This is a genomic window from Sphingopyxis sp. (assembly GCF_965279725.1).
Taxonomy (GTDB): Bacteria; Pseudomonadota; Alphaproteobacteria; order Sphingomonadales; family Sphingomonadaceae; genus Sphingopyxis.
Genome location: NZ_CBDIIL010000003.1, coordinates 110,275 through 561,476 on the forward strand (window position 1 = coordinate 110,275; position 451,202 = coordinate 561,476).

General features: G+C 63.5%; 435 protein-coding genes, 3 tRNA genes, 2 pseudogenes and 1 riboswitch (2 of these 441 only partly in view). Of the genes and pseudogenes, 220 read left to right on the forward strand and 220 right to left on the reverse strand.

The window, feature by feature from the left end; translation table 11 throughout:
* Positions 1-787, reverse strand: the 5' portion of a protein-coding gene (locus ACQY6T_RS09375; RefSeq protein ID WP_428630518.1) for an alpha/beta hydrolase. 146 nt of this gene lie to the left of the window's left edge; only the first 787 of its 933 coding nucleotides appear in the window; it begins with the start codon at positions 785-787; its stop codon lies off the left edge, out of view.
* 151 nt (positions 788-938) lie between these two features.
* On the opposite strand from ACQY6T_RS09375, the gene ACQY6T_RS09380 reads away from it, so the two are divergent.
* Positions 939-2,228: an adenylosuccinate synthase gene (locus ACQY6T_RS09380; protein WP_428630519.1), complete on the forward strand. Its 1,290-nt coding sequence runs from the start codon at positions 939-941 to the stop codon at positions 2,226-2,228.
* Here ACQY6T_RS09380 and ACQY6T_RS09385 read toward each other — a convergent pair.
* Positions 2,218-3,117 carry a haloalkane dehalogenase gene (locus ACQY6T_RS09385; RefSeq protein WP_428630520.1) on the reverse strand — a complete coding sequence of 300 codons (900 nt, stop codon included), beginning with the start codon at positions 3,115-3,117 and terminating at the stop codon, positions 2,218-2,220. The genes ACQY6T_RS09380 and ACQY6T_RS09385 overlap by 11 nt on opposite strands.
* Positions 3,118-3,247: 130 nt before the next feature.
* On the opposite strand from ACQY6T_RS09385, the gene ACQY6T_RS09390 reads away from it, so the two are divergent.
* The gene (locus ACQY6T_RS09390; RefSeq protein ID WP_428630521.1) at positions 3,248-3,838 is read left to right on the forward strand and encodes an NADPH-dependent FMN reductase; all 591 of its coding nucleotides are present in this window, start codon (positions 3,248-3,250) and stop codon (positions 3,836-3,838) included.
* On the opposite strand, the gene ACQY6T_RS09395 is transcribed toward ACQY6T_RS09390, so the two are convergent.
* Positions 3,835-5,151 (reverse strand): spinster family MFS transporter, encoded by a 1,317-nt coding sequence (locus tag ACQY6T_RS09395; protein ID WP_428630522.1) that lies wholly within the window; start codon positions 5,149-5,151, stop codon positions 3,835-3,837. The two genes, ACQY6T_RS09390 and ACQY6T_RS09395, sit on opposite strands and share 4 nt — an antisense overlap.
* Before the next feature lie 111 nt (positions 5,152-5,262).
* On the opposite strand from ACQY6T_RS09395, the gene ACQY6T_RS09400 reads away from it, so the two are divergent.
* Positions 5,263-6,837: an amidase gene (locus tag ACQY6T_RS09400; RefSeq protein WP_428630523.1), complete on the forward strand. Its 1,575-nt coding sequence runs from the start codon at positions 5,263-5,265 to the stop codon at positions 6,835-6,837.
* Between the two features lie 99 nt (positions 6,838-6,936).
* Here the strand turns inward: ACQY6T_RS09400 and ACQY6T_RS09405 are convergent, their stop codons facing one another.
* Positions 6,937-7,422: a DUF2721 domain-containing protein gene (locus ACQY6T_RS09405; RefSeq protein ID WP_428630524.1), complete on the reverse strand. Its 486-nt coding sequence runs from the start codon at positions 7,420-7,422 to the stop codon at positions 6,937-6,939.
* Complete coding sequence (locus ACQY6T_RS09410; protein ID WP_428630525.1) at positions 7,419-8,639, reverse strand: LL-diaminopimelate aminotransferase; 1,221 nt, start codon at positions 8,637-8,639, stop codon at positions 7,419-7,421. The genes ACQY6T_RS09405 and ACQY6T_RS09410 overlap by 4 nt, the downstream gene beginning before the upstream one ends.
* A gap of 104 nt (positions 8,640-8,743) precedes the next feature.
* On the opposite strand from ACQY6T_RS09410, the gene ACQY6T_RS09415 reads away from it, so the two are divergent.
* From ACQY6T_RS09415 to clpS, 3 genes are all read left to right on the forward strand, one after another.
* Complete coding sequence (locus ACQY6T_RS09415) at positions 8,744-10,522, forward strand: PHA/PHB synthase family protein (RefSeq protein ID WP_428630526.1); 1,779 nt, start codon at positions 8,744-8,746, stop codon at positions 10,520-10,522.
* Between the two features lie 121 nt (positions 10,523-10,643).
* Complete coding sequence (locus ACQY6T_RS09420; protein WP_428630527.1) at positions 10,644-11,393, forward strand: phasin family protein; 750 nt, start codon at positions 10,644-10,646, stop codon at positions 11,391-11,393.
* 198 nt (positions 11,394-11,591) lie between these two features.
* Positions 11,592-11,984, forward strand: coding sequence for an ATP-dependent Clp protease adapter ClpS (gene clpS / locus ACQY6T_RS09425; protein ID WP_428630528.1), 393 nt, complete (start codon positions 11,592-11,594; stop codon positions 11,982-11,984).
* A gap of 31 nt (positions 11,985-12,015) precedes the next feature.
* Here the strand turns inward: clpS and ACQY6T_RS09430 are convergent, their stop codons facing one another.
* Positions 12,016-12,504 carry a winged helix-turn-helix transcriptional regulator gene (locus ACQY6T_RS09430; protein ID WP_428630529.1) on the reverse strand — a complete coding sequence of 163 codons (489 nt, stop codon included), beginning with the start codon at positions 12,502-12,504 and terminating at the stop codon, positions 12,016-12,018.
* Positions 12,505-12,668: 164 nt separating this feature from the next.
* Here ACQY6T_RS09430 and ACQY6T_RS09435 point away from each other — a divergent pair, with 164 nt between their 5' ends.
* Together ACQY6T_RS09435 and ACQY6T_RS09440 are read left to right on the forward strand one after the other, a co-directional pair.
* Positions 12,669-13,400, forward strand: coding sequence for an SDR family oxidoreductase (locus tag ACQY6T_RS09435; protein ID WP_428630530.1), 732 nt, complete (start codon positions 12,669-12,671; stop codon positions 13,398-13,400).
* Positions 13,397-14,008 (forward strand): 2-hydroxychromene-2-carboxylate isomerase, encoded by a 612-nt coding sequence (locus ACQY6T_RS09440; protein ID WP_428630531.1) that lies wholly within the window; start codon positions 13,397-13,399, stop codon positions 14,006-14,008. The genes ACQY6T_RS09435 and ACQY6T_RS09440 overlap by 4 nt, the downstream gene beginning before the upstream one ends.
* 15 nt (positions 14,009-14,023) lie before the next feature.
* On the opposite strand, the gene ACQY6T_RS09445 is transcribed toward ACQY6T_RS09440, so the two are convergent.
* Both ACQY6T_RS09445 and ACQY6T_RS09450 read right to left on the reverse strand, forming a co-directional pair.
* Entirely contained in the window at positions 14,024-14,467 is a 444-nt protein-coding gene (locus ACQY6T_RS09445; protein WP_428630532.1) for a TonB family protein, read from the reverse strand.
* 23 nt (positions 14,468-14,490) lie between these two features.
* A complete protein-coding gene (locus ACQY6T_RS09450) occupies positions 14,491-15,525 on the reverse strand; it encodes a DUF3011 domain-containing protein (protein WP_428630533.1) in 1,035 nt (344 codons plus the stop codon).
* 209 nt (positions 15,526-15,734) lie between these two features.
* On the opposite strand from ACQY6T_RS09450, the gene ACQY6T_RS09455 reads away from it, so the two are divergent.
* Positions 15,735-16,205, forward strand: coding sequence for a hypothetical protein (locus tag ACQY6T_RS09455; RefSeq protein ID WP_428630534.1), 471 nt, complete (start codon positions 15,735-15,737; stop codon positions 16,203-16,205).
* 40 nt (positions 16,206-16,245) lie between these two features.
* On the forward strand, positions 16,246-17,529 hold the full coding sequence (gene murA, locus ACQY6T_RS09460; protein ID WP_428630535.1) for a UDP-N-acetylglucosamine 1-carboxyvinyltransferase: 1,284 nt from the start codon (positions 16,246-16,248) through the stop codon (positions 17,527-17,529).
* 51 nt (positions 17,530-17,580) lie between these two features.
* On the opposite strand, the gene ACQY6T_RS09465 is transcribed toward murA, so the two are convergent.
* The 4 genes from ACQY6T_RS09465 to ACQY6T_RS09480 all read right to left on the reverse strand — a co-directional run bounded on the left by ACQY6T_RS09465 (position 17,581) and on the right by ACQY6T_RS09480 (position 21,684).
* Positions 17,581-18,543 (reverse strand): DMT family transporter, encoded by a 963-nt coding sequence (locus ACQY6T_RS09465; RefSeq protein WP_428630536.1) that lies wholly within the window; start codon positions 18,541-18,543, stop codon positions 17,581-17,583.
* Positions 18,540-19,550 carry a threonine aldolase family protein gene (locus tag ACQY6T_RS09470; protein ID WP_428630537.1) on the reverse strand — a complete coding sequence of 337 codons (1,011 nt, stop codon included), beginning with the start codon at positions 19,548-19,550 and terminating at the stop codon, positions 18,540-18,542. Before ACQY6T_RS09470 ends, ACQY6T_RS09465 begins: the two co-directional genes overlap by 4 nt.
* Positions 19,551-19,600: 50 nt before the next feature.
* On the reverse strand, positions 19,601-20,350 hold the full coding sequence (locus ACQY6T_RS09475; protein WP_428630538.1) for a hypothetical protein: 750 nt from the start codon (positions 20,348-20,350) through the stop codon (positions 19,601-19,603).
* A 116-nt stretch (positions 20,351-20,466) separates the two neighbouring features.
* Entirely contained in the window at positions 20,467-21,684 is a 1,218-nt protein-coding gene (locus ACQY6T_RS09480) for an argininosuccinate synthase (RefSeq protein WP_428630539.1), read from the reverse strand.
* A 116-nt stretch (positions 21,685-21,800) separates the two neighbouring features.
* Here ACQY6T_RS09480 and ACQY6T_RS09485 point away from each other — a divergent pair, with 116 nt between their 5' ends.
* On the forward strand, positions 21,801-22,238 hold the full coding sequence (locus tag ACQY6T_RS09485) for a DUF1801 domain-containing protein (RefSeq protein WP_428630540.1): 438 nt from the start codon (positions 21,801-21,803) through the stop codon (positions 22,236-22,238).
* On the opposite strand, the gene ACQY6T_RS09490 is transcribed toward ACQY6T_RS09485, so the two are convergent.
* The 3 genes from ACQY6T_RS09490 to ACQY6T_RS09500 are packed head-to-tail and all read right to left on the reverse strand — an operon-like array spanning position 22,235 to position 25,614.
* Positions 22,235-23,011, reverse strand: coding sequence for a molybdopterin-binding protein (locus tag ACQY6T_RS09490; protein WP_428630541.1), 777 nt, complete (start codon positions 23,009-23,011; stop codon positions 22,235-22,237). The two genes, ACQY6T_RS09485 and ACQY6T_RS09490, sit on opposite strands and share 4 nt — an antisense overlap.
* Positions 23,008-23,871, reverse strand: coding sequence for a cytochrome b/b6 domain-containing protein (locus ACQY6T_RS09495; RefSeq protein ID WP_428630542.1), 864 nt, complete (start codon positions 23,869-23,871; stop codon positions 23,008-23,010). Before ACQY6T_RS09495 ends, ACQY6T_RS09490 begins: the two co-directional genes overlap by 4 nt.
* Before the next feature lie 30 nt (positions 23,872-23,901).
* The gene (locus tag ACQY6T_RS09500) at positions 23,902-25,614 is read right to left on the reverse strand and encodes a class I adenylate-forming enzyme family protein (protein ID WP_428630543.1); all 1,713 of its coding nucleotides are present in this window, start codon (positions 25,612-25,614) and stop codon (positions 23,902-23,904) included.
* A 77-nt stretch (positions 25,615-25,691) separates the two neighbouring features.
* On the opposite strand from ACQY6T_RS09500, the gene lgt reads away from it, so the two are divergent.
* From lgt to ACQY6T_RS09530, 6 genes are read left to right on the forward strand one after another with little or no spacing between them, the layout of a single operon-like run.
* Positions 25,692-26,567 carry a prolipoprotein diacylglyceryl transferase gene (gene lgt / locus ACQY6T_RS09505; protein WP_428630544.1) on the forward strand — a complete coding sequence of 292 codons (876 nt, stop codon included), beginning with the start codon at positions 25,692-25,694 and terminating at the stop codon, positions 26,565-26,567.
* Entirely contained in the window at positions 26,560-27,624 is a 1,065-nt protein-coding gene (locus tag ACQY6T_RS09510) for a class I SAM-dependent methyltransferase (protein ID WP_428630545.1), read from the forward strand. The genes lgt and ACQY6T_RS09510 overlap by 8 nt, the downstream gene beginning before the upstream one ends.
* Entirely contained in the window at positions 27,621-28,139 is a 519-nt protein-coding gene (locus ACQY6T_RS09515; protein ID WP_428630546.1) for an N-acetyltransferase family protein, read from the forward strand. Before ACQY6T_RS09510 ends, ACQY6T_RS09515 begins: the two co-directional genes overlap by 4 nt.
* Positions 28,136-28,915: a peptidoglycan editing factor PgeF gene (gene pgeF, locus ACQY6T_RS09520; protein ID WP_428630547.1), complete on the forward strand. Its 780-nt coding sequence runs from the start codon at positions 28,136-28,138 to the stop codon at positions 28,913-28,915. Before ACQY6T_RS09515 ends, pgeF begins: the two co-directional genes overlap by 4 nt.
* 16 nt (positions 28,916-28,931) lie before the next feature.
* Positions 28,932-30,338, forward strand: a complete 1,407-nt coding sequence (locus ACQY6T_RS09525) for an SLC13 family permease (RefSeq protein WP_428630548.1) — start codon at positions 28,932-28,934, stop codon at positions 30,336-30,338.
* 59 nt (positions 30,339-30,397) lie between these two features.
* Positions 30,398-31,723 carry a cystathionine gamma-synthase family protein gene (locus ACQY6T_RS09530; RefSeq protein ID WP_428630549.1) on the forward strand — a complete coding sequence of 442 codons (1,326 nt, stop codon included), beginning with the start codon at positions 30,398-30,400 and terminating at the stop codon, positions 31,721-31,723.
* Positions 31,724-31,820: 97 nt separating this feature from the next.
* On the opposite strand, the gene ACQY6T_RS09535 is transcribed toward ACQY6T_RS09530, so the two are convergent.
* The gene (locus tag ACQY6T_RS09535) at positions 31,821-32,540 is read right to left on the reverse strand and encodes an HAD family hydrolase (RefSeq protein ID WP_428630550.1); all 720 of its coding nucleotides are present in this window, start codon (positions 32,538-32,540) and stop codon (positions 31,821-31,823) included.
* 90 nt (positions 32,541-32,630) lie between these two features.
* Here ACQY6T_RS09535 and ACQY6T_RS09540 point away from each other — a divergent pair, with 90 nt between their 5' ends.
* The 5 genes from ACQY6T_RS09540 (at position 32,631) to ACQY6T_RS09560 (ending at position 37,169) form a co-directional block, all read left to right on the forward strand.
* Positions 32,631-33,737: an ABC transporter permease gene (locus tag ACQY6T_RS09540; RefSeq protein WP_428630551.1), complete on the forward strand. Its 1,107-nt coding sequence runs from the start codon at positions 32,631-32,633 to the stop codon at positions 33,735-33,737.
* Complete coding sequence (locus tag ACQY6T_RS09545; protein WP_428630552.1) at positions 33,737-34,591, forward strand: ABC transporter ATP-binding protein; 855 nt, start codon at positions 33,737-33,739, stop codon at positions 34,589-34,591. The genes ACQY6T_RS09540 and ACQY6T_RS09545 overlap by 1 nt, the downstream gene beginning before the upstream one ends.
* Before the next feature lie 9 nt (positions 34,592-34,600).
* Positions 34,601-35,542: an MlaD family protein gene (locus tag ACQY6T_RS09550; RefSeq protein WP_428630553.1), complete on the forward strand. Its 942-nt coding sequence runs from the start codon at positions 34,601-34,603 to the stop codon at positions 35,540-35,542.
* A gap of 11 nt (positions 35,543-35,553) precedes the next feature.
* Positions 35,554-36,153, forward strand: a complete 600-nt coding sequence (locus ACQY6T_RS09555; protein ID WP_428630554.1) for an ABC-type transport auxiliary lipoprotein family protein — start codon at positions 35,554-35,556, stop codon at positions 36,151-36,153.
* Positions 36,154-36,272: 119 nt separating this feature from the next.
* The gene (locus ACQY6T_RS09560; RefSeq protein WP_428630555.1) at positions 36,273-37,169 is read left to right on the forward strand and encodes an IS1595 family transposase; all 897 of its coding nucleotides are present in this window, start codon (positions 36,273-36,275) and stop codon (positions 37,167-37,169) included.
* Between the two features lie 53 nt (positions 37,170-37,222).
* Here ACQY6T_RS09560 and ACQY6T_RS09565 read toward each other — a convergent pair whose 3' ends face one another.
* From ACQY6T_RS09565 to pepN, 3 genes are all read right to left on the reverse strand, one after another.
* Positions 37,223-37,747, reverse strand: coding sequence for a hypothetical protein (locus ACQY6T_RS09565; RefSeq protein WP_428630556.1), 525 nt, complete (start codon positions 37,745-37,747; stop codon positions 37,223-37,225).
* Positions 37,734-38,030 carry a hypothetical protein gene (locus ACQY6T_RS09570; RefSeq protein ID WP_428630557.1) on the reverse strand — a complete coding sequence of 99 codons (297 nt, stop codon included), beginning with the start codon at positions 38,028-38,030 and terminating at the stop codon, positions 37,734-37,736. The genes ACQY6T_RS09565 and ACQY6T_RS09570 overlap by 14 nt, the downstream gene beginning before the upstream one ends.
* Positions 38,031-38,250: 220 nt before the next feature.
* The gene (gene pepN, locus ACQY6T_RS09575) at positions 38,251-40,842 is read right to left on the reverse strand and encodes an aminopeptidase N (protein ID WP_428630558.1); all 2,592 of its coding nucleotides are present in this window, start codon (positions 40,840-40,842) and stop codon (positions 38,251-38,253) included.
* Positions 40,843-40,888: 46 nt separating this feature from the next.
* On the opposite strand from pepN, the gene ACQY6T_RS09580 reads away from it, so the two are divergent.
* Complete coding sequence (locus ACQY6T_RS09580; protein WP_428630559.1) at positions 40,889-41,686, forward strand: SDR family NAD(P)-dependent oxidoreductase; 798 nt, start codon at positions 40,889-40,891, stop codon at positions 41,684-41,686.
* A gap of 88 nt (positions 41,687-41,774) precedes the next feature.
* On the opposite strand, the gene ACQY6T_RS09585 is transcribed toward ACQY6T_RS09580, so the two are convergent.
* From ACQY6T_RS09585 to ACQY6T_RS09660, 16 genes are all read right to left on the reverse strand, one after another.
* Positions 41,775-43,067: a DUF445 domain-containing protein gene (locus ACQY6T_RS09585; protein ID WP_428630560.1), complete on the reverse strand. Its 1,293-nt coding sequence runs from the start codon at positions 43,065-43,067 to the stop codon at positions 41,775-41,777.
* Between the two features lie 63 nt (positions 43,068-43,130).
* Positions 43,131-46,547, reverse strand: coding sequence for an efflux RND transporter permease subunit (locus tag ACQY6T_RS09590; RefSeq protein WP_428630561.1), 3,417 nt, complete (start codon positions 46,545-46,547; stop codon positions 43,131-43,133).
* A gap of 38 nt (positions 46,548-46,585) precedes the next feature.
* Complete coding sequence (locus ACQY6T_RS09595) at positions 46,586-47,791, reverse strand: efflux RND transporter periplasmic adaptor subunit (protein WP_428630562.1); 1,206 nt, start codon at positions 47,789-47,791, stop codon at positions 46,586-46,588.
* A gap of 291 nt (positions 47,792-48,082) precedes the next feature.
* Complete coding sequence (locus tag ACQY6T_RS09600) at positions 48,083-48,352, reverse strand: GlsB/YeaQ/YmgE family stress response membrane protein (protein WP_428630563.1); 270 nt, start codon at positions 48,350-48,352, stop codon at positions 48,083-48,085.
* A gap of 127 nt (positions 48,353-48,479) precedes the next feature.
* A complete protein-coding gene (locus ACQY6T_RS09605; RefSeq protein ID WP_428632616.1) occupies positions 48,480-48,743 on the reverse strand; it encodes a GlsB/YeaQ/YmgE family stress response membrane protein in 264 nt (87 codons plus the stop codon).
* A 1,021-nt stretch (positions 48,744-49,764) separates the two neighbouring features.
* Complete coding sequence (locus tag ACQY6T_RS09610; RefSeq protein WP_428630564.1) at positions 49,765-50,913, reverse strand: DUF2853 family protein; 1,149 nt, start codon at positions 50,911-50,913, stop codon at positions 49,765-49,767.
* Positions 50,914-51,050: 137 nt separating this feature from the next.
* On the reverse strand, positions 51,051-52,040 hold the full coding sequence (nadA, locus tag ACQY6T_RS09615) for a quinolinate synthase NadA (RefSeq protein WP_428630565.1): 990 nt from the start codon (positions 52,038-52,040) through the stop codon (positions 51,051-51,053).
* 98 nt (positions 52,041-52,138) lie between these two features.
* Positions 52,139-52,909 carry a hypothetical protein gene (locus ACQY6T_RS09620; protein ID WP_428630566.1) on the reverse strand — a complete coding sequence of 257 codons (771 nt, stop codon included), beginning with the start codon at positions 52,907-52,909 and terminating at the stop codon, positions 52,139-52,141.
* A gap of 64 nt (positions 52,910-52,973) precedes the next feature.
* Positions 52,974-53,621 carry a DUF4230 domain-containing protein gene (locus ACQY6T_RS09625; protein WP_428630567.1) on the reverse strand — a complete coding sequence of 216 codons (648 nt, stop codon included), beginning with the start codon at positions 53,619-53,621 and terminating at the stop codon, positions 52,974-52,976.
* Entirely contained in the window at positions 53,618-54,361 is a 744-nt protein-coding gene (locus ACQY6T_RS09630) for a hypothetical protein (protein ID WP_428630568.1), read from the reverse strand. Before ACQY6T_RS09630 ends, ACQY6T_RS09625 begins: the two co-directional genes overlap by 4 nt.
* Before the next feature lie 42 nt (positions 54,362-54,403).
* On the reverse strand, positions 54,404-55,321 hold the full coding sequence (locus tag ACQY6T_RS09635; RefSeq protein WP_428630569.1) for an MBL fold metallo-hydrolase: 918 nt from the start codon (positions 55,319-55,321) through the stop codon (positions 54,404-54,406).
* A 190-nt stretch (positions 55,322-55,511) separates the two neighbouring features.
* Entirely contained in the window at positions 55,512-57,212 is a 1,701-nt protein-coding gene (locus ACQY6T_RS09640) for a M56 family metallopeptidase (RefSeq protein WP_428630570.1), read from the reverse strand.
* A complete protein-coding gene (locus ACQY6T_RS09645) occupies positions 57,209-57,577 on the reverse strand; it encodes a BlaI/MecI/CopY family transcriptional regulator (protein WP_428630571.1) in 369 nt (122 codons plus the stop codon). The genes ACQY6T_RS09640 and ACQY6T_RS09645 overlap by 4 nt, the downstream gene beginning before the upstream one ends.
* Positions 57,578-58,156: 579 nt before the next feature.
* Positions 58,157-58,486: a Grx4 family monothiol glutaredoxin gene (grxD, locus tag ACQY6T_RS09650; RefSeq protein WP_428630572.1), complete on the reverse strand. Its 330-nt coding sequence runs from the start codon at positions 58,484-58,486 to the stop codon at positions 58,157-58,159.
* A gap of 47 nt (positions 58,487-58,533) precedes the next feature.
* Positions 58,534-58,767 (reverse strand): BolA family protein, encoded by a 234-nt coding sequence (locus ACQY6T_RS09655; protein ID WP_428630573.1) that lies wholly within the window; start codon positions 58,765-58,767, stop codon positions 58,534-58,536.
* 4 nt (positions 58,768-58,771) lie between these two features.
* Positions 58,772-59,098 (reverse strand): DUF1476 domain-containing protein, encoded by a 327-nt coding sequence (locus tag ACQY6T_RS09660; RefSeq protein ID WP_428630574.1) that lies wholly within the window; start codon positions 59,096-59,098, stop codon positions 58,772-58,774.
* A 221-nt stretch (positions 59,099-59,319) separates the two neighbouring features.
* Between ACQY6T_RS09660 and ACQY6T_RS09665 the strand changes: the two genes are divergently transcribed.
* The 9 genes from ACQY6T_RS09665 to ACQY6T_RS09705 all read left to right on the forward strand — a co-directional run bounded on the left by ACQY6T_RS09665 (position 59,320) and on the right by ACQY6T_RS09705 (position 77,608).
* Complete coding sequence (locus ACQY6T_RS09665; protein ID WP_428630575.1) at positions 59,320-62,421, forward strand: CHAT domain-containing protein; 3,102 nt, start codon at positions 59,320-59,322, stop codon at positions 62,419-62,421.
* 4 nt (positions 62,422-62,425) lie between these two features.
* Positions 62,426-64,513: a CHASE2 domain-containing protein gene (locus ACQY6T_RS09670; RefSeq protein WP_428630576.1), complete on the forward strand. Its 2,088-nt coding sequence runs from the start codon at positions 62,426-62,428 to the stop codon at positions 64,511-64,513.
* Positions 64,500-65,258: a hypothetical protein gene (locus tag ACQY6T_RS09675; RefSeq protein ID WP_428630577.1), complete on the forward strand. Its 759-nt coding sequence runs from the start codon at positions 64,500-64,502 to the stop codon at positions 65,256-65,258. The genes ACQY6T_RS09670 and ACQY6T_RS09675 overlap by 14 nt, the downstream gene beginning before the upstream one ends.
* Before the next feature lie 187 nt (positions 65,259-65,445).
* Positions 65,446-67,266: a ShlB/FhaC/HecB family hemolysin secretion/activation protein gene (locus ACQY6T_RS09680; RefSeq protein ID WP_428630578.1), complete on the forward strand. Its 1,821-nt coding sequence runs from the start codon at positions 65,446-65,448 to the stop codon at positions 67,264-67,266.
* 30 nt (positions 67,267-67,296) lie between these two features.
* Positions 67,297-74,268 carry a hypothetical protein gene (locus ACQY6T_RS09685; protein ID WP_428630579.1) on the forward strand — a complete coding sequence of 2,324 codons (6,972 nt, stop codon included), beginning with the start codon at positions 67,297-67,299 and terminating at the stop codon, positions 74,266-74,268.
* A 46-nt stretch (positions 74,269-74,314) separates the two neighbouring features.
* Entirely contained in the window at positions 74,315-75,757 is a 1,443-nt protein-coding gene (cysS, locus tag ACQY6T_RS09690) for a cysteine--tRNA ligase (RefSeq protein WP_428630580.1), read from the forward strand.
* Between the two features lie 38 nt (positions 75,758-75,795).
* On the forward strand, positions 75,796-76,152 hold the full coding sequence (locus ACQY6T_RS09695) for a hypothetical protein (protein ID WP_428630581.1): 357 nt from the start codon (positions 75,796-75,798) through the stop codon (positions 76,150-76,152).
* Between the two features lie 7 nt (positions 76,153-76,159).
* The gene (locus tag ACQY6T_RS09700; protein WP_428630582.1) at positions 76,160-77,104 is read left to right on the forward strand and encodes a D-2-hydroxyacid dehydrogenase; all 945 of its coding nucleotides are present in this window, start codon (positions 76,160-76,162) and stop codon (positions 77,102-77,104) included.
* A gap of 24 nt (positions 77,105-77,128) precedes the next feature.
* Positions 77,129-77,608 carry a hypothetical protein gene (locus ACQY6T_RS09705; protein WP_428630583.1) on the forward strand — a complete coding sequence of 160 codons (480 nt, stop codon included), beginning with the start codon at positions 77,129-77,131 and terminating at the stop codon, positions 77,606-77,608.
* Positions 77,609-77,631: 23 nt separating this feature from the next.
* Here ACQY6T_RS09705 and ACQY6T_RS09710 read toward each other — a convergent pair whose 3' ends face one another.
* The 13 genes from ACQY6T_RS09710 to pyk form a co-directional block, all read right to left on the reverse strand.
* Positions 77,632-78,480, reverse strand: a complete 849-nt coding sequence (locus ACQY6T_RS09710; protein WP_428630584.1) for a metallophosphoesterase — start codon at positions 78,478-78,480, stop codon at positions 77,632-77,634.
* A 39-nt stretch (positions 78,481-78,519) separates the two neighbouring features.
* Positions 78,520-80,454, reverse strand: a complete 1,935-nt coding sequence (locus ACQY6T_RS09715; RefSeq protein ID WP_428630585.1) for a cytochrome c3 family protein — start codon at positions 80,452-80,454, stop codon at positions 78,520-78,522.
* A 10-nt stretch (positions 80,455-80,464) separates the two neighbouring features.
* The gene (locus tag ACQY6T_RS09720; RefSeq protein WP_428630586.1) at positions 80,465-81,346 is read right to left on the reverse strand and encodes a hypothetical protein; all 882 of its coding nucleotides are present in this window, start codon (positions 81,344-81,346) and stop codon (positions 80,465-80,467) included.
* Complete coding sequence (locus tag ACQY6T_RS09725; RefSeq protein ID WP_428630587.1) at positions 81,346-83,781, reverse strand: cyclic nucleotide-binding domain-containing protein; 2,436 nt, start codon at positions 83,779-83,781, stop codon at positions 81,346-81,348. The genes ACQY6T_RS09720 and ACQY6T_RS09725 overlap by 1 nt, the downstream gene beginning before the upstream one ends.
* A 281-nt stretch (positions 83,782-84,062) precedes the next feature.
* Positions 84,063-85,838, reverse strand: coding sequence for a serine hydrolase domain-containing protein (locus ACQY6T_RS09730; RefSeq protein ID WP_428630588.1), 1,776 nt, complete (start codon positions 85,836-85,838; stop codon positions 84,063-84,065).
* A gap of 165 nt (positions 85,839-86,003) precedes the next feature.
* The gene (locus tag ACQY6T_RS09735; protein ID WP_428630589.1) at positions 86,004-86,378 is read right to left on the reverse strand and encodes a DUF3060 domain-containing protein; all 375 of its coding nucleotides are present in this window, start codon (positions 86,376-86,378) and stop codon (positions 86,004-86,006) included.
* 165 nt (positions 86,379-86,543) lie between these two features.
* The gene (locus ACQY6T_RS09740) at positions 86,544-87,572 is read right to left on the reverse strand and encodes a hypothetical protein (RefSeq protein WP_428630590.1); all 1,029 of its coding nucleotides are present in this window, start codon (positions 87,570-87,572) and stop codon (positions 86,544-86,546) included.
* Complete coding sequence (locus tag ACQY6T_RS09745) at positions 87,569-88,636, reverse strand: hypothetical protein (protein WP_428630591.1); 1,068 nt, start codon at positions 88,634-88,636, stop codon at positions 87,569-87,571. The genes ACQY6T_RS09740 and ACQY6T_RS09745 overlap by 4 nt, the downstream gene beginning before the upstream one ends.
* Before the next feature lie 37 nt (positions 88,637-88,673).
* A complete protein-coding gene (locus ACQY6T_RS09750) occupies positions 88,674-89,924 on the reverse strand; it encodes a hypothetical protein (protein WP_428630592.1) in 1,251 nt (416 codons plus the stop codon).
* Positions 89,863-90,627: a hypothetical protein gene (locus tag ACQY6T_RS09755; protein ID WP_428630593.1), complete on the reverse strand. Its 765-nt coding sequence runs from the start codon at positions 90,625-90,627 to the stop codon at positions 89,863-89,865. Before ACQY6T_RS09755 ends, ACQY6T_RS09750 begins: the two co-directional genes overlap by 62 nt.
* 28 nt (positions 90,628-90,655) lie before the next feature.
* Positions 90,656-91,801, reverse strand: coding sequence for a hypothetical protein (locus ACQY6T_RS09760; protein WP_428630594.1), 1,146 nt, complete (start codon positions 91,799-91,801; stop codon positions 90,656-90,658).
* Between the two features lie 165 nt (positions 91,802-91,966).
* The gene (locus tag ACQY6T_RS09765) at positions 91,967-92,740 is read right to left on the reverse strand and encodes an arginyltransferase (protein ID WP_428630595.1); all 774 of its coding nucleotides are present in this window, start codon (positions 92,738-92,740) and stop codon (positions 91,967-91,969) included.
* 198 nt (positions 92,741-92,938) lie between these two features.
* Positions 92,939-94,393, reverse strand: coding sequence for a pyruvate kinase (gene pyk, locus ACQY6T_RS09770; RefSeq protein ID WP_428630596.1), 1,455 nt, complete (start codon positions 94,391-94,393; stop codon positions 92,939-92,941).
* 107 nt (positions 94,394-94,500) lie between these two features.
* Here pyk and ACQY6T_RS09775 point away from each other — a divergent pair, with 107 nt between their 5' ends.
* The 15 genes from ACQY6T_RS09775 (at position 94,501) to pal (ending at position 104,366) form a co-directional block, all read left to right on the forward strand.
* Positions 94,501-94,830, forward strand: a complete 330-nt coding sequence (locus ACQY6T_RS09775) for a DUF1244 domain-containing protein (RefSeq protein WP_428630597.1) — start codon at positions 94,501-94,503, stop codon at positions 94,828-94,830.
* Positions 94,831-94,884: 54 nt separating this feature from the next.
* A complete protein-coding gene (locus ACQY6T_RS09780; protein ID WP_428630598.1) occupies positions 94,885-95,127 on the forward strand; it encodes a DUF2312 domain-containing protein in 243 nt (80 codons plus the stop codon).
* A 29-nt stretch (positions 95,128-95,156) separates the two neighbouring features.
* Positions 95,157-95,474: a YbjQ family protein gene (locus ACQY6T_RS09785; protein WP_428630599.1), complete on the forward strand. Its 318-nt coding sequence runs from the start codon at positions 95,157-95,159 to the stop codon at positions 95,472-95,474.
* A 56-nt stretch (positions 95,475-95,530) separates the two neighbouring features.
* Positions 95,531-96,277 carry a YebC/PmpR family DNA-binding transcriptional regulator gene (locus ACQY6T_RS09790; protein WP_428630600.1) on the forward strand — a complete coding sequence of 249 codons (747 nt, stop codon included), beginning with the start codon at positions 95,531-95,533 and terminating at the stop codon, positions 96,275-96,277.
* Between the two features lie 96 nt (positions 96,278-96,373).
* Positions 96,374-96,847 (forward strand): crossover junction endodeoxyribonuclease RuvC, encoded by a 474-nt coding sequence (gene ruvC, locus ACQY6T_RS09795; protein ID WP_428630601.1) that lies wholly within the window; start codon positions 96,374-96,376, stop codon positions 96,845-96,847.
* 136 nt (positions 96,848-96,983) lie between these two features.
* On the forward strand, positions 96,984-97,586 hold the full coding sequence (gene ruvA / locus ACQY6T_RS09800) for a Holliday junction branch migration protein RuvA (protein ID WP_428630602.1): 603 nt from the start codon (positions 96,984-96,986) through the stop codon (positions 97,584-97,586).
* A complete protein-coding gene (locus ACQY6T_RS09805; protein WP_428630603.1) occupies positions 97,583-97,993 on the forward strand; it encodes a GFA family protein in 411 nt (136 codons plus the stop codon). The genes ruvA and ACQY6T_RS09805 overlap by 4 nt, the downstream gene beginning before the upstream one ends.
* Positions 97,986-98,720 carry a haloacid dehalogenase type II gene (locus tag ACQY6T_RS09810; protein WP_428630604.1) on the forward strand — a complete coding sequence of 245 codons (735 nt, stop codon included), beginning with the start codon at positions 97,986-97,988 and terminating at the stop codon, positions 98,718-98,720. Before ACQY6T_RS09805 ends, ACQY6T_RS09810 begins: the two co-directional genes overlap by 8 nt.
* Position 98,721: 1 nt before the next feature.
* Entirely contained in the window at positions 98,722-99,744 is a 1,023-nt protein-coding gene (gene ruvB / locus ACQY6T_RS09815; protein ID WP_428630605.1) for a Holliday junction branch migration DNA helicase RuvB, read from the forward strand.
* A 100-nt stretch (positions 99,745-99,844) separates the two neighbouring features.
* A complete protein-coding gene (locus tag ACQY6T_RS09820) occupies positions 99,845-100,324 on the forward strand; it encodes a YbgC/FadM family acyl-CoA thioesterase (RefSeq protein WP_428630606.1) in 480 nt (159 codons plus the stop codon).
* Positions 100,318-101,016: a protein TolQ gene (gene tolQ / locus ACQY6T_RS09825; protein ID WP_428630607.1), complete on the forward strand. Its 699-nt coding sequence runs from the start codon at positions 100,318-100,320 to the stop codon at positions 101,014-101,016. Before ACQY6T_RS09820 ends, tolQ begins: the two co-directional genes overlap by 7 nt.
* Positions 101,016-101,534 carry a protein TolR gene (gene tolR / locus ACQY6T_RS09830; protein WP_428630608.1) on the forward strand — a complete coding sequence of 173 codons (519 nt, stop codon included), beginning with the start codon at positions 101,016-101,018 and terminating at the stop codon, positions 101,532-101,534. Before tolQ ends, tolR begins: the two co-directional genes overlap by 1 nt.
* Before the next feature lie 9 nt (positions 101,535-101,543).
* On the forward strand, positions 101,544-102,365 hold the full coding sequence (locus tag ACQY6T_RS09835) for a hypothetical protein (RefSeq protein ID WP_428630609.1): 822 nt from the start codon (positions 101,544-101,546) through the stop codon (positions 102,363-102,365).
* Positions 102,366-102,370: 5 nt separating this feature from the next.
* Positions 102,371-103,741, forward strand: a complete 1,371-nt coding sequence (gene tolB / locus ACQY6T_RS09840; RefSeq protein WP_428630610.1) for a Tol-Pal system beta propeller repeat protein TolB — start codon at positions 102,371-102,373, stop codon at positions 103,739-103,741.
* 106 nt (positions 103,742-103,847) lie between these two features.
* Positions 103,848-104,366, forward strand: coding sequence for a peptidoglycan-associated lipoprotein Pal (pal, locus tag ACQY6T_RS09845; protein ID WP_428630611.1), 519 nt, complete (start codon positions 103,848-103,850; stop codon positions 104,364-104,366).
* Here pal and ACQY6T_RS09850 read toward each other — a convergent pair.
* The 15 genes from ACQY6T_RS09850 to ACQY6T_RS09920 form a co-directional block, all read right to left on the reverse strand.
* Complete coding sequence (locus ACQY6T_RS09850; protein WP_428632619.1) at positions 104,353-105,093, reverse strand: prepilin peptidase; 741 nt, start codon at positions 105,091-105,093, stop codon at positions 104,353-104,355. The genes pal and ACQY6T_RS09850 overlap by 14 nt on opposite strands.
* 31 nt (positions 105,094-105,124) lie before the next feature.
* Positions 105,125-105,841, reverse strand: coding sequence for a type II secretion system protein N (gene gspN / locus ACQY6T_RS09855; RefSeq protein WP_428630612.1), 717 nt, complete (start codon positions 105,839-105,841; stop codon positions 105,125-105,127).
* Positions 105,838-106,320 carry a type II secretion system protein GspM gene (gspM, locus tag ACQY6T_RS09860; protein ID WP_428630613.1) on the reverse strand — a complete coding sequence of 161 codons (483 nt, stop codon included), beginning with the start codon at positions 106,318-106,320 and terminating at the stop codon, positions 105,838-105,840. The genes gspN and gspM overlap by 4 nt, the downstream gene beginning before the upstream one ends.
* Entirely contained in the window at positions 106,317-107,462 is a 1,146-nt protein-coding gene (gspL, locus tag ACQY6T_RS09865) for a type II secretion system protein GspL (protein WP_428630614.1), read from the reverse strand. The genes gspM and gspL overlap by 4 nt, the downstream gene beginning before the upstream one ends.
* Before the next feature lies 1 nt (position 107,463).
* Positions 107,464-108,465, reverse strand: coding sequence for a type II secretion system minor pseudopilin GspK (gene gspK / locus ACQY6T_RS09870; protein WP_428630615.1), 1,002 nt, complete (start codon positions 108,463-108,465; stop codon positions 107,464-107,466).
* Entirely contained in the window at positions 108,462-109,076 is a 615-nt protein-coding gene (gspJ, locus tag ACQY6T_RS09875) for a type II secretion system minor pseudopilin GspJ (RefSeq protein WP_428630616.1), read from the reverse strand. The genes gspK and gspJ overlap by 4 nt, the downstream gene beginning before the upstream one ends.
* Positions 109,073-109,459: a type II secretion system minor pseudopilin GspI gene (gene gspI, locus ACQY6T_RS09880; RefSeq protein WP_428630617.1), complete on the reverse strand. Its 387-nt coding sequence runs from the start codon at positions 109,457-109,459 to the stop codon at positions 109,073-109,075. Before gspI ends, gspJ begins: the two co-directional genes overlap by 4 nt.
* Positions 109,449-109,931, reverse strand: a complete 483-nt coding sequence (locus ACQY6T_RS09885) for a GspH/FimT family pseudopilin (protein ID WP_428630618.1) — start codon at positions 109,929-109,931, stop codon at positions 109,449-109,451. Before ACQY6T_RS09885 ends, gspI begins: the two co-directional genes overlap by 11 nt.
* Entirely contained in the window at positions 109,906-110,382 is a 477-nt protein-coding gene (gspG, locus tag ACQY6T_RS09890; protein ID WP_428632621.1) for a type II secretion system major pseudopilin GspG, read from the reverse strand. Before gspG ends, ACQY6T_RS09885 begins: the two co-directional genes overlap by 26 nt.
* 33 nt (positions 110,383-110,415) lie before the next feature.
* Positions 110,416-111,630, reverse strand: a complete 1,215-nt coding sequence (gene gspF / locus ACQY6T_RS09895; RefSeq protein ID WP_428630619.1) for a type II secretion system inner membrane protein GspF — start codon at positions 111,628-111,630, stop codon at positions 110,416-110,418.
* Complete coding sequence (locus ACQY6T_RS09900; RefSeq protein ID WP_428630620.1) at positions 111,623-113,116, reverse strand: GspE/PulE family protein; 1,494 nt, start codon at positions 113,114-113,116, stop codon at positions 111,623-111,625. Before ACQY6T_RS09900 ends, gspF begins: the two co-directional genes overlap by 8 nt.
* The gene (gspD, locus tag ACQY6T_RS09905; RefSeq protein ID WP_428630621.1) at positions 113,113-115,305 is read right to left on the reverse strand and encodes a type II secretion system secretin GspD; all 2,193 of its coding nucleotides are present in this window, start codon (positions 115,303-115,305) and stop codon (positions 113,113-113,115) included. Before gspD ends, ACQY6T_RS09900 begins: the two co-directional genes overlap by 4 nt.
* A gap of 5 nt (positions 115,306-115,310) precedes the next feature.
* Positions 115,311-116,195, reverse strand: a complete 885-nt coding sequence (locus tag ACQY6T_RS09910) for a type II secretion system protein N (RefSeq protein WP_428630622.1) — start codon at positions 116,193-116,195, stop codon at positions 115,311-115,313.
* Between the two features lie 270 nt (positions 116,196-116,465).
* A complete protein-coding gene (locus ACQY6T_RS09915; RefSeq protein WP_428630623.1) occupies positions 116,466-119,183 on the reverse strand; it encodes a TonB-dependent receptor domain-containing protein in 2,718 nt (905 codons plus the stop codon).
* Positions 119,184-119,264: 81 nt separating this feature from the next.
* Complete coding sequence (locus tag ACQY6T_RS09920) at positions 119,265-120,833, reverse strand: hypothetical protein (protein WP_428630624.1); 1,569 nt, start codon at positions 120,831-120,833, stop codon at positions 119,265-119,267.
* 321 nt (positions 120,834-121,154) lie between these two features.
* Between ACQY6T_RS09920 and ACQY6T_RS09925 the strand changes: the two genes are divergently transcribed.
* Positions 121,155-121,241 (forward strand) — tRNA-Leu (locus ACQY6T_RS09925).
* A 190-nt stretch (positions 121,242-121,431) separates the two neighbouring features.
* On the opposite strand, the gene ACQY6T_RS09930 is transcribed toward ACQY6T_RS09925, so the two are convergent.
* The 13 genes and pseudogenes from ACQY6T_RS09930 to ACQY6T_RS09990 all read right to left on the reverse strand — a co-directional run bounded on the left by ACQY6T_RS09930 (position 121,432) and on the right by ACQY6T_RS09990 (position 137,202).
* Complete coding sequence (locus ACQY6T_RS09930) at positions 121,432-122,103, reverse strand: hypothetical protein (RefSeq protein WP_428630625.1); 672 nt, start codon at positions 122,101-122,103, stop codon at positions 121,432-121,434.
* 249 nt (positions 122,104-122,352) lie between these two features.
* Positions 122,353-122,796, reverse strand: coding sequence for a recombinase family protein (locus ACQY6T_RS09935; RefSeq protein ID WP_428630626.1), 444 nt, complete (start codon positions 122,794-122,796; stop codon positions 122,353-122,355).
* Between the two features lie 119 nt (positions 122,797-122,915).
* Positions 122,916-123,833: a cation diffusion facilitator family transporter gene (locus tag ACQY6T_RS09940; protein WP_428630627.1), complete on the reverse strand. Its 918-nt coding sequence runs from the start codon at positions 123,831-123,833 to the stop codon at positions 122,916-122,918.
* A gap of 1 nt (position 123,834) precedes the next feature.
* Positions 123,835-124,068: a DUF305 domain-containing protein gene (locus ACQY6T_RS09945; protein ID WP_428630628.1), complete on the reverse strand. Its 234-nt coding sequence runs from the start codon at positions 124,066-124,068 to the stop codon at positions 123,835-123,837.
* A 104-nt stretch (positions 124,069-124,172) separates the two neighbouring features.
* A complete protein-coding gene (locus ACQY6T_RS09950; protein ID WP_428630629.1) occupies positions 124,173-127,451 on the reverse strand; it encodes an efflux RND transporter permease subunit in 3,279 nt (1,092 codons plus the stop codon).
* A gap of 1 nt (position 127,452) precedes the next feature.
* The gene (locus tag ACQY6T_RS09955; protein ID WP_428630630.1) at positions 127,453-128,625 is read right to left on the reverse strand and encodes an efflux RND transporter periplasmic adaptor subunit; all 1,173 of its coding nucleotides are present in this window, start codon (positions 128,623-128,625) and stop codon (positions 127,453-127,455) included.
* Positions 128,626-128,639: 14 nt separating this feature from the next.
* Positions 128,640-129,836 (reverse strand): TolC family protein, encoded by a 1,197-nt coding sequence (locus tag ACQY6T_RS09960; protein WP_428630631.1) that lies wholly within the window; start codon positions 129,834-129,836, stop codon positions 128,640-128,642.
* Between the two features lie 664 nt (positions 129,837-130,500).
* Positions 130,501-131,671, reverse strand: a pseudogene (locus tag ACQY6T_RS09965) (IS3 family transposase).
* Positions 131,672-131,731: 60 nt separating this feature from the next.
* Positions 131,732-131,857, reverse strand: coding sequence for a hypothetical protein (locus ACQY6T_RS09970; protein WP_428630632.1), 126 nt, complete (start codon positions 131,855-131,857; stop codon positions 131,732-131,734).
* Positions 131,858-132,984: 1,127 nt separating this feature from the next.
* Positions 132,985-133,848 (reverse strand): UTP--glucose-1-phosphate uridylyltransferase GalU, encoded by an 864-nt coding sequence (galU, locus tag ACQY6T_RS09975; RefSeq protein WP_428630633.1) that lies wholly within the window; start codon positions 133,846-133,848, stop codon positions 132,985-132,987.
* A 621-nt stretch (positions 133,849-134,469) separates the two neighbouring features.
* Complete coding sequence (locus ACQY6T_RS09980; RefSeq protein WP_428630634.1) at positions 134,470-134,823, reverse strand: helix-turn-helix transcriptional regulator; 354 nt, start codon at positions 134,821-134,823, stop codon at positions 134,470-134,472.
* Positions 134,824-134,831: 8 nt separating this feature from the next.
* On the reverse strand, positions 134,832-135,590 hold the full coding sequence (locus ACQY6T_RS09985; protein ID WP_428630635.1) for a LuxR C-terminal-related transcriptional regulator: 759 nt from the start codon (positions 135,588-135,590) through the stop codon (positions 134,832-134,834).
* Between the two features lie 367 nt (positions 135,591-135,957).
* Positions 135,958-137,202, reverse strand: a complete 1,245-nt coding sequence (locus tag ACQY6T_RS09990; RefSeq protein ID WP_428630636.1) for a hypothetical protein — start codon at positions 137,200-137,202, stop codon at positions 135,958-135,960.
* 77 nt (positions 137,203-137,279) lie between these two features.
* Here ACQY6T_RS09990 and ACQY6T_RS09995 point away from each other — a divergent pair, with 77 nt between their 5' ends.
* From ACQY6T_RS09995 to ACQY6T_RS10005, 3 genes are all read left to right on the forward strand, one after another.
* On the forward strand, positions 137,280-137,597 hold the full coding sequence (locus tag ACQY6T_RS09995; protein WP_428630637.1) for a hypothetical protein: 318 nt from the start codon (positions 137,280-137,282) through the stop codon (positions 137,595-137,597).
* A gap of 626 nt (positions 137,598-138,223) precedes the next feature.
* A complete protein-coding gene (locus ACQY6T_RS10000; protein WP_428630638.1) occupies positions 138,224-139,579 on the forward strand; it encodes a pectate lyase family protein in 1,356 nt (451 codons plus the stop codon).
* Between the two features lie 25 nt (positions 139,580-139,604).
* Positions 139,605-140,747 (forward strand): glycosyltransferase family 4 protein, encoded by a 1,143-nt coding sequence (locus ACQY6T_RS10005; RefSeq protein ID WP_428630639.1) that lies wholly within the window; start codon positions 139,605-139,607, stop codon positions 140,745-140,747.
* On the opposite strand, the gene ACQY6T_RS10010 is transcribed toward ACQY6T_RS10005, so the two are convergent.
* From ACQY6T_RS10010 to ACQY6T_RS10030, 5 genes are all read right to left on the reverse strand, one after another.
* Positions 140,741-141,904 carry an outer membrane beta-barrel protein gene (locus ACQY6T_RS10010; RefSeq protein ID WP_428630640.1) on the reverse strand — a complete coding sequence of 388 codons (1,164 nt, stop codon included), beginning with the start codon at positions 141,902-141,904 and terminating at the stop codon, positions 140,741-140,743. The two genes, ACQY6T_RS10005 and ACQY6T_RS10010, sit on opposite strands and share 7 nt — an antisense overlap.
* A 65-nt stretch (positions 141,905-141,969) precedes the next feature.
* Complete coding sequence (locus tag ACQY6T_RS10015) at positions 141,970-142,548, reverse strand: polysaccharide biosynthesis/export family protein (protein WP_428630641.1); 579 nt, start codon at positions 142,546-142,548, stop codon at positions 141,970-141,972.
* Between the two features lie 75 nt (positions 142,549-142,623).
* Positions 142,624-143,511: a sulfotransferase family protein gene (locus ACQY6T_RS10020; RefSeq protein WP_428630642.1), complete on the reverse strand. Its 888-nt coding sequence runs from the start codon at positions 143,509-143,511 to the stop codon at positions 142,624-142,626.
* On the reverse strand, positions 143,508-144,740 hold the full coding sequence (locus ACQY6T_RS10025) for a DegT/DnrJ/EryC1/StrS family aminotransferase (RefSeq protein ID WP_428630643.1): 1,233 nt from the start codon (positions 144,738-144,740) through the stop codon (positions 143,508-143,510). The genes ACQY6T_RS10020 and ACQY6T_RS10025 overlap by 4 nt, the downstream gene beginning before the upstream one ends.
* 2 nt (positions 144,741-144,742) lie before the next feature.
* Positions 144,743-146,809 carry a polysaccharide biosynthesis protein gene (locus ACQY6T_RS10030; protein WP_428630644.1) on the reverse strand — a complete coding sequence of 689 codons (2,067 nt, stop codon included), beginning with the start codon at positions 146,807-146,809 and terminating at the stop codon, positions 144,743-144,745.
* A gap of 400 nt (positions 146,810-147,209) precedes the next feature.
* Here ACQY6T_RS10030 and ACQY6T_RS10035 point away from each other — a divergent pair, with 400 nt between their 5' ends.
* From ACQY6T_RS10035 to ACQY6T_RS10070, 8 genes are read left to right on the forward strand one after another with little or no spacing between them, the layout of a single operon-like run.
* Positions 147,210-148,406 (forward strand): glycosyltransferase family 4 protein, encoded by a 1,197-nt coding sequence (locus ACQY6T_RS10035; RefSeq protein WP_428630645.1) that lies wholly within the window; start codon positions 147,210-147,212, stop codon positions 148,404-148,406.
* Positions 148,407-148,408: 2 nt separating this feature from the next.
* A complete protein-coding gene (locus tag ACQY6T_RS10040; RefSeq protein ID WP_428632624.1) occupies positions 148,409-149,320 on the forward strand; it encodes a methionyl-tRNA formyltransferase in 912 nt (303 codons plus the stop codon).
* On the forward strand, positions 149,313-149,996 hold the full coding sequence (locus tag ACQY6T_RS10045; RefSeq protein WP_428630646.1) for a PIG-L deacetylase family protein: 684 nt from the start codon (positions 149,313-149,315) through the stop codon (positions 149,994-149,996). Before ACQY6T_RS10040 ends, ACQY6T_RS10045 begins: the two co-directional genes overlap by 8 nt.
* Positions 149,997-150,039: 43 nt before the next feature.
* Positions 150,040-151,383: an O-antigen ligase family protein gene (locus ACQY6T_RS10050; protein WP_428630647.1), complete on the forward strand. Its 1,344-nt coding sequence runs from the start codon at positions 150,040-150,042 to the stop codon at positions 151,381-151,383.
* Entirely contained in the window at positions 151,380-152,759 is a 1,380-nt protein-coding gene (locus tag ACQY6T_RS10055) for a lipopolysaccharide biosynthesis protein (RefSeq protein WP_428630648.1), read from the forward strand. The genes ACQY6T_RS10050 and ACQY6T_RS10055 overlap by 4 nt, the downstream gene beginning before the upstream one ends.
* Positions 152,749-153,960 carry a glycosyltransferase family 4 protein gene (locus ACQY6T_RS10060; RefSeq protein ID WP_428630649.1) on the forward strand — a complete coding sequence of 404 codons (1,212 nt, stop codon included), beginning with the start codon at positions 152,749-152,751 and terminating at the stop codon, positions 153,958-153,960. The genes ACQY6T_RS10055 and ACQY6T_RS10060 overlap by 11 nt, the downstream gene beginning before the upstream one ends.
* A gap of 2 nt (positions 153,961-153,962) precedes the next feature.
* Positions 153,963-154,820 (forward strand): sulfotransferase domain-containing protein, encoded by an 858-nt coding sequence (locus tag ACQY6T_RS10065; protein ID WP_428630650.1) that lies wholly within the window; start codon positions 153,963-153,965, stop codon positions 154,818-154,820.
* A gap of 12 nt (positions 154,821-154,832) precedes the next feature.
* Positions 154,833-155,951 (forward strand): glycosyltransferase family 4 protein, encoded by a 1,119-nt coding sequence (locus ACQY6T_RS10070; protein WP_428630651.1) that lies wholly within the window; start codon positions 154,833-154,835, stop codon positions 155,949-155,951.
* A gap of 21 nt (positions 155,952-155,972) precedes the next feature.
* Here ACQY6T_RS10070 and ACQY6T_RS10075 read toward each other — a convergent pair whose 3' ends face one another.
* Complete coding sequence (locus ACQY6T_RS10075; protein WP_428630652.1) at positions 155,973-157,274, reverse strand: UDP-glucose dehydrogenase family protein; 1,302 nt, start codon at positions 157,272-157,274, stop codon at positions 155,973-155,975.
* Between the two features lie 245 nt (positions 157,275-157,519).
* Between ACQY6T_RS10075 and ACQY6T_RS10080 the strand changes: the two genes are divergently transcribed.
* The 6 genes from ACQY6T_RS10080 to ACQY6T_RS10105 all read left to right on the forward strand — a co-directional run bounded on the left by ACQY6T_RS10080 (position 157,520) and on the right by ACQY6T_RS10105 (position 164,297).
* A complete protein-coding gene (locus tag ACQY6T_RS10080) occupies positions 157,520-159,853 on the forward strand; it encodes a GumC family protein (RefSeq protein WP_428630653.1) in 2,334 nt (777 codons plus the stop codon).
* Positions 159,854-159,918: 65 nt separating this feature from the next.
* The gene (locus ACQY6T_RS10085) at positions 159,919-160,641 is read left to right on the forward strand and encodes a metallophosphoesterase family protein (RefSeq protein WP_428630654.1); all 723 of its coding nucleotides are present in this window, start codon (positions 159,919-159,921) and stop codon (positions 160,639-160,641) included.
* Entirely contained in the window at positions 160,638-161,630 is a 993-nt protein-coding gene (locus tag ACQY6T_RS10090; RefSeq protein WP_428630655.1) for an ATP-grasp domain-containing protein, read from the forward strand. The genes ACQY6T_RS10085 and ACQY6T_RS10090 overlap by 4 nt, the downstream gene beginning before the upstream one ends.
* A gap of 5 nt (positions 161,631-161,635) precedes the next feature.
* Positions 161,636-162,541, forward strand: a complete 906-nt coding sequence (locus ACQY6T_RS10095; RefSeq protein WP_428630656.1) for an NAD-dependent epimerase/dehydratase family protein — start codon at positions 161,636-161,638, stop codon at positions 162,539-162,541.
* Positions 162,542-163,114, forward strand: coding sequence for a sugar transferase (locus ACQY6T_RS10100; protein WP_428630657.1), 573 nt, complete (start codon positions 162,542-162,544; stop codon positions 163,112-163,114).
* A gap of 166 nt (positions 163,115-163,280) precedes the next feature.
* Positions 163,281-164,297, forward strand: coding sequence for an NAD-dependent epimerase/dehydratase family protein (locus tag ACQY6T_RS10105; RefSeq protein ID WP_428630658.1), 1,017 nt, complete (start codon positions 163,281-163,283; stop codon positions 164,295-164,297).
* A 187-nt stretch (positions 164,298-164,484) separates the two neighbouring features.
* On the opposite strand, the pseudogene ACQY6T_RS10110 reads toward ACQY6T_RS10105, so the two are convergent.
* Both ACQY6T_RS10110 and ACQY6T_RS10115 read right to left on the reverse strand, forming a co-directional pair.
* Positions 164,485-164,580, reverse strand: a pseudogene (locus ACQY6T_RS10110) (IS5/IS1182 family transposase); the annotation flags it as partial.
* 250 nt (positions 164,581-164,830) lie between these two features.
* Positions 164,831-166,477, reverse strand: coding sequence for a sulfatase-like hydrolase/transferase (locus tag ACQY6T_RS10115; protein WP_428630659.1), 1,647 nt, complete (start codon positions 166,475-166,477; stop codon positions 164,831-164,833).
* A 123-nt stretch (positions 166,478-166,600) separates the two neighbouring features.
* On the opposite strand from ACQY6T_RS10115, the gene ACQY6T_RS10120 reads away from it, so the two are divergent.
* The gene (locus ACQY6T_RS10120; RefSeq protein ID WP_428630660.1) at positions 166,601-167,227 is read left to right on the forward strand and encodes a TetR/AcrR family transcriptional regulator; all 627 of its coding nucleotides are present in this window, start codon (positions 166,601-166,603) and stop codon (positions 167,225-167,227) included.
* Positions 167,224-168,156, forward strand: a complete 933-nt coding sequence (locus ACQY6T_RS10125) for a formylglycine-generating enzyme family protein (RefSeq protein WP_428630661.1) — start codon at positions 167,224-167,226, stop codon at positions 168,154-168,156. Before ACQY6T_RS10120 ends, ACQY6T_RS10125 begins: the two co-directional genes overlap by 4 nt.
* Here ACQY6T_RS10125 and ACQY6T_RS10130 read toward each other — a convergent pair.
* From ACQY6T_RS10130 to ACQY6T_RS10145, 4 genes are all read right to left on the reverse strand, one after another.
* Positions 168,076-169,956: an arylsulfatase gene (locus tag ACQY6T_RS10130; RefSeq protein WP_428630662.1), complete on the reverse strand. Its 1,881-nt coding sequence runs from the start codon at positions 169,954-169,956 to the stop codon at positions 168,076-168,078. The genes ACQY6T_RS10125 and ACQY6T_RS10130 overlap by 81 nt on opposite strands.
* A 79-nt stretch (positions 169,957-170,035) precedes the next feature.
* The gene (locus ACQY6T_RS10135) at positions 170,036-170,794 is read right to left on the reverse strand and encodes an N-acyl homoserine lactonase family protein (protein ID WP_428630663.1); all 759 of its coding nucleotides are present in this window, start codon (positions 170,792-170,794) and stop codon (positions 170,036-170,038) included.
* Entirely contained in the window at positions 170,791-171,579 is a 789-nt protein-coding gene (locus ACQY6T_RS10140) for an enoyl-CoA hydratase/isomerase family protein (protein WP_428630664.1), read from the reverse strand. The genes ACQY6T_RS10135 and ACQY6T_RS10140 overlap by 4 nt, the downstream gene beginning before the upstream one ends.
* Complete coding sequence (locus tag ACQY6T_RS10145; protein ID WP_428630665.1) at positions 171,576-172,352, reverse strand: SDR family NAD(P)-dependent oxidoreductase; 777 nt, start codon at positions 172,350-172,352, stop codon at positions 171,576-171,578. Before ACQY6T_RS10145 ends, ACQY6T_RS10140 begins: the two co-directional genes overlap by 4 nt.
* Positions 172,353-172,728: 376 nt before the next feature.
* Between ACQY6T_RS10145 and ACQY6T_RS10150 the strand changes: the two genes are divergently transcribed.
* The gene (locus ACQY6T_RS10150) at positions 172,729-174,321 is read left to right on the forward strand and encodes a Na+/H+ antiporter (RefSeq protein WP_428630666.1); all 1,593 of its coding nucleotides are present in this window, start codon (positions 172,729-172,731) and stop codon (positions 174,319-174,321) included.
* Positions 174,322-174,330: 9 nt separating this feature from the next.
* Here ACQY6T_RS10150 and ACQY6T_RS10155 read toward each other — a convergent pair.
* A tRNA-Gln gene (locus tag ACQY6T_RS10155) sits at positions 174,331-174,405 on the reverse strand.
* Between the two features lie 56 nt (positions 174,406-174,461).
* On the reverse strand, positions 174,462-175,547 hold the full coding sequence (locus ACQY6T_RS10160; protein WP_428630667.1) for a branched-chain amino acid aminotransferase: 1,086 nt from the start codon (positions 175,545-175,547) through the stop codon (positions 174,462-174,464).
* A 78-nt stretch (positions 175,548-175,625) separates the two neighbouring features.
* On the opposite strand from ACQY6T_RS10160, the gene ACQY6T_RS10165 reads away from it, so the two are divergent.
* Complete coding sequence (locus ACQY6T_RS10165) at positions 175,626-176,138, forward strand: MarR family winged helix-turn-helix transcriptional regulator (protein WP_428630668.1); 513 nt, start codon at positions 175,626-175,628, stop codon at positions 176,136-176,138.
* Here ACQY6T_RS10165 and proC read toward each other — a convergent pair.
* Together proC and ACQY6T_RS10175 are read right to left on the reverse strand one after the other, a co-directional pair.
* Positions 176,135-176,965 carry a pyrroline-5-carboxylate reductase gene (gene proC, locus ACQY6T_RS10170; RefSeq protein WP_428630669.1) on the reverse strand — a complete coding sequence of 277 codons (831 nt, stop codon included), beginning with the start codon at positions 176,963-176,965 and terminating at the stop codon, positions 176,135-176,137. The genes ACQY6T_RS10165 and proC overlap by 4 nt on opposite strands.
* 20 nt (positions 176,966-176,985) lie before the next feature.
* Positions 176,986-178,647, reverse strand: coding sequence for an alkaline phosphatase family protein (locus ACQY6T_RS10175; RefSeq protein ID WP_428632625.1), 1,662 nt, complete (start codon positions 178,645-178,647; stop codon positions 176,986-176,988).
* Positions 178,648-178,760: 113 nt separating this feature from the next.
* Between ACQY6T_RS10175 and ACQY6T_RS10180 the strand changes: the two genes are divergently transcribed.
* From ACQY6T_RS10180 to ACQY6T_RS10200, 5 genes are all read left to right on the forward strand, one after another.
* A complete protein-coding gene (locus tag ACQY6T_RS10180; protein WP_428630670.1) occupies positions 178,761-180,842 on the forward strand; it encodes a protein-disulfide reductase DsbD family protein in 2,082 nt (693 codons plus the stop codon).
* 115 nt (positions 180,843-180,957) lie between these two features.
* Positions 180,958-181,698 carry a TlyA family RNA methyltransferase gene (locus ACQY6T_RS10185; protein ID WP_428630671.1) on the forward strand — a complete coding sequence of 247 codons (741 nt, stop codon included), beginning with the start codon at positions 180,958-180,960 and terminating at the stop codon, positions 181,696-181,698.
* Positions 181,699-181,759: 61 nt separating this feature from the next.
* Positions 181,760-182,311, forward strand: a complete 552-nt coding sequence (locus tag ACQY6T_RS10190) for a TspO/MBR family protein (protein WP_428630672.1) — start codon at positions 181,760-181,762, stop codon at positions 182,309-182,311.
* Between the two features lie 37 nt (positions 182,312-182,348).
* Positions 182,349-182,693, forward strand: a complete 345-nt coding sequence (locus ACQY6T_RS10195) for an accessory factor UbiK family protein (RefSeq protein WP_428630673.1) — start codon at positions 182,349-182,351, stop codon at positions 182,691-182,693.
* A 151-nt stretch (positions 182,694-182,844) separates the two neighbouring features.
* The gene (locus ACQY6T_RS10200; protein WP_293838583.1) at positions 182,845-183,351 is read left to right on the forward strand and encodes a YbjN domain-containing protein; all 507 of its coding nucleotides are present in this window, start codon (positions 182,845-182,847) and stop codon (positions 183,349-183,351) included.
* A 48-nt stretch (positions 183,352-183,399) separates the two neighbouring features.
* Here ACQY6T_RS10200 and ACQY6T_RS10205 read toward each other — a convergent pair whose 3' ends face one another.
* The 5 genes from ACQY6T_RS10205 to ACQY6T_RS10225 form a co-directional block, all read right to left on the reverse strand.
* Entirely contained in the window at positions 183,400-184,353 is a 954-nt protein-coding gene (locus tag ACQY6T_RS10205; protein ID WP_428630674.1) for a right-handed parallel beta-helix repeat-containing protein, read from the reverse strand.
* A 119-nt stretch (positions 184,354-184,472) separates the two neighbouring features.
* On the reverse strand, positions 184,473-187,097 hold the full coding sequence (gene metH / locus ACQY6T_RS10210; protein WP_428630675.1) for a methionine synthase: 2,625 nt from the start codon (positions 187,095-187,097) through the stop codon (positions 184,473-184,475).
* Between the two features lie 149 nt (positions 187,098-187,246).
* On the reverse strand, positions 187,247-188,296 hold the full coding sequence (locus tag ACQY6T_RS10215; RefSeq protein ID WP_428630676.1) for a homocysteine S-methyltransferase family protein: 1,050 nt from the start codon (positions 188,294-188,296) through the stop codon (positions 187,247-187,249).
* Positions 188,293-189,231, reverse strand: a complete 939-nt coding sequence (gene metF / locus ACQY6T_RS10220; RefSeq protein ID WP_428630677.1) for a methylenetetrahydrofolate reductase — start codon at positions 189,229-189,231, stop codon at positions 188,293-188,295. The genes ACQY6T_RS10215 and metF overlap by 4 nt, the downstream gene beginning before the upstream one ends.
* A complete protein-coding gene (locus ACQY6T_RS10225) occupies positions 189,228-190,220 on the reverse strand; it encodes an ArsR/SmtB family transcription factor (RefSeq protein ID WP_428630678.1) in 993 nt (330 codons plus the stop codon). Before ACQY6T_RS10225 ends, metF begins: the two co-directional genes overlap by 4 nt.
* 228 nt (positions 190,221-190,448) lie before the next feature.
* Between ACQY6T_RS10225 and ACQY6T_RS10230 the strand changes: the two genes are divergently transcribed.
* From ACQY6T_RS10230 to ACQY6T_RS10245, 4 genes are all read left to right on the forward strand, one after another.
* Positions 190,449-190,769: a hypothetical protein gene (locus tag ACQY6T_RS10230; RefSeq protein WP_428630679.1), complete on the forward strand. Its 321-nt coding sequence runs from the start codon at positions 190,449-190,451 to the stop codon at positions 190,767-190,769.
* A gap of 175 nt (positions 190,770-190,944) precedes the next feature.
* Positions 190,945-191,274 (forward strand): entericidin EcnAB, encoded by a 330-nt coding sequence (locus tag ACQY6T_RS10235; RefSeq protein ID WP_428630680.1) that lies wholly within the window; start codon positions 190,945-190,947, stop codon positions 191,272-191,274.
* Between the two features lie 87 nt (positions 191,275-191,361).
* Entirely contained in the window at positions 191,362-191,580 is a 219-nt protein-coding gene (locus ACQY6T_RS10240; protein WP_428630681.1) for a hypothetical protein, read from the forward strand.
* 47 nt (positions 191,581-191,627) lie between these two features.
* A riboswitch (ZMP/ZTP riboswitch) is annotated at positions 191,628-191,720 on the forward strand.
* Between the two features lie 21 nt (positions 191,721-191,741).
* Positions 191,742-192,434 carry a DJ-1/PfpI family protein gene (locus ACQY6T_RS10245; protein ID WP_428630682.1) on the forward strand — a complete coding sequence of 231 codons (693 nt, stop codon included), beginning with the start codon at positions 191,742-191,744 and terminating at the stop codon, positions 192,432-192,434.
* Here ACQY6T_RS10245 and ACQY6T_RS10250 read toward each other — a convergent pair.
* The 6 genes from ACQY6T_RS10250 to ACQY6T_RS10275 all read right to left on the reverse strand — a co-directional run bounded on the left by ACQY6T_RS10250 (position 192,431) and on the right by ACQY6T_RS10275 (position 198,854).
* Positions 192,431-193,186, reverse strand: coding sequence for a glutaminyl-peptide cyclotransferase (locus ACQY6T_RS10250; protein WP_428630683.1), 756 nt, complete (start codon positions 193,184-193,186; stop codon positions 192,431-192,433). The two genes, ACQY6T_RS10245 and ACQY6T_RS10250, sit on opposite strands and share 4 nt — an antisense overlap.
* 224 nt (positions 193,187-193,410) lie before the next feature.
* Positions 193,411-195,060: a chaperonin GroEL gene (groL, locus tag ACQY6T_RS10255; protein ID WP_428630684.1), complete on the reverse strand. Its 1,650-nt coding sequence runs from the start codon at positions 195,058-195,060 to the stop codon at positions 193,411-193,413.
* Positions 195,061-195,138: 78 nt separating this feature from the next.
* Positions 195,139-195,426 carry a co-chaperone GroES gene (gene groES / locus ACQY6T_RS10260; RefSeq protein WP_332816741.1) on the reverse strand — a complete coding sequence of 96 codons (288 nt, stop codon included), beginning with the start codon at positions 195,424-195,426 and terminating at the stop codon, positions 195,139-195,141.
* A 132-nt stretch (positions 195,427-195,558) separates the two neighbouring features.
* A complete protein-coding gene (locus ACQY6T_RS10265; RefSeq protein ID WP_428630685.1) occupies positions 195,559-196,956 on the reverse strand; it encodes an MATE family efflux transporter in 1,398 nt (465 codons plus the stop codon).
* Positions 196,957-197,056: 100 nt separating this feature from the next.
* Complete coding sequence (locus ACQY6T_RS10270) at positions 197,057-198,229, reverse strand: TIR domain-containing protein (protein WP_428630686.1); 1,173 nt, start codon at positions 198,227-198,229, stop codon at positions 197,057-197,059.
* Positions 198,230-198,251: 22 nt separating this feature from the next.
* A complete protein-coding gene (locus ACQY6T_RS10275; protein WP_428630687.1) occupies positions 198,252-198,854 on the reverse strand; it encodes a Pycsar system effector family protein in 603 nt (200 codons plus the stop codon).
* Positions 198,855-198,976: 122 nt separating this feature from the next.
* Between ACQY6T_RS10275 and ACQY6T_RS10280 the strand changes: the two genes are divergently transcribed.
* From ACQY6T_RS10280 to ACQY6T_RS10290, 3 genes are all read left to right on the forward strand, one after another.
* Positions 198,977-199,213, forward strand: a complete 237-nt coding sequence (locus ACQY6T_RS10280) for an acyl carrier protein (protein ID WP_428630688.1) — start codon at positions 198,977-198,979, stop codon at positions 199,211-199,213.
* Positions 199,214-199,322: 109 nt separating this feature from the next.
* Positions 199,323-200,525 carry a serine palmitoyltransferase gene (spt, locus tag ACQY6T_RS10285; RefSeq protein ID WP_428630689.1) on the forward strand — a complete coding sequence of 401 codons (1,203 nt, stop codon included), beginning with the start codon at positions 199,323-199,325 and terminating at the stop codon, positions 200,523-200,525.
* A 102-nt stretch (positions 200,526-200,627) separates the two neighbouring features.
* Positions 200,628-202,601 carry an ATP-binding protein gene (locus ACQY6T_RS10290; RefSeq protein WP_428630690.1) on the forward strand — a complete coding sequence of 658 codons (1,974 nt, stop codon included), beginning with the start codon at positions 200,628-200,630 and terminating at the stop codon, positions 202,599-202,601.
* A gap of 44 nt (positions 202,602-202,645) precedes the next feature.
* Here ACQY6T_RS10290 and ACQY6T_RS10295 read toward each other — a convergent pair whose 3' ends face one another.
* From ACQY6T_RS10295 to ACQY6T_RS10305, 3 genes are read right to left on the reverse strand one after another with little or no spacing between them, the layout of a single operon-like run.
* Positions 202,646-203,566: a hypothetical protein gene (locus ACQY6T_RS10295; protein WP_428630691.1), complete on the reverse strand. Its 921-nt coding sequence runs from the start codon at positions 203,564-203,566 to the stop codon at positions 202,646-202,648.
* 10 nt (positions 203,567-203,576) lie between these two features.
* Positions 203,577-204,551, reverse strand: coding sequence for a diacylglycerol/lipid kinase family protein (locus ACQY6T_RS10300; RefSeq protein ID WP_428630692.1), 975 nt, complete (start codon positions 204,549-204,551; stop codon positions 203,577-203,579).
* 7 nt (positions 204,552-204,558) lie between these two features.
* A complete protein-coding gene (locus ACQY6T_RS10305) occupies positions 204,559-205,074 on the reverse strand; it encodes a DUF2141 domain-containing protein (protein WP_428630693.1) in 516 nt (171 codons plus the stop codon).
* Between the two features lie 134 nt (positions 205,075-205,208).
* On the opposite strand from ACQY6T_RS10305, the gene lptF reads away from it, so the two are divergent.
* From lptF to ACQY6T_RS10320, 3 genes are read left to right on the forward strand one after another with little or no spacing between them, the layout of a single operon-like run.
* Positions 205,209-206,429: an LPS export ABC transporter permease LptF gene (lptF, locus tag ACQY6T_RS10310; protein WP_428630694.1), complete on the forward strand. Its 1,221-nt coding sequence runs from the start codon at positions 205,209-205,211 to the stop codon at positions 206,427-206,429.
* On the forward strand, positions 206,430-207,527 hold the full coding sequence (gene lptG / locus ACQY6T_RS10315) for an LPS export ABC transporter permease LptG (RefSeq protein WP_428630695.1): 1,098 nt from the start codon (positions 206,430-206,432) through the stop codon (positions 207,525-207,527).
* 4 nt (positions 207,528-207,531) lie between these two features.
* Entirely contained in the window at positions 207,532-207,885 is a 354-nt protein-coding gene (locus ACQY6T_RS10320; RefSeq protein ID WP_428630696.1) for a hypothetical protein, read from the forward strand.
* 39 nt (positions 207,886-207,924) lie between these two features.
* Here the strand turns inward: ACQY6T_RS10320 and ACQY6T_RS10325 are convergent, their stop codons facing one another.
* The gene (locus ACQY6T_RS10325; protein ID WP_428630697.1) at positions 207,925-209,031 is read right to left on the reverse strand and encodes a fatty acid desaturase family protein; all 1,107 of its coding nucleotides are present in this window, start codon (positions 209,029-209,031) and stop codon (positions 207,925-207,927) included.
* Positions 209,032-209,148: 117 nt separating this feature from the next.
* Between ACQY6T_RS10325 and ACQY6T_RS10330 the strand changes: the two genes are divergently transcribed.
* The 3 genes from ACQY6T_RS10330 to ACQY6T_RS10340 all read left to right on the forward strand — a co-directional run bounded on the left by ACQY6T_RS10330 (position 209,149) and on the right by ACQY6T_RS10340 (position 212,938).
* Positions 209,149-210,315, forward strand: a complete 1,167-nt coding sequence (locus ACQY6T_RS10330; protein WP_428630698.1) for an N-acetyltransferase — start codon at positions 209,149-209,151, stop codon at positions 210,313-210,315.
* Between the two features lie 64 nt (positions 210,316-210,379).
* The gene (locus ACQY6T_RS10335; RefSeq protein WP_428630699.1) at positions 210,380-211,813 is read left to right on the forward strand and encodes a DUF1800 domain-containing protein; all 1,434 of its coding nucleotides are present in this window, start codon (positions 210,380-210,382) and stop codon (positions 211,811-211,813) included.
* A 3-nt stretch (positions 211,814-211,816) separates the two neighbouring features.
* The gene (locus tag ACQY6T_RS10340; protein WP_428630700.1) at positions 211,817-212,938 is read left to right on the forward strand and encodes a DUF1501 domain-containing protein; all 1,122 of its coding nucleotides are present in this window, start codon (positions 211,817-211,819) and stop codon (positions 212,936-212,938) included.
* Between the two features lie 3 nt (positions 212,939-212,941).
* Here ACQY6T_RS10340 and xth read toward each other — a convergent pair whose 3' ends face one another.
* The 7 genes from xth to ACQY6T_RS10375 all read right to left on the reverse strand — a co-directional run bounded on the left by xth (position 212,942) and on the right by ACQY6T_RS10375 (position 220,005).
* The gene (gene xth, locus ACQY6T_RS10345) at positions 212,942-213,712 is read right to left on the reverse strand and encodes an exodeoxyribonuclease III (protein WP_428630701.1); all 771 of its coding nucleotides are present in this window, start codon (positions 213,710-213,712) and stop codon (positions 212,942-212,944) included.
* 163 nt (positions 213,713-213,875) lie between these two features.
* The gene (erpA, locus tag ACQY6T_RS10350; protein WP_428630702.1) at positions 213,876-214,217 is read right to left on the reverse strand and encodes an iron-sulfur cluster insertion protein ErpA; all 342 of its coding nucleotides are present in this window, start codon (positions 214,215-214,217) and stop codon (positions 213,876-213,878) included.
* Positions 214,218-214,309: 92 nt separating this feature from the next.
* Positions 214,310-214,984 (reverse strand): M23 family metallopeptidase, encoded by a 675-nt coding sequence (locus ACQY6T_RS10355; protein ID WP_428630703.1) that lies wholly within the window; start codon positions 214,982-214,984, stop codon positions 214,310-214,312.
* 141 nt (positions 214,985-215,125) lie between these two features.
* On the reverse strand, positions 215,126-215,917 hold the full coding sequence (locus ACQY6T_RS10360) for a ferritin-like domain-containing protein (protein WP_428630704.1): 792 nt from the start codon (positions 215,915-215,917) through the stop codon (positions 215,126-215,128).
* 1 nt (position 215,918) lies between these two features.
* A complete protein-coding gene (locus tag ACQY6T_RS10365; protein WP_428630705.1) occupies positions 215,919-216,386 on the reverse strand; it encodes a peroxiredoxin in 468 nt (155 codons plus the stop codon).
* The gene (locus ACQY6T_RS10370; RefSeq protein WP_428630706.1) at positions 216,383-219,076 is read right to left on the reverse strand and encodes a bifunctional [glutamine synthetase] adenylyltransferase/[glutamine synthetase]-adenylyl-L-tyrosine phosphorylase; all 2,694 of its coding nucleotides are present in this window, start codon (positions 219,074-219,076) and stop codon (positions 216,383-216,385) included. The genes ACQY6T_RS10365 and ACQY6T_RS10370 overlap by 4 nt, the downstream gene beginning before the upstream one ends.
* A 134-nt stretch (positions 219,077-219,210) precedes the next feature.
* Positions 219,211-220,005 carry a response regulator gene (locus ACQY6T_RS10375; RefSeq protein ID WP_428630707.1) on the reverse strand — a complete coding sequence of 265 codons (795 nt, stop codon included), beginning with the start codon at positions 220,003-220,005 and terminating at the stop codon, positions 219,211-219,213.
* Between the two features lie 197 nt (positions 220,006-220,202).
* Between ACQY6T_RS10375 and ACQY6T_RS10380 the strand changes: the two genes are divergently transcribed.
* Positions 220,203-220,373: a NepR family anti-sigma factor gene (locus tag ACQY6T_RS10380; RefSeq protein ID WP_428630708.1), complete on the forward strand. Its 171-nt coding sequence runs from the start codon at positions 220,203-220,205 to the stop codon at positions 220,371-220,373.
* A 2-nt stretch (positions 220,374-220,375) separates the two neighbouring features.
* On the opposite strand, the gene tgt is transcribed toward ACQY6T_RS10380, so the two are convergent.
* Genes tgt through ACQY6T_RS10395 form a run of 3 tightly spaced genes read right to left on the reverse strand, consistent with a single transcriptional unit; the run spans position 220,376 to position 224,239 of the window.
* Complete coding sequence (gene tgt / locus ACQY6T_RS10385; RefSeq protein ID WP_428630709.1) at positions 220,376-221,500, reverse strand: tRNA guanosine(34) transglycosylase Tgt; 1,125 nt, start codon at positions 221,498-221,500, stop codon at positions 220,376-220,378.
* Between the two features lie 47 nt (positions 221,501-221,547).
* Positions 221,548-222,036, reverse strand: a complete 489-nt coding sequence (locus tag ACQY6T_RS10390) for a hemerythrin domain-containing protein (protein WP_428630710.1) — start codon at positions 222,034-222,036, stop codon at positions 221,548-221,550.
* 55 nt (positions 222,037-222,091) lie between these two features.
* Positions 222,092-224,239: an EAL domain-containing protein gene (locus ACQY6T_RS10395; protein WP_428630711.1), complete on the reverse strand. Its 2,148-nt coding sequence runs from the start codon at positions 224,237-224,239 to the stop codon at positions 222,092-222,094.
* Positions 224,240-224,488: 249 nt separating this feature from the next.
* Here ACQY6T_RS10395 and ACQY6T_RS10400 point away from each other — a divergent pair, with 249 nt between their 5' ends.
* Positions 224,489-224,905 (forward strand): hypothetical protein, encoded by a 417-nt coding sequence (locus ACQY6T_RS10400; RefSeq protein WP_428630712.1) that lies wholly within the window; start codon positions 224,489-224,491, stop codon positions 224,903-224,905.
* A 1-nt stretch (position 224,906) separates the two neighbouring features.
* On the opposite strand, the gene ACQY6T_RS10405 is transcribed toward ACQY6T_RS10400, so the two are convergent.
* From ACQY6T_RS10405 to ACQY6T_RS10425, 5 genes are all read right to left on the reverse strand, one after another.
* The gene (locus ACQY6T_RS10405) at positions 224,907-225,821 is read right to left on the reverse strand and encodes a hypothetical protein (RefSeq protein ID WP_428630713.1); all 915 of its coding nucleotides are present in this window, start codon (positions 225,819-225,821) and stop codon (positions 224,907-224,909) included.
* A 1-nt stretch (position 225,822) separates the two neighbouring features.
* The gene (locus ACQY6T_RS10410; RefSeq protein ID WP_428630714.1) at positions 225,823-228,324 is read right to left on the reverse strand and encodes a fimbria/pilus outer membrane usher protein; all 2,502 of its coding nucleotides are present in this window, start codon (positions 228,322-228,324) and stop codon (positions 225,823-225,825) included.
* A 47-nt stretch (positions 228,325-228,371) separates the two neighbouring features.
* Positions 228,372-229,226, reverse strand: a complete 855-nt coding sequence (locus ACQY6T_RS10415; protein WP_428630715.1) for a fimbrial biogenesis chaperone — start codon at positions 229,224-229,226, stop codon at positions 228,372-228,374.
* Positions 229,227-229,340: 114 nt separating this feature from the next.
* Positions 229,341-230,000, reverse strand: a complete 660-nt coding sequence (locus tag ACQY6T_RS10420; protein ID WP_428630716.1) for a hypothetical protein — start codon at positions 229,998-230,000, stop codon at positions 229,341-229,343.
* Positions 230,001-230,078: 78 nt separating this feature from the next.
* Complete coding sequence (locus ACQY6T_RS10425) at positions 230,079-230,717, reverse strand: hypothetical protein (protein ID WP_428630717.1); 639 nt, start codon at positions 230,715-230,717, stop codon at positions 230,079-230,081.
* A gap of 446 nt (positions 230,718-231,163) precedes the next feature.
* On the opposite strand from ACQY6T_RS10425, the gene ACQY6T_RS10430 reads away from it, so the two are divergent.
* Complete coding sequence (locus ACQY6T_RS10430) at positions 231,164-231,829, forward strand: helix-turn-helix domain-containing protein (protein WP_428630718.1); 666 nt, start codon at positions 231,164-231,166, stop codon at positions 231,827-231,829.
* A gap of 30 nt (positions 231,830-231,859) precedes the next feature.
* Here ACQY6T_RS10430 and queA read toward each other — a convergent pair whose 3' ends face one another.
* From queA to ACQY6T_RS10455, 5 genes are all read right to left on the reverse strand, one after another.
* A complete protein-coding gene (gene queA, locus ACQY6T_RS10435) occupies positions 231,860-232,897 on the reverse strand; it encodes a tRNA preQ1(34) S-adenosylmethionine ribosyltransferase-isomerase QueA (RefSeq protein WP_428630719.1) in 1,038 nt (345 codons plus the stop codon).
* A 23-nt stretch (positions 232,898-232,920) separates the two neighbouring features.
* The gene (locus ACQY6T_RS10440) at positions 232,921-233,724 is read right to left on the reverse strand and encodes a peptidylprolyl isomerase (protein ID WP_428630720.1); all 804 of its coding nucleotides are present in this window, start codon (positions 233,722-233,724) and stop codon (positions 232,921-232,923) included.
* A gap of 108 nt (positions 233,725-233,832) precedes the next feature.
* Entirely contained in the window at positions 233,833-234,339 is a 507-nt protein-coding gene (gene coaD, locus ACQY6T_RS10445) for a pantetheine-phosphate adenylyltransferase (RefSeq protein WP_428630721.1), read from the reverse strand.
* On the reverse strand, positions 234,339-235,193 hold the full coding sequence (locus ACQY6T_RS10450) for a polyprenyl synthetase family protein (RefSeq protein ID WP_428632626.1): 855 nt from the start codon (positions 235,191-235,193) through the stop codon (positions 234,339-234,341). Before ACQY6T_RS10450 ends, coaD begins: the two co-directional genes overlap by 1 nt.
* Positions 235,194-235,266: 73 nt before the next feature.
* Complete coding sequence (locus tag ACQY6T_RS10455) at positions 235,267-235,542, reverse strand: exodeoxyribonuclease VII small subunit (protein WP_428630722.1); 276 nt, start codon at positions 235,540-235,542, stop codon at positions 235,267-235,269.
* 86 nt (positions 235,543-235,628) lie between these two features.
* Here ACQY6T_RS10455 and ACQY6T_RS10460 point away from each other — a divergent pair, with 86 nt between their 5' ends.
* The 5 genes from ACQY6T_RS10460 to ACQY6T_RS10480 all read left to right on the forward strand — a co-directional run bounded on the left by ACQY6T_RS10460 (position 235,629) and on the right by ACQY6T_RS10480 (position 240,344).
* Positions 235,629-236,294 (forward strand): hypothetical protein, encoded by a 666-nt coding sequence (locus ACQY6T_RS10460; protein WP_428630723.1) that lies wholly within the window; start codon positions 235,629-235,631, stop codon positions 236,292-236,294.
* On the forward strand, positions 236,291-236,707 hold the full coding sequence (locus ACQY6T_RS10465; protein WP_428630724.1) for a DUF2177 family protein: 417 nt from the start codon (positions 236,291-236,293) through the stop codon (positions 236,705-236,707). The genes ACQY6T_RS10460 and ACQY6T_RS10465 overlap by 4 nt, the downstream gene beginning before the upstream one ends.
* Before the next feature lie 132 nt (positions 236,708-236,839).
* Positions 236,840-237,136: a hypothetical protein gene (locus tag ACQY6T_RS10470; RefSeq protein WP_428630725.1), complete on the forward strand. Its 297-nt coding sequence runs from the start codon at positions 236,840-236,842 to the stop codon at positions 237,134-237,136.
* Positions 237,137-237,219: 83 nt separating this feature from the next.
* Positions 237,220-239,475: a phosphoribosylformylglycinamidine synthase subunit PurL gene (purL, locus tag ACQY6T_RS10475; RefSeq protein WP_428630726.1), complete on the forward strand. Its 2,256-nt coding sequence runs from the start codon at positions 237,220-237,222 to the stop codon at positions 239,473-239,475.
* Positions 239,476-239,603: 128 nt separating this feature from the next.
* Positions 239,604-240,344: a DUF72 domain-containing protein gene (locus ACQY6T_RS10480; protein WP_428630727.1), complete on the forward strand. Its 741-nt coding sequence runs from the start codon at positions 239,604-239,606 to the stop codon at positions 240,342-240,344.
* Between the two features lie 149 nt (positions 240,345-240,493).
* On the opposite strand, the gene ACQY6T_RS10485 is transcribed toward ACQY6T_RS10480, so the two are convergent.
* A complete protein-coding gene (locus tag ACQY6T_RS10485) occupies positions 240,494-241,276 on the reverse strand; it encodes a Coq4 family protein (RefSeq protein WP_428630728.1) in 783 nt (260 codons plus the stop codon).
* 142 nt (positions 241,277-241,418) lie between these two features.
* On the opposite strand from ACQY6T_RS10485, the gene ACQY6T_RS10490 reads away from it, so the two are divergent.
* Complete coding sequence (locus tag ACQY6T_RS10490) at positions 241,419-242,672, forward strand: DUF418 domain-containing protein (RefSeq protein WP_428630729.1); 1,254 nt, start codon at positions 241,419-241,421, stop codon at positions 242,670-242,672.
* On the opposite strand, the gene ACQY6T_RS10495 is transcribed toward ACQY6T_RS10490, so the two are convergent.
* From ACQY6T_RS10495 to panB, 6 genes are all read right to left on the reverse strand, one after another.
* Positions 242,666-243,070: an Hpt domain-containing protein gene (locus ACQY6T_RS10495; RefSeq protein WP_428630730.1), complete on the reverse strand. Its 405-nt coding sequence runs from the start codon at positions 243,068-243,070 to the stop codon at positions 242,666-242,668. The genes ACQY6T_RS10490 and ACQY6T_RS10495 overlap by 7 nt on opposite strands.
* A gap of 115 nt (positions 243,071-243,185) precedes the next feature.
* Entirely contained in the window at positions 243,186-243,410 is a 225-nt protein-coding gene (locus tag ACQY6T_RS10500; protein WP_428630731.1) for a sulfurtransferase TusA family protein, read from the reverse strand.
* 6 nt (positions 243,411-243,416) lie between these two features.
* A complete protein-coding gene (gene der / locus ACQY6T_RS10505) occupies positions 243,417-244,793 on the reverse strand; it encodes a ribosome biogenesis GTPase Der (protein ID WP_428630732.1) in 1,377 nt (458 codons plus the stop codon).
* 49 nt (positions 244,794-244,842) lie between these two features.
* Positions 244,843-246,177 carry a PQQ-binding-like beta-propeller repeat protein gene (locus tag ACQY6T_RS10510; RefSeq protein ID WP_428630733.1) on the reverse strand — a complete coding sequence of 445 codons (1,335 nt, stop codon included), beginning with the start codon at positions 246,175-246,177 and terminating at the stop codon, positions 244,843-244,845.
* A 1-nt stretch (position 246,178) separates the two neighbouring features.
* On the reverse strand, positions 246,179-246,952 hold the full coding sequence (locus ACQY6T_RS10515) for a tetratricopeptide repeat protein (RefSeq protein WP_428630734.1): 774 nt from the start codon (positions 246,950-246,952) through the stop codon (positions 246,179-246,181).
* A 116-nt stretch (positions 246,953-247,068) separates the two neighbouring features.
* Positions 247,069-247,932, reverse strand: a complete 864-nt coding sequence (gene panB / locus ACQY6T_RS10520; RefSeq protein WP_428630735.1) for a 3-methyl-2-oxobutanoate hydroxymethyltransferase — start codon at positions 247,930-247,932, stop codon at positions 247,069-247,071.
* A gap of 129 nt (positions 247,933-248,061) precedes the next feature.
* On the opposite strand from panB, the gene ACQY6T_RS10525 reads away from it, so the two are divergent.
* Entirely contained in the window at positions 248,062-248,484 is a 423-nt protein-coding gene (locus tag ACQY6T_RS10525; protein WP_428630736.1) for a hypothetical protein, read from the forward strand.
* A gap of 3 nt (positions 248,485-248,487) precedes the next feature.
* Positions 248,488-248,706: a helix-turn-helix transcriptional regulator gene (locus ACQY6T_RS10530; protein ID WP_428630737.1), complete on the forward strand. Its 219-nt coding sequence runs from the start codon at positions 248,488-248,490 to the stop codon at positions 248,704-248,706.
* A 301-nt stretch (positions 248,707-249,007) separates the two neighbouring features.
* Here ACQY6T_RS10530 and ACQY6T_RS10535 read toward each other — a convergent pair whose 3' ends face one another.
* Genes ACQY6T_RS10535 through ACQY6T_RS10545 form a run of 3 tightly spaced genes read right to left on the reverse strand, consistent with a single transcriptional unit; the run spans position 249,008 to position 251,137 of the window.
* A complete protein-coding gene (locus ACQY6T_RS10535) occupies positions 249,008-250,093 on the reverse strand; it encodes a glycerophosphodiester phosphodiesterase (protein WP_428630738.1) in 1,086 nt (361 codons plus the stop codon).
* Entirely contained in the window at positions 250,090-250,440 is a 351-nt protein-coding gene (locus tag ACQY6T_RS10540; RefSeq protein ID WP_428630739.1) for an ArsC family reductase, read from the reverse strand. The genes ACQY6T_RS10535 and ACQY6T_RS10540 overlap by 4 nt, the downstream gene beginning before the upstream one ends.
* Before the next feature lie 58 nt (positions 250,441-250,498).
* Positions 250,499-251,137, reverse strand: a complete 639-nt coding sequence (locus ACQY6T_RS10545; protein WP_428630740.1) for a Crp/Fnr family transcriptional regulator — start codon at positions 251,135-251,137, stop codon at positions 250,499-250,501.
* Positions 251,138-251,430: 293 nt separating this feature from the next.
* Between ACQY6T_RS10545 and ACQY6T_RS10550 the strand changes: the two genes are divergently transcribed.
* Complete coding sequence (locus tag ACQY6T_RS10550; protein ID WP_428630741.1) at positions 251,431-252,804, forward strand: class II 3-deoxy-7-phosphoheptulonate synthase; 1,374 nt, start codon at positions 251,431-251,433, stop codon at positions 252,802-252,804.
* Between the two features lie 99 nt (positions 252,805-252,903).
* Here the strand turns inward: ACQY6T_RS10550 and ACQY6T_RS10555 are convergent, their stop codons facing one another.
* Positions 252,904-254,400, reverse strand: coding sequence for a M28 family peptidase (locus ACQY6T_RS10555; protein WP_428630742.1), 1,497 nt, complete (start codon positions 254,398-254,400; stop codon positions 252,904-252,906).
* A gap of 71 nt (positions 254,401-254,471) precedes the next feature.
* On the reverse strand, positions 254,472-255,281 hold the full coding sequence (locus ACQY6T_RS10560; RefSeq protein WP_428630743.1) for an HpcH/HpaI aldolase/citrate lyase family protein: 810 nt from the start codon (positions 255,279-255,281) through the stop codon (positions 254,472-254,474).
* An 82-nt stretch (positions 255,282-255,363) separates the two neighbouring features.
* On the opposite strand from ACQY6T_RS10560, the gene ACQY6T_RS10565 reads away from it, so the two are divergent.
* Positions 255,364-256,287 carry an SPFH domain-containing protein gene (locus tag ACQY6T_RS10565; RefSeq protein WP_428630744.1) on the forward strand — a complete coding sequence of 308 codons (924 nt, stop codon included), beginning with the start codon at positions 255,364-255,366 and terminating at the stop codon, positions 256,285-256,287.
* 1 nt (position 256,288) lies between these two features.
* Entirely contained in the window at positions 256,289-256,735 is a 447-nt protein-coding gene (locus tag ACQY6T_RS10570) for an NfeD family protein (RefSeq protein ID WP_428630745.1), read from the forward strand.
* Between the two features lie 427 nt (positions 256,736-257,162).
* Here ACQY6T_RS10570 and ACQY6T_RS10575 read toward each other — a convergent pair whose 3' ends face one another.
* The 3 genes from ACQY6T_RS10575 to ACQY6T_RS10585 all read right to left on the reverse strand — a co-directional run bounded on the left by ACQY6T_RS10575 (position 257,163) and on the right by ACQY6T_RS10585 (position 259,271).
* Positions 257,163-257,717: a GNAT family N-acetyltransferase gene (locus ACQY6T_RS10575; protein ID WP_428630746.1), complete on the reverse strand. Its 555-nt coding sequence runs from the start codon at positions 257,715-257,717 to the stop codon at positions 257,163-257,165.
* Positions 257,718-257,749: 32 nt separating this feature from the next.
* A complete protein-coding gene (locus tag ACQY6T_RS10580; RefSeq protein ID WP_428630747.1) occupies positions 257,750-258,298 on the reverse strand; it encodes a hypothetical protein in 549 nt (182 codons plus the stop codon).
* An 82-nt stretch (positions 258,299-258,380) separates the two neighbouring features.
* Entirely contained in the window at positions 258,381-259,271 is an 891-nt protein-coding gene (locus ACQY6T_RS10585) for a metal-dependent hydrolase (protein ID WP_428630748.1), read from the reverse strand.
* Positions 259,272-259,329: 58 nt separating this feature from the next.
* Here ACQY6T_RS10585 and ACQY6T_RS10590 point away from each other — a divergent pair, with 58 nt between their 5' ends.
* The 6 genes from ACQY6T_RS10590 (at position 259,330) to sppA (ending at position 266,139) form a co-directional block, all read left to right on the forward strand.
* On the forward strand, positions 259,330-259,938 hold the full coding sequence (locus ACQY6T_RS10590; protein WP_428630749.1) for a TetR/AcrR family transcriptional regulator: 609 nt from the start codon (positions 259,330-259,332) through the stop codon (positions 259,936-259,938).
* Positions 259,939-260,110: 172 nt separating this feature from the next.
* A complete protein-coding gene (gene obgE, locus ACQY6T_RS10595) occupies positions 260,111-261,160 on the forward strand; it encodes a GTPase ObgE (protein ID WP_428630750.1) in 1,050 nt (349 codons plus the stop codon).
* A 50-nt stretch (positions 261,161-261,210) separates the two neighbouring features.
* Positions 261,211-262,017, forward strand: coding sequence for a MipA/OmpV family protein (locus tag ACQY6T_RS10600; protein WP_428630751.1), 807 nt, complete (start codon positions 261,211-261,213; stop codon positions 262,015-262,017).
* Between the two features lie 46 nt (positions 262,018-262,063).
* On the forward strand, positions 262,064-263,167 hold the full coding sequence (gene proB / locus ACQY6T_RS10605; RefSeq protein WP_428630752.1) for a glutamate 5-kinase: 1,104 nt from the start codon (positions 262,064-262,066) through the stop codon (positions 263,165-263,167).
* Entirely contained in the window at positions 263,164-264,084 is a 921-nt protein-coding gene (locus ACQY6T_RS10610; RefSeq protein ID WP_428630753.1) for an SDR family oxidoreductase, read from the forward strand. Before proB ends, ACQY6T_RS10610 begins: the two co-directional genes overlap by 4 nt.
* Before the next feature lie 78 nt (positions 264,085-264,162).
* On the forward strand, positions 264,163-266,139 hold the full coding sequence (gene sppA, locus ACQY6T_RS10615; protein ID WP_428630754.1) for a signal peptide peptidase SppA: 1,977 nt from the start codon (positions 264,163-264,165) through the stop codon (positions 266,137-266,139).
* A gap of 126 nt (positions 266,140-266,265) precedes the next feature.
* On the opposite strand, the gene ACQY6T_RS10620 is transcribed toward sppA, so the two are convergent.
* The 9 genes from ACQY6T_RS10620 to mdh form a co-directional block, all read right to left on the reverse strand.
* A complete protein-coding gene (locus tag ACQY6T_RS10620) occupies positions 266,266-267,168 on the reverse strand; it encodes an alpha/beta fold hydrolase (protein WP_428630755.1) in 903 nt (300 codons plus the stop codon).
* Between the two features lie 67 nt (positions 267,169-267,235).
* Positions 267,236-267,859: a trimeric intracellular cation channel family protein gene (locus ACQY6T_RS10625; RefSeq protein ID WP_428630756.1), complete on the reverse strand. Its 624-nt coding sequence runs from the start codon at positions 267,857-267,859 to the stop codon at positions 267,236-267,238.
* A 33-nt stretch (positions 267,860-267,892) separates the two neighbouring features.
* Complete coding sequence (locus ACQY6T_RS10630; RefSeq protein WP_428630757.1) at positions 267,893-268,738, reverse strand: hypothetical protein; 846 nt, start codon at positions 268,736-268,738, stop codon at positions 267,893-267,895.
* 5 nt (positions 268,739-268,743) lie between these two features.
* Positions 268,744-270,141 carry a dihydrolipoyl dehydrogenase gene (gene lpdA / locus ACQY6T_RS10635; protein WP_428630758.1) on the reverse strand — a complete coding sequence of 466 codons (1,398 nt, stop codon included), beginning with the start codon at positions 270,139-270,141 and terminating at the stop codon, positions 268,744-268,746.
* A 99-nt stretch (positions 270,142-270,240) separates the two neighbouring features.
* The gene (gene odhB, locus ACQY6T_RS10640) at positions 270,241-271,482 is read right to left on the reverse strand and encodes a 2-oxoglutarate dehydrogenase complex dihydrolipoyllysine-residue succinyltransferase (RefSeq protein ID WP_428630759.1); all 1,242 of its coding nucleotides are present in this window, start codon (positions 271,480-271,482) and stop codon (positions 270,241-270,243) included.
* Between the two features lie 100 nt (positions 271,483-271,582).
* Complete coding sequence (locus ACQY6T_RS10645; RefSeq protein WP_428630760.1) at positions 271,583-274,402, reverse strand: 2-oxoglutarate dehydrogenase E1 component; 2,820 nt, start codon at positions 274,400-274,402, stop codon at positions 271,583-271,585.
* Between the two features lie 92 nt (positions 274,403-274,494).
* Positions 274,495-275,385, reverse strand: coding sequence for a succinate--CoA ligase subunit alpha (gene sucD, locus ACQY6T_RS10650; RefSeq protein WP_428630761.1), 891 nt, complete (start codon positions 275,383-275,385; stop codon positions 274,495-274,497).
* A complete protein-coding gene (locus ACQY6T_RS10655) occupies positions 275,382-275,972 on the reverse strand; it encodes a hypothetical protein (protein ID WP_428630762.1) in 591 nt (196 codons plus the stop codon). Before ACQY6T_RS10655 ends, sucD begins: the two co-directional genes overlap by 4 nt.
* A 53-nt stretch (positions 275,973-276,025) precedes the next feature.
* Complete coding sequence (gene mdh, locus ACQY6T_RS10660) at positions 276,026-276,988, reverse strand: malate dehydrogenase (RefSeq protein ID WP_428630763.1); 963 nt, start codon at positions 276,986-276,988, stop codon at positions 276,026-276,028.
* A gap of 281 nt (positions 276,989-277,269) precedes the next feature.
* On the opposite strand from mdh, the gene ACQY6T_RS10665 reads away from it, so the two are divergent.
* Positions 277,270-278,313, forward strand: coding sequence for a polysaccharide deacetylase family protein (locus tag ACQY6T_RS10665; protein ID WP_428630764.1), 1,044 nt, complete (start codon positions 277,270-277,272; stop codon positions 278,311-278,313).
* Here the strand turns inward: ACQY6T_RS10665 and zapE are convergent.
* From zapE to ACQY6T_RS10685, 4 genes are all read right to left on the reverse strand, one after another.
* On the reverse strand, positions 278,266-279,408 hold the full coding sequence (gene zapE / locus ACQY6T_RS10670; RefSeq protein ID WP_428630765.1) for a cell division protein ZapE: 1,143 nt from the start codon (positions 279,406-279,408) through the stop codon (positions 278,266-278,268). The genes ACQY6T_RS10665 and zapE overlap by 48 nt on opposite strands.
* Positions 279,405-279,893: a PaaI family thioesterase gene (locus ACQY6T_RS10675; RefSeq protein ID WP_428630766.1), complete on the reverse strand. Its 489-nt coding sequence runs from the start codon at positions 279,891-279,893 to the stop codon at positions 279,405-279,407. Before ACQY6T_RS10675 ends, zapE begins: the two co-directional genes overlap by 4 nt.
* 100 nt (positions 279,894-279,993) lie before the next feature.
* Positions 279,994-280,551, reverse strand: a complete 558-nt coding sequence (locus tag ACQY6T_RS10680) for a GNAT family N-acetyltransferase (protein WP_428630767.1) — start codon at positions 280,549-280,551, stop codon at positions 279,994-279,996.
* 30 nt (positions 280,552-280,581) lie between these two features.
* On the reverse strand, positions 280,582-281,364 hold the full coding sequence (locus ACQY6T_RS10685; protein WP_428630768.1) for a succinate dehydrogenase iron-sulfur subunit: 783 nt from the start codon (positions 281,362-281,364) through the stop codon (positions 280,582-280,584).
* 130 nt (positions 281,365-281,494) lie between these two features.
* Between ACQY6T_RS10685 and ACQY6T_RS10690 the strand changes: the two genes are divergently transcribed.
* Genes ACQY6T_RS10690 through ACQY6T_RS10710 form a run of 5 tightly spaced genes read left to right on the forward strand, consistent with a single transcriptional unit; the run spans position 281,495 to position 286,416 of the window.
* Positions 281,495-283,042, forward strand: a complete 1,548-nt coding sequence (locus ACQY6T_RS10690; RefSeq protein ID WP_428630769.1) for a lipopolysaccharide biosynthesis protein — start codon at positions 281,495-281,497, stop codon at positions 283,040-283,042.
* Positions 283,039-283,752 (forward strand): HAD-IB family phosphatase, encoded by a 714-nt coding sequence (locus ACQY6T_RS10695; RefSeq protein WP_428630770.1) that lies wholly within the window; start codon positions 283,039-283,041, stop codon positions 283,750-283,752. Before ACQY6T_RS10690 ends, ACQY6T_RS10695 begins: the two co-directional genes overlap by 4 nt.
* Positions 283,752-284,891 (forward strand): hypothetical protein, encoded by a 1,140-nt coding sequence (locus ACQY6T_RS10700; protein ID WP_428630771.1) that lies wholly within the window; start codon positions 283,752-283,754, stop codon positions 284,889-284,891. The genes ACQY6T_RS10695 and ACQY6T_RS10700 overlap by 1 nt, the downstream gene beginning before the upstream one ends.
* A complete protein-coding gene (locus tag ACQY6T_RS10705) occupies positions 284,888-285,991 on the forward strand; it encodes a CDP-alcohol phosphatidyltransferase family protein (protein ID WP_428630772.1) in 1,104 nt (367 codons plus the stop codon). Before ACQY6T_RS10700 ends, ACQY6T_RS10705 begins: the two co-directional genes overlap by 4 nt.
* The gene (locus ACQY6T_RS10710; protein WP_428630773.1) at positions 285,988-286,416 is read left to right on the forward strand and encodes an HIT family protein; all 429 of its coding nucleotides are present in this window, start codon (positions 285,988-285,990) and stop codon (positions 286,414-286,416) included. The genes ACQY6T_RS10705 and ACQY6T_RS10710 overlap by 4 nt, the downstream gene beginning before the upstream one ends.
* Here the strand turns inward: ACQY6T_RS10710 and ACQY6T_RS10715 are convergent.
* Genes ACQY6T_RS10715 through ACQY6T_RS10725 form a run of 3 tightly spaced genes read right to left on the reverse strand, consistent with a single transcriptional unit; the run spans position 286,404 to position 288,870 of the window.
* Positions 286,404-287,168 (reverse strand): sugar phosphate nucleotidyltransferase, encoded by a 765-nt coding sequence (locus ACQY6T_RS10715; protein ID WP_428630774.1) that lies wholly within the window; start codon positions 287,166-287,168, stop codon positions 286,404-286,406. The two genes, ACQY6T_RS10710 and ACQY6T_RS10715, sit on opposite strands and share 13 nt — an antisense overlap.
* On the reverse strand, positions 287,165-287,959 hold the full coding sequence (locus ACQY6T_RS10720; protein ID WP_428630775.1) for a nucleotidyltransferase family protein: 795 nt from the start codon (positions 287,957-287,959) through the stop codon (positions 287,165-287,167). The genes ACQY6T_RS10715 and ACQY6T_RS10720 overlap by 4 nt, the downstream gene beginning before the upstream one ends.
* Positions 287,956-288,870 carry an alpha/beta hydrolase gene (locus ACQY6T_RS10725; protein ID WP_428630776.1) on the reverse strand — a complete coding sequence of 305 codons (915 nt, stop codon included), beginning with the start codon at positions 288,868-288,870 and terminating at the stop codon, positions 287,956-287,958. Before ACQY6T_RS10725 ends, ACQY6T_RS10720 begins: the two co-directional genes overlap by 4 nt.
* A gap of 146 nt (positions 288,871-289,016) precedes the next feature.
* On the opposite strand from ACQY6T_RS10725, the gene ACQY6T_RS10730 reads away from it, so the two are divergent.
* Genes ACQY6T_RS10730 through ACQY6T_RS10745 form a run of 4 tightly spaced genes read left to right on the forward strand, consistent with a single transcriptional unit; the run spans position 289,017 to position 292,870 of the window.
* Positions 289,017-289,847 (forward strand): diacylglycerol/lipid kinase family protein, encoded by an 831-nt coding sequence (locus ACQY6T_RS10730; RefSeq protein WP_428630777.1) that lies wholly within the window; start codon positions 289,017-289,019, stop codon positions 289,845-289,847.
* Positions 289,844-290,692: a metallophosphoesterase family protein gene (locus ACQY6T_RS10735; protein ID WP_428630778.1), complete on the forward strand. Its 849-nt coding sequence runs from the start codon at positions 289,844-289,846 to the stop codon at positions 290,690-290,692. Before ACQY6T_RS10730 ends, ACQY6T_RS10735 begins: the two co-directional genes overlap by 4 nt.
* Before the next feature lie 52 nt (positions 290,693-290,744).
* Positions 290,745-291,833 carry a hypothetical protein gene (locus ACQY6T_RS10740; protein WP_428630779.1) on the forward strand — a complete coding sequence of 363 codons (1,089 nt, stop codon included), beginning with the start codon at positions 290,745-290,747 and terminating at the stop codon, positions 291,831-291,833.
* Positions 291,830-292,870, forward strand: a complete 1,041-nt coding sequence (locus ACQY6T_RS10745; protein WP_428630780.1) for a phosphotransferase family protein — start codon at positions 291,830-291,832, stop codon at positions 292,868-292,870. Before ACQY6T_RS10740 ends, ACQY6T_RS10745 begins: the two co-directional genes overlap by 4 nt.
* 53 nt (positions 292,871-292,923) lie before the next feature.
* Here ACQY6T_RS10745 and ACQY6T_RS10750 read toward each other — a convergent pair whose 3' ends face one another.
* From ACQY6T_RS10750 to ACQY6T_RS10770, 5 genes are all read right to left on the reverse strand, one after another.
* Positions 292,924-296,394: an autotransporter domain-containing protein gene (locus ACQY6T_RS10750; protein ID WP_428630781.1), complete on the reverse strand. Its 3,471-nt coding sequence runs from the start codon at positions 296,392-296,394 to the stop codon at positions 292,924-292,926.
* A 274-nt stretch (positions 296,395-296,668) separates the two neighbouring features.
* Positions 296,669-297,166 (reverse strand): 30S ribosomal protein S9, encoded by a 498-nt coding sequence (rpsI, locus tag ACQY6T_RS10755; protein WP_428630782.1) that lies wholly within the window; start codon positions 297,164-297,166, stop codon positions 296,669-296,671.
* A complete protein-coding gene (gene rplM / locus ACQY6T_RS10760; protein ID WP_428632629.1) occupies positions 297,166-297,645 on the reverse strand; it encodes a large ribosomal subunit protein uL13 in 480 nt (159 codons plus the stop codon). Before rplM ends, rpsI begins: the two co-directional genes overlap by 1 nt.
* 183 nt (positions 297,646-297,828) lie before the next feature.
* Positions 297,829-298,629 carry a hypothetical protein gene (locus ACQY6T_RS10765; RefSeq protein WP_428630783.1) on the reverse strand — a complete coding sequence of 267 codons (801 nt, stop codon included), beginning with the start codon at positions 298,627-298,629 and terminating at the stop codon, positions 297,829-297,831.
* Positions 298,626-299,675, reverse strand: a complete 1,050-nt coding sequence (locus ACQY6T_RS10770; RefSeq protein ID WP_428630784.1) for a COX15/CtaA family protein — start codon at positions 299,673-299,675, stop codon at positions 298,626-298,628. The genes ACQY6T_RS10765 and ACQY6T_RS10770 overlap by 4 nt, the downstream gene beginning before the upstream one ends.
* Positions 299,676-299,822: 147 nt before the next feature.
* Here ACQY6T_RS10770 and ACQY6T_RS10775 point away from each other — a divergent pair, with 147 nt between their 5' ends.
* The 6 genes from ACQY6T_RS10775 to galU (ACQY6T_RS10800) all read left to right on the forward strand — a co-directional run bounded on the left by ACQY6T_RS10775 (position 299,823) and on the right by galU (ACQY6T_RS10800) (position 304,710).
* Positions 299,823-300,773 (forward strand): M48 family metallopeptidase, encoded by a 951-nt coding sequence (locus ACQY6T_RS10775; protein WP_428630785.1) that lies wholly within the window; start codon positions 299,823-299,825, stop codon positions 300,771-300,773.
* A gap of 56 nt (positions 300,774-300,829) precedes the next feature.
* A complete protein-coding gene (msrA, locus tag ACQY6T_RS10780; protein ID WP_428630786.1) occupies positions 300,830-301,366 on the forward strand; it encodes a peptide-methionine (S)-S-oxide reductase MsrA in 537 nt (178 codons plus the stop codon).
* 140 nt (positions 301,367-301,506) lie between these two features.
* Entirely contained in the window at positions 301,507-302,052 is a 546-nt protein-coding gene (locus tag ACQY6T_RS10785; RefSeq protein ID WP_428630787.1) for a YfiR family protein, read from the forward strand.
* The gene (locus tag ACQY6T_RS10790; protein WP_428630788.1) at positions 302,049-303,266 is read left to right on the forward strand and encodes a diguanylate cyclase; all 1,218 of its coding nucleotides are present in this window, start codon (positions 302,049-302,051) and stop codon (positions 303,264-303,266) included. Before ACQY6T_RS10785 ends, ACQY6T_RS10790 begins: the two co-directional genes overlap by 4 nt.
* 16 nt (positions 303,267-303,282) lie before the next feature.
* Positions 303,283-303,783, forward strand: coding sequence for an OmpA family protein (locus ACQY6T_RS10795; RefSeq protein WP_428630789.1), 501 nt, complete (start codon positions 303,283-303,285; stop codon positions 303,781-303,783).
* A gap of 63 nt (positions 303,784-303,846) precedes the next feature.
* Positions 303,847-304,710: a UTP--glucose-1-phosphate uridylyltransferase GalU gene (galU, locus tag ACQY6T_RS10800; protein ID WP_428630790.1), complete on the forward strand. Its 864-nt coding sequence runs from the start codon at positions 303,847-303,849 to the stop codon at positions 304,708-304,710.
* Between the two features lie 36 nt (positions 304,711-304,746).
* Here the strand turns inward: galU (ACQY6T_RS10800) and aqpZ are convergent, their stop codons facing one another.
* The gene (aqpZ, locus tag ACQY6T_RS10805; RefSeq protein WP_428630791.1) at positions 304,747-305,472 is read right to left on the reverse strand and encodes an aquaporin Z; all 726 of its coding nucleotides are present in this window, start codon (positions 305,470-305,472) and stop codon (positions 304,747-304,749) included.
* A 154-nt stretch (positions 305,473-305,626) separates the two neighbouring features.
* Between aqpZ and ACQY6T_RS10810 the strand changes: the two genes are divergently transcribed.
* Positions 305,627-305,962: a hypothetical protein gene (locus tag ACQY6T_RS10810; protein ID WP_428630792.1), complete on the forward strand. Its 336-nt coding sequence runs from the start codon at positions 305,627-305,629 to the stop codon at positions 305,960-305,962.
* 4 nt (positions 305,963-305,966) lie between these two features.
* Here the strand turns inward: ACQY6T_RS10810 and ACQY6T_RS10815 are convergent, their stop codons facing one another.
* A complete protein-coding gene (locus tag ACQY6T_RS10815; protein WP_428630793.1) occupies positions 305,967-306,635 on the reverse strand; it encodes a S24 family peptidase in 669 nt (222 codons plus the stop codon).
* A 136-nt stretch (positions 306,636-306,771) separates the two neighbouring features.
* Between ACQY6T_RS10815 and ACQY6T_RS10820 the strand changes: the two genes are divergently transcribed.
* Positions 306,772-307,011 (forward strand): hypothetical protein, encoded by a 240-nt coding sequence (locus ACQY6T_RS10820; RefSeq protein WP_428630794.1) that lies wholly within the window; start codon positions 306,772-306,774, stop codon positions 307,009-307,011.
* Positions 307,011-307,334, forward strand: coding sequence for a hypothetical protein (locus tag ACQY6T_RS10825; RefSeq protein ID WP_428630795.1), 324 nt, complete (start codon positions 307,011-307,013; stop codon positions 307,332-307,334). Before ACQY6T_RS10820 ends, ACQY6T_RS10825 begins: the two co-directional genes overlap by 1 nt.
* Here the strand turns inward: ACQY6T_RS10825 and ACQY6T_RS10830 are convergent.
* Both ACQY6T_RS10830 and ACQY6T_RS10835 read right to left on the reverse strand, forming a co-directional pair.
* Positions 307,331-308,170: a hypothetical protein gene (locus tag ACQY6T_RS10830; protein ID WP_428630796.1), complete on the reverse strand. Its 840-nt coding sequence runs from the start codon at positions 308,168-308,170 to the stop codon at positions 307,331-307,333. The two genes, ACQY6T_RS10825 and ACQY6T_RS10830, sit on opposite strands and share 4 nt — an antisense overlap.
* A gap of 58 nt (positions 308,171-308,228) precedes the next feature.
* Positions 308,229-309,437 carry a TIGR04063 family PEP-CTERM/XrtA system glycosyltransferase gene (locus ACQY6T_RS10835; protein ID WP_428630797.1) on the reverse strand — a complete coding sequence of 403 codons (1,209 nt, stop codon included), beginning with the start codon at positions 309,435-309,437 and terminating at the stop codon, positions 308,229-308,231.
* 106 nt (positions 309,438-309,543) lie between these two features.
* Here ACQY6T_RS10835 and ACQY6T_RS10840 point away from each other — a divergent pair, with 106 nt between their 5' ends.
* The 8 genes from ACQY6T_RS10840 (at position 309,544) to ACQY6T_RS10875 (ending at position 316,023) form a co-directional block, all read left to right on the forward strand.
* Entirely contained in the window at positions 309,544-309,669 is a 126-nt protein-coding gene (locus ACQY6T_RS10840; protein WP_428630798.1) for a hypothetical protein, read from the forward strand.
* The gene (locus ACQY6T_RS10845) at positions 309,662-311,044 is read left to right on the forward strand and encodes a putative O-glycosylation ligase, exosortase A system-associated (RefSeq protein WP_428630799.1); all 1,383 of its coding nucleotides are present in this window, start codon (positions 309,662-309,664) and stop codon (positions 311,042-311,044) included. The genes ACQY6T_RS10840 and ACQY6T_RS10845 overlap by 8 nt, the downstream gene beginning before the upstream one ends.
* 34 nt (positions 311,045-311,078) lie before the next feature.
* Complete coding sequence (locus tag ACQY6T_RS10850) at positions 311,079-312,086, forward strand: DNA topoisomerase IB (RefSeq protein WP_428630800.1); 1,008 nt, start codon at positions 311,079-311,081, stop codon at positions 312,084-312,086.
* A gap of 30 nt (positions 312,087-312,116) precedes the next feature.
* Positions 312,117-313,340, forward strand: coding sequence for a mechanosensitive ion channel family protein (locus ACQY6T_RS10855; RefSeq protein ID WP_428630801.1), 1,224 nt, complete (start codon positions 312,117-312,119; stop codon positions 313,338-313,340).
* Between the two features lie 95 nt (positions 313,341-313,435).
* On the forward strand, positions 313,436-313,894 hold the full coding sequence (locus tag ACQY6T_RS10860; protein WP_428630802.1) for a MaoC family dehydratase: 459 nt from the start codon (positions 313,436-313,438) through the stop codon (positions 313,892-313,894).
* Between the two features lie 54 nt (positions 313,895-313,948).
* Positions 313,949-315,130, forward strand: a complete 1,182-nt coding sequence (locus ACQY6T_RS10865; RefSeq protein WP_428630803.1) for an acetyl-CoA C-acyltransferase — start codon at positions 313,949-313,951, stop codon at positions 315,128-315,130.
* A 1-nt stretch (position 315,131) separates the two neighbouring features.
* Positions 315,132-315,716, forward strand: coding sequence for a carboxymuconolactone decarboxylase family protein (locus tag ACQY6T_RS10870; RefSeq protein ID WP_428630804.1), 585 nt, complete (start codon positions 315,132-315,134; stop codon positions 315,714-315,716).
* A 16-nt stretch (positions 315,717-315,732) separates the two neighbouring features.
* Positions 315,733-316,023, forward strand: coding sequence for a putative quinol monooxygenase (locus ACQY6T_RS10875; RefSeq protein ID WP_428630805.1), 291 nt, complete (start codon positions 315,733-315,735; stop codon positions 316,021-316,023).
* A 34-nt stretch (positions 316,024-316,057) separates the two neighbouring features.
* Here ACQY6T_RS10875 and ACQY6T_RS10880 read toward each other — a convergent pair whose 3' ends face one another.
* Complete coding sequence (locus ACQY6T_RS10880; RefSeq protein ID WP_428630806.1) at positions 316,058-316,261, reverse strand: MerR family DNA-binding protein; 204 nt, start codon at positions 316,259-316,261, stop codon at positions 316,058-316,060.
* Positions 316,262-316,338: 77 nt separating this feature from the next.
* Between ACQY6T_RS10880 and ACQY6T_RS10885 the strand changes: the two genes are divergently transcribed.
* Positions 316,339-316,959 (forward strand): LLM class flavin-dependent oxidoreductase, encoded by a 621-nt coding sequence (locus ACQY6T_RS10885; protein WP_428630807.1) that lies wholly within the window; start codon positions 316,339-316,341, stop codon positions 316,957-316,959.
* A gap of 115 nt (positions 316,960-317,074) precedes the next feature.
* On the opposite strand, the gene ACQY6T_RS10890 is transcribed toward ACQY6T_RS10885, so the two are convergent.
* Both ACQY6T_RS10890 and ACQY6T_RS10895 read right to left on the reverse strand, forming a co-directional pair.
* Positions 317,075-317,779: an anti-sigma factor family protein gene (locus tag ACQY6T_RS10890; protein ID WP_428630808.1), complete on the reverse strand. Its 705-nt coding sequence runs from the start codon at positions 317,777-317,779 to the stop codon at positions 317,075-317,077.
* Positions 317,776-318,264, reverse strand: a complete 489-nt coding sequence (locus tag ACQY6T_RS10895; protein ID WP_428630809.1) for an RNA polymerase sigma factor — start codon at positions 318,262-318,264, stop codon at positions 317,776-317,778. Before ACQY6T_RS10895 ends, ACQY6T_RS10890 begins: the two co-directional genes overlap by 4 nt.
* Positions 318,265-318,389: 125 nt before the next feature.
* On the opposite strand from ACQY6T_RS10895, the gene ACQY6T_RS10900 reads away from it, so the two are divergent.
* The 5 genes from ACQY6T_RS10900 (at position 318,390) to paoC (ending at position 325,083) form a co-directional block, all read left to right on the forward strand.
* Positions 318,390-319,655: a S8 family serine peptidase gene (locus ACQY6T_RS10900; RefSeq protein WP_428630810.1), complete on the forward strand. Its 1,266-nt coding sequence runs from the start codon at positions 318,390-318,392 to the stop codon at positions 319,653-319,655.
* Between the two features lie 94 nt (positions 319,656-319,749).
* Complete coding sequence (locus tag ACQY6T_RS10905; RefSeq protein WP_428630811.1) at positions 319,750-320,598, forward strand: hypothetical protein; 849 nt, start codon at positions 319,750-319,752, stop codon at positions 320,596-320,598.
* A 685-nt stretch (positions 320,599-321,283) separates the two neighbouring features.
* A complete protein-coding gene (paoA, locus tag ACQY6T_RS10910) occupies positions 321,284-321,925 on the forward strand; it encodes an aldehyde dehydrogenase iron-sulfur subunit PaoA (protein WP_428630812.1) in 642 nt (213 codons plus the stop codon).
* Positions 321,922-322,872, forward strand: coding sequence for an FAD binding domain-containing protein (locus ACQY6T_RS10915; protein ID WP_428630813.1), 951 nt, complete (start codon positions 321,922-321,924; stop codon positions 322,870-322,872). The genes paoA and ACQY6T_RS10915 overlap by 4 nt, the downstream gene beginning before the upstream one ends.
* 3 nt (positions 322,873-322,875) lie before the next feature.
* Entirely contained in the window at positions 322,876-325,083 is a 2,208-nt protein-coding gene (paoC, locus tag ACQY6T_RS10920; RefSeq protein ID WP_428630814.1) for an aldehyde oxidoreductase molybdenum-binding subunit PaoC, read from the forward strand.
* 13 nt (positions 325,084-325,096) lie between these two features.
* Here paoC and ACQY6T_RS10925 read toward each other — a convergent pair whose 3' ends face one another.
* Positions 325,097-325,663 carry a nucleotidyltransferase family protein gene (locus ACQY6T_RS10925; RefSeq protein ID WP_428630815.1) on the reverse strand — a complete coding sequence of 189 codons (567 nt, stop codon included), beginning with the start codon at positions 325,661-325,663 and terminating at the stop codon, positions 325,097-325,099.
* Between ACQY6T_RS10925 and ACQY6T_RS10930 the strand changes: the two genes are divergently transcribed.
* On the forward strand, positions 325,646-326,695 hold the full coding sequence (locus tag ACQY6T_RS10930) for an XdhC family protein (RefSeq protein WP_428630816.1): 1,050 nt from the start codon (positions 325,646-325,648) through the stop codon (positions 326,693-326,695). The two genes, ACQY6T_RS10925 and ACQY6T_RS10930, sit on opposite strands and share 18 nt — an antisense overlap.
* Before the next feature lie 373 nt (positions 326,696-327,068).
* Here the strand turns inward: ACQY6T_RS10930 and ACQY6T_RS10935 are convergent.
* Positions 327,069-327,145, reverse strand: a tRNA-Arg gene (locus ACQY6T_RS10935).
* 71 nt (positions 327,146-327,216) lie between these two features.
* On the opposite strand from ACQY6T_RS10935, the gene ACQY6T_RS10940 reads away from it, so the two are divergent.
* Positions 327,217-328,005 (forward strand): queuosine precursor transporter, encoded by a 789-nt coding sequence (locus ACQY6T_RS10940; RefSeq protein ID WP_428630817.1) that lies wholly within the window; start codon positions 327,217-327,219, stop codon positions 328,003-328,005.
* A gap of 4 nt (positions 328,006-328,009) precedes the next feature.
* Positions 328,010-328,399, forward strand: coding sequence for a hypothetical protein (locus ACQY6T_RS10945; protein ID WP_428630818.1), 390 nt, complete (start codon positions 328,010-328,012; stop codon positions 328,397-328,399).
* Here the strand turns inward: ACQY6T_RS10945 and purQ are convergent.
* Together purQ and purS are read right to left on the reverse strand one after the other, a co-directional pair.
* Complete coding sequence (purQ, locus tag ACQY6T_RS10950) at positions 328,361-329,026, reverse strand: phosphoribosylformylglycinamidine synthase subunit PurQ (RefSeq protein WP_428630819.1); 666 nt, start codon at positions 329,024-329,026, stop codon at positions 328,361-328,363. The genes ACQY6T_RS10945 and purQ overlap by 39 nt on opposite strands.
* Positions 329,027-329,040: 14 nt before the next feature.
* Positions 329,041-329,271: a phosphoribosylformylglycinamidine synthase subunit PurS gene (purS, locus tag ACQY6T_RS10955; protein WP_428630820.1), complete on the reverse strand. Its 231-nt coding sequence runs from the start codon at positions 329,269-329,271 to the stop codon at positions 329,041-329,043.
* A gap of 193 nt (positions 329,272-329,464) precedes the next feature.
* Between purS and ACQY6T_RS10960 the strand changes: the two genes are divergently transcribed.
* The 3 genes from ACQY6T_RS10960 (at position 329,465) to ACQY6T_RS10970 (ending at position 331,009) form a co-directional block, all read left to right on the forward strand.
* Positions 329,465-329,638, forward strand: a complete 174-nt coding sequence (locus ACQY6T_RS10960) for a (2Fe-2S)-binding protein (RefSeq protein ID WP_088442455.1) — start codon at positions 329,465-329,467, stop codon at positions 329,636-329,638.
* 100 nt (positions 329,639-329,738) lie between these two features.
* The gene (gene bfr / locus ACQY6T_RS10965; protein ID WP_428630821.1) at positions 329,739-330,221 is read left to right on the forward strand and encodes a bacterioferritin; all 483 of its coding nucleotides are present in this window, start codon (positions 329,739-329,741) and stop codon (positions 330,219-330,221) included.
* Positions 330,222-330,589: 368 nt separating this feature from the next.
* Positions 330,590-331,009: an addiction module antidote protein gene (locus ACQY6T_RS10970; RefSeq protein ID WP_428630822.1), complete on the forward strand. Its 420-nt coding sequence runs from the start codon at positions 330,590-330,592 to the stop codon at positions 331,007-331,009.
* A gap of 84 nt (positions 331,010-331,093) precedes the next feature.
* On the opposite strand, the gene ACQY6T_RS10975 is transcribed toward ACQY6T_RS10970, so the two are convergent.
* From ACQY6T_RS10975 to ACQY6T_RS10985, 3 genes are all read right to left on the reverse strand, one after another.
* A complete protein-coding gene (locus ACQY6T_RS10975; RefSeq protein WP_428630823.1) occupies positions 331,094-331,549 on the reverse strand; it encodes a GFA family protein in 456 nt (151 codons plus the stop codon).
* Between the two features lie 81 nt (positions 331,550-331,630).
* Positions 331,631-334,519 (reverse strand): M16 family metallopeptidase, encoded by a 2,889-nt coding sequence (locus ACQY6T_RS10980; protein WP_428630824.1) that lies wholly within the window; start codon positions 334,517-334,519, stop codon positions 331,631-331,633.
* A gap of 43 nt (positions 334,520-334,562) precedes the next feature.
* Positions 334,563-335,708, reverse strand: a complete 1,146-nt coding sequence (locus ACQY6T_RS10985) for a diguanylate cyclase domain-containing protein (protein ID WP_428630825.1) — start codon at positions 335,706-335,708, stop codon at positions 334,563-334,565.
* Between the two features lie 158 nt (positions 335,709-335,866).
* Here ACQY6T_RS10985 and ACQY6T_RS10990 point away from each other — a divergent pair, with 158 nt between their 5' ends.
* Positions 335,867-337,855 carry a lipoxygenase family protein gene (locus ACQY6T_RS10990; protein WP_428630826.1) on the forward strand — a complete coding sequence of 663 codons (1,989 nt, stop codon included), beginning with the start codon at positions 335,867-335,869 and terminating at the stop codon, positions 337,853-337,855.
* Positions 337,856-337,980: 125 nt separating this feature from the next.
* On the opposite strand, the gene purC is transcribed toward ACQY6T_RS10990, so the two are convergent.
* Positions 337,981-338,760, reverse strand: a complete 780-nt coding sequence (purC, locus tag ACQY6T_RS10995; protein ID WP_428632631.1) for a phosphoribosylaminoimidazolesuccinocarboxamide synthase — start codon at positions 338,758-338,760, stop codon at positions 337,981-337,983.
* A 209-nt stretch (positions 338,761-338,969) separates the two neighbouring features.
* On the opposite strand from purC, the gene ACQY6T_RS11000 reads away from it, so the two are divergent.
* On the forward strand, positions 338,970-339,893 hold the full coding sequence (locus ACQY6T_RS11000; protein WP_428630827.1) for a crotonase/enoyl-CoA hydratase family protein: 924 nt from the start codon (positions 338,970-338,972) through the stop codon (positions 339,891-339,893).
* On the opposite strand, the gene ACQY6T_RS11005 is transcribed toward ACQY6T_RS11000, so the two are convergent.
* Both ACQY6T_RS11005 and ACQY6T_RS11010 read right to left on the reverse strand, forming a co-directional pair.
* Positions 339,890-341,521, reverse strand: a complete 1,632-nt coding sequence (locus ACQY6T_RS11005) for an alkaline phosphatase D family protein (protein ID WP_428630828.1) — start codon at positions 341,519-341,521, stop codon at positions 339,890-339,892. The genes ACQY6T_RS11000 and ACQY6T_RS11005 overlap by 4 nt on opposite strands.
* A 59-nt stretch (positions 341,522-341,580) precedes the next feature.
* Positions 341,581-342,705 (reverse strand): DUF3667 domain-containing protein, encoded by a 1,125-nt coding sequence (locus ACQY6T_RS11010; RefSeq protein ID WP_428630829.1) that lies wholly within the window; start codon positions 342,703-342,705, stop codon positions 341,581-341,583.
* Between the two features lie 78 nt (positions 342,706-342,783).
* Here ACQY6T_RS11010 and ACQY6T_RS11015 point away from each other — a divergent pair, with 78 nt between their 5' ends.
* From ACQY6T_RS11015 to ACQY6T_RS11060, 10 genes are all read left to right on the forward strand, one after another.
* Positions 342,784-344,070, forward strand: coding sequence for a glutamate-5-semialdehyde dehydrogenase (locus ACQY6T_RS11015; RefSeq protein ID WP_428630830.1), 1,287 nt, complete (start codon positions 342,784-342,786; stop codon positions 344,068-344,070).
* Between the two features lie 56 nt (positions 344,071-344,126).
* Positions 344,127-344,693, forward strand: a complete 567-nt coding sequence (locus ACQY6T_RS11020) for a hypothetical protein (RefSeq protein WP_428630831.1) — start codon at positions 344,127-344,129, stop codon at positions 344,691-344,693.
* Between the two features lie 37 nt (positions 344,694-344,730).
* A complete protein-coding gene (locus tag ACQY6T_RS11025; protein WP_428630832.1) occupies positions 344,731-345,384 on the forward strand; it encodes a nicotinate-nucleotide adenylyltransferase in 654 nt (217 codons plus the stop codon).
* Entirely contained in the window at positions 345,381-345,779 is a 399-nt protein-coding gene (gene rsfS, locus ACQY6T_RS11030; protein ID WP_428630833.1) for a ribosome silencing factor, read from the forward strand. The genes ACQY6T_RS11025 and rsfS overlap by 4 nt, the downstream gene beginning before the upstream one ends.
* A 35-nt stretch (positions 345,780-345,814) precedes the next feature.
* Positions 345,815-346,243 carry a 23S rRNA (pseudouridine(1915)-N(3))-methyltransferase RlmH gene (locus ACQY6T_RS11035; protein ID WP_428630834.1) on the forward strand — a complete coding sequence of 143 codons (429 nt, stop codon included), beginning with the start codon at positions 345,815-345,817 and terminating at the stop codon, positions 346,241-346,243.
* Between the two features lie 5 nt (positions 346,244-346,248).
* Complete coding sequence (locus ACQY6T_RS11040; protein ID WP_428632633.1) at positions 346,249-347,454, forward strand: murein hydrolase activator EnvC family protein; 1,206 nt, start codon at positions 346,249-346,251, stop codon at positions 347,452-347,454.
* A 131-nt stretch (positions 347,455-347,585) separates the two neighbouring features.
* Positions 347,586-348,974, forward strand: coding sequence for a S41 family peptidase (locus tag ACQY6T_RS11045; RefSeq protein WP_428632636.1), 1,389 nt, complete (start codon positions 347,586-347,588; stop codon positions 348,972-348,974).
* 12 nt (positions 348,975-348,986) lie between these two features.
* Positions 348,987-349,469, forward strand: a complete 483-nt coding sequence (locus tag ACQY6T_RS11050) for a disulfide bond formation protein B (protein WP_428630835.1) — start codon at positions 348,987-348,989, stop codon at positions 349,467-349,469.
* On the forward strand, positions 349,466-349,993 hold the full coding sequence (locus ACQY6T_RS11055) for a demethoxyubiquinone hydroxylase family protein (protein WP_428630836.1): 528 nt from the start codon (positions 349,466-349,468) through the stop codon (positions 349,991-349,993). Before ACQY6T_RS11050 ends, ACQY6T_RS11055 begins: the two co-directional genes overlap by 4 nt.
* Positions 349,994-350,076: 83 nt before the next feature.
* Positions 350,077-350,688, forward strand: coding sequence for a hypothetical protein (locus ACQY6T_RS11060; RefSeq protein WP_428630837.1), 612 nt, complete (start codon positions 350,077-350,079; stop codon positions 350,686-350,688).
* A gap of 113 nt (positions 350,689-350,801) precedes the next feature.
* Here ACQY6T_RS11060 and ACQY6T_RS11065 read toward each other — a convergent pair whose 3' ends face one another.
* The gene (locus ACQY6T_RS11065; protein ID WP_428630838.1) at positions 350,802-352,739 is read right to left on the reverse strand and encodes a prolyl oligopeptidase family serine peptidase; all 1,938 of its coding nucleotides are present in this window, start codon (positions 352,737-352,739) and stop codon (positions 350,802-350,804) included.
* A gap of 392 nt (positions 352,740-353,131) precedes the next feature.
* On the opposite strand from ACQY6T_RS11065, the gene ACQY6T_RS11070 reads away from it, so the two are divergent.
* The 4 genes from ACQY6T_RS11070 (at position 353,132) to ACQY6T_RS11085 (ending at position 356,170) form a co-directional block, all read left to right on the forward strand.
* On the forward strand, positions 353,132-353,452 hold the full coding sequence (locus ACQY6T_RS11070) for a hypothetical protein (protein WP_428630839.1): 321 nt from the start codon (positions 353,132-353,134) through the stop codon (positions 353,450-353,452).
* 51 nt (positions 353,453-353,503) lie between these two features.
* The gene (locus tag ACQY6T_RS11075; protein ID WP_428630840.1) at positions 353,504-354,847 is read left to right on the forward strand and encodes a TldD/PmbA family protein; all 1,344 of its coding nucleotides are present in this window, start codon (positions 353,504-353,506) and stop codon (positions 354,845-354,847) included.
* Positions 354,848-354,852: 5 nt separating this feature from the next.
* Entirely contained in the window at positions 354,853-355,653 is an 801-nt protein-coding gene (locus ACQY6T_RS11080; protein ID WP_428630841.1) for an inositol monophosphatase family protein, read from the forward strand.
* Positions 355,654-355,756: 103 nt separating this feature from the next.
* On the forward strand, positions 355,757-356,170 hold the full coding sequence (locus ACQY6T_RS11085) for a hypothetical protein (protein ID WP_428630842.1): 414 nt from the start codon (positions 355,757-355,759) through the stop codon (positions 356,168-356,170).
* On the opposite strand, the gene ACQY6T_RS11090 is transcribed toward ACQY6T_RS11085, so the two are convergent.
* Positions 356,145-356,690: a TetR/AcrR family transcriptional regulator gene (locus tag ACQY6T_RS11090; protein WP_428630843.1), complete on the reverse strand. Its 546-nt coding sequence runs from the start codon at positions 356,688-356,690 to the stop codon at positions 356,145-356,147. The two genes, ACQY6T_RS11085 and ACQY6T_RS11090, sit on opposite strands and share 26 nt — an antisense overlap.
* Positions 356,691-356,907: 217 nt before the next feature.
* Between ACQY6T_RS11090 and rpsM the strand changes: the two genes are divergently transcribed.
* The 16 genes from rpsM to ACQY6T_RS11170 all read left to right on the forward strand — a co-directional run bounded on the left by rpsM (position 356,908) and on the right by ACQY6T_RS11170 (position 371,045).
* Positions 356,908-357,276, forward strand: a complete 369-nt coding sequence (gene rpsM / locus ACQY6T_RS11095; RefSeq protein WP_428630844.1) for a 30S ribosomal protein S13 — start codon at positions 356,908-356,910, stop codon at positions 357,274-357,276.
* Positions 357,277-357,376: 100 nt separating this feature from the next.
* Positions 357,377-357,766: a 30S ribosomal protein S11 gene (gene rpsK, locus ACQY6T_RS11100; RefSeq protein WP_003040416.1), complete on the forward strand. Its 390-nt coding sequence runs from the start codon at positions 357,377-357,379 to the stop codon at positions 357,764-357,766.
* Between the two features lie 106 nt (positions 357,767-357,872).
* A complete protein-coding gene (locus tag ACQY6T_RS11105) occupies positions 357,873-358,931 on the forward strand; it encodes a DNA-directed RNA polymerase subunit alpha (protein ID WP_428630845.1) in 1,059 nt (352 codons plus the stop codon).
* Between the two features lie 272 nt (positions 358,932-359,203).
* Positions 359,204-359,626, forward strand: a complete 423-nt coding sequence (gene rplQ / locus ACQY6T_RS11110) for a 50S ribosomal protein L17 (RefSeq protein WP_428630846.1) — start codon at positions 359,204-359,206, stop codon at positions 359,624-359,626.
* 151 nt (positions 359,627-359,777) lie between these two features.
* Positions 359,778-360,155 carry a helix-turn-helix domain-containing protein gene (locus ACQY6T_RS11115; RefSeq protein ID WP_428630847.1) on the forward strand — a complete coding sequence of 126 codons (378 nt, stop codon included), beginning with the start codon at positions 359,778-359,780 and terminating at the stop codon, positions 360,153-360,155.
* A gap of 92 nt (positions 360,156-360,247) precedes the next feature.
* Entirely contained in the window at positions 360,248-360,832 is a 585-nt protein-coding gene (locus ACQY6T_RS11120; RefSeq protein WP_428630848.1) for a GbsR/MarR family transcriptional regulator, read from the forward strand.
* Positions 360,833-360,868: 36 nt separating this feature from the next.
* A complete protein-coding gene (locus ACQY6T_RS11125; protein ID WP_428630849.1) occupies positions 360,869-361,582 on the forward strand; it encodes a DUF4166 domain-containing protein in 714 nt (237 codons plus the stop codon).
* The gene (locus ACQY6T_RS11130; RefSeq protein ID WP_428630850.1) at positions 361,575-361,979 is read left to right on the forward strand and encodes a thiol-disulfide oxidoreductase DCC family protein; all 405 of its coding nucleotides are present in this window, start codon (positions 361,575-361,577) and stop codon (positions 361,977-361,979) included. Before ACQY6T_RS11125 ends, ACQY6T_RS11130 begins: the two co-directional genes overlap by 8 nt.
* Positions 361,980-362,001: 22 nt before the next feature.
* Positions 362,002-363,657 carry a DUF4166 domain-containing protein gene (locus ACQY6T_RS11135; protein ID WP_428630851.1) on the forward strand — a complete coding sequence of 552 codons (1,656 nt, stop codon included), beginning with the start codon at positions 362,002-362,004 and terminating at the stop codon, positions 363,655-363,657.
* A gap of 129 nt (positions 363,658-363,786) precedes the next feature.
* Complete coding sequence (locus ACQY6T_RS11140) at positions 363,787-365,946, forward strand: prolyl oligopeptidase family serine peptidase (protein ID WP_428630852.1); 2,160 nt, start codon at positions 363,787-363,789, stop codon at positions 365,944-365,946.
* Positions 365,946-366,434 (forward strand): GAF domain-containing protein, encoded by a 489-nt coding sequence (locus ACQY6T_RS11145; RefSeq protein WP_428630853.1) that lies wholly within the window; start codon positions 365,946-365,948, stop codon positions 366,432-366,434. Before ACQY6T_RS11140 ends, ACQY6T_RS11145 begins: the two co-directional genes overlap by 1 nt.
* Positions 366,435-366,737: 303 nt before the next feature.
* Positions 366,738-367,595: a glycine zipper domain-containing protein gene (locus ACQY6T_RS11150; protein ID WP_428630854.1), complete on the forward strand. Its 858-nt coding sequence runs from the start codon at positions 366,738-366,740 to the stop codon at positions 367,593-367,595.
* A gap of 194 nt (positions 367,596-367,789) precedes the next feature.
* Positions 367,790-368,323 carry a hypothetical protein gene (locus tag ACQY6T_RS11155; protein ID WP_428630855.1) on the forward strand — a complete coding sequence of 178 codons (534 nt, stop codon included), beginning with the start codon at positions 367,790-367,792 and terminating at the stop codon, positions 368,321-368,323.
* A 199-nt stretch (positions 368,324-368,522) separates the two neighbouring features.
* Positions 368,523-369,059 (forward strand): hypothetical protein, encoded by a 537-nt coding sequence (locus ACQY6T_RS11160; RefSeq protein ID WP_428630856.1) that lies wholly within the window; start codon positions 368,523-368,525, stop codon positions 369,057-369,059.
* A gap of 112 nt (positions 369,060-369,171) precedes the next feature.
* Entirely contained in the window at positions 369,172-370,491 is a 1,320-nt protein-coding gene (locus ACQY6T_RS11165) for a M20/M25/M40 family metallo-hydrolase (protein WP_428632638.1), read from the forward strand.
* Between the two features lie 104 nt (positions 370,492-370,595).
* A complete protein-coding gene (locus tag ACQY6T_RS11170) occupies positions 370,596-371,045 on the forward strand; it encodes a PilZ domain-containing protein (protein ID WP_428630857.1) in 450 nt (149 codons plus the stop codon).
* A gap of 175 nt (positions 371,046-371,220) precedes the next feature.
* Here ACQY6T_RS11170 and ctrA read toward each other — a convergent pair whose 3' ends face one another.
* The gene (gene ctrA / locus ACQY6T_RS11175; protein WP_428630858.1) at positions 371,221-371,928 is read right to left on the reverse strand and encodes a response regulator transcription factor CtrA; all 708 of its coding nucleotides are present in this window, start codon (positions 371,926-371,928) and stop codon (positions 371,221-371,223) included.
* Between the two features lie 139 nt (positions 371,929-372,067).
* The gene (locus tag ACQY6T_RS11180; protein ID WP_428630859.1) at positions 372,068-372,994 is read right to left on the reverse strand and encodes a LysR family transcriptional regulator; all 927 of its coding nucleotides are present in this window, start codon (positions 372,992-372,994) and stop codon (positions 372,068-372,070) included.
* 131 nt (positions 372,995-373,125) lie between these two features.
* On the opposite strand from ACQY6T_RS11180, the gene ACQY6T_RS11185 reads away from it, so the two are divergent.
* The 7 genes from ACQY6T_RS11185 to ACQY6T_RS11215 all read left to right on the forward strand — a co-directional run bounded on the left by ACQY6T_RS11185 (position 373,126) and on the right by ACQY6T_RS11215 (position 377,676).
* Positions 373,126-373,821 (forward strand): pirin family protein, encoded by a 696-nt coding sequence (locus ACQY6T_RS11185; protein WP_428630860.1) that lies wholly within the window; start codon positions 373,126-373,128, stop codon positions 373,819-373,821.
* A 115-nt stretch (positions 373,822-373,936) separates the two neighbouring features.
* Positions 373,937-374,533 (forward strand): FMN-dependent NADH-azoreductase, encoded by a 597-nt coding sequence (locus ACQY6T_RS11190; RefSeq protein WP_428630861.1) that lies wholly within the window; start codon positions 373,937-373,939, stop codon positions 374,531-374,533.
* Between the two features lie 4 nt (positions 374,534-374,537).
* The gene (locus ACQY6T_RS11195; protein WP_428630862.1) at positions 374,538-375,344 is read left to right on the forward strand and encodes a DODA-type extradiol aromatic ring-opening family dioxygenase; all 807 of its coding nucleotides are present in this window, start codon (positions 374,538-374,540) and stop codon (positions 375,342-375,344) included.
* A gap of 241 nt (positions 375,345-375,585) precedes the next feature.
* On the forward strand, positions 375,586-376,269 hold the full coding sequence (locus tag ACQY6T_RS11200) for an RluA family pseudouridine synthase (protein ID WP_428630863.1): 684 nt from the start codon (positions 375,586-375,588) through the stop codon (positions 376,267-376,269).
* Complete coding sequence (gene arfB, locus ACQY6T_RS11205; RefSeq protein ID WP_428630864.1) at positions 376,262-376,663, forward strand: alternative ribosome rescue aminoacyl-tRNA hydrolase ArfB; 402 nt, start codon at positions 376,262-376,264, stop codon at positions 376,661-376,663. Before ACQY6T_RS11200 ends, arfB begins: the two co-directional genes overlap by 8 nt.
* Positions 376,664-376,672: 9 nt before the next feature.
* Entirely contained in the window at positions 376,673-377,263 is a 591-nt protein-coding gene (locus tag ACQY6T_RS11210; RefSeq protein ID WP_428630865.1) for an SOS response-associated peptidase family protein, read from the forward strand.
* Positions 377,264-377,352: 89 nt separating this feature from the next.
* A complete protein-coding gene (locus ACQY6T_RS11215; protein WP_428630866.1) occupies positions 377,353-377,676 on the forward strand; it encodes a PilZ domain-containing protein in 324 nt (107 codons plus the stop codon).
* Between the two features lie 16 nt (positions 377,677-377,692).
* Here ACQY6T_RS11215 and ACQY6T_RS11220 read toward each other — a convergent pair whose 3' ends face one another.
* Positions 377,693-378,118, reverse strand: a complete 426-nt coding sequence (locus tag ACQY6T_RS11220; RefSeq protein ID WP_428630867.1) for an EVE domain-containing protein — start codon at positions 378,116-378,118, stop codon at positions 377,693-377,695.
* Between the two features lie 267 nt (positions 378,119-378,385).
* Between ACQY6T_RS11220 and ACQY6T_RS11225 the strand changes: the two genes are divergently transcribed.
* Positions 378,386-379,315, forward strand: a complete 930-nt coding sequence (locus tag ACQY6T_RS11225; protein WP_428630868.1) for an isopenicillin N synthase family dioxygenase — start codon at positions 378,386-378,388, stop codon at positions 379,313-379,315.
* 138 nt (positions 379,316-379,453) lie between these two features.
* Here the strand turns inward: ACQY6T_RS11225 and ACQY6T_RS11230 are convergent, their stop codons facing one another.
* The 3 genes from ACQY6T_RS11230 to ACQY6T_RS11240 are packed head-to-tail and all read right to left on the reverse strand — an operon-like array spanning position 379,454 to position 381,275.
* Entirely contained in the window at positions 379,454-379,858 is a 405-nt protein-coding gene (locus ACQY6T_RS11230) for a ribose-phosphate pyrophosphokinase (protein ID WP_428630869.1), read from the reverse strand.
* Positions 379,834-380,652 carry a DUF1295 domain-containing protein gene (locus ACQY6T_RS11235; protein WP_428630870.1) on the reverse strand — a complete coding sequence of 273 codons (819 nt, stop codon included), beginning with the start codon at positions 380,650-380,652 and terminating at the stop codon, positions 379,834-379,836. Before ACQY6T_RS11235 ends, ACQY6T_RS11230 begins: the two co-directional genes overlap by 25 nt.
* Positions 380,649-381,275 carry a lysophospholipid acyltransferase family protein gene (locus tag ACQY6T_RS11240; RefSeq protein ID WP_428630871.1) on the reverse strand — a complete coding sequence of 209 codons (627 nt, stop codon included), beginning with the start codon at positions 381,273-381,275 and terminating at the stop codon, positions 380,649-380,651. Before ACQY6T_RS11240 ends, ACQY6T_RS11235 begins: the two co-directional genes overlap by 4 nt.
* 137 nt (positions 381,276-381,412) lie before the next feature.
* On the opposite strand from ACQY6T_RS11240, the gene ACQY6T_RS11245 reads away from it, so the two are divergent.
* Entirely contained in the window at positions 381,413-382,819 is a 1,407-nt protein-coding gene (locus ACQY6T_RS11245; RefSeq protein ID WP_428630872.1) for a M20/M25/M40 family metallo-hydrolase, read from the forward strand.
* A gap of 138 nt (positions 382,820-382,957) precedes the next feature.
* Here ACQY6T_RS11245 and ACQY6T_RS11250 read toward each other — a convergent pair whose 3' ends face one another.
* Positions 382,958-384,298 carry an acyltransferase family protein gene (locus ACQY6T_RS11250; RefSeq protein ID WP_428630873.1) on the reverse strand — a complete coding sequence of 447 codons (1,341 nt, stop codon included), beginning with the start codon at positions 384,296-384,298 and terminating at the stop codon, positions 382,958-382,960.
* A gap of 99 nt (positions 384,299-384,397) precedes the next feature.
* Here ACQY6T_RS11250 and parC point away from each other — a divergent pair, with 99 nt between their 5' ends.
* Together parC and ACQY6T_RS11260 are read left to right on the forward strand one after the other, a co-directional pair.
* The gene (gene parC / locus ACQY6T_RS11255; protein ID WP_428630874.1) at positions 384,398-386,701 is read left to right on the forward strand and encodes a DNA topoisomerase IV subunit A; all 2,304 of its coding nucleotides are present in this window, start codon (positions 384,398-384,400) and stop codon (positions 386,699-386,701) included.
* 89 nt (positions 386,702-386,790) lie between these two features.
* Positions 386,791-388,473 (forward strand): putative bifunctional diguanylate cyclase/phosphodiesterase, encoded by a 1,683-nt coding sequence (locus ACQY6T_RS11260; protein ID WP_428630875.1) that lies wholly within the window; start codon positions 386,791-386,793, stop codon positions 388,471-388,473.
* Here the strand turns inward: ACQY6T_RS11260 and ACQY6T_RS11265 are convergent.
* Genes ACQY6T_RS11265 through ACQY6T_RS11280 form a run of 4 tightly spaced genes read right to left on the reverse strand, consistent with a single transcriptional unit; the run spans position 388,446 to position 391,358 of the window.
* Complete coding sequence (locus tag ACQY6T_RS11265; RefSeq protein WP_428630876.1) at positions 388,446-389,642, reverse strand: CCA tRNA nucleotidyltransferase; 1,197 nt, start codon at positions 389,640-389,642, stop codon at positions 388,446-388,448. The two genes, ACQY6T_RS11260 and ACQY6T_RS11265, sit on opposite strands and share 28 nt — an antisense overlap.
* The gene (locus ACQY6T_RS11270; protein WP_428630877.1) at positions 389,639-390,223 is read right to left on the reverse strand and encodes a CoA pyrophosphatase; all 585 of its coding nucleotides are present in this window, start codon (positions 390,221-390,223) and stop codon (positions 389,639-389,641) included. The genes ACQY6T_RS11265 and ACQY6T_RS11270 overlap by 4 nt, the downstream gene beginning before the upstream one ends.
* The gene (locus ACQY6T_RS11275) at positions 390,223-390,807 is read right to left on the reverse strand and encodes a DUF1285 domain-containing protein (RefSeq protein WP_428630878.1); all 585 of its coding nucleotides are present in this window, start codon (positions 390,805-390,807) and stop codon (positions 390,223-390,225) included. Before ACQY6T_RS11275 ends, ACQY6T_RS11270 begins: the two co-directional genes overlap by 1 nt.
* Positions 390,808-390,854: 47 nt before the next feature.
* Positions 390,855-391,358: a GNAT family N-acetyltransferase gene (locus ACQY6T_RS11280; protein WP_428630879.1), complete on the reverse strand. Its 504-nt coding sequence runs from the start codon at positions 391,356-391,358 to the stop codon at positions 390,855-390,857.
* Positions 391,359-391,447: 89 nt separating this feature from the next.
* On the opposite strand from ACQY6T_RS11280, the gene ACQY6T_RS11285 reads away from it, so the two are divergent.
* From ACQY6T_RS11285 to ACQY6T_RS11295, 3 genes are read left to right on the forward strand one after another with little or no spacing between them, the layout of a single operon-like run.
* Positions 391,448-391,819 carry a dihydroneopterin aldolase gene (locus ACQY6T_RS11285; protein WP_428630880.1) on the forward strand — a complete coding sequence of 124 codons (372 nt, stop codon included), beginning with the start codon at positions 391,448-391,450 and terminating at the stop codon, positions 391,817-391,819.
* A complete protein-coding gene (locus ACQY6T_RS11290; RefSeq protein WP_428630881.1) occupies positions 391,816-392,577 on the forward strand; it encodes an SDR family oxidoreductase in 762 nt (253 codons plus the stop codon). The genes ACQY6T_RS11285 and ACQY6T_RS11290 overlap by 4 nt, the downstream gene beginning before the upstream one ends.
* A 35-nt stretch (positions 392,578-392,612) precedes the next feature.
* The gene (locus ACQY6T_RS11295; protein ID WP_428630882.1) at positions 392,613-393,005 is read left to right on the forward strand and encodes a surface-adhesin E family protein; all 393 of its coding nucleotides are present in this window, start codon (positions 392,613-392,615) and stop codon (positions 393,003-393,005) included.
* 27 nt (positions 393,006-393,032) lie between these two features.
* Here the strand turns inward: ACQY6T_RS11295 and ACQY6T_RS11300 are convergent, their stop codons facing one another.
* A complete protein-coding gene (locus ACQY6T_RS11300) occupies positions 393,033-394,466 on the reverse strand; it encodes an NAD-dependent succinate-semialdehyde dehydrogenase (protein WP_428630883.1) in 1,434 nt (477 codons plus the stop codon).
* A gap of 148 nt (positions 394,467-394,614) precedes the next feature.
* Positions 394,615-395,214 carry a TIGR02466 family protein gene (locus ACQY6T_RS11305; protein WP_428630884.1) on the reverse strand — a complete coding sequence of 200 codons (600 nt, stop codon included), beginning with the start codon at positions 395,212-395,214 and terminating at the stop codon, positions 394,615-394,617.
* Between the two features lie 46 nt (positions 395,215-395,260).
* Here ACQY6T_RS11305 and ACQY6T_RS11310 point away from each other — a divergent pair, with 46 nt between their 5' ends.
* From ACQY6T_RS11310 to ACQY6T_RS11355, 10 genes are all read left to right on the forward strand, one after another.
* Positions 395,261-396,181 (forward strand): SMP-30/gluconolactonase/LRE family protein, encoded by a 921-nt coding sequence (locus ACQY6T_RS11310; protein ID WP_428630885.1) that lies wholly within the window; start codon positions 395,261-395,263, stop codon positions 396,179-396,181.
* 9 nt (positions 396,182-396,190) lie between these two features.
* The gene (locus tag ACQY6T_RS11315) at positions 396,191-396,880 is read left to right on the forward strand and encodes a VIT1/CCC1 transporter family protein (RefSeq protein ID WP_428630886.1); all 690 of its coding nucleotides are present in this window, start codon (positions 396,191-396,193) and stop codon (positions 396,878-396,880) included.
* A gap of 92 nt (positions 396,881-396,972) precedes the next feature.
* A complete protein-coding gene (locus ACQY6T_RS11320; protein ID WP_428630887.1) occupies positions 396,973-398,076 on the forward strand; it encodes a DUF2855 family protein in 1,104 nt (367 codons plus the stop codon).
* Positions 398,073-398,726 (forward strand): HAD-IA family hydrolase, encoded by a 654-nt coding sequence (locus ACQY6T_RS11325; protein ID WP_428630888.1) that lies wholly within the window; start codon positions 398,073-398,075, stop codon positions 398,724-398,726. The genes ACQY6T_RS11320 and ACQY6T_RS11325 overlap by 4 nt, the downstream gene beginning before the upstream one ends.
* Entirely contained in the window at positions 398,723-399,430 is a 708-nt protein-coding gene (locus tag ACQY6T_RS11330; RefSeq protein ID WP_428630889.1) for a CoA transferase subunit A, read from the forward strand. Before ACQY6T_RS11325 ends, ACQY6T_RS11330 begins: the two co-directional genes overlap by 4 nt.
* Positions 399,430-400,302, forward strand: coding sequence for an HAD family acid phosphatase (locus ACQY6T_RS11335; protein ID WP_428630890.1), 873 nt, complete (start codon positions 399,430-399,432; stop codon positions 400,300-400,302). Before ACQY6T_RS11330 ends, ACQY6T_RS11335 begins: the two co-directional genes overlap by 1 nt.
* Positions 400,302-400,943 (forward strand): CoA transferase subunit B, encoded by a 642-nt coding sequence (locus ACQY6T_RS11340; protein WP_428630891.1) that lies wholly within the window; start codon positions 400,302-400,304, stop codon positions 400,941-400,943. Before ACQY6T_RS11335 ends, ACQY6T_RS11340 begins: the two co-directional genes overlap by 1 nt.
* Before the next feature lie 10 nt (positions 400,944-400,953).
* The gene (locus ACQY6T_RS11345; RefSeq protein WP_428630892.1) at positions 400,954-402,252 is read left to right on the forward strand and encodes a serine hydrolase domain-containing protein; all 1,299 of its coding nucleotides are present in this window, start codon (positions 400,954-400,956) and stop codon (positions 402,250-402,252) included.
* A gap of 83 nt (positions 402,253-402,335) precedes the next feature.
* The gene (locus ACQY6T_RS11350) at positions 402,336-403,313 is read left to right on the forward strand and encodes an NAD-dependent epimerase/dehydratase family protein (protein WP_428630893.1); all 978 of its coding nucleotides are present in this window, start codon (positions 402,336-402,338) and stop codon (positions 403,311-403,313) included.
* Positions 403,301-403,981, forward strand: a complete 681-nt coding sequence (locus ACQY6T_RS11355) for a glutathione S-transferase family protein (RefSeq protein ID WP_428630894.1) — start codon at positions 403,301-403,303, stop codon at positions 403,979-403,981. The genes ACQY6T_RS11350 and ACQY6T_RS11355 overlap by 13 nt, the downstream gene beginning before the upstream one ends.
* 108 nt (positions 403,982-404,089) lie before the next feature.
* On the opposite strand, the gene ACQY6T_RS11360 is transcribed toward ACQY6T_RS11355, so the two are convergent.
* Positions 404,090-404,608, reverse strand: coding sequence for a sterol desaturase family protein (locus ACQY6T_RS11360; protein WP_428630895.1), 519 nt, complete (start codon positions 404,606-404,608; stop codon positions 404,090-404,092).
* Between the two features lie 205 nt (positions 404,609-404,813).
* On the opposite strand from ACQY6T_RS11360, the gene leuC reads away from it, so the two are divergent.
* The 4 genes from leuC to ACQY6T_RS11380 all read left to right on the forward strand — a co-directional run bounded on the left by leuC (position 404,814) and on the right by ACQY6T_RS11380 (position 408,234).
* Positions 404,814-406,244 carry a 3-isopropylmalate dehydratase large subunit gene (gene leuC, locus ACQY6T_RS11365; protein ID WP_428630896.1) on the forward strand — a complete coding sequence of 477 codons (1,431 nt, stop codon included), beginning with the start codon at positions 404,814-404,816 and terminating at the stop codon, positions 406,242-406,244.
* Positions 406,241-406,834, forward strand: coding sequence for a 3-isopropylmalate dehydratase small subunit (gene leuD / locus ACQY6T_RS11370; RefSeq protein ID WP_428630897.1), 594 nt, complete (start codon positions 406,241-406,243; stop codon positions 406,832-406,834). Before leuC ends, leuD begins: the two co-directional genes overlap by 4 nt.
* Positions 406,835-406,844: 10 nt before the next feature.
* A complete protein-coding gene (locus ACQY6T_RS11375; protein ID WP_428630898.1) occupies positions 406,845-407,840 on the forward strand; it encodes an NADPH:quinone oxidoreductase family protein in 996 nt (331 codons plus the stop codon).
* Positions 407,841-407,901: 61 nt separating this feature from the next.
* On the forward strand, positions 407,902-408,234 hold the full coding sequence (locus ACQY6T_RS11380; RefSeq protein WP_428630899.1) for a hypothetical protein: 333 nt from the start codon (positions 407,902-407,904) through the stop codon (positions 408,232-408,234).
* Positions 408,235-408,258: 24 nt separating this feature from the next.
* Here ACQY6T_RS11380 and sdhA read toward each other — a convergent pair whose 3' ends face one another.
* From sdhA to sdhC, 3 genes are read right to left on the reverse strand one after another with little or no spacing between them, the layout of a single operon-like run.
* Positions 408,259-410,061, reverse strand: coding sequence for a succinate dehydrogenase flavoprotein subunit (gene sdhA, locus ACQY6T_RS11385; RefSeq protein WP_428630900.1), 1,803 nt, complete (start codon positions 410,059-410,061; stop codon positions 408,259-408,261).
* Between the two features lies 1 nt (position 410,062).
* A complete protein-coding gene (gene sdhD, locus ACQY6T_RS11390) occupies positions 410,063-410,464 on the reverse strand; it encodes a succinate dehydrogenase, hydrophobic membrane anchor protein (RefSeq protein WP_428630901.1) in 402 nt (133 codons plus the stop codon).
* Positions 410,464-410,907: a succinate dehydrogenase, cytochrome b556 subunit gene (sdhC, locus tag ACQY6T_RS11395; RefSeq protein WP_428630902.1), complete on the reverse strand. Its 444-nt coding sequence runs from the start codon at positions 410,905-410,907 to the stop codon at positions 410,464-410,466. Before sdhC ends, sdhD begins: the two co-directional genes overlap by 1 nt.
* A 378-nt stretch (positions 410,908-411,285) precedes the next feature.
* Between sdhC and ACQY6T_RS11400 the strand changes: the two genes are divergently transcribed.
* The gene (locus ACQY6T_RS11400; protein ID WP_428630903.1) at positions 411,286-411,585 is read left to right on the forward strand and encodes a hypothetical protein; all 300 of its coding nucleotides are present in this window, start codon (positions 411,286-411,288) and stop codon (positions 411,583-411,585) included.
* Positions 411,586-411,766: 181 nt separating this feature from the next.
* Here ACQY6T_RS11400 and ACQY6T_RS11405 read toward each other — a convergent pair whose 3' ends face one another.
* Positions 411,767-412,015 carry a hypothetical protein gene (locus tag ACQY6T_RS11405; protein ID WP_428630904.1) on the reverse strand — a complete coding sequence of 83 codons (249 nt, stop codon included), beginning with the start codon at positions 412,013-412,015 and terminating at the stop codon, positions 411,767-411,769.
* Positions 412,016-412,037: 22 nt separating this feature from the next.
* Positions 412,038-413,153: an alanine dehydrogenase gene (ald, locus tag ACQY6T_RS11410; RefSeq protein ID WP_428630905.1), complete on the reverse strand. Its 1,116-nt coding sequence runs from the start codon at positions 413,151-413,153 to the stop codon at positions 412,038-412,040.
* 160 nt (positions 413,154-413,313) lie between these two features.
* Here ald and ACQY6T_RS11415 point away from each other — a divergent pair, with 160 nt between their 5' ends.
* The 4 genes from ACQY6T_RS11415 (at position 413,314) to ACQY6T_RS11430 (ending at position 416,998) form a co-directional block, all read left to right on the forward strand.
* Positions 413,314-413,799 carry an Lrp/AsnC family transcriptional regulator gene (locus tag ACQY6T_RS11415; RefSeq protein ID WP_428630906.1) on the forward strand — a complete coding sequence of 162 codons (486 nt, stop codon included), beginning with the start codon at positions 413,314-413,316 and terminating at the stop codon, positions 413,797-413,799.
* A gap of 125 nt (positions 413,800-413,924) precedes the next feature.
* Positions 413,925-415,277, forward strand: coding sequence for a methyl-accepting chemotaxis protein (locus ACQY6T_RS11420; protein WP_428630907.1), 1,353 nt, complete (start codon positions 413,925-413,927; stop codon positions 415,275-415,277).
* Between the two features lie 53 nt (positions 415,278-415,330).
* Positions 415,331-416,023: an SDR family NAD(P)-dependent oxidoreductase gene (locus tag ACQY6T_RS11425; RefSeq protein ID WP_428630908.1), complete on the forward strand. Its 693-nt coding sequence runs from the start codon at positions 415,331-415,333 to the stop codon at positions 416,021-416,023.
* Positions 416,024-416,026: 3 nt separating this feature from the next.
* Positions 416,027-416,998, forward strand: coding sequence for a 50S ribosomal protein L11 methyltransferase (locus ACQY6T_RS11430; protein WP_428630909.1), 972 nt, complete (start codon positions 416,027-416,029; stop codon positions 416,996-416,998).
* Between the two features lie 146 nt (positions 416,999-417,144).
* Here ACQY6T_RS11430 and phhA read toward each other — a convergent pair whose 3' ends face one another.
* The 10 genes from phhA to ACQY6T_RS11480 all read right to left on the reverse strand — a co-directional run bounded on the left by phhA (position 417,145) and on the right by ACQY6T_RS11480 (position 429,484).
* Positions 417,145-418,014: a phenylalanine 4-monooxygenase gene (gene phhA / locus ACQY6T_RS11435; protein WP_428630910.1), complete on the reverse strand. Its 870-nt coding sequence runs from the start codon at positions 418,012-418,014 to the stop codon at positions 417,145-417,147.
* Positions 418,015-418,054: 40 nt separating this feature from the next.
* Positions 418,055-419,407, reverse strand: coding sequence for a PepSY-associated TM helix domain-containing protein (locus ACQY6T_RS11440; RefSeq protein ID WP_428630911.1), 1,353 nt, complete (start codon positions 419,405-419,407; stop codon positions 418,055-418,057).
* A gap of 11 nt (positions 419,408-419,418) precedes the next feature.
* Complete coding sequence (locus tag ACQY6T_RS11445) at positions 419,419-421,449, reverse strand: TonB-dependent receptor family protein (RefSeq protein WP_428630912.1); 2,031 nt, start codon at positions 421,447-421,449, stop codon at positions 419,419-419,421.
* A 71-nt stretch (positions 421,450-421,520) separates the two neighbouring features.
* Positions 421,521-421,967 (reverse strand): hypothetical protein, encoded by a 447-nt coding sequence (locus ACQY6T_RS11450; RefSeq protein ID WP_428630913.1) that lies wholly within the window; start codon positions 421,965-421,967, stop codon positions 421,521-421,523.
* A 104-nt stretch (positions 421,968-422,071) separates the two neighbouring features.
* Positions 422,072-423,241 (reverse strand): sterol desaturase family protein, encoded by a 1,170-nt coding sequence (locus tag ACQY6T_RS11455; RefSeq protein WP_428630914.1) that lies wholly within the window; start codon positions 423,239-423,241, stop codon positions 422,072-422,074.
* A 164-nt stretch (positions 423,242-423,405) separates the two neighbouring features.
* Positions 423,406-425,496, reverse strand: coding sequence for an NAD-dependent DNA ligase LigA (ligA, locus tag ACQY6T_RS11460; RefSeq protein ID WP_428632640.1), 2,091 nt, complete (start codon positions 425,494-425,496; stop codon positions 423,406-423,408).
* Position 425,497: 1 nt separating this feature from the next.
* Entirely contained in the window at positions 425,498-426,190 is a 693-nt protein-coding gene (locus tag ACQY6T_RS11465) for a GNAT family N-acetyltransferase (RefSeq protein ID WP_428630915.1), read from the reverse strand.
* On the reverse strand, positions 426,187-427,857 hold the full coding sequence (gene recN / locus ACQY6T_RS11470; protein WP_428630916.1) for a DNA repair protein RecN: 1,671 nt from the start codon (positions 427,855-427,857) through the stop codon (positions 426,187-426,189). The genes ACQY6T_RS11465 and recN overlap by 4 nt, the downstream gene beginning before the upstream one ends.
* A 47-nt stretch (positions 427,858-427,904) precedes the next feature.
* Positions 427,905-428,699 carry an outer membrane protein assembly factor BamD gene (locus ACQY6T_RS11475; RefSeq protein ID WP_428630917.1) on the reverse strand — a complete coding sequence of 265 codons (795 nt, stop codon included), beginning with the start codon at positions 428,697-428,699 and terminating at the stop codon, positions 427,905-427,907.
* Positions 428,700-428,761: 62 nt separating this feature from the next.
* Positions 428,762-429,484 carry a peptidylprolyl isomerase gene (locus ACQY6T_RS11480; RefSeq protein ID WP_428630918.1) on the reverse strand — a complete coding sequence of 241 codons (723 nt, stop codon included), beginning with the start codon at positions 429,482-429,484 and terminating at the stop codon, positions 428,762-428,764.
* A 111-nt stretch (positions 429,485-429,595) separates the two neighbouring features.
* Here ACQY6T_RS11480 and ACQY6T_RS11485 point away from each other — a divergent pair, with 111 nt between their 5' ends.
* The 4 genes from ACQY6T_RS11485 to ACQY6T_RS11500 all read left to right on the forward strand — a co-directional run bounded on the left by ACQY6T_RS11485 (position 429,596) and on the right by ACQY6T_RS11500 (position 432,283).
* Positions 429,596-429,979: an ArsR/SmtB family transcription factor gene (locus tag ACQY6T_RS11485; protein ID WP_428630919.1), complete on the forward strand. Its 384-nt coding sequence runs from the start codon at positions 429,596-429,598 to the stop codon at positions 429,977-429,979.
* On the forward strand, positions 429,972-430,505 hold the full coding sequence (locus ACQY6T_RS11490; RefSeq protein ID WP_428630920.1) for an SRPBCC family protein: 534 nt from the start codon (positions 429,972-429,974) through the stop codon (positions 430,503-430,505). Before ACQY6T_RS11485 ends, ACQY6T_RS11490 begins: the two co-directional genes overlap by 8 nt.
* A 178-nt stretch (positions 430,506-430,683) precedes the next feature.
* Positions 430,684-431,259: a phosphoribosyltransferase gene (locus tag ACQY6T_RS11495; RefSeq protein ID WP_428630921.1), complete on the forward strand. Its 576-nt coding sequence runs from the start codon at positions 430,684-430,686 to the stop codon at positions 431,257-431,259.
* On the forward strand, positions 431,252-432,283 hold the full coding sequence (locus ACQY6T_RS11500; RefSeq protein ID WP_428630922.1) for an adenosine deaminase: 1,032 nt from the start codon (positions 431,252-431,254) through the stop codon (positions 432,281-432,283). Before ACQY6T_RS11495 ends, ACQY6T_RS11500 begins: the two co-directional genes overlap by 8 nt.
* A gap of 27 nt (positions 432,284-432,310) precedes the next feature.
* Here the strand turns inward: ACQY6T_RS11500 and ACQY6T_RS11505 are convergent, their stop codons facing one another.
* From ACQY6T_RS11505 to ACQY6T_RS11535, 7 genes are all read right to left on the reverse strand, one after another.
* Entirely contained in the window at positions 432,311-433,351 is a 1,041-nt protein-coding gene (locus ACQY6T_RS11505; RefSeq protein WP_428630923.1) for a rod shape-determining protein, read from the reverse strand.
* 225 nt (positions 433,352-433,576) lie between these two features.
* On the reverse strand, positions 433,577-434,056 hold the full coding sequence (locus ACQY6T_RS11510; RefSeq protein ID WP_428630924.1) for a hypothetical protein: 480 nt from the start codon (positions 434,054-434,056) through the stop codon (positions 433,577-433,579).
* A gap of 93 nt (positions 434,057-434,149) precedes the next feature.
* Entirely contained in the window at positions 434,150-434,524 is a 375-nt protein-coding gene (locus tag ACQY6T_RS11515) for a reverse transcriptase-like protein (RefSeq protein WP_428630925.1), read from the reverse strand.
* Positions 434,525-434,541: 17 nt separating this feature from the next.
* Entirely contained in the window at positions 434,542-436,638 is a 2,097-nt protein-coding gene (locus tag ACQY6T_RS11520) for a TonB-dependent receptor plug domain-containing protein (RefSeq protein ID WP_428630926.1), read from the reverse strand.
* A complete protein-coding gene (locus ACQY6T_RS11525) occupies positions 436,635-437,378 on the reverse strand; it encodes a hypothetical protein (RefSeq protein WP_428630927.1) in 744 nt (247 codons plus the stop codon). The genes ACQY6T_RS11520 and ACQY6T_RS11525 overlap by 4 nt, the downstream gene beginning before the upstream one ends.
* Before the next feature lie 112 nt (positions 437,379-437,490).
* Complete coding sequence (locus ACQY6T_RS11530) at positions 437,491-439,158, reverse strand: M56 family metallopeptidase (protein ID WP_428630928.1); 1,668 nt, start codon at positions 439,156-439,158, stop codon at positions 437,491-437,493.
* Complete coding sequence (locus ACQY6T_RS11535; RefSeq protein WP_428630929.1) at positions 439,155-439,532, reverse strand: BlaI/MecI/CopY family transcriptional regulator; 378 nt, start codon at positions 439,530-439,532, stop codon at positions 439,155-439,157. Before ACQY6T_RS11535 ends, ACQY6T_RS11530 begins: the two co-directional genes overlap by 4 nt.
* Positions 439,533-439,822: 290 nt before the next feature.
* Between ACQY6T_RS11535 and ACQY6T_RS11540 the strand changes: the two genes are divergently transcribed.
* Positions 439,823-443,350: a tetratricopeptide repeat protein gene (locus ACQY6T_RS11540; protein WP_428630930.1), complete on the forward strand. Its 3,528-nt coding sequence runs from the start codon at positions 439,823-439,825 to the stop codon at positions 443,348-443,350.
* Between the two features lie 227 nt (positions 443,351-443,577).
* Complete coding sequence (locus ACQY6T_RS11545) at positions 443,578-444,549, forward strand: magnesium and cobalt transport protein CorA (RefSeq protein ID WP_428630931.1); 972 nt, start codon at positions 443,578-443,580, stop codon at positions 444,547-444,549.
* On the opposite strand, the gene ACQY6T_RS11550 is transcribed toward ACQY6T_RS11545, so the two are convergent.
* A complete protein-coding gene (locus tag ACQY6T_RS11550; protein ID WP_428630932.1) occupies positions 444,505-444,729 on the reverse strand; it encodes a hypothetical protein in 225 nt (74 codons plus the stop codon). The two genes, ACQY6T_RS11545 and ACQY6T_RS11550, sit on opposite strands and share 45 nt — an antisense overlap.
* A 10-nt stretch (positions 444,730-444,739) precedes the next feature.
* Positions 444,740-445,390 (reverse strand): glutathione S-transferase family protein, encoded by a 651-nt coding sequence (locus tag ACQY6T_RS11555; RefSeq protein ID WP_428630933.1) that lies wholly within the window; start codon positions 445,388-445,390, stop codon positions 444,740-444,742.
* 168 nt (positions 445,391-445,558) lie between these two features.
* Between ACQY6T_RS11555 and ACQY6T_RS11560 the strand changes: the two genes are divergently transcribed.
* From ACQY6T_RS11560 to ACQY6T_RS11570, 3 genes are all read left to right on the forward strand, one after another.
* Positions 445,559-447,178, forward strand: coding sequence for a CHASE domain-containing protein (locus ACQY6T_RS11560; RefSeq protein ID WP_428630934.1), 1,620 nt, complete (start codon positions 445,559-445,561; stop codon positions 447,176-447,178).
* Complete coding sequence (locus ACQY6T_RS11565; protein WP_428630935.1) at positions 447,162-450,881, forward strand: hydantoinase B/oxoprolinase family protein; 3,720 nt, start codon at positions 447,162-447,164, stop codon at positions 450,879-450,881. Before ACQY6T_RS11560 ends, ACQY6T_RS11565 begins: the two co-directional genes overlap by 17 nt.
* Positions 450,882-450,993: 112 nt before the next feature.
* Positions 450,994-451,202, forward strand: the 5' portion of a protein-coding gene (locus ACQY6T_RS11570) for a DUF969 domain-containing protein (protein ID WP_428630936.1). It continues 466 nt past the right edge of the window; only the first 209 of its 675 coding nucleotides appear in the window; the start codon lies at positions 450,994-450,996; its stop codon lies beyond the right edge, outside the window.

Below are 451,202 nucleotides of genomic sequence, written 5' to 3' on the forward strand. Positions count from 1 at the left end.
CCAGCGCACTTCCCAAGGCCTCGGCTTGCCTTACACCATCGGCGCGCTGGACATAGAGCAGCAGGAAATCGGGCGCATTGGGCGCCGCCGCCTGCAGCGTCGGCGACACCGCTTTCTGGCGCGCCGGATCGGTGCCGAACGCCTGTGTATAAGTTTTCGTCATCATCGGCCCGGCATCGATCATCTGCGCCGCGACGTCATAGGCCGCGCCGTCGATGGGGATGACGCCTGCGATATCAGCGAACGACAGCCCCGCACCCTTCAGATAACGCTCGTTGGTGCCGACCAGCGCCACCAGATGCGCGCCGGCGCTATGTCCCATCAGCACGATGCGCCGCCGGTCGATGCCCAGAGCGCTGGCGCGATCGACCAGCGCCTTCACCGCACCCACGACGTCCGCCGCCTGCTGCTCCACCGTAGCCGCGGGAACGAGGCGATAGTTCATCGACGCAAAGGCATAGCCCTGCTCCGGATAATGCACCGGTTTGAACCGTCCGGTCGCATTATCCTTGCTGCCTCGTTTCCACCCGCCACCATGAACATAGACGATCAGCGGCGCTGCTCCCTTTGCCCCCTTCGCGCGCCAGATATCGAGCACCTGCAAGGGATCACTGCCATAGGCGATCGTCTCGCCGCCTGGCACCTGCGGCCCTTCGTCGGCGCCCATGCGTTCGGCCATCCCTTCGCGCAGACGGTCGCGCAGTTTCTCGCGCGCATCGCTAGCAGGCATGCCGCTCGCCACTACGGCTATCGCCGCGAACAGACCGATCCAGTATCGCTTGCTCATAGTCACACCTCCATCGCCCCCCGGCGCCTGCCCCTTGTCCAACGCAAATGTCGCAAATTCATCCCAGCGCGCTTGCCTCTCCAGCCAAATCCGCTAAGGCCGCGCCGGGCCAGCATTGGTCGTTTTAGGCCCGGTTCAGCAGGACAGCATCATGGCAAATGTTACCGTCATCGGGTCGCAATGGGGCGACGAGGGCAAGGGCAAAATTGTCGACTGGCTCGCCAGCCGCGCCGACGCCGTGGTGCGTTTTCAGGGCGGCCATAACGCCGGCCATACACTTGTCGTCGGCGAGCAGGTGTACAAACTGTCGCTGCTCCCCTCGGGCATCGTCACCGGCACGCTGTCGATCATCGGCAACGGCGTCGTCCTCGACCCTTGGGCTTTGCGCGACGAGATTACCAAGCTGCGCGGACAGGGCGTTGTCATTAACGCCGAAAATTTTGCGATCGCCGACAATTGCGCGCTGATCCTGCCGTTCCACCGCGACCTCGACGCGCTGCGCGAAACTGCCGCGGGCGCGGGCAAGATCGGCACCACCGGGCGCGGCATCGGCCCCGCCTATGAGGACAAGGTCGGCCGCCGCGCGTTGCGCGTCTGCGACCTCGCGCATCTCGACAAGCTCGAACCGCAGCTCGACCGCCTGACCGCGCATCATGACGCGCTGCGCGCCGGTTTCGGCGAGCCGCCGATCGACCGTGAGCGGCTGGTCGCTGACCTTACCGAAATCGCCGACTATGTGCTCGAATATGCGCAGCCCGTCTGGAAGCGCCTGAAAAAGGTCCGCAAGGCCGGCGCACGCATTTTGTTCGAGGGCGCGCAGGGCGTGCTGCTCGATGTCGATCACGGGACCTATCCCTTCGTGACCAGCAGCAACACCGTTAGCGGCACCGCCGCGAGCGGTTCGGGCCTCGGCCCCGGCGCGGTGGGCTTTGTGCTCGGCATCGCCAAAGCCTACACGACCCGCGTCGGCAGCGGCCCCTTCCCGACCGAGCTCGAGGACGAAATCGGCCAGAAGCTTGGCGAACGTGGGCATGAATTCGGCACCGTGACCGGGCGCAAGCGCCGCTGCGGCTGGTTCGACGCGGTGCTGGTGCGCCAGAGCTGTGCGGTATCGGGGGTCACCGGCATCGCGCTCACCAAGCTCGACGTGCTCGACGGCTTCGACACGATCCGTATCTGCACCGGCTATCGGCTGCGTGGAAAAATCCTCGACTATTTCCCCGCGCATTCGGCCGATCAGGCCGAGGTCGAACCGATCTATGAGGAAATGGACGGCTGGCAGGAAACGACCGCGGGCGCGCGCAGCTATGCCGACCTGCCTGCACAGGCGATCAAATATATTCAGCGCGTGCAGGAACTGATCGAAACCCCGATTGCGCTGGTGTCGACCAGCCCCGAGCGCGAGGACACCATCCTGATCCGCGATCCGTTCAGCGACTGACGAAGGTCCCGGCGGCCGACACGTCGCGGATTGCCGCAACGAATCCCGCCGGGTCGTCCTCCTGAATGAAGTGACCGCCTTTCAACGTGCGGTGCGCGACGCTTTGCGTTCCCGGCACCCGCGCCTTGAACAGGGCATCGCTGCCGCGCGTGATCGGGTCGCCGTCGGAAAAACAGCACAGGAACGGCTTTTCGAAAGCCTCCAGCGCCGCCCATGCGCGCTTTTGATCGGGGATCGCGACATTGTCGCCGAGCGGAACGAACGACGGATAAACACGCGCCGCGACCTTCGATGCGCGCGTCGGAAAGGGCGCGTCATAGGCCGAAATTTCAGCAGCCGTCAGTTCACGCTTGGTCCCCGCCTTGACGATCTTGCCGATTGGAAACACCGGGCTGTAGCGCGAGAAGGCGCGCCAGATGGCGAAGGCGCGGGGCGCGGGTTGGCCCTCAGGCAGCCCGCCATTCGACAGGGCGACTCCCGCGAAGCGTTCCGGCATTTCGGCGACCAGTCGCAGCCCGATCAGCGAGCCCCAATCTTGGCACGCCAGGATGATGTTTTTAAGGTCGAGCGCCTCGATCCACTGCCGCATCCACGCGACCTGCGCCGCATAGCTATAAGTCCCACGATCGAGCGGCTTGTCCGAGCGGCCGAAGCCGATCAGATCGGGCGCGACGACGCGAAAACCGGCTGCCACCGCCGGGCCGATCATATGGCGATACAGATAGGACCAGGTCGGCTCGCCATGGAGCATCAGCACCGGCTGGGCATTGGCAGCGCCCTCATCGACATAATGGACGCGCAGGCCGCCGTCGATTTCGAGATATTGCGGCGCATAAGGCCAGTCGGGCAGCGCATCGAAACGCGCATCGGGCGTGCGATATATGGTCATGGCAAGATTTCCCCTCGCAGCCACCTTAGGCACCGGCGCGAAGCTGGCAACCACTTGCCGCGCGCTGCCGAGCGCCTAGGATGGGCTGTTCGCGCCCGCGTTGCGTCACCGTCGGTCCTCAGGAGAACCCATGTCCCGCCACATCCTTGTATTCTATGGCAGCTACCGCCGCGACCGGCAGGGCATCAAGCTTGCCCGCTGGATCGTCGATGCGATGAAGGCGCGAGGCGATAGCGCCGAATTGATCGACGCCAAAGCGGTCGACCTGCCGATGCTCGACCGCATGTTCAAGGAATATCCCAAGGGCGAGGCACCGCCGGCTATGGCTGCGCTCGCGGGCCAGATCCGCGCCGCCGATGGCTTCCTGTTCGTCACCGGCGAATATAATTGGGGCATGCAGCCGGGGCTCAAAAACCTGACCGACCATTTTCTCGAGGAATGGTTCTGGCGCCCCGCGGCGATCGCCTGTTATTCGGCGGGCCCGTTCGCCGGGGTCCGCGCGATGTTGGGCTGGCGCGACACGCTGGGCGAAATGGGCATGGCGGTCACCTCGTCGATCCTGCCCGTCGGCGGCATTGCGTCAGCGTTTGACGAAGAGGGTCAGCCCGCCGGTGACAGCGGCAAGCGGCTCGAAAAAGCCTTCCCGCGTTTTGCCGACGATCTCAACTGGTGGGTCGACGCAGCGAAAGCGCAGCGCGCACGGCAAGAACCGCCCTATTAGCCCGACTTGAGTTCGGCCTGCAGCCGCAAACTAGCGCGCCAGAAGAAGAAGGCGGGGATCAGTCCTAGCCACGCCGCGCCGTAAAGCACCCAGCGGACACTTTCGGTTCCGGCGAACGGCTGCAACGCATCGGACAGCACGCCGAACAAGAACGGCCCGAAACCCAGCCCGATCAGATTTTGTCCGAACAGCATGATCGAGGCCGCAACCGCGCGCGCTTGCGGGCGCACCAGCCCCTGCACACAGCCATAGGCCGGTCCATAATAAGCCGAGTTAAGGATCGTGGGGATGATCAGCAGCGCGACGGCCACACGCCAATCTTCCATGAGATAACCGAAAAACAGAATCGGCGCCGCAATCGCCATCCCGTAAGCGGGAAAGGTCAGCAGGTGTTTCTTGTCGCGCGGACCGAATTTGTCGGCCATCTTGCCGCCGAGCCAAGTACCGAACACGCCCGCCACGCCCAGCACGACCGCCATCGACAGTCCGGCTTCGGTCGTCGACAGGCCATGGCTGCGGATGAAAAAGCTGATCGTCCACAGCGCCTTGCCATAACCCAGAAACGCGACGACGGACGAGGCGATCAAAATGTAGATAAAGGCGCGCGACGCGAAGATTTCGCGCATCGCCTCGCCGGTCGACAGCCGCACCACCGCCGCAGCGGTCGCGGCGGCTTCGGCAGTCCGGCTATGTCGCGGCTCGCGCATGACGAACAACACGACCAGTGCCAGTAGCAACCCGGGTGCCCCGACCATCATCAGCGCGATGCGCCAGCCATAGAGATCGTTGACGATCCCGCCGATGATCAGCCCGAGCAGCGACCCGATCGGCACGCCCAGACCATAAAAGGCAATTGCCGACGAGCGTTTTTCGGCCGGAACGCTGTCGGAAATCAATGAGTGCGCGGCCGGCGTGCAGCCCGCCTCGCCGACCCCGACGCCGATCCGTGCGAACAGCAGCTGGACGAAATTCTGCGCCAGCCCGCATACTGCGGTCATCGCCGACCAAATGGCGAGCGCGAGCGCGATCAGCCGCACCCGGTTCGTCCCATCCTTGTCGGCGTAGCGCGCGATGGGAATGCCGAGCAGGGCGTAGAAAACCGCAAAGGCGGGGCCGGCGAGCAAGCCCAGCTCGGTATCGGAAAGCCCGAGGTCCGCCTTGATCGGTTCGGCGAGGATGTTGACGATCTGCCGGTCGAGGAAATTGAAGATATAGACGATCAGCAGGATCCACAGCATCGTGCGCGTTTGTGTGGAAACACCGTCGGACGATGGCGAGGCGATACCCGTCGCGAGGGCAGGCTTGTCAGTCATTTATCTCTCCCACCGATAGGGGTGCAGACCCCGCCGCCCGGTGTCAACGCCGATGCGGCGCTCTGAAAATCGCCGCTTGCAATTGCCGCTACGGCTGGCAGCGTGTGGCCCATGCAAAAAATTTCCCTGCTCGCCGCCACCGCGCTTCTTGCCATCGCGCCCACCGCGGCGATGCCGCCACCGCTGCCGCCCGTCGAAGGCAAGGACGCGGCGACGCTGCAGGCCGAAATGACCAGCGGCTCGATGTATGAAGAATTGCTGGTCACCCTCTATCTCGACCGCATCTTGAAGGTCGACGATTACGGGCCGAAGCTGGATGCAGTCATCGCGACTTTTCCGGATGCCAAGAGCGAATCAAAACGGCTGTATGAAGAACGCAAGGTGGGCAAAATCCGCGGACCGCTCCACGGCATTCCGGTGCTGATCAAGGATAATATCGAGGCGCAGGGGCCGGTACCCACGACCGCTGGTTCGCTGGCGCTGAAAGATAATATCACGAGCCGCGACGCGCCGCTGGTCGCGCGGTTGCGCGATGCCGGTGCGATCATCCTCGGCAAGACCAACCTCAGCGAATGGGCTAATATCCGCTCGAACAATTCGACCAGCGGCTGGAGTGCGACTGGCGGGCTAACGAAAAATCCGCACGCGCTCGACCGCAACACTTGCGGTTCGTCGGCGGGCAGCGGCGCAGCGGTGGCCGCTTCGCTGACGCCGCTCGCAATCGGTACCGAAACCGACGGATCGATCACCTGCCCCGCCGGCGTGAACGGCATCGTCGGGTTTAAGCCGACCGTCGGGCTGGTCAGCCGCACCCATATCGTTCCGATCAGCCACAGCCAGGACACGGCAGGACCTATGACGCTGACCGTGCGCGACGCGGCGCTGGTGATGACAATTATTGCGGGCAGCGACCCCGCCGACCCGGCGACCACGGAGGCAGACGCGCGAAAAGTCGATTATGTCGCGGCGCTCTCCCCTGATGCGCTGAAGGGAAAGCGTATCGGCGTGCTGCGCGACCGCATCGGCGACCGTGCCGACGTCGCCGCGCTGTTCAATGCAGCGTTGAAGCAGATGACCGATCTGGGCGCGACGGTCGTCGAAATCGCCGACAGCCGCAAGGGGCTGGAAGAATTGGGCGATGCTGAGTTCGAGGTGCTGATGACCGAACTCAAGGCCGATATGGCGATCTATCTCGCGGGACTGCCCGCCAAGAACGGCCCCACGTCGCTCGCCGACCTCATCGCGTTCAACAAGGCGAACCCGGCCGAGCTGAAATGGTTCGACCAGTCACTGTTTGAACTGGCCGAAAGCAAGGGCAGCCTCGACAGCCCGGCCTATATCACGGCGCGCGACAAGGCGGCGCGGCTTGCTGGTGCCGAGGGCATTGACCGGCTGATGAAAGAGCATGACGTCGATCTGCTCGTGGGGGTCACAAATGGACCCGCCTGGACCAGCGACTTGGTCAACGGCGACCATTACAGCGGTCCCAGCGTCAGCCAGTTACCCGCGGTCGCGGGCTATCCGCATCTGACCGTGCCGATGGGCGCGGTCGCGGGCCTGCCAATCGGTTTGTCGTTCATCGGCAGCAAATGGGCCGATGCCGACGTGCTGGCGGCGGGTTACGCTTATGAGCAGGCCAGCCAAAAGCGCGTGACGCCGACCTACCGCGTGAGCGTGGCGCCCTAACACTTAATCGTCATTGCGAGCGAAGCGAAGCAATCCAGAGCCCGCGTAAACCGCTCTGGATTGCTTCGCTTCGCTCGCAACGACGGAACAGATAAGACGTTACCGTTTATCCCGCCGGCGCTTCCAGCCCATTTCCTCGAGTTCGAGCAACTCCATCGGCACATGGATGTTGCGGATCGCCATCCGGACCTCGATCAGGAACAGCACCAGCGACGCGAGCAACAGCATCATCGCAATCGCGAACGCCCAGGACGCAGCAAGCCCCAGGTTGAACCCGGCAATCGCCTGCGCGAACAGCAGCGCGACGAGCAGGCACACGACGATGCCGCACGCGACAGCGGCGGCGATCGCATTGTTGATCACGTCCATGCGCCGGTCGGCGGCGCGCAGTTCGGCGACGACCCGCTCATGTTCCGCCCCCTCGGTCTCGGACCAGCGCTCCATCAACGCCCGCGAGCGATCGACCACGCGCGACAGGCGTCCGGTCAAGACGTTGAGCAGACTGCCCGTCGCGACAAGCAGGAACACCGGGGTGACCGACAGTTGGATCGTCTCGGCGATCATCGCCGAGCCAGTCATGCTCATCCCTCGGCGCCGGCCGCGACCGAAGGCGTGTTGACACCGTGCATCGACAGGAATTTGCGGATGTTGCGCGCAGCCTGACGAATGCGCTGTTCGTTTTCGACCATGGCGATGCGGACAAAGCCCTCACCATCCTCACCATAACCGACGCCCGGCGCGACCGCGACTTTGGCATGGATCAGCAATTGCTTGGTGAATTCCAGGCTGCCCATCGACGCGAGCGCAGGAGGCAGCGGCGCCCAAGCGAACATCGACGCCTTCGGGCTCGGAATATCCCAGCCTGCGCGGCCAAAGCTTTCGACCATCACGTCGCGGCGTTTTTGATACAGCTCGCGATTGCGCGCGACGATGTCCTGCGGGCCATTCAGCGCCGCACAGGCCGCCGCCTGAATCGGTGTGAACGCCCCATAATCGAGATAGGATTTAACCCGCGTCATGGCCGCGATCAGGCGCTTGTTGCCGACCGCAAAGCCCATCCGCCAGCCCGCCATCGAATAGGTTTTCGACATCGAGGTGAATTCGACGGCAACATCCTTGGCGCCGGGTACTTGCAGGATCGAAGGCGTCGGATTGCCGTCATAATACAGCTCTGAATAGGCAAGGTCCGACAGCACCCAGACCTTGTTCTCCTTGGCCCAGGCAACGAGCCGTTCGTAAAAAGCGAGATCGACCGCCTCGGCGGTCGGGTTCGACGGGTAATTGACCACCAGGATCGACGGCCGCGGCACGGTGAACGCCATGGCGCGGTCGAGGGCGCGCCAGTAATTTTCGTCGGGGGTTGTCGGCACACTGCGGATCGTCGCCCCGGCGATGATGAAACCGAAGGTGTGAATGGGATAGCTGGGGTTCGGTGCCAGCACGACGTCGCCGGGTCCGGTGATCGCGGTCGCCAGGCTGGCCAGCCCTTCCTTCGATCCCATCGTCACCACGACCTCGCTTTCGGGGTCGAGTTCGACGTTGAAGCGGCGGGCGTAATAATTGGCCTGTGCCTTGCGCAGCCCCGGGATGCCCTTGGACTGCGAATAGCCGTGCGCGTCGGGCTTCATCGCGACTTCACACAATTTCTCGATCACATGCGCCGGCGGCGGCAGGTCGGGATTGCCCATCCCCAAGTCGATGATGTCTTCTCCCGCGGCGCGGGCGGCCGCACGCATCGCATTGACTTCGGCGATGACATAGGGCGGCAGGCGCTTGATGCGATAGAATTCATCTTCGGACATGGGAAACTAGAACAACTCCTTTTCGTTACGGGACGATCAGCGGTCGCAAGTCGCGACGCGCCTTGTTATAGGCAGTTTGACAGCACTGACCAGCGGGAACGAGCATGAACGAGGCAGACCAAGACGGTACGACCGGAGCGCCCAATCCCTTTCTGCCGTCGCCCGACGACATTCAGCATTGGACGAGCGTCATCGGCCGCGCGCAGCAGATGATGCTCGAATATGCGCTGGGCCAGGCGAATGATGGCAAGACAAGCGCGGCCGCGATGTTCGATCCCGCAAACTGGCTGAACAGCCCCGCGGCGCAGCTGTGGACCCAGCAATCATCAAAGATGTGGGATCAGGGCGTCGCCTTCTGGACCTCGCTCGCGACCTTGAACCCGATGACCCCGGCGGCGCCCGACGTCGCGGCAGCGAAGGACCGCCGCTTCGCCGACCCGGACTGGGCGTCGAACCCTGTGTTCGCGATGATCCACCAAACCTATGGTCTGCTCGCCGAACAGATGCTCGCGACGACGCGCCAACTGGACGGCCTTGACCCCGCAGCGCGCGCGAAGATGGAGTTTGCCGCAAAGGGTATCGCCGACGCGATGGCGCCGACGAACCTCGCGCTAACCAACCCGGAAGTGATCAAACGCGCCGTCGAAACGCGCGGCGAAAGCCTGCTCAAGGGCTTGCAGCATATGCTCACCGATCTATCGCGCGGGCAGCTTAGCCATGTCGATCCCGACGCATTCGAGGTCGGGGTCAATATCGCGACCACCCCGGGCAAGGTCATCCACCAGACCGATCTCTACCAGCTGATCCAATATACCCCGACCACCAAGGACGTGCTCGCCGTCCCGCTCCTGATCTTCCCGCCGTGGATCAACCGATTCTATATTCTCGACCTGAATCCTGCAAAAAGCTTCGTGCGCTGGGCGGTGGAGCAAGGGCTGTCGGTGTTCATGGTATCCTGGAAATCGGCCGACGCGTCGATGAAGGACATTGTGTGGGACGATTATATCGCCGCCCAACTCGATGCGATCGACACGGTGCGCGCGGTGCTCGACGTCCCCGCCGTCCACACGATCGGCTATTGCGTCGCCGGCACCACCCTCGCCGCAACCCTCGCGATGCTGGCAGCCAGAAAAGAGGCCGACAAGGTCAAGTCGGTGACCTTCTTCACCGCGCAGGTCGATTTTGAACAGGCCGGCGACCTCAAGATGTTCGTCGACGACAGCAACCTTGCATTGCTCGAACAGCTGTCGGCGCCGGGGTTCCTTGACGGCCGCTACATGGCGGCCACCTTCAACAGCCTGCGCGGGCGCGACCTGATCTGGAATTATGTCGTCAGCAATTATCTGCTCGGCAACGACTATCCGCCCTTTGACCTGCTCTATTGGAACGGCGACACCACCAACCTGCCTGCCAAGTGGCATCGGCAATATCTGATCGAACTCTACCGCGACAATCGCATGGTGATCCCGAACAGCCTGTCAGCGTGCGGTACGCCCATCGATCTGCGGAAAATCGAAACCCCCGCCTATATTCAGGCTGGCCGCGAGGATCATATCGCGCCGCTAGCCAGCGTATGGCGGCTGATGGACCATCTTTCGGGGCCAAAGACGTTCCTGCTGGCGGGATCGGGCCATATCGCCGGAGTCGTCAATCCCCCTGCCGCGGGCAAATATCAATATTGGACCGGCGACAGCAAAGCGGCAACGCTTGACGAATTTATCGCGGGTGCCAGCGAGACCAAGGGCAGCTGGTGGCCGAACTGGATCGACTGGATTTCGGCCCAGGATAGCGCAAAAATACCTGTGAAGGGTTCGCGCATACCGGGAAAAGGCGCCAAAAAGGCGATTGAGGACGCGCCCGGCCGCTATGTCAAACAGCGGTAATATCTAGCGATTATCTCGCCGTAAGGCGGCAAAACATTTTTTTGTGCACTGCACCATATTACCCTTGAAATTGCCGAGCCACTCCTATATTGTGCACTGCAACATAAAAGGAGTTGTTACGATGGCTACCAAGATGGATAGTGCCGAAAAGGCTTTCGAAGCCGCGACGCTGGAAACCGCACCGAAGCCGGTCGCGACTCCGGCCGCCCCGACAGTCGCCGTCGCCGCTGCCCCCGCAGTGGTGAAGGCGCCGGCCCCTGCCAAGATCAAGACGGTGAAGGCAAAAGCCAAGCCGGCCGCGAAAAAGGCTGCTGCTCCTAAAGCAGTTGCCAAAAAGGTCGCCCCCAAGAAGGCGGTCGTGAAGAAAATTGCCCCCAAGGCCGCACCGAAGCCGGTTGCCGCCGTCAGCAAAGGAATCAAGACCATGAACGACACCGTCAAGAAGTTCGCCGACGAAGCGAAGACCCGCACCGAAGCCCTGACCGCCGACTTCAACGCGAAGGCCAAGGACGCGATGAGCAAGACCAGCAAGCTTGCTGAAGAAGCCGTCGAATTCAACAAGGCGAACGTCGAAGCGCTCGTCGAAGCCGGCAAGATCGCTGCCAAGAACATGGAAGTGATCGGCCAGGAAGGCGTGACCTTCGCTCGCAAGAGCTTTGAAGACACGACCGCTGCGCTGAAGGGCTACACCGGCGTCAAGACGCCGGCCGATTTCTTCAAGCTCTATGCCGAAAACAGCAAGAAGGCTTTCGACGCCGCCGTTGCCCAGACTTCGAAGACCAGCGAACTGGTCGTCAAGATGGCAAACGACAGCTTTGCGCCGATCTCAAACCGCGTTTCGGTCATCACCTCGAAGATGAAGGCCGCTTAAAGCGCCTTTAGCTTCCGTTGGCGCGGGCACCCTCCCCCTCCCCCGCCTGCGCCGACACCAACACGAGCCGCTCGCTTCCCCAGAGGAAGCGGGCGGTTCTTGTTTTTGGACCACCGCCGCCCCCCGCTGGCGAACAAGAGGTTAAAAACCGCGCGCGCGCCTCTTGCGCTTCGCCCGCAGCTTGCGATATTCCTGCCCATGATGTTTCCAGTCTCAACCACCCATCCGACCCGCGCCATGGCGGGATCGAAGAATGTCCGCGCGATGGCGGACAAGGATGACGGCTCGCCCGGCAGGCCAGGCGTCGGCGTCGCCACGCGCACCCGCGCGAAGGCGAAAAAGCCGTCGATGTACAAAGTGCTGCTGCTCAACGACGATTATACGCCGATGGAATTCGTCGTGATGGTGCTCCAGCGCTTTTTCAACATGGACATCGAACAGGCGACTCAAGTGATGCTGCATGTCCATCAACAGGGCGTCGGCGTGTGCGGCGTGTTCAGCTATGAAGTCGCCGAAACCAAGGTCAATCAGGTGATGGACGCCGCGCGCCAAGGTCAGCATCCGCTGCAATGCACGCTTGAAAAGGCCTGAACAAAGCGCTCCCTGAAGACGCGAGGGAGAACTAAGCCCTCCCCGCCTGCTCGGCCATGAGCACTGCTGACGCTTCGCCCTTCAAATCGCCATAGCCCAGCGCTGCGCCGCAGCCCGGACACGTCGTCGCGGTCCCGACATCGGCGCCGCATGCGCGGTGGACATAGCGGATCGCCGGGCCGTCGCCAGTTTCGCCCGGTGCGTACGCCCAGCGTTCGGCCCAATTGCGCATCGCGTACAGCACATCGAACAGCGCCTTGCCCTTGTCGGTCAGCCAATAGTCGTGGCGCGACGGGCGTTCGCTATACGCCCGCCGCTCGACCACACCTTCCGCAGCCAAGAGTTTGAGTCGCGATGACACCAGTTGCGGCCCCAGTCCCGTATTCGCCGCAATGACCTCGAACCGCCGATTGCCAAAAAACAGGTCGCGCAGGATCAGCAGCACCGCGCGATCACCAAGCAGTTCGGCCGATCGCCCGACGGGGCAGAAAGTGTCCGACAGATCCGCACGCTTCGGCATAAACCTATGATCACCCCTTTTCGTCATCCCCGCGAAAGCGGGGACCCAGTTGAATCCTCGACTGCCCAAGCGGGGTTCCCGCTTTCGCGGGGATGACGAGGAGAAGAAAAATCTCTTGTCACTATGATTATCATAGTTACTATTGAGCGCAAGAGGAGAGTCGCATGCCCAATCCCGCAGCTGTCATTATCGGGGCCGGCGATGCCACCGGCGGTGCCATCGCCCGCGCTTTCGCCGTCGAAGGGCTGACCGCGTGCGTTAACCGCCGACCGCGCGGCGCCGAAGCGCTCGAAGCTCTTGCCCAATCGATCCGGGACGACGGCCATCAAGCGCGCGCCTTCCCAGCCGATGCGCGCAACGAAGACGACATGATCGCGCTGTTCGATCAGGTCGAGGCCGAGGTCGGACCGGTCGAGGTTGCTGTGTTCAACATCGGCGCCAACGTCAATTTCCCGATCACCGAAACCACCGTGCGCGTTTACACGAAGGTCTGGGAAATGGCCTGTCTCGGCGGTTTCCTGATGGGACGCGAAGCGGCAAGACATATGCAGCCGCGCGGTCGCGGCACGATCATCTTCACCGGCGCCACCGCAAGCTTGCGTGGCGGTTCGGGATTTTCGGCCTTCTCGGGCGCCAAGGGCGCGCTGCGCATGCTGGCCCAGTCGATGGCGCGCGAACTGGGACCGCAAGGCATCCACGTCGCGCACACGATCATCGATGGCGCGATCGACACCGATTTCATCAAGGGCCGCCACCCCGATTTCGATAGCGCCAAGGCGCAGGATCTGATCCTCAACCCCGATGCGATCGCCGCCAATTATGTAATGCTTCACCAGCAGCCCAAAAGCGCCTGGACCCACGAACTCGACCTTCGCCCTTGGGGAGAAAAATGGTGACAAAAACCGTCCAAAAGACTTTGGAACTCATTTTCGATTTCGGCAGCCCCAACGCCTATCTGACGTTGAAGGTTCTGCCCGAACTGCTTGACCGCACCGGCGCCGACCTCGTCATCACCCCCTGCCTGCTCGGCGGCATCTTCAAGGCGACAGGCAATAAGGCGCCGATGATCCAATATGCCGACGCGCCCGCCAAAATGGCCTATGAACATCTGGAGATGCAGCGTTTCATCGCGAAGCACGGCCTGACCAAATATCGCCTCAACCCGCATTTTCCGGTGAACACGCTGACCATCATGCGCGGTGCGATCGTCGCCCAAGCTGAAGGCAATCTTGACGACTATATCGACGTGGTAAACCGCGCGATGTGGGAGGACGGGCTGAAGATGGACGACCCGGAGGTGATCGCGGCGCTGCTGTCGGCCAACGGCTTCGACGGCCCCGCGCTTCTCGCGCAAACGCAGGAACTCGAAATCAAGGCAAAGCTTGTGGCCAATACGGAGGCCGCCGTCGCGCGCGGCGTGTTCGGCATCCCGACCTTCTTCGTCGGGGGGGAGATGTTTTTCGGCAAGGATCGACTGGCGCAGGTTGAAGAGGCGCTGGCCTGAGCCATTCGGATCGCGTCATTTCTTGCTCAGATCGATACAGATGGCAGACGCATTGTTGGTGCAATTCTGGATAAAACTCGCGCGTGTCGGATAATTCCCGACCGTCGGCCGGCCATAGGCATCGAGCGCCGGATTGAAGCGCGCGCGCCGCTGCAGCGCCGAACATGCGGCCTGATCGAACAGGTCAACCCCGCTACTTTGTGTGACGACGCACGATATTGGCCTTCCGCCCGTGTCGACCACCAATGTCACCGACACTCTACCGTCCCCGCTCGCACCAGCGGGATAATCGGCCCCCGATATCCAGCCGTTCGGACTGCCCCGGGGTGTCGGCTTGCGGCCGCAACTTGCACTCGCCGCGCATTCCGGTGCCGCGCCGGCGGTCGGACCCTGTGCGGTCACCGGCGCGGACAAACTAGCCAATAGCACCAAAGTAGCGCCTGCAATCTTCATACCCATCTGCCCCAGCTTCCCGACGCGACCTAGCTGAAATCGAGCTGGATGATGTCGCTCGGCGTCGCGCGGCAATACATCTCGACCTGCTTCGCTCCGTCGGGATAGGTCGCGGTCATCGCCGCGCGGATCCGCCAGCCGCCGTTGCCCTGTTCGAGCGAGACCAGCTTGTCATAGGACAGGCGCGTGCCGCCGGTCACCCCGATCTGCCGCGCCGCGTCGGTCATGCAATTCTGCACCGATGCGCGCGACGCGCTGGGCAAAGCCGACAGATTGGCGCTCAGCGTAGCGGGCGGACCGGCGGGATAAGTCGATGGCGCTTCGGCGGCGGTTTCGCCGACCGTTGCCGATTTCTTCTTTTTGCTGAGCAGCAACGCAAGCAATCCGCCCGCCACGACGACTCCGCCGATGATCAGCCCGGTGCTCGGCCCCTTGTCCTTGTCATTCTCCGGCGGCCGGACATTCCGGTACCCATAAGAGAACTCGGCGCGGCAGCCTTTGTCGACCCAGATATAATTGTCGGTATAGCCCCATTGCCGCCCCGCATTGCATTTGCCGGCGATCTTGCGCGTCAGTTCGACGCGATTGTTCGTCGGGACGTTGCACTGCTGATATTTATAGCTCCATGATTCACAGTTCAGCGTGCCCGCATAATCGTTGACCGGCTGGGGCAACGGCGTCGGGTAGCCGCCGCCATCATTGGCATAGCCATAAGCGAATTCGGCGCGGCAGCCGCCCGACACCCAGATCTGGGTGGCGGTGAAACCCCAGTCACGCCCCTTCGAACAGCGGCCGCCAATAACGCGCTGCAAATCGACACGATTGCCGGTGCGCACGTTACAGCGCTGCTGCTTGTTATTTCGCGACTCGCAGCGGAGCGTCCCCGCATAGCCGTAGCCCGGCGACGGCTGAACGATCTGCGGTCCGCCCGGACGCGGCGGCTGAATCTGAGGACCGCCCGGCGGCGGATAGGGCAGCGTCGTCGCTTGGGGCATCGCTGGAACGGCAAGCTGGCTCGCGATCAACGTAGCCGTGGTGACAATCGTGACGACCTTGTTCCGCATTATCTTCTCCCCTGTGAAAAGCCGTTTCCGTTACGCTATCCTTGTCGACCCCTATATCGACACGATTAGTTTCATATTTTCACCAAGAACGCCACGAAGAAAGCCATGCACAACGGGTGGCGACTTAACCAACGGCGCAGCTTCCCTTACGCGGTGAGATCGATTAGTTTGGGGCTCCCTGGGTCGCGCCACAGCAGGGGATCCGACATATGCCTAATTCGATCGTCGATGGTAGCATCGAAGGTGCCGACATCAAGCGCACCAAAGGCGGCGTTTCAATTTTCCGCAGTGTCACCTTCCAGCAGGACGACGGCAGTGCACGGACAATCCGCCATGCGGTGGTCAAGGACAACGTGGCCGCCGAGCTGGTGCCGGGTGCTCGCGGACGCTTCTATCTCTATAATGCGTTCGACCTGAAGGGTGTCCACGGCGTGCGCAGCACCGACGGGCGCGAGGTCTATGGCTTTGCCGGTAACAACCAGAAGGTTTTCCTGATCCTCGGCATCGTGAATATCGCGTGGATCGCCCTCGTCGTCGCGACGCGCGACAGCGTTCCACTACTGGGCGTTGCCTTGCTGATCCTTTCGGTCGTCAGTTATATTTTCATGAGCAAGGGACAGCGCGAAGCCAAGGCGCAGTTCGAAGGCGATGCGGGGTATCGTCCGCCGCCATCCGCTTAGCCCCGCTTGCGCGCCCGCGTCCGTGCGCTAAAGAAAGCCGATGGATCAAATCGTCATTCGCGGCGGCCAGCGACTCAAGGGCCGTATCCCCATCTCCGGCGCCAAGAACGCGGCGCTCACCTTGCTGCCGTGCGCGCTGCTCACCGACGAGCCGCTAACGCTGCGCAACCTGCCGCGGCTCGCCGATGTCGATGGCTTTGGTCACCTGCTCAACCAGCTCGGTTGTTCAACAACGATCGAGGGATCGCGGCCTGAGGATTTCGGCCGCGTCATGACCGCGCGCACGACAACGCTGACCTCGACCGTCGCGCCGTATGACATCGTGCGCAAGATGCGCGCCTCGATCCTCGTGCTCGGCCCGCTGCTCGCCCGCGCCGGCGAAGCGACGGTGTCGCTGCCCGGTGGCTGTGCGATCGGCAACCGCCCAATTGACCTGCATCTCAAGGCTCTGGAGGCACTCGGCGCCGAAATCGAACTCGCCTCGGGTTATGTCAAAGCCAGCGCGCCAGGCGGGCGGCTGGCCGGCGGTAAATTTACCTTCCCCGTCGTCTCGGTCGGCGCGACCGAAAATGCGGTGATGGCTGCGGTGCTTGCCAAGGGCAGCAGCGTCCTCGAAAACGCGGCGCGCGAGCCCGAGATCGTCGACCTGTGCAATTGCCTGGCCGCAATGGGCGCGCAGATTGACGGCATCGGCACCGAAACGCTGACTATCGAGGGCGTCGATCGCCTGCACGGTGCGACATACCGCGTCATGGCCGACCGCATCGAAGCAGGCAGCTACGCCTGTGCCGCCGTGATTACCGAAGGCGATGTCGAACTGGTCGGCGCGAAGGCAAGCGAGATGGAAGCGACGCTCGCGGCGCTGCGTCAGGCCGGCGCGACGGTCGAGGAAACCAAGACCGGCGTCCGCGTCGCGATGTCGGGCCGTGCCGAACCGGTTACCCTGTCGACCGCCCCCTACCCCGGCTTTGCGACCGATATGCAAGCGCAGTTCATGGCGATGGCGACGCTCGGCAAAGGCGCGTCGCTGTTCACCGAAACGATCTTCGAGAACCGCTACATGCACGTCCCCGAACTGGCGCGCATGGGTTGCGACATCGATGTGCGCGGCCGCAGCGCCGTGGTGCGCGGCGTCAACCATCTGGTCGGTGCGCCGGTCATGGCGACCGATCTGCGCGCCTCAATGAGCCTGATCATCGCCGGTCTTGCGGCGCAAGGCACGACCGAGGTGAACCGCGTCTATCACCTCGATCGCGGCTACGAGCGGCTGGAAGAAAAATTGCAGGCGGTCGGCGCCGACATCGAACGGATCAGCGCGGGCTAGGATGCGCTCTCGTTTCCGTTCGTGTTTCGACTTCGCTCCACACGAACGGATTTAGAGGTTTTCGTTTTTTTCCACCGGCACCGCGACCATATTGGCGCTGACGCTGGGCCGCTCGGGCCGTTTCGCCACCGCAATCACCAGCCCGATCAGCGCCACCGCGCCCCCCGCGATCGAAAGTGGCGCCCAGCTATAGCCTTCGAAGATCGTCGAAAATCCCATGGCGATGATCGGGATCAAAACGCTCGACCACGCGGCTTGCCCTGGCCCGACCGCGCGAATGATGTTGAAATAGAGCGGAAAGGTTACGGCGCTGGCGATTACGCCAAGATAAAGCACACCGCCCAAATAGGCAGGCGTTGCCTCGATCAACGGCGGACCGGTTGTCGCCCATGCGAAGGCAGCATCGCCCAATGCGCCGAACAACATCGCCCAGGCGATCATCACTGCCATCGACTGCTCGCGCGCGATGCTAGAACCTTGCATCACATTGGACGCCGACGCACAGATTACACCGCACAGCGTCAGCGCGGTCCCGATCAGCACTTCGGTCGCACCCACGTCGGCGGCGCGATATTCGTGGAGTATCATCATCCCCACCCCCATGATCGCGATCCCGGCCCCCAACAGAAAGCGCCCCTCGACCCTGGTTTTCAGGAACAGGCGGCCAAGCAGGGTGTTCGGGACGATCAGCAGCGCAAACAGCACCGCGACCAGTCCCGAGGTGATGTGGAGTTCGGCGCGATAGACGAAGTTAAAATTGAACGCGAATTGCGCGAGACCGAGCAACGCAGCGAATCCCCAACCGAACCCCGACAGCGTCAGCCTCTCGCCGCGCCACGTCGCATACGCAAACATCGCCGCGGCACCGACCAAGAAACGATAAGCAACCGACCAGCTTGGCGGGACGATGCCGAGTTGCCCGGTTATCACGATCCACGTCGATCCCCAGATCAAGGTGACGAAGAGGAAGGGGAAAAGGACGCGCGGCGTCAACAGGCTGGGCGGGGCGCTCATAGCGCCGCAATGGCTGCCGCCAGCGGCGCGACCGCGTCGGCATCCTGATCCCAGCTGACGACGAGGCGCGCCGCGCCTTCGCCCCAATCGTAGAAATCGAACCCGGCGCTGCGCAATTTTGCGGCTTCGTCCGAGGCCAGCCGCACGAACAATTCATTGGCCTCGACCGGATGCATCAATCGATCGCCGCAAGCCAAAGCGAGCGTCGCCGCCCCTGCGTTGGCGGCGCGCGCATTGTCCAGCCACAGATCATTCGCGAGCATCGCGCGAATCTGCGCTGCGACGAACCGTCCCTTGCTGAGCAGATGCCCGCCCCGTTTCTTGAGCTCGCGGACGCCCGCCCCGCCGCTGCCGCCGAAAAACACGATCGCTTCCGCCATCATCGCGCCATTCTTGGTAAAGCCGAACGACAGCGCATCGACTCCGGCGCGCCACGTGACGTCGGCCGGCGCGCAGCCCAGGAAGGCGACGGCATTGGCAAACCGCGCGCCGTCCATGTGCAGCTTCATGCCATTGGTTCTGGCGATCTCACTGATCGCGTTAATCTCGTCAGCGCGCCAGACGAGGCCATATTCGGTCGCGTTCGTAATGCTGATAGCCGCGGGCTGGACCTGATGCACATCCTGGCGGATAGACGCAATTCGCGCCTTCAGCGCCTCGGCGTCGATCTTTGCACCGCGCCCCGGCAGCGTCATCAACTTGGCGCCGCCCGAATAAAAGGTTGGTGCACCGCATTCGTCGACCTCGATATGCGCTTCTTCGTAGCAAAGGATGCCCTGCCACGGCCGCACGAAATGGGCGAGAATGATGCTGTTCGCAGCGGTACCGGTGGGAATCCACACAACCTCGCAATCGGTTTCGAACAGGTCGGAAAATGTCGCGTCGAGCGACTGGCTGAGCGCATCGCCGTCATAGGCGGTATCGACATGGTTGGCCGCCACCAAGGCTTCCATCACCGCCGGATGAACCGTCGCAGCATTGTCGGAGAAAAAGCGGGTCGCAGTCACGATTCGCGCCTTAGCGCAGGTCCGGGTGTCATGCTAACCCTTCATTCGCTTCATTTCGGTTGCGTTTCATTGACGGGGTCGCTGTCCGCCCCGTCGGCGGAGCCGCGCGCGATTGTCGCGCCGCCTGCGACCCCAAGGCCGCCAGCCATACCCACGCCGCCGCCGCCCATGCCGCCGCTTCGTCCGCCACCACCACCACCTTGGCCGCGCCCCGATCCGCCGCCTTTACCGCCGCCGCCCAGCGGGCGCGTCGGTCCTTGCAATGGAATGACCACGTCGGCCGGGACCGGATCGAGGTCGAGCGCCCGGCGAATGAAATCGCGCAGCGTTACCACCAGATCGTGGACATGCACCGGCCGGCCGTCGGCCAGTTCGCGCGCGGCGCGGCTGGCGAGCCGGACCTGGTCTTCGGTGCCGAGCAGAATGATGTCCGACAGCGCCGCTTCGACGGCGTCACGAATCCGGCGCGGCCGGTCCGATTCGCCTTCGCTCGATTCCACGTCGGCGCTTTCTTCTGGCAGGTTGACCGGCGGCGCGGTCTCACCCTCAACCGGGGCGGGCCTTCGCATATCGCGCAGGTGGCGCGGGTCGACCGCCAAGTCGCCTGTGAACGAGCCGCCCAGCGTCTTGTAAGCCGCCATCAACGTGCGCAGCCGCTCGTTGATCTGGCGGTTCATCCGTTCGCGGCGCTGCTGGATGGTCATCATCACCATTAACCGGATACCGACCCCGATCAGCGTGAAGAGCGCGAGACCCAGCAACGTCGTGCCGATGCTTTGCCATGACGAAAAATCGAACATCCGCATCCCGCGCCCTCTCGTCACCGGATCAAGTGGCGCCGGTTCTGGAGCGTTCCTGGACAGGAAGCCAATGATTTATCGATCCTTGCCGCGGATCGCCACGGGTTACCGATGGCTCAACGGTCGCGCTTCGCCAGCAGCTTCAGACGCAGGGCGTTCAGTTTGATGAACCCCGCCGCGTCCTTCTGGTCATAAGCGCCGGCATCGTCCTCGAACGTCACATGGCGCTCGCTGTAGAGGCTGTTCGGCGACTTGCGGCCGACGACGCTGGCATTGCCCTTGTAGAGCTTGATCCGGACGGTGCCGGACACCTTCTCCTGGCTGTGATCGATCGCCGCCTGCAGCATTTCGCGCTCGGGGGTGAACCAGAAGCCGTTGTAGATGAGCTCGGCATATTTCGGCATCAGCTCGTCCTTGAGGTGCGCCGCGCCGCGGTCGAGGGTGATGCTTTCGATGCCGCGATGCGCGCGGGCATAGATTTCACCGCCGGGCGTTTCGTACATGCCGCGCGATTTCATGCCGACGAAGCGGTTCTCGACGAGGTCGAGGCGGCCGATGCCATGCTTGCGACCCAAATCGTTGAGCGCCGCCAACAAAGTGGCGGGCGACATTGCTGCGTCGTTCAGCGCAACGCCATCGCCGCGCTCGAAATCGATCGTGATATACTCGGGAGTGTCGGGTGCATCCTCGGGATTGACCGTGCGCGAATAGACATAGTCGGGGGTTTCATCCCACGGGTTCTCCAGCACCTTGCCTTCGCTCGATGTGTGCAGGAGGTTCGCATCGGTCGAAAAGGGGCTCTCGCCGCGCTTGTCCTTGGGAACCGGAATCTGGTGCTTCTCGGCGAATTCGATCAGCGCGGTGCGGCTTGTCAGATCCCATTCGCGCCACGGGGCGATCACCTTGATGTCGGGGTTCAGCGCATAGGCCGAAAGCTCGAACCGGACCTGGTCATTGCCCTTGCCAGTCGCACCGTGCGCCACCGCGTCGGCGCCGGTTTCTTTCGCAATCTCGACCAACCGCTTCGAGATCAGCGGGCGCGCGATCGACGTGCCGAGCAGATAATCGCCCTCATAGCGTGCATTGGCACGCATCATCGGGAACACGAAGTCGCGGACGAATTCCTCGCGGACATCGTCGATAAAGATATGCTCGGGCTTCACCCCCATCAGCAAGGCCTTGGCGCGCGCAGGCTCGATCTCTTCGCCCTGCCCCAAGTCGGCGGTGAAGGTCACGACCTCGCAGCCATAGGTCACCTGCAGCCACTTCACGATGACGCTGGTATCGAGACCGCCCGAATAGGCGAGGACGACGCGCTTGAAGGACTCGGACATGGTGGCACCTTTGGCGATGAAAGACGCGGGCGCGGCTAGCAGCCCGCCAGCCACGGCGCAACCGACTTGGCGATGCGGTGCGAGCCGGCTACCATCGTCATAGGGGGAAACATGTCATGGCCAACGCCGCGATCAAGACCAAGACGACCGACGTGGCGGTCGCCGATTTCATCGCGGCGCTTCCCGATGCGCGGCGCCGCGAAGAAGCCCCGATCATCGACGCGATCCACCGCCGCGTGACCGGCCTAGAGCCGAAGATGTGGGGGCCGTCGATCATCGGCTATGGCCACTACGATTATGTCTATGACAGCGGCCATTCGGGAACGATGTGCCGAGCCGGATTTAGCCCGCGCAAGGCCGCGCTGACGCTCTATCTGATGGGCGATTATGGCAATCGGCAACCCGCGGCCGACGCGCTGCTGGCGACGCTTGGCAAGCACAAGACCAGCAAGGCATGCCTTTACGTCAACAAGCTGGCCGACATCGATCTGTTAGTACTCGAAAAATTGATCGCACTCAGCTGGGACAGCATGAACGCAAAATATCCGGACTAAATCCCGGCATACCATTCATAGTCGATGCGGTCTTCCCAATAGCCGCCCTTGCCCGCGCCAATTTCGTCGAGGCTCGCGACGGCTTCGATGCCCTGGACATATTTGGCGTGCTTATAGCCCAGCTGGCGTTCGATCCGCAGTCGCAGCGGCGCGCCGTTCGCGATCGGCAGGACCTTGTCGTTCAGCGCCCACGCCATGATCGTTTGCGGGTGCAGCGCATCGACCATGTCGCAGCTTTCATAATAGAGCGCATCGCCGATGCGGTCGGCGCAGCGAAAGACGATATAGCGCGCGCTGTCCTTCACCCCGGCGGCAGCAAGAATGCGAGCGAGCGGCACGCCGGTCCATTGACCGATCGCGCTCCAGCCCTCGACGCAATCGTGGCGCGTGATCTGGGTGCGCTGCGGCATCGCGCGGATGTCGGCCATCGACAGCGATCGCGGGCGGGCGACCAGCCCCGACACCCTGATGCGCCAGTCGGCAAAGCCGCTCGCCGCATGCGCCGCATAGGCGGCCCCTGCGGGCAGTCTGGTGCCGTTGGGGCGAAAGAAGGGCGACAAGTCGGCGCGGGTGAATTCGCGCGCCAGCGCATTGCGGTCGGTCAGCGCACGCTGGCTTCCCCGGTTCATCTCCTCGCCCATCGACAGGATCTTGCGTACTGCGGGCGCTTCGTTGATCGCGTCGCAAGCCGCCAGCAGCGGTAGCGTCGCCGCCAGTCCACCGGCGCGAGCGATCAGCTGACGGCGCGGCAAGACAAACTCACTCAGGGTCATGCGCCTTCTCCCCGCTCGGGCGGCAGGCGGAACCAGCCGCTCAACATCGAGCGAATCTCGTTTACCGGTCCGGCCAGCAACACCATCAGGATATGGACCAAGAAGAACGCAACGAGCGCCCACGCGGCGATGAAATGGATCGAGCGCGCCGACTGCCGCCCGCCGAACAGATCGAGCAGCCACGGCGCGGTCGCGTTGAACCCTGGCGACATCGTGAGGCCCGTCGCGATCATCAACGGCAACAGGACAAAGATCACGCCGATATAGCTCAGCTTTTGCAAGATATTATAGCGCGCCGCCGCCGCGCCTTTCGGGAAACGCAGGCGGGCATGATCCTTGATATCGTGCCAGATATGGCGCGGCGACCATTCGGCGCGGCGGACGTGCAGATCCTTTTTCAGATGCCCGCGGAACGCGGTCCACAGCATATAAAGCGACAGGCTGATCGCGAGCACCCAGGCAAAGAACAGATGCCAGCGCCGTCCGTCAGCCAGATTATAACTCGTCGGAATCGTCGCCCAGCCGGGAAAGGCCCAGGTCTTCTCGACACCCTTGGCATCGGTCCAGCGGCCCAACACCCCAGTCGTTTCGACTTTCAACGACCCGAGGCGAAAAAAACCCGTGTCTTTGGTGGAGCCAATTTCGAGCCAGGCGTGATCGACGTTCGCGCCATATTGCCCCCAGTAAAGGCGGGGATGCGCATTGAAGATCATCAGCCCGCTCATCAGCATGATGAGCAGAGTGACCGCATTCACCCAATGCCAGACGCGGGTCGGCAGTCGGTGGCGATACACGCGTACCGGTAAAATTGGCGCCGCTTCGGGTTCCGAAGGAGCGACGGGAATTTCAGCCACGGCCATGATCCCGGTTCGCTCCTTCAAGGCATTTGGTTACGCGACGACCTCCGCCGCATATTCCTCACGATATTGCTTGCGCAAGCTCACCTTGTCGATTTTTTCGCTACCGAGCTTGGGCAACGCATCGTTCGACATCCAGATTTTGCACGGCACCTTGTACGGCGCGAGGCGCTGGCTGAGGAACGAACACATCGCCCCGTCATCGACCGTGCTGCCGGGCTTGACCCAGATCACAGCGCCAACGACCTCGCCCAGCCGTTCGTCGGGTAGCCCGAACACCGCGCATTCGTTCACGTCGGGATGTTCGTAGATCGCCGCCTCGACTTCCTGACAGCTGATATTTTCGCCGCCGCGGATGATGATGTCCTTTTTGCGATCGACGATGAACAGATAACCGTCCTCATCCACATAGCCAAGGTCGCCCGATCGGAAATAGCCGGTCTCGAAGAAGGCGGCCTTGGTTGCGGCCGGGTTGTTCCAATAGCCTTCGAAATTGGCCACCGACCGCATGCAGACTTCGCCGACACCGCCCTGCGGCAGTTCGTTGCCATTGTCGTCGAGGATCGCGAGATCGACGAGAGGCTTCGACGCCGGCCCGGTCGACATCGGTTTCGCGACATAGTTTTCGTTGATGATGCCGCAGCCGACCGCATTGGTCTCGGTCAGGCCATAGCCGAGCAACGGCTTGGCCTCGCCCATCTCCGCCGCCAGCCGCCGCACATGCTCCGGTGGTCGCGGTGCACCGCCGCCAGCGTAGCTTTTGCACGTCGACAGGTCATAATTGTGCCGGTTCGGGCTGACGAGAATTTCGTAGCTCATCAGCGGCACGCCAACGAAATAATTGCATTGCTCGTCCTGGATCAGCCGCATTGCTTCGTCGGCGTTCCATTTCGGCATCAGCACCAGCTTGCGGCCCAGCGCAAAGCTTTGCAGGAACACCGGAACTTCTGCGGTCACATGAAACAACGGCGTACAGATCAGCGTCGCCGGCTGGATCTCGGACATTTGCCCGTCTTCCGTCAGCAGGTGGACCACGCTTGCGGTCTGGGTGACATAGTTGAAGATCGCCTGCACCACGGCTTCGTGACGCGAATAAGCGCCCTTCGACTGACCGGTCGAGCCCGAGGTAAAGAGGATCGTCGCCAGATCCTGCCCGGTCAGCACCGGCAACACTGTTTCCGCACCGCCACCCGCATCGGTGATCGGCGCGATCGCCCGATCGATCGGCTGCCGGATGTCGAGCGTGATCACTTTCGCGCGATGCTGCACGCCGGGTTCCTCCAGCCGCGCCGCGCGCTGTTCGTCGGCGATCACCAGATTCGCTTCGCTGTCGTTGATACCGGCTGCCAGTTCGCCGCCCTGCCACCAGCCATTGAGCAGCGTCGCACAGCCGCCCGCAAGAAGGATGCCGACATAGGTCACGCACCAGGCGTTGGCGTTGCGCATTGCGATGGCCACCCGGTCGCCGCGCTGAACACCATAGCCTTCAACGAGGCCCGCCGCGACCTTGCGCGCCGCAGCATAGACCTGCTTGAACGACAGCCGTTCGTCGCCCTCGACCAGAAAAGTCGCATCGCCATGCTGCGCAGCAAAAAACGCCACATAGTCGGCCAGGTTGCTCGGTGCGTTGGTGATGAAGGGAAGCTGCTGACCGAAGCGTTCGACGGACCCGACCTGGATCGGTCCGCCCGGACCGGTGATCAGATTATAGGCGGCTTCCAGGCGCAAATCGAGCGCTGATGGCATCTTGTATCTCTCCTCTTGGTCTCGCTGGCCTAACCCCTTATGGGGAGGCCTCTCCTGGGGAAGGACCGCGCGACTTTATGTTTCTTTTTGCAACTCTAGCCGAAGCAACGCAATATGTGAACTTCCATGATCTGATGGGAGAAAACAGCGAGATAGCGTTCAGCATTTTCGGCCTGCCCATCCGTTGGTACGCACTCGCCTATCTTGCCGGCATCTTTGTCGGCTACTGGTATCTGCTCAAATTGATTGCGCAGCCCGGCGCCCCGATGGCGCGGCGTCACGCCGATGACATGATCTTCTATGCGATGCTCGGGATCATCATCGGCGGGCGGCTTGGCTACGTCCTCTTCTACAACCTCGGCAATTATATCCAGAAGCCGCTCGAAATCTTCAAGCTGTGGGACGGCGGCATGTCGCTCCACGGCGGGGTGATCGGGGTGCTGATCGCGATCTGGTATGTGACGCGCAAGGAGAAGCTCAGCTTCCTGCGCTTTTGCGATTATGTCGCCTGCGTCATCCCCTTCGGCCTCTTCTTCGGCCGCATTGCCAATTTCGTGAACGGCGAACTGTGGGGCCGGACGACGAACGTGCCATGGGGGATCATCTTTCCCGACAGTGGATCGATGGCGGCGCGCCACCCCAGCCAGCTTTACGAAGCCGGGCTGGAAGGATTGCTGATGATGGCGATCCTCGCCTTCCTCTTCTGGCGCACCGACGCGCGGTACAAGCCCGGATTCCTGTTCGGCATGGCGGCGATCATCTATGGCCTCAGCCGCTTTGCCGTCGAATTCGTGCGCGAACCCGACGTCCAGCTCGGTACCCTGTCGTGGGGGCTGACGATGGGCCAAACGTTGACCGTGCCGATGCTCCTGCTCGGTTTCTGGCTCGTAGCGACGGCGAAGGGACGCCGCCAGCGGATCGAGCCGGTCGCCGGACCCGACAGCGTTGCGTGACGGACCGCCGACACCTGCCCAGCTGATCAGCGACATCGCGGCGGCGCGGGCGATAACGGTGGCCGACTATATGGCCGCCGCGAACGGCCATTATTATGCGACGCGCGACCCGCTGGGCGTCGCGGGCGATTTCACCACCGCGCCCGAAATCAGCCAGATGTTCGGTGAGATGATCGGCGTGTGGATCGCCGACCTGTGGGCGCGCGCGGGCGGCCCGGCCTTTCGCTATGTCGAGTTAGGCCCGGGGCGCGGGACGCTGGCAGCCGATGCGCTGCGCGCCATGGCGCGCTTTGGCTGCACCCCGCTAGGCGTCCATTTCGTCGAAACCAGTCCGGTGCTGCGCGCCGCGCAATCGGCGCGTCTGCCCGCGGCAATCCATCATGACGACATCGACGACCTGCCCGATGACGGCGCGGCGATCATTGTCGCCAACGAATTTTTCGACGCCCTGCCGGTCCATCAATATGTCCGCACCGCAACCGGCTGGCGCGAGCGGATGGTCGAGCGGCTGGGCACCCGCCTTGTTGCGGTTCCGGGAGAGGTGCCCGCCGACGAGCTGGTTCCCACCGCGCTGCGCAACGCCGCCGAGCGTTGCATCGTCGAAACCGCGCCCGCATCGGCGGCAATCATGCAGCGCTGCGCCTTTCGCCTCGCCCGGCACGGCGGCGCGATGCTGGTGATCGACTATGGCTATCGCGGTCCCGCCGCGGGCGACACGTTGCAAGCGGTCAAGGCGCATCGCTTCGCCGATCCCTTTGCCGACCCGGGCGAGGTCGACCTGACCACGCATGTCGATTTTGCCGCCCTCGGCGATGCAGCCGCTCCCACGGGTGCGACCGTCAGCGCCGTCGCGCCCCAGGGCGACTGGTTGCAGCGGCTGGGCATCGATGCGCGGCTGCAATCGCTCGCGGCCGCGGCGCCCGGCCGTGCCAAGGAATTGCAAGGCCAACGCGACCGGCTTGTCGCAGCCGACGCGATGGGCAAATTGTTCAAAGTCATGGCCATCACCGCAGCGGGCTGGCCAAGCCCCGCCGGGTTCACAGGAGACAGCGCTTGACCACCATTCACCTCGCAACCCCCGACGATGCACAGGCAATCTCTGACTTTGCGACCCGATCCTTCACCCACACTTTCGGTCATATCTATGACCCCGCCGACCTCGCCGCCTTTCTCGCGACCTGGAACCCGCCCGAACGTGTCCGCGCCCAGATCGCCGCGTCCGATCATGACATTGGGTTGGTCCGCGACGCGGCCGGTGCCATCCTTGGCTATATCAAGATGGGTCCGGTCGATTTCGACCTGCCCGCCGACCAGCCAACCGACGGTGCCGTCGAACTGCACCAATTGTACGTTGCCGAAGCCGCCAAAGGCACCGGTGTTGCCGCGGCGCTGATGGATTGGGGCATCGCCTGGGCGCGTCAGCGCGCGTCGATCCTGTATCTGTCGGTCTTTACCGAAAATGCGCGTGCGCAGGCCTTTTACCGCCGCTATGGTTTCTATGACGTCGGCCGCAATGAATTTCGCGTCGGCAATCATATCGACGAAGACCGCTTTTACCGGCTCGACTTGTGACCACGCCGTTCGTCACCGCCGCGCCGCTCGTCACCGCCGCGCCGCTCGCGGACGTCCCGCACGGATTTTTTGGCCGTCGCGGCGGCGTATCGACGGGTGGACTGGCGTCGCTCAACTGCGGCTTAGGATCGGGCGATGACCCGGCACTGATCGCCGAGAACCGGCGGCGCGTGGCCGATGCGGTGCTGCCCGGCGGGACGCTCACCGGCGTCTATCAGGTCCATGGCAATCGCTGCGTCATCGTGGATGATACCAGCGACCTCGCCGCGCGGCCCGAGGCGGACGCGCTCGCGACGCGCAGCCACGGCATCGTGCTGGGCATCCTGACCGCCGATTGCGTTCCGGTGCTGTTCGCCGACCGTGCAGCAGGTGTCGTCGGCGCGGCGCATGCGGGCTGGAAAGGAGCGATCGCCGGGATTACCGATGCGACGCTGACGGCGATGGAAAGTCTTGGCGCGCGGCGCGGCGAAATCGCCGCCGCGATCGGCCCGTGCATCGCGCGCGCATCCTATGAAGTCGACAACGGATTTGTGCAGCGCTTCACCGCCGACGATCCCGCCAACGAACGCTTCTTTGCCGCGGCCAAGCCCGGTCATGCGATGTTCGACATCGCCGCCTATGTCGCGGCGCGGCTTGCCGCGGCCGGCGTCACCCGAATTGCCATCGGCGGGCAGGACACCTATGCCGAAGCGGACGATTATTTCAGCTATCGCCGCGCGTGCCACCAAGGAGAAAATTCCTATGGCCGCCAACTATCGGTGATCGGCCTGAACTGACACGCTTGGGGGACGAATGACACGCACGCGCCTGTTTGGATTGATCGGCGGCCTGCTGACCTTCATCGTCATGCTCGCGCTGCCTGCTCCGGCGGGCATGGAAACCACCGCCTGGCATGTCGCGGCCATGACCGTGCTCATGGCGATCTGGTGGATGACCGAAGCCTTGCCGCTGACCGTCACCGCGCTGCTCCCCTTCCTGCTCGTCCCCGCTTTCGGGGTGATGGACGCCAATGCGATCGCCAAGGAATATTATTCGCCGATCCTGTTCCTGATCCTGGGCGGCGCGTTCCTCGCGCTCGCGATCGAGCGTGTGGGACTGCACCGGCGCCTCGCGCTGGCGTTGCTGAAACGTGCCGCGCCGACCGCGACCGGCCTGTTGTTCGCCTTCATGGCCGCGACCGCGCTGCTCAGCATGTTCATTTCCAATACCTCGACCGCGCTGATCATGATCCCGATCGCGCTGGCCGTCGTCCGCGCCGGCGGCGTGCGCGAGGGCGAGACCGAGGGGTTTGCCGGCGCCGTGATGATGGGCATCGCCTTTGCCGCCTCGATCGGCGGGCTCGGCACGCTGGTGGGCAGCCCGACCAACGCCATCGCCGCCGGGCTGATCGAAAAGACGCTCGGCCTGCGCATCTCGTTTCTCGACTGGGCGATCTATGGCGTCCCGATCGTGCTGATCGCCACCCCCGCCGCGATGCTCATCGTCGCGCGGGTTCAGCGACTGGCCGCGCATCCCTTCGACGGACAGGCGGCGGCGGCCGCACTCGGCAACCAGGCGATCTGGTCGACCGCCGAGCGCCGCGTCGTCCCCGTCTTCCTGCTCGTGCTGCTCGCGTGGATCGCGCAGCCGTGGCTCGAACCCTTTCTGCCCAAAGGCGCGCTCACCGATGGGACCATCGCGGTGGCGGGCAGTTTGCTGCTGTTCGTGCTGCCCGACGGCACCGGCCGCCCGTTGCTCGCGTGGAAAGAGGCCGATCGCGCGCCGTGGGGCGTGATCATGATGTTCGGCGGTGGTCTCGCGCTCGCTGCCGCGATCACGGCGAGCGGGCTGGCCGCGTGGCTGGGCGCCGTGCTCGCCCCGCTTGGCAGCATCCCGACGATCGCGCTGGCCGCGATCATCGTCGCGCTGACCATATTGATCACCGAATTCGCCAGCAATGTTGCGACCGCCAGCGGCATCATGCCGGTGCTCGCGGCGCTGATTGCGGCGACCGGCGTCGACCCGATCCTGCTCGCATTGCCGGTCGCGATGGCGGCAAGCTGGGGTTTCATGCTACCGTCGGGGACCGGTCCCAACGCGCTCGCCTGGGCGACCGACCATATCGCCCTGCCGCGCATGCTAAAGGCCGGCCTCGCGCTGGACATCATCGGGGTGCCGCTGCTGATCGGCGTGATCTGGGCCATCGCAATGCTGGGGTGACCGCGGGCGAAAAGCGCGCTAGTTGCCGTTGAAACTATATTGCGCAGGAGTCTTAACGCATGCCCCCCATCGACAACAGCGACCTGACCGGCACGACCTCGCGCCGCAAGCCCAAGGCCGACGTCACCGAAATCGGCGGGCGGGAATTGTCGCCCGCGACGTTGATGATGGGGTACGGCTTTGATCCGATGCTGTCCGAAGGCTCGCTCAAGCCGCCGATCTTCCTGACCTCGACCTTCGCGTTCGAAAGCGCCGCGGCGGGCAAGCATCATTTCGAGGGGATCACCGGCAAGCGTCCCGGCGGCGCCGACGGCCTCGTCTATTCGCGCTTCAACGGCCCGAACCAGGAAATCCTCGAGGCGCGCCTCGGCGTCTGGGAAAAGGCCGAAGACGCGCTGGTCTTTTCCAGCGGCATGTCGGCGATCGCCACCCTGCTGCTTGCGCATGTCAGCATGAACGACGTCATCGTCCATTCGGGTCCGCTCTACGCCGCGACCGAAACGCTGATCGCGCGCATCCTGTCGCGCTTCGGCGCCACCTATGTCGACTTCCCTGCCGAAGCGACGCGCGAAGAAATGGACGCGATCCTGGCCAAGGCGCAGGGCATGGCAGCCGAAAAGGGCGGCAAGGTCGCGATGGTTTTCCTCGAAAGCCCCGCCAACCCGACCAATGCGCTGGTCGATGTTCAGGCGATGCGCGCCGCGATCGATGCGGCTTTTGCCGAGGGCGCCCGCCCGCCGATCGCCATCGACAACACCTTCCTTGGCCCGCTGTGGTCGAAACCGCTCGCGCACGGCGCCGACATCGTGCTGTACAGCCTGACCAAATATGCCGGCGGCCACAGCGATCTGGTCGCGGGCGGCGTGGTCGGATCGAAGCATTGGCTGGGTCCGATCCGCATGATGCGCAACACCATCGGCACGATCTGCGACCCGCACACCGCGTGGATGCTGCTCCGTAGTTTGGAGACCGTCGAATTGCGCATGAGCCGCGCCGGCGAAAATGCCGCCAAGGTTTGCGCCTTTCTGCGCGACCATCCCAAGGTCGAGGGACTCGGCTATTTGGGCTTCCTGCCCGAGGGGCGGCAAAAGGATATTTTCGACCGCCATTGCACCGGCGCCGGCTCGACCTTTTCGCTGTTCATCAAGGGCGGCGAGGCAGAGAGTTTCCGTTTCCTCGACGCGCTGAAGATCGCGAAACTCGCGGTCAGCCTAGGCGGCACCGAGACGCTCGCCAGCCACCCGGCGGCGATGACGCATTTGTCGGTTCCCGACGCGCGCAAGGCGTTGATGGGAATCACCGACAATCTGGTCCGCATCTCGATCGGGATCGAGGACGCCGACGATCTGATCGCCGATTTCACCCAAGCGCTCGACGCAGTTTGACATCGTCATTGCGAGGAGCGAAGCGACGCGGCAATGCAGGGTGGCGTAAACCGCTCTGGATTGCTTCGCTTCGCTCGCAATGACGAAGTTTTATCGTCTATTTCCGGCTCCGCCAGTCGACCACCGACCACCCCATCTGCGGCGCCAGCTTCTTCAGCCGGCGCGACGGCGTTGTGGCCACCGCCTCATCGGCGAACCGCAGCATCGGGTGGTCGGACACATGATCTGAATAGGCCCGGATATGGGTCGCATTGCGGGTCATCGCGTTCGCCGCCATCCAGCCGTCGATCCGTGCAAATTTTGCGTCGCCATAACAATTGTCGCCCGATAACCGCGCGTGGATATGGTCAGCGCCATCGGGTTCGTCGAGCCGGGTCGCGAGCACATCGTCCATGCCAAGCCGCCGCGCGATCGCATCGACATACAGGTGGAACGAAGCCGTCGCGAGCAGTAGCCTGTACCCGGCGTCGCGATCGGCGGCGATCTGTGCGAGCGCGGCGGGATGCAGACCCCGCGCCACCACCTTGTCGGCATAGCTTTCCGCCAGCGGCGCGATTTCGGCCCGGGCAAAGCGCGGTCCGACCAGCAACCGCAGGTTGATCGCCTTCAGCCGCGACCGGTCGATCAGGCGCAGGGCATAGGCGACGCTTGCCAGCCCGACGACCGGCAACAGCAGCAATCGCCATTGCTGCCGCCGACCGGCAACATGCATCAAAAACCCGCTGTAAGTCCCTGATCGGGTTATCGTTCGGTCCATGTCGTACATCGCAACGCGGTGCGCATAGTCGGTCGGCGGCGGGATCGGCGGCGTTTCCATTCCCTGTTTATAGGGCCGCGCCGCACTGCGGCCAAGGGGGGCGGGATTCGCTTGCCGTGATCGGGCAAATAATACAATGTCCTCCGCACGATGGTGGCCAGAGCGGATTTCGAACAGAGCGACGGCGCCAATGGCGCCGATGTCCGCTTTACCGGTCGGCTGACGCTCGCGCGTCTTGGCGACCTCCCCGCCCGGCTCGATGCGCTCGGCCCAATCGCGACGCTCGACCTGTCGGCACTTGAACGGATCGACACCGTCGGCGCGTGGATCGTGACCCGGACAGTCAAGGAACATGGCGCCGCAGTCACCGGCGCCAGTCCCGAAGCGCAGCGCCTGCTCGATGCGCTGGCCAGCGACAAAAGCGAATATCGCGTCCACCGCGACCGCCGCCCAACTCTAAACCGCATGCTCGAACAGGTCGGTATCGCCAGCATGGCGGTGTGGCACGAGCTGCTTGGCATCATCGGCTTTTTCGGCGCGATGATCATGGCGCTCGGCACCCAATTGCGCGCGCGCCGTCGGCTGCGCTGGCATGCGATCGTCACCCGGTTCCAGACCGTCGGGGTCGATGCGCTGCCGATCATCGGCCTGATGACGTTCCTGATCGGCATCGTCGTCGCGCAGCAAGGCGCGGTGCAATTGCGTCAGTTCGGGCTCGAAGTGTTTACGATCAATCTTGTCGGCCGCGCGTCGATCCGGGAGCTGGGCCTGCTGATGACCGCGATCATGGTCGCGGGCCGATCGGGGTCGGCGTTCGCGGCGCAGATCGGCACGATGAAACTGACTGAAGAAATCGATGCGATGCGCACGATCGGCGTGTCGCCGATGGAGGCGATCGTGCTGCCGCGGGTCGCTGCCGCGACGATCTTGATGCCGCTGCTTGGTTTTTACGCCAGCATCTGCGCGATCATCGGCGGCGGGGTGTTTTGCTGGGTCGGACTCGACATAACCCCCGTGACGTATGTGCAATTGCTGCGCGACATCATCCCAATGACCGATTTCTGGGCGATGCTGATCAAGGCGCCGGTGTTCGGCATCCTGATCGGAGTCACCGGCTGTTACGAGGGCATGCAGGTGCGCCAGAACGCCGAAGAGGTCGGCAAGCGGACGACCTCTGCCGTCGTCGCCGCCATCTTCCTCGTCATCGTCCTCGACGCGATGTTCGCCGTCTTCTTTTCGTCGATCGGATGGAATTGATGAGCGAAGAGATCGACGAACAGGTTGCGCAAGAGCTGGCTGCCGCTGACGCGGTGCGGCCCGAAGAGTTCGATTGCGCCATTCGCATCCGCGGCCTCGTCAACCAGTTCGGCGACGCGGTGATTCATGACCACCTCGACCTCGACGTCCGGTCGGGCGAGATCATGGGCGTGGTCGGCGGATCGGGTACGGGCAAGTCGGTGCTGATGCGCTCGATCATCGGCCTCCAGACCCCAACCTCGGGCGAAATCGAAGTGTATGGCAAGACGCTCGATACCATTGCCGACGAAGAGGAATCGCGCGATCTGCGCCGCCGCTGGGGGGTGATGTTTCAGGGTGGGGCGCTGTTCTCGACACTCAGTGTCGCGGAGAATATCCAGGTGCCGCTGCGCGAATATTATCCGCGTACCGACCAGAAACTGCTGGACGAGATCGCCGCCTACAAGGTTGCGATGGTCGGCCTGCCTCCCGACGCCGGGCCGAAATATCCTGCCGAGCTGTCGGGCGGGATGGTCAAACGCGCCGGTCTGGCGCGCTCACTCGCGCTCGATCCCGCGCTGCTGTTTCTCGACGAACCGACCGCGGGCCTGGACCCGATCGGCGCCGCCAAGTTCGACGAGCTCATCCGCGAGCTGGCCGACACGATGGGGCTCACGGTTTTTCTCATCACCCACGACCTCGACTCGCTTTATGCCACCTGCGACCGCGTTGCGGTGCTCGCTGAAAAGAAGGTGATTGCGGTGGGTACGATCCCGGAACTGCTTGCCACCGAGCATCCGTGGATACAGGATTATTTCAACGGACCCCGCGGCCGGGCAGCCGCCGGCGGGAACCAAACCGCGAAGCGGCGATAGGAAAAGCTGATGGAAACTCGCTCAAACAATGTCCTGGTCGGCGCCTTTGTCCTGCTCTTTACGGCGGCGCTCGCCTTTTTCATCGTTTGGCTGGCCAACGACAGCGGCGGCGACAAACGGGAATATGACATTTTCTTCAAACAATCGGTCGATGGGCTGAACAAGGGCGCGGCGGTGCAATTCTCCGGCGTTCCGTCGGGTCAGGTGCGCGAAATTGCGCTGTGGCCCGAAGATCCCCAATTCGTTCGCGTGCGGATCGAGGTCAACGAGGGCGTGCCTGTTCTGCAGGGCACGACCGCCGCCATCGAGGGGGTCGGCTTCACCGGCGTGTCGCAGATTTCGCTCGACGGCGCGGTCAAGGGCGCGCCCGCAATTGCCGACAAGGGCCCGGCGGGCAAGCCCGTCATCCCCACCCGCATCGGCGGGCTGGGCGAATTGCTTAACACCGCACCGCAGCTGTTGCAGCGGCTATCAACGCTGACCGAGCGGCTGGCCGAACTGGCCGATGACGAAAATCAGGCGAGCATGCGCGGCATATTGAACAACGTCGAAGCATCGACCGCGATCCTGGCGCGCAACGGGCCGGCGATCGAAAAGGCCCTGGCCGATACGCGCATCGCGATCCAGCAAACCGGCGTCGCGGCCGAACAGATCGGCAATCTGGCGGCATCGGCGCAGGGTACGATCGACCGCAATGTCGATCCGGCGATGGCAAATCTTAGCGCGACGCTGAAGTCGGCCAATGCGTCGATGGCAACGCTGGAATCAGCGATTTCCGACGCACGGCCCGGCCTCAAGACCTTCAGCGAAACGACAATTCCGGAAGCCAATGCGCTGATCCGCGATTTGCGCCGCACCTCGGCGTCGCTGTCCAGTCTGACCGACAAGCTCGACCAGCAGGGCGCCGGCGCCGTTCTGGGCGGCAGCAAGCTGCCCGATTACAAGCAATGAGGACCAGAGCCATGATCCGCCACTTCCGCACCCCGCTGCTCATCGCCGTCGCCGCCGTCTCGTTGTCGGCGTGTATTGGCCTTGGCGGCAAGACCCCTCCCTTCCTGCTGACGCTTGACGCCGAAGCCGCCCCGCCCGCTGGCGCCGCGCGCACCGCCGCGGACGCATCGACGCTCACCATCCTGATCCCGACCGCACCGCAGAAACTGCGCACGACGCGCATCCCGGTGCAGCAGGACGGATCGAGCGTCACCTATGTCAAAGACGCGCAATGGGTCGAGGCGCCGAACCGCCTGTTCCAGCGCCTGGTGTCCGAAACCGTTGCCGCGCGCACCGGCCGGGTCGTCCTCGACGAAGGCCAATATCTGACCGCGCCGGGCGAGCAACTCGCGGGTCAGCTGATGGAATTCGGCGTCGATGCGCGAACGGGCGAGGCCGTCGTTGTCTATCAGGCGATGCTGGTGGCGGCGGGCGGCAAGTCCGTCACCCAGCGCCGTTTTGAAGCCCGCGAAGCGATCGGGGGCAAGGTCGAGGCGAAGCCAGTCGGCGAAGCGCTGGCCCGTGCGGCCAACAAGGTGGCAGGTGAGGTTACGGATTGGATCGGCGGGTAGCCACGGCTACCGCGAGGGTCGTTTAACGACCAGAAGCCGATACCACTTATCTCGTTACCCTGAACTTGTTTGGCGATTATCCCCTTGCCATACGTAACGAAACCGCGTAAAAGCGTGGAATGAGCAACAAACCCCAGACCATCGCGCAGTTTTTCAAGCGTTTCCCGAACGAAGAAACCTGCCTCAATCACCTGTTCGATGTCCGTTTTGGGCAGGGCTTTGAGTGTCCCCGTTGCGAGCGCGCTTCCAAGTGGTTCCGCATTAAGGCTGAGCGCGCTTATTCTTGCCAGTGGTGCGGCCATCACCTGCACCCGACTGTCGGCACACCGTTTGAAAAGACGCGCACCCCGCTGCAATCGTGGTTCTATGCGATCTTCCTGTTCACGACGACGCGTAACGGCGTGGCGGCTAAGGAATTGCAGCGCCAGCTAGGCGTAACTTACAAGACCGCGTGGCGCATGGCAGACCTTATCCGCAAGCATATGGGCGACGTTGACGGCGATAGCTTGCTTGGCGGCGCTGGCGAGGTTGTTGAGATTGACGAAACGCTGATCGGCGGTTCGGTGTCTGGCAAGGGCAGCGGCTACAAGGGCAACAAGGCCGTTGTGGTCGGCATGATGGAACGCGGCGGGGAAGTCGTTACCAAGGTCGTCACGAGCCGCCACCGCGAGCCGATGGAACGCCTCGTGCTCGACAACGTGCATCCCGGCGCCACGGTCGCGACCGACGAATTTGGTTCATATCGCCGCCTCGATACGCTCGGCTTCGATCACGTCACCGTGCAACACAAGAAGGGGCAGTACACGACCCCTAACGGTGGCGGCGTCAACTCGATTGAGGGTTTCTGGGCGCAGCTAAAGCGGTCGATTAACGGCACTCATATTCACGTGAGCCGCAAGCATCTGTGGAAATATGCGAAGGAAGCGGAATACCGCTTCAATCGTCGCCACGTTCCTTCGTCGATGATGGACGAGCTTCTTTCGACGTTTGGGCCATTGCCTGAACGGCGCGGTTGAACGCCTCTTCGTCGCCCTTCACTTCGGGGTGTTCGGCGATGAACTGGTCGAGCTTATTTTGCTGGAGTGCGTCTTTGAGGTTCATTTGCATTCTTCTGATCGGCGGCTGTCATACCCGCTTGAAAGGCGCTTGAACTTAGTCCTAGACCTCCTTGGAAGATTTGCACACCGCCCCATGCCAAGGCTCCCAATGCGAGCCCCGTGGTCACTACCGTGATGATAAGCTCGCGCTTTGCTGTCCGCGTGTGCCCATCGACGACCCCGACCTTCACGTCGAGCTCGGCTATTTTTCCCTTAACATCGCCAATGCCCGCCGCAAGAAGGTCAAGCTTACCGATCAACTGAGCAAACTTCGTTTCGGTCCGCGCCTCAACTGCCTCTAGCTTGGCGTCGAGCAGACGTTCATCATATGCCATCACGCTTTCCGTTCCACGCTCACTAGCGTAATCCTGCTTAGAAGGCTCGACGGGATCAATAGCAGCATTTTGTTGATAAGTCGTTGGGACCGCCGCAGCAGCAAGGGCGGAAGCGCCGAACAGGATTTTAAAGCTTGTCGGGCTTGTTTCAGTCGTCTGCATTTGGCGTCACGGCACCGAGAGTGGCCCCCAAGGCAGCGTGCACATCGCGCGCCACCTGGATCGGCATAATAATGCTCCCGACATTCCGGACGTGAAGCGTGGTCGTGCCATCGCCCATGTCTCGGGAGGTCTGCTCTCTGAAGACCGCTAGGACATGCTCGTTGTTTCCGAAAAACTGAGCGCCGGTGGTCCACATGCGCGGAACGTCGTAACCGAGCTGCTGTTCGAACGACATGCTCAATATCGCGTCGGCCTGATCCGTTTTTTTCTGGTCGTCGCTCACTGAACACCCTCCACTGATTCGGGTTCAGTACGTAGTGCTGTTCAGATGACATATCAACATCCGTATGCTGACGGGATATTTTCCAACTTGTTTCAGGGTCCATGGCCTGCCGTATCCTTTGGCGCAGCGCTCCATTAGCGGTCAGGCCATGGATGCTGAAACAAGTTCAGCATGACGAGGTTTGAATGGAAGCTCCCCACCCCAAAGCGGACCCAATACCTCACCCCAGCAAGCTCTTACTCGCCTGCTCGGTTACATCACGCGACAGCCCCGGCTGCGCCAGGATGCGCGCCAGTTCGGCCTTCATCATCGCTGCGCGTGCCTCGTCGAAGCGCTTCCAGCGCCCGAGCGGCGGAATCATCTTCGCCGAGGTCTGCGGATTTTTCGGATCGAGCGCGATGACCAGATCGGCGATCAGGCGATAGCCCGCGCCATCGGCCTGATGAAACGCCGCCTGATTGCCCGACAGCGCTCCATAGAGCGAGCGCACCCGGTTGGGATTGGCGAGCGTGAAGTCGGGATGCCGCGCCAGCTCCGCGACCGCCGCGACGGTATCGGCGCGCAGCGACCACGCCTGCACCTGAAACCATTTGTCGAGGACAAGCGGATTGTCACGATAGCGCTGGTAAAAGATGTCGAGCGCCGCCACCCGCTCGTCGCTATCCCCATGCGCCAGCGTCGCAAGCGCGGCCTGCCGTTCGGTCATGCCGTCGGCGTCGGAGAAAATCTGGAACGCCAGCGCGGGAACATCGTCCAGCCCCGTCGCCGCCAGATAGGCAAGCGCGACGCCGCGCAGGCGGCGGCTACCCTTGGCCGTGCGCGACAGGTCGGTCGCGGGCGGCGCCGAGCCAGCCAGGATGCCGCGCCATTCCTTTTCGAGCGCGGTACCGATGGCCGCCTGCAACGCCAACCGTTCGCGGCGGATCGCGTCCGGATCGACCGTCACCATCTGGTCGCCGATAAACGCTTCGCTGGGCAGCAGCACCGCCTCCGCAACAAAAGCGGGGTCGGCTGCGCGGGCTGCCAGCGTCTGTGCGACGGCATCGACCACCGCCTGCCGATTGCCCGTCTCGCCCGACACGGCGGCGACGAGCGTATCGAGCATTAACTGCTGCAAGGCTTCATAGCGCGCAAAGGGATCGTCGTCGTTCGCCGCGAGCCACGCGAGTTCGCCCGGCGCGCGTTCAAAGTCCACGATGATGGGCGCAGAAAAGCCGCGGTTGACCGACAGCGCGGGTCGGGCGGCAAACCGGCCGAGCGATATGCGCTGGGTCGCGCCGGTCAATGTGACGAGCGTATCGGGCAGCGCGTCGGCGCTGCCATCCATTGCAAAGGCGGCGAGCCGCAGCGGCATCATCATCGGCTGCTTTTCCGGCTGACCGGGCGTCGGCGGGACCAGCTGCACCACGTCGAGCGACCATTGGCCATCCGCATCGGCCAGCGACAGTTTCAGCCGCGGCGTCCCCGCCTGTTCATACCAGCGGCGGAATTGCGACAGGTCGATGCCGCCCCCTTCTTCCATCGCCCGCACAAAATCCTCGCACGTCGCCGCCTCGCCGTCATGGCGCTCGAAATACAGGTCGGTGCCTTTGCGAAAGCGCTCTGGGCCGACCATCGTCGCCATCATGCGGATGATCTCGGCGCCCTTGTTATAGATTGTCGCGGTGTAGAAATTCGAGATTTCCTGAAAACTGTCGGGGCGGATCGGGTGCGCCAGCGGCCCCGCATCCTCGGGAAACTGCGCGGCGCGGAGCAGACGGACATCCTCGATCCGCTTGACCGCGGGCGAACCCATGTCGGCCGAAAAACATTGGTCGCGATAAACGGTGAAGCCCTCTTTCAGCGACAGCTGGAACCAGTCGCGGCAGGTGACGCGGTTGCCCGACCAGTTGTGGAAATATTCATGCGCGACGACGCCCTCGACCCCGTCATAATCGACGTCGGTCGCGGTGTCGGCGTCGGCGAGGATATAGCGGGTGTTGAAAACGTTCAGCCCCTTATTCTCCATCGCCCCCATATTGAAATCGCTGACCGCGACGATGTTGAACAGGTCGAGGTCATATTCGCGGCCATAGACGCGCTCGTCCCACGCCATGCTGTCCTTCAGCGCCTGCATCGCGTGACCGGTGCGATCCACATCGCCGTCGCGCACCCAGATGCCGAGCTCGACCTTGCGCCCCGACATGGTGGTGAAGTTGTCGCGATTGACGACAAGGTCGCCCGCGACGAGCGCGAAGAGATAGCTCGGCTTCGGCCACGGATCTTCCCAGAGCGCCCAATGATCGCTGCCGTCCTCCCCTTGGGCGATGCAATTACCGTTCGACAGCAGGATCGGGAACGCCGCCTTGTCCCCCGTCATCCGCACCTTGTAGCGACTGAGCACGTCAGGCCGGTCGGGGTGGAAGGTGATGCGGCGGAACCCCTCGGCCTCGCATTGCGTGCACAGCATGCCGTTCGAGGCATAAAGCCCCATCAGCTGGGTATTGCGCGCCGGGTTGATCACTGTATCGACCTCAACGGTCGCTGCGGTGCGGTCGCCGAGATCGACGATCAAATCGCTACCGACCATTCGCCAGTCGTTCCACACCGCGCCGTCGACGTGCACCTCGGCCGGGGTCAGCCCGTCGCCGCGCAGCACGAGCGGGGTTGGCGCATCGGCGTGGCGGACGACCGACAGCGCCGCTGCGACGCGCGTTTCATCGACTCCCAAAGCAAAATCGAGCGCGATGTCGGGAACCTGCCATTCGGGCGGGCGATAATCGCCGCGGTGGATGGTGACGGGGATGGCGGGGGTGGAAGAAGCGTCGGTCATGTTTCGGGTCTAGGCGCGGGGCGCGGGGCGCGCAATAAGGCGGGCGATGGGACAGATGCTGATTTTCGGAATGGGCTATGCTGCGAGCCACCTCGCGGACCGGCTGCGCGCGCGCGGCTGGGAGGTGAGCGGCACCACGCAAGATGGCCGCAGCGACAGCATCGCCTTTGCCGACGATACCGCCGTTCTCACGGCCATGCGGTCCGCCACGCATATCCTGTCGTCGGTGCCGCCCGTCGCCGGCGCCGATCCCGTCCTCGCCCGCTATGGCGATGCCATCGCGGTCGCGCCCGCAACATGGACCGGCTATCTGTCATCCACTGGCGTCTATGGCGACGCGCGCGGCGCCTGGGTCGATGAGAGCGCCCCGATCAAGGGACGCCGCGCCGACCGCAACGCCGCAGACAAAGCGTGGCAGCATTTGCGCGGCGAGGTTTCGGTCTTTCGTCTGCCCGGCATCTATGGCCCGGGCCGCTCGATCCTCGACCGTATCGGCGAGGGGCGCGTGCACCGGATCGACCTGCCCGACCAGCTGTTCAGCCGCGTCCATGTCGACGACATCGCGAGCGGCGTGATCGCGTCGTTCAAGGGACCTGCGGGGGTCTATAATCTCGCCGACGATGAACCGTGCCACCAAAACCGGCTGGTCGAATGGGGCTGCGCAATGCTGGGGGCGCCGTTGCCGCCGTTGCAGACACTGGCGGAAGCGGGCCTGTCGCCGGCCGCGCGGGCTTTCTATGCCGAAAACCGGCGCGTGGCGAACGGCAAGGCCAAACGATTGCTGGGATGGGCACCACGCTATCCGAGTTTTCGCGAAGGGTTGGCGAGTTTGATTCCAGACTAAACTCGTCATTCCCGCGAAAACGGGAATCCAGTTGCGATGTCTGCTCGCTGGGTTCCCGCTTTCGCGGGAATGACAAATGGTTGGTGGATCAGATCAACACATCCACCGTGTGGATCAATACCCCGACCAGCCCGCCGACCAGCGTGCCGTTGATGCGGATATATTGCAGGTCGTCGCCAACGGCGCTTTCCAGCCGGTCGGTGATCGTCTTGGCATCCCAGCCGCGGATCGTGTCCGACACCAGTTTCAGCGCCGTCTCACCATAGCTATCGACCATACCGACAACCGCGCGGCGCGCGTAACGGTTGAGCGTCCGCTTGATCGCAACGTCCTCGCCGAGCATAGCCCCGAATTGCGTCACCAATTCGCCGATCCGCCCCGCCAGCATTGTGTCGGGATTGCGTGCCGCCTTCAGCAGCGCGCCGCGGCCCTGTTCCCATAAGCCGTCAAGCCAGCGCTTGACTGCCTTGTTTTCGAGCAGCTCGTCGCGAACCTTGGCGACCTTGGCCTGAACCTCGGGATCATGCTGCAGGTCGAGCGCCATCTTGGCGAGGCCTTCCTCGACCCGGAGACGCAGCGGGTGGGTTTCGTCGATCGCCATTTCACTGAGCAGCTTCCCCAGTCCCGCGACAATGCGGTTGGAGATGCTTTCGTCGATTCCGGTAAAGCGTACGATCGCGTTGCTGTTGTCGTGGACCATCTGGTGGATCAGATGATCGTTGAGTTCGAGCGTCTTCGATCCCCATTTTACCATCGCATCGAGCAACGGCTGATGCCGCCCCTCAGCCAGCGCGGCTTGCAACGCCTGCCCCAGCAGCGGCGCGACATCGAGTTCGCGCAACCGGTCGGCAATCGCCGATTTGACCATGCCGCCCAGCCGCTGTTGGTCGAGCGCCCCCAATGCATCGGCGATGATCCGTGACGCGCCCAGCTTGAGCCGTCCACCGCCTTCGGCGGGCTGCGCAAGGAAGGCTCCGACTGCGCCCGCGACGTCGAGCGTCTGCATCTTGCGCGCGATCAAGCGCGGCAACAGGAAATTGGTGAGCAGAAAATGCGCCAAGGTGTCGCCGATGCGGTTCTTGTTGCGCGGGACGATGGCGGTGTGCGGAATTGGGATGCCCATCGGGTGACGGAACAGCGCGGTCACCGCAAACCAGTCCGCCAGCCCACCGACCATCCCCGCCTCGGCAAAGGCGCGGATAAAACCGACCGCCGGATGAACATCCTGGAAATATTTGGCGCCGATAAAGACCATCGCCATGGCGACAAGCATTCCGGTCGCTACAACCCGGATGTTCAGCCCGCCCGTCGGAACGGCAACGCCCACCCTGATGGGGTGGGCGCGTCCGGTTTCGTCCGGGGTCGAAATCTTATCCATCATCACCATCAAATGGCGAAGCGCCGCAAAAGTTGCAACCAGCGCGGCGCATTTGGCCGCGCCGGATCATTCGGCGGGGTGCGGCGCCGGCTCCCCTTGCGGCTTGGTGTCGTCACCCGTGCGATAGGTGAGCAGGTTGCGCGAGAAGAAGCGGCCAAGGCGCTTTTCGATGCTGTCGGCTAGGCTGAAACCCGCGGGTACGATCAGCAGCGTCAGCATCGTCGACAGGATCAAGCCGCCGATCACGACGACGCCCATCGGCGCGCGCCACGCGCCATCGCCCGAAAGCGACAATGCGGTCGGCACCATGCCCGCGACCATTGCGACCGTCGTCATGACGATCGGCTGGGCGCGTTTGCGCCCCGCGTCGAGCAGTGCTTCCATCTTGCCAACGCCATGATCCATTTCCTCGATCGCGAAATCGACGAGCAGAATCGAGTTTTTGGCAACGATGCCCAGCAGCATCAGCAGGCCGATATAGACCGGCATCGAAATTTCCATGCCGGTGATCCACAGGCCCAGCAGCCCGCCAAGCGGTGCAAGCAGCAGCGAAGACATGTTGACGAGCGGCGACAGGAAGCGGCGATAGAGCAGCACCAGCGTCGAGAAGACCAGGAGCAAACCCGACACCACCGCGATCACGAAGTTCAACGCGAGCTCGGCCTGCCACTTCTGGTCGCCCTGGACGACCTTGCGAATGCCCTGCGGCATATTCTTGACGCCAGGCAGCGCGTCGATCTTCTTCTGGGCGTCGCCCGTCACCAACCCCGGCGCCAGGTCGGCACCGATGACGACGCGGCGTGTCTGATTATACCGGCGCAGTTCGGTCGGACCCGCCCCGAAACCGATCTGGGCCACCGACTTCAGTGGAACAGTGGTCCCACGCGCCGTCGGCACCGGCAGGTTCTCAAGCGTTGCGAGACTGCGGCGCGAATCTTCGGACAGCAGCACCCGGATCGGGATCTGACGATCGGTTAACGAGAATTTTGCGGCATTCTGGTCGATATCACCCAGCGTCGCAATGCGGATCGTCTGGCTGAGCGCGGCCGTCGTAACGCCAAGCTCGGCAGCGAGATCCATGCGCGGATTAACAATGATTTCGGGCCGCGGGATGTCGCCCTCGATGCGCGGCGCGCGCAATTCCTTCAGCTTGCCCATCTCGGCGACGATCAGGCGCGCATGTTTTTCGAGCGCGACGGGATCGTCGCCACCGATCACCATTGTGATATCGCGGCCCGAAAAGCCGCCAGACTGGCTTTGGAAATTGACCCGCGCGTCAGGGATCGCCGCCATCTTTGGCTGCAGGCTGCGCTCCCATTCAACGCTGGTGATCTCGCGATCCTTCTTCAGCGTGATGAACGCGTTGCCGCCGCCGACATTGACGTCGAAAAAGGCGTTTTCAACGGTCGAATTCGCCTGAAGAATTGCGCTGATCTGGTTCGAAATCTGCTCGCTCTGCGTCAACGTCGAACCTGGCGGCAATTCATAGCTGATCTGGCTGAAATTGCTGTTGGTGGTTGGTTGGAATTGCTGCGGCAGAGTCATGAACAGAATGATGCTCAGCGCGAAAGACACGACTCCAATGCCGACAATCCACACACGGTGATCGAACATCCGGGCCCAAAAGCGTTGAACCATAAATTTTGCCCAGCTGGTATAGGCGTATTGCCGCAGGCCGATCACCCACGCCAACGCGCCCAGCAGGATGAAAAGCAGACTAGCGAGCAAAAAGGCTGCCAGTGCCGACAAAGGCGTCAACAGAAGAAAATGCACGGCCGGATTGGGGGCGTCCTGTCCCACCGGCACGGGCTGATAATAGGAAAAGACGGTCGCCAGCGCGGCCAGTCCGGCGACCACTAGCGGCGCGGCAAGAAAAACCAGCCGCGTTTGAACGGCATCAAAGCGCGCGCGCATCGTCTGCTGCTTTGACTTATCCAGCGTCCAAGCGAGCAGTCGCTCGTAGCGATCGACCCAAGGGCCGGCTGCGTGCTCCTGTTCGCCCTGCGCCGACATGAAATAGGCTGCAATCATCGGGGTGATCATGCGGGCAACCGCCAAGCTGACCAGCACCGCGAACACGACCGTCATTCCGAACTGGATGAAGAACTGCCCCGAAATACCGGGCATCAGCGCGACGGGCAGGAACACCGCGACGATCGACATCGTCGTCGCCACCACGGCCAGGCCGATTTCGTCGGCGGCGTCGATCGACGCCTGATAGGCCGTCTTGCCCATGCGCATATGCCGGACGATATTCTCGATCTCCACGATCGCATCGTCCACCAGCACCCCGGCCACCAGGCTGAGCGCGAGCAGCGACAGGCCGTTCAGCGAAAAGCCCATCAGGTCCATGAACCAGAAGGTCGGGATCGCCGACAACGGGATCGCGAGCGCGCTGATCAAGGTTGCGCGCCAGTCGCGCAAGAACAGGAATACGACGACCACCGCCAATATGGCGCCTTCGATCATCGCCGCCATCGAACTACGATATTGATCCTTGGTATCGTCGGTGCGCGTGAAGAGGATCTTGAAGTCAACCTTCGGATTGGCCTTTTTGATCTCTGCCAGCTTCTTCATCGTCTCGTCATGCACGGTGACGTCGGACGATCCCTTGGCCTTTTCGATCGAAAAGGACAGCACTTGCCGCCCCTCGATCTTCGCCAGGTTGCGCTGCTCGGCATAACCATCGGTCACCTTGGCAACGTCCGAAAGCTGGATCGTCCGGCCATTGCCAAGCGAGATCCGGGTGCCGCCAAGATCGAACGCATTGGCCGCGTTGCCCAGCACGCGAACCGCCTGTTCGGATCCGGCGATTTCGGTACGTCCGCCCGCGGCGTTGACATTGACCTGACGCAGTTGCTGATTGACCTGGCTCGCCGTCAATCCATAGCTTTGCATCCGCGCGGGATCCAGAATGACTCGAATTTCGCGGCTCACGCCGCCCGAACGACGCACCTGACTCATGCCCGGGATCGACAATAATTCCTTGGCGACCGTATTGTCGACGAACCACGACAGCTGTTCCAGCGTCATGTCACTCGTCTCGACGGCGAAATAGGTAATCGGCCCGCCGGCGATATCGACCCGCACGACCTGTGGTTCGAGGATCCCGTCGGGCAGGTCGCTGCGAATCTGCTGAACCGCTTGGTTGACGTCGTTATAGGCACGGTCGATCGGCGTACCGATCGCGAACTGAACGAAGGTGCGGCTGTTGCCCTCACCGACATAAGACGACATTTCATCGACGCCGCTGACCCCGCGCACTGCGGCCTCGACCCGCTGCGTTACCTGGGTTTCCAATTCCGTCGGCGCCGCGCCGGGCTGCGCGACAATCACCTGCACGGCAGGAAATTCGACGTCCGGCTGGTTGTTGACGTCCATCCGGTTGAAGCTGACGATCCCCGCCAGCAGCAACAGCACGAACATGACGATCGGCGGCACCGGATTGCGGATGCACCAGGCGGAGATGTTGCGAAAACTCATGATTCAAGCGCCTTTTGTGCGTACGCGATCCGGGACGATTATTGCGACGATTTCTGAACCACCGGCTTCACCTTGTCGCCGACGTTCAGGAACGCACCCGCCAGCACGACGACCTTTTCGTTTCCGGCAAGGCCCGACGCGATCGACACGCCGCCATCGGTCACGGTACCCACCTTCACCGCGCGGCGCTGGATCGTGTCCTTGCCATCGACGATCAGCACAAAATTGCCTTCGGGGCCGCTCTGCACCGCACTCTCGGGCAACAACGGGGCTTCCTCGGTACCTGAAACCAATCGCGCGTCGGCAAAGCCGCCGGGACGAAGCGCCGCGCTATAGGGCACGGCGATGCGGACCATGCCCTGCCGCGTATCGGGATTGATGATCGGCGACACCTGCCACACTTGGCCAGCAATATTCAGATTGCTGCCAACCGGCGTGATCGTCGCGCGCGTACCGACGCGGACACGTTGCAGGTCTGCTTCCGCCATCTGCGCCATCAATTCCATCTCGCCGCCGCGGGCCATGCGAAACAGCACGCCGCTGCCCGCGCCAACGATCTGCCCGGGTTCGACCTGGCGTGTCAGCACCAGACCGGCCGCGGGCGCGACGATATTGAGGCGACCATTGCGGGCCTGCGCCTCGGCATATTGGGCCTGCGCGACGCGGACCCGCGCGTTGGCGGCGTCGCGGGTGGCGCGTTTGCGGTCCATATCCGCCTTGGAAATAAAGCCGCGCGATACCAGCGCGTCGGCGCGCGTCAGCTCCGCCTGCGCCAAGTCGGCATCAGCCTGCGCGACGCGGATCGATGCTGAAAGGCTTGCCGCCTGCTGCGTCTGGACCGAACGATCGATGACGGCGAGCGGCTGTCCGGCGCCGACCCACTGGCCAGGTTCCACAAGCACCCGCACGACCTGACCGCCCTCGCCCGCAATGCCGACGGGCATTTCGCGCCGCGCTGCGATTGTGCCGTTGGTCGAGATCGCGGCCTGCACCGACTGGCGGCCGGGGATCACCACGGTGATGCTGGGGACGGCGGCGCCCCCGGCGGCGGCAGTTGCCGCGGCGCCATCGGCCGCGCCCTTGCTGGAATTGAACGCATACCATGTTGCCGCCAGCGCCAGTGCAATCAGCACCACCGCGACGATCATCCATGTCCGCTTGCGGCGACCGTCCGCCTGTTCATAATAGCTCTGGGTCGAACCCGCGAGGCTGTCCATCGAATCCACTTTCCGCTCGTAGTTCACGCCGAATTCCTCCCTGCCTGGTGCGGCATCCGAGGCAGCAAGCGCGACAGCGCTCCGCCCCCTCAGGCCCGCACGACAGGACCGAAATCCCGCATGAGGTGTATTACCCAATTAAATCACCACTTGCAAGAGGCCAAGTTTTGCCCCCCGCTGACGCCCCGGAGAGCGGCTCATACGCGGATGCTGTTGCGATTTCCAGTGGTCGCGAGCATGAAAAAGGGCGGCTCGCCTGACGGCGAGCCACCCTTTGATCCCGTCGGTGCCGAAGCACCGATGGTGTGTGTTATCGATTCAGCGGACGCGACCGCGACGCACCAAATTGACGATGGCGAGCAGCACCACGGCACCGATAAATGCGGTGAGCAAGGTCATCGGGTCAAAGGCGTTGCCGCGCAGATGACCGCCGCCCAGGAACTGGCCGAACAGAAAACGGCCGAGGATCGACCCGATACAGCCGACGATGATATTGAGGAAGATACCCTGCTGCGCATCTGTGCGCATCACGATGCTGGCCAGCCAGCCGATAACACCGCCCATGACGATTGCGATAATGAATTCCATGATATTGACCCCCTACGATCATTGGTGTCGCCCGACATTGCGGGCATCATATTGGTAACGCAGATTTTTGAAAACGCCTAGCAGAATGGCAGCGATGCAACCCCGCACCGCTGCCACCCGATTTTCCTTAACGCACGCTGCCGCGGCGGATCAGATTGATGATGCCCAACAGGACGACCGCACCGATGAAGGCCCAGAGCAGCCCGATCGGGCTGAAGGTGTCAAGGCTGGCACCCATGCCGAAAAAGCTACCGAGGAAGTTGCCGAGGAACGCGCCGACGATGCCGACAACGACGTTCAAGATGATGCCCTGTTGTGCGTCGGTGCGCATGACGATGCTCGCCAGCCAACCGATGACACCGCCGACAATCAAAGTGATGATCAAGCCCATGATATTCCCTTCCTGTACCGCCGGACAAACGCAGATAGCCGGCCGCAGATATAAACGTCCGGTCGCGCCCAGACATCGTTTCAACGATGCCGACATAATGCGGAGAACAGGCGAAAGGTTCCCGGCCGGTCGCGAACGACGCGGCCGGGAAAGTGGGATCAGTTCCAGATCAAGAACTGCTCCGGGTCGCAAGGTTGCTGTTAAGCAGGCGCGTTTGACGGCGATGTGACGGACGTCACAGGACTTGAAATAAATGTTGAGAACGCTCGCGCATATTGGGCGGCACAGCGCGTTGCGCCCACGCGAGAGGCGGGTTGCGCCCACGCGAAATGGGGGCCGACATCGCTGCCAACCCCCACTATCCGGCTTTGCCCCACATACTCCGCCTCACGTCATCCCGGTCCGCTTCTCTTGCGATCAGCAGCCCGCAAAACGATGCGTTGCGGCGCATGCCGGAACAATCCGGCGGCGGTTTGGTCGGCCCCCTTTCGGGGGCCGGCCGCACCTGGAAAGCCCTTCATCATCTCTTCTTGCGTCCGCCGAAGCAGTCGCTGCCCAAGCGATGGACTGCATTTCCTGTACCTGATCGGGTCCGCATCAACTCGTGGGAATCGCTGCGTTCCGTGATCAAGCTATCGTTGGATTTCCTCGTAAGTCCGGTCCGTTCTCTTCTGGCTAGTCTTGCAACTACCCTTGATGTCCCGGCGGTCTTTCGTCTCCGTCTTCCGATGATTTGAAGCTGACATGAAGCGTTCGGGGCGCCAACCGAAAAACGCCCAATTGCCCTGCCTGAGCGCCAGCCGCTGTGGATAAGTCCGGCATTAGCAACAAGCAGATTCGGCGCAGCATTTTTGTAACAGCGCCGCAGCATTTTCGAATTCAATCCGCGCACCGACTCACCCGGACCACCGTCAAATAAGATCAACAATATTCTACCGAGTCGCGACTCGGCGCCCGTCGCGCGCAAAAAAAGAGCGGGGTCCGCGGACCCCGCTCCGTTGTCATAACACGCGAACGACCATCACTCTTTGACGGTCACCTCGACCCGGCGCGCCGCCGAATTGTCGGCGCCGGTTGTGGTCGTCTCCGCCGGCTTCTCCAGCACGACCTTGTCGGCCGCGATACCCAGCTTCTCGATCGCCGCCTTGACGCTCTGCGCCCGGTTTTTCGACAGCTCGGCGTTGGCGGCCGCGTTGCCCGTCGGGTCGTTATAGCCCGATACGGCCAAAGTGGCGTCGGGATTGCTTTCGAGATAGGTTTTCACCGACGATGCTGCGGTCGACAGATCGTTCGACACGACCGATTTTCCGGTATCGAAATAGACCGTCAGCATCGGTTTGCCTTCGCGATCGGCAGCGACCACGCCGGCACCCTCGGGAATTGCGGCCGGCGCGGCTGGTGCGGCTGGTGCGGCTACGCCGTCGGCTGGTACGACGGTCTCGCTGATCGCCACCTCACCGCCAGCTGGTGCAACGGCAGTCTCCTGTTTCGAACAATAGCGCAAGCCGAAGAAGAGTAGCGCCAGCACCAGCAGCGCCAGCAAAAGCCAGGGCAGCCAGCCCATGCCACCGCCAGCCTTGTCTTCGCCGCTCGAGTAAGCGGTCTGTGGCGCGACCGGCGGAGGAGTCGGGGCAACCGGCGCTGGCGCTGGCGTTGCTGCAGCGGGCGCCGCTGCCGCCGCGCCAGGCAATCCAGCCGCGGCCGCAAGCGGCGCAACCGAACCAGGCTTGTCCCCATCGGCGTCGCCTGCCTTCGCGCCGCCGTTGGTATCCACTGAGCCGCCGTCCTTCGACGATGTCATCCCTGCGAGGCCGAGAGCAGCGGCTGCTGAGCCCGATGCGCCTGCTGCGCCGCCAAAGAGCGTCAGCAGACCGAAGTGCTGCGCGAGGAGATAATAAACGGTAACGCGGTTCTTGGTCCGGTCGCCCTTCATCTGCTCGCCGACCTCGGCGATCGCCGCGTCGAGCGTCGCGTCGTCATGGGTCAGCCCTAATTTCTTTTTCAGGAAATTCTGGCGAACGCGGTCGGTTTCCGTTTTGTCACTAAAAGAAACGAGCGAGGAATCGCGGTTCCTGAGCGCAATGCCAAGATAAGAGACGATCTTCGAAACCACCGCTTCGTCGGCGTCTGCGACATATTTCCTGACATCTGCCAGCCAATCTTCTGCCATGCGACCATGCTCCTACCCAGGGCGGAGAAATTCGCCGTTCAGCGCTCACCGGGGGGCGAGACTCGCGCCTTAGATGTCGGAACTTATATTATTTTCCGGGAATGCAACACCGCAGGTAAACCGGCCGTGAGAGCGAGCTAGCGTTGGCCCAAATCGCCCTTGCCGATCGTCCCAGAAGCCATCTCGAGCATCCGGTCGAGGCTCTTGCGCGCGGAAATCCGCAAGCCTTCCTCCATTTCGATCTGCGGCTTCAGGTCGCGCAGCGCGATGTAGAGCTTTTCCATCGTGTTGAGCGCCATGTACGGACAGATGTTGCAGTTGCAGTTGCCGTCGGCCCCGGGAGCACCGATGAAGGTCTTTTCGGGGATCGCCAGCTCCATCTGGTGGATGATGTGCGGCTCGGTCGCGACGATCAGCGTGTCGCCCGGAAAGGTCTTGGCGAATTGCAGGATGCCGCTGGTCGACCCGACATAATCGGCATGATCGACGATATGCGGCGGACATTCGGGATGCGCCGCGACCGGGGCGCCGGGGTGCTGTGCCTTCAGCTTGATGAGCTCGGTCTCGCTGAACGCTTCGTGGACAATGCACACGCCGGGCCACAACAGCATCTCGCGCCCGAATTTGCGGTTGAGATAACCGCCGAGGTGCCGGTCGGGGCCAAAGATGATCGGCTGGCTTTCGGGGATCTGGCTGATGATCGTCTCGGCGCTGGACGAGGTGACGATGATGTCGCTCAGCGCCTTCACTGCCGCCGAGCAGTTGATGTAGGTCAGCGCGATATGGTCGGGGTGCTTTTCGCGGAAACGCTTGAATTGTTCGGGCGGACAACTGTCCTCGAGGCTGCATCCAGCGTCCATGTCGGGCAGGATGACGATCTTTTCGGGGCTCAGGATCTTCGCGGTTTCCGCCATGAACTTCACACCGCAAAAGGCGATTACGTCAGCATCGGTGTCGGCGGCCTTACGCGACAGCTCAAGCGAATCGCCGACAAAATCGGCAAGGTCCTGAATCTCGGGCTTCTGGTAATAATGCGCCAGGATGACGGCGTTGCGGTCCTTGCGCAGCCGGTCGATTTCAGCGCGCAGGTCGAGGCCCGAGAGATTCTCGCGAATGGGAGCAGTCATGGCTTGTCCTTATCTGGCTTTTGCCCCCCGCCATTGGGGACCACGATTCCCCTACACCGCACACGCGGACAGGGCAATTCGCGGTATCGCGCAAACCCTTACATGGGAGGCGGCGGGGCAAAAACCAGTCCGGGCCGCGCCGCGCCGGGATGACCGGCTGTTATCCAGGCGTAAATGGCATCGCCAAGCGGCGAAAAGGCGATCAGGCTCGACAATGCGGCTGCGCCGACGATCGCCGCCATGCCCCACCACCAGGCGGGATGGACCCGTCCATCGCGGCGCCAGTCGCGCATCGCGCCGGCCAGCGGAAACAACAAGCCGCAGCCAAATGCCGCATACCAGGCATAGGGAATGAGCAGCGGCATTGGCAGCAGCCGCCCGAACGCCGGCCCCATGATGGCGGACGTCGCGCATATCTGCAGGCGCATGTGCCAGTCGCTGTGCCGGCGCAGGCGCAACGCCGCCGCAACAAGCGTACCGAAACACAGCACGCTCATCGGATTGGCGACGAGGAAATGCTGCGGCTGAAAGAAGAAAGGCGTTTTGCCGCGCTGGATGCCATCGATGATGATCGCAAAGCCGACGACGATTACCATCGCGGCCCAGATCGCGGCAAGCTGGCCCAACCGGCGGTGCAGCCCGGCGGGGCCATAAGCGGCGAGTCCGCTTTGGGCGGTGAAGATAGCGATCCAGCCCATGAGGATGACGCCGTGAACATGGACCAACGGGCGCGCCGAAAAGCTGGAACGCCCCATCAGCCACTGCGTCGAAAAGCCCGCGACGACGAACGCCGCCATAACGAGAGCGGTGTGGAAATAGAAAGTGTCCCGTTCCGCCGATCGTGGCGGCACCTGTGCGATCGTAGCCATGCCGTCCCCCCAGCTGGTCGATCCGCCTCCAATACCCCAAATCGTCGGCCGCGAGAAGTCGAATTCAGCCCGCCGCGTCGGCAGCGAAGCGTGCCGTCACCTTGGCTTCGATGCCCGCGGCCCTCAGCGGCATGGCGAAACTCTGTTCAACCGCCGTACGCGCCGCGCCGCGCGCAAGCCGCATCGGTGTCGTGCCCTTTGCCTGTTTGATCAGTTCGGCCTGAGCCGCCTTGCGGTTCGCGGCATCGAGCGATGCTTCAGCGTCGGTCAGCGTCAGCAATATGGCGCCGTCGCGAAATTCGCTGATCGCATTGAGATCAATTTCGGGTCCGGCAAGGCGCAGTGGCGGCAGCGTGATGGTCAGCCCATTGGTCGCCGCATCCCAATCGAGGTCCGATTGCCTGAGCTTGCCGAGGTCGAGTTCGTAGCGAACCGTGCCGGGCATGATCAGCGTCTTCTTCGCGCTCAGCCCCATCCGGCTCTGCGTCGAGGTCACCACCGCCACATAGCGGGCGGTGAACGGGACCAGGACATTCTGCTCCTGCAATCCTTGCAGGCTGGCCGCGACGACGGTTTCCGGATCATAACCCTTTTCCCAGTCACGCCAGGCAGACACCGCCCACCAGACGGCGAGCAGCAGCATGGCCGCGGCTGCGAGCAGGATCAGGCGCGGCAGCAAGCGCGGCGCGGGCGGAGCAGCGGGCGTGGTCATGGTGTGGTGTAATCCGAACAATCGGGCGCCGGGCGATCCATTTCATACCGCGACGTCGCGGGGTTGTAGCGCAGCACCCGTTGGTAACTGCACTCGGTATCTTTCCAATCGGCCAGGTCACTCTTTTTCAGCTTCTGCCCGCTGTTGTCCTCGGAGCGCCGTGACGTCTGCGGAAAAGCCGTCGCGACGCTGCGATAGGTCAGCGAAGGAAATTCGCCGCCGTCGTTCGCTGCCGCCGTCAGACTGCCTTTGAAACGATATTCGTCATGACACGCGCCGAGGCGATCTTTTCCATCCTGTTCCGAAAAACAGGCGCGGATCATCAGCGAGCTGTCCCAGACGACATCGAGCACCTCGTCGCCTAACGAAAGACGGTCGGGCGATTGGTTGAGGCGGAGCAGATGCAGGCGTCCGCCCGAACCGCCGCCGCCCGAATACATCGAACGCTCCTCGCTGATGACGCCGACAAGATATTCGCTGCGGCCGTCGCTTTCCGCTTCGGCGCCCTTTGGTACGGCGATCAGGTACGGCCACAGTCTCAACCCTTCGCCATTGCCAGGGCCGTAGGGCAGCGAGGGCGTGGTCGTGACATCGCCCGTCGTCGGAGAGGTCAGGATCAGGCTGCCCGCGATATCGGTGCCTTCCTCGACCGGCGCCATTTCGAGGCACAGGCTTTTATCGGCAAGGCAGCGCCGCTCGCCCTCGCCCGCGATCAGTTCGACGACGACGCTGTCGGTCATGGCTGCGGGTTGCGCTGCAGCGATCAGGATCGGCAAAAACATCTAGGCGAGTTCCCATTCTTCGTCATGCGCGCGGACGATCCCGCGCGTCTGAAGATCGAGAAGATGCGCAAGCACCGAGCGACCGGCGGCGCCGGTCAGGCGCGGATCCAGTCCTTTGTACATATGCTGGACCATGACGGGAATCACAGCGGCCCCCTTTTCCAGCTCGCGCAAGATCTGCCGCTCGCGCTGTTTGCGGTGGCCCAGCATGCCGCGCACCAGCTGCCGCGGCTTGGTCACGGCCGGGCCGTGCGCAGGATAATAGACGCGGTCTTCGCGGTCATACAGCTTCGACAGGCTGGCCATATAGGCCGCCATGTCGCCATCGGGCGGGCTGACAACGCTGGTCGACCACGCCATGACATGATCGCCGGTGAACAGCGCGCCACTTTCGACCAGGCCAAAGCACAGATGGTTCGAAGTGTGGCCGGGGGTGGCCACCGCCTCAAGCGTCCAGCCGTCGCCCGACAGGCGCTCGCCGTCGGCCAGCACGCGGTCGGGCGCATAGTCAGGATCAAAGGCGGAGTCGGCGCGCGGACCGTCGTCGCGCAGCGCTAACGGGGAACAGCCGATGATCGGAGCGCCCGTCGCCTCCTTCAGCGGCGCCGCAGCCGGGCTGTGGTCGCGGTGGGTGTGGGTACACAGGATCGCGGCGACGCGCGCATCGCCAACCGCGCGCAGGATCGCGTCGACATGGCCCGTGCCGTTGGCGTCCGGCGGATCGCCGATGCTCATCCCCGATCCGGTCGGGCCGGGATCGATCACCGCGACGTCGCTCCCCGCGCCGACGATCCACGTCTGCGTGCCGGTGAAGGTATAGGGTGACGGGTTGGGCGCGAGCACGCGTCGAACCAGCGGTTCATGCTGTTCGCAATCGCCAGCGTGGATGCTGTCGGGCCAGGGCTTGTCCTCGTTCATGCACGCAATGTGGCATTGCGGGGAGCGGAACGAAAGAGGTAGCGGCTATCATTTGGCAACAACGACCAGATTTGACCGTTCCCCTCCCCGGCGAACCTCACACGAAAAAGGGAGCAGTCGCCCGCTCCCTTTCCCCGCCCCTGCCGCCAACCCCACCGGGGAGTAAGGGTCGACGTCAAGCTGCCCGGGCTCAGTTGCCCGATTTCTCGATCTCGGCGATCGCTTTCTCCAGGTCGGCGGCGACCTTCGCGCGCATATCCTCGGACATGCCGCGCGCGCGTTCACCATCGGCAAAGGCCTCGCGCGCTTTTTTGAGCGCCGACAGGCGAGCCGCGCTGCCCTCGGGCGTGTCGTTGCATGCGAAGATATGAACGCGGCTGCGGTTGTTGCCGTCGCTCTCATCGCGGTTGACGATCGTCGCAGCCCGCTTGCCGTCGACGCACTTGCCCAGGACCATCGCCTGGCCATTAACCGTCGCCCAAGCGCCATGCGGCGTCGAGGGCATGGGCCGCATCGGGGACATGGGCGGCATCGGCGGCATGGGCGCCAGCACGACACGGATGCGTTCCTTGCGCTTCGCTTCCAGCTTTTCGGCGGTCTTTTCGGCCCATTTACGTGCAGCGCTCTCTTCCTTGAGTCTCAGCTCCGCGTCGTCATTCCACAGGCGGCTCGATCCGCGGATCTGGACGTGCCGCACCCTGTCCCCGCCGTCCGCGGGAATGATCACTGCCGTCCGCGGCTTGCTCTCGGCTTCCGCATCGGCTTCGGCTTCTCCATGGCCGTCGCGGCGGAAGACGATGCGACGCACTTCGCGCGCTTTGCCAGTCTGATCAGCTTTAGCGGCGCCGCTACGTTCGGTGAAGATGATGAGCCCCGGGGAGTCGGGCGCCTCTGGCGGGCCCAAGGGTTTGGCCGGCGGCTCCGGCGGTGCAGCCTCATCGACCGGGTGCACCATGGCAGAAGCGATCCCCGCCGGAACCAGCGTCGCGGTCGTCGTCAGCACCGCCAACGTCGCGCCGCCAATCAGCAGTCGGCCCGCCAGCCCGCGCTGTTTCGAAATATCCCTCCGCATCAACATTGTCAGCCTCTCCTGCAAATTGTCATGAACCGCCATCGGCGCCGCGAGCGACAGCCGCGTTCCAACGGCGGCCTTGGCGATCGCGGTCGCATAGCGCGCAGCGCGTTCGCCGCGCGCGTTCTGATCGGCCATCATCAGCACGCGCGCGTCGCACGCCGCTTCCTGGTCGAAGCGAAAGGCACGGATTGCGCGCCACGCAAGCGGATTGAACCATTGCGACGCGAGCAGCACGAGCGCCGCGGCGTTCGCCCACAGATCGCCATGACGATGGTGTGCCAGCTCATGATCGACCGCCAGCGCGCGCTCGTCGGCGGCATAGCGGGCAAAGAAATCCTGCGGCACGGCGATGACACGGTGCAACAGCCCAAAAGCGACCGGGCCGTCGACCGCGTCGGTCATCACCAGCCGGATCCGGCCGATCGATTGAAGCTCGACCGCTCCGGCCAGGACGGCGGCGCGGAAGCGGCGGTGCGACAGCAACGCCACCCCGAGCACCGCGATCATGCCAATCGCCCACAGGACAAAGACATAAGGCATGGCATCGGCGAGCGACCATGCCGGGGGCGCAGGTGCCGTCATCGGCGCATCAACGGCGACCATCATCATCTCGACGGCATCGGGCGTCGCAACGGGATCGGCAAAAGGCATCGGCGGCAAAATCAGCCGTAGTGCCGGGATCAACCACAAGATGTACGCCAGCCGCGGGCCGAATTGACGCGCAAAGGGTTTGCGCACCAGCAGTACCGCCAGGACGAGCAGCGCGGTGGTGATCAGCGTGTCGCTCCACACCTGCATCCACGTCGCGGCGCTCATGACTTGAGTTTCCGCAGCAAGGCCTCGATTTCGGCGATGTCGGTGTCGGTCAGCGCCTCGCGATCGGCAAGGTGCGCGATCAGCGGGCTGACGCGGCCGCCGAACAGGCGATCGACGAACCGCTGCGATTCCTCGCCGACGGCGTCGGCGCGTTCGATCGCGGGACTATAGAGGAACCGGCGGCCGTCGGCCACCGCGGTCACCGCGCCCTTTTGAACCAGCCGGGCGAGCAAGGTCTTAACCGTCGCCTGCGTCCAGCCATTGGCCTTACCGATGCGGATGGTCAGATCTGCCGCTGTCTGCGGGGCGTCGTCCCACAAGGCCGACAGCACCTGCATTTCCGACTCGCTTGCTCGTTCTGCCATAAGAACCCCTCCCATCGGCATCGCTGATTTACGATACGACTACAGATGTAGTCAATAGACTGAACAGTCGATGAACGAAACTGAATGGCGAAGTGTCGGGATTTTTGACAAACGGCGAATCGGGTAAGGAATTGCTAACCACCGTGTCCCTTGCATATCCGTCCCCGCGGCGAATTGGCACGGCAATTGAATAGTATCAGATGTTCCCGAGTGTTCCGCTCACTGGAGCGGTGGGGGACATCAGTCTGGTCCCTGATGTCCCCTGCCCCCACCCGGGAAATCCCCACTTACCCCCGAGCAGACGGGGGGCGGAGCGGCCGAAAGGCCCCGCCCCCCGGAAGCTTTTTCCAGCGATTTGATGTTGGGTGGAGCGAGTCAGCTGCTGGCGGCGGGCTGCAGATATTCAATTCTTCGTCACCCTGAACTTGTTTCAGGGTCCATGGCCCGGCGGATCCTGCAAGGCCGCATGAGATCGAAGCTCCGGCCATGGATGCTGAAACAAGTTCAGCATGACGCGAATGGAGGACCGCTTCCCGCCCCAAGGCGGACGCGGGCGACACCTCTATCTGCCAGCGGGAATTACTCCGCCCGCGCCGGGATTCCGGTCATCAACGTGTGAAGCTCGCCGGCTTCCCACATTTCCATCATGATGTCGCTGCCGCCGACAAATTCGCCCTTCACATACAGCTGGGGGATCGTCGGCCAGTCCGAAAATTCCTTGATGCCCTGACGGACTTCCATGTCCTGCAACACGTCGACGGTCTCATATTCGATGCCGAGCCGGTCGAGCATCGCGATCGAGCGCGATGAAAAGCCGCATTGCGGAAAGAGCGGCGTGCCCTTCATGAACAGCAGCACGGGATGTTCGGCGACCAGCTTGGCGATGCGGTCATGGGCAGATTCGGTCATGTGAGTCTCCGGTCGGGCGCCAGCGCGCCGCAAAAAGGTTACGCCCCCTATGAAGGAACGGCAGTCGTCAATTGCAAGGCATGAAGTTCGCCGCCCATGCGCCCGCCCAAAGCGGCATAGACTGCCTTGTGCTGCGCGATACGGGTCATCCCGCGGAAAGATTCGCTGATCACATGCGCAGCATAATGATCGTTGTCGCCGGCAAGGTCGGTGATCGCGACTTCCGCATCGGGAAGGGCCGCGGCGATCATCGCCCGCAAATCATCCTCGCGCATACCCATGGGATCAGCCCTGCTTGTCCATGAACTGGCGACGCGCCTCGACAGCCTTGTCGTTCAGCGCGACGCGAATTTCGGCGTCGCTGATCTCGACCTGCGCCGCCGTGAGGTCGCCCGCGAGTTTGCGGATGACATCCTCGTCGCCGGCTTCCTCGAAATCGGCCTGGACCACCGCCTTGGCATAGGCGTCGGTTTCTTCGGGGGTCAGTCCCATGCGTTCGGCCGCCCATTCGCCGACCAACCGGTTGCGCCGCGCGGTAATGCGGAACTGCACCTCCTGATCGCGGGCAAATTGAGCCTCGAAGGCGCGTTCACGATCGTCGAATCCGCTCATAATGTCCTCACGGGTTTGAAACTGTCGTTTTGCAGATAGGTTGCGCGTCCCAAGGGTGCAAGCGACCTGTGCCGCGGACTGTGCCGCTGATCACTTCCCTTTTGCAGCCGAAGGGGTTAGGGTCCGGGTCAGGGAATGGGTCGTACCGCAGCAATGAAGACTGCGCCTTGCCGCAATCGCGTCGGCAGGGCGCCTCTAGCCTTGTGTTTGGGGGATTGGTGATGACCGTTCGACGTCCGTTTTGCCTGCCGATTCTGGCGGCGCTTGCTTTTGCAGCGCCCGGAGCGGCGCAGGCGCAGGGCAACGACCCCACGTTGCGGGACAGTTTTTCGATCGGCGACCAAGGCGGCTCGCTCTGCGCGGTGCAGGCGACGGTGCGCGATCGCGTGATCGACGGCATGTTCGACCGCGCCTGGGTCATCCTGTGCCGCGACGCCAGCCAGCCGGTCGGCACCGTCCGCATGCTGCGCGCCAGCCCTGGCGACGCCAAAGCCCGGATCGAGCGCGGCCGCGCCGACACCATTAGCTGCACCCCCGACGGGGCTTGCACGGTCAAGGACAGCAGCGTCGTGTGGCAGACGCGGATCGAAGCCGATGGAAATACCGTTTATGCCGTCGAGGGTTTCGCCGCTTATGACGACGCGCTGAATTTGGCGCTGGAATCGATCCAGCAGCGCAAGGTCGTCCCCGGCGTGATCAAGGTCGCTACCACGTCAGTGGGCGCAAACGACGGGTTCGCCCGTACGTTGGCGGGCGCAATCGACGTCGATAAGGCTCTGGCCGAGGGCTATCGGCGCAACCACAGCGGCGATTATGCCGAAGCCGCCGAATTTTTCGAAACATTGTCGCGCCGCACGCAGGGTGAGCAGGGGTCGGCTGACATCGATCCGACAGAATTCACCCTGAACCGGGCGCTGCAACGATCCAACCTCGGCGAGTTCGGTGAAGCCGAACGGCTGTTCGCCGAAGCCGAGGCGACCCCCACTAGCGACCCCGTCCAAACACGCCTGCGCCGTAACTTTCGTGCCATTCATGCCCTGAATCAGCGCGATTACGACGGAGCGGCCGAGCTGTTGCGGCGCCCCATCGCGCCGCTGACAAGTGCAGTGACCGTGGATGGCGCCAGCGTCACGCTAACCCCGACGATCGTGGCCGGGGTGAACAGCGGCAGCACCGCGCGCGCGGTGGAACAAGGTGCCGACCGTGAGCGGCTGACCCCGCTCGAACGCGCCCAGATCATCGACGCACAGGCGGTGCATCTGCTTGGCACTATCGAACGGCTGCGCGGCAACGGCGCCGCCGCCAAAACGGCGCAGCTCAAAGGCCTGTCCGATGCGCTCGCGGTTCGCGAGGGCCGTGTCACGTCGATCGTTCGCCTCCGTTCGCAGATGCTGGGCGAGCTTGCACTTGCCGAAGAATCGCTGGGCAACACCGCGGCCGCCGACGCTCGCTTTCTGGAATCGGTGAACGCGCTGGCGATCGAATATCCCGAAACCAACGCCTTGGCATCCGCGCGCGCGCGCTACGCCGCCTTTCTGACCCGCCAGGGTCATGACGACAAGGCGATCGCGATCTATCGCGAAGTCGTCACCGCGCTGGCCCAGTCGCAGCGCTCGACCACCGGTATGGCCAATATGATGGCGCCCTATTACCGCCTGCTCGCCGCTCGTTCGGCGACCGATCCGGCCGCGATCGGCGACTTTTTCGTCGCCAGCCAGTTGCAGGTCCGCCCCGGCGTCGCCGACACCCAGGCGGTGCTGGCGCGCGAATTGTCGAGCGGCAGCGACGATGGCGCGCGGCTGTTCCGCCAAGCGACAACGTTGAACCGCGACATCGAACGCGCGCGGATTGAGGATGCGCGGCTGGCGCAGGTGCCGGTCTCGCCCGAAATCAACGCCCTGCGTGCCGACCTCAAAACCCAGCTCGACAATCTGTCCTTTCAACAATCTGAAACGATCATCGCCCTTTCGGCCTTTCCGCAATTTCGTGTCGTTTCCTCGGGCAAGCTCGACCTGACCGAACTGCAACAGGTGCTGCGCGCCGACGAAGCCTATCTGAAAATGCTCGTCGTCGGCGATTCGGTCTATGCGATGCTGATCGAACCGGGCGCCGCCCAACTGTGGAAATCGGATATCAGTGCCGCCGCGCTCGACACCGCGGTCGATACGATCCGCTCGACGATCTCGGTCGTCGAAAACGGCCGCCGCGTTACCTATCCCTTTGACGCGGCGACCGCTTACAGGCTGTATGGCCAGCTATTCAGCCCGGTCGCGGCCAAACTGCCGACCGTCGCGCACCTGATCTTTGAACCCGACGGCGCCATGCTGCGGCTGCCGATCAATCTGCTCGTGACCGCCGATACCGGCCTTGCCGCCTATGAACAGCGGTTGCTCGACCCCAACGCCGATCCGTTCGACATGCGCCAGGTCGCATGGCTTGGGCGCACGACACGTCCCAGCACAGCGGTCTCGACACTCGCCTTTCGCAACGCGCGGCAAGCGGCGCCATCGACAGCGACAAACCAATATTTCGGGCTGGGCCAGAATCTGCCGGTGGGCGGAACGACCCTGCCATCGCTTGGCAATCGCGGCGCGGCAGTCGCCGGCATCGACGGCGATTGCCAATGGGATGTGTCCCAATGGGCGCGGCCGATTTCTGCCGACGAACTCGTCACCGCGCGCAATGCCATGGGACGCGACGCCGCGACGCTGCTGACCGGCGGCGCCTTCACCGACAATGCGGTGAAAAGCCGCACCGACCTGAATAATTATCGCATCATCCATTTCGCGACGCACGGCCTGGTCACCGCGCCGCGCTCCACCTGCCCCGCACGCCCGGCGCTGGTCACCTCGTTCGGCGACGGCGATTCGGACGGGCTTTTGACCTTCCAGGAAATCTTCGACCTCAAGATCAACGCCGACCTTGTCATCCTGTCGGCGTGCGATACCGCAGGGGCAGCCTCGGTTGCAGCGACGCGCGAAGCCGGGCTGTCGGGCGGCGGCAATGCGCTCGACGGACTGGTGCGCAGCTTCATCGGCGCTGGCGGCCGTTCGGTCATCGCCAGCCACTGGCCCGCGCCAGACGATTTCGACGCGACGAAGCGCCTGATCGGCGGGCTGTTCGGTGCCACGCAGGGTACCAGCGTCGCCGACGCGATGTGGGGCACGCAGATGCGCTTGATGGACGATAAGCAAACCTCGCATCCCTATTATTGGGCGGGCTTCGCAATCATCGGCGACGGCGGTCAGGCGTTGCTGCACAGCGGCGCGGCGACCGCCGATGCTGCGTCCGCACAGGAAGGTGCCGGCCGCGCCGCCCGCTGATTTGATGACCGTGTCCGACACCAAAATTCCCGCGGCCGATGCAGCCGCGCCGGACGACCAGCGGCCCGCGGTCCCGCTGGGCAAGCGGGTGCGCCGGCTGGTCATGCAGCTTGGTCCGTCGCGCTTGGCCGCGACGATCCTGTTCCTGATTGTCGCAATCCTGATCGCGCGGTTCAGCTGGCAGATGCCGCTGGTCGATGCCGCCGAACGCGCGCTTTACGATGCCCGCGCGACGCTGATGGCGCCGCATGTCGAACAGGATAAACGCATCGTTCTGGTCACCTATAATGACGAGACGTTGTTCAACACCGGCATCCGCTCGCCGCTCGACCGCACCATCCTTGCCAACGCGCTGGGGAATATCGATCAAATGGGCGCCAAGGCGATCGGCATCGATATTGTCTTTGATTCGCCGCGACCCGACGACGCGGTGTTGAAAGCCCAGCTCCGCGCGATGAAGACGCCGACCTGGCTCGCCTATGCCGAACAGGCGAGCAATCCCGACACCATCTTCTACGAGCAGCAGAAATATCTGGAGGCGTATCAAGCGGACGTTGTCACCGATAAAACAAAGCCGACCAGCGTGCTGTTTCGCACCGACGACGACAGTGTCATCCGCAAATGGCCCGATCGGCCCAAAAACCTGCCTCCGCTGATGGCCAACGCGCTGGCGCCGGTCGATCCAGCACATGCGAATTATCAAGGAAATATCCGTTTTCTTGCCCCCGCTCGTGCGGCGAAAGGGCAGGAGGAAAAAGTCTTTTCCAATATTCCCATCGATAGCTTTGCCATTCCGATGGACGAAGAAACGCGTGCGGCCTTTGCCGAGGGTGTAAAGGGCCGTTACGTCCTGATCGGCGGCGACGTCATCGACAACGATCAATTCAACACGCCTTTTAGCCGCTTTCAGGACGCAATTACCGGCCAGCACAAGACAATGATCGGACTGGAAGTTCACGCGCATATGCTGGCGCAGCAACTCGACAACGCCTGGTCGCGGCCGTTGTCCAGCCCGGTGCTGTGGATACTCGCGATCCTGATCATACTCGCCGGCGGGCTGACCAGCCTGATCGACATGCGGGCGCGCTGGGTTGCCGTCGCTTTCCTTGGGCAGATGGCCTTTTTCATCGCCTTCCCTTTCTGGTTACAGGGCAAGGGCGTCGACACCACCACCCTGCCGACCTTTGGCTGGGCCATCGGCTGGCTGTTCGGATATGCCACGGTCGGCACCGCAGCGCGGACCGTCGGCTCCAGTCAGCGCGCCTTTGCCCAGTCGGCGCTTGGCAAATATCTGCCCGCCGACGTCGCGGCGCAGATCATGCGCGACCCCGACCAGCTGTCGCTGCACGGCGAGCGGCGCAACATCTTTTGCGTGTTTACCGACTTGGAGGGCTTCACCAAGCTTAGCCACGCGACGACGCCGGAAACCGTGGCGCGCCTGCTCAACGCCTATCTCGACCGATTGTCCGACATCGTGCTGCAACATGGCGGCACGATCGACAAATTCGTCGGCGATGCCATCGTCGCGTTCTGGGGCGCGCCGCTCAGCCGGCCCGACGACGGGCCGCGGGCAGCCGCTGCGGCGATTGCCTTGTACGAAGCAGGCGAAAAGTTCCGCACCGACCTGGCTGAAGGCGTGCCGCCGCTAGGCATGACCCGCGTCGGACTGCATGTCGGCGACGCGATTGTCGGCAATTTCGGCGGCGAAGGGCGAATTCAATACACCGCGCTGGGCGACAGCATGAACACCGCCTCGCGGCTGGAGGCGGCGAACAAGGGGATCAAGACCGGCGTCCTGATCTCGGCCGAGGCGGCGTCGCGCGCGGAACGTGACGATCTGGTCCCGATGGGTCGGGTGACGCTGCGCGGCCGCGCCCAGCCCGTCGATGTGTTCACCCCGCGGCCCGACATTGACCCAGAACGACGCGCCCGCATCGCGGCACTTGTCGATGCGCACACAACGGGCGATAAAAATGCCTATGTGATGGGCGCCACAGCGTTGGCCACCGAATTTAGTCAGGATGCAGCCATCATGTTCCTGATAGAACGCCTGAACACTACCAAAAAAGGAGAAAGCTATGTCCTTTCCTGACTTCCGGAGGCGCCGCCTTGGCCTCACTGCTGCTGCCGCCGTCATGGCGGTGGCTGTCGTCGGCACCGCTGCGGCGCAATCGATGGTAGTCCGTTCGACCGGGCCGTCGGCACCCAAATATCCGACCGGCGCCAAGCTGAAATCGAGCGACAAGCTGACGCTGGTTTCGGGTGACAAGGTTGTGTTGATGCAGGCGGGCAAGACGCGCACCCTGTCCGGCCCTGGCACCTTTGGCGCCAGCGGCACGATCCAGACCAGCCAGTCGATGAGCGGCACCGTCACACGCATGCTCGCCAAGGGACCGACGACGCGGTCACGCGGCGGATTTTCGCGCGGGCCCGGCGATACCGCACCGGTCGATGCGCGCGCGCCCAATCTTTGGCTCCTGGACTACCGTGAAAGCGGCACCTTTTGCGTCGCCAATCCGGCCACGCTGATGCTGTGGCGACCCAATATGGAGGGCGATACCGCGCTGGAGATCGAGAGCGCCGGCAAAAAATCGACCGTTGCGATCGTCGACGGCGCCAATTTTCGTAAATGGCCGACCGATGTGCTGCCGGTACAATATGGCGTCGACTATCGCCTGTCGGGCGGCGGCCTCGCCGCGCCGGTAACGGTACGCTTTACCGCGCTGGAAAATGCCCCCGACACGGTCGAGGGATCGGTCGATATGCTGATGGCAAAGGGCTGCGCGCCGCAGCTCAACCGACTGGTCGATGCGATGTCGGAAGCCGAAGCGAGTTGAGGTGAACGGATTCGACCGGGCATTGAACCCGGTCGAGCCATCTGATACAAATCAGGCGAAAATCTGCCGACACAACATCGGCAGAACCTTTCCTTGGGTCGAAAAATTCGCGCTGCCGATCTCCGGCAGAGCTTTATGAATTTCCGCACCGCGATTTCGCGGCCGCGCTCGTACTTAAGGGGTGGTGATGATTACGGGGGATCTGGGATATATTGCGCGCGTGCGGCCGAAACGGGCTGCGCTGCGCCGGGCCTTGACTGGCTCGGCGGCGCTGGTCGCGGTCGCGATACCCGCCGCGGCGCTGGCGCAGGCCACCCCGCAAATCCCGACCCGCGAGGAAATCCAGCAACCGACACTGGCGCCGGTGACCCCGCCTACTGAACAGGTGGTGTCCGCCGAGGATGGCATCGAACGCGCGCCCTGCCCGCTCGCCAATCCCGAATTCGCCAATGTCCGCATCACGCTGAAGGGCGTCGAATTTTCGAGCGTCGAGGGCATTGATAATGCGATGCTGGCGTCCAGCTGGTCCGATCGCGTCGGGCAGGATCTGCCGATCTCCGTCGTCTGCGACATTCGCGATCGCGCTGCAACACTGCTGCGCTCCAAAGGCTATCTGGCGGCGGTCCGCGTGCCGCCACAGACGATCGACGACGGCGTCGTGCGGCTCGACATTCTGGCGGCGCGCATGTCGCGGATCGAGGTGCGCGGCGATGCCGGTGCCAACGAACCGCTGTTGCAACGTTATCTTTCGCGCCTCGACGACCAGCCGGTGTTCAACATCATTGATGCCGAGCGCTACCTGCTCCTCGCGCGCGATATTCCGGGGCTGGATGCGCGGCTGACGCTGCGCCCCGGCAGCGCGCCGGGCGAAGTGGTCGGCGAAGTTACCGTGGCGCGCACCCCGGTTCTGTTCGATTTCAACGCCCAGAATTTCGGCTCACGCGACGTCGGGCGCTGGGGCGGCGTGGCCCGCGTCCGCTTTGCCGGGCTGACGGGAATGGGCGACCTGACCACTGCCAGCTTCTATTCGACCCCCGATTTCGACGAGCAGCAAGTCGTCCAGCTGGCGCACGAATTCCGCGTCGGCGGCGAGGGGCTGCGCTTCGGCGCCAGCTACACCTATGCGTGGACGCGCCCGGACATCGCAGCGTTTCCGATCAAGTCGAAAACACAGATCGCCAGCCTGTTTGCGTCCTATCCGGTCACGCTGACGCAGGCGCGGCGTCTGACGATTGGCGGCGGGCTCGACCTGATCGATCAGGACATCGGGCTGGGCGGCGTGCCGATCAACCGCGACCGCTTGCGCGTGTTCAACCTCCGCGCCGATGCCAGCTGGATCGATCCCGCATCGGTCGCCGGCCGCAGCGGCTTCAGCCCCAGCGAACCACGCTGGGCGCTGTCAACCTCGCTCGAAGCGCGGCAAGGCGCCAGCTTCCTGGGCGCCAGCGATGACTGCGGCCCCGGCGGCGCGACCTGTTTCCTGCCGGGCGCGGTGCCGCTGACCCGCGTCGAGGGCAAGCCCGACGCGTTTCTGCTCCGCGCCAATGCGCTCGCCGAGTGGCGGCCTCACAAGCTGTTCACCCTGTCTGCTGCGCCGCGCGCGCAATGGGCGAGCGATCCGCTCCTCGCCTATGAAGAATTTTCGGGCGGCAACTTCACCGTCGGGCGCGGCTTCGATCCCGGCACGATCATCGGCGACAGCGGCGTCGGCGTCGCGCTGGAGGCGCGCTACGGCTCGTTTGTCCCCGCCAACACCAAGGCGTTCGCGATCCAGCCGTTCGCCTTTTTCGATGCGGCGTGGGTGTGGAACAAGGACAGCGCGTTCGACGGTCTCGACCCGCAAAAGCTGTATTCAGCCGGCGGCGGCTTCCGTGTCGCTTATGGCGACGTCGCGCGCGTCGACGTGACAATGGCGGTGCCGCTCAATCGCGGCGGCTTCCTGACGCAAAAGCCCGATCCAAGGCTGCTGGTGTCGCTGACGACCCAATTTGGCGTGAAGGCGCGCTGACCCATGACGACCACATCGAGGACAACTGACATGCGTGCCACCGCAACCCCTGCCACGACCCGAAGCGGTAAGCGACGCCTGCTCGAAAGCTGTGCGATCACGGCCGGCTTGATGGCGCTCGCTTATGGCGGGCCGGCGTTGGCGCAGGTTGCCGGCACCGGCACGATCGTCACTGGCGGCGTCGGCAGCACGATCAACAACAACGCGGGCACCAACACCACCACGGTGAATGTTACCGCCAATCAGACCATCATCAATTGGGTTCCGACCGACACCGCTACAACAGGCGGAGCGATCGATTTCCTGCCGACCGGCGAAAACTGGAACTTCACGGGATCGGGCAGCTACATCGTTCTCAACCGTTTCGTGAACGGCGGCGGCGGATCGCTCAGCCGTCAAATCGCCCTGAACGGCACCGTCAACAGCGTCGATTTTGCCACATCGGGCGGGCGCGGCGGCAACATCTGGTTCTATAACGCTGGCGGCATCCTGATCGGCGCCACGGGGGTCATCAATGTCGGCAGCCTGGTGCTGACCGCTAATGACATCGACACCACGGGCGGCCTGAGCCCCGGCGGCACGATCCGCTTCCGCGGCGCGTCGGGCAGCACGTCGAGCGTGACCGTCGCGGCGGGGGCCGCGATCAACGCCAACAACGCGTTCGACCCCGGCAGCAGCTATGTCGCACTGGTCGCGCCGCGTATCGTTCAGGCCGGCGCCGTCCGCGTCGATGGTTCCGTCGGCTATGTGGCCGCCGAACAGGCCGACATCCGCATCAACAGCGGCCTTTTCGACATCAACGTTCTGGTCGGCGCTGAGGGCGGCAACGCGATCACGCACACCGGCAGCACTACTGGTCCCGCGCATCAGCAGGGCGACACCGACCAGAGCCGCATCTATATGGTCGCCATTCCAAAAAATGTCGCGGTCACCATGCTTGTGTCGGGACAAGTCGGTTACGACGCCGTGACCGCGCAGACCGACCCCAATGGCGCCGTGCGCCTGTCGGCGGGCTATAATATCACCAATGGCGAGCTGAACGCGGCGCCGGCAAACACCACGGCGGCCAACATCACCGTCAACGACGCCCTTTTTCTCAGCAGTGTGTTTGCGCGCGCCAGTGGCAATTTCTTTGCGCAGGCGCTGCAGCAGGTACCACCACCCTCGCCGTCCGCCTTACCGCCGCCGCACCTCGGTCGGATATTGGTTCAGGGCGACGGTACGTTCATCGGCGATGCAACGGCGCGGATAGACGTCAACGCTGGTCAAATCGTCGGCGCTACCGGCAACCTCACTGTGCAATCGGGCGGAACGAATGGCTTGGCCGGCGCGTCGCAGCTCAATCTCAACGGCGGCCAGCTGGGCGTCGGCGGCGATCTGATCGTCAGCGCGAACGGCGCCGCAAACGCAGCAACAGGCAACGCGCAAGGCGGCACCGCGCTGTTCCGCCAAACCGGCGGCACTGCGGTGATCGGCAATTTGACGGTCAGCGCCGGCGCTTTGGGCGGCATTGCCGCCGGAACATCGGGCACTGGCATCGGCGGCACCGCCACGATCGATCTGCTTGGCGGTACGATCAACGTCGCCGACATCGTCGCGTCGGCCAGCGGCGTGGGCGGGGTCGGCCAGACGGGCAGCGACCTGAATCCTCCCGACCCTGTCGTGGGCGGCAATGGCGGCTTTGGCCAAGGCGGCACGGCGACCATCAACATCGCCGCTGGCGCGACCGTCAATGCCGCTACGATCAATGCATCAGCCCTCGGGCAAGGCGGCACCGGCGGCAGTTATGAACCTTTTTTCTTCGCAGCAGCCCCCGGCACGCCGGGTAACGGAGGAAATGGTCAGGGCGGTAACGCGGCGGTCAACATTACCGGCGGGACGGTCAACACGACCGATATCATTGCTGACGCATCGGGGATCGGCGGCGAGGGCGGGGCTTCATTCTCGTCCAGCAGCAGCGGCGCGGTGACCGGCATGGGCGTCGGTGGCACCGGCGGTAACGGTCGGGGCGGTCGGGCGTCCATTCCGCTAGCGGCAGCGGTGAATGTCACCGGAAGCATTATCGCCCGCGCGCAAGGTTTTGGCGGGAATGGCGGCAGGCACAATGTTGGCGGCAACGGTGGTGACGGATTTGGCGGTGTTGCCGAAGCGATCGTCAACAATTTCAATGTCGGCGCACTCGCGATCAGACTGGATGCCAGCGCGACCGGCGGCAGCGGCGCCGACGGGCGCGACGGCAATGGCGGTAACGGTGGCGCGGCGACCGGGGGAACAACCCGCTTCCAGCTCGAAGGCGCGAACGCCCGGGTTACCGTCAGGGCAACCAATTTCCGAACCGAGGGTGAAGGCGGCGCCGGCGGCAGCGCGCAGCTGGGCTTTGGCGGCGACGCGGCGTTGCCCCCAGTGGGCGGCAATGGCGGCAACGGGACCGGCGGCACGGTCGAAGTCGTCGCCAACGGTGGCATCGCCACAATCGTGCCCGCCGGAATTTTCGATGTGGGCGTTCCGTTCCCGGCTTCGTTGGGTAGCGGCGGCACGGGCGGCGACGGCGGCAACGGCGCTGGCACCAGTCAAAGGGGCGGTGCCGGCGGCAATGGCGGCAACGGATCGGGCGGCGGCGTCCGGCTGATCGCCAACGGCGGCACCATCACGACCAACGGCGGTGCGATCGACCTCGTCGCCATCGGTGCAGCGGGCGCGGGCGGATTGGGCGGCGACGGGCAAATCGGCATGGGTTTGACCGGCACGGCCGGTCAGACCGGCGGCGGCATCGTCCGCCTGGAATCGTCCGCGACGGGAGGAGTCGCAGGCCAGATCAACTTTGGCGTCACGCGGATTGCCGTGAACGGCGCCACCGCTGGCCGGATCGAATTGCAGACCGGAAGTGGTGGCAGCATCCTGATGACCAGCCTGACGGCGCAAGCGCTCGGCACGGCCTTGCCCACCGACAACGACACCGACGAAGCCCCCGCAGGCATCTTCTTTGCACCGACCGGCGGCTCGATCTCGACCACCGGCGACATGACCCTGACAACCGACAGCTCGTTCGGAACCTATGCCCGGTCGAACGGCATCGTGACGGTCGGCGGCAATTTGACGATCAACGCGGGCGACCAGATCGATATCCGGCACGATTTGCGCGAAGGTGCCGCGCCGACGATCGCGGCCGTCGGCAATCTGACCGCGAGCGCGGGCAGCATCAGCGGCGCTCCGGGCAGCTTACTGGATGCGGGCGCCACGCTGTCGCTCACCTCAACGGTCGGCGGGATCGCGATCGACCGGCTCGATGCCAATGATATCGTGATGACCGCGGCGGGTGCGGCATCGGTTGAACATGCCGAAGCCACGAATGATTTCACCGCTAGCGGCGCCAGTTTCCGCACCGGGCTGAATTCGATCATCACCGGCGGCGATATTCTGATCACCTCGCCCGGCGCGGTCGATCTGGGCAATACGACGGCGGGCGGCTTTGTTCAGGTCAATGGCCAGTCGATCCTGTTCAGCAACATCGATGCTGGCGCGTCGGTGTCCCTGACCGCAAGCGGCAATGCCGTCGGCGCAGACGGAATCAGTGGCGGATCGATCGATGCCGGTGGTAATATCAACCTCACCGCGACACGCATTGCGATCGGCGGCACGATCACCGGCGGCGGTTCGCTGTTTGCCATCGGCAGCGCCGGACCGGTCGCCATCAACCTTGCCACGATCGCGGACGATATTTCGGTCTTTGCGCGCGGCGACCTGACCGGCACCTATAATGCCGTGGGTAACATCCGGCTCAATTCGGGCGCCAATATCAACGCATCGGCCAATGCGACCGGGTTCGAAAGTTCGAGCAGTGGTCCGCCGATCGCGGCCAGCGTCTTTGCCGACGCGACCGGGAACATCGCGCTCGCCAACAGCAGCGCGACCGGCATGTTCGGCGTGAATGCCGGCGGATCGGCGTCGCTGAGCGGCGTGAACGCCGGCGAAGACATATTGGTTCTCGCTGGAACGACGGCGACGCTGACCAACCTTACCGCCGGCGACGACGTGACGGCCATCGCCGCTGGCGGGATCATCGCAAACGGACTCACGACGACTGGTTTGGGACCCGACAACCGGACGCTGATCTATCGGCCGATCAGCCCCGCTTCTCCCGCCGGTTTTCAGATCAACGCGTCAGCGCCCGACGGCTCGAACATCGCCTTGACCGCATCGGCAGGCAATATCGGCGGCGGCGACTTGAGCGCGTTCGACAATCTGTTGATCACAGCATCGGGCGCCGTGACCACCACCGGCACGCTCGAATCGGGTCTTGCGACCCGCATCGATGGCGACAGCATCAGCTTCGCGGCGATCGATGCCGGAACCACGGTCGACCTGTTGGCGACTAATGCGATTATCGGCGCCGACATCGCGGCGGGCGGCGACATCAACCTGAACGGCGACAGCATCGCCCTTTCCGGCGCGGTGACGGGCGATGCGTCCTTCTTTGCCATCGGCAGCGGCGGCGCGGTCGCGGTAAACCAGGCGACCGTCGACGGCACGATTTCGATCTTTGCCGCGGGCGATCTGACCGGCACCTATGTCGCGGGCGGCGACGTCTTCCTGAACTCGGGCGCCAATATCGATGCGTCCGCGACCGCGAATGGCGGCTTCGTCAACGCCAATGGTGTCGGGACGCAAGGCAATGTGTTTGTCGATGCGGCGGGCAATGTCGTGCTGACGAACAGTGCGGCCGCGCGCATGTTCGGCGTCAACGCCGGCGGGTCGGCGACGATCACCGATGCCGGCGCGGGCGAGGATATGCTGCTGATCGCCGGCACCACCGCGACACTGACCAACGTCACCGCGGGCGATGACGTCGATGTTCGCGCGACGGGCAACATCTCGGCGGCGAACGTCCGCGCGACCGGCGCGGGCAACGACACCCGCATCCTGAGCTATGTTGCGGGTAACGGCTTCACGATTTCGCAGGGCGAAGGCTTGTCGGCAACCAACGGGTCCGACATCTTCCTGACGGCAGGCGGGTCCATTGACGCCGCGGCGCTGTCGGCGTCGGACGATATCACCGCCATCGCGCCCGGCCGCATCGCGCTGAACGGGGCGACCACCCTCGGCTTGGGCATCACGGGCGGTGCCAGCGACATCCGCACCCAGGGCGGCGACACGACGCTCGCCGGCCTCAATGCCTTTACCGATGTCGTCATTGCATCGACCGGAACAGCGAATGCCACGGGACCGGTCGCCGCCGGGCGCGACGTCACGATCAACGCCAACAACGTTACGCTGGTCGATATCGTTTCGAGCGGCCAGGTTCTCGACACGATCACGGCGGGCCGGAACATCGGGGTCGGTTCCGCTACCGGCATCACCGGCGGCGCCCTGTCAGCCGGAGGAAGCGTTGCGCTGGTCGCGGGCGGCGCGATCGCCATTACCCAAGCTGAAAGCGGCGACGGCGCACAGATGACGCTGACCGGCGCGACCGGCATCGACGCGGAAACGCTGACCAGTCGCGGTGTGACGACGCTGTCCGCCGACAATGGCACGGTTCGCGTCGGCAGCCTGAGTTCGCTCGGCGACGTCAGCGTCATTGCGAACAGCCTCGACATCGGGACCAACGGGCCAGTCACCTTCGCCAGCATCATAACCGACGTCGGCGATGCAACAATCCGCTCGGGCAACCGGCTGATCGTCGACAACGCCAATATCGCCGGCACCGCGCGCTTCAGCAACAGCGGCGAACATATGATCATCCGCAACCTGACCGCCGCGGCTGCGGATTTCGATGCGAACGAAATGATTTCGATGACCAGTGTCAGCGTGACCGGCGATCTCAATGCCGATGCCGGTGGGACGATATTCATCGACGGCGTCGTCACCGGCCGCAATATTTCCCTCGCGTCGGCCGATATCGATCTGGTCGCGACCGGCCGCGTCGGCACGGCGGGTACGACGCAGGCGCTGTCTTTCATCAACAACAACAGCGACAACCAGACCTTTGTCGGCGGCACCGGGTCGCGCAATGGCTATCATATCGACGCCGCCGAACTGACTCGCGCCTTTGGCAGCGATATCGAAATTTTTGCCCCAGAGGTTGATGCGGTGGGCGGTGGTTCGGTCGGAACGACCGCGCCACCCGACGTCATCGTCGACACCTTCACGCTGGCGGGCGGCGCCGCGGGGTCGAATTTGGGGGCCAATGGCTCGCTGACGATCACCACCCCGGGCAAAATGCGCGTGCTCGGCAACGTCTTGCTCACCGGTCTGTCCGACACCAACGCGCTGAACCTGTTTGCCGATGAGGCGATCGAAGTGATCCTGGGCCAAGGCACGGTCCGGCTGGTCAACGGCAGCAACGCCGCCGGGCAGCTGAACATGGTCTCGGATGACATCATCGTCGCGACAACCGCCGCGATCGGCGCCGTCGGTACGGCAACGGCAACCGATGCGATCGAAGCGCGCCTCGCGCAGAACGACGGGGTGCTGCTCGACGAAGGATCGCTGTTCGCACGCGGTATCCGCGCCGATGTGATCGGCGGCTTCTATGTCCAGAACAGCGGCAGCGGCACCGAATTCGCCAATCGCCGCGGACTGACCTTTGGCGCGGGCGGGCTCAACGTCCTGACCGAAGGCAGCGGTTCGCGGATTGTCATCAACGGGGTTCAGCTGGGTGCGGCCGGTCAGGTAACCGGGCTCGACACCATCCCGCTGCTGACCATCGGCGGATCGGCGCCGTCGGCGGGCGGTTTCGACCCGCGTTCGACCTTCAACGGCTGTCTGATCGGCAATGTCGCCAGCTGCTCGGCCGTCAGCTTCGATTTCGAAAACAACTTCCCGGTCCAGGACGTCATCGAGGAAGAGGCCGATGCCGAGGATGAGGATGGCAACGGCCAGAGCCTGCCGGTGCCGCTGATCACGATGCGCGACCTCGATCCGCTGAGCGGCGAACCTTTGCTCGACGATCCGGTAACGGGTGCAGGCAACGACGATCTGTGGACGCCGACCGAGCAGCCATAAGGCTTTCGGTTGACGGAGCCGCTTGGGGCGGGGCATGGGCGCAGGTATGACCGACGCCCCTGCCCCGCAGCCGCTGATGCTGTTCAACAGTCTGACGCGCAGCCTTGAGGAATTTACGCCCGTCCATCCCGGCGAGGCGCGCGTCTATAGCTGCGGCCCGACGGTCTATAACTATCCGCATATCGGCAACATGCGCGCCTATGTCTTTGCTGACACGCTGGGGCGCACGCTGTCGTTCAAGGGCTACAAGCTCACCCACGTCATCAACATCACCGACGTCGGCCATTTGACCGACGACGCCGATGCGGGCGAGGACAAGATGGAAAAGATGGCGGCCGAAAAGGCGCAGTCGATCTGGGACATCGCGCGCCATTATACCGAAGCCTATTGGGCCGACATCAAGGCGCTGAATATCCGCCAGCCGGCGCACTGGTCGATCGCCACCGATTACGTGCCGCAAATGATCGAGTTTGCGAAGGCGATCGCCGACAAGCATTGCTACGAACTCGACGGCGGCCTCTATTTCGACACAACGACCGTCGCCCACTACGGCGCCCTCGCACGCGCGAAAACCGAGGATGGCGAAGGTCGCATCGACGAAGTCGAGGGCAAGCGCCACGCCGCCGACTTCGCGATCTGGCGCAAGACCCCCGCGGGCGAGACGCGCCAGATGGAATGGGATTCACCATGGGGCAAAGGTGCGCCGGGCTGGCACCTCGAATGTTCAGTGATGTCCGAAGCCTTGCTCGGCTTTCCGTTCGACATCCACACCGGCGGCATCGACCACCGCGAAATCCACCACCCGAACGAGATCGCGCAGAACCAAGCGCACAGTTGCTCGGACGCGAGCGGCGCGCGCATCTGGATGCACAATAATTTCCTGATCGAACGCAGCGGCAAGATGAGCAAGAGCGCGGGCGAGTTCCTGCGCCTGCAACTGCTGATCGACAAGGGCTATCACCCCCTCGCCTACCGCCTGATGTGCCTGCAGGCGCATTATCGCAGCGAGCTGGAGTTTTCGTGGGAGGGGTTGGGTGCGGCGCTGACGCGGTTGAAGCGGCTTGTACTAGGAGTAGAGGCACTTCGAAAAAGAGAATCTGCGGAACCAGCAGGCCAAGCTGATATGAGTATTTATCAAGCGGAAGAACGGATTTCGAACGATCTCAACACTTCGGAAGTGCTGGTCATTGTGGAATCGATAGCAGCACTGAAAGGTTATGCCGCCGATCGACTTGCGGCCATTTACAGGATGGATGATCTGCTGGGACTAAATCTCGCGACGTTGACACGCACCGACCTCCGCATCCGTCCCAAATCCGCCGCCATCACCGAAGCCGAAATCGAAGCCGCCCTCACCCGCCGCAAGGAAGCGCGCGCTGCGAAGGACTTCGCCACCTCCGACAGACTCCGCGACGAGCTCGCCGCCGCGGGGGTCGAGGTGATGGATGGCGACCCGCTCGGCTGGGACTGGCGGCTGGACGCCAATTAGAGGCTTGTCCCGGCCTCGCGGGCTGCTAACTTCGTTGCATGTCGCAACTGATCTGCTGGCTGCTCGTCGGTCTTGCCCATCTGATCCCCGCGCTCGCGCTGGTCCGCCCGGCGTTGATTACGCGGCTCTATGGCGTCGCGCCCGACAGCCCGCTCTTCCTGCTGATGCACCACCGCGCGGCGCTGTTCTTCGCGGTGCTCGTCGCCTGCGTCTGGGCCGCGTTCGACCCCGGCGGGCGCAAGCTCGCGACCTTGCTCGCCGCCATCTCGATGCTCAGCTTCCTGTTTCTCTATCAATCCTATGGGCGCCCCGCGCAGCTCACCACCATCGCGCTCGTCGATCTGATCGGCCTTATCCCGCTCGCCTGGACAGGCTGGCAAGCATTTCAGCAGTAGGAAATCCATGACCAAAACCGTCACCGTTCTGTCGGGACTCATCCGCCCGCTCGTCGAAAATCGCCTGCCCGATTGGGTCGAACCGCGCTTTTTCCAATCAAAGGACGAAGCGCTCGAACTCGCACCGTCCGCCGAGATCGGCTGGTTCGACATGTACGATAAAAAGGACATGGCCGCGGTCATCACCGCCGCGACCGGCCTCAAATGGCTGAACTCGATCTACGCCGGGGTCGACGGCATGCCGCTCGATCTGCTCGCCCAGCGTGGCACAATCGTCACCAACGGCGCCGGGATCAACGCGATCACCATCGCCGAATATGTCGTCATGGGCATGCTCACGGTCGCCAAGGGCTACCGCGACGTCGTCCGCGCGCAGGAACGCCACGAATGGTTGATGGACTCGCCCGGCAAGGTCGAGCTGTTCGGGTCGAAAGCGCTGCTGCTCGGTTATGGCGCGATCGGCAAGTTGATCGAGGAGCGGCTGAAAGCGTTTGCGGTCGACGTGACCGTTGTGCGCCGCTCACCCGGCCCGAACACGCTGACCCCCGATCAGTGGCGCGCGCAGCTGAGCGACTTCGACTGGGTGATCCTCGCGGTCCCCGCGACCCCCGAGACCGACGGCATGATCGGTGCCGAGGAACTGGCGGCGATGAAACCGACCGCAACGCTGATCAACATCGCGCGCGGCAGCGTCGTCGATCAGCACGCGCTGGTCGCCGCGCTGAACGAAAAGCAGATCGCGTCCGCCTTCCTTGACGTCACCACCCCCGAACCGCTGCCCGCCGATGACCCGCTGTGGAGCCTCGACAACGCGCTTATCACCATGCACCTGTCGGGCCGCGCGCAGGACAAGATGTTCGTGCGATCGGCGCAGCGGTTTCTGGAAAATCTGGACCGCTGGAAAAAGGGTGAAGCGGTCGAGCCGCGGGTGGATTTGACGTTGGGTTACTGATCTGGACAGAAAACGGGGAATGATATGAACAAAATCGCGATCTTATTCGGCGCGCTTGCGCTGACAGCGGCGCCCGTTGGCGCGGCCGAAAAACCGACCGCCCTCATTTACCGCGACAAGCCGGTCAACGGCTATCTCGGCGGCAGCAGCGCCTTCCCCGCAGCATTCGTCGGGGCACCGCTTTGCGAGGGCGGCAAATCGGCCTCTGACGCAAGCAGCGGCTGTGTGTCGCTCAATAACGACGGAACCGGGACGTGGGAAAATGACGTCGGTCCCGGCGCGCGGCAGCCTCCGGCTCCAATCAAATGGTATGTCATTGCCGATCAGGGTGGAACGGTAACCCGTGTCAGCGACGCCGATGCCGACACCTATTTCGTCATTTTTGAGTTCACTGCGCCTTATTATTCCCGGGCGGTCGGCGACATGATCGCCTTTCCTGCGCGGCACATAAAGTCCGCCCCGGCCCGCGTCGTGATCGACAGCAAATATCGCAACCTCAACTAAGCCAATATTGGCGAAAAAGGCGCTTAGACGGGCCGTTCCGCCTTCAACTCGCGGACCAGCGGCTGCAGATGCGCGTCATATTTCGCCAGCATCGTGTGGGCGCCGGCAAAATCGTAAAAGCTCACCAGTTCACGGCCATTCCAGCGGTGCAGCGCATAGGCCGGGTCCTCGGCGACGATCATCGGGCGGTCGTCGGGCCGCTCGGCGTCGATCGGGCGCAGGTCGAGCGACACCTGCGGCGCGGTCGATGAGCAGATGGCGACGGTGCGCCCCTCCCACGCGACGGTCACGCTGCGATGCAGGTGACCGCAGATCAGCCCGCGAACCTGGGGGTGACGCCGCACGACATCGGTAAAGGTCGTGACCCACGGTTCGTCGGGGTGGGTGTTCATCCACTCGATGCCGCTTTCGATCGGCGGGTGGTGCATCACGATATAGGTCGGCTTGGCCTTGTCCTTCGCCAGTTCGGCGTCGAGCCATGTCGCACGGGTATCGCAAAACGCGCCGCCATGGCGGCCCTCCTCCAGCGTGTCGATCGTGACCAGCCGCAGCTGGGGCAGCTCGATCACATATTGCACGAACCCCTTCCCATCGTCGAAACCCGGAAAGCGAGCATGGAAATTATCACGCAGGTCGTGATTGCCGACACTGGGCCAAACCGGGAAAGGGCAGCGCGAAAAAGCGGTCACAAGGCGTCGATAGCTGTCGTCGTCGCCGCGGTCGGTGATGTCACCGGTGGCGAGCAGAAGATCGGGACGGTTTGGTCCCTCGATCAACACATCTAGCACCTCGTCGAGGCGCTTGCGGTTATATTCGGCCGGATTTTCCGGGTCGAAACCAATATGGATATCGGTGATCTGCGCGATCAGCACATCCGTCCCCTGCTTCGGCCCGCTGGCCCCGGTCCCAAATTATCCGCCCCGTCTTGCCGCGTGCAAAGAAGGTGTGCGCCACGTCACATTGTAAAGACCGCGCGCCCCGGTGCCTGTGATCGCACTCACACTATAGGTACCACGCAGGGGTTTATTTGTGGTTGCCGCAGCGTTTACCTTCCGCTGACGGTTTGGAACCCAAGGCTGACCGCCATCGGAGTGATATTCATGGCACATCGCGCAGGGCGATTCGGTTGCGGTTTCGACCTTCACGATGCGCGCCCCACCTTCCCCGACATGGCAATCGCGGCATTGGCGCAGCCCCGGCACGAGCAGGTCGGTCGATGTTTTCGACCCCGGTGCGGCGGTGTGGCAGTCGGCGCAGTCGGTCTCGCGGTGCGCGTCATGATCGAACCAACCCTTTTGCAGATAGCGCGCGGTCTGGCTCACCGCCGCCACTTGCCAACTGTTCCCGGCTTGCGGCGCAAAGATCGTGTGGCAATCATAACAGGCACCGCCCTTTGAGAAAACCGCGCGCACCGCGTCCTCGGCGCGGCTGGGCCGCACCGCCACTTCGCGGAAATAGATGTTGTACACCTGTCCCTCGGCATAGGCGCCGGGGCGGCGGCGCTGCATCCCGCCCAGCTGGAGCGGGCGCGCGGGCGGGGTCGAGCGGTAATAGGCGGTGAGGTCGGCGACGACCTGATCGGGTTCGCCGTGGCGCAGCGTGCGCGTCGTGCCGCCGACGGTTTCGAATGCCAGACTGTGGCACATCGCGCAGTCGCGTTCCATCTCGACCGGTTTGACCCGCACCCCGTCAGCCTCGACGCGGTGACAATTCTGGCACTCGAGCTTTTTGCCGAAATCATAACGCCCACGGAAACTGGCGGCCATGCGCGCGACCCCGCCGGTCGCCTGGAGGTGCATGTCATGCGGGAATTTCAGGCCGTTATAATCGACCGTCCCCTTGCCCGCTGCGGCGCGCGCCAGCTTGGCGCCCGGGGCGGCGCGGACGAGCGGGCGGAACTCGGGATGACTGGTGCCGAAATCGGCGGCGTCGGCCAGCGTCGTCGGATGCCCTGCCGTCTTCAGCCGCGCTGACATGCCATCGTGACAGTCGGCGCAGAATTTCTGCGGCGTCGCGGGCATCGGCCCCGACCCTTCATGCTCGGTATGGCACTCGACGCAGCGGCCCTGCGGCTTGTTGAAGGTCTTGGCAAAGCCCGCGAGAATCCGCTCGCCCACCCCCGGCGGATGGCGCGCCGCGAGCAGCATCGCGGTCGGCGCATTGGCATGCGCCATGCTCATCGTCTTGTGCTCACCGGTGTGGCAACCGACGCACGCCTTGTCGGTCACCGCGACGAAGGGTTCGACGTGGCACGACTGGCAATCATTCTTCAAACTGGCATGCGCGCTCGACAATGGACCCGACAGCCAGGCGCTATCGGCGTGATAGCCCTCCGGACGCTCGTTGACTTGTCTGTAGCTATACCACGCCCAGATCGGCCCGATCAGGAAGGCAAGCAGCATCAGCATGCCGAACGCCCACGCGCCCATGCGCTTGCCGATCATCACGCCCTGCAAAGAAAAGGCTTTGGCTTCGTCGACGTCCTTTGACGATTGCGAAAGGTCGTCGATCCGCTCGACGAGCAGGATGATATTCTCGTCCTCGCGCGCGATCGTCAGGCGATGCCCGCCAAAGCGCAGCTCACCGCCCGCACCGCTGTCGATATCGGCGACCGTCTCGCTGCGGCCGTTGAGGTCGAACCCCAGCCCCTCGCTCGCCGCGACGCGGACGTGGCGACCGTCGGTGCTGCTGATCGTCGCATGATGCGGGTTCACCGCAAGGTCGGCGACGTGGATGATATTGCTGCCCTCACGGCCCAGCGTGATCGTGTCGCCCGGCAGCGGCTGATCGCGGACGATCTGCTTGCCCGTCTTCGTCGTCGAGATGCGGCGCAGGATAAAGCTCATCGTCCCTGCCTCACCAGTAGAAAAAGACGCTGATGATGTGCGCCGACAGCGCCGCAATCAGCGCGAAGGTCAGCGGCACATGCACGTAAAGCCAGATTTCTAGCAGCGCACGCAGCCGCAGATGCGCGCGCAATCGCGCCAGCGCTGCCACCTTTTGCTTGAGCAGTCCGACCACCTTCTCGCGCGCTGCGGCGTCGCTGCTGCGCGAAGCCGCCAAGGTCCGCAGCGCCGCAGCGGTCGCGCAATTCGCATAGCGTCCCGACAATCGTGCGGCCACGCCACCAGCGAACGGGTCTTCGTCCAGCGCCGCGAGCACCGGCGCGGTATCTTCGGGCGTCAGCGGCTGCGCCGCGCTATGCAACTGACGGTCGAAAGCGCGGATCGCTTCGAGCATCTGCATCTGCGTCATCTCATCGCGGTTGTTCGACAGCGCCGCGGGCAGCGTCGCATAAACGATCACGCCATAGAGTCCCGACAGGATCACCAGCATCATCAACGCCCACGCCAGCGTGTGGACGTTCCAGCCGAGCTGGAACCCGGTGTGCCAGGTGCCGATGACGATCAGGCTGAGCCCGAGATAGACATGCGCCGACGTCCACGCCTTGAGCGACCAGTAATCGTTGGTCATCTTGCGTTTGCGATAACCGAGCGCGGTGAGCCACAGGATTAGCCCGGCGCCTATGGTGCCGAGCGTGTAGCCGTACCAGCTACCGCCATTATGCCGCGGCGTCACATCGACCAGCGCGTAGGAAATGATGATCAGCAGGCACAGCCCGCCGGAAATCTTCGCCCACCGGAACCCGGCATAGCGCAGAAATCCTTCATGCTTGCGCTCGCGGACACGTTCGGTCTGGGTCGCCTTCGATCGGCGGCGCCGGAACAGGCTCGCCATCAGCCGGCGTCCTCTTCGAGCCGCGCGATCGACAGGAACTCTTCGGGTGAAACACGGATCGCGGCGCCGGTCGGGCAAGCGCGTACGCATGCGGGGCCGCCCGATATGCCTTTGCACATGTCGCATTTGACCGCGATCTTCTTGGGCTTTTCGTCGCCCAATTGCGCCTTGGTCCATTTGGGCGACGGTTCGCCCGGCCCCGGACCAAAGCCGGTGAGCAGCCAGCGCAGCAAGCTCGGCTTCTCGGGCGGCGCCGCTTCCATGCGGATCACCCCATAGGGGCAGTTGCGCATGCAGTTGCCGCAGCCGATGCAGCCGGGCTCCATGAACACTTCGCCATCGGGGCCACGGTGGATGACGTTCGGCGGGCAATCGGCCATGCAATGCGGATGCTCGCAGTGGCGACAGCTGGTCGGCACATGCAGGTGCGCGAAGGTCTTGCCCGCCTCGCGGTCGAGCCGCGACAGGCCTTCATGGCTGTCAGCGCACGCCTTTTCGCAATTGTCGCAGCCGACGCACAGATTCTCGTCGATCAGCAGCGCGTCGGTCGCCTCGCCCAGCCCTTCCTTCATGATGAAGCTGGCCGTGTCCGAATACAGATCGACTGCGCTCGAATAGCTCGCCTTGCGCGATTCGATGAAGTCGTTCATCGCCGCGCGCTCGGCCACCGCAGCCTCGGTCGCGGCGCGGACTTGCGGACGCTTGGCCAGCATTTCCTTGAATTGCTGGCCTTTCAACCGGATCACTTCGCTCGCCACCGCGGCTTTCACCGTCGCGTTGCGCGGCGCGCCGCTGAGCACCGCCATTTCGCCAAAGAAGCTGCCCGCGGGCAGATAGCGCAGGAAGATCGGTTTGCCGCCGATGTCCTTCTCGACCACCATCGACCCCGAACGGATGACATAGACGTCGTCGCCCTCGTCCCCTTCGGCCAGCACGACCTTGCCCGCCGGAACACGCTCGATCGCCGGATCCTCGACGATCGGTTCCAGATCCTCGACCGTTAACCCGCCCTTGAAGATCTGGAGCAGCTGCCGTTCGAGCGAGATGCGGTTGATGACGCGCTTCGCACCTGGCACCGCCGCCATCAGCTTCAGCGCCGCGGTGCGCGACACTTCGACAAAGATGCTGTCTTCGCCAGCGCGGATCGTGGCGCCGCGCTTGCGGCCCGAAATCAGCCCGACCTCGCCAAAGATCGAGCCCTCTTCGATCGGCACGGTGAAGTCGGGGCCGACTTCGACCACCGCATGGCCATCGGCGATCGCGAACAGCGACGACCCGGGATCGCCTTTTTCAAACACGACATCGCCCTTGTTGTAGAAGGCGACCTTCGAATCGAGCATGAACTCGCGCATCTGCAGCGGCGAGACGTCGGCAAAGATGCGGATGCGAGCGCGCAGAAATTCCAGCCATTCAGTGACCGATTTCTTCTGCGGCAGCTTTTCGAAGATTGCCGCCAGATCCTTTTCGTCGGCGGGGGTCAGCGCCTGGTTGCCGTTCAGGAATTCGACGACGTCGTAACCCTGGTTCATGCAATGTTTGATCAGCGGATAGCCAGCGAGGGCGCCGATGACATAAAGGCCCGGCACCGTAGTTTCAAAAGTTGGCGACAGCTTCGGAAAGGCTTCGCGATCGGGACCGGTGAACTCGATCCCCATCGATTCGACAAAGCCGCGCGGCGCAACCGAGCCCAATCGCGCGACGATTACATCGCACTCGATCCGCTCCTCACCCGTCGGGGTTTCCAGCGTCAGCCAGCCAGGTTCGACCAGCTTTGGCTGGGTTTCGGTGCGGATCGACATGAAGCCATTCTCGCCCGCCTCGGTCATGTCGGCGACATTCTTCGCCTTGGCGCGCGCGAAGTCCTTTGAGCGGTTCAGGATCGTAACGGTGTTTTCCAGCGCCTCTTCGGCCACGCCGAGCGCGTTTTCGATCCCCGCGTCGCCCGATCCGACGACGGTGATATGCTTGTCCTTGAAATCCTCGGGATCGTCGACCTGATAGATGATGTGCGGCAGGTCGGCGCCGCCGCAGCGCATCCGGTTCGGATTGCCCTGCGTGCCGATCGCCAGCACGATATTTTCAGCGTGAAAGACGTCGCCCTTGGCGGTCTTGATCGCGAACGCGCCCTTGGCGCCGGTCACCTCGGCAACCTCGGCGTGATACGCCACATTCACCTTATTGTTCGCGGCGTCCTCGTCCCAATTGCCCAGGATATATTCGCGCGCGCCCTCGGCGAAACGGCAGTCGGAGCGCAGGTCGAGCCGCTCCGGCGTCGCCAGCACGCGTTTGCCCTTTTGATATTTGAAGATGGTGTCCGACAGATGGTCGGTCTTTTCGAGCAGGATGTGGCTCAGCCCCAGCTGCGCGGCGCGCGAGGCGGCGCTCAGTCCCGCCGGTCCCGATCCGATAATCGCGACTTTGACCGGCTCGGTCATGCGTCGGCCCAAGCGCGGTACAAACCGCTGGTCGGATCGCTGGTGATGCTGCTGACAAACGCGCGCACGGGCATCCTTTCCCCCTCTCGCCAGCCCCCCGGCGAATACATAATGGATGCGACCCGGACTGATGTCCTGGACGCAAAGCTATGCCCTTGAAAGCAGGGAAAGGTCAACCGGTGGCATGGAAATGTCAGCCGAAACCGTCAATATTTCGCCGCGACACAGGCAATAGAGCCACGCCGCGCCGCAAAGCGCGCCCAACCCGCCCACCACAGGCATCATTTCCAGAGGAAAAGCGGCACCAAACCGAACGCAGCGAACGTACCGACCCACTGCAAAGCGGCGGCCGTGGCGAGCAATTCGATCCGGCGGCCCGCATGGCGCGACCGCGCCGCCGTCACCGCTTGCCATACAAGAGCGATCGGCAATGCGGCCGTCACCAGCGCCAGCAACGCCGACCCGGTCGTCAAGTCGCCCAGTTGCTGAAATGGCTGGACATACAGCAGGGCGACGACGACGGGGCAGATCGCAAATATGATCAGGATGGGCGAAATAATGGGCCGTTTGGCGCGCCAGGCAACGATCGGCGCGACGAGCAGCAGATAGGCCAAACCGCCGACACCGGCGAACAGACCGATCAACAGCGCGGGGCGCTCGGCCCAATGGGCGCGGCGGTACGTCCGAAAATCGGTGCTGATCAGCTGCCCGCCGCCCGGATCGGGGTGGAGCACATGCGACGGCCTGACCTTATCCTTGTCGCGCAGCAAATTCCGCCCCGCCGCGACAAGTTGGACAATCTTGCCGTCATCGTGGGTTATCGTGGCGCCGCTCCGTGAAAGCGCAACGTCGATTCCATCCGACAGGAGTTCGGGGTAGCGGCCAATGGCAACCCGGCTCACCAAGGGAACATAACGCCCTCCCCAGCCCCGGTAGGTGTCGGCCAGCGGTGCCGCTTTCGATGGCGACGTTGCGGGCAGATAAAGGCTGGCGATCAATATCCGGTCGAACTGACGATAGTCAGCGCCCTCCTTGTCGATATTGATCGACCTGAAATAGGCCTTTTTTTCTTCAGGATAGAGGCACAGCATGGCACGAAAGCCGACAATATCGCCGCCGTGACAACGGCCCGCGTGACCGCCGCGATCGAAAAGACCGAGGCCCAGGGCATAGCCGTGAACCAGCCCGGCGCGCGCCGCCGCGTGGCGGGGCCGCGCCATCGCCGAAAGCAGGTCCGGCCGGATGATTTGAGCCCCGCCGACGCGGCCGTCCCCCATCAGATATTGGGCGAGCCGCGCCATATCGCGCGGGGTGGTCGTCAGCTGTCCCGCCGGCCGGACCGCCACCGGCATCGCCGCGACCCGGTCGCCCCGGTCCTGATGTCCCCACACCAGCCGCGCGTCGCGTGCCGCGCCCTGCTGGGTTTGAAACGTCGCGGTGCTGTCGCCCATGCCGATCGGCAGCAATATGTTGCTGTCAAGCCATTGCTCATAGGGCGTGCGCGTCGCGCGTTCGATGATCATACCAAGAAGGGTGTAACCGACGTTGGAATAGGAGAAGATTTGCCCCGGCCTGGTGCGGATGTTCAGGATCGAGGGATCGCGGGCGATCAGTCCCGCGAGCGGATCGTTTGCCCCGGTCTGCGCGCTGAAGATGTGCCACAGGCGGGCGTCTTCCAGCCCCGCGCTATGATCGAGCAGATGGCGCACGGTCACCGGGCTCGTCGCTCGCCAGCGATTGTCGAATATGACTCCGGGCAGCAATTGCTCGACCGGCTGATCCAGCGCGATGCGCCCCTCGCTCACCAGCCGCAGCACCCCCAGCGCCACTATCGTTTTGGCAATCGATCCGACATGCACCCGATCGTCGGAACGCAGCGCCCGCCCGGCGGGCCCGTCGCCCAAGCCCCGCGCCCCGACGACGATCCGGTCGCCGTCGACCATGCTCCAAGCGATCCCGGTCATTTTTTCGCGCGCCAGCGCTTTGTCCAACGCATCGGCGGGATCACCGACGGCCGCGATCGACCCGCCAGGCATCGCGACAAAAATCAATAACACCGAAGCCCAAAAGCGCAGCAAGGCCGCCACATCATCCCCCCAAAATGTGTATTATACTAATAATACAGTGCATAACAAAAGATCAAGCAACGAACGCGTGATTTTTTCCTGGGAAAGCGAGAGATGATACGATCAAACAGCGGGGCGCCGAGGGTGTGGCGGCGCTTATTGCGCCGCGCGAACCTGGTTATCCACGCCCTGTACCGACACCTTTGGCCGACCCTTTCCATTGACGCGCCACGTCACGATATTGTCGACGCCCGACACTTTAAGCAGCGCCCCCGGTCGCAGGCTGATTGTCACCTGATTATCGACGCCGTTCAGCGTCAGGCTGGGGCAATCGCCGACAAAGGTGATGCGATTGTCGGATCCCGACACCGCCGCCGGACGGCCCTCGCAATCGATGGTCAGCGTCTGGTCGACACCATTGACCGCCGCGCCGTCGCGGGTGCCCGACTGGGCCGTGGCATGTATCGGAAGCGAAAGGCCGAGCAAGCCTGCAGCGATCAAAACTCTGGAATCGAACGTTTTCAAAGCCAAGATCCTTCTCCTTCGTGGCGAGAAACTTGGTTGTTTCAATGATTTGAAGCGGTTTCGGTTCCATGACATCGACACCCCGTCGACCGGCTTTTCTTCCGGAAAGAGGGCCGCGCCGGGTTCGATCGATGGATGCCCCGCAAGCTCGCCCAACCGTGACGACCGACCTTATCGGGCGTCATCGATCACCTGCATCCGCGGCGTTGCGGCATCGTAGGTGGCGATGACTTTGCATGGCTTGACGAAGCATTGCCGCTCTACACGGGCCGCAACCGACGCCGGGTCGATCTTGGGCTTTTTCTTCCTGTAGCTCCCGAGCGGCTCAATCACCCTTTTCGTCACCGCGCTCGTCCAGCCCGCTTTTCCTCTCGCATCGACGAACCGAACCAACACGCCGTTCGCGACATAAGCATCGATGGCGCAAGATACGCCGGAGTCCGCCCTGCAGCGATCGAGAACCGATTTGCGTGCCTCCGCCGAATTCTGGCTTCCACTGATCAACCAGGCCTTGTTTTGCGAGGCCGCAGGCGCTGTGCCTTCCGGTCTGGCAAGCAACGCCCAATGATGTCGCGCCACTCCATAACGCGGAAAAATATCGGTGACGAAATCCGATCCCGGCGCTGCATCGACCGGCAACGCGCCTTGATATATTACCTCTTCGAATTCGCAGCCAAACGAACTTTTAAGGCACTGCAGTGCAAGCGCCTGATACTGAATGGATTCGGGCGTGCCTTTGGGAACATCGGCACCGGATTTGATCCAGCGCAGACCCATCGCATCGATCATCACACCGAAAGGACCATATCCATAAACCGTGTCGGCGATAACACATCCCTTGCCCATTGCCGCCTGGCAGGCCGCAAGCGCCCGTTTGTTGGCTGAATCCGCCGTCCAGTGCGCCCGCGAAACCCAAAAGGAAGACGTATCGATATGCGTCACCGCCGCCATGTAGCTGGGCTGAATCGGCTTACTGTATATCGCAGGTGATCTTGATGAAGAATCATCATCGCCGCCATCATCGCCACCTTGGTCATACCCTGGAATCGGAGCGCAGCCGATAAAGTCCTGCGACCCGGTTTCATACATTCCAGGCGGGCACCGGCCCTCGGCCTTGGCGGCGCTAGGAAGCAGGCAATAGGCCATTGCTAGCAAGCCCGGCACGAGGACACGCGCCGCCCAGATGCGAAAATGCGTCATTGAATATCCTCGATCACTTGTATCCGCGGGGTTGCGGCATCGTAAGTTGCGATCACGCGGCAAGGGAACTGGGGCGGACACAGCTGATTGATACGCTGTCGAACCGTCATTGGACTGATGTAGGCCTTTTTCTTGTTCTTCATTTTTTGGTATTCCGCACTGTCTGGGACAGCGCTGGTCCAGCGATTACGCCCTCTTGCATCTACAAAATGCACCAGCAGGCCGTTGACGCTCGTGGGGCCGCCCGAAAATGCCACCATATCATCGGTTTTCACGGCGTAGGCGGCTATCGTACATGGCATGGCCGACTCCGTCTGGCAGCGATCCAGAACTTCCTTCCGCGCGGCTACCGAGTCTTCCTTCCCGCTGATCAACCAACTCTTGTTTTGCCCGGCGGTGGTATCGGATTGCGTTGGCCTTGCGACCAACGCCCAACGCTTCCATCGCATGGTGCCTTTGGGAAAACGGTCTTCGTAATATTCCTTGTCCGGATTGTCGTTGAGCGGCAGCAAACCGCTTTCGAACCTACCCGCATATCTGCAGCCAAAAGAGTTCTTCCAGCAGTGTTCGATCGCCGCATTCCAATCGACGACGCTGAACCTCGGGGCAGCTTTATCGTAGGGCTGTATTTTGGTCCAAAGCTGACCCATGGCGTCTTCAGCGACATGTAGCTCGCCCACGCCAAAATGGGTGTCGGACACATAGCATCCGCCGCGCGTGGCGGCGTCGCAGGCTTTGAGCACATGTTGCTTGGCAGAATCGAGCGTCCGATGGCCTACAGATACCCAGAGCGAACCGGTATCGACATGTTGGGCCGCCGCCATATAACTTGGCTGGATTTCCACTGGCGGCGCCCGGGGACGGCTCGGTTCGTCGCCGCCTTGTTGGTCGGATTCTCCATACCCCGGAATGGGGGCGCAGCCGATAAAGTCCCGCGACCCGGTTTCGAACATTCCGGGCGGGCAGCGACCCTCGGCCGATGCGGCGGTTGGAAGCAAGCAATAAACAACTGCCAGCAAACACGGCAGGAGGAAACGCACTGCCGATATGCGAAACAGCGTCATGGAACATCCTCACTATATCGCAATGGGACGTGGCCGATCATTTACCAGGTGCCTGCAACAATCCGCCGCAAGCTTCGCTCGTGCTCGCGCCGCCCCATCCGGGCGCGTTGCTGTCGACGCCGATCCGGACGTCGGCAACGCGGCGCACCCCATTTTTGTCGGGGATGGTGACGAATTGTACGTCGCACGCCATGTACGTGCCTTCGACCCAAGTTGCGCCGCTGGTGCTGCCGACGAGAACGCGATTGTCAGATTGCTGGCCATAGGAGAGAATCCGCAGGTCGCCGGAATCCGAGACGAGAGGCCGTCCCATCTTCGCAACCACATCTTCTTCCGGCTTCGATTGCCAGACCATCAGAAGCTGCGCTTCGATCCCGCGTGGTTTGCGGTCGCCGCGCAGCTTGGCGGCGGCGTCGTCAAATTCGAACCCGGCGGCCAAATTTTTGGTGCTCTGCTCATATTTGCCGCGAATCTGTGACGCCAAGCTATCGATTTGCTTGGTGAGGACGGCCATTTTCTCCGTGGCCTCAGCTCGCTCTGCGTCGGTTGCGGGTCGGCTGAACTTGCCGGTTGGGTCTGGCCGCTTGCTGCCACGCCATAGCCGCGACCAAGTCAGTTCAATCTGCTCCGGCCCCGTTGTTTCGGCCAGGACCATGACGCTTTCGGTGAACCCCAATGGCTTCAGTTTCGCGTTGAACGCCGCCATGTCGAAACGCTGGTTGCGATAAGAGTCGAACATCGCCGTTTTGATATCGGCTTCGTAGCAGGCAAGTTTTCGCGCCTTGAGCATGGCCGGATCGCTGGTCGTTTCCCAAGGTCCTGGCGGAATGTCTTCATTCTGCAAATCGCGTCGTAACTTCACGCTGCCTTCACCTATCCGCATCCTTACAGAGGCCGATTTCGGAATTTTCCCGTCTGCTTTGCCGGTCGCGATGGCGAACATGCTCGGGCATTCGAACTGCAACCGCAGCATGGTCCATTCGGGCTTTGCCGCATTTTCATGAATGATGGTGACGTCGAGCTGTTTGATCGCGATCGGGCCCAGCGCCTCGCTGGGCGACGTGCGGTTCATGACCAGTGTCTGCGAATAATAGGCCTGACGGTCGCCCGGGTCGCCATCGACATGGAAAAAGAGCGCCTGCGCCGAAGCGGCGGATGGAACGAAACTGACACCGATGGCCGTCAGCATGGCAATATGCGGCGCGAGAAATCGATGTGTCATGGCCTCAGCTCGGCTTGCGTTTGCTAAGGCAATTTTCGAGCTGCTTGCGCGCCGCAAGGCCGTCATTCCACTCGATCTTCAACACCGACTTGCCTTTGACCAGCACGTCAAAGCCCCATGTTTCCTTCATTTCCGCCAATCCCGCCTCAATGGTCGGGACGGCAAAGGCAATGGAGGCATAGGCTTCGCCGGGAAACTTGTAATTGAAAGCCTGAACCGACTGCGAGGTGCCGTCGCTTTGATCGAGCGTCACCTTGATTTTCTGCACATCCGGCGAACCGGTAATGCCAGGCCCTGAAAAGGTCAGCATCGCGCCGGCATAGTCTTTGCCCGGGCCGGAAATCCGGACCATGGCTTCGCCCTTCATATATAAGGCCGAGCAATATTCGCCGGGCTGCGGATTGTTGCTATCCTGAAAAAAATCCCAGCCACCCTTGTGGTAACGATCATAGGCCGCCTTGAACTCGGGGTCTTTCATGCGCTGTTGAAGCTCGGCGCCGAATGCCGAAGATGCGTCGGCGATGCCAGAAATGTCAGCCATTGCCTCTGCCATCGGATCGCGGGGCCGCTCGCCAGCCGGGCCGCCATCATCATATGGGCCGTCGTCGTTCCGCTGCGGCGTCGCCGCGATGTCGTTCATCTGTTGGTAGTGCTGCGCCTGTGCGGCGCAGATATTGGGCAAATCGGAACAGGCTTGGGCGGGGCTTGAAAGCTGGCAGGCCAAGATGGTCGCCGCGCCGAGCAGGGCAGGTCGGAAATATTGCATCATCATCACTCCAAAATCATCTTGCGCGCCGTCACTTCACGTCCTCGATCACCTGCATCCGCGGCGTCGCGGCGTCGTAAGTAGCGACGACTCTACAGCCCAAGCTTTTCGGGCAGATCCGGTCGATGCGCTCCTGAACCGTCACCGGATCAGGGGCCTCCACGAAATCAGGATCGTCGCGAAACATCTTCTTGTATTTTTTCTTCTTTGGCTTCGTCGTCACGGCGCTGATCCAGCGATTTTTCCCGCGGCCATCGACGAAATGCACCAAGAGGCCATTTTCGGACCCCGTGTCATTGGTCAGCACCTCTTCGTCGGCCACGGCGTAGGCCGATATCGCGCAGGGTACCCCGGCATCCGCCTGACAACGATCGAGAATTTCCTTGCGGGTCGCCGCCGAATTTTGCTTGCCGCTGATCAGCCAGCTTTTGGCCTGCCCCGCGGTGGTCTGGGCCGTCGGCTGCGCGACCATCGCCCAGCGATTCCAGTGCAGCTTACCTTTCGGGAAATAATCCTTAGCCTGATCTATACTGGGATCGCGATCGAGATAGATATACTCGCTCTCATACCCGCCCATCCTCGAACAACCGAAGGACTTTACCTGACAGTCGATCCGGGCTGGATCCGTTATTCTGTAGTCATAGGTGTAAGGTGCGCCATATTCTCTCATTTCTTCCTTGATCCACGTCTGGCCCATTGCATCCTCAGCAAGAAATATTGTGCCTGGGCTGGGAACCGCTGCGGCGATATAGCATCCGCCGCCGGTTGCCGCGTTGCAGGCGGCCAACACATGTTTTTTGGCATCGTCGCTATTCTTGTGAGCTACCGATGCCCATGTAGATCCGGTATCGACATGATAGGCCACAGCCAAAAACCCCGGCTTCGAAGGGCGCACATCATATTGATAGCTGGGTTCGGAATATGGACGAAATCTGCTATCGCGCTCGTTGCCACCTTGCGGCGGCGTCGCGGCGATGTCGTTCATGTCGCGGGCGTGTTGCGCCTGTTGTTCGGCAGTTTGGGCATATGCGGCGCTCGGCAGCAGGGCCAGTGCGACCAACGCCGTCATCGCGCGTTGAAAATTTCGCAAATATTTCATCCGATTATCTTCCATTGCGGACGCGCAAGACATGACTTCTCCAGACGTACGTCTAGCGGCTTGCCATTCGCTGGTCATTGATCGACATGACCCGGGTCAATGACGACCCGCGCGGCAAAATAACGTGAAAAGCCAGTGGAATATGTCGTCCGTCACAGCGCATGCGACAGAGGTATCGGCAGCCTATTTGCCCGCTGTGACCAAAATCACAACCGGTACACCGCCGTCAGCAGACGCGTTTTGTCAGGCGAGTTCGAAGATTGCCGCGAGGCCGTCCGACGCCGTCGGCTCGAACCGCGACCAGCCTTCTGGACCAAGCCGTTCGATCGGGCGGAAGCGCGCTTTATAAGCCATCCGCGCCGACCCTTCGATCCAGTAACCCAGATACACATAGGCCAGGCCCGCCCGCGCGGCACGCTGGACATGATCGGCGATGATATAGGTGCCCAGCCCCTCGCGCAGCGGGTGCGCAGCGTCGAAGAAGCTGTAGATCATCGACAGCCCGTCGCCCTGTCGGTCGGTCAGGCAGCAACCGATCAGGCGACCCTTGCCGCCGCCCGCCGCCGGTTCGCGATATTCGACCATATAGCTGTCGACCGGGGTCTGTTCGACCATGTCGGCAAAATCCTGCTCGTCCATGTCCGCCATGCCCCCATTGGGATGGCGCGACGCGAGATAGCCGCGCAGCAGCGCATATTGTTCTTCGGTCGCCCACGGTTTGCACGCCGTGGCAACCAGATCGCCATTGCGGCGCATGTTGCGCTTCTGCGAGCTGCTGGGGGTGAATTCGGACGCGCAAACCCGCACCGACACGCAGGCCGAACAATCGGCACAGCTGGGGCGATAGGCCACCGACTGGCTACGCCGAAATCCGATGCGGCCCAGCGCGTCGTTCAACTCGTTCGCTGTATTGCCGCTGAGTTCGGTGAACACCTTGCGCTCGGTCTTGCCTGCCAGATAGGGGCAAGGTGCCGGGCTGGTGACGAAAAATCGCGGAAAACGGAACGGTGCGGACACGCGAGTTGGACCTCCAGATAAGCGATGCGGAGCCCCCCGACGCGGGTCCGACGCGCTGTATCCACCAACTATGCCGCGCGGCGTCAATGGTGCAAAGCCCGTTTACCATTTTAAGTCGTCCCGATCTGAATCAGACCGAAAATTATCTGAATCAGCCGGTAACTGTTGTGCCGAATTGAATCGACTTGCGGCAAAATCCTAACTGTAGCCGCGCAGCTCGTCGCCGGTCAGCGTCGCAACGTGCAGGACGTTGGTCGATCCCGGGGTACCGAACGGCACCCCCGCCATCATCACCAGCTTCGCGCCCGCTTTGCAGATGCCGTGGCGCAGCGCCATGCGCTTGCCCTTGGCGATCATTTCTTCAAAGCTGCCGATGTCCTTGGTCGGCACCGCATGCGCACCCCACAGCAGGCCAAGCCGCCGCGCGGCTTCCTTTTTCGGCGTCAGGACAAGCAGCGGCGCGTTGGGCCGTTCGCGCGCGACGCGGCGCGCGGTCGATCCCGACGCGGTGAAACAGATGATCGCATCGGCGGCGATCGTCGCGATGATGCTGCCCGCGGCTTCGGCCAGCGCGTCGGCGGTCGTCGCGTCGGGCAGCGTTTCGGTAAAATGCAGGCGGCGGAAATAATCGGGGTCGCTTTCGACCGAGCGCGCGATGCTGTCCATCATCGTCACCGCCTCGATCGGGAAAGCGCCGGCCGCGGTTTCGGCCGACAGCATGATCGCATCGGCGCCGTCATAGATGGCGGTGGCGACGTCGCTCACTTCGGCGCGCGTCGGCGACGGCGACACGATCATCGATTCGAGCATCTGCGTCGCAACGACCACGGGCTTGCCCATCCGCCGCGCCGTCGCGACAATCCGTTTCTGCAGGGGCGGCACCGCCTCTGGCGGCAATTCCACCCCCAGATCGCCGCGCGCGACCATCGCGGCGTCGGCGAGTTCGAGGATCTCCTCGATGCGCTGCACCCCCGACGGCTTTTCGAATTTGACCAGCAGCGCCGCCTTGCCGCCGATCAGCGTCCGCGCCTCGGCGACATCCTCGGGCCGCTGGACAAACGACAGCGCGATCCAGTCGACCTGCTGTTCGAGCGCGAAGGTCAAGTCCTTGCGGTCCTTTTGTGTCAATGCGGCGAGCGGGACGACGACGTCGGGGACATTGACCCCCTTGCGATCGGAAATCTTGCCGCCGACCTCGACCAGCGTGTCGATCCGCATCGGCGATACCGCCTGCACGCGCAGCACCAGCTTGCCGTCGTCGATGAGCAGCCGCGTGCCCACCTCCAGCGCCGCAAACAATTCGGGATGCGGCAGATGGACGCGCGTCGCGTCGCCAGGGCTGGTGTCGGCGTCGAGCGCGAAAGGCTGACCGTTGATCAGATCGACCGGCCCACCGGCAAACGTCCCGACGCGCAGTTTCGGCCCCTGCAAATCGACCAGGATCGTCGTCGGACGGCCGGTTTCCTTTTCCAACGCGCGGATCGCGGCGATCACCTGCGCATGACCGGCATGGTCGCCGTGGCTCATGTTGACGCGAAAAGCGTCGGCGCCGGCCCGGTGCAGCGCAGCGATCATGTCGGGCGTCGCGCTCGCAGGACCAAGCGTCGCCAGAATGCGCACCTTGCGCTGGCGGGGGGTAAAACTCTGGACCACAAATGCTCCGAACCGATAAAAAGCTGGGGCCGCTTGCGTAGGCGCGTTGCCCCCGGCAAGGCAAGCCGCGTATAGCTATTCATCGTCCCAAACGAAGGAAATCCGCCATGTCCTGCAGCGACGATCAAACCGCCAAGAGTGATGCGCTCGACAGTCTCGATGACGCCGTCGCCTCGGCGGCATTCCGCCGCCTCGTCCGGCTGCTCCAGCACCGCAGCGACGCCGCGAATATCGACCTGATGGGGCTCGCCGGCTTCTGCCGCAACTGTCTCGGCGACTGGATTGCCGACGCGGGTCATATGGACAAGGAAACGGGTCGCGCGATCGTCCACGGTATGCCGACCGGGGAATGGAAAGCGCTCCATCACACCGCCGCCACCCCCGGACAGCTCGCGCGGATGGAAGAAAGCATGGCCAAAAATCCTCGGGGCGATTAGGGACGCGCAAGCCGCGATTCTCGCGCCACATCATCCCAATCACCGGAGTCCAAAATGAGCGAAGCCACCGTGTCCGACCAGCAACTGCGCCTGTTCATCGAGCGCATCGAGCGGATGGAAGAAGAGAAAAAGGGCGTCGCCGACGATATTCGCGACACGTATAACGAAGCAAAATCCAACGGTTATGATCCAAAGATCATGCGTCAGATCGTTCGCTTGCGCAAACTGCCGGTCAATGACCGCAAGGAAATGGAAGCGATTCTGGACGTGTATAAATCGGCGCTCGGCATCGACTGACGCGCATTCCATCAGCGAGGAGAGTGACGATGTTCAGCACGACCACCAATACGATCGAAGGCCGTCCGGTCCAGGACTATCTGGGCATCGTCACCGGCGAGGTGATCGTCGGCGCCAACCTGTTCCGCGATCTGTTCGCCAGCATCACCGACATCGTCGGCGGCCGCTCGGGCAAATATGAGGATGTCCTCGCCCGCGCCCGCAAGGAAGCGATCGGCGAGATGGAAGCCGAAGCGGCGCGGCTGGGCGGCAACGCCGTGGTCGGCGTCGACCTCGATTATGAAGTGCTCGGCCAGAACGGGTCGATGCTGATGGTGTCCGCGAGTGGAACAGCCGTGGTTGTCTGATCGGGAGCGCCGCGCTAGGGCGGCGCCAGCTTTCAAAATTACCGATGGAGGGTGGCTTGGCCGGCCATAGTAAATTCAAGAACATCATGCACCGCAAGGGTGCGCAGGACAAAAAGCGCAGCTCGCTGTTTTCCAAGCTTTCGCGGGAAATCACCGTCGCGGCGAAAATGGGCCTGCCCGATCCCGACGCGAATGCGCGCCTCCGCGCCGCGATCAACGCCGCCAAGGCGCAGTCGGTGCCGAAGGACAATATCCAGCGTTCGATCGACAAGGCAGCGGGCGGCGACGGCGATAATTACGAAGAGATCCGCTACGAAGGCTATGGGCCGGGCGGGGTGTCGCTGATCGTCGAGGCGCTGACCGACAACCGCAACCGCACCGCGACCAATGTCCGCACCGCCTTTGCCAAGAATGGCGGCAATCTCGGCACCTCGGGCAGCGTCGCGCATGGCTTCGACCGCCTGGGCCTGATAAGCTATCCCGCCAAGGCGGGCGACGCCGATACCATATTCGAAGCCGCGCTCGATGCCGGCGCCAGCGATGTCGAATCATCCGAAGACGGCCACGACATCTGGACCGAAATCGACGGTCTGCACGAAGTCGCCAAAGCGCTCGAAGACAAGCTCGGTGAAGCCGAAGGCGTCAAGCTCGCTTGGCGCCCGACGCTGAAAAGCGAAATCGCCGACGAAGCGACCGCGCAGACCTTGTTCAAGCTGATCGACACGCTCGACGACGACGATGACGTCCAGACCGTGTGGGGCAATTACGAAATCCCCGATGCGGTGATGGAGAAACTTGGCTAAAAACCAAAACCCGTTCGCATCGAGCGAAGTCGAGATGCCTCTCAGTCGCGCATGCCTTATGGGCGTCTCGACTTCGCTCGACACGAACGGAAACAAATGATCATCCTCGGCCTCGACCCCTCGCTCAGTTGCACCGGCTGGGGCGTCATCCGCGTCGAGGGCAGCCGGATCAGCCACATCGCCAACGGCCAGATCAAGACCGACGCCAAGGCGCTCCTGCCCGACCGGCTCGCGCATCTCGACACCGTGCTCGCTGCGGTAATTGCCGATTACACGCCCGGGTGCGCTGCGGTCGAGGAAGTGTTCGTCAACGACAATCCCCAATCGACGCTGAAGCTCGCCCACGCGCGCGGCGTCGTCCTCCTCGGCTGCGCCCGCGCCGGGCTGCCAGTGGGCGAATATGCGCCGCGGCTGGTCAAGAAAGCGATCGTCGGCACCGGCACCGCGGCGAAGGAACAGGTGCAGGCGATGCTGCGCGTATTGCTGCCCGGGGCGAAGGTCGCGGGGCCCGATGCCGCCGATGCGCTGGCGGTCGCGATCTGCCATGCGAACCATCGGCCGCGATACTAACCCCGCGTCACCCCGGACTTGATCCGGGGCCTGCCTCGTTTCAAAGGCGGGTCCCGGGTCAAGCCCGGGATGACGCGGTTTACATGATGAAGGGAAATTGATTCCCTTTTCGTTCTCCCCGCGTTAGGCACGGATCATGATCGCGAAACTGACAGGGCGGCTGGATTCGAGCACCGCAGGCCATGCCGTGATCGACGTCGGCGGCGTCGGTTATCTGGTCGAGGCATCGGCGCGCACCCTCGACGCGCTCGGCGCCACCGGCGGCGAGGTCACCATCCACACCGAAATGCTGGTCGGCGAGGATTTCCTGCGCCTGCTCGGCTTTGCCAAGGCCGAGGAACGTGACTGGTTCCGCCTGCTCACCAGCGTCCAGGGTGTCGGCGCCAAGGTCGCGCTCGCGATCCTCTCGGCGCTCGAAATCACCGACCTGCAACGCGCGCTTGCCAGCGGCGACAGCGCAATGATCGCGCGCGCCAATGGCGTCGGGCCGAAGCTGGCGCAGCGGATCACGCATGAGCTGAAGGACAAGGCCGGCGCGCTCGGCGGCATTTCCGGCAGCGGCGCCTCCTACATTTCCGCCACCCCCGGCCCCCTTGCCGACGCCGTCACCGCCCTCACCGGCCTCGGCTTTAAACCCGGCGAAGCGAGCGGCGCCGTTGCGGCGGCGAGCGAGGAGTTGGGCGCGGAAGCCAATCTCGATGCGCTGGTGCGCGTGGCGCTCAAAAAGGCCGCAAAGTGACGACCCCCACCCGCAACGCATCTTGCCGCTGCGGCCAAGTCCGCATCGCCTGCACCGGCGAACCCATCCGCGTGTCGGTCTGCCACTGCCGCGAGTGCAAGGCGCGCAGCGGCAGCGCCTTTGCCGCGCAGGTCCGCTTCCCCGCTGCGCAGGTCCGCATCGAGGGCGAGGCGAAGGCGCGGATGTGGCAATATACCGGCGACAGCGGCAACCCCGCCGACTTCTTTTTCTGCGGCACCTGCGGTTCGGGCGTCTGGTACCGCGCGCGGCCCTATCATGACGCCTATGCGATCCCGCTCGGCAATTTTGCACCCGGCCACGGCTTCGTCCCCGATTATTCAGTGTACGAGGACCGCATGGAGCCTTGGGTTTCGATCACCGGCGAGGCAATAGAGCATCATGACTGAGCCCGCCGCCACCCACCGCCCCAAAGCCCTCGCCTTCGACGTCTTCGGCACCGTCGTCGACTGGCGCACCAGCATCGCCCGCGAATCCGCCACCTTTCTCGCAAAGATCGACCGCAGCGAAATCGACCCGCATGACTTCGCCGACCAGTGGCGTCGCCGCTACCTGCCCGCGATGGCGGTGGTCAGCGGCGGGCAGCGCGGCTTCGTCAAGCTCGACATCCTGCACCGCGAGATGCTGGACGCGGTGCTGGACGCGCAGGGCATCGATGCCGCCGCGCTCGATCCGGCTTTGCTCGCCGACTGGACAGAAGCCTGGCACCGGCTCGATCCCTGGCCCGATAGCGTCGCGGGCATCGCGCGGCTCCGCACCGCCTTTCCCGTCGTCACGCTATCGAACGGCAATGTGTCGCTGATGATCGATATGGCGCGCCGCGCCGGGATCGTGTGGGACGCCATCCTCGGCGCCGAATATGCCCGCGCGTACAAACCGCAACCCGCCGCCTATCTCGCGACCGCCGAGGCGCTGGGGCTCGCGCCGCACGAGCTTTGCCTCGTCGCCTCGCATCACAGCGACCTGGCCGCCGCGCGCGCTTGTGGGTTGATGACCGCCCATATCGACCGTCCACAAGAATATGGCGGCGCCCGCGCGCCCGATGCCGACGCGGCGCAGGATTGGGAATATAGCGCCGACAGCCTGACCGCCTTGGCCGCGCAACTGGGATGCTGATTTGACCGACCTCACCACCCCCATCCGCACCCCCGAGGACGCCGACGCCGCGCTGCGGCCCAAGACGCTCGCCGAGTTCGTCGGCCAGGCAGCAGCGCGCGAAAATCTGCGCATCTTTATCGAGGCCGCCAAATCGCGCGCTGACGCACTCGACCACGTGCTCTTCTACGGCCCGCCCGGTCTCGGCAAGACAACGCTGGCGCAGATTGTCGCGCGCGAACTTGGCGTCGGCTTCCGCTCGACCAGCGGCCCGGTGATCGCCAAAGCGGGCGACCTTGCCGCGCTGCTCACCAATCTCGAGGACGGCGACGTCCTGTTCATCGACGAGATTCACCGGCTGTCGCCCGCGGTCGAGGAGATCCTCTACCCCGCGATGGAGGACCGCGCGCTCGACATCATGATCGGCGAAGGACCGTCGGCGCGCAGCGTCCGCATCGATCTGCCCAAATTCACCCTCGTCGGCGCGACAACGCGGCAGGGGTTGCTCACAACACCGCTCCGCGACCGCTTCGGCATCCCGGTGCGGCTCAATTTCTATACCCATGGCGAGCTGGAGCAGGTCATCACCCGCGCCGCGCGCCTGCTCGCGCTGCCGATCGCATCCGACGGCGCGCTGGAGATTGCCAAACGCTCGCGCGGCACCCCGCGCATCGCCGGGCGGCTGCTGCGCCGGGTGCGCGATTTCGCGACCGTCGCGGGCCATGCCATCGTCGATGCCAAGGCGGCCGATGCCGCGCTCAACCGGCTCGAGGTCGACGCGCTCGGGCTCGACGCCATGGACCGGCGCTACCTCACGATGATCGCCGATATTTACCGCGGCGGCCCGGTCGGGGTCGAGACGATGGCGGCGGGCCTGTCCGAACCGCGCGACACCATCGAGGATGTCATCGAACCCTATCTGCTCCAGGTCGGCCTGATCGCGCGCACCGCGCGCGGGCGCATGCTCAACGCCAGCGCTTGGAAACATCTGGGACTCAATCCGCCGGCGGGGTCGCAGGACGGTTTGTTCGACAACGGGAAATAGGCGGAAATCCGCCATCATCTCCCACCAAACGGCCCCCATCTGCGACGAACCGTTGGTTAGGGGTTTGCGACGAGTCGAAGGCCCGCTATCGATCAACCCCATGGTAAACGCCCCGCCCCCTTTCATCCCCGGCGCCTTCGTCGGGGCTGAGCATCATTATCGGGCGCGCGTGTATTTCGAGGACACCGACCTGTCGGGTATCGTCTATCACGCCAATTACCTGCGCTATATGGAGCGCGCGCGGTCGGACATGCTGCGGATCGCTGGCATCGACCAGCGGGCGGCGATGGACGCCGGCGACGGCAGCTGGGCGGTCACCGACCTGACAATCAAATATCGCCGCCCGGCAAAGCTCGACGACGACCTGCTCGTCGTCAGCACGGTACAGGCGGTGCGCGGCGCCAGCGTGATCATTGCGCAGCGCATCCTTCGCGGAACTGACACGTTAACCGGCGAGACACTCACCGACGGGCAAGTCACCGCTGCCTTCCTGTCTCCCGAAGGTCGGCCGCGCCGCCAGCCCGCGGGCTGGGCCGACCGCTTTACCGCCATCATGAATGGAGAGAAAATCCCTTGCTAGACAATATCTCGTTGGCCGCCGACGCGGCGACGCTTTCCCCCGTCGCGCTGTTCATCCAGGCCGATATCATCGTGAAAGCGGTGATGATCGGGCTGCTGCTGGCGTCGATCTATGTCTGGGCGGTCATCTTCACCCACGGGCGCAGCGTCAGCAAATTGATGCGGGCGTCCGAAAACTTCGAACGCGATTTCTGGCGCGCCGACAATATCGACAAATTCTTCGACAAGAATGGCAGCGAGGAATTGCCGAGCGCCAAGGTGCTGGGCGCCGGGATCAGCGAGTGGCGCCGCTCGACCAAAAGCAAGATCATCGACCGCGACGGCACACGCGAGCGGCTGGGCATCGCGATGAACAGTGCGGTTGCGGGCGAAGTCGACCGGCTCGCCGAAAAGATCAGCGCCTTGGCGACTATCGGTTCGGTCTCGCCCTTCGTCGGCTTGTTCGGCACCGTGTGGGGCATCATGCGTAGCTTCACCGCAATTGCGGCGGAGAACAACAGCAGCCTCGCCGTCGTCGCCCCCGGCATCGCCGAGGCGCTGTTCGCGACCGCGATCGGGCTGTTTGCCGCGATCCCTGCCGTCATCGCCTACAACGCCTTTTCGCAACGCCTGAACCGGCTTGAATCGCGCCTCGGCCGCTTCGCCGACGGGCTGCACGCGACGTTCAGCCGCGAGCTTGAGGTCGAAGCCTGATGGCGATGTCCGGTCCCTCGGGCGGCATCGGCGGACGGCGCGGCCGCGGCCATCGCCGCGCCCCGATCGCCGACATCAACGTCACCCCGCTCGTCGATGTCATGCTGGTGCTGCTGATCATCTTCATGATCACCGCACCCTTGCTCGCCTCCGCCGTGCCGATTGACCTGCCCGAAAGCCGCGCCAAGCCGGTCGAGACCGAGGAGCAGGAACCGGTGCAGCTGTCGATCAACGCCGACGACACGCTGTATATCGGCGAAGAGGTGGTGCCAGAGGCCGAGCTTCCGGCGCGGCTCGACGCTATCGCGCGTGAACGCCAAGGCGAGGAGAAGCCGCGCCAGATCATGCTGCGCGCCGACAAGGGGCTCGACTATGGCCGCGTGATGCGCGTCATGGGCGAGCTCAACCGCGCCGGCCTGACGCGCATTTCGCTGGTCACCACGGGCGCCGAGGGTGCCGCCGACAGCGCGCCGACCGCCGCAGCCGCGGTCACCGACGGTTCAGAAACGGGGCAATAGGGTCACATCATGGCCGCAACACGGGCAGAGAGGGGGAACGAAGGACGCGGCATCGCCATCGCGGTGGCGGCGCATGTCGTGATCATCGGCCTGCTTTCCGTCCAGTGGACCGCGGGCGAACGCCGTTTCGACAATCCGCCGATGGAGGTCGACCTGATCGCCGAAACCGCGGTGCAATCGACTGCCCCGGTGATCAGCGAGACGCCCCCCGCAGCGCGGCTGGGCGAAGAGGACGCCGTCGACATCGCCGCGCCCGAACCGATGCCCGCGCCGCCGCTGCCCGAACCGATCGTCCGCCCAACGCCCGCGCCAACCCCGAAACAGGTCGCGCGCCCCAAACAGGCGCCGCCGAAGCGACCACCGGCCGCAGTCAAGGCGCAACCCAAGGCCGCCCCGAAAGCGCCGCCGGCCAAGGATCGTCCAACGCGCCCGACCGGCCGCCTCGATGGCATCGCCGAAGGGCTTTCGAAATCGCAACCCAAATCGCCCGCCAGCAAGGGCGCCCCCGCCGCCACGACCGCCGCCGAGGTCAAACGGTCGATCGACGTCAGCATCAAATCGGCGGTCGCGCCGCGCTGGAATGGCTGCCGCGTTTCAGGCGTTGATGTCGATCAGCTCAAAACGGTGGTGAAGTTCCGCTTGACCCAATCCGGGGCGCTCGCAGGCTTTACCGGGGTCACGACCACCGGCGAAAACGACAGCAATAAATTTCAGATCCAGCGGCACCAGGAATGCGCCAAACGCGCCGTTGAACTCGCCGCACCTTTCGATCTGCCCGAGGAAAATTACAGCTTCTGGCAGAATTACACGCTCGATTTCATCAAGAGGTAAGAGAAATGTTCCTCCGTCCGATCAGCCTCGCGCTCGCCCTGCTGCTCACTGCAGCCCCGGTGGCCGCGCAAACTACTGCCGCGCCAACCCCGCCCGCCGTCGCCCCGACCGAACCGCGTGAGACGATCGAGGGCACACTGTCGCAAGACCGCACGGTTGTCGCCATCCCGGCGCTCGCGACCACGTCGGCACAAACCGTGGCGGGACTGCGCACCGACACCTTGGGCCGCCAGATCGCGGAAGTCATCGCCGCCGATCTGGAACGCAGCGGCCTGTACGATCCCGTCGGCCCCAGCGGCGTTCGCGCGATTACCCGCGCCGAGGTGCAGGCGCCGCGCTTTGCCGACTGGCAGGCGCGCAATGCGGAAAATGTCGTGCATGGCTTTGTCGATGCCAGCGGCACCGGCGGGCTGGTGGTCGGCTGCTATCTTTACGACACCGCGCTGGGCAGCGAGCTGGTCCGCAAAGGCTTCGAAATCCAGCCCGGCGACTGGCGCCGCGCCGCGCACAAATGCGCCGACGCGATCTATTCACGCCTGTCTGGCGAGGCACCCTTCTTTGACAGCCGCGTCGCCTATATCGCCGAGAGCGGCCCCAAGGGGAACCGCATCAAGCGGCTCGCGATCATGGATTCGGACGGCGGCAATCACCGCTTCGTCACCAATGGTCAGGCACTGGCGATTTCGCCCCGATTCTCGCCCGATTACAAAAAGATCGTTTACGTCAGCTATCTGAATAACCGCGTCCGCGTCTTCATCTATGACGTCGCAGCGGGGTCGCAAAAGCTGGTCACCGAAAGCGGCAACGCGACTTTTGCCCCGCGCTGGTCGCCCGATGGCACCCAAATCCTCTATTCGATGGCGGTCGGCGGCAACACCGACATTTATCGCATCTCGGCCGGCGGCGGCACCCCGGTGCGGCTGACCAGCACCCCCGGCATCGACGTCGGCGGCAGCTTTTCGCCCGATGGCCGCAAGATCGTGTTCGAAAGCGACCGGTCGGGCAGCCAGCAAATCTATACGATGAACATCGACGGATCGAACCAGCAACGGATCAGCTTTGGCGGCGGGCGTTCGGCGACCCCCGAATGGTCGCCGCGCGGCGATCTGATCGCCTTCACCCGCATGGGCGGCGGCGAGTTTCGCATCGGGGTGATGACGCCGTCGGGCAGCGGCGCGCGCATGTTGACCAACAGCTGGCAGGACGAGGCGCCGACTTGGTCACCGAATGGCCGCGTCATCCAGTTTTTCCGCACCACCCCGGGGCGCGACGGCAAATCGAGCCTGTGGCAGGTCGACCTGACCGGGGTAAACCTGCGCCGTCTGCCGACGCCGCAGGACGGGTCCGATCCCAGCTGGGGGCCGGTGCTGCCGTGACGAAAACGGAACCAAAATCGGATAATCGGGTTCCCATAGCATGTTCTGACGCGGCCAAATGGCCCCAACGCGAGAATTTCCCAACAACAACAAGAGGACAGACACCATGACGATACGCAAGAGCACCGCGATGATTGCGGCGATCACCATGCTTGCCGTTGGCGCCTGCGCGAAAAAGGCGCCCGAGACCCTGCCCCCCGTTCCCGAAGGCACTGGCACCGATACCGGCGCCGGAACCGGAACCGGTGTGATCCCGGGCTCGCAGGAAGATTTCCTGGCCAGTGTCGGCCTCGAAGGCGACCGCATCTTCTTCGACTTCGACCAGTATAATGTCGACAGCGCCGATATGGCGACGCTGCAAAGCCAGTCGCAGTGGCTGCAGCGCAACCCCGCCGTCCGCGTCACGCTCGAAGGCCATGCCGATGAGCGCGGCACCCGCGATTACAACATCGCGCTGGGCGAACGCCGCGCCAATGCGGCGAAAAACTATCTTTCGTCGCTGGGCGTCGATCCGTCGCGGATCAACGTCATCAGCTATGGCAAGGAACGTCCGGCTGAAACCGGTTCGACCGAGGAAGCCTATGCCAAGAACCGCCGCGCAGTGACTGTCGTCATCGGCCGCTGATCAGAGGCCAGAGCGGCACCGTCGCGAACGCGGCGGTGCAAGCAAAAGCACCAAAGGGGACTGGTCGCTGAGCAAGCGGCTGGTCCCTTTTCGGTTGGACCATAAGCGCCCACAAGATGCCGCCCACGCTGGCGAGCAGCAACATCAGCGGCAGCGCCTGCCAGCCGAGCCAGCACCCGATCGCCGCGACCAGCTTGGGATCACCCCCTCCCATGCCATCCCCGCTCCGCGCCCGCCGATAGGCCCAGGCGATGAACGCCAGCGCCCCGCCGCCCGCGAGTGCGCCGATCCAGCGGTCGAGCAACGACGCGCCGAGCAGCGGCCCGGCGAGCAGCAGGCCGACGATGGCCAGCAAAGCGCTCATCCGGTCGGGTAACCAGAAGTGCCGCGCATCGAGCAGCGCGAGCGGCAACAACATCCAGCCGAACAACGCCCACATCCAGCCGGCCGTCCCCGGCATCATCGCCAGCGCAATTGCGCCGATCAGCGCCGATCCAAACTCGACCCGCCAATGGAAAGGATCAATCGCTGCGCGGCACTTTCGACAACATCCGCGCGCCATCATCGCCGAAAGCAGCGGCACAAGATCGGCCGCGCCAAGCGTCCGCCCGCACCCGTCGCATTGCGACCGCCCGAACACCGAACCCCCCGCGGGCCAACGCAGCACCAAGGTCGCGATGAAGCTCCCGAGTACCAGTCCGATCAACGCAGCGAACGCGACGCCCATGCCAAAGGGCAAGGCATCCAGGACAGACACGTCAGAAGCGACCCGAGGTCGCCAGCACGAAGCCGCCCGAACCGGCCTTGAACCCCAGCACCGCCAGCGCCGCTGCCATCGCCGGGTCGCGGTCGACGTTGATCGCGAAGTTGGCGCGATATGCGCCGCGGCCATCGAACGACAGCGTCAGCCGCTCCATCCCCGACTGGCTGGCGAGCGCCGCCTGCGCGCGGCCATTAGCGCATGACAGCGGCCCCGACAGCCCACGCGACAGGTCGAGCCCGGCGATCGGCGCGGTGACCGCCAACTGGATGCGCCCATTCGCCGCCGCACATTTTCCTGCGCCGTCGAAACGCACCTTCGCGCCCTCGAAACGAATGGTATCGACGGGGATCATGCCGAGCCCGCTGGACATCGAGGTCGTACCGTTGACGTCGGCGACGCCGCGCGGGTTGCTGCCATGCAGCCGTCCCGCCAGCGCGCCAAGCCGTTCGTCGGTGCGCGAAAAGGCCAGCTCGACGTCCCCGCCAAGCAGCGCCAGCGGCGACAGGCTGGCGCGTACGGTGCCAAGCGGCAGGGCGCCCAGCCGCGCCTCGACCAGTTCACCCGACCACACCGACCCGCGGACCTCACGCGCCGTGACGCCCGCGTCGGTCGCGCCAGAGAGGCCCAGCGCCAGCCGCATCGGAAACGTCGCGATGATCAGGATCAGCACAAGCAGCAGCGCCGCAATGCCCCAGCGTCGCCGCGCGCTCATTGGCCGCCCTTCCGCAGTTCGGCGGTCAAACCGACGGTGCCGTCGGCGGCGGGTGTAATTGTTAACTGGTCAACGACAAAGCCCCGCGCTTCGAGCGAGGCCAGCCAGTTGGTGACCACCGGTGCGCGCGCGGTCGCGATTGCGATCGTCGCCTGCCCCGCGCCGCGCGCTTCGTTGCGGTCAAGCGTCAGCCCAAGTTCGCCCGCCGATTGCGCCAGATATTGGTCGATCTCGACCGCATCGACGGTCGCCGCGACCGATTTCGTCGGGCGCTGCGCCAGCAATTGCACCTTGGCCGCAACGCGCCCTTCGCGCTCGATTGCGGCACGATGCTGGTTCTCCAGATCGGCGAACGCCGCATAGGCTGGCCGGCCCAGCCCCCACAATAGCACGCCCAGCGCCAGCACGCCGGCGATGCCGACAAGCCAGCGCTCGCGCATCGACAGGGCCGCCCACCAGTTTTGCAATCGCTCGGTCATGGCACCGCCCGGATCGTGATATTGGCCATCTGCTGGCCGTCGCTGCCCGCCATCGGTTGCGCGGTCACTTTGTAACCGCGTGCCTGCAGCGCGAGCAGCACCTGATTGACATCCTCGACCCGTGGCGCCGCGATCGTCGTCGTCAGCGTCCCGTCGGTGCGGTGCGACAGCGTCTTCAGCGACACGCCCGGCGCGTCGCGCATCGCATCATAAAGCGCCGATGCAGGCACCGAGAAAGCCAGCGGACCGCCGCCGGCCGCGGCAAGGCGGCGATCAACCTCGGCTTCGGCCGTCGTGGCGTCGCTCGCCGTCATCCCGGCCTTCCTTGTCATCGCAACGACCGCATCGTCGGCGCGGCCCGTGTCGGATGTCAGCCGCACTGCATAGACGATCGGAACCAGCAGGCTGACGACGACGAGTGCGATCGCCAAGCGCTTCGCCAGCCGCAGCATCGCCGGATCGACCGCCCAGCTCCGCTTTGGTTTCCACCCGCCGCTCAGCAGATCAAGCGGCGGCGTGGCCAGCGTCAGGAGCAGCGCGTTGCGCATCTGGTCGGCGTCTAGCGGCGCGATCGGATGGCCGGCCGCGATCAGCGGATCGAGTTCGGGGTCGGAAACATAGGCGCGGTCGGCCGTGCGAACGATCTGTTCGGTCCCGACCTCGGCCGTCCACAGGCTGTCGGGTTCGGGCGGCGGCACCGCGGCGGCGGCTGGCACGATCGCCACTGGAAACAGATCGCGCGCCGTCAGCCAGTCGGTCCACGCCGTCATCGCGGCATGCGTCGTCACCGCCACCGGGACCGCCTGCCCCGCATCGGCGGGCTGCCCGGCGACAATGTGCAGCAAGGCGCCGTCGCCCAAGCTGGCCTTAAGCGCATCGATCCGCGCTGCCGCCGCCGCCTGCGCCGGAGCGGCGTCGGGATAATGATGCCAGCGCAGCGGCACGTCGGCGGCGGGCGCCAGCGCAATCAGCCGGTCCTCGGGGTCGTCGTCGCGCGGTTTTTCCCACGCGTCGACCCAGCCATCATCCTGTCCCGAATCCACGATGACGCCGTCATCGACGCGCAGCCACGCGGGATGGGGGGCATCTCCCTCGCCCAGCGCCGCCACCGGGGGCAGCCAAAGAACCAGTGTGCGGCTCATGTCAGTCGGCTTCACCCCAATCGCGCCGGACGATCATCGGCGGCGCGAGCCCGGCGGACGGCGCCCCGCCATTGGCATCAATGAGCGAAACTGCCGTCAAAAACCCGTCCCCCATCGTCACATTCGTCGTCAGCGTCAGCCAGCGGCTGGTCACTCCCGCTTGCTCCGCGACATCGGTTGGCGGTTTGCGCCCTTTGAAAGGACCCGCTTCCCAGAATCGCACGCTGCTGCCATAGCCGCCCGCAGGCCGCGCCGCCAGCGCCGCCCGCGCATCGGCGATCGTCATTTCACTAGGCAACAGCATGGCGACCAGGGGCGCTTGTTCGGGCGCCAATGTGTTGACGTTCAGCCGCACCGGTTCGGTCACCGGCAACACGCAAATCCAAGGCTTGAGCCGCGCGTAAATCTTCGGGCTGACGCCGCGCACCGCGTGCAATTCGCTGACATCGGCCATCTTGCGGTTGGCGGGCAGATAGGCGCCGGGCATCGACCGATAGACATTGTCCTCGGCGCCCAGCGGGCCGTCGTTGCTGTCGCTGTCCATCCAGTCGGCGGCAGCACCCGCAATCGCCTGCCCCGAATCGATTCCCAACAGAGTCATCAACTGGGCAAACTGGCGCATCGAACCCGATCGCTGGCTGAACGTTCCGGGCACAGTCTCCGCAACCAGGCTGTTGAGGTTGAAGCAATTGTTCGCGTCGCTCAGCTTGGCGCGGCCCTCGCCGCCGGGTAACGGCAGGACGAAATCGCGGCCCAGCCAGTCGCCCGCCAGCGTCAGCTTTGCTGGATCGCGCCCAACCAGATCGGCGACACGGCGCAACGCAATCTGTTCGGCGGCAAAGCTATAGGCGCGGCCCTGATCGACCGCCGCGGCGCTGCCCGCGATCCGCGTCGCCAGCGTCAGCCGGTCGAGCGCGGTCGCCGCGATCACCGCCATCACCGCGACAAGCAGCAAGACGGTCAGCAACGCCGCGCCGCGTTCGTCGGGCGGGCGGCGGATCATGGCGCCGGGTTCCCTGCCGTTGGAGGCGGCGGCGGCAATGTCGGCGCGGTCAGGAACAGCATCGTCAAAGCCTCGCGTCCGGTGCGCGATAACCGCACCTCAACCGCACGCGGCAGGCGGTCCCCAGGCTCGGAGGTCCAATTCTCACCCCACGCGCCCGCCTGGTCGCGATAGCGCACGGCAACCGCAGCAATCTCACTCAACAGCCGGTCGCCCGCACCAAGCGCGGTACCGTCGAGCATCGGTTGCGTCGAGCGGCGCCATTCGCCGCCGACCAGCGCATAGGCCACACGCTCGACATTGGGACGCCCATTGCCGTCAAGCGAGCCCGCGCCGGCGTGGACAAACGCAAAGCCGTTGGCCGACCCGATAAAAGCCGGAACCGCCTCCCCCGCCGCGCCGCGGGTCGGACGCTGGACCGCCTGCGCCAGATCGTTTGCCATTACCGCGCGCAGCCGGTTGACCCCGCCCATCGCCTTTAGCCGCCCCTGCACGGCATCCTGTGTGTCGACGCTGCTGCGGAGCAGGCCGACTCCCATCGCTGCGATCGCGGCGAACAGCGACAGCGCGACGAGCATTTCGATCAGGGTGAAGCCGCGCTCTTCGTTCATTGCGACGGCCGGATGATCGTCAGTGCCGCCTGCCCGCGCCCCGCCTCGGGCCGCACGATCAGGTCGATGCGCAGCAAAGCGTCGTCAGCGGTCTTGGCAACCCGCTGTTCGACGCGCCAGTTGCGTCCGGCGTTGGCGACGCCGATCGCGCTGTTGCCGATCGTCGGCGGTGCCGGATCGGTCCACAATTCGACCGCGCGGTTCTGCGCGACGATGCCCGCCATCGTGCTTTCGTCGAGGTCGCCTGCGGTGCGCACCGCATAGGCATCGAGCCGGACGAGCGCCAGCGCCGCGATGCTGATGACGCTGAGAGCAACCAGCATCTCCAAAAGGGTAAAGCCCGCTTCGCCGGACGGCGAACAACGAATAAAATCATTCCCCACGGCTGACCTCTCCGGTCGCCGAAACCCGCACGATCTCGCGGGCATCGCCGCCGGAAAGCACGACGACCTGCGGTGTCGGGCTGGTGCCGATGCGGTCAAACAGGATCCGCGCCGCGCCCTGCCCGTCGCCCGCCGCAAAGCGGATGTCGCCCGGCCAGTTGCGCTGTTCAAAAGCGCGGCCGGGAAGCGATTGCCATTCGCCCCCGATGCGCCGTTCGAAGCCATAGCCCGACGGCGCGAAATTGACTGCGACGCTGCGCCCTTCGATCACCGCGACATCGCGCGCTCCTGCCAGCCGCGCGGCAAGCCGGTCGGCCTCGCTGCGCACGCTCCGTTCTTCGCCGGGGATAGTGAGCACAACGGCGGTCGCGGCGAGCGCCATGATCGCGAGCACGACCATCAGTTCGACCAGCGTGAAGCCGTTGGCGTTACGACGCGCGCGCGTTTCAGCCTTCGCTGCGAATATCCGCATTTTCGTCGGTCCCGCCGGGGGCGCCATCGGCACCGAGCGACCAGACGTCGAATGCCGCGCCGTTCGGACCGGGCATCTGGTAGTTATAGGGGCGACCCCATGGATCGGCGGGCAATTTCTTGATATAGCCACCGCGGCGATAGCGTTCGGGCTGCGCGAGCGCTGGCGGCGGCGTGGAGAGCGCGTTCAGGCCATCGGTCGAGGCCGGATAGGTCAGATTGTCGAGACGGTACTGCTCGAGCGCGGTCTCCAGCGTCGCAATATCCGTCTTCGCCTTGGTCACCATTGCACGATCCTGGCTAGGCAGGACGTTGATCAGCACCACCGTGGCGAGCAGTCCGATGATGAAGATCACCACCATCAATTCGGTTAGCGTAAAGCCGCGCTCGTCTCTTTTACGGCGTCGATGCACGGGTGGGCGGCCTTCGCTGGAAAAGGACGTGTCGAGCATCAGGCGAATGAAAAGCTGCATCAGGGACATATATTACAGGCCTGCAAGGTTCTGCAACTGAAGGATCGGAAGCAGGATGGCGAGGATGATCAGGGCAACGCATGACCCCATAAGGACTATTATGACAGGTTCGAGTAACGCCATCGAAGCCGCCGTGAACCGGTCGAATTCGCGCTCCAGATAATCGGCGGCGCGCTCCAGCATCTGCTCCAGCCGACCGGCGCTTTCGCCGCTGGCGGTCATATACACCAGCAGCGGTGGAAACACCCCGGCATCGCGTAGCGCCGCCGACAGACTGCCCCCGGCGCGCACCTGATCGACGATCGCCGCCGTCGCGCTAGCCAGCGCGGCGTTGCGTATCGTCGGCAGGGTGAGGCGGAGGCCATCGACCAGCGGCAGACGGCTCGAAACCATTGTCGCCAGCGTCCGGGCAAAGCGCGCCGCGTAAAGGTCGCGGAGCAGGCGGCCGAGCAGCGGCAGGCGGAGCAGCCGTGCATCGACCCGCGCCTTAAACGCCGGACGGCGCATGGCGGTCACCCAGCCAAAGCTCGCGGCGACGATCAGCAGCCCGATCAGCCACCACCAGCTCGCGGCAAAGCTGGAAATCGCGATTACCGCGCGGGTCAGGAATGGCAGTTGCTGGCCGACGTCGTTGAATTGTTCGACGACGCGCGGGACGACAAAGATCATCAGCGCCGCGACGACGCCGATCGCGACGAACGCCAGAACGATCGGATAGGCCAGCGCCGCGATCAGCTTGCCGCGCACTTCGGCCTGGCGTTCGAGCAGGTCGGCAAGCCGCGCAAGGATCGTCGTCAGACTGCCCGTCGTTTCGCCCGCCGCGACCATCGCGCGATAGAGCGGCGGGAAGCTTGCGGGCTGGCGCGCCATCGCATCGGCAAGGCGGCGGCCTTCGAGCAAACCCGCGTGGACGTCGCTGACAATATTGCGCGCGCTTTCGGCTTCACTCTGGCGGGAGAGCGTGCGCAGCGCCTCTTCGAGCGGAGCGACTTCGGCGAGTGTCGCAAGCTGGCGGGTGAAGAGGGCGAGTTCCTTGCTGCTCAGCCGCGCTCGGCGAAACGCGAACAGCGACTGGCCGGCGGGTTTTGCCCCCGCCGCCTCCACCGCGACGATATGAAATTTGCGCCGCATCAGATCGGCGCGCGCTGCGTCGTCGTTGGCGGCCGTCAGCCGACCCTTGCGCTCGCGGCCTTGGGGATCGATCGCCACATAGCGATAATCAGGCATCGATTTCCTCGCGCCGCGCGATGCGAATCGCCTCCTCGGCGGTCGTCAGCCCCTTCGCCACCATCGCTCGCGCCGCCGAAGCGAGCGTCGGCGATTTCAGGAAGGCATGGCGCGTGATCATCGCCTCGTCGCCGCCGTTGTAGATGTAGCGGCGCACCGTCTCGTCGACCTTGATCGCCTCGAACACCCCGATCCGGCCCTTGTAGCCGGTGCCGCTGCACTGTTCGCAACCCTTGGGACGCCAGATGACGGTGCCGATATCGAGCCCCAGCATCGCGGCAATGCTGTTGTCGGCCTGCACCGGTTCGCGGCAATGATCGCAAAGTTTGCGCACAAGACGCTGCGCGATGACCGCACGTAAAGTTGAAGCCAGAAGAAAAGGCTCTACTTTCAAGTCTTTAAGGCGAGTTATCGCCCCGACCGCATCGTTAGTGTGGACGGTCGACAGGACAAGGTGGCCCGTCAGCGACGCCTGCACCGCAATGTCGGCGGTTTCCCGGTCCCGGATTTCGCCGACCATGACGACGTCGGGATCCTGGCGCAGGATCGCGCGCAGGCCGGCGGCGAAATCAAGCCCGACCTTGTTGTTCACCTGCGTCTGACCGACGCCGTCGACGGCATATTCCACCGGGTCCTCGACGGTCAGGATATTTCGCTGGCCGTCGTTGAGCTGTTTGAGCGCCGCGTACAGCGTCGTCGTCTTGCCCGACCCGGTCGGACCGGTGACCAGGATGATGCCATTGGGTTCGGCCAGCGCCTCGCGCAAAATCTGGTCGGAGGTGCCCGACAGGCCCAGGACGTCGAAATCGATCCCCGCCGCATCCTTGTCGAGAATACGCATCACGACGCGTTCACCCGCACGGCTGGGCAGCGTCGAGACGCGGACGTCGACCGCCTTGCCCGCCAGTGTCAGCCCGATGCGGCCGTCCTGCGGCACGCGGCGTTCGGCGATGTCGAGCCGCGCCATCACCTTGATGCGACTGACGACGACCGGTGCGACGTGCGGGGGCATCCGCAGATGTTCGCGCAGCACCCCGTCGGTGCGCATCCGCACGACGAGCCCACTTTCATAGGGTTCGATATGGATATCGCTGACCCCTTGGCGCACGGCTTCGGCGATGATCGCGTTGATCAGACGGATCGCGGGAGCATCGTCGGCGCTGTCGAGCAGGTCTTCGGCGCTGGGCAGGCTGAAGTCGATCTCGTTGCTGCCCACCGATCCCGCCATTGCCGCCGCCGAGCTGTCCACGGCATAATGGTCGGACAGCAGCCGGTCGAAATCGGTGACGCTGGCGGTCGCGACGCGTAGCGGCTGGGCAAGATAGCGCTTCACCTCGATCAGCACCGCGGGGTCGGCGCCCTCGCGCAAAGTGGCAAGCCAAGCGCCGCCTTCGCCGGGGGCGATCACGACACCATGCTGGCGGGCGAAGCCATAGGGAATATCGACCGGCGCCGGGGAGACGGCGATCGGTTCGGGATCGGTCACGGAAACTCTCCGGTCGGTGGTGCCGGCGCCTGCGAGATCGAGGGCGGGACGTCGGTCGAGATCACCCGGCCATCGGCACCGCGCAGTTCGGGCAGGTTCACCGGGCCGACGGTGATGTCGGCGGCGGTCGCCTCGGTCGGCACCGGCGGTACCGCGCCCAGATAGTCGCGCACCAGCGTATCGATCGCGGGTTCCTCGTCGGGGTTCCGGCGCAGTTGGAAGTCACGGATATAACCGTAACGTCGCGCGGTCAGAGCGGCATTGTCCTCGCGGTTGCGCAGGATCGTCGGGCGGATGAACACCATCAGATTGGTTTTCGACCGGGTGCGGCTGCGCGATTTGAACAGCTCGCCGATCAGCGGAATGTCGCTGAGCAGCGGGATGCGTTCGATCGTCTTGCGCTCGTCGTCGTTGAGCAAGCCGCCGATCGCCAGAATCTCGCCGTCATCGACGGTCAGCACCGTTTCGAACGAGCGTTTGTTGAGGATCAGGTCGCTGTTGCGCGACGACACGGGTCCGGCGACGCTCGACACTTCCTGCCGCAGGAACAATTTGACCTCGCCCGCCGCGTTGACCTGCGGCGTCACCTCCAGCTTGATACCAACCTCTTCTCGCTGGACGGTGCGGAACGCATTGTCAAAATTATCGCCCAGTGCCTCGCCGGTGGTGATCGGCACTTCCTGACCGACCAGAAACTTTGCCTGCTGGTTGTCGAGGGTGACGATATGCGGGGTAGCAAGCAGGTTCGACGTCGTGTCCGACTTCACCGCGTTGATGATCGCGCCAAAGATCGTGTTCTTGCCGATATCGCCCGCGAAGCCCGCAAACCCGCCGGTCGCGGTGAGCAGCGAGGCGGCCGCGGCCTCCTGCAGGCTGCTGCCGAGCGAGCTGTTGGTTTGCGTGACTACGGTGGTGCCGTTGACCGTCGTCGTCTGCTGCGACAGCTGGTTGGCGGCATAGGCGCCGCCGAGCGTCAGGATGTTCGGCGACGCATTGCTGTAACTGGTCGCGACGAAGGGAATGTTCTTGCCGCCCAGCAGGAACTGGACGCCAAGGCGTTTCGCCGCATCGTCGCCGATTTCCACGACGATCGCCTCGACCAGCACTTGTTCGCGGCGGCTGTCGAGCTGGCGGATCAATTCGCCGAGCATGCGCTGCACTTCGGGATTGGCCGCGACGATGATCGCGTTCGCGCCTTCGTACCGGGTGACGATGGCGGGGCCGCGCGTCGCAATGCTGCCGCCCGCGCCGCCGGTCGAAACGGGCGTCGCCACAGGCGCGGACGCTGGCGCAGCAGCGCCATCGCCGCCCGATGTCGCGGCCGACGGCAGCGCTGCCTTTTGCGCCGGATCGCTGCCCCCGCCGACAAGTTGCTGCAAGGTCGGCAGGAGGGTTTCGGCATTGGCGTGGGCCAGCCAATAGACGCGCAATTCGGTCCCCGAACCGGCGCGCTGATCGAGCTCGTTCGCCATCTGGACAAAGCGCGCGACCAGCGCCTGATCGCCGCGCAGCGCGATCGCGTTGCTGCTGTCGATCGGCACGATCGCGACCGGCGCTGCGGCGCCCTCGCCCGCCGACGGCACCAGCGCCTGCAGCGCGGCGGCGATTTCACGCGCACCGGCGTTCTTCAACGTGACGATCTGGCTGGTCGAACTGTCGCGGTCGATGCTGGAGGCGAGCGATCGGATGCGGCGGATGTTGTCGGCAAAGTCGGCGACGATCAGGCTGTTGGCGTTGCGGTTCGCGGTCAACGATCCCTGAGGGCTGACCAGCGGGCGCAATGTTTCGACCGCCGCGACTGCGTCGATGTGGCGCAGGCGGATGATTTCGGTGACGAACTGGTTTTGCGCCGCGCCGCTGCTGCCGATGCGGCCCGGCTGGGCGGCCGCGCCGTCGATCGGCTGGACGCGGTAGCTGCCGTTCGGTCCCGGCACCGCGACCAGGCCGTTCGAGCGCAGCGTCGACAGGAAAATCTCGAAATATTCGCTGCGCGACAACGGCCGGTCGGTGACGACCGATACCTTGCCATTGACGCGGCCGTCGATGACGAAGGTCCGCCCGGTGATCCGCGCCGCATCCTGGATGAAGGCGCGGATGTCGGCGTCGCGGACGTTGAGCGTATATTGGGCATGCGCCGGCGTCGCGGAGATCAGCGCGGCGGCGAGCATCAGGGACAGTTTGAACCGCATAAAACCTATTGTTTCGAGAGGAAAATGGCGACGGGAACGACGCTGGCGCCGCGCTCGACTTCGAGCGACAGGCGGGCGCCGGGCGTCAGCTGATTGGCGAGCGCCGCGGCATCGCCCGCCGACCCGATCGGGCGGCCATTGACCGAGCGGACCACGTCGCCGGGGCGCAGCCCAGCCGCGCGAAAGACCGATCCATCGCCCTGCGGCTGGACCACCAGCCCGGTGACCCGGCCATTTTCGGCGCGCGGCGCAAAACCGACCCCGGCCCTGAGCGTCGCCGGCGACAGCTCGCCGCTGGCGTTGCTGTTGCTGGCTGGCGCCGAACCGACTTCGGTGGTCGGCGCGGGCAGCGCGGTTGCTGGCGTCGCAACCGCCGGATCGCCGCTCTGATCGAGAAACAGGCTTTCGCGCGCGCCGCCGCGGTCGAGCAGCACATGGTCGAACGCGACCCCGACGAGCCGCACCCCCGGTGCGATCTCGTCGCCGACGGCGTAGCTGGTCTGCACCCCATCCTCGCCCGCGATGATCGCCGATCCGCCACCGGTCGCCTCGTTGATATTGACACCGAACAGGGTAAGGCCAAGCGCGGTGACGGTCGCGCTGGCCGGCCCCTGCGCATTGCTGCGGAAAAAGGGATCGAAGCTTGCGAACAGCGCCCGCCGTTCGGCGGGCGAGGCGATGACCGCCGCCTGCGGCTGCCACGCGCCGAGCGGCGAAAGCGGCGTGATGACAGTCCACAACAGGCGAACGAGCTGGAACACCAGCAAAGCGCCAAGCAGGGAGGCCAACAGCAATGGCGCGATCTCCCGCGGCGCGCGCCGACCCGTGCGCAGCCATGTGGGCAAGCCACGCGGCAACCGAACGGCCGATCCGGACATCAGCGTCGCCATGAAATATCCCTGTCCCCCCAGACTGAAAAACCTGTCTCGCGAATCGCCTAGGGGCGAACGGTGACAATCAGTTGACGGGAAGATTACAGTTTTTTGACGGTCGAGCGAGTCCGGTCGTGATGCGGACACCATGAAGTCCTTCTGCTTCACGGGAGGGATTGGGGTGGGGGCATAGGCCCTGCGCAAGGTCGATGGCCGCCACCGGCTGCGACCAAGCCAGCAAGCTGGCAAGTCTCGCTGCCCTCCCTGAAGGCTATGGGCTTATATTTCCTAGAATTTCAACGACGCGCTGAGCGAAAAAGTGCGGCCGAGCTTGTAGCGATTGAGGAAAATGCGGTTGTCGCCGGCCTGTTGCACTTCTTCATAGTTGCGCCCGGTCAGGTTGCGCGCTTCAAACTTCAGTTCGATTTCCTTGTTCAGCAGATTGATGCCCTGTCGCGCCACGAAATCGAGCGAGATGCCGGGCTTTTCGCGAATGTCGGGCTGACCCGACGGACCGCGGCTGGTGACGCGCGGACTTGCGTAAGTGATAAGGAACGTCTGCTGCGACAGCTTGTCCTGATCCTCGAGCCCGATCTGGACATTGACCAGATGGTCCGACTGGCCGGTCAGCGGCGCGCCATCGAAGAAGAAGTTGCTGGCGTCTTGCGTCACACCGTTGATCACCGTCGTGTCGCCGGCGCCGACCTGAATCTCCGACTTGGTGAAAGTATAGTTGCCGATCAGGACAAGACGGCGACTGGCCCAGAAGGGCGAATCGGACAGGGTGTCGAGCGGGATATATTTCTGTGCCTCGACCTCGACGCCATAAAGCGTCGCCTTTGGCGCATTGGCAAAGCTGGTATTGGCAACCGAGTCGGTACTGAGCGACGTATAGGCCTCGATCGGCCGGTCGATCGACTTGTAGAAGCCCGCCGCGGTCAAACGCTGATCCTTGGCGAAATACCATTCGTAGCGCAGCTCGGCGTTCCACAGCTCGCTGTCGGTCAGCGACGGGTTGCCGCGGAACTGGCGGTTCGATTCGGGATCCTGGTAAATCTGCGCGATCAGCTCGCGGAATTGCGGACGAGCGATCGTCTTGGACCCGTTGAGCCGCACCTGCATGTCGGGCGCAGCTTCCCATGTCAGCGTGATCGCGGGCAGCCAATAATCGTTGTTCAGATCGGTCGCGACGATCGCGCCGCCGCCCGAATTGAACAGATCGATCGGCGAAACGGTCTGCTTGGCATCTTCATACCGCACCCCGGCATTGATGTTGACGCCCGAGATCAGTTCGGCCTGCACCTGCGCATAACCGGCGTGAGTGGTGAGCCCCGCGTCAAATGCCGCAGTGCCGTCCTGCGCCGAGGTTTCGATCAGGCTGATGTCGAAAAGCTGGATCGTCGCATCGGACAGCAGATAGTCGGGGCGCAGCTGCGTCACCGCCACCGGCAGGCCCGAGGCGCGGAACTGGAACGCACGGCGCACCGCGGTGCGGCGGGTGTCGGTATAGGCATAGCCGACGGTCGCGGTGATGTGCGAGGCGATCTCGTACGACAGGTCGACGCCGCCCGACCACAGATCCTCGTTCAGGTCCGAAAAGGCGATCGTCGCATCGCCGCGGTTGCCGCCCAGATCGTTGACGAAGGTGTCGCCGGTCGGGTCCTGGCTCGTCGGCAAATTGGTGCGGACATAGGTAAAGCCGCGTTCATAGGGCGCCTCGCGCTGCGAATTGGCATAGGCGCCGCGCAGGTCCACCTTCAACCGGTCGAAATGGAATTCGCCGACGAACTGCGTGTTGATCAACTGACGTTCGTACCAGGCGGTGTCCTGCTTCAGGATGTCGCGACCGACCTGATTGGCGTCGGTGCCAAGCCCGAGGCGCGCCTGTTTCAAGGTGTCGCGGATATAGAGGCTGGTCCAGCGCAGCTTATGCTCGCCGATCTCGAGCCCCAGCCCAAGCAGACCGTTCACGACGACGCGATTGTCGGTGATGACCCGGTTGTAGCTCGTCTGCGGATCGCCCGACAGATCCTGATTGAGCGAGGTTTGCTGCAACGTGTCGCGGGTGCGCCACTTGTTGCTGATGCCGGCGGTCGCGATGATACCAAGCTCGCCGCCGGCGAACTGGATCGTCGTGCCGCCGGTGATGCCCGCCGACCAGTTGACCGGGATATGGTTGTTCTGTTGCAACAGCGTCGTCGGCGCGTTGACCAGCTCCATCTGGATCGCTTCCAGATCGTCTTGGGTGAAATCGGCGCCTTCGAGGATCGGCTTGCCGCTGGCAAAGGCCGCTTTCAGCAGCGGGGGGACGTCGCGGGTGCCATCGTCGAAACCCGTCCAGTCGGTGTCGCTGCCATAATAGGTATAGCCAAGCTCATTCGTCGTCTCGCTGTCCCAGCCGATGCCGCCGCTGAACGTCAGGAATGGTTCGCGCGGGGTCGATTTGGTGGTGAGGTTGATCACGCCGCCGCCAAACTCACCGGGGAAGTTCACCGAATAGCTTTTCTGCACCAGCGTCGAGTCGATAACGTTCGACGGAAAAATGTCGAGCGGGACGACGCGCTTCAGCGGCTCGGGGCTGGGCAGCGGGGACCCGTTGAGCAACGCGAGCGAATAGCGGTCGCCCAGACCGCGGACATAGACAAAGCCGCCGCCGACGACCGACAGGCCGGTCACGCGCTGCAGCGAGCCCGAGATATCGCCTTCGCCGGTGCGCGCGATGTCGGCCGATGACAGCACCGACACGACTTCGGGGGTCGCGCGAACAATGTTGGGGGTAAAACGACCGGTGACGACGATTTCCTGGTCGGCGCCGCCGGGGATGGAAACATCGCCTTCCTCGTCATTCACCGCGTCATCCGTGGCTGGCTCTGCGGTCGTCGGCGCTGCGGTGGTAACCGGCGGCGCGTCGGGCGCCGGCGCGCCGACATCCTGCGCAAGAACCGCAGGCGCCACAAGCGCCGAACTGAGAAGGAGCAGGCTGGCGAAGATCGGCCGCTTGGTCATGTGGAAAGTCCCCAAGATAATGTAGGAAGGGAGCGGGCCAGCCCGTCAGGCGTGCCCGCTCCCCAATTGGATCGCGAGCGATCAGGTCGTCGGAATGACGCTGCAGCTGGCGCTCGTCGCGCCGAACGAGGCGGTCGACGAGTTGCACGTCCATCCCTGGTACCAGGTGTCGTTGGCGTCGCGGACGGCGCCGACATAGGCGGTGGTGTCGAAGAAGGCGTTGAGCGTCTTGGCGTCAAAGGGCGTGAAGGCCGTTTCGGTCGCGCCATTGACAAACAGGTTGGTCAGCGAGGGCACATAGTTCGAACGGTTGTTCGTGCCGCCCTCGAAGATCGCCTGCACCTGCGCATCGGTCACGCCGCTGGTGCCGCGGAACGGTGAGGCGTTGCACTGCAACGAAACCGAGAAGAATTTCGGCGGACCCGCTTCGTCGAGCGCACCGTTCACCGGGTTGGTCGTCGTCGCGCTGTTGATGCCAAGGCAACGGAAGCCCGGCGCCACAATCAGACCGTTCGCAAATGTATAGTCGGCGCCGCCGCGGATCAGGATCGAGACCCCGTTGCCCGCCGCATTGTTGCGCTGAATGTAAGTGAAGTTCGAAATCGCGACATTCTGGCGCGGGTTCGCGTCTTCGTTGCCGTTCGAGTCGATTTCCATCATCGAATCGCCGACCGCACCGCCCTCGCGCTGAACGCCGATGACATACTGGATGTTGCCCTTGTAGCCGACGTCGGTGTCCAGGCCGTCGTCCTCGGCGCCCGTGATCACCAGATGCTTCATGTTCACGCGGCCGCCGAACACTTCGATACCGTCGTCCGAGCTGTTGTGGATCTGGATATGGTCGAGCTGGGTGCCCGAACCGACGCCCGACGGCGTCAGTCCCTGCAGCTCGCTCGCCGCCGACAGGATGAAACCCGAATAGCGGATCTGGACATAGGACATGCGGCCCGAATTGTCGGCAACCTGCGCGCCGCCGTACAGCGCGTTCGACGTGCCTTCGGTGTCGCGTTCGCAGGCAGCGGTTCCCGGCGTCGCGCCCGGTGCCAGGCAATCGGTGATCGGCGCCCGGCCGAGCAGAACGACGCCGCCCCACAGCTGCGAGGTCTGGTCGTTCGCCGAACCGACGACATTGCCGCGGCCGGTGAAGATGATCGGCTGGGTCCGAGTACCAACGGCATCGATGCGATTGCCGCGGTTCACCGCGAGGAACGAGACGCCGGTCGCGCCAAAGATCGTGACGCCGGGGTCGATCGTCAGGGTGACGACATTATTGGTCGTCGTGGCACCCTGATCGGTGCCGACATCGACGCGGCCGGGAAGCGAATAGATGACGCCCGGGACCTTCGCGATTGCCGTCGTCGCGGTGAACCGCGTCGGGAAACCGCAGTTGCGCCACTCGCCGCCGGGGCCAGAGATGGTGCCGAGGTTCGACAGCTGGTCGGGGCCGGCGATGGTCGGACAGTTCGCGGCGGGGGTGACGCTGGTCGGGGTCGGGGTCGGCGTGGGAGTCGGTGTCGGAGTCGGGGTCGGGGCAGGGATGACGATCACCCCGTCGCCCGGCGAAGCGACGCCATCGGCTCCGCAACCCGCAAGGATGGAACAGGCCACGCTGCTGAGCATAACCAAACGAACGCGTGCGAAAGCCGCCATGAAAATCTCCGTTCCCGGTGTACGCCCGCCGGGCGCCCCTGATGAAAAATCACCGGCGAACGAGAAGAGACATGCTGGCTCGCCCCCGGTGAGGCCGCCACTACGGTGATTCGATGACGGTCTGACGCCAGAGCGGTGACACTTGCGTGACTCTTTTGAGTCGGATCGATGACATGTGCGGCGGGAGTGCGGACGGCGGACGGCGGCGCGGCTTCGTACCGGCAAGAATAAATGCAGCGAAGCTTGCTTGCATCGCCCGAAAAGCTTTGCTAGGCGCCCGCTCCTACCCGGAGCCGGACCCGTTCGGCCCCATCATGATGTGCGGTCGTGGCGGAACTGGTAGACGCGCAACGTTGAGGTCGTTGTGGCCGAAAGGCCGTGGAAGTTCGAGTCTTCTCGACCGCACCAGACAGTCCGGTAGGACACCAAAAATTGCCAAGAGTTAAGTGGGCTGCGCCCCAAAGGCGCGCCTTTCTGCGCCACTCCCGCGCGGTAGATTCGGGCCTGCAGTCAGAGATCCTCCGTTTCATCAGATTGACGAGAAAAAAAGGAGCCCGGTTTCTGCCGGGCATTTTCATGACTGCAGTCGGTAGTAGGCCTAGAAGCCGAGTGCCTTGCGTTGCCCTTGCCAGTGCATCGGAAGAGCGATCGCCGACAGTGACTTGGCCGTCAGCGTCGTGGGCTGCCGACCTTCGACAATAGCCGTGACAATGTCCGGCGCCAGGCAGGACAGCCCAACCAATTTCCCAAGCCGGGTACGGCATCGACCTTGGTCTGCCGCGATGGCGGCGATCGATTGTTCTGGGTGCTGGAGTACGAGCTTCCGAGCCGCATGAGCCTCAGCGACGAACTGCACCAAATTCTCGTCGCGCCTTTGCGGTGGAACATCGGGAGTTGAAGGCGGAAGAACAAGGCGCAACGCATGGCCACGCCGCACCTTGATGACTGGACTTAGCAAAACCTGATCTGCTGTTTCGTCCTCGTTCGCAGCATCGTCGATCTGCAATTTTGCTCGAAGCCCTGCTTCGTTGAGTTGGATAGCGACATGATCCATGATCAGATCGATGCGACGGATGATCTGGTGTATGATGTTGCGGCATTGCCCGGTCGCTTCGGATCGGATGGTCGCCGCCATTGCGTGCGCCGATGACAGGGCCGAATTGATGGCCTCGCCATCTTGCCCGCTGGCCATTGCAACGATGTTTTGCTGATCCTCAAGGAACGACGCGAGCCTTCCCCGTATCAAGGGATCGATATCGGTCGATGTCACCCGCCATCCAACGCCTCCCTCACAGTCGGGACGCGTTTGATGATAACGATAGCGTCGCTTCTGCGTTGCACCGTCCTTACGGGTCGCCGTCCGGCTCGTGTGGCTCGGAACCATCAGGCGCCCCTCCCCGTCATAGATGATGCTGGTGAGTAGACTAGGCCATCGCGCCGCGCGCCTTGATGTACCGCCCTGCGACCGCTCGGCGAGAGCGCACTGGACGGATTCCCAGAGTTCTTCCGATACGATCGCCTAGTGCTCGCCTGGATATGCCGTTCCCTTGTGGACTATGTCACCCCGATACATCCGGTTAGCGAGCATGTGATAGATCGTACCGCGGCGGTATAGACGTCCGCCCTTGTGAGGCCCGCTGGTACGCTCCTGCACCTTGGTCCGATATCCGTCTGAATTCAGCTGGTCGGCCAGAGTCCTGACAGATCCGAGAACGAGATATCGGCGCATGATGTGGCGCACCTGCTCCGCTTCGTTCGGTTCGATGATGAGCTTGCGGTCACGGACGATATAGCCGAGCGGCACCGGCCCACCCATCCAGATGCCCTTGCGCTTCGATGCCGCGATCTTGTCGCGGATCCGTTCGCCGGTGACTTCCCGCTCGAACTGGGCGAACGACAGCAGCATGTTCAATGTCAGGCGTCCCATGCTGGTCGTGGTGTTGAACGACTGGGTAATCGACACGAAGCTAGGGTCGGCATGGATAGCGTTCCACGACCTTCTGCTTGTGGCCGTTTGCGGTCAGTCGGCTTTCGGCAGGCAAGAGTGGAAAGCAGTCGTTCGCTCTGCTTGATCCTAATCGGCTAAGCGTGAACGTTGCCGTCATTACCACAAGGTTCTGTTTCCGTCTGGATAGTCGCGTGACTGATATTGAACCTTGTTTCGAGCATTTCGATCGCAAGCCGACGTGGTGCGTCCGTGTCGACATTGTCTAACAGCACGATGTGCGCAGTCAGGCTCGCATCGTGTCCGGCGATCGACCATAGGTGCAAGTCATGCACGTTGCCGACCCCTTCGATCTCCAGCAGTGCCGAACGAATCTCCTGCAGGTCAAGTCCGCGGGGCACGCCTTGCAGAAGGATATGGATCGTATCGCGAAGAAGAATCCACGTGCGTGGCAACACCCATAGCCCGATGGCGATCGCGACGATGGGATCGATCCAGAAATAGCCGGTGAAATAGATTGCCACGGCCGCGCCCATCACGCCGAGCGAGCCGAGCATGTCGGCCCATACTTCCAAATAGGCACCCTTGACGTTGAGGCTCGCCTCTTTGCCGCCAGCGAGGATCCGCATCGAGATGAGATTGATCCCCAGGCCCAGCCCGGCAACGATCAACATACCGACGGACTCGACGGGTCGCGGATCGAAGAACCGCCCGATGCCTTCGACAAGGACGTAGCCCGCCACCACGAACAGCAGAATAGCGTTGAACGCGGCAGCGAGAATTTCGAACCGCCGATAGCCGAACGTGCGCTTGTCGTCGGGCGGACGCTGGCCGATGCGAACGGCGACCAGCGCGATCGCGAGCGCCGCCGAGTCCGTGAACATATGCGCGGCGTCGGATAGCAACGCGAGGCTGTCGAAGACAAACGCCCCGACAATTTCGGCGATCAGAAATATCGTCGTCAGCCCTAGCGCAATGGCTAGCCGCTTGCTGCTCGCGCCCGCGCCATGATTGTGGCCGCCGTCCGCCGCGCTGTGTGAATGATCGTGGCCCATCTCAATTCTCCGCCTTGGGCGAATTCTGGCTCGTCGGGGTCTTCTTCTCCAGCCACATGCGCATGAATCCAATTTCCTTTTCCCGGGCGGCGATGACCGCCTCGGCCAGTTTGCGGACCTCCGGATCCTTGCCGTTCGCCGGCGCGATTTTCGCCATCGCGACCGCGCCCTCGTGGTGCGGGATCATCGACCGCGTGAAGTGGGTTTCGGCATCGCCTGTCAGGACGATCGCCATGTCTTTGCGCGTTTTATCGCTAGATCTCCAACTCGATAGAATTTTTTCGGTTCCGGTAACAAAGTGCCGCGAGCACAAGTTTGATGCTCGCTGCACCAGGACCCTCATGTTGTCAGCTTAGGGTTATCGCCTTGGACAAACACCCGCTCGCCAAGCGTCGTGATGTCGGTATAGTCGCCGGCGACATGCTTGTTGTGCCGACCGCGGAGCAGCAAATGGCTGATCGCGGGCAGGACGAACAAGGTCAGCAAGGTCGAGGTAATCAACCCGCCGATCACGACGATCGCAAGCGGCTTTTGTACCTCGGCGCCGGTTCCGGTGGCGAGGGCCATCGGGACGAAGCCGATCGCGGGTACGATACCCGTCATCAGGACGGCGCGGACCCGTTCCATGACGCCTTCGCCGATGGCGACATCGACGGGTTTTCCTTCGTCGATGCGCTGGTTGATGCTCGACATCACCACGAGACCGTTGAGCACTGTCACGCCCGACAGCACGATGAAGCCCACCGCCGCCGATACCGAGAATGGCAGTCCCGTCAGCAGCAACGAGAAGACGCCGCCAGCCAGCGCGAGAGGGATTGCAGAATAAACTGCGATCGCCTGCCGCACCCCGCCCAAGGCCATGTACAGGATGCCAAAGATCGCCGCGAAGATGATCGGGATGACGATCGATAGCCTTGCCGAGGCGGCTTGCAGATTTTCAAATTGCCCGCCCCACTCGATGAAGCTTCCGGTAGGAAGTTTGACCTGCGCGTTCACTTTCTCCTGCGCCTCGGCGACGAAGGATCCCAGATCGTTACCGCGGACGTTGGCTTGCACCACGACGCGCCGCTTGCCGTTTTCACGGCTGACCTGGTTCAACCCTTCGGAGAAGCCGAACTTCGCCAGTTCGCTGAGCGGCACCGACGCCCGCGCTCCGCCCTCGCCGGGAAGGAGCACGGGAAGTGCCCCCACTGCGTCGAGATCGTCGCGCGTAGCGCGGTCGAGGCGGACGACGATGTCGTATCGCCGATCGCCTTCGAACACGATCCCGGCTTCGCGTCCGCCAAGCGCCGCCGCCACCGTATCGCTGACGTCCTGCAAGGTCAGGCCGTAACGCGCAATTGCATCTCGGTCGAACTGGACGTCGAGGACGGGAAAGCCGGCGGTCTGTTCGACCTTGACGTCCGCAGCGCCCGGAACAGTGTTCAGGATCGCTGCGACCTGCTGCGCCGCACGGCCCATCTCGTCGAGATCGTCGCCATAAAGCTTGATCGCGATATCCCCGCGCACCCCGGCAATCAGTTCGTTGAAGCGCAACTGGATCGGCTGGCTGATTTCAAAGGAATTGCCGACCAGCGGCTCAAGCTTCTTCTCCACCCGTTCGATCACGTCATCCTTGGTCTTGACCCCGTCGGGCCAAGCGTCTCGCGGCTTCAGGATGATGAAGGTATCCGACGCGTTTGGCGGCATCGGATCGCTGGCGACCTCCGCCGTACCAGTTTTCGAGTAGATGAAGGCGACTTCGGGAAGCGTTGAGACGGCTTTCTCGACCTGCAACTGCATCGCCTGCGACTTGTTCAAAGATGTCGACGGGATGCGAAGCGCCTGCATCGCGAGATTGCCCTCGCCCAGCACCGGGATGAACTCGCTGCCAAGCATGCCGAACACCAGGATGGCGGCGGCGAAGGTCCCGCCGCCGGCACCGATCCACGGCCAAGGCCGCGCGATGGCGCGCTTGAGCACGGGCTCGTAGCGGGTCTTCACCCATGCGATTGCGCGCACTTCCTTCTCGGCAACCTTGCCGCGAAGAAGCAGTGCGACCATCGCCGGAACGAAGGTCAGCGATGCAATGAACGCGCCCGCCAGAGCCAGCAGCACCGTGATCGCCATCGGCGAGAAGGTCTTGCCCTCGACGCCGGTGAAGGTGAGCAAAGGCACGAACACGAGGAAGATGATCGCCTGCCCATAGATCGTCGGCTTCACCATTTCGCGCGAGGCTTCGAACACCTCGTGCAGTCGCTCGCTCAGCGAGAGCAATCGCCCTTCATGATGTTGTCGTTCGGCCAGTCGCCTGAGGCAGTTTTCGATGATGATGATCGAGCCGTCGACGATGAGACCGAAGTCGAGCGCGCCGAGGCTCATCAAATTGCCCGACGTGCCGGTAATGTTCATGCCCGTCCCCATCATCAGGAAGGAGATCGGGATGACGAGCGTGGCGATGACCGCGGCGCGGAAGTTGCCGAGCAGCCAGAAGAGTACCGCCGCGACGAGCAGGGCGCCTTCGGCGAGGTTCTTTTCGACCGTGCCGATCGTCGCGTCGACAAGTTGCGAGCGATCGAGCACCGGCTTGACGACGATGCCTGCCGGCATGGATTTGGCGACGTCCTTCAAGCGATCGGCCGCAGCCGATGCAACGATGCGGCTGTTGCCGTTGGCGAGCATCAACACCGTGCCGACGACAAGTTCTTTGCCGTTTTCGGATGCAGAACCGGTGCGCAATTCCCCACCGATCTGCACGGTGGCGACGTCGCGAACCATGACCGGTACGCCGCCACGGCTTGCAACGGTGGCGCGACCGATCTCGTCGAGCGTGCGGATGCGGCCATCGGCGCGGACGAGGAAAGCCTCACCGCCGCGTTCGACGAAGTTTGCGCCGACCGAGATGTTGGCGCGTTCGAGAGATTCAGCGAGCTCGGAAAAGCTGATACCATAGCTTGCTAATTTGGTCGCGTCAGGCTGGACGACGAACTGCTTTTCATAACCGCCGATCGAATCGATCCCGGCGACGCCCGAGACCGAGCGCAGCTGCGGGCGGATCACCCAATCCTGGACGGTCCTTAAATAACCAAGCTTCGCCACTTCATCGACGAGCACTTCCCCGGTCGGAGTTATATAGGAGCCGTCGGGCTGGAGGCCCGGCTTCCTGGCTACCATGGGCTTGTTCTTGCCCGAGGTCGGCGCAAAATCGACGGTGTACATGAGCACTTCGCCGAGACCGGTGGAGACCGGTCCCATTTGCGGCTCGGCGCCGTCGGGCAAAGTGCCCTTGGCCTGATTGAGCCGCTCGGCAACCTGCTGCCGCGCGAAATAGAGGTCGGTATGATCCTCGAAGATCACCGTGACCTGGCTAAACCCGTTGCGCGAGATCGAGCGGGATGTTTGCAGGCCCGGTATACCGGCCATCGCGGTTTCGATGGGGAAGGTAACGAGGCGTTCGATGTCGAGCGGCCCGAGATTGGGCTCGACGGTATTGATCTGGACCTGCTTGTTGGTGATATCGGGCACGGCATCGATCGGCAGCTTCATGAGCTGGGTGATGCCATAGGCCGAGATGATGAGGGTGAGGATGACCACACCCCAGCGAAAGCGTATCGACGCGTCGAGCAGTTTTTCGATCATCTCAATGCTCCGCCTCGCCCTTGCCGATTTCGGCCTTGAGCAGGAAGGCACCCTTGGTCGCGATCACCGCGCCGGGCTTCACCCCGTCGACGATCTCGATACGGCCGCCGCCGCGCTTGCCGGTGACCACGGTGGTCGCCTGGAAGCCCTTCGCGGTTTTGACGAACACGACCTCGCGGCCCTCGACGGTCTGCACCGCCTCTTCGGGCAGCGCGATGAGCGTCGAGTCGGCGGCGGCCTGCGGCTTGATCCGCGCCCGCAGTCCCTGGCCGGGCGTGAGGCCCCCGATACCATCGGGGACGAGGACGATCGTCGCGGTCTTGCTGTCGGGATCGAGGCTCGGGGTCGCCGAACGCACCGTCGCATTGACCGTTTCACCGCCGAGAAGTTCGATCACCGCGGTATCGCCGGGCCTGATCCGCCTCGCGTCGGCGGCCAGCACCGAGGCATTGATCTGGATGCGGCGGGGATCGGAGACGCGGAACAATTCGGTTCCGGCGAGGACATAGGACCCGAGTTTCGCATCGGATTTGGTAACCCGCCCCGAGATCAGGCTCGTCACCGCAACCGTGCGGCCATCGCCCGATACTTTGGCGGCCGATGCCGCCGACTGCGAGCGCCGTGCTTCGGACTCGGCCTCGGAGAGTGCCGCCGCCGCCGCCTCGAGATCCTGCTTGGCGGTGATCCGGGCATCAAACAGCTTCTTTTCGCGCGCATAGGTTGAGCGCGCAAGAGCGAGTCGTGCCGTTGCCGAACTGCGTTCGGACGCGATCGCCGCGGCATCGCGGCTTTCCATCACGGCCACCGTGTCACCGGCCTGAACATAATCACCGAGCCGGCGATTGATGCGCGTGATCGCCCCGTCGGCGCGCGCCGTCAGCACGGCCTCGCCTTCGGGAGTTGCTGCCACGATGCCCTGCGCCAGGATCTCCGATCCGAGACCTCCGGACTGGATCGTCTCGGTAACGATACCCGCGCCCTTGGCGCGTGCCTCGTCCATCAGGATCTGGCCTTCGACATGGCCCTCCTCTTCTTTCTCGGCGGGCGCCGCCGCGGGTGCGGCCGCCTCGGGCGCGAACATCGACCGTCCGATCAATATGCCGCCGCCGCCGAGGACGAGCGCCCCGACCGCGACAGCGGCCATGAGGCGATTTTTGTTTTCCAAGATTTGCATGATGTTTCTTTCCCTTATTGCGCGGTCGCGCGGCCCAGCGCCGCAAGGGCGCGGGCGCGATCGAGCTCGGCTTCGATGAGTTTGAGGTTGGCACTAGTCAGCGCCTCTTGGGCATCGATCAGCTCGATGAGCGTGAACTTACCCTGCTGATATCCGATCTCGGCCACCCGCGCGGCTTCGCTCGCCTGGAACAGCCCGGCGCCCGACAAGGCCGACACCCGTTCGGTGGCGGCCGCCAACATCAACTCGGCATCGCGCCGCGAGAAGCGCGTATCGAGGCGCGTCTGCGCCAGCTGCGCTTCGGCCGCTTCGCCATTGGCGCGCGCGGCAGTGATGTTGCCGCGGTTGCGGTTGAACACCGGCAGCGGGATCGAGACACCGACGATGAAGGCGGTGTCCTTGCTCTCGCGGAAGTTCCGCACGCCGCCCGACGCCGTGATGTCGGGAACGCCCTCGGCCTGAGCCAGACGCACGCGCGCCGAAGCCGCATCGCGCTCCGCCGCCGCAAGCCGTTCGTCGAGGCTCTGCGCATCGGCCGGAAGCGCCAACGGCACCGAAAGGTTCTGCGCGACCGCCGACAGTTCGGGGTCATCGCTCCCGATCAGCAACGCGAGTTCCTGCCGTGCCGAGAGCAGTTGGGAGTCGGCCCGCAGGCTTTCCGCTCTCGCCTCGGCGAGCAAGGCGTCAGCGCGCAGCTTGGTGAGCGGCGGATCGCGGCCGACGTCCACCAGCGTCTCGGCGATTCGCGCTAGTTCGACCGCTCGTGTCAGAACATTCCGCGCCAGGACGGCGCGGTCTTCGGCGGCGCGGAGCTCGGCATGCGACACGATGATGTCGTAGGCGAGGTCGGCTTCGGCCCGGCGCAGCGCGAGCTGCGCGAACTCGCGTTCGGCAGCCGCAACCTCTTTGCGGGCCCTTCTTTTGCCGCCGAGTTCGAACGGCTGCGACACCGCGACGGTCGTCTCGGTCTGGCGGAAGGTACGATAGGGGCCCGTTCCACTGAAATTCTCGACTTCGGCGGACACGGTTGGGTTGGGACGCACGCCTGCTTGCAGGGCACGCCCTTCCGCCGCTTTCAGCTCGGCTTTGGCTTTGGCAATTCGAGGGGAGACATCTTGTCCGCGCGCAAGCGCATCGGACAGGGAGACAGGCTCGGCGAACGCCGGTTGACCTGACATGGCCAGCATCCCTGCAAACAGCAGGAAGCCCAATGATTTAGACATAAATACTCCTGATCAACGCAGAACGACGCAGGCAAAAGCCTGCGCGAAGCTGTGATCAGGCGGCAGGAGGCTGGGTTGGAGGGGCGGTCGCGTAAGACGCGAGTACGGTCGTGCGTTCGCGAAAGAATATAGCGCTCGTGGCGACTATATCAGACGTCTTCGGACGACGATTCAGTTCCGCACATGCGGAACAATGATGATGATCGATATGGAGCGGAGGCGCGCTTTCGGGCGACCCTTCGTTTGCATCCATCGACGCGACGAAAGCGTCACATCCGACATCGACGATTTCTATTGAATGCCCGGCCTCTGCGCCAGCCATTGCCGGCACCACAACACTCCCGAACAACAGCGAGATCGTTAGCGTGAGACGGGCGAGGAAAGGCGACATGGCGCGGCGACTATCATGAACCGGGTCGGGCCGCAATCTGGTGGCGCGGGTAAGGCGACCGTATCAAGCACGCTACCGCCCGCCGAAGAAGGCGCCCGGATGCTCATCTTGGCCGGTTGGAGACTGTCCGCTTTTGTCCAGCGATTGGGACAAGCGGACACCCGCCCCAATCCATCGGATAATTCCGATGCATGAACACCGATTCCGCGCTTCCCGCTCTCGCCGCTTGACCGGCCCCCACCGAGTGGTCCGGGCTATATGTTAGTGCATTGACGCCTCCCTCGCCAGTGTTGGCCGTCGGTGGAGCGAAGCGGAACCGGAGGGCAACACTGGCGAGGGAACGGCCTCCGGCGCCGGTGGTCGATATCCCAGCGAGCTGTGCGGCCGGACAGTGTTGTAATGTCGCCGCCAGGCCTCGATCAGGACCCGGGCCTCAGCGAGCGAGTAGAAGATTTCACCATTGAGCAGCTCATCGCGCAGCGACCCGTTGAACGATTCACAATAGCCATTCTCCCACGGACTTCCCGGCGCGATGTAGAGCGTCTTCACGCCGACCTTCGCCAGCCATTCCTGCACCGCCGTGGCGATAAACTCCGGGCCATTGTCCGACCTGATGCGCGCGGGCGGGCCGCGCGTCACGAACAGCTCGGCTAGCGCCGCCAGCACGTCGTCGCTCTTGAGCTTACGCGCGACCGGCAACGCCATGCACTCCCGGCTCGCCTCGTCGATGATCGACAGGATACGGTATTGCAACCATCGTGGGTGCGGCCCTCGACGAAGTCGTAGGACCGGACATGGCCGGGATACTCGGGCCGAAGCCGGATGCACGATCCGTCATTCAGCCAGAGCCGCCCGCGTTTCGGTTGCCTTTGCGGCACCTTCAGCCCCTCGCGGCGCCAGATGCGCTCGACCCGCTTGCGGTTCACATGCCACCCTGCATCGCGCAGCAACGCCGTCACCCGGCGATAGCCATCTCGACCATATTGACGCGCTAACGCGATGATATCCTCGGTGAGGGCCGCCTCGTCATCCGCCCCGCGCATAGCCTTGCGCTGTGTCGATCGGTATTGCCCGAGCACACGGCAGAGCCGCCGCTCGGACACCGGCATCATCATTCTGATGTGATCGATACAGCGCCTTCGGCGCGCGGGGCTCAGAAGTTTCCCCGGGCGGCCTCCTGCAGGATCAGCTTGTCGAGCGTCAGATCCGAGATCGCGCGGCGAAGCCGCACATTCTCTTTCTCCAAATCCTTCATCCGACGCGCCTGATCGATCTTCAGGCCGCCATATTCCTTGCGCCACCGATAATAGGTCTGCTCGCTGACCGCGATCCGCCGACACGCCTCCGCAGTCATGGCCCCCTGCGCCAGCACAACCTCCGCTTCACGCAGCTTGCCGATAATCTCTTCCGGGCGATGCTTCTTGCTCGGCATTCCTTGTCTCCTTCGTCATCCAAAATATCATCAATTTTGGACCACTCAGAAGGGGGCAGATCAAGTTGCGGCGTACAACTGCATTGCCTCGCCGTTGTCGAGTGCAAGACTCTGTTCCAGCGTCAAGAGCCGCCGGTCGATGCCAGATGCGCGTTGGCCGGTCTCAATTTTGGTAATCTTGTTCACTGCCCGCCCTTTTGATGAGTTTCGCTAACTGACAGATAGGGCAAACAATGAGGGAAAAAATCTACAGAACCATATAATCCTAATGCCCACATCCGCTGTCAAAAATAGGCCATGCGACTTGGACCTCCATACCACTTCGGGGTATTATGGCCGCCGCGTGCCATTCGGTGTCGACTTTGCGCGAGCCATCCCGCCGGAACAGGCGCTCGCTGCTGCGTTGCGGGGTAGGCGCTTGTGCTATTCCGGCCCGGATCCAAAAACGGTCGGGAGGATTGCTGCTGACAGCCGGCTGACCGCAAAAGACTGGTTGAGTTCAGCCAAGCCCAACGGATCTCGATCCTCGCCGGGTTTTTAATCGGCGCCTGTCGTATTTGACGGGTTTTGTACCAGAACCCCGATCGAGATTGCAGAGAGTAGTCCGCGATGCTCGATACGGCAGAAAGTCGTCCCGAGCGTTACGTCCAAAACGTCGCGGTATTGCTGGCGGCAACGTGACTTGCACGATAGCCCGTCAGCGTTCAAATGAATGCCATGAGTCTCCAGATGTTCAATCGAGCATTCGGGTATATCCTTCAGCGCTTGTGGAACGCAGACAGGCCAGCATCCGGATTGCTTTGCCTTACTTTAGTTTAATACGGTCCGTGCCGACGTCGATTTTCGGGCTTGGAATGGGCGACACCGGGCAAGATTTTCCTTCGCCAATGTCCCATTTTGTTGCACCGCAATATATCCGTTGACGAACGATTATTTTTTGATACCAGTCGGACATCCTCCAAACGTCCTGCGACCCGGAACTTAATTGGAGGAACGCTTTTAAAGCGCGAAAGGCCTCGCTTGTTTAAGTGCGAGGCCTTATTGCTGTCTCGGGCCCATATAAACTTGTATCCGACAACGGTTGGGCATCGTCTCGGTAGCGAAAATCCCATTTTTCGATCGACTTAGCGATGAATGCTAGTTTGTCGCTGCGTCCGTTCTACTGGTTCGGGTAGGACGGTGGTTACCAATAGTGATTGGCTGTCGGTCATCTCAGCTGGCTCACACGATCGCTTAGGCGCGATCTTTAGGTCGATATGCGCAAGCTGTTGGCCAACCCGACAGAACAGAAAAGGCAAAGCGCCGCCGCCGGTTTACTTCAGCAGATCGATCGCGAAGGCACGAACCTCGGCGGCGATGTCGGGGCGGTCGAGCGCGACCGCCAGATTGGCCTGGATATAGCCGGCCTTCGATCCGCAGTCGTAACGCGCGCCGTCAAAGGTCACGGCGTGGAACGGCTGGGTGCCGATCATGTTCGCCATCGCATCGGTCAGCTGGATTTCCCCGCCCGCGCCTTTCTCCTGACCCTCCAACACGCGCATCACTTCGGGCTGCAGGATATAGCGGCCCGAGATGATCAGGTTGGACGGCGCATCCGCTACCGATGGCTTTTCGACCAGTCCGGTGACTTCGGTCAGCGCGCCGTCGCGCGCGCCGGGCGCGATGACGCCATAGCTGGATACCTGGTCGCGCGGCACTTCGAGCACCGAGATCAGATTGCCGCCGACCTGATGATACGCATCGACCATCTGCTTCATGCAGCCGGGCGATCCGTGCATGAACTCGTCGGGCAGGAAAATCGCAAAGGGTTCGTCGCCGACGATCGATCGCGCGCACCAGATCGCATGACCCAGACCCAGCGGCTCCTGCTGGCGGACATAGGCGCAATTGCCAGGGCCGAGCCGGGTCGGTTCGAGGACCGACAGATCCTTGCCGCGTTCCGACATCGTCTTTTCGAGTTCGAAGGCGACATCGAAATGATCCTCGATCGCGCTCTTGCCGCGTCCGGTCACAAAGATCATCTGCTCGATACCCGCCTCGCGCGCTTCGTCGACCGCGTACTGGATCAGCGGCCGGTCGACGATCGGCAGCATCTCCTTCGGAATCGCCTTCGTCGCAGGCAAAAAGCGGGTGCCGAGACCGGCAACGGGAAAAACGGCTTTGCGGATCGGTTTCATGCGCGGGGTTTACCGCGCTTAAGGTACTGCGACATCTACTCTTTCGCAGTAATGCGAAAGAGTAGATGAGCCGCTTTGACCCCTCGATAGGATGGATCTGCTCAAGGCGCGACAGCACGGAACCTAACTAACTATGTTCTATGCGAAACGTTCGCGTCATGGACAGCGATCGAGTAGGGCTCGGCAGTCTTTTCAATGCCGCCCATTTTCCCGAGATTGAGGGTTCACGCGGCGTCGCCATGCCGTAGTTCAATCTAGGTTTCGCGGCCTTCTCGCGTGCGTTCGGAGCGTGGGGAGCTTTCGCTAAATCGCTTCGATGGCCAGCGCGCCCGGCGATTAGTGCCCGCCATGCTCGTGCTGCTTGTCGCGACGCTTTCGGTAGGAGCGAAATTTTTCCACCGCGGGACTGAGCCCAAATGGCAATACCGCCGTCGCCAGCACATTTCTCCCCAACATCACGTTGGGCCCAAATCGATTATTCGACGTCAACGCCAGCGTTCGCCCGCTTTGCTACACTTGATTACTAGGCGTCGAAAAATAATGACATCTTCTGGCTCTGCCGAACTTGGTCGGCTCGATGACGCCATACCCGATTTGCTGCCTCTGGTTCATGTACCCCAGTCAGATTTCGATCATGATTCTTATTTTATCAGCGCTCGTTCCGACGAATTTTGCGATGCTTTCTCGGCTTTCGATCATAAATTCATCATATCCCAACGATCCCGCGCCGATCGGTGAGATATTGGCCAAAACGCCGAAAAACTCACGGACAGCAGCCATATGTTTCCCGGTCGGATGCCGCCGGCCATTTTCCCACATGCTAATTGTGGCGGTGCTAACACCGACACCCAAACCGAGAGCGACTTGGGTTGCCCCATGGGCCTTCCGAATGCGGCGCAATTGCTCACCAAGACTCACACCTGGTGAAGTCCCGGCAGAGAAACCGTCCGCGCTCAGATCGATTTGCGGTGTCATGCTCGCGCCTAGGTGGCGGCGAGCATGAGAGAAGCATCCATATCATTTTGAACAAAGGTATCAGCAACATCGACGGCGCCAATCTTTACGCCATTATTAAACGCCCAGATCGCCGCTTGGGTGCGGTTGCTGACGCGAAGTTTACGCAAGATTGCCTTGACGTAAACCTTGACCGTCGCTTCGCTTATTTCAAGCCGCCGCGCGATCTCCTTGTTCGAGTGACCGACGAGGAGATAACGCAACGTTGTAATCTCTCGCTCGGAAAGAATTCGCGCTACGTCGGCATTGGGCGAAATTTGAGGCATCTCGTTCCGACGGACTACGCCGGACAAGTGAAGCGCGAGTTCGCTAGGCATCACTTTCTGACCCATCACAACGAGCCGAAGCGATTCCATCAAAGCTTCGCAACTGATCGCCTTGACAAAATATCCATCAGCACCGCTCTTGAAAGCATCCGCCACGCGTTCGAATTCGAACTCGTCGGCAAGCACAACTTTGCGAGACTTCGGAAAATTCCTGTTCAAGACTTCCAGCTCAATGGTGATCTGCTCTCCGTCGCCATTGTCGAGAATGAAAAGCGCTGGCAGCGCATTCGCAACAAATTCGCTAGGCAGATCTGCCCCACTCTCCACCAGCGCTGCGATGGTAAAATCATCGTCCGCCAAAATACGCCGCAGCCCCTCACGGGCCAAAGTGTTTCTGCCGACCACCACTGTTGAAAGAATTTCTTTGCCAACCGTATTGCTTGACAATTTCTCTACGATCATCGAACGCCCCCCTCGTAAAAGACGTACCCAATCGCGACCCGTTATATTGGATGTTTTTGATTGTTTTGGATAAGTTTGTTTAAGTGCACTTAACCTAATCAAATTTGCGCCGAGAGTCGAATCCACTTAAGGCTAATTTAACACCGACGCGCGATTTTGAGGAGACAGACCTAATTCTGGCCCAAGATTTTGTTTTTATTTAATAAAAATCAGGCGTATCCGAACCGGCCCGCCTCGGATTGAAAACCGGATATTAAGCTTCCCGTTTTGGGACATGTTGAGAAACCATAAGAATCGAATTTATGCCGCACTGCGGTATCCGAGTCGCGACGTCGATCCGAGGTTCAAGCTCTTGCCCGTTTCAGCGCTAAACCGAGATCCCGCAGTTCACTGCGGGTACCGAGCCGGAGCCCGTACCCACCTTGTTCACAAAGCTACCGGAAGCGTCTTGGTCGCCGGCACGTTCGTTCAAATATTCTTCGAGGTTGGTGTAACCATCTCCGTCGGCATCGGCAGTTCCAACCGTGATGCCGCGCGCCGCTTCCCAGTTATCGTCCATGCCGTCGGCATCTGCATCGACGTAGGGCGTTCCAGCAGCCAACGCGGGCCACCCCCCCACTTCGCTCGGATCATCGATGATTGAGCCGCGGCAGCTGAGAAAGTCGGTAACGACACGCTGGTCCGCAGCATCTCTTGGAAACGCGCCCGCGAACGCAGTCACGTCGCGCACGGCCTGCTCGGCCGATGAGTAGTGCTCGATGGAAAGGCTGCCGATTATGTTACCTAGCAGATACATCCAGTCGGTTGGCTCGAAGAACATCCTATCCGCCATCGACACATTGCTACGTCGCCCGTCAATGTTCCCCGCCAAATAGAACTCGGCAAACCCCGGATTTGTGGAATGCGCCTCGTCATAATCGCCGCCAAAAATCGGCGTGCCGCGGACGGAGTCGGGGCCCATCGACACCCAATTTCCAATGACGTTGGCCTGACGTGTAAGGCCGCTTGTTCCCGTTCCCTGTTTCTGCAGCATCGAGAAATATTGGTGCGCGCGCTCTCTCATATTGTAGGAAACGATATTCACGAAATCGACGCGGCTCCCCACGCCAGCGTTTGGCATGCGGTCGGTGGCGTGCGCGATCAGCACGTGATGAACCGAAATATTATTTCCCTCGACGAACATTCCTTTCGAATGCTCGCCGGACGCATGGGTGGACTTGCTCAAACCTTCGTAGACCAGCGACCATTGAACGGTGATCTCGCCCGACGCTTTCGTCGAATTAAAAGGTTCGTCGGTAGCCCAGGAAAGCGAGACGTGATCCAGGATCGTATTATTAGCGCCCGCATCGATCGTGATGCTGTCCGTCGTATCCTGCTTGGCTCCGCTGGTTGGACCGGGCCGAAGGCGAATATGGCGAAGGATGTTATCGGGCTTTACCAACGCTATCGGTGAACCCGTCAGATTCGATGGGGAATTTCGAAGCGCGATTCCGCCACCCGGTGCAGTTTGACCTGCCACCGTAAGATTGCCCGAGGTTGGCTTGATCTGCGTCAACAACTCGATTGTTCCCGACACGCGAAAGACGCATGTGCGGGCGCCGACCGCCATCATGCACTCGCGGAGCGATCCAGCACCGGAATCCGCGAGCGTCGTGACGGGATACACTTGTCCTCCTCGCCCCCCCACAGATGCCGCGCCGAATCCTTGCGCCGTTGGAAATGCACGCTGCCGGCCATCGCGCAACTTGCTCGGACTGTACGTTCCGGCGACAGGCGGCGGTGCCGGAGTTGGTGTGGGCGTCGGCGTCGGAGCGGGTGTCGGCGTTGGTGCAGGCGTCGGCGTTGGAGCGGGTGTTGGCGTCGGAGCAGGCGTTGGCGTTGGAGCGGGTGTTGGCGTCGGAGCAGGCGTTGGCGTTGGCGTCGGAGCAGGCGTCGGTGTCGGAGCGGGTGTCGGCGTCGGTGTCGGCGCCGGCGTCGGAGCAGGTGTTGGTGTCGGGACGGGAATAACCACAACCGGGCCTGCACCGGTGCTAGGCGCGCTGCCAGCGCTGCCGCCGCCGCAGCCAGCAAGCATCAGCGCGATAACGACGGACGACGCCCCACGGGTCGTAAAGTTATGAAACTTCATTGAAAACTTATCCACACGCATCATCATCCTATACGGCCATGGTAAATTCAGCCTCAGGATAAGATGAATTACCCAATTTTGGGTTAATCCGTTATGACTAATCATTTCGAGCGCAAGGCCGAAGGCGACTATCCGTGCCGTTTTGATGTCGGGCTGAAATATTTCAGCGGCGCATTCGATTATACTTTAAGCGCAGTAGGTTTATGTGGAACCATAGATGATCATTTTTCTATCTATTCGGTCTAATTTCAAGAACTTGCTAAAAGAATTTGGCCTTAAACCTGGAGAAATGAAAAAATAATCGCATAATTTCAATCGGTAAACTGTTGCCACGACGTAATCCATCGCCATTCCCTAGCAATTTTCGGCTAGACGTCCGAGCAACGAGCCAAGCCTTGCCGGAATTCGAACACTCGACCTAGACTTTGGGGGTAAACCGTCTGCTTCATTCTATCTGGATGAAAAGGGTGCCAAATAAGCCGTTTCTACGAACGAGGATATGTCGATGCCGCCCCAGCTCCGAACGCATAGAACGCCATGCCTGGGGATCTCATTTTCCCTCGCGCTGATGCTGGCCTCATGTGCCGCGTCGGGTGGCCAAGCCGAAGAAGTTGATCCGCAACTTGTAAGTGGCAAGGCGTTCCCGACAGCGATCGGGTACGGCGTCAATGCGGCGGGCGGCCGCGGTGGAAAAATGATCCAAGTCACCACTTTGGACGATGCCGGCGCGGGGTCGCTGCGATCCTGCCTCGAGGCCACAGGCCCACGGACATGCATATTTCGGATCGGGGGTGTCTTCCGTTTTTCCGGCAAACCGCCAGTGATCAAAAATCCTTATCTGACGATTGCAGGCCAGACGGCATCCGGCGGTGGTGTTACAATTGCTCACGATGGATCGCCGCAATCCCGAACGCCCCTGCTCATCAAGAACTCACATGATATCATTGTCCGTCACATCCGTGTGCGAAACGATCGGATTGGCGGAGAACGCGAGTCGGAAGACTCGATTACGATAGAGAATAGCCGCAACGTTATCATTGACCATGTTAGCGCCAGTTGGGCACGGGATGAAATCATTAATGGCTATGGCGACAATGATCTCATTACGATAAGTCATTCGATCTTCGCATATGGCATTCCGAAGCATGACAAATGTGCGCTCTTGGGCAGCGATCCCAAAAATATTCAGAACATGAGCTTCATTGGCAACATTTGTGCCCATAACGGCGATCGAAATCCTGATATCAATTTTCGTCCGTCTTCCTGTATTGAAGTTCTCAACAACATCTTTTTCAACGCGCAATCCGAGTTTGCTGAAATTTGGGAGAGCTATGGAGGAACCCCGGTTTCGATCGTCGGGAATATTTTCAAGGCAGGGCCAAACAGTTCGGCCCGCTCGGTCGGCGTTATCCGCCAAACGGAAGGAAGCGCTGGCCCGTCGAGCATTTACCTCGACGACAACCGCTTCATTGGCGATTTCATCCACGTCGACGCCTCTGTTGCTGGCGTTCGCCAAGCCAAGCCCTCATGCCCCCTGACGGTCGAGCCTTCGCCCGCGAGTGAGGCTTTTGGAACAATTCTTGCGAATGCCGGTGCTTGGCCGCGCGATGCGATCGACCTCCGGGTAATCAGCGACGTTCGGAACGGAACGGGTAAGATCGTGTCGAAACCAGGCGAAATTCCTCCTGTCGCCGATGGCAAACCTTACACCGATAGCGATGCGGACGGGATGGACGACCTGTGGGAAAGCCGCAACGGCATGAAGGTCGGGAAATTCGATCCGTGGGACGACGCCAATGGGGATGACGTGTCCAATTTCGACGCGTTCCTTGACTATCTAGATCGAAACTTTTCGCGTTGACACCGTTGCCGGGAGGCGCGCCCATATGACCGACCCAATTACGATCTGTTATCCTATGGCCGGTGACAGCCTCGGTGGCAGCCATCATTCGCTGCTCGGCTTGATCGAGGGGCTCGATCGCACACGGTTTCGGCCCATTATGATTTTAGAGAAGCCCTCCGGCCGCTTGGCGGAACATTTCTCTTCCTTTGAACAGATAGCGGATCCCGCTCCGCCGTCGGATAGCTTTGCCGTTGGCCGCGATTTCACGATACGGCGCTTCGCCTCTACATTTCGCGGGTTGCGCCGCCGGTCGGCGTTGCTCAGATCGGTCAACGCGACGGTGGTGCATACCAACGACGGCCGCACCCACGCGACATGGGCGTTAGCGACCAAGATGGCGGGACGAAAGCTGCTTTGGCATCACCGCGCCGACCCCACGGCAAAAGGTCTGCGCTTTGTCGCTCCGTGGGTTGCCGACCATATCGTAACCGTATCGCACTTCTCCCTGCCAAGGCGGCCATTGACCGCAGCAGCACGCAACGCCGAGGTCGTTTTCAGCCCCTTCGAAACGCAGATCATGGTCCAGCCAGTCCGCGAGCGCCTGGTTGAAGAAATAGGGGCATCTGCCGACACGATTATCTGTGGCTATTTCGGGAGCTTCATCGACCGGAAAAGACCCCTGATGTTCATCGAAGCCATCGCAGCGCTCAAGGCGTCCCAAGGTCGTCCGGTCAAAGGCGTCATGTTTGGCGAAAGCACATATCCGGAACTCGAGGTCGCGATGCGTGAGCGCATACGCCTTCCCGACGTATCAGGATCCGTTCACTTGATGGGCTATCGATCTCCGGGCGCCGATTGGATTGCGGCTTGCGATTTCCTTCTGGTTCCCGCGGTTGACGAACCGTTGGGACGAACGCTGGTGGAAGCGATGCTGGTCGGAACGCCTGTCGTCGCGACCCGGTCTGGAGGCAATCCAGAGGCCATCTTGGACGGGATTGGCAGCTTGGTGCCGCCCGGCGACCCCCATGCGGTCGCCAAGGCTTGTATCGAGCTGCTCGACGACCCCGGCGCCACCGCGGCAATGACCGCGCGTGCCAAGGTCAGTGCAAAGGATCGGTTTTCGAGCGCCAGGCACATTGACGCGATTACACGAATATACGAACGCCTCGCTGCGGACGCTCAGTAACGAAATCGGAGCGAGATGCCGCCGCGAAATCGCTCAAAGCCTTCGATGGGGTCGTCGCTGCTGCGGTGCTGGTACGTGGCAAAGCCGACAAGCGACATCCCCCGCCTCAGGAGCCATTCGATTTCCAGGTTGGGCCCGATCGTCCGCTCCTTGATGCCCGATCCCAAAAATGTGGATTCGCGAATAACAAAGCCAAGGGTGCCATAAAGATTATGCCGGGCCTCCTGCTGAATCGACAACGATGCGCGCTTATCCGAACGCGCAATCGCGCCCAGTCTGAAGGTAGCGACATCGCCGGCCGATATGTCGAGAGTGATGGCGGTCCGTCTTCGCGGTCTGACGATCAACGAGACGTCCGCGGAGAGGCCGCTTCGCCCATCAAGCGTCGGGTCGGATGGATTGAGCCGGAACAGGCCGATGCCGACCCGCCCCTGGACCAAGCCCTCCCCTTTGGTTGAGAAACCCAGACGCCCGCCGATCGTCGTCGCGTCCTGATCGAAACCCGCAATCGTCACCGGCAACCGGAAATTCCGGTTGTTTACATAGCCGGTGACGGTCCCGTAAACTTGGCTGCTTACGCTATAACCAAGGGTCAGCGAACCAATCAGGGACGTGAAGTCGCGTTCGGAGTTGCTAAGGCCAAGAACATCGTACTTTCGCACCGCCGTATCCGCCGCCACGAATATCCTGCCACCTTCGTGGCGATACTGTGCCTGCGCTTCGAGCAAGTTCGTAAGCCGCGGGCCCGTCGACTGGAGATTCAATGCTTCGGGGTCGCCCCGATCTTCGACGAGGCGAGACCATCCGCCCGAAAAGTTGAAGCGATGCGAAGCCGACGGTTCCCAGAACACTCCGATTTCCGTTGACGCCGTCTCGGCATTCTCGGACGTCAATGTTGCCATGCGGCGAATGCTCGTCTTGCCTGTGGCGCGCAGCTCCACATTCCCGATTTTCCTTCGTGCTTCCAAGCCCGCCGACAGTCGGAAAACGGCGTCACTGCGTTTACCAGTGGACGACGCATAGACATTGTCGTCGGCCGTCAGCATGGTTTCGACTTCGGATCTAAGCTGGAAACCGGCCACGTCGAGCCCTGGGGTTTCATAGTCCTTCAGGTCTGCGGATACGAGTGGAGCGGTCTGGCTCACCGGTTCGGCCATTGCTGGCACCGAGCCTAGAAAAGCTGCGGCGGGGCAGGTCAGCGCGATTAGAGGAGGCCGGAATCTCAAAACCATTTCTCCATAATGCGAACCCGGTCTCCGGGCATGACCACCGTGTTTTCATCTGCTTTTCCGGTGGTCGCTTCGCCATTGACGACCCGAATGATGGTCATCGACTTGGAGTTGGCGCGGTACGTATATCCGCCCGCCATCGACACCACGGAAAAGATTGTCAGTCCATCGCGGAAATTATACTCGCCGGGCCTGTTGACTTCGCCCAGGATATAGACCGGCCTCAGCCCTATCGCTTGGATTGTCACCGTCGGTCGAACCAGTATTTTTTGCTCCAGAATCACTTGAGTTATGGCAGCTTCGGCTTCGCGAAGCGTTAGACCCGCGACCTTTACCGCTTTGATCAGCGGCAACGAAACCACCCCCGTTTGATCAACCAGATACTCGCCGTCCGCCCCTTGCAAGTCAGGAATGGAGATACGGATCTTGTCGCCCGATGCGAGAGGATATTCTAGAGATTCTGTGGCCGGAACAACACTGAGGCCGGCATTTGCCGAAGTGCATCCGGTAGTCGCCGTCGCAAAGGCGATCATAAGGAAAAAGGACATCGATCTTTTAAGTACGCTGTGCATTTCGCAACTCCCGCTTCGTCAAAGTTCGCCGGCAAACGATCGGGCCAAAAGCTGTGGCTCCACCGAGAATCCTCGTCATCGGGCCGCTACTTGGTTTCGCAGCACCGCGTGATCCGTCCCGCCATTGGTCCAGTGTGTAAGATCGCGGCCGAGCATCGCGCCAAGATCGGCGATATCCTCCGCGTAAAAGTCGCTAAGCCGCTCCCGCAGGTCCGCCGAAAGTGGCGGATATGCGATCTCGCTGGCAAAAATATCGCGCGCCGTCTCAAACCAGGTGGATCCTCGTAAAGGGGCCACCAAACCTTTGAACGGCGACAATGCTTTGCGGAATGGCATCGGCAAGAAGCGCTCGGAGCCATCGTTTGCGCGTTTTGTGGACTGCCCCAAGTCGAACACCGGATCGACTCCCAGATGCCGGGAAACCGAATCGACTACCTCCTTGGCATCCTGCTTCACATCGTCGAACAGAATGGCATGCAGTTGCTCTTGCGGAAAATAGTCCAGCCATCTTCGCATATGTTCTGCATAGAGTCCGTCATTGAGGAACCGAGGTTGCGAACTATCGCGCGAGGTCAGATAATCTTCTGGCGCAAGCCGCACCGTTCCGCGCCGATACAGCATCTTGTAATCCGAATAAGCGCGTTCAATCGGATTACGAAACTGTACGACAAGCCTGGCATTGGGCACCATCGCGGCCAACCGCTGTGCCGCTTGGGGATGCGCCAGATAGTCTGCCGACTTTTCCCCCAACAGCCTGCCGGTTGTCGCATAGGTATCGAAGAAGCTGCGGTAATAGCTTTCGCCTCGATGATATTCGCTACTGAAATAATGTGGTTCCGGATCGGGCATGTACAAATGCGGGTTCACCTGCAGTTGCTCGAGCAACCAAGTCGTTGCAGCCTTGACCGCGCCGATGATTAAAAAGGAGGGCCGCCAATCGGTTGATGCTTGACCCGCGTTCATTGCAAAATCCCCTTCAGGGCATCAGAAATCTTGCGCATGTCCATTTCGTTTAGCAGATGATCGACCGGGAACATGATTGTCCGCGCCCCCAGTGAGTTGGCATTGGGCAAATTTCCATCGCGGCGAACAGGTCTTCCATCGAACGCCGCTTCCTTGCTCATGTCCGGGCAAGAACCACTCCCGCATTGAATCCCTACCCTTGTCATCTCACCGATGATGTCCGACCGCGTCAGTCCCGCCGGCAGCCCCGTCTCATCGATCAGAGCGTAGAATTTGTACCAAGCGTGCTGACCATGCGGGTCTGGCTGGTCCGGCAAGAGGCCCGGCAGCCCCGATATCTCAGCGGCGAGCGTTTCGGCGTTCGAACGGCGGCGATCGATCCATTGCGGTAATTTGCGCAATTGAGCGCGGCCTATCGCCGCCTGCATTTCAGTCATGCGGAAGTTGCTCCCAAAGCTCTGGTGAATATAGCGAAATTCACCAGGAAGGCCGGTTCCTTGGGGGCGATGTTCGGGAGGCTGCTTGCCATGGTCTTTAATCGCCCAAGCGTTTGCCCAGACTGCCTCGCTCTTGAATAGGACCATGCCACCCTCCCCGCCCGTTGACATGATCTTGTCCGTGCAGAATGAGAACGAAGACGCCGCGCCGAAAGATCCTACCGCACGCCCTTTGTAGCGCGCGCCGTGCGCCTGTGCGCAGTCCTCAATGAGCAATAGCCCGTTCGACATGCATATTTCGTTCAGCGATTCTAAATCGCATGGCCGACCGGCAAGATGGACGCAGACAATGGCCTTCGTCCGCTCAGAAATCATCCGCAAGACCGAAGCGGGGTCGATGTTTTGTGAGTGAATTTCGACGTCGGCAAACACTGGCTCTGCGCCGACGGCAACCACTGCGCTCGCAGTCGCAAAGAAACTTCGTGCCGGGATGATGACTTCGTCGCCTGTCCCGATACCGAGCGCGCGAAACGCAATTTCGAGCGAGACGGTACCATTAGCAACCGCGATAGCGTGCGGCATGCCAATGAAACTGGCGAACTCTCTTTCGAACGCCTTATTCTGTTCGCCATGAACCAGGGCGTTGACCCGCCCGCTGCGCAGGACCTCAGTTACCGCGGCGATCTCGTCTGGTTCATACATGGGCCAACTCGAACTGACCGCCAACGGCGACGTTCTCGGCTCTGCGATCGGCCGGGAGATCAAATTGCTCATGTCGATCAAGCTAGCCATCGTCAGTTGTCCTGGACTAACTGCAGACCGTGACCGCTGCCATGCCAAGACGATTCATTCTGCAGGAAATCATGAAACGTGAAATTACTGCCCGGAAGTTCGACCAACGCATGCGTCAGTCTGCAAGCCTCCTCACGAAGACCACTTTTCACCGCGCGCGCGAGGTCGTCGATCGCTTGACCGATCACGGGAAGTGGTATTGCACGTGAGCAGGCTTCAAACAGGTTAGGCATCTGAGACTCCACCTGCTGCTCGCATTTATCAAACAGTTCCTCATACAGCTTCTCGCCAGGCCGCAGGCCGACGAACTGGATTGGCACGTCCACATCGGGTTCAAGCCCGTGCATTTGGATCATACGCCTTGCCAAATCGACGATTTTGACGGGATCACCCATGTCGAGGACGAAGATGTTGCCGCGCGCCAGACCATTTTCGAGCGAACGGGAGCTCGACTCAAGAATCAGCTGGACTGCTTCGCCCACGGACATGAAAAATCGCTCGATATCGGGGTGGGTCACGGTGAGCGGACGTCCCTCCATCAGCTGCCGCTTGAAAAGCGGCACGATCGATCCGCTCGAGCCAAGCACGTTTCCGAAACGTACCGTTATGAACCGGGGAGCCCCCGGATCGTCCACACCACAAAGGTCGAGCGACTGACAATACAGCTCCCCTACCCTTTTGGTCGCGCCCATCATGCCCACAGGATTGACGGCCTTGTCCGTCGAGACCTGCACCATTGCGCGCGCAGAAAATTCGGTGACGGCATTCGCTATGTTGCGGGTGCCGATAATGTTCGTGTGAATGCCGCCCAGCGGATTTGATTCGACCATTGGGACATGTTTAAGCGCGGCGGCGTGATAGACGACCGACGGCAAATGTCGCGCGAACACACCGCGGACCTCGTCCGCATCGCGAATGCTGCACAGTTCGACTTCAATTCCAAGGTCCGGAAAGCTTTCCCGAAGCCGCATCTCGATAGTATAAAGATGGAATTCGCTGTGATCGAGCAACACCAGCTTTGAAGGTCGGAAGGCCGCGAGTTGCATGACAAGTTCGCTGCCGATCGTACCGCCAGCTCCGGTAACCAACACGCATTGCCCAGAAATTTGACGCTGGATGATATGGCGTTCGATTGTCCGCTCGCTACGACCCAGTAAATCCGCGATCGGCAGCCTATCAGGATCGAGCCCCGGCAATTGCAGCCTACTTGCGGGGTCGCCTAGCTTCAGAATCTCGATGTTATGGTTTTTCGTGAACTTGTTGATCCGAGTCATATCTCGAATGCTCACACTGATGCTGTCCTCGCCCAAAATCACCATATCTGGTTTGCGATCTCGCTCGCTCAGAAAAGCTATCACCTGATTGAGATTTTCGATCCCGCCCAACACGGGCACTTTCGCCAACTGCGAAATGGTCCTGTCGTCACCAGGCAGCAGCAGCCCTACGATCTTGACATGCGATGCAGGATTCGCACCGAGCATCTCGAGCACTGCAAGCGACCATTCGGGATCGCCGATCAGCAGGGCGGTTTTCAACGAGTTGTCATTAGCCGAGACAATCGCGCCAACCTGTTGCCGACGGCTATAGGACCGTGCCGCTCGCCGGCACGCGCGCATCAATTGCATCGCCATTATCGATACGCAGAAATGCAGCAGGAGAAGGAAAAGGATACCGAAACCACGGCCAGCCTGACCAGAAAAGACCGCCGTGGCGATCCATCCGGTGCAAAGCCCGACGAATGATGTGATAACCATCGAAATCGTGTCAGAAAACGACACGAAGCGCCAGCTTCGGCGGTACACGCCAGCGAACAGAAGCACCAACGATGCGGCGACCGAGATCGCGAACCCGTTTGTCATGGTCAATATCGGCGCAGCATGGCCGTCAGCGCCGGCGACTGCCGTCAGCAGCAAGAAGGAAGCAAATATCGCCGCAAAGTCGAGAACCATCACGCCGACTGTGCGAAGCGTGCGCTTGCGATAAGGAGAAATCCACAACGAGGACAGATCTCTCCGTTCCGATCGGTTGTGGACGAGCAGGTCTATTCGATTTGCAAATGCCTGAATCATTGCCTGCCCCTGTCCAGATCTTCGGCCACCGGCTCGAACATCGCGAATGAAATCGATGTCCGCGCCAATTCGGCGAGCGAAGTCCGGTTCATCTATTATTCGATCCCGATTTTATTGAACTGGACGCGTCTCGTCGCATGCTCTTGCTGGCGATAGTCGAAAGGGTCAAAATCCGGCCGAATGGCACGCAGATGGCTCGAAAGGGGAATGCAGCCCGCCCGAAAGGGACTGTCGCATCCCAGGCTGGGGCAGTTTTGACCGGCCAAGAGGATAACTACTTATTGTCGAATTGCGCGGGGAGGAGCGATCGCCCATTCTGGTCAGGCGACGATATCCAGAACGGCCTACAATTCCCGTGAGCCCGCGCAGCGAAGGTCCACGACAGTGGAAATAGATTGAGATGAAAATCCTTGTTTTTTCAAGCCTTGCTTACTCGCTCGTCAACTTTCGGGGCGCTCTACTCACGCGCCTGATCGACGAGGGACACGAGGTTGTAGCTGTCGCGCCCGACCAAGATTTCGAGGTTTCCGCGTGGCTGAAATCGCGCCAGATCAGACTGACGACGGTCGCGATGGACCGTGCAGGCGTCATGCCGCTGCAAGATCTCAAAACTCTTTGGGGGTATATCCGCTTGATCGCAGTCGAGAAGCCCGACCTCATTCTCGCCTATACGCAGAAGCCGATCATCTACGGCGGGATCGCGGCAAGGATTATGGGAAACGTGCCCTTCTTCGTATTAATGTCGGGACTTGGCTATCTTTTCAGCCCTGACGGAGCGAAGCCCGGTCTTACTCGATCCATATTCCTGCGCCTCTACCGAGAAGGTGTGCGCAGGGCGCGCAAGATTTTCGTGTTCAACAAGGACGATCGGGCCGACATGCTGGCGGCGGGGATCATAACCCCCCGGCACGATGTCATTCGCGTGCCGGGATCAGGAGTGGATACGCGCCATTTCCAACAACAGCCCCTTCCAGAGAAGGGCCTGCATTTTCTCATGGTTGGGAGGCTGATGCGCGACAAGGGCGTATTTGAATTTCTTGAGGCCGCGCGGCGGATCAACGCCGAAAATCCCGAAGTAGCCTTCAGCATTCTGGGGCGTTCCGAAACGTCGAATCCCACAGGATTAAGCGGTGAGGATGTTGCGCGCCTGCAGCAGGAGTATCCGGTCGATTTTCTTCGCGAAACGACTGACGTCCGGCCCCATCTGGCTCAGGCATCGGTGTTCGTGCTGCCATCCTATTATCGCGAGGGCTTGCCCCGCACGATACTCGAAGCCATGGCGACCGGTCGCGCGGTGATTACCACAGACATGCCTGGCTGCCGCGATCCCATTGAGGACGGCATCAACGGGCTTATCGTGCCGCCGCGGGACATCGATGCGCTCACCGCGGCCATGCGCTCGTTCATCGCCGAAAAGGGTCGGGCTGCGGCAATGGGCGGCAACGCACGCAAAATAGCCGAACGCGACTATGATGTGGCGAAGGTCAATGCGACCCTGATCGCCCATATGGGGCTGGATGGAGACCGCCCCGTCCAAAAAGACGCAAGCAGCGCCGATCTGCGCATTCAACCCGCGATGGCGGTGGATAATTTGTGACGATGCGAGCGGTTCTGGTCGGCGCCGTAGCAAGTACGGCCGTCGCGCTCCAAGCTTTCGCGAGATCGGACTGGGAGCTCGCCTTGTGCGTGACGTTACCTTCTGAAAAATCCGAACGTCATTCGGATTTCGTGGATCTCGCGCATGACGCGCGAATGGCCGGCACAGACATGTTCTTCACCACGGCGACAAATGATCCCGCGACGGTGGAGGCGATACGGGCCGCCCGCCCTGATTTCATTTTCGTCATTGGCTGGTCGCAAATCTGCGGCGCCAATTTCTTGGATATCGTGCCGGGCAGGGTCATTGGGTATCATCCGGCCGCGCTGCCGCGCCTGCGGGGACGCGCTGCAATTGCATGGACGATCCTCCTCGACGAGAAGATCACGGCCGGATCGCTCTTCTACATGGCCGATGGCGTCGACGACGGGCAGATACTCGACCAGCAATATTTCCACGTGGCGCCGCGCGAAACCGCTTCTACGCTTTATGCCAAACATATGGCTGCGCTCGAACAGATGCTCGATCGAACACTGGTCCGCCTTGCAAAAGGCGAGGCGAAACCCGAACCGCAGGACGACTGCTGTGCGACTTATGCCGTCCGGCGTACCTCTGCGGACGGATTGATAGACTGGCGTCAGCCCGCGAGAGATATCGACCGGCTCGTCCGCGCTGCCGGCAGGCCTTATCCGGGCGCTTTCACAACGGCTAAGGACGCGAAGCTCACGATCTGGGCCTCGGAGCCCGTTGACCCGCCCCTTCCGTACCATGCCGAACCGGGCCAGCTCGTCGCCCACGATAACGATGGCCTATTGATTCAAACGGGGTCGGGACAACTTCGCGTTTCCGAATGGTCATGGGAACTGGTCGGAAGGCCACCGATGCACGGCTTGCTGGGTCGCGGCCATGGATGACCTGCGCTACATGGGCAATACGCTGGTCATCGCTCCTCATGCGGACGATGAAATATTGGGATGCGGCGGCACCCTATCACGTTTGGCCGCCGCCGGTTGCCCGACAACGGTCGCCATCGTGACAAAGGGGACCGCTCCCCAATTTTCCGAGAAACTGGTGTCGCAGATTTATGCCGAAACAAAGGCCGCGCATCATCTTGTCGGAGTCGGCAAAACAATTTACCTCGACCTGCCTGCCGCAGCGCTCGATACCGTTCCAGCCGCCCAGCTGAATGCGGCGCTTGCCGGACTGATGCAGGACGTTGCCCCCGAAACGGTCTTCGTCCCGTTTGTCGGTGACATTCATATGGATCATCAGTTGACGTTCTTGGCGGCCTTGGTCGCGTCTCGCCCACGCCATTTGGGGGCGCCTCGTCGCATCTACGCATATGAGACGCTGTCGGAAACAAACTGGTATGCGCCCGGCATCACCCCGGCATTCATTCCCAACGTATTTGTCGACATCTCGAAGACGCTGGAAACAAAGCTGGACGCCTTTCGTTGTTTCGCGAGCCAGGTCCGCGAGTTTCCGGACGAACGCTCGATAGAGGCGATCCGGGCACTCGCCATCATGCGCGGCGCATCGATGTACCTCGGCGCCGCCGAAGCCTACATGCTGGTCAGGCAAATCGACTGATGCTCCCGTCCCTCACCTTCTGTCTGCGCCGAAAGGACATCCGGTGACCCCGTCGTCCCCGCTATACCATGGCGCGTTCGAACTGGACCGCTCCCTGCTGAATCGCAACTTTGAAAGGCCCGAGCGGCTTGGTCGGATGTTGCTCGGAGCGGCGTGCTTCTTCCTATGCTGGCATATTCTTCGCTCGCAAGCGCTGAACTTTTCGCTGTCGGATCTCCTTTTTCTCATCTGCTTCTTGATCATGATAGTGCGGAACCGCCTTAATATCATGGCGATGCAAGCGATGACCGCGCCGTGGCTGATTTCGCTTTCGATGATGCTGGGGGGATTGCTGCTCGGCTCGATCTTCAATGGCGATCCGCTCCGATGGCTGAACGTTGCCAGCCAGTATCTTTTCGGTTTCCTGCTGCTGCCGATGATCCTGATGAGTGAGGATCGCGATTGGGTGCGCCGCTGTCTGGTCTATTTCGTATATGGCGTCGTGATTGCGCAGCTTATCGCGCTGCTGGCCGGTGAATTCTTGCCCTACGAACAGACAAAGGAAATCTTCAGTCCACGGTTCGTGACGGGGAATGGCCGAATTGGAGGAATGGTCTCAGACGCCAATCTCAACGGCGGGGTCGTGGCTTATGCCATAATCGCCTTGCTCAACGGCTATCATTTCGGACTGATCCGTCCTTTCCTGACGCTGTGCCTCGGCACGATCCTCATCTGGTCGCTGCTAGCCAGCGCCAGCTTCACGGCATTTTCCGCAACTTGCGTTGCGCTCACCGTTTACTTCCTGCTCTCAAATCCCGTCCGGTTTCTGAAGTTCGGTATTCCCCTCATCTTGCTTTTCGTGGCTTATGTTGCGTTCGACATGCCCTTGCCAGCAGCGTTCACCGATCGCGTGTTGGGCGCGGTGCTGTCGGGTGATCTCAACCAGGCGGGAACTTTCACGCAACGATCGGCTTTGATCGCCGACGCGTGGAACATGAGTAAAGATACACTTTTTGTAGGATTGGGGGTCGACGAATTTCGCAAAGCCAGTTCGTTCGGCATTCCGGTACATCAACTGTGGCTCTTGATGCTGACCGAGGGTGGCGTGTTGTCGCTCGCTGGGCTTGCTGCAATGTTTGCCGTTCTCGGCGTGATGGGGATGAAGGCGCTCGGCTTTCACCGTGAAGATGGCGCGACGGTCCTGGCAATGCTTGCGATCCTGATGATCTTTTCGACATCAATCCCTCATATGTACAACCGCTTGTGGATCGCACCGCTCATGCTGGCCTTGGCCGCAGCATTTGCCCGCCCCAGCTTGAGATTCTGGGCGGCCGACGGTGGCGAAGGCGAGCCGTTTGAGCCTTTGGAACATCCCATCAACCTTTCCGCGCAGGAGCGACGATCATGACTGTGCGTTCACAATTGGCCGATGGCGGCATCATCACCGAAGGGTGTGAGGCTGTCCCGGCGCAGGCCAAAACAGGTATCGAAAAGGGCTGGCTGAAGAATATCGCTCATCTGGTGTCGGGCAGTTCGGTGAATGCCATATTGATGCTTGTAAGCACGACGATCGCGGCTCGTACATTAGGGCCCGCAACATATGGCGCGCTCGCACTCATCCTCACGGTGGGCAGGTTAAGCGAACGGTTGCTGCGATTTGAATCGTGGCAACCGCTGATCCGGTTTGCCGCATCAGCCGATGTCAGCGACGACCCAAAGCGCATGTCAGAGCTCTATCTCTATGGCTTGTTGCTGGATGTCGGCACGGCAATCGGCGCGGGGCTGCTGACGATCATCGTGGGGTTTGCGCTGATGAACGCAATCGGCCTCAAACCCGAGCATATGCCACTCATCGCCATTTATGCCTTAGCTATTGCAACGAATATTCGCGGCGTACCGACAGCGGCGCTTCGTTTCGACGGCAAGTTTCGCACCTTGGCCTATGTGCAGCTGTTGTCCTCGATAATTCGTCTCGGCTTGGCAGTTGTCGCTCTTTACCTGGGTTTCTCGCTCCTCGAATTCGTTATCATCTGGACCGCCTGCCAGATGTTCGATTCCTTGCTTTTCCTGTGGCTTGGCATGCGGACGATCCGCAAGCAGGGAATCCCCAGCCCGCTACGCGCGAACTTTCGTCACCTAAAGCACCGTTTTCCCGGCTTCATGGGCTTTGCATGGTCGACCAATGTGTCGAGCACGCTACGCACCCTGACACAGGAAGCCGATACGCTCCTCGTCAGCGCCTTCGCCGGCACGGCCTGGGCGGGACTTTACCATATTGCGAAGCGTATCGCCAAAGTCGCGCAGCAGGTGGGCGCGATGATGCAGGCTGTCGTCTATCCCGATATGGCAAGGATGTGGGCGAACAGCGATTTCGCGTCCTTTCGCTCTACGATCGTACGGTTGCAGGGTATATTGGGGTTGATCGGGCTCGGCCTGCTCGCGATATTCTGGTTACTCGGCGACTGGATTATGCGCGTCGCTTTTGGCCCTGAATTTGCCAACGCCTATCCCCTTCTCCTCGCGCAACTTGTGGCGGTCCTGCTGATCATGCATGCGGCGCCTTCACGTTCTGCACTGCTTGCGATGAACCGGCCCGGGTTCGTCCTGCAAGTGGCGATCGCATCGACAATCCTGTTCTTTGCGACGGCATGGATCACCATGCCTCAATTCGGCGCATTGGGAGCGAATTTTGCCCACATCGCCTTTGCGGCCTTGACCGCGGTCGCAATGGACATCGCCATGTGGCGACAGATTCGATCAACATCTTCTAGCCATGAAATATAGCGACATGCCGACACAAACACGGACAGTCGATATGGCTCCGCCGCTTGCGCACCCAGTCGCGAAGACAGCCTCCACAGCGCCGCATATCACGTTCCTTCTTCCCGGGCTGACGGCGGGCGGCTCGGAGCATGTCGTCAGCTTCGTCGCCAACCGCCTCGTCCGATCAGGCCTCAATGTCAGCATCGTGTCGTTCGAAGCCGACGGGAGCCCACCCTATTATCGCACGGACGATCGAATTCGGATCGATTACCTCGCTGTGCCGGTCGCCAAGAAGGGCGCCGCGAGTGCGATGTTCGACATCGTGCAACGGGTCCGGCGTCTGCGCGAAGTCCTGAAAGCTCGACATCCCGACATCGTCGTCAGCCTGCTCACCCGCTCGAACGTGATCGCGGTATTAGCGGCCAGACCTCTCGGAATTCCGGTGATCGTTTCGGAACGAAACAATCCCCTGCGGCAAAAACCTGGCCTCGTCTGGCGTCTATTGCGCCGCTATACTTATTCGCGCGCTTACGGCCTCATCACGATGACGCGCGGCGCTCTCGAGTGTTTTCCCCCGTCGATGCGACCGCGCGGCTGGGTGATTCCGAATATGGCCGATTACCAGGATTGCAAGCCGCGTTTCGACAACCGGACCAAGATCATGACGGCCGTAGGCCGGCTTGTCGACCAGAAGGGGTTCGACCTTCTGATCGAGAGTTGGGCGCAGATCGCAGAGCGGCATCCAGATTGGCGCTTGCGGATCTGGGGCGACGGTCCCGACCGCGCCGGACTACAAGCTCTGATACAAAAACTGGGAGTCCAGGATAGCGTCGAAATGCCGGGTATCAGTGACGCGCCTGGACAATGGATCGAGGATGCCGACGCGTTCGTGCTGAGCTCCCGTTTTGAAGGTTGGGGACTCGTGCTTGGCGAAGCCATGGCTGCGGGGTTGCCATGTGTATCCTTCAACTGCTCCTTTGGCCCTGCGGACATGATGACAGACGCTTATGATGGCCTGCTCATCGAGGAAGGCAATGTCAGCGCAATGGCGGCCGCTCTCTCGAGAGTAATGGGCGATCGCGAGTTGCGCGTGCGGTTGGGAACCAACGCGGCGGCGGCTGCCGATCGCTTCGCGCCGGATGCGATCGGCGGCATTTGGGAAACCACTATTTGTGATGCCCTCGAAGGAAACCGGATAGCGAAACAGACTGGGAGTGGTTGACCGTGGCGCCTGAATTTCTGAAATCCGCCTACCGGCGCGTACGGCGCCTTCGAAACCGAAGGTTCCTCGAACGCGCGACACCATCGGTGTCTGCGTTTCTTGTATCCTATCCCAAGAGCGGCAGAACGTGGCTGCGTTATCTACTTTCCTGTTATTTTGCCAAGGTCGCTGGCCTGGGTTTCGAGCCCGACCTGCGCAGCACTTTCCGCATCCTTCCCAATTTCGACCGCGACGCTGAGCGAGGCTTGCCGGCTTTTCTAGGTCGCGAGCTGAATGTCGTCCTGCCCCTCATTGCGGTCAGTCACCGGCAGTTCGATGCGCCCTTGTTCTCGAAAAGGCCTACGATCATCCTCGTGCGTGATCCCCGTGATGTATGCGTGTCGGCATATTTTCACGAAACCAAACACAAACAACGCTTTTCCGACACGATAGGCGAGTTCATTGAGGATCAGGAATATGGGGTTCCGGCGATCGTCCGGTATCACAACGGCTGGGCCAAAGGCCTGGCGGAGAGTCGGTCACTCGTTGTCAGCTATGAGGAGATGAGTAGCAGCACAGATGCCGTTGTGAGGCGCATCCTCAACTTTGCGGGGGTGCCGATCGACGAGACCGCGCTGGGTGAGGCTATCGAAAAGGCCCGCTTCAGCAAGATGCAGAAGACCGAAAAAGAGACAGGAATTCCCGGCCACAATTATGACCGCGGCGACGGCGACAGTCTCCGGGTCCGAAAGGGCAAGGTCGGCGGCTATGCAGATACGTTAAGCGACTCCGACGCGTTTCGCGTACTGGAAATCTGCCGCAACAGCATGATCCCCGAGGCAAAGCTTCTGTTGCGGCAGAGCGGCGTCGTGCTCGACTGAGCCGGAGCGCGAATGCACATCGTCTCGATCCTGACTAGCCTGACATCGGGCGGCGCAGAGATTCTCGTTGTGAATCTGAGCAAAGAATATGTTGCGAACGGCCACCGCAGCACGGTGGTCGCATTGGTTGATGCGGAAAGCGTCGGCAATTCGGCCGAGATGGAACGCAATCTTCGCGAGCGTATCGTTAGTGATGGCGGAGCTTTCCGGTCGTTACAGCTTCGCGCAAACCGCAACCCCGTGACCGGCTGGTCGAGGCTGCGCAAACTTTTCGCGTCTTTACGGCCCGATATTATCCACGCCCATACGGCTCGATCCCTTCCGATGCTCTATCCGGCTCCGAGGACGTCGAGAGTGGTTCTGACGCACCATAATAGCAGGCTTGGCTTTTCGCCCCACATGTTCAAGCTTTTCGACCGCGTCGTCGATACCTATGTCGCGATCAGCAAGGAAACCGAAGAGTTGTTTTCCCGGCACGCGCGCAATCCCGTCGTTCATATTCCAAACGCCGCGAGCAGAAGCTTTGCCGCTGGGCGGGCGCGCGATCGGATCGAAGGCAAACCCCGAATTTTGAGCGTTGGCGCCGTTTCCGCTCAAAAACATTATGATCTCCTCATCGAAGTAGCCGCGGACATGGTCAGCCGGTGCTCGGCGAGCGACATGCCCACATTTCAAGTCGCGGGCGGTGGAGCAGCTCTCGAGGCCATGCGCGCGCTGGCCCGCGACCGAGGCGTGGGCCAGCATGTGCTGTTTTTGGGCGAGCGATCGGACATTGCCGAACTCATGCAAAACAGCGATCTCTATTTAAACACGTCGCGTTACGAAGGGATGCCGGTTGCGCTACTCGAAGCCATGGCAAGCGGCTTGCCGATCGTCGCAACCCGCGTACCCGGCAACAGCGAGCTGGTCGTAAATGAAAGAAACGGTTTTCTGTGTCCGCTCGATGAACCAGCGCACATCGCGGGAGCGATAGCGCGGATCACCGCCGACGAAACGCTATACGCAGCCTGTTCACGCGCAGCGCTCGAAATGTCGAGCACGTTTTCGATCGAAGCGACCGCCAACCGTCACCTGACATTGTACCATCGCCTGGCCGCGGCGGCGGGATTTTCGGGACCGGATGCGAGTTAGGCGCGTGCGCTCCGTGCGGCGCTATCGGCCAATGCTGAGATAATTGAATCCAGCCTTCGTACAGTCGTCGACGCGATAGATATTGCGCAAGTCAGCCAGTACGTCGCCCCGCATCGCGGCTTTTAGTTTTTTGAGATCGAGCGCGCGATATGCATCCCACTCGGTGACGATGACGACGGCATCGGCACCTTCTGCCGCCCGGTACGGGTTGTCGACCATCGCGACGTTGGGCATGATGAGCGCTGCTTCTGCCATTCCTTCGGGGTCGTGCGCCTCAACGACTGCTCCACTATCCAGCAGGGCTTGGACGATGGCGATTGAGGGAGCGTCGCGCATGTCATCGGTGTTTGGCTTGAAGGTGAGGCCGAAGAGGGCGACCTTGCGGCCGCGACCGTCCCCTCCCAACGCATTGACGATCCTGCGCCCCATGGCGCGCTTCCGAAGATCGTTCGCCTGCACGACCGCTTCGACGATCCGTACCGGCGTATCATTGTCCTGCGCCGTTTTCAGCAGCGCCAGCGTGTCTTTGGGAAAGCAGCTACCGCCATAACCCGGTCCGGCGTGGAGAAACTTGGGGCCAATACGGTTGTCGAGGCCGATGCCGCGAGAAACATCCTGCACGTCGGCACCGAGTTTTTCGCAAAGATCGGCCATTTCGTTGATGAACGTGATCTTCGTGGCGAGAAAAGCGTTCGCGGCATATTTGATGAGTTCCGCCGAGCGGCGACTGGTGAAAACTATGGGCGATTCATTCAGGAAAAGCGGGCGATAGACGCGCTGCATCACATCGCGCGCCCAGTCGACATCGGTACCCACGACGATGCGGTCTGGGCGTTTGAAGTCGCCAATCGCCGCGCCTTCGCGCAAAAATTCGGGATTCGAGACGACCGCGAAATCAATATCCGGTCGCACTTCGCGGATGATGCGTTCGACTTCGTCTCCCGACCCAACGGGAACAGTGGATTTCGTAACAATCACCGTACACGATGCGACGGACTCGCCGATTTCCTGTGCCGCTGCATAGACATAGCTGAGGTCTGCATGGCCGTCGCCACGGCGCGACGGCGTGCCGACGGCGATGAATACCGCGTCAGCGTTTGCCACCGATCGCGCTATGTCTGTCGAAAACCGAAGCCGACCGGCGTCGGCGTTCGACTTTACCAAAGCCTCGAGACCTGGTTCGTAGATCGGCATCACATTTGCGTTCAATCGGTCGATCTTGCCCTCGTCCTTGTCGACGCAGATGACGTCGTGGCCAAAATCCGCAAAGCAGGCGCCCGAAACCAAGCCGACGTAACCTGAACCGATCATTGTGATTTTCATCGACGCTATCCTGAAGCCCTGAGTACATCGAACCGACTATGCTGGACCGCGCAACCCAACAAGGCACTATAAGGGATGATCGCGAAGCGCAGCGCCCGTCGCGTGGCGCAAAGGGGGTAGTCCAATTAAGCTAGGCGCCTCCCCCCAATATCTGTCGCCGCCCCCCAGCCCCGCAGGCTATACCGTGTTCATTATCAGGCTCCGCTTGCGCAGCGCATCTGCCGACGGGGAAATGGGGTGAAGCCGTGTCAAATCTTGTTGTCAGCCGCAACAACCCGACCCACTTGGGTTCGGTTCGGGAATCCAGCCAATATACTCCTGGCGCTTATTCCACGACCCTGGAACAATCGGGCGTCGGCGAATTTGTCAATGTGCTCCATCGGTACAAAAAACTGATTTTCTCCATCATGGCGGCGATAACGCTCAGTGCGCTATTGTGGCAATTGACGCGGCCGACGCTGTATTCAGCGACAGTATCGGTGCAGGTCGAACTGATTGACGCCGCCGGGGTCAATCAGGCTGATATCATAGCAAAAAACAGCCAGCGGATCGCGAACGAGATTAAACTGCACAAATCGAGAGCGGCAGCGGATCGCGTCGTAAGAGATCTCGATCTCTATAATCGGGCAGATTTCAAGAATGACGTTGGCGGGACGCTCAATGGAAAAAAAAGGCAGATGGTGCTGCAGGCAACGGACGCTTTGCTGGAAATGGTCGATATAACATCGTCCGAGGGGTCTGATCTCGTCGAAATCACCGTGAAGTCGCGTTCCCCCGACCTTGCCGCGCTGATTGCCAATCAATATCCGCTCTCGGTGCAGAATATTCGCACTAAAAAGATCAGGGAACGCACTGACGAGTTGATCCATTCCCTTGCCGAGAATCAGGCGCAGCTTGCCGCAAAGGCCGAAGAATCAGCGCGCGCCGTTTCGAATTTCCGAATTTCCTATGCCATGCTGCCCGGAACCGCGACGATCGAAGATCTGCAGCAAATCAATCGTATCGCCGTCGAGGCAATCTCGGCGTCCGGGCAAAGTGCGGCGGCATCGGCCCGCAGCGCCGGCGTCGTGACGGCGTCGCGGATTTCGAGCACCGCAGGCGCGTCCAATGCGACAACGCAGGTGCTGGAGCGCCAAGAAGCCGAGCTCGCCTCCCAATTGGCCAGCAAGTCGCAGACCTATGGCAGTGCGCACCCCGAAATTGTCAGTCTGGGAGCTGCATTGGCTCAGGTGCGCGGAAACCTGAGCTCGGCGCGGGCGCAAGCGTCGTCAGATGCTGCATCCCTTGCGAACGCGGAGGGCGCCCGGATGGCCCAAATGGCGCGGAGCGATGCGGCTGGCGCCGCTTCGCGAGCAGGTCTCTTGCGCTCGCAGCTCGGCGGGATGACGCAAAAGGCGTACCAGAATATTCGCGATACGGTTTCGCTCGATGTCCTGACCCGCGAAGCCGACCAAGCAGCAGATGCCTATAACCAGATTACACGGCGCCTTTCGGAAATCAGGGCAAAAAACCCTCTCGAAGGCGTGAACTCTACGGTTATCTCACCCGCGACGGTCAACAAGCGTGCCGTGTCACCCGAACCCTTGAAGACCACAACGCTGGCTTTCTTGGGATCGTCGATCATCGCATTTCTCGTCGCCTTTGCGATCGACCTGTTCGACAACAAGCTTCGAACGTCGGCGCAGATAAGGAAGTTATTCGGACTGCCAACCTTTGGCATGCTGCCACTAATCGACGACGATTTTGGGGATAAGATCGAGGATAGCCCAGTTCTGCAGAAGCCGCAGTCGATCTTTGCAGAAGTGTCGCGCGCCGCTTATTTCGATGTGAACGCCTTAGCACCTTCAGGCGAGTCCCAGACGGTACTCGTGACCTCGCCGCTGCCCGGCGATGGGAAATCTGTCGTCTCGGTTACGCTGGCTGCCGCAGCGATGGCGTCGGGCAGGCGCGTCGCAGTCCTTGACCTTGACCTCCGCAAAACCGGCCTCATCCAGCGACTGAAGCGCGCCGAGACGCCAGATCTCATCGACATTTTGAGGGGGCATGTCGATTTCGACAAGATCGCACTACCGATGCTCTCATCGCCTGAAGAAGATAAGATGGAAAGCATCGGGACCGAGACCGAGGTCGATTCCACCCGGATTGCACTCATCAGCGCCACCAAGCCCGTCGCGGAACCGGCTGTGCTGCTGGGCTCCAAGGCGCTTCAGATTTTACTTACTGACCTTCGCGCCAAATTCGATTTCATCGTCATCAACGCCCCGGCGACCTTGGCCGTAAAAGACGCCCGAACAATGTGCAGCTTCGCTGACCACACACTGGTCGTCGCGCGATGGGGTAGAACGACAATCGGGCAGATGAGCGCTACGATGGAGTTGCTTGGTGGTGACCGGGTCGCCGGCGTGATCTATGACCAAGTCGACTATGAAAAGCATGCCAAAGGCCGTTATGGCGACGCCATCCAATATTATTCGGAATCGGCAAGCTACTATAGCGACCCAATTCCCGCTCGAATGGGTTTCGCCGATCGAATTCGCCGACTATTCGGGCGCGGTCCGTACGCTGCGTCAGCTTATTGAAGCAGGCGTCTAGGCCGTGACGTCGCCCGCTGGATGCAACCGGACCTCTGTGCGAGCCTATTAACATGCGAATAGCCGTGATCAGCGATATCCACGCCGCGTTCAAGCCCTTCGCTCAAGGGCTGGCGGACGCTCGCTCGGCCGGCTTTGACCAACTCGTGCTACTCGGCGATCTTTTTACCTATGGACTTGAGCCACGCGAGTGCGCCGATCTGGCAGCGGAAGCCATGGCCAAGGACGGCGCCGTTCTGGTCCGCGGCAATCACGACCAGCTCTACATCGATCTGGAGAGAGGCGTAGGAGACTATTTCGACCGCTTGCCAGATTGGATTCGCGAGTCAGTAGAGTGGACCTGGAATAGTCTGAGCCAGCAATGGCCCCGCTCGCTTTCCTCCGTTGACGAGTGGGCGACCGGTGATCTCCTGATGGCGCACGCAAATCCATTCGGATATGGCGACTGGACCTACCTCTCCGACGAAGCGACATTGGGCAGGGCAGCCAAAGTCTGCGCGACGAGAGGCTATCGGCATGGGATTTTCGGCCATTTGCATCGCCAGATGCATCACGCCACTCGCGATTGTGAAATCCATGTCATCGGTTCGATCGGACAACCCAGATCGCGGGACGATCCGTCGCCGCATTGGGCCATGGTTGAAACGACGGACCACGGCATCAAAGTTACTCGCCACGATGTTCGCTTCGACACGGCTGGACACTGCGCCGCCGTCAAAAGGCATCCTGCCTTTTCCGACAGCACCAAGCAAAAATTATGCGGATTTTTCGAATGAAGAAGATTGTGGTGACCGGCGCAGGCGCCGTCTTGGGCCAGGGGATCATCAAATCCTTGCGAGCTGCATCTTTACCCTGCGAAATTCTTTCACTGGATCCAAATCCGTTATCGGCGGGACTGTACTGGACCGACCGCTCGATGCTGATACCAATGGCGAGCGATCCTTCCTACGCATCGGTGATTGAACAAATCCTCAGGCTTGAGTCTCCGGATGCCGTTCTCGTTGGGACGGACGTCGAACTGGATATCTTCGCCAAGCATCGGCACGCGTGGGAAAGTAAATTTGGTACCAAGATCCTCGTAAGCGACGAAAATGTTGTGGAAATTGCAGACGACAAATTCGCCACCGTCGAGTTTTTGGAACGACATGGCCTGTCGCATCCACAGTCGGTACGCGGCGAAGATGACCACGCCCTTGCCCAGCTTATTGAAGACGTCGGGTTTCCGCTGATCGTCAAACCACGGCGAGGTGCCCGGGCCGTTGGCGTTTCCATGGTCCATGACGTCGCTCAATTGACGAACGCGCTGGCCGGCCGCTCGAATCTCATCGTGCAGCAAATGGCGGGCGAGGAGGACCAGGAATTTACCGCGGGCGTTGTGTACTTCGACGGAGCCGTACAGGCGTCCATCATTTTGCGCCGCGACCTGCGCGACGGAAATACCTATCGCGCGTACTCGGGAGATTTCTCAGCGTACCGGGAATATGTTCACGATATTGCAAGCGCGTTGAAGCCGCACGGCCCCGCCAACTTCCAATTCCGGGTGGACGGGAAGGGTGTGCCGCGACTTTTTGAAATCAATGCCCGATTCTCTGGGACCACGCCCATGAGGGCCATATTCGGTTTCAACGAAGTCGATCTTTGCTTGCGAAAATTGTTGCTGAACGAAGATGTTGTGGAGCCGAAAATCCGCGAGGGCACGGTCGTCCGCTTCCTCGAGGAGCAGTTTATCGATGAACGAAAAATTCCTTGGGCAACGGAACGATGAAACCCTTGGCAATCGCGGTGACGGGAGCAAGTGGCGGCATCGGATCGCGGCTGGTAAATATGCTAAGGTCGCAAGGGCATAACGTGCTGGCGCTATCCCGCCACCGGCCATTGAATCTCGACGCGGCAGTCGCTTGGAAGTCCTACTCGCTCTCGGATCCGGTAGAAGCAACCGCTGGAAAACTGCACGATGTTGATCACGTCGTCCATCTCGCGGCGGCCCTTCCGGGTAGCGCAGCTGACGAACTTGAAACAAGCCACTTCTGGGACAACAATGTCATCGGCACGCAGCATTTGATCGAAGCGATGACGCGCGCAAAGGTCGGGCGACTCATTCTCGCATCCTCGGCCAATATCTACAGGACGGACCAAGGGGAAGTGGCGGAGGATTCCCCGATAGGTCCGCAATCGCGCGTTCATTACCTTGCCTCAAAGGCCACACAAGAATGGCTCGCAGCCAGCATGTGCAAGGATAGAGACATCAGTCGCGCCGTTATGCGCATTTCGTCGGTCATTGGCGATGGGCGCAGTATCGTGGACCGATTGGCCAATGATTTGGCTGCGCAAAATCCTGTTAGAATTGATGACGGCGCCGCCTTCGGGGCAGATTTCATCGAACGCGATGACGTCTGTCGCGGAATTATGCTGGCGATCGAACTCGAGTTGCATGGCGACTATAATCTTTCGTCTGGTACGAGAACCGAATTGATCGACGCGGTGCTCGAACTCGCCAAGATCTTCGACTCTGGCCCCGGTGCAATTAAGATGATGCACGCCGACCGGGCGCCTGACACTGGTTTTCCTGCAATCAATTGCGATAAGCTTCGCAACTTGGGTTTCGAACCTCAGCCAATCGCAGATGTTTTGCGCTGCATTGCGGAGCGAGCCAAGATGAAGGTCGTGGCGGCCTGAATGACGGTCTGGGCTTTCTTCGGCCGCAGTTCGGCGGCGCTGGTACTTTTGATACTATTGCCTGTTAATCTCACGATCGCGCTGCTGTTGCGGATTTTACAAGGCTCCGGCGTCCTTTTTAGACAAGAGCGGTCTGGATTTCGCGGATTGCCGTTCAAGCTGGTCAAGTTTCGGACAATGCGCGACTTGAGAGATTCAGAGGGCAATCTGCTTGCAGACGAAGCGCGAGTTACAGCGATAGGCACATTTTTGCGCAAGACCAGATTGGACGAACTTCCCAGTTTCTGGAATGTGTTAGCGGGCGATCTTGCCTATGTCGGCCCTCGCCCGCTGCTGACCGAAACGGTGCTATCGCTGGGAGAGCGGGGGAAACGACGCGGTGACGTTTTACCCGGATTGACCGGATGGGCTCAGATCAACGGAAACACGATGCTGACGCTGGACGAGAAGGTTTCGCTTGATCTGGCATATATTGAGCGTCGTCGCTGGAATACCGACGCGTACGTCATCATCCGTACGGTCTGGGTGATGATAAACGGAGAAAAGCGCCGTGACGACATACTCATTCCCTGACCTCCGAAATTTTGCGGTTCCGGTCACTCGATCGGACATCGTGGCTCGTGAACGAGGCGGCATCCATCGGAAGATACGCTGTGCACAGCGCTACCTAACCGTGTGAGCACGACATAGCATAGCTTGGTCGGGCAACGCGCCGACCAGAAAAAAGAGGAATAATAACATGACAACGCTGGTTACTGGCGCGGCCGGGTTTATTGGGATGCACGTCGCGGCAGCGTTGCTTGGCCGCGGCAACCGCGTCATCGGCGTTGACAATTTCACGCCTTATTACTCCCTCGATCTCAAACGGGCTCGCATAGAACGCCTGCAGGCAAGCCACGGCGACCTATTTTCTTTTTTGGAGGTCGACTTCGGTGAGGTTGACGCGCTGCCTCGGGCGCTCGCCGGCGAGACGATCGATCATATTGTCCACCTCGGAGCTCAGGCCGGGGTGCGCTATTCACTTGAAAACCCATCAGCCTATATTCATTCGAATATTTCGGGTCACGTCAACATTCTTGAGTTGGCGCGCGATCGGGAAATCTCGCACCTGGTGTATGCGTCATCTTCATCGGTGTACGGCATGCGCGCCGACACGCCATTTCGCGTCGCAGACCGCGCCGACACGCCCATCTCTCTCTATGCGGCGACCAAGCGCGCCGACGAGTTATTGAGCGAAACCTACGCGCATCTCTTCCGGATCCCGCAAACCGGCCTGCGGTTTTTCACGGTGTATGGCCCATGGGGGCGTCCCGACATGGCCGTGTGGAAATTCACCGAAGCTGTGCTGCGAGGGGATGCGATAGACGTTTATAATCATGGCGACATGCTTCGCGATTTTACGTTCATCGACGATATTGTCACCGGCATTACCCTGGCGCTCGATAACCCGCCATTGGACGACGGCCGGCCGAAGCCGGGCGGATTTACCACCCCGCACCGACTGTACAATATCGGGAACAACAAGCCGGAACAATTGCTCGACCTGATCCATATGATCGAAGAGGCCTGTGGTCGGAAAGCCGAAATCAATCTTTTACCGATGCAGGATGGCGACGTTTACCAGACCTTCGCCGACATTGAAGATATCAGCCGCGAACTAGGCTTCGCGCCGACCACACCCATGTCTCTCGGCATCCCAGCATTTGTTAATTGGTATCGGACAGAATGGATAAGCGCTCTCAACCGGCCAGCATAACCCCGAAATTGCCCAATCCAGAGCCCTGCGGCTGGTAATTCATCGCGTCTTTGCCAATGGCGCCTCCGGCCAAAAATATCTCTTTAATACCATCTCGCCTCGCTCCACTCGCCTGCGCAACGGTGGGCCACCACGCGATGAGCTCGTTCTCTGGCGCCGTTCGCGCTGGGTCAGGGTTCGTTGACTGCTACCGCCAGAAGTTGACGGTTGCTGCGAGGGCGAGGGCGGAGAAGAAGGCCGACGGGTGCCGATCGTAGCGTGTTGCGACGCGGCGCCAGTCTTTACCGGACATTTTTCTGACTGCAGGCGGTCGGGGGCTGGAACCCGAGCGCCACGCGCTGCTCTTGCCAATGCATCGGCAGATTGGTCGCCGACAGTGACTTCGCCGCCAGCTTCGCCGGTTGCGAAATCGACCCTAAATGGCAGCGCTTAATTGGTCCGAACGCTGGTGTGGGCGCTGCTGCCGAAGCTTGGAGATCTATGACACGTCGGTTCGATAGCCTTTTTGGCCCGCAAATCGCCGGAAGCGCGGTTCAATTGCTCCAGTAGATATAATCCTGCCCGTCTTGCCACGGCGCGTTCAGCGGGACGTCGATCCGCACTGGGCCTTCGATCAACCCCGGCCAGATCGGTTTGGCCATGCCCTTGTTCTGCGCCTCGATCATCGCACGAAGCGCTGCGACGCGCTGCGGATCACTGGCGGCCAGATCCTTTTGTTCGGTCGGGTCGACAGCCAGATTATAGAGCCGCGCCTTTTCGGGCCGCTTGGTCACCTGCAGTTTCCAGCCGCCGGCACGCACCGCGCGATAATCGCCCGACCGCCAGAACATCGCCGGCCGGCGCGCCGGACCAGCTAATATATTCTGGCTGTCGATTGTCCGGTCCTTCGGCGCCGCAGCGCCCGCCGCCGCCGCGATCGTCGAAAAAATATCGAGATGGCCGGTGACGTCGGCGCGCTGCGTCCCCGGCGCGATCCCGCCGGGCCAGCGCATGAAGAATGGGGTTCGGATTCCCCCTTCGAAAAAGGTTGCCTTCCAGCCGCGGAAGGGGGCGTTCAACCGCTCGATCCCGTTATACCAAGCGCCGCCATTGTCGCTGGTAAAGATGACCAATGTATCGTCATCGATCCCCTGCTCTTTCAGCTTTGCCATCACATCGCCGATGCGTCGGTCGAGTTGTGCGATCATCGCGCCATAGACGCGCGTCTTGTGATCCTTGATCTGCGGCAGGCGATCATAGTCGGCTTTGGTCGCCTGCAACGGCGTGTGCGGCGCGTTGAACGCCAGGTACATGAAGAACGGCCGATTGCGATTGGCCTCGATCGCCTTGATCGCTTCGGCGGCAAAATAGTCGGTCATATGCCCTTGCGGCTGGAACCGCTTGCTGCCGTTGAAGGTCACCGCATAACGCAGGTTGGCCCAGATAAAGCGATCGATCCTGTCCCACGGCAGCTTGGCGTTGACGACGCCTGGATCATCCTCTGCCATGAACATCGCGGCCCCGCCCAGCACCGCGAGGCTTTCGTCGAAACCTTGCGCCTGCGGCTGGAGTGACGGGGATTCGCCCAGATGCCATTTGCCGATGTGGAGCGTGTGGTAACCCGCCGCTTTCACCGCTTCGGCAATCGTCACTTCGCTCGCCGGTACGCCCATGTCGGGATAGTCGGGAAGCGCGGGGGTGATCAAATCCTTGTGGAAGACGGACTTTAGCGGCCCGACACCTTCGCCATGCGCCAGATTTTCGGCAAACTGCACCGGCACCGCGGTAAATTCGAAGCCGAAGCGCGTGGGGTAACGCCCGGTCATCATCGCGGCGCGCGACGGAGAGCAGGTGGCATTGGCGGCATAAGCGGTGGTGAAATTCACCCCCTCGCGCGCCAGTGCATCGATGTTCGGCGTCTTGACGATCCCGCCCCCGACACCGCCGCCATTCAGGCTGATATCATTATAGCCAAGGTCATCGGCGACGATCAGGATGATGTTGGGCCGCCGCTTACCGTCCAGCGGACTGACAGGCGCCTTGGCCGGTCCTTGCTGCCAAACCACGGCGCGGTTCGGCTGCACCGGATCGCGCCAGTCCTGAACCAGGCCAGGCAAGCGATATTTATTCGCTTGAAAACCCCAGTAGCCGCCCGCGCCGAGCGCGGCGACGACGCCCAATGCAATCCACCGCTTCTTCATCGCAATCCCCGGCCCTTGCTGCCAATATTATGACACTATATGTGTCACTATATTCACGGTAGCGCAAGGTGGCGCGCCAACAGGCCATTGACCCCGGCGTTCAGCTGGGCCAGCGGAGAAGCGATGACCAAGGCGGCGAGCAAATCGATTGCGGCACAGGCCGACCCGGCGCGCGTTGATGGCCGCCGCGAACGCGGTCGGTCGAGTCACAAGCGCATTGTCGAGGCAATGATGGAGCTGATCGTCGGCGGCGACCTGGCGCCGAGCGCAGCGCGCGTCGCCGAAGAAGCCGGCATCGGCCTGCGCACCGTGTTTCGGCATTTCGACGACATGGACGCGCTTTACGCGGAAATCACCGCGACCATCACCCAGCGCGTCATGCCAATCGTCGCCGCGCCTTATCCCGCCCAGAATTGGCGCGCCAACGTCCGCGACATGGTGCACCGCCGCGTACGGGTGTTCGAGACGACGCTGCCCTTTCGCCTCGCAGCGAATATCAAGCGCTATCAGTCGCCCTTTCTGATGGGGCAATATAGCAAGGTTGTGCTGCTCGAACGCGAGCTGTTGCTCCGCTTGCTACCGGCGCCAGTCCTGTCCGATCGCATCAACGTCGAGGCGCTGTGCGCCGTGCTGTCGTTCCAGAGCTGGCGCACGCTGCGTCACGATCAGGGCTTGTCGGCAGAGGATGCGGGCAAGGTGACGATGCATATGGTCGAGGCTTTGCTGACGACGATCGGCGACGCCGCGTGAAGCACTGCGGTGCTGCGCTGTTCTCGCTATCCTTGGTCGGCGCGCTGGCAGGGTGCGGCAAGACGCCGCTCGCCGAGACCGCGGCACCGGCCTGCCCAGCGATGCCCAAGCAGGACTATGTATGGATCCCCGGCGCGACCTTTGCGATGGGCGCCGACGCCCGGCTACCCGAGGAAGGCCCGGCGAAAGAGATTTCGGTCGCGGGCTTCTGGATCGCGACGCACGAAGTCACCAACGCCGAGTTTGCCGCGTTCGTGAAAGCAACCGGCTACAAAACCGTTGCCGAGCGCGATCCGCCGCCACTGCCCGGCGCCCCGCCCGACATGCTGATCCCCGGGTCGGCGGTGTTCACCGCCCCCACCGACGGCAATCCGAACTGGTGGCGCTGGGTCGTCGGTGCCGAGTGGCGCAACCCCGCTGGCCCCGCGTCGAATATCGAGGGGCGCGACCGCGAGCCGGTGGTCCAGATCGGTTATGACGACGCGCTCGCTTATGCGCGCTGGGCGGGCAAGACGTTGCCAAGCGAGGAACAATGGGAGTTGGCGGCGGCGACGGGCGGCGCCGATCGGAACACGCCCATCGATGCGGCGGGCAAGCCGCAGGCCAATTATTATCAGGGCGCCTTCCCCGCCCGCGACCTTGGCACCGATGGCTTCACCGGTCGGGCGCCAGTCGCCTGCTTCCCGGCCGACCGCCATGGCGTCCACGACCTGATCGGCAATGTGTGGGAATGGACGACGAGCAAGGCGGGCGGCGAAAGCAATGTCATCAAGGGCGGTAGTTTCCTGTGCGCCGCCAATTATTGCGCGCGCTATCGCCCCGCGGCGCGGCAATTTCAGGAACGCGGCCTAGGCACCGACCATATCGGCATTCGCCTGATCGATCCGGCGCGCGCGGCGCCGACGGTGGATGCCCCAAAACAGCGCTGACAACAGCAGGACGACGCCGCCGACCCACAGCGCGAGGCGGATCAGGCGCTTGCGGCCCTGTTGTTCAAAGGCATAGCGGTTGATCTGTTCGTCGGCGGTATAGCCCGCAGGCATGTCAAGCACGCCGTTCGCCGTCGCATAGGCGCGGTAATCGGCCATCATCGCGGCAAAGCGGTCGGGCATCGCGGCGGTCAGGTCACGCGTTTCGCCGGGATCGGCCTTGATGTCATACAGCCGCCATCGACCATCGCCGGTAGGGGCGAGATTTCGCACCAGTTTGTAATCGCCGCGAAACAGTGCGGAATTGCCTGAAAGTTCATAGCCGAGCGGTGCATCACCATGCACGCTGCGCGCCGCACCAGCGAGCATCGGAACAAGGCTACGCCCGGTAACGGGTTCGACCGTCTTGCCCAGCCAGTCGCCGCCATGTCCAGATACTCCGGCAAGCTCGGTCAGCGTCGGCAGGATGTCGGTGACATGCGCGAGCCCGTCGTTGATCGCGCCGGCGCGTATCTTGCCGTTGCCCGGCCAGGCGATGATCAGCGGCACCCGCAGCCCGCCCTCGGCGGCGCTGAATTTATATCCCGACAAAGGCGAGGCCGCGGCGCTCGCCCAGCCCGGGCCGATCGCGGCAAAGCTGCCGCGCCGTCCGATATTGGCGGTCGCCAGATCATATTGCATGCCCAGGAACAACCGGTTGCGCAGGCTGTGGAACGGGTCGGTCGGCTCGGCGCCATTGTCCGAGAGGAAGACAAAGATGGTGTTGTCATAATCGCCGCTGGCCTTCAGATGCGCAACCAGCCGGCCGACCTCGCGGTCCATCGCGGTCGCCATCCCGGCATAGGCCTGCATCACCCGCACCGCCGCCGCGCGTTCTTCGGCGTCGAGCTTTTTCCAGTCAGGCGTCGTCGGCATCGTCACCAGCGCGGTGCCGGCGGGTACGATACCCAGTACCGCAGCGCGCTTGGCCCGGGCATCGCGCAGCGCCGTCCACCCATCTTTATACATCGCGGCATAGCGCGCGATGTCGCTGTCGGGCGCCTGCACCGGGATGTGGTTGGCGAGGAAATTGATCGAGGCGAGGAAGGGTTTGCCGCTGGTGCGATCCGCCTCGATATAATCGATCATCCGCTGCACCACGAAATGCGACGAATAATAGTCCCTGGGCAGCGTCGCGGGCTTGCCATTTTCGGTCCAGGCGGCGGTATCGTACATGCCCTCAATCGGGCGCTGCTCGAAATTGTCGGCGCCCGCATCGGCGAGGCTGAAGGCACGGGCATAGCCGCGCGCTTCGGGCAATCGCGTCTTGTCGCTGCCCAGATGCCATTTGCCGGTGAGATAGGCATTGTAGCCCGCCGCACCGAACAATTCGGCGATCGTCACCACGCGGTGGTTCATCACCGTGTCGTATCCCGGTTTGCCGCGATGCTGGTCCGGGATCGTTTCGGGCATGTTGCCCAGCCCGTTGCGGTGGTTCATCACCCCGGTCTGGAGCATCGCCCGCGTCGGCGAACAGGATCCTGCGACATGGAAGTTGGAAAAGCGCATGCCGGCATAGGCCAGCGCGTCGATATTCGGTGTCGCGAATTCGGCGCCGAACGATCCGACGTCGCTGAACCCCCAATCGTCGGCGAGCAGGATGACGATGTTGGGGTGACGCGGTGCGGGCGCCGGCCGCTGCGCCTGCGCAGGCGTCGCACCAAGGAGCAGGGCAAATGCGAAGAAGGGGATGGTGATGACAGCGCGCTCGACTCGCCCGGCTGCGGCCGGTGACCCCCCGGTCGTCGAGCGCACTGCCATCTCCCCTCCCCCGCAGATATACTGGCACCCATTATGCCAATATATCTGCGGGCGCAATGAAAGACTTGGCGACGTCCGTTCAGCCTAATGGTTTGCTTTCTTCCAGATTGGCCCATTGGCGACCGTCATGTCCGAACAGGATGCGGGTGCCCGCCTGCCGCTGCCGGTGCAGATATTCCATCGTGCGCACGCCCGCCTCGCGATCGACGACCGCCTTTTGCAAGATCATCAGGTCGAGGTTGCGTTCGGTGTAGCAGCAGTCGGCGGCGAGCAGGATCTCGCTGCCACTCGGCAGCCGGACGACGACGCTCTGGTGGCCGGGCGTATGGCCAAAGGTCGGGACGATCCGCACGCTGCCGTCGCCGAACAGATCGAGTTCGCCGTCGATGGCCCGGACCGGCTGACCGGTCGCATAATCGACCGCTTCGTAAAGTCCCGCTTCCTCGTTCGCCTGCGCCGCCGCGAGTTCGCGCGACTGCACGATCATCGTCGCATTGGGCAGGCTGGCGTTGCCGCCGCAATGGTCGATGTGGAGATGCGAGTTGATCACCCAGTCGATACTGCCCGGATCGACGTCGATCGATTTCAGCCGCGCCGCGATTTCCTGCCCCTCGAACCATTGCAGCCCGAATTTGTTGGCGGGCAGCGCATCGACGAGGGTGCGGCGGTAACGGACCCCCATTCCGGTGTCGAACAGCGCGCGGCCTTTCGGATGGTCGATCAGGAATGACGGCACCGGACCTTTCAGATAATCGCCCTCTTCGCCCTCGATGAAATAGCCCGGGCGGCACTGGAACCAGCCGGTGTTGAAGGCATAGAGGCGCAGCGTATCGGTCACTGCTCGCGATACGCGGGGGCGCGTTTTTCAAGGAAGGCGGCGAGCGCCTCGCGATGATCCTCGGTCGCCGACAGGATTACCTGTTGCCGGTCCTCGATCGCCATCGCGGCGTCGAGGCTTTGCGCGTCGATGTTGAGGTTGAGCGCCTGTTTCGAGAGGCGCAGACCCCAGGGAGCGGTGGCGAGCATTTCGTCGGCGAGCGCAAGGCCGCGGTCGAGCAGCGCCGCCTCTTCGACAATCTCGCTGATCAACCCCGCCGACAATGCGCGCGCGGCGTCGATGAAACACCCGGTCAGGATCATTTCCGATGCGAGGCTGGCACCGACGAGGCGCGGCAGGAAATAGCTCGACGCCATGTCGCAGCCGCCCAGCCCGATGCGGATATAGGCGGCGTTGCAGCGGAAATCGGGCGTGCCATAACGCACGTCGGACGCCAGCAGCAGCGACAATCCGCCGCCGCAGGCCGCGCCTTGGCCGAGCGCGATGATCGGCTGTGGGCAAGCGCGCATCTTGCGATAGATATTGCCGATGCCCGTCTGGGTGCGCAGCGTGCGCAGCACCGGCGTCTCGTCGCTCGACCGATCTTCCTGAATATCGAGTCCGGCGCAGAAACCGCGCCCTGCGCCACGCAGAATGACGACGCGCACCTCAGGCCTGTCGGCAAGCCCGCCGAAATAGGCGTTGAGGTCATCGACAAGACCTTCGTTCAACGCATTGAGCCGATCGGGCCGGTTGAGCGTCGCGATTTCGACCTGCCCGCGCGTCTCGATCAGCAGTTCGCTCACAGCGTCTGTCCGTCGTCGATCGTGATCACGCTGCCCGTCACCCCAACCGAGGCATCGGAGGCGAGGAACAGCAGCGGCGCGTGCAGGTCGGATGCGGGGCGCATACGCTGGCGCGGGAAGCTGGCGATCAGCGCTTTGCCGACGTCGCTGGCGAACATGTCCGCGGTCATCTCGGATTCAAAATAGCCCGGTTGGATGATGTTCACATTGATGCCGCGCCGCGCCCATTCGCGCGCCAGACTGCGCCCCAGATGGCGCACCGCCGCCTTGGTCGCGCCATAGACCGACGTCGCGGGAAAAATCTTGTCGGCGGTGATCGACCCGATCAGGATGATGCGGCCATGCTGCTTTTCGCGGCTGCCCGCTGCATCGAGCCGCTTCGCGCCTTCGGTCGCGGTGAGGAAGACGCCACGAATATTGGCGGCGAGCAGGCCGTCGATGTCGGCAGCCGACAGGCTCATCGCCATTTTTTCGGTTGCGACGCCGGCATTGGCGATGATCGTATCGACGGTGCCGAACGCCGCCTCGGCGGCGTCATAGGCCGCGATGGTCGATGCCTCGTCGGTGACGTCCATGCCGACCCCGACCGCCTCGCCGCCCGCCGCCCGGATCGCCGCCACCTGTTCGGCCAGCTTGTCGGCGCGCCGCGCCGCCAGCACGACGCGCGCGCCGGCCGCCGCCAGCGCTTTCGCAAAACCCGCGCCCAGTCCCGACGAGGCCCCGGTCACCAGAGCCACCCGGCCGGAAAGATCGAACTTCGGTTCTGCTGCCATCACGCGTCCTTTCGCTGCTGCCTTGGTTTTGGCGGTGATTGACGTTTACGTCAATCGAACCGCGCTTTTCAAAAAAACAAAGGAAATGTGTTGACCAGCGAGTTTTGTTCTTCTAATGTTCTCTTGTCGACACCAAACCTCATCCCCCGTCGCAGCTGCCGAGCGTGGCGGGCGGGGGATCAAGGTTTCACACTCTTAGCCCCACGGTCGGAATATGCAGCTTGTCGCGTTGGCGATAACGCTTACGCGCAAATCTGCGCTCCTCACGCTATTGCATTGATCGCCGGGACAATCGGCGGCAGACTTGGTGCCGGATTTCACGGATTAGCGAGGGGGCTCACCATGGCATCATCACGCAGCGTTCGGACCTGAATCGATGCACGCAGTCGAAGCGTTTGAACTCGTCCTGGGCCTGCTCGCGCTCGTCATCGCATTGCACTGGCTGGCGCTCAAGCTGCGCTGGCCGCCCGCGACCGCCCTGCTGGTTGGCGGCGGCGCGCTGGCCTTCATCCCCGGACTGCCGACGATTTCGCTCGACCCCGAACTCGCGCTGGTGCTGTTCCTGCCGCCGCTGCTGATGGACGGCGCTTATTATACCGCGCTGGGCCGCTTCCGGCGCCACCTGCCGGGCATATTGTCGCTCGCGGTCGGTGCGGTCGTGTTCACGACGCTCGCCGTCGGGGTCGTAGCACATATGATCCTGCCGTCGCTGCCTTGGGCGGCCTGCTTCGCGCTCGGCGCCATCGTCTCGCCGCCCGATGCGGTGTCGGCGCGCGCGGTGTTAAAGGGCGTGCATCTGCCGCGACGGCTCGAAGCGTTGCTCGAGGGCGAAAGCCTGCTCAACGATGCGACCGGACTCATCCTGTTCCGCTTTGCGGTCGCGGCGACCCTCAGCGGGGTGTTTTATACCGGCGAAGCGATACAGAGCTTTGCCTTTGTCGCGATCGGCGGCGTGGCCGTCGGCGCCGTGGTCGCCAAAGGCTGGCTGTTCCTGGCGAGACGCTTTCGCGAACCGATGCTTGTCATGCTGATCACGATCCTGCTGTGCTGGGCCGCCTATCTGGCTGGCGAAGCTGTGCATGTGTCGGGGGTGATCGCCACCGTCACCGCCGGCCTCGCCATGGGCTGGTACCAGCACGAGGTTTTGCCCGGGGCTGTCCGCCTGCGCGCCAGCTCGGCTTGGCAGATCTTGGTGTTTGTGCTGGAGGCGATGGTCTTCATCCTGATCGGCTTTTCGCTGCGCGGCGCGATCGAGCGAGTGGGCGGGATCGGGGCCATACCGGCTTCATGGATCACCATGATGGTAGCCGTGGTTCTCACTGTGGCGATCGCCCGCTTCGCCTGGGTATTCGCATCCGAAGCCGTCCTCAAACTCGCTCGCAGGGCTGGGCTGAACCGCGCCCGCCCGCTCGGCTGGCGGCAGGCGACGGTGCTGAGCTGGGCGGGGATGCGCGGCGTCGTGACGCTGGCGGTGCCGCTGACGCTGCCTGTCGACATGCCCGGCCGCGATCTGATGCTGATCTGCGCATTCGCGGTCATCTTTGTGACGGTGGTGGCGCAGGGGTCGAGCCTGGGCATGCTCATTCGCAAGGTCCAACCGGTCGATACCGATCCCCCGGCAAAAATGGCGATGCCCGCCGCCGAAGCCGCCATGGCGCGCGCGCGGTTCGCGGTGATCGAAAAGCTCGCTTATGACGAAAACGGTACGCTCATCCATCCGATGATGCTCGAAGAACATCGCAAACGGCTGGGTTTCATGGAGCGTTACGAAGCCGATGCCGGGGCCGCAACGGACGGGTTGCGGTCGCATTTCGACGTGCTGCTTGCGGCCATTGCGGCCGGACGCACCGAACTGATCCGCATGCATCGCGCCGGGTTGATCGAGGACGAGGTACTCCACGAACTCGAGCGCGACCTCGACGTCGAGGAACTGGCAATGACGCTTCAGCGCGGCGATCCGCAAGCATAGAGCACCGGCTGGCTGGGGCGGCAGGATTCGAACCTGCGAATGGCGGCATCAAAAGCCGCTGCCTTACCACTTGGCGACGCCCCAACGGGCCGGTGCGAGGCGCGCTCTATAACGCGCCGTCGCCTATTGCAAGGCGGCGCTTAGAGCCGCGTCACCCAGCCGTGCGGATCGGCGGCGCGGCCGCGCTGGATGTCGACCAGCTTATCCTTGAGCATGCCGGTGATCTGCCCCGGACCGCCCGCGCCGATGGTAAAGCTGGTGTCGCCGCGCGTCACCTTGCCGACCGGGGTCACTACCGCAGCGGTGCCGCAGGCGAAGCTCTCGGTCAGGCGGCCGCTCTGGGCATCCGCCTGCCATTGATCGATCGCATAGGGTTCTTCACGCACTGTCAGGCCGGCGCCGCGCGCCAGGGTGATGATCGCGTCGCGGGTGATCCCCGGCAGGATCGTGCCGGTTAGCGGCGGGGTGACGATGCTGCCATCGTCAAAGACGAAAAACATGTTCATGCCGCCCAGTTCCTCGATCCAGCGGTTTTCTGCGGCGTCCAGAAAGACAACCTGGTCGTGGCCCTTGGCGATCGCTTCGCGCTGCGCGATCAGGCTGGAGGCATAGTTGCCGCCGCATTTGGCGGCGCCGGTGCCGCCGGGCGCGGCGCGGGTATAATCCTCCGACACCCACAGCGAGATCGCGGGGGCGCCCGACCGGAAATAATTCCCGACCGGCGAGATGATGACGAGGAACTGATATTCGGCCGCAGGCTTGACGCCCAGAAACACCTCGCTCGCGAACATGAAGGGGCGCAGATACAGCGCGCCGCCATCCACCGGCGGAAACCAGTGCGCATCAGCGGCGACCGCCTCTTTCACTGCGGCAATGAACAAATCCTCGGGCAGTTCGGCCATCGCCATGCGGCGCGCGCTGGCGTTGAAACGCGCGGCATTGGCGTCGACCCGGAACAGCGCCATCGACCCGTCGTCGAGGCGATACGCCTTCAACCCTTCGAAGATTTCCTGCGCATAATGGAGAACCGCGGTGGCGGGATCGAGCGTCAGCGGGCCGCGCGGCATCACTTGCGCGTCGTGCCAGCCTTTACCCTCGGTGTAGCGGATCGACACCATATGGTCGGTGAAAACGCGCCCGAACACCGGATCGGCGATCGCCGCACCCCGTACATCGTCCGCGACAGGATTGGGATGCGGCAGACGGGTAAAAGCGGGAGCAGACATGCGAAAACACCTGTGACTTGGGAGACGATGATGCGCGCCTCTTGCCAAAGACGGACGCGGCGCGCAACGATAGTCACCATGGCCGAGGAAAATTTTCTTTCACAAGTCCCCGCTGCGTCTGCCCTTTTCTTGCGCGAAGACGAAGTGCGCCGCGGCATCGAATTTCTGTTTTTCGCCCATGCTTCGCTGTGGCGATCGATCGATGCGCGGCTCGTCGAAAAGGACCTTGGCCGCGCGCATTACCGCGCGCTTTATTTCATTGCGCGGCAACCGGGCTTGACGATTTCGGACCTGCTCGCGCTGCTGGGCATCACCAAACAGTCGCTTGGCCGGGTGATCAAGGAGCTGGAGGGAAACGAAATGCTGACGACGCGGCCGGGCAACCGCGACCGTCGGCAAAAGGAACTGCGCCTGACCGAGGACGGGCGGACGACCGAAGCCGCGGTCTTTGCGCTGCTGCGCGACACGATGAGCCGCGCCTATACCCAGGCGGGACAGCAGGCGGTTACGGGATTCTGGCAGGTCAGCGAAGCACTTGTCCCCGCGCGCGACCGCAAACGCATCGCGGCGCTGGGGAAGAACCCGGCTTAGCCTTCACCGCGCGCAATGTCGGCCAGTTCGCGGCCGCGGTCACGCGCCGCACGCAGCACGCCGGTCAGCAGGGCGGCAAGTTGCCCTTCGCTGTCGAGGACATCGAGTCCGGCCTGCGTCGTGCCGCCCTTGCTTGCCACCTGGGCAATCAGCACTCCCGGTTTCTCGTCGCTATCGGCGAGCAGCGCGGTGGCACCGCCAAAGGTTGCGGTGGCGAGCGCCAGCGCATCCTCGGCCGGCAAGCCCAGCCGTTCGCCCGCCGCAGCATAGGATTCGATCAAGCGGAAGACAAAGGCCGGGCCGCTGCCGGTAAAGGCGGTGACCAGGTCCATCGTCGAATCATCGGCGAGCGTCACCGTCTGCCCCAGCGTGGCCAGCAATGCGGCGATTGCCGCCTCGTCGGCATCGCCCAGCGTCGCCACCGCCGACACCCCGGCGCCAATGCGCGCCGCCAGATTGGGCAGGATGCGAACCTGCGCCCGGGCATCGGGAAAACGTGCCGCGAGATCGGCTAGCGACACCCCGGCCAGAATTGACAGCAGATGGACGTCGCCGGTTGCCAGCGGGGCCAAGGCCTCCGCCACGTCGCCAAGCTGCTGCGGCTTCATGCCCAGCATGATCCAGTCTGCGCCGCCACCGGCGGCCTGCCATTCGTCCAGCGACGCATGCTGGACAACACCGCCGCGCGGCGCGGCGAGCGGATCAACGACCGCCACTTGGGCCGGATCCAGTCCCGCCGCAAGCCAGCGATCGAGCATCGCGCCGGCCATGTTCCCACAGCCGACCAACAACAGTCGGCCGGAAAAATTCCGCAAAGTTTTGGTCATCGTCTTTTCTTTTCTTGGTTTTAGCGACAGCTGCTTTCAGGCCCAGACAACAGGTCGAGACAGCGTCCGTCGATCTTGTCCGCATCAATCGGAACCCCGATCAGCGATGCCAGCGTCGGCAAAATATCCACGGTCATCACCGCATTGGGCTGTTCGAACCCGGCCAGACCCTTGCGCCAGAACAGCATCGGGACGCGCCGGTCATAATCCCACACCGACCCGTGCGTCGCGACATAGCCCAACCCCGATTCGGGGATCGGCGTCACGCGCGGTTTCAGCACAACGATGAAATCACCCGAGCGCGCGGGGTTATACGAGGCGCGCAACTTGTCTTTCAGCGACCAGACGTCGGGCGCGCGTTTCGAAACCGGCTGCGCCGCCAGTTCCTCACCCGTCACCACCGCCTCGATCTGAGGATGCGCGCGCCACCGCGCCAGCAATTCGGTCGTTGACGCCTTGCGCTGGGCCGGGGTCAGGGTCTTGGCCAGATACATGTCGCCGAACGGGCCGTCGCTGTAGAGCAATGGCTGCGGCAGGCCGAGCTTTTCGGCGACCGCCTGGCCCAGCTTGTCGGCATCGAGCGCGGGGTCGACGCGCTCGGCGGCGGGCCATGCGTTCTGGCGGTTGCGTTCGGGCATGTCGTGGCCGCCATGATCGGCGGTCAGCGCGACGGCATAATCGATGCCGGTCGCGTCAAGGCGCGCGAAAAAATCGCCCAGTTCGCGGTCAAGACCCGCCATTTGAAGGCACATCTCGCTGCCTTCGGTGCCGACGCCGTGCCCGACATAATCGGTTGCCGACAGGCCGACGATCAGCAGGTCGGTGCCGCTGCCTTCGCCCATCTTGCGCACTTGGCGCAGCGCGGCGGCAGTCGCGAGGACGGCGCCGTCGGCCTCGGGCGATGCCATGAATTTGCGGAAATCGCCGCCATCGCGCGCCATCCGGCCGGTGCCGACGGTGGCGCCCTTGTCGCCTACCGGGATGGCGATGTCGTGCGCCGCGCAATCGGCGGGCAGCGTCAGGCCAGCGCGCGGCTGGGCGATCGCGGCGGCAATCGCCGCGCTCGCCTGTTGGGCGGTCGGCGACAGGGTGGTGCCGCGATAGCTGGTCAGCCCGGTGGGGACCAGCCACATCAGTTCGTCGGCCTGATGGCCGCCCATCATGACCGCGGCGCGGTCCTTGCCCGCGACCGACACGACCTGCGACTTGGGATCGCGCGCCTTCATCAGGTCGCCCAGCGTCGGGACAAGCAGATGCTTTACCGACGGCGCATATTTACCGCCGCCCGATGCGGTGCCGGCGACGGTCTCGTCCTCGGCGCAATAGACACGCTTGTCCTCGCGCGCGATCGACAGGTCGAAATAATTGTTCGCGATGATGCCGCTGCGCGCCGGATGGCTGCCGGTCAGGATCGTCGAGTGTCCGGGGCAGGTTTCGGTCGCGCCGTGCGATTGATACCCCGACGGAAAGACGGCGCCTGACGCAAGGCGCGCGAGGCCGCCGGTGAACTTGCTGCGATATTCGGCGAACAGGTCGGCGGAAAACTGGTCGACCGCGATCATCACGATCAGCTTGGGCGGCGGCGTCGCGGCTGTAACCTTCGCCGTTGGCGGCGACGTATCCTGTGCGAAGCCGACACCGGCGGTGGTCACGCAAAACACGGCGGCAAGGGCGGTGGTCAGGCGGTTGAAGGTCACGGGAGCATCTCCGTTGCTGCGGCGTCAGTGCGGGCTGTCCTCTCGACGAAAGCCGCCTATATGGCAAGTCTCGAACGATGGATGGCAGCGGAACGGGCATGGATCGCAGGAACGACAGCTTTGTGACAGGCGCGTGGCGCGCAGCATTGGGTTTGCTCGCGCTCGCCATGCTCATGCTCAGCCCATCCGCGATGGCGCAATCGACGCATATCCAGCCGCGGCTGGTCGCCGAATCGACTGGCCCCATGCCCGGTGGCGCTACGACGCTCGCGCTGTCGATGACGCCCGATACCGGTTGGCACGGCTATTGGGTCAACGGCGGCGACGCAGGTTTCGGGCTGACGATCGACTGGAACGCGTCCGAAGGGGTCACCATTGCCCCCTTCCGCTACCCGGTACCCGAGCCGCTGATCCTGTTCGGCTTGATGAACCATGTCTATGAACACCCCTATGCGCTGCTCGCCGACGTGCGGATCGACAAAAATATCGCGCCCGGCACCGACCTGACGGTGTCGGGGGTCGCCAACTGGCTCGCCTGTACCGACAAGGTGTGCGTGCCCGAACGGGCGGTCGTCTCGGTCGCGTTGAAGGCGGGTGATGGCGCAGTTACAGCGGCATCGCGCACCCGTTTCGACGCTTGGCGTGCCCTGTTGCCGCAGCCGCTTGACCGCGCCGGGACATGGGAGCGGCGCGGCGACATGGTGCGCTTTGGCATCCCGTTGCCCGCCGGTGCCACGCTCGATGCGCCGCATCTTTTCCTCAGCACCCAGAACATCATCGATTATCCGGCACCCCAGAAATTCACCCGCAACGGCGAGTGGATCATCGTCGAAACGCGCGGCAAGGGCGACGCCGTCGGCGCCGCGGAAGGCTTGCTCAAGCTGTCCGATGGCCGCGGCCTGACGGTGCGCTTCGAACCCGCCGCGGTCCGCCTGGCGGGCGATCCAATCGCGGCGACGTCAGGCACGATCGATCTGGCGCTGTTCTGGACCGCGCTGGGCGGCGCGATCCTCGGCGGGCTGATCCTCAACCTGATGCCGTGCGTTTTTCCGATCCTCAGCCTGAAAGCGCTCAGCCTCGCGCGCTCGGGCGGCGAGGCGCGCGAAGCGAGGGTCGAGGCGCTGGCTTATACGGCGGGCGCCATACTTGTTTGTCTTGCTCTCGGCGGCGTCCTCCTCGGGTTGCGCGCGGCGGGTGAGCAGGTTGGCTGGGCTTTCCAGCTCCAGCATCCGCTGAGTGTGCTTGCCCTCCTGCTGCTCGCAATTGCGATCACGCTCAACCTCCTCGGTACTTATGAGTTGCCGTCCTTCGGCGGTGGACAGGCGTTGGCTGGCAAAGGCGGCGCAGTCGGCGGCTTCTGGACCGGCGCACTCGCTGCCTTCATCGCGACGCCGTGCAGCGGCCCTTTGCTCGGCGCGGCGCTTGGCGCAACGCTGGTGCTGCCCGCATGGGCTGCGCTGCCGATCTTCGGCGGGTTGGGATTGGGCCTCGCCTTGCCCTTCCTTGCGGTCGGTTTTGTGCCCGCGCTGCGGCGCCGATTGCCGAAACCGGGGCCGTGGATGACGACCTTCCGAAAATGGATGGCGCTGCCGATGGGACTTACGGTGATAGCCTTGTTCTGGCTTCTGCATCGCCAAATTGGCGAAAGCCCGATATTCTATCCCGTTGCGTCGGCGTCGATGACTGCCCTGTTGCTTAGCTCATATGGTGACCGCCAGCGGGCCAAGTCGAGCAAGTACTTCCTCGTCTTCGCCGCCGTCATGCTTGCCATCACTTTAGCCGGATCGATACGACAATTGTCTTCGCGCGATTTTGGCGACGGTCCAGCGCCGGCAGCCTCGGCAGACGAATCATTTTCCTCCGCGGCGCTCGCCAAGGCCCGCGCAACCGGCAAGCCCGTCTTCGTCTATTTCACCGCCGACTGGTGCTTATCCTGCAAAGCGAACGAGGCGGGCGCGATCAATCGCGAGGCGGTGCAGGACGCGTTCAAAGCGAAGGACGTCATTACGCTCGTCGGCGACTGGACGAACGGCGATCCCGTCATCACGCGCACGCTGGCCGATCATGGCCGCAACAGCGTACCGCTCTATCTGTGGTACGCTCCGGGCAAGGCAGAACCGGAAATCCTGCCGCAGATCCTGACCCCCGGCCTGCTCACCGACAAAGTTGCGGCGAAGTGATCGCCCTTGGTCGTCATTGCGAGCAAAGCGAAGCAATCTCCAGCTATCGGCCTCTGCCGACGATAGCTGGGGATTGCCGCATCGCTTCGCTCCGCGCAATGACGGGGCTAGGCTGATGGCCAAGCAGCGCGCCGACCAGCTGCTTGTCGACCGCGGCCTTGCCGAAAGCCGGACCCGGGCGCAGGCGCTGATCCTTGCCGGCCTTGCCTTCATCGGCGACCGCAAGATCGACAAGGCGGGGCAACAGGTCGCCGACGACGCCGAGGTCAGCGTCAAAGGCCGCGACCATCCGTGGGTATCGCGCGGCGGGGTCAAGCTCGACCATGCGCTGGCGCACCTGGGTTGGGAAGTCACGGGCGCGGTCGCCATCGATGTCGGATCGTCGACCGGCGGCTTCACCGACGTGCTGCTCAGCCGCGGTGCGGTGCGCGTCTATGCGGTCGATTCAGGCACCAACCAGCTCGCATGGAAGCTGCGCCAGGACGAGCGCGTCATCGTCCACGAGCAGACCAGCGCCCGCATTCTGACCGCCGCGCATATCCCCGAACCCATCGACCTGATCGTCTGCGACGCGAGCTTCATCGCGCTGTCCAAGGTGCTGCCGGTGCCGATGACGTTCGCCAAAGACGGCGCGCGCATGGTCGCACTGATCAAGCCGCAGTTCGAGGCCGAGCGGCACGAAGTCGGCAAGAAAGGCGTCATCCGCGACGCCGCCGTGCATGCGCGGGTATGCGTAGAAGTCCGCGACTGGGTGGAACGCAGCGGCTGGCGCGTCGTTGACACCGTCGAAAGCCCGATTACCGGGCCGGAGGGCAATATCGAATTTCTGATCGCCGCAGTTAAAGCTGCCGCTTGACGCCAAGCCCGCCTGCCGCGACATCCTTGACCAGCCGATTCCCGCGCAAAGGACCATGTGCATGACCGAGATCGCTACGCCAGGCCAACTTCGCATGTCCTATCTGCGCTGGGCGCTGATAACCGTCCCCGCGATCGTCCTGATCGGCAGCCTGATGGGTATTCTGTCGAACAGCGGTTACGGCAATCGCTGGTTCGCCTCGCTTGATCTGCCCGCGATCACCCCGCCGGGATGGGTGTTCGGGGTCGTCTGGCCGATCCTGTACATCATGCTCGGGCTATCACTGGCGATGATCCTGCACGCGCGCGGTGCGAAAGGGCGCGGTTTTGCGCTGTTGTTGTTCTTTGTTCAGTTGATCGCGAACTTCGCCTGGTCGCCGCTGTTTTTCGGGCAATATCAGGTGACGAGCGCGCTTTACCTGATCATTTTTATCCTGATGGTCACGATTGCCACCACCTTTGCCTTTGCCCCGATCCGCAAGGCCGCGGCGTGGCTGCTCGTCCCCTATATGGTTTGGCTCAGCTTTGCCGCGATCCTGAATTTTCAGATCGATCAGCGTAATCCCGATGCCGAAACCCTTGTCCCCGCCGCCGCCAGCACCCAGATAGGATGACGGCAAGGGACTGAACGTCCGACAAAGGAATTTGAAGATGCAGAGCGAAAACCGCTTTTTCGACGATCTGGCCAAGATGGTGAACGGCGTCGCCGGCACCGTCGCTGGCGCCGGCCGTGAAGCCGAATCCGCCATGCGCGAACGCGCCAAGGAATGGGTCGGCCGGATGGATTTCGTCAGCCGCGAGGAATTTGACGCGGTGAAACAGCTGGCCGCAACCGCGCGGGCCGAAACCGAAGCGCTGAAGGCACGGCTCGACAAGCTGGAAGGCGGAGCGAAGCCTGCGGCTGCGCCGAAGGCGGCGGCGCCCAAACCTGCGGCGGCTGCGGCCAAAGCGGCGCCGAAGCCTGCCGCGAAGCCGAAAGCGGCACCCAAGGCATAATCGTCGCCCCCGCGAAGGCGGGGTCGCTGGCGGTGTAGCGTGAGGCCGCCAGCGGCCGTGTCGGGAGGCGCGTGATTCCCGTCACCCTTCGCGGGGGTGAGGAATATTCGTGGACTCGCCACCTCGCCAAACACCCGCTAAAGGCGCGCGAATGAGCGAAGATATCTACGACGACGAAGACGGCCAGGACGCGGCCCCTATGGACATGCTGTCGTCCTACTTCGCGGCGCATGACTGGCCGCACGAAATGGTGGGCGAGGACGAGATCGTCGCGACGGCGCAGGGCAGCTGGACGACCTATGAGCTGCGCGCGGTGTGGCGCGCCGACGATGGCGTCATCCAACTGCTCGCCTTTCCCGACATTCGCGTCGTCGAGGACAAGCGTGCCGTCGCGCATGAGGCGCTGGCGCTGATCAACGAACAATTGTGGCTGGGCCATTTCGAGCTGTGGTCGAACAGCGGAACGATATTGTTCCGCCACGGCCTGCTGGTCGGCGGCGACGCGTCGCTGTCGCTCGACATGACCGAAACGCTGATCGAGAGCGCGATCGACGAATGCGAGCGGTTTTACCCGGTGTTCCAGTTTGTGCTGTGGGGCGGTAAATCGCCTGCCGAGGCGCTGGCCGCTTCGCTGATCGAAACGCGCGGCGAAGCTTAAATCTGCTTAACAATCCCGTTCGCATCGAGCGGGACCAGGACGTCGGCGCTACCGTTTCTCGAACGGCGTCAATCCAGGCCCGAGTTCATTGGCTCCGATCGCCAGCGCTTCGCCGCTCCAGTCCGCAACAAACACCGATTTACGACCCAGCCCCGCGGGCAGGCTGGCACGATTGCCCGCGATCGACAGGCCGCGCGACGGATTTTTGCGCTCTTCAGCGGCGACCGTGATCAATGCCGAATAATTTTCCTTGTCGCGCCCCTGAACGAACAGATTGTTCATGATCTGGCCGATCGATCCCGACGACAGGTCGATCATGTAATTGGTCGTGCTGCCCTGCGTGTCGTCGAAACTATTGTCGTTGATGTCGACGACGATCGCGCGGGTCTTGAGATAATGCCCCCCGGTGCCTTTTTCAAAGCGGGCACGGGTGACGATGACCTTGCCGTAGATCCCGGTATAGACGCCATGCGCGCAGCTGAGCCCGCGATCGCAGCGACCAAGGCCCGAGAAGGTCGAGCGATCGATCGTCAGCGTCGCCGCGGGATCGTCGCCGGTCAATATCCCCTGTTCGCTATTGCGGAACAGGCTGTTGACGACGTCGAGATTGCTTCGTTCAAGGCGGATGCCCGAGCCATTCGCGTCGGGTACCCGCATATTCTGGAACACCAGCCCGTCGACACGCGCGCCTGCACCGCGCAACACCAACGCGGCTTTACCCTCGCAGGTCACGCCGTCGAAGATCGCGCGACCCGATTCCGCGGCGACAAACGCGATACGTCCTGCGGTCTGTACCGCGCAGTCGCGATGATAGCCGGCGGCGATCCGGATCGTCCCCTCGCCGTCTCCAATGGCATCGACCGCCTCCTGCAACCGTCCGAAACTGCGCCCATCAACGCTATAGGGTGCGCCGCCGGTCTGCGCGGGCAGCGGCGCCGGTGCAAACAACAGCGGAAGGGCGAGCAGCGGCAACAGCGGCCGACGGATAAGAGACTGGACCATGACGGTCTTATAGCGCGTTTCGCGCCGACAGTCGTTGGCGAAGGCGGTTCATCGTGTCGGCGTCCCTTTATCGGACAGGCGGGCGCGTAACGATTAATCCTTGGCCGGTGATGCGAGCTCTAATCCAGGTTCGGCCGCAGCCACCGCGTCGCTATGTCCATATCGACCCCGCGCCGCGCCGCATAATCGGCCAGCTGATCCGGACCCACGCGCGCAACGCCGAAATAACTTGCGTCGGGATGACCGAAATAGAAACCCGACACCGCCGCCGTCGGCAGCATCGCGAAATTTTCGGTCAGGATCGCGCCCGAGTTGGTCCCCGCATCGAGCAGGTCGAACAGGATCGGTTTCAGACTGTGGTCGGGACAGGCAGGATAACCCGGCGCCGGACGGATGCCCCGATATTCCTCTTTGACGATGGCGTCGGGGGTCAGCTGTTCGCCCGGTGCATAACCCCACAGGTCGGTGCGGACATGCGCATGCAGCCGTTCGGCCAAGGCTTCGGCGAAGCGGTCGGCGAGCGCTTTCAACAGGATGTCGTTATAATCGTCATGCGCGGCCTTGAAGCGCGCCAGATGCGGCTCGATGCCATGGATCGCGACCGAAAAGCCGCCAATCCAGTCGCCGTCATGGCTGACGAAATCGGCCAGGCACATGTTCGGGCGCCCTTCGCGCTTGGCGATCTGCTGGCGCAGGAAGGGAATGCGGACATGCTCTTCCGTTTCCTCAAGATGGATGATGACGTCGTCGCCCTCGCGCCGGCACGGCCACAGCCCGGCGACGCTGCGCGCGGTCAGCCAGCCTTCGGATACGATCGTGTCGAGCATCGCGCGGGCATCGGCGTACAGGCTCGACGCACTTTCGCCGACAACGGGGTCGGTCAGGATCGCCGGATAATTGCCCGCGAGTTCCCACGCGCGGAAAAAGGGTGTCCAGTCGATCCATTCGATCAACTCGGCCAGATCCCAGTTGTCGAAGACATGCACGCCCGGCTTTTCGGGCGGAAACGGCCGGATATGTTCGTCGATGGCAAAGCCGTTGGCGCGCGCATCCTCGATCGAAATCAGTGCGCTCTGCCCCTTGTTCGCGCGCACGTCGCGGACATGCTCATAATCGTCCTTAAAGCCTTTTACATAGGCATCGCGCCCGGTGTCGCTGACCAGGGCGGTCGCGACGCCGACCGCGCGGCTCGCGTCGAGGACGTGGAGCACCGGCCCCTTATACGCCACATCGATGCGCAACGCGGTATGCACCTTCGACGTCGTCGCGCCGCCGATCAGCAGCGGCATCGTCATCCCCGCGCGCTGCATTTCCTCGGCCACCGTCACCATCTCGTCGAGCGACGGGGTGATCAGGCCCGACAGGCCGATCATGTCGGCGTCATTTTCGTTCGCCGCTTCGAGGATCTTGGACCATGGCACCATGACGCCCAGATCGACGATCTCGAAGCCGTTGCATTGCAGCACCACCCCGACGATGTTCTTGCCGATGTCGTGGACGTCGCCCTTGACGGTGGCCATGATGACCTTGCCCTTGCCCTTCGCGCCCGGCTCCTTCGCGGCTTCGATGAAAGGCAGCAGATGCGCGACCGCCTTTTTCATTACGCGCGCCGATTTCACGACCTGCGGCAGGAACATCTTGCCCGACCCGAACAGGTCGCCAACGACATTCATACCGTCCATCAACGGCCCTTCGATCACCTCGATCGGGCGCGGCATCAGCAGGCGCATTTCCTCGGTATCGTCGACGACATGGGCATCGATGCCCTTGACCAGCGCATGCTCAAGCCGCTTGGCGACCGGCCAGCCGCGCCATTCCTCGGCGGCCTTTTCCTGTGCGGGGTTACTGCCCTTGTAGCGTTCGGCGAGCGCGATCAGCCGTTCGGTCGGGCTTTCGGCTTCACCCTCGACCTTGCGGTTGAGCACGACATCTTCGCACGCCTGCCGCAGCTCGGGGTCGATGGTATCGTACACATCGAGTTGCCCCGCGTTGACGATCGCCATGTCGAGCCCGGCCGGAATGGCATAATAAAGAAACACGCTGTGCATTGCGCGGCGCACGGTCTCGTTGCCGCGGAAGCCGAATGACAGGTTCGACAGGCCGCCCGAGAAATGGACATGCGGACAACGGACACGGATGACCTTTACCGCCTCGATAAAGTCGACGGCGTAATTGTCATGCTCCTCCAACCCCGTCGCGATGGCGAAGACATTGGGGTCGAAGATGATGTCCTCGGGCGGAAAGCCGATGGTCATCAGCAGGTCGTAGGCGCGGGCGCAAATCTCGATCTTGCGCTCCATGGTGTCGGCCTGCCCGACTTCGTCGAACGCCATGACGACGACCGCGGCGCCGTAAGCCATGCATTTGCGGGCGTGTTCGAGGAACGGCGCTTCGCCTTCTTTCATGCTGATCGAATTGACGATCGGCTTGCCGGGTACACATTTCAACCCCGCCTCGATGACGCTCCATTTCGAGCTGTCAATCATGAAGGGAACGCGCGCGATGTCGGGCTCGGCGGCGATCAACTTCAGAAAGGTCGTCATCGCATATTCAGCGTCGAGCAGCCCTTCGTCCATGTTGATGTCGATGATCTGCGCGCCATTATCGACCTGCTGCCGCGCGACCTCGACCGCTGCGGCATAATCGTCGGCCATGATCAGCTTCTTGAACGCCGCCGATCCGGTGACGTTGGTTCGCTCGCCGATATTGACGAAGTTGGTGGCGGAGGTGGTCGTTTCGGTCATTTGCGTCTTTCAAGCCCCTCCCCTTCAGGGGAGGGGTTGGGGTGGGGGCCGTCGGTGTAGTGCAAGGCCGATAGCCCCCACCCCGCTGCGTCTAGCGAGCAAGCTCGCAAGTCTCGCTGCCCCTCCCCTGAAGGGGAGGGCGAAATATATCATGCCGCCATCGTGAAAGGCTCCAGCCCCGCCAGCCGGGTTCGTACCGGCACCTGCGGGATATGGCGCGGCGTCAGGCCCGCAACCGCCTTTGCCATCGCCGCGAGATGCGCCGGCGTCGATCCGCAGCAACCGCCCAGGATATTGACCTGACCATGCTCGGCCCATTCGCGGACGAGCCCCGCGGTGGTGTCGGGCATCTCGTCATATTCGCCAAGCTCGTTGGGCAGGCCTGCGTTCGGATAGACCATGACCAGCGCGTCGGCGATGTCGGACAGCACGCGCACATGCGGACGAAGCTGTGCCGCGCCGAAAGAGCAGTTGAGTCCGATCGTCAGCGGCCGCGCATGGCGCACCGCGTACCAGAATGCCTCGACCGTATGCCCCGACAGGTTGCGGCCCGACAGATCGGTGAGCGTCATCGAGACCATCAACGGCAATTCGCGCCCGACTTTCGCCTCGGCCTCGATTACTGCGGAGATCCCGGCCTTGGCGTTCAGTGTATCGAATATCGTCTCGATCAGGATGAAGTCGGCGCCGCCCTCGGCCAGTGCCACGACCTGGTCGAGATAGACGCTTTTGAGTTCGTCGAAGTCGATCTCGCGATAGCCGGGGTTGTTCACGTCCGGCGACAGCGACAAGGTCTTGTTCGTCGGCCCCACCGCGCCCGCGATAAAGCGGCGGCGGCCGTCGCGTTCTTGATAGACGTCGGCGATCTCGCGTCCCAGTCGCGCACTGGCGTGATTGATGTCGGCAACCAGATGTTCGGCGCCATAATCGGCCTGGCTGATCGTGTTGGCGCTGAAGGTGTTCGTCGACACGATGTCCGAACCGGCTTTCAGATACGCCTCGCCGATCGCGGTCACGACATCGGGGCGCGTCAGCGCCAGGATATCGTTATTGCCCTTCTGATCGTGGGTCAGGCCAAGGTTGCCGGCATAGTCGGCCTCGACGAGCTTGCGGTCCTGAATCTGGGTGCCCCAGCCGCCGTCGGTGAGCAGGATGCGCTCTTTCGCTGCCGCCACCAATGCTTCGCGTGCGCTTATCATGCCGCCTGATCCTTTGCGTTGGCGACCGGCCGCAGCCCCAGCAGATGACAAATCGCATAGCTGAGCTCGGCGCGGTTGAGCGTGTAAAAATGGAAATCGCGCACCCCACCAGCGTAAAGGCGGCGGCACATTTCGGCGGCGACGGTCGCCGCCACCAACTGACGCGCCGCGGGATGATCGTCGAGCCCATCGAACAGCGAGACCATCCACGCCGGGATCGCAGTGCCGCACATGTCGGCGATGCGGCGCGTCTGCGACACGTTAGAAACCGGCAGGATACCGGGAATGATCGGCGCGTCGATTCCCGCCGCCGCCGCCACATCTCGAAAGCGCAGGAAGCTGTCGGGCGAAAAAAAGAACTGTGTGATCGCGCGGGTCGCCCCGGCATCGAGCTTGCGCTTCAGATTGTCGAGATCGGATGTAGCACAATCGGCATCGGGGTGCACTTCGGGATAGGCGGCAACCGAAATGTCGAACGGCGCAATCGCCTTCAGCCCCGCGACTAGCTCGATCGCATTCGCATAGCCCTGCGGGTGTGCGCTATACGGCGCCCCGCCCGGCACGTCGCCGCGCAGCGCGACGATGTGTCGCACCCCGGCATCCCAATAGGCCTGCGCGACCTCGTCGATCTCGGCGCGCGACGCCTCGACACAGGTCAGGTGCGCGGCGGGTGGCACGGCGCTCTCCGCGGCGATACGCGCAACAGTCGCGTGCGTGCGCTCGCGCGTCGATCCGCCCGCGCCATAGGTGACCGAAACGAAGCTGGGTCCCAGCGGTTCGAGCGTGCGGAACGTGTCCCACAGCTGCGCTTCCATCTTCTCGGTCTTCGGCGGGAAAAATTCAAAGCTGACCCCGATGTCGCCGTCCAGATTGGCGAAGAGCGGCGATGCCGCGGCGCGGCGCGCCTCCGCGAGCGAATTCAAGTTCGACGTCATGCCGCGAGCCTTTTTGATTGTCCGTCGCCATCATGGGCGACCGGCGGTTGATCTTCATCGCTGCGACGACGGCCAAGCCAAAGCTTCACGGCCAGTTCGCCCCCTTCGAGCGTTTGCGTATTTTCCAGCAGCAGACCGGCCGACGCGAACCAGCCGCGGATCTGCGCGTCCGAAAAGCCCAGCCGGGCATGTGCGGCGAGATTGCGCAGAGCCTCATCGTCATGCGGCGCAAAATCGACGACGAGCAAATGGCCGCCGCCGCGGAGCACCCGGCTCGCTTCGGCGATCACCCGGTCGGGCTCATGTGCGAAATGCAGCGCCTGGTGAATGACGATGCTGTCGACGCTGGCATCTTCCACCGGCAGGTTCAGGAAATCGCCCTGGACCAGATCGACCGGGACCCCCTGCCCCGCCAGCTTGGTACGCGCTATGCGAAGCATTTCGGGGCTGCGATCGAGCGCAGTAATCCGACGCGCGGTCGGTGCGAAGATTTCCGCCATGCGGCCAGTACCGGTCCCGATGTCGAGCAAATGCCCGAGCCGACGGTTGTGCATCATCGCCAGCATCGCCGCCTCGACCTCGCTCTCGGCGACATGGCGCGACCGGATCGCATCCCATTCAGCGGCATGTTCGGCGAAATAGCGCTCGGCGACCGCGACCCGCTCGTCACGGACCGCCACCAGACGCCGCGCATCATGCGCGATGACCAGCGCCTCGCGCGCCGAGAACGGCCAGGTTTCAGCCTGCCCGATAATGTCGGCGATCGGTCCATTCTTGGCGATCCGCAGGAACACCCAGCTTCCTTCGCGCCGCCGCTCGACAATCTCCGCCTCGACGAGGATACGGACATGGCGCGATACGCGCGGCTGGCTCTGATCGAGCACCGCCGCCAGCTCGCCAATCGCCAGCTCCATTTCGCGGAGCAGCGCCACGACTCGCAATCGCGTCGGGTCGGCCAAGGCCGAAAAGATGTCGATCAGTTCGTTCACGTCCAAACATATAAAGATTTCTTTATATCCGGTCAACTGACGCGTGCACGCCTTTTTCCGCCATACGGGATCAGGCCCGATCAACTTTGCGCGGAAACATGGCGGTCCGCGCAAAAAGGGCGTTGCGTGCGATTTGTCGAGCGAGTAATTCTGCCCTCGATTGGCATTTTCCGGGATCGATCTGTTCCTGTGCCGGTCGATCAGTTCAATTCGAGAGGGGTTTCCCAAATGAAAAAATCAATCACGCTGTCGCTCGTCCTTGCCGCGTCGCTTGGCCTCGCTGCCTGCGGTGACAAGGCTGCCGACAACGCCGCCGCGACCACCGAAGATACGGCTGCGACCGTCGAAGGTGCCGCTGATGGCGCGATGGGCGCCGCCGAAGGCGCTGCTGACGCCGCTGCGACCGCTGGTGCCGCTGCTGAAGGTGCCGCCGACGCCGCCGCTGCTGGCGACACTGCTGTTGCAACCGACAAGGCTGCCGAAGCTGCTGACGCTGCCAAGGAAGCTGCCGACGCAGCCAAGGGCGCGATGGAAGAAGCCAAGAAGTAAGCTTCTTTTCCGGCGGTTTTGGCCAAAGGAACAATGGGGGTCGCCGGTGCGCCGGCGGCCCCTTTGTCCTTTTGGGACAGGTGAACCCCAGCGCGGTTGCCAAGCTCCCGATCCATCGCTAACCCTCTGTATCCATGACCGGTTGCCCGGTTATTGCATTCGAAAGGAATTACCCATGCGCAAGATCCTCATCGCTTCGATGGCCGCCGCGGCCTTCAGCCTCACCGCCTGCTCGGAAAAGACGCAGGATGCGGCCGGTGAAACCGCCGATTCCATGGCCGACGACGCCGCCGCAACGGGCGACGCTATGGCCGAAGGCGCTGCTGACGCCGCTGATGCGACCGCTGCCGCTGCCGACGATGCCGCCGCCGCGACGGCCGCTGCTGCTGACAAGGCTGGCAATGCCGTTGAAGGCACTGTCAACGCCGCTGGTGATGCTGCGGCTGCTGCCGGCGACAAGATCGAAGCCGAAACCGCCAAGGCCGAAGCCAACGACAAGAAGTAAGTCGTTGGCGCACGCCTGAGTGTGCGATTATGGAGGGCTCCATTCGTTGCGTTACGGATGGAGCCCTTTTTCGTGGGAGACCAGACCATGTACCGCCATAAGTGGAGAGCAGCGCTCGGCGCAGCTGCGGCCTTCGCGCTGGTTTCGGGTTGCAACCGCACCGATAACGAGCCGGGTCCTGGCGGCGTGACCGTCAGCGAGGCCAAAGCGCTCAACGATGCCGCCGAAATGCTCGAAAGCCGCGACACCGCGACCGCAGCCGCGGCGCGGCCGGCGTCCGACGCGCGTGACAAGGCGGACGAATAGGCCAGACAAATAGCGCCTTCCCCTTCGCCGGCGACGGGATTAGAGCGGGATCGCCCCGCGACTGGCGCTAAAGATGGAGTTCCATCGGGAAGCGAGGCTAGCTGACATGCTATTTCGAGCCGCGCGCCTGGGTGATCCACTGCCAGCGCAAGGACATCCGCATGACCGATACAGCCGCCAACCCTGCCGCCACCACCACGATCGTCTTTCTGCTGTTTCCGGGTATCACCCAGCTCGATTTCACCGCCCCCGCGCAGGCGCTCTGCCGCATGCCCGGCGCGCGGATGGTCGGCGCCGCGGTCAGCCGTGATCCCATCGCCACCGACAGCGGCTTTTCAATTCTGCCGACCGACGATTTCGTCAGCTGCCCGCAGGCCGACATCCTGTGCATCCCGGGCGGGCATGGCGTTACCGCGGCGCTCGGCGATGCCGCGACGATCGACTTCATCACCCGCCAGGCGGCAAGCGCGCGATGGGTAACCAGCGTCTGCACCGGCGCCTTCCTGCTCGGCCGCGCCGGGCTGCTCGCGGGCAAGCGTGCGACAACGCATTGGGCCTATGCCCATCTGTTGCCGCTGGTCGGCGCGACGCCGGTGGCGGCGCGCATCGTCGAGGATGGCAATCTCGTGACCAGCGGCGGGGTGACATCGGGGCTCGATTTCGCGCTGACACTGATCGGACGCCTTCATGGTGACGCGGTCGCACAGGCGGTGCAGCTGGCGATCGAATATGATCCCGCCCCGCCCTATGTCGGCGGCCACCCCGACCGCGCGCCTGCTGCGATTACCGCGGGGCTGAAGGCGCACGTCTATGACGCGGCGGCGGCGCGGATGGAGCAGGCGCTTACCGGCTAACCACAGTCGGCAAGCGCGATCTCGTATAGTTTGGGCCAATATTTACCGGTGACGAACAGCCGCTTTTTCTGGGCGTCCCACGCGATGCCGTTGAGGACGCTGTCGCTCCCCGATGCGCCAGCCTGCTCCTTGAGCCCTGAAAGGTCGACATAGGATTTGATATGGCCGCTGGCCGGATCGATCCGCACGATCATGTCGGTCATCCAGATATTGGCCCAGATTTCGCCGTCGATCGTCTCCAGCTCGTTGATCATCGCCAGCGGCCGGTTGCCGAACCGTACCGTAACGCGTTTCTGCTCGGTCATTGTCGCGGGATCGAAAAAGCGCAGCTGCGAGGTGCCATCGCTCAGCACAAGGCTGTCGCCGACCAGTGTCACGCCCCAGCCCTCACCCTGATATTTGAACGTGCCGACGGGCTTCAGATCCTTGAGCCGCCAGCGATTGCCGATGCCGCCCTGCCAGGTGACGCCGATGATCTGGTCGCGCCAGCGGGTGATGCCTTCGCCGAACTGGTCGGACGGCAGTTTCGTCTGGGCCAGCGCCTTTCCGGTCTTGAGGTCGAGCCGCGCGAGGCGTGACTGACCGTATTGGCCGGTGGCTTCGTAGAGATGGCCTTCGTCCCAAAACAGGCCTTGGGTGAACGAGGTCGCATCGTGCGGATAGGTTTGGGCGATACGATAGCCGCAGCGCTCGATGGGCGACGGGGCCGGCATCGGGGCGGTGAGCATGGCGAAGGCGAGGAACAGGCTCATGGGTATTTGCTATGCCGCGCAGGATGAGCTGGCAATGACAGAACCGCCGTGCCCCTGCGAAGGCAGAGACCCCTCTCCTGTCAGGGCATTTCCGGGCCGACGGCGATGAAGAACGATGGGGCCGGTGATGGGCCCCTGCATTCGCAGGTGTCCGAATAGAAAAAGGGCCGGAGGATTGCTCCCCCGGCCCTCTTTTCGTTGGCTGAGTGCCGAACGGTTTGGACTTAGAAGTCCATGCCGCCCATGCCGCCCATGCCGCCGCCGCCCATGCCGCCGCCCATCGAAGGCTTGTCTTCGGGCGATTCGGCGATGCCGGCTTCGGTCGTGATCAGCAGACCGGCAACCGAGGCCGCATCCTGCAACGCCACGCGGACGACCTTGGTCGGGTCGATGACACCGGCCTTGACCAGGTCTTCATAGACGTCGGTCGAGGCGTTGAAGCCGAAGTTGCTGTCCTTTTGATCGAACAGCTTGCCGGCCACCACGCCGCCGTCGAAGCCCGCATTTTCAGCGATCTGGCGAACCGGAGCCTGCAGCGCGCGACGGATGATGTCGATGCCGCGGGTCTGGTCTTCGTTGACGCCGGTCATGCCGTCCAAAGCCTTGGTGGCATAAAGCAGCGCGGTGCCGCCGCCGGGGACGATGCCTTCTTCGACCGCAGCGCGGGTTGCATGCAGCGCGTCATCGACGCGATCCTTGCGTTCCTTCACTTCGATTTCCGACGCACCGCCGACCTTGATGACGGCAACACCGCCGGCGAGCTTCGCCAGACGTTCCTGCAGCTTTTCCTTGTCGTAGTCGCTGGTCGTCGTTTCGATCTGGGCGCGGATCTGTTCGACCCGGCCCTTGATCGTGCTGGCTTCACCGGCACCGTCGACGATGGTGGTATTATCCTTGTCGATGGTGACGCGCTTTGCCTGGCCCAGCATGTTCAGCGTGACGGTTTCGAGCTTGATGCCCAGGTCTTCGCTGATCATTTCACCGGCGGTGAGGATCGCGATGTCCTGCAGCATCGCCTTGCGGCGATCGCCGAAGCCCGGTGCCTTGACGGCCGCGACCTTCAGGCCGCCGCGCAAGCGGTTGACCACCAGCGTGGCGAGCGCTTCGCCTTCGATGTCTTCAGCGATGATCAGCAGCGGGCGACCCGACTGAACCACGGCTTCGAGGATCGGCAGCATCGCCTGCAGGTTCGAGAGCTTCTTTTCAAAGATCAGGATGTAGGGATCGGCCAGCTCGACGAGCATCTTTTCCGGGTTGGTGATGAAGTAGGGGCTCAAATATCCGCGGTCGAACTGCATGCCTTCGACAACGTCGAGCTCGAAATCGAGACCCTTGGCTTCCTCGACGGTGATCACGCCTTCCTTGCCGACCTTTTCCATCGCTTCGGCGATCTTTTCGCCGACTTCGGTGTCGCCATTGGCCGAAATGATGCCGACCTGGGCGATTTCAGCGGTACCCGAAACGGGCTTCGACTGCGCCTTGATCGTTTCGACAACCTTGGTGACCGCGAGGTCGATGCCGCGCTTCAGGTCCATCGGGTTCATGCCGGCGGCAACCGACTTCATGCCTTCGCGCACGATCGCTTGGGCGAGAACGGTCGCGGTGGTGGTGCCGTCGCCGGCCTTGTCGTTCGCCTTCGATGCGACTTCGCGCAGCATCTGGGCGCCCATGTTTTCGAACTTGTCCTTGAGTTCGATTTCCTTGGCGACGGTGACGCCGTCCTTGGTGATGCGGGGCGCGCCGAAGCTCTTGTCGATCACGACGTTGCGGCCCTTGGGACCGAGGGTAACCTTCACCGCGTCGGCGAGGGTATCGACACCGCGCATGATGCGCTCACGCGCGTCGCGCGAAAATTTGACGTCTTTAGCAGCCATGTGGCTATTCCTTTCAAAGGCGCAGAAAACTGCGCAACTTCACACTGAAATCGCGCCCGCAAGGGACGCGGGGACGGTTCAGGCGATGACGCCCAATATGTCCGATTCCTTCATGATCAGCAGCTCTTCGCCGTCGACCTTGACTTCGGTACCCGACCATTTGCCGAACAGGATGCGGTCGCCCGACTTGACGTCGAGCGGGGTGATCTTGCCATCGTCGGCGCGCGCGCCGGTGCCAACGGCGACGACTTCGCCTTCCTGCGGCTTTTCCTTGGCGGTGTCGGGGATGATGATCCCGCCGGCCGTTTTTTCTTCGGCTTCGATACGGCGGACCAGCACGCGGTCGTGCAGAGGACGAAATTGCATGGATATCTCTCCAGAAGTGCAAAGGATGTCGTTTTAGCACTCACAGGTCGCGAGTGCTAACAGTCGGCCATATGGGTAAGAGTCAGATGGGCGTCAAGCGCCGCGCTACAAGAATCTTATGAAGTTTTTCGGTCAGGCCGGTAGCAGGCCGAGACGACCGCGCATCCGCCACCGGAGCAACAGCACCGCCGACACCACAATAAGTCCGACCGCCAGCCCGATCCACACCCCGACCCCGGCGAGCGGTGTCCAGAAACCAAGGTAGATCGCCGTGCCATAACCCGCGATCCAGTATCCGCAGATTGCGATGATCATCGGGGTGCGGGTGTCCTGCAGGCCGCGCAGCACCCCGGCGGCGACCGCCTGCGCGCCGTCGAACAGCTGGAACGCCGCTGCCACGACCAGGAACTGCATCGCAAACCCGACGAGCGCGGCATTCCGCGCCGCATCGACGTCGACATAGATCGACAGCACCAGCGCCGGGAACAGCCACATCAGCAGCGCGGTGAACGCCATGAAGCCGATGCCGAGTACCAGCGACGCCGTCCCGGCGTGCGCAATGCCGCGGTGGTCGCGCGCACCAAAGGCCAGGCCGACGCGGATCGTTGCCGCCTGTGCGACCCCGAACGGGATCTGGAAGGCGAGCGCCGCGACCTGTAACGCGATCGTGTGTCCGGCGAGTTCGGCTTCGCCGATCCGGCCCATCAGGAACGCGGCGCCGGTGAACAAGCCTGCCTCGGCTAGAATCGTCAGGCTGATTGGGGTGCCGATGCGCAGCATGTCGAAAAAGCGCGTCCATTCGGGGCGCCACCAATTGCCGAACAGGCGATAGCGCCGCAGCCGCCGGTCGGACTGGATAACGACGACATAGGCGAGCAGCATCAGGAAGCTGGTCGTCACGCTGGAGATTGCCGAGCCGTGCAAGCCGAGCGCGGGCATGCCCAAATTGCCGAACACCAGCGCCCAATTACCGAGCGCGTTGACGAACAGCGCGCCAAAAGTGATCGCGGTGGCGATCGTCGGGCGACCAAGTGCCGAAACGAAGATGCGCAGCACCGTCGCCGCGATCATCGGGGCCATGCCCCACATCAGAATCAACAGGAAGCTGGCGGCATGCGCCGACATTTCCGCCGGTTGTCCGGTCGCGATCATGATCGGCCCGCCCGCCGCGCAGACGCCCATGAAGAGGATCGACACTAGGACGCTCAGCCATAGCGCCATGCGCACCGTCCGGCGCACCTCGCGCACCGCATGTTTGCGGCGACCGAGTTCGGCGGCGATCAGCGGTGCCGACGCGCCGACCAGTCCGCTGCCGGTCCACAGAAGCAGGCCGAATATCGCAACACCGAGCGATGAAGCGGCCAGTGCGGCATCACCCAGCCGCGCGACGAAAATCACGTCGATCGCATGGACCATCATCTGCAACAGGTTCGCCGCCGCCAGAGGCACAGCGAGCGCCAACGTCGCCCGGAATTCCGTGCGAAGACCCCGCGAACGATCCGCGGTCAAAGGGGTGGCCTGCTGCAACATAGCCGGCCCGAATAGGCGCGCGGGTCAGGTCCTTCAATCGGTGAGCGGCGCAGGTTCGAAAATTGTCGGCGATGGTGGCATATTGGCCACAAGTCCGCGGTCAACGCAGGCCCGGGTGATAGGGCTCCATCAGGTAGATTTCGATGCGCCGGTTCGCCGCGTCGGTTGGCCCATGACCAGCCAGCGGTGTCGTCGCGCCCTTGCCGGTCCACGTCAACGTGCCTTCGGGAATCCCCTTTTGCACGAGTTGCTCGGCCACGGCGATGGCCATGCGTGATGCGTCGCGGGTATCGCCGCCCTGTTCCACATGACCCTCCACAACCACCAGGCCCGGACAATTCTTCCATGCGAGCCAAGCGCTGTCGACCGTCGGGTTCCATTCCGGTTGCGGATCGGTGCGCCCGGCCGATGCGGCGATGCGAAAGGGATTGGTTCCGGGGCAGCGCCCCGGCCGGTCCTGTCCCGCCACGACGGTCGTCGTCGGGACGGTGTTGGGCGTGCTGGCGCTTTCGGATGGGGCGCCGTCGATCGCGGCGACCTGCGTGGTGTCGCTGGCCGCGAAACGATCAAAAAGCACGATCGCCCCCAGCAGCACAAGCAAGGCGATAGCGGCGATCCAGCCGTGATGGCGCATCCAGGTGAGCCAGGGTGGGGTGGCAGATTCGGCCGGTGTCCGCGCAGGAGTTGAGATCATCGGCGGCGGGACATCGACGGCGGGCGCGATGGGTTGCGGTGTAGATGGCGCGGGGTCGGGCCGCATCAGCAGCGCCAGCCGCTGCTTCGCCTTGTCGACAAGGGGATCGTCGGGGTTTGCGGCGATCCAGCCGCGCCAGCGGCCGGCGTCGGCATCCTGTTCGCAGCGTACATAATCGCCCAGCCCGGGCCGTCCGGTCAGCCGCCCGATCCGCGCCACGATCTGCCGCCACCCCTCGTCAGACTGGAAATCGCGGCGATCGAACAGATCGACCGCTTGCACCGACGCGAATTCGAGCGGCGGCAGGCAATCGTCGAGCCGGATCGCCACCAGTCGCTCATTCTGCCGACCGGTGCGTGCCTCGGCGCGGATCCAGTCGCTGTCGGCGGCGAGCGCCGACCATAGCACGAGGACCGCTTTGGCCCCGCGCACCTCGCGCTCGATCTCGCGGTCGAAATCGGTGCCGGGCTCGATATGGGCGTCGAACCACACCGACAGCTTCAAGTCGACGAGCGCGTTATAGATCGCGACGCAGCGCCCGCGCTCCTCGCGCTTGTAGCTGATGAAGACGTCGGTCATTTCAGGATAATGCTCACCGAGGTCATTTGCTCCAAAGCATCACCATCTCGAACGCGAAACCAAGGAATGTCAGCGTCAAACCGACGACGAACAGCCGGTAGGCATAGGCCAGATAGCGATATTTGCGCCGCGCCAGAACAACGCCATTCTGGTACGTGTCGCGCAGCATCGTCTCGTACAGATCTTCCTCGGTGCGCAGCCGCGTTTTGACCGCAGCGATGAATTCATCCTCGTCCATCTGCTCGAAGCGGCCAAAGAACAGGATATTGCTGTGATCCTTGCCGTCCTTGTGAACGACCGGCGGCGCCTTGCCGACGCGCGGCAGCACCGCCGACACCGCGAGCAGCGCCGACAGGAAAGAGAAGGTCGCAAGAATAGCCAGTGGCATCGCCAGCGCGCCGCCGCCCGACCGCGCCTGTCCGATCGCCAGCGTGAAAACGACGAAGGTCGCGCCCATCAGGATCGACGCCTTTTGATCGGCCATCTGCGACAATTGCATCGTGATCTGCTGGTTCGTGCGCACCAGATGGACCGCGTTCGGCGGAAAGGAAATGGCCGGTCGATCCGGCGACGTCTTTGTATCTTCGCTGCCCATGCCAAGCTGCCCCTGCTGGCGACCCGTCACAGGGATGACATGAAGTGGCGCAAGCGGCAAGATGCTGCCCTGTTCCCGCCGCATTCGCTTGCCAATCGGGCCGTAGCGCGGCATTCCCGCGCGCAATATTCTTTCTTGATGGGACGCATCACATGAGCACCGCCCTGCGCGACCAGATTTTCGGCCTGATCGGCCCGTTCAATAAAAAGGGCGTCGAACTGACCGACGCCACCACCTTTGCCGGCGACCTCGAATGGGACAGCCTGACGGTGATGGATTTCGTCGCCGAGGTCGAGGACAGTTTCGACATCATCATCAGCATGAACATGCAGGCCGAGATCGAAACCGTGGGCCAGTTGGTCGCGGCGGTCGAGAAATTGCAGGGCTGAAACTTATCTTCGCGTTCGTGTCGAGCAAAGTCGAGACACCCATCTGGACAGCGCAAGGCCGAGGGGCATCTCGACTTCGCTCGATGCGAACGGATTTGGGACACAGAATATGACCGATCTCTTCTCGAAATTCGATCCGCTGATCCAGCAGCGCGAGGACCTGCTCGCGACCGGGGTCACCGATCCGTATAATCTGGTGATGGAGAAAGTCGTCTCGCCGACCGTCGCGATCTGCAACGGGCGCGAGACGATCCTGCTCGGCACTTACAACTATATGGGCATGACATTCGATCCGGACGTCATCGCCGCGGGCAAGGACGCGCTCGACAAATTCGGGGCCGGCACCACCGGCAGTCGCGTCCTCAACGGCACCTATCAGGGCCACAAGGAGTGCGAAGAGGCGCTCAAGGAATTTTACGCCATGGATCATGCCATGGTGTTTTCAACGGGTTATCAGGCGAACCTGGGCATCATCAGCACGATCGCCGGCAAGGGCGACTATGTCATCCTCGACATCGACAGCCACGCGTCGATTTATGACGGCTGCGCGATGGGCAATGCCGAGATCGTCGCCTTTCGCCACAACGACGTCGAAGCGCTCGAAAAGCGGTTGAAGCGCCTGCCACCCGAGGCCGGCAAACTGGTGGTGCTAGAAGGCGTCTATTCGATGCTCGGCGACGTCGCGCCGCTCAAAGAAATGATCCGCGTTTCCAAGGAAAATGGCGCGATGATCCTCGTCGACGAAGCCCATTCGATGGGCTTCATCGGCGAACATGGCCGCGGCGTTGCCGAGGCGCAGGGCGTGCTGGACGACGTCGACTTCATCATCGGCACTTTTTCGAAGAGCGTCGGGACGGTCGGCGGGTTCTGCGTGTCGAACCATCCGAAGTTCGAGATATTGCGGCTCGTCTGCCGCCCCTATGTGTTCACCGCCTCGCTGCCGCCCAGCGTTGTCGCGACCGCGGCAACCAGCATCCGCAAACTGATGCACGGATCGAACAAGCGCGCGCATCTGTGGGAAAATTCGAAGGTGCTGCACAAGGGATTGCGCGATCTCGGTTTCACCCTCGGCACCGACGAACCCCAGTCGGCGATCATCGCGGTGATCATGCCCGACCTGGAAAAGGGTGCGATGATGTGGGAAGCGCTGCTCGAGGAAGGGCTCTACGTCAACCTCGCCCGCCCGCCCGCGACCCCCGCTGGCATGACGTTACTGCGCTGCTCGCTGTGCGCCGAACATACGATCGAGCAGGTCGGCGAAATTCTGGGCCGCTTCGAGCGCGCGGGCAAGCGCATCGGGATCATCGCGTAAATCAAGCGGGTCCGCCGACCAGCGGATTCCTTTTTACGCCGAGTTGAAGTTTCGCAGATTTCCGCGCTTTGCTGCACTGCGCTTGTCCGGTAAGACCGGCGCGTGTTCGAGCGGGATGGCGATACGGAAACCGAGACCCGGCAAGAGCGGTTACGCTTCTGGCTGACGATCGGCATGGCGACGATGCTGACCGGTATCGTCGGGGCGCTTGTCCTGCTGCTCGCGCGCGCCAGCGACAATTATGACCAATCGCTCGGCTGGCAAACGCAGAGTCTGGAAGTGATTTCGCAGACCCGCTCGCTCGACGCCGCACTCGCCCGCGCCGAAGCCGCGCTCGGCCGATTTGCGGTAGGGCTGCAAAAGGAAGACGGCCGCGTCTATGAACAGCAATGGGGGCTAGCCCGGCAATATCTGATGCGGCTCGATCGCAGCGTTCGCGACAACGCCGCACAATCCAAGCTGGTCGATAGCTTAACTACCGAGATGGACAGCCGCGGTCGCCAGCTCGGCGATGCTGCGCTCAGCGCCAATTATAATCAAACCATTGCCGCCATCTCGAAATATCACGCTGCCGGGCACGATGCCGGTCTCGGCCGCATCGATCGCCTCCTGACCCAGATTATCGCCAACGAACGGGCGCTGCTGCGCGACCGTAATCGAACCGCGGCCGACGATCGGGCGAGCCTGAAACAAGCCATATTGTTGTTCACGTTGCTGGGCGCGGCGATCGCTGCGGTGGCTATCGGCACGACCTTCTCCTTTGTGCGCGCCGAAGCCGAGCGCCGTGTCGCGCGGCGCGAGCAAGCGGCGGAGAGCGAGCGCGCGACGCAGCTGGAGGAAGCGGTCGAAGCGCGCACCGTGGAACTCGAACGCGCCAATATCGCACTGCGCAGCGAAATGACCGAGCGCGAAGCCGCCGAAGCACAGCTGCGTCAGGCGCAGAAGATGGAGGCGGTGGGCCAGCTGACCGGCGGCATCGCCCATGATTTTAACAACATGCTTGCCGTCGTTGTCGGGGGTCTCGAACTCGCCCAGCGATGGCTGCCGGATGCGCCCGAAAAGGCCGAGCGCCATCTGACCAACGCGCTCGACGGTGCCAATCGTGCCGCGGACCTGACACGGCGCCTGCTGACCTTTGCCCGTTCCGAACCGGCGCGTCCCGAAATGACCGCCATCGACGCCTGCATCGCAAGTTTTTCCGAGCTGATCGCGCGAACAATTGGCGACCGCATCGCGCTGACGCTTGATCTGCAGGCCGATAGTCTCGCCTGCTGGCTCGATCGGCAACAGTTTGAGAACGCGCTGCTCAATCTCGCGGTCAATGCGCGCGATGCAATGGACGGCCATGGCTCGCTGACGATCCGCACCTTGGACGATGGCGATCAGAAGGCGATGGCGGTGCAGGTGATCGACACCGGATGCGGCATGGCGCCCGATGTGCTCGAACGCGTATTCGATCCTTTTTATACCACCAAACCCGCGGGCCAGGGAACCGGACTGGGGATGAGCCAGGTCTTTGCCTTTTGCCGCCAGTCGGGCGGCGAGGTGCAGATTGCGTCGACCGAAGGCGAAGGCACCAGCGTCGCGATGCTGTTGCCCGTGGCCAAGTTCCAGACGGACCGGATCGCCGAGCCGGTTGCCGGTCCCACCGATGGCGCAGCGGCACCCGGCGAGGCGCTGAGCATCCTGGTGGTCGAGGACGACGAACGCGTCCTCACCGCGACGGTGGATGCCGTCAGCGAATTGGGCCACACCGCGATCGCTTGCGGCAACCCGCTCGACGCCGAGGCGCTGGTGGAGGGGCGGCTGGCCGCAGGTCAGGGCGGTTTCGACCTGATTTTGAGCGACGTATTGATGCCCGAACTGACTGGTCCGGAAATGGTCGCCAGGCTCAAACAGCGTTGGCCCGACCTGTCGGTGCTGTTCGTCACGGGCTATGCCGGAGATGCGAGCGAAGTGGCCAGCTTCGGCGACCATGATGTGCTGCGCAAACCCTTCACGCTCACGGCGCTCGAACAGGCGATCCGGCGTTGCGGCGACGCGCGGTCGGCCGAGGGCCATCGGCTGGCGGGTTAATCATCCTTCGTCATTCCCGCGAAAGCCGGCACGACGTTTGTTGTTTACCGGATCGCTCCGCTCTTCATCAGCCGCGGGACCAGCGACAGCGCGGCGACGAGGGGCCAGCGGCGCTGCCACGGCTTGATCTCGATCTTCGTCCCCGCGTGGCGATTGATCTTCCACGCCAGATAATCGATCCCGCCGGCGTAGGTCAGGCTGGCTTTGGCGAGCCGGGCGATGCTGAGCATCTTGCCGCGGCGACGCATTTGGCCCCACCGCCGGCGCGCCGCGTCGGGATGGAGCGCGTTCGGAACTTCGCCGGTCGGCCCGACGCCCCGGCGCTTTGCGATTTCCGCCAGCGTTGCCAAAGCGAAACGCGCATAGCGGTCTGCATCGGCATCGACGATCGACAGCGACCGCCCCTTGCGTTCGGCGCGCAGCTCCGCACGATAGGTGTACACAAAACCGGCGCGCCAGATGTCGATCGGGTCCGCCGATTGATCCGGCGCCATGGTGGGCATCGTCAATTCGAACAGCGTGACCGGCGCTTCCGCAACCGCGGCGACCACACGGTCGGCGGCCACATGATCGACCGACCAGACCAGACGGCTCGGCTGAGCGAAGCGCGCCCACACCGACACGTTCGATGCCTCGCCGCTGTTGAGCAGCGCGAAGTCTTTTTCGCTGAGCACGGCATATTTGGCGATCAGTCCGCCGTGCTGGAACGGAAACACATTCGGGGGGATCAGCCGGTTTGCTACCGCCATCCACCGTTTGGGATAGGCATCGCCATAATCCGACACGATCAGGTAGAAATCAAGCATCAGCCCATCAAGCTGCGTCTCGCGCAAGCAGCTGCCATAAAAAAGAACCGCGCGTGCACTACCGGGATATTGCGCGGCGATCGCTTGTGCCATCGCCGTGACGCGCGGCTCGGTCGGGGTCGCAAGTTCGGTGCGGACCAGATCGATCAGGTCGGTCACGGGTGAACGTTCAGGCAGCGAGGCGCAGGAACGGAACCGGCTGCGTCGAGGTCAGGATGATCGGCATCCCGTTCATGGCCTGGAAAATTTCGCCATCCAGGATGACATTCGACCGGTTGCCTTCGATACGAATCTCGTCGCCCTGCTGGAAATGCACCCCGTTGAGCTGATTTTGCCCCAGCGTACCGCGCCAGGTCGCCCCGAGCATGCGCGCCAGTGCGCCAAAGCCGCGTTCGACGGCGAGCAATTTCATCTGCCCGCTCTGTCCTGCGCTGTCGTTGGTGCGGATGCTGAGCAGCAATTTTTCCAGCGTCGTCACGATCAGCAGCGAGAATTTGCCTTTGAACTCGCCCTGACGGATCAGCGACACCGTCATCGCCTCGGGCTTGGGCGGCAAGCGCCCACCGCCGAGGCCGAACATCATCGCGAACAGCCCGAGAATCGCCGCCAGGAAATGCGAGACGCCATTGGGCAGGCCGAGCGGATAGATGCGGTTACGGCAATAGAGCATCACATCGGCCAAATAGGCGCCGCCCAGAAACATGCCGAGCACCGGGCGCGCTTCGCCGCCGCTGTCGAGCGAGATCAGCTGGCGCTGGATCACATGATCTTCCAACTGGCCCGATTCGACCAGCTCGATCACGCGCTGCAACGCCTTGATCGGATCGCCCGCGGCGCCCAGGTCGAGCGCGATCAAATTGGTCTTGCCGTTTGGCAACACCGCGACCGGCGGCGGCGAACCGCCGAAATGGCCGCCCGAATACAGCTCGGTGAGCGCAGCCTGCACCGTGCCGTCGCCGCCATTGACGACGACAACACGCGGGCTGACCATCGCGATGGTCCGGATCGCTTCGCCGATCTGATCGACGTCCTCGACCTCGTAATGAAAGATGTCGGGATGCGCCGCGCAATATTCGCGAACCCGCGGCAACAAGGCACGGTTGCCGGTCGAACGCGGATTGGAAAGAAGCGCGACGCTCGCCATATAGTCCCTATTCGACCGGGTCGAACGAAAGGCCGTTGACGTAGTTCAGCACGACCGGGACGCGCTTGGTGGCGCCGCCGACCGCAAAACTGACTGTCGCCAATTTGGGCTTCCGCTTGAAGATGAAATCGCTGACTTTCATATCGGGGTTACCCGACAGTCCGGCGCCGTCGCTGCGGTCCGACTTGCCATTGCCGTTCATGTCGTGCCGCACCGAAACGACATAGCTGCCCTGCTGTTTGACGGGCACACAAACCGACACGGTACCGGCGCGCGACACGGGTACGTCGACCCGCTCGATCCATTTGCGTTTTTCCAGATAGCTGCTGTTCGCGCTGTAAATCTGCACCCGGACGGTCCCTGTGCGCTGTTTGAAACCGCGCACATCGACCTGAACGGCGGTTGCATTGCTGTTGCACAGCGCTGCCGCCGGCCCCAGCGCCGCACCCTGCGCCGCAACGGGCGCGATCAGCGCTCCGGCAGCACCCGCGGCGAGTATGCCGGCGAGAAAAATTTTCGACATGACCTCAATACCTCCAGAGGTTATAGCCACGCCAGCGAACGCAAATATCAGTCGCTGGCACGGGTTCCTGTCGCCCTTGCATCGGCATATCGGAACCATTTGCGGCCAAATCATGGTGATGGGGCGACGAAAGATTGAATAAGCTGCCTGCCATCGACCGCTACATTGCGCGTCTCATCTTCTTTCCCATGCTGGGCACGCTGGTTCTGTCGGCGATGCTGCTGGTGCTGGAGAAGATGCTGCGCCTGTTCGACTTCGTCGCGACCGAAGGCGGCCCGGTCAGCGTCGTCTGGCGCATGCTGGCCAATCTGATCCCCGAATATCTTTCGCTCGGCATTCCGATCGGGCTGATGCTGGGAATATTGCTGGCGTTCCGCAAGCTTGCGACGACGAGCGAACTTGATGTGCTCAAGGGCGTCGGGATGAGCTTTGGGCGGCTGATGCGCATACCCTTTGCCTTTGCGATCGCGCTGGCGGCGCTCAATCTGGCGATCGTCGGCTTCATCCAGCCGGTTGCGCGCTATGCTTATGAAGGCTTGCAGTTCGAACTGCGCTCCGGCGCGCTCGGCGCGTCGATCAAGGTCGGCGAGTTCAACAAATTGGGCGACCGCATGACGCTGCGGATCGAGCAAAGCTATGAGGACGGGCGCAGCTTGCGCGGCATTTTCGTGCGCGGTGACAATAAGGACGGCCAGCGTGTATCGGCGACCGCGGCGCGCGGGCAGTTCCTGGCCACCGACGATCCCGACACGATCATCCTGCGGCTGTCGCAAGGCGTGCTGATCCACGAATCACCCAAATTTTCGGTCCCGCGCGTCCTGACTTTCGACAATCACGACCTGCCGATCCCGCTGCCCAAGATCGAGGCGTTCCGGACCCGCGGCGGCGCTGACCGCGAAATGACGATCCCCGAACTTTTCGTCGCGGGGAAGGATCAGCGGCAATCGGAGCAAACCCGGCTGGAATCGCGCGCGAATTTCCACTTTCGCATTGTCGAAGTGATGTCGATGTTTCTGATTCCGCTGATCGCGATCGCGCTCGCGATTCCGCCCAAACGATCGACCTCGTCGCTCGGGGTATTCCTGTCGATCGTGCTGCTGGTGACCCAGCACAAGATCAACCAATATGCCGAGGATATGGGGGCGCGCGGGATCATCGATCCGGTCATCGCCTTATGGGTGCCGTTCCTGCTGTTCGCGGCGCTGGCGATCTGGATGTATTATGTCGTCGCGCATGTTCCGGGCGGCCAGCCGATCGGCGCGCTGGAGCGCGTCGCAGCCAAGGCGGCGCAAAAGATTCGCGGCCTGATGAAGCTGTTCCAGCGCAAGCCGCGGACGGTGGAGAGTTTGACCTAAATGCACCAGCTCCACTTTTTCCCGTCGCGCACGATGGCAATGTATGTCGGCCGCCTGTTCCTCATCCGCTCCTTTTCGATCCTGTTCGCGCTGGTGCTGATCCTGCAAACGCTCGATCTGCTCGGCGAAAGCGGCAAGATCCTGGGTGTCGCGGGGAACAGCGATTCGGATGTGTGGCGCTATGTCGGCATGCGGCTGCCGCAGATTATCGAGACGTTCTTGCCCTTTTCGGTGCTGCTCGGCACGATCCTCACGCTGATCACGCTTAACCAAAACAGCGAAGTCGTCGCGATGAAGGCGTCGGGCATGTCGGCGCATCAGGTGCTGGCGCCGCTGTTCCTCGCCGCGCTGCTCGTCGCCGGGATCAGCTTTGCCTTTAACGAACGCATCGTCACCCGCTCGACCGCCGCGCTCAGCGCGTGGCAAAAGGTCGAATATGCGAAAGTCCCCAAGGACAGCGGGGTCCGCAGCAACATCTGGGTTCGCGACGGCGACGACCTGATCAACGCGACGACGGTCGAGACCGGCGGGCCGACCATCATCCTGCGCGGCGTGACGATCTATGAGCGAACCGGCGGGGTGTTGTCGTCGATGCTGTCGGCGGCCAGCGCGCGGTCGGTCAAGGGCGGCTGGGAGCTGACCGATGCCAAGCGATTCCTGCGCCGATCGGGGACGGTCGAGTCGCTGGGTACGATCGTTGCGGCCAAGAACGTGCGTCCCGACCAGTTCACGCTGGCGCAGGTCGACGGCGACGAACTGCCCTTCCTCCAGCTGCAATCGGCGATCAGCGACCTCGAGGCCGCCGGGCGGCCGGTCAACGCGCTGAAAGGCGTGCTGTGGCACAAGATTTCGGGGCCGCTGTCGGCGATTTTGATGCCGCTGCTCGGCGCCGTCGCGGCGTTCGGGCTGGCGCGTTCGGGCAAGCTGTTCATCCGCGCAATCCTCGGCATGGGCCTCGGCTTCGCCTATTTCGTCGCCGACAATTTCGCCCTCGCGATGGGCGATTTGGGCGCCTACTCGCCCTTCCTCGCCGCGTGGGGACCATTCATATTGTTTGCGCTGATCGGTGAGATGATCTTGATCCGGACCGAGGAATAAGGCCGTGTCCGGTTCGGACAAACGGACTGTAAACTTCGCTCAAGCCGTGGTGCTGGCGTCCGGCCTTTTGCTTACTTCATGTGGTGATGCCCCGCCGCCCGACGCAACGCATTGGCGGATTGCGGTCAGCGGGAGCCCATCATGCCTCGGTGATTTGACACGAGAAATGGCGGCGGCACGAATAGAGGTCGCGCGCTTTCCAGAATGGAAAGACGGCGATGGCGTCATGGAATTTGGCCCCATTTCCAAGGACAGGATCGAAGATTTGAATGCCATTGTTCGCGCATCGGGATGCGCGGCGGTCACAGGAAAACGCCCGAGCTGCTCAACAGATCACTCGGACATTCGCGTCTGTTAGTCACCATAAAGAAGACACTACGGGCAGCCTTCTCTAATTTCAGACGGCAGCACCCCGCGCCGAACCCGCAACCAGGTTCATCACCAGCTTCGGCAGGCTGTCGTAGTTCGCGCCATGATATTGCGAATCCCCGGGCAGCGCGTCCTTCAAGCGGCGGTGTGCCTCGCCCAGCGAATGGTAGGGCACACCCGGTAGAAGATGGTGCAGCGCGTGATAGCGCAGCCCGACCGGCGCCCACAGCTCGGGCAGCAGGCCCGGCGGCGGGACGTTGACGCTGTCGAGGAACTGGCCGGTGACGGTCAATACTTCGCCGTCGTTTTCCCACAGATGCGCCACGAGCGTGCGGATCTGGTTGAGCACCAGCGTCGCCGCGGCGATGGCGCCGAAGATCAGCAGCGCGCGCAGCGGCACCCAGCCGAACACGCCCGCGGCGATCAGCAGGCTCGACCACGCACAGGCGCCGCCTTCCTGCCACGCCCACATGCGGCGAAACGCGCCGTCGGGCGCCTTGCGGCGGAACAGCGGGTTGATGATCATCCCCGAATAGCGTTCGACGACGATCCGGCGCAGCGGCGGGATCAGGAACGACAGCGGGGTCAGCACCGCATAGCGGAACAGCAACGCGAGCGGCGCAAAGGCCGCGGCGACCACGAACAGCGGCACCGTCCACGGCTTCATCAGCGCGAGCGGCAGATATTCGGGATCCTCGACCGTGCCATATTTGGTGCGGTTGTGGTGCAGACTGTGGATGCCCTCATACATATAGGACGGAATCAGCAGTGGCACGCCGACGACCAAATTCCAGCCGAAGCGAAAGCCCGGCAGCGCGTTTTTGCGGATATGGGTGAGTTCGTGAATGAAGCTGCCGGCGCGATAGAGCGCGAGGATCGCGACCAAAGCGGCGGCCAGCGCCCACCCAATCGTCGGCGCCAAAATTGCGCCCGCAACACCGGCATAGCCGATGAAAGCAGACGCCAGAAAATCGGTCCAATAGATGCGTGGCGACGGCGTCACGAGGTCGCGCGTCAGCTCCGACGCCGCGCGGATCATCGCCATATCGTCAGCGATCGCCGACTTTGGCGTCTTTACCACGGTCGGCGCGAAGGGAGTCGCGACCCGATCGGCGGGGGGATTGATCGTCATCATAACGCTTCCAAAACCATAGTTTCATGGCAGCAAAATGGCCAAATGCGGGTCGCCACTGCCACCGCAATGCCGTAATGCCTCGTCACAAATATAGGTCAGCCAATTCAGGAAACCAGTATGAGCGGACATTCGGACGGCCCGATCACCATCCACCCGGTTAAGGACAAGAACGACACGCGCGAGTTTGTCGAGCTAGCCTTTCGCCTCAATCGCGGCGATCCGGCGTGGGTGCCGCCGCTAAAGGGCGAGGTTTACAGCCTGCTCACCCCGGGCAAGAATCCGTGGTTCGAGCATGGCAAGGCCCAGCTGTTCCTCGCGCGCCGCAGTGGCCGCACCGTCGGGCGCATTTCGGCGCATATCGACGAACTCGCGCTGGCCCAGCCGGTCGACCAAGGGATGGGGCCAGGAACCGGCAATTGGGGCCTGCTTGAAGCCGAGGATGAGGAAACGACGCGCGCGCTGCTCGCGGCCGCCGAAGATTGGTTGCGCGCGCAGGGCATGCACCGATCGCTCGGCCCACTGTCGATTTCGGTGTGGGACGAACCCGGGCTGTTGATCGAAGGTTTCGACAACCGGCCAACGGTGATGATGGGACACAACAGCCCCCTCTATCGCGGCTGGGTCGAAGGCACCGGATACCGGCCGATCAAGCAGCTGATCAACTATGATACCTATGTCAAAGACGGCTTTTCCCCACTGGTGAACCGTATTGTTGCCGCCGGCGAAAAGAATGCGCGCATCCGCGTTCGCAAGGTCAACAAGAAAAATTTCGATGCCGAAGCCGCGCTGATCATGGGTCTGCTCAACGATGCGTGGTCGGACAATTGGGGGTTCGTGCCGCTGACCGACAGCGAAATCGCCTTCGTCGGCAAAAAATTGAAGACGATCGTCTTCGCAGATCTCGTCCGTGTCGCCGAACTCGACGGCGAGGCTGTCGCTTTCATCATCGTGCTGCCGAACATCAACGAATTGCTGATCGACATGGACGGCTCGCTGTTGCCGTTCAATTGGGCCAAGCTGCTCTGGTGGCTCCACAAGCCAAAGAGCCGCACCCTGCGCGTGCCGTTGATGGGGGTCGCCAAAAAGCTGCAGAACAGCCGCATGGCGAGCACCCTCGCCTTCATGATGATCGAACTGATCCGCCGCGACGCGGTGCGCGATTATGGCACCGAGCGCGGCGACATCGGCTGGGTGCTCGACGACAATCAGGGGATGAACGCCGTCGCCGAAGCAATCGATGCGAAGGTCAACCGAGTGTATCAGATCTACGACAAAATGCTCTGATCACTGGGACAGCTTTGCGACAAAATAGGGCCATCGTGCGTTGGGGGCACGGAAAGGCATTGTTATGGCGATCCAATATCTTGCCGCGAGCCGCTTTGGCCTCGGACGCCGGTATGACGACCCCGCAGTCACCGACGCGCAGGGCTGGCTGACGCGCCAGCTTGGCGATTACGACCCGGCACCCGCAGCGATCGCGGCGCTCGCCGGCCGCGAGACGATCGCGGCGGCCTATATCGAATATCGCGAGGATCGGCAGGCAATGCGCCGCGACGCGGCCGCCATGCCGATGAGCAGCGAAGAACAACAAGGCATGGACCCCGAGATGCGGCGCTTATTGCGCTCTGCAATCCGGCAGCACTATGCCGACGCCACCGCGGCGCGCTTGTCGGCAGCCGTCGCGACGCCAACCCCCTTCCCCGAACGGCTGGTCCATTTCTGGGCCAATCATTTCGCGGTGTCGGCCGACAAACAGACCGTGATCGGCTTTGTCGGCAATTATGAGAATGAAGCGATCCGGCCCAATATCATGGGCAAATTTTCCGATCTGTTGATCGCTGCGGCGCGCCACCCCGCAATGCTGCTCTATCTCGACCAAGCGCAGAGCTTTGGCCCCGAAAGCCCCGTCGCGACGCGGGTCCGGGGTCGCGGCAAAGGCAATGCGCCTGGGCTGAACGAGAATCTGGCGCGCGAGATCATGGAACTGCACACGCTCGGCGTGCGCACGGGCTATACGCAGGCCGACGTCACCAGCTTTGCCAAAGCGCTCACCGGGCTGACCGTCGCCGGGCTCGGCCGCGGCGTCGGCCAGCGGTTGATGCCCGCCAACGCCCGCGCGGGCGAGACGGTGTTTATCGACCAGCTCCACGAACCCGGGACGCAGACAATCCTTGGCAAAAACTATGCCGCTGAGGGGGCGCAACAGGCCGACGCGGTGCTGCGCGACCTCGCCGTCCACCCTGCAACCGCCAAACATATCGCGGGCAAGCTGGCGCGCCATTTCACCGGCGACGAACCGCCCGCTGCGCTGGTCGACCGGCTAGCGAGCGACTTCTTCAAGACCGGCGGCGACCTGCCCTCGCTCTATCGCACCCTTGTCGCGTCGCCCGAACCATGGGCCGATGGCCCGGGCATGTTTAAATCGCCGTGGGACTGGACCGTGTCGATGCTTCGCGCGCTCAAAGTCCCCGCGCTTGGCGAAAAGCAGAATATCGCTGCGATGTTCACCCAGCTCGGCCAGCCGATATGGCGACCGGGATCGCCCGCAGGCTATGACGACAAAGTCGCGACCTGGGCCGGGTCGGCGGCGCTGATGCAGCGCGTTGAACTTGCCAGTCGTATCGCGGGCCGGATCGGCGACCGCGCCGACGCCCGCCAGCTTGCCCCGCTCATCCTCGCCGACGCGCTCACCCCCGACACCGGCCAAGCGATCGCGCGCGCCGACAGCCCGGGCCAAGGGCTCGCCATGCTGTTCGCCAGCCCGACCTTTTTGCGGAGATAGATCATGATCCTCTCACGCCGTTCGATCATCCTGTCAGGCATTACCGTCGCCGCCGCCGGCGCGCTGCCCGGCTTTGCCTATGCCGCCGCGGGTACGCCCAAGCGGCTGGTCTTCATCATCCAGCGCGGCGCCGCCGATGGCTTGGGAATTGTCGCGCCGACCGGCGACCCGGCCTTCGCCGCCGCCCGCCGCGCAATGGCCGACGAAACGGCTGACGGGGCAAAACTCGACGCCATGTTCACCTTACATCCGGCCATGAGCACCACCTCAGGGCTTTACACTGGCAAGCAGGCGCACTTCGCCCATGCGGTCGCCACCGCTTATCGGGACCGGTCACATTTCGACGGGCAGAATATGCTCGAGGGCGGCGGGTCGCGGCCTTATGGCCGCAGCGACGGCTGGGTCGGACGACTGCTCACCTTGCTCCCCGCCGCCGAGCGCGACGCGATCGCGATTTCCCCAGCGGTGCCGCTCGCGCTGCGGGGAACCGTGCAGGTCGGCACTTATGCGCCAAGCCGCCTGCCGCAGGCCGACAGCGACCTGATCGCGCGATTGTCAGCGCTATATGCCGATGACCCGCTGCTCCATCCGCTGTGGGACAGCGCGGTCAAGACGCAGGAGCTGGCAAGCGACATCGGCGGCAACAACGGCCGCAACGGCGCCGACCTCGGCAAGCTGGCAGCATCGCTGATGATCCCCGCCGACGGCGCGCGGGTGATGATGGTCGAAACCGGTGGCTGGGACACGCACAGCGGCCAGCGCGGCAGGCTTGCGGCGCAGCTGCGCGGACTCGATCAGCTGGTTGGCGCGTTACAAACGGGACTCGGTCCGGCATGGAACGACACGCTGGTCATCGTCGCCACCGAATTCGGCCGCACGGCCCAAGTCAACGGCACCGGCGGCACCGATCATGGCACGGCGTCAACCGCGATGCTGATGGGCGGCGGATTGAAAGAGGGCGGCAAAGTGTCCGCCGACTGGCCGGGACTGGCAACGGCCGAGCTTTACGAAGGCCGCGACCTCAAACCGACGCGCAGCCTTGAAAGCGTGATCGCGGGTGCGGTCGCGCATCATTATGCGCTCGATCCCAAACGGGTGATGACGACGCTCTATCCCGACGCATGAGAGTTAGGAAAGCAACGCCCAGGTCGGCGCGTGATCGCTGGCTTTTTCGCGGCCGCGATGATCCTTGTCGACGCCCGCATCGACTAGCCGATCGGCGAGCGCGGGGCTGAGCAGCAGATGGTCGATGCGAAAGCCATGGTCGCGCTGCCAGCCACCCGCCTGATAGTCCCAAAAGGTCCACACCTGCCCGCCGGGATGGCGGCTGCGTAGCGCATCGGTCCAGCCGTCGCCGAGCAAACGGAACCACGCATCGCGCGATTCGGGCTGCATCAGCGCGTCGGTCGCCATAACGCGCGGGTCCCACACATCGTTGTCGTGCGGGATGACATTGTAATCGCCGGTCAGGATCGTCGGAATTTCGGAGGCGAGCAGCACCTTCGCGCGCTCGCGTAGCCGCGCCATCCAGCGCAGCTTGTAATCGAATTTGGGACCAGGCTGCGGATTGCCGTTGGGCAGGTAGATCGACGCAACGCGGATGCCGCCGACATCGGCCTCCAGATAACGCGATTGCTCGTCCTCATCCTCGCCGGCCAGTCCGCGCTGGGTTTCGACCGGCTGCATCCCCTTGGCGAGGATTGCGACGCCGTTGAAGCCTTTTTGTCCGTGATAGAGGAAGCCGTAACCTGCCGCCTCGACCTCCTTGGTCGGCATGGTTTCGTCGCTCGATTTCAATTCCTGCAAGCAGGCGACATCGGGCTGCGTTTCATCTAGCCATTCGACGAGGCGCGGCAAACGAGCTTTGATCCCATTGATGTTGAAGGTCGCGATTTTCATGGCGCAGCTATGGCAGGAAGGCTTGGCGGTTCCCAGCCCCTTCGTCACCCTGAACTTGTTTCAGGGTCCATGGCCGGGCCTGTCCAGTGACGCTGCGCTTCACGAGAGCACAGGCCATGGATGCTGAAACAAGTTCAACATGACGAAAAATGAGGGATATGCTTCAGATCGAGAAGCTGGACCCGCAACCGCAACCCGAAGCCGCATTGGGATTTTCGACCTTGAACGACGATCCGCCCAGCGAATCGACGAAATCGACGATGCACCCGCGCACCAGATCGATGCTGACGGGATCGACCACGAGCTTCACCCCGTCGGTTTCGGTGACGATGTCATCGGCATCGATGCTTTCGGCGAGCCCGAAGCGATAGGTGAAGCCCGAACAGCCGCCGCCATCGACGGCAAGGCGCAGCGCCGCTTGCGTTTCGCCCTTGCGGTCGGCGATCCATTGGACGCGCGCCGCTGCGGCGGGCGACAGGGTGATGTCTGAAAGCTGCGAGGCCATGAACGCTAGATAGGAGCCTTATGCGCAAATAAAAAGGGCGCCGCGACGGTTGACCCGCCTGGCGCCCCTCCTCTCCGACCCAGGAAAGCTAGTTATTCGGGACCGCCCATCGCGAGCTTGTCGCCCGTCAGTGCTGCGATCGCCATTTGATCCGACCGCACGAATGGCATCGGATTGACCGGCGCGCCTTCGATGCGGACTTCATAATGCAGGTGGTTACCGGTCGAACGGCCGGTCGAGCCGACATAACCGAGGATGTCGCCCTTTTTCACCGACTGGCCCGGAATGACGACATAGGAGGACATATGGCCGTAGCGCGTCTGGATCGTGTTACCATGCTCGACTTCGACATAATTGCCGTAACCACCAAGGCGTTGAGCGCGGCCGACGATGCCGTCGGCGGTTGCGTAAATCGGGGTGCCGCGCGGCGCCGGAATATCGATGCCGTTGTGGCGCGCGACCTTGCCCGTGACGGGGTGGACGCGCATGCCGTAGGACGACGACAGCGACATCTGGTCGATCGGGCGGCGCGAGGGCACTGCAACGCCGATCGAGGCGGTCAGACCGGTGTCGAGACGCTTCCACGCCTGGAAAATCGCGCGGGCTTCGCTGTCCTCGCCGACCGAGGGGACGCCAGCGGTAAAGCTGTCGTCATCGGGCTCGTCGGGAGCGATAATACCGGCATCGGCACTGGTTTCGGCAGCATGGACGGCGGGAGTACCCAGTCCGAAACATGCTGCGGCGCAGACGATTGCGACTTGATGCAACTTCTGCGTCAGAAAAGTGTTTATCAAAATACGACCCCGCGTGTGCCATGTCGCCAAAGTCATCAAAAGGCTTTGGCGCCGGTGTTTGTTGGTTTGGATGATTGCTCATCCCCCGCAGAAGCCTGTGTGCTGCCCCAATGGTTAAGACGCAATAACACCATAGTATTCTTGCGTTAAACCGGCGTCGTGGCGCGCTGAGTCGTTGAATGGAGGTTTGAGCGCGCCCCGAAACCGCGCTTTTACCAGGTCGCGCCACGTTTCAGCGGCATTGAATCCCCGTTGGTCGCACAGCCAGCGGAACCATATTGTGCCCACGCTCACATGATGGATTTCATCCTTGTAAATGCGAGATAAAATCTGCGCCGAGCTTTCATCACCGGCATCGCGGAAGCGAATGATCGTTGGCGGGGTTACGTCGAGACCGCGCGCTTCCAGCACCATCGGCACGATTGCCAGGCGCGCCAAGGCATCGTCGGACGTTTCCTGTGCCGCCTCCCACAGCCCCGCATGCGCCGGAAGCGCGCCATAATGGCTGCCCAGCCCGCGCAAGCGCCGGTCAAGCAGCGCGAAATGCATCGCCTCGTCGGCAGCCACACCGATCCAGTCATCGACGAACTGGCGTGGAAATTCGTCGCCGAAGCGGCCGATCAGATCGACCGCAAGATCAATCGCGACAAATTCGATATGCGCGAGGGCGTGGAGCAGCGCGATCCGTCCACGCTCTGAACCACCCTTGCCGCGCCGTGGCATCCGATTGGGATCGAGCAATTCGGGCTCGGCGGGCCACGCGGGTTGGTCAGGTATCGCGATATCGCAGCGATGCTCAAGCGTTCCTTGCCGCCACGCCCGCGCCAAGCGACGCGCGGCGCGGCGCTTGTCGTGCGGGTCCGCCGTCAGCAGGACGGCGCGCGCCGCTTCGCCTAGCGTCGGCATGTCAGAGCCCCTTTGCCGCCTCCAGAACCGCCTCGGCATGGCCCTTAACCCGCACTTTGCGCCATTCTTTGACCAGTTTTCCGTCGGCGTCGAACAGGAAGGTCGATCGTTCGATTCCCATATAGGTGCGGCCGTAATTCTGCTTTTCGACCCAGGTGCCGAACGCTTCGCACACCGCACCATCCTCATCCGACGCGAGACGGACGGTCAGGCCATATTTGTCGCGAAACTTGCAAAGCTTTGCCGGCGCATCTCGCGATACCGCCAGGACCTGCGCGTTCAAATGCACGAATTCGGGGGCAAGACGGGTGAAATCCTGCGCTTCGACCGTGCAGCCCGGCGTATCGGCCTTGGGATAGAAATAGACCACCAGCGGCGCGCTCGTCATGGCGGCAATATCGATCGTCGCGCCATCGGCGTCGAGAAGTTTCACCGCGGGAATGGCATCGCCCAGTTTCAGACCGCTCATTTTTCACTCTCCTGTTGCGAGCGAATCGACGCCCACCATTCGGCAATCTCCTGCCGCGCCGCGTCATGCGCGGCAAGCAGTTGCGGCCAGCCGGGTTCGCCGCATTGGCTCGCCACCAGCTGGCGTGCCGCCGCGGTCGGCGGCTCGCCATCGGGCGCGGTCAGCCGCAGCATCACGAGCATTCGCGCCAGCAAACCATGCGCTTCAGAGACACCGTCAGGCGCCAGCCCAGCCGCTTTCAGACAGGCAAGCGCCGCGGCGATATTGGGGTCGTGGCATTGGCCACTGGCAAGCTGGGTGACCTGCATCGCAAATTCCAGATCGACGAGCCCGCCGGGGCCGCCCTTAATGTCAAGCGCGCCCTGCGGCGGTTTGTGCGTCGCGATCTTGCTGCGCATCTCTGCGGCATCGGCCACAAGCTTTGCCGGATCGCGAGGAATCACCAGCAGTTCGGCGATGATCCGCTCGACCTCGGCGCGCGCCTGGTCCGAGCCATAGACCGGCCGCGCGCGCAGCAGCGCCATATGCTCCCACGTCCAGGCTTCCTCGCGCTGATAGCGTTCAAAGCTGTCGAGCGTCACGACGAGCGGCCCCTGTGCGCCCTGCGGCCGCAGCCGCGTATCGACATCGTACAGCTTGCCCGCCGCGGTCGGCACCGACATCGCCGCCGTCACCCGCTGCGCGAGGCGGTTGTAATAGGTCGTCGCGCCGAGCGGTCGCGCTCCGTCGGATTCGGCCAAATGATCGCCGGTGAACAGATAGATGAGATCGAGGTCCGACGCGTGGGTCAAGGCCCGCCCCCCGAGCCGACCAAGCGCGAGCACCAGCAGTTCACTGTCGGCGATTCGCCCGTGCGCCGCGACAAATTCGGCGATCGTGGCGTCGGCAAGCACCGCGAGCGCCGCCTCGGCCAAGTCGGAATAGCCGCACGCGATGACGAGCGGATCGGTCGCACCGGCAACCAGTTGCACCCCATAGGCAAACCGCCGCTCGCCGACATGGTCGCGCACCCGGTCGAGCAGTCGTTCATAGTCGAGCGTCGCAAGTGCGGGCGCCCATTCGTCCAGCAGCTGGGCCTTGTTCGCGGGCGGATCGAACGCGCGCTGGTCGATCAACCCCTCGATCAGTTCGACCCGCGTCCCCAACGCATCGGCGAGCGTCGGTGCCAAGGACAGGATCCGCGTCGCAATGCGTGCCAACGCCGGCTGGGCGGCGAGCAGGTGAAAAAAGTTGATCGCGCTCGGCAGTCCGGCGACCAGCTTGTCAAAGCGGGTCAGCGTCGCGTCGGGGTCGGGCGCGGCGCCCAAGGCTTTGACCAGTTCGGGCAGCATCGTTTCGAGCGCGTCGAGCGCCGCCGGACTGCGCAGCGCGCGCAATTTGCCGCTGCGCCATTCGGCGATCGTCCGGAGCGCCGCATCTGGCGGGTCGAACCCGGCCGTCGCCAGCTGGGCGGCAAGCCCGTCCTCGTCGCGTGGCAAGCCCGTCGTCACCGCGCGTTCGGCGACGAGCCGGTCGTAACAGGCACCGACATCGATCACGGCGGGCTCGATCGCGGCAAGCAGCGCCGCACCGTCGGCCTTGCCATCGAGCCGCGCGACGCAATCGAGCGCCGCCTTCTGCGTCGGCAGGCTGTGCGTCTGCTGATCCTCGACCATCTGCAACCGATGCTCGACCCGCCGGAGCACAGCATAATGGCCCGACAGCCGCGCCGCGACTTCGGGCTCGATGCGTCCGGCAGCGGCGAGCGCCGCCAGCGCATCGACCGTGGCAGGCACGCGCAGCGAGGGGTCGCGCCCGCCATAGATCAGCTGATGGACCTGGGCGAAGAACTCGATCTCGCGGATGCCGCCGCGCCCGCGTTTCAGGTCGAAGCCCGGACCGAACGCCTGCCCTTGGGCGAAATGATCGCGGATCCGGTCGCTCATCGCGCCGATTTCCTTGAGCTGGCGGAAATCGAGGCTGCGGCGCCAAATGAAGGGCTGGATTGCCGACAGAAATTGCTCGCCGAGCATCCGGTCGCCCGCCGACGCGCGCGAGCGGATAAAGGCCGCTTGTTCCCACGCCAGCGCTTCGGACTCATAATAGGAAATCGCGGCGTTCACCGGCAACACGATCGGCGTTACCTCGGGATGCGGGCGCAGGCGCAAATCGACGCGCAGCACATGCCCGTCGCCGGTGCGCGCCGACAGGATTTCGGTCATCCGCCGCGCGATCCGCACCGCCGCTTCGGTCGGGTCGTCGCGTTGGCGGCGCGGCAGAATGTCAGGATCAAAGATCAGGATCGGGTCGATGTCAGAAGAGTAATTTAGCTCGTAACTACCAAGTTTGCCGAGTGCGATCACCGCCAGCCCACGCGGTTCCTCATCGGGGACACGCTCGGCAAAGGCGGCGGCGAGCGCCGCATCGCAGGCTCGGTCGGCAAAATCCGACAACAGCCGCGTCGTCGTCGCCACATCATGTTCGCCCGACAGATCGCCCAGCGCGAACAGCAGCGCCATCCGGCCCCGCCACTGGCGCAGCAACCGCATAATGTCTTCGCCGACCCGTGGCGCGGGGACCGCTGCCAACGCCGCATCGGTTCCGGCGCGCAGGAAGCTGTCGACATCGCCGGGGTTGAGGTCGGCCAGCCGCGCGAGGAACGGCGCGTTGGCGGTAAGGCGATCGAGCGCAGACTGGCGTTGGGACGTCATCGAGCAGGGCTATCGCCCGGGCAGGCCAAGGTCGCAACCCAAAGCTGGTCATTGCGAGCGCCGCGAAGCAATTCAGAACGCGCGTAAACCGATCAGAATTGCTTCGCGGCGCTCGCAATGACGAACATTCGGATTCAGGCCGGAACCGTGCTTTCGTCGAAGAACAGCACTTGCGCAATCGCGGCGCGCAGCGTCGCGGGCTGGTAAGGCTTGGTCAACAGGAACGCCGGTTCGGGCCGGTCGCCGGTGAGCAGCCGTTCGGGGAAAGCGGTGATGAAGACGACCGGTATCTTGAGGTCGGTCAGAATCTCCTGCACCGCCTCGATTCCTGAACTATTGTCAGCGAGCTGGATGTCGGCGAGCACCAACCCGGGCTGGTGCTTCTGCGCCTCGGCGACAGCCTCGCGGTGGGTGGTGGCGACCGCGACGACATCGTGGCCCAAGTCGCGAACGATCATTTCGATGTCCATCGCGATGATCGGCTCGTCCTCGATAATCAGGATACGCGCGCGGGTTTGACGGTCGATCTCTCCGGTTGCCTCGGCGATCAATGTCGCCACCGCATCGGTATCGCGGCCGATGATGCGGCCAGTGTCCTCGGCATTAAAACCCTCGACCGCGGTCAGCAGCAGCGCTTGCCGCGCCAGCGACGGAATGCGGCGCAGACGGGCGTCGGCAATCGCAATGTCAGTCAGGCCGGAGTTGCCGCTCGCTGCGGCCGCCTCTGCCATCAGCCCGAAATTGTCATGGACCATCCGGTAAAGCTGGATACGCAGATCGTTGCCGGTGTCGACAGCCCCGGGGTTCGCAACCAGCGTTTCAAGCAGGCGCGCAACCAGCGCGTCGCCATCCGGCTGGCTCCCCGAGATCGCCCGACCATAGCGCCGCAGATATGGAAGATGCGGCGCGATCGCTTGACCCAGTGACATAAATTTCCCTCCTGATGCGGGTCTTAACCCGCCGAAAAACCAGCAAACACGGCCTACAGCCGCACTTGCCGACATAATTTCACCCCATGGGAACGATTTAGCCGCAAATTAGTTTCATGGGGAAGAACAAACGCGCCATTGCGGTTTGATAAATGCGCGGTTAGCAACGGGGCCCATGGTAAGCGAATGCTTCAATAATGTCCTCTAGAACCGGTTCGCCACGCGGTGCATCGTCTGGGAAAGGCGCGGAAAAAAAGCCTTCCGCCAAGGGGCAGGACGTCAATGGCGCCCTGCGGCGCGCCTATGAATCGACCGTCGATGAGACGATTCCCCAGTCCCTGCTGGATCTTTTGAGCAAGCTGGACTGACGTCAGCGCTGATAGCGCGCCCCGAAATCATCTTGAAAAGCGGCGAACTGGCCCGCCGCAATCGCATCGCGCATCGCTAGCATCAGTGCCTGATAGAAATGCAGATTGTGCTGAGTCATCAACATCGCCCCCAACATTTCCCCCGAACGAACGAGATGATGGAGATAGGCGCGCGACCAAGTCTTGCACACCGGGCAGTCGCATGACCTATCTAGCGGCGCCGGATCCTCAGCGAATTTCGCGTTGCGAATGTTGACCGGGCCGTCCCAGGTGAAGGCCTGCCCGTTGCGCCCCGATCGCGTCGGTAGCACACAATCAAACATATCGACCCCGCGCGCGACCGCGCCGACCAAATCGTCGGGCTTGCCAACCCCCATCAGATAGCGCGGCTTGTCAGCGGGCAGTTGCGCCGGCGCATAATCGAGCACGCCAAACATCGCCGCTTGTCCCTCACCCACCGCAAGGCCGCCGATCGCGTAGCCGTCAAACCCAACGTCGGTCAGCGCCGCCGCCGATCGCGCGCGGAGTTTTTCGTCGAGCGAACCTTGCTGGATGCCGAACAGCGCCGATCGTGCCGCATGCTCTACTCCGGCGTCGAACCCGGCGCGGCTGCGTGCCGCCCAGCGCATCGATCGTTCCATGCTCGCCTCGGCTCGCGGGGCATCGACGCCGTTCGGCGGGCATTCGTCGAATGCCATTACGATATCGCTACCGAGCAGCCGCTGGATTTCCATCGAGCGTTCAGGGGTCAGCATATGGCGCGAGCCGTCGAGATGACTCTTGAACGCGACGCCCTCTTCGCTCTGCTTGGTCAGCGCCGACAGGCTCATCACCTGATAGCCGCCGCTGTCGGTCAGAATCGGGCGGTCCCAGCCCATGAAGCTATGCAGGCCGCCAAGCCGCGCCATGCGTTCGGCGGTGGGGCGCAGCATCAGATGATAGGTGTTGCCAAGGATGATGTCGGCGCCGGTCGCGCGCACATCCGCGGGGCGCATCGCCTTGACCGTCGCCGCTGTGCCGACCGGCATGAAGGCGGGGGTACGGATTTCGCCGCGCCGCATGGCGATAACGCCGGTGCGCGCAGCGCCGTCGGTCGCGGCGATCGAAAAAGCGAATCTTGCGGTCATTGCGCGCGCCTATGGCGGGGCGGGCGCAGAAAGTCGAGGTTCGCCCGCTATTCCTTCTCGTCGTCGCTCGATGGCTCATCGGCGGCAGCCTTGGCCTTTTCCTTCGGCTTTTCCTTGTCGAAGATCGCCGCGAGTTCCTTTTTCTTTGCCTCGGACAGCCCCTCTTCGGCTTCGGGGAACATCTCCTCTTCTTCCTCGTCGATATGGTGGAGGTAGCGGTGTTTCATCGTCCGAAACCGCGTCAGCCACCCGGTCGAGGCGAAGTCCATCTCGTAAAGTTCGGTGAGCAGCTCGTCGATTTCCTTATGCTCGGATACGCTGTGCTGCGCATCTTCGCGCAAGTCGGGCTTGCCGAGCATCGTCGCATAGAGCGACATTTCCTCTGACGCGGCATGCGCGGTGACTTCGATGCGAAACGCTTCGAACAGTTTTTCGCGGTCGGGGCTGTCGCCTTTGGTCTCGTCGATCTGTTCGAGCAGGCTGCGGTGGCGGTCGTGGTCGGCCTTCAGCCGCGCAAAGATTTTGGTTTCAGCCATCTTATTCTCCGTTCGGAACAAGAACGGCTGGCACTGCGGTCGGTTCCAACCCGCCTCAGGCGGCTTTCCAGTCGCTGGTGGTCGTGAAAGACGGCAACGCGAGCGCCGATGTCGACTGCGTCGCTGCCGCAATCAGATAGGGTGACACGCGGTGCCGGGTACACAGCCCACCATTGCCGTCGCTGACCATCGTCTGTTCGAACTCTACGCCCTGCTGATGCTTCATCGACCGGCGGACGGTCGCCGTGACCAACTGCCCCTCGCCGAAATCGATGACGAACTGGGTTCCGGTCGGGACGTCCAAAATGCCCTCGATGAAGGCGCCCGTCGATGACAGGTTGCGGATGACGACATCATAGCGATGATTGTCATGGAACGCGCCGACCCTACGAAACAGCGAGAAACGATCGTTACGCTGCCGCGCCGGACCGGCTGGCTTAATCGTCCACGACCCGATCTCGGCATGCTCGATCAGCTCGGCGTGCGGGACCGGCTTGCTGTACACATAGCCTTGAACGTGACTGACGTTGAGTTTGCGAATGAGATCGAGCTGGTCGAGCGATTCGATGCCTTCGGCGGTCGTTTCCATCTCCAGCGCCTCGGCCAGCGCGACGATTGCCGCGATGATCGCGCTGTTGCGCGATCCCGGCTCGGTCGCCCCGCGCACAAAGCTCTGATCGATCTTGATCTTGTCGAACGGCGCCGTCTGCAAATAGCCGAGCGACGAATAGCCCGTACCAAAGTCGTCGAGCGCAAGGCGGACGCCCAACGCCTTCAGCGCTTTGAACATTCGGCCCGTTTCGGCGGAGTCGGCCAAAAAGACGCTTTCGGTGATTTCCAGTTCGAGCCGGTCGGGCGCCAACCCTGTCGTCGCCAGGGCGCTGGCGACGATCTTCGGCAAATCTTCGTTGGCGAACTGGATCGGCGACACGTTGACCGCGACGCGCATGTCGCCCGGCCACTTCACGGCATCTTCGCACGCCTTACGCAGCACCCATTCACCGAGCGACCAGATCAGATTGGCTTCCTCGGCGATCGGGATGAATACGGCGGGAGAAATCAGTCCGCGATCGGGGTGGGTCCAGCGGACGAGCGCCTCGACCCCGGTCACCATGTTCGACTTGGCGTTGACGACGGGCTGATAGTGCACATCCATCTCACCGCGCACCAAGGCGTCACGTAAATCATCCTCGAGCGCCCGGCGAATTTCCGCCGCCTGGTGCAAGTCGCTCGAATAGAAACTGAAGCGGCCACGGCCATTACCCTTGGCCGCGTACAGCGCGAGGTCGGCGTTGCGAACCAGATCGTCGCTGCTCAATCCATCGAACGGCGCGATCGCGACCCCGACCGACACGCCGATAATGCAACGGCTGCCTTCGACCGAATAGGGTTGTGACAGGCTGTTGATGATGTCGGTGGCCATATCGCCCAACTTGCCGCGATCATCGACGTCGGGAAGGATGATCTGGAATTCATCGCCGCCCAACCGGCTCACCATCTCTTTGTCGCCAACGATCTTGAGCAAGCGTTCGGCAACCTGCTTGAGCAGCGCATCGCCCGCCGGGTGTCCTAGGGTGTCGTTGACCTGTTTGAAGCGATCGAGATCGAGCAGCATGATCGCGCATACGCGCTGCTGCTGGGCAAAGGCGGCCAGCGTCGTGTCGAGCTTTTTCGAAATGTTGAAGCGGTTGGCGAGTCCGGTCAGCGAGTCATAGAGCGCCAGCCGCGACGCATCCTCGGCCGAGCGCCGCTGCGCGGTGATGTCGGTCCCACTTCCCCGATAACCCGTGAACTTATCGCCACCGTCAAATTGCGGTCGGCCCGAAATTGCCCACCAGCGGTCGTCGCCCTCGAACGCACTGCGCAGCGGTAGCTCGTCAAACTTCGACTGTTTGGTCAGCAGGAACGGCAAGGTACGCTGGCGTTCGCCATGGCTGTCGACGGGCAGGAACAATTCGGTAAAGGCTGTCCCCAGCAATTCGCCGCTCGTCCTCCCCATCAACCGAGCGACCGAGTCGGTGATATAGGCGAGCCGCCCCTTGGCATCGGTCGACCAGAACCAGCCCTGTCCGCTCTCTTCGTAATTCTGGAGCAGCAGCAACGCCTCGCGGGTGTGCAGATTCGGCGCGGCATCGCCCCGCTGTTTGCCGATGCGTGATCCGATCATGCCGAAAAAGCCGCGCTGGCTCTCGTCGACACTCACATCCCCCCGCTCGCCGGATTCGATCCGCGATGGCACTTCCATCAAATCAATCTCTTGCTGATCCCCACATTGCCACCGCTATGCGCGCAATGCCTTGCGATAATGTAAATAAATCGGGACCCCGGCGTGAGCGGGCTCTCGGCGCGCGGCCCCGCAACAAAGAAGCTTGTTGTTAACCAGCTTTGGCGAACAGGGCATTAACTACTGCCCCCTTAATGACAAACCTCTGATTTGTAGGGGTGCATCAACATGGCGACCGCGATACATAATGTGATGAAGCTGGGCTGCCTGGCGGCCTTGGTGGCGTCGACGCCCGCACTTGCCGACCAACAGGCAACGGGAACATTCCAAGTCAGCGCAACCGTGCCGATGGCTTGCTGGGTCGATCACAGCATTCAGGCCGATGCGCTCGGCAACGCGCCGGGGCTGGTGACCGAAGGATGCAACAATGCTTCGGGCTATATGGTGTCGGCGCAATATCGCCCGCTCGCCGCGACCGAAAGCGCACGGCTGGTTTACGGCGCTAACATGGTCGATCTGTCGTCGCTGGGCGCGCAGGAAGTCCACCGCGAATATGGGCCGCGCATTCAGCAGATCGCGTACCGCTTCGATCAGGTGTCGCTCGACGCGCCGTTGACGCTATCGCTGACGATCCAGCCAATCTGATCTAAAGTGCTGCGACCGTAAAGGTCACCGTATCCGTGTAGCCGCCGGCACGCTTGCCGGCGGTTTCGCCGATTTCGATCCGCACCGGATAATTGTCGAAGCGGGCACGCCGCGACACGATTTCAAAGCTGTCGGACGACGTCAGGTCGAGGTCATGGCGGCCCAGCCGCAGCCGATAGTCAACAAACCATTCTGCGCTTTCATGCTTCAAACGGCCCTGATTTTCCGAGGATATCGAGACGCGATAGCCGCCGGTTGAAATGACATACAGGGTGATCGGCAGATCTTTGGTTCCCGGCACCAGTTCGCCCAGATCGACCGAATTGGTGCCGCGAGCGCGCGCCAACTGGCCTTTGAGGCCGATCAGCGCAGCGGGAAGAATGTCGATGCCCAGCGTTAACGGCTTGGTGCCGAGCAGCATACCGTCATCGCCCGCGACGTTGAGATCGAGTGACTGCGTGTAACGGCCTTGCGATGTCGCGCTGTCCGGCGCCGCGGCGATCGAGAGCAACTCCATGCTCCGTTCGCCGGGCATCAGCCGGATGGCCCGACCGCCCATACCGCGCAGGTTGCGGCCAGCGCGCGGCGTGATGTCGGTGCTGCCCTTTTCATCGATCAGCTGATACGGGATCGATGGCGCTCCATCATCGGATGCGAAGCCAAAGGTTTCACCGCGCAGCGACGCGCCCAGCCGACCGATGCATTCGCTATCGCCGCGATTCACAATATTGACTTCGACCGTGCCATAGACGGCACCGGCTTCCAGCGGATTGTGGCGGATGACCAGCTGATCCTGCACGGGTTCGACCGACAGATTACACGTCGCGTGGGCCACCGACGGCGTGAAAGCGGCAATGCCGCAGGCGGCAGCGCACAGCGGCAGCCAGCGTGCTCGAGTCTTGCGCTTCATCGTCATGTCACGGACCTTCCTTGCGCCCAAGCTCGACGACGCCGAGCTCCAATAGGCCATCATTGTCTTCCGGCACCCGGAACGTAAACGCGCCGTGGCCGCCCGAATGGAATTGCACGCTATATTCGGCGCCGGGCTCCAGCTTGGCGATAGCAAATCGACCTGCCGTATTGGTAAAGAACGGCTCTTCTTTCGTGTCGGCCACGTCGGTCCGGCGCATGATCCCGCTGACCAGTTTCAGCGGCTGACCGTCGCGGCCCTTCAGCGTTCCAATCGCGCTAACGAATGCGGCGCTGCCGACCTCGATGACGTAGCCGCTCTTGTACGCAGGCCGGACGCGCTTGACCCCCTCGCCGATATCATAACCGCGCGGCGGATCGATTACATCGTAACGCACGGATTGGTTGAAGAAGGCGTTCAGCGAGTTCTGCACCGCCGGGCCCAGCGAGCCGCTCTTGCTGACATATTTACCGCCCTCCAGCGCGTCGCCGACGATGACCTGGCGATCCTTCAGCGTCTTGTGCGGATAGACCAGGGCAAAGCTGTCGTTGATCGTGCGGCTGACGGCAACCTTACCTCCGGCATAAGCGATCGCGCTGGCAACCCGTAGAGTTGTAATCTGACTGTTGCCGATATTGTTGAAATCGGTTCCGAAAGCCGTGTGCGAGAAGTTCGCGTCGAAACGGTTGCCGACATAGTCGAGCTGTCCGCCGATCGTCGGCGCACCGTCATCATAATTGGCCGCCAGCGAGTAGCCAAACGACCCCGCACGATTGTCCGCCGTCTGCTGATAACGCGCACTGCCACTATTTCGACGGGAATTATACCGTGCTTCGGCGCGGCGGTCATACCGCGGCTGCCAGGTCAGAGCAACGGTCACGCTAAATCCGTTGGTACGGCTCGATGCGCCTGGAAAGCCCGACTTTACATAGTCCGCGCCGAATTGCGCGTTCCATTCCCGGCTGATTCGATAGTTTGCGGTAGCCCCAAAGTTATAGGAGTCGCCGAACAGCGTCGTTCGGCTCTTGCGATATGAGGCGTTCGTCGTTGCGAATAATTTTTGGGAGAAGCGCTTGGTGTAGGCCGCGCTGAGGTTGAATGAGATCGGGTTGACGCCGTCTATCCCATCCACCGTCGCGTAGCGCCGCGAGGTATAATCGGCCACTAGCGTCAAAGTGTCATAGCCCGTCGCGCCGCCGATGATCTGGTCATAGCCGACTGTTGCGGCATAACCCACACCTCGGTTGCTGTGACTGCCGCCGGCGTCGAGGCGAATCCGCCCGCTGTTCGCCAGCAGAAATTGTGTCTGGCCCGTCACATTCTGAACATCTTCCGACATTTGGGCGCCTATGCCGATCGCCGGCCGATTCAGAAAAGCCTTGCGCCAGAATCCCGTGAATACCGGCTTCTTGCTGGAATAGTCTGGATTGCCAAAGCCACCTTTGTCGAGGATGCCGACATAGGCGCCATATTCATAGTCGCCGGGTTCCAGTTCGATGGTGTCGAGGTAAGCCTGATAGTCAAAGGTTTCGCGCGCGCCCGACTGGCCCTGAACCTCGATCTGGATATTGTTGCTGCCGGTATCGAGAGGCAGGTTGGAAATATCATATTGGCCTGGGTCGAGGGTGAATTCACGCTGGTAAATACCATTGCGTAAAACGCGCACCGTCGATTGTTCCTGCAGCACAAGCCGCCGCCCACCCGTCAAGACATTGTTTCGGAACGAATCGAACCGCTGACGCTGACGCACCACGCCGATCCCGCCCATGTTGACAAAACCTTGGCGACCGCGCGTTTCGGGATCGAGATCGCCCAGAAACCAGCGTCGTGAATGTTCGGGCTGATCATAGACCAGCCGCGCGTAGCGGCGCTGGAACTTATAATCCCCGGTCAGGAAATCGCGGCGCGTCTGCGCATCGGCTTCAAATACGACGTTGTTATAGCGGACCGCTCCGTTGAGAGCCAGCTCAGGCTTCCCGACATTACCCGTCTGCGATAGGCGCGTAATGGTAGAGCTGACGTTCAAAAAAGCGCTGAACGGGACAGGTGGGTCGCCGGGCTCCTCGGCTTGCCGGTCCTGATACAGAACTTCGATCGACCGTTTTTCAGGTGCAATCTTGAGTACCAATACGGCGAGTTGGTCGGGGTCATACTCAAGCCGGATTCCAGATGCGGACACATCGTCGGGCAGGAATCGCGGTTTGTCGCCGAGGAGCGTGCGAAGTTCGGCCTGCGCGGCAGGCGTCAGCAATGGCCCGATCAGCGAGAGAAAACCATCGGTTCCGATGACAAAGCGATCGTCGCTGGTCAGCAGAACCGGTAGCTCGCCCAACACCCGCTGGTTGAATTGCAAAGGCGCAGTAATTTCGATGTCGCGATTATAAGGATTGATGTCAGGTCGGCGCCCCAGCGCTTCGGGTGAATCAGGGTTTGCGCCCTGAGCAAATTGCGGGGATGGCGGCGTCAACTCGGCGATTTCGAACGCAGCGGAACTATGGGCCGTCAGCATTCCAGCGCTGATGGCGATAGCGCTCCCGGCACCACGAAGATTCAGCCTCACCGAACAAACCGCATCGTGATCGGTTTTGCGGGATCGAGCTCAACCCCGGTCGGGATCGAGAAGGTACGCTTGCCGCCAGCGGGAGCGAGATAACCGACGCCGACAAGCTGCGACACTTCTTCATTTCCATAGGTGCGCTCAAAAGCTTTGCCGTCCGCAGTGGTTGCGGTGACAACCCACTTTGCGCCGCTCATTAACGCGTAACGATTGCCTTTGTTTGCGACCACAACTTTCAAACCGGGCTGCGGCTCAGAGGGTTTTGCATCGGCAGGCTCTGCGGCCTTAAGCGCGGGATCGATGTCAGGCACCGGCGGAAGGACCATGTCAGGCACCAAGGACACCACTTCCACATCGGGCTTAACGCCGGGAGGCGCGACGATGATCAGCGACTTCATCGTGTACAATATGTCGATTGACACCGATGCATCCGTACCCTGGATTTTTTGCGGATTGGTTTCGACCGGCAATTGGCGGACCCACAAATAATAGGCCTGCGAGGTCGGGATGTCAGGCCGACCGATCCACTGCACACGAACAACCTGTCGACCCGATACCGGGACTAGGCCTTGCGGCGGGAAGGTGATGAAGTCTTCGTCAGCATCGGTTTCGACCAGCTTGCCGTCTTCGTCGAAATCGATACGCGTAATCTTCGTTTCGAAAGGCAAAGAGACCGAGCTGACATTGCCAACTTCGATCCGCGCCACTGCGCCGCTGCCAGAAGTCGACAATTCGGAAACCATCGGGGACACGCGCATTGCAAGAGCGGAGGTCGAGGCGATGATGCCCAGAAACACCAGAACCGCAACAATGCGCAGTTTCGTGAACAAGTCTGCAAACCGCAATTTGATCATCCGTCCCTCGCACGGGACATCATTGGCGCGACCCGTGTCGCCCTTGCCCCGTCCCCCATATAAAAATGCCGGGGGGACATTTCTGTCCCCCACGACATCTAACTTCTTGGTGCCTTAGAGAGCGGCAGCCAGCTCAACCCTTACGGTATCCGTGTAGGTGCCAGCAACCAGCGCCTTCGTCGGGTCCGAAATGACGATGCCGAACGCTGCCGGCGACTTCCAAGCACCGTTCGTTTTCGTGCCCGAAGTTGCGGTCGGTGCGACCGAAATCTGGCCGGCGCTTCCGTTCGTCAGCTGTCCAAACGCAGGAGCACTGTACACCGCGCTGACCGAGTAGGGGATGTTCGCCTGGAACACGGTGCTGTCGTATCCGCCGACGTTACCCGTGTTCTTCAACCCATCAACGCCATTCAGCTTGGTAACGGTCATGGTGCTGGCGGTGTTGCAGCCCGCAAGGTTGGTACGGCTGTGGCCGTTCGCGGTGCCGACCGAGGTGAAGACGTTTTCAACGGTGCTGGTTGCGTCGGCATAGATGCCGATGGTGCCGAAGTTGACGTCTTTCAGGTCGCCGCCGGCGCCCAGAACACAAGCCTGGCTGACGGTGCCGGTGATCGTGAAATCAGCCGAAACATCACTGTTAGCGACACCGACGTTGCCCGGGTTGTTGGGATTGACGTAGGTGGTGTTATTTGCGGGCGTGCCGTCCTGCTGAGCCATGGCGGCGGTGCTGGTGAGAGCGACAGCTGCCGCAGTGATAAACAGAGAAATCTTCATGATAAAACTACCTTTCAAGTTAACTTATATGCACTTCACTTAAACGAACGACCCAACTGGCTTTGGGGGCCAGTATTCCTAGACGCGGGGATTGATCACGATCATGATCGAGTCCACGTATTGGCCCGCGAGAAGTTCGCGGCCTTGCGTCATTTGTGTTTGAAGGCGGATTTCGCCGCCTCCCGCTGCGATCGCGTCACCGCTGTTTAGCGAGGCGCCTGCGACCATCTGATTGCTGGTGAAATCGGCGTGGAGCTGCGTCGGCAATGGCGACAGCGCCGGTACCGTTACATCCAACCGATAGGGAACGAGGCCCACATAGGGGCCTTCGCCTTGCGGCTTGGTAGCATGGGCGATTCCGCCCGATGCAGACCGAAAAACCATTTCAAACGGGACGTTACAGCCGACATCGAACCGCGCGATGGCCTGCTTGTCGCCAGTCAATTCGCCCAGGCTGATCGTACCGCCACCGCCGACTGAGCATTTCGCCGTTATGTAGCCAGCCAGGACGACGTTGACCGACGCCCCATCGAAAGTTGGCGCGTTGTCCTTAGCCTGTGCTGCGGTCGCGATGGTCGACAACAGCATCAAAGCTGCCGCCGCGCTGGATCGCGCCACCTTTCGGTGAAGACAATGTGCCAAAAAACCCCCGATGCCGAACGAAACGCCTGAATTTCTCCAGGCGCGCCGCCGGGCGTTGTTCTTGTCCTTCGCCACCCCCGTGGCCGAAGAATCGTTCAAATCTGTTTATGAAAATAAACAATTTATTTACATTAGCAATGCCGATACCGCTCGGCCTGGCCCGTTTACAGCGTCAGATCGGACTTTGTTCCCCTTTGATACAGCGCCGCGCAAGACATTAAGATCGCGGAATAAAGCGAAACCTCCTTATTCATGGGCGTTTGGCGAGCAATCGGTTGCCGGATTCGGATCTGGCCACCCTCCTGGATCCGCCGACCGGTCATGATAGCCAAACTAAATTTTTAACTTAGGCCGTCTTTAAGCTGCCATTGGCTCGCCCGACCGGCGCCAATCCAGCAATGGCCGCGCGCGCTGTGACGGATGCCTGCCTTGCACCGACCTTCGTCGTCGCGCGCACACGCATGACCGCATATCGGTTCCGGTAACGCCGCCTTAACCCCACAGCACCGACTATGGAGGCTATGGCAATTCCGGCATTTATTGAAAAAGCAGCGCCGTCGGACGGCAAAGCACGCAGCGCGCGACGGAAATTGCGCCTGAAACTGCAGGGCACCAACGCCAGCGGCGGCGACTTCAATGTGTCGGTGCATAATATTTCGGCGACGGGACTACTGCTCGAGGGTGAGGCTGCGTTGGCGCTTGGCGACGCGATTGACATCGTCTTGCCGCATGCCGGAGCGACCCGTGCCAAAGTCATTTGGGCCAGCGACGCCCTCTATGGCTGCCAATTCGATACGCCAATCTCGTCCGCAACCCTGAGCGCCGCCCAGCTGCGCGCCCTGGTCGGGGAAAATCGTGATGAGGTTGTCGCTCCAAGCGAGCCCGCGATCGAAAGCTTCGGCAACCGGCTCCACCGGCTCCGTACCGCCAAGCGGCTGACGCAGGTCCAGATCGCCGCCGAACTGGACGTGAGCGAACAATCGATCTCGGCCTGGGAGCAAGATAAGGCGCGGCCCAAGGCGGGGCGGGTCAAAGCGCTGGCGACCCTGTTGGATGTTGAAATAACCGAACTGCTGGGGATCGATGAGGCCAACAGCCTGCGCAATGTCGTTGAGCGCGCCAAAGCGCAGGTCGCCGAAGCTGCCGCAGTCAGCACCGACAACGTCAAAATCATCATCGAGATTTAGCCGGACCGCGCGCCCACGGCGACGACAGGTCTATACCGTGCGTTCGGGCAGCAACAAGCTGGCGTCGCCATAGCTATAAAACCGGTATTGGTTGCTTATCGCATGGGCGTAAGCACCCTGCATGACCTCCAGCCCCATCAGCGCGCTGACCAGCATGAACAAGGTCGAGCGCGGCAGGTGAAAATTGGTCATCAACCCGTCGATCGCCTTGAACCGGTAGCCGGGGGTGATGAAGATCGCCGTGTCGCCAGCAAACGCGGCGATCGTGCCGTCGTCCTGCACCGCGCTTTCCAGCAGGCGGAGGCTGGTGGTGCCGACCGCAATCACGCGGCCTCCCGCAGCGCGCACAGCGTTGAGCCGCGCCGCGGTCTCCGCCTCGATCCGCCCCCATTCGGCGTGCATGACATGATCTTCGGTATCGTCGGCCTTCACTGGCAGGAAGGTACCAGCACCGACGTGCAGTGTTAGCGTCTCAGTCGCAACGCCCGCCGCCGCCAGCGCTGCAAGCAATCGCGGTGTGAAGTGTAGCGCCGCGGTCGGTGCGGCGACCGCGCCATCCTTGGCCGCGAACATCGTCTGATAATCGGCGCGATCGTCGTCATCGGTCGGGCGCTTGCCGGCAATATAGGGAGGCAGCGGCATCGTGCCGGCGCGTTCGAGCAGCACTTCGACCGGTTCGTCACCGCCAAAGGCCAGGATGAAGCTGCCGTCGGCGAGCCGGTCTTCGGCCAGTGCCATGACCCCCGATCCGAAATCGACCGTCTCGCCGATGCGCAACCGCTTGCCGTTGCGGACGAAGGCCTGCCAGCGGCGCAGGTCGATCCGTTTGTGCAGGGTGGCGCCGATCTTGGCCTCTCCGCGGCGACCCTCGAGCTGCGCGGGAATGACGCGCGTGTCGTTGAACACCAGGCAATCGCCGGGACGCAGCCATGCGGGTAGGTCGCTGACCCCCGCATCGCTGATCGTGTCACCATCGACCACCAGCATCCGCGCGGCGTCGCGCGGCCGGGCCGGGCGCAGCGCGATCCGCTCGTTCGGCAGGTCAAAGTTGAAGGCGTCGACGCGCATCGGGACTCGCGCCGACGATCGGCTTAACGGATCGGGGCGTTGAGCTGGTCGGCGGTGATCTCGGCGGCGGGCGCCGGGGCGGGCACCGCTTCGACCAGCATCGATGCAGGCGGCATTGGCTTGTTATCGGCCGCGACCGACACCTGCACCATGCGCGACATCACTTCGGGCGGCTCGCCTTTATGGATCGCGTCGACATATTGCATCCCCGACACGACGCGGCCAAAGGCGGTGTAGCGGCGGTCGAGCGCGAAGCGCGGCTGGAGCATGATGAAGAACTGGCTGTTCGCGCTGTCTTCGCTTTCGGCGCGCGCCATCGACAGCGTGCCGCGCAGGTGCGGGGTGACGTTAAATTCGGCCTTGAGGTCGGGCAGCTGCGAGCCGCCCTGCCCCGTTGCGGTCGGGTCGCCCGTCTGCGCCATAAAGCCGTCGATCACGCGGTGGAACTTGACCCCGTCGTAAAAGCCTGCGCGCGCGAGCTGCTTCAGGCGATCGACATGGGTCGGCGCGACATTGGGATACAGCTGTACCACGACCCGGCCGCCAGTCGAAAGATCGATGTTGAGCATATATTCCGGGTTATTGATGTACTGGTCGGGCGTCATCGTCGGCACCGCTGGCACTGCCGCAGTGGCTGGCGCTGCAGTGTCGGTGGTCGGAGCCGGTGCGGGCGCCTGGGGGGCAGGCGGCGTCGCGACGGGCGGCGGCGCTGGCGCTTCCACTGGCGGCTCGGGCTGGCTCACTTCGGGCATCGGGCTTGGCGCTGGCGGCGCTTCCTGCGCCACAGCCGACGCCGCGAGACCGAGCGCCATCGCGGAAAGAATCATGGGGCGGAAGGAAAATTTCATGCTGGATCGGCCTCTATAAAGAAATTGAACGCGCGCCCCGTTCGCCGCCCCCTAGCGGGAAAAAGCTGAACGCTCAATGATCGGTATTTAGCGGTCGCCCTGCAGCAGCCCGCGTTCGGCGATCCGGGCCACCACCGCCTCGCGCACCGGGGGCGTCACGAATTTGCGAATGTCGCCGCCAAAGATCGCGATTTCCTTGACCAGCCGCGACGCGATCGGTTGCAGGCCGACGTCAGCCATCAGGAACACGGTTTCGATGCGGTCGTTGAGCTGCTGGTTCATCCCCGCCATTTGATATTCATATTCGAAATCAGCGACCGCGCGCAGCCCGCGGACGATCATGTTCGCGCCTTCGCGCTCGGCGAAATCCATCAACAGCGCGTTGAAACCGACGACGCGAATATCGCCGCCCAGCCCCGCCACTTCGCTGCGCACCATCTCGATCCGTTCGTCATCGTCGAACAGCGGCGATTTGGTGATGTTGGTCGTCACGCCGATGACCAGCCGGTCGACCAGCTTCGCGCCGCGGCGGATGATGTCCATATGTCCCAGCGTGATAGGATCGAACGTTCCGGGATAAACCCCAATGCGCATCAACGGTCCCTTTCCACCACATAGCGGGCGATGGCACGCAGCAACGTCGCCTCGTCGCCAAAGCTCGCGAGATGCCCGATCGCCTGATCGACCAGCGCGGTCGCCTGTTCGCGCGCGCGTTCGAGTCCCATCAGCGTCACAAAGGTGCCCTTGCCCGCGGCTGCATCTTTATGCAGCGCCTTGCCCGCCAGCGCCTCGTCTCCCTCGACGTCCATGATGTCGTCGGCGATCTGAAACGCGAGGCCGATGTCGCGCGCATAGGCGCGCAGCGCGGTACGCCCCTCGGGCGGGATGCGCGCCAGGATCGCGCCGGCCTCGACCGAAAAAGCGATCAGCGCCCCGGTCTTGAGCTGTTGCAACCGGGTGACCGTCTGCAAATCGAAGTTCGACGTTTCGGCGGCAAGGTCCATCATCTGGCCACCCGCCATGCCCGCCGGACCTGCCGCGCGAGCCAATTCACAGCACAGCTCGCCGCGCACGAACGGGTCGCTGCTCGTCGCCGGATCGCAGAGCCACTCGAACGCCATTGCGTGAAGCGAATCGCCCGCCAGCACTGCGGTCGCCTCGTCGAACGCCTTGTGCACCGTCGGCTTGCCGCGGCGCAGATCGTCATCGTCCATGCACGGCAGATCGTCGTGGATCAGCGAATAGACGTGCATCGCCTCGACCGCCGCCCCGACGCGCAGGCTGAGCCCGCGATCGACATGAAACAGGTCGCCCGCGGCGCGCACCAGCAAGGGGCGCAGCCGCTTGCCCCCCGCAATCGCGGCATGGCGCATCGCTTCGTAGAGCGGCGCGCGCGGGTCGCTGGGTACCGGCAACAGCTGGTCGAACAGCGCGTCGATGCCCGCCATCACCTCGGCCTGGGTGCTCAGCAGCGACTGCGTTGCGCTGGAAATATCGTCGCTTGCCGACGTCATGATGGGATCAGCCTTCGCCGAAGGGAGTGGTTCCCGTCGGCCGACCGTCAGCCCCCAGGCTCACCTGTTCGATCCGCGCCTGCGCCGCGGCGAGCCGCGCTTCGCAATGCCGGCGCAGTGCGTGGCCGCGTTCATAGAGCGCAACCGATTCTTCCAGGCTGACATCACCGCTTTCGAGTCGCCGCACGATCGTTTCCAGCTCGCCCATTGCGGCTTCGAACGACAGCGCGGCGATCGCGGTGTCCGGGGCGGAGGCGGCAGCAGCGTCAGGAGTATCCGTCATGCCCTGCTTTGGCCCGTTCGCCCCCCCCTGGTCAAGTGCGGCGGTCAAGCTTGACCTCGCCTCGCGTTGCCTTAGCGTAGCCGCCCATGTTCATAGGACATTGGGCACCGGCGCTGGCCGCCGCCGCGCATCCGAAAGCGCCGGGTCTGGGGACGTTGTTTCTGGCTGGGCAGTTGGTCGACTGGGCCTTTTTCGCTTTTGTACTGGCCGACATCGAACATCTGCGCCTGTCGCCCGGGATCAGCGTGATGAACCCGATGGACCTGTATCATATGCCCTATACCCACAGCCTGGTGGGCGCGTTGGTATTTGCGGCGGCGTTTGCCGCGCTGGTCTGGCTGGCAACACGCAGCCGCGCGGCAGCGTTGATCGGCGGCGCGGTGGTGGTCTCGCACTGGTTCGTCGATCTGCTTGTCCATGTCCCCGACCTCACTCTGTGGGGTAGCCCGCCCAAGCTCGGGCTGGGATTGTGGAATCATCCGGCGCTGGCGATGCCGCTCGAACTCGGACTGGTCGCGCTCGCGTTGGTGATGTTGGTCCGCGCGCGACCGCCATCGCGCGGCGATTGGGCAGTGCTGGCTGTGTTGGCCGCGGCGATGCTCCTGGTCCAGGCCGTAAACTGGTTTGGCCCCCAACCAACCGAACCCGATCTAGCCGCCGCGCTTGTCGTGTTCGGTACCTATGGCGTTATTACCCTGCTCGCCGCATGGGCGGGTCGCCGCCTGCCACCGCCGAAGGAAGTGCCCGCATGAATCTGCAAGCCATCGCCGCTTATGGCGCCACCGCCGTGATCTTCGGCATCCTCGATGCGCTGTGGCTCCGCACGATGGTGACCAAAGTCTATCGCCCCGAAATCGGCGCGCTGCTGATGGACGGCTGGCGCCCGGCCCCGGCGCTGATCTTTTATGCGCTTTATATGCTGGGCATCCAGATTTTCGCGGTCGGCCCGGCGCTGGCGGCGGGAAAATGGCAGGTCGCGGCGCAGTGGGGGGCGATGTTCGGCTTCTTCTGTTACATGACCTATGACCTCACCAACCATGCGACGATGAAGATCTGGTCGACCAAGGTCACGCTGCTCGACATCGCCTGGGGTACGCTAGCGACAGGCTTTGCAGCGGGCGCGGCGGCGTGGCTGGTGCTGACGCTGGTCCCGCGCGCGACATAAAGCCCGCTCACTTACAACAATCACGATTCCGCTTTTTGCAATTGCCGTGCAGCGCGCGGCCATTCATGCTGCACTGCACAAGAGAGAGGGGCGTAAAGGCAAGTTTTGTTAACCCAAACAAGGACTTGCATCATGAAAAAGATCTTCCTCCCCACCCTCGCCCTGCTCGCGCTGGTCCCCACGATCGCGCATGCCGAGGAACCCGCTAAGCAGCGTTTCGAACATGGTGGCAGCACGTACAGCTACACCGTGACCCAAGTCGGCGATGTCCGCGTCATCAGCGGCGTCGAGGAACGCACCGGCAAGCCTTTCACCCTGCGCGTCGGCACCCATCGTGTGCGCGGCACGGTGGGATCGCAGCAGGTCAGTTTCACGCTGCGCGACGTCGAGCCGCTGACCAAGCCTGTGACCACCCTCGCCGCCCGCTAAAAACCGCTCCGACCGCAGGCCCCGTGGTGCTTTTCGCATCATGGGGTCTGTTCGTTTCGCGCGCGCAGCGCTAAAGGCGCGCCATGACTCAGACCGCAACCGCGCCCGCCTCCGTCATCACCCCAGAGATCGTCGCCGAGCACGGCCTGTCTCCGGAAGAATATGACCGCGTCCTGCACGCACTCGGCCGCGAACCCAACCTCGTCGAACTCGGCATCTTCTCGGTCATGTGGTCCGAGCATTGCAGCTATAAAAGCTCGCGCCTTCATCTCAAAAAATTGCCGACCGAGGCGCCGTGGGTGATCTGCGGCCCCGGCGAAAATGCCGGCGTCATCGACATCGGCGAAGGGCCGGATGGCAAGAAGCTTGCTGCGATCTTCAAGATGGAGAGCCACAACCACCCGTCGTATATCGAACCTTATCAGGGTGCGGCGACCGGCGTCGGCGGCATTTTGCGCGACGTCTTTACGATGGGCGCGCGCCCCGTCGCGAACCTCAACGCGCTGCGCTTTGGCCGCCCCGATCATCCGAAGATGAAGCATCTGATCTCGGGCGTCGTTCACGGCATCGGCGGCTACGGCAATTGCGTCGGCGTCCCGACGGTCGGCGGCGAGGTCAATTTCCACAAGGCTTATGACGGCAATATCCTGGTCAATGCGATGACCGTCGGCATCGCCGAGCAGGACAAGATCTTCTATTCAGCCGCATCGGGCATCGGCAATCCGATCGTCTATGTTGGCTCGAAGACCGGCCGCGACGGCATCCACGGCGCCACCATGGCCTCAGCCGACTTCGGCGAGGATGCCGAGGAAAAGCGCCCGACGGTGCAGGTCGGTGATCCGTTCACCGAAAAATTGCTGATCGAGGCATGCCTCGAGCTGATGGCGTCGGACGCGATCGTCGCGATTCAGGACATGGGCGCCGCGGGTCTCACGTCGTCGTCAGTCGAGATGGCGTCGAAGGGCGGCGTCGGCCTCCATCTGAAGATGGATGATGTGCCGCAGCGCGAAACCGGCATGACGGCGTATGAAATGATGCTGTCCGAATCGCAGGAACGCATGCTGATGGTGCTGAAGCCCGGCCGCGAAGATTTCGCCGCCGCGATCTTCCACAAATGGGAACTCGACTTCGCGGTCATCGGCACCGTCACCGACACCGGACGCATGGTGCTGGAGCACAAGGGCGAGATCGTCTGCGACATCCCGCTCGCGCCGCTCGCCGACGACGCACCATTGTATGACCGCCCGCATGTCCCGACCCCGAAGCAGGCGCCGCTGACCAACGTTCCCGAGACGAAGGACGTCGCGGCCGACCTCAAGACCTTGATGAGCACGCCCGACATCGCTTCGCGCCGCTGGATCTGGGAGCAATATGACAGCCAGGTCGGCGCCGACACGGTGCAGACCGGCGGCGACGCGGCGCTCGTCCGCATCCACGGCACCAACCGCGCGCTCGCCATGTCGACCGACTGCACTCCGCGCTATTGCTACGCCGATCCGATCGAGGGCGGCAAGCAGGCGGTCGCCGAAACCTGGCGCAACATCAGCGCGGTCGGCGCGACTCCCTTGGCGATCACCAATTGCCTGAACTTCGCCAACCCGCAGCGTCCCGAAATCATGGGCCAGATCGTCGGCTGTCTCGACGGCATGGCGCAGGCGTGCATCGCGCTCGACTATCCGATCGTGTCGGGCAACGTCAGCCTTTACAATGAGTCGAAGGCGACCGGCGGCGGCAGCGCGATCCTGCCGACCCCCGCAATCGGCGGTGTCGGCGTGATCGAGGATCTGAACCGCGCGGTCGGCATCGGCTTCAAACGTACCGGCGACATCGTCCTCGCGGTCGGCGAACGCGCCGGCCATCTCGGCCAGTCCATCTGGCTGCGCGAAATCCACGGCCGCGAAGAAGGCCCGCCGCCCGAGGTTAACCTGCGCTGCGAAAAGCGCACCGGCGACTTCATCCGCCATGCGATCAACGCTGGCTGGATCACCGCCTGCCACGACGTGTCCGACGGCGGCATCGCGGTGACGCTCGCCGAAATGGCGCTCAAATCCGACATCGGCGTGCTGGTCAGCGAAGAACAGCCGTTCGGCGTCGCCGAAAGCTTCTTCGGCGAGGACCAGGGGCTGTATCTGGTCACCGTCTGCGACACCTGCCTCGCCGACTTCCTCGACGCTGCGGGCCGCGCCGACGTGCCGGTCGATCCGGTCGGGCGCACGATCAAGGACCGTATCGTGTTCGAGCTGGAGGGGAGCGATCATAGTGTGAGCCTCGCCGAGCTGCGCGAAGCGCATGAGGGCTTTTTCCCGGCGCTGATGGGAGCCGATGCAGCGCTTGCCTAGTTCGTCATTGCGAGCGTAGCGAAGCAATCTCCAGCAAACATCCATTCAGGACCATAGCTGGGGATTGCCGCGTCGCCTTCGGCTCCTCGCAATGACGAGGCAGGGCTAATGGGCGAAGGAGTGAACCAATGACCATCCATATCGGCATCGGCGGCTGGACCTTCGAACCATGGCGCGGCCCCTTCTACCCGACCGGCCTCGCCCAGAAACGCGAGCTCGAATATGCCGGCCAACATCTGACCGGGCTCGAAATCAACGGCACTTATTATGGCAGCCAGAAGCCCGAGACCTTCGCCAATTGGGCCGCCGCCGTTCCCGACGGCTTCAAGTTCAGCGTCAAGGCGTCACGCTTTGCGACCAACCGCAAGGTGCTTAAAGAAGGCGCGGCGTCGATCGAGAAGTTCCTGACCCAAGGGCTGACACGGCTCGGCGACCGGCTCGGCCCGATCCTCTGGCAATTCATGGCGACCAAGAAGTTCGACCGCGACGATTTCGCGGGCTTCCTCGACCTGCTGCCCGACAGTCAGGACGGCCTGCCGCTCCGTCACGCGATCGAGGTCCGCGACGAAAGCTTCCGCGATCCGGCCTTCGCCGCCATGCTGCGCGAGCGCAATATGGCGGTCGTTTACGCCGACAGCGACGAATTCCCGTGCATCGATGAACAGACCGCCGATTTCACCTACGCGCGCCTTCAGCGCAGCGAGGAGGAGGTCGAAACGGGCTATGACAACAAGGCGCTCGACCATTGGGCGAAGCAGGCCCGCGATTGGGCCAAGGGCGACCGCGACGTCTTCATCTTTTTCATCTCGGGCGCGAAGGTGCGTAATCCCGCCGCGGCGCAGGCGCTGATCGCAAAGCTGGCGGAGTAATGATTCTCCCTGTGGCGAAGCCATGGGGAGGTGGCAGCGCGAAGCGCTGACCTATGGGCTATGGCGCCCAACGGCGCAGCCCCTCCACCACTCATCTGCGATGAGCGGTCCCCCTCCCCATGGCTTCGCCAAGGGGAGGATCTAACCGTTCAAGCCGCCATCGCCTGCTGCGACGCCAGGAAATTATACGGATCAATGCCGCGGCGTTGATAAGCGCGATGCGCTTCCTGATACAGCGTCGGTTCGCCGATCCCCAGGCGCGCGCGCGCCGCGTCGAGCGGTTCGGCGAGCAATGAACGAATGTCCTGCTCGATGATCGCCTGCGATGCCTTGCCGTGGCGCTGGCCCTGGCGGATTGCACCAAACACCGGGGCATCAGCCTTCACGCCGCGCTTCACTTCATAGCCGCCGGCATAAGCGATGAAGGCGTTGCCGTAATTCCCGGTCTGGCCATAGGTGAAGCCCAGCACGCATTGTTCGCCGAGCGCATCGCGGCCGTAGCCGGTCAGGATGTGGAACAGGTCGTGGGTGTCGCGCAGGCGGTTGGCATACCATTGCACCTGATCGTCGAACTTGGGACGACCCATTTTATTGGCTTCGGCGACAAGGCCTGCGGCCGATAGGCCTTCGCGGCGCATGAAGGTCACATAGGCATGGCCGACGCTGCCTTCGGGCAGCTGATCGATCCAGGCATGATCGTCGAGCAGGTCGGGCAGATAGGGCTCGCTCGCCATCAGCCGCTGGCCCTTGTCGCTTTCGACGAAGGCGCGCGCATCGTCCATGAAGCCTTTACGCGGCAGATTTTCAAAGATGTGGAACACCTGTTCGGTGTCTTCCTTGTCCTTGATCAGCTTGCGGAAGTGCGACAGCGCCTTCAGCGGCCGGAACTTCGCAGGCTTGCGGTCGGGATGGGAGAAAATGGTCGGGGTCATGGCGGCTCTCTTTTGCGGACTCTGGCGAATCATCTGATGTTGTGCAGATAGCATTACTGACATGAATGTCAATAGTGAGAAAGCGCTCGACGCTGCCGGATGCGCGGGATAGCTCTGCATCCTGTTCGACGGGGGATATGCGATGGGCGGCGTGACGACAACGCGGTACGAAAGCCTCGATGCCATTCGCGGCGTCGCGGTGATGGGCATATTGGCGATGAACGTCGCCGCCTTTGCCCTGCCCTTTGCCGCCTATTCGAACCCGTTGGCCGGAGGGCCGGTAAGCGGGATCGACTTGGGCACCTGGTTTTTCAATTTCGTGCTGGTCGATTCCAAGATGCGCGGCATGTTTTCGATGCTGTTCGGGGCGAGCACCTTGCTGGTCATCGAAAGCGCCGCCAGCAACAACCGCAGCGCCGCGCGATCGCATTATTCGCGCATGGTCTGGCTCGCCCTCTTCGGTCTCGCCCATTTCTACCTCATCTGGTTCGGCGATATATTGTTCCTTTACGCGATATGCGGCCTGCTGCTGTTTGCATTCCGCAACCTGTCGGTGAAGGCGCTGACCATCTGGGCCATTGCCTTTTTCGTTGTCGGGATCGGGTTCATGGCGCTCGGGTGGGCGACGATGGCGCTAGCCGAAGCGGGCAAGATGCCCGCCGAAATGGCGTCAAGCATGGAAGCCAGCCTTGCCGATATGAACGCCGAAATGGGACCCAATGCCGCCAGCTATGCCGCGGAAATGGTGATCTATCTGGGCAGCTACGCCAGCATCGTTGCGCATCGCACCGGCGACATGCTGACCGAGCCCTTTGTCGCGGTTCTGATGTTTATGTGGGAAACGATGGGCCTGATGCTGGTTGGTATGGCGCTGTATAAATCACGCATGCTGACCGGCGACTGGGAGCCTGCGCGCTACCGCAAATGGGCGCTGCGCTGTTTCCTGATCGGCATTCCGCCGCTGGTCGCGCTGGCACTCTATCAGATGCAAAGCGGGTTCAGCGCCGTATCGACCTTCGGCGCGTCGCTATCGCTGTCGGCACCATTCGACATCGTGATGACGATCGGCTGGGCGGCGCTGATCATGTGGCTGATCAAGGTGAAGGCAAATGATGCGGTGCGGGCGCGGCTCGCGGCGACCGGGCGCATGGCCTTCACCAATTACCTGACGACGTCGATCGTGATGACGACGATCTTTTACGGCTATGGGCTGGGCCTGTTCGGCAGCGTCGGGCGCACCGCGCTCTATCTTTTCTGCTTGGGCATGTGGGCGGCAATGCTGCTGTGGTCGAAGCCCTGGCTGGAACGCTTCCATTATGGCCCGCTGGAATGGCTGTGGCGAAGCCTCGCGCGCGGCGAAATTCAGCCGATGCGCAAGGCTATGATCGCTCAGTAACCGACCGCGCGACCGAACCCGGCCGGGCGGCGCTGGACAAGCGGGTTGGCTTCGCGTTCGAGCGCACTCAGCGTTTCCTCGAACAGCCGCCGCAGTTCGACCACGCGCGGCAGATATTCTTCGGGGCTGACCTGACTTTCGACGCAGTGGCGCCCGAACATTTCGATATCTTCGGCGACCTCACCGAGCTTTTCGCCGCCAAACTGGCGGGCTTCGCTTTTCAGCGTGTGCGCCGGCATCACCAGGCCACTGGCGTCGCGGGCGCGCATCGCCTCTTCGATCGCCGCCACCGATTTGGTGCCGTCTTCGCGAAAATATCCGAGAATCCGCACGAACGCGGCGCCCAACTGGGTGCGCGTGGCGCGGAATTCATCCCAATCGACCAGGAGTTCGTCCAATGCTTTGTCCCTTGGTGTTCAAATTCGGTCGTGGTCCCAACCGATGCATGCCCAAGTTCGGTAAAAAAGACGTTACGACGCGGCGAACCAGAAACCAAAGCCGCCCCATTTTGGGTCAGCGGCGGCGGACGCGCCAGCGCGCCGCGTCATCCGCCGCGGATTCGGCCTCGACCAGCCAGTCATGTTCGGTGGCCAGCGCCGCAATCTCGCGGCCTGCCTGCGGGTCATCGGCGATCAGCAGCACATCCGCGGCGCCCCGCATCGCGCGCGCCAGCCGCAGCGCGGGCCAGGGGCAGCGCATCCCACGCGCATCAACAACCAGCGTTTCCGCCGTCGTCAAATTCCGTCACTCGTCATAAGGATTGCGCGAGTTGCGGAAATTGAGCCGCACCGGCACGCCCTGGAAACCGAGTTCCTTGCGCATGCCGTTGACCAGATAGCGTTCATAGCTGCCGGGCAAGGAATCGGTGCGGGTGCCGAACACGACAAAGGTCGGCGGCCGGGTGCGGGCCTGGGTGATATAGCGCAGCTTGATCCGTTTGCCGCCCGGCGCGGGCGGCGGGTTGGCATCCACCGCGCGTTCGAACCAGCGATTGAGCGTCGATGTCGACACGCGGTTGGTCCAGATCGCGCGCTGTTCGAACGCGACGCGAACCAGGGTATCGATCCCTTTGCCGGTCGCACCGGAAATCGTCAGCACCGGCACGCCTTTGACCTGGCTCAACCCGTCCTCGAGCGCGCCGCGCACGCCGTTGAACAACGACGACGGATCCTCCGCAACGTCCCATTTGTTCAGCGCGACGACCAGCGCGCGGCCTTCCTGCAGCACGCGATCGGCGATGTGCAGATCCTGCGACTCCAGCCCCTTGGTGGCGTCGAGCAGCAGAACCACGACTTCGGCGAAATCGACCGCATGCAGCGCGTCCATCACCGACAGCTTCTCCAGCTTGTCCTGCACCTTGGCGCGCTTGCGCATCCCGGCAGTGTCGAACAGCTGAATTTCGTGAACCTCGCCGTCGTCTTCCCATTTCCAGTCGACGCGGATCGAATCGCGGGTGATCCCCGCCTCGGGACCGGTGATCAGGCGATCTTCGCCGATCATGCGGTTGATCAGCGTCGATTTGCCCGCGTTGGGTCGGCCGACAATCGCCAGCTTCATCGGGCCGAGCGGGGCGTCCTCATCATCGTCCGCAGCGGCGACTTCTTTTTCGATCTCGTCGAACGGCTCGACGATCGGACGCAGCAGGTCGAACAGGTCGACCATACCGTCGCCATGCTCGGCGCTGAGCGCGACCGGGCTGTCGAACCCCAGCGAATAGGATTCCATCAGGCCGTTTTCGCCCTGTTTCCCTTCGGCCTTGTTGACCACCAGGATGATCGGCGTGTCCTCGCTGCGCAGCCAGCGGGCGATTTCTTCGTCCAGCGGCACGACTCCGGCGCGGCCGTCGATCATGAACAGCGCGGCATCGGCCTCGCGCACCGCCTTTTCGGTCTGAACGCGCATCCGCCCCGGCAGCGTCGCGGCGTCCTGATCCTCGAAACCCGCGGTATCGACGATGCGGAACTCAAGGCCCAGCAGGTTGGCGTCGCCTTCGCGCCGGTCGCGCGTCACCCCGGGCTGGTCATCGACCAGCGCCAGCCGCTTGCCGACCAGCCGGTTGAACAGCGTCGATTTGCCCACGTTCGGGCGGCCGACAATGGCGATCGTCGCGAATCGCGACATGACACTTTATCCCTGTAATTGCGCCGGGCCGCCCCAGCCCGGACGCTTGTCAGCGCCAGGCCGTGATCTGCCCGTCATCCGCCAAAATATACAAAATATTATTCGCCACCACCGGTGCCTGCGACAGCGGCGATTTGAATTCGGTCGAACCGAGCAGCGAGCCGTCGGTCGGCGAGAATTCCGAAAGGACTCCCTCGCTGTTGACCGCAATCAGGCGGCCGCCCGCCAGAATCGGACCGGTCCAGCGGATCGGATCCTTTTTCTTCTTTTCGGTTTCCACGCGGAAGCGCGCGAGCTGCTGAAGCCAGCGAACCTTGCCCGACGTGCGCGCGACGCACAGCAATTTGCCGTCGTCGGTCATCGCATAGACCCATTCGCCGACGACATAAGGCGTCGAAATGCCGGCGATCGAGATTTCCCAGGTGCGCTGACCGGTGAGCAGTTCATAGCTCGCCATGCGGCCACCCTGACCGAGCGCGAACACGCGGCCGTTATCGACGACCGGATCGGCATCGACATCGGTCAGCGTCGACACCGACAGCGCCATCGAGGTACGCGCCAGCGCGTCTTCCCACAGGTCGCGGCCATTTTCGTACCGATAAGCCTGAACCTCGCCCGACGAGAAACCGGCGACAATCGTGCCTTGGCCCGCCGCGGGCGACGCTGCCCCGAACACGCTGCCGGGTTCGAGCGACGCCGTCGCCTGCCACAGCACCGCGCCATTGGCGGCGTTGAGCGCGATGATCTGATTGTCCTGGCTGATCACATAGACCCCGCCAAAGGCAATCGTCGGCGCGCCGCGCAGCGGACCCGCGGGCTTCACCTTCCAGATCACCGATCCGTCAGCGACGTTCAGCGCCGCGACATCGCCCGCGCCGCTCGTCGCATAGACGACCGATCCGTCGACCCCGGCGCCGCCGCCGAACAGCGAATCCTTGAAATCCTTGCCCGTGCTGCCGATCGCGGTGCGCCACAACGGCGCGCCGGTGTCGGCGGCGAGAGCGGTCACGACGGCGTCGGTATCGACCGCGAACAGGCGGTTGTCGGCGATCACCGGCGATGCGGCGAGCCGCTGCTTGTTCGTGCTGCCCGCGATATTGGCCTGCCACAGCTTGCTGCGCGTCGCGGCCAGGGCCGGGTGCCCCATCGATTTCGATGCGTTGCCGCCCGACTGTGCCCAGGCGGCGTTTACCGCCGGTTCGGGCAGCACAACAGCAATCGCTGCGGTGGCCGGATCGACCTTGATGCTGGCATCGTTCGACAGGATCGAAACGCGATCGCCGACCGTCGGGGTCTTCGGGCCGCCGTCACCCTTGAATACGCCGCAGCCCGCAAGCGACAGCGTCAACAGCGCTGCGGTCATCCCTAAACGCGTCTTCCGCATATTAATTGGCTTCCTCAACTGGGGCGGCTGCCGCTGCTTTCGGCGCGGCATTGCCTTTCTGGTCCTTGGCGGCGCTTTCGGCGGCGCGGTCGGTAACGGCATCGACGCCGAGCATGCCCGCCATCTGGACCGAGCGCGATTGCAGCGACTTGGCGACGCCGGGTAGCTTGGCAATGCGACCATAGAGCGCACCCGCCTGGTCATATTGGCCAAGCTGATAATGGGCGGTTGCCGACAGTTCGGCGGCGCTGGCGAACCAGCTCGATACCGGATCCTTGGCATCGACGAGCGGCTTCATCCGCGCAATCACGATTTCGGGTTTCAGATTGTCATATTCCAGCGCGGTCTGCCGGATCAACGCCAGATCGCGCAACGCCGGGTCGATTTTTGGATCCGCGACGATCTTTGCCATCAGCGCGGCGGCGGCCTTCAGGTCGCCGGCTTGCGCCTTGATATTGGCCTGCTGCATCACTGCGACCGCGCGGTAAGCGGGCTCGCCGCCCGCTGCGAGCTTTTCCAGTTCGGTGGCCGCGGCGCGGGGCTGGTTGGTCTGCAGTTTTTCAAACGCGGCGATCAGTTCCTCGCCGCGTTCGCCGCGCGCTGCATCCTGACGATGGGTCCAGTATAAATAGCCCCCGAACGCCAGCAAGGCGGCCAGCACACCGCCAATGATCCACCGGCCATAGCGCTGCATGATCGTGTCGAGCCGGTCCTTGCGAACAGCTTCGTCGACCTCTTGCAACAGCGCGGTATCGTTGGTCGGGCTCAGAGCCAATCAAACCTCCATTAAACATTCAGGGCTTTGGGCATGTATCCCGCCGCGGCTTCCTTAGCGACGGCGCGGAAAAAGGCCAAGCGATTCACTTGGCCTCAATCATCGCCTTGTTCGCGTCAGCCAGCGTAGATCTGATCCTCGGTCGGGAATGAACGAGACCTGACCTGTTCGGCATATTCCTTGACCGCGCCTTCGACGACACCGGCCATATCCTGATACCGCTTCACGAATTTGGGAACGCGTTCGAACATGCCCAGCATGTCTTCGGTCACCAGCACCTGACCGTCGCATTGCGCCGACGCGCCGATGCCGATGGTCGGGCAGGCGACCTTGTTGGTCACCTCGATCGCGATCGATTCGAGCACGCCTTCGATCACCAGCGAAAATGCCCCCGCCTGGGCCACCGCGATCGAATCTTCGACGATCGCCTTGGCTTCCTCGTCGCTCTTGCCGCGCACGCCATAGCCGCCAAGAATGTTCACGGCTTGCGGGGTCAGGCCAACATGGCCCATCACCGGAATGCCGCGCTGGGTGAGGAATTCGATCGTCGGGGCGAGGGCGCGCCCGCCCTCCAGCTTCACCGCCGCAGCACCGGTTTCCTTCAGCAGGCGCGCCGCGTTGGTGAACGCCTGTTCGGGGCTGGCTTCATAGCTGCCGAACGGCATGTCGACGATGACCGCGGCATGATAGCTGCCGCGCACCACCGCGGCGCCGTGCAGCGCCATCATCTCCATCGTCACGCCGACGGTGTGCGGCAGGCCGTAGATCACCTGCCCCAGCGAATCGCCGACGAGCAGCATGTCGCAATGCGGGTCGAGCAACTGCGCCATGCGGACGGTGTAGGCGGTCAGCATCACGATCGGCTCGCCGCCCTTGCGCTGGCGGATGCGCGGCACCGTCAGGCGCTTCATCGGCTGCGGCGTCGGATTCGCGCGGCTGGTCGAGGTGTCAAAGGTGAGCGTTTTGGGCAGGGTGGACATAGGGCGCGGGCTTAGCGGCTAAAGCAGCGACGCGAAAGCGGCAAAGGCGAGCGATGTAATTTATTCTTGACTCTATGTTCGTTTAATTTAACATTGCGTCATATTCAACGAACATTGGAGGTTTCGGATATGTCGTTTCGTGAAAAGACCCACTGGGCCGCCTTCATCGGCATCTTCGCCGCTTTTGGATGGTATTTCGTCGCCTATCCCTGGCATTTGGTGGACACGTCGGCGGGTGTCGGCGCGGTGGCCGGGATGCTGGTGCCAGTGACGATCATCATCATCGTGGTGATGGCGGCAACGGCCGCAGTCTTTGCCATCCGGGCGCCCAAGGAGGTGCACGTCAGGGAGGATGAGCGCGAACGCGGCATCCATCTGCGCGGCACCCACCTTGCCTATTATCCGCTGGTGCTCGGCTGCTGGGCCAACATGATCGCCATATTCTATCGCTTCACGCCCGGCGTCTATCTCAACATGATGATCGCCACCGTCGTGCTGGCCGAACTCGTCCGGGTCGGGGCGCAGCTCTATTATTATCGCCGGGGATATTGACCGATGGCGCTTCCCTTCACCAACGACATTCGCACCCTGCGCTTTCTGGCCGAGGAAATGACACAGGGCGACCTTGGCGACAAGGTCGGGGTCACCCGCCAGACGATCGCGGCGATCGAACAGGGCAAATATTCGCCCTCGCTCGAAGTCGCGTTCCGCATCGCGCAAGTGTTCGGCAAACCGCTCGAAACGGTGTTCCAATGGGAGGCCGGCAAGGATTGATGCAGCGCGGCCGCGCGGCCCGGCCCACGCCTCTCCCCGGGGGCGTCGGGCCGGGTTTTGGCTGTTTTTGGGGTGAGAAGCCGGCGCCCGCTAGCAAGCTTCGTCATCCCGGACTTGATTCGGGATCTATGACGACAGCGCGGCTATGGATCCCGGATCAAGTCCGGGATGACGATGAGGAGGAAATCCTCCCTGTGGCGCAGCCATGGGGAGGGGCGCAGCGAGTGGTGGAGGGGCTGGTACCGTGGCCCCTCCGTCAGCACTTCGCGCTGCCACCTCCCATGGCTTCGCCACAGGAGGATCAACGTCCACTTGGGTCGCTCTTTCCCGCCACAGCCGCCACCGCCTCACGCGGGTTATCACTGAACAACCCGTCGATGCCGGTCCGCAAATAGGCGGCAATCTCAGTCCCCAGGTCACCATGTCCCGCCGGGTTCACCCCGCCTTTGTCGCCCAGCGGCAGGAAGTAATTCTCGCGGCGAAAGGTCCATGGATGGACCTTCAGCCCCGCAGCATGGGCATCGCGCACCAGGCTGGTCGGATCGGCCAGTGACCCAAGGGTACCGCGCGGAATGACCATCGCCTTGTTCGGACCAATGCCGTCGGCATAGGCGGCGATGGCTTTCAGCCCCATGGGCGACGCCATCGCCGCATAGCTGGTTTCGGGCATATCGGGTGGGCCGCCTTCGCCGTCCATCAACTGGATCAACGGCAGGTCGCTTTTGGCACGCAGGTCCATCAGGTTCCGCACCTCAAAGCTCTGGATATAGACCGGCGCCTTGCGGCCGCGATAACCGAAGCGGTCGAGCAGCGCGAGCAGCGGCGCTTCGTGCGGCAGGCCGATCGCGATGAAATGGCTGGGATGCTTGGTTTCGGGATAGACGCCGACGGGCTTCTTGCGATCCCGGTTCACCTCGGCCAGCAGCGCCAAGATTTCCTCGAACGTCGGAATATCGAACTGGCCGTCATAATCGGTCGAGCGCAGCTTCGGCAGGCGTTCGCGCGCGCGCAGCATCTTCAATTCGGCGAGCGTGAAATCTTCGGTGAACCAGCCGGTGACCTTGATGCCGTCGATCGTCTTGGTCGCCTTGCGGTCGGCGAATTCGGCACGGTCGGCGACGTCGGTGGTCTCCGAAATCTCATTCTCGTGCCGCGCCACCAGCACGCCGTCCTTGGTCAGCACCAGGTCGGGCTCGATAAAATCGGCGCCCTGCTCAATTGCCAGCCTGTACGCCGCGATCGTATGCTCGGGCCGCTCGCCCGACGCACCGCGGTGCGCGATGACGATCGGCGGCTGGCCGTCGAGGGTGGGCTGCGCGGTCACCGGATCAGCCGAACAGCCGGCGAGCAGCGACAGGGCCAGCAAGGCCGCCATCCACCGGATCATGCCGCAAAACGCGCCTGCCAGTCGGCGGCCGCAAAACCGACGCTGATCGCGCCCAAGGCTTCGACGACCGGGCGGCGGATCATCGCGGGTTGGTCGAGCATCAGTGCCTTGGCCGACGCCGCATCAAGCCCGTCTTTCTGCGCGTCAGGCAATTTGCGAAAGGTCGTGCCGCCTTTGTTGAGCAATTTTTCCCAGCCCAGCGCATCCACCCAGCTTTGCAGCCGCGCAGGCTCGAGCCCATCCTTGCGGAAATCGTGAAAGCGGTAGGCAACGCCCTGCTCATCGAGCCAGCGGCGCGCCTTTTTCACCGTGTCGCAGTTTGAAATGCCGTAGAGAATCATTGTCATGGCGCGGTGATTAGCAGGCGGCGATGACAAGTTCGAGGCGTCGTGGCCGCAAACAAGATCAAGCGATCGGCGGCCGATCGGCCAGCCGCGTATTGGCGGTCGCCAGCTTGCCGCGCAGCGCCCGGGCAAAACCCTCGTGCAGCACGCTGGCGATGCTCGGGTTGGCGGCCAGATAGGCCCGGAGCGCCGCCGCCGGGACAAACCACAGCCGCGCGTTGCTGCCGAGCACCACCGTTCCCGTCGCATGGGTGCCGTCGAGCACCGTCGCTTCGCCGATCAATGCACCGTCGGACAATTTGCCAACCTCGGCGCCGTCACGCTGGATCGCCGCCTGCCCTTCCGCCAAATAGAATAAACTCGGCGCCGCCTGATTTTCGCGGATCAATATTTCGCCGCGACGCGCCGAAATCCAGTGTCCCTGATCGATCAAGCCGCGTGCCGCCACCGCGTTGAGCCCGCTGAAATGTTCGCGCCGCAGCGCCTCTTCCTCGGCTGAAAAGCTGACATTTTTTTCGCGCAGCCATAATCGCGCCAGGATGCCGATGTTCACGACCAGGATCGCCAGCACCAGCATCCCATAGCCGACATCGGGTTCACGGAATAACACCAGCGGCACCGCCACCAGCGCCGCGGCCGCCAGGCCGATACGGACATAATCGATACGCACGACAAAGCTTGTCGCCAGCAGCAACAGCAATGCCCCATATATAAACCATGCGGACTCGAAATTCGCCATAGCCAGTCGCTTCGCGTGAAGACCCGGTATCAGGTCGCTGGATGTATAACGTCGCCGATAGCCAGATGCCTTGGATGCGCGCGTTGCATTGCAAAGCAGTGAAACAAACTATCAGTTTTTGGTCCCCAAGAAAAGCATAGGTGCGCAAATGTCACGATAATGCTAATTTTCTCGGCTGTCGGATAGGGCGCATTGCGTCGAGCCGACATTCGCGCCATGGCGGCGCCCGGTTTGAACAGTGAAGATACAGGCAGATGACGAAGAATTGGCAACCGCATAGCTGGCGCTCGCACGACGCCCGTCAGCTGCCCACCTATCGCGACGCCGACGCGCTCGCGGCGGCCGAACGCGAGCTGAGCAATTATCCGCCGCTTGTTTTCGCCGGCGAGGCACGCGACCTGACCGCCGACCTTGGCCGCGTGGCCGAGGGCAAGGCGTTCCTGCTGCAGGGCGGCGACTGCGCCGAAAGCTTTGCCGAATTTCACCCGAACAACATCCGCGACACCTTTCGCGTCCTGCTCCAGATGGCGGTCGTGCTGACCTTTGCGTCGAAAATGCCGGTGGTAAAGCTCGGCCGCATGGCGGGCCAGTTCGCCAAGCCGCGCTCGGCCGACATGGAAGACATCGAGGGCGTGTCGCTGCCCAGCTATCGCGGCGACATCATCAATGACATCGCGTTCGAGGAAGCGGGCCGCGAGCCCGATCCGCAGCGCATGGTCAAGGCGTATAACCAGTCGGCGGCGACGCTGAACCTGCTGCGCGCCTTTGCGAACGGCGGCTACGCGAACCTGCGCCAAGTCAATGCGTGGACGCACGACTTCATGGATCGCAGCCCGTGGGCGAAGAAATATCAGGAAACCGCCGCGCGGATTTCCGAAGCGCTAGCGTTCATGGAAGCGTGCGGCGTGACCCCCGAAACCGTCCCGCAGATCAAAGGCACCAGCTTTTACACCAGCCATGAAGCGCTGCTGCTCCCCTATGAGCAGGCGCTGACGCGGCAGGACAGCCTGACCGGCGGCTGGTACGACACCTCGGGCCACTTCCTGTGGGTCGGCGACCGCACCCGTTTTGAAGGGTCGGCGCATATCGAATATCTGCGCGGCATCGGCAATCCGGTCGGCATGAAGTGCGGGCCGAGCCTCGAGCCCGACGTGCTGCTGCGCCTGCTCGACACGCTGAACCCGAACCATGTGTCGGGGCGGATGACACTGATCACGCGTTACGGCCATGACAAGATCGAAGCGCATCTGCCCAAGCTGGTGCGCGCGGTGAAGGAATCGGGGCATCCGGTCGTCTGGTCGTGCGACCCGATGCACGGCAATGTCATCAAAACGCCCAATGGCTACAAGACGCGGCCGTTCGAACGCATCCTCGCCGAAGTGCGCGGCTTTTTCGCGGTGCACCGCGCCGAGGGTACGCATGGCGGCGGCATCCATATCGAAATGACCGGCCAGAATGTCACCGAATGCACCGGCGGCGCGATGGACGTGACGCAGATGGATCTGGCTGATCGCTATCACACGCACTGCGATCCGCGGTTGAACGCGGGGCAGTCGCTGGAGCTGGCGTTCCTGCTCGCCGAGATGCTGAATCAGGAAATGACCGAGCGGGCCAAGCAGGCGGCTTGAATCTAGCCTCGTCATTGCGAGGAGCGAAGCGACGCGGCAATCCAGAGTGTACGTAAACCGCTCTGGATTGCTTCGCTACGCTCGCAATGACGGCGAAAATTACTTTCCCGGCCAGGCCTTCACATCGGCAAACGCCCGCCCCAGCGCGACATGCAGATCGGCATCCTCCGCTGCGCCGCCGAGCGGGATCTTGTCGCTGAAATTGTCGTTCGGGCCGTGATAGTCGCTGCTCAGAAACGCCTGCAGCAACGGCATGTCCGAAAAACTGCCGCCGACCATCAGCGAGGTCACACCCTTGGCGCCCAGCGCCCAGCCGTCCTGCCGCTGGATGAAGGCATCGGCCTCGCCATCCTCGTCCAGCTTGCGGCCAAGCTTCGTCGCCGCGGCACGGACCACCGCGTCATAGTCGGGCTTGCCGCGGCCGATTGTCGCCACCGGCGTGCCGCGCGGCGAAATCGCGATCGTATCGACGTTAAGCGCGACGGTGATGTCGGACAGCGGCACCACCGGATGATCGGCGAAATAATGGGCGCCGAGCAGCCCCTTTTCCTCGGCCGTCGTTGCCATGAAATAAATGTCGCGGTCCGGACGCTCACCCGACGCCAGCCGCCTGGCGACCTCGATCAGCACCGCAATGCCGCTGGCGTTATCGACCGCGCCGTTGCAGATGCGATCGGCCTCGCCGTCCTTGCCGCAGATGCCCAGATGATCCCAATGGCCCAGGAACAGAACCGCCTTGCCATCGGGTTTCGCGCCCGGCAGCTTAGCGACGACATTGTTGCTGGCAAAGGGACGGAATGCCGATTGGGTGGCCAGATCGGCGGTCACGGGCAGCGCGAGCCCTTTGTAATCGGGCGACTTTGCCGCCTCGCGGACCGCGCCGCCGTCCTGTCCGGCCTTTTTCAGGAGCGCGTCGGCCGCTTCGAGCGACAGAAAGCCGGTCACCGGCGCGCCGGGCTTGGCATTGGCCAGTCGCACCACGGTGCCGCCGGCATTCTCGCGTAACTGCGCCCATGGCACCGCGTCGGTCGCGATCACCAGCACCGCGCTCGCCCCTGCATCGGCGAGCAGCTGGCGCCGCTCGCGATAGCGCGGCAGCTTGTCGCCGAACGGCGCATTGTCGAACAGCATGATCGCAAGCTTGCCGGTCACATCGGCATTCACCTTGCCAGCACCATCGACCCCGTAGCCGACGAAGATCGCCGGAACATCGCTGAGTGACACTGTCGCATCACGCCCGGTCAGGATGATACCATCGTCTTCCAGCGCGAAATCGCGGCCATGGACCTTGAACTTCGCGCCACCACCGACCGCCTTGCTCTCGACGAACGGTACCGGTTGCAACCACGGGGTTGTGCTGCCCGGCACGGCTTCGAGCCCGGCTTTGGCCCATTCACCGACGATGTAAGCGATGGTGCGGTCTTCGCCGTCAGTCCCCGGCGCGCGGCCCTCGAATGCATCGCCCGCCAGCACCTTCATGTGCGCAGCAAGCGCTGCCTCGGTGATCGGGGCGTCGGCGTCCTTCGCGTGAGCGGCAGGAACAGCCGCGACAGCGACCAGGGCGACAGCCGCAATTGCGGCGCGAAACTTTATCATTTGCATGGCCCTGCCGATGGCATGTCCGCTGCATGCGGGCAAGACGCGTTCGTCGAAAGACGAACGCAATACTATTTCCCCCGGCGCGCCAGCAACGCCCGCGCCGCCGCCACGTGCATATCTTCGATCATTCGCCCATCATGCCGCTGCGCCCCGCCGGTGGCAGCAGCGACCAATGCTTCCGCCGCGGCGATCTCGCGCGCCGATGGGGCAAAGGCGGCGTTGCACGGATCGACCTGCGACGGGTGGATCAGCGACTTGCCATCGAAACCCAGCCGCCGCCCCTCGGCCGCCTCGGCCGCAAAACCGGCGGCATCGTCGATCGCATTATAGACGCCGTCAAAACCCCAGACGCCCGCGGCGCGCGCCGCCAGCACGATCGCCTGGATCGCATAGCCCATCGCGCTGCGATCCATGCCATCCGGCAGCTGCAATTCATGCGCCAGGTCGTTCAGACCCGCGATCAGCCCGGCGACCGACGGGTCGGCAGCGATGTCGCGCGCGGCATAGATCGCCGTCGGGGTTTCAATCATTGCCAGCACCGGCGGGCCCAGTCCGCGTACCGGACCAATATCCGCAGGCGCATCGACCTTCGGCAGCACCACGGCGTCGAGCGTCAGATCGGCAAGCGCGTCGATATCCGCCGCCTGTTCAGTGGTCCCGGTCGCATTGATCCGTACCGCGATACGCTTGCCGGGAAAGCCCGCGGCCACCGCAGCGCGCATCGCCGTGCGCGCTTCGTCCTTGCGGTCCGCGGGCACCGCATCCTCCAGGTCGATGATCAGCATCTCGGCAGCCAGTCCCCGCGCCTTTTCGAGCGCGCGGGCGTTCGAGCCGGGGACATAGAGCAACGAGCGCGGAGCGAAACTGGCGTGGGTCATGCGCTTTTGTCTGGCGCAATGCGGGCATTCTCGCAATAAAGGAGTGAGGGCTGCACGGCCAGCATTGCTGAGGGGATTTTCGATGGACTATTGGTTTCCGATCGCATTGGTCGTGCTGGCGGCGGTGTTCCTGCTCTGGGCGCTGACTCCGGTTCGTCAGGGTTTCAGCTATACCATCGAGCGCTTCGGTCGCTACACCCACACCGCGCAGCCGGGGCTGAACTTCATCATGCCGATCTTCGATCGCGTCGGCCGCAAGGTCAACATGATGGAACAGGTGCTCGATATTCCGGGCCAGGAAATCATCACCAAGGACAATGCAATGGTCGCGGTCGATGGTGTGGTGTTCTTTCAGGTCCTCGACGCGCCGAAGGCGGCCTATGAAGTCAGCGACCTGTACCTCGCGATCATGAACCTGACGACGACAAACCTGCGTACCGTCATGGGTTCGATGGACCTCGACGAGACCTTGTCAAAGCGCGACCATATCAACGCGCGGTTGCTGATCGTCGTCGATGAAGCCACGACGCCATGGGGGGTCAAGATCACCCGTGTCGAGATCAAGGACATCCGCCCACCCGCCGACATTTCGAACGCTATGGCGCGCCAAATGAAGGCCGAGCGCGAAAAGCGCGCCAATATTCTGGAAGCCGAGGGCATGCGCGCCTCCGAAATCCTGCGCGCCGAGGGTGAGAAGCAGGGCCAGATCCTGCAAGCCGAAGGGCGCCGCGAAGCCGCCTTCCGTGACGCCGAAGCGCGCGAACGCGAAGCCGAGGCCGAGGCCAAGGCAACGCAGATGGTGTCTGACGCGATCGCCGGCGGCAATGCCCAGGCAATCAACTACTTCATCGCGCAGAAATATGTCGAGGCGATCAGCGGCTTTGCCACCAGCCCGAACAGCAAGACGATCCTGTTCCCGGTCGAGGCGACCCAGCTGATCGGCACCCTCGGCGGCATCGGCGAGCTCGCGAAAGACGCCTTTACCGACAAGAGCGGGGGCAGCTGATATGACCGAATGGCTGAACAGCATGGCGCCGCACTGGGCGTGGCTCACCGTCGGGGTGCTGCTATGCGCTGCCGAAATCGTCGCACCGGGTTTCTTTCTGGTCTGGTTGGGGGTCGCGGCGATCGCGACCGGTATCCTCGCCTTTGTCTTGCCGATCACCGTCCCGATGCAGCTCGGCATTTTTGCCGTGCTCGCCTTCATCGCGCTCTATGGCGCGCGCCGCTGGCTCAAGGCCAACCCTATCGTGTCGAGCGACCCGCTGCTCAACCAGCGCGGCGGCCGGTTGATCGGCGAAGTGCTGACGCTGGTGACCGCGATCGAAAATGGCCGCGGCCGCGCCAAGGTCGGCGACGGCGAATGGCCAGTGCGCGGGCCTGATGCTGCCGAAGGCACCAAGGTTCGCGTCGTCAGTGCCGATGGCGGTTTGCTGGTGGTCGAAGCGGCTTAAACCATCGGTGGCAGCGTTGCGGCGCGTCGGTCAGCGCGTTGATTTGCGACCGCCTCGCCGGCCGTTCTCCCGCGCCGATCGCCCTAGGAACTTTGACAACTTTCGACGGTTATCCTCCTGCTATTCCAAAGAATGCTTCAAGGAGTGTACCGTGTTGAAAGTCTTGTCCCTCGCCGCAACGACCGCCATTGTGTCCTTCTCGCTCGTGTCTCCCGCGCTGGCCTATGACCCTTGCCAACGTGCCACGAGAGACTTCAAGCAAGCAGACCGCGCTTATACAAATTATTGCGGCATAGTCCGCGGCCAGGCGCCATATGACGCTTATATCTGTGCGCGAGGCGGCGAGCGCGGTCGAGATTTGTACAACGACGTCCAGCTGGCTTACATGGTCATGACCCGGACCTGTCGTTACTAAGGTCCGACATCCTCAAGAATATGGTGTGGCGCGAAGCTTGGCACCGCGGCTCCGGCCATAGACATTCACCATTTCGGCCAGCGCGTCGCTTTGTCCGATCATGTTGAAGCCGAGCTTCGCCGCCACCCGTTCTGATCCTGCGTTGCCCGGTTCGATGATGCAGCGCACTTCCGCGGCTTTAAGATGTTCATCCGCCCAACTCAGCGCCGCCGCCATCGCTTCGGTCGCCAGACCGCTGCCCCAATGGTCGGCGTCGAACGCCCAGCCCGCCTCAGGCACCCCCTCCAGTTCGGGAATGCCGCGGCAGAAATAGCTGAGCCCGCCCTGCCCGATCAGCCGGTCGCTCGCTTTGTCGGCGAACACCCAATAACCAAATCCCATGACCGGCCAGAGCCCCGCCGAGCCTAGAAATTTGCCCCAGCTGACGTCGGGCGCTCGCGGCTCGCCGCCGATGAAGCGGGTAACGCGCTCGTCGGCCCACATCGCGATATGCACGTCCTTGTCTGACAGGCGGTGCGGCCGCAGGCGCAGGCGTTCGGTTTCGAGTATAGGAGGGGCCGTGAACATGACTTCGACATGCCGCAAGACGGCGGGACGCGTCAATCTGGGATCAGATAATGGTCGAACAGATCGTGCAGCACCGCTTTGCCATCGACCTGTCCCTTGGCGCGCATCACCGCGAGCGTGTCGACGCGCGTGAGCACATCCACATGCTTCAACACCACATGATAATGCGGCCGGTCGAAAAAATCGTGGAACAGGAAAATGCAGTCGGGTTTGCAGTGGATGATCGCCTGCAGCAGGCAAGCGACCCGGAAACGCCCGTCGATCAGCACCGCATCGGGGCTGCCGCTCATGCCGCGCCAGATTTGGGTGTGATAACGCGGCCAGTCCCGCAGGAGGGTCTCGTCGATCGGATAGCCCCATTCGCCGACCGGGCCGATGTCCGCGTGGAACGGGGTGAATTCAACCGGCTCGCCCGCGACATCGGCCTGCACCTTTGCCAGCCAGGCCGGATCGCTATCGACGCTGACGATCCGCCGCACCTGCCGCGACGCCACCAACGTGCTGCCGCCGCAACCGAATTCGAGCAGCGAGGACAAGCCCGCCAGTTGTAACTCCAACTGCGTGACTTCCGCCGCGGACATTTGTGGTTGCATGGTCCCCTCCACTGACAGGGAGATATGGGACACGATGCGCGGCGTCCAGTCCGACGCGCCGCAAACCGAATTAAGCGGCGACCGCGATCTTTTCACGCCCCGACGCGTGTGCCGGCATCACGGCGTCGGCATAATCGCTTTCATATTTCAGGATCAGCGCGCGGTCATCGTGGTTCCACGGATGAAAACCGGGCATGAAATAGCTGAGCCAGGGCAGAAAGCTTTTGCGCAGGACGCCGGGCGACCCGAGCAGATACCACCAGATGCGCGCCGTGACGCGCCAGCCGGTCAGGCCGTCCTGCTTCAGCAAATTTTTCATGCCCCGCACCCGCTTCGGCCAGAAACGCGACGTGACCAGGATCATCATGAGCGACTTGGCGCGCCAGCGTTTCCAGCGGCTCCAATCCTTGGTGGCGTGCAGCCAGGTGTCGTAAGCGACGCCCTTATGCTCGATTTCCTCGATCGCATGCCATTTCCACAACGCAGCCCATTCGGGCTCGGCGCCCGCATACATGCTCTCGTCGCGCAGCATCACCGCCGCCATCATCGCGGTATAATGTTCCAGCGCGATCGTCGCCATCAGGTTGACGATTTGCGGGCGCGCCTTGATCAGGTCGAGGACGTGGTTGACGTCGGCCTCGAGCTCACTGAGATCATAGCCCGCTTCCGCCGCCTTTTTGTTGAAGACGACATGTTCGCGGCTGTGAATCACTTCCTGCTGGGTGAAGGCGCGGATTTCGCGCGCCAGCTTGTCGGGTACGCCCTCGCGGTGCGCCTTGACCGCCTCGATGAACATCGCCTCACCGCGCGGAAAGGTGACCGACAAGGCGGTGTGAAAGGCCGAGGCGATCGGGTCACCATTCAGCCACCAGCGGCCCTGTTTGTCGTCGCGACCAAAGCGCATGTCGCGCGGCGTGATCGACAAATCGGCGGGGGTCGGGGAGAGGGAAAGGCTGGACATATGGATCATACCGTCGAAAAGGGGCGATGGGATGGAGCAATAGGGTTTACTTACACAAATGTCAATAGTGAAAAGGCGCCTGAGTCCCGAGGAAAGCCGGTCGGCGGCGCTCGAGGCAGCGCGCCATATCCTGATCGAAATGGGTCCTGCGGCGGTGACGCTGAAAGCGGTCGCGGGCCGCATCGACCGCACCCACGCCAATTTGCTTCATCATTTCGGTAGCGCGGCTGGGCTGCAAAAAGCGCTCGCTGCTTATCAAGCCGAAACGGTGTGCGCGACGATTGGCAGGAAAATGGCCGAATCGCCGCCCGGCGAACGCAATGTGCGCGAAATCGTCGACCTCGCCTTCGACGCCTTTAACGAGGGCGGCGCAGGGGCGCTCGCGACCTGGATGGTCGCGACGGGCAATGACGACGCGCTCGACCCGATCGTCGAGGCGATCCATAAGCTAATCGACGGCATGTCGCCCGATGCGCATGAAAAGCGGCTGATGCACGAGGATACGCTGGCGTTGGTCCTGATGGCGCTCGGCGACGCGCAGCTGGGCGGCCAGATGGCCGAGGCGCTCGACCTGCCGCGCGACACGTCGCGGGTGCTCGCGACCGAACTGATCACCGGGCGCATCGCCAAATTCTGGGCCGAGCATGGCGGGAAGCCCGCCGCCTAAGCCGCTAGCAATTATATTGCGCCGCCGCTAAAGGCACCCATTCCCTCCTCCGTTCGTATCGAGCGAAGTCGAGATGTCCCTCGGCTTGGCGCCGCGCTGCGGGGTGTCTCGACTTCGCTCGACATCAGCGGTTTTTGGGATGTAGGTTTCGATTCCGCTCCAAAGGCTTCCCATGCATTTCCTCGACCAAGCCAAGATTTACATCAAGTCCGGTGACGGCGGCCCCGGTGCCGTGAGCTTCCGGCGCGAAAAATATGTTGAATATGGCGGCCCCGACGGCGGCAACGGCGGCAAGGGCGGCGACATCATCTTTGAAGCCGTCGCCGGTCTCAACACGCTGATCGACTTTCGCTATACCCAGCATTTCAAGGCCAAGCGCGGTACCCCCGGCGCGGGGCGCGATCGCACCGGCGCGGGCGGCCCCGATCTGGTCATCCAGGTGCCGATCGGCACCCAGGTTCTCGACGACGATGAAGACCGCAGCCTGCTCGCCGATCTGGCCAAGGAGGGCGAGACGCTCGTTTTCCTGCGCGGCGGCGATGGCGGCCGTGGCAATGCATCGTACAAGACCAGCACCAACCGCGCCCCGCGCCAACATGGCCCCGGCTGGCCGGGCGAAGAAAAATGGGTGTGGCTACGGCTCAAGCTGCTCGCCGACGCGGGCCTCGTCGGGTTGCCAAACGCGGGCAAATCGACCTTCATCAACGGCGTCACCAACGCGCAGGCCAAGGTCGGCGCCTATGCCTTTACCACCCTGCGCCCGCAGCTCGGCGTCGTCAGCCACAAGGGGAATGAGTTTGTTGTCGCCGACATCCCCGGCCTGATCGAAGGCGCCGCCGACGGCGCCGGGGTCGGCGACCGATTCCTGGGCCATATCGAACGGTGCCGCGTCCTGCTCCATCTGGTCGACGCCAACGACGAAGATGTCGCCACCAGCTACCGCATCGTCCGCGACGAGCTCGAAGCCTATGGCGCCGATCTGGTCGATAAGCCGGTGATCGTTGCGCTGAACAAGATCGACACGCTCGACGATGAGCTTGTCGCGGCGCTGTCAGCCGAGCTTGCCGAAGCAAGCGGGCATCCGGTGATGGCGCTGTCGGGCGCCAGCGGCTCGGGGGTCCCCGCGATCCTCGACAAGCTGCTCGAAATCATCGGCCCCGAAAAACGCCCGGTCGTGCGCAATGACGATGGCGAAGAAACGACCGACTGGTCACCCGTTTAGGAACGAATGGGTTCGGAAAGCCTTGTAGCATAAACATAAAGGAATTCCGGATGTTTGCTCACCCTCGTGCTATCAAGTTTCTGCTCTGCGTTTCGCCCATTCTTGGCGTCGTTTCGCTTCCGGCCCATGCGCAGGACGCGACCAGCGGCACCGAAAAACGCACCCGCATCATCCTCGGGCCGCAGCTATCGCCGTCATGGCCGGGATCGAAAGATCTGTCGTTCGGCCCCTATATCGACGTCTCGCGCGAGCGCGTTGGAACCGAATTCACCTTCGAGGCCGCTGACGAAAGCTTTGGCGGACCGCTCATTCAGTCGGGCAACTTTGCTTTCGGACCGTCGCTGGGATTCATCGGCAAACGCACCGCCGCCGACATCGGCGCTGATGTGCCCAAAGTGGGCTTCTCGTTCGAAGCCGGGGGCTTCGCTCAGGTGTCGCTGACCCCGGCGCTGCGCGTCCGCGTCGAAGGCCGCAAGGCGCTGAGCGGCCACAAGGGCTGGGTCGGCGAAGTCAGTGCCGACTATATCGCCCGCGACGGCGACGACTGGCTGTTTTCGATCGGCCCGCGCGTCACGCTGGGCGATACCAAATACACCAACGCCTATTTCGGCGTCACCCCCGCGGCGGCCGCGACCTCTGGCCTCGCCGCCTATGATCCGGACGGCGGGATCCAGTCGGTCGGCGTCACCGCAGGCTATCACCGGATGCTCGGGCGGAATTGGGGCGTTGCTGTCTATGGCCGCTACGACCGGCTGGTCGGCGACGCAGCGGACTCGCCGTTGACGCGCCAATTCGGCAGCCGCAGCCAGCCGTCGGCCGGCGTCGCGCTCAGCTACACCTTCGGCGGCTCTCGCTGACGTAATAGCATTGGCGCGGGCGGCGCCGCGCGCTATCGGCGGCGTCATGTTGTTCGCTCCCTCTTCTTGCCCCAGACTGATCATCAAGATCGGGTCGGCGCTCCTTGTCGATCCCGACGGTACAGTGCGCCGCGACTGGTTGACCGGGATCGCCGCCGACATCGCGGAGCGGACCCGCGCGGGCCAGCAGGTCGCTGTCGTCTCTTCGGGCGCCATCGCGCTTGGTGCGCGGCGGCTGGGGCTGGCCAAGGGCGGCCGCGGAACATTGGAAGACGCGCAGGCCGCCGCCGCGACGGGGCAGATCGCGCTCTCGCAGGTCTGGGCCGAGGTGCTCGGCGCCGAAGGACTGACCGCCGCGCAGATACTCGTCACCCTCGACGATCTGGAGGACCGGCGGCGTTATCTGAATGCTGCTGCGACGCTCGACCGGCTACTCAGCCTGAGCGTCGTGCCGATCATCAACGAAAATGACAGCGTCGCGACCGAGGAAATCCGCTTCGGCGACAACGACCGGCTGGCGGCGCGCGTCGCGCAGGCGGCGGGCGCAGGCGGGGTCGTGCTGCTGTCCGACATCGATGGCCTTTACGACAAGAACCCGGCGCTGCCCGGCGCCAACCATATCGCACGGGTCGAACGCATCGACGCGGCGATCGAGGCGATGGCCGACACCGGATCGGCTTCGGGCATGGGATCGGGCGGCATGGTGTCGAAAATCGCCGCCGCACGCATCGCCAACGCCGCGGGTGCCCATCTGGCTATCGCCTCGGGACGGATCGACCGCCCGCTGTCGACCGCAGCGCGGCACACCCTGTTTGTTGCCGAAAAAGGCGCGAGCGCGCGCAAGGCGTGGCTTGCGGGTGGCCTGACCGCCAAGGGACGGCTGACGATCGATGCCGGAGCGGCACGGGCGCTGCGCAGTGGTGCCAGCCTGCTCGCCGCCGGGGTCCAAACCGCATCGGGCAGCTTCGCCCGCGGCGACGTGCTCGACGTTGCCGGTCCCGACGGTGTCGTCATCGCGCGCGGACTCTCCGAATATCCCGCAACCGATGCCGCCGCGATTGTCGGCCTCGGCCGCGACGCGCAGGAAGCCGCGCTCGGCTATGCGCCGCGCAGCGCGATGGTTCACCGCGACCATATGGTGCTGCTGTGACCCAACCGGTTTTGGCGATGACGGGCGCGACCGGTTTCGTCGGCGGCGCGACACTGCGCCTTGCAGTCGAGCAGGGCTGGCAGGTCCGCGCCCTCACCCGCCGCCCGCAGCCCGAACAAGCAGGCGTCACCTGGATCGCGGGCGCGCTCGACAACGCCGACAGTCTTGCCGAAATGACGCGGGGCAGCGACGTCGTGTTGCACATTGCCGGGGTGGTCAACGTCCCCACCCGCGCTGCGTTCGAGGCCGGCAATGCTACCGCAACCGGCCGTGTCATCGTTGCCGCACGCGGCGCCGGGGTGACGCGTTTCATTCATGTGTCGTCGCTGGCGGCGCGCGAGCCCGGCCTTTCCAACTATGGCTGGTCGAAAGAACGCGCCGAAGCCATCGTGCAGGACAGCGGGCTCGATTGGACGATCGTCCGCCCCCCCGCGGTGTTCGGCCCCGGCGATACCGAGATGCTCGACCTGTTCCGCATGGCGCGGCGCGGCATCGCGCTGTTGCCGCCCACGGGCCGCATGTCGGCAATCTATGTCGATGACCTTGCGCGCTTGCTGCTCGCACTGGCCGCCGATCGCACGGCCAGCCTTGGCGCGATTTACGAACCCGACGACGGCCGGACGGACGGCTGGTCACACCGCAGCTTTGCCCGCGCAATCGGACGCGCGGTGGGACGCAGCCATGTCGCGACGCTCGCGATCCCACGGACGGTGCTCAAAGCGGGTGGGCGGATCGACAAACTGGTCCGCCGCAGCCGCGCCAAGCTGACCCCCGACCGCGCCCGCTATATCGCCCACCCCGACTGGGTCGCGACCGCTGGGGCGCACCCGCCGGCGGCGCTGTGGCGCCCCGAGCGCAATACCGACGACGCCCTCGTCGAAACCGTGCACTGGTACCGCCGCGAAGGCTGGCTCTGACGTCGCCGATAGGACTGGGTTGCCCGCCCGTCGAAGCGTGCATTGCCAACGGCCAGCCGCATCCCTAGGTTTGAAAGCATGACCGAAACCACCACTCCGAACGATCCCGCCGGCCCCTGGGCCATCCCCGTCCGCCGCCCGCTGCCCGGCGACGACAAGCCGAAGTCGCGGAACAGTTTCCCGCGCAAGGTGTGGAACCTGCTCGTCGGGATCAAGGATGCGCTCGCGCTGATCTTCCTGCTGTTGTTCTTCGTCGCGCTGTTTGGCCTGCTCGCCGGACGTCCCAACGCCGGGCTGCCGGTTAGCGAGGGTGCGCTGCTGATCGAACTCGACGGCGTGGTCAGCGAACAGCCCGCCGAGGTCGATACCGTCACGGCGCTGTCGGGCGGCAACCAGCTTCAGGAAATCCGCGTCCGCGATGTCGTTCATTCGCTCGAAACCGCCGCGAACGACAAGCGCATCACCTCGGTCGTCCTCGATCTCGATCGGTTCCTCGGTGGCGGCCAGGTTTCGCTCGCGGAGATCGGCGCTGCGGTCGACAAGGTCCGCGCGAAGAAAAAGCCCGTGCTGGCCTTTGCCACCGCCTACACGACCGACAGCTATCAGATCGCGTCGCACGCCAGCGAAATCTGGGCCGATAGCATCGGCGGCGTAGCGATTGCGGGTCCGGGCGGATCGCGCCTTTATTACAAAGGGTTGATGGATCGACTGGGCATCACTGCGAATATCTACCGCGTCGGCACCTTCAAAAGCGCGGTCGAACCCTTCCTGCGCAGCGATCAATCGCCCGAGGCAAAAGAAGCTAATCTCGCTTATGCTGGCGTGCTCTGGGAAAACTGGCTGACCGACGTCAAAAAAGCGCGTCCGGCTGCCAAGGTCGATGCCTATATCGCCGACACTGCGGGCGCGGTGAAAGCGGCGGGCAACGATCTGTCAAAGGCATCGCTCGACGCGGGTTTGATCGACAAGCTCGGCAGCCGCATGGCGTTCAACACCCGCGTTGCAGAGATCAGCGGCGCCTATGACGACAGCAAGCCGTGGGAATATAATGCGATCCCGCTCGAAAACTGGGTCGCCGCCAACCCACCCGAAACGAATGGCCTCGCCATCGCGGTCATCCCCGTCGTGGGCGAAATTGTCGATGGCGAGGCGCCGACCGGCACCGCCGGTGGGACGACCATCGCGCAACACATCCTCGACGCCGCGTCCGACAGCAGCACCAAGGCGATCGTCCTGCGCGTCGATTCGCCCGGCGGGTCGGTGCTGGCGTCCGAAGAAATCCGCCAGGCTTTGCTCGCCGCAAAGGCGAAAAAGCTGCCGATCGTCGTGTCGATGGCCAATGTCGCCGCATCGGGCGGCTATTGGATCTCGACCCCCGCCGACCGCATCTTTGCCGAGCCCGAGACGATCACCGGATCGATCGGCGTGTTCGGCATCCTGCCCAGCTTCGATCAGGCGCTCGCCAAGATCGGGGTGACCGCCGACGGCATCGCGACGACGCCGCTGTCGGGCCAGCCCGACGTGTTCGGCGGCGTGAACGACGAATTCAATGCGCTGGCGCAGGCGAGCGTCGAGGATATTTATGCGCGCTTCACCGGTCTGGTGGCCAAGAGCCGTAAGCAGCCGATCGAGAAGATCCGCACCATCGCCGAAGGGCGCGTGTGGGCCGGCGGCACCGCGCGGCAGCTTGGTCTGGTCGATCAGTTCGGCGGTCTGCCCGACGCGCTGGCCGCCGCCGCGAAGCTTGCGAAAGTCGACGGCGATTTCCACGCCAAATATTTCGAGGACGAACCGAGCGAGTTTTCGAAAATGCTCGCCAGCTGGGGCAAAGGCGAAGAGGAAACGGCGGCGGCCCCGCGCGGCTGGTTCGGCATCGCGGCGATGAACCGCCAGCTGACCGAACGGCGGCTGATGCAGGATATGGCGATGCTGAGCGCGACGGGATCGGTGCAGGCTTCGTGCCTCGATTGCCGCGGCTACCTGCCCGCCGTGCCGCGACCCGGCAAGGCTGAAGCCAATGGATTCTTTGCTACGATGGCGTTGTTGTTGCGCTAATTGCCTCCCTCCCGCTTGCGGGAGGGGCAGCGAGACTTGCGGACTTGTTCGCTAGTCGCAGCGGGGTGGGCATCTGACAGGGTGCTGACCCAACCCTAACCCCTCCCGCTTGCGGGAGGGGAGAAATTACGCCGCCACGGCGACGCCCTTCGCATGCTCCGCGACCGCATCGGCCAGCGTGTCGACCAGCGCCAGCGGCAGGTCGTGGCCCATGCCCGGGATCGTCATCAGCCGCGCACCGGCGATGCTCGCCGCGGTGTCTTTACCGCCCGCCATCGGGACGAGCGGATCATCCTCGCCATGGATGACCAGCGTCGGCGCCTTGATCGATTTCAGCAATTCGCGCCGGTCGCCGTCGGCGACGATGGCCGCCATTTGGCGCGCGACGCCCTGCGGATACCAGCCGCGTTCGAAATCGGCGCGAACGCGGCGCTGTAAGCGTTCCTCGGCAGCCGGATAGCCGGGGCTGCCGATCACCCGTGCGGTGCGAATCGAATAGGCGATCATCGCTTCGGGATCGCCGCTCATCGGCCGGTTCGCCAGCGCCTGCATCGCTTCCTTGCGCGCACGCGGCAGGCGGCGGTTGCCCGTGGTCGACATGACCGAGGTCAGCGACAGCGTGCGACCCGGATAACGCGCCGCGATATGCTGCGAAATCATCCCGCCCATCGAGGCGCCGACGATATGCGCGCGCGCAATGCCCAGATGGTCGAGCAATGCCATGCCATCGGCGGCCATGTCGGCCAGCGTATAGGCAGGGCGCACCGGCAGGCCGATCGCCGCTTTCACAAACATCCATTTCAGGTTGGGAACCCCCGCCGCCTCGAAACGTGTCGACAGGCCGACGTCGCGATTGTCGTACCGAATGGTGCGGAACCCGTGCGCATTCAGCGCATCGACGAACTCGTCGGGCCACAGCGTCAGCTGCCCGCCCAGCCCCATCACCAGCAGGATCACGGGCGCGTCCTTCGGCCCCTTGTCCTCATAGGTGATACTGATGCCATTGGCGGTCGTCTGTTCGGTGATCATGCTGCGGGAGTCCTTTGGCCGATTTTCGCCACCATGGCGCAGTTGACGCGAACGTCAAGTCAGGCGCCTAGACGCCTGTTTTGGGATCGCGATAGGCCGGGAGCGCTAGCGACCAGCGGATCGCCGCGCCGCGCAGGATGAACCCGGCGACCGCGCCGACCACCGCCGCAACCGGGGTGCCGACGCCGAGCCACATGAGCAACAGGAACAACCCCGACGCGAGCGCCGCCGCAGTGACATAGATTTCGGGCCGCACAATGATCGACGGCACCCCGGCCAAGATATCGCGGATGGTCCCGCCGACGCACCCGGTGATGACACCCATCAACAGCGCCGGAGCGGGCGGCACCCCCCACGCCAGTGCCTTGGCAGTGCCGAACACGGCATATGCGGCCAGACCGACGGCGTCGGCCCATTCGAGCAACTGCCCCTGCCACCAGCGCTCTGGGGTCGACCACACGACCAGCGCGATCGCGATGCACACTGCCGAAATGGCTCCATCCTGCACCCAGAACACCGGCGCGCCGATCAGCAGGTCGCGCACGCTGCCACCGCCGACGCCCGTTACCAGCGCAAAGAAAGCAGCGGTCACCAGCGTCTGACGCAGCCGCACCGCCATCAACGCGCCGGACAGCGCGAACACGCCGATCCCGGCGAGGTCGAGCAGGCGGATGATCGTTTCGCTCGTCAATCGCGTTTCCCCAGATCGGCCGATGCCGTGCGATCAGTCGCGCGCAGGCAAGCCACGCAGCACCGCAATCGCCAGTCCATAACCCAGAATTGCGGCCGCGCCATAGCCCGCGAGCGGGGTCGGATAGGCTCCGATCAGCGACGCACCGGTGAAGCCTGCCCACGCCCCCGCCACTCCCAACGCGCCATCGCGATCGGATCGCCTCGTCCGAACGGGTGCGCCGATCGCGAACAGCAAGGTCGCGATGACAAGGATCCCGAGGTCCGGGTGCAGGGTCCAGCTGTCCGCGACCAAATTTTCGACAAAGCGCACCGGTGCCAAAGGATCGGGGCGAAAAGCACTGGCAATGGCAACCAGCACGACGACGACGTGTCCGGCAGCGATCAACGGGTCACGCCAACGGCGACAGTGCGACGCGATAAATCCGGCGCCGAGAGCCAGCGCGGCGGCGAAATCGGGCTGAAGCAGGAAAACCGCGGCGACGCCGGTCACCGCCGCCAGTTGCCATCGGTCGGACAGTCGCGGCAAGGCGGCGAGCATTGTCGGCAAAAGCAGCATCGCGGCGTGAAGTCGAACCGGACCGAGCGGCAACCAGCGGCGAACGCCGTCGAGGTCGAAGCCGCTGGCCAGCGTCGCCGTCATCGCGGCGAGACAAAGCGAAACGATCCAGGTTGCGCCGCGGCCGCTCAGTCGTCCGGCGGGCACCGCGAACATGACGGTCAACGCCAGCAGCAGCGACGCGGCGTTGAGCGGCAAATAGCCGGGCGGTGCGTCGTCAATCCCGAACGCCAACAGGCCGCTCGCGACGGCCGCGACCAGCGCCGACGCCGCGAGCCAAGGCGGCGGACCCGGCGTGGTCGGTTGGCGCAGCGCCGGCATCTGCGTCAGACGTGGATCGGTTTGCCGGTCACCGCCATCGCGGCTTCCTTCATCGCCTCGCTGTGCGTCGGATGTGCGTGGCAGGTGTAGGCAATGTCTTCGCTCGTCGCGCCGAATTCCATCGCGATCGCGGCTTCGGCGATCATCGTGCCGGCGACGCTGGCGATGCACCATACGCCGAGCACGCGGTCGGTCTTGGCATCGGCGATAATCTTCACAAAGCCGTCGGGCTCATGGTTGGTCTTGGCGCGGCTGTTGCCCGCCATCGGGAACTTGCCGACCTTGACCTCGCCGCGTTCCTTCGCCTGCTCTTCGGTCAGGCCGACCCCGGCGATTTCGGGCCAAGTGTAAACGACCGACGGGATGACATCATGGTTCACGATGCCGGTCTGGCCCGCGATATTTTCGGCGCAGGCGATCCCCTCATCCTCGGCCTTGTGCGCGAGCATCGGGCCGGGAATGACGTCGCCGATCGCCCAGATTCCGGGAACTTGGGTGCTGAAATCATGGTCGGTTTCGATCTGGCCGCGCGCGTTGACCGCCAGCCCGGCCTTGTCGAGCGCAAGACCGTCGGTGTTCGGGCGCCGCCCGATCGACACCAGCACGACATCGGCCTCGAGCGTGTCGGCATCACCGCCCGACGCGGGTTCGAGCGTCAGCACGGCTTTCTTGCCCTTGACCGCCGCGCCGGTAACCTTGGTCTTCAGCTTGAATTCAATACCCTGTTTCTTGAAAATGCGGTTCGCATCCTTGCGAATATCCGCGTCCATGCCCGGCAGGATCTGGTCGAGATATTCGACGCAGGTGACTTTCGCGCCTAGACGGCGCCACACGCTGCCCAGCTCGAGTCCGATCACGCCGCCGCCGATGACGACCATATGCGCGGGCACCTTGGCCAGTTCGAGCGCGCCGGTCGAATCGACGATGATCTGCTTGTCGTTGTCGACATCGACCCCCGGCAGCGGGGTCACCGACGAACCGGTGGCGATGATGATATTCTTGGCGCGATAGGTCTTGCCCGCGACCTCGACGCTGTCCTTGCCGGTGAACGCGGCATAGCCCTTCAGCCATTCGACCTTGTTCTTCTTGAACAGGAATTCGATCCCGCCGGTCAGTCCCTTGACCGCATCGATCCGCTGCGCGTGCATCGCGGGCAGGTTCAGCTTGGGGGTCACATCGATCCCCATCTTCGCCATCGCGCCATTGGCGGCGGCGTCATAATATTCCGACGCATGCAGCATCGCCTTCGACGGAATGCACCCGACGTTGAGGCAGGTGCCGCCCAGCGTCTCGCGCCCATCGGCGCACGCGGTCTTCAGCCCCAGCTGCGCCGCGCGGATCGCCGCGACATAACCGCCGGGACCGGCACCGATGACAAGGACGTCGTAGTCGTAATCAGCCATTTCAAACTCCGTTCGTCATCCCAGCGAAAGCTGGGATCGCTGGCTGCCGAGGGCGGCGCCAGGGGGATAGCGGCCCCAGCTTTCGCTGGGGCGACGGTACTATAAATCGATCAGCAACCGCGTCGGATCCTCAATCGCTTCCTTGATCGTTTTCAGGAAAGTCACCGCCTCGCGGCCGTCGATCAGGCGGTGGTCATAGCTGAGCGCCAAATACATCATCGGGCGGATCACGATCTCGCCATTGCGGACGACTGGGCGGTCTTCGATGCGGTGGAGGCCGAGCACCGCCGACTGCGGCGGGTTGATGATCGGGGTCGACATCAGGCCGCCGAACACGCCGCCGTTCGAAATGGTGAAGGTGCCGCCGGTCATGTCGTCCATCGTCAACGTGCCGTCCTTGGCGCGCTTGCCCAGGTCTGCGATCGCCTTTTCGATGTCGGCAAAGCCCATGCTTTCGGCGTTGCGGACGACGGGGACGACGAGGCCGTTGGGGGCACTGACCGCGACCGACACGTCGAGATAGTCGTGATAGACGATCTCGTCGCCATCGATGCGGGCGTTGACCGACGGGATGTCATGCGCCGCAAGCGCCACCGCCTTGGTGAAAAAGCTCATGAAGCCCAGGCGGACACCGTGCTTCTTTTCGAACGTCTCGCGATATTTGTCGCGCGTCGCCATCACCGCCGACATGTCGCAATCGTTAAAAGTCGTCAGCATCGCGGCGGTGTCCTGCGCCGACTTGAGGCGCTTGGCGATCGTCTGACGCATCCGCGTCATCTTGACGCGCTCTTCGCGGCGGCCCGGTGCACCAGATGCAGCAGGGGCAGCAGCCGGGGCAGGCGCGGCGGTCGGGGCCGCTTCGGGCGCCGCATTGGCGGCGGCGAGGACGTCTTCCTTGGTCAGGCGCCCATCCTTGCCGGTGCCTTTGATCCGGCTCGGGTCGAGGCCGTGCTCGAGGACCAGACGGCGCACTGCGGGCGACAGGGTGGTTACGCCATCGCCGCTATCGTCGGCTGCGGGCGCTGGAGCGGTCGCAGCGGGCGTGGGAGCGGCCGCTTCGGCTTTTGCGGCGGGAGCAGCTGCGGGCGCGGCGGCCTTGCCGTCACCCGCTTCGATGATCGCAATCGTCGCCCCTACATTGACCGTATCACCCACGGCAGCGACCTGCTGTCCCATCACGCCGGCAACAGGCGACGGCACTTCGACCGCGACCTTGTCGGTTTCGAGGCTGGCGATCGGCTCGTCGAGCGCGACGGCTTCGCCCGGCTTCTTCAGCCATTCGCCGATCGTCGCTTCGGTGACGCTTTCGCCCAGCGTGGGGACTTTGACTTCGGTGCTCATCGTCTCTTCTCTTTCCGTACCCCTGCGAACGCGGGGTCCATCATCAAATGTCTGGAGATGGGCCCCTGCCTGCGCAGGGGCGCAGCCCATGAATTCTAAGCTATTTATTCTTCGCCCGGCGGATTTCGGCACGGACGCTGAGGCCGAGCGCATCGGCCACCAGCGCCGATTGCTCGGTCTGGTGGCGGCTCATCAGGCCCGTCGCGGGCGATGCCGCGGCGGTTCGACCAGCATAGCGTGGCCGCATGCCTTTTTTGCCGGCGTCGGTCAGCGCGTCCTCGATCAGTTCGTTAACAAAGAACCACGCGCCATTGTTACGCGGCTCTTCCTGCGCCCAGACGACCTCTTCCAGCTTTGGCATACGCTTCAGGCGGACGCTGAGCGGCTCACCCGGGAAGGGATAGATTTGCTCGATGCGGATCACCGTCGTGTCCGTCAGGCCAGCGGCGTCGCGCGCTTCCATCAGGTCGTAACCGACCTTGCCCGAACACAGGACGACGCGTTTGACATCGCCGTCGGCGGGCGCGGTGCGATCGGACATGATGCGGCGGAAATGCGCCTCACCGATGAAGTCGCTTCGCTGCGACACCGCCAGCTTGTGGCGGAGCAGCGATTTCGGCGTCATGATGATCAGCGGCTTGCGGAACGGGCGGAGCATCTGGCGGCGCAGGACGTGGAAATAATTCGACGGGGTCGAAATATTGCACACCTGGATGTTATCGCCCGCGCACAGTTGCAGAAAACGTTCGAGCCGCGCCGAGCTATGTTCCGGCCCCTGCCCTTCATAGCCGTGCGGGAGCAGCAGCACGAGGCCGTTGGCGCGCAGCCATTTGGCCTCGCCCGACGCGATGAACTGGTCGATCATGATCTGCGCGCCGTTGGCGAAATCGCCGAACTGCGCTTCCCAAAGCACAAGGCTTTTCGGATCGGCCATCGCATAGCCATATTCGAAACCCAGCACGCCATATTCGGACAGCGGGCTGTCGAGCACTTCGAACCGCCCGTGCGGCACGGTGGTCAGCGGAACATATTTGCGCTCGTCATTCTGGTCGACCCAGACCGCATGCCGCTGGCTGAACGTCCCGCGCCCCGAATCCTGGCCCGACAGGCGAACCTGATAGCCTTCGCTCAGCAGCGTACCGAACGCGAGCTGCTCGGCGGTTGCCCAGTCGAACACTTCCTTGTCGCTCTTGTCGGCGAACATCGCGCCGCGCGCGTCGATGACACGGCGCAGCGTCTTGTGCACGTCCAGATCGCCCGGGATCGTCGTCATCACGCGGCCGATCGAATCGAACAGTTTGTCGCTGACCCCGGTGGATATATTGCGGCGCGCATTTTCTGGGTCGGCGGGCGCGTGCAAGCCCGACCAGCGTCCGGCAAACCAGTCGGCCTTGTTGGGCTTATAGCTTTTCGCCGCTTCGAAATCACCCTCGAGCCGGGCGATGAAGTCGGCGCGGCGCGCATCGGCCCACGCCGCGTCGATCACGCCTTCGGCCTCAAGCTTTTTGGCGCATAGCTGCGACACCGGCGGATGCTGGCGGATCACGCCATACATCAGCGGCTGGGTGAACGACGGTTCGTCGCCCTCGTTATGGCCAAAGCGGCGATAGCACCACATGTCGATCACGACGTCGCGCTTGAACTGCTGACGGAAATCGATCGCCAGCTTGCACGCAAAGGTCACCGCTTCGGGATCGTCGCCGTTGACGTGCAGGATCGGCGCCATCACGCCCTTGGCGACGTCCGACGGATAGGGCGACGAGCGCGCATATTGCGGACTAGTCGTGAAACCGATCTGGTTGTTGACGATGAAATGGATGCAGCCGCCGGTATTATACCCGCGGATACCCGAAAAGCCGAGGCATTCCCAGACGATCCCCTGCCCCGCAAATGCCGCGTCGCCGTGGATCAGCACGGGCAGCACCTGCTCATGCTTTTCCAGGTCGTCGCGAACCACCTGCTGCGCGCGCACCTTGCCGAGCACGACGGGGTCGGCTGCCTCGAGGTGGCTGGGGTTCGGCACCAGCGACATATGCACCGACGCGCCGCCGAACTCGCGGTCGGTCGAGGTGCCCAGATGATATTTGACGTCGCCCGACCCACCGACGTCGTCGGGGTTCGCGCTGCCACCCGAAAATTCGTGGAAGATCACCTTATATGGCTTGGCCAGCACGTTCGCGAGCATGTTGAGCCGCCCGCGGTGCGCCATGCCATAGACGATTTCCTTGACCCCGTACTGGCCGCCATATTTGATGATGGCTTCCATCGCGGGGATCATGCTCTCGCCGCCGTCGAGCCCGAAACGTTTGGTCCCGACATATTTTTTGGCGAGGAATTTTTCCCATTCCTCGGCCTCGATCACCTTGCTCAGAATGGCGCGTTTGCCCTCGACCGAAAACTCGATGATCTTGTCGGCGCCTTCCATCCGCTCCTGCAGAAATGCGCGCTCCTCGATGTCGGAGATATGCATATATTCGAGGCCGACATTGCCGCAGTAGTTCGCGCGCAGGATCGCCACGATTTCCCGAATGGTCGCCTTCTCAAGGCCCAGAGTGCCGCCGATGAAAACGGGCCGATCCTGGTCGGCGCCGACGAAACCATGGAATTCCGGCGTCAGGTCGGCGGGCAGCTCGCGCTGGCTCAGCCCAAGCGGATCGAGATTTGCCGCCAGATGTCCGCGCACCCGATAGGTGCGGATCAACATCATCGCGCGAATCGAATCCCCTGCGGCGCGCTCGACCTCGGCGTCCGGCAACGGCGCCCCGGCCTTGGCGGCGGCAGCCTTGACCGCGACCTGCATCTGCTGCGGATCGAGCGCGGCGGTCAGGTCGTCACTGTCGATCTGCGGCCAGTTTTTCGGCGCCCAGCTGGGACCGGCCTGCGGCTCGTCGATGTCAAAGCTTTGTCGTTCGAGGTTCATGGTCTTTTCCATTCTCTCAAGAGAGATGGCTCCGGGGAGGATGTTGGGAAGTAACGCCCGCCAACAACGACTGTTGCCAGCGGGCGCTTAAATCAGACGCGCTCTTTCAGCACGTCGGCCAGCGTCGTCCCCAATTCGGACGGGCTCGCTGACACGGTAATGCCGGCGGCTTCCATCGCCGCGATCTTGCTGCCTGCATCACCCTTGCCGCCCGACACGATCGCACCGGCATGGCCCATGCGGCGTCCCGGGGGAGCCGTCAGGCCCGCAATGAAACCGACCATCGGCTTTTTGCGGCCGCGCTTGGCTTCGTCGATCAGGAACTGCGCCGCCTGCTCCTCGGCGTCGCCGCCGATTTCGCCGATCATGATGATCGACTTGGTGGCTTCATCAGCCAGGAACAGCTCGAGCATGTCGATGAAGTTGGTGCCGTTGACCGGATCGCCGCCGATGCCGACCGCGGTCGTCTGACCGAGGCCAGCATTGGTCGTCTGGAACACCGCTTCATAGGTCAGCGTGCCCGAGCGCGAGACGACGCCGACGCTGCCCTTCGAAAAGATGCTGCCGGGCATGATGCCGATCTTGCATTCGCCCGGCGTCAGCACGCCGGGGCAGTTCGGGCCGATCAGCCGTGATTTCGAACCGCTGAGGGCGCGCTTCACCTTGACCATGTCGAGCACCGGAATGCCTTCGGTGATGCAGACGATCAGCTCCATCTCGGCGTCGATCGCCTCGAGGATCGAGTCCGCAGCGAACGGCGGCGGAACATAGATGCAGCTTGCGGTCGCACCGGTTGCGGCTTTGGCTTCCTCAACGGTGTTGAAGTTCGGCAGCCCGATGTGCGTCGTGCCGCCCTTGCCCGGCGTCACGCCGCCGACCATCTTGGTGCCATAGGCCAGCGCCTGTTCGGTGTGGAAAGTGCCGGTGGCGCCGGTCATCCCTTGCGTGATGACCTTGGTATTCTTGTCGATGAGAATGCTCATTTGATATTTCCATTCAGTCGGGCGGCCAAGTGGACGCGATTGCCAGGCATATATGTGCTCGAGCCCATATTGGTCGCGCTCACCAGGAACGCTTTACCGTCCACCGTCGTCGACCATTCAGGGGTGAAGTATTTTCGGGCCTTGCCCTTTTTGTCGACCGCTTCGGCCGCATTGGCCGGAGCGCCGTATTTTTCCTGCATGGCCGCGATCAGCGTGGCTTGATCGGGAAGGCCGTTCACATAGAAGACGGCGTTGCATTGCGCCTGCGGCGCGACAAAAAAGCCGTCGGTAACAGCCACCACCACCCCAGCGCCATGCCAGATCGCAAGCTCCAACGGCGGATCCTTCTTTGTGCCGGCGACCGTGAACGACTTCGGTTCGAGACGATCCGCCGCAGACAACGCAGTCGCCGCGTCACGCGGAGTTCCTGATTTGGGGAGGCATGCCGAATCGAAAAGGTCGACCATATCCATGACCGGTGTGTCCACCGGAACAGGCGGCTGTGCGGTGGGTCCACCGAATTGCAACGTCGTCGTGCGCCCCTTGTCATCGAGCCACATTGCGCCATTCTGGGCGAGCGCCGGCATCGCCGCAGCGATGCCGAGCCCTACCGCACAAGTTATCAGAAAGACCCTACCCATCAGGCGAGGCTGGGATCCAGCGCCTTGCATGCGTCGAGCAGTTCCTTGACCGCGTCGACCGACACCTGAAGGCCGGCCTTGTCTTCGTCGTCGAGGGCGATCTCGACGATCTTCTCGACGCCGCCGGCACCGATCTGTACCGGCACTCCGACATACAGGCCATCAAGCCCGTACTGGCCGTCGACATAGGCGGCGCAGGGCAGGATGCGCTTCTGGTCACCGAGATAGGCTTCAGCCATCGCAATGCCGCTCGCGGCCGGGGCATAGAAAGCCGAACCGGTGCCGAGCAGCGCGACGATTTCGCCGCCGCCGCCGCGGGTGCGCTTGACGATCGCGTCGATCTTTTCCTGGCTCGACAGGCCCATTTTGACCAGGTCGGGAACGGGGATGCCGTTGACCGTCGAATAGCGCGTCACCGGGACCATCGTGTCGCCATGGCCGCCGAGGACGAAGGTGTTCACGTCCTTGACCGACACGTCGAATTCGTCGGCGATGAAGTGGCTGAAGCGTGCCGAATCGAGGACGCCGGCCATGCCGACGACCTTGTTGTGCGGCAGGCCCGAAAATTCGCGGAGGGCCCAGACCATCGCGTCGAGCGGGTTGGTGATGCAGATGACAAACGCGTCGGGGGCGTTGGCCTTGATGCCCTCGCCGACGGCCTTCATGACCTTCAGGTTGATGCCGAGCAGATCGTCGCGGCTCATCCCCGGCTTGCGGGCGACCCCGGCGGTGACGATGATGACGTCGGCGCCGGCGATGTCGGCATAATCGTTCGTGCCGGTGATCTTCGCATCGAAACCCTGAACCGGGCCGACCTGCGACAGGTCAAGCGCCTTGCCCTGCGGCACGCCTTCGACGACGTCGAACAGGACGACGTCGCCCAATTCCTTTTGCGCGGCGAGGAGCGCCAGCGTTCCGCCGATATTCCCGGCGCCGATCAATGCGATTTTCTTGCGTCCCATGGCGCGAGGCACTCCCTTCGTGGCAAGCCCGGCAATTGGTTCACAGACCGGTCGGCACACGGGCTAAATCGCCATGCCGGTCCCAAGACTGGCGCCGCCACTACGCCGATTCCGTTAAGGAAACAACCGCGAAAAGCTCGAAAAACTGTGTTTTTTTGCAAATAGTTCGCAGTAACAATAATGACGAGCAGTGGTATAAGAGGGGGACGCGTCTCGGGTCGGGGGCCGCCCCCACCGGCGGATTAACCCTCCTTTATCGCTGGGATGATAGGCGCAGGCCGATGACGCGGGCAATCATCAGTTTCGATACCGAATTGTCGGCCGGGCTGTATCAGCGCGGCGCAGACGCCCGCGCCAATTTCGAAAGCTCGATCCTCGGCCGCTGCCGTGAGGGCGATTTCGGCATCCACTTCCAGATGGACATGCTCGAACGCCATGGCTTGACCGGGGTGTACTTCGTCGATCCGATGCCGGCGCTGGTTTACGGCCCCGAAGTCATCCGCGCGATCGTCCGCCCCATCGTCGAACGCGGGCACGAAGTGCAAGTGCATATCCACACCGAATGGCTGGCCTTCGCCCGCTTTAACCCCGCCGGCCGCCACACCGGACGCAACATCGGCGACTTCCCCCTTACCGCACAAAAGAAACTGATCGCGCTCGCCCGCGACATCCTGGTCGGCGCCGGCGCCCCGAAACCGATCGCGTTTCGGGCCGGAAATTTCGGAGCGAACGACGACACGCTGCGCGCGCTGGCCGCGCTCGGCTTTCGCTTCGACAGCAGCTTTAACGGCGCCTATCAGGGCCATGGCTGCTCGATCTCGCTCGATGCGGGCAATCTGGGCATGCGCGAGCACCATGGCGTGGTCGAAGTGCCGGTCAGCGGACTTATGGATCGCGCCAGCCACTTTCGCCCCGCCCAGCTGTGCGCGATGTCCGAAGAGGAAATGCGCGACGCGCTCGATCACGCCGCGGCCAGCGGCGCGATCCAGTTCTCCGCGTTCAGCCACAGCTTCGAATTGCTCAGCCGCGATCGCCGCGTCGCCAACCGCCTCGCCATATCACGGATGGAGGCGCTGTGCCGCGCGGTTGCCGACGATCCGCGCGTGACCAGCGGCGGGCTTGCCACCCTGCCCGCGCCGCCCGCGCGTCCGGCGCGAATCCATGTTCCCGCCCCGCGTCCGCTGCGTACCCTGCGCCGGGTCATTCAACAGGGGTTCGGGCATCTTGCCCATGAGGTGCGCTATGTCCGCGACGTCATCGCGGTGACGATCAACTCGTCACGTTGGGGAAAGATTGCCAGCGGCGTCCTGCTGGCCATGGCCTAGCGCCAGATAGTCGTCGGACTGCATTTCCGCGAGCCTACTCGCCGTCCGCTCGAACTCGAAAGCGCCGTCACCCGCGACATACAGCGCATCGGGCATCGCCGCCGCGCTGGCGAGCAGCTTGACCTTATTTTCATAGAGCGCGTCGATCAGCGTGACGAAGCGCGCCGCCTCGTTGCGGTTCTCCGGCCCCATGCGCGGGATGCCAACGATGATCACGGTGTGAAAATGCCGTGCAACCGCCAGATAGTCCGACGCGCCGCGCGCCTCGGCACACAGGCGCTTGAACGAAAACACCGCGACGCCCTTCAGCGCCTTTGGCACGTGCAGCAGCCGCCCCCCGCCCAAATCGAGATCCAGGGTCGGGACATGCGCGCGGTCCTCAGGCGGATAATCGGTCAGCCGGAAAAAGGCGCCCGACAGAGCCGCGCTCGCCGCCTCATCCGCGGGAACAAACCAGCGCGCGCCATCGCCCAGCCGGTCGCGGCGATAATCGGTCGGGCCGTTCAATCCCATCACATCGAGCTTCGCCTCGACCAGCGCGATGAAGGGCAGGAAATGCTCGCGGTTGAGACCGTCCTTATACAGGTCGGACGGCGGGCGGTTCGAGGTTGCGACCACCGTCACGCCGCGGTCGATCAGCGCCGTAAACAGGCGCGAGAGGATCATCGCGTCGGCGCTGTTGTTCACCACCATCTCGTCGAACGCCAGACAGCGGACGTCGGCGACCAGCGCGTCGGCAACCAGCGGGATCGGATCGCCCGCGTCGCTTTTCCGCACCTCGCGCATCCGCGCATGGACGTCGAGCATGAAGGCGTGGAAATGGACGCGCCGTTTGCGCAGGATGTGCAGCTGGTCGTAGAACAGGTCCATCAGCATCGACTTGCCGCGCCCGACGGCACCCCACAGATAGACGCCGCGCGGCGCCTCGGGCTTGCGACCGGTCAGCCGCCACAGCAGGCTGCCGCGCGGCGGCACCGCTTCGAGTTCGGCCTGCAACAGGTTCAGCCGTTCGGCCCCGGCGCGCTGTTCGGGATCGGGCCGCAACTCGCCGCCCGCGACCAGCGCATCATAGGCCGCGAGCACCCCCGTCGTCATTTGCTCGCCTTGCGGATCGTGCCCGCAAAGGTGAGCACGATGTGCTCGTCGCGCTCACCCTGCACCACCAGCCCGCGCAGGAAGATCAGCCGCCCGGTCTCGCGGACCAGCTCGACCACCGCGTCCAGCGGCTCGCCGACCCGCCCCGCGCCGACAAACTGCGTCGACAGGTCGAGTGTCACCGAATGGCCGGCGTTAAGCGAGCCGAACTGGTGCGACGCGGCGAATAGCGCGATGTCGACCAGCGCCAGCGTCACCGCGCCATGAACATTATCGCCCAAATTGCTGTGCTTGCGTTCGGGGATCATGCGCACCCGCGCGCAGGGGCGGCCATCCGCCGTCGGCGGCTCAACGCGCACCGTCAGCGGCTCGATAAAGCTGTTGAACCGGCTCGCGTCGTTGAGATTCCAGCTGAGCCAACCATCGTCGAGCACTTCGGCGCTGAAATGGTCGCGGCGCGTCGGTTCCTCGATGCCGTCGTTCATTCTCTGAAAGTTCCGTTCTGTTCGATGGCAGCCGCGCGTACCCTACGCGCTCAAGCCTGCTGTAGCGGCTGGTGCAAGTGATAAATACTGCAGCGTGGACCTATACAACGGCATCAATTGAGAGATGAATGACTGTAGCGACAGGGGCTGCGCTTTCTGCCGTCGATGGATCGCCTGAAACGAGGGCCAACGGCCCTGAACGATATGGCCGTGCAGACCCAACGGCTTGGAACCCCAGCGTACCTAGTTGAGACACTCGGGCAGCACTAAAAGTTTCGCCAATGGCGTGTCGACATTTCATGTCGCGCGCGTGGCCTACCCGGACCCGATCCAGCGCTTCTGAAAACCCTTTGCCACTATGCGACGGCGCTACGACCAACCGGTTCAAAGACGCAATCGGTCCCTCCATCATCCTAGAAAAAACGCCGTCGAAAATCTCGGCATGGGGAACCTCGGCGAGGGAATCGTGAATGCTCAGCCGCGCGGCGGCGACGATACGGCCATCCTCACGGATCGCCCAATGCGCGGCGCGCGCATCCTCTGCATCGGTCCAGCGTCCGATGTCCGGAAAGGATTCGACGCGCGCCCGCCAGGCGGCGACGCGGAGCGCATAGATTTCTTCCAGATCGGCCGGATCGCAGATCCGCTCGGGCTGCATCGCCGGACCTGAAAATACCAGCTTGCGCGATCAGACCTGCCGCTCGGCCTCAAGCTTCTTGATCTCGGCGATCGCGCGGGCGGGGTTGAGACCCTTCGGGCAGGCGTTGGCGCAATTCATGATCGTATGGCAGCGATAGAGGCGGAACGGATCTTCCAGCTCATCGAGCCGCTCACCGGTCATCTCGTCGCGGCTGTCGGCGAGCCAGCGATACGCCTGAAGCAGGATCGCCGGGCCAAGGAACTTGTCGCTGTTCCACCAATAGCTGGGGCAGCTGGTCGAACAGCAGGCGCACAGGATGCACTCGTACAGGCCATCGAGCTTTTCGCGCTCGGCGGGCGACTGCAGCCGCTCCTTGCCGCTCGGAGTCGTCGTTTTGGTCTTGAGCCAGGGCTCGATCGACGCATATTGCGCGTAAAAATGGGTGAAGTCGGGAACGAGATCCTTGATCACGTCCATCGCCGGCAACGGCGTGATCGTGATGCTTCCCTTCAGATCCTCGATCGCGGTGGTGCAGGCGAGGCCGTTCTTGCCGTTCATGTTCATCGAACAGCTGCCGCAAATACCTTCGCGGCACGACCGGCGAAAGGTCAGCGACGAATCCTGCTCGCTCTTCATCTTGATCAGCGCATCAAGGACCATCGGACCGCATTCTTCGGTGTCGATCTCGAAGGTATCGAAACGGGGATTTTCGCCGCTGTCGGGGTCGTAGCGATAGACTTTGAACGTTTTGACCGCGGCCGCACCCTCGGCTTTGTGGGTCTTGCCCGACTTTTGCGGGCGGCTGTTCTTGGGCAGGCGGAATTCGGCCATGTCGCGGGCTCCCCTAAGCGATTGCGGGCTGACTAGACCCGATTGTCAGAATCGACAAGGGCCAGAATCGACAAGGCGAAAGCGCGAAAGCCGCTGGCAGGGGCGCGGGCAAGCCGCTAGGGCGGCAGCGATGACCGACGACGTCGCCGCCCCACCCGCCATCACCAGTCGCAGCGTCGCGCGCGGGCTTGGCACCACGGTGCTCGCACGGCTGGGCGCGGTCGTCGAAATCGTCGCGCAGCCGCTTTATGTGCTGATGTTCGGGCTCGCGGGCTATGGTCTCTATGCCGTGCTATGGGCGACGATCAACCTGCTCGAGAACATCTTCGACATGGGCATGACGAGCGCGATGCAACGCACCGTGCCGCAATCGGCGAGCGATGCCGAGGCGGCGGCGGCGCTGCGCACCGCAATGATCTTCGGTGTTGGTCCGTGCATCGTCGTGGCGGCGATCGTCGCTGCCTTTGCCGCCGACCTTGGCCCGCTGCTCAACGTTGCCGCACGGGATCGCGCGCTCGTCACGCCCGCGATCGAGATTTTCGTCTGGGCGCTCCCGCTGTGGGCCTTTGTCGAGATTGCCACCTCGGCGCTGCGCGCGCGCATGGTATTCGGCGCCGAGATCCGTCTGCGGATTGTCTGGGAACAGGTGTTGCGCCTGGTGTTCGCAGGCTTGTTCTTTGCGGGCGGGCTTGGCCTTAAAGGCTTGTTCATCGCACATATTTGTTCGCTCGCGATCACGGCAATTCTCTGTGTGCGCCTGCTTGCGAAACATTATAGTTTTGCGGACCTGAGGCGCGGCCCGTGGGCAACACGGACCGCGCGCAACACCTTTTGGGCCGGACTGTCGATCCTGCCCTCGAACATCATCGCGCGGCTGTTTGGTGACGCCCCCGCGCTGATCCTCAACCTGCTCTTGCCCGGTGCGGCCGGCGCCGCGGCGGCAGCGCTCTTTACCATCGCGCGCAAGCTGTCGAGCGTGGTCCAACTCGTCCGTATCGCCTTTGTCTATGTCATGGCGCCGCTCGCGGCCAGCGCCGAGCGCGAGGATCGGGCACAGGTCGCCGACATCTACGCCTATGCGACGCGGCTGATCTCGGCGATTGCGCTGCCGCTTGCCGCCGTGCTCGCGGCGGGCAGCGCGTCGCTGCTCAGCCTGTTCGGGGCGCAAGCGCAGGCGGCGCAGGCGGCGCTGGTCATCCTGCTGTTCGCGCGCGCAGCAGAGGCGGTCCTCGGCATTTCGTCGCCAGTCTTGCAGGTCGTTTCCGCCTTTCGCCACCAGTTGACCGCCAGCATCTTCGGCGTCGGCATCGCGGTCGGCGCCGGCTGGCTGATCGTCGGGCATCTCGACGCGCTGACCGGGGTGACGCTCGCGACGTCGATCGGTTTGGTCGTGATGGCGGCGATCCCGACACTGCAACTGGCGATGAACGAAAAATTGCATCCGTTCGACCGCCAATTCCCCGGCGTTGCCCTGCGCGGCATGGGGCTCACTTTGGTGGCAGGGGTCGCCACGTTGCTGGCCGACCGTTTGCCCGATCCGATTGCGCTGCCGCTGATCGTTATCATCGCACTGGCATCGATCTGGGCGGCGATCCGCTTTGCTCTCCCCTATGCCGACCGCGCCTCGCTCGGCAAGACGGGCCAGCGGCTGCGGCTGATCGGGAGCGAAAGCCGATGATCGCCGCCGCCACCCGCGTCGCGATCTACGATCTTGACCGTACCGTCCTGCGCAAACCGACCTTCACTTTGTTCCTGTTGTGGGCGGCATGGGACGAAGCGCCATGGCGACTGCTCCTGTTGCCCGCACTGGCCGCTCTGATGATCGGTTACGCGCTGCGCCTCTATGGCCGCGACCGGTTCAAGCCGGCGGCGATTCGCCTGATGCTGGGCCGATCCCTGACCCCGGCGCGCGCCGCCGGTCTTGCCGATCGCTTTGCTGCGTGGCGCGTACCACGCGATGTTCCACCGGGCGCCTACGCCTGTATCGCGCGCGATCGCGCCGAAGGATACCAACTGCTGATGGCGACCGCGGCGCCGGAATTCTATGCCGCCGCCATAGCCGACGCGCTGAATTTTGACGCCATTGTCGCCTCGCGTCACCGGCGCGATAGCGCCGGCAACTGGCTGCCGGTCCTCGACGGACCCAATTGTTATGGCGCTGAAAAGGCGCTGCGGGTAACCGAATGGCTGGATGCCCACGCACCCGGGGGCGCGGCGCATATCCGCGCCTATTCCGACCATCTCAGCGACGCACCGACCTTTGCCCTCGCCGACGAATCCTGGTTGGTCGGGCGCGGCGATAAATTTGTCCGGCTGGCCGCTCGGCATGGCTGGCACTCGGCCGATTTTGAAGACGCAGCGGCAGGCGCCGTTGCCAAGGCCCAATAATGCGCATCCTCTTTCTGTTCATCGGCGAACCGCACCAGATTTTCCACGCGCTACCGATCGCTGCTGAAATGGCGGCGGCAGGTGCCGACGTCGAGGTCGCGGTGGCAAGTGCCGGGCATCTGCCGGTGGTCGAGCGGGTCGCGGCGGCCTATCCAGGCTTTGCGCCGCGCATCAAGATTCTGGGTCAACGCGGGATCAGCCGCTGGCTGCGCGAGCGCGCGGTCATTCGCCATCCCCGCCTGCCGATTCTGTTCGGCGCGCTGCGCTTTCTGCGGCAATTCGACGCGATTGTTGTTCCAGAGCGGACGACAACCGCGATCCGGCATTTCCTGCCGCAGCGAACGCGGCTGATCTTTACCCCGCACGGCGCCGGGGACCGCGCGATCATGCTCGACCCACGCGACCGCCATTTCGATTTTGTGCTCGTTGCCGGCGAAAAGAGCGAGCAACGCCTGCTCGACGCGGGAACGATCCGGCCGGGTCATTATGCCCTGAACGGTTATGTGAAACTCGACCTGATGACGCGTCTGGAAAAAACCCGCGCGCGCTTGTTCGATAACGGCCGTCCGACCGTCCTTTATGCGCCGCATTTCCATCGCGGACTGTCGTCATGGGATCGGTTCGGGCGCGATATCATCGCCTGGTTCGCCGGCCAGGATCGCTATAACCTGGTCGTCGCGCCGCATATCCGCCTGTTCGCCGAGGCCAGCGATGCCGATCGCTCTGCAGTGATGCAGCTGGCGGTCGCGGACAAGATTTTGATCGATCTGCAATCCGACCGCCTGTTCGACATGAGCTATACCGGCGCCGCCGATATCTATCTTGGTGATGTGAGCAGCCAGGTTTACGAGTTTCTTGCGACCCCGCGCCCCTGCCTGTTCCTCAACGCGCACAACGCCGACTGGGCCGGCGACCCCGATTATCTGTTCTGGACCCTCGGTGACGTCATCGACGATCTGGAAGGATTGCCCGGCGCTCTGGCTCAGGCAGCCGCTCGTCATACACGTTATCTGGGAGCGCAGCGCGAACGGCTGGCCGAATCGATCGGCGGCGATCCGGCGGGCGCGGCGCAGCGCGGCGCCGAAGCGATTTCGCGCTTTCTTGCAAAGGACGCTGCGCAGGATAAGAGCGGCGGATGACCGAAGCCGCTACCCTGCCCGCCCTATCTCTGATCGGCGACAATCCGACCCCGCTGTGGGGGATGTCCAACGCCGAACGGCTGCGCCGACTGGCGCGCGCGGAGCGGCTGCCCGAAACGGCATCGCCTACCGGAGCGCGGCTGTTCGTCAATCTGGACTATGTGTTCGATCCGGTGTGGCTGCGCCATATGCTCACGCTGCCCGGCACGGTGCTGATGGACGGCAGCGATCTGGTGATGGCGCATTTGACCGGGGGTATGACTCCCGACGATGTCGCAGCGCATCGAGGCGCCGTGACCGTAATCGATTATCGCGACAATCCGCAAATCTATAACCGCCAGCTGCGCAAGCTGGAATGTCCTTTCGTCCAGCGGCTGACCCCCGGCACAAGGCGCGAGATCGAACGGAGGAGCTATTTCGGCGCCTATAAGGGCGTCACCGACCTGCTGACCAAATATCTGTGGCCCGAACTCGCGCTCTGGCTGACACGCTTTGCCGCCAGCATCGGCATGACCCCCAATATGGTGACCGCGATCGGCGCGGCGCTATGCGTCTATGCCACCTATTTGTTCGCCTACGGCCATTATTGGACCGGGATGCTCGCCGCCTTCATCTTCATGGTGTTCGACACCGTCGATGGAAAGCTGGCGCGCTGCACGATCACATCGTCGAAATGGGGCAATGTCGCCGACCATGGCGTCGACCTGGTCCACCCGCCCTTCTGGTGGTATTTCTGGGGCGTCGGGCTGGGCACCTGGGGTCTGGCGTTATCCGATCGGACCTTCCTGCTGGTGATGATCGCGGTCGTCGCGGGCTATGTGCTCCAGCGCGTGATCGAAGGGATGTTCATCAAGGATTTCGGCATGGACGTCCATGTCTGGCGGCGGTTTGACAGCCAGTTCCGCCTGATCACCGCGCGGCGCAATCCCAATATCGCGATCCTGTTCTTCGCTACCTTGGCAGGCCGTCCCGACGTCGGGCTGATCGCCGTCGCCTGGTGGACCATCATCTCGCTGGTCGTCCATGCCGTACAGCTGGTGCAAGCCTATGCCGAGCGCCGCGCTGGACGCCCGATCACCAGCTGGATGGAAGACGCATGAACGAAACCATCGCAAAATTCGGCCATCCGGCGACGCTGATCGCCGAATATTGTTATTGGGTCGTGCTGCTGCGCCCCGCGCAGCCGACGCTCGGCGCACTGGTGCTCGCGGCGAAGTGCGACGCGACGGCGTTCGGCGATTTGCCCGCAGCGGCGCATGCCGAACTCAAGATCGTGACCGCAGCGATAGAGGCCGCGCTGACCGCAGCGGTCGGCTATGCCCGGATCAACTATCTGATGCTGATGATGGTCGACCCGCACGTCCATTTTCACGTCCTGCCGCGCTACGACGGCGAGCGGATGGGCGCGGGCCTAACGGTCGCCGATGCGGGCTGGCCGGGGCAGCCCGATCTGGCGCAGGCGGTAAAGCTGGACGACGCGCAGATCGCGGCGCTGACCGGCTGGCTCAAACCCTATTTCGCGTAGCGACCTTCTTCGGCCCATTTTGCGGTAAGCGCGTCGGCGGCTTCGACATCCTGCGGGAAGTCGACTTCCTGCCACTCCAGCCCTTCGATCGACGCGGTGCCGACGCGGTTGCCTTTGGCGATGACGTCGATCGCGCGCAGGTACCAGCGCTCGACCCCTTCCGGGGTACGCATCATCTGATCGACCTGGTTCCGGAAAATCGACGGACCGTCACCGACAAACGCCAACATGCCGATCGATTCGGCGTTGGTGTCGGGGGGCAGCAACCGCTTGCCGATGTGATGCAGCCGGCCTTCGCTGTCGCGGTTCACCTTCATGTCGTCATCGTCATAGTCGCCCTTGATGTCGACGGTCACGGTGATCGGATCGTTCGCCCCGGCGATCAGCTTCGCGACGATCTCTTCCGAAATAATCGTGTCGCCGTTGAGGATGATGAAATCGCGGTCCATCTCTTCGCGCGCGATCCAGCAGGTGCCCAGATTATCGGCAACCTGGAAAAACGGATTGAACAGGGTACGGATGCGCACTCCGGTGTCGCGATAGAGCTGGAGCGCATGATCCTCGACCCGCTCGGTGCGAAAGCCGGTAACGACGACGATGTCCTTGATGCCGTTTGCGGCGAGCGCTGCGACCTGCCACCCGATCAGGGTGCGGCCGTTGAGGTCGATGAGGCATTTGGGGATGTCGCGGGTCAGCGGCAGCAGGCGCGAACCCTGCCCGGCCGACAGGATGATGGCTTTTTCGATGTTCATAGGATTGGCTCTATAGCGGCTTGGCCCCGTGCGGCAAATATCCGCTCGATCAGAATGATGTCGGCGGGCTTGTCGGCGTCGATACACGCCTCGCCCTCAGACATCGGCACCACCTTTGCCTTGAGTCCAAAACGCAGCCCCGCGCGCGCCACCCCCTGCTGAATCGTGAACAGGCGCAATAGCGCTCCGATCAGCAGCCAAGGCCCGAACGCCGCGATGATCTTCAGCCCCTTTTTGCGGTCACGTTCGATCCGGCCCCAGAAATCGAGCAGCGGCAGCACCCGGCGCCCGCGCAGACGAAACATGTTCGCCCCCGACCACCAGCCGCCGCGAAATTTCAGCCAAGTGCGCTTTGATTCCGGATAGCGCGCCAACAGCACAGCGCGCTCGACCATGGCGACCGCGACGTCGCTCTCGGAGCTCCCGGCCAGGAATTCGGCGATCATCGATGGCGTGAGCAGCACATTGTCGGCGGTCGTGACCAACAGCGGATCGTCACCGGGCGGCAGCGCCGCGGCGAGCGAGCTGCTGATTCCCTGCCCCGAATCCGAAAAATGCAGATCGGCAAGGCCTGTCAGCCCCGGCTCGGCCGCTAGTTCGGCACTGTTCTGCGCGAGGATCGTAATCGGCCCGACCCGCGGCGAAGCGCGCAGCGCCTTCACGACATGGACGAGCATCGCCTCTCCGGCGATCGGCAGCAATGCCTTGGTCGAGACGCCGCTTCCGGTCAGCAGCGGATCGGGTCCGGGGCGGCTACCGGCTAGGACAATGGCCGGAATCGCCGCGCTCATGGCGCGGGCGGCACCCGGCGCGCGGTCGCGCCGCGCAGGAAGTCGGTCACCTCGGGCAGGATCGGCCCTTTGTAGGCCAGCGGCCGGGTCAGCGCCATCACCAGGTCGTTGTGACTCAGCCCGTCATATTCGCGTAGCGTCGCCGAACCGCCGACCTTGTGCATCGCCGCCGCCAGCCTTTGGCTGTTGCGCACCCGCACCACGGTATCGGCGGTGCCATGTCCCAGCCACAGCGGCGGCGCGTCGGCGCGGACGAAATGGATCGGCTGCGTCTGTTCCACGGGGCGAATATCACCCATTGCGACATCGGCGCGGCCGCCCTTTTCGAACGGGTAAAAATCGGTCGGCCCGGCGAGCGAAACGACGCCGCGGATCGCCGACACATCGCTGCCCGCCGCCTTCAGCCATTGCGGGTCGAGCGCCAGCATCAGCGAATTATATGCTCCTGCCGAATGCCCCGCCAGCGCCATACGCCCCGGATCGCCGCCGTAATCGCCGATATGCTTTTGCGTCCACGCGACCGCCGCCGCGCTGTCCTGCAAAAAGTCGGGCCAATGTCCTTCGGGCACCAGCCGGTAATCGGGGATCACCACGACGAACCCCTGTTGGGCAAAGGCGCGGCCGGCAAAGCCATAATCGTCGCGCTGACCGCTGTACCAGCCGCCGCCGTAAAGCCAGACGAGCACCGGCAGACTGTCGGTCTTTTTCGTCCCTGTCGGCACCCAGATATTGAGCTTGTTGCGCGGACCCGCACCATAGGGTTCCCCCGCGACCTGTAAGGTCGCACCATGGGCGTCGCCCAGCAACCGATCACCGAGGTTGAGCGATTTCGCGCCGCCCGCAGCGATCATCCGCGCCGCGCCGCCGAACAGCAGCACGACCAGGATCGCCACAACCAGAAACTTGACCAATCGCCGTCCTTTAGCTGCCTGCTGCACCATCCGGCAAACCCTTCATCGGGCCGCCCATCGGCCTGTTTGCGCCCTACAGGCCTGCGTCCTGCGCCACAAGCGCGCAGACGCCTGTTACCTTTTCAGGCATCGTGCGTTGGCACGCCATGACTCAGCAATTTTCCCGCCCCGCCCTGATCTGCAACACCCAGAGCGGGAGCCATGATGAAGCCGTTCGCGAGCAGATCGTCGAGCTGTGCCGCTCGCGCGGTACGCCGCTGATCGCGACATTCGCGCTGCCCGATGGCGATATTCCGGACGCCGCCGAACTTCAGCGACAGGATATCGACCTGCTGCTCGTGTGGACAGGCGACGGCACGATCAACGCCGCGGCGCGTCAGGCGGATGGCTGGGACGGTGCCATCCTGGCGCTGCCCGGCGGCACGCTCAACCTGCTCTCGAAAGCATTGCACGGCGACCGGCCGGTGCGCGAGATTCTGGCTGATGCGCTGCACGGTGAAGCCCGGCGCAGCCCGATCCCGACGATCACATCCGACGCCGGCACCGCCTTTATCACCGTCATCGCCGGTCCCGCGACGCGTTGGGCCGAGGTGCGCGAGACGATGCGGCAGGACGGGCTGATCGAGGCGAGCCGCGCGGCCCCCGAGGCGCTCGACGAAATGATGAACGCACCGGGCGTCCGCGTCGGCACCGACGGGAAGGCCTATCCGGCGGTCATCCTGACACCAACGCCGAACGGCATCGCCGCCTCTGGCATCCTGACCGAGGGCACCGGCGACGTCTTGCGCCACGGTCTGGCATGGCTGGGCGGCGATTTTCGCGACGGACCTAGCGAAGAGATCATGGTGAGCGACACGATCGTCCTTGAAAGCGAAAAACAGATCAATTTGGAGTTCGATGGCGAATTGGGCGAGATCGCATCACCAGCGCGTTTCGGGCTGGCGTCGAGCGCCGTCGATTTCATCGCGACGGCATGACGCGGCTTTTCCATATCAGCGATCTGCATTTCGGGCTGGAGGATCGCACCGCGCTGCACTGGTTCAGGGAATGCGTCCGCCGCGAACAGCCCGATGCCGTGTTGATCACCGGCGACCTTACGATGCGCGCGCGCAGTCGCGAATTTGCCGCGGCGTGCGACTGGATCGAGGCGCTCGACGTGCCGGTGACGGTCGAGGTCGGCAACCATGACCTGCCCTATTTCAATCCGTTCGCCCGTTTCTTCTGGCCCTATCGCCGCATCCGGCGGATCGAGCGGCTGGTCGAACGCGAGCTGGACCTGGCCGGCGTCGCCGTGGTCCCGCTCAAGACCACCGCCCGCGCGCAATGGCGGTTCGACTGGTCGAAAGGCTGGGTGACCCGCAGCGCCCTCGCCAAAACGCTCGCTGCAATCGATGCGCTGCCGTTCGGCACGCTGGCGCTGGTCACCGCGCATCATCCGCTGGTCGAGGCCGGGACAAAGGGCCGCGCGCTGACCCGCGGCGGCGCCAGCGCGCTGCAGGAACTGGCGGCGCGCGGCGTCGCAGCGGTACTCACCGGTCATGTCCATGACGCGTTCGACCTCGTCGCGCCCACTTCCGCCGGCCAAATCCGAATGATCGGCGCGGGCACCCTGTCGCAGCGTATCCGATCGACCCCGCCCAGCTTCAACGAACTTCGGATCAAGGATGATGAAGTTGTGGTCCGGGTCCGCAGCATCGACGCGGTTCCAACGCCCGACATGCAGATTTCCGATGTGCCGCCCGACGCGCTGCCGCCACGCGAGCCGGGCGAGCCCGTTGCTCCCGTCGGCGCCGTACCGCCGGTCGATCCGCCGGTGCATTGACGCCGCGCCGCATCCCGTTACGTTGCAAGAAAAAACGGGATGAGGAACGACGATGCTGACCAAGGGCGACGATTTCCCGCTGCACCAGAGCGCCGAGCCGATCGCGTTCGCCGGCACCGACCGCAATTTCTACGATCGCTATTTCTTCAACGGCTACGCACCCGACGGATCGGCGTTCTTCGCCGCCGCGATGGGATTTTATCCGCAGCTCGGGATTGTCGATGCGGCCTTCTGTGTTCTGATCGACGGGGTGCAGCATAATTTGCGCACCAGCCGTCGCTCGACAGGCGAGCGGTTCGATCTATCGGTCGGGCCTGTCACGATCGGCATCGACGAACCGCTTGAACGACTGACCCTGACCGTCACTGCTAACGATGGGCCGCTAGCCGGCGAGCTGCATTTCACCGCGCGCCATTTCCCGATCGAGGAACCCCGGTTCACCCGTCGCAACGGCACCCGCCTGTTCATGGATTATACGCGGATGACGCAAAACGGCCATTGGTCGGGCTGGCTGGCGGTCGATGGGCAGCGGATCGAGATCGGCGCCGACTGGGCCGGAACGCGCGACCGCAGCTGGGGCATCCGTCCAATCGGCGCCGCCGAACCGCAACCGCCGCCGCAGGGCAATTTCCACCAATTCTTCTGGCTGTGGACACCGTGCAATTTTGCCGATCGCTCGCTGTTTTTTCACAGCAACGACGATGGCGAAGGCAGTCCGTGGAATCGCCGCGCGGTGCTGGTCGGCAATAATGGCTCCGAACGGCATTACGCCGACCCCGGCTTCACCGCCGAGTGGCAATCGGGGACGCGGCGGCTGACTAAACTCACCGCTGATTTCGACCCCATGACCCGACTGACGCTGACCCCAACGGGGCCGATGTTCGTGATGAGCGGGCTCGGATACACCCACCCGGTCTGGGGGCATGGTTTCGACCATGGCGACCTTGAAGTCGCGCACGACAGCTTGTCCGAACCCGAGCGCCAATGGGGCAACCCCTTGGCGATGCATGTCCAAGCGCTGGTCCACGCCGAACTGAGCGAAGGCGACCGCACCGATCGCGGCATCGGGGTGCTCGAACAGTTGTTCGTCGGCCCGCACGCGCCCACTGGCCTGACCGGCCTGATGGACCCCGCCGCATGAGCTTCCCAACCTCGCCCGACGCGATCAATGCCGACTGGCTCGGCGACGTACTCGGGCAACCAGGGCAGTTGAAGGACTTCACCGCGGCCAAGGTCGGCACCGGGCAGATGTGCGACAGCTATCGCATGACGCTCGATTGGCACGACGGCGTCGATGCCCCGACAACCGTCATCGTCAAATGCCCGAGCCACGATGAGGCCAGCCGCAACATCGCCAAGCTGACCGGTACCTATGTCAAGGAAGTGAGTTGGTACCGCGAACTCGCGGCGGCGAGCGGCGTCGCCGCGCCGCAGTGCCATCATTATGCCATCGCAGACGACGAGGTCGATTTCATCCTCATCCTGTCGGATCTTGCCCCGGCCCGGCAGGGTGACCAGTTGGCGGGCATCGGTCTGACCGGCCTCGTCCCCTGCATCGAGGCGGCGGCAAAGCTTCATGCCCATCTGTGGAATGATCCACAGCTCGCGCAAATACCATGGCTCGCACGTGACAATGGCGACCTGATCCGCGCGGTGTTTCCGCAGCTCTATCTGGGCTTTCGCGAGCGTTACGCCACGAGACTCGCTCCCGAACTGCTCGAAGTCGGTGCGGGCATCGTCGATCGGCTCGACGCCTATCTTGCCCGCGAGCCTTCTGTCCGGACGATCGTCCACGGCGATCTTCGCATCGACAATATCATGTTTACGCCCGACGGCGCCGCCTGTTGGCTCGTCGACTGGCAGACGCTGGGTCGCGGCAGCGGCGCGGCTGACCTTGCCTATCTGGTCGGCACCAGCATCGCCGACCCGTTCGAACGCGCCGCCGCCGACCGCCCGGCCTTCGACCATTGGATCGCGGCGCTTAAGGCGGGCGGCATCGATCCCGATCCGATCGCGCTGTGGGACGATTATCGCGTCGGAGCGTTGAGCGGCTATTTCATGGCGGTCTTTGCGTCGATGAATGTCGAGCGCACCGACCGCGGCGACGAAATGTTCGCGGTGATGGCAGAGCGTCCGGCCCGGCAGGCGCTCGCCCTGCGCAGCCTCGAACTTCTCTAACGAAAAGGGCGGCCCGTCGCCGGACCGCCCTCCCCCATTTGTTCGGGGTTTGATCAGAAGTGGAACGTCACCGAACCGCGATAGCTCTGGTTCGACACATCCTTGCGTCCGATCGTCGTGTCGGCGCCGATCGACAGGTCGATGTTACCGGTCGTGATCGTCACGCCGCCGCCGACTTCGAACCAGTCCTTGTCGGTTCCGGCCAGGCCGAAGATCGCACTGGGTCCGGGGCCACCGACGAAGGTCGCGCCGAACGATGCCGGTGCGTCTTCGAATTCATGGACATAGTCGGCGCTGAGGTGCGGCTGGAAGCTGCTGCCCTGCTTGCCCGACAGCGCCAGACCGGCACGTCCCTGCAGACTGTTGAAGCTCGAACGATCGAGACGCAGCGCCGGACCGCCGCCATTTTCCTTGATGTCGGAGAAGCCGATATGGCTGGCGCGGGCCCCGACGCGCGGGCCGAATTCGAGCGCGCCAAGGTCGAAATTCTTGCCCAGGCTAACCTCGCCGGTGAAGATCAGCGAGGTGTCGTCACCGGTCAGCGTGAACGGCGTACCAACCAGGTCGGCGACCCGCGTGGTGCGCGAATCGAACGCACCAGCGCTGATCTGCGTCGCCAGTTCGATCCCGCCGCCCAGCATCGCTTTACCGTACAGCGTCCCCTGATACAGGCTGCCGCTGGCACTCTGTCCCGCGATCGGGGTGGTGCCATCGACGTCGGTGTAGCTCAGCGAGAAACCGATCACGCTGCCTTCGTCGAGCGCCTTTTCGATGCCGCCCGCCAAATAGAAGCCATCGAACTGATCGCGGCCGCCGCCCGGCAGCGCGGTTGCCATCGGGCGGCTGTCGCCGTCAAGATAGCCGCCGGCCAGAAAGGCGCTGGTGTCCTCGGGCAAGCGGCCCTGCTGCACCGTCACCGCATCGCTGTCCGACCGCACCGCCATCGTGTCGGCGCCGACCGCGGTCATGTTGAGCTGTGCGAGCTGCACCGGACGACCGATCATCGACAGGGTACCGCCCATGTCGCCATCATCAAGCTGGAGCAGACGATCGCGCGTGAAGCGCGACATATTGTCGACCGCCACCGTCGCGAGCGATCCGCGCAGCGTTTCGGTCCGCGGCGCCCAGCTTTCGAGCGTGGCACGGATCGTCGCGGCGTTCTGTAGATCGAGCGGACCATAGACGCTGGCGAGACCGGCGTTGCCGCGCGACTGATCGAGCAGCTGCGCATAAGCGCCCTGGACCGACGTGGCGGCGACGACGTCGCGGTAGAGACCGGCCTGGATCTCGACCGAAACCGCGTTGGGACCATAGGTCAGACGCGGTGTCAGGATCGCCGAAATAGCCGATGCTCCGCTGAAGGTGCCGGTGACCCCGCCCGCTGCGGTCAGGAAGGTGTAGCGGTCGCCCGCCGTCACCTGATAACCCGCGACCGGCGAAAAGCTGACCGCGCCGCCGAGATTCGCCGAACCTGTCGACGTGCCGTTCGCCACGACCGCCAGCACATCTGACGTGCCGTTAGGACCGAAGTTGATGAACAGGTTGTTCCCCGACGACAGCACCACATTGCCACCAACGGTCAGCGTACCGATCGTCGTCGGCGTACCCGGCGCGATCTGCCCCAGCACGCTGGTCAGGAACGGCGCGTTGACTCGGCCAGACCCCATCAGGCCGCCGCCGAACAGGCTGTAATCGCCCACCGAGCTGAGCGTTCCGTTGACCGTCACCATGCCCGCGAGCTGGTTGACGTTGATCAGCGACGTCAGCGACGCGCCGGCATCGATCTGGAGCGCAGCCCCGGCGGTACCGATGGTCAGACGGTCGATGGTGACGTTCGCGCCAGTCAGGGTCGTGAGACCGGTCGCGCTGAGCGTTACGTCGAAATAGCGCGGCGCCGTCCCTGCGGTGCGGACCGGATCGACGTTGTTCGGCACAAAATTGGTCGCGCCGGGCAAGCCGTTCGCCAGCGTCGCGACCGGGAGCGGCAGCGCCGCCGCCTGGGCCTCGGGCTGGACGCCCGGGATCAAGCTTTCGCGCGTCACCGTCGTACCGGCGGCAATATCGTCAGCCGATGCCGAACCGGCATTGTCGTCCGACGTCCCGATAGGCCGGTTCTCGACGACTTCAACGCCAGTACGGGTATCGAGACAATCGCTGACGCCGCCCTGCTGGAAACAGATTTGTCCGAAATCGCCGGTGGTGCCGTCTTTCTGCTGACCGGTCAGCGTCGGGATGCCGTTCACCAGCTGGCCGCCGGACTGGATCATATAGGATGGATCGATGGTCGATACCCAATGGGTGGGATCGGTCCAAGACCCGTTACCGGCGGTCGCCGACACATAGTGATAGGGATTGTTCGCCGCGATCCAGTCCCAATAGAGATAGAGCGGCTGATAAAAGGACACGGTGCCATAGCCGTTCGCCGGCTGGCCGTTGAAGAAGCGGGTGTAGCCGCCCGACAGCACGCCGATGACGACCTGGCGCGCAAAGGTATTCTGCAGGATCAGCGGGCCACCCGAATCGCCCTGCGACGTGATACCTTCCAACGAGGCGCCGTTGGGATTGGTCCGCGCATTGTCACGGAACGCGTTGAAGTCGAACGGGCTCGCGCCGGTCATACCACGACGCGGATCATCGAAATCCATAAGATACAGATTCTGGGTGAGGCCGTTGGGCGCTCCACCGAACAGGAAGCTCTCGAACGTCTGCAGATCGGTCAGCGCGCCGAGGATATTCTCGGCCGAGCGGCGGCGAAAGTCGCTACCGGCGGCGCCGGTTTGCCCGGTTCCGTTCTGGCCGTAACCGACGATGCCGACGTCAAAGCCGGTGCCCGAAGCACCGATCGTACCGGTGTTCGTCAGCGGCGAGAACAGCAATGCCCAAGTCGGAATGTTCGCGGCGGGGGTATCAAGCGCCGCGATCGCAACGTCGCCATAAAGGAAGCTGCGCGCTTCCGGCTCGAGCGACAACGGATTATAGTTGACCCAGTTCGAGTTGTAGAAGGCCTGCGCCGTATTGGTCTGGAAGCGGCCCGCGCCACCAGCGCCGCCAAGCAACCAGCGCACCAGTTCGTCGGTCTGGCCTGCGGCATTGGCGCGGGTGTTGGTTTCAAAACCAAAGCCGATCGCGGTGCCGCCCGAATTGGCTCCATAGGCGGTCGAGGCGCGCGAGTTCACGCAGTGCGCCGCGAAAATCACGGTGCGCGGATTAATCAGCGTCGCGGTGCACAGACCGACCGAACCGCCGCCAGCATCGACGACCATCTGACTGATGCCGGTGATGTTGACGGGATCGCGCGCCGTCGTCGGCGTGCCCGGATTGGCGATCAGGATTTCGGGTTCGGGGTCAATCTTGACGATCTGCGGCCCGGGGGCGATCGAGACAAGATTGGCATAAGGCTCGGGATCGGTAGCCGCGATGTAGCCCGCTGCATTCTGAGCTTCCGGCTGGACACCCGCGATCAGGTCGCCGCGTGTAACCGACACCATGCCCGCATCCTGCGCGATGGCAGGTGACATTTGCATCAGGCCCGCAGCGCAAACCGACGCCAACAGACTTCCGCGGCGCACGCGCCGCGAATCAATATTAAAATTCATAAACTACCCCCGTAGCATTAGAGCCCGCCGTATCCGGGTCAGGGACTTGGCGCATGGGGATAACTTAACTTCGCGCGGCGATTAGACAATGGTTTATTTACGGATATTTAACTCCGTTCGTCGCGTTGGCCCCGGACATGAAAAAGGGCGGCCCGTTGCCGGACCGCCCTTCCCTTCTCCGTCCGTCGACGGAAAATTCGGTTTAGCGCTTCGAGAACTGGAAGCTGCGGCGGGCCTTGGCCTTGCCGTACTTCTTACGCTCGACGGTGCGGCTGTCGCGGGTCAGGAAGCCGGCCGTTTTCACAACACCGCGCAGTGCGGGTTCGAAACGGGTCAGCGCCTGCGCAACACCGTGAAGAACGGCGCCCGCCTGGCCCGACAGGCCGCCACCCTTGACGGTGGCGACGATGTCATAGCTGCCGATGCGATCGGTCAGGCCGAAGGGTTGATTGATCACGAGGCGCAGCGTCGGACGCGCGAAATAAACTTCCTGATCGCGACCGTTGATCGTGATCTTGCCCGTGCCGGGCTTCAGCCAAACGCGGGCGACGGCGTCTTTACGACGACCCGTCGCATAGGCGCGGCCCTGTTTGTCGACGATCTTTTCGCGCAGCGGCGTGGTCGAGACAGGAGCTGCAACACTGCCTTCGACGGCGCCGCCGAGATCCTTGAGATCGGTCATGGTCTGTTCGTCAGCCATTATGCACCCACCTTATTCTTGCGGTTCATCGACGCGACGTCGATCACTTCGGGGCTCTGCCCTTCATGCGGATGTTCGCTGCCGGCGAAGACGCGCAGGTTGCGCATCTGCTGGCGACCGAGCGGGCCACGCGGGATCATGCGTTCGATGGCCTTTTCGAGCACGCGCTCGGGGAAACGGCCTTCGAGGATCTTCGCCGGGCTCGTTTCCTTGATGCCGCCGGCATAACCGGTGTGCTTGTAATAACGCTTGTCCTGCAGCTTCTTGCCCGTGAACGCCACCTTTTCGGCGTTGATGACGATGACATTGTCACCGCAATCGACGTGCGGGGTAAAGCTCGGCTTATGCTTGCCGCGCAGGATGCTGGCGATGATCGATGCAACGCGGCCCACAACGAGGCCCTCGGCGTCGATCAGCACCCATTTCTTTTCGACCGTTGCAGCATTCGCCGATACGGTCGTCTTGGTCAGCGCCTTCATCATGGCACGCTCCTTGACAGATAAGGACTGGGCGATGAAGCGATGCTCCACGGCCCGAAACAAACCGCGCCGCCTGATCCCCGGAGGGACGCAGCGGCGCTTCGGAGCGGGCCAATGCCGCCAAGTGGGTGGAAAGTCAAGCATTGCGCGGCTTTGCTGACAGGTATTATTATACCTTGGCCTTTAGGAGCCCGCCTCAAGCGCCCGCACGCGCTCCTCGACCAATGTCCGTCCGACCCCATCGGCCTCGACGATCCAGCTCTGACGCCGTTCCTGCATCACCAGACCGGTGGCGGTGTCGATGGTCCACAGATGGCCGATTTCCAGCGGCGGCGCGTTACCGCTGCCCACCCCCGAATCGAGTTCGACCTTGGCAACGGTGCGCAGCGTTCCACTGTGCAGCATCGACACGCTGGCGCCCTCAGCCGCGGCGGCATTGGCAATCGCTCCATTTGCGGACGCGATCAGCGCGCGCACATCGGCGGTCACCAAACGGTCGCGTTCGGCCACCGGTAGCGCCGCCACCAACTGCGCCAGTTGTTTGGCTTCGGCACGGCCGCCCGCGGTGCCCGTCGCCTCGATCCGCGCTGTCGCTCGCTCCCACAAGCCGTCGGGATCGACAACGTCGATGCGGCTACCGTCGGGCGCGACCAGATAGACCAGCACCTCGCCGACCAGCGGTTGGAGCATCATCGTTAGCGCGCGTGTGACAGGAGGCGGGGCATCAGAATCGATCCGCTGCAATATCGCATCAAGCTGGTACCCTCGCCCGATCCGCTGCCATTGCAGCGCATAGACCAGAGAGACATTGATCAGCGATCCGTCACGAGCGATACGGCGCGTCGTGACCCGATAAGACATGGGGCGACCGACGGGCGGAGCAAACTGAGCGTTAGCGATCGCCGCGACCGGCGCACCGCTGGGTGCGGCCAAGGGCTGGGCGACCATCAGCAGCGCGCTGCCCAAACCGCCGAGCAGCGTCATGTGGTGGCGCGGCCCAGCCGGTGCAGCGCCGCTGAGGTAATGGCAACCAGGATCGCCCCCACCACTTGATGCGCCACGGCGACCCACATCGACACACCCGAAAACACCGTCCAGATACCCAGCAGCATCTGCGCCGCGACGACAGCGACGAGCAGCTTGGCTTCGCGCTTTGCCCCGCGTCGCATCAAAGCGCGCGCGAGCAGTAACAACGCCAGCGCCGCGATCCACGACCACCAGCGATGCAGGAAATGGACAAGGAACGGATCGTTGGTCAGCGCCAACCACGCACCGCCCGTCCAGTCGATACCTTCCGGCACAAAATGATCGTTCATCAGCGGCCAGGTGCTCGCGACATATCCGGCGTTAAGCCCCGCGACCCATGCGCCGAGCAGCAACTGGACGAACAGGATCAGGATCACGCCGACCGCCGCGCCAGTCAATCGCGTCGGCCGCGCGGCGGGATCGCGCGCCAGAGCGCCGAGGTCACGCGCTGTCCATACCAGCCCCGCCAAGAGGAATAACGCGGTGAGCAAATGGGTCGCGAGCCGGAAGTGACTGACGTCGGTGCGATACTCCAACCCCGAGGCCACCATCCACCAGCCGATCGCCCCTTGCAGGCCGACCAGCGCCCCAAGCGCCAGCAAGCGCGCGCCATAGCCCGCCGGAATCGCGCGCCGCCAAGCAAACCAGACCAGCGGCACGATGATCGCCATGCCGACCAGGCGCCCGAGGATACGGTGCAACCATTCCCAGAAAAAGATCGCCTTGAACCCCGCCAGCGTCATACCGACGTTGATCTCCTGATATTCGGGAATCTGCTTATATTTTCCGAATTCCGTGACCCAGTCGGCGTCGTTCAGCGGCGGCAACACCCCCGACACCGGACGCCATTCGGTGATCGACAACCCCGATTCCGTAAGACGGGTAATCCCGCCCACGGCAACCACCGCGATCACCAGCAAAGCGACGGCCCACAACCAACGCGCGAGCGTCGCCGGGCTGGGTTGGTGGACGGCGGGCGAAGACAAGGAAAAAGCGTGCGACATCGCCCCGCCCTATCGGCGCTTGCCGGGCGATAGGCAAGAGGTCGGAAGCGGCACCCGTGGGGGAAATTCATGGCCCAGACAGCCGCATCTTGATAGGCGGTGCCGATGCCGCATTGCACCCGAGCCATCCTTGTCGCCCTGTCCCTGTTGACGGCAACGCCCGTCAGCGCGGCTGCGCTCGCCGAGCCCTCGCCCTACGCGGCGTTGGCCGCGCTGGAAACGCGCGTTGCGGCGATCGGTTTTCGCCTGACCACCGCCAACGCGGCTTGGTGCCCGGTGCAGCAGCCCCAGTTCGGCTGGATCTGGGGCGACCCGCGCCTTTACGACCCGGATCGACGCGTCGAAGCGCTTGCTGTTTATGGCGCGGGTGATCGCGATGCGGCTTTCATCGCCGGAATCGCGCCGACCGCGCCCGCTGCTGCAGCGGGTATGCGCGTTGGCATGGCAGTCCTCGGGATGCAGGGCGCCCCCGTCCCGGAGGGCCGGGACGCGCATCCTTTTGCACGGATCACCGCGATCGAGATGCAGCTCGCGGCGCTGCGACCCACCGCACCGCTTGCGCTCGATGTCGGCGACGGGGCGACGCTGAACCTCACGCCCGTCGCCGGTTGTGTCAGCGATTTTCGCGTCGAGGCGAACGAGAAACCCGGCGCCATTGCCGACGGCCGGATGGTGCTGGTCAACCAGGGGCTGGCACAATTTGCCAGCGACGACGACGAGCTCGCCGCGGCCATCGCACACGAACTGGCCCACAATATTCTGCGCCATCGCGCCCGCCTTGATGCTGCAGGAGTCGATCGCGGACTGGGCAAGCAGTTCGGGCGCAGCGCCCGGCTGTTCCGGCAGACCGAGGTCGAGGCCGACCGGCTGTCGGTCTGGCTGCTCGCCGGTGCGGGTTACGACCCGGCCGCCGCGGCGAGTTTCTGGACCCGTTTCGGTCAGCGCGAAGGCCGCCCGCTGTTCCAGGCGGGGACGCATCCCAACTGGCGCGACCGCGTCGCCGCACTGACAACCGAGGCCGCGGCAATCTACGCAGCGCGCGCGACGGGTAAGGTTCTGCAGCCGCCGCTGATCGACGCACCGCCGCCCTTGGAATAGCTTGGCGCGCTCCCTATTTTGGAAGCGTCCGCTTTCCCAGACCAAGGATCCACGCCATGACCAACGAGACCGCCATTTTCGCCGGAGGCTGCTTCTGGTGCACCGAAGCCGTTTTCCAGTCGCTGGCTGGGGTCGAAGGCGTTGAAAGCGGCTACATCGGCGGCCATGTCGCGGACCCGACCTATAAGCAGGTCTGTGGCGGCGCCACCGGTCATGCCGAGGCAATCCGCATCAGCTTCGACCCTGCCGTCATCAGCTATGACGACCTGCTCGACGTCCATTTTGCGACGCACGATCCGACGACGCTCAACCGCCAGGGCAATGACGTCGGCACCCAGTATCGCAGCGCGCTGTTCCCCCTCGACGCCGCGCAGGGCGACGCCGCGCGCGCCGGGATCGACCGCGCCGCCAGCGATTGGTCGGCGCCGATCGTGACCACGATCGAGCCGGCGTCCGACTGGTTCCCGGCAGAGGATTACCACCAAGCCTATTGGGACAGTGAAGGCCAGCGCAACCCCTATTGCATGGCGGTTATCCCCCCGAAGCTCGCCAAGCTGCGCAAGGGATTTGCCGACCGGCTGCGCGCCGAATAAGCGACAGGTTCGTCCGCGCGCGGACTGTTGCACTTTGGCTGCATGACGTCACTTTTCGTTGACTTTCCAATCGTTTTGACTAGCGGACACCCCCGCGCTGGGGCAGGATGGTCTCGGGCGCAGTTGGGGGTCGCTGCAAAGTGCTGGCATCGCTGTTTCTGATTGGCGCGTCGCTAACGGCGCCGCAGATGTCGGTTCAGGCCGCAAGCCAGACGATCGTCGAGGACTCCGACGATGGCAAGGCCCGCGCGGTCAACCGTATGGTTGGCGGCATCGTCAGCTATGCGCGCTGGCCGACCGGATCGGCGGACACGGCGCGCATCATGTGCGTGGTTGGCACGCCGCGGCTGACCAATCGGATGGCACCCGACGTACCGGGTGCCGGATCGGTGCTGGTACGCCGGCTCAGCGCAGCAGCGGTGGCCGGCCGCAGTGACTGCGATATCCTGTTTCTAGGAAATATGCCGGTGGCCGACCGGCGGCAATTGATCGCATGGGTGCGCGGTCGCCCGGTCCTGACGATCACCGACGATGATGCCACCTGCATTTACGGCGCTATGTTTTGCCTGAGCGGCGGCGCCGCGAGCCTCAGTTTTTCGGTGAACCTCGACGCGATCGGACGCGGGCCGTTGCGAATCGACCCGCGCGTGCTCAGCATCGGTCGCAGCACCGGAGGTCAGCCATGACCGGCAATGCTCCCGAGCGGATCGGCGCACGCACGACGTTGCAAAAGCTGTTGTCGCGCTTTCATTTCGGCATCACCCTGTTCGCGGTCGCGCTGTCCGGCCTCACCATCCTGTTGGCCGGGGTTTCGGCGCTGCGCGGCTATGCCGACCGCAATATGGAACTGGCCGCTCAGCTTGGCGCTTATGGCGTCGAACCGGCGCTGGTGTTCAACGATCCGCAGGCGGCGCGTGAAGGGCTCGAGCCGCTGACGCGAATTCCCGGGATTGCCCGACTGCGGGTGCTGAACGATGTCGGCCAGCCGCTCACCCAATGGACGTCGCCCGTGGCCGACCCCGCACCGCTGCTGACCCGGATATTTTTCCCGCGCCCCTTTGCCGTGGCGGTCAAGCGCAATGGATCGGCGATCGGCACGATCGAGGTCTGGGGCGATAGCTCGACCTTGATCGATTATGTCCGGATCGGCCTGCTCGCCGGACTCGGCTGCCTGCTCATCACCGCCTTCGGCACCATATTTCTGGCACGACGGTTCGAATATGAACTGGTCAAGCCATTGAACGAAATCGCTACCGTGGCGCATGACGTGCGTCTGCACCGCCGGTTCGACAAGCGCGTCCAGCCGCTGGGCATTGCCGAGCTCGACCGGCTGGGCGGCGACATCAACGCGCTGCTGGATGAACTTCAGGGCTGGCAGGGCACGATGGAAAGCGAGCGGGCGATGCTGGCGCACCGCGCGTCGCACGACACGCTGACCGCGATGCCGAACCGCGACTCCTTTGACGAGCAGCTTGCTCGGCGCATCGCCGCCGCCGAAACGCGCGGCGCACGCTTTGCGCTGCTGTTCATCGACGCCGACAATTTCAAGGCCGCCAACGACAGTTTCGGCCACGCTGCCGGCGATGCCGTGCTGGTCGCGCTGTCGGGGTGCATCAAGGACACGCTGCGCAAGGGCGATTTCGCTGCGCGCATTGGCGGCGACGAATTTGTGGTCATTGTCGATCCGCTCGACACCGAAACCGTTCCCGACGATCTGGCGAAAAGCATTCGGGCCTGCGTTGCCCAACCCGTGCTGCTTCCCGGCGGCGAAACCTATCGGGCGTCGGTCAGCGTGGGCGCCGCCGTTTATCCCGACGACGGAAGCGATGCGACGGCGCTGCTGACCGCCGCCGATGCCGCCATGTATGCCGACAAATTGAGCAACCGTTCCCGGGTATGACCATCGGAGAGATGTCGTGATTCAAACCATTCCCCAATCGATCCGAAGCTTGCTTCTCATTGTCTGTGCGTCCCTGCTCGCCGCGTGCCAAAGCGTACCCCCGCAGACTGGCTTTACCCCCGAACAAGTCGCCGTGCTGAAAGCCGAAGGTTTTATCGATCAGGGCTTCGACTGGACCTTAAACATGCCCGAACGCCTGTTGTTCTCAACCAACGAAAGCAGTGTGTCGGCAAAGCAATTGGGCCATGTGGCCGACATGGCGGCCAGGTTGGTAGCGGTGGGCATCCCCACCGCGCGGGTCGAAGGCCACACCGATTCGACCGGAACTGCAGCTTATAATCTGACGCTGTCGCAAGCGCGGGCGGCGGCCGTGGCCGCGCCAATGCAGGCCAGCGGAATGCAGATCTCCGCCAATCAGATCATTGGCCGGGGCGAAACAGTCCCGATGTCGAGCAACGACACCGCCGAGGGACGTCAGGACAATCGCCGGGTCGTGGTGATTGTCACCCCGCAATGAGCCTTGACGAAGTTTGCGACCGCGCGCTTTTCTTGTTCGCCCATCGCAGCTAAGCCCCCGCGCATGAAACCGATCCGCAAAGCCGTTTTTCCCGTTGCCGGTCTCGGCACCCGTTTTTTGCCTGCGACGAAGGCGATTCCGAAGGAGATGCTGCCGATCGTCGACCGGCCGCTGATCCAGTACGCGGTCGACGAAGCGCGCGAGGCGGGTATCGAGCAGATGATCTTTGTCACCGGACGCGGCAAGAGCGCGATCGAGGATCATTTCGATGTCGCCTTCGAGCTTGAGAAGACGATGTCGGAACGCGGCAAGGATCTGTCGGTCCTCGAACCGACCCGGCTCGGCCCTGGCAATTGCGCCTATGTCCGCCAGCAGGAGCCGCTCGGCCTGGGTCATGCAATCTGGTGCGCGCGATCGATCGTCGGCGACGAACCCTTTGCGATTTTCCTGCCCGACGAGTTCATGCACGGATCGCCCGGCTGCATGAAGCAGATGGTCGATGCGTATCATCAGGTCGGCGGCAATCTGATCTCGGTGCTCGAAGTGCCGCGCGACCAGGTATCCAGCTATGGCGTCATCGCGCCCGGCGCGCGCGACGGCGCGCTGACCGAAGTCACCGGACTGGTCGAAAAGCCATCGGTAGCGGATGCGCCGTCCAACCTGATCATCTCGGGCCGCTATATCCTGCAGCCCGAAGTGATGCGCGTGTTGGAGGGTCAGGAGAAAGGCGCGGGCGGGGAAATCCAGCTGACCGATGCGATGGCGAACATGATCGGCACCCAGCCGTTCCACGCCGTGACCTTTGACGGAGCGCGTTACGACTGCGGATCGAAGGCCGGCTATATCCAGGCCAATCTGGCGGTCGCGCTCGACCGCTCCGACATCGCCGCCGAGGTTCGTGCCTTCGCGATCGATCTGCTGAAGTAAACCGGCGGTGGCGACGCGCCCCCGCCGGGTCGGCGGCTATTCGCCCTCGATATTCGGTTTCGGGAACGTGTCGGCACCCAGCGTCTTGTAGAGCAGGCCGCCCACCGCCCCGCCGATCAGCGGCGCCAGCCAGAACAGCCACAACTGCTGCAGCGCGATGCCCCCGACGACGAGCGCCGGGCCGGTGCTGCGCGCCGGATTGACCGAGGTGTTGGTGACCGGGATCGAGATCAGGTGGATCAGCGTCAGCGCCAGGCCGATCGCCAGCGGGGCAAAGCCCGCAGGCGCGCGACCATCGGTCGACCCCATGATGATCCACAGGAAGAATGCGGTCAGCACGATTTCGATGATGAAGCCCGACCAGATATCGTAACCGCCCGGCGATCCGGCCGCATAGCCATTGGCGGCCAGTCCGTTGGTCGCCACATCATAACCCGGACTGCCGCTGGCAACATAATATAGCAGGAACGCCGCGACGACCGCGCCTGCCACCTGCGCGGCGACATAGAGCGGGATGTCGCGCGCGTCGAACCGTCCGCCCGCCCACAACCCGACGGTAACCGCGGGGTTCAGGTGACAGCCTGAAATATGGCCGATCGCATAAGCCATGGTGATAACCGTCAGGCCGAACGCCAGTGAAACCCCCAGCAATCCGATGCCGACGTCAGGAAATGCCGCCGCCAGCACTGCGCTGCCGCAACCGCCAAAGACAAGCCAGAATGTGCCGATAAACTCGGCCAAGCCTTTTTGCATATTCGTCATATGACCCTCCTCCCCGCCGGTGGCCCTGGTCGTCCCCGACGCAGGGTCGAACCTACCACCGCGCCGCGTCACCGCAAGCCCTTGAAATCCGGCGCGCGGCGCGCCGCCTGGGCTGTCCGTCGCAATCTGCTGTTCACATTTCGGTCGCTATGCAATGGGCGACTTTCCGCAAGGGAGAAGAAGAATGCGTGCCATCATCATCGCCGTTGCAGCATTCCCCTTGCTCACCGGATGCATCAGCGCGGTCAAGACCGTGGTGACCGCGCCAGTCAAGGCCGTGGGCCAGGTTGCGGACTGGACGACCACCAGCCAGGACGAATCCGATCGCAACCGCGGCCGCGACATGCGCAAGCGCGAGGAGCAGTTGGGCAAGCTTTCGCGCCAACGCGACAAGGCGACCGAAAAGTGCCGCGACGGCAACGCCGAACAATGCCAACGCGCTGAAGTCCTGGAGCACGAGATCGAAGCGGTGATGGCGGAACCGCGTTAAGCGCTTACCGCACCCGTCGGCCGGTCCACACGACGCGTCCGACCAGCTGCACCGACCCCATCGGCAGATCGTCCCAGCTGCGATAATGCGGATTGTCGCTGATCACCGAAATCCGCCCCGGCCCCGGCGCGCGCGCGACGCGTTTCACCATCAACACATCGTCCATGCGCAGCACATAGATGCCGTCGCGCAGCCGCGCGGCGGCGTCGCCGCCGTCGACCAGTATATCGTCGCCGTCGTCCAGCGTCGGCGCCATCGAATCGCCCTCGACACGAATGATGGTCAGCGCGCGCGGATCGGCGCCCAGGTCGCGCAGCCATTTGGGATCGAACGCCACCTCGCCCTCGACCGGTTCGCCTTCGACGCTGGCGCCCGCGCCCGCCGACGCGCCGATCGCCAGTTTCGGCACGAGGATCATGCCCGGCCCGCGCGACCGCGCCGGGGTCGCAACGCGCTGCACCGGGCCGCCGAGCATGGCTTCGGATACGCCCAGATAGGCGGCGACACGGGCGCGGTCCTGTTCCGCCAGCCGCCGCGGCGAACCGCGTTTGATATATTGCTGGATATAGGCCGGGTTACGCCCGATCACCTGCGACAGGCGCGCATAATCAATCCCCTTGTCGGCGAGGAGACGGTCGAGCGCGGCGCGCGGATCAGCAGCATGGTCGGTCATCGGGGCGGTGAGCTAGTCCTTCCTATTTCATCCCTAGCAAGCGGATTTTTCCTAGACAAGTAGGAAAATGATCATCAGATAGGATTTATCCTATCGGGTGAGTCGCCCGGTTGTCGAGGCGGTCAGGGAGGAAAATATGGAGCGCACATTGTTGCAACGGATCGAGGCTTTCCTGAAGGAATCGGCGATGCCGCCCAGCGTGTTCGGCCGCGCCGCGGTGCGCGACCCGCGGCTGGTCAGCGACCTGCGCGGTGGCCGCGAGCCAGGCGGTCAAATGATATGCCGCGTAGAACATTTCATGAACATATGGCGCGCCGAACGCCACGCGGGGCGGGTCGCACCGCAAGGCGACCGCCGCACGCGGGCGCAGACGTGATGCGCTGGTCGCCCGCCTTGCCGCCGCGCCCTGGCTGCCCGCACCGCCGCCTGCGTCGCCTGCTAGCGCGTACGATGGCACCAACGCTGACGATCGGCGCTTCGACGTTCCGGCCGTGGGCGAGTGCAAATTTTGTCGGCGCTCGCCATGTCTTTCCCTGCGCTGTGGCGGCGGACGATCACGACTCGGCGCGCGCCACTCTGCAGGCCGAACTGACCGCCGCCGAATGGACGCTGCCCGGCCATATCGTTGCAGATGTGGCAGTGGAACATAGCGATGACGCGCTGACGCTAAAGATCGAAATCTTGACCGTCGAGGATTAGCCGACCGACTGGCGCGTCATCCGTTGCAACGTGCTGAGCGCCGCTTCGAGCGCGAAATCGACTTCGGGTTCGTTGGGCGCAGTATCGCCGTCGGACACCGGCATCGCGGCGGCCGTAGCCGGGGTACCGGGCGCCAGCCGGCGAAGCGCAAGACCCGCCTCAAGCCGCGCGACCATTGCACCGAGCGAATTGTCTGTGGCGGCGGGCAGCGGCGGCGCCTTCATATCGGCGGGTTGCAGCCAAGGCTCATCGCCCGCGGCGACGTCCTCGGGCGCGAGATCGGCAAGCATCAGCTCATCGGCGTTTTGTTCAGCAAAATCGTCGAGCCACAGGTCGGCCTCGCCGCTTTGATCCACGGTCTCGTTGTTCAGCGGACCCAGTCCGCCTGCGGGCAGGTCGCGGCCAGCGCGGATCGGCGGTCGCAGCGGATCGTCAGGATGCAGGTCGACGCGGCGGCGGCGCGTCCAGAACGCATCCGCGTTGTCATCAGCGTCGTTGTCCGCCCCGCGTCGGAACCGATCGCGCAGCGACGACAGCCCTGCGGCCTCGGGCTGAGCGATCAGCAGCGCGATCAGTCCGGCGATTACCGAAGCGATCGCGGCCATGCCAAAGGCGAGCAGCAGGCGCGCAGCATTGCCGACCGGCGGCACGAAATATTCCGATAGCCGATCGAGATAGAGATTCCAGCCGATCCCCGCGACCCACGACATCGGCATCACCGCCGCGAACAGGAACGTCAGCGCCGCAGCGCCGATCACCGCCGGCATGGCCGGCCGCAGCGTACGCAGCAGCGCGCTGGATATAGCCTTGCCGGGGTTGTCTCTGGTCTCGTCCATATCGTCCAATTCCGTGCGGCCCGCAGGGGCCATATTCTTGCCGCGTCAGCTGACGCAGTCAGGCGGCGCCGTTCAACAATCGCTGGTAAACCGGCTCGTAACGTAAAATGTTTGATGACCAGTTACGATGGGTTTCGACAAAAATACGTGCCGTCCGCCTTCGTTCCGCCCACATTCCCCGATTTTTGAGCAAATGCGCTAACGCATCGGCGATCGCTTTGGGGTCGTCGGGCGCAAACAGGGTCCCCGTCATGCCGTCTTCGATCAGCTCGCGATGCCCGCCGACGTCCGATGCCGCGACGAGCTTGCCCTGCGCCATCGCCTCCAGCGGTTTGAGGGGCGTGACCAGATCGGTGAGCCGCATCTTTTTGCGCGGATAAGCGAGGATGTCGATCAGCGAGTAATAGCGTTCGACCTGATCGTGCGGCACGCGCCCGACGAAATGGATGTGCGGTGCGACCGGCGATGCCGCCGCCTGCGCCTTGAGCGCCTCCTCCATCGGCCCGCCGCCAACAAGCAACAGCTGCGCCTTGGGCTGATCCGCGACCAGCGCGGGCATCGCCGCGATCAAATCGTCGATCCCCTCATAATCATAAAAGCTGCCGATATAGCCGATCACCATGTCATCGGCGGCGAGCCCCAGCGTGATCGCCAGTGCGTCGTCGCGCGGCGGCGGGTCGCCGAACAGGTCGAGGTCGACGCCATTTGGCGACACGGTGATCTTGCCAGGATCGATACCACGTCCGATCAAGTCGCCGCGCAATCCTTCACAGATGACCGCGACCGCATCGGCCGATTTGACCGCATGGGTTTCTAGGCTCTTGGTCAGCCAATAGCGCAGGCTGCCCTCGCGCCCGGTGCCGTTACCGACCGCCGCATCCTCCCAAAAAGCGCGGATTTCGTAGATCACGGGGATGCCCAGCCGTTTACTGACACGCAGCGCCGCCATCGCGTCGAGCACCGGCGAATGAGCGTGGAGCAGGTCGGGTTTCCACGTCTCGACCAACGCCGCGGTGCGTTTCGCCAGCGCGCCGATCTCGCGCCATTCGCGAATCGGCGCCCGCGCCGCAGCGATCGGCGGGGTTCGGTAAAAGGTCAGCCCGTCGACGGTTTCGCCGTCTGGCCCGGGTTCGGGATGGCGCACCCCGGTCACGCCCGCGACGTCCCAACCCTTGGCCACCTGCGCCTTCATCAGCGCGCGGGTGCGAAAGGTGTAGCCGCTGTGCGTCGGCAGGCTATGATCGAGAACGTGCAATATTCGGGTCATTATATTGGGTCTCTGGCAGACAAGGCTTAACGCGGCGTCAACCCAGATAGCCTAGGCAAAGCCTTCTATGGTCGATAATTTTTCCATTGGTTTGACGCACGTCTTGATGGCGATGGCGCTTTGGCGCCTGCTCTATCGGGGCGACCTCGATGCCGAGGTCAGCCCGCGCGTCCAATGGCAGCAGCGCCGCGACGCTGAACGCGCCGACCAGGATGCTCGCCCCGATGCGTGACATCGCGTTCGTCGCCTTTCTGTTCGCCTTTATCGGGGTCGGTTTTCGTAAACCGTTCCTGTTCGTCTTGTGCTTTTGCTACATCGACATCGTCGCGCCGCAGCGTTTGAGCTATTTTCTGATCAACTCGATCCCGATCTCTCTGATCGTCTTTGGCCTCGCGATCGTCGGCTGGCTGGCGATCGACGATAAACGCGATACAAGATGGTCGGGGCGGCAACTCCTGCTCATCGCGTTGCTGATCTATTGCGGAGCCACGACGTCGCAGGCCGATTTTCCGGTTGAGGCGGCCGACAAATGGAGCTGGGTGTGGAAGGCGCTGGTCTGGGCGATCTTCCTGCCGCTGACCTTGCGCACCAAGCTGCGGATCGAATCGCTGGCGCTGATCATGCTGCTGTCGGCAGCATCGATTGCGATCGCAGGCGGGATCAAGACGGCGGCGGGCGGCGGCGGCTATGGCTCGCTGCAATTGCTGCTCAACGAAAATTACGGATTGTACGAAGGGTCGATCATGTCGACCGTCGGCATCGCGATCATCCCGCTGATCCTCTGGTACCGGCGCCATGGGACAATCTTTGCCCCCGACTGGCGCGTCTCGCTGTTCTGCTTTGCGCTGTGTTTCGCCTGCATGCTGCTGCCGATCGGCACGCAAGCACGCACCGGGCTTGTCTGCCTTGCGGTCCTGGCGGTGCTGTCGCTGCGGTCGGTCAAGAACCGCTTTCTCTATATGGTCGGCGCGGGTCTGCTCGCGGTCGCGGCCATTCCGTTCCTGCCGCAAAGCTTTACCGAGCGCATGGAAACGATCCAGAATCACAAGGCCGACCAGTCCGCGTCGACGCGCGTCGCGGTGTGGGCGTGGACGTGGGACTATGCCAAGGACAACCCCTTCGGCGGCGGTTTTGAGGCCTATATCCAGAACAGCGTCCGCGTCGAAAAGGCCGGCAGCGCCTATGATCCGCTCAAACCGCAAGAGGCCGATCCGACGGTCTATGAAGAAAAGGGGCGCGCCTATCATTCGAGCTATTTCGAAATGCTGGGCGAACAAGGTTATCCCGGCCTTGGGCTCTGGCTGCTGCTCCACCTGACCGGGCTGGTGCAGATGGAACGCCTACGGCGGCGCTATATCAAGACGCGCCGCGCCGAGGAGCAATGGATCGCCCCGCTCGCCACCGCGCTCCAGAACGGACACATCGTCTATATGGTCGGATCGCTGTTCGTCGGCATCGCGTTCCAGCCCTTCATTTACATGATGCTGGCGCTCGAAATGGGGCTTTCGACCTATTGCCGCCGCCGCGAGCAGGAAGCCGGGTGGCACCCGCTCACGGCGCGGCCGGCACAGGTCCCGGTGCGGCATCCGATGCCCGACGTCGGCTGACGGAACCATCGGGGCGGCGGGGCGCTAATGCCGCATGACCGCCCGCCTGATCCACATCGACGATGGTTTGCCCGGCTTCACCCGTGAGCGCGTCGCGGACGGCTGGCGTTATCGCGACACCAAAGGCAAAATCATCCGCGATCGCAGCGAGATCACTCGGCTCAACGCCATCGCCCTGCCCCCCGCTTACGAAGACGCTTGGTTCTGCCCCGCCGCCAACGGCCATATTCTGGCAACCGGTTATGACGCGCGCGGGCGCAAGCAATATCGCTATCACCCCGATTTCCGGCTGGCACAGGACGCCGAAAAATACGATCGTTGCGCCGCGTTCGGCCATGCGCTGCCGCTGCTCCGCGTGCGGCTCGAGGAGGATCTGGCGCGGCGCACCCTATGTCAGCAACGCGTCGTCGGCGCGGTCGTCCGCCTGCTCGACTTGGCGGCGCTACGCGTCGGTAACGAACAATATGTCGCAGCCAACAAGAGTTTCGGCGCGACGACATTGCGCCAGCGGCACGCCAAGCTGACCGGCCAGACGCTTCGGCTCAACTACCGCGCCAAGGGCGGCGCCCAGCGGCTGGTGACGATCAGCGACCGCAGCCTGACCACCCTCGTCCGCCGCCTGCAGGATCTGCCTGGCCAGAATCTGTTTCAATATGAGGATGGCGGCAGCGTTTGCGCGGTCGGGTCCGAGGACGTCAACGGCTATATCCAGGACGCGATGGGCGGCGAATTCAGCGCCAAACATTTCCGTACCTGGACTGCGAGCGTCGAGGCGTTCGCCTTTCTCTATGACGCGCCCGAGCCCCCGACGCTCAAGGTCATGCTGGAACATGTCGCCGACCGTCTGGGCAATACGCCAGCGATCGCGCGCAAGGCCTATGTCCACCCCGCGATGATCGCCGCGGCGCAAGAGCGCGGCGACTTCGCCGCCGCTGCCGGACAGCTACCGCGCGCCGCCAAATATCTTTCGCGTTACGAACGCGGATTTTTGACCTATCTGGAGCGGAGCCCCGATGCGGCGGCGCTGCTCCGTTCCGCCTGATCCGACCAAGAGGACCCCAAAGGCCCCGCTATGACTTTCTCGATCCTTGCCGCCGCCCAGAGCGCCGCCGCCAAAACCGCGACCGCCAAATCAACCGCACCGACCAGCAGTCCGCTCGACGACCTGCGCAACTGGTGGGATTCCAGCATCGCTTGGGTGAACACGCATTGGCTGCAGATCGGCATCGCCATCGGCGCCGGGCTTTTGATCTACTTCCTGCTCTCGCTGGTCCGCACCTTCGCGCTCAAACGCGCGCAAGCGGCGCCCGGCCAGTTCACTCTGACCGACATCGTCGGGCGCGTGATCCACAAGACGAAGTCGATCGTGCTGGCGATCACCTCGATCCGACTCGTCGCCGGTTACGCGCAACCCCCAGCGCTGATCCTGAACACGATCCAGGTCTTCTTCACCATCGCGGTCGCGGTGCAGATCGCGATCTGGGTGCGCGAAATCGTCCTCGGCCTCATCCAGCGCCGCGCGTCGGAAGGGCATAATGAGACGCTGAATAATGCGATGGGCATCATCCGCCTGCTGATCAGTTTTGCGCTCTTTTCGATCGCCGCGATCGTCGTGCTCGGTAATCTCGGGGTTAATGTCACCGGCCTGATCGCCGGTCTTGGCGTCGGCGGCATCGCGATCGGCCTTGCCGCGCAAGGCATATTTTCCGACTTGTTCGCGGCGCTCGCGATCATTTTCGACCGCCCGTTCCGCAACGGCGAGACGATCAAATGGGACAACACCATCGCCACGGTCGAACGGATCGGGCTGAAAAGCACACGTCTCCGCTCGGTCAATGGTGAGTTGCTGATTGTGTCGAACACCAATCTGCTGTCGAAGGAAATCGCAAATTTCGCGCATCTTCATCGCCGCCGCGTCACCTTCGCGATCGGCGTCGTCTATCAAACCACCCCCGATATGCTGCGCCAATTGCCTGCCCTTCTCGAACAGCAGGTGAACGACGCCCGACATGACTTCGTCCGCTCCAGCTTCACCACCTTCAACGCCTCCAGCCTCGATTTCGAATTGCTGTTCGACGTCCAGAGCGATGACTATAATGTCGTTGCGGCGGCGCGCACCGACGTCGGCGTGCGCATCTTCGACGCGATGACCCGCGCCGGATATGACTTCGCCTATCCGACCCAAACCAGCTTTACCGCCGCCCCCGACGGCACGATGGTCTTGCCCTATGCCAGCGATCCCCCCGAGTCCCCGAAACCAAGGGCGCGCACCGCAAAGGCGGCGAAGCCCGCCTGACGCTACGGCAGCGGGGGACCGCGTCTTCGCCCTTGTGCAACCCTGCATCCCGCGCCTAGAAACCGCCGCTCAACAGCCAGTTTAGGGGATGAGCGATGGGCGGAATCACGCCGCAAGAATTGCAGGCCAAGGTCGGTCAGCATCTGGGAACGTCCGATTGGGTGCTCGTCGATCAGGAGATGATCAACAAGTTCGCCGATGCGACGGGCGACCACCAGTTCATCCATGTCGATGAAGAAAAAGCCAAGCTGACGCCGTTCGGCGGCACCATCGCGCATGGCTTTCTGACCCTGTCGCTGATGCCGATGCTGGGCCAGAGTACCGACGGCCCCAAGGTCGGCGGCGTCAAGATGGGCGTCAACTACGGCTGCAACAAAGTCCGCTTCCTGTCGCCCGTCCGCTCGGGCAAGCGCGTGCGCAGCCATATCAAGCTGCTCGAGCTGGAGGAAAAGCGCCCCGGCCAGTGGCAACAGACCAATGAAGTGACCGTTGAGATTGAGGGCGAAGATAAGCCGGCCCTGATCGCCGAATGGATCAGCCAGTTTTTCGTTTGAGCGCCGCCCTCCCCGGCAAAGATTTTCTCAAACTCTTCGAAGAGGAATATAACCATGCGTGACGCCGTCATCGTTTCCACCGCCCGCACTCCGCTGACCAAGGCGGGCCGCGGTTCGTTCAACAACACGCTGTCGCCGACGCTCGGCGCCTTTTCGGTCAAGGCGGCGGTCGAGCGCGCGGGCCTTGAGGGCGGCGAGATCGACGACGTCGTGTTCGGCGCCGCGATGCAGCAGGGATCGCAGACGATGAACGTCGCGCGCCTGATCGCGCTGCGCGCCGGGCTGCCCGTCACTGTCCCCGGCATGTCGATCGACCGTCAGTGCTCGTCGGGCCTGATGACGATCGCGACCGCGGCCAAGCAGATCATCGTCGACCGCCAGGACATATGCGTCGCCGGCGGGATCGAGTCGATCTCGAAGGTCAGCGGCAGCGGCAAGGTGTTCATCGAGACCGACGCCGAGCTGATCGCGATGCACAAGGACACCTATATGCCGATGATCGGTACCGCCGAGGTCGTCGCAAAACGCTACAATATCGGCCGCGACGCGCAGGACGAATATTCGCTCCAGTCGCAGCAGCGCACCGCCGCGGCCCAGGCTGCGGGCCTCTTCGCTGATGAGATCATCGCGTGCAACGCGACGATGGCGGTGATGAACAAGGAAACCAAGGAAGTCAGCTTCCACGAAGTCATCGCCGACAAGGACGAGTGTAACCGCGCCGACACCACCCTCGAAGGCCTGTCGAGCCTGAAGCCGGTGATGGGCGAGGGCCATACGATCACCGCGGGCAACGCCAGTCAGCTCGCCGATGGTTCGTCGGCCTGCGTCGTGATGGAAGCCAAGGTCGCCGAAAAACGCGGCCTGACCCCGCTCGGCCGTTATGTCGGCATGGCGGTCGCGGGCACCGAGCCCGACGAAATGGGCATCGGCCCCGTCTTCGCGATCCCCAAGCTGCTCGAACGCTTCGAGCTCAAGATGGACGACATCGGCCTGTGGGAACTGAACGAAGCGTTTGCCGTGCAGGTGCTTTACTGCCGCGACAAGCTCGGCATCCCCAACGAATTGCTCAACGTCAATGGCGGCTCGATCTCGATCGGCCACCCGTTCGGCATGACCGGCGCGCGCTGCGTCGGCCACGCGCTGCTCGAAGGCAAGCGCCGCCGCGTCAAATATGCCGTCGTCACGATGTGCATCGGCGGCGGTCAGGGCGCAGCGGGCCTGTTCGAGGTCTTCTGATTTGCGCCTGACGAAACCACGGATCGAGCCGGTCGATCTCGACCGGCTCGCTGCCGACCAGCGCGCCGCGCTGGAACCTTTCCTTGCCGCCAATGGCGGCAAGGTCGGGGGCGGCAAGATCCTCAATATCTTCCGCACCCTTGCCCTTGCCCCGAAGGCGCTCACCGCTTTCCTCGCGTGGGGCAATTATATCCTGTCGAAGCGCAACGCGCTTTCCCCGCGGGATCGCGAACTCGTCATTCTGCGCACCGGCTACAACTGCCGGTCGGGCTATGAATGGACGCAGCACAAGCGCATCGGGCTCGACTGCGGCCTGACCGAGGATGAAATCGCGCGGATCAAGGCAGGCCCCGACGCAGAGGGCTGGAGCGACCTCGACCGCGCGATGCTGCGCGCGACCGACGAGCTCACCGCCGATCATTTCGTCGCCGACGCGACCTGGGGCGCACTCGCCCCGCTCGGCGACAAGGGTCGCATGGACTTGGTGATGACGGTCGGTCAGTACACGCAGGTTTCGATGATCTTGAACAGCTTTGGCGTGCAGGTCGAGGACGGCTGGGACGTCGATCCCGATCTGAAAGCCTGAACCAAAGGAGAATGACATGAGCGGCATCGGTATCATCGCGACCTTGCGCGTCCAGCCCGGCAAGGAAGCCGAATTCGAGGGTATCTTCGCCGAACTCGCGCCCGCGGTCGCCGCGAACGAGCCCGGCAACAGCTATTACCGGCTATTCCGTACCGACGAGACCGGCGTTTACAGGGTGCTGGAATGTTATGACGATGGCGCGGCGGTCGAGGCGCACCGTGCGTCGGAGCATTTCCGCAGCCTTGGCGCGAAGCTTGGTCCGTGCCTTGCGGGCGCGCCGGAGATTGAGACGCTGAGCGCGGTGTAGCGGCGGAAACGGCCACTATCGACTGGCCAGGACGCTAGATCCCCCCTGTAGCGCCGCCATGGGGAGGTGGCAGCGCGAAGCGCTGACGGAGGGGCTTTGGCGCGGACCGTCGCAGCGCCGTGCTGATCCGCGTCCAGTCCGCGCCATTGGGCGTGCGTCCCGCCGGTAACCGCACCAGCTCGGCGGCGATTTCTTCGAGGCGCAGGCCCATCTGCTGCGCGATCAGGATGAACGACACACGGCGAATGTCGGCACGCCGGAATCGCCGCTGAAGGCAAATATTGGGACACGGGCTTCCCCGAGGAAGAGCCTGCGGTGACCGAGGAGGACGAGCAGCACAAGCTCGCCAACTACTCGCCCTACGGCGGCGGCTTCCCCGAATTCGCGGTGACCGGCTTCAGCGCCAACTCGCCGTCGATGCGGCTTGCCGGTGAGCGCAACTTCAAACCCGTCTCGATCTTCTCGGGCATCGATGCCCTGAAGCGCCACTGGGAGATTTACTCCGAGGCGAATATCAAGGCCGGATTCACCCCGCACCGCAAGCGCCACGCCGTGTCGCAGACAGTGTTCGTCGCCGACACCGATGCCGAGGCAAAGCGCCTCGTGATAGAAGGCTCGATCGGCTATTGCTTCGACCGCTACCTGATCCCGATCTGGCGCCGATTCGGCATGATGGACGGCTTTGCCAAAGATGCGGGCATCGATCCGCTGAAGGCCGATCTCGAGTTCCTGGTCGATCATGTGTTCGTCGTCGGGTCGCCCAACACGGTGGTCGAAAAGATCAGCACCTTGTTCGATGCCTGCGGCGGCTGGGACACGCTACAGGTCGAATCGCACGATTATTACGACGACCCCTCACCCTGGTTCCACTCGCTGGAATTGATCGCCAAAGAAGTGGCGCCGCGCATCAAGCTGCCTGAAGCAGCGACGGTTTAAGCCTTCGTCCGGGTTGGCTGAGAGCGCAAACTCTCAGCCAATATCGGCGGGCTTTGGCCGATAGGCGAATGGCCGCTTTTGGGCTGAGCCTGCGAAAAGCAGACACGACCGCGACCTACGGCCGACGAGTCCATCCTGCATCACGCGCTTTGCGTTCATCTTCAGCGTCGAGCGCGCCCTGCCCCATCATGTCTGCGACCACCCCTGCAAGCTCGCCTGACGAGGCTTGCCGATAATCGCCGCTTGCCTGGCCCCGCAACGTCCGCTCCAGCTGCCAGCGATCGCCTACGCGGCAACCGATGCCGTCAAGCGTGCGGCTTTCAAAGCTGCGGCAATAGCGACCCGTCTTGTCCTCGAAGCTGAGACCGACCCGCACCGCCGCGTCGCCGGGCTGGTTCGACGCAAGCTGCGTATCGAGCGACCTGGCGAGTTGTCCCGCCGCGACCAATGTACCGTTGTCGGTCGATACATCGGCGGCGGGCATCCACGGACGCAGTCCGACCGTCAGGCCGAGAACGAGCGATGCGGCAATAGCGCCCCAATGAATGGCACTGAAGCGCGCGCGCTTGGCATCGCGGCGATCGACCAGACTGGTGTCGATCTTGTGATCCACCGCGAGCAGCGACCGCAGCCGCTCCGGAACGGCTTCTTCCGCGACTGGCCCAAAATGTGCCGTCAGCTGCGCCTTGAGCGCACGGTGGCGCGCGATCTCGGTGGCCAGGAGAGCGTTGGTCTCGGCCTCGCGCTCGATCCGGCGCGCGGTCAGGTCGTCCAGCTCGCCATCGACGAAGGCAGCGACCGTGGCGAGGTCAAAGCTCATGCCGCTTCTCCCAGATAAAACATCAAAGTCTCGCGGCCGCGCGCGAGGCGCGAGGTGACGGTGCCGATCGGCACCTCGAGTATGTCGGCCGCCTCGCGATAGGCAAAGCCTTCGACCAGCACGAGCATCACGGCTTCGCGTTGATCGTCGGGAAGCCGCGCCATCGCCCTATCGATGTCGCCGCGCAGCGCACCCGCTTCCACCTCGGCCGCGCCGTCGCCAGCGACTTGCGTGACCGCGTCGTCGATCGGCGTGTGGACGCCGCGCCGGCCCGCGGCACGGCGCTCGTCGATCCAGAGATTGCGAGTTATGCGGTACATCCAGCTGTCCAGTCTCGTTCCTTGTTGCCATTGGTCACGCGATTTCAGCGCGCGTTCGATTGCGGCCTGGCACAGATCATCGGCGTCGCTTGCATGACGCGCCAATCCGCGCGCGAACCGGCGCAGCCGCGGCAGTAATTCGACCAGTTCCTCTTCGAAGCGCATACCTGCCTTTTCGCCATGTCCGAGGAAGAAACGACGCCACCCTATCGTTTCTTCCGCAGCATGCTAAATTTTTCGAACGCAGCCGGTTCACCGGTCTGCTCGTCCAGCCAGTACAAGGAATTTCGATGCGCGGTCTGATCGCCCTGATCCTGACGATTTCCTTGCTGACCGCGTGCGTGGAGCGTGTCTTGGCGCAGGTTGCGGTCCCTTCCGTTCAGCTTCCCGACGTTGCACGCACGATACCATCACTGCCCAACCTCGGCGGCGAACCGCTAATCGCCATTGGCGACACCCTTGCCCAAGTTCGCCTCGACCGGATCACCGCCATGCTTCGCGACAATCGCGAGCGCGTCGAGCCCGACCGCAACGATCAGCCCGCGGTGCGCGGCATCCTCGTTGCAACGGGGTTGGACGACGCGATGATCGCGCGCGCGGCGAAGGACGGGTTCCAGCTGGTTGATCGCGACCGGGTTGAAGGCCTCGATCTCGACATCGTTCGTTTCGCAGTTCCCAAGGGACGCAGCCTCGCCCGCGCGCAAAAACAACTCGCCAAGTTACTTCCCGATGCCGAGATCGATGCCGACCATATCTATTTCGCGAGCGGTCCCGGCGGGGCGCTGCCGGCGACCGCGCTGGCGACCGCGGCGTCGACCGGAAAAGCATCGCTCGGTCTGATCGACGGCGGCGTTGCTGCCCACTCGTCAGTCTCCGGGCGCGTCGAGCAGCGCGGTTTTGCCGCCGGCGCCCCTTTTGCGAGCCGTCATGGCACCGCGGTTGCCTCGCTGCTGGTCGGCACCGGTGCGGTGCGTGGTTCGGCACCGGGACAGAATCTTCTCGCCGCCGACGTCTATGGCGCCGACCCTGCGGGCGGCAACGCCAGCGCGATCGCGCGCGCGCTCGGCTGGCTGGTCCAGCGCGGTGTCGCGGTGACGACGATCAGCCTTGTCGGACCCGACAACAAGCTGCTGGCAATCGCCGTCTCGCGCGCGCAGCAGCGCGGCATGCTGATCGTCGCAGCGGTCGGCAACGACGGCCCAGCCGCGCTGCCCGCCTACCCGGCATCCTATAAAGGCGTGTTTGCGGTCACTGGCGTCGATGCCAAGAACCGCGCGCTTCCGGAGGCAGGCCGCGCGTTGCATCTGGATTTTGCCGCGCCTGGCGACGCTGTGCTTGCCGCTACCGGCACCGGCACGACCGACCGCCTGCGCGGGACATCGTTCGCCGCCCCGCTGGTCGCCGGGCGTCTCGCGCTTCGCTACCCGGCCCCGGCGATCGACCGGATCGGAGCAGCGGTTTCCGCTTTAGTTCTCGAAGCGCGCGACCTTGGCAAAAAAGGACGCGACAAAATTTACGGCCACGGGCTGATTTGCGGAGATTGCGGAGGCCGTTAACCGGCGCGGAAATATTTCTCGGAAGAAATTCGAACGCGCCATCGTTCTTCCTTCAGGCTCTCCCCTCCGGGCCACAAGATGAAGGAGAAAGACAATGGCACATCGTATTTTCACCTCGGCTCTGGCGCTCGCCGCGTCGGCCGTGGCATTTTCGACCCCTGCCTCGGCGCAGCTGCTCGGCGGCAACGGCGGGCTTGGTGGCGGCTTGGGCGGAACATTGGGCGGCTCGCTCGGTAATCCGACCGGGCCGATCGGCGGGACGCTCGGCACCACCGGCGACATCACCGGTTCGGGCCGCGGTGAAGCGAATGTCGACCGCCGCTCGGGCCGCATCCAAGGCAAAGGCAACGCTGATGCCAACGGACAGGGCTCGGCGAACGGCAATTCCGATCTGCTCGGCAGCACCATCGGCGGTAACGGCAATGGCTCGGGCAGCGCGTCGGGCAGCGGCAGCCTCGACGCGCAGGCGGCCGGCACCGATTTCGTCGGCCAGACCGCCCGCGGCGCCGTCGGCACAGCCCAAGGCACCGCTTCGACCGCTACCGACACCGCGCGCGGTGCGGTCGGGACCGTCCGGGATCGGACCGGCGGCGCGCTGTCAAACGTCTCAGGCAGTGCCAGCGGCGCCGGTTCGATCGCGGGCGGCTTCCAGGGCAGCTTGGGCCAGCTCGCCGCCACCGGCAGCGGCGCCGCCAGTGGTAACGGCATGTTCGCGGTGGCACCCGGCATGCCGGTCACCGATCCGCGCGGCAAGGTGATCGGCTATGTCCAGGAATTGCGCCAGACCGGTCGCGGCGTCGTGCAGGCGGTGACGGTCGAGGTCGGCAATCGCGTCGCGACGCTTCCCGCCGCCAGCTTTGCCGGTTCGGGCGACGTTCTAGTGACCGGCATGACCAAGGGGCAGCTCAAGAAAGCGGCCGAGCAGCAGGACGCGAGCGAATAGGCAACAGGATAGGGCGGATCGGCGACGACCCCAATTGACGCCGATCGATCCCTGGGCGGGCCGTCATGCGGCCCGCCCTTTTTTTGGTTCACTGCTATCTTATTCTGGCCGATTCCGGTCAGGCCGCTTTCGGATCAGAATGTGCAAAGGCTGACATTTTTTTGTGGAGCCCCCCGTATTGGCTGGGATAGTGCTAATTGAGCGAATAATTTAGGCGCCGATAAAATAGTCATGCCCTCTGATCCGGCGCTGACCCAGCGTGGCCGATCGCCGACGAGTGCTTTCGACGGGTCATGCGAGAAGAGAAGAACGGTCCAGTCGCCGCAAAGGTCAGACGGGGTCCGCTGCATTTGGGACTTTCTTCGCCGTGGCCCTGTTCGCTTCCGCATAGTCTTCGGCGGACAACGCGATCCGATTGCGGATGGCGGTCGACTGGAACTGGCCGAAATCAAACCGTCGGCTTTCAGGCGTTTACCGCTTAAAAAGCCCCCCGCGCAACGCTGCAATGTGTATCGCCGCCGCAGCCTGTTCTCGGCAATTGTAGAGACCGCCCCCGGTGTGATAGCTTCCCCGATAAATCGGAAAATTTTCTGGGACGGCAACGCATCGTCCCGCCCAGCATTGAAATGCTAAGACTCCGCGGGGACTGCTGTCCGCGGACATCAAAGATGATCGGGGATATGGCATGGCGACACCGGAAGACTTTTCGATCTCGCGACGCGGGCTAATTGCTGGAGGGACCGCTTCGGTCGCCGCAGCGTCCGTAACCGCGCCGTTGACATCCCGAGCGGCTGAAAAGCCCGCTAACCGTCCGCCGACAGCGCGCGTCGCTTTTGAGGTCAATGGCAAAGCCCACGATCTCGAACTCGATACGCGCACGACGCTCCTCGACGCGCTGCGTGAGCATCTCCGGCTGACGGGAACAAAAAAGGGCTGCGACCATGGTCAATGCGGCGCTTGCACCGTGATCGTCGATGGGCGGCGGATCAACAGCTGCCTGTCGCTTGCGGTGATGCATGACGGAGACAAGATCACGACGATAGAAGGATTGGGCCTGCCCGGCGATCTTCACCCGATGCAGGAAGCGTTCATCGTCCACGACGGCTATCAATGCGGTTATTGCACGCCCGGCCAGATCTGTTCGGCGGTCGCGGTGCTCGACGAGATTAAGGCTGGCATCCCGAGCCATGTCACCGCTGACCTGACCAATATGCCGACCGTCACAAGGCCCGAATTGCGCGAACGGATGAGCGGCAACATCTGCCGCTGCGGGGCCTATTCGAACATCGTCGATGCGATCGTCGACGTTGCAGGAGTGAAAGCATGAAAAGCTTCACCTATGAACGCGTCGAGACGCCGGCTGCCGCCACCGCTGCCTTCACCCGCGCCCCCGGCGCACGCTTCATCGCTGGCGGAACCAACCTTCTTGACCTGATGAAGCTTGAAATCGAGACACCAGGACACCTGATCGACGTCAGCCGACTCGGTTTCGACAAGATCGAACCGACCAGCAATGGCGGCGTCCGTATCGGCGCGATGGTCCGCAACACCGATCTCGCCGCCGACGCCCGCATCCGGCGCGACTATGGTCTCGTCTCTCGCGCGCTCGTCGCGGGTGCGTCAGGCCAGCTCCGTAACAAGGCGACAACTGCAGGCAACCTGCTCCAGCGTACGCGCTGTCCCTATTTTTACGACACCTACCAACCGTGCAACAAACGCACGCCGGGCAGCGGTTGCTCTGCGATCGGCGGCTTCAGCCGTCTGCACGCGGTGGTCGGCGCAAGCGATGCGTGCATCGCCACCCATCCCAGTGACATGGCGGTTGCGATGCAAGCGCTCGACGCCGCGGTCGAGACAGTCGACAAGGACGGCAAGGTCCGCGCAATCCCGCTTGCAGATTTCTACCGCGCGCCGCTGGATACACCGCATCTGGAAACGGTGCTGGCGCCCGGCGAATTGATCACCGCGGTGACGCTGCCCAAGCCGGTCGGGGGTGAGCATATCTATCATAAGGTCCGCGACCGGGCGTCTTATGCTTTTGCGCTGATCTCGGTCGGGGTCGTCGTCCAAAAGGACGGCAGCGGCCAAGTTGCGCTCGGCGGGGTCGGTTATAAACCGTGGCGGGTGAAGGCTGCCGATGCCGAAATGTCGCGCGGCGCCAAGGCGGTGACCGCTGTGCTGCTCGCCGGCGCCAAGACGAGCCACGAAAACGCGTTCAAGCTGCCGCTGGTCGAGCGCACGCTCGCCGCAGTGCTTGCGCAAGCGAAGGGTTGAGCGATGAAGTTTGACACGCCCGCAACCGACAACCCGATCGACCGGCTGAAGGTCATCGGCAAACCCACCAGCCGGATCGAAGGACCGCTCAAAACTAGCGGCACAGCGCCCTATGCCTATGAACGGCACGACGCGGTGCCGAACCAGGCCTATGGTTATATCGTCGGTGCGGCGATCGCCAAAGGTCGGATATCGTCAATGGAGGTCAGCCAGGCGAAAGCGGCGCCGGGTGTCCTCGCGGTGGTCACCGCTGCCAGCGCAGGATCGCTTGCCAAGGGCAATTTCAACACGGCGCACCTGCTCGGCGGGCCCGACATCCAGCATTATCATCAGGCGATCGCGCTGGTCGTCGCCGAAAGCTTCGAACAGGCGCGCGCTGCCGCGTCACTCGTCCGCGTTCAATATGCGCGGGGCAAAGGCAATTTCGACCTCGCCAAGTCTCTCGATGGCGCGATCAAGCCGCCCGCCTCCTTCGGCACCGAGCCCGATAGTAATTTTGGCGATTTCGACGCCGCTTTTGCGAGCGCGCCGGTGAAGCTCGACGCCAAGTACACCACGCCGGACCACAGTCATGCGATGATGGAGCCCCACGCGTCGATCGCGAGCTGGGACGGCGACAAACTGACGCTGTGGACATCGAACCAGATGATCGCGTGGTCGGTCGGCGACGTGGCGAAGACCCTCGGCATAGCCAAGGAAAATGTCCGGCTCGTTTCTCCCTATATCGGCGGCGGTTTCGGCGGCAAATTGTTCGTCCGCGCCGACGCGATCCTCGCGGCACTGGGAGCCAAAGCGGCGGGACGACCGGTGAAGGTCGCGATGCAGCGGCCGTTGATGATCAACAACACGACGCATCGCCCCGCGACGATCCAGCGCATCAGGCTCGGCGCGACGACTGACGGCAAGCTGACCGCGATCGGCCACGAAAGCTGGTCGGGCGACCTGAAAGGCGGCGGCCCCGAAACCGCTGTCGGGCAGACGCGCTTGCTCTATGCCGCGCCGCATCGGATGACCGCGATGCGCCTCGCGGTGCTCGACCTGCCGGAGGGCAATGCGATGCGCGCGCCGGGCGAAGCGCCAGGGCTGATGGCGCTCGAGATTGCAGTCGACGAGATGGCTGAAAAACTCGGCATCGATCCGGTAGCCTTTCGCATCCTCAACGATACCCAAGTCGATCCCGAAAAGCCCGAACGGCCATTTTCGCAGCGTCGGCTCAACGAATGCCTGACTATTGGGGCGGAGAAATTCGGGTGGAAGAATCGCAATCCCAAGCCCGGCATGACGCGCGAAGGGCGCTGGCTGCTCGGCACCGGGGTCGCCGCGGCGTTCCGCAATAATATCAACGAAAAATCGGCAGCGCGCGTGCGGCTCGACCGTTTCGGCAAGGTCATCGTCGAGACCGACATGACCGACATCGGCACCGGCAGCTATACGATCATCGCGCAAACCGCTGCCGAGATGCTCGGCGTGCCACTAGGTCAGGTCGAGGTTAGGCTTGGCGACTCGCTTTTCCCCGTTTCGGCCGGGTCGGGCGGCCAGTGGGGCGCAAATAGTTCAACGGCGGGAGTTTATGCCGCCTGCGACAAATTGCGCAGCGCGATCGTGCAGAAGTTGGGCCTCGACCCGGCCGATGCGGTGTTCGAAAAAGGCAAGGTCCGCTCGGGCGGCAAGAGCATCGCGCTGACCAAGGCGAGCGCCGAGCGCGATATCGTCGCCGAGGACATGATGGAATATGGCGACCTCGCCCAGACGTTTCAGCAATCGACCTTCGGCGCGCATTTCGTCGAAGCTGCGGTCGATGCAGCGACCGGCGAAATCCGTATCCGGCGCATGCTGGCGGTCTGTGCAGCCGGTCGCATCCTCAACCCGAAAGCGGCCAGGAGTCAGGTCATCGGCGCGATGACGATGGGCGCCGGTGCCGCGCTGATGGAAGAACTCGCGGTCGACAAACGGTTCGGCTTTTTCGTCAATCACGACCTCGCTGGTTACGAAGTGCCCGTTCACGCGGACATTCCGTCGCAAGAGGTCATCTTTCTCGACGAGGTCGATCCGACGACGTCGCCGATGAAAGCGAAAGGCGTTGGTGAGCTGGGGATTTGCGGCGTCGCCGCTGCGGTCGCGAACGCGGTCTATCATGCGACCGGAATCCGCGTGCGCAATTATCCTGTCACGCTCGACAAGCTGATCGACAAGCTTCCGGACGTCGCGTGACGATACAGCAATATCAGCGGATATCTTCGGGACGATCAATATCGGCGAGTTCGTCGGGATCGGCAGCGACGAGCTTCGCCGCCCGAATCAGTGAGCGCGCGCCCTGCTCACCCTCGCTCGTGCGCAGATCCCCGAAAAGCGCCTTGTCGAACAGCGCTGGCGGCATTCCCACCCCGTGCCGCGCAGACGCCACGATCGGCGCCGATGCGCGATCGAAGGACGCGAGAAGCACCGCCAAATGGGCGGGGCTTACGAACGGCATATCGCCCAGTGCGATGAGCGCCGCCGTCGCGCCGAGAGCCTCGGCTCGCTCGATGCCAAGCGCCAGAGACGACGAGAGCCCGCGAGCAGGATCGGGATTGACGACGATTTCGAAACCGAGCTCCACCAATTCCGGCGCAATCGGACTTGCCTCGCGGCAGACAGCGATCAGCCATCCTGTCCCTAGCGCAATCAATGGCGCGGCGGCATGGAGCGCCACCGGCACGCCATCGAGCGGCACCAGCAATTTATCGCTGCCGAAGCGTTCGGACCGCCCGGCAGCAAGTAATAGAACGGCAACTTGGGCCGGATCAATCATCGAAAAATCTCCCACGGCAAACCCGCTGCCGCGCGCACGCAATGGTTGTCGAAATTGACTGGCCTCGCAAGCTCGCCCGAAGATATCCTCGGGTTTCTACATGCCTGTGCTCAGGATGGCCGGGAAAGCATTCTCGTCACCCTCGTCGGGATTGCCGGCGCTTCGCCTCGCGCGCTTGGCACCCAGATGGCGGTCGCGTCGGACGGCGAATATATCGGCTCACTCTCGGGGGGCTGTATCGAAGCCGCCGTGGCGGAGGAAGCGCTCGACGCTCTCGCCAGCGGGAGCGCTCGGCTGGTGCGCTTTGGCGCGGGGTCTCCCTATATCGACATTCGCTTGCCATGTGGCGGTAGCATCGACCTCCTGTTCACGCCGCACCCGGATCGGGCGGTCATCGCCAAAATCATGGATCTGCTAAACGATCGTGTCCCAGCCGCTCTCGAAATTTCCCGGACAGGCGTTTGTGCAGTCGGAACAAATATCCCGACGGGCTGGCGCGGCGAGCGGTTCGTGGTCGCCTTTACGCCCCGGCTGCGCATCATCGCGTTCGGACAGGGTGAGGAACTGACCGCGACCGCGCAACTTGCCTATGCCGTCGGCGCTTTGACGGAAGCTTTTTCCCCCGCCCAGCGAGATGTTCGCCTGTTGCGCGCCAAGGGTATCCAGACGGATCTTCTGGAATTTCGCAACGCGCGCCCCGCCATCCGATCCGATCCATGGACTGCGATCGTTTTTCTGTTCCATGACCGCGACTGGGAAGAAACGCTGATTCCCTGGGCGCTCGGTCTCCCCAGATTTTACATTGGAGCACTCGGTAGCCGCCATTCGCATGCGGTCCGCAAAGCTATGCTGGTCGCCGCAAACGTCCTTAGCGACGATATCCGGTCCCTGCGGTCGCCCATCGGCCTCACTCCCTCCACGCGCGATCCCTCGTCCCTCGCAACATCGATCATTGCCGAGGTCGTCCAAGAGTTTGCGATCGACGCGGCGCTCCCGCTTTTTTCGATCGTTCAAGATGCCAGAGTGAACTAGCCACTTTAGACTGGAAGATGGCAACTGGCCGATTGCAGTCGGTCGGCCGCGACGTGAAGCGGCGAAAGCGGTCATCGGTGGGTTTTATGGACCGACAACTGTTTCAGGTTGATGGGCTTTTGCGGCGGCCCTCACGGTGCCGTGCTGCAAGCGCATCACACCAGAACTTATCGAGCAATTCACCGAGTTGATGCGCGAACGGCTCCGCGAACGCGAGCCCGCTCTCCGCCATTATTATGTCCGCAGCATCGTGGGCCCAGTCGAAGTCGGCAACCACGAAAGACGGATCGTGGGAACCACGAAATCCCTCGAACACGCCGTCGGGCGCGTCGGGGCAAAGCCGCCTTTCCCAATTCCCAACATTGAGCGGGAATGGTGCACCCGGCAGGATTCGAACCTGCGACCACCCGCTTAGAAGGCGGGTGCTCTATCCAGCTGAGCTACGGGCGCGTGCACAAGGCTGTGGGCAGCGCGAATAGCGCGGTTTGCGTGGGCTGCAAAGCGCGTTAAGCAGCGGATCGATGACAGACACTGCACCCTCTTCGTCCCACCCCGCTCCCGTCAGCGCGTCGAGTGTCCGCACCTTTCGCTATTACGACCTGGTCATGGCCGCGTTCGTCGCGGTGCTACTGCTCAGTAACATCATTGGCGCGTCGAAGCTGTCGATGGTCGGCGGGCTCACCTTTGGTGCCGGCATCCTGTTCTTTCCCATCAGCTATGTGATCGGCGACGTGCTGACCGAAGTCTATGGCTATGCCCGCGCGCGGCGCGTGATCTGGGCCGGCTTCGGGGCGCTGCTGTTCATGGCGGTGATGAGCTGGATCGTGCTCGCCATGCCGCCAGCGCAGGACTGGTGGTGTAGCGGGGCCGACGCGTTGTCGCTGAAATCGGGCGAGACGGACGGCACGGGCGCGGTTTGCCAGGCAACCTATGACAGCGTGTTCGGCAGCGCGTGGCGCATCGTCCTCGCGTCGATGGTCGCTTTCTGGGCCGGTGAGTTCGTGAACAGCTATGTCCTCGCACGAATGAAAATAGCGACTGCGGGGCGCTTTTTGTGGATGCGGACGATCGGTTCGACCATCGTGGGGCAAGGCATCGACAGCCTGATCTTCTATCCCATCGCCTTCCTGGGCATCTGGGAAACCGAACAGGTGCTGCTGGTGTTGACGACAAACTGGGCGATGAAAGTTGCGTGGGAAGCGGCGCTGACCCCGGCAACCTATTTGGTGGTGGGCGCGTTGAAGCGCCGCGAAGGTGTCGATGTGTTTGACGAAGGCACCGATTTCAATCCCTTCGGCGCCAAGGTTTAGCTCCATGACTTTGATTGAAATTGCCGCGTTGTTCGAAGCACACAAGGTTTCGGTTATCGACGCCACCGGCCTCAGCAAGGATGCCCTGCACATCTACTTCGGGCTTATGCTGTTTCTTACCGTCCGGCTGGTCTGGCGTCGGCGCGGCGGATGGGTGGTCGCATGGCTGGCGGTCCTTGCCATGGCATGCGGCGGCGAATGGCTCGACATGACGGCCGAAGTCGGCCGATCCGCGATTCAGCCCGATGCCGCACATTGGCACGACATCTGGAACACGATGTTCTGGCCGACGGTGCTGCTGTTTATCGGGCGCTGGCTCCAGCCCGACCCGGCCAGCAGCGCACCGATCGAAATGTCAGGCGAGGACGCCGAGCGCCGCCTCGAACAGGCGTAGCCCGTCGGTGCCACCGTGGGCGCGGTCGATCGCGCGTTCGGGGTGCGGCATCATGCCGAGCACATTGCCGGCATCGTTCAGCACCCCGGCAATGTCGCGCGCCGAGCCATTGACTCTGTCGGCATAGCGAAACGCAACGCGCCCTTCACCCTCGATCCGGTCGAGCGTTTCGGCGTCGGCGAAATAATTGCCGTCGTGGTGCGCGACCGGGACGTTGACCATCTCGCCCGCGCTATAAGCGGCAGTGAATAGCGACTGGCTGTTCTCGACCTTGAGCGGCACCGTGCGGCAAACAAAGTTCAGCCCGGCGTTGCGCATCAGCGCGCCGGGGAGCAGCTGCGCTTCGGTCAGCACCTGAAACCCGTTGCAAACGCCGAGCACCGGCACCCCGCGACCCGCGGCATCGGCGACGCTGCGCAGGATCGGCGAGCGCGCGGCCATCGCGCCAGAGCGCAGGTAATCGCCATAGGAAAAGCCGCCGGGCAGCGCGATGAAGTCGATACCATCGGGAAGTTCGGTCTCGCGGTGCCACACCATCGCGGGCTTGCGACCGGTAACCTGTTCCAGCGCGACCGCCATGTCGCGGTCGCAGTTGGAGCCCGGAAAGACGATGACGGCAGTCTTCATGGTCGCAGCTCCTGTTAGGGGCGTTCGATACGGTAGTTTTCGATCACCGTGTTGGCGAGCAGCTTGGCACACATCGCATCGAGATCGTCATCGGCGACATCATCAGCGACGTCGAGTTCGATGAAACGGCCCGCGCGCACGTCGGTGACACCAGCGAATCCCAAGCCCTCGAGCGCATGATGGATCGCCTTGCCCTGTGGGTCGAGAACCCCCGGCTTAAGCGTCACATAGACATTCACTTTCATGGGCGCGGACCTTTGCAAGCGGGGTGCGGGAGGATGGGCGCGCCTATGCCCGCGAATCACTTTCGGGGCAAGGGGCGGCGGGCCGTCAAACCGGTGAAATTTGCCGCTGTTCGGACTGCGAACCAGTCGCATCTTTCCTGTTGCGAATCCCTCGCACTATCCCTACATCGGTCTTGTTGAGAAGGATTCGCACATGGTCGTCTGTGTCTGCAACGCAATAAGAGAAAGCCAGCTGCGCGATGTCGCACGGACGGGCCAATTGCGCTGTGCCAAGGCCGCGTACGCGCAACTGGGTCGCAAACCCAAGTGCGGACAATGCCTGCCTTTCGCTCGCAATATCATCAGCGACGTCGCCGCGACCGCCTGATTTTTCTTGGATTTTCGCCATTTTTGACCTTGGCCGCTATGGGTCGGGGCGGGTATACTGGCGTCCACCCCACCCAAGATAGAATGACAGGACAGACACCATGAAGGGCGACGAAAAGGTCATCGATTTTCTGAACGAGGCGCTCAAGAACGAGCTGACCGCGATCAACCAATATTGGCTGCATTATCGCATGCTCGACAATTGGGGCGTCGCACGCCTTGCCGCGTTCGAACGCGAAGAGTCGATCGACGAGATGAAGCACGCCGATCAGCTGGCCGACCGCATCCTTTTCCTGGGCGGCCTGCCCAATTTCCAGATGCTCGGTCGCCTGCGTGTCGGCGAGACCGTCGAGGAAATCCTGAAAGCCGACCTCGCGCTCGAGGAGGAAGCGATCCCGCTGCTCAAGGATGCTGTCGCACACAGCGAGAGCGTGCGCGACTATGTCAGCCGCGACCTGTTCGGATCGATCCTGGCCAGCGAAGAGCATCATGTCGATGAACTGGAAAAGCAATTCGAGATGATCGAGCGGATGGGGATTGAGAATTACATCCAGCTGCAGTCGAAGCCCGCGGGCGACGATTGAAGAATCTTCGCCCTCTCCTTCAGGGGAGGGCAGCGAGACTTGCCAGCTTGCTGGCTTAGTCGCAGCGGGTGGGGGCCATCGGCCCTGCGCAAGGCCGATGGCCCCCACCCCGTTCGACTAGAGGCCCCGCAAGAGCCGGACCGAGTCTCAATGCCCCTCCCCTAAAGGAGAAGGAACCGACCATTTTTCCAGGGGCGCTTTCGGGCGCCTCTTTTTTCGCTTGTATTTGCGAATAATTCTCAATAGCACGGTGGGGCAGTCCCCTCCTGCCGGCCGCACCAAATTTAGAGCGATGCTCTAAAGCGGCCGGCATCTTTTTCCAAAAGGAGGAAGCGGACGGACTGCGTGGGCCGGGAGACGAAAGAACCATGCAAAGCAGCACGCTGATCCGCCAACTCACAGAACAGCCGCTGGTGCGCGACCTTTCGGTCGAAGCGGCGCAGGTCGTTCTGGCGCTCAGATATTGCATCCTCTGCCGCCGCAGCGAGCGCGACCCGATGCCCGAACTCGAACGACGCTGGGGCAATATCCTCGCCGCGCGGCGCTATCGTCTCGTGGTCGAGGCGATCGGCCACAGCTGGCCCGATCCCTTTGCTGTCGCCCCGCCGTGCTGCCCACGCGTCAGTTTCGACGAAGCGCTGCTTGCGGCGACGGTCGGTGCCGCGTCACGCCGCGATCGCGCGCAATTCGACTGGCTGACCGCCGAGATGCTGGGCAGCGACGCGCGCGAGATGCTGTTCGTTGCGCTGGAAAACTTCCTCCGCGCGCGGACGCCGGGGCGGCTTTAGAGCCGCAGAGCAAGTCGGCACGCATGCCCGCTTAAGGTTGATTGCGGAATGTCGGATTAGAAAATCAGATGACCAACGCGGACGCTACATTTTGTTTGGGCCGACAAGATCCAGCCATTCAGCTTGATTTCTCGGCTGCTCCGCCATCGCCGGAACGCCGTCCGGGATCATAATCCACGACTGCTTACTATCGACCCACAAATGGGCGGCCAAAACGACCTCTGAACTTCGATCCAGTGTTCCGCAACGCAAAGAGGCAAAGCCGGGCCGCGTGTCGTTTTCGGCGAACACCCGCACTTTACATTTTGCGCAGCCCCAGATTGTTGAAATGGCGCCGCTCGGCTGTTGATAAGAACCGGTGTCAAGCTCGCCTTTGATTTCCAAATCCAGTCTTGCAAACAGCATATGTTCGCTAAACGCGCTGCCCGTGCGCGACTGACAATCGGTGCAATGACAGGCGTAAGGGCGGAACCGAAAACCGTCTCGCAGAGTGTAGCTTACGGCCCCGCATACGCACCGTCCCGTCAACTCGCCTTCCATTGATCATCTCCCGTGTCGGCCTCGATCGAAGCTTAGCAAAAGCCGATACGCCTACAATCGGTCGATTTGCCGCTGCGAACCCTATTTCCCCGCCTTGTCGCTTACGGCCTTGATCACGAGCGCCTTGTCGTCGAGCAGATAGCGCCGCGCCAGTGCCTGCAGGTCGGCGGGAGTCGCAGCCTCGACTTCTCCGATCCCTTTGCGGCTGCGGTCGAGACGATCGGCATGGGTCGTCGCCTCGGCGACGTAGTTCAGCCAATAGGCATTTTCGCGCCGCGACTTGGTCATCGCCTCGACCAGCGGCTTGCGGGCGCGGTCGAGCAGGTCGGGGTCGACGGGCGCATCGCGCAGTTCCTTGGCGATCGCGAAGATCGCGGCGCGCGTCGTCGCCAGATGTTTATAATCGACATTGCTGGCGGCGAAGAGGTGGCCATAGCCGGGAAACTCGTCCGACAGGCTGGCAGCTGCGCCGGGGCTATAGCTTTCGCCCAATTTCTCGCGCAGCTCCTCGGTCAGCTTGAGCTGCATCACCCGCGACAACAGGTTGAGCCGCATCGCCTCGCTCAGATCGCTATCGTCGCGCGCCGGCCAATAGACGCGGACTTCGGCTTGCTCGGCCGGCCCCTTGTGGATCAGGGTGCGCTCGCTGCGATCGGTGGCGAACTGACGCATGCGCGCGTCGGCCCGCGGGTCGAACGCAGCGTGGCGGTCGGGTAGCGCGCCAAAAGTTGCGGCAATCGCGTCGATCGCCGCCTGTTCGTCGATGTCGCCGACGACGCCGATCTCGATTGCGCCATGCGCGAAGCTGTCGGCAATCACCGGCTTCAGCTGCGCCCAGTCGAGCGCCATCAGCTTGTCGAGCGGCGGCGTCTGCGAGCGCGGGTCGTCATTAGCCAGAATGCCACCGGCATCGCGTCCCAGCACCGCCGCCGGGGTCGCATCGTTCGCGGCATATTGCTGCGGCAGCACCCGGCGGATCAGCGCAAGGCCATCGGGGCGGTATCCCGGGTGGGTCAGATAGGCCGCCATCAACTTGGCCTGCAGCCCAAAATCCTCGGGCGAAGTCACCGCGCTACCCCCAAAGGAATCGGTGGCATTGCCAAAGGCCGGGCTTATCGTCTTGCCCGCCAGGATCGAACGCAATTCATCCAGACTATGCGCCTCAAGCCCACCTAGCACCAGCGAGCCCGCCAGCGACACCTTGGTCGGATCGTCGCGCGTCGCGAGCAGATTGCCGCCATCGACGCGCAGCGACAGCATGACCTTGTCCTTCTGGAAATCGGTCTTCTTGATATTGAGCATCACATTATTGGCAAAGCGGATGCGGCGGATGCCGAGATCCTCGACGCGGGTGTCGCCGACCACTTTGCCCGGCGTCCTGAAGCTGTCGTAAGCAAAGGCCGCATTGGCCGCTTCAGTCGGCGCCGCGACCGGCACCTGCATCGATGCCCGCAGCGCTGCGAGGATCGCGTCGGTGCCGCCCTCGACCGGCTTTTTCACCGCGACGCGCGCGAGCGGGGCGCTGAAGCCGGACATGCGCTGGCGGAAGGCGGCGGTCACGGCGGCCGCGTTCAGCGACGGTGCTGCTGCCTCGAACAACGCCTGCGACGTTTCGGGTCGGACAAAGACAAAATCTCCCTCGGCGGCCGAAATCAGCGCGTCGGCCAGCCCGTCGCTACGCCGCGTTGTCACGCCGGAAACCGCATTTTTGAGCGCGGTGCGGCGGTTCGCCAGCTGTTCGTCAACCTCGGCCTGGGTGAAGCCATGTTCGATCGCGCGACGCTGTTCCTGTTCGATCAGCGCCAGCGCGTCTTTCCAGGCGCCTTCCTTTGCAATCGCGCCGACGGTGACCTGTTCGAATTTCTTCCAGCCCGCGGCTTCACCGAAATAGCCGGTGAGAATCGGTGAATCCTCGTTCAGCGCGATCTTGGCCAAGCGGCGGCTGAAGATCGCCTCGCCGATATCTTCGGCGAGGTCGCTTGATCTTTGGGCCTTGGTGTCGGCTTTCTGGACCCATGGCTTGAAGGCGGCAATGGTCACCGAATCCTGAATCGCGGGATCGACGAAATCGTCGGCCGCGGCGGCACGGGCATAATCGACATTGCCGATCTCGGAATCGGCGCCCGCGGGGCCGCGTCCCTTCCAGTCCGAAAAGCGCGCCTTGATCTTCGCCTCGATCGCGGCGGGATCGAAATCGCCGACCAGCACCAGCGTCGCGCGCTCGGGCCGGTAATAACGGTCATACAGATCGCGCAGGCGCGCGGCCGGGGCGGTCTTGATCACCTCTTCGGTACCGACCGGGATGCGGTTCGCGACCGTCATCCCTTTCATCTGGAAGTCGAGCTGGTCGATCAGGCTACGCAACTGATACGTATCACGCGCGCGGCGTTCGGACAGGATGATGCCGCGCTCGCGGTCGACCGCGGCGGGATCGATGGTGAGTTCGCCGCCCGTTTCGCGCATCAGCATCAGTCCGGTGTCGATCAGATCGTCGGAGGCATTGGGCAGGTCGAGCTGATAGACCGTCTGGTCGAAGCCGGTCGACGCATTGGTGTCGGCACCGAACGCCAGCCCCTTGCGTTCGAGCAGCTTGATCATCTCGCCCTCGGGCACATTGGTCGATCCGTTGAACGCCATATGTTCGAGGAAATGCGCCAACCCGCGCTGATCGTCGGCCTCGGCAAAGCTGCCGACGTCGAACCGCATCCGCAGGACCACGCTGTCCTTGGGCGTGCTATTTGCCAGCAACGCATATTTCATCCCGTTGGGCAGGATGCCGAAAACGATGTTGGGATCGACCGGCACGTCGCTGATGGCGAAGTTCCAAGCCTTTGCAGCATCGGTTTGCGGGTTTACGCCTGCCGCTGCAGCGGGGGCGGCCTCCTTGGCATAGACCGGCGCTGTGCTGGCGATGAGGAGAACGAAGGGCGAAAGGGCGGTCGAGGCGCGCCGGACAAGGCTTTTGATCATGGCGACCGGTGTGGTCACCGCCCTGCGGGCGGTCAAGCGATCGTCACGCGATCCGGGCAATGCTTTCGACAGACGACTTCGGTTCCCGATCAACCGCCTTGGCCGCATAGAGCGCTTTATCGGCGACTTCGAAGAGCTTGCGCGCCGTGGCGCCATGTTCGGGCCAGTTTGCGGTGCCGATGCTGGCGCCGACGCTGATCGGCCGGCCGCCGATGCGATAGGGCGCCGCGAGCGCCGCCAGGATATGGTCGGCAAGCGAGGTTTCGAGCAGCGGCGATCCGGCGTGCACGAGGATCGCAAATTCATCGCCCCCTTGCCGCGCGACGACGGCATGGTCGCCGCACGCCCGGCGCAGCCGCTGCGCGATCTCGCACAGCAACCCATCGCCGATCGCATGGCCGTGCTGGTCGTTGACCGGCTTGAACCCGTCGAGGTCGAGCAGCGCGATCCCGAAATGGCTGTTTGGGCGCGCTTCGGAGATTTCTTCGTCGAGCCGCATGTCGAATTCGCGGCGATTGGCGAGACCGGTCAGCGGATCGGTATGGGCAAGGTCGCGCATCTGGTGCTGAAGCTGCAACAGGTCGATCAGCTGGTCGTGCTGCTGCAGGATCATGCGGAGCAGAAAAAGCGTCGCGACGACTAGGCTGGTGCCCGCGGCGATTTCGGGCGGGTGACCCGACGTCAGCATCAGGATCGATATCGGAACCAATCCGATGATCAGATTGACGAAGGTCGCAAAACGGATCGACGACATGCAATAGGCTGTCGCGAGCGAACCCATCGCCATGATCATCGCATAATAGCTGTGCGTCGCGGGCGGCGCGGCGAGCCAGTTGACCACGGTCCAGACGCTACACATCGCGCCGGTTATGCCCGACAGCCACGTCGATTCCACAATCATCCGCCGCGCGCGGCGCAAGCTCATCCGGCGGCCGCGATTGTGCATCAGAAACAGGAAGCCGAGCAGGCCGACGATAGCGAGCGTCACCGGAAAGCCGATGCGGATGATCGGGTGCACCGTCTGCACCCCGGCGTAGATGGCAGTCGGCGTGGTCGCCGCCAGCATCAGAAAAAGCATCGGGGTCAGTGTTTCGATGCGATCGGCGCGCAGCAACGCAATGTCATCCCGAATTGCCTTCGGAATGGGCGGAAAGAAGCGCTTGCGCAGCCAGTGTGAGACCCCCGTCATAACAGCGGGATAGCAACCCCGGGTAAAGCATCGGTTAAGGATCGAAACCGGGCCTTATCATTTCCCTAAGCAGCATCCGGTATCGACTGCCTTGCGAAATATTAACCATGTTTAGCGATAGCGGCGACCGATTTTACCGCGCCCGCCAGGAGCAAGCCATGTCCCATCCGATGCCGCCGCTCATGCCATCCACCACCGCCCCCGCCGTTCCCATGCCATCGGCGAACCCGACACTGCCCCAGCAGGACACGGCCGCTGCGCAAGCCGCGCGCGCCGCGCAGTTGAACGCGACGCAGGCGGTGTATGTCTGGGACACCAATGTACCATCCCTGCCCGGGGTACCGCTCGCCAGCGACGTGCCAAAGAATGACGAGCCGACGATCGCCTGGTTCACGATCCTGATTGGGGTCGGGCTCGACATCGTGCGCAACGCGCTGACGGTGAAGCTTGGCGGGGTCGATAAAGGCGAGCTCGACAGCCCGCGCACCCAATATGAAGCCGCGCTGGTCGAATGCGATGCGATCGAAGCCTCGACGGCCAAGATCGCGGCCGAGCATGGCGTCCACACCGGCGGCAATATCTTTGAACGCATCGCCGGCGACGTTGAGAATGCCGTCGCGGCCGCCGAGCGCGATGTCCATGTCGCGCTGCTGAAAGGCTATAAAGAGCGGCTGGAGGATCTGATGAAGGTCGACGAGGCCGCGGGGCTTGGCAGCAAGACGCCGCGCAGCATAGAGGCGTATCGCGCGCTGTTTGCGACGCTCCCCGTTCCGGGGGTCAGCTATATGTTTCAGGACGACAGCGAGTTCGCGCGGCTGCGCGTGCAAGGGCCGAATTGCATGCTGATCGCCGCAGTCGGCGATGCCCTGCCCGCCAATTTTCCGCTGTCCGAGGCGAAATATCAGGCGGTGGTGAACGGCGACACACTGACCGCCGCACTGACCGACGGGCGCCTGTTCCTGCTTGATTATCAGCCACTCGCTATCCTCGACCCTGGCACCTATGGCGGCCAGGCCAAATATGTCTGGCAGCCGATGGCGCTGTTCGCGGTGCCGCCGGGCGGTTCGGCGCTGATCCCGGTGGCGATCCAGTGCGGGCAGGAACCCGCCGATTATCCGATCTTCACCCCCTCCCCCAGCGCGGAGGAACAATGGGGCTGGGAAATGGCGAAGTTCGTCGTGCAGGTCGCCGACGGAAATTATCACGAGCTGTTCGCGCACCTCGCGCGCACGCATCTGGTAGTCGAGGCCTTTGCGGTCGCGACGCACCGCCATCTGGCCGAAGCCCATCCGGTCTGGGCGCTGCTCGTCCCGCATTTCGAGGGAACCTTGTTCATCAACGAGGCGGCCGCGACCTCGCTGATCGCCGCGGGCGGCCCGATCGATCATATTTTCGCCGGCACGATTACGTCGAGCCAACTCGCCGCGGTCGACGCGCGGTTGGCGTTCGATTTTTATGGCAAGATGCTCCCTGCGGACCTGTCTGCGCGCGGCGTAGGCGTGGATTCGACACTCGAGGATTATCCGTATCGCGACGACGCGCTGCTCGTGTGGAACACGATCCACGAATGGGCGCGGCAATATGTCGACCTCTATTATATGGGTGATGCCGATATTATGGGCGACACCGAGCTCACCGCATGGGCGACGTGCCTAGCGGGCGAGGCAAAGGTCAAGGGTTTCGGGCCCGTGATGACGCGCGCGCAGCTCGCCGAAATCTGCACGATGGTGATGTTCTCCGCGAGCGCGCAGCACGCCGCGGTCAACTTCCCGCAAAAGGACATCATGGCGTTCGCGCCCGCGGTCACCGGCGCCGGCTGGCAGGCGGCACCGATGGGGCAGCGCGGGCATGACAAGCCGAGTTGGCTCGCGATGATGCCGCCGATGGCACTCGCGCTCGAACAGCTCAATGTGCTCGAACTGCTGGGGTCGGTGCATTACCGCCCGCTCGGCGATTATCGCAGCAACGCCTTTCCCTATCCTTTGTGGTTTCAGGATCCCGCAGTGACGGGGGCCGAGGGGCCGCTGGCGTGGTTCCAGGCGGCGCTGACGGAGGTCGAGGCGGAGATTGCGGCGCGCAATGCCGAGCGGATGCAGCCCTACCCATATCTGCAGCCGAGCCTGATCCCGACCAGCATCAATATTTGATCAAAGGAGCGCAGACCAAATCCGTTCGTGTCGAGCGAAGTCGAGACACCCATCGGGATAGCGCAAGGCTGATGGGCATCTCGACTTCGCTCGATGCGAACGGGAAAGGTGCGCGTAGCTAACGCTCAGCTGCCCTTTTTCTTCCGGTGGCTCTCCAGGTCGAGCACGGCATTGTCGCCGCCCTCGGGCAGCAGGCCGAGCCGGCGCGCAACTTCCTGATAGGCTTCGACTTCGCCGCCGAGATCGCGGCGGAAACGGTCTTTGTCGAGCTTTTCGTTCGTCGTCATGTCCCACAGACGGCAGCCATCGGGACTGATCTCGTCGGCTAGGATGATGCGGCTGAAATCGCCGTCGTACAGCCGCCCGAATTCAAGCTTGAAGTCGACCAGCCGGATGCCGACCGCGGCGAACATGCCGCTCATGAAATCATTGATTCGGATCGCCATGTCCTGAATGTCGTGCAGCTCTTCCTGGCTGCACCAGCTGAAACAGGCGATATGTTCTTCGGCGACGAGCGGATCGCCGAGCGCGTCGTCCTTGTAGCAATATTCGATCAAGGTGCGGGGAAGCTGCGTCCCTTCCTCGATGCCGAGGCGTTTCGACAGCGTGCCCGCGGCGACATTGCGCACGATCACTTCGATCGGTACGATCTCGACCTGACGGATGAGCTGTTCGCGCATGTTGAGGCGGCGAATGAAATGGTGCGGCACGCCGATGTTGCCGAGCAGCGTGAACACATGCTCCGAAATCCGGTTGTTGAGCACGCCCTTGCCGCTGATCGTGCCCTTTTTCTGGGCGTTGAACGCGGTCGCATCATCCTTGAAATACTGGATCAGCGTACCCGGTTCGGGACCTTCATAGAGGATCTTCGCTTTGCCTTCGTAAATCTGGCGGCGACGGGACATGGCGTTCAAACTTTCTGTCGGACCCAAATGAATGACCCCGGCAAAGCGACTCACGAATGAGGCGCGCCGCCGGGGCGATGGGGCGCCTATAGCGGCAAAGCGCGGGCGCGTCATCCCCGGCATCGCGTGACTGCTTTACGCTTACGTCAACTAGAGCTTGCACTCCCCTGCCTCGCTTGCGACGATGCACGCAAACAAGGAGAGAGATGATGAGCTTTGACCAGATTCGCCTCGAAAAGCATGAGGGCATCGCGCTACTGACGCTCCACCGCCCCGACAAGATGAACGCTTTCACCACTCAGATGATGCAGGAAATCGTCGCGGCGCTCGATGAATGCGACGCCGACGACGGCGTCCGCGCGGTGATCTTTACCGGGTCAGGCGACCGCGCCTATTGCGCGGGGGCCGACCTGAGTGCCGGAGCAGCAACATTTGATTACGATAAGCGCACCGACAAACAAGTGCTGGTCGATGACAGCATCGCATCCAGTCCCGTCGCCGCAGACGGCACGATCGATTGGTCACACCCGCTGATCCGCGATTCGGGTGGGCGCGTGTCGATGCGCATCTGGGACTGCAAAAAGCCGGTGCTCGGCGCGATCAATGGCGCCGCGGTCGGCATCGGCGCGACGATGACGCTGTCGATGGACGCGCGGCTGGCCAGCGAGACGGCGCGTTATGGCTTTGTGTTCGCGCGGCGCGGCATCGTGCCCGAGGCAGCATCGAGCTGGTTCCTGCCGCGGCTGGTCGGCATCCAGAACGCCGTCGACTGGTGCTACTCGGGACGGCTGATCGACGCCGCCGAAGCGCATGACAAAGGCTTGGTCCAGTCGGTTCACAAACCCGGCGACCTGGTCGACGCCGCGATCGCCAAGGCGCGCGAGCTGACCGATCACAGCGCCCCGGTATCGGTGGCGCTGACCCGCCACATGCTGTGGCGGATGCTGGGAGCGCCGCACCCGATGAGCGCCCACCGCTGGGACAGCCGCGCGATCTTTGCGCGCGGGCGCAGCGCCGACGCCGCCGAAGGGGTGTCGAGCTTCCTGGAGAAGCGCCCCGCGAATTTCACCGTTAGCGTCGCGAACGACTATCCCTGGTTCGCCGAATTCGAGGATACGCCGCCGTACGGCTAGGCGACGTCATAAGCCCGCCGCCCGCGCGTCGCCGTCATGCTGTGCGTTTCTTTCAGTGCCGGGGTGTGACGGCGGATCGTCTCTAGATTGTGCCAGTTCGCGGTCACCCGTTGGTGGGTCATTTGCACCGACACATAACCGCGATCCTGCGTGTTCGCCCATGCCAGCTGCGACGAGGCAGCCCGCAGCGCGGACACGCGCGTCGCATCCGAGATACCGGTCGTATAGGTTTCGAAACCCGGCGAGGTGACGCTGTGACCGCCGATTTCGATCCCGGCGGGGCGTCCGTCGTGCGTCAGGTCGAAGGCCCAGGCATTGTGGCTGTCGCCCGACAACGTGACGAGATCGGCGTCGGCCTTTTGCGCCGCCGCGAGCAGGCGGTCGCGTGCCGCCGGATAGCCGTCCCAGCTGTCCATGTTGAGCGGCAGGCCGGCCTTGGCCGCGAGCTGCGACACCTCGACGCGGCGCTTCACATAATCGGGCTGGTCAGCCCCGAACCAGTTGCGCGATTCGGGCGGAGTGAACAGGCTACCCATAACGATCTGCTGCGCGCAGACCTGCCAGCGCGTCCCCGCCTTGGTCGACCGCGCAAAGCCGTCGAACAGCCACTTTTCCTGATCGGCACCCATCAATTGTCGGGCAGGATCACGATAGTCGGTCTCGGCGAATTGCTTCAACGTCGCAGCGACGTCGCGCTGGCCCTTCAATATGTCACCAAGCTCGAACGGCTTGTCGCGGGCGGTGATGCGCGTTTCGGGAAGGAAGATCGTCGCGAGGTCGCCGACCTGATAGTCGCGCCAGCGCGTTTCCGCGACAGGCATCCATTCGCCATGCGCCCGCTCCGCCGCAGCTTCGCGCGCGCGCCAGTCGCCCTCGCCTTCATTGTGGTTTTCGGCGCCGCCCTTCCACACATCGTTGGCGAACTCATGATCGTCCCATTGCGCAATCATCGGGAATAGCTGGTGCAGTCGTTGCAGATCGGGGTCGCTGCGATAGGCGGCGTAGCGCAGCCGATAATCGGCGAGTGCGACGATTTCCTGTGTCGGCTGAATATCGCGACCCGGCAGCGCATCTTTGAGCGAGGGATATTCGCCAGCCTGATATTCGTACAGATAATCGCCAACATGCGCGACAAGGTCGATGTCGTTGCGCGCCGCGGCATGCGCATAAGCGTTGAACCAGCCGAAGGGCAGGTTCGAGCAGGAAAAGAGCGCGATCGTGAAAGCGCTCGTCGGTCCCGCGGGCATCGTGCGGGTGCGGCCGGTCACCGACTTCGTCCCGTCGGCCGCGACGAAGCGATAGAAATACCAACGGCCGGGTTCGAGCCCGTCGATGGTGATCTTTGCCGTATGATCGCGCTCGCCCTGGGCGATCACGCTGCCGCCCCCGACGATCCGTGCGAAGTCGGCGCTGTCGGACAGCTCGACCGCCAATACGCTGTCATTGGCGGCCGCATAGCGCGTCCACAGCATCACCGAATTGGTCCCGGGCTCGCCGCTCGCGACACCATGGGTAAAGCCTTGCGCCATGTTCGCGAGCGCCGCGCCGGGCAGCGACAGCGCGGCGAGCCCCGCGGTTCCAAGCTTGATCAGCAGGCGCCGGTCCATTTCGCCCCAAAGCTGGTGCATCGCGTCTTCTCCCTGTTCGTCCGGCCGCGTCTTTGCCCGGCCATTGTTACGATTCGGCGCTACCCCATCACCCCGAGCGCGAGCAGCAGCAGCATGAAGGCGATGACCGCATACATACTGAAGAAAACGAGCAGGGTCGCGCGCACCAGCGCGCCGAAGCGCGATGAGCGATACGCGCCGCGCAGCTGGCGATACATGTGCAAAGGCACATAGAGCATCGCGAAGAAAGTCGCGAGCTCACCGAAGATCGTCAGGTTGAACAGCCGCACCACAACGAACAAGAGCAGCATGAAACTGATCGAATAGGTCACGAAGACGAAATGGTCGTAGGTGTGAAAGCGGCGGCTGAACGGAAACAGCAGCCACATGAAAGGCAGCGAGAGCGGGATCAGCGCCCAGGCGAATTTATACGCGTTCGCCTGCAATTTGTAGAGGATGAGCGCGGGGTTCGCGATCGCCTTCTCCAGCCCATGATCGATAAAGGGAACCCCGGTGTTCACCTTGGTGCGCGAGATAAATTCGACGCTGGTGATCATCTGTTTGGTCGGATCGTCGAGCACCGGTGGCCCCTTGGCGCGTTCTTCCTTACTCATCGCGCGCGCCACGCCGAGATAGCTGGCGCTCTTTCGCAGCGTCTCGCGCTCCGCCTCGAGCAGCCGCCGCTCGGCGACCTTCAAATTCTTGGTCGCGAGGCGCGCGTCGACGCGCTTCACCTCTTCCCCAAAGCTCTCTTCAAGCGCGTTCGAACGCGTCTGCGCGGCGGCGGCCTTGGCGATTTCCTCGCCGACCCCGCCGCCGCTGCCGACCATCGCCAGCACCGCATAAGTCAGGAAGACCGCGAACAGGAAGAGGGCGAGCGGCGAGACGAATCGCGCGCGTTCGCCGTGGATATAGCGACGCGTCAGATCGCCGGGGCGCCACGCCAGCATCGGCAGCGTGTTCCAGATCTTGCCTTCGAAATGGAATATCGCGTGAACCAGGTCATGGCCGATCGCGCCAAAGCTGCGATGGATATCGGCGCGCTGACCGCAATGCTGGCAGTGCGAGCCGACCAGGCTGGTGCCGCAATTCAGGCAGCGGCCGCCGACATCCGTGTCACCGTTGCCGCCGTGCCGCGGTTCGACCGCATGCCCTGCCAATCCGGCGGTCACCGCCGCCCCGATGCCTTCGATGTCCCCGCTCATGGCGCTCTGCCTAAAGGCGCATGAGACGCGGCGCAACGAGACTTTCGCGGCGCGCGCAAAGCATGATAGAGCGGCGCCATGAACGCCGAAGCCCTTTCCGCCCCGCCGATGCCCGGCGATGCCGCCGCCCTGATCGCCGACATGGGCGCGCGGGCGCGCGTCGCATCGAAATTGCTGGCTTTGACCGCGACGGCAGACAAGTCGGCAGGATTGGCGGCTGCGGCGGCGCAAATTCGCGCGCGATCGGCTGATATCCTTGCCGCCAATGCCGAAGACATGGCCGCTGGACAAACCCATGGCCTGTCGGGCGCCATGCTCGACCGGCTCCGGCTCGACGACGGGCGGCTTGCCGCTATTGCCGACGCGATCGACGCTGTCGCTGCGCTGCCCGATCCGTCTGGCGCCGAGATCGACCGTGTGACGCGGCCGAACGGGCTGGTGCTCAGCCGCGTGCGCGTACCGCTCGGCGTCGTCGCCATCATCTATGAAAGCCGCCCCAATGTGACCGCCGACGCGGCCGCGCTGGGACTGATGTCGGGCAATGCGGTGATCCTGCGCGGCGGCAGCGAGGCGGTGCATTCGAACCGCGCGATCCATGCCGCGTTCACGGCGGGGCTGGTCGAAACCGGCCTACCCGCCGACGCGGTGCAACTCGTCCCGACGCAGGATCGTGCCGCCGTGGGCGCGATGCTCCGCGCGCAGGGGCTGATCGACATCATCATCCCGCGCGGCGGCAAGGGCCTCGTCGCGCGCGTCCAGGACGAAGCGCGCGTGCCCGTGCTCGCGCATCTCGACGGGATCAACCATCTCTATATCGACGGCGCCGCCGATCCCGAAAAAGCCGTGGAACTCGCAGTTAACGCCAAGATGCGCCGCACCGGCGTGTGCGGCGCGACCGAGACGATCCTGATCGACCGCGACTATCCCGCGCCGCTCGCCATCGTTGACGCGCTGGTCAAGGCGGGCTGCGAAGTGCGCGGCGACAAGGGTATCGTAGCGCTGAGCCCGCATGTCGATCCGGCTTCGCCGGGCGACTGGGACACCGAATATCTCGACGCCATCGTCTCGATCGCGCTGGTCGACGGCCTCGCTGGCGCGCTCGCGCATATCGACGCGCATTCGAGCCGCCACACCGATGCGATCGTCACCGAAGACGCGGCGACGGCCGAACGCTTCCTGACCGGCGTCGACAGCGCGATCGTCATGCACAATGCCTCGACGCAATTCGCCGACGGCGGCGAATTCGGCCTCGGCGCCGAAATCGGCATCGCGACCGGCCGGTTGCACGCGCGCGGCCCGGTCGCGCTCGAAGGGCTGACGACATACAAATGGTTGGTGCGCGGTACGGGGCAGGTCCGCCGTTGAAAGCCGCCCCACGACCGCGAGGCAGAAAATGGCTTTGCTGGTTGGCGCTAGCCACGGTGATCGCTGCCACGCCCTTCCTGTGGTTGATCGTCCGCGACGCTGCCATGCTTCTGCGCGCCAGCGACGGTGAAAAGAAGGAAGAAGCGCAGTGGATTTTGGCCGAGCGCCTTGCCCAGACCATCGGTTATTCGGAAATCAGGTCGGACGCGCAAGCACCGATGTGGAGTACACGGAGCTTTGATCGGCACTGCTTCGTTATCGATGCTTCCACATTTCGCCCAAGCGACACGCCTGCCGTACAATCGTCGGGCAAAAGCTGGCATTGGGGCGAACTAAGTGACATATTCGGGAAGCATGAAATGCTGGCCGAACGCGAGGCATCTCAAATTTCCCAACACCAACTTCTTTCGAAAAACTTTTCGACAAGCGAGCTTGTGCTGTTCAATGCCTGCCTCTCGGCGACGCCGTTCGCACGTTGGTGCGAAGCGCAGATATCTGATCGCTTGGAAGACAAATACTACAAAAACCATCGTGAGGTTGTGACGTCCCTAGGCCTCGTTCTTCCGCTTGCGAGCGATCCCCGCCTTCCTTGTTTTACGATGCCAAGAGTGAGCAGACCTTGAGTCGCATCCGTCTGTGCAGCGACTGGCAAATCCGCCCATGATCCCCACCGGCCTTCTCGGCGGCAGCTTTAATCCCGCGCACGGCGGGCACCGCGCAATCAGCCTCAACGCCATCGACGCGCTCGGGCTCGACGAGCTGTGGTGGCTGGTGTCGCCGGGCAATCCGCTGAAGCCCAAGGCGGGCATGGCCCCCCTCCCCGCGCGACTCGGTTCGGCGCAGCGCATGGCGCGGCGGTCGCCGACTCGCGCGACCGCGATCGAGGCCGAACTCGGCACGCGATACACGATCGATACGCTTAAAAAACTCGTCCGCCGCTACCCCAACCGGCAGTTCATCTGGATCATGGGGGCCGATAATCTGGTCCAATTGCCCCAATGGCGCGACTGGCGGGGGATCGCCCGACTCATGCCGATTGCGGTTATCGCGCGTCCGGGCTATAATGATCGCGCCCACGCAAGACGTGCGATGGGTTGGCTTCGGCGCTTCGTCCGGCCCGTGGACCAGAAATTACATTGGACGGACTGGAGACCGCCCGCCCTCGTGTTCCTGCGATTTTCGCCCGATGTGCGATCCGCAACTGCGATACGGCAGGCCAACCCCCGCTGGTTCGAACGCTATGAAGGCCGCGCTTTGCGCGACCCGCTTACGCGTTCGCGGCTTGTGGACACGAACAGGAAAGGACGCATTTGATCTCCGCCACCCAGGATGCCGCCAATGGCGCTGCATCCGCAAACGATAACGTGGACGCCCTCCACGCCCTGATTCTCCACCAGCTGGATGAGGATCAGGCCCAGGAAACCATTTCCATCCCGCTTGCCGGTAAAAGCAGCATCGCCGACCATATGGTGATCGCGAGCGGCCGGTCGACGCGCCATGTCTCGGCCATTGCCGAAAAACTGGCCCAGCGGATCAAGCAGGAAGCGGGCCGCCAGGTTCGCGTCGAAGGACTGCCCAATGCCGATTGGGTGCTGCTCGATGCGGGCGATGTCATCGTCCATCTGTTCCGCCCCGAGGTACGCAGCTTTTACAACCTCGAGCGCATGTGGTCGTTCGGCGACGCACCGCCGGTCACCGCCGCAAATTAATGGCTCACGCCCGCTGATCCTGTAAGAGGGCGGGCATGTTGCTGCACATCATTGCGCGCGGGCGCATCGGGCGCGGGCCCGAGGCCGATCTGGTCGAGCGCTATATGAAGCGCGTGACCTGGGCGCAGAAAATCTCCGAGCTTCCGGACACAGGCGGTCGTTTGCCCGCGGCCGCCGACAACAGCCGCACGATCCTGCTCGATGAGGGCGGCGAGCAGATGTCGTCGGTCGAATTCGCCAAATTGCTGGAAAGCTGGCGCGATGGCGGGGTGCGTGAGGCGCGGTTCTGCCTCGGTGCCGCCGACGGCTTTACCCCCGAGGAACGCGAGGGCGCGGCAAAGGTCATCGCTTTTGGCCGCGCGACCTGGCCGCATTTGATGGCGCGCGCGATGCTGGCCGAACAATTGTGGCGCGCCACCAGCATCGTCGCGGGCCATCCCTATCATCGCGAGGGGCGCCAGTGAGACGTATGGCCACCGTGCTGGCCGTCGCCGGCCTGTTCGCCGGCGGCGCGCTGGCGCTCGCGCAGAGCGACATCTTCGATCCGCAGGCGATCGCCGCACGCGAGCGCGATCAATTGCTCGGCGCCAAGCAGCAATCTGCCGAAGCGATGGCGCGCAGCACCCGGCTGGAAGCGCAAGCCGCTGCCGCCAGCAACGAGGCCGACCGGCTGAAGAAACGCAGCGCCGCACTCGCCGCGCGCATCCAGTCGGCCGAGGCAGACATCAGCGCTGGCGAAGCGCGCGTCGCACTGGTCAGCCGCCGCCTCGCGGCGCGGCAGGCGCGGTTGGCAGAGCAGCGGCAGCCGCTTCTCGAACTCGCCGCCGCGCTCCAGCAACTCTCGCGCCAACCACCGGTCAGTGTGCTGGCCCAGCCCGGATCGCTCACCGACATGGTCCATGCGCGCGCCGTGATCGACGCCGCGATGCCGGTAATCGAGCGCCGTACCGCGGGTGTTCGTCGGGAATTGACGCTGCTGCAAACGACACAGCGCCAGCAAGCGGTCGCGCTGAAAGCCCTGGCTGCCAGCAAGACGCAGCTTGCCCAGCGGCGCAATTCCTTGACTCGGCTGGAAAATGAAGGTCGGCTGCGCTCGCGCGAGCTGATGAGCAGCGCGCAGCTCGAAGCTGATCGCGCCTTGGGATTGGGCGAAAAGGCGCGCGACATTGTCGAACTGATGGACGCGCTCGAGGCCGACGGCGCAGTACGCTCCGAACTGGCGGAGCTAGCCGGTCCGCTGCAGCGGCCGCGCAATCCTGCCGGCACGGTCACCGGCGCCGCCGCGCCTATCCCCGCCGCGACCGAATTGACCCGAGGCGCCTATCGCCTGCCGGTCGTCGGACGCATCGTCGCCGGATTGGGAGAGGTCAACGACAGCGGCGTTCGGTCGCGCGGGATCACGATCGCGGCGCGCCCGGGCGGACAGGTCGTAGCCCCGGCCCCGGGTCGGGTCAGTTTTGCCGGGGATTATCGCGGCTATGGCAAGATCATCATCGTCGATCATGGCGGCGGCTGGGTTTCGCTGCTGACCGGCATGATCGGATTGTCAGTCGGCGTCGGCGACACGCTGGACGGCGGCACCCCAGTGGGCCGTGCCGGGTCCGACGACAGCCGCATCACCATCGAACTGCGGCGTGCCGGACGCCCCGTCGATATTGTCGCGATGATCGGCTGACCCCTTCGTTAATCGCTCGTTCGGACGCTGTTCCGTATCGGGATGCGCCGCTTGACGCCCATGCAAATGCGTAGGAGGATGGCGCTCCGGGGTATATATGGCGGGAAATTCCGCCTGACTGAAAGATGCAGATGACCGACTCGATCAAAACGCCCGCGTCTCCCAAGCATCGCTTTGCGTTGTGGCAGGGCGCCGCCGCGCTCAGCACGCTCGCGCTGGTGCCGCTGGCGACCGGTGCGATGGCGACCGTCGACAGCAAGACGCAGGAAGAAATTTCGCGCTTCATGGACGTCTATCTCGAAGTGAAGTCCAATTATGTCGAACCGGTCGACGATTCCAAACTGATCGAGGGTGCGATCAACGGCATGCTCGCCAGCCTCGACCCGCATTCGGGTTATCTTGATTCGCGCGGCTTTTCGAACCTGCGCACCCAGACCGACGGTGAATATGGCGGGCTGGGTCTATCGGTGACAATGGAAGACGGCGTCGTGAAGGTGATCGCACCAACCGCCGACACCCCAGCTGACAAGGCCGGGATCAAGTCCGGCGACTATATTACCCACATCAACAAGGAACTGATCATCGGCCTGACGCTCGACGAGGCGGTCGAACAGATGCGCGGTCGCCCGGGTACCAAGATCGACGTCACGATCGTGCGCGAAGGTCAGGACAAGCCGATCGAAATGTCGCTGACCCGCGAGATCATCGACCTGAAGCCGGTGAAATGGGAAGTCAGCGGCGATGTCGGGGTGCTGACCGTCACCAGCTTCTCTGCCGACGCGACCACCGATCTGCGCGCCGCAATGCTGGCGGTCGAAAAATCGCTGGGCAAAAAACCGCGTGGCTGGATTCTCGATCTGCGCTCGAACCCCGGCGGGCTGCTCGACGAAGCGGTCGGGATCAGCGACCTGTTCCTCGAACGCGGCGAAATCGTGTCGCAGCGCGGCCGCCGCAAAGGCGACATCGAACGCTTTTTCGCCGAACCGGGCGACCTTGCGGGGGGCTCCCCGGTGGTCGTCCTGATCGATTCGGGTTCGGCCTCGGCCTCCGAAATCGTCGCCGGGGCGCTGCAGGACCAGCACCGCGCGGTCGTGATGGGCGAACGCAGTTTCGGCAAGGGATCGGTGCAAACGGTGCTGCCGCTGTCCGACACCACCGCACTGCGACTGACCACCGCGCGCTATTACACGCCGTCGGGCCGCAGTGTGCAGGAAGGCGGGATCGACCCCGATATTCGCGTCCCGCAGCTGTCCGATCCCGATTATGCGTCGCGGCCGAAATTCCGCGAAAGCGACCTGCGTCGGCATCTGGTCAACGAGAAAAAGGTCAATGACGGCCTGCTCGAAAAGGATGAAAAGGCCGATCCGCGCTTTACCGCGACTGCCGCCGACCTGAAAGCCAAGGGGATCGAGGATTTTCAGCTGCATTATGCGCTGCAGACGATCGGCCGCATCAGCCCGACGACCCCGCGCATGGCGCAGGGCAGCAAGCCGACCGCCAAGCCGACCGCACGCAATTAAGGGTCCGCTGACATGCTGAAATCGCGGCTTTCCGCGCCGATCGTCGCATTCCTCGCGCCGCTGCTTCTCTATGGCGGCGCGCTGGTGTCGCAATATGGCTTTGGCCTGCACCCGTGCGAGATGTGTTACTGGCAGCGCTGGCCGCACCAGGCTGCGATCCTGCTGGCGCTGCTCGCGCTGCTGCTGCGCCGCAACGACAAGGCAATGCGCGCGCTGACCCTGCTTGCCGCCGTGGCCATCGCGATCAGCGGTGCAATCGGCGTTTTCCATGCCGGGGTCGAATATGGCTTTTGGGAAGGCCTCACCACCTGCGCGACGGGCGGCAGCGGCCCGGTATCGCTAGACGCGATCATGAACGCGCCGCTAATCCGCTGCGACACGGCGCAATGGACGCTGCTTGGGATCTCGCTGGCGGGGTTCAACGCAATCTTTTCACTCGGCGCCGCCGCGCTCGTCTTGACCTTGCTGCGGCGGCGGACCACATCGACCCGATGACGCAAAACAAGACTGGCAAACGCACCGCATCGATGATCCGCGTCGACCAGGCCGGCGAATATGGTGCGACGCGCATCTATGCCGGGCAGCTTGCGGTGATGGGCGACCGCCATCCGATGGCGCGCGAGATCGCGCATATGGCGGAACAGGAAGAGCGCCACCGCAAATTCTTCGACACTATGGTTGCCCAGCGCAATGTGCGCCCGACGGTGTTGCAGCCGTTTTGGAACGTCGCTGGCTTTGCGCTGGGCGCGGTCACCGCCGCAATGGGGCCGCGCGCCGCGATGGCGTGCACCGCCGCGGTCGAGACCGAGATCGATCGCCACTACAGCGACCAGCTCGACGAACTCGGCGATAGCGATCCCGAACTCAGCGCCGCGGTCGCCGATTTCCGCGCCGAAGAGCTGGAGCATAAGGAAGCCGCGCTAGCCGCTGGCGCCGAAAGCGCGCCGGGTTATCCCGTCCTGAGCCTCGCGATCCGTGCGGGTTGCCGTGCAGCCATCGCGCTGTCGAAGCGTATCTGATAGATAAGAGCCCAATCCTCCGTTCATGACGGATGCAGGGTCGCGGTGCCAAGCCGCACCAAAGTTTGACAAAGGAATATCCGATGACCCGCCTGCCCCTGTTTGCGCTGATCCTGGCCGGTAGCGCCGTCGCCCTGCCCGCCACCGCGCAGGAAACCGTCGTCGATGGCGAAAAAGTCAACCAGGTCGTCGTGTACGGCGACGATCAATGCCCGCAAAGCGGCGCCGACGAAATTGTCGTTTGTGCGAAACTCCCCGAAGCCGAGCGTTATCGCGTCCCGCAGATGTTTCGCGGCGGCAGCCTGCTCGACCCGCGCAACCAAGCGTGGGCGAACAAGATCGTGGCGGTTGAACGCATCGGCCGCTTTGGCACCGATAGCTGTTCGCCGACCGGCCTCGGTGGCTTCACCGGCTGCACCCAGGCGCTGGTCGCGGGCGCCAAGGCCGAACGCCAGGCCGCCGACAAGACCGACTGGCAGGCGATGATTGCAGACCAGCGCGCCAAGCGCATCGCCGGCATCGATTCGGCATCGGACGAAGTCGAAGCTGCCGTCGTCGCCGAAGAGCGCGCGCTCGCCGAGCGCCAGAAAGCCGCCGAAGAACTCGAACGGCAGGCCAGCGGCCAGGCGCCGCGGCCGCAGGCTGCCCCTGACGAGGCTGACGCCGAAGCGCTGCCGGTTCCGCCGCGGAGCTAACCTTTCACATATCGTCATTGCGAGCGAAGCGAAGCAATCCAGAGCGGATTACGCCACTCTGGATTGCCGCGTCGCTTCGCTCCTCGCAATGACGATTCTGTTTGGCGGCGCGTTCAGTTCAGCAGATATTGCTTCCAGAACAGCAGCGACGCCCAGAAATTATAGTCGGCATTTTCCTTCTTGGCGAAGCCATGGCCCTCGTTGGTGCCGACGAGATGCCAAGCGGTGCCGCCATTGTTGCGCACCGCCGCGACGATCTGATCGGCTTCTGACGCCGGAACGCGCGGATCGTTGGCGCCGGTGACCACGAACAACGGCTTCTTGATGTCGGCAACGCGGGTCAGCGGCGAGATTTCCATCAACTTCTTGCGCTGCTCGGGCACCCGTTCGTCGCCATATTCGACGCGGCGCAGGTCGCGGCGATAATCCTGGGTGTTTTCGAGGAAGGTGACGAAGTTCGAAATCGCCACAACGCACAGATTGGCGCGCAGCTTATCGGCATAATGGGTCGCTGCGGCATAGCACATATAGCCGCCATAGCTGCCGCCGGTCAGTCCGAACCGCGCCGCGTCGAGCGTCTTGTCCTTGGCGAGCGCGTCGAGGAACGCGCCCATGTCCTTGACGCTGTCCTCGCGCTTGAACGGCCCGTTGTCGAGGCTGACGAAGGTCTTGCCATAGCCGGTCGAGCCGCGGACGTTGGGGTAGAATAGCGCAATCCCCATTTCGTTCAGCATATAATTGCTGCGTCCCATGAAGCCGGGGCGCGACTGACCCTCGGGGCCGCCATGCACGCTCATGATCAGCGGGCGCTTGCCCGAGAATTTCGCCGGGTCGGGGCGATAGAGGAAGCCCGATACCTCGAGCCCGTCAAAGCTTTTCACTTTCACCAGTTCGGGTTCGATATTCTTGCTGACGTCCAGCCCGCCGGTTTCGCTTTCGGTCCAGCGTGTGATCGCGAGCGTCTTTGGATCGACGCTGAACGCGTCGGCGGCGCTCCGTGCCGAGGTAAAGGTAATCCCGATGTCGCCCCATGGCGCGATATTGATCCCGCCGATGATCCCCGCGGGCAATTTGTCGACTGTCCGCACCACGCCGCTTTTGGGATCAAACAGGCGCAAGGTCGATGTCCCCGCCTCGTTGATGGTGTAAGCGATAAAGCTGCCGTCCTCGGCGATGTCGAAACTGCTGACATCCCATTTTTCGGTCGGCCCCTTTGGCGTGAACTTGCCCGTCGCGGGGTCGAGGATGCCGAGCCGTTCGAACTCCGTCCCTTCGTCGCTGGTGATCCAGATACTGCCGTCGGGGGCAAACTTGCCGCCATTCTGTGAGGCAGTTTTGCCATGATCGCCGATTGGCGTCATCGCGCCCGTCGCCAAATCGAGCCGGAAGAAATCCGATTTCTGGACCGACGTATATTTGCCGACGAGCGCCCAGCTTTTGTCGGGCGCAAAATCGAGCAGCGCCCAGCCGCCGCCATCGACCTGCGCGACCATCCGGGCGGTTTTCGGATCGCGCGGGTCCATGACATAAATGTCGCTGTCACGGCCGTTGCGGAGCGTCGACGTGTAGGCGAGCAGGCTGCCGTCCTTGCTCCAGGCGTTGAAGGTGTTGCGGCTCTTTCCGTCGGTCAGCAGATCGAGCCGGCCGTCCTTCATCGCATAGATTTGGTAGAATTCATTGCCGCCGATATCCTTCTGCACCAACATGATATCGGCGCTTTTCGGCGACCACGCCCCGGCGCCCACCGGCTCCGCCTCGAAGGTCAGCTGCTTGCGAGCCCCCATCGGCGAGGCGACGCGGTGGATCTGGGCCGTGTTGGCAAAGCGGGTGGCGATCAGCATCGATTTGTCGACGGGGTTCCAGCCGACAAAGCTGGCGCCGCGGTTTTCCATGTAGGGGCGAGTCGCCGCGGTCAGATCAGCGGGAACATCGGGCATGCCATCGGCGATCAGCGCCGCGGGTTTCGGTTCGACATTGAGCTTGTCACCGTCGGCTGCCCAGACGGGCGCAAGCGGCAAAGTCAGGGCGGCAAGAAGAACGAGATAACGCATGGATGATTCCCCGAGTTGCGAAAGATAGACTTGGCTTAGACGCTACCAACGCCAGATATGGATGCAAGGCTTCGACAAACAGCGGCGGCCGGTCGACAATCGACCATTGCCGCGTTGAGTCGACCGCAAGGGCTTCACCCCTACCTGTCCTGCCATTTTTGCAACATTTCTGGCGGTCGAACGCGATTTGGTTGCGAAAATGGGGTGAATCGAATGCAATTGTTAATGAATCCGTGCCAACCTGTCTTGACTTGGGAATATTGGGCTGAAATCGTGGCGTTTCTGGGAATCGCCAGCCTAAGGGGGCTGAAAAAATGGCATCAGCATTTGGACCGCGTCTGTTGCGGCGCACGTCACCTAGTGTGCCGGCGGCGCGAAGTCTTGGTCGGCGCATGACTTGGCACGCTGCGACCGCACTCGTCGCTTTTGCCGCTTTGCAGATCTGGCTGGTGTCGAGCGCGATTGCCTCCGGGGCTTCATCAACGCTGATCTTCGTGGCACTGATCATCCTGCTCGCCCTCGCTGTTCCCGTGGCGCGCTCGACCGAACGGCATTGGTACCGTCTCAGCCGCCAGGCGCTCGCCAGTTGGGGCCTGCACGCGCGCTTTCGCCGCGACGTCCGCCGCCTGTGGGTTGCGGCGCTGACGCTGCCCTTTTTGTGGGTCAGCGGCGCGATGGCTGCGACTGACGCCATAGCGGCGATCGTCAAGTAAACACCGCCAACCAAGTTTGACGCCCTGCCGCCCGCCGTATAGGGCGCGGGAATGCTGACTGTTTCCGAAGCCCTCGATCGCGCGCAGTTGCTGTGCAACGCCGCCGCCAAGGCTGGCGCCGATGCCGCCGACGCGCTTTATTATTGCAATGCCGCCACGTCGGTCTCGATGCGCCTCGGCGCGCTTGAGGATGTCGAGCGGTCCGAGGGGCAGGATATTTCGCTGCGCGTCTTCGTTGGCCAGCGCAGCGCCAGCGTGTCGACCGCCGACATGGACGCGGGCGAGCTGACCAAGCTTGTCGAACGCTGCGTTGCCATGGCGCGCGAGGCACCCGAAGACCCCTATGCGGGGCTCGCTCCCGAGGAGCTATTGTTCAAAGGCCCTGTCCCCGATTTCGACCTCGACGACGGCAGCGAAGCCGACCCCGCGGCACTGCGCGAGGCGGCGCTCGCAGTCGAGGAAGCTGCCCGCGCCATCGCCGAGGTCACCAACAGCGAAGGCGGCAGTGCCAGCCACAGCCGTACCCGCTTTGCGCTCGCCACCAGCCACGGCTTTGCGGGTGGTTATGGGTCGAGCGGCCACAGCCTGTCGGCGAGCGTGATCGCGGGCGAAGGCGCCAATATGCAGCGCGATTATGGCTGGCACAGCGCGCATCACCTCGCGGACCTCGAAAGCGTAACCGACATCGGCAACCGCGCCGGAACGCGCGCTGTCGCGCGGCTCAATCCCGGCAAAGCACCGAACGGCAAGGTGCCCGTCATTCTCGACCCACGCGTCAGCGGCGGCATCGTCGGCCATCTGCTTGGCGCGATCGCCGGTCCCGCCATAGCGCGCGGCACCAGCTTCCTGCTCGGCAAGGAAGACCAGATATTGTTCGACAGCGGCATCGTCATTCGCGACGAGCCGCACCGCCGGCGCGGATTGCGCAGCCGCGCCTTCGACGGCGAAGGCCTGCCCACCGCGGCGCGCGATCTGGTCGAAGGCGGCAAGATCACCGGCTGGCTGCTCGACACCGCGTCGGCGAAACAACTTGGGCTAATCCCCACCGGCCATGCGAGCCGCGGTGGCGGGGCGTCCGGAGTGGGCGCCAGCAACCTGCATCTCGCGGCGGGCGGCGTGACGCCTGCGGCGCTGATGGAAGGCATCGCCGACGGCGTCTATATCACCGAACTGATCGGCCACGGCGTCAACCCGGTCACCGGCGATTACAGCCGCGGCGCGTCGGGTTTCCGGATCAAGGATGGCGTGCTGGCCGGGCCGATCGCCGAATTCACCATTGCGGGCAATCTGATCGATATGTTCGCCGCGCTGGTCCCCGCGAACGACCTCGAGTTCCGCCATGGCATCAACGCGCCGACGCTGCGCATCGACGGCATGACCGTCGCATCGAGCTAATCTCCATGCCCGGCCGCAACCTCGAAGCCGCGATCGCCGCGACCCGTGAGGTCGGCGACATGGCGATGGCGCGCTGGCGCGGCGAGGGGAAAGCGGTCAACGTCTGGAACAAGTCGCATGACAATCCCGTGAGCGACGTCGATCTGGCGGTCGATGCGCGGCTGAAGGCCGTGCTCGGCGCGATGGTCCCCGAGGCCGGATGGCTGTCTGAAGAAACCGCCGACAACGCCGACCGCCTGTCGTGCCGCGCGCTGTGGTGCGTCGACCCGATCGACGGTACCCGCGACTTCATCCGCGGCCGCCCCGGCTGGTGCGTGTCGGTCGCGCTGGTTGTCGATGGCACCCCCGAATTCGGTGTCCTCTATGCCCCCGCGCTCGATGAATTATGGGTCGCCCAAAAGGGCCAGGGCGCGCAACTCAACGGCGAGACGCTGCACGCCAGCCAGCGCACGACGTTCGCGGGATCGCGTGTCCCCGCTGACGCGTTGCCCAAGGTCGACAGCGATCTGGTGATCGTGACCAAGCCGAACAGCATCGCGCTGCGCATGGCGCTGGTCGCCGACGACCGCGCCGACCTCGTCGCGACATTGCGCTGGGGGTTCGAGTGGGACGTCGCCGCCGCGGCGCTGATCGCGGCGGAGGCCGGCGCGACCGTCACCGACGCGTTTGGCGCGCCGCTGCGCTTCAACACGCCGCGCGCGCAGGCCTTTGGTGTCATCGCATGCTCGCCGGGAATTCATGCGGCGGTCGTCGATCGGCTGGCGACGCGGGCGGCAGAGATTGCGCCGCGGACCGAGGGTCGCTGAGCGATCTGGAAGTGGGCGAAGGTGCCACGTAGCGCGTCACGACTTGTAGCACTCGCTACAATCTGATAGGCGCCCTGTAGCAACTGCTACAGGGAGAATATCGATGTCCGCAGCCACCACCCGCCTGCCCTTTTCCAGCGGCCAGATGGCGACGCTGATCGCCTCCGGGATCGCCTTTTGGTTCCTTGGCGCGCTGATCTGCCGCTGGGTCGGCGAACTTGGCGGGTTCGAAGGTGCCAATCGGGCGCTGCTCTATGCCGCACTGGTTCCCGGCACCCTGCCGGTGATCCTGCTCGTCCGCCGCATCGCGCGACTGGCTCCCGACCAGTTGGCGCTGGGCAGCGCAATCGTCACCGCCGCTGCCATCCTGTGCGACGGCATTGCGCTGGTCGTTATTCCCGACCTTTATGGCGCCGGGGTGGAACAGACCGCAGCGTCGGGTGCCGTCATATTGTGGGGCGGCGCGGTGGCGATTGCGATCGGCTGCTGGCTCAATCGGGTTCCGGCCCGAAGCTGACCCCGAGCGCCGCATCGACGGCGTCGCCCAAGCCTAGGCTGGTAAGCAGCACCATCCCCTCGATCTCGGTCAGCAGGCGCGCCGCTAGTCCGGCACGATCGGCGGCGGCGCAGGCGAGCTGATCGCCCGCCCATGCCAGAAAGCCGCGCCCGATGCCTTCCCCGACGCGCGCATAGAGCGCATCGCCGTGCGCCGCGCGCGCCGCCATGTCGAGCCACAGCCGCATATAGGGCCATAGCGCCGGATCGCGGAGCTGCACCGCCAGCGCGGTTCGCAGCACCGCGTAGGGCAAAGGTTGCGGCGGCGCGGCGGCGACCAGCAGCGCGGTCATTCGCGCCGCGATCCGTTCGAGCGTCGCCGCCATCACCGCATCCTTGTCGGCGAAATAATAGAGCAGCATCCGGTCGCTTGTCCCCGCCGCGCGCGCCAGCGGCCGCAGGCTCGACGCGGTCAGGCCATGCGCCAGCACATAGTCGGCGAGGCGGTCGAGCAGAAGGGAAAGGCGGTCGTCACTGGCCATGATCCAGCCGCTGTGGCATAGTCCAAGCCGCAGGGAAATCCCCGGCGATATGCTTGACAAACCGGCCGACTCACCTTAGTTGCGCCTCCATTCCGACATCATGACCGGACAGCGAAGCGCGGTGTGCGCATTCGTGGTCCGTTTTTTGCGTTGGAAATCAGACGCTTTGAGATGGGGCCGATTGCCTACGGCCCTGTGGAGCAGGAGAAAGTAACTTATGGCACGTATCGCGGGCGTCAATCTGCCCACCAACAAGCGCGTGATCATCGCGCTCACCTACATCCACGGTATCGGTCGCAAGACGGCCGTCGACATCGCCACCAAGCTTGGGATCGACCAGACCCGCCGCGTCCAGGATCTGTCCGACGCCGAAGTGCTGCAGATTCGCGAAACCATCGACGCCGGCATCCCGGTCGAAGGCGATCTTCGCCGCACCACCGCGATGAACATCAAGCGCCTGATGGATCTCGCCTGCTATCGCGGCCTGCGTCATCGCAAGGGCCTTCCGGTCCGCGGCCAGCGCACGCACACCAATGCGCGCACCCGCAAGGGCAAGGCCAAGGCGATCGCCGGTAAGAAGAAGTAAGGTTTGAGCGCGTCCGTCGGGCGCGCTTCCTTGCTTTTCGCCCGAGGTCGCCGAAAGGCACCGATGGCCCGCTTCAGGAATTCAGGATTAGGATAGCAACATGGCTCGTGAACCGCAGCGCCTTCGTCGGCGCGAACGCAAAAACATCTCGTCGGGCGTCGCTCACGTCAACGCGACCTTCAACAACACGATGATCACCATCACCGACGCCCAGGGCAACGCGATTGCCTGGTCGAGCGCCGGCATGATGGGTTTCAAGGGCAGCCGCAAATCGACCCCTTACGCGGCGCAGGTCTGCGCCGAAGACGCTGGCAAAAAGGCCGCCGAACATGGCGTCCGGACGCTGGAAGTCGAAGTCAAGGGCCCGGGTGCTGGCCGTGAATCGGCGCTTCGCGCGCTGCAGGCGGTCGGCTTCCACATCACCTCGATCCGTGATGTGACCCCGATCCCGCACAATGGTGTCCGCCCGGCCAAGCGCCGCCGCGTCTGATGCCTGCTTCGGATGCGCCCCATTTCCGGGGCTGCTTCCGTACTCTCTCTACGCCGGACAAATTGGTCGACCCCCAATTCGTCCCGCCAAAAGCAAAGGGAAGACCATGACTGTCAATATCCGGAACTGGCAGGAATTGAAGAAGCCCAGCAACCTGGAAATCAAGGCTGGCAGCGACGGCAAGCGCAAGGCGACCTTCGTCGCTGAACCGCTCGAGCGTGGCTTTGGCCTGACGCTCGGCAACGCGCTGCGCCGCGTATTGCTCTCGTCGCTCCAGGGTGCGGCGATCACGTCGATCAAGATCGAGAATGTGCTCCACGAATTCTCGAGCCTGACCGGCGTGCGCGAAGATGTCACCGACATCGTCCTCAACGTGAAGCAGATCGCGCTCAAGATGGAAGGCGAAGGCCCGAAGCGGCTCCAGCTTTCGGCGACCGGTCCCGCGACCGTCAAGGCCGGCGACATCATGGTGTCGGGTGACATCAAGGTGATGAACCCGAACCATGTCATCTGTCACCTCGATGACGGCGCGACGCTGAACATGGAACTCGTCGCCGACACCGGCAAAGGTTATGTCCCCGCGACCGCCAACCGTCCGATCGATGCGCCGATCGGCCTGATCCCGGTCGACTCGCTCTACTCGCCGGTACGCCAGGTCGCCTATAAGGTCGACAATGCCCGCATCGGTCAGGAACTGGACTATGACAAGCTGAACCTGACCGTCGAAACCGACGGCACGATCACCCCGGAAGACGCGGTGGCTTACGCCGCGCGCATCCTCCAGGACCAGCTCCAGGTCTTCGTCCACTTTGAAGAAGCGATGAACGACAGCGGCATGATCGGCATGGCGGCATCGCCGTCGACCGCCGATGAATCGGACGTCAACCAGCTCAACCGCTTCCTGCTCAAGAAGGTCGACGAGCTGGAACTTTCGGTCCGTTCGGCGAACTGCCTCAAGAACGACAACATCATCTACATCGGTGATCTGGTTCAGAAGACCGAAGCCGAAATGCTCCGCACCCCGAACTTCGGCCGCAAATCCTTGAACGAAATCAAGGAAGTGCTGTCGTCGATGGGCCTGCGCCTGGGCATGGACATCCCCGGCTGGCCGCCGGAGAACATTGAAGAGATGGCCAAGAAGCTCGAACAAGAGCTGCTGGGCTGATGCTACACCTTCTCCCTTGAGGGGAGAAGGATACGCAGCCTTGCCGCGCAGCGGCTAGGCGAAGTTGGATGAGGGTGAGCGGCGCAAAGCGCCGCGCGGTTGCAGTGCAACCGCATACCCCTCACCCAGCTGCAACTAGGCGGCAAGCCGCCAAGTTTTCACAACCCTCTCCCTCAAGGGGAGAGGGACATAGAGACGGGAATGGGTCGGCCCGCAATCGACCTGGCTTGGGGTACCTCATACGGCCCCTCTGACAAACGAAGGAAGAAATCATGCGTCATAGATCAGGTGGCCGGAAGCTGCAGCGCACCAGTGCGCACCGCACGGCCCTGTTCCGCAACATGTCGGCGGCGCTCATCAAGCATGAGCAGATCACGACCACCGTCGCCAAGGCGAAGGAACTGCGTCCCTATATCGAAAAGCTGATCACGCTCGCCAAGCGCGGCGGTCTGGCCAATCGCCGTCTGGCGATGAGCCGTCTGATGGACGACACCCAGCTGGTCAAGCTGTTCGACACCCTCGCCGAACGCTACAAGGATCGTAACGGTGGCTACGCCCGCGTCATCAAGGCTGGCATCCGCGCCAGCGACGCGGCGCCGATGGCGATCATCGAGCTGGTCGATCGTGACGTCGATGCCAAGGGCCAGGATTCAGGCCCGGTCGAGCAGTATGACGACGAGATGGCCGAAGCCTGAGCCTCGCGCTAACCGCACAAGATCAAGGGCGGCCTCCGACAGGATGGCCGCCCTTTTCTTTTGCGGCGACGCCTTTGCTACCCCCGCCCGTCGGTGTAGTCGTACACAATAGCGCAGCGCATCGCGGCGTCGCGCGTGTATCCGTGGCGAGATGGCGAGTGAACTCAATGTCCGCCCGAGGGTCGGCAACCAATCCGTAACCGACCCGCTGCAACAGGGGCGTACCGGGACCGAGTCCTTTGGCACCCGCTTGCGCCGCCTGCGCGTCACGCGCCGGCTCAGCCAGATGCAGCTGGCGTCGGCGCTCAGCGTCAGCGTGCCAGCCATATCGGCGTGGGAAAAGGATCGCGCCCGCCCGCGCCATGGACGCGTCGAGGCGCTGGGCAACGTGCTCGGCGTTTCGACCGCCGAATTGCTGGGCAGTGACGGTCGCGAATTTTCGCCCGACATGCTGGCCGAAAGCCGCGCCCACATCGCCCGCGTCGTCGGCACCACGCCCGACAAGGTCCGGATTTTGATCGAATTCTGACCCCAGCGGGCAAGCACGTCCTGTCGCCCTCTGCTTAACCTGCCTTCCCGATCATCATTGACATCTAATCTGTTTCGTCCGATATTTCTGTTATGACAGAAATTACCGAATATGATTCGAAACTGTCCCCCGCGGCCACCGAGTTCATCCTTCATTGGGGCAATCTCGGCGGCCAATGGGGGGTCAACCGATCGGTGGCGCAGATCCACGCGCTGCTGTTCGTGTCGGACCGCCCGCTCCATGCCGAAGAGATTGCCGATATGCTCGGCCTCGCGCGCTCGAACGTCTCCAACTCGATCAAGGAACTGATCGGCTGGCGGCTGATCCAGCGGGTGCCGATGCTCGGCGACCGGCGCGACCATTTCGCCGCCGAAACCGATATCTGGGAAATGGTGACGCGGATCGCGGCGGGTCGCAAGGCGCGCGAGGTCGACCCGGCCGAGGCGGCGTTGAAGGCCTGCGTCGCGCGCGCGGCAACCGACCCCGAGCTCAGCGCGGGCGCCAAGGCGCGCCTGTCCGACATGCTCGATTTCGTGACGACGATGAGCCGCTGGCACGACGAGATGCTGGCCGTTCCCAAACCCGCGCTGATGCGATTGATCAAGCTCGGCGCCGGGGTGACGAAGCTGCTAAACTGGCGCCCCGGCAAGGGCAAAGACGGCAGCCGGGACGCTTAGGAGGACATGGTTATGTGGGGCGGTGCCGAACATATAATGGGCGAGCAAGACCCCGATATCCGTTCGCATCGAGCGAAGTCGCAATGCCACGAGCGCGAGCGCGACAAGGATGGGTGTCTCGACTTCGCTCGGCGCGGACGGGATCTGGATCGTGACGATCGCTTTCGCCGCCTTGTCCCACGTGCCGACTGGGACGCGCTGCCCGAGGATGTGCGCCGCCGCTTTACCAGGCACCTGGCGGGAACGGCGGTCGCGACGTACAGCGGCGAAATCGTCTGGACGCGGCTTTCCACCGCCGGCTGGCTGCTGGCGCAGCTGTGCCGCCTGATCGGCGCGCCGTTGCCGCTGGCGCCAAGCGGCCCTGCCCCCGCGGCGGTCGCGGTGTGCGAGGAGCGGACCAGCGGCGGCCAATATTGGACGCGGCTGTATGGACAGGCGCGTGGCTATCCACAGCTGATCCGCAGCGCCAAAAGCTTTGCCGGGCCGACCGGGCTGGAGGAGCATATCGGCGGCGGTTTCGGCATGGCGCTGATCGTGCGGGCCGAGGCCGACGCACTGATCTTTACCTCCGACCATTATTTCTGGCGGATCGGCCACATCCGGCTGCGCCTCCCCCGCTGGCTCGCGCCCGGATCGACGGTGGTGACGCACCAGCATCTGGGCAGCGGCCGCTTCGCTTTCGACCTGCAGGTCACGCACCCGCGCCTCGGCGAGCTCGTCAACCAGCATGCGCTGTTCCGCGATGCTTGAAGCGGGCGCCCCGATCATCCTGTTCGACGCCGAATGTGTCCTCTGTTCGGCCAATGCGATCTTTGTGCTGCGCCACGACAAGGTCGGCCGATTTCGCCTCGCGTCTATTCAGGGCGAGGCCGGGGCCGCGCTGTGCCGCCGCCACGGCGTCGACCCGCGCGATCCGACGAGCATCCTCGTCATCGACGGAGAAGCGGTGCGGCGCGACAGCGACGCGGTGCTTTCGATCTATGAAGGGATCGGCTTTCCATGGCGGCTGGCAGGCATCTTCCGCCTTGTCCCGACGGCGCTTCGCGATCCGGTTTACCGCTGGATCGCACGCAATCGTTATCGCCTGTTCGGCAAGCGGACGAGCTGCTGGGTCGCGCCGCCCGAATATCGCGGCCGCATGATCTGACCCCCGAAAGGCAATGGAGACGATGAAGATATTGATCCTGGGCGGCTATGGCGTGTTCGGCGGACGCCTCGCCGAACTGCTGTCCGACCTTGCCGATATCGAGCTGTTCATCTGCGGCCGCGATTTGCCGCGCGCGACCGCCTTTTGCGCCGCATATTATGGCCAGCCTCTGGTTCACCCCGTCGCGCTCGATCGGCGCGCGATTGCGGAGGGGCTGGACCGTTTCCACCCCGACCTTGTCGTCGATGCGTCGGGGCCGTTCCAGGATTATGGCGACGACCGCTATCAAGTCATCGAGGCCTGTATCGCAGCGGGCGTCGACTATCTCGATTTCGCCGACGCCGCCGATTTCGTGTTCGGCGTCGATCGCTTCGATGCCGCGGCCAAGGCGGCGGGCGTCTTTGTCCTGTCGGGGGTCAGCAGCTTTCCCGCGCTCACTGCCGCCGTGCTGCGCGACATGGCGAAGACGATGGACATAAGGACGGTCGAGGGCGGGATTGCGCCGTCGCCCTTTGCAGGCATCGGGCTCAACGTCATGCGCGCGGTTGTCGGCTATGCCGGGGCGCCGGTGAAGCTGCGCCGCGGCGGCAAGGATGGCTTCGGTATCGGGCTCGCCGAAAGCCTGCGCTTCACCGTCGCAGTGCCCGGCCGGCTGCCGCTGCGCAATATCCATTTCTCGCTGGTCGATGTCCCCGATTTGCAGGTGCTGCCCCCCGCCTATCCGGGCATGACCGATATCTGGATGGGCGCGGGGCCGGTCCCCGAAATCCTGCACCGGATATTGAACCTGCTCGCGAAAGCGCGCGCGGCGCTTCGCCTGCCCTCGCTCGAACCCTTTTCGCGGCTCTTCTATTGGGTTCTCAACCGGATGAAATTCGGCGAGCATCGCGGCGGGATGTTCCTGCGCGTGCGCGGGGTTGCGGGCGACAAGGACGTCGAGCGCAGCTGGCATCTGCTCGCCGAGGGTAACGACGGTCCCTATATTCCGTCGATGGCGATCGAGGCGATCGTGCGGAAATGGCTGGCGGGGACACGCCCCGAAACAGGCGCGCGGTCGTCGATCGAAGCGCTGGATCTGGTCGATTTCGGCGCGGTGTTCCGCGGCCGGTCGATCCATACAGGCTTTCGCGATGCGGAGCCGGACGCGCCGCTGTACCGCCGCATTCTCGGGCAGGCGTTCTATGCCTTGCCGCCGCGCGTCCGCGAACTCCATGCGAGGGCGGATGACCGTCGGTGGAGCGGCCATGCCGAAGTTCGCCGCGGTCGCGGCGTGCTGGCGCGGATCGCCGCCGCGATCATCGGCTTTCCAAAGGCCGCGGCGGCAGTGCCGGTCACCGTCGAGTTTACCCAAGAAAAAGGCGGCGAGCGCTGGACGCGCAATTTCGGTGGGCGGCGGTTTTCGTCGCTGCAATCCGCTGGAACGGGCAGGAACGACTATCTGGTCGTCGAGCGGTTCGGTGCCGCCGCGTTCGCGATGGCGATCGTCGTCGAGGGCGACCGGCTGACGCTGGTGCCGCGCCGCTGGTCGCTGCTGGGCATACCGATGCCGGGCTGGCTCATGCCGACAGGCCCGAGCTTCGAAACCGACGTCGATGGCAAATTCCAGTTCAATGTCGAGATCGCGATGCCCCTGATCGGCCTGATCGTGGCATATAAGGGCGTGTTGGAGCCCATTTGACGCGGCATCTGCTCTTGAATTCCCGCCGCGTCCGGGAAGGCTTTTTGTCCAAATGCGCTTGCCCCCGGCTTTTCCATCCTTACATATCAGCGCACGATAATTTCCCCGGAAGATGAGGATCGCCTTGCCATGCCCCGTAAAATCCTGTTCGCGCCGCTGGCGCTGGTTGCCTTGTCGATGACCCCTGCAACAGGACAGGCCGCGGAAGCGGCAGTGGCTTCGCCCAAGGCGCCAACGCTCGCTTATCCTGAAACGGCGCGCGGCGACACGGTCGATCCGCAATTCGGGGTCGATGTCGCCGATCCCTATCGCTGGCTGGAGGATGATGTTCGCGTCAATCCAAAGGTCGCCGACTGGGTCGCGGCGCAGAACAAGGTCACCGACGCCTATCTCGCCACCCTGCCCGGCCGCGACACGTTCAAGAAACGCATGACCGAGCTGTATAATTACGAACGCTTCGGCCTGCCGACCAAGGCCGGGACACGCTATTTCTACACCCGCAATGACGGGCTGCAACCGCAGTCGGTGCTCTATGTCCGCGACGGGCTGAAGGGCGAGGGCCGGGTGCTGATCGACCCCAATTTATGGGCCAAAGACGGCGCGACCGCGCTCGCCGAATGGAATCCGTCGGAGGACGGCAAGCACCTGCTCTATTCGGTGCAGGATGGCGGCACCGACTGGCGCATCGTGCGGGTCAAGGACGTCGCGACGGGTCAGGATCTGGCCGACGAAGTTCGCTGGGTGAAATTCTCCGCGCTCGATTGGGCTAAGGACGGCAGCGGCTTTTATTATTCACGCTTCCCCGAGCCCGCCGAAGGTGCGGCGTTCCAGTCGCTCAACGAAAATCACAGCGTCTATTTCCACAAGCTGGGTACTCCGCAGAGCGCCGACGTGCTGATCCACGCGACCCCCGCCCGGCCCAAGCTCAACAACAGCGCGGTGGTAACCGATGACGGCCAATATCTGCTGGTCGTCGGGTCCGAAGGCACCGATGCGCGGCTGGGCCTCACCCTCTATCCGGTCGGGAAAGGGGTCGGCAAACCGATCACGCTGGTCGACGACTTCGCGAACAACTGGGAATATGTGACCAATCAGGGGCCGCTGTTCACCTTCGTCACCAACAAGGGCGCGCCGCGCGAGCGGCTGGTGTCGATGGACATCCGCAAGCCCGGCAAGCTGACCGAGCTGGTGGCCGAAAGCAAAGATACGCTGGTTGGCGCGTCGCGCGTCGGCAACCGCATCATCCTGTCCTACCTGGGCGATGCGAAGTCGCAGGCCGAAATGATCGCCCTCGACGGCAAGAAGGTCGCCGACATCAAGCTTGCCGACATCGGTTCGGCATCGGGGTTCGGCGGCAAATCGAGCGATCCCGAAACCTTTTATTCCTTCTCCAGCTATGCGCGGCCGACGACGATCTATCGCCTCGACACCGCGACCGGCAAAAGCGAGATTTTCGCCGAGCCCAAGCTGACCTTCAAACCCGCCGATTTCTCGGTCGAGCAGCGTTTCTACAAATCGAAGGACGGCACCGAGGTGCCCATGTTCCTCGTCATGAAAAAAGGCCTCGACCGCAGCAAGGGATCGCCGACGCTGCTGTACGGCTATGGCGGTTTCAACGTGTCGATGACCCCGGCCTTTTCGCCGACCCGCCTTGCATGGGTCGACAAGGGCGGGGTGCTGGCGATCGCGAACCTGCGCGGCGGCGGCGAATATGGCAAGGCGTGGCACGACGCCGGGCGGCTCGACAAGAAACAGAATGTCTTCGACGATTTCATCGCCGCGGGCGAATATCTGATCGCGCAGAATATCGCCGGCAAGGGCCAGGTCGCGATCGAGGGCGGATCTAACGGCGGCCTGCTCGTCGGCGCGGTGACCAACCAGCGCCCCGACCTGTTCGCCGCGGCGCTGCCCGCGGTAGGCGTCATGGACATGCTGCGTTTCGACCGTTTCACCGCCGGGCGATACTGGGTCGACGATTATGGCTATCCCGCGAAGGAAGCGGATTTCCGCAACCTGCTCGCTTACTCGCCCTATCATAATATCAAGGATGGCGCGGCCTATCCGGCGGTGCTGGTGACGACCGCCGACACCGACGACCGCGTGGTGCCTGGCCACAGCTTCAAATATACCGCGCAGCTCCAACATGCGCAGGCGGGGGACAAGCCGCATCTGATCCGCGTCGAAACCCGCGCCGGCCACGGGTCGGGCAAGCCCACCGACAAGATCATCGCCGAGGCCGCCGACAAATATGCCTTTGCCGCGAAATGGACCGGGCTGAACGTCGAATAATGTCCACTGCCCTCGCCTTCTCCGCCACCGATCCTGCCGACCTGTGGGCCGAAGCGGGCGACGCCGCCGCGGCGCTGGTCACGGGCGAGCCCGACGCCATCGCCAATATGGCAAACGTCGCGGCGCTGATCTGGCAGGCAATTCCCGACCTCAACTGGGCGGGATTTTATCGCTTCGATGGGCAGGAACTGGTGCTTGGGCCGTTTCAGGGCAAGGCGGCGTGCATCCGCATTCCGCTGGATAAAGGCGTGTGCGGCGCCGCGGCGCGGCTGCGTGCAACGCAGCGGGTCGAGGATGTCCACGCCTTTCCGGACCATATCGCCTGCGACGTCGACAGCCGCAGCGAACTGGTGGTCCCGGTGATCGCGGGTGACCGACTGGTCGGCGTCCTCGACCTCGACAGCCCGCTGCCGGGGCGGTTTTCGGCTGTGGATCAGGCAGGGGCTGAGGCGCTGGTGGCGCGGATCGCGAGCGCGCTGATTTCCTGATTATCGAGCAGGCAGTGTGAGGCCCAGATGTATATGTCGGCTTTGGGTGGGTATCGGCATCTGCTTTCGTCAACCCGGGCTTGACCCGGGATCCACCGCGGCGCCGAATTCATGGACCCCGGATCAAGTCCGGGGTGACGATGGACGAAGGGTCCGCTTCCGGCCGTCACCCACCCCTCCCGCCCCAGTATCTGACCCAAATCGGGACGCAAAGCTCACGGTTAACGGATTCGCGAAAAGCCCGCAATTTTGCTAACAAGCTGTTAACCAATCGGTTCGGGCCGAGGGAACAGGGAGTTACACATGCGCACGTTCGTTTTGTTGGGAGTGGCCGCAGCGTCGTTGTTGCTGGCGGGCCGGGCCGGCGCCGAAGCGCCGATGGTCGACGCGCGCGCCGCAACCAGCCTGTCAGGCATCGCCTCGTTCAATCACGATACGCGCCCTTCGCTCGACTATGGCGCGCCGGCCGACCCCGACGTTCGCGTTTATACGGGCTATCCCGACCGCGTCCCGAGCGAAGTCGAATATCGCCGCGTGTCGGGTTATGACGCCGAGGGTCGCTGGACCGGTACCTGGAACGGCACGTATGAAAGCCCCGACGGCCGCCGCTACGACGGCAGCTATGAAGGCACGGTCGAGGGTCATGGCGCCGGTTATCCGCCGCCGCCGCATCACGGCAATTATGGCGACGGGTACGACCCGCGCCACGACGCAGAAATGGAACGCCGCTGTGGCCGGGGGGGTACAGTGGCCGGAGCGGTTGTCGGCGGAGTCCTGGGCGGCGTCGTCGGCAACCGCGTCGCCGGGCGCGGCGATCGCACGGCGGGTACGCTGGTCGGAACGGGCCTCGGCGCGGTTGCCGGTGCCGCGATCGGCGATGCATCGGATAAGAAGAAATGCGACGCCTGGTGGTCGAGCCGCGAGGATTATCGCGGCGGCGGCGCTTATCATGGCGGCAGCGGCTATCAGCAGGGTGGCTATGGTTACGGCTATTACACCCCGGGCGTCGTGGTCACGACGATCATCACGACCGGCGCGCCGGTCATCACCGAAACCGTCGAGACGACGACCCGCACCATTTATGAAAATGTGCCGGTGCGGAAACGTTATGTAGCCAAGAAGCGTTGGAAGCCCAAAGCCAAGCCGCGCTGCGCTTGCTGATATACCCGGATAGGTCTGGTCACTTATCTCTGGTCCCAAGGCCCGTCATCCTCACCGATGGCGGGCCTTTTCCATATCGGGTCTCGGTTCGCCGCGCAGGGACAACGGTTCAGCGCCGCGAAAGCATAGGCCGCTTAGAGCAGGAAAATCACGGGCCGGACCATCCATTGCCCGTCCTTGGGGAGTATCCCTCGATGCGTAAATTCACCAGCCTGGCCGCCGCGGCGGCCGTCGTCATCACCTCGGTCGGGTTCAGCGCGGTGCCTGCCGAAGCGCGTTCGCGCCACGGCGGTTGGGGCTATCGCGACCGCGACAATATCAGCACCGGCGACGTGCTCGGCGGGCTGCTGATCATCGGCACCATCGCCGCGATCGCCAGCGCCGCGAGCAAGGACAAGCGCGAGCGCGCACCCGATTACCGGTACGATCCGCCTTATCGCGATACCCGGCCCGACACCAATTACGAGCCGCCGGTTGATGATCGTCCCGACACAGACGATGCGCGCGCCTATGGCAATGGTGACGTCGAAGCGCGTGCCGCCGATGCGTGTAGCTGGGCGGTCGAGGCCGAAATGGGCGACGATGCGCGCGTCGATCGCATCGACGGCACCGAGGCCAATAATGGCGGCTGGTACGTCACCGGCACCGCATCCCGGCTCGGCGGCGAGGTCCGCAGTTTCGGATGCAGTTATCGGAACGGCCGCGTCGTCGACGTCAATTTCGGCTGACCGACGATCCTCATCAAGACGTCAGGCGGGGCCGCGTCACCTCTGGGTGGCGCGGCCCCGCCAGTCTGAAGCTGAACGCCAGCAAAACCAAGGCTGAACGCCAGATAAGCGTCGGGTTCAGGGCCGCGTCACCGCCGACTCGGTAAAACATCTCCAACAGGCCGCGAAGACGCCGCCTGCGCTAAAAGGAGACCGAACCATGGCTATCAAGACCAACCTGACCAAGGCCGCAATTGGTGCGGCCACCGCCGGTGCAATGTTGATGAGCGCCGCCCCGGCCGCCGCGCGCGACCGGTATGACCGCGACGGCATCAGCGCGGGCGAAGTGATCGCCGGCGCCGTCGTGCTCGGCGGCCTAGCCGCGATATTGTCGAGCGGCAACAACGACCGTTATGATCGCTACGACGATCGTTATGATGATCGCGGGCGCGGTCGCTACGACGACGCGCGTTACGGCTATGGCTATGACTATAACCGCTATGGCAACAGCCGCAGCGCGGTGAACCAGTGCGTCGGCGCGGTCGAACGCGGCAGCCGCCGTTATGGCAACACCGACGTCACTCAGGTGACGAGCATCGACCGCAAGCGCGATGGCTATCGTGTGAAGGGCCGCGTCGTCGTCCGCGACGGCTATCGCGGTCGCGGAGGACGCAACGGCTATTATGATCAAGGCAAATTCAGCTGCGACATCAAATATGGCCGCGTGAACGACATCAAATTTTCGGGCCTGCGCTGATCGGCAACTGATCAGGGACTGTCCCTGTTCAATCTAACGAGCGGCCCGCCCATGCCCCGGCATGGGCGGGCCGACTTGCATGCGCGCGGCGCGAGCGGCATGGTGCGGCATGATCAGAAAAAGCTTGCTCGCTGCGCTGCTGTTGACGGCGCCCGCCACGTCCTTTGCCAAAGACGATACCCCCGCCGCCGACCCGGCGCGACTGAAGGCGTCGGTCGAAAAACTGGTGTCGTTCGGCACGCGCCATACCTTGTCCTCGGCGACCGACCCGAAACGCGGCATCGGCGCAGCGCGCAATTGGGGCGCCGCCGAGTTCGAAAGAATCAGCAAGGCGTGCGGTGGTTGTCTGACGGTATCGCGGATCAGCGACCGATTTGATGGACCGCGCGCGCCCGAAGGTGTGGTCGTCGAAAATGTGCTGGCGATCCAGAAAGGCACCGGCGACCCCGCGCATGTGATCATGATCGCTGGCCATATCGACAGCCGCGTCACCGATCCGATGAATTTTACCGCCGACGCACCGGGTGCCAACGACGATGCGTCGGGTACCGCGCTGGTGATCGAGGCGGCACGGCTGCTGTCAAAAACCAAACATCGCGCGACGATCGTCTTTGCGCTGCTGTCAGGCGAGGAGCAGGGGTTGTGGGGCGGCCGCCTGCTCGCCAAACATGCGAAAGACCAGAATTGGCAGGTCGCGGCGATGCTGAACAACGACATCGTCGGCGGCACCCACGGAACAGACGGAACGATCGTCGACAACCGGGTGCGGGTGTTCAGCGAGGGGATCCGCGCGTCGGAGGATCTGGCGGCACAGCTGGCGCGGCGCGGCATCGGCGGCGAGGACGACGGCCCGTCGCGCGCGCTGGCCAAAGCGGCGATTCGCGCCGGGACAGGCAACCCCGCAATCGGGCTGGAAGTGCTCGCGGTGCGCCGGCCCGATCGCTTCCGCCGCGGCGGCGACCATCTCCCTTCGCTCGAACTGGGCTATCCGGCGATCCGCTTCACCGTCGGAATCGAGGATTATGACCATCAGCATCAGGATTTGCGCACCGAGGACGGGCGCAAATATGGCGATACCGTCGATGAGATGGATTTTGCCTATCTGGCGCGGGTGACGGCGCTGAACGTCGCACTGGCCAGCGAGCTGGCCGACGCGCCGCCCGCCCCCGCCAGCGTCAGCATCGATGGCGCGGTCAGTTCGGACACGTCGATCCGCTGGTCGTCGGTCGCGGGCGCCGCCGCCTATCGCATCCACTGGCGCCGCGCCGACAAGAGCGACTGGACCGACAGCCGGCAAGTCGCGGGCGACGCGCCGACCGAGCTGGTGCTGCCCGGGGTGGTTGTCGACGATCATTTCTTTGGCGTATCGGCGCTTTCGGCCGATGGCAGCGAAAGCATCGTCACCTTTGGCGGACTGCCGCCCGCCAAATAATTACCGAAGACGCTATACGAAAATTTACCTTCCGCTGTTACCGCGACAAAGGGACCATAATCATCGGCCACCGTGGGGGTTGGGCGACAGCGATGGGTCGCGCCATGTCGAATCCCGAGGCTCCCCCAGCCTCATCCTCTTCCGCCGAAAAGCGCCAGCCGCGCCAGTCGCGCCTGGTAAAGGCGGCGCTCGCCTGCGCGCGACTCGGCCAATTCGACGTCACCGTCCGCAACGTGTCCGAAACCGGCATCGGCGGACAGGCACCTTTTCCGTTGCACATCGGCGAACGGATCACTGTCTTTTTGCCGGGGCACGAACCGATGCTGGGTACGGTGCGCTGGGTCGCGGGCAATCGCTTCGGGATCGAAACCGACAAGGCGGTCGAAACAACCAAGCTGCGGGCCGTGCATGGCGGCGGCACTGCTGCGGCCCACGCGACCGCGGGGTTTGCCATCATCCCGCCGCCAACCGCGCCTGCCCGTCGCCCTGCCCTCGTCACAGGTGTCTCAAGGCCGGTGCAGTTTGGGCGCAACCTGGGGCAGGGCAAACAATAGCGGATCGACTTGGCAGTGGATCAAAGCCGTTCCCCTCCCTAAAAGGAAAGAGAGAAGAATAGCCGCAATCGGCCGTATCTGGACGTACCCAATGTCCGATCACCGCGACCAAAAGAAAACCGGCGCGGATTGCTCCGCGCCGGGTTCCCTCGGTAAACACTTATGATGCGAGGCGTCAGGCGACGCGGCGCACCTCATTGCCTTCGTCGTCAATGTCGCGAAGGACATAACCGCGGCCCCAGACCGTCTCGATATAATTTTCGCCGGCGCATGCGAGCGACAATTTCTTGCGCAGTTTGCAGATGAAGACGTCGATGATCTTGAGTTCAGGTTCGTCCATGCCGCCATACAGGTGGTTCAGGAACATTTCCTTGGTCAGCGTCGTGCCCTTGCGGAGCGAAAGCAGCTCGAGCATCTGATATTCCTTGCCGGTCAGATGCACGCGGGTCGTGTCGACCTCGACCGTCTTGGTATCCAGATTGACCGCGAGCTTGCCCGTCTTGATGACGCTCTGGCTGTGGCCCTTCGACCGGCGGACGACCGCATGGATGCGGGCAACCAGTTCGTCACGGTGGAACGGCTTGGTGACATAGTCGTCGGCACCAAAGCCGAACGAGCGCACCTTGCTGTCCATTTCGGAAATGCCCGACAGGATCAGCACCGGCGTCTGCACCTTGGCGGTGCGGAGCTTTTTCAGCACGTCATAGCCGTGCATGTCGGGCAGGTTCAGGTCGAGCAGGATGATGTCGTAATCATAGAGCTTGCCCAGATCCAAGCCTTCTTCACCGAGATCGGTGGTATAGACGTTGAAGCCTTCGGTCGTGAGCATCGTGTCGATCGCCTTGGCGGTCGTCGGCTCGTCCTCGATCAGCAATACGCGCATTGGGCACCCCTTGATTGTTTCCCACGATGACCCCGCGACCGTTCGCTTGATCATCCTGCGATGCCACCGACGATCCCCTGTTGCGGGACTGCCGGAACATTAACCACGAAACTAATGAAGGGAAAAGGTTAATTTTGATTTAACCCGCGGAAACTGGCGAGTCGCGACCGGTGCACGACCGTTTCAGCGTATCGACCAGATAGTCGGACAGCGCCCGCACGCGGGCCGGACGCAACCGCGACGGCGGCGACAACAGGTGCAGATGCGCCTGCGGCAGCGACCAGTCGGTCAGGATGCGAACAAGCTTTCCCGCGACCAGCTCCTCCTCGGCAATGAAATCGGGAAACGCGGCGATGCCGCCGCCCGCGACGAGCCATGGCACCGCGAAGTCACCATTGTTCGCGAACAATGGTCCCGACGGAACGATCGTCGCTTCTTCCTTGGCGCGATGAAAGCGCAGCGGCAGCGCGCGCTCGCGGTGGCCGTAGCCAAGCAATCGGTGTCCTGCGAGGTCGAGCGGGTGGTACGGAACGCCATGTTTTTCCAGATAGGCAGGGCTGGCGATCACCGATGCGGCGACCGGCGCGATCGTGCGCGCGAGCAGGCTGGAATCGGACAGGCTGGAAATACGCAGCGCAAGATCAAGCCCTTCGGCGATCAGGTCGCTCCGCGCATCGCTCAAAATCACTTCGATCTCGACTGCTGGATGCGTCTCGAGAAAGGCGGCGAGCGGCGGGCCGAGCACCTTGATGCCGAAACTCATTGGTGCGGCGAGGCGGATCGGTCCCGCAAGATCGTGCCGGTCGCCGCGCGCGGCCTCGGTCGCGGCGGTCGCGGCGGCGACCATCGCGCGCGCTTCGTCGATCAGCCCTGCGCCCGCCGTCGACAAAGTGACCGAGCGCGAACTGCGATGCAGCAGGCTGATCCCCAGCGCTCCTTCAAGCCGCGTCACCGCTTTCGACACGCTCGCTTTCGACAAGCCGAGCGACGCCGCGGCGGCGGTGAAGGTGCCGCCATCGGCGACGGCCACGAAACAGGCCCAGCCTTCATAGTCGGGAAGTGACATCGCATTACCTCGATAACAGAAACGATGGTTTTCCATCTACGCTATTTTAGAAACGATCCCAATCGCTATCTTGGCCTCAACAAACAAGCCCCGCTCCGAACCCGGCGCGGCGGCAGATGAAAGGAACGGCCATGATCGACATTCGTAAATTCGACACGCTGGGCCACGCCGACCACGGCTGGCTTGACGCCCGTCATCACTTCTCGTTCGCCAATTACCACGACCCGAAACGCATGGGCTGGGGCGCACTGCGCGTGTGGAACGACGATGCCATCGGAGCGCAGGCGGGTTTCCCCCCGCACCCGCACCGCGACATGGAAATCATTACCTATGTCCGCAGCGGCGCGATCACGCACCGCGACAGCATGGGCAACACCGGCCGCACCGCGGCGGGCGATGTCCAGGTGATGAGCGCCGGCACCGGGGTGACGCACAGCGAGTTCAACCTGGAGGATGAGGAAACGACGCTGTTCCAGATCTGGATCATGCCCGACCGTGCCGGTGGCAATCCGGGCTGGGGCGCGCGCCAGTTTCCCAAAAATGACCGTTCGGGCCAGTTCGTGACGTTGGCGAGCGGCATCGAGGGCGATGATGCTTTGCCGATCCGTGCAGACGCCCGTGTGGCGGCAGCGACGGTGAATGCCGGCGAAAGCGTGTCCTATGATCTGGAGGCCGGACGCCACGCCTATCTGGTCGCCGCCAAGGGCCGGATCCGCGTCAACGGCACCGAAGCCGATCCCCGCGACGGGATCGCACTGCGCGATGTCGGCACGATCAAGGTCGAAGCCCTCGACGACGCCGAGCTGGTGCTGGTCGACAGCCTCTAACGACGCCCTTGGGTGGCCGCCTTGTCCCCTCCCGTGAGGCGGCCGCCCAGTCTGGTGCCGCGAGTTCCCCCGGCTCGCGGCACCCTCTCCCTCCCAAAATGCAAGGAATAAGAAAATGTCCCATATCCTTCGTATCGACGCTTCGGCCCGCAACAGCGGCTCGACCACCCGCCAGCTCACCGACCAGCTCGTCGCCCGCCTTGTCGAGCAGGGTTATGGCGCCAATGTCACCCAGCGCGACCTCGCGCTCACGCCGCCGGCGCTGCTGACCGAGAATTGGGTCGGCGCCAATTTCACCGACGACGCCGAACGCAGTGCCGATCAGAAGGCCGCGCTCGCGCTCTCGGACGAACTGATCGCAGAACTGGAAGCGGCCGACACGATCGTCATCGGTGTCCCGGTCTATAATTTCGGCATCCCCGCCGCGCTGAAAGCCTGGGTCGACCTGATCGCCCGCGCGCGCCGGACCTTCCGCTACACCGAGACCGGTCCCGAGGGCCTGCTCAAGAACAAGCGCGCGTTCCTCGTCGTCGCGTCGGGCGGCGTTCCGGTCGGCAGCGATTATGATTTCGCCAGCCGCTATATGCTCCAGCTGCTCGGTTTCGTCGGCATCACCGACGTCACCGTCATCGCCGCCGACCAGCAGATGATGGACGGCGAGGCGATCAACAAGGCGACTTCAGCGATCGAAGCGCTGAAGCAGGCAGCCTGAACCGATGCGCCCTCTCCCGAGCCTTTTCGTTTCGCACGGCTCGCCGATGATGGCGCTCAAGCCCAGCCCGGCGCGGGATTTCCTCGCCGGGCTGGGTGACCAACTGCCGCGTCCGCGCGCGATCCTTGTCGTGTCGGCGCACCATGATGCGGCGTATCAGGGCGGCAAGGCGACGGTGACCGCGTCGTCCGCGCCGCCGACCATCCACGACTTCGGCGGCTTTCCCGACGAACTGTTCGCGATGCGCTATCCGGCGCCGGGCGATCCGGCACTGGCGGCGCGGGTTGTCGAGCTGCTGACGGATCATGGGCTGAGCGTTACCCCCGATCCAGACCGCGGACTCGACCATGGTGCGTGGGTGCCGCTGTCGCTGATCTATCCGCAAGCCGAAATTCCGGTCGTCCAGCTGTCGATCGCTTCGAACGCCTCGCCCGAATGGCATTTCGCGCTCGGGCAGGCGCTGACGCCGCTGCGCGACGACAATGTGCTGATCATCGGGTCGGGCAGCATCACGCACAATTTGCGCGCGCTGTTTTCGGCGCGCCTCCCGATCGACGCGCCTGCACCGGTGTGGGTGACCGACTTCACCGACTGGATCGCCGATCGCATGGCTGCGGGTGCTGTGGATGACGTGCTGCACAGCGTCGAACGTGCTCCGCATGGTGCCGACAACCACCCAACCCCCGACCATATCCTTCCGCTGTTCGTCGCCATCGGCGCGGGCGGAACGCCGTTCCAGGCTGAGCGGCTGCACCACAGTACGACCTATGGCATGCTAGCGATGGACGTTTACGCGTTCGGTGAGGGATAGCGGGCGCTTTCGACCGATTGCGGCCTTTTTCCTCGTCGTCATCCCGGGCTTGACCCGGGACCCGCCTTCCTTCTTTCCAGCATCGAATGAAGCGATAAGGCAGGCCCCGGGTTAAGCCCGGGGTGACGGACAAGCAACGTCGGTTCACCACCCCAAAGCCGACTTTCCTTCGCACCCGCACGATCCCGTCCGCCACGATGTTTACGCTTTCGACTGAACGCCAGCCCGCCTATAGCGCGCCATGCTCCTTTCAGACCGTGTCCTGTTCCTCGATGGCGAGGCTCTCGTCATCGACAAGCCCGCTGGCCTGCCGGTCGACGCCCCGCGCGATGGCAGCATCAGCCTGGAAAACCATCTCGACCTGCTCAAGTTCGGTTTCAAGCGCTGGCCGCTCGCGGTCCACCGGCTCGACCGCGACACGTCGGGCTGCCTGCTCCTCGCGCGCAATCCCAAGGCGCATGGGCGTTTCACCCGCGCGTTCGAGGATCGTGAGGTCGAAAAGCAATATCTGGCGATCGTCGATGGCGTGCCCGATGCCGACAGCGGCACGATCAACCTGCCGCTGACCAAGGTTTCCACCGCCGAGGAGGGCTGGCGGATGGTCGGCGACCCGAAAGGCAAACCGTCGATATCGCATTGGGAAAAGCTCGCCGTGGTCGATGGTCGCAGCCTGCTGCGTTTCCGCCCCGAAACCGGCCGCACCCACCAGATCCGCGTCCACGCCCTCGAAGGGCTCGGCTTCGCGCTGATCGGCGATCCGGTTTACGGGCGCGGCGGCACCAAAACCCGCACCCTGCTCCACGCCGAACGGCTGGTGGTAAAACGTGACGTCAAGCCGTCAGTAATTGCCGAAGCGCCCTTCCCCGACAGCTTCATCGCGCTGGGTTTTGCGGCGCCGGAGGGAGCGGAGCCGACGCGTGGCTGAGATACCCGAAAGCGCGCTATCGGAGAAATTCCTCGCGGGCACCGGACCCGGCGGACAGAATGTCAACAAGGTCGCCACCGCGTGCCAGCTGCGCGTCAATGTCTATGCGCTCGGGCTCGATCCCGAAGCCTATAAACGCCTGAAAACACTGGCGGGCAGCCGGATGACGACCGACGGCGAACTGATCATTCTGGCGCGTCGGTACCGCACTCAGGAGGGTAACCGCGCCGATGCGCGCGAGCGCTTGTCGGCGCTGATCGATGCCGCGCTGGTCCGCCCCGAACGGCGCATCAAAACCAAGCCGAGCAAGGCCGCCAAGGCGCGCCGCGTCGACAGCAAAAAAGCCCGCAGCAACGTCAAGGCCGGACGCGGGCGGGTCCGCGGCACCGACTAAACACATGCGATGACAAGCCTTTACCGTCTCGACGCCCCCGCCGCCGCGATCGCCGCGGCGTTCAATGCCGAGGCCGGAGGCGACCCCTGGACCGGCGATTATGTCGCTCCTGGCCGCCCAGCACCGGTGATCGTCAGCGACGGCCGCGGCGGGTCGCGACGTTTCCTGCGCCCGAAGCTGTGGGGGGTACCGCCCCCGCCGCGCGGTGAGCGGCCGGTGACGCACGTCCGCAATCTGTCGAGCCCGTTCTGGATCGGCACGCTGCGCCATGCCGAACTGCGCTGCCTGATCCCCGCAACCGCCTTTGCCGAATGGTCGGGGCCGGAGGGCGCGCGCCGCCAGCACTGGTTTTCGGTGCCGTCGCAGCCGATTTTCGCCTTTGCCGGCATCCGCCGACAGGGCGAGGATTGGCCCTGTTTTGCGATGCTTGCCACCGATCCCAATCGGCTGGTCGGCCGCTATCAACCGCATGCGATGCCGGTGATCCTGCACCCCGACCAGCATGCCATTTGGCTGAGCGGCGAATGGCGCGATGCGGTGGCGCTCGCGGCGCCCTTTCCTGGTCAGTTGATGACGGTGAGTGACACCCCGCCGATATAGGCGAGATTCACCATGTCTCTTCACTTCGAGGTAACCACCGGTGAGGTAAGAGCAGCGAAATGAACAGATAATAGCTGGGACCAAAATCAGTGTTGGGAAATCGCACCATCGAAACCAGACGGCCTGCCACCGCCTCTCGCCGCGCCGAGCGCGCGCCGGTGCAGGCGCGCGCGCGCTATCGCGAAGCAGGGCTGAACCCCTTCGATGTCGAATTGTTCGACCTGTCGTCGACCGGCTTTCGCATGGTGACGTTTTTCCGTCCGCAGATCGGCAAGCATATCTGGGTGAACCTGCCCGGGTTGCAGCCGCTCGAAGCCATCGTGCGCCGCGCCGACGGCAACAACTATGGGTGCGAGTTCGTCGACCCGTTGCACCCGTCGGTGGCGAAACATCTGCAGGTCAAGCTGCGCTAACGCTCCGGCGACGCGCTCAGCCTTCCGGCTTCTCCGACTTTTTCAGAATATGCTTCCACTCATCGGGCGTCACGCGCCCGACCGACAGCCGCGACTGGCGGATCAGGTCCATGTCGGCGAGCTGCGGATCGGCCTTGATCGCCGCCAGCGTCACCGGATGCTTGAGCGGCCGCACCGGCGCAACGCGCACCACGACCCAAGGCGCGCCCTCATCGGCGGTCGGATCGGGGAACGCGGTTTCGGTGACCTGCATGATCCCCACACATTCCTTGCCGATGTTGCTATGGTAAAACAGCGCCTCGTCGCCGACCTGCATCGCTTTCAGGTTCAGCTTTGCGGTGTGGTTGCGCACCCCGTCCCACATGCCGGTGCCTTCGCGCACCAGCTGCTCCCACGGATAGGCGTCGGGTTCGGATTTCATCAGCCAATATTGTTTGCTCATGCGCGCTCTTCTTAAGCCCCTCCCCTTCAGGGGAGGGGTTGGGGGTGGGGGGTGCGGGTTTGCACGGGGCCGATTGACCCACCCCGCTGCGACTAGCGAACAAGTTCGCAAGTCTCGCTGCCCCTCCCCTGAAGGGGATGGGCTCAGCCTCTCTATGCACCTCCGGGTCACTTGAAAAGAGCGAGCCTCTTTCCCTGCCTCGCCCACGGCTCTACATGCGGGGCCAGAGTCGCGGCGGCCCAAGCCCCGCCCAATATGGATGAATATATGACTGCCGCTGTACCGACCATTTCCATGGCGCTTCCCGCCGATCAATTCGCCCGCGATTTTGGCGCCTCGTTCGAACGCTTCGGCTTCGCGATGATCACCGATCATGGCATTGATCCGGCGCTGATCGACGAGGCGTGGGACAAGGCGAAGGATTTCTTTGCCCTGCCCGAGGAACAGAAGCGCGCCTATCACATCCCCGGCGGCGGCGGCGCGCGCGGCTATACGCCGTTCGGGACCGAGATTGCCAAGGGCGCCAAGGAAGTTGACCTCAAGGAATTCTGGCATGTCGGCCGCGACCTGCCCGCCGGTCACCGCCTCGCCGCGCAGCAGCCGAACAATGTCTGGCCCGCCGAAGTCGAGGGCTTCCGCGCCGTCTATGACAAATTATTTGCCGAATTCGACCGTGTCGGCGGCCAATTGCTGTCGGGCATCGCCCGCTACCTTGGCCTCGCCCCCGATTTCTTCGACGACACGGTGCTCGACGGCAACAGCGTGATGCGCCTGCTCCACTATCCCCCCGTCGAAGCCCCCGCCAAGGGCATCCGCGCGGAGGCGCATGAGGACATCAATACGATCACGCTGCTCTTGGGCGCCGAAGAGGCAGGGCTCGAAATCCTCGACAAGGACGGCAGCTGGCTCCCGGTCAGCCCGCCCCCGGGCGCGATGGCGGTCAATGTCGGTGACATGCTGCAACGGCTGACCAACAACAAGCTCCCCTCGACCACCCACCGCGTCCGCAACCCCGATGCCGGGCGCGCGAGCGTCGCGCGCTATTCGATGCCCTTTTTCCTGCATTTCCGCTCGGACTATCCGATCGAGACGCTGCAGAGCTGTGTCGATGATGCGCACCCGAACCTGTATCCGACGCCGATTACCGCGGATGAGTATTTGCAGCAGCGGCTGCGCGAGATTGGGTTGGTGAAGTAGGCCTAGCCCCTCATTCGTCACCCCGGACTTGATCCGGGGTCCATGCGGCCCTGCACCGCCTATACTGAGAGGGCGGATGGATCCCGGATCAAGTCCGGGATGACGACAATATAGGTCAGCAATTGGTCGTTAGTTGCCCTATCGCCCCTCCCAATAATCAAACACCGCCTGCTGCTGCTCAAGAATGAACCGCGCCGCCGCCCCGCCTTCCCATGGGCCGTCATAGCCGAGCAGCAGCGCCGTCCCGCCGACCCACCAGCCTTGCCCTGGCAGCCGGTCGCTTTCGCGCACCACCAGAACCGCGAGGTCGGGTTCGCCGTCGAGAGCGCACAGCCGGTCGACTTCGGCCAAGGTCTTGCACAGCGCGCGCATCTTGGGGCGGGTGAAGCGGAAGCCCAAGTCGCCGAGCAGTTCGGAATAGCTGACCGCGCGGCCCGCGCGCGCCGCCGCGGTCAGGATCGCGCGGATTCGCGGGGCGTCGCCGAGGGCGCTGGCGTCGGCGGCCAGCGCCTCACCGCCTAAACCCCCGTCTTTGGCGGCCATGGAATGAAACCTGAGGTGCGCGCGACATAGGCGGCATAGTCGGGCCGCGTCTTGTGCAGCCCCTTTTCGAGCAGCGCCTTGCCCGACCATTTGGTGAGGGTGAAGGTCAGGAAGACCGGCCCGATCACGCTGGCCAGCGCGACCCACGGCCCGATGTCGGCGGCGATCAGCCACAATCCCCACCAGGTCAGCGCGTCGCCGAAATAATTGGGATGGCGGGTGTAGCGCCACAGTCCGGTGTCCAGCACCTGCCCCTTGTTCGCGGGGTTCTTGCGGAACGCATCGAGTTGCGCATCCCCGATCGTCTCGAACGCGATGCCGATCAACGCCGCGACCACGCCGATGATCGCGAGGATACCGACGCCGTTCGCCGCCGCGCCGTCGCTCGCCCAGATGCCGATCTGCGCCGGCAGGCAGGTGATGAACAGCAAGGGCGCCTGCGTCAGAAACACGGTCAGCAAAGCCGTCTTGCCCCAGCTCCAATGCTTGCGTTTCATCGTCTGCGACAGGATTTTGGCATAGCGCGGATCCTCGCCATGCTTGACCCAGCGCAGCCCAAGATGGACCGCCAGCCGCAGCCCCCACAGGCTGGTCAGCCCGAGCAGCAGCTTAGCGTGCAGCGCATCTGATCCCGCTTGCCAAGCAGCACCCCACGCCAGCAACACCATGCCGAACGCCCAGAAGGCGTCGATGAACGACACGTCGCGGATCGCCACCGAAATCGCCCACAGGATCAGGATCGCCCCCAGCAATCCGGCGAAATTGAGCGCCAGCAGCATCAGCAGGTCGGTCATGCGCGCATCTCCATCTCGTCCGGGCCCTTATCGCCGACAATATCGTCGATCGAGCGCACCGCGCGCTCGGGGATTTTAGGGATGCAGGTGCGATACACCTCGAGCACCTTCAGCATATCGGCGCGAAAGTCGCCGCTGGGCCAGATCAGCGGGCCGAGGCCGCCCGTCTTGGTCCCATAATCCATGAAGCCGACGACCATCGGCACCTTTGCCGCCAGCGCGATCTGGTAGAATCCGGTACGCCATTTCGCAGTTTTGCCGCGCGTTCCCTCGGGGGCGACGGTCAGCATGAATTCGGCGCGGCGCGCGAACTCCGCCACCATCTGCTCGACGACATTGCCGCCGCCGCGGCGATCAACCGGGACCCCGCCCATCTGTTTCATGAAGCCGCCGAGCGGCCATTTGAACAGCGACAATTTGCCCATGAAATGCGCGCGCAGCCCCAAGTCGGCGGTCAGGCCAAGGAAATTGACAAAATCCCAGTTGCTGGTGTGCGGCGCCGCGATCAGGATGAAGCGCCGCGGTTCGGGTACCTGACCCAAAGCCCGCCACCCCCGCAACCGGTACATCGCCAGCAGCACCCGCCGCACCATCCGCGCCACCGGCCCCGGCTGTTCATCCATTATCGCTGTCACGCCGTCTCCTCTACCCATCGCACGACTTGCGCGAAACATCGGGGGTTCGCAAGGGGGCGCGATGACGGGTTGCGGCTCGCGGCGCTTTCTGCTCCCTTCGCGGACCTGATCGGGGAGGAAATTCGATGAAAGTGCTGCCTGCGCTGCTGTTGTCCACGCTGCTGATCTCAGCGCCTGCGCTGGCCGCCGACCCGGCGCCGCGCCCCGACCAGATGGCGTTTCGCGAGCTCTACAAGGAACTGGTCGAAACCAATACGACGCTGTCATCGGGCAGCTGCACCCTTGCCGCCGAACGCATGGCGGCGCGGCTGAAGGCGGCGGGCATCCCCGACAGCCAGCTCACCCTGTTCGCGACCTCTGAAAATCCCAAGGAAGGCGGCCTTGTCGCGGTTTATCCCGGCACCTCAAAAACCGCGAAGCCGATCCTGCTCGTCGCGCATATCGATGTCGTCGCGGCGAAGCGCGCCGATTGGGAGCGCGATCCCTTCGTGATGGTCGAAGAGAATGGCTATTTCTATGGCCGCGGCACCGCCGACGACAAAGCGCAGGCGGCGGTGTGGGTCGACACGCTGATCCGTTTCCAGAAAACGGGGTATAAGCCCAAACGCACCGTCAAAATGGCGCTGACCTGCGGCGAGGAAACCAATGGGGCGTTCAACGGCGTCGAGTGGCTCGCCGCGAACAAACGCGACCTGATCGACGCCGAATTCGCCTTGAACGAAGGCGGCGGCGGTGACAGCGACGGCAAAGGCAATATCCTCGGCCAGTCGGTGCAGGTCGGCGAAAAGACCTTCGCCAATTTCCGTCTCGAAACCCGCAACCCCGGTGGCCATAGCTCGGCGCCGGTTCCCGCTAACGCGATCTACCAGCTGTCGCGCGCGCTCACCAAGGTCGCGGACTATGACTTCCCGGTCGAAATGACCGACACGACGCGGCGCTTCTTTGCCGAGGCTGGGACGGCGCGCGGCGACGCGATCGGCAAGGCGATGGTCGCGCTGGCCAAGAATAACGCCGACACCGCGGCCGCGGCGATCGTCAACGCCGATCCCTTTCTGCACAGCAATTTGCGCACGACCTGCGTCGCGACCTTGCTCGACGGCGGCCATGCGCCGAACGCACTGCCGCAGCGCGCCGGGGCGAACATCAACTGCCGCATCTTTCCCGGCCACAGCATCGAATCGATCAAGGATGAGCTGGCAAAGGTGATCGGCGACCCCGGCGTCGCCATAACCCAGTTGCCGCCCAAGCGCCCCGCCCCGCCCGCGCCGCCGCTCGATCCGAAAATCATCGGCCCGATGCAGACGCTGGTCACCAAATATTGGCCGGGGCTGAAGGTCATTCCGTCGATGGCCAACGGCTACACCGACGCGACTTTCCTGGGCGCAGTCGGCATCCCGACCTATGGCATTCCCGGCATGTGGGGCGACCCCGACGGCAATGGTGCGCACGGCCTGAACGAACGCATGGAGGTCAAATCGGTCTATGTCGGGCGCGACTATATGTTCGATCTGGTGAAGGCGTATGCGGATTAGCCGTCGGTGAGCCGATCGCTGGAAGGAACTGGCAATGGCCACTGGCGAACATTGACCCTCCCTGTCGCGCAGCGATGGGGAGGATCGGCCGGAAGCCCCCCTTACGTCAGTCCGCCCTCATCGACGCCAACCGGCGCCTCACGTTGCGGACTGTGCCAGCCGGTGCACCGGCCCGAACTGTGCCACCGCCGCCCCGACAAACGGCAGGGCGACGAGCCATAGCCGCACCCCGGTCACCCCTTCGGGACTCGCGATGCTGATTGCCGCGGTGGCGCCGAGCCCCGCACAGATCAGCAGGAGCCCGACGATCAGCCGCCAGTGCGGCACCGCCTTGTCGCTGCCGCTCGCCCGCTCGTACCGCGCAAAGGCCATGATCAGCGGAAAGAGCGTCACAATGTAGAGGGCGAACCAGATCGGGCGCGCGAGCCACCATGCCGCGCTGCCCGGCTGTAGGTCGAGCCCGATTCCGCCGAGCAGCCACGCCGCGATCATGACCAGCACGAAGGCGGTCAAATGCCACAGGTAGATCGTCATGATCATGCCGTTGACCAGCACCACGCTGGTCCAGATGCGGATGTTATCGAGCATCCGCCGCCCCGCCGGTTCGAGCGCGAGCGCCAAGCCCGCCTGTGTGATGCCCAGCGCGAGCAATGCGAGCGTCGGCGGCATCGAATTGCTGAGGCCCGACCCCGGCACCCCGATCATCGCGACCGGATATGGCCCAAGGCCGACCAGCAGGCCGAGCGCGATCAGTCCGCCGATCCCCCACCGCAACGCGGTGCGCGGTGCCAGCCGCCCTTCGCTCCAGGCGAAACCGAGCTGGTGGATCGCCAGCCAGACGAACGCGAAGTTGAGGAAATTCACATAAGGCACATCGAAGCGCAGCGATGCGACGTCGATCAGGATCGCGCCCGCGACAAGCATCCAGACGGATGCGAAACCGAGGCGCTTCCAAGCCGCCCAGGTCAGCGGCACGACTGCCGCGACCATCAGATAAACCGACAGGAACCACACCGGGATCAGCGCCAGCTGCGCCGCCATCGCGACGACCCCGCGCTCGATCCCCATCAATGTCCCGAACATCGCGACAAGGGTCCAGATCAGGAACAGCGGCAGCACCGGGTTGATCAGCCGCTGGAGTCGCCCGCTGTACCAGCTTTCGTAACTGCCGCCCTTGCGCTGCGTCGCCGCCCACGAGATGCCGTTCGAAAAGCCGCCGACGAGAAAGAACAGCGGCATCACCTGAAAACCCCAGGTCAGCCATTGTGTCCACGGCAAGATGCCGAGCAGATGCCCGCCCTCGACCGCACCGTCCCTCAGATAGGGCGCCGCGACCAGCCAATGACCGACAACGACCGCGAGGATCGACAGCGCGCGGAGGAAATCGACGTAGCGATTGCGTTCGGGCGGCGCCTGCATCGCCATGTCCCTCGCCCGCGACCAGATGCTTTTTCGAACGACGCCAGTGGTTTCAGTCAAGATGTCATCCCTGTCCCGGTGGATATCCCAAGCTAGTGTCGCGCAGCCCCAACGCAAGCCTTTGCCTTGGCGCGCCAGCCTTGCTATCGGCTGCCGACAATGGCCAGCACCACCGACGATCCCGACAATCCAGAACCCGTCCCCGGCATGACAGATACCCCGTTCGACAGCGCGCTGTCCGAACGCTATCTGGTCTATGCGCTGTCGACGATCACCGCGCGGTCGCTGCCCGATCTGCGCGACGGCCTGAAACCCGTTCACCGCCGCCTGCTGTGGGCGATGCGCGCGATGCGGCTCGACCCGTCGCAGGGGTACAAGAAATCCGCCCGCGTCGTCGGCGACGTCATCGGTAAATTCCACCCGCACGGCGATGTTGCGGTCTATGACGCGATGGTTCGCCTCGCGCAGGATTTCTCGCTCCGCTATCCGTTGGTCGATGGTCAGGGCAATTTCGGCAATATCGACGGTGATAATGCCGCCGCCTATCGTTACACCGAAGCGCGGCTGACCCGCGTCGCGGTCGATCTGATGCAGGGGCTCGACGAGGGCACCGTCGATTTCAAGCCGACCTATAATGGCGAGGATGAAGAGCCCGAGATCATGCCGGGGCTGTTCCCGAACCTGCTCGCCAATGGCGCGAGCGGAATCGCGGTCGGCATGGCGACGAACATTCCGCCGCACAACGCCGCCGAGGTGATCGGTGCGGCGCTGCTGCTGATCGAGAACCCGCAGGCCGAGCTGTCGGAGCTGCTAGAGCATGTCAAAGGCCCCGATTTTCCGACCGGCGGCATCGTCGTCGACAGCGCCGAGACGATCGCCCACGCCTATGAAACCGGCCGCGGCGGTTTCCGGGTCCGGGCGCGTTTTTCGACCGGCAAGCTGGGCGATGGCGGCTGGGAAGACAGCGGGATCGAGAAGCAACCGGGCGGCACCTGGCAGCTGGTGATCAGCGAAATCCCTTACGGGGTCGCCAAGGGCAAGCTGATCGAACAGATCGCGCAATTGATCGCCGACAAGAAGCTGCCGATCCTGGAGGATGTCCGCGACGAGAGCGCCGAGGATCTGCGCATCGTCATCGAACCCAAGAGCCGCAACGTCGACCCCGACATATTGAAGGAAAGCCTGTACCGGCTGACCGACCTCGAAAGCCGCTTCGCGCTCAATCTGAACGTCCTCGACGCAACGCGTACCCCCAAGGTGATGGGGCTGTACCAATTGCTGACCGAATGGTTGCAGCATCAGATCGTCGTGCTCGTCCGCCGCGCGCAGCACCGGATCAACAAGATCGACGACCGGCTGGAGCTGGTTGCGGGCTATATCATCGCCTTCCTCAACCTCGACCGGATCATCGAGATCATCCGCACCGAGGACGAGCCGAAGCCGGTGATGATCGCCGAATTCATTCTGACCGACCGCCAGGCCGAAGCGATCCTTAACATGCGGCTGCGCAGCTTGCGCAAGCTGGAAGAAATGGAGCTGAAGCGCGAGCAGGCCGACCTGACCGCCGAGCGCGAGGAGCTGGTCAAGCTGGTCGAAAGTCCGGCGCGGCAGAAGACACGGCTGCGCAAGGATCTGGAAAAGCTGCGCGCGGTCTATGGCCTCGACACCCTGCTCGGCGCCCGCCGCACGACGATATCCGAGGCCGCCCCGGCGCGCGACATTCCGCTCGACGCGATGATCGAGAAGGAACCGGTGACGGTGATCCTGTCGAAACGCGGCTGGATTCGGGCGCAGCGCGGCCATGTCGCCGCCGACCAGTGGGCGGAATTCAAGTTCAAGGACGGCGACGAGCTGCTGTTCGCCGCCCATGCGCAGACGACTGACAAACTGCTGATCGCGGCGAGCGACGGGCGTTTCTTCACCGTCGGCGCCGACAAGCTGCCCGGCGGACGCGGGTTCGGCGAGCCGCTGCGCCTGATGGTCGATATCGATCCCGAGGCGCGCATCGTCGCGATGATCCCGGCCTATGCCGAAGGCCGCCTGCTGCTCGCCTCGTCAAGCGGCCATGGCTTTATCGCCCAGATGGGCGAGGTCGTCGCCGAAACGCGCAAGGGCCGTAATGTCGTCAACCTCAAGACCGGCGCCCAGCTGGCGATCATCCGGCCGGTTGCACCGAGTGACGACAGCGTCGCGGTGGTCGGCGAGAACCGCAAGCTGGTTGTCTTCCCGATTGCCGAAGTGCCGGTGATGGCGCGCGGCCAGGGGGTGATGCTGCAACGCTATCGGGATGGCGGGCTGTCCGATGCGGTCAGCTTTGCCTTTGCCGACGGGCTAAGCTGGGCGATGGGCGGCGACACCGGTCGCACCCGGACCGAAACCGACCTCGTGCCGTGGCGCGTCGCGCGCGGTGCCGCCGGCCGGATGCCGCCGACTGGTTTTCCGCGGAACAATCGTTTCAACTGAACGCATTTTCCTGTTGCCGTAAATCGCTTCTTTACTCTCGCCCCATTAGGCCAGGACCAATGGGGAAAGGTCGCACAAAACCCGCTGTTATGCCACTTGATCGAACCGGTGAAGACCGGCCCTTGTTGTTCGTCGGCTGGATCGACGCGCTCCCGGTGCCAGCGGCGCTGATCCGGCCGCTTGCGCGCGGGAATTTTCGCCTGCACGCCAGCAATGTCGCGTTCGACCGGCTGAACCTGTCCCCCGTGGGCGCCAACGCCCCGATCGAAATGTTGCGCGCCATCGAGCGCGCGGCGCAATTTCCCGACGAATCCCAGGAATTCTCCTGCCAGCTGGGCGACGGCGTCGCCGCGCGCGATTTGCGCGGATCGATCGGGCCGCTGCCGACCGAATCGGGCGACGAAAGCCTGTTCCTGTTGACGCTGATCGATCGCACCCAGGAAATGATGACCGAGCGCAACCTGCGCCGCGAGCTGGTGTCGGACAGCCTGACCGGCCTGCCCAATCGCGCCGGGTTCGAAGAGATGGTCGAACAGCGCAGCGTGACCGAGGGGGTCGAGACCGACCATGCGATCTTGCTGCTCGACCTCGCGCGGTTCAGCCGCATCAACGAACATATCGGCCCGATGGCGGGCGACGAACTGATCATCACCGTCGCGCGGCGCCTGAAATCATCCTTGCGCAGCGGCGACATCTTGGCGCGCACCGGCGGCGACGAATTCGCCATCTCGACCCGCGTCGCGGGCGGCCGCGCCGACGTGCGCGAAATGGCCCGGCGCATCCGCGGCTGTTTCGACCACCCCTTCCGGATCGGCGCATTGAAGGTCAGCGTCGATTGCGCGCTCGGCTGCGCCATCCAGCCCGCGACCGAAAACGATGTCGCCGACCAGATCCGTCATGCCCAGATCGCGCTCAAGCGCGCCAAGCAGACCGATCGCATCGAGATCTATGAACCCGAATCAGCGATGCTGTCGGACAATCGTTTTGGCCTTGAAACCGAATTGCGCAACGCGATCGAGGAAGACCGGCTTCATCTCGCTTTCCAGCCGCTAATCGAACTGGCGACCGGCAAGGTCGCCGGGTTCGAAGCGCTGGCGCGCTGGGACAAGCAGGACGGGCATGCGATTTCGCCCAGCGAATTTATTCCGATCGCCGAGGATTCGGGGCTGATCGTGCCGCTGGGCCAATGGGCGATCGGCAAGGCGGCGGCGGTGCTCGCCGACTGGGACAAACAGAATGGCGGCAAGACGGTCGATTGCTATGTCTCGGTCAATGTCTCGGCTATCCAGCTGCTGCGCGACGATGTCGCCGCGGTGGTGCGCCACGCGCTCGAAAAGCAGAAAATCGGCGGCGAACGGCTGATGATCGAACTGACCGAAAGCGCGATCATCGGCGATCCCGATCTCGCGCTGTCGGTGCTCAGCGAGTTAAAGGCGCTCGACGCGCGCGTCGCGATGGACGATTTCGGCACCGGCTATTCGAACCTCGCCTATCTGCAGCGCTTGCCGCTCGACGTGCTCAAGATCGACCGCAGCTTTGTCGAACATATGGTCGACGACCGTGACAAGGTGGCGATCGTCCGCACGATCCAGAGCCTGGCCGAAGTGCTGGGGATGAAAACGACCGCCGAAGGCGTCGAGACCGCCGACCAGGCGCGGCTGCTGTCGGCGCTCGGGTGCGATTTCGGACAGGGCTATTTGTTCGCTCGCCCGCTGGAGAGCGCCGCGGCGCTCGATTTCTGGCGTCAATCGCTGGTGCGACCGATCTTCTGATCGACCAGTTCGGCAACGCGCGCCGCGTCCGGAAAATTCTCGGCCACCCATGCCGCTTCGACATCTTTCAGGATACGCGCCACATCCGGCCCGACCGCGATCCCGCGCGCGACGATGTCGCCGCCTTTGATCGGCAGCATCGGGACCTGCCAACCCGTCAGATCGCGCACCGCATCGGCATCGCCCGCGATCAAATGGACGTCGCGCGCCGCATCGATCCCGATCGCATGCGCCAGCTGCCGAATCGGGCGCGCCACGTCCTCGCGATGCCCCGCCACCGCCGCCAGATATTTGCGCTGCCGCGTCGATAGCCGCAACCGGCTCGCCACTTGCTCCGCGATAGTCGGCTCAGCAGGGAGCAAAGCCGCCAGGCGGCGGTGCGCCGCAATATTCGCCCCCGCCGCGACCTCGTTGGCGAGCAGGCGATCGAGCGTCGCGGCAAAATCGGGATCCTGTTCGGGCAGCAGCACCGCGAACATCCCGTCCGCCGCCATCTGGCCGACGATTGCACGCGGGTCGGGCAGCGCCAAGATCTTGGTCAGTTCGTCGGCGATACGTTCGCGCGACAGACTTTTGAGCGACTGGCGGGCGGTGACGACCGCGGCGTGGCTGACGGGATCCAGCGATCCGCGCCCGAACCGGGCCGCAAAGCGATAGAAGCGCAGGATGCGCAAATGATCCTCGGCAATCCGCGTCGCCGCATCGCCGATGAAGCGGACCCGGCCCGCGCGCAGATCGTCCAGGCCGCCGAACCAGTCGTCGACCGCCCCGGTGTCGGGATCGGCATAAAGCGCGTTGATCGTGAAATCACGCCGCGCCGCATCCTCGCGCCAGTCGTCGGCAAAGGCGACGGTCGCGCGGCGTCCGTCGGTCTCGACATCATGGCGCAGCGTCGTGATCTCGTGATGATCGCCGCTGGCTACAGCGGTCACGGTGCCATGCGCGATACCCGTCGGAATCACCTTGACGTCGGCGGCTTGCAATCGCCGCGTCACCTCCTGCGGTAACAGCGGGGTCGCGAGATCGATGTCGGTCACCGGCAGCCCGAGCAGCGTGTCGCGCACCGCGCCGCCGACGATCTTCACCGCCCCGCCATCGGCCGACAGCGCCGCGACAATGCGGCGCAGCCCCGGCCGGTCGCGCCATTCGGCATCGGGCAACCGCGTCATCGGTGCCAGCCCGCCGGCATCCGCCGCGCCAGATTGATGATGATTCCCGCCGTCACGCCCCAAATCCGCCGTCCTTGCCAGTCCATGTCATAATAATGCCGGTCCTGACCCCGCCAATGCGCTTGCTGACGTTGATAATTGGCGGGATCGAACAGGATGTCGAGCGGCACTTCGAACCAGTCCTCGACCTCGTCGGGATTGGGATCGAGCGGCAGGTCGGGCGGGATGACCCCCAGCACCGGGGTGATGATATAGCCGCTGCCCGACCGATAGGGCTCGGTCGCGCCCGCCACCGTCACATCGCGCGGACTCAGGCCGATTTCCTCTTCGGCCTCGCGCAGCGCTGCGTCGATCGCGTCGCGGTCGTCGGGATCGACCTTGCCGCCCGGAAAGGCGACCTGGCCCGCATGGCTGCGCAGCCATTGCGGCCGCTGGGTCAGAATGACGCCGGGGTCGGGGCGGTCGGTAAAGGCGATCAGCACCGCCGCATCGCGCAGCGTCGGGGTACCAAGATAGGCCTCGTCCTCGCCCGCATCGGGCAACAGATTGTCGAGCGCCGCGCGCAGCTTGGTCGACAGCATCAGCGATCGACCAGCGGGAATTGGGCGCCGTGCGACCAGATCGTCAGCGGATCGCCAGCCTCGGCCAGCGCCATTTCGACGATCTCATAATAGAGCGCGCGCTCGATCCGCGCCTCGAGCCCGTTCCCGATCGCGCCGCGGACGTGCAGCCGCGGATCGGGGCTGTCGGGATCACGGCCAAAGCGCAGCGGATGCTCGGCGCCCGCCATGACCAGATCGTCGGTGTCGAGGCGGAAAACAAGTTTGCGAGCAGCGCCCTTGCCTTCGCTCTTCATCTCGACGGCTCGAAACGGCGTATCCTCGACCGCGATCGCCAGTTTTTCCGCCGGGGTGACCAGGACGTGGCCGCCGTCGGGCTCGCGGCGCAGGATGGTCGAGAACAGCTTGACCATCGCGGGCCGGTTGATCCGCCCGCCCTCATGATACCAGCTGCCATCAGCGCGAATTTCCATCGCGCTGTCGCCTTCGCGCTCGGGATGCCATTGCTCGACCGGCGGCAGCTTGCGCGCCGCGAGCAGCTCGGCGGCTTCGGCCAGCGATAGTTGCGAAAAATCCTTGGGAAGCGAAGGCGCGGGCGTGACCATGGCAACCGACATAGGGGGGCGGGCGGCGGGTGCAACCCCGCCCAGGTTCAGCGCGGCCCGATCATGCCTGCACCCGTCGGCAACCCATGCCCGTTGACCGCGCGCGCCAGCAGGCGGCGCGGCTCATACGGCCCCGGCAAACCCCACGCCGCCGTCGCGTCGGCGGTAAAGCCAAAAAAGCGCCCATAATATTCAGGATCGCCGATCATCATCAGCGCCGCGTCGGCCTTGGTTTCCGCCGCCGCCAGCATATGCGCCATCAGCACGCGGCCATGCCCGCCGCGCTGGAGGTCGGGACGCACCGCGACCGGGCCGACCATCACCAGCGATGTCGCGGTACCATCGCCGGCGCGATGCGCGACCGGCCAGCACTGGATCGTGCCGACCAGCGCGCCGTTCTCGATCAGCGCAAAGCTCAGCGCCCGAACCTGATCCACGCCTTCGCGGATGCGATAGGCGGTTCGTCCAAAGCGATCGGTCCCGAAAGCGGCGTCGAGCAGATGCTCGACCGCCTGCGGTTCGATGTCCGACAATGGAAGTAACTCGACCAACGCGCGCCCTTTCGCTAATGCGGCGGCGCTTTAGGGGTGCAGCGCGGCGATGCAAAGCCGAATGTCGCCCGCGTTCGACAGGATTTCTTGTGACCGACACATTGTGGCTGGAGGTGGACGGGCTGATCGCCCAGGTGCTCACCGGTATTTATTCCGAAGAAACCCACCTGCCGCAGCCGCTGCGCATCGACGTGCGGGCGCGGCTCAGCATGGCCGATCATTATGATCCGACGACGCCGCTCAGTGCGTCCAAGAACTACATGCACCTGAAATTTGCGGCGACCGAGGGCATTCCCAAGGATGTCCATTTTGTGCTGATCGAAAGCGTCGCCGATCATATCATCGACACGCTGTTCATCCAGGACGACAAGGTCGAAGAGGTCGAGGTGAAGATCGTCAAGCTTGCCATCGCCGAGGACGGCGAAGAGATCGGCATCACGATGCGGCGGGCGCGCAAGTGACGCAGAAGCTCGCTCTCGTCACGGGCGGGCTGCACCGGGTCGGCGCCGCGATTTCGGCGCGGCTGGCGCGCGAAGGTTATGCGCTGGCGATCCACAAACGCAGCCCTGGCGATGCCGACGCGGTTCTGGCCGACGCGCTGGCCGAGACCGGCGCGATCAGCCACCGCTTCGCCGCCGACCTGTCCGACCCCGTCGCGGTCGATGCGCTGATCCCCGCGGTGATCGAAAAATTCGGTCGCGCCCCCGATCTGCTCGTCAACAATGCCGCGCTGTTCGCCGAGGGGGAATGGGCCGATCTGTCAGCGGTCGCCCTCGCCCAGATGATGCAGGTCAATCATCACGCACCGGTGATGCTGGCGAAGGCGCTGGTCATCGCCAGCGAAGGAAAGCGCCCGGCGATCGTCAACATCATCGACCAGCGTGTCCTGCATCCGGTGCCCGATCAAATCGCCTACAGCCTGTCCAAATCGGCATTGTGGCAGGCTACGGCGACGCTGGCGGTGGCTTTCGGGAGCAAGGCGCGGGTCAATGCCGTGGCGCCGGGGCTGACCATGGCGACCGACGATTATTCGGCGGCGCAGGTCGAGCGGCTGGCGAAGCTTATGCCGCTTGGCGCGTTGTCGACCCCGGTGCAGATCGCCGATGCCGTCGTTTATCTGGCGCGCGCCGAGGCGGTGACGGGGCAAACGATCTTCGTCGATGGCGGCGCGCATTTGGCGCCGATGGATCGCGATTTCGTGGCGCTGGAGCGGGACTGAAACTTGCTAACGAGAGAGATAGGGGAACCGACCAGATGAGTTTTTTGCTTGCGCTCTTCATGGTCGGTTGGACCGAGGTGCCGGACGAGCATGGGTGGCAACGCCTATTGTCCAGTCCGGACGAACTCAATGATTTCGAGTTTCACCCTGGGACGATGAAACGCAGTGGCGATTTGGTGCAGATATGGAGTCGCAGCAATATCGTCTCGTTCGACACTGCAACGGCGGCGTTCAGCAAGCATGGACGTTATTTCCGGCTCAGCGAGATCGACTGCCGACGGAAGTTGATCCGCGAGATCAGGACGGTCGCCCGCAAGAACAACGGCGGGCGTGCAGAAGAAGAAACGCAGCCCGCGACAGAATTCGCGCCGGTCCTTGACGGTTCGATCGGCGGCTATCTGGAACAGGTGGCGTGCACGAAGCGTTGAACAACATGTAAACGGCGGCAGTCCGTCTCAGAAGATATGCACGGCCTTGGTCACCAGATACCCATCCAGTCCCTCCGGCCCGCTTTCGCTGCCAAAGCCCGATTCCTTGATCCCGCCGAACGGCGTGTCGAGGGTCGAGATGACGAAGCTGTTCACGCCCACCATGCCGCTTTCGATGGTATCGACGATGCGGTTGATGCGCCGGCCATTCTCGGTGAACGCGAACGCCGCGAGGCCGAAGGGCAGCCGGTTTGCCTGCTCCAGCGCTTCGTCCTCAGTCCCGAACGGACGGATCAGCGCCATCGGGCCGAACGGTTCATTGTTCATCGCATCGGCGTCGATCGGGACGTCCGCGATCGCGGTCGGCTGGAAGAAATAGCCCTCGCCAGTCGCCTCGCCGCCCGCGATCACGCGCGCGCCCTTGGCTTTGGCATCGGCGACCATCGCCGCAAGCGCGGGTGCGCGGCGCGCGTTGGCGAGCGGGCCCATCTGGGTGTCGGCGTCGAACCCGCTGCCGATCTTCACCTTCTTTGTCCGCTCGGCAAAGCCCTTCACGAACGCGTCGTAAATGCCCTGCTGCACATAGAAGCGCGTCGGCGAAATGCAGACCTGGCCGGCGTTGCGGAATTTCTGCGTCACCACCTTGTCGAGCGTGGTCTCGAGGTCGCAATCGTCGAATATCAGCACCGGGGCATGGCCGCCGAGCTCCATCGTGATCCGCTTCACGCCGTCGGCGGCTAGCTTCATCAGATGTTTGCCGACCGCGGTCGAGCCGGTGAAGCTGACCTTGCGGATCACCGGGCTGGCCAGCAAGTGGCGGCTGATCTGATCGGGATCGCCATAGACGAGCTGCACAACGTCGCCGGGAATGCCTGCGTCGGCGATGCAGCGCATGATCGCACTGGTGCAGCCGGGAGTTTCCTCGGGCGCCTTGGCGATCACGACGCAGCCCGCAGCGAGCGCGGGGGCGATCTTCTTGACCATCAGATTGACCGGGAAGTTCCATGGGCTGAATCCGGCGACCGGGCCGACCGGATGTTTGGTGACCATCGCGCGCTGGCCCGCGGGACGCTGAAGCACCCGGCCTTCGATGCGTTTGCCCTGTTCGGCGAAATAGGCGAGCAGCCCCGCCGCCGACAGCACCTCACCGCGCGCTTCGGCGATCGGTTTGCCCTGTTCGAGCGTCAGCAGCGTCGCGATATGCTCGACACGTTCGCGGATGATCCCGGCGGCCTTGTGCATCAGCGCGGCGCGTTCGTCAGGGGTTTTCGCGCGCCAGACCGGCCAGCCGCGCTCCGCCGCCGCCAGTGCTTCGTCAAGGTCGGCGATGGTCGCCACCGGCAGCTCGGCGATCGTACCCGCGGTTGCCGGATTGAACACCGGCCGCCCTTCGCGCCCCTCGCCGCTCCGCCAGGCGCCGTTGATGAAGAGCTGGAGGTCGGCGTCGTAGGTCGCGGTCATGGGTTGTCTTTCTAAAAGTCCCCAGGATCCGCTCGTGTCGAGCGAAGTCGAGACACCCATCGACATGGCGCGACACCGATGGGTGTCTCGACTTCGCTCGACACGAACGGGATTGGAGTTCGGTCAGGTGAGGCCGATATAGTCGCGCTCAGCGATAGTTAAAGCTGATGCTGATCCGCTCGCCCTTGCCGCTGTGCGGCATCACTTCGTGGCGCAGCCAGCTTTCCCACAAAAAGACGCGGCCCGCGGCAGGCACGGCATAGACGAAGGGCAGCAGATGTTCGGGCGCATCGTCGCTGCGCCTCGGCGCTGCCATCAGCATCGCGAGGCGCGGGTCTTCCAGCTTCAGCGCGCCCGATCCCGGCGGGACGGCGACGTAGAAGGTGCCCGACACGATGCTGTGCGGGTGGATATGGCCGCTGTGGGTGCCGCCAGGTTTCAGGACATTCACCCACATCGAGTCGAGCTTCAGCGGCTTGGCGAGATCGAAATGCGCCGCCTTCGCGAAAGCCTTCACTTCCCTATCGAGTAGCCTTTTGAGGTCGTGAAACGCCGGGTCGCGTTCGGGGAGATCGTTCAAGCTCGCGTAGCTGGTATAGCCCTTATAGCCGTGATCACGGCTCCACGCGCGGCCCGCGCCATCCTCCTCCGCAAACAGGCGGCCGCTTTCCTCCAGCTCGTCGAGCAGGTCGGGCGAACCGATGTCGGCTTCGTAGAAAAGGCTGGCGAAGAGCGAACGAACGGGCATGATGGCCGCAAAGCACAGCAAGTGCGCGCACGCAAGGGAGACGAGGATGGCCGAGTTTAAACTGATCGCCGACGGATTGCGCTTTCCCGAGGCGCCGGTGGTGATGGACGACGGCAGCGTCATCGTCGTCGAGATCGAGGCGGGGCGGATCACGCGCTGCTGGCCCGGCGGGAGAAAACAGGTGATCGCAACCCCCGGCGGCGGCCCCAACGGCTTGGCGATCGGCCCCGACGGCAAGCTCTATTGCTGCAACAACGGCGGTTTCAACTATGTCGAAGCGAACGGCAACCTCGCCCCACATGGGATCGCCAGCGATTATTCGGGCGGTCGCATCGAGCGCATCGACATCGACACCGGGGCGGTCGAGATCCTCTATCAATCGGGCGACCATGGCGTCGTGCTGCGCGGCCCCAACGACATCGTGTTCGATACGCACGGTGGCTTCTGGTTCACCGATCATGGCAAGGTCGACTATGCCAAGCGCTGCCATGACATCGTCGGCATTTTTTATGCCAAGGCCGATGGCAGTTTCATCGAGGAGGTGATCTTCCCGTCGAACAACCCCAACGGCGTCGGCCTCTCGCCCGACGGCAGCACGCTTTATGCTGCCGAAACCTACACCTGCCGCCTGATGAAGTTCAACATCACCGCTCCCGGCAAGGTCGCCGCAGACGCGGGTCCCGGCGGCCCCGGCATCCCGCTCTATCGCCCCGCGGGCTATAAATTCTTCGACAGCCTCGCGGTGGAGGCGTCGGGCAATATCTGCGTCGCGACCATCGGCGAATGCGGGATCAGCGTCATCTCGCCCACCGGCGAACTGGTTGAATTCGTCGCCACCGACGATATCTTTACGACCAACATCGCATTCGGTGGCCCCGACCGGCAGGACGCCTATCTGACCCTGTCGGGTTCCGGCCGGCTCGTGAAAACACGCTGGGCGCGGCCCGGGCTGCAATTGCAATATTAAGGGGGACCGATGCACCGCGAAAACCATGTCGCTGGACGCGTCGGCTGGCTGCGCGCCGCGATTCTGGGGGCCAATGACGGGATCGTGTCGACCGCCAGCCTGATCGCGGGCGTCGCGGCGGCGGGTGCAGCGCAGTCATCGATTCTCGTCACCGGCACCGCCGGCCTTGTCGCGGGCGCAATGTCGATGGCGGCGGGCGAATATGTCTCGGTCAGCTCGCAAGGCGATACCGAAAAGGCCGACATCGAACTGGAGAAACGCCATCTTGCGGCCGATCCCGAATTCGAGCTCGAGGAACTGACGCTGATTTATCAGGAACGCGGGCTGGACCGCGCGCTCGCCGAGCGGGTCGCCGCGCAGCTGACCGACCACAACGCGCTCGACACCCATTTGCGCGACGAGCTGGGGCTGAGCAGCGAGATGGCGGCGCGCCCGGTGCAGGCGGCGGCGGCTTCGGCGGCCAGCTTTGCCATCGGCGCGGCCCTCCCTTTGGCAATTGTGTTGCTCGTTTCGGGTCCATCGCTACCCTGGATCGTCGCCGCGGCATCACTGGTCTTTCTGGCCATCCTCGGGGCGCTCGGCGCCCGGGCGGGCCATGCCCCCATCGCCCGCGCGGTCATCCGCGTCACGTTCTGGGGCGCGGTTGCGATGGCGGTGACGATGGTGATCGGTTCGCTGTTCGACACCGCACTGGGCTGACTAGCGCGTCTTGCGCGATTGTCAGCGCCGACCGCTTCTGTATGACTGTCGCCCATTCCGCGATGGCGGCACGACAATCGGAGGGGTCCGCAATGAATGCAAAGAGCTGGGCGATCGACATCGATCGCGACGATATTACGCAGACTGAATTGGTCGCCGACGCCGGTGTGGCGCTGACGCCCGGACAGATCCGCGTCGACCTCGACAGCTATGCAATGACCGCCAACAACATCACTTACGCCGTATTCGGCAAGCCGGCCGGGCTGTTCGGCAACGACCAGGGCTATTGGGATTTCTTTTCGGAACCGGGGACGCCGGGACGCCTGCCCGTGTGGGGATTTGCCACCGTCACCGAAAGCACGGCGGACGGCATATCGGTTGGTGATCGCTTCTACGGCTATTATCCGATGGCCAGCGGTGCGGTGCTGACCGTCGGCAAGGCTGGCCCCGGCGGCTTCACCGACGTGACGCCGCGCCGCACCACCCTGCCGCCGATCTATAACAATTATCAGCGGATCGAAGCGCTTGCCGATTATCGCGCCGCCGATCATGATTATTGGCCGGTGTTCCGCCCGCTGTTCCTGACCGGCTGGCTGATCGCTGACCAGTTTGAGGATGAGGGAGATTATGGCGTCCAGCAGATCCTGATCGCCAGCGCGTCGAGCAAAACCGCGATCGGCCTGGGCTTCACGCTCGCACAGCGCGCCGACCGGCCCGAGACGATCGGGCTGACCAGCGCCGCCAATGTCGATGCCCTGTCGGCGCAGGGCATCTACGACCGCGTCATTAGCTACGATCAAATCATGACGCTCAACGCCAGCACCCCCGCCGCGCTGGTCGATATGGCGGGCAATGGCGCGGTCACGCGCGTCGTGCACAGCCATTTCGGCAACCAGCTGCAGGCGTCGATCATCGTCGGCAAGTCGCATTGGGATGCCCAGGCCGACGGCGAAGGCTTGCCCGGGCCCGATCGTCAGGGCTTCTTTGCCCCCGGCCGCAGCCAGAAACGCATCGCCGACTGGGGCGGCGCGGCTTTTGGGCAAAAGATTGCAGCGGCGTGGTTGGCGTTCATGGATGTCGCGCCGCGGATCGCGAGCATCGACCGGCGCGAGGGCGGTGACGCCGCACTCGCCGCCTATAAAGAAATGCTGTCGGGTCAGGCCGACCCGAAAGTCGGGATCGTCATCGCTCCATGAATTATACAACGGTCATTTTCGATTTCGGCGGTGTGATCACCTCGTCGCCGTTCGAGGCGTTCAACCGGCTGGAGGACGAACGCGGTCTGCCGCGCGATTTCGTGCGCCGCATCAATGCTGCCGATCCCGACGACAATGCGTGGGCCAAGTTCGAGCGCGCCGAGATCGACGCGGCGGCGTTCGACACCCTCTTTGCCAAAGAGGCGCGCGCCTTGGGGCATGAATTGGAGGGCGAAGCGGTGCTCGCCGTACTCGCTGGCGCCGTCCGCCCGGCGATGGTCGCGGCGCTCGACACCCTGAAGGCCAAGGGCTTTGCGCTCGGCTGCATCACCAACAATGTCCCTTCGGGCCAAGGTGCGGGCATGGCGCGCGGCTTTGCCAAGGCCGAGGAAGTCGGCGCGATCATGGCGCGGTTCGACCATGTCATCGAATCGAGCAAAGTCGGGGTCCGCAAGCCCGACCCGCGCATTTACCGGATGATGTGCGAAGCGCTGAACGTCGAACCCGCCCACTGCATCTATCTCGACGATTTGGGCATCAACTGCAAACCTGCAGCCGCCCTCGGCATGATGGCTATCAAGGTGACAAGCGGCGAGCAGGCTCTTAAAGCCCTAGGGGAATCGCTGGACCTGGAGCTCTCCCACCCATGAAGAAGATTTATCCCGATGCCGCCGCCGCCCTCGACGGCCTGCTCTTTGACGGCATGCACCTGTGCGCCGGAGGATTTGGCCTTTGCGGCATCCCCGAGCGGCTGATCGACGCGATTCGCGACGCCGGGACGAAGGACCTGACGATCGCCAGCAACAATGCCGGGATCGACGGCGAGGGGCTGGGCAAGCTGCTGCGCACCAAGCAGGTCAAGAAGATGATCTCGTCCTATGTGGGCGAGAACAAGGAATTCGAACGCCAATATCTGGCGGGCGAGCTCGAGGTCGAATTCTGTCCGCAAGGCACGCTGGCCGAACGCTGCCGTGCCGGCGGCGCGGGCATCCCCGGTTTTTATACCAAGACCGGCGTCGGCACCGCGGTCGCCGAGGGCAAGGAAGTCAAGAATTTCGACGGACAAGATTATATCCTGGAACGCGGAATTTTCGCCGATGTCGCGATCATCAAGGGCTGGAAGGCCGACGAGAGCGGCAACCTCATCTTTCGCAAGACCGCGCGCAATTTCAACGCGCCGATGGCGACTGCCGCGAAAATCTGCATCGCCGAGGTCGAGGAAATCGTCCCCACTGGCAGCCTCGATCCAGATGCGATCCACCTGCCCGGCATCTATGTGAAGCGGATGATTGTCGGCGCGCCGTATGACAAGAAGATCGAGTTCCGCACGGTGCGCCCGCGCGAGACCGCGTGATGCGCGCCCTTGCCCTGACCTCCGCGCTGCTGCTCGCGGGCTGTGCCGCTACGCCGAACGCCGTGGTCACGACCCCCACCCCACCGGTGGCCACCGCGGAGGTGGCCAAGCCGCCGGTCGCCCTGCAATATCTTTACGGTTCGGCCGAAGCTGCCGTCGCGGTGCGCGCCACCAATGCCCGCATCTCTGACTATGGCGTCGAACGGATCAAGCGGCGACCTGTGGACAGCGTTGTCCTCGCGCCGGGCGCGACGATGGACGCGCCGCGTTTCGAACCTTGTGGGAACAAGCCCTTCGCCGCCGTATTCGACGCCGACGAGACGTTGATCTGGAACCTCGGCCCGATGCGCTATTTCGCCGAAAAGGGTACGGCGTTCGATCCCAAAATCTGGGACCAGTGGGAAAAGACCGGCGCGGGCAAGGCCGCCGCGATGCCGGGCAGCGTCGAGATGGTGAACAAGCTGCGCGCTGCGGGGATCACCGTTATCGCGAACACCAACCGCAGCGCGACCAATGCCAAGGGCAGCGAAGAGACGCTGCGCGCAGCGGGGCTCGGCGAGTTCAAGCATGGCGAGACCTTGTTCCTGATGGGCGACGATGCCGGCGGATCTAGCAAGGATCCGCGCCGCGCCACCATCGCGTCGAAATATTGCGTCATCATCCTCGGCGGCGACCAGCTTGGCGATTTCAGCCAGCAGTTCAACGTCAAGGACTTGCCCGCCGCGCAGCGCATGGCGCTCGCGACGAGCGCGGGACCGTCTACCCTTTGGGACAAGGGCTGGTTCCTTTTCCCCAACTCCGTCTATGGCCCGTGGGAAAAACTGGGCTGGGACGATATCTTCTCCACCGACAGCGAATGGAAACCCGAATAATGAGCTGGACCCGCGACGATATGGCGGCGCGCGCCGCGCAGGAACTGCAGGATGGCTATTACGTCAATCTGGGCATCGGTATCCCGACGCTGGTCGCGAACCATATTCCCGCCGGGATGACGGTGACGCTCCAGTCCGAAAATGGCATGCTCGGCATCGGCCCCTTTCCGTTTGAGGGCGACGAGGATGCCGACCTGATCAACGCGGGCAAGCAGACGATCAGCGAGCTGCCGCAAACCGCCTATTTCTCGTCTGCCGACAGCTTCGCGATGATCCGCGGCGGGCATATCGACCTCACCGTGCTCGGCGCGATGGAGATTGCCGAAAATGGCGACATCGCCAACTGGATGATCCCGGGCAAGATGATCAAGGGCATGGGCGGCGCGATGGACCTGGTTGCCGGGGTCAAGAAGATCATCGTCGTGATGGAGCACAACGCCAAGGACGGCAGCCCGAAATTCATCCCGGCCTGCACCCTGCCGCTGACCGGCAAGGATGTCGTCGACATGATCATCACCGACCTCGCGGTGTTCCGGCGCGACGATCATGACAGTCCGTTCCGTCTGATCGAGCTGGCACCGGGGGTGACGGCGGACGAAGTCGCGGCTAAGACGACGGCCAATTATGAGGTCGCCGTCTAATCACACGTCCATGAACCGCGTTTTAACTTTCCTGATCGCGATCGCCGCGCTGGGATCGGCGGGCTGGTTTGGTGTTCACGCCCTTGGCGACGGCCGCACTCTGGCCAGCGTCCCAATCCCGATCAAGGCCGCTCAAGACCTGCCCGACACGCCCGCAGAATGGCGCGGGCGGATCGACTATCGCGCGCTCGACCGCCAATTGGCCGACCTTTCGCGGCGACACGAAATGGCGGGGCTGGCGGTAGCAGTCGTCGAGGACGGCGAGTTGCGTTTCGTCCGCACCTATGGCGTCGCCGACGCGTCAACCGGCGCGCCGGTAACACCGCAGACGCTGTTCCGCTGGGCCTCGGTTTCCAAAACCGCCACGGGCGTGCTAGCGGCGGCGCTGGCCGAGGATGGCGCCATCGATCTCGGGCGTCCGGTCGCCGACTGGCGCACGTCGCTGCACCTGCCCGGCGGCGCCGAAGCGCGGGTCACTCTGGACAATCTGCTGGCCCAGCGCACCGGCCTGACCAAGAACGCCTATGACGAAAAGCTGGAGGAGGGGCAGGACCCCGCGTTGCTGCGCGCCAGCCTGGCCGCCGCGCCGCTGCAATGCGACCCCGGCACCTGCCACACCTATCAGAACGTCGCCTTCGATGCCGCGAGCGAGATATTGGCGCAGGCGGCGAACGAGCCCTTCGCCAACGCGGTCGAGGATCGCTTTTTTCGCCCGCTCGGTATGGTCAGCGCGGGCTATGGCATGGAGCGGCTGACCGGCGCCAAAGACTGGGCGAGGCCACACCGCAACAACCGCGAAGTCCGCCCCAGCAAACCGGCCTATTGGCGCGTACCCGCGGCCGCAGGGGTCGAAAGCGATATCGTCGATTTCTCCATCTGGATGCGCGCGATGATGGGGGACCGCCCCGACGTCCTGCCGGGTCCCGTGCTGCGACTGGCCCATAGCCCGCGCATCGGAACGCAAAGGCTTTATGGCGGACCCTTGCGTCAGGCCATCGGGGACGCCTCTTATGGCCTGGGCTGGCGAAGTTTTACCTATGCCGGCCACCGGCTGGAAGGCCATTCGGGCGCGGTTTCGGGCTATCGCTCGACGATGATTTTCGAACCGGCCACGCGGACCGGCGTCGTCGCGCTGTGGAACAGCGATTGGGGATTTCCGTTTCGCATCCCGTTCGCGGCGATCGACAGTTATCACAAGCGTGAGGACGCGGGCTGGCTCGATCTCAGCAAACTGCCGCCGCAGACCGGCGATACTGCCGCGGCCAATCTGGTTGCAGCGGCGTCAAAAGGGCAAACAAGCCTGCCCTGAATCCGGATCAAGCCGGGCCCCTTGCCCCGCGTCCCTCTGCCTGTGTATCAGGCGCGCGTTCGGACCCGAGGGGAGAATCATCGATGCGCCTGCTACTGACCGGTTCGTCGGGCTGGCTGGGGCGTTATCTGGCTCCGCTGCTCGCCCAAAACGGCCATGACGTCACCGGCCTCGACGTCGTACCCGGGGCGCATACCCAAGTGGTCGGCACCGTCGCCGACCGCGCCCTGATTGACCGAACGATGGGTGAGCATGGCATCGAAGCGGTGATCCACGGCGGGGCGTTACACAAGCCCGACATTATCCGTTACCCGCGTCAGGCTTTCGTCGACGTCAATGTCAGTGGCACGCTGAACCTGATCGAAGCCGCGGTTGCGGCAGGCAACGACCGCTTCCTGTTCACGTCAACCACCTCGCTGATGGTGCGCGCCGATGTTCGCGAAGGCGCGGGCCAGGCAGGCGCATGGTGGATGGACGAGAGTTTCGGTCCGATCGAGCCGCGCAACATCTATGGCATCACCAAGCTCGCCGCCGAGCAGGCCTGCCGGCTGGTCCACCGCGAACATGGAATATCGGTGGCGATCCTGCGCACCGGGCGCTTCTTCCCCGAGGATGACGACACGCATGCGGTGCCGAGCGGCCCCAATCTCAAGGCTAATGAGCTGCTGAACCGCCGGCTGACGGTCGAGGATGCGGCCGCGGCGCACCTTGCCGCGCTCGAGGCCGCGCCGCAGATAGGCTGCGACACCTTCATCCTCTCGGCCCCGCCACCCTTCGTACGCGGGGAGGCCAAGGAACTGGGCCGCGATGCGCGCGCCGTGATCGCGCGTCACTATCCCGACGCCGCCGAACTCTATGCGGCACAGGGCTGGGTGCTCCCAGCGATCATCGATCGCATCTATGACCCGTCGTGCGCCGAACAGCGCTTTGGCTGGCGCGCAAAGAGCGATTTCGGCAGCGTGCTTGCTGCGCTGCGCGAGGGTACCCCGCTGCCTTTCGCGCACGACCCCGACTATACCTCGCCCATCGTCGTTCAGGAGCGCGAAGCATGTACGAGTTGATCACCGCCAACCGCAATTACTCCAGCTGGTCGCTGCGGCCCTGGGTGCTGATGCGCGCGCTCGGCATCGCGTTTCAGGATCGCATCGAACCCTTTACCAAGCCGGCCAATTACGACGATTTCCGCAGCTTTTCGCCGACCGGACAGGTCCCTGCGCTGCTTCACGAAGGCCGTACGATCTACGATTCGCTCGGCATCGCGCTCTATCTCGCCGATCGCCACACTTGTGTCTGGCCGACCGACCCCGACGCGCGCGCCTGGGCGCAGTGCGCGGCCGCTGAAATGCATAGCGGATTTTCGGCACTGCGGAACGACTGCACGATGAATGTCGGCGTCCGGGTGACGCCCAAGCCGATGTCGGAAGCGCTCAAGGCCAATATCGCGCGGCTTCGCGAGTTGTTTGAGGATGGCCTGTCGCGCTTTGGTGGTCCCTTCCTTGCGGCCAATCGCTTGACCGCCGTCGATGCCTTTTTCGCCCCCGTCGCCTTCCGCATCCGCACCTACGGCCTTGATGTCGGCGCCGGGCAGGCATGGGTCGATACGATGCTCGCTCATCCCGCGATGCTCGACTGGGAACAGCAGGCGCTCGCCGAAAGCTGGCGCGAGGTCGGGCATGAAGCGGAATTGCGCGCGTGCGGGGCGATTACGGCGGATTATCGAACAGGCTAGCCCTGATCGTCATTGCGAGCGAAGCGAAGCAATCTCCCGTTATCGGCGTCACATGAGGTCATAGCGGGAGATTGCCGCGTCGCCTTCGGCTCCTCGCAATGACGGGAGCTATTCCGTCAGCGCCTCGCGCACGACCGCGATTCCAGCGTCGCGCTGCACCTTCAACTCGGCCTTCAGCTTCGCCGGATCGCGGGCAAAGACAAAGCCGAAACTCACCCCGCCCTCCTTGCCGATCGTGGCATGGTGCAGCTTGTGTGCCTGGACCAGCCGCTTGGCATAGCCGCGCCGGGGGACCCAGCGGAAGTAACGCTGGTGGACCAGCCCGTCGTGCACCACCGTATAGATGATCCCGTAGAACAGCACGCCCAGGCCGATCCACGTCCCCGGGTGCCAAGCGCTGGCGCCCATGATCATCGGGCTGCCGACAGCGAACATCGCAATGCTCAGCGCGGCGCCGAACAGCCCGAACAGGTCGTTTTTTTCCAACATCTTGTCGTGCGGTTCATGATGGTCGCGGTGCCATGCCCAGCCGAACCCGTGCATGATATATTTGTGGCTCGCCCACGCCACGAACTCCATCGCGAGGACGGTGGCAACGATCAGTGCGATGATGGCGGGCAGCGACATGGGAGCAATATAGGCGCATTGCTTGCGCAAGACCAACATCCACTTTCGTCATGCCGGACTTGATCCGGCGTCTATTGCCTCGACCGTTCATGGACCCCGAATCAGGTCGGCATGAAGAAGGGGCCATGGCGAACCCGACGACCGAAAATTGCGTTTTGGATCGCCACTCGCTTGCAATGTTGTCTGACAGGCTTAAGTGAACCGCATGACTCGCCCCCGCACCCTGTATGAGAAAATCTGGGACGCGCATGTTGTCGAACAGCGCCCCGACGGCACCTGCCTGATCTTCATCGACCGCCACCTGGTCCATGAAGTCACCAGTCCGCAGGCGTTCGCCGGGCTTCGCGCGAGCGGCCGCACGGTACGCCGCCCCGATCTGACACTGGCCGTCCCCGACCATAATCTGCCGACGACGGCAAGACTGGACGCCGCGGGCCAGAAATTGCCGATCGCCGATCTGGAAAGCGCGGCGCAGCTTGCGGCGCTCGAAGCCAACGCCCCCGCCTTCGGCATCCGCTACATCGACGCCACCGCCGCCGAACAGGGCATCGTCCATGTCGTCGGCCCCGAACAGGGCTTTTCGCTGCCGGGCACCACCATCGTCTGCGGCGACAGTCACACCGCGTGCCACGGCGGCATCGGCGCGCTGGCGTTCGGGATCGGGACGAGCGAGGTCGAGCATGTCCTCGCGACGCAGACGCTGCAGCTTCAGCCCGCCAAGACGATGGAAGTGCGCGTCGAGGGTGACATCGGCCCCGGCGTCACCGCCAAGGACATAATCCTCCATATCACCGGCAACATCGGCGCCGCGGGCGGCACGGGCCATGTCATCGAATATACCGGCAGCACCATCCGCGCGCTCAGCGTCGAAGGCCGCCTGACGGTCAGCAACATGGCGATCGAGGGCGGCGCCCGCGCCGGTCTGATCGCGGCCGACGCGACGGCCTTCGCCTATCTCAAGGGCCGCCCCTATGCGCCAAAGGGCGCCGACTGGGACGCCGCGGTCGCTTATTGGGCCAGCCTTGCGACCGATCCAGGCGCGACTTACGACAAGGTCGTCGTCATCGACGCCGCCGACATTGCGCCCAGCGTCACCTGGGGTACCAGCCCCGAAGATGTCGTATCGATCACCGGCACCGTCCCTGCCCCGGGCAGTTTCGCCGACCCGTCGAAACAGGCCGCAGCCGCCAAATCGCTGGCCTATATGGGCCTTGAACCCGGCACCCGGATGCAGGATGTGCCGATCGAGAATATCTTCATTGGCAGCTGTACCAACAGCCGGATCGAAGATCTGCGCGCCGCCGCCGCGGTGTTGAAGGGGCGGCACAAAGCCGACACGGTCAAATGGGCGATCGTCGTCCCCGGATCGGGACTGGTGAAGGCACAGGCCGAAGCCGAGGGGCTCGACCGCATCTTTACCGACGCGGGGCTGGAGTGGCGCGAACCCGGCTGTTCGGCGTGCCTCGGCATGAACCCCGACAAGGTACCCGCCGGCGAACGCTGCGCCAGCACCAGCAATCGCAATTTCGTCGGCCGTCAGGGACCGGGCAGCCGCACCCACCTGGTCTCGCCAGCCATGGCCGCCGCCGCCGCGGTGACTGGCAAGCTGACCGATGTCCGGGAGTTGATGGCATGAACCCGATCGAAAAGGTCGAGGGCCGTGCAATCCCGTTCGGGCTCAAGAACATCGACACCGACGTCATTATTCCGGCGAAATGGCTGAAGACGATTACCCGCGAGGGGCTGGGCAAGGGTGCGTTCGAGACGTTGCGCGCCGATCCTGACAACCTCTTTGACCAGCCCGAATATCAGGGCGCGCCGATCCTGATCGCGGGCGACAATTTCGGTTGCGGGTCGAGCCGCGAACATGCCGCCTGGGCGCTCGGCGACCTCGGCATCCGCGTCGTCATCGCGCCCTCATACTCGGACATCTTTTCGGGCAATGCGGTGAAGAACGGGATATTGCCCGTGGTGCTGTCGCAAGACGCCGTGGATCGGTTGCTGGAGGTTGCCAAGACCGACCCGATCCATGTCGATCTGGATACCCAGACGGTGACGACGCCGTTTCAGGACCGCTTCAGCTTCGATATCGATTCGTTTCGCAAAATGTGTCTGCTGAACGGCCTCGACGAAATTTCGCTCACCGAAAAAAGCGACGCGGCGATCACGGCGCATGAAGAAAAAATAGCAAAAATGCAGCCTTGGCTCACGCCCGCGCTGTCATAAGGAGAAGATGATGAAGGCTCTTTTGTCGACCGCCACCGGCGGCCCAGAAACATTAACTCTGGGCGAATTGCCGCGGCCGACCGCTGGCGCGGGGCAGGTCGTGATCGACGTCAAAGCCTGCGCGGTCAATTTCCCCGACACGCTGATCATCGAGGATAAATATCAGTTCAAGCCCGCCCGCCCCTTTGCCCCCGGCGGCGAAGTCGCAGGCCTGATCGCCGAAGTCGGCGAAGGCGTTACCGACTTTAAGGTTGGCGACCGGGTGATCGCGGGCTGCGGCAACGGCGGCATGTCCGAAGCCGTCGCGGTGTCGGTCCACAATGTCTATCATCTACCCCCGGCGCATGATTTCGCCGCGGGTGCTTCGCTGCTGATGACCTATGGCACCAGCATCCATGCGCTGGTCGATCGCGGCCACATCCAGGAAGGCGACACCTTGCTCGTCCTTGGCGCCTCTGGCGGGGTCGGCATCGCCGCGATCGAACTTGGCAAAGCATTCGGCGCGCGCGTCGTCGCCGGGGTGTCGAGCGAGGCCAAGGCCGACGTTGCGCGCCAGGCCGGCGCCGACGAAGTCGTCGTCTATGGCTATCAACCGTTCGACAAGGATGCGTCGAAAGCGCTTGCCGACAAGTTCAAGGCCGCGGTCGGGCCAAACGGCGCCAACCTGATCTATGACGCGGTCGGCGGCGATTATGCCGAACCCGCGCTGCGCTCGATCGCCTGGGAAGGACGCTATCTGGTCGTCGGCTTCCCCGCCGGCATCCCGCGCCTGCCGCTCAACCTGACGCTGTTGAAAAGTTGCGACGTCGCCGGCGTCTTTTGGGGCGCGTTTGTGGCGCGCGAACCGGTCCGCAACCGCGCCAATATCGCGCGGCTGTTTCAGCTGTGGGAACAGGGCAAGATCAATCCGCGTGTCACCGAAAGCTTCGCCTTGGCCGACGGCGGCAAGGCGATCGCCAAGCTGGGTGATCGCAGCGCGGTCGGCAAGCTGGTCGTGACCATCTGATTGATCCCCGTGACCCGGGATTGTGCTAGTCCGGTTAACCCTTTCGCAGGGGCTCGGCGTTATGGCCGAAGACCGGACCAGCTTGGCTCAGGGTGCAACGATGGCAAATCGCCGTTCGACAGGTAAGGAAAGCAACGCGAGTATCGCGAATATTTCGCGGACCCGCCGCGCACAGCTTGTCGCCGAATTCGAGGGCGAGCTGGGCATCGACTATAAGGCACGCGCCAAGGTCGCCGAGGCTGAGCGGCGCTGGCAAGCGCGCAAAACCTTTATCGTGTGGGTCGTCGCGCTGATCTTTTTCACCATCGCGTGCCAAAAGCTCTGGCTGATGGGCGAAGACGTCGACGTGCCCTTTTCCGAAATCAACCCGATGCACAGCCTTTTCGGCGAATAGCCGCGCTGCGCGAACCAGCGCGGATCAGTAAACCCGCGCCTTTGGCTTGATATATTCGATATCGTCGGACAGCGTATATTCGTGCACCGGGCGGTAATCCAGGCGGACGCCGCCGCCCTTGCCGCCCCAGCCGTCGAACCACGCCACCGTATGCTTCATCCAGTTCGCATCGTCGCGATTCGGGAAATCCTCATGCGCGTGCGCGCCGCGGCTTTCCTTGCGGTTGAACGCCGAATGCATCGTCACCGTCGCCTGGCTGATCAGATTGTCGAGCTCGAGCGTTTCGACGAGGTCGGTGTTCCAGATCAGGCTGCGGTCGGTGACCCCGACATCGTTCATCCGCTGATAGGTTTTGGTCAACTTGTCCTTGCCCTCCGCCATCAATTCGTCGGTGCGGAACACCGCGGCGTGCGCCGACATGGCGCGCTGCATCTCGGTGCGGATTTCGGCGGTCGGCGAGCCGCCCTTGGCATGGCGGAAATGGTCGAGACGACCGAGCGCCAGATCAGCGCTGTCGGTCGGCAGCGGCTGCTGCACCGCACCCGGTTTGATGATATCGCGCAAGCGGTGCCCCGTCGCGCGGCCAAAGACGACGAGATCGATCAGGCTGTTCGAGCCAAGACGGTTCGCGCCATGGACCGACACGCACGCTGCTTCACCGACCGCGAACAGACCGGGGACGACGGTGTCGGGGCCATCCTTGCCGAGGGTCACGACTTCGCCATGATAGTTACACGGAATACCGCCCATATTATAATGGACCGTCGGCACGACGGGGAGCGGCTGGCGCGTCAGGTCGACGCCCGCGAACACCTTGCCGCTTTCGGTGATGCCGGGCAGCCGTTCGGCGAGCACCGCGGGATCGATATGATCGAGGTGCAGGAAGATATGATCCTTGTGCGGGCCGACGCCGCGGCCTTCGCGGATTTCCAGCGCCATCGAACGCGACACGACGTCGCGCGACGCCAGGTCCTTCGCCGACGGGGCATAGCGTTCCATGAACCGCTCGCCTTCGGAATTGGTGAGATACCCGCCCTCGCCGCGCGCGCCCTCGGTGATCAGCACCCCAGCGCCGTAGATGCCGGTCGGATGGAACTGGACAAATTCCATGTCCTGCAGCGGCAGGCCGGCGCGCAGCACCATGCCGCCGCCGTCGCCGGTGCAGGTGTGCGCCGAGGTCGCGGTGAAATAGCTGCGACCGTAGCCGCCGGTCGCGAGGACGACGGCCTGCGACCGAAAGCGGTGGATGCTGCCATCGTCCATGCACAGCGCGATGACGCCGCGGCACTCGCCATTTTCCATGATCAGGTCGAGCGCGAAATATTCGACGAAGAAGTCGGCGTCATACTTCAGCGACTGCTGATACAGCGCATGAAGCATCGCGTGGCCGGTGCGATCGGCGGCGGCGGCGGTGCGCTGCACCGGCGGGCCTTCGCCCATATTCTGCATATGACCGCCGAAAGGGCGCTGATAGATGGTGCCATCGGCGTTGCGCGAAAACGGGACGCCCGCGTGTTCGAGTTCGTACACCGCCTGCGGCGCTTCGCGGACCATATATTCGATCGCGTCCTGGTCACCGAGCCAGTCGGAGCCCTTGACGGTATCGTACATATGCCATTGCCAATGGTCGGGCGAATTGTTGCCGAGCGACGCGGCGATGCCGCCCTGCGCCGCGACGGTGTGGCTGCGGGTCGGGAACACTTTGGTGATGCAGGCGGTCTTCAGACCCGCCTCGGCGCTGCCCATCGTGGCGCGCAGGCCCGATCCACCGGCGCCGACGACGACGGTGTCATAGATGTGGTCGATGATCTTGTAAGCGTCGGTCATGTCACATGCCCCCCGGGGCGAGCCCAACGGGCGCCAGCGCGATACGGGCGATCGTAAAGATCCCGTAGGCGGCGCCGCCGATGGCGTAGAAATTAAGCAGAACGATTGCGAACAAATGCGCCGCGCCGTGGACATAATCCTCGATCAGCACCGTCAGCCCGAGCCGCAGATGCCAGAAGACGCTGACCACCATCAGGATCAGCGCGAGCGCAACCATCGGGTTCGATGCCCAGCGCAGCACTGCGGCATGATCGCTGAGCGGCAGGCGGATCAGCGAGACGAAAAGAAAGCCGACGAGCAGGATGTTGCCTAGCGCGGTCAGCCGCTGTTGCAGCCAATGTTGCGACCCATGCCCGGACGAGCCGAGGCCGCGAACCTTGCCGAGATTTGTGCCATTGCCCATCAGAGTGCCCCCGCCATGATATACAGCCAGGTCGCGGCGGTCGCGAGCACGCCCGCGGCGATCACAACGGTCGACCACAGCTTGTTGGTCTTGAGCTCATAGCCAGCGCCGATATCGAGCACGAAATGGCGCAACCCCGAAAACAGATGCTGAAAAAACGCCCAGGTCAGCCCGACCAGCACGACCTTGCCCAGGATGTTGGTGATCTCGTGAAACAGGGTGATTTCTGGGCTGGGGTCGTGCCACACGCAGGCGACAAATGCGGCATAGGCCTCCGGGCCGCCCGCAATGGCGCCAAGCCACCACAGGAACAAGCACGCGCCGACGATCGCCAACCCGTCGCCGCTGGCGCGGTGAAGGATCGAGACCGTCATTGCCGGTCCCCATTTATATACCTGCAAATGCGGCGCGCGCGGGCGCGCATTCAGTTCGTTGCCAGCCATATCAGCCCCGTTTCTGACTCTATTCGGTCGATGGGCGCCGGTTTAGCGCGGTGGCCGCGATATGCAATTGCTTAGGGGGCGTGAAGGGGAAGAAATCGGGAAATCGCCCCGTTAGCGATCCCTGCCTTCCCATACCGTGCCAAGCGCATAACCGCGGCGTGAAACCATCCTGTTCCGGTCGCCAATCGCACCGGTACATATCGGATCGTCGTCGCGGCGGGGCCATAAGGTACAGACGTCAGCCGAACTGGGATCGCCAACGATAGAAAGCCAATAATGACTATAGCCCTGGCTACCGCCATTCTTGCGTTGACGTCCGCCGCACCGCCAACCCCGAACGACGCCGCAATCGGCCAATTCGTCGGGCAGGAAATCGTCGTGACGGCGCGCGAGCGACTGAAGAACTGGCGCGGCAAGATAGGCCTGAAGAGTGGAAAATGCCGGACCCGCAAATCCAGCGGCGATCCTGAGGTCGATACGATGGCATGTCGTGTCAGCGAGATATGCTATAACCAGGTCAAGCCGAAACGCGACGCCCTGGTCGCGAGCAAGCCGCCTCGCTCCCAACGACGCGCGCTGATCAAGCCAGTGGAAGACGAAGCCAGCGACTGCGCAACGGCGCTTTACGAAGCGGAGTTGGCGCGCATCGATGCGCGTCGCGACGCCGAAAGAGAATGATCCGACAGGCGCGCGCTCAGAATTGAGACCGAATTGCGGCTATCGGCCGAAAGCCGAGCTTGCCAAGATCGTCACCCCGGACTTGATCCGGGGACTATAACTTCAGCGCCGCGGTGGATCCCGGATCAAGTCCGGGATGACGAATGACTGGTAACCACCCCGAAGCGGTCACATCACCGCGTTACTTGATCTTGTCGCGGTTCGCGTAAAGCAGCGCGGCGATCACGGCGGCCGAGCCGATGCCCAAACCCGCCGCCGCAGCGGTTTTCCAGCCGCGCTTGCTGCCCTTGGCCGCGTCCTTGTCAGCGGCCTCGGCGGCATCGGCCGCTTCCTTTTGCTGCCGACTTTCGCGCGCGGCGCGCAGGACTTCATTTTCTTCGGGTTGGTCGTTACCAACAGGCGGCGGCGGAGGGGGCGCTTGGTCGGTCATCGTCTCGTCTATGTCCTTGTTGTCAGGCGAGCGCCTGTTCGACAGGCACATAATCGGTTCCGATCGCTTCGGCTACGGCTTCGAACGTTACCTTGCCATTCCATACGTTCAAGCCCTGCGAAAGATGCACGTCGCGGCGCAGCGCTTCCTTCCACCCCAGGTCGGCGATGCGCAGCGCGTGCGGCAGAGTGACGTTGTTGAGCGCATAGGTGCTGGTGCGTGCGACCGCGCCGGGCATGTTGGCGACCGCATAATGCACGATGCCGTCCACGACATAGGTCGGGTCGGCGTGGGTCGTCGCATGGCTGGTTTCAAAGCAGCCGCCCTGATCAATCGCGACATCGACGAGCACCGAGCCCGCCTGCATTGTGCCGAGCATCGCACGCGTGACCAGCTTGGGCGCTTCGGCGCCGGGGATCAGCACCGCGCCGATGACCAGATCGGCCTCGGCGACGCATTCAGCGAGGTTGGCACGGTTCGAGAAGCGCGTCTTCGCGCGCGATTCAAAGAATGTGCCGACACGTTCGAGCACTTCGGGGTCGCGATCGAGGATCGTGACGTCGGCGCCAAGACCCGCCGCCATCTGCGCCGCGTTGAAACCGACGACGCCGCCGCCGATCACGCACACCTTGCCCGGCGCAACGCCGGGGACGCCGCCGAGCAGCACACCGCGGCCGCCATGCGCCTTTTCCAGCGCGGTCGCGCCGGCCTGGATCGACATGCGCCCCGCGACCTGGCTCATCGGCTTGAGCAGCGGCAGGCCGCCGTGCGGGCTGGTGACGGTTTCATAGGCGATGCACACCGCGCCCGATTTCATCAGGTCGCGCGTCTGGTCGGGATCGGGCGCGAGGTGTAGGTAGGTGTAGAGGATCTGGCCCTCGCGCATCATCGCGCGCTCTACCGGCTGCGGCTCCTTGACCTTCACCACCATGTCACATTGCGCGAAGATTTCTTCAGCGGTCTGGACGATTTCAGCCCCCGCCTCGATGTAATAGCGGTCGTGCGCCCCGATGCCTTCGCCGGCCCCGGTCTGCACCAGCACGCGGTGGCCGTGGGCGCTGAGTTCGCGCGCGCTTTCGGGGGTCAGGCCGACGCGATATTCGTGGTTCTTGATTTCCTTGGGGGTGCCGATGATCATGCTTCGATCTCCATTGCTCACCCGTCGGTCGCGCCTTCGCATCGCCGCGGATTTCCTATCCGCGGATATAACAGTTTACGCGCGCGAGGTCCTTGCATATCTGTCCCGTTTTCGCGACAATTACGCACGATTTTTGCGTGGATTGGACCAAAGGCGCACAATGATTGATCGAATCGACATTAAGTTGCTCAACCTGCTGCAGCGGCATGGGCCGCGGCCCGCGGCCGAGCTGGGCGATGCAGTGGGGCTGTCCGCATCGGCGTGCCACCGCCGCATCCGTGCACTGGAGGCGACGGGGATCATTACCGGCTATACCGCGCGGCTGAATCCCGAAAGCATAGGGCTGGGGCTCGACGTATTTGTCGACATCAGCCTGACGTCGCAGAGCGAAGAGGCGCTGACCGCGTTCGAGAGCGCGGTCAAAAGCTTCGACGAAATCCTCGAATGCCAACTCCTGTCGGGAGCATCGGATTACCGGCTGCGCGTCGCCGCGCGCAATGTTGCCGATTTCGACCGGCTGCACCGTCACTGCCTGTCCCGGCTGCCCGGGGTTGCCGCAATGCACAGCGCCTTTGCCCTGCGCACAATCAAGGCGTTCGAGGGATACCCGGTTTCCGTCGCCCCCTCCATCGACGAGCGCGGCTAGCGCGAAAAACCAGGCACTGGTTAACGGTGAATTTACCAACCGTGCCGCATACCCCGGTCATATGTTTTGCGGACGATGCGAGCATCAGACTCGCGCCCATTTGGATCGATCAGGGAAGCAGGATCATGGCGAAGGAAAATCCCATTCATAAGCAGCAAATCGACCCGATTTTGATGGCCGAACGCTTCCCCTATTACGACCTCGACGGCCAGCTGGCCGCGAACGCCACCGAAATCCATGCGATCATCGCTGGCCGCGAAGAAGCGATCGCCAAAGCTTATTGGGATGCCTTCAACGCGCTTTCCAGTGTCGATCGTGCGGTCGAGGGCGACCTGCTCGCCTCGTATATCCGCGGCAGCGCGCGCCATACCGAAACGAAATATGCCGACGCCGCCGGACAGGAGGTCGCGACGATCGCGTGCCAGAACGCCCATATGGCGCGGCGCGTCAAACTGCCGCTTGCATCGGTGATGTCGTGCATCGCTGAAAGCCAGCGGCTGACGATCGACTATGTCGTCGCCGCCTGCATCGACGATGCCGCGCGGCTGGCGCGGCTGACCAGCGCGATCAACCGGCTGGCGCTGCTCGAGTTCGACATCATGCAGCGCTATGCCGAAAAGCTCGACCGCGCCGTGATCTCCAGCGAGCGGCAGACGCTGGCGGGCGACTTCGACCGCTCGATCGCCTCGCTGGTGCAGGACACCGACGGGGTGCGCGACCAGCTCGCCAAACAGGCGGCCTCGGCCGACCAGGCGGCGAAGGGCATGATCGCCAAGACGAGCGAAGTCGCCGCCGCGTCCGAACAATCGGCGATGGCGATGCGCGAAGCCGCGTCAACCGCCGCCGGCCTGATCCGTGCGATTGAGGATGCCCGCAGCGAGGTCGAAGCCTCCGCCACCGTAGCGACGCGCGCGTCCGAACAAGCGGGCGAAGCCGTCGCGATGTCCGAAACGCTGTCGCACCACGCCGAATCGATCGAATCCATTTTGGGCCTGATCCGCGAGATCGCCGGCCAAACCAACCTCCTCGCCCTCAATGCCACCATCGAGGCGGCGCGCGCCGGCGAATCTGGACGCGGCTTTGCCGTCGTCGCGCAGGAAGTGAAGAGCCTGGCCAATGAAACCGCGCGCGCAACCGACGATATCGCGGGCAAGATCACCGCAATCCAGCAAGCTACTCGCGGGTCGGTCAGCGCCAACCAGTCGATCCAGCAAACCATCGTCGAGGTCCAGCAGTCGGCGCAGCGCATCCGCGACGCGATGGACGCGCAGGCGCAGACGGTCACCTCGATCACCGCCGCGGTCGACGAAACCGCGCTAGCCGCCGACAGCATGTCGTCGACAATCGCCAGCATTCGCAACGATTCGGGAATGGTCGCGAGCGAAATCAGCGTGTTGAGCCAGGAATTTGCCAAGATGGGCGGCCGGTTGCAGCAGCTGGAACAAGCCGCGAGCGAGTTCAGTCGCCGGGTGGCTTAACACCCCCGCTTCCCCGGCTTGGCAAGCTCTGCCCCGCTGCCTAAGGCGGGGGCATGCAAACCCATATCCTGATCACCGGCGCGAGCCGCGGTATTGGCGCTGCGATCGCCGCCGCGCTCAGCACCGACGCCACCAAGACCGTAGTGCTGTCGAGCGCCGACGGCGATCTGGCCGATCCCGCCGTTCCCGAACGGCTGTGGCGGGCAAGTCTCGACCGGCTGGACGGCCGCATCGACGTTTTGATCAATAACGCCGGGGTGTTCGAAGCCAATCCGCTCGATGGCGATGATTCCGACTGGCTGGCGAGCTGGAATCGCACGATGCAGATCAATCTGACCGCGAGCGCCGACCTGTGTCGCCGCGCGGTACTGCATTGGCAGGGGCTCGGATCTGGCGGCCGCATCGTCAATATCGCCAGCCGCGCCGCGCACCGCGGCGACAGCCCCGCCCACTGGCATTATGCCGCGTCAAAGGCGGGCATGACCGCGATGACCAAGACGATCGCGCGCGCTTATGCCAAGGACGGCATCCTCGCGTTCGCGATCTGCCCCGGCTTTACGATGACCGGGATGGCCGAAGACTATCTGGCGAGCCGCGGCGGCGACAAATTGCTCGCCGACATTCCCCTGGGCCGCGTCGCGATGCCCGATGAAGTCGCCGAAATGGCGCGCTGGTGCGCGATCGACGCGCCGCAGTCGATGACCGGCGCGGTGCTCGACGTGAATGGCGCCAGCTATGTGCGCTGACCGATGAGCTGGATCATCACGCTCCCCTGTACCCGCGCCGAGGCGGAGACATTGTCGGGCGAAAATCAGATGCTGGATGCATCGCCCGACGCGCCGGTGGTGGTGACGCACGAAATCGATGAGGATGCGGGGCTGTGGCAGCTCGACGCCTATGTCGACGACAGGCCGAGCGCCGCGTTGCTGAAAACCTTGCAGTCGTTGGTCCCGAGCGCCAAAGGCAAAAAGCCGACCGTGGCGCAACTGCCCGAAGAAGATTGGGTCACGCTAAGCCAGCAAGGGCTCGAACCGGTGCAGGCCGGCCGGTTCTTCGTCCACACCAGCAGCTATGCCGACCGCGTACCGCCCGGCAGCACCCCTTTTCTGATCGACGCGAGTCAGGCGTTCGGTACGGGCGGCCACGACACCACCGCGGGCTGCCTCGCGATGCTCGACCGGCTGAAACGCCAAGGCACGACCCCGCGCCACGTCGCCGACATCGGCACCGGCACCGGCCTGCTCGCTTTTGCCGCCATGGCGCTATGGCCCGGTGCGCGGACGATCGCGTCGGACATCGACCCCGCGAGCATCTTCGTCACGCGTGACAATGCCGCGATCAACGGCGTACCGCTGGGGCGCGGCAGCGGCGCCCTGTCACTCGCGGTCGCGCCGGGGACCGACCATCCGGCGATCCGCCACCGGGCGCCTTATGATCTGCTGATCGCCAACATCCTGGCCGGGCCGCTGATCACGCTGGCGCCCGACATCGCCGCGGCGACGGCGCCGAGCGGCCATGCCATCCTCGCCGGACTGATCGCGCGCCAGATGGACCCGGTGCTCGCCGCGTACCGCGCACAGGGCTTTCGCCTTGCCGCGCGCGGCGGCAGCGCCGAATGGCCGTGCCTGCTGCTGGTCAAGCGCCGCCGCTACGGCTGGCGGCGCCAGGAACGCGCCTTCCACCGCGCAAGCCCGTCGGATCCGAGTTTCGGGAGCTGGTGATGCGATATTCCCCTCCCGCTTGCGGGAGGGGTTAGGGGTGGGGCGAGCGAAGCGAGCATCCTGCGTCGAAAAGCCCACCCCGCTGCGACTAGCGAGCAAGCTCGCAAGTCTCGCTGCCCCTCCCGCAAGCGGGAGGGGATGGTGCGTCAGGCTTTCGCCGCCGCATAATCCTGCGTGCCGCGCGTGACGACCTCGTCACCCGGCAATATATCCGCAATCGCGATCGGCGGCATCGCGCCATTCGCGGCATAAAGCGGCGCGAAATCGGTGTTCACCGTCGTTTCAAGCAACTGGTCCAGACTGTCGATGACGAAATAATTCTGCTGGAAATCGTCGATCCGGTAATCGGTGCGCATCACCCGCGACAGGTCGAAACCGATCCGGTTCGGGCTGTCCGAGTCGAGCGCGAACACGCTCTCGGCATAGGAGGACACGATCCCGGCGCCATAGATGCGCAGGCCGCCCGCCTCGCGGATCAGGCCGAATTCGACGGTGTACCAGTAAAGCCGCGCCAGCTGTTTCAGCGCGTCGAATTTCAGGCTGCGCAGCCCGCCCTCGCCATAAGCGACCATATAGTCGGCGAAAACCGGATCGGCGAGCATCGGGACATGCCCGAACACGTCGTGAAAGACGTCGGGTTCCTGCAGATAGTCGAGCTGGTCCGGGGCGCGGATGAAATTGCCCGCCGGAAAACGCCGGTTCGCCAGATGGTCGAAAAACACCTCGTCGGGAACCAGCCCCGGCACCGCCACAACCTGCCACCCCGTCGCCGCCATCAGCCGCGCGTTGAGCTCGCGATAGTCGGGAATGCCCGGCTTTTCGAGCTTGAGCACATCGATCCCGCGCAGAAAGGCATCGGCGGCGCGGCCGGGCAGCATGTCCGACTGGCGCGCGAACAGCCGGTCCCACATGGCATGTTCGCCGGCGTCAAAGGCGTCCCAATTTTGCGAAATCGTCCAGTCGGCCGCGGCACCCGGCGGCGGCGTGGCGTGGACATGGGTGAAGCCTTCTTTCATAAGCCGCGACCTAACATGAACTGGTTTCAAAAGAAACCATTTACGCGCGAACGACTCCCAACCATCGCGCCGCGCGCGGCAGGCGCGGGATGATGAGCCGATCGACGATCCATAGCAAGATCAGCGACGCCGCGAGCAACGGCAGCAGGGCCGCAAGCACTAGAATGATCGCCGCCACCCCCTTCAGCTTCGCCGGATCGCGCGGCAGCGGCGGCGCGCCCAGCGCATCGTCGGGCTTGCGCCGTCGCCACATCAGAAACCCCGACACCGCAAGGGTCATCAACATAAGGGCAGTGAGCACCCCGATCAGCTGGCTGACGATCCCGAACAGCGCCCCCTCATGCCACGCGATGCCGACGCCGACGACGCGGTCGATGATATGTTTATCGGCAAAGCCGCTGCGCGACACCTCGATCCCGGTGACGACGTCATAACTGACCTTGCGCACCAGCGGCCGGTTCTGCGTCTGCGTGGTCAGCGTCCAGGTGTCACCATTGGGCGGCCCGAACATGTTCGGCGCGCCTGGCGGCTGGACGATCACCGGCGCGGGGAGATTTTCATTCTGCGCGCGCAGGACGATGCGGTCCAGCGCGACACGCGGTTCATCGCCGACCTCCACAGGTTTCGCCATCGCCTTGGCCATCGCTTTATGATCATGCGCCGCATGATGATCCGCCGCGCCGCTTTTCCAGTCCTGCGCGCCCTGCACCCAGCCCATTTCGGCGCGCACCGCACGGAAACCCTGCGCCCAGACGTCGGTCCACGGCAGCGCGGTGAGCAGCAGCACCAGCGCGAGCCCCGACACCCAGAATCCGGTCACGGCATGCAGATCGCGCAGCACCGTTCGCCCGCCCAGTCCCAGCCGCGGCCACACGACCCCCGCGAGCCCGCGCCCGCGTGGCCACCACAGATACAACCCGGTCAGGATCATCACGATCGCCCAGCTCGCCGCCAGTTCGACGATGATCCCGCCGGGCTTGCCGATCAGCAGGCTGCCGTGGATTTTCGCGAGCCAAGCCGAAATGCGGTCGTCGGGATTGGCGCTGCCGATCACCCGTCCCTGCGGCGAGACGGCGACGTCGCGCATCCCGCCAGCCGGCAGTCCGACATGGACGACCGCGGCATCTCCCCGCGCCTGCGGCACACGGTAATAATGAAAATTCGCGCCCGGGAAGGCGGCCAGCGCCGCCTTCACCTGCGCATCGGCATCGACCCGCTCAGCGGTCGACAACCCGCGCCATGCGCGCTCCTGCCACCGGTCGAGCTGTGGTTTGAACAGATAGGCCGTCCCCGTCACCGAGAGCATCAAGATGAAGGGGATGACGAACAGCCCGGCATAAAAATGCCAGCGCCAGATCGTGCGATAGAGCGGAATCCGGTTGATGTCGGTCATCCCCTGCCCCCTTAGAATCGCGCGCGAATGCCGGCGGACACCGCGCGGCGCTCGACGGGATAATAGATCGCCGACGCCGCCGGCGTGACCACCGATGGCGCGGTGGCGGTGATCACCGCACTGATATCGCCGATCGCCTTTTTGCCCATGATGTTGCGAACGTCGACAAAGGCGTCGATCCCCTCAGCAATCCGCGCACCGCCGGTCACGCCAAGCAGCGCATAGTCGGGGGTGCGGACAAGGTTGCGGTAATCGGCGTAGGGGCCATTGGGCACCCATTCGACATTCGGCGCGATATGCAGCGCGTCGGTGCCGATCCGCGCCTCGGCGCGATACACATGGTTCGGCACCACCGGCAGGCGGTTGTTCCCGAACTGGCTGTCACCCCGGAAACGAAAGTCGCTGTACGTATAAACCTGCCGCAGTCGCAGCCAGTCGGTCAGGGCGATTTCCAGCGCCGCCTCGCCCCCCTGATGCAGCGTGCGGTCGGCGTTAAAGGTCGCCACCGGAATGCTGACATTGGTCGTGAATTGCAGCAATTCGCCCTTCAGCGCCGCGCGGTAGAGCGCCAGATCCCAGCTGACGATCCCGGTCTTGCCGCGCGTCCCGACCTCTGCTGTCCACGCCCGCTGCGGGCGGATCGTCGACACGACCTGACTGATCGGCGGGGTGCCGAGGGTCTGGAACACTTCGCCAAAGCCCGGAAATTCGGCCGAACGACTGTAGTTGGCGAAGAATTGCACGTCCGCGCTCGGCTGGAACAGCAAACCGAACTTGGGCGAAAAGGCGTCGAATTCGATCCGCCCGTCACGCGAGGTCGAGACATTGACCCGCCGTTTGCGGAAGCCATCGGCATAGACGCCGCCCGCGATCAAGGTCAGCTGCTCCAGCGGCCGCACCCGCACCTCGCCATAGATATTGGCGGTGCGCGCGGTCTGGTCGGCGTCGAACACCAGCGCCCCGCGCCGTCCCGCGATATTCACATATTGGCGCGCGTCGGTGCTGCCGCGGCGCAGCTCGCCGCCCAGCGTGACCTCAACCGGCCCCGCGGCATAATCGGCGCGAAAGAAACCGCCGAGATCGAGCGAGTCCTGATCGATCACCTGAAAGATCGGGTGATAGAGCGACTTGGCATTGACGAAGCCGCCGACGTCGAGCTTGAACGCGCCCCAGTCGATGGTCGTGCGGTTCTGCAGCCGCAGCGAGACAATGTCGCGCGCCTGATCACCCGCCACGGCCGCCGCGCTGGCGACGCGCGGGGTGGTCAGCGCCTGGTTGAAGGTCAGCGCGCCGGGGATTTCCTGCTTGATGTCGTTGTAGCTGGCATAGAAACGCGTCGAAGCGACGTTGCTCAGCTTCAGCCCGACATTGCCGTGGAAACGAAAGCTGCGGCGCTGCACATGGTCGCGGTCGCCGTTAGACGTATCGGTGCTGACCGCCGCCCACGCATCGACGCGCTCGCTCGCGACGCCCGCCGAAATCAGCCCGCGATAGCTGTCGAAGCTGCCGACATCGCCGCGCAGGTAAAAGCCCTCCGCCGTGCGCCCGGTCGGGGTCACGCCATTGACCGCACCGCCCAAAGTTCCCGACCCGAAACGCAGCGCGTTGGCGCCGCGATAGACCTCGAGATGATCGAAGAAGATCGGCTCGAGCTCCTGAAAATCGCCGTTGTCGTCGGCCAGGTTGATCGGCACCCCATCCTGCAGCAGCGTCAGCCCGCGCATATGGAACCCGCGCGACAGCCCCGATCCGCGGATCGAAATGCGGACCTCCTGCCCATAGCGCGGCTGGATATAGACGCCGGGCGAAAAGGCCAGCGTGTCGCGCAGCGAGACAATCGACTTGTCGGCATAATCCTGATGGCTGACGACGTCGGCACCGCCCGCCGTCTTGGCGACGCGCGCTTCGGCGTCATTGGTCAGTTCGGGGGCGGTGACGATGATCGTCGGATCGGCTTCGGCCTCGGCGGCCTGCACCGCGGCAGGGACGAGCGAGAGGACGAGCGCCAGCAAAGGCGCCGCCCGATAGGCGTGAGGTGACATGGTTCAATCTTTCGCGTGAAATCAGCAAAGCGCCGCGCCGCGCATCTGCGTGGGCAGCCGTTCAATCTGGTTCAGGCGAAAGCAGGCGGTCCGGTACTCGGCGGCAGCGGCGACGCGATGCCGGGCGCAAAGCCCAGCGACCGCACCGCGACCGGGGTCGGCGCCGCAACCATCGGCGCGGCCAGTAACAGCGGTTCACCAGGCACGATCGGCGCATTCGCCAGCGCACCCCACGGGCAATGCTGCTGCGTCTCGCCCGCGTCGTGGCTGCCCGCCTTTTCCAGCGCGATCGTCACGGTCTTCCCGGGATCGGTCGGGTCCGAACAGATACGCACCGTGATCGACCCGCCCGCATCGCTCTCGATCATCCACCCCGGCGCCACCAGCACCCGGGCGGCGAGCGCGAGGAGCAGCGGCAACAGCAGCAGGATGCCGGGACGGCGAAAGGCGGCGAGCAGACTCACCCGGCGCGCTCTATGGCGGATGCCATTGGCTGACAAGATGCGTTGCACAGCCATCGTCATTGCGAGGCGCGAAGCGACGCGGCAATCTCCAGCCATCGACGGCAGACTAAGGTCGATGGCTGGAGATTGCTTCGCTTTGCTCGCAATGACGGGATGGATTATTCCGCCAGCGTCTCGTCGGTCTTCTTCCCCGTGCGCGTCCACGGATAGAGGAACTGCCCCCAATAGCTGCGCGGCACCTCTTCAGGGATGCCGTAATTTTCGGGCCAGCGGTCCTTGGGCAAATGGAATGTCCCGAAAATCTTGTCGATCCACGGGAAATGGATCGCGAAATTGACGTCGAACGCCTCGCGTTCCAACCCATGGTGCCAGTGATGAAATCGCGGCGTCGCGATCCAGTGGCCCAGCCGATTGAAATTGCCCCCGACATTCGCGTGGAGCAGCGACGACCAGACATAAACAAAGCCGATATAAGCCTGCATCACCGACGGGCTGAAACCCAATGTGAACAGCGGCAGCGAGGTGATCGAACGGAGCAGGATGATTTCGACGAAATGCATCCGCGACCCCGCGAGCCAGTCCATCGACTTCGCGCTGTGGTGGACAGCATGGAAACCCCACAGGAAGGGGTAGCGGTGGAAGCTGCGGTGGAACCAATATTGCGCCATGTCCGACGCGACCAGCACGATGGCGAACTGGACGAGCCACGGCAGCGCCGCGACGCCGGCGCGAAACGCCTGCCAATTGCTCGTATGGTCGTTGATGATCGTCGACGGCGCGAGCGCGAGGAAACCCAGCACCTGCACGAACATCGTGCTGACCAGATAATAGAACAGATCTTCGCGCCATTCGGTACGGAACAGGCGCTGCGTCCGGCGATGCGGGAACAGGCGTTCAAGCGGCGCAAACATGAAGCCGGTGATCAGCAGGTTGACGACAAAAAAGTCGAGCCCGAAGAAAATGCCCCAGTCGCGCGTTTCCGCCGGCTGGACGTTCGACCCGCCGATCAGCGTCGCGGCCAGCGCGATGATCAGCGCCGTCGCGCCCAGCACTTTACGCGGACGCAGCAGCAAGCTGAGCAGCGCAAGGCCATAGCTGGCGAGCAGCACTAGATGGACAACCCCGCGAAACCCGCCCCAATCCTTGACGATCGCCAGTTCGGGGGTTGCGAACCAGTCGGGGAAGCGCAGCGCGATCACGAGGCCAAAGCCGACGACCGCAAACAGCAAAGCGAAAAAGCCCGACAGCCACCCACTGCCAAACCGCCGCACCTCGGTATGCGATTCCAGATCGCGCATCAGGTGGTTCAGATAATCACGCTTGGCCATGTGGTCCCCTCACCGCATTTTCGCCGCCCCGTCTGTGATGGCGCGCACCGTTTACTAGCACCCTAACCTCATTTTCGTCATGCCGGGCTTGACCCGGCATCCATTCCTGCCCCGCCGTCATGGACCGCGGATCAAGTCCGGGGTGACGAGGGTGGATGCCCTGCTCACCCCGCCGCGGCGACAATCTCCGCCCACTCGGCTTCGTCGATCACCTTGATCCCGAGCGCGCTTGCCTGCTTGAGCTTCGACCCCGCGCCTGGCCCAGCGACGACCAGATCGGTCTTCGCGCTTACCGATCCCGCCGCCTTGGCCCCCAGCGCCTCTGCCTGCGCCTTCGCCTCGTCGCGGCTCATCGTCTCCAGCTTGCCCGTAAACACCACCGTCATCCCCGACACTTCGCTGTCGCGCGTTTCGACGACAAAGGGCGGCGGCGATACTTCCGACAGCAAATCGTCCCACAGCTCACAATTGTGCGGCTCGTGAAAGAAATCTCGCAATGCTTCATTGACTGCGGTGCCAACGCCGTCGATTTCAAAATAGTTAGATGGCGCGGCAATTCGCGTTCCATCTTCGAGCCGATACATTTCATTCATTTGCTCAACTGCCTTGCGCAGCGTCGGCAATGTGACCAGCCCCTTCAACAGATCGCGCGCCGTCACCGCGCCGATATGGCGGATGCCCAAACCGAACAGCAGTCGCGCGGCGTCGGGCGATCGCTTCGCCTCGATTGCGGCAAACAGGTTATCCACCGATTTTTCCTTCCACCCGTCGCGGTGGAGCAGTTCGTCGCGATGCTTGTGCAGCCGGAAAATATCAGCCGGGCCACGCACCAGCCAGCCGAGATCGAGAAATTCCTGGATGCTCTTTTCGCCGAGCCCCTCGATATCGAGCGCGCCGCGGCTGACGAAATGGCGCAATCGCTCAAACTTTTGCGCCACGCAGATCAGGCCGCCGGTGCAGCGAACGTCGACCTCGCTCTCCTCCGCGACCGCCTCGCTGCCACACACCGGGCAATGATCTGGAAACAGGTACGGCACGCGATCCTCGTCGCGGGTCAGGTTCTCGACGACCTGCGGGATCACATCGCCCGCCCGCTGGACAACGACGCGGTCGCCGGGGCGGACACCCAATCGCCCGATCTCGTCGCGATTGTGCAGCGTTACGTTCGACACCACGACGCCGCCAACGGTGACCGGGGTCAGCCGGCCGACCGGGGTCAGCTTGCCCGTGCGCCCGACCTGAATGTCGATCGCCTCCAATGTCGTCTGCGCGCGTTCGGCGGGGAATTTATGCGCGATCGCCCAGCGGGGCGCCTTCGCGACAAACCCCAACCGCGCCTGCCAGTCGAGGCGGTCGACCTTATAAACGACCCCGTCGATGTCATAGGGTAGCTCGGCGCGCCGCGCCTCGATCTGGCGATAATGCGCGAGCACGTCGGCAACCGATTCAAAGCGGCCGAGCAGCGGCGAGACCGGCACCCCCCAGCTTTCGATCAACCGCATCACGTCATATTGCGTGGCCGCAGGCACATCGCTGACCTCGCCCCACCCATGCGCCAGAAAGCGCAGCGGGCGCGCCGCGGTGACGCTCGCATCCTTCTGCCGCAGCGATCCGGCGGCGGCGTTGCGCGGGTTGGCAAACACCTTCGCCTCGGCTTTTTGCTGCGCAGCATTGAGTGCAGCAAAATCCGCCTTGGCCATATAGATTTCGCCGCGAATTTCGAAGATTTCAGGCGCGTCTCCGGCCAGCTTTTCGGGAATGTCGGCGATGGTGCGGACATTCGGCGTCACATCTTCCCCCACGCTCCCGTCTCCCCGCGTCGCCGCCTGCACCAGTACGCCCCGCTCATAGCGCAGCGAACAGGACAGCCCGTCGATCTTGTCCTCAGCGGTCAGCGCGACAGCGGCGTCTTCGGGCAGGTTGAGGAAGCGCCGCACCCGCGCCGCGAATTCGGCGACATCGTCGTCGGCGAACGCATTATCGAGGCTCATCATCCGCTGGGCATGGGTGACCTTGGCGAGCGGCGACGCCTCCACCGCAGCACCGACCTGGCTGTTCGGGCTGTCGGCGCGGATCAGCTGCGGAAAGGTCGCTTCAAGTTCGTTGTTGCGCCGCACCAGCGCGTCATAATCGGCGTCGCTGATCTCGGGCGCGTCGTCGGCATGGTAACGCCGGTTGTGATAAGCGATCGTCTTTGCCAGCCGCATCAATTCGTTGGCGGCATCGGCTTCTGACAGGGCGGTGCCGTCGTTCATATCAATCATTCGCAATCACCAGCACATGCACCGCGCGCCGGATCCGAAAACCCAGCGACTCATACAGCGCAATCGCTCCTGCATTGTCGGCATAGCTGTGCAGGAACGGCTGCTCGCCGCGCGCCACCATGTCGCGCATGACATGGCCGATCAGCGTCCGCGCATAGCCGCGCCCGCGGCAATCTTCCCACGTCGACACCCCGCTGACCTCCGCCATGCCAGGCATCAGCATCCGCTGCCCCGCCATCGCCAGCAGACGGCCGTCTCCGTCGCGGATCCCGAAGAACGGTCCATAGCGATGCGTCGTCGGCCCCCACGGTCCCGGCTTGGCATGCTCGGCGAGCGCCGCCATTTCGGCGGCATCCGCCTCACCGAGCGCGATGATCATAGGCTCGCCGTCGCGCGCCCTCGGCGGCGCGCCCGCGGCGACCATCTGCGTCAGCACCGCGCGCTTCACCTCGCGCGCACCGGCGGGAACTGGCCAGGCGTCGCCCTCGACAATCCACAACTCCTCACCCGTGGGAATCAGCGCCGCAAGCGCCGCCTGCGCCGCGGTGCCGGGGTCGGCGGCGACGCCGAACACGCCATAGCCACGATCAAGCCGCAACGCGCGGGCGTCGCCCGTGGCCAGATGCGCCTGGCGTCCGGTGAGCATGCTCCACACTGGCCGGTCGAGCGGATGCGCGATCGTCACGCCGTGACCTCCAATAGCCTTTCCGCCTGCGCCCGCGCTTCGGCGGTCACCTCGGCGCCCGACAGCATGCGGGCGATTTCCTCGCGGCGGCCCGCTTCGTCCAGCGCATGCACACTCGTGCGGGTCACAATCCCCTCGCTCGACTTGGCGATGACAAAATGCGCCGCGCCCTTGGCCGCGACCTGCGGGCTGTGCGTCACCGCCAGCAATTGCTTGCCCGCGCCCGCCAGCCGCGCCAGTCGTTCGCCGATCGCCGACGCCACTGCGCCGCCCACCCCGCGGTCGATTTCGTCAAAGATGATCGTGTCCGCCCCGCCCTCTTCGGCGAGTGCGACCTTGAGCGCGAGAATGAAGCGCGACAATTCGCCCCCCGACGCAATCTTGGCCAGTGGCGCAAATGGCGCACCGGGGTTGGTCGAGATCAGATATTCGACGCGGTCCATGCCTTCCGGTCCCCAGCGATCGGCAGGCAAGCGCTCGACCAGCGTCTGAAAGCGCGCGGCATCGAGCTTCAGCGGCACCAGTTCGCCCGCCACCGCGGCATCGAGCCGCGCCGCCGCCTTGCTCCGCAGGTCGGACAGCGCGCTCGCCGCATGGGTGTAGGCTGCGGCGGTTTCGGCGACCGCTGCCTCCAGCTTCGCCAGCCCCGCGCTGCCCCCCTCGATCGCGTCGAGCCGCGCGGCCAGTGTGCCGGTGAGTTCGGTCAGCTCGTCGGGCTGAACGTTGTGCTTGCGCGCCATCGCGCGCAGTTCGAACAAGCGCGTCTCGGTCGCATCGAGCCGTTCGGGGTCATATTCCATCGCCCGCGCGGCCTCGCGCAGCTTCGTCTCGGCCTCGTCGGCCTCGATGATCGCGCGGTCGAGTCCCGCCAGCGCTTCGGCCAGCAGCGGATGATCGCCTGCCAGCCGGTCGAGCCGCCGCGCCGCGCCGCGCAGTTTCGCGGGGCCGCTTTCGCTACCCTCGAACGCCTCCATGATCGCGCCAAGGTCGCCGGCGATCTTCTCGCCCTTCTGCATCGCCGCGCGCGATGCGGCGAGTTCGGCATCCTCGCCCGGCTGGGGCGCCAGCGCCTGCAATTCGGCGACGCAATGCTCCAGCCACTCGCGGTCGCGCGTTGCTTCGTCGAGCGCGCTGCGCGCTGCCGCCAGCTTCGCCTCGGCGGCGCGCCACGCGCCATGCGCCGCCGCCACCGCAGCGGTGTCGGCGCGCGCGAAGGTATCGAGCAGGGCGCGGTGGCCCGCGGGCGCAAGCAGACCGCGATCGTCGTGCTGGCCGTGGATTTCGACCAGATGCGTCCCGACCTCGCGCAGCAGCGCCGCCGAACAGGGCTGATCGTTCAGATACGCGCGGCTGCCGCCGTCGGCCTTGAGCGTGCGGCGCACCAACAGCGGTTCGCCCGATTCCAAGCCGATCTCATTGGCAGCGAGCAGCGCCGCGAGAGCGGAACCGGTAACGGGCGCGACAAAACTTGCGGTCACTTGCGCCTGCCCGCTGCCCTGCCGCACCAAGGCACTGTCGGCGCGCGCGCCGAGCGCCAGTCCGAGCGCGTCGAGCAGGATCGACTTGCCCGCCCCGGTCTCACCCGTCAGCACACCCAGCCCGACCTCGAAATCAAGGTCGAGCCGTTCGATCAGAACGATGTTGGCGATGGACAAAGCGGTTAGCACAAGCCGTCCTTACCGCAGAACAAAGGCAGAATCTATTGCCAGCGCGATCAGGCGCTCGGGGCGTTCTTCTGCATCAGCTTATACGCGCGGCCATACCATTCATTGCCGGGATAGTTCGCGCCGAGCACCGCCGCCGACTTCTTTGCCTCGGCGGGAATGCCGAGCGACAAATAGCATTCGGTCAGACGATACAGCGCCTCGGGGGCGTGGCTGGTCGTCTGATATTTGTCGACGACTTCGCGGAACCGGATCGACGCCGCCAGCCAGTTCGAGCTGCGCTGGTAGAAGCGGCCGATTTCCATTTCCTTGCCCGCGAGATGATCTTGCACCAGATCGACCTTGAGCCGCGCGTCCGACGCGTAGCGGCTGTCAGGGTAGCGGCGGATCACTTCGCCCAGCGCGTTCGACGCCTGCTGGGTGATCTTCTGGTCGCGCGTGACGTCGCTGATCTGTTCATAATAGGACAGGCCGATCAGATAATAGGCGTAGGGCGCATCCTTGTTGCCCGGATGGATCGCCAGAAACCGCTGCGCGGCCTCGATCGCCGGGGTATATTCGCGGTCCATATAGTAGCTGAACGAGCTCATCAGCTGCGCGCGGCGCGCCCACGGCGAATAGGGATGCTGGCGCTCGACTTCGTCGAACAGCGCGGCCGCGATGCCGTATTGCTTGCGGTCGAGCCGGTCCTGCGCGGCACGGTACAAGGTGTTGACGTCGCGCGCGACATAGCGCGTGTCCTTCTTGACCGCGCCGCCACCGGCACAAGCCGCGAGCAAAGGGGTGATGGCGATAGCGGCAGCGAGCAGGCGCACGAAGGGGCGCGAAGGGGTGCGGTGAGTCATGCGCGCGGTATAGCCACAGCGCGGATGAACGCAAAATAAATGATGGGTGGCTCGGCGCAGTTTTACGGCGCCTTCACAACGCAGCCTTTTGGCGCATTCGCGGGCGCCGGAACGCGGCGCGCCGTCTTGATCGTCACTTGTGGTTCCAGCATCTGCCCCTTCATCACGCCTTCGCCGGCGGTCGGCGAGATCGGGGCGTTAAAGATAGCCGCGGCGATGTCGGCGCCCGCGATCATCTCGCCGAACACCGCAAAGCCCGCACCGTCACCGCCCGCCGCGTCGCTGTCGAATCCCTTGATATCCGACAACAGCAGGAAAAAGTCGCTCGTCGCATCGCCGGGATTGCGCCGCGCCATCGACAGCGCCCCCTGGCAATTGGTCAGCCCGCTGACCTTCGTCGGCTCGTGCGCGATCGGCGGAAAGTTGCGCCGCGGATCGCCGCGGTTGCCCGCCTGGACCAGCTGGCTCGCCGCCCCCCAGCTTTTGGTCGAGCGGTAGAATTTGAACCCGTCCATCCGCTTGGCGTCGACATAGCGCAGGAAATTGGCCGCGGTCACCGGCGCGCGCTTGGTCTCGATCCGCACCACGATCGTGCCCAGATCGGTGACCAGCGCGACATAGGCGCGCGGGTCGACCGCATCGGTGTCGACGGGAACCGGCAAAGGCGGCGGCGGCGGGGGCGGCGCAAACATCGGCCGCGGCCGCGGCGCCGGCGGCGTTGTGGGCGGCGGCGCGGCCGCAGCCTGGGCCGCCAAGGCGAGCGAGAGGATCATGCCGGTCAACATGGCCTTGCTTATGATCCGAACCTCGTTGCGGTGAAAGCGGAAATCGGTCGCACGGCCAACATTAAACCATATGGTTGACAATTGCCGCGGGGGCAATTTATATTAAACCACATGGTTGAACATGATTCGCAAACGCTCGATACAATCTTCCACGCTCTCGGTGATGCGACGCGACGCGCGATGCTCGGTGACCTTGCCGCCGGGGAACGCACGGTGGGTGAACTGGCCCAGCCTTTCGCCATGTCGCTTGCCGCGGCGTCGAAGCATATCAAGGTGCTCGAAGCCGCAGGGCTGGTCCGCCGGGATGTCCGCGGGCGTACCCATATCTGTTCGCTCGACCCGGTACCGCTGATGTCCGCCGACCAGTGGCTCGGTATCTATCGCCGCTTCTGGACCGATCGCCTCGATGCGCTGGAACAGCTGCTCCGCGCCGATGCCGCGCTACTTCACCCCAAGCCCCCCTCCAAAAATAAGACGGAGAATGACGATGACTGACATGACGACGGACCACGATTATGGCGTGGTGACCGAAGACGCGACGCTGACCCTCGAACGCCTGCTCCCTGGCCCGATCGAGCGGCTATGGTCGTACCTCGCCGACGGCGAACTGCGCCGCCAATGGCTGGCCGCGGGCGCGATGGAGGAAAAAGTCGGGGCGCCGGTCGATCTCGTCTGGCGCAACGACGAATTGACCGATCCGCCCGGCGCACGGCCCGAAGGCATGGGCGAGGAAAATCGCATGACCTGCGAAATTCTCGACATCGCCGCGCCGCACCGGCTGGCGATCAGCTGGGGCAGTACCGGCGGCGTGACCTTCACCCTGCAGGAAAAGGGGCAGGACGTGCTGTTGACGATCGTCCACCGGCGCGTCGCGGATCCCGCGGTCCTGCTCAACGTCAGCGCCGGCTGGCATTCGCATGTCGACGTCCTCGAAGCCGTTTTGCGCGGCACCGTAGCGACGCCGCACTGGGACAATTTCGTGCGCCTGCGCAGCGAATATGCGGCGCGGCTGGCGCGTTGATCGCACCCGCAGAACGGAAGGAAGGGGCTGCGCCAGCAGCCCCCTTCTGACATCTGGAAACGATCGGTTGGTAACGGTCCCCGGCGAAATCCGGGGAACAGAATTTCCGCTCCCCGCGCTAAAGCCGACATTCACGCATTACCTTGCGGACACCACACCACGCGATTACCCCTCGCGCATGACTGCCGACAAAATCTTCATCAGCGCCAACGACCTGCTCGCCGATTCGCTGCGCCTTGGGATGCAGGTCATCGACAGCGGCTTCAAACCGACCCACCTCGTCGGCATCTGGCGCGGCGGCGCGCCGGTGGGCATCGCGGTGCAGGAACTGCTCGATTATCACGGACAACATTGCGACCATATTGCAATCCGCACTTCGTCCTATCACGGCATCGATCGCCAGGATCCGGAGGTAAAGGTTTTCGCGCTCGGCTATCTGATCGACACGCTGAACCCCGAAGACCGACTGCTGATCATTGATGATGTGTTCGACAGCGGGCGCAGCATCCGCGCCTTCATCGCCGAACTGAAGGCGCGCTGCCGCCACAATATGCCCCGCGACATCCGCATCGCGACCGTCTGGTTCAAACCACGCCGCAATGTCACCGACCTGCGCCCCGATTTCTTCGTCCACGAGACCGACCAGTGGCTGATTTTCCCGCACGAGATCGACGGACTGACGGTCGACGAAATCCGCCACCACAAACCGGAGGCGGCGATCATCCTGCGCGAGGAGGGCATTCGCAATGCATGAAGGTTTCGCCTCGCGCGCCGACCGCGCCGCCTTCATCGCCGACCTGCCCAAGGCCGAACTCCATCTCCATATCGAAGGCTCGCTCGAACCCGAACTGATGTTCGAACTGGCGCAGCGCAACGGCGTTGCCATCCCCTATGCCAGCGTCGAAGAGGTCCGCGCGGCTTACGCTTTCTCGAACCTTCAGGACTTTCTCGACATTTATTATCAGGGCATGGGCGTCCTCCACACGCAGCAGGATTTCCACGACCTGACCGCCGCCTACCTCACCCGCGTCCATGCCGACGCGGTGCGACACGTCGAAATCTTCTTCGATCCGCAGGGGCATACGACGCGCGGAATCGCGTTCGAAACCGTCGTCAACGGCATCACCCGCGCGCTCGACGACGCGCAGACGCACAACGGCATGTCCTCGAAACTGATCCTGTGCTTCCTGCGCCACCTCAGCGAGGCAGAGGCCGAGGCGACCCTCGACGAAGCGCTGCCGTACCTAAACCGCATCGACGGGGTCGGGCTCGATTCATCCGAAGTCGGCCATCCGCCGGCCAAGTTCGAACGCGTCTTTGCCCGCGCCCGCAGCCTCGGCCTCAAAATCGTCGCCCACGCCGGCGAGGAAGGCCCGCCCGCCTATGTGTATGAAGCGCTCGACCTGCTGAAAGTCGACCGCATCGACCATGGCAACCGCAGCCTCGAAGACCTCGCGCTCGTCGCGCGCCTCGCCGCCGCGGGCATGACACTGACAGTCTGCCCGCTTTCGAATTTGAAGCTTTGCGTCGTCGATGACGTCGCCGCTCACCCGCTGAAAACCATGCTCGACGCCGGGCTTCGCGCCACGGTGAATTCGGACGATCCCAGCTATTTCGGCGGGTATGTGAACGCCAATTACCTGGCGGTCGCCGACGCGCTCGACCTGTCGAAAGCCGATCTTCTGACGCTGGCGCGCAACAGTTTCACGGGGTCGTTCCTGGATGACGCAGCCAAGGCAAAGCATCTGGCGGCCATCGACGCTTACGCACAGAGCTAGCCGCCGCCGACCAAAGTCAGCCAGCCATCACGCCGCGATCAGCACCCCGTGATACGACCGGTCCTCGAACGCCAGCCCGGCCCCCATCGCGACGCAGATCAGCGCATTTTCGGCGACCTGAACCGACAATCCCGTCGCCTTGGCGATTGCCACGTCCATCCGGCGCAGCAACGCCCCGCCGCCGGTCAGGGTGATGCCTTCGTCGATGATGTCCGCCGACAATTCGGGCGGCGTTTGTTCCAGCGCGGCGCGCACCGCGGTGACGATCTGCCCGACCGGTTCGGCCAGCGCCTCGGCAATCTCGGCTTCGGACACCCGGACTTCGGACGGACGGCCGTTGACCAGATCGCGGCCCTTGACCCCGATCACCGTCCCCTCGCCCTCGGGCGCGACGGCGCAGCCGATCGCCAGCTTGACGCGTTCGGAGGTCATTTCGCCGATCATCAGATTATGTTTGCGGCGGATGTAGGACGAGATCATTTCGTCCATCTTGTCGCCGCCGACGCGCACTGAATTGCTGTATGCGATGCCGCCCAGCGACAGGATAGCCACCTCGGTCGTCCCGCCGCCGATATCGACGACCATCGCGCCCATCGGGGCAGTGACCTGCAACCCGGCGCCGATCGCCGCCGCCAGCGATTCCTCGATCAGCTGCACCGACACCGCGCCCGCGTTCGACGCCGCGTCGCGGATGGCGCGGCGTTCGACCATCGTCGATCCCGACGGGACGCAAATCACCACATTGCTGCGCTGGCGAAACCGGCTCGGCCCGCCAAGCGCCTTGTCGATGAAATGCTTGATCATCTGTTCGGCGACATCGATGTCGGCGATCACCCCGTCGCGTAGGGGGCGGATCGCCTGAATATTGCTCGGCGTCTTGCCCATCATCAGCTTGGCCTCGTTGCCGACGACCTTGACCCGCCGCACCCCGTCGCGCGTTTCCAGCGCGACGACCGACGGCTCATTCAACACGATGCCTTTGTCCCTCACATAGACGACGGTGTTCACGGTCCCCAGATCGATGGCCATGTCATGCGCGGCCGAACCGAACCGATTAAAAAATTTCATATGCGGCAAACGCCCCTGGTCATGCGGTGATGGAGAATCGGGGACGCGCGCGATCGACGCCCGCGCTGCCCCGTGAATTTCCGCTTGAAACGATGGTTAAATCGCGTCAACGCCGCTGGCGCAGGCCGTTGGTTTATCAAGTCCGGACGAGCCAAAATCACCATCGGTCGTCGCCACTGAACGGTTTATCGCTCGCGGCGCCCATTCACCGAGTCTTTATGCGCGCTATGCGCCCTGATCCGGAACGATGAATTTCAGGCCATGCAGCTTGACGATCCGCTCGTCGACGCACAGCGGCGCCGCGATCAACCGCATCCACCGCGGCGACGCAGTGACCGGCTTGATTTCAACGTCGACGGTAAAGCCGCGGCGATGCTTGATCGCATAGGCGCGCAGTTTCTCCATCGCGGCGCGCGATCCGTCGCCATACAGCGCGACGCTTTCCGCGCGCGTCACCGCCGCGCCGCGCGGCAGGCCGAAAATATCATAGACTTCGTTTGACCAACTCAGCCGATTGTCGTCGGTCAGGTCGCATTCCCACCACCCCGCCTGCGCCCGTTCCGACCAGTCATTGGCGGACAGGTCGGCGATGTCGGCGACCGCATCGAGAGTGCCGGCCCCATGAAGCCGACCCAGTTCGAAATAGCGCTCGCGCTCGTACAGCGGCCAGCTATGGTGAACGGGCAAGGGATGGGTCGGCTTCAACGCACCAGTCTTTCGTTATTTTGCATAAGGATGGCGGCGCGCTCTAGCAAAGACTAGTACGGATTTACAGCTTGATCGGCAATTATATTGCCGTCATCGGCGCGCCAGCGCAATTCCCGCCAGATTTTGGGTGCGCTTTATGTACCGCACACGCGGGCGCGGCGCGGCGCCGACCAGCGCCCTGAACACCGCCAGATGCGCCGCCGCGCCGCCGCGCGCAGGCACCGCGCCATTCGCCTGCGCCACCACTGGCGCCGCATCACCCAACAGGACAAAGTCAGCAAGTCCGCGCGCCTGCGCCAGCCGCAGCGCCGCGATCAGCGCCAGCCATTCGGCGTCCATGCTGCTACCCATCCCGGCATCGCGGTCGATCGTCGCGACGCCGCCGACGACAACGGCGATCTCCATCGCCCCGGGGTTGGGACGGCACCCGCCATCGAAATAGATTTTGGTGCGGCGGGCGGTCATCGCGCCGCCATAGCGGCTTAAAACTTCCCGCGCACCGAAAAGGCAAAGATCGGCCCGATCAACCGGTTGCGTTCTTCGACAAAGGCGATCGGGCTCTCGCCGCGCACGCCGGTGTAAACCGTCCGGTCGCGTTTCGATCGCGCGTTCACGGCGTTGGCCAATTGAGCGCGGACAGTCAGCCCCATCACATTCTTGTGCTCGACATAAACGGCGGCAAACCACGGGCCTTCCCAGGTCTTGTCGATCTGATTGCGGCGATAGTTTGGCTGGTAATGGCCATAGTTGGCGCTCGCGCCCCATGCGATGTCGCTGCTGGGGATGTCGTGCCGCACCCCCAGTTCCACCACGGTATCGGTAAATCCGCTCCACTGGCGCTTCTCGCCGGTAAAGGGATCGCGCAACGATGATTTCTGAAGCAGGACCCGCGTCTCGAACTTCATGCTCTTGATGCCCGCAGGGTCCATATTGATCGTCGATGTCCAATCGATCGCGCCGGCTTTCGCCTTGGCAATATTGCCCACCGCCTCGCCATTGGCGCCGACCGGCACGACATCGACGCGGTCTTCGACATCGCGATAGATCAGCACGACCTTGGTCGAACCCCAAGCCCCGAACTTCTTGTTGATCTCGGCCTCATAGGTCCAGTCCTGCTGCGGCCGCAGGTCGTTGTTGCTCTCATTCTGGTTGCCGTCGTTCAGGAACGCGCGCGCCAGAAAGTCGTAAAAGGACAGTTGCAGCACCCGCCGCCGCAGCTTCACCGACACGTCGAAATCGGCGGTCGGCGTCCACGCCAGCGAGATAGACCCCTTGGGCCGAAAAAAGCTGCGGGTTAGCCCGTTCATCCCGGTCTGGGTGATCGTCGAATGTTCGGCGCCGGCAATGATCTGGAAATTCAGCTTGTCGGTCAGCTTGCGGCCAAAGCTGAGCAGCCCTTCGTACCGATCCTCGCTGACCCCGCCGGTGCCGCCCGCGAACGGCTGGTCGACAAATACCCCCGAAGGATCGAGCACCGCGATCGCCGCGACGTTGTCCAGCGTGTTGAACGCCGCCTCGCCCGATAATTGCCAGTCGCCGCCGAACATTTTCCATTGATATTCGCCGCGCCCGATCGTTTCGCCCAGATCGCCGGTCTGCGCAAACCGATCGCCAATCGCGATCCCGCCCACCGGCTTCGTCACGATTTCCTGCACATAGGGTTCGTGGCTGAACCGGCGCAGCCCGATCAGCTTCAGCTTCCCCGGCCCCACACCCAGCTGATAATCGCCGCTGACCTCGTAATTCCAGCTGTCGGCATTTTCATACACCGTGCGGGTCCGGTCGGGCAGTCCGGGGCCGGTGCGCACGCCATCCTCATAATAACGGTCATATTTGCGCTGATAATGGCCGCCAAAGTTGGCCACCGTGTCGCCGGCAGGATCCCAGGTGATCCGCCCCGATAGCTTCGGCGTGTCATAATGGGTGTTCCACACGTCGCGGCGGCGCTCGATGATATTACCCGCGCCATCGCTGATCAGCGTCGGGCCGCCCGCGCCGCTGCGCGCCGATTCATTGTTGTTGAGCGCGGCTTCATATTCGATGTCGCCGCTCCGCCCGCGCACCGACACATCGGCGCGGGTGAACAGGGGGTCGGTATAATGCGCACGAAACTCGGGCTTCCACGAAAACTGGCCCGAAAACGCGGCGGCGCGATAGACGATATTGGCGACCTGCCCCGACAATCCGGGAATATCCAGCGTCGCGCCGTCGACGATCTCGATCCGCTCGACATTGCCCGCCGGGATGCGCGACAACTGCGTGAACATGTCGTCGCCCTTGTTCGACGGCCGTTCGCCGTTGAACAGCACATTGCCCGTCGCCTGCCCCAAACCGCGCAGATTTTCATTATCGCGGACCGAAAAGCCGGGAACCTGGTTCAGCATGTCATTGGCGTTCTTGGGTGCATAGCGTGCGAAGTCGGCGGGGGTATAGATCTGCCGTGCCGTGCTGCTCACCCCGCCCGCCGGAACCTCGGTCGGCGCGGGCGGCGGGGTGTCGCCGGTCGGCGGCGCCTCTTGCCCCAAAACCGGCGCCGACAGCGCGGTCGAAAGCGCAATCAGGCTGATCAGGCGCTTCATTGTCCGTTCCCATGCGCCGCGCGGTTCATGGCCTTCGCATAGTCGCCGGTGACCCCGAGTGCCTTCATGCCGATCACATCCTCGGCGCTCAGCTTGCGATACCCGGCTGCCGCGAGCCCGCGCACATAGGCGCCGTCGACGCCCAGCGCCTTGCACGCGATCGCGTCTTCGATGTCGGTCAACACCATCGCTTCCGATTTCAGGTCGCGGACATAATCGCCCGTCACGTCCAGCGCCGCCGCCGCGATCAAATCGTCGGTTCCCTTGGGCTTTACCCCCTCGGCGATCAGCCCGTCGGCGAGGTCGATCGTCGCATCGACCAGCAGCATCGCGAGCAGATCGCTGCGCCGCGCGGGGACCAGCCCGCGATCACCAAGCGCCGTCTCGAATTTGGGGTCAGAGGTAAAGCGGCAGCCGCCCTCACCCTCGAACGCGCGCGTCAGCTTGCCCGTGCAAGCCAGCGTCCCGGCGCTATGGTCCACGGTAAAAGACACCGGTCCGCTGCCGCTCTGCAACGCCGCGCGCGCCGACGCCAGTTCGCGCCGGGCGCTGTCCAGCGACACGTCGCTGCTCGACCCTTTGTGGCGGACGCGCAGCCGCGGTTCGCTTTTGCCGGTCGTCGGCGGTGTCGCGGTCCATGCGATGTCGCTCAGGACCAACGGATCGGCGGCCGTACTCGGCGCGGCGCAGGCCAATATGGTCAGCAGCGCGGCGGTGGCGGCGATAATGGGGGTTTTCATGCGGGCACTCCTGTTGCCGGCGCCGGACGAGCGTCACCGCTCGCCCCCGCAGCGGCGTTTTTCAAAACGGGTTTCGATCAGTGGTCGGTAGCTAGGGACGAATGTCCGGGCGTCAGTCCGCTGGCGGGCGAGCCGGTTCGGGCGGCCGCACCGGGGCAGGCGACCGCACTGGTGCAGGCGGCTCGGGGATGGCCGCCCGCGCCGCGCGGCCTATACCGCCCGTCGCGCGTAGCGCGATCGCGTCTTCGGGATCGCGCAGGACGACCCCGGCCTTGCGCATCTCGCGAATGAAGGCGCTATCGACCCCCACCGCGCGCATCCCGGTCAGGTCGTCCAGATTGACGCCGGGGAAATACGCCTTGATGTCGCGGGCGTAAGCGACATCGACCCCCACTGCCGCCGCGCCGATCATCTCGCCAACCTCGGCGCCGGGGAACAGCCGGCGCATCTGGCCGATATAGGCACCATCGATCCCGGTCGCCTTTGCCGCGATCACATCAGCGGCATCGACCGACCAGCGATCGTCCTGCATTTGGCGGACATCCTCGGGGGTCACGCCGACCGCGCGCATGCTGATCAGCTGTTCGGGGGTCAGTTGTTTGGATGACGCGGCGGCCTGTGCCGCGCTATCCTCGGCCGCATCGCGCGACGCCACGGCCGATTGCGAAGACGTTAGCGCCGATTGCCGCGCGGCCACCGCGACGGTCCGGGAATCCGCGGCAAACGCCTGTTCGGCCGTCGCCTGCTCTTGTGCCGCGGTGGCTGAGAAGGCAGCCAGCGGCGCAGTAACCCCCGCCAGCAACACCAGGCTCATCAAGACCCAGCTCGCACTCGCCGGTCCGCGTTTCAGGCTGGCGTCAAGGACGCGGGTAATCCGGCGTTTCAGGCTGTTCTTCGACGGCGCAACGCCGTGCGCAGCCATCAGCGCCGCCTTGTTGTCATGCCGTGCCGCGCCGACCAGCAGCGTCGCATAATCGGGGCCGTCGATGTCGGCCATCAGCACCGCATCGTCGGCGGCTTCCTCGCGCAACTGGTGGCTTTCCCTTGCGAGCATCCACACCAGGGGATTGAACCAGAAGACCGCACAGGCGGCGCGCGAAGCGAGAAGCTTCGCCCAGTCGAGCCGCGCGATATGCGCCAGTTCGTGCGCGATGATCGCCTCGGCCTCGCCGACCGCCTGCACCGCCTTGGGACTCAGCACGATCGTCGAGCGCAGCAGCCCCCAGCTGATCGGCGAACGCAATTCGTCGCTGACCAGCAAGGCGGTGCCATGTTTGAACCCCATCCGCCGCTGCGCCTCGGCCAGCGCGGACAGCCACGATCCTTCGACCAGCACCTCGGCGCGCCCGCGCATCGCAAACAGCCGCAGGACCGCGAGCAGCATCACTGCAAACAGCAAAGCGAGGGGAACAAGATAGAAAAAGGGGGCAAACTCGCTCCCCGATGCCAGCACGACCGACAGCGATTGGCCGGTTTCGGCCGTCGCAGGAACGGACGCCGCGGCAGACACGGCCGCATCGTCCGCCGGGGCGGCGACGGGGGCCGCGGTGGTCACAACCGGCGGCGCCGCGGCGGCCCATTCGGTGGGCAGCGGCTGCCACTGCGGCAACATCATCGTCGCGAAAGGCAGCACCAGCAGCGCCAGCAGCCCGACGTGGGCGACCAGCGACCGCTCGCCGGCGGAGCGCGTGCGCGCCAATCGGAGCAGCGCCAGCGTCAGCCCGGCAATCAGCGCCGATTTCCACACGAGACCGATCAAGGTTGCGGTGGTGATCATCATTTCGCTCTCCCTTCGCGCGCCTGCCCGATCAGCTTTTCCAGCTCGTCGAGCTCATCCGCGCTCATTTCATCCTGCATGCCGAGCAACGCCGCGGCGGCGCTCGTCGCCGATCCGTTGAAAAACACCCGCACCACCTGGCTCAGCGCCGATTTGCGCGCCGTCTTGTCCGACACGCTGGGCGCATAGACAAACCCATGGTCGGACGCCTCGCGCACCACAAAGCCCTTGGCCTCCAGCCGCTTGAGCATCGCGCGGATCGCCGACCCCGACAGGGCGTCGGACAGCGCGTCGCCAACCTCGGTCACTGTCGACGCGCCGCGCTCGTACAAAATATCGACAATCTCGCGTTCCCGCGGCGGCAAACTGGACAGCATCGAATCACCTCATGCGCTACATTTGTAGCGTGCTACATTTGTAGCGCATGCTTGGCAAGGGGTTTTGTTCGGGTAACACAGGTCCTGACACCCAAACCCACTTTCCCCAATGTACCGGGTCATCGCCGCGCCCGTCCCCAGTGACGCCCGTCACATCACCGATTGCCGCCCCATTCTAAGGTCAGACCAACGCTAGCCGAAACAATCTCTCTCGGCTCTGTGTCCGATCGCAGATGACAATATCCCAATTTAATCTGTATGTTGGGTCAAAACAGGGAAAATGCCGCATCATGGCCGACCGTCGATACCGCTTCCTCGCTCTCCTCCTTGCCGCGCCGCTGTGGACCGCCGCGCCGATCGCCTTCGCGCAGGACGTCTCCCCACCCGGCGCGCCGCCCAGCAGCGATCTCAACGCCGACCAGCAAAAAATGCTCGACCTGATCAATCGCGGCATGGAACTCGACGGCGCCGGCAAAAAACGCGAGGCGGGCGAAGTGTATCGCCGCTGGATCGGCGAAGCGACCAAGCGTTACGGCGCCGACGGGCTGATCACCAGCCTGGGATACCGGCTACTGGCCGGGAATCTCGAGGATCAGAACCGGACGAAGGAAGCCGAGGATTATTGGAAGCGCCTGCTCGACATCAACCGCAAGGCGTTCGGCGAACAAGATGATGAAACGCTGACCGCCACCGCTTTCCTCTCGTCGAACTATATCAAACAGGGCCGTCCGGCCGAAGCGCTGCCGCTGCGTCAGGCGATTCTGGCCGCGCGCATCGCGCAAAAGGGTGAACTGGATCCCAAAACGATCATTGCGACGAGCAATCTTGCGTCAGTGATGTCCGAACTCGGGGACATGAAGGGCGCCGAGGTGCTGTACCGCAAGGCGCTCGCCGCCAGCCTGGCCGTGCACGGCGAAAGCCACCGCGAAACCGCGTCGGGCTATGGCAATCTCGCGGTCGTGCTGCGCAGCCTCGCGCGCTATGACGAAGCCGCCCCGATGCTCGAAAAGGCGCTGGCCATCGACACCGCGCTCGCCGGGCCGAACAGCGACGACGTCGCGCTGCGCCATTACAACAGCGCGGTCAATTTCGCCGACATGGGACGCTACGCCGAAACCGCGACAGAGGCGAACAAGGCGCTCACCATCTGGCGCAGCGTCAAGGGCGACGACAGCACCCAGGCCGCGCTCGGCTACACCGCCGTGGGCTATAGCCTCAACCTGGCGGGGCGTTTCGGCGAGGCCGACGCCGCCTATCGCAAAGCGCTCGCGATCCGCAGCAAATTGCTCGGCGAGAGCCATCCGCTGACTGGCGAGGCGTATAACAACCTCGCGCTCAACATGGAAAACAGGGGCATGCCGCCCAGCACGATTGAGCCCCTGCTCCGCAAGGCGCTCGACACCACGCGGCAGGCGCTTGGCGAACGCAACGAGCGGACCGCGACGATGTACGGCAATGTCGCGCACAATCTGAATCAGCAGGGCCGCTTTGCCGAGGCCGAGCCGATGTATCGGCGCGCGCTCGAAATTCAGGAAGGGGTCGCCGGCCGCGACCACCCCTCCTATGCCACCACCCTGATCAACCTGGGCCATAATTTGCGCGACGCCGGCGACGCCGAGCGCGCCGAACCCTTGATGCGTCAGGCGCTCACCATTTTCCGCGCCAAGTTCGGTGACGATAATCCCGACACGGCATGGGCCTATTCCGGCCTCGGCTCGGCACTGGGCGACCTCGGCCGCCACACCGAAGAGGCCGAAATGACGATCAAGTCGCTCGAAATCCGCCGCCGTCTGCTCGGCGAAAATCATCCGCTGACGGCAGTGGCCTATAGTAATGTCGCCTCGACGCTGTCACGCGGCGACGGCGGCGATCGGGCCGCCGAACCCTATTACCGCCAGTCGCTCGCGATTCTGCAACACAGCGTCGGCGAGGCGCATATCGACACCGCGCGGGCCTATAACCGGCTTGCCTCGAACCTGCTGCGCCAAAACAAGGCGGTCGAGGCGGAGCAGGCGGCGGCCAAGGCGGTTGCGATCCTGCGGAGCCTGAACGACCAAAGCGAAGCGGGCGGCAGTGCCGTCGCGCTGTCGGGGCTCGACCGGCAACAGGTGTCTCCCAACCGCGAGATCTTCACGACCTATATGAACGCCGCCTTCGGCCTGATGAGCGACACCCCCAGCGCCGCCGACCAGTCGCAAATCCAGGACCGAGCCTTTCGCGCCGCGCAGGATGCGGTCAGCTCGGCCTCCGGCCGCGCGGTGCTGCAAACCGCAGCGCGCAGCGCCGCCAAGACGCCGCAAATGGCCGAAGCGGTGCGCCAGGAACAGGATCTCGCCGCCAAGGCAAACCTCCTCGACAAGAATCTGCTCCGCGCGCTCAGCGCCCAGAAACCGGTCGAAGCCGCGCGCCTGCGCGGCGAGCTCGACGGCGTTCAGGCGCAGCTGGCCGACGTCAGCGCGCTGATCGACCAGAAATATCCCTCGTACCGCCAGCTGGTATCGCCGCGCCCGATTGCCCTCGCCGAGGCGCAAAAAGCATTGCGCCCGGGCGAAGCGCTGCTGTTGATGACCGAGGCGGCGAACACCTTTCACCTCTTTGTCGTCACCCCGACCGCGGTCGGCTGGAGCCGGCCGGGCAAGGACATCGACGTCATCCTGAAACAGATTTCGGATCTGCGCTGCGACGTCGATTTCGCCACCTGTTCGGCGGCGCGCAAAGCCGAACTCGACGCGATCGCCATGTCGGCCAGCGAGTTGGAGGGGAACCGCCGCTTCGACCTGAACACGGCGAATGCGTTGTACAAGGAACTGATCGAACCGATCGAACCGCTGCTCAAAGGTACCACCCGCCTCTATGTCACCGCCTCCGGCAAGCTCAGCGACTTGCCGCTGGCGATGTTGTCGGAAACCGCGCTGCCGGCCGGCGCCGACCTGGCCGATCCCGACACCCTCGCCCGCGCCGCGTGGCTGTCCGACCGCTACGCCTTTACCAGTCTGCCCTCGGTCGCGGCGCTGACCCTGACCGGCGAGCCGCGCACCGGTCGGCGCGATAAAACCTTCCGCGGCTATGGCGCGCCCGTTCTTGCCGGCGGCGACGCGGGATCGCGCGCCGCGACCGGCATCGGGGTCTTCGACGGCGTGTCCGAATCGGGCTCGCCCCTCGCTGACCCCGACGAACTGCGCAAACTTGCGCCGTTGCCCGGGACCAAGGTCGAACTGGCGGCGATGGCCAATCTGTTTGGCGTCGCGCCGGGCAACCTCACCCTCGACAGCAAAGCCACCGAAACGGCGTTGCGCAGCGACGCCGCGCTATCGACGAGCAACATCATCGCGATCGCCACCCACGGCTTGCTCCCCGATCCCGATCTCGGGTTCGGCGAGCCGGGGCTCGTGCTGACCCCGCCGACGACGCCCAGCGACATGGACGACGGCCTGCTCACTGCGACCGAAGCGGCGCAACTGACCCTCACCGCCGACTGGGTGATCCTGTCGGCGTGCAACACCGCGTCGGCACAGAATTCGGGCGGCGGCGACAGCCTCTCGGCGCTCGCCCGCGGTTTCCTCTACGCCGGCGCCGACGCGCTGCTCGCCAGCCACTGGCGCGTGTCGGACGAAGCGACCGCGGTCCTGACCGTCGAAACGCTGATGGCGCGGCGCACCAATCCCGACCTGTCACGCGCCCAGGCGCTGCAATCAGGGATGAAGGCGGTGCGCAGCGGCAAACGCGCCGACGGCACGGCAATCGCCGGCTGGAAAGCTGGCTGGGCGCACCCTTCGGCCTGGGCGGCCTTCACCAATATCGCCAACCGCGACGATTGAACTCTAGGACAACCGCAGCTGTACCCCTGCGAAGGCAGGGGTTCATCTCCAGCCGTCGCGATATCGGTACGATGATTGTTGGCCAACGATAGCCCAGGCGATGGGTCCCTGCCTCCGCAGGGGCACGGCAAGCAAGTTTCCGGACCAACCTGACTCGTGCAAGGAACTCTTCCCTCTCGAACGCTGCGCCCGTTATAGGGGCGTCAGTCCAAGGGAGTTTACCGCCAATGCCGATCATGGCCGCCCGCGTTTATCACGACGGCAAGCTCGTCCGCGACATCGGTCCCGACGAGGAACTTCCCGTCGATTGCGACGACGGCGATTTCTTCTGGCTCGGACTCTATGAGCCGACCCCCGGCGAGCTCGAAGGCATCGCCAAACGCTTCGGCCTCCACCCGCTTGCGGTCGAAGATGCGTCAAAGCCGAAACAGCTGCCGAAGGTCGAGGTGTACGGCGATCAGCTGTTCATCATCGCCAGCACCGGCAATCTGGAGGGCGGCACGATCCAGTCGGGCGAGACCGCGATTTTTGTCGGGCGCCATTTCATCGTCACCGTTCGTCACGGCTCGGCGCGGGCGCACACCGACGTCCGGGCGCGGCTCGAAACGCTGCCGGTCAAGCTGGCGCACGGCCCCGATTACGTCCTCTATGCAATCCTCGATTTCATCGTCGACGGCTATTTCCCGCTGATCGACGCGATCGAGGACCGGATGCTGATGGTCGAGGACAGCGTGATGGACACCCCGCTCGACGCCGCCGAAATCCGCCAACTTTATTCCCAGCGCCACGAGGTCATCCGCTTTCAGCGGCTTACCGGATTGATGAAGGATGTCGCCGGTCGCCTCGCCGGCGAAGCCGATTTGCCGTGCATCGACGACGCGGTGCGCCCGTTCTTCCGCGACATCTGGGATCATGTCCAACGCGCCGAATTCCGCCTTGCCGGCCTCCGCGATGTCGCCGCGTCGGTGATCGAAACCAACGGCATGCTCGAACAGCAGCGCCAGGGGGTCATCACCCGCCAGCTCGCCGCTTGGGCCGCGATCCTCGCCGTTCCGACCGCAATCGCGGGCATTTACGGGATGAATTTCGAATTCATGCCCGAACTCGACTGGGCGTTCGGCTACCCTTTTGCGCTGGCGCTGATCTTCGGTGGCTCAGGCCTCGTCTTCTGGCGCTTCAAGAGCATCGGCTGGCTCTAGGGTTCTGACCCCAGGCACCCACTTGCCCTTGGTGCGACTCGTCAGATGATAGTGCCGGCAGCGGTCGCAGCGATACGGCCGCAGCACCAGATCGGCGATCCGGGCCGCGTCCAGCGCCGCCGCCGCCGACGCATAGCGCATCTTGCGGATACAGACGCTGTGCCGGGTGCGCGCCGCCATGGCGCGCCGTTCAGCCCGCCAGCACCTTGGCCATCATCCGTTGTTCCTTTGCGATCCAGGGCGCCATGCTTGGCCGCGACAGGATCGCCTCGCTCCATGCCGCGATCTTGGGGTGCGTCGCGGCGTCGATGCTCGATCCGCAATGCCGCAAATTCATCAGCGGCGAAGCGACCGCCAGATCGGCAAGGGTCAACCGGTCGCCGACGAGAAAACCCGAGGGCGGAATCGCGCTTTCGAGATAGGCGAGCAGCTTGGGCAGTTCCTCAGCCTCGGCCAGTGCGGCCGCCGCCAGATCGCCCTCGCGTCCCAGGAATTTCGGCGCGACGATCCGGTTAAAGAACATCTTGCCGCTGCACGCCGCGAACACCGTGTCGCCAAACTCGTCCCACCAGATGACCTGGCCGCGCTCCTGCGCGTCGGCGGGGATCAGCGCCGGTTCGGGATGCTTCGCCTCCAGATAATGGATGATCGCGCTCGAATCGGCGAGGGTGAAGCCGTCATCCTCCATCGCCGGCATCTTGCCCAGCGGCGACGCGGCGCGAAACCCCGGATCGGGATCGCCGATACCGACCCCCTGCAACTCGAATTCAATCCCTTTCTCGCCCAGATACCCCAGCAATTTGCGCACAAAAGGCGACACCAGCGAGCCATAGATTATCATCGCGTCTCTCCCAATCCTGATCCGCTCAGCATAGGCCAAAGGTTGCGGTCCGCAACCCATTCGCCGCCGCGCCGCTCCCCGCGAAATATTCTTGCTATCGGTCGCGCGCCATGGAACATCCGGAATGCGAGGGGGCGCTGCTGCGGCAGCCAGCAGACAGGAAAAAGAATGCGCCCTAATTCGTGGGCAGATCGGCTGTTGGCGCTGCTGGTCCGGTTTGTCGGGCTGGTCATTCTCCTTGCGACCCTCGCCGCCGCATCCGCCAGCTTCCTCTATAATCGCTCGGAAGAATCCGATCGCGCCGCGCGCGTGGCGACGCAGGTGAACATGCGGCTGCGCGATCATGTCGCGGTGCTCGAAGGGGTACGGGCGCTCTATCAATCCGACAGCGCCACCAGCGGCCCCGGCATCCGCGCCTATCTCGGCGCGCTGCGCCCGCAAATCCAGGCGCCGGGCATGGAGGGGGTCGGCATCGCCGCCGCGATGCGCGCGGGCACCCCCGCCGCGGTGGAAGCAAAGCTGCGCGAGAATTACGGCCGCGACATCAAGGTGTGGCCGACGACCGACCAGCCGATCGGCTTTCCCGTAGTCCTCGTCGAGCCCTATACGCCGCGCCGCAACGTCGCGCTGGGGTTCGACATGTACAGCGAACCGACGCGGCGCGAGGCAATGCGCCGCGCCTGGAAGACCGGCCAGCCCGCCGCGAGCGGCATCGTCCAACTCGCGCAGGAACGCGCCGCGAAGGTCAAACAGCCGGGTTTTCTGATCTATATACCCGTCTATGTCCGCGGACCGGCGGGCGCCGATAACGGGGCGGTGGCAACGGCCGCCGGGGTGCGCCCGGTCGAGGGGTTCGTCTATGCGCCGTTCCGCATCGGCGACATGATGCCGGCGGTGCTCGGTTCGCAGTTGAACAGCATCGACGGCATCGAAATTTACGCCGGCGAGGGGCCGTCGGCGCCGCTCGTCTTCCGCAAGGGTGTAATGGGCTGGGACGCGCAGGAACAGACGCTGCGCGTCGCCGACCGGCAGTGGACGATGCGCATTTCCTATGGCCGTATCGCCGAACGGCTGGGGCGGCCACTCGCCATCCTGATCTTCGGCATTGCGCTGGCGCTGCTGGCGACCCAGCTGCACCGCGTCCAGCGTCGGCGCATCATCGCCTTTCAGGTTCTCGCCGCGGAAAAGGCCCGCCATGCCGAGGATCGCGAACTGATGATCGGCGAGATGGCGCACCGGATGAAAAACGCCTTCGCCCGCATCGGCGCGCTGGCGCGGATCACGCTGCGCGAATCGACCAGCCTCGATGATTTCGAGACCAAATTCGACGGCCGCATGCGCGCGCTGTCCGACGCCAAACAGATGCTGGTCACCGGCGCCGTCGACACCGTCGAACTCGGCCAGATCGTCCGCCGCGAGCTCGAACTCGCCGGCCGCTCACCCGACCAGCTGAGCGCCGTCACCGGCCCCGATGTGCGGCTCGACGACGACGGCGCGCAGGCGCTGTCGCTCGCAATCCACGAATTCGTCACCAACAGCATCAAATATGGCGCGCTCGCGGGACGCGGCGACCTTGCCGTCGGCTGGCGCCGCGACGAGGGCGACATCGAGCTCAGCTGGGTTGAAAGCGATCTGCCCGAACCCCCGCAGATCGACAGCGAAAGCTTTGGCACCCAGTTCATCCGCACCTTGATCGAGCGGCAATTGAAGGGCAGTTGGAATCGCAGTGCCGCCGACCATCGCCTCTCCATCACCATCCGCTGGCCGGACCGTGACGTCGCAAACTGACGGTCGCTGGCAGATCTGGATCGACCGCGGCGGCACTTTTACCGATGTCGTGGCGCAGGCGCCCGATGGGACGGTCGTCACCGCCAAATATCTCTCCGAAGATCCCGCGCGTCCCGGCGACGCCGCCGTCAATGCGATCCGCGACCTGACGGGCGTGGGCGACGGGCCGCTGCCGCCGCTCGACATCCGCATGGGGTCGACCGTCGCCACCAACGCGCTGCTCGAACGCAAAGGCGAGCCAACCCTGCTCGCGGTCACGCAGGGCTTCGGCGACGCGCTGACGATCGGCTATCAGGATCGCCCCGACCTCTTCGCCCGCAAACTCGTCCGCATCCCGCCGCCGCACGCCGCCGTCGCCGAGATCGTCGAACGCGTCGGCCCCGACGGCGCGGTGCTGACACCGCTCGATGAGGACGCGGCCCGGGCATCGTTGAAAGTCGCGCACGCCGGCGGCCTGACCAGCGTCGCGATCGTCCTCATGCACGGCTACCGCTACCCGGCGCACGAACGGCGCCTCGCGGAAATCGCCGCCGAGGTCGGCTTTTCGCAAATCTCGACCAGCCACGATGTCAGCGCGCTGATCAGGCTGATCGGCCGCGGCGACACCACGCTCGCCGACGCCTATCTCTCGCCGGTCCTGCGTCACTATGTCGATCAGTTCTGCGCCCAGCTGGGAAACGATATCGAACCCCAGTTCATGAAAAGCTCGGGCGGCCTCGCCGCCGCCGTAGCGTTCCACGGCCGCGACGCGATCCTCTCCGGCCCCGCGGGCGGCATCGTCGGCATGGTCGGCAGCGCCGCGCCGCTCGGCAAGACGCGCCTGATCGGCTTCGACATGGGCGGCACCTCGACCGACGTCAGCCATTATGCCGGCCGTCTCGAGCGCGATAATGAAACGATCGTCGCGGGAACGCGCATCCGCGCCCCGATGCTGCGCATCCATACCGTGGCTGCCGGGGGAGGTTCGATCTGCCGCTGGGATGGCACGCGCCTGCTCGTCGGCCCCCAAAGCGCCGGCGCCAACCCCGGCCCGGCCGCCTATGGCCGCGGCGGGCCGCTAACCGTCACCGACTGCAACGTCCTGCTCGGAAAAATCCAGCCCGATCATTTCCCCAAACTCTTTGGCCCGAACGGCGATCAGCCGCTCGACCGCGAAGTCGCCCAGCGCAAGTTCGCCGCGATGGCCAGCGAAGTCGGCACCATCACCCCCGAAGCCCTCGCCGAAGGACTGCTCGCGATCGCGGTTCAGCAAATGGCCAATGCGATCAAGCGCATCACCATCGCGCGCGGGCATGACGTGACACAGGGCTACAGTCTCGTCGGCTTCGGCGGCGCGGCGGGCCAGCATGTCTGCCTGGTCGCCGACGCGCTCGGGGTCGACGAAATCCTGCTCCACCCGCTGGCTGGTGCGCTCTCCGCCTATGGCATGGGCCTCGCCAAGCCGTCGGCGATCCGCGAGCGCACCCTCGGCCTCAAACTCGGCGCCGATTGCGCCGCGATGCTCGCCGAAATCGAAACCGAACTCAGCGCCCAGGCCCGCACCGACCTCGCCGGTCACGCCGAAACCACCCGCGAAACCCTGCTCTTCGTTCGTCTTGCCGACAGCGACAATGCGATCGAACTCCCGATCGGTCCACCGGCGGAGGTCGCGCGAGCCTTTGCCGCCGCCTTCCGCCAGCGCTTTGGCTACGCCCCGCACAGCAATCTCGTCGTCGACCGGATCCGCGTCGAACTGACCGAGGCAGGCGACGCGCCGGCGGCGCTGCCGCCTTCGGCCTCCGGCGCGGAAACCGAACCAGAAGTCATCACCGCCTGGCTGGCGGGCGCAGCGCACAACGTCCCGCTCCATCAACGCGCTGACCTCGCGCCCGGACGCCACATCCCCGGCCCCGCGATCATCGTCGATACGCTCGCGACGACGGTTGTCGAGCCAGGATGGTCGGCGACGGTCGAGCAGGAAGGAACGTTGCGGATCGCAAAAAGCCCCTCCCCTTCAGGGGAGGGGTTGGGGTGGGGGCGAGAAACCTTGCACAAGGCCGCTGCCCCCCACCCGCTGCGACTAAGTCCGGCTTCGCCGGACCAAGTCTCGCTGCCCCCCCCTGAAGGGGAGGGCAATTCAGACACCCCCGACCCGATCCGCCTCGAAATTTTCAACAGCCTGTTCATGGCGATCGCCGAGGAGATGGGCGGCGCGCTTCAGCACAGCGCCTCGTCGATCAACATCCGCGAGCGGCTCGACTTCTCCTGCGCGCTCTTCGACGGCACCGGCCGCCTCGTCGCCAACGCGCCGCACATGCCCGTCCACCTCGGCTCGATGGGCGAAAGCGTCCGCACCATATTGCGCCAGCGCGGACCCGGTCCCGACGGAAACCCGCGCGACGGCCGCGGCCTCCTCCCGGGCGACGCCTATGCGCTCAACGCCCCCTATGACGGCGGCACCCACCTGCCCGACATCACCGTCATCATGCCGGTGTTCGTTGCCAAAGATGGGGACGCCGACCCCCCGGCCTTCTTCGTCGCCGCGCGCGGCCACCACGCCGATCTCGGCGGCATCGCGCCCGGCTCGATGCCGCCGAACAGCCGCAGCATCGAAGACGAAGGCATTATTTTCGACAATTTCCTGCTCGTCGATGACCGGAATTTCCGCGACGCCGCGGTCGCCGCGCATCTGGCCGATGGTCCCTTCCCCGCCCGCAACCCCGCGCTCAATGTCGCCGATTTGAAGGCGCAGGTCGCCGCCTGTCAGCGCGGCGCCAGCGCGCTCGCCGAACTCTCCGAAGCGCACGGCACCAGAACCGTCGCCGCCTATATGGCGCACGGCCAGCGCCAGGCCGAGGCGGCCGTCCGCCAGCTTATCGCCCGCCTCGACGACGGCGCCTTTCGTTACGCGATGGACAATGGCGCCGAGGTGGTCGTCGCGGTCAAAGTCGACCGCGAGGCGCGCCACGTCACCATCGACTTCACCGGCTCGTCTGCCACCCTGCCCGACAATTTCAACGCGCCGCTGCCCGTCGTGCGCGCCGCCGTCCTCTATGTCCTGCGCACGATGCTCGACGACCCAATCCCGATGAACGAGGGCTGCCTGGCCCCGGTCACCCTGATCGTCCCCGACAATTCGATGCTGTCGCCGACCTATCCCGCCGCGGTCGTCGCGGGCAATGTCGAAACCAGCCAGGTCATCACCGACGCGCTGTTCGCTGCCTTTGGTGCGATGGCCCCGGCGCAAGGTACGATGAACAATTTCACCTTCGGCAACGACGCGGTCCAATATTATGAAACGATCGCCGGCGGTTCGGGCGCCGGGCCGGGCTTTGACGGCACCAGCGTCATCCAGACCCATATGACCAACAGCCGCATGACCGATCCCGAATTGATGGAAACGCGCTTCCCGGTGATCGTCGAGGAATTTTCGATCCGCAAGGGCTCGGGCGGCGCAGGCGAATGGACCGGCGGCGACGGTGCGACCCGCCGCATCCGTTTCCGCGAACCAATGGCGGCGAACATCCTCGCGAACCGCCGCGCGATTCCGCCGCGCGGGCTGGCAGGCGGCGAAGACGCCGCACCGGGCCGCAACTGGGTCGAGCGCGGGGACGGTTCCATGGAAATGCTCGGCGCGACGGGTAGCGCCGATCTGGCCGCAGGCGATGTGTTCGTGATCGAAACCCCCGGCGGTGGTGGTTATGGAAAAGCGGAAGGGGAATGATTTGAGATCGGCATCACCCAAACCATCGTCATTCCCGCGAAAGCGGGAACCCAGCGAACAACCGGTGCAACTGGGTTCCCGCTTTCGCGGGAATGACGATGGGAGATAGTCGATGCTCGTCCTGATCGGCATCGCCATCATCATCGCGGGCTTCATGCTCCGCTTCAATCCGCTGCTCGTGATCATGGCCTCGGCGCTCGCGACCGGGATTGCCGCCGGGCTCGACGTCACCGCAATCATTGCGGCGTTCGGCAAGGCGTTCAACGACACCCGCTATGTCTCGATCATCTGGATCGTCCTGCCCGTCATCGGCCTTCTCGA

Excerpts from the sequence above, each read along its gene's own strand:
- ACQY6T_RS11545 (WP_428630931.1), top strand. The coding sequence starts at position 443,578 with ATGCCGATCATGGCCGCCCGCGTTTATCACGACGGCAAGCTCGTCCGC.
- ACQY6T_RS11360 (WP_428630895.1), bottom strand. The coding sequence starts at position 404,608 with ATGTCGCTGCCCGCCATCATCGCACTGATCGTTGCCACCGTCCTCGCG.
- ACQY6T_RS11220 (WP_428630867.1), bottom strand. The coding sequence starts at position 378,118 with ATGAGCAAACAATATTGGCTGATGAAATCCGAACCCGACGCCTATCCG.
- leuD (WP_428630897.1), top strand. The coding sequence starts at position 406,241 with ATGAACCCGATCGAAAAGGTCGAGGGCCGTGCAATCCCGTTCGGGCTC.
- ACQY6T_RS10945 (WP_428630818.1), top strand. The coding sequence starts at position 328,010 with ATGACTTTGATTGAAATTGCCGCGTTGTTCGAAGCACACAAGGTTTCG.
- ACQY6T_RS09705 (WP_428630583.1), top strand. The coding sequence starts at position 77,129 with ATGAACAAAATCGCGATCTTATTCGGCGCGCTTGCGCTGACAGCGGCG.
- ACQY6T_RS11490 (WP_428630920.1), top strand. The coding sequence starts at position 429,972 with ATGACTGACATGACGACGGACCACGATTATGGCGTGGTGACCGAAGAC.
- ACQY6T_RS09665 (WP_428630575.1), top strand. The coding sequence starts at position 59,320 with ATGACCGTTCGACGTCCGTTTTGCCTGCCGATTCTGGCGGCGCTTGCT.
- ACQY6T_RS11070 (WP_428630839.1), top strand. The coding sequence starts at position 353,132 with ATGACTTGGCACGCTGCGACCGCACTCGTCGCTTTTGCCGCTTTGCAG.
- ACQY6T_RS11210 (WP_428630865.1), top strand. The coding sequence starts at position 376,673 with ATGACAAGCCTTTACCGTCTCGACGCCCCCGCCGCCGCGATCGCCGCG.
- phhA (WP_428630910.1), bottom strand. The coding sequence starts at position 418,014 with ATGAAAGAAGGCTTCACCCATGTCCACGCCACGCCGCCGCCGGGTGCC.
- ACQY6T_RS09750 (WP_428630592.1), bottom strand. The coding sequence starts at position 89,924 with ATGACGGCCTTGCGGCGCGCAAGCAGCTCGAAAATTGCCTTAGCAAAC.
- lpdA (WP_428630758.1), bottom strand. The coding sequence starts at position 270,141 with ATGGCTGATTACGACTACGACGTCCTTGTCATCGGTGCCGGTCCCGGC.
- leuC (WP_428630896.1), top strand. The coding sequence starts at position 404,814 with ATGACTCGCCCCCGCACCCTGTATGAGAAAATCTGGGACGCGCATGTT.
- ACQY6T_RS11440 (WP_428630911.1), bottom strand. The coding sequence starts at position 419,407 with ATGACCGACATCAACCGGATTCCGCTCTATCGCACGATCTGGCGCTGG.
- ACQY6T_RS10990 (WP_428630826.1), top strand. The coding sequence starts at position 335,867 with ATGTCCCATCCGATGCCGCCGCTCATGCCATCCACCACCGCCCCCGCC.
- ACQY6T_RS10130 (WP_428630662.1), bottom strand. The coding sequence starts at position 169,956 with ATGGCAGTGCGCTCGACGACCGGGGGGTCACCGGCCGCAGCCGGGCGA.
- ACQY6T_RS10200 (WP_293838583.1), top strand. The coding sequence starts at position 182,845 with ATGAGCGAAGATATCTACGACGACGAAGACGGCCAGGACGCGGCCCCT.
- ACQY6T_RS09585 (WP_428630560.1), bottom strand. The coding sequence starts at position 43,067 with ATGATGGATAAGATTTCGACCCCGGACGAAACCGGACGCGCCCACCCC.
- ACQY6T_RS09980 (WP_428630634.1), bottom strand. The coding sequence starts at position 134,823 with ATGACACCGCAAATCGATCTGAGCGCGGACGGTTTCTCTGCCGGGACT.
- grxD (WP_428630572.1), bottom strand. The coding sequence starts at position 58,486 with ATGACCGAATCTGCCCATGACCGCATCGCCAAGCTGGTCGCCGAACAT.
- ACQY6T_RS09695 (WP_428630581.1), top strand. The coding sequence starts at position 75,796 with ATGTCGCAACTGATCTGCTGGCTGCTCGTCGGTCTTGCCCATCTGATC.
- ACQY6T_RS11140 (WP_428630852.1), top strand. The coding sequence starts at position 363,787 with ATGCCCCGTAAAATCCTGTTCGCGCCGCTGGCGCTGGTTGCCTTGTCG.
- ACQY6T_RS11335 (WP_428630890.1), top strand. The coding sequence starts at position 399,430 with ATGCGCGCCCTTGCCCTGACCTCCGCGCTGCTGCTCGCGGGCTGTGCC.
- ACQY6T_RS11315 (WP_428630886.1), top strand. The coding sequence starts at position 396,191 with ATGCACCGCGAAAACCATGTCGCTGGACGCGTCGGCTGGCTGCGCGCC.
- ACQY6T_RS10240 (WP_428630681.1), top strand. The coding sequence starts at position 191,362 with ATGTACCGCCATAAGTGGAGAGCAGCGCTCGGCGCAGCTGCGGCCTTC.
- ACQY6T_RS09475 (WP_428630538.1), bottom strand. The coding sequence starts at position 20,350 with ATGTTCGATTTTTCGTCATGGCAAAGCATCGGCACGACGTTGCTGGGT.
- ACQY6T_RS10230 (WP_428630679.1), top strand. The coding sequence starts at position 190,449 with ATGAAAAAATCAATCACGCTGTCGCTCGTCCTTGCCGCGTCGCTTGGC.
- ACQY6T_RS09740 (WP_428630590.1), bottom strand. The coding sequence starts at position 87,572 with ATGACGCATTTTCGCATCTGGGCGGCGCGTGTCCTCGTGCCGGGCTTG.
- ACQY6T_RS09565 (WP_428630556.1), bottom strand. The coding sequence starts at position 37,747 with ATGCAGACGACTGAAACAAGCCCGACAAGCTTTAAAATCCTGTTCGGC.
- ACQY6T_RS10790 (WP_428630788.1), top strand. The coding sequence starts at position 302,049 with ATGACCGGCAATGCTCCCGAGCGGATCGGCGCACGCACGACGTTGCAA.
- ACQY6T_RS11505 (WP_428630923.1), bottom strand. The coding sequence starts at position 433,351 with ATGAAATTTTTTAATCGGTTCGGTTCGGCCGCGCATGACATGGCCATC.
- gspG (WP_428632621.1), bottom strand. The coding sequence starts at position 110,382 with ATGCTCGACACGTCCTTTTCCAGCGAAGGCCGCCCACCCGTGCATCGA.
- ACQY6T_RS10985 (WP_428630825.1), bottom strand. The coding sequence starts at position 335,708 with ATGACGGGGGTCTCACACTGGCTGCGCAAGCGCTTCTTTCCGCCCATT.
- ACQY6T_RS10890 (WP_428630808.1), bottom strand. The coding sequence starts at position 317,779 with ATGAGCTTTGACCTCGCCACGGTCGCTGCCTTCGTCGATGGCGAGCTG.
- ACQY6T_RS09910 (WP_428630622.1), bottom strand. The coding sequence starts at position 116,195 with ATGGCGACGCTGATGTCCGGATCGGCCGTTCGGTTGCCGCGTGGCTTG.
- ruvC (WP_428630601.1), top strand. The coding sequence starts at position 96,374 with ATGATCATCCTCGGCCTCGACCCCTCGCTCAGTTGCACCGGCTGGGGC.
- ACQY6T_RS11425 (WP_428630908.1), top strand. The coding sequence starts at position 415,331 with ATGCAAACCCATATCCTGATCACCGGCGCGAGCCGCGGTATTGGCGCT.
- ACQY6T_RS10340 (WP_428630700.1), top strand. The coding sequence starts at position 211,817 with ATGATCCTCTCACGCCGTTCGATCATCCTGTCAGGCATTACCGTCGCC.
- ACQY6T_RS10530 (WP_428630737.1), top strand. The coding sequence starts at position 248,488 with ATGGCGCTTCCCTTCACCAACGACATTCGCACCCTGCGCTTTCTGGCC.
- ACQY6T_RS10690 (WP_428630769.1), top strand. The coding sequence starts at position 281,495 with ATGACCGACGACGTCGCCGCCCCACCCGCCATCACCAGTCGCAGCGTC.
- ACQY6T_RS11560 (WP_428630934.1), top strand. The coding sequence starts at position 445,559 with ATGCGCCCTAATTCGTGGGCAGATCGGCTGTTGGCGCTGCTGGTCCGG.
- ACQY6T_RS10555 (WP_428630742.1), bottom strand. The coding sequence starts at position 254,400 with ATGATAAAGTTTCGCGCCGCAATTGCGGCTGTCGCCCTGGTCGCTGTC.
- ACQY6T_RS11330 (WP_428630889.1), top strand. The coding sequence starts at position 398,723 with ATGAAGAAGATTTATCCCGATGCCGCCGCCGCCCTCGACGGCCTGCTC.
- ACQY6T_RS09645 (WP_428630571.1), bottom strand. The coding sequence starts at position 57,577 with ATGGCAGAACGAGCAAGCGAGTCGGAAATGCAGGTGCTGTCGGCCTTG.
- ACQY6T_RS09660 (WP_428630574.1), bottom strand. The coding sequence starts at position 59,098 with ATGAGCGGATTCGACGATCGTGAACGCGCCTTCGAGGCTCAATTTGCC.
- ACQY6T_RS10270 (WP_428630686.1), bottom strand. The coding sequence starts at position 198,229 with ATGACCGACGTCTTCATCAGCTACAAGCGCGAGGAGCGCGGGCGCTGC.
- ACQY6T_RS09430 (WP_428630529.1), bottom strand. The coding sequence starts at position 12,504 with ATGCCGAAGCGTGCGGATCTGTCGGACACTTTCTGCCCCGTCGGGCGA.
- ACQY6T_RS10375 (WP_428630707.1), bottom strand. The coding sequence starts at position 220,005 with ATGTCACTGGGTCAAGCGATCGCGCCGCATCTTCCATATCTGCGGCGC.
- purL (WP_428630726.1), top strand. The coding sequence starts at position 237,220 with ATGACTCAGACCGCAACCGCGCCCGCCTCCGTCATCACCCCAGAGATC.
- ACQY6T_RS11005 (WP_428630828.1), bottom strand. The coding sequence starts at position 341,521 with ATGCACCAGCTTTGGGGCGAAATGGACCGGCGCCTGCTGATCAAGCTT.
- ACQY6T_RS11240 (WP_428630871.1), bottom strand. The coding sequence starts at position 381,275 with ATGGATGAACAGCCGGGGCCGGTGGCGCGGATGGTGCGGCGGGTGCTG.
- ACQY6T_RS09680 (WP_428630578.1), top strand. The coding sequence starts at position 65,446 with ATGATTACGGGGGATCTGGGATATATTGCGCGCGTGCGGCCGAAACGG.
- ACQY6T_RS11340 (WP_428630891.1), top strand. The coding sequence starts at position 400,302 with ATGAGCTGGACCCGCGACGATATGGCGGCGCGCGCCGCGCAGGAACTG.
- proC (WP_428630669.1), bottom strand. The coding sequence starts at position 176,965 with ATGACCAAAACTTTGCGGAATTTTTCCGGCCGACTGTTGTTGGTCGGC.
- tolB (WP_428630610.1), top strand. The coding sequence starts at position 102,371 with ATGTTCCTCCGTCCGATCAGCCTCGCGCTCGCCCTGCTGCTCACTGCA.
- ACQY6T_RS10150 (WP_428630666.1), top strand. The coding sequence starts at position 172,729 with ATGCACGCAGTCGAAGCGTTTGAACTCGTCCTGGGCCTGCTCGCGCTC.
- ACQY6T_RS11075 (WP_428630840.1), top strand. The coding sequence starts at position 353,504 with ATGCTGACTGTTTCCGAAGCCCTCGATCGCGCGCAGTTGCTGTGCAAC.
- sppA (WP_428630754.1), top strand. The coding sequence starts at position 264,163 with ATGACCGAAACCACCACTCCGAACGATCCCGCCGGCCCCTGGGCCATC.
- ACQY6T_RS10055 (WP_428630648.1), top strand. The coding sequence starts at position 151,380 with ATGACTGTGCGTTCACAATTGGCCGATGGCGGCATCATCACCGAAGGG.
- ACQY6T_RS10030 (WP_428630644.1), bottom strand. The coding sequence starts at position 146,809 with ATGATTCAGGCATTTGCAAATCGAATAGACCTGCTCGTCCACAACCGA.
- xth (WP_428630701.1), bottom strand. The coding sequence starts at position 213,712 with ATGAAAATCGCGACCTTCAACATCAATGGGATCAAAGCTCGTTTGCCG.
- ACQY6T_RS10720 (WP_428630775.1), bottom strand. The coding sequence starts at position 287,959 with ATGAGCGCGGCGATTCCGGCCATTGTCCTAGCCGGTAGCCGCCCCGGA.
- ACQY6T_RS10235 (WP_428630680.1), top strand. The coding sequence starts at position 190,945 with ATGCGCAAGATCCTCATCGCTTCGATGGCCGCCGCGGCCTTCAGCCTC.
- ACQY6T_RS10490 (WP_428630729.1), top strand. The coding sequence starts at position 241,419 with ATGGGCGGCGTGACGACAACGCGGTACGAAAGCCTCGATGCCATTCGC.
- ACQY6T_RS10815 (WP_428630793.1), bottom strand. The coding sequence starts at position 306,635 with ATGACCGACCATGCTGCTGATCCGCGCGCCGCGCTCGACCGTCTCCTC.
- ACQY6T_RS09485 (WP_428630540.1), top strand. The coding sequence starts at position 21,801 with ATGGCCAACGCCGCGATCAAGACCAAGACGACCGACGTGGCGGTCGCC.
- ACQY6T_RS11105 (WP_428630845.1), top strand. The coding sequence starts at position 357,873 with ATGACTGTCAATATCCGGAACTGGCAGGAATTGAAGAAGCCCAGCAAC.
- ACQY6T_RS11025 (WP_428630832.1), top strand. The coding sequence starts at position 344,731 with ATGATCCCCACCGGCCTTCTCGGCGGCAGCTTTAATCCCGCGCACGGC.
- ACQY6T_RS11155 (WP_428630855.1), top strand. The coding sequence starts at position 367,790 with ATGCGTAAATTCACCAGCCTGGCCGCCGCGGCGGCCGTCGTCATCACC.
- ACQY6T_RS11275 (WP_428630878.1), bottom strand. The coding sequence starts at position 390,807 with ATGGTCACGCCCGCGCCTTCGCTTCCCAAGGATTTTTCGCAACTATCG.
- ACQY6T_RS09990 (WP_428630636.1), bottom strand. The coding sequence starts at position 137,202 with ATGATGGCGGTCGGCGCCCGCACATGCGTCTTTCGCGTGTCGGGAACA.
- gspJ (WP_428630616.1), bottom strand. The coding sequence starts at position 109,076 with ATGAACGAAGAGCGCGGCTTCACCCTGATCGAAATGCTCGTCGCGCTG.
- ACQY6T_RS10265 (WP_428630685.1), bottom strand. The coding sequence starts at position 196,956 with ATGTTGCAGCAGGCCACCCCTTTGACCGCGGATCGTTCGCGGGGTCTT.
- ACQY6T_RS09635 (WP_428630569.1), bottom strand. The coding sequence starts at position 55,321 with ATGAACGAGGACAAGCCCTGGCCCGACAGCATCCACGCTGGCGATTGC.
- ACQY6T_RS11245 (WP_428630872.1), top strand. The coding sequence starts at position 381,413 with ATGAAAGTGCTGCCTGCGCTGCTGTTGTCCACGCTGCTGATCTCAGCG.
- ACQY6T_RS10590 (WP_428630749.1), top strand. The coding sequence starts at position 259,330 with ATGTCAATAGTGAAAAGGCGCCTGAGTCCCGAGGAAAGCCGGTCGGCG.
- ACQY6T_RS09725 (WP_428630587.1), bottom strand. The coding sequence starts at position 83,781 with ATGACCGAGCCGGTCAAAGTCGCGATTATCGGATCGGGACCGGCGGGA.
- ACQY6T_RS09420 (WP_428630527.1), top strand. The coding sequence starts at position 10,644 with ATGGCTACCAAGATGGATAGTGCCGAAAAGGCTTTCGAAGCCGCGACG.
- ACQY6T_RS09540 (WP_428630551.1), top strand. The coding sequence starts at position 32,631 with ATGGTGGCCAGAGCGGATTTCGAACAGAGCGACGGCGCCAATGGCGCC.
- ruvA (WP_428630602.1), top strand. The coding sequence starts at position 96,984 with ATGATCGCGAAACTGACAGGGCGGCTGGATTCGAGCACCGCAGGCCAT.
- metF (WP_428630677.1), bottom strand. The coding sequence starts at position 189,231 with ATGACGTCGAACTTGAATTCGCTCGCGGAGGCGCGCCGCGCCGCGGCA.
- ACQY6T_RS10575 (WP_428630746.1), bottom strand. The coding sequence starts at position 257,717 with ATGTTCACGGCCCCTCCTATACTCGAAACCGAACGCCTGCGCCTGCGG.
- ACQY6T_RS10740 (WP_428630779.1), top strand. The coding sequence starts at position 290,745 with ATGCTGACCAAGGGCGACGATTTCCCGCTGCACCAGAGCGCCGAGCCG.
- ACQY6T_RS11185 (WP_428630860.1), top strand. The coding sequence starts at position 373,126 with ATGATCGACATTCGTAAATTCGACACGCTGGGCCACGCCGACCACGGC.
- ACQY6T_RS10620 (WP_428630755.1), bottom strand. The coding sequence starts at position 267,168 with ATGATCACCGAACAGACGACCGCCAATGGCATCAGTATCACCTATGAG.
- ACQY6T_RS09755 (WP_428630593.1), bottom strand. The coding sequence starts at position 90,627 with ATGATGCAATATTTCCGACCTGCCCTGCTCGGCGCGGCGACCATCTTG.
- ACQY6T_RS10000 (WP_428630638.1), top strand. The coding sequence starts at position 138,224 with ATGCCGCCCCAGCTCCGAACGCATAGAACGCCATGCCTGGGGATCTCA.
- ACQY6T_RS10450 (WP_428632626.1), bottom strand. The coding sequence starts at position 235,193 with ATGGCGGGCATCGACGCGCTGTTCGACCAGCTGTTGCCGGTACCCAGC.
- ctrA (WP_428630858.1), bottom strand. The coding sequence starts at position 371,928 with ATGCGCGTATTGCTGATCGAGGACGAGCCGACGACCGCCAAGGCGATC.
- gspL (WP_428630614.1), bottom strand. The coding sequence starts at position 107,462 with ATGAGCCGCACACTGGTTCTTTGGCTGCCCCCGGTGGCGGCGCTGGGC.
- paoA (WP_428630812.1), top strand. The coding sequence starts at position 321,284 with ATGGCGACACCGGAAGACTTTTCGATCTCGCGACGCGGGCTAATTGCT.
- ACQY6T_RS09775 (WP_428630597.1), top strand. The coding sequence starts at position 94,501 with ATGTCCTGCAGCGACGATCAAACCGCCAAGAGTGATGCGCTCGACAGT.
- sdhC (WP_428630902.1), bottom strand. The coding sequence starts at position 410,907 with ATGGCTGGCAACGAACTGAATGCGCGCCCGCGCGCGCCGCATTTGCAG.
- ACQY6T_RS11260 (WP_428630875.1), top strand. The coding sequence starts at position 386,791 with ATGCCACTTGATCGAACCGGTGAAGACCGGCCCTTGTTGTTCGTCGGC.
- ACQY6T_RS10085 (WP_428630654.1), top strand. The coding sequence starts at position 159,919 with ATGCGAATAGCCGTGATCAGCGATATCCACGCCGCGTTCAAGCCCTTC.
- ACQY6T_RS11145 (WP_428630853.1), top strand. The coding sequence starts at position 365,946 with ATGTCCACTGCCCTCGCCTTCTCCGCCACCGATCCTGCCGACCTGTGG.
- ACQY6T_RS09655 (WP_428630573.1), bottom strand. The coding sequence starts at position 58,767 with ATGGGTATGCGCGAGGATGATTTGCGGGCGATGATCGCCGCGGCCCTT.
- ACQY6T_RS10810 (WP_428630792.1), top strand. The coding sequence starts at position 305,627 with ATGGGCGACTTTCCGCAAGGGAGAAGAAGAATGCGTGCCATCATCATC.
- ACQY6T_RS10420 (WP_428630716.1), bottom strand. The coding sequence starts at position 230,000 with ATGAAGATTTCTCTGTTTATCACTGCGGCAGCTGTCGCTCTCACCAGC.
- ACQY6T_RS10115 (WP_428630659.1), bottom strand. The coding sequence starts at position 166,477 with ATGAAGAAGCGGTGGATTGCATTGGGCGTCGTCGCCGCGCTCGGCGCG.
- sdhD (WP_428630901.1), bottom strand. The coding sequence starts at position 410,464 with ATGGGCAATGGCACAAATCTCGGCAAGGTTCGCGGCCTCGGCTCGTCC.
- ACQY6T_RS10565 (WP_428630744.1), top strand. The coding sequence starts at position 255,364 with ATGGACTATTGGTTTCCGATCGCATTGGTCGTGCTGGCGGCGGTGTTC.
- rplM (WP_428632629.1), bottom strand. The coding sequence starts at position 297,645 with ATGAAGGCGCTGACCAAGACGACCGTATCGGCGAATGCTGCAACGGTC.
- ACQY6T_RS10860 (WP_428630802.1), top strand. The coding sequence starts at position 313,436 with ATGGGCGGAATCACGCCGCAAGAATTGCAGGCCAAGGTCGGTCAGCAT.
- ACQY6T_RS09630 (WP_428630568.1), bottom strand. The coding sequence starts at position 54,361 with ATGACCGACAGCGTCGTCGTCGAACTGATCGCGGGCGAGGGCGAGCGG.
- ACQY6T_RS11015 (WP_428630830.1), top strand. The coding sequence starts at position 342,784 with ATGAACGCCGAAGCCCTTTCCGCCCCGCCGATGCCCGGCGATGCCGCC.
- ACQY6T_RS10735 (WP_428630778.1), top strand. The coding sequence starts at position 289,844 with ATGACGCGGCTTTTCCATATCAGCGATCTGCATTTCGGGCTGGAGGAT.
- purS (WP_428630820.1), bottom strand. The coding sequence starts at position 329,271 with ATGAAAGTGAATGTCTATGTGACGCTTAAGCCGGGGGTTCTCGACCCA.
- ACQY6T_RS10405 (WP_428630713.1), bottom strand. The coding sequence starts at position 225,821 with ATGACGATGAAGCGCAAGACTCGAGCACGCTGGCTGCCGCTGTGCGCT.
- ACQY6T_RS09385 (WP_428630520.1), bottom strand. The coding sequence starts at position 3,117 with ATGACCATATATCGCACGCCCGATGCGCGTTTCGATGCGCTGCCCGAC.
- ACQY6T_RS11380 (WP_428630899.1), top strand. The coding sequence starts at position 407,902 with ATGGCCGAAGACCGGACCAGCTTGGCTCAGGGTGCAACGATGGCAAAT.
- ACQY6T_RS10305 (WP_428630693.1), bottom strand. The coding sequence starts at position 205,074 with ATGTCGAAAATTTTTCTCGCCGGCATACTCGCCGCGGGTGCTGCCGGA.
- ACQY6T_RS09535 (WP_428630550.1), bottom strand. The coding sequence starts at position 32,540 with ATGGAAACGCCGCCGATCCCGCCGCCGACCGACTATGCGCACCGCGTT.
- ACQY6T_RS09685 (WP_428630579.1), top strand. The coding sequence starts at position 67,297 with ATGCGTGCCACCGCAACCCCTGCCACGACCCGAAGCGGTAAGCGACGC.
- ACQY6T_RS11495 (WP_428630921.1), top strand. The coding sequence starts at position 430,684 with ATGACTGCCGACAAAATCTTCATCAGCGCCAACGACCTGCTCGCCGAT.
- galU (WP_428630633.1), bottom strand. The coding sequence starts at position 133,848 with ATGAAACCGATCCGCAAAGCCGTTTTTCCCGTTGCCGGTCTCGGCACC.
- ACQY6T_RS10015 (WP_428630641.1), bottom strand. The coding sequence starts at position 142,548 with ATGCACAGCGTACTTAAAAGATCGATGTCCTTTTTCCTTATGATCGCC.
- ACQY6T_RS09780 (WP_428630598.1), top strand. The coding sequence starts at position 94,885 with ATGAGCGAAGCCACCGTGTCCGACCAGCAACTGCGCCTGTTCATCGAG.
- ACQY6T_RS11040 (WP_428632633.1), top strand. The coding sequence starts at position 346,249 with ATGGCCACCGTGCTGGCCGTCGCCGGCCTGTTCGCCGGCGGCGCGCTG.
- ACQY6T_RS10630 (WP_428630757.1), bottom strand. The coding sequence starts at position 268,738 with ATGCCGGCGCTGCGCCAACCGACCACGCCGGGTCCGCCGCCTTGGCTC.
- panB (WP_428630735.1), bottom strand. The coding sequence starts at position 247,932 with ATGTCCACCCTGCCCAAAACGCTCACCTTTGACACCTCGACCAGCCGC.
- ACQY6T_RS10770 (WP_428630784.1), bottom strand. The coding sequence starts at position 299,675 with ATGTCGCACGCTTTTTCCTTGTCTTCGCCCGCCGTCCACCAACCCAGC.
- ACQY6T_RS09715 (WP_428630585.1), bottom strand. The coding sequence starts at position 80,454 with ATGAGCTTTATCCTGCGCCGCATCTCGACGACGAAGACGGGCAAGCAG.
- ACQY6T_RS10875 (WP_428630805.1), top strand. The coding sequence starts at position 315,733 with ATGAGCGGCATCGGTATCATCGCGACCTTGCGCGTCCAGCCCGGCAAG.
- ACQY6T_RS09500 (WP_428630543.1), bottom strand. The coding sequence starts at position 25,614 with ATGCCATCAGCGCTCGATTTGCGCCTGGAAGCCGCCTATAATCTGATC.
- parC (WP_428630874.1), top strand. The coding sequence starts at position 384,398 with ATGGCCAGCACCACCGACGATCCCGACAATCCAGAACCCGTCCCCGGC.
- obgE (WP_428630750.1), top strand. The coding sequence starts at position 260,111 with ATGCATTTCCTCGACCAAGCCAAGATTTACATCAAGTCCGGTGACGGC.
- ACQY6T_RS10325 (WP_428630697.1), bottom strand. The coding sequence starts at position 209,031 with ATGATGACGATCAATCCCCCCGCCGATCGGGTCGCGACTCCCTTCGCG.
- ACQY6T_RS10215 (WP_428630676.1), bottom strand. The coding sequence starts at position 188,296 with ATGATAAGCGCACGCGAAGCATTGGTGGCGGCAGCGAAAGAGCGCATC.
- ACQY6T_RS09590 (WP_428630561.1), bottom strand. The coding sequence starts at position 46,547 with ATGAGTTTTCGCAACATCTCCGCCTGGTGCATCCGCAATCCGGTGCCG.
- ACQY6T_RS10005 (WP_428630639.1), top strand. The coding sequence starts at position 139,605 with ATGACCGACCCAATTACGATCTGTTATCCTATGGCCGGTGACAGCCTC.
- ACQY6T_RS11350 (WP_428630893.1), top strand. The coding sequence starts at position 402,336 with ATGCGCCTGCTACTGACCGGTTCGTCGGGCTGGCTGGGGCGTTATCTG.
- ACQY6T_RS09915 (WP_428630623.1), bottom strand. The coding sequence starts at position 119,183 with ATGACCAAGCGGCCGATCTTCGCCAGCCTGCTCCTTCTCAGTTCGGCG.
- ACQY6T_RS11550 (WP_428630932.1), bottom strand. The coding sequence starts at position 444,729 with ATGGCGGCGCGCACCCGGCACAGCGTCTGTATCCGCAAGATGCGCTAT.
- ACQY6T_RS11305 (WP_428630884.1), bottom strand. The coding sequence starts at position 395,214 with ATGCCCGTTCGTTCGCTCTTCGCCAGCCTTTTCTACGAAGCCGACATC.
- ACQY6T_RS10540 (WP_428630739.1), bottom strand. The coding sequence starts at position 250,440 with ATGACAATGATTCTCTACGGCATTTCAAACTGCGACACGGTGAAAAAG.
- ACQY6T_RS10410 (WP_428630714.1), bottom strand. The coding sequence starts at position 228,324 with ATGCTGACGGCCCATAGTTCCGCTGCGTTCGAAATCGCCGAGTTGACG.
- ACQY6T_RS09610 (WP_428630564.1), bottom strand. The coding sequence starts at position 50,913 with ATGGCAGAAGATTGGCTGGCAGATGTCAGGAAATATGTCGCAGACGCC.
- ACQY6T_RS11450 (WP_428630913.1), bottom strand. The coding sequence starts at position 421,967 with ATGGCTGTGCAACGCATCTTGTCAGCCAATGGCATCCGCCATAGAGCG.
- ACQY6T_RS10600 (WP_428630751.1), top strand. The coding sequence starts at position 261,211 with ATGTTTGCTCACCCTCGTGCTATCAAGTTTCTGCTCTGCGTTTCGCCC.
- ACQY6T_RS09490 (WP_428630541.1), bottom strand. The coding sequence starts at position 23,011 with ATGACCCTGAGTGAGTTTGTCTTGCCGCGCCGTCAGCTGATCGCTCGC.
- ACQY6T_RS10485 (WP_428630728.1), bottom strand. The coding sequence starts at position 241,276 with ATGACCCCGACCATTTTCTCCCATCCCGACCGCAAGCCTGCGAAGTTC.
- ACQY6T_RS09620 (WP_428630566.1), bottom strand. The coding sequence starts at position 52,909 with ATGGCTACGATCGCACAGGTGCCGCCACGATCGGCGGAACGGGACACT.
- ACQY6T_RS10925 (WP_428630815.1), bottom strand. The coding sequence starts at position 325,663 with ATGATTGATCCGGCCCAAGTTGCCGTTCTATTACTTGCTGCCGGGCGG.
- ACQY6T_RS10430 (WP_428630718.1), top strand. The coding sequence starts at position 231,164 with ATGGCAATTCCGGCATTTATTGAAAAAGCAGCGCCGTCGGACGGCAAA.
- ACQY6T_RS10010 (WP_428630640.1), bottom strand. The coding sequence starts at position 141,904 with ATGGCCGAACCGGTGAGCCAGACCGCTCCACTCGTATCCGCAGACCTG.
- ACQY6T_RS10905 (WP_428630811.1), top strand. The coding sequence starts at position 319,750 with ATGGCACATCGTATTTTCACCTCGGCTCTGGCGCTCGCCGCGTCGGCC.
- tolR (WP_428630608.1), top strand. The coding sequence starts at position 101,016 with ATGGCGATGTCCGGTCCCTCGGGCGGCATCGGCGGACGGCGCGGCCGC.
- ACQY6T_RS11475 (WP_428630917.1), bottom strand. The coding sequence starts at position 428,699 with ATGACTCACCGCACCCCTTCGCGCCCCTTCGTGCGCCTGCTCGCTGCC.
- ACQY6T_RS09810 (WP_428630604.1), top strand. The coding sequence starts at position 97,986 with ATGACTGAGCCCGCCGCCACCCACCGCCCCAAAGCCCTCGCCTTCGAC.
- ACQY6T_RS11310 (WP_428630885.1), top strand. The coding sequence starts at position 395,261 with ATGGCCGAGTTTAAACTGATCGCCGACGGATTGCGCTTTCCCGAGGCG.
- ACQY6T_RS10035 (WP_428630645.1), top strand. The coding sequence starts at position 147,210 with ATGAAAATCCTTGTTTTTTCAAGCCTTGCTTACTCGCTCGTCAACTTT.
- ACQY6T_RS10865 (WP_428630803.1), top strand. The coding sequence starts at position 313,949 with ATGCGTGACGCCGTCATCGTTTCCACCGCCCGCACTCCGCTGACCAAG.
- ACQY6T_RS09390 (WP_428630521.1), top strand. The coding sequence starts at position 3,248 with ATGTCCCGCCACATCCTTGTATTCTATGGCAGCTACCGCCGCGACCGG.
- ACQY6T_RS11050 (WP_428630835.1), top strand. The coding sequence starts at position 348,987 with ATGCTGAAATCGCGGCTTTCCGCGCCGATCGTCGCATTCCTCGCGCCG.
- ACQY6T_RS10455 (WP_428630722.1), bottom strand. The coding sequence starts at position 235,542 with ATGACGGATACTCCTGACGCTGCTGCCGCCTCCGCCCCGGACACCGCG.
- gspM (WP_428630613.1), bottom strand. The coding sequence starts at position 106,320 with ATGACCGAGCGATTGCAAAACTGGTGGGCGGCCCTGTCGATGCGCGAG.
- ACQY6T_RS10510 (WP_428630733.1), bottom strand. The coding sequence starts at position 246,177 with ATGCGGAAGACGCGTTTAGGGATGACCGCAGCGCTGTTGACGCTGTCG.
- ACQY6T_RS09395 (WP_428630522.1), bottom strand. The coding sequence starts at position 5,151 with ATGACTGACAAGCCTGCCCTCGCGACGGGTATCGCCTCGCCATCGTCC.
- ACQY6T_RS10895 (WP_428630809.1), bottom strand. The coding sequence starts at position 318,264 with ATGCGCTTCGAAGAGGAACTGGTCGAATTACTGCCGCGGCTGCGCCGG.
- ACQY6T_RS11345 (WP_428630892.1), top strand. The coding sequence starts at position 400,954 with ATGAACCGCGTTTTAACTTTCCTGATCGCGATCGCCGCGCTGGGATCG.
- ACQY6T_RS10750 (WP_428630781.1), bottom strand. The coding sequence starts at position 296,394 with ATGCAAATGTCACCTGCCATCGCGCAGGATGCGGGCATGGTGTCGGTT.
- ACQY6T_RS09605 (WP_428632616.1), bottom strand. The coding sequence starts at position 48,743 with ATGGGCTTGATCATCACTTTGATTGTCGGCGGTGTCATCGGTTGGCTG.
- ACQY6T_RS10560 (WP_428630743.1), bottom strand. The coding sequence starts at position 255,281 with ATGACCCACGCCAGTTTCGCTCCGCGCTCGTTGCTCTATGTCCCCGGC.
- ACQY6T_RS11150 (WP_428630854.1), top strand. The coding sequence starts at position 366,738 with ATGCGCACGTTCGTTTTGTTGGGAGTGGCCGCAGCGTCGTTGTTGCTG.
- purC (WP_428632631.1), bottom strand. The coding sequence starts at position 338,760 with ATGTCCCGTCGCCGCCAGATTTACGAAGGCAAAGCGAAGATCCTCTAT.
- ACQY6T_RS11265 (WP_428630876.1), bottom strand. The coding sequence starts at position 389,642 with ATGACGCGGTTGCCCGATGCCGAATGGCGCGACCGGCCGGGGCTGCGC.
- ACQY6T_RS09530 (WP_428630549.1), top strand. The coding sequence starts at position 30,398 with ATGCCCCCCATCGACAACAGCGACCTGACCGGCACGACCTCGCGCCGC.
- ACQY6T_RS09885 (WP_428630618.1), bottom strand. The coding sequence starts at position 109,931 with ATGCGGATATTCGCAGCGAAGGCTGAAACGCGCGCGCGTCGTAACGCC.
- ACQY6T_RS11090 (WP_428630843.1), bottom strand. The coding sequence starts at position 356,690 with ATGGCCAGTGACGACCGCCTTTCCCTTCTGCTCGACCGCCTCGCCGAC.
- ACQY6T_RS10960 (WP_088442455.1), top strand. The coding sequence starts at position 329,465 with ATGGTCGTCTGTGTCTGCAACGCAATAAGAGAAAGCCAGCTGCGCGAT.
- ACQY6T_RS11540 (WP_428630930.1), top strand. The coding sequence starts at position 439,823 with ATGGCCGACCGTCGATACCGCTTCCTCGCTCTCCTCCTTGCCGCGCCG.
- ACQY6T_RS11055 (WP_428630836.1), top strand. The coding sequence starts at position 349,466 with ATGACGCAAAACAAGACTGGCAAACGCACCGCATCGATGATCCGCGTC.
- ACQY6T_RS11500 (WP_428630922.1), top strand. The coding sequence starts at position 431,252 with ATGCATGAAGGTTTCGCCTCGCGCGCCGACCGCGCCGCCTTCATCGCC.
- ACQY6T_RS11555 (WP_428630933.1), bottom strand. The coding sequence starts at position 445,390 with ATGATAATCTATGGCTCGCTGGTGTCGCCTTTTGTGCGCAAATTGCTG.
- ACQY6T_RS10440 (WP_428630720.1), bottom strand. The coding sequence starts at position 233,724 with ATGATTCTTTCCGCGATGGCGCTCGGTCTCGCGGCGTCGGCTGTGGCG.
- ACQY6T_RS10700 (WP_428630771.1), top strand. The coding sequence starts at position 283,752 with ATGCGCATCCTCTTTCTGTTCATCGGCGAACCGCACCAGATTTTCCAC.
- ACQY6T_RS09435 (WP_428630530.1), top strand. The coding sequence starts at position 12,669 with ATGCCCAATCCCGCAGCTGTCATTATCGGGGCCGGCGATGCCACCGGC.
- ACQY6T_RS09675 (WP_428630577.1), top strand. The coding sequence starts at position 64,500 with ATGTCCTTTCCTGACTTCCGGAGGCGCCGCCTTGGCCTCACTGCTGCT.
- purQ (WP_428630819.1), bottom strand. The coding sequence starts at position 329,026 with ATGAAGACTGCCGTCATCGTCTTTCCGGGCTCCAACTGCGACCGCGAC.
- ACQY6T_RS11065 (WP_428630838.1), bottom strand. The coding sequence starts at position 352,739 with ATGCGTTATCTCGTTCTTCTTGCCGCCCTGACTTTGCCGCTTGCGCCC.
- ald (WP_428630905.1), bottom strand. The coding sequence starts at position 413,153 with ATGATCATCGGCACCCCCAAGGAAATCAAGAACCACGAATATCGCGTC.
- ACQY6T_RS09480 (WP_428630539.1), bottom strand. The coding sequence starts at position 21,684 with ATGTCCGAGTCCTTCAAGCGCGTCGTCCTCGCCTATTCGGGCGGTCTC.
- ACQY6T_RS11405 (WP_428630904.1), bottom strand. The coding sequence starts at position 412,015 with ATGACCGACCAAGCGCCCCCTCCGCCGCCGCCTGTTGGTAACGACCAA.
- ACQY6T_RS09835 (WP_428630609.1), top strand. The coding sequence starts at position 101,544 with ATGGCCGCAACACGGGCAGAGAGGGGGAACGAAGGACGCGGCATCGCC.
- ACQY6T_RS11125 (WP_428630849.1), top strand. The coding sequence starts at position 360,869 with ATGGGCGAGCAAGACCCCGATATCCGTTCGCATCGAGCGAAGTCGCAA.
- ACQY6T_RS10470 (WP_428630725.1), top strand. The coding sequence starts at position 236,840 with ATGAAAAAGATCTTCCTCCCCACCCTCGCCCTGCTCGCGCTGGTCCCC.
- ACQY6T_RS11000 (WP_428630827.1), top strand. The coding sequence starts at position 338,970 with ATGAGCTTTGACCAGATTCGCCTCGAAAAGCATGAGGGCATCGCGCTA.
- rpsI (WP_428630782.1), bottom strand. The coding sequence starts at position 297,166 with ATGGCTGACGAACAGACCATGACCGATCTCAAGGATCTCGGCGGCGCC.
- metH (WP_428630675.1), bottom strand. The coding sequence starts at position 187,097 with ATGACCGAAACGACCACCTCCGCCACCAACTTCGTCAATATCGGCGAG.
- ACQY6T_RS09850 (WP_428632619.1), bottom strand. The coding sequence starts at position 105,093 with ATGGGCGTCGCGTTCGCTGCGTTGATCGGACTGGTACTCGGGAGCTTC.
- ACQY6T_RS10915 (WP_428630813.1), top strand. The coding sequence starts at position 321,922 with ATGAAAAGCTTCACCTATGAACGCGTCGAGACGCCGGCTGCCGCCACC.
- ACQY6T_RS09785 (WP_428630599.1), top strand. The coding sequence starts at position 95,157 with ATGTTCAGCACGACCACCAATACGATCGAAGGCCGTCCGGTCCAGGAC.
- ACQY6T_RS10020 (WP_428630642.1), bottom strand. The coding sequence starts at position 143,511 with ATGAACGCGGGTCAAGCATCAACCGATTGGCGGCCCTCCTTTTTAATC.
- ACQY6T_RS10680 (WP_428630767.1), bottom strand. The coding sequence starts at position 280,551 with ATGCAGCCCGAGCGGATCTGCGATCCGGCCGATCTGGAAGAAATCTAT.
- ACQY6T_RS10570 (WP_428630745.1), top strand. The coding sequence starts at position 256,289 with ATGACCGAATGGCTGAACAGCATGGCGCCGCACTGGGCGTGGCTCACC.
- ligA (WP_428632640.1), bottom strand. The coding sequence starts at position 425,496 with ATGAACGACGGCACCGCCCTGTCAGAAGCCGATGCCGCCAACGAATTG.
- ACQY6T_RS10850 (WP_428630800.1), top strand. The coding sequence starts at position 311,079 with ATGACCGCCCGCCTGATCCACATCGACGATGGTTTGCCCGGCTTCACC.
- clpS (WP_428630528.1), top strand. The coding sequence starts at position 11,592 with ATGATGTTTCCAGTCTCAACCACCCATCCGACCCGCGCCATGGCGGGA.
- ACQY6T_RS10250 (WP_428630683.1), bottom strand. The coding sequence starts at position 193,186 with ATGAGCCTGTTCCTCGCCTTCGCCATGCTCACCGCCCCGATGCCGGCC.
- ACQY6T_RS11300 (WP_428630883.1), bottom strand. The coding sequence starts at position 394,466 with ATGACCGCGACCTACGACGCCGACCTCCAGCTCTTCATCAACGGCGCC.
- ACQY6T_RS10390 (WP_428630710.1), bottom strand. The coding sequence starts at position 222,036 with ATGGCTGAAACCAAAATCTTTGCGCGGCTGAAGGCCGACCACGACCGC.
- ACQY6T_RS10550 (WP_428630741.1), top strand. The coding sequence starts at position 251,431 with ATGACGAAGAATTGGCAACCGCATAGCTGGCGCTCGCACGACGCCCGT.
- ACQY6T_RS10190 (WP_428630672.1), top strand. The coding sequence starts at position 181,760 with ATGACCGAGATCGCTACGCCAGGCCAACTTCGCATGTCCTATCTGCGC.
- ACQY6T_RS09580 (WP_428630559.1), top strand. The coding sequence starts at position 40,889 with ATGGGACAGATGCTGATTTTCGGAATGGGCTATGCTGCGAGCCACCTC.
- ACQY6T_RS09455 (WP_428630534.1), top strand. The coding sequence starts at position 15,735 with ATGCCTAATTCGATCGTCGATGGTAGCATCGAAGGTGCCGACATCAAG.
- ACQY6T_RS09550 (WP_428630553.1), top strand. The coding sequence starts at position 34,601 with ATGGAAACTCGCTCAAACAATGTCCTGGTCGGCGCCTTTGTCCTGCTC.
- gspK (WP_428630615.1), bottom strand. The coding sequence starts at position 108,465 with ATGATCCGCCGCCCGCCCGACGAACGCGGCGCGGCGTTGCTGACCGTC.
- coaD (WP_428630721.1), bottom strand. The coding sequence starts at position 234,339 with ATGCGCATTGGGGTTTATCCCGGAACGTTCGATCCTATCACGCTGGGA.
- ACQY6T_RS09400 (WP_428630523.1), top strand. The coding sequence starts at position 5,263 with ATGCAAAAAATTTCCCTGCTCGCCGCCACCGCGCTTCTTGCCATCGCG.
- ACQY6T_RS10980 (WP_428630824.1), bottom strand. The coding sequence starts at position 334,519 with ATGATCAAAAGCCTTGTCCGGCGCGCCTCGACCGCCCTTTCGCCCTTC.
- ACQY6T_RS11325 (WP_428630888.1), top strand. The coding sequence starts at position 398,073 with ATGAATTATACAACGGTCATTTTCGATTTCGGCGGTGTGATCACCTCG.
- ACQY6T_RS09640 (WP_428630570.1), bottom strand. The coding sequence starts at position 57,212 with ATGAGCGCCGCGACGTGGATGCAGGTGTGGAGCGACACGCTGATCACC.
- ACQY6T_RS10330 (WP_428630698.1), top strand. The coding sequence starts at position 209,149 with ATGAGCGGACATTCGGACGGCCCGATCACCATCCACCCGGTTAAGGAC.
- ACQY6T_RS10205 (WP_428630674.1), bottom strand. The coding sequence starts at position 184,353 with ATGGTCCAGTCTCTTATCCGTCGGCCGCTGTTGCCGCTGCTCGCCCTT.
- ACQY6T_RS10160 (WP_428630667.1), bottom strand. The coding sequence starts at position 175,547 with ATGTCTGCTCCCGCTTTTACCCGTCTGCCGCATCCCAATCCTGTCGCG.
- spt (WP_428630689.1), top strand. The coding sequence starts at position 199,323 with ATGACCGATCTCTTCTCGAAATTCGATCCGCTGATCCAGCAGCGCGAG.
- tgt (WP_428630709.1), bottom strand. The coding sequence starts at position 221,500 with ATGACCGCAAGATTCGCTTTTTCGATCGCCGCGACCGACGGCGCTGCG.
- ACQY6T_RS10900 (WP_428630810.1), top strand. The coding sequence starts at position 318,390 with ATGCGCGGTCTGATCGCCCTGATCCTGACGATTTCCTTGCTGACCGCG.
- ACQY6T_RS09450 (WP_428630533.1), bottom strand. The coding sequence starts at position 15,525 with ATGCGGAACAAGGTCGTCACGATTGTCACCACGGCTACGTTGATCGCG.
- ACQY6T_RS10070 (WP_428630651.1), top strand. The coding sequence starts at position 154,833 with ATGCACATCGTCTCGATCCTGACTAGCCTGACATCGGGCGGCGCAGAG.
- ACQY6T_RS10025 (WP_428630643.1), bottom strand. The coding sequence starts at position 144,740 with ATGGCTAGCTTGATCGACATGAGCAATTTGATCTCCCGGCCGATCGCA.
- pepN (WP_428630558.1), bottom strand. The coding sequence starts at position 40,842 with ATGACCGACGCTTCTTCCACCCCCGCCATCCCCGTCACCATCCACCGC.
- ACQY6T_RS11485 (WP_428630919.1), top strand. The coding sequence starts at position 429,596 with ATGGTTGAACATGATTCGCAAACGCTCGATACAATCTTCCACGCTCTC.
- ACQY6T_RS10360 (WP_428630704.1), bottom strand. The coding sequence starts at position 215,917 with ATGCCGACGCTAGGCGAAGCGGCGCGCGCCGTCCTGCTGACGGCGGAC.
- ACQY6T_RS11430 (WP_428630909.1), top strand. The coding sequence starts at position 416,027 with ATGAGCTGGATCATCACGCTCCCCTGTACCCGCGCCGAGGCGGAGACA.
- ACQY6T_RS10685 (WP_428630768.1), bottom strand. The coding sequence starts at position 281,364 with ATGGCCGAATTCCGCCTGCCCAAGAACAGCCGCCCGCAAAAGTCGGGC.
- ACQY6T_RS10585 (WP_428630748.1), bottom strand. The coding sequence starts at position 259,271 with ATGTCCAGCCTTTCCCTCTCCCCGACCCCCGCCGATTTGTCGATCACG.
- ACQY6T_RS09405 (WP_428630524.1), bottom strand. The coding sequence starts at position 7,422 with ATGAGCATGACTGGCTCGGCGATGATCGCCGAGACGATCCAACTGTCG.
- gspN (WP_428630612.1), bottom strand. The coding sequence starts at position 105,841 with ATGAGCGCGCGGCGACGCTGGGGCATTGCGGCGCTGCTGCTTGTGCTG.
- ACQY6T_RS09670 (WP_428630576.1), top strand. The coding sequence starts at position 62,426 with ATGACCGTGTCCGACACCAAAATTCCCGCGGCCGATGCAGCCGCGCCG.
- ACQY6T_RS10105 (WP_428630658.1), top strand. The coding sequence starts at position 163,281 with ATGACAACGCTGGTTACTGGCGCGGCCGGGTTTATTGGGATGCACGTC.
- ACQY6T_RS10400 (WP_428630712.1), top strand. The coding sequence starts at position 224,489 with ATGGCGACCGCGATACATAATGTGATGAAGCTGGGCTGCCTGGCGGCC.
- ACQY6T_RS10120 (WP_428630660.1), top strand. The coding sequence starts at position 166,601 with ATGACCAAGGCGGCGAGCAAATCGATTGCGGCACAGGCCGACCCGGCG.
- ACQY6T_RS11375 (WP_428630898.1), top strand. The coding sequence starts at position 406,845 with ATGAAGGCTCTTTTGTCGACCGCCACCGGCGGCCCAGAAACATTAACT.
- ACQY6T_RS10460 (WP_428630723.1), top strand. The coding sequence starts at position 235,629 with ATGTTCATAGGACATTGGGCACCGGCGCTGGCCGCCGCCGCGCATCCG.
- ACQY6T_RS10525 (WP_428630736.1), top strand. The coding sequence starts at position 248,062 with ATGTCGTTTCGTGAAAAGACCCACTGGGCCGCCTTCATCGGCATCTTC.
- ACQY6T_RS10370 (WP_428630706.1), bottom strand. The coding sequence starts at position 219,076 with ATGACGTCCCAACGCCAGTCTGCGCTCGATCGCCTTACCGCCAACGCG.
- ACQY6T_RS11520 (WP_428630926.1), bottom strand. The coding sequence starts at position 436,638 with ATGAAGCGCCTGATCAGCCTGATTGCGCTTTCGACCGCGCTGTCGGCG.
- ACQY6T_RS11230 (WP_428630869.1), bottom strand. The coding sequence starts at position 379,858 with ATGGCCGCCAAAGACGGGGGTTTAGGCGGTGAGGCGCTGGCCGCCGAC.
- ACQY6T_RS10675 (WP_428630766.1), bottom strand. The coding sequence starts at position 279,893 with ATGAACGACGGCATCGAGGAACCGACGCGCCGCGACCATTTCAGCGCC.
- ACQY6T_RS11525 (WP_428630927.1), bottom strand. The coding sequence starts at position 437,378 with ATGAAAACCCCCATTATCGCCGCCACCGCCGCGCTGCTGACCATATTG.
- galU (WP_428630790.1), top strand. The coding sequence starts at position 303,847 with ATGAAACCGATCCGCAAAGCCGTTTTTCCCGTTGCCGGTCTCGGCACC.
- ACQY6T_RS10185 (WP_428630671.1), top strand. The coding sequence starts at position 180,958 with ATGGCCAAGCAGCGCGCCGACCAGCTGCTTGTCGACCGCGGCCTTGCC.
- ACQY6T_RS09985 (WP_428630635.1), bottom strand. The coding sequence starts at position 135,590 with ATGATCGTAGAGAAATTGTCAAGCAATACGGTTGGCAAAGAAATTCTT.
- ACQY6T_RS11160 (WP_428630856.1), top strand. The coding sequence starts at position 368,523 with ATGGCTATCAAGACCAACCTGACCAAGGCCGCAATTGGTGCGGCCACC.
- lptG (WP_428630695.1), top strand. The coding sequence starts at position 206,430 with ATGCACCAGCTCCACTTTTTCCCGTCGCGCACGATGGCAATGTATGTC.
- ACQY6T_RS10280 (WP_428630688.1), top strand. The coding sequence starts at position 198,977 with ATGAGCACCGCCCTGCGCGACCAGATTTTCGGCCTGATCGGCCCGTTC.
- ACQY6T_RS10045 (WP_428630646.1), top strand. The coding sequence starts at position 149,313 with ATGGATGACCTGCGCTACATGGGCAATACGCTGGTCATCGCTCCTCAT.
- ACQY6T_RS09445 (WP_428630532.1), bottom strand. The coding sequence starts at position 14,467 with ATGGGTATGAAGATTGCAGGCGCTACTTTGGTGCTATTGGCTAGTTTG.
- ACQY6T_RS09465 (WP_428630536.1), bottom strand. The coding sequence starts at position 18,543 with ATGAGCGCCCCGCCCAGCCTGTTGACGCCGCGCGTCCTTTTCCCCTTC.
- ACQY6T_RS11115 (WP_428630847.1), top strand. The coding sequence starts at position 359,778 with ATGGCGAGTGAACTCAATGTCCGCCCGAGGGTCGGCAACCAATCCGTA.
- der (WP_428630732.1), bottom strand. The coding sequence starts at position 244,793 with ATGTCGCGATTCGCGACGATCGCCATTGTCGGCCGCCCGAACGTGGGC.
- zapE (WP_428630765.1), bottom strand. The coding sequence starts at position 279,408 with ATGACGACGGGGGTGCTCGCGGCCTATGATGCGCTGGTCGCGGGCGGC.
- ACQY6T_RS11235 (WP_428630870.1), bottom strand. The coding sequence starts at position 380,652 with ATGACCGACCTGCTGATGCTGCTGGCGCTCAATTTCGCCGGATTGCTG.
- ACQY6T_RS09945 (WP_428630628.1), bottom strand. The coding sequence starts at position 124,068 with ATGGCGATCGTCCTGACAGGCGATGCCGAAACCCACTTCACGCGGTCG.
- ACQY6T_RS11535 (WP_428630929.1), bottom strand. The coding sequence starts at position 439,532 with ATGCTGTCCAGTTTGCCGCCGCGGGAACGCGAGATTGTCGATATTTTG.
- bfr (WP_428630821.1), top strand. The coding sequence starts at position 329,739 with ATGAAGGGCGACGAAAAGGTCATCGATTTTCTGAACGAGGCGCTCAAG.
- ACQY6T_RS10090 (WP_428630655.1), top strand. The coding sequence starts at position 160,638 with ATGAAGAAGATTGTGGTGACCGGCGCAGGCGCCGTCTTGGGCCAGGGG.
- ACQY6T_RS10100 (WP_428630657.1), top strand. The coding sequence starts at position 162,542 with ATGACGGTCTGGGCTTTCTTCGGCCGCAGTTCGGCGGCGCTGGTACTT.
- cysS (WP_428630580.1), top strand. The coding sequence starts at position 74,315 with ATGACCGACGCCCCTGCCCCGCAGCCGCTGATGCTGTTCAACAGTCTG.
- ACQY6T_RS09940 (WP_428630627.1), bottom strand. The coding sequence starts at position 123,833 with ATGGGCCACGATCATTCACACAGCGCGGCGGACGGCGGCCACAATCAT.
- ACQY6T_RS11035 (WP_428630834.1), top strand. The coding sequence starts at position 345,815 with ATGTTGCTGCACATCATTGCGCGCGGGCGCATCGGGCGCGGGCCCGAG.
- msrA (WP_428630786.1), top strand. The coding sequence starts at position 300,830 with ATGACCAACGAGACCGCCATTTTCGCCGGAGGCTGCTTCTGGTGCACC.
- ACQY6T_RS09410 (WP_428630525.1), bottom strand. The coding sequence starts at position 8,639 with ATGTCCGAAGATGAATTCTATCGCATCAAGCGCCTGCCGCCCTATGTC.
- ACQY6T_RS10480 (WP_428630727.1), top strand. The coding sequence starts at position 239,604 with ATGACCATCCATATCGGCATCGGCGGCTGGACCTTCGAACCATGGCGC.
- lgt (WP_428630544.1), top strand. The coding sequence starts at position 25,692 with ATGTTTCTTTTTGCAACTCTAGCCGAAGCAACGCAATATGTGAACTTC.
- ACQY6T_RS10855 (WP_428630801.1), top strand. The coding sequence starts at position 312,117 with ATGACTTTCTCGATCCTTGCCGCCGCCCAGAGCGCCGCCGCCAAAACC.
- ACQY6T_RS11060 (WP_428630837.1), top strand. The coding sequence starts at position 350,077 with ATGACCCGCCTGCCCCTGTTTGCGCTGATCCTGGCCGGTAGCGCCGTC.
- ACQY6T_RS11295 (WP_428630882.1), top strand. The coding sequence starts at position 392,613 with ATGAGTTTTTTGCTTGCGCTCTTCATGGTCGGTTGGACCGAGGTGCCG.
- ACQY6T_RS10060 (WP_428630649.1), top strand. The coding sequence starts at position 152,749 with ATGAAATATAGCGACATGCCGACACAAACACGGACAGTCGATATGGCT.
- ACQY6T_RS09955 (WP_428630630.1), bottom strand. The coding sequence starts at position 128,625 with ATGCAAATCTTGGAAAACAAAAATCGCCTCATGGCCGCTGTCGCGGTC.
- ACQY6T_RS10645 (WP_428630760.1), bottom strand. The coding sequence starts at position 274,402 with ATGAACCTCGAACGACAAAGCTTTGACATCGACGAGCCGCAGGCCGGT.
- ACQY6T_RS09820 (WP_428630606.1), top strand. The coding sequence starts at position 99,845 with ATGGTAAACGCCCCGCCCCCTTTCATCCCCGGCGCCTTCGTCGGGGCT.
- ACQY6T_RS10830 (WP_428630796.1), bottom strand. The coding sequence starts at position 308,170 with ATGGACGAGACCAGAGACAACCCCGGCAAGGCTATATCCAGCGCGCTG.
- ACQY6T_RS10695 (WP_428630770.1), top strand. The coding sequence starts at position 283,039 with ATGATCGCCGCCGCCACCCGCGTCGCGATCTACGATCTTGACCGTACC.
- ACQY6T_RS09760 (WP_428630594.1), bottom strand. The coding sequence starts at position 91,801 with ATGACCAGCGAATGGCAAGCCGCTAGACGTACGTCTGGAGAAGTCATG.
- ACQY6T_RS10835 (WP_428630797.1), bottom strand. The coding sequence starts at position 309,437 with ATGACCCGAATATTGCACGTTCTCGATCATAGCCTGCCGACGCACAGC.
- ACQY6T_RS10380 (WP_428630708.1), top strand. The coding sequence starts at position 220,203 with ATGTCCTCTAGAACCGGTTCGCCACGCGGTGCATCGTCTGGGAAAGGC.
- groES (WP_332816741.1), bottom strand. The coding sequence starts at position 195,426 with ATGCAATTTCGTCCTCTGCACGACCGCGTGCTGGTCCGCCGTATCGAA.
- ACQY6T_RS10840 (WP_428630798.1), top strand. The coding sequence starts at position 309,544 with ATGGCGATGGCGCTTTGGCGCCTGCTCTATCGGGGCGACCTCGATGCC.
- ACQY6T_RS10335 (WP_428630699.1), top strand. The coding sequence starts at position 210,380 with ATGGCGATCCAATATCTTGCCGCGAGCCGCTTTGGCCTCGGACGCCGG.
- ACQY6T_RS11120 (WP_428630848.1), top strand. The coding sequence starts at position 360,248 with ATGACAGAAATTACCGAATATGATTCGAAACTGTCCCCCGCGGCCACC.
- ACQY6T_RS10940 (WP_428630817.1), top strand. The coding sequence starts at position 327,217 with ATGACAGACACTGCACCCTCTTCGTCCCACCCCGCTCCCGTCAGCGCG.
- ACQY6T_RS11225 (WP_428630868.1), top strand. The coding sequence starts at position 378,386 with ATGACTGCCGCTGTACCGACCATTTCCATGGCGCTTCCCGCCGATCAA.
- gspD (WP_428630621.1), bottom strand. The coding sequence starts at position 115,305 with ATGCGGTTCAAACTGTCCCTGATGCTCGCCGCCGCGCTGATCTCCGCG.
- ACQY6T_RS10715 (WP_428630774.1), bottom strand. The coding sequence starts at position 287,168 with ATGAACATCGAAAAAGCCATCATCCTGTCGGCCGGGCAGGGTTCGCGC.
- ACQY6T_RS11480 (WP_428630918.1), bottom strand. The coding sequence starts at position 429,484 with ATGTTGACCGGCATGATCCTCTCGCTCGCCTTGGCGGCCCAGGCTGCG.
- gspF (WP_428630619.1), bottom strand. The coding sequence starts at position 111,630 with ATGCCTGATTATCGCTATGTGGCGATCGATCCCCAAGGCCGCGAGCGC.
- sucD (WP_428630761.1), bottom strand. The coding sequence starts at position 275,385 with ATGAGCATTCTCATCGACAAGAATACCAAGGTCATCACGCAAGGGATG.
- ACQY6T_RS11455 (WP_428630914.1), bottom strand. The coding sequence starts at position 423,241 with ATGGCCAAGCGTGATTATCTGAACCACCTGATGCGCGATCTGGAATCG.
- ACQY6T_RS09380 (WP_428630519.1), top strand. The coding sequence starts at position 939 with ATGGCAAATGTTACCGTCATCGGGTCGCAATGGGGCGACGAGGGCAAG.
- ACQY6T_RS10765 (WP_428630783.1), bottom strand. The coding sequence starts at position 298,629 with ATGACGCTGCTCGGCGGTTTGGGCAGCGCGCTGCTGATGGTCGCCCAG.
- ACQY6T_RS10845 (WP_428630799.1), top strand. The coding sequence starts at position 309,662 with ATGCGTGACATCGCGTTCGTCGCCTTTCTGTTCGCCTTTATCGGGGTC.
- ACQY6T_RS09560 (WP_428630555.1), top strand. The coding sequence starts at position 36,273 with ATGAGCAACAAACCCCAGACCATCGCGCAGTTTTTCAAGCGTTTCCCG.
- ACQY6T_RS11045 (WP_428632636.1), top strand. The coding sequence starts at position 347,586 with ATGACCGACTCGATCAAAACGCCCGCGTCTCCCAAGCATCGCTTTGCG.
- ACQY6T_RS09700 (WP_428630582.1), top strand. The coding sequence starts at position 76,160 with ATGACCAAAACCGTCACCGTTCTGTCGGGACTCATCCGCCCGCTCGTC.
- ACQY6T_RS11200 (WP_428630863.1), top strand. The coding sequence starts at position 375,586 with ATGCTCCTTTCAGACCGTGTCCTGTTCCTCGATGGCGAGGCTCTCGTC.
- nadA (WP_428630565.1), bottom strand. The coding sequence starts at position 52,040 with ATGACTGCTCCCATTCGCGAGAATCTCTCGGGCCTCGACCTGCGCGCT.
- ACQY6T_RS10580 (WP_428630747.1), bottom strand. The coding sequence starts at position 258,298 with ATGTCCGCGGCGGAAGTCACGCAGTTGGAGTTACAACTGGCGGGCTTG.
- aqpZ (WP_428630791.1), bottom strand. The coding sequence starts at position 305,472 with ATGACGAATATGCAAAAAGGCTTGGCCGAGTTTATCGGCACATTCTGG.
- mdh (WP_428630763.1), bottom strand. The coding sequence starts at position 276,988 with ATGGGACGCAAGAAAATCGCATTGATCGGCGCCGGGAATATCGGCGGA.
- ACQY6T_RS10195 (WP_428630673.1), top strand. The coding sequence starts at position 182,349 with ATGCAGAGCGAAAACCGCTTTTTCGACGATCTGGCCAAGATGGTGAAC.
- ACQY6T_RS09745 (WP_428630591.1), bottom strand. The coding sequence starts at position 88,636 with ATGACGCTGTTTCGCATATCGGCAGTGCGTTTCCTCCTGCCGTGTTTG.
- murA (WP_428630535.1), top strand. The coding sequence starts at position 16,246 with ATGGATCAAATCGTCATTCGCGGCGGCCAGCGACTCAAGGGCCGTATC.
- ACQY6T_RS09625 (WP_428630567.1), bottom strand. The coding sequence starts at position 53,621 with ATGACCACGCCCGCTGCTCCGCCCGCGCCGCGCTTGCTGCCGCGCCTG.
- ACQY6T_RS11130 (WP_428630850.1), top strand. The coding sequence starts at position 361,575 with ATGCTTGAAGCGGGCGCCCCGATCATCCTGTTCGACGCCGAATGTGTC.
- ACQY6T_RS10665 (WP_428630764.1), top strand. The coding sequence starts at position 277,270 with ATGACGCGGGCAATCATCAGTTTCGATACCGAATTGTCGGCCGGGCTG.
- odhB (WP_428630759.1), bottom strand. The coding sequence starts at position 271,482 with ATGAGCACCGAAGTCAAAGTCCCCACGCTGGGCGAAAGCGTCACCGAA.
- ACQY6T_RS09545 (WP_428630552.1), top strand. The coding sequence starts at position 33,737 with ATGAGCGAAGAGATCGACGAACAGGTTGCGCAAGAGCTGGCTGCCGCT.
- ACQY6T_RS09415 (WP_428630526.1), top strand. The coding sequence starts at position 8,744 with ATGAACGAGGCAGACCAAGACGGTACGACCGGAGCGCCCAATCCCTTT.
- ACQY6T_RS11010 (WP_428630829.1), bottom strand. The coding sequence starts at position 342,705 with ATGAGCGGGGACATCGAAGGCATCGGGGCGGCGGTGACCGCCGGATTG.
- ACQY6T_RS09720 (WP_428630586.1), bottom strand. The coding sequence starts at position 81,346 with ATGGCGAGCCTGTTCCGGCGCCGCCGATCGAAGGCGACCCAGACCGAA.
- ACQY6T_RS10710 (WP_428630773.1), top strand. The coding sequence starts at position 285,988 with ATGAACGAAACCATCGCAAAATTCGGCCATCCGGCGACGCTGATCGCC.
- ACQY6T_RS10300 (WP_428630692.1), bottom strand. The coding sequence starts at position 204,551 with ATGGCGAGCGTCGCGCTTCTTTCCAATCCGCGTTCGACCGGCAACCGT.
- ACQY6T_RS11270 (WP_428630877.1), bottom strand. The coding sequence starts at position 390,223 with ATGCTGTCGACCAAGCTGCGCGCGGCGCTCGACAATCTGTTGCCCGAT.
- ACQY6T_RS09920 (WP_428630624.1), bottom strand. The coding sequence starts at position 120,833 with ATGGCGGCTTTCGCACGCGTTCGTTTGGTTATGCTCAGCAGCGTGGCC.
- paoC (WP_428630814.1), top strand. The coding sequence starts at position 322,876 with ATGAAGTTTGACACGCCCGCAACCGACAACCCGATCGACCGGCTGAAG.
- ACQY6T_RS11445 (WP_428630912.1), bottom strand. The coding sequence starts at position 421,449 with ATGTCACCTCACGCCTATCGGGCGGCGCCTTTGCTGGCGCTCGTCCTC.
- ACQY6T_RS11420 (WP_428630907.1), top strand. The coding sequence starts at position 413,925 with ATGGCGAAGGAAAATCCCATTCATAAGCAGCAAATCGACCCGATTTTG.
- ACQY6T_RS10825 (WP_428630795.1), top strand. The coding sequence starts at position 307,011 with ATGCGCTGGTCGCCCGCCTTGCCGCCGCGCCCTGGCTGCCCGCACCGC.
- ACQY6T_RS10415 (WP_428630715.1), bottom strand. The coding sequence starts at position 229,226 with ATGATCAAATTGCGGTTTGCAGACTTGTTCACGAAACTGCGCATTGTT.
- ACQY6T_RS11135 (WP_428630851.1), top strand. The coding sequence starts at position 362,002 with ATGAAGATATTGATCCTGGGCGGCTATGGCGTGTTCGGCGGACGCCTC.
- ACQY6T_RS11085 (WP_428630842.1), top strand. The coding sequence starts at position 355,757 with ATGTCCGCAGCCACCACCCGCCTGCCCTTTTCCAGCGGCCAGATGGCG.
- ACQY6T_RS09600 (WP_428630563.1), bottom strand. The coding sequence starts at position 48,352 with ATGGAATTCATTATCGCAATCGTCATGGGCGGTGTTATCGGCTGGCTG.
- rpsM (WP_428630844.1), top strand. The coding sequence starts at position 356,908 with ATGGCACGTATCGCGGGCGTCAATCTGCCCACCAACAAGCGCGTGATC.
- ACQY6T_RS10145 (WP_428630665.1), bottom strand. The coding sequence starts at position 172,352 with ATGGCAGCAGAACCGAAGTTCGATCTTTCCGGCCGGGTGGCTCTGGTG.
- queA (WP_428630719.1), bottom strand. The coding sequence starts at position 232,897 with ATGCGCGTCGACGCCTTCAACTTTGACCTGCCGAACGAGCGGATCGCG.
- ACQY6T_RS10655 (WP_428630762.1), bottom strand. The coding sequence starts at position 275,972 with ATGCCGGCGCTCGCCCAGAATGGCGCAATGTGGCTCGATGACAAGGGG.
- ACQY6T_RS10245 (WP_428630682.1), top strand. The coding sequence starts at position 191,742 with ATGACCGATACAGCCGCCAACCCTGCCGCCACCACCACGATCGTCTTT.
- ACQY6T_RS10535 (WP_428630738.1), bottom strand. The coding sequence starts at position 250,093 with ATGATCCGGTGGATGGCGGCCTTGCTGGCCCTGTCGCTGCTCGCCGGC.
- rplQ (WP_428630846.1), top strand. The coding sequence starts at position 359,204 with ATGCGTCATAGATCAGGTGGCCGGAAGCTGCAGCGCACCAGTGCGCAC.
- ACQY6T_RS10820 (WP_428630794.1), top strand. The coding sequence starts at position 306,772 with ATGGAGCGCACATTGTTGCAACGGATCGAGGCTTTCCTGAAGGAATCG.
- ACQY6T_RS10730 (WP_428630777.1), top strand. The coding sequence starts at position 289,017 with ATGACTCAGCAATTTTCCCGCCCCGCCCTGATCTGCAACACCCAGAGC.
- groL (WP_428630684.1), bottom strand. The coding sequence starts at position 195,060 with ATGGCTGCTAAAGACGTCAAATTTTCGCGCGACGCGCGTGAGCGCATC.
- proB (WP_428630752.1), top strand. The coding sequence starts at position 262,064 with ATGTTGTTCGCTCCCTCTTCTTGCCCCAGACTGATCATCAAGATCGGG.
- rpsK (WP_003040416.1), top strand. The coding sequence starts at position 357,377 with ATGGCTCGTGAACCGCAGCGCCTTCGTCGGCGCGAACGCAAAAACATC.
- ACQY6T_RS10975 (WP_428630823.1), bottom strand. The coding sequence starts at position 331,549 with ATGGAAGGCGAGTTGACGGGACGGTGCGTATGCGGGGCCGTAAGCTAC.
- ACQY6T_RS11320 (WP_428630887.1), top strand. The coding sequence starts at position 396,973 with ATGAATGCAAAGAGCTGGGCGATCGACATCGATCGCGACGATATTACG.
- ACQY6T_RS10180 (WP_428630670.1), top strand. The coding sequence starts at position 178,761 with ATGGATCGCAGGAACGACAGCTTTGTGACAGGCGCGTGGCGCGCAGCA.
- ACQY6T_RS10365 (WP_428630705.1), bottom strand. The coding sequence starts at position 216,386 with ATGAGCGGTCTGAAACTGGGCGATGCCATTCCCGCGGTGAAACTTCTC.
- erpA (WP_428630702.1), bottom strand. The coding sequence starts at position 214,217 with ATGGCCTCGCAGCTTTCAGACATCACCCTGTCGCCCGCCGCAGCGGCG.
- ACQY6T_RS11515 (WP_428630925.1), bottom strand. The coding sequence starts at position 434,524 with ATGACCGCCCGCCGCACCAAAATCTATTTCGATGGCGGGTGCCGTCCC.
- ACQY6T_RS11195 (WP_428630862.1), top strand. The coding sequence starts at position 374,538 with ATGCGCCCTCTCCCGAGCCTTTTCGTTTCGCACGGCTCGCCGATGATG.
- ACQY6T_RS11170 (WP_428630857.1), top strand. The coding sequence starts at position 370,596 with ATGTCGAATCCCGAGGCTCCCCCAGCCTCATCCTCTTCCGCCGAAAAG.
- ACQY6T_RS11080 (WP_428630841.1), top strand. The coding sequence starts at position 354,853 with ATGCCCGGCCGCAACCTCGAAGCCGCGATCGCCGCGACCCGTGAGGTC.
- ACQY6T_RS11530 (WP_428630928.1), bottom strand. The coding sequence starts at position 439,158 with ATGATGATCACCACCGCAACCTTGATCGGTCTCGTGTGGAAATCGGCG.
- ACQY6T_RS10745 (WP_428630780.1), top strand. The coding sequence starts at position 291,830 with ATGAGCTTCCCAACCTCGCCCGACGCGATCAATGCCGACTGGCTCGGC.
- ACQY6T_RS10165 (WP_428630668.1), top strand. The coding sequence starts at position 175,626 with ATGGCCGAGGAAAATTTTCTTTCACAAGTCCCCGCTGCGTCTGCCCTT.
- ACQY6T_RS10040 (WP_428632624.1), top strand. The coding sequence starts at position 148,409 with ATGCGAGCGGTTCTGGTCGGCGCCGTAGCAAGTACGGCCGTCGCGCTC.
- ACQY6T_RS11180 (WP_428630859.1), bottom strand. The coding sequence starts at position 372,994 with ATGTCACTTCCCGACTATGAAGGCTGGGCCTGTTTCGTGGCCGTCGCC.
- ACQY6T_RS10075 (WP_428630652.1), bottom strand. The coding sequence starts at position 157,274 with ATGAAAATCACAATGATCGGTTCAGGTTACGTCGGCTTGGTTTCGGGC.
- ACQY6T_RS11190 (WP_428630861.1), top strand. The coding sequence starts at position 373,937 with ATGTCCCATATCCTTCGTATCGACGCTTCGGCCCGCAACAGCGGCTCG.
- ACQY6T_RS10705 (WP_428630772.1), top strand. The coding sequence starts at position 284,888 with ATGACCGAAGCCGCTACCCTGCCCGCCCTATCTCTGATCGGCGACAAT.
- ACQY6T_RS09995 (WP_428630637.1), top strand. The coding sequence starts at position 137,280 with ATGCCGCGCCGAATCCTTGCGCCGTTGGAAATGCACGCTGCCGGCCAT.
- ACQY6T_RS11355 (WP_428630894.1), top strand. The coding sequence starts at position 403,301 with ATGTACGAGTTGATCACCGCCAACCGCAATTACTCCAGCTGGTCGCTG.
- pal (WP_428630611.1), top strand. The coding sequence starts at position 103,848 with ATGACGATACGCAAGAGCACCGCGATGATTGCGGCGATCACCATGCTT.
- ACQY6T_RS11415 (WP_428630906.1), top strand. The coding sequence starts at position 413,314 with ATGATTGATCGAATCGACATTAAGTTGCTCAACCTGCTGCAGCGGCAT.
- ACQY6T_RS10465 (WP_428630724.1), top strand. The coding sequence starts at position 236,291 with ATGAATCTGCAAGCCATCGCCGCTTATGGCGCCACCGCCGTGATCTTC.
- ACQY6T_RS09525 (WP_428630548.1), top strand. The coding sequence starts at position 28,932 with ATGACACGCACGCGCCTGTTTGGATTGATCGGCGGCCTGCTGACCTTC.
- sdhA (WP_428630900.1), bottom strand. The coding sequence starts at position 410,061 with ATGACCGACGCTTACAAGATCATCGACCACATCTATGACACCGTCGTC.
- ACQY6T_RS09555 (WP_428630554.1), top strand. The coding sequence starts at position 35,554 with ATGATCCGCCACTTCCGCACCCCGCTGCTCATCGCCGTCGCCGCCGTC.
- ACQY6T_RS09495 (WP_428630542.1), bottom strand. The coding sequence starts at position 23,871 with ATGGCCGTGGCTGAAATTCCCGTCGCTCCTTCGGAACCCGAAGCGGCG.
- ACQY6T_RS10970 (WP_428630822.1), top strand. The coding sequence starts at position 330,590 with ATGCAAAGCAGCACGCTGATCCGCCAACTCACAGAACAGCCGCTGGTG.
- ACQY6T_RS09950 (WP_428630629.1), bottom strand. The coding sequence starts at position 127,451 with ATGATCGAAAAACTGCTCGACGCGTCGATACGCTTTCGCTGGGGTGTG.